This is a genomic window from Streptomyces sp. HSG2 (genome assembly GCF_016598575.1).
Lineage (GTDB): Bacteria > Actinomycetota > Actinomycetes > Streptomycetales > Streptomycetaceae > Streptomyces.
Window position 1 is genome coordinate 2,205,762 of record NZ_CP066801.1, and the last position, 461,373, is coordinate 2,667,134.

Genomic DNA, 461,373 nt, shown 5'->3' on the forward strand with positions numbered 1-461,373 from the left:
AGCCGGGGGACCCAGGTCTCCAGCGACGTCCGCTTGAGTTCCCGCTGGACGTACAGACCGTCGGCGGAGCGGGCGGCGCCCGAGATGCGCGCGAGCTGCCGGAACGTCTTCGACGTGGCCACCACGTGATCGGGGGACCCCAGCCGGCTGAAATCGCCGACCGTGCGGGCGATCTCGGCCCGCACGTGACGGCGCAGCGCCCGAACGTCCTCCGGCCTCGGCGGGTCGTCCGGCAGCCGCGACGCGGTCAGCCGCCCCGCGCCGAGCGGCAGGGAGACGGCGGCGCCGGGCTCCTCGTCCATGCCGTAGGCGATCTCCAGGGACCCGCCGCCGATGTCGAGGACCAGCAGCCGGCCCGCCGACCACCCGAACCAGCGGCGGACGGCGAGGAAGGTGAGCCTGGCCTCCTCCTCGCCGGTGAGCACGGTCAGCTCGACCCCTGTCTCGGAACGCACCCGGGCGAGGACCTCGTCCGCGTTCCGCGCCTCCCGCACGGCCGAGGTGGCGAAGGGCAGCAGATCCTCGACGCCCTTGTCCTCGGCCGCCCGCAACGCGTCGTGGACGACCGCGACCAGCCGGTCGACGCCTTCCGGCCCTATCGCGCCCTCGTCGTCGAGCAACTGGGCCAGGCGCAGGTCCGCCTTGTGCGAGTGCGCGGGGAGGGGGCGCGCGCCGGGGTGCGCGTCCACCACCAGCAGATGCACCGTGTTCGAACCCACGTCGAGGACACCGAGTCTCATGGGCGGAACGCTACTGCGGGCGCGGGCCACGACATCCCCCGGGCGGCTCCCCGGGCGGCGCGCGGATGGTGTAGGGATCGCACACCGTCCACTTACCCTGGACGGGTGCCAAAGACGAAGAAGGCCAAGGGCGACAAAACCCCCTCCCCCCCGCGGGAGGGCGAGCGCGACGCGAAGGCGGAGGGCCGCCGCGGCCCCTCGGGCGGGCCGGGCGGCGCGCCCGAGCGCTCCGATGCCGGTGCCCCGGCGCCGCGGGCGGACGAACAGGGCCTCGACTTCGCCCGCGCGTGGGTGGAGTTCCCGGACCCGGCCGACGACGAGCAGGTCTTCCGTTGCGACCTGACCTGGCTGACCTCCCGCTGGAGCTGCGTGTTCGGCAGTGGCTGCCACGGCATCCAGGCCGGCCGCGCGGACGACGGATGCTGCACGCTGGGCGCCCACTTCTCCGACGAGGAGGACGAGCGCCGGGTCGCCGGTTACGTGGCGCGGCTGACGCCGGACATCTGGCAGAACCACGCGGAGGGCACCCGGCACGGCTGGACCGCCGAGGACGAGGACGGTTCCCGGCAGACCCGGCCCTTCGAGGGATCGTGCGTCTTCCAGAACCGGCCCGGGTTCTCCGGTGGCGCGGGATGCTCCCTGCACATCCTCGCCCTGCGGGAGGGACGGGAGCCGCTGGAGACCAAGCCGGACGTCTGCTGGCAGCTGCCGATCCGTCGGACGTACGACTGGATCGACCGGCCCGACGACACCCGGGTACTACAGGTGTCGATCGGCGAGTACGACCGGCGCGGTTGGGGGCCAGGCGGACACGATCTGCACTGGTGGTGCACCTCGGCCACGTCGGCGCACGGCGCGAGCGACCCGGTCTACGTGTCCTACCGCGCGGAGCTGACCGAGCTGATGGGCAAGGCCGGGTACGACCGGCTCGCCGAACTGTGCGAGCAACGGCTGGCCTCCGGCACGCCGCCGTGGGCGCCGCACCCGGCGGACCCGGCGGGCGCACCTGCGGTGATGGGCTAGGAAGCCGCCGAACCGGTGGGCGTCGGGTTCTCGTCGGGAGTGGGGGTGACATCGCCCGATCCGGAGGGGGACGGCTCGGGGAGCGTGGGTTCCGGGGGCGGTGACGCTGTCGGGATCGGCTCCGGAGGGGGTTCCTCCACGGCCGTCGTGGGCGGCGCCGGCTCCGGCAGGGTCACGGACGGCGTGGGGGTCGGCACCCCCGGCCAGGGGGCGGAGGGGGTCGGTCCGGGCACGGTCCCTCGGCCCTCGATGGAGACGACCACCCCCGCGGGCGAGACGGCGACCTGACCGCTCCAGCGCCCGGCGGGCTCGCGTGTCGCGTCCACGTGGACGCGTACCGTCGCCGTGCGACCGGGGCGAAGCGTTCCGGCGACCGGGGTCGGGCGAAGCCAAGGGGCGTTGGTGGACACGGACCAGCGCACCGGGGAGCGACCCGTCGCGGTCAGCGTGACCAGGGTGCTTCCCTCGCTGTCGCGGGCCCGCACCCGGAGCCCCTCGCCGCCCCGCCGCCCCGCCCCGGCGACCCCGACCACCTCGACGGAGACGCCGGCGCCGACGTCCCCGCGTGGTCCGGCGGCGGTGTCCAGGCCGGAGCCGGCGGAGGTCGCCCGGTCGGCGTCCTCCCCGGGGTGCGGGCCGGACGCCTCGCCGGCGCTGGCCGAACCGGGATCCCGTCCCTCGCCGGCCGGGGTGCCGCGGTAGGCGGCCCAGACCGCGAGCACCGGGGCGGCCACCACCGTGGCCACCACCGTGGTGGTGACGGCGCGGGCGCGCCTGCGGTCGCGCCGGGCCGCGAGGTGCCGGGGGTCCACCGGGAACCCGCGTCGGTCGAAGCGGGGCGCGGTGAACCGCCCGCGTGGACGGGGCGTCGAGGCCGGCCAGAGGGCGGTGCGGGGCGCGGGAAGGACCGGCAGTTCCGCGGGCGTGACGCTGGTGCCCGGCCACCGGCCGGGGATGGCGCGCTCGGCGGTACGCCGGCAGCGGGGGCAGTCGTCGACGTGCCGGACCAGCTCGCGGCGGAGCGCTCCGCCGAACAGCAGCTGGTCGCTGCCGGTGAAGCGGGCCACCGCCGGGCAGGTTCCGGTCTCGACCACGGCGAGCGCGGCGCGGGTGCGCTCGACCTCACAGGCGGCGGAGGCGAGCAGCTCGCGGGCGGCCGGCGGCTCCATGCCGAGGACCGCGGCGACCTCGTCGGCCGCCAGCCGGTGGCGGACGGCCAACTCCAGGGCCTCGCGCTGGGCCGGACTGGCGTCGGCCGCCTCCGGCCAGGCGAGCAGGGCGAGTTCCCGCCGGCGCTCCGCCTGGACCTCCGGGGGGACGGCGGTCGCGGTGTCCGGCGCGACCGGGTCGTCCGGGCGGCCGGCGGGCGTGGTCGGGCGGCCCCCCGCGCCCCGGTGCCCCGCCTCGGTGAGTCGGCGCAGACAGGCCCAGCGGCCCAGGGCGTACAGCCACGCTCGGCGGTCGGACGGGGCGGCGGGGCAGCGGTGACCTCGGCGGTCGGCGACCGCGATGACGTCGCCGAGGACGGCGGTGGCGGCGTCGTGGTCGCAGAGCACGGAGAGGCAGTAGGTGAAGAGGCCGTCCAGATAGGGCTCGTACCGCAGCGCGGCCCGCTGGGCCACGGCGTGGGCCGCGGCGCGGTCCCGTGCTTCCCGCTGCGTCCGCTGGGTGCCGGTCGTACGCGTCGAGGTCTGCGGACTGCTGCTCATCACCCGGCGACCGTAGGTGGGGCCGGGTGGCGCGAAGTGGCGCATGGACCACTTTTAATCCGTACGGGTGAAACGATCCCTCGAAGGGGGACAGGACCGGCGCCGTGGCCGTGGGCGGGGTGTGGCGGATGGCCGATTCGGGACGGCGCATGGCCGAGAGCGGTCGGCGGGAGGGGGGACGCCTCGCGCGGGATCGGACCTGTCGGTGCCGGCCGATACCGTTTCCGCCATGGCTGCCCGCGCGAAGACCACCAAGGACCGGCCCTCCTACCGCTGCACGGAGTGCGGTCGGCAGACGCCCAAGTGGCTCGGCCGATGCCCGGAATGCCAGGCCTGGGGCACCGTGGAGGAGTACGGCACGCCCGCCGTCCGGACCACGGCTCCGGGGAGGGTCACCACGGCCGCACTGCCGATCGGCCAGGTCGACGGCCGACAGGCCGCCGCCCGCTCCACCGGCGTGCCGGAGTTGGACCGTGTCCTAGGTGGCGGCCTGGTGCCCGGCGCGGTGGCCCTCCTCGCCGGGGAGCCCGGCGTGGGGAAGTCCACCCTGCTGCTCGACGCGGCGGCCAAGTCGGCCGGGCCGGAGCACCGCACGCTCTACGTCACGGGCGAGGAGAGCGCGAGCCAGGTCCGGCTGCGGGCCGACCGGATCGGCGCCATCGACGACCACCTCTATCTCGCCGCCGAGACCGACCTGGCGGCGGTGCTCGGCCACCTCGACGAGGTGAAGCCGTCCCTCCTGGTCCTGGACTCGGTGCAGACGATCGCCTCGCCGGAGATCGACGGCGCGCCGGGGGGCATGGCACAGGTACGGGAGGTGGCGGGGGCTCTGATCCGGGCGTCGAAGGAGCGTGGCATGTCGACGCTGTTGGTCGGCCACGTGACCAAGGACGGCGCGATCGCCGGGCCCCGGTTGCTGGAGCACCTGGTGGACGTCGTGCTGCACTTCGAGGGCGACCGTCACGCCCGCCTGCGTCTGGTGCGCGGTGTGAAGAACCGGTACGGCGCCACCGACGAGGTCGGCTGTTTCGAGTTGCACGACGAGGGAATCACGGGTCTGGCCGACCCCAGCGGGCTCTTCCTGACCCGTCGGGAGGACCCCGTGCCCGGCACCTGCCTGACCGTGACCCTGGAGGGCCGCCGACCTCTGGTGGCGGAGGTGCAGGCGCTGACCGTCGAGTCGCAGATCCCCTCTCCCCGGCGCACCACCTCCGGTCTGGAGACGTCCCGCGTCTCCATGATGCTGGCGGTCCTGGAGCAGAGGGGGCGGATCAGCGCCCTGGGCAAGCGGGACATCTACTCCGCGACGGTCGGCGGGGTGCGGTTGTCCGAGCCCGCCGCCGATCTGGCCGTCGCCCTCGCCCTCGCCAGCGCGGCGTCGGACACCCCGCTGCCGAAGAACCTCGTCGCCGTCGGAGAGGTGGGGCTGGCCGGCGAGGTGCGACGGGTGACGGGGGTGCAGCGGCGGCTCGCGGAGGCGGGCCGACTGGGCTTCACCCACGCCCTGGTTCCCGGGGACCCCGGCAGGGTCCCGCCCGGGATGCGGGTGCTGGAGGTCGCCGACATCGGGGACGCGCTGCGCGTGCTCCCCCTCTCTCGTCGCCGAGAGGCCCCGCGAGAGGAGGAGGAGCGCCGGTAGACTTCGCCGAGGTCTCACCGCCGGTACGCACCGGGTGCGCACGCGGGAGCCACCGAATCTGCGACCGGAGGAGTGCAGTGGCAGCCAACGACCGGGCAGCGGCTCCCGGCAAGTCCGCAGCGAGTGCCGGCTCCGAGGGTCTGATGCGCGCCACGTTGAGCGCGGTGGCGCCCGGCACGGCGCTCCGGGACGGGCTGGAGCGGGTGCTGCGCGGCAACACCGGCGGCCTGATCCTGCTCGGTTCCGACCGGACGGTGGAGGCCATGTGCACCGGCGGATTCGTCCTCGACGTCGAGTTCACCGCGACCCGGTTGAGGGAGCTGTGCAAGCTCGACGGTGGCATCGTGCTCTCGGCGGACCTTTCCAAGATCCTTCGCGCGGGTGTCCAGCTCGTCCCGGACCCGACGATCCCGACGGAGGAGACCGGCACCCGCCATCGCACGGCGGACCGGGTCAGCAAGCAGGTCGGCTTCCCGGTCGTGTCGGTCTCGCAGTCGATGCGTCTGATCGCCCTCTACGTCGACGGGCAGCGGCGCGTCCTGGAGGACTCCGCGGCGATCCTGTCCCGAGCCAATCAGGCGCTGGCCACCCTGGAGCGCTACAAACTGCGTTTCGACGAGGTCGCCGGGACCCTCTCCGCCCTGGAGATCGAGGACCTCGTCACCGTCCGTGATCTGTCCTCGGTCGCCCAGCGGTTGGAGATGGTGCGGCGGATCGCGACCGAGATCGCCGAGTACGTGGTGGAACTGGGCACCGACGGGCGGCTGCTGGCCCTGCAGCTGGACGAGCTGATCGCCGGCGTGGAGCCGGAGCGCGAGCTGGTGGTCCGCGACTACGTGCCGGAGCCGACGGCGAAGCGGTCCCGGACGGTGGAGGAGGCGCTGGCCGAGTTGGACAAGCTCTCCCACGCCGAGCTGCTGGAACTGAACACGGTGGCGCGCGCCCTGGGGTACGCGGGGTCGCCGGAGTCGCTGGACTCGGCCGTGTCGCCGCGCGGTTTTCGACTGCTGGCCAAGGTGCCGCGGCTGCCGGGCGCGATCATCGACCGGTTGGTGGAGCACTTCGGGGGCTTGCAGAAGCTGTTGGCCGCCAGCGTCGACGACCTCCAGGCCGTGGAGGGGGTCGGCGAGACCCGGGCCCGCAGTGTGCGCGAGGGGTTGTCCCGGCTCGCGGAGTCCTCGATCCTGGAGCGCTACGTCTGATCCGTCCGGTTCCCGAGGCGGGAGCCGCCCCGAATCGGGGTCGCGGTCTCCGCCTCGCCGCGAGCGGAGCGCCTCGCCGCCCGCCGGGTCCCGCCCCCGTCACTCGTCCGTCAGCGTGAAGGAGGCACGGACGGCGGGCAGGCCGGGAGACTCGGCCTCGGCCAGGTAGCGTCCGGGCCCGGCCTTGCCGGCGGGGGGTGTGCCGCACTTCGGTGCGCTCGCCCCGCGGTCCCACCGCAGGGTGTGGGTCACGGCGGTGCCGGCGGGGACGCGGTAGGCGAGGCTCCCCGGGTCCTCGGGGCAGTGGCCGGAGGACCAGTACGCGTCCTGGTCGTCCTCGGGCGTGATGGTCAGGACGACCCGCTCGGGGCCGAGGTCGATCGCGCAGTCCGCGTCGGAGGTGTTGCGCACGGTCAGTTCGAGGGTCGGGGTGGCGTCGGTCGGATAGGTCTCCCGGGTGCCCCGGAGCCGCCACTCGACGGCGCTCGCGGCGCAGGCCTCGAGCCCGGAGCCCGCCGGGAGGACGTCGTCGGAACCGACGACCACGGGGGCGTCGGACGCGGTCGCGTCGCTCTCCTCCGGATCGGCGCTCCCGGAGCCGCGACCGGCGGGTTCCTCGTCCCCGGCATCCTCGTCGTCCGGCTCGTCCCGGCCGCCCGGCGCCCGGCTGATCGCCGGACCGGAGCTGGAGGGGCCAGGGGTGATCGAGGGAACGGGACTTCTCGCGTCGGCGTCCGATCCGGCGGCGCCTTCCCCGCCCCCGGCGTCGCCTCCCGCGGTCACCGCCCAGGTGATCAGCAGCGCCGCCAGGACGACCACGGACACCAGGATGGCCCTCCGTCGCCAGTAGATGGAGGAGGGAAGCGGCCCGACCGGATTGCGCAGAGATCCCACGGCCCAAACTGTACGAGAGATCGATGCCGGGCCTTGCCCCACCCGCCGGTCCGTACATCGACTTTTCCGGATCATCGTTCCGGTGAGCCGCCACTCTCGGTCGAATCCTCCCGGCGCCCGGCCTTCTCGGCCGAGGCGGACCGGACCGTCGCGCGCCGGGTCCCGCCGGACCGGGCGGCGAGGCGGGGGTCGCCTGGAGGCGTTCCGCCGAGGAGGCGTCGGGCTCGTGCGCGCGGTCCACACCGGGTCGCGCCCCCGGACCTACGCCCGGGACGGCCGCTCGTGCCCCCCGCCGGGTGGCGCTCGGCACCCGGCGGGGTGCGGTGTGGCCACGCGGGGCTCCGCCCGTGGCAGGATCGCAGAGCCATGACTGTGCCCACGAAGCCCTCGCCCACCGGTTCCCGTCACCCGGCCCCCGACTCCGTCTCCCCCGACGCTCCAGGCACCCCGGTACCGCCGGAGGACCGCCCGGGGCTCCCGTTGCACACCCCGGTCATCGACTGGTTCGACGAACACGCGCGCGACCTGCCCTGGCGGCGCCCCGAGGCCGGAGCGTGGGGGGTGATGGTCAGCGAGTTCATGCTCCAGCAGACTCCCGTGGCGCGGGTCCTTCCCGTGTACGAGCAGTGGATGGCCCGCTGGCCCCGGCCCGCCGACCTGGCCGTCGAGGCACCCGGGGAGGCCGTCCGCGCCTGGGGACGCCTCGGCTACCCCCGACGCGCGCTGCGACTGCACGGCGCCGCCACCGCCATAGCGGAACGGCACGGCGGCGACGTGCCGACCGAACACGCCCAGCTCCTCGCCCTCCCCGGCATCGGCGAGTACACGGCGGCGGCCGTGGCCTCCTTCGCCTACGGTCGGCGGCACCCGGTCCTCGACACCAACGTCCGGCGGGTCCTTGCCAGGGCGGTGTCCGGCGTGCGGTACCCGCCCAACGCCACGACGGCCGCCGAGCGCAGGCTCGCCCGGGAATTGCTGCCGGAGGACGACGCCACGGCCGCGCGCTGGGCCGCCGCCTCCATGGAACTGGGCGCGCTGGTCTGCACGGCTCGGAACGAGTCGTGCCACCGGTGCCCGATCTCGGAGCGGTGCGCCTGGCGCCTGGCGGGCAAGCCCGCCCACGCGGGACCGGCACGCCGGGGCCAGACGTACGCCGGCACGGACCGGCAGGTCCGCGGTCGGCTCCTCGCCGTGCTCCGCGAGTCGCACTCCCCGGTACCGAGGGCGACGCTGGACCGCGTGTGGCACGAGCCCGTGCAGCGGGCCCGCGCCTTGGACGGCCTGGTCTCGGACGGCCTGGTGGAGCCACTTCCCGACGGACGCTACCGCCTTCCGCTGGCCTGAGGTCGGCCACGGCGGTCGGCCGCCGGGTCCCGCGAACTGTCGCCGATCGGACTGTTACACGATCGAGGGGCAGTCGAGGGTCGACCGCTGGCCGCCTCGGACCGTGCCGTGACAACGCCTCCCTACCTTCGTGTCGTGCCCCGGCGGCAGCCGCGGGGCACGACACGACGGCACACACGGGAGGCGGTTCACCATGGCGCAAGGCGAGGTGCTGGAGTTCGAGGAGTACGTCCGAACCCGGCAGGAAGCGCTGCTGCGCAGCGCCCGCCGCCTGGTCCCCGACCCCGTCGACGCCCAGGACCTGTTGCAGACCGCCCTCGCCAGGACGTACGGGCGCTGGGAGAGCATCGAGGACAAGCGCCTGGCCGACGCCTATCTGCGGCGGGTGATGATCAATACGCGTACCGAGTGGTGGCGCGCGCGCAGGCTGGAGGAGGTGCCCACCGAGGAGCTGCCGGAGGCCGGCGTCGACGACTCCGCCCAGCAGCACGCCGATCGCGCCCTGTTGATGGAGGTCATGCGGGTGCTGGCCCCGAAGCAGCGCAGTGTCGTGGTACTGAGACACTGGGAGCAGATGTCCACCGAGGAGACCGCCGCCGCCCTCGGCATGTCGGCGGGAACGGTCAAGAGCACGCTGCACCGGGCGCTCGCCCGGCTCCGTGAGGAGCTGGTCGCCCGCGATCGGGACGCACGCGCGCCGGAGCGTGAGGAGCGGGAGCGGTGCGCGGCCTGACGGTCGACCGGAACTCCGGCTCGGCCGGGGGCACCCGGCGGAGTCGTGTGGGCGGGCGAGTGGTGGCCGCGGCGAGCGCGGGCTCCGCCGCTCTCGCCCTGGTCGTCGCCGGCTGCGGCGCCGGTGGGACCGGGACCCGCGACGAGGGGCCGGCGCGCGCGGGGGCGGTGACGGAGGAGACCGCGTCGCCCGTGTCCGCCTCGCCGATCCCCGACCGAGTCGACGCCGTCCGGCTGCTGAAGTCGGACCCGCGCGTCTCGGCGGAGGTCAAGAGCGAACTCGAACCGTGCGTGGCCGACGAGTACCCGATCGACGTCAGCTACGGGCAGCTGACGGGCGACGGGGCCGAGGAGGTCGTCGTCAACGTGCTGACCTGTGGTGACGCCGTGGGCGTGGGGAGCTACGTGTACCAGAGGGAGGCGGGCCGCTACGAGAACGTCTTCGCCGCCGAGGAGCCGCCGGTCTACGCGGAGATCGACCGGGGTGACCTGGTGGTGACCCAACAGGTGTACGACCATGGGGATCCGGTGTCCAGCCCCTCCGGCGAGAACGTGATCACCTATCGCTGGTCGGGCGGGCGGTTCGCCGAGGAGGCCCGCGCCCACCACGCGTACGACGGCGCGGACCGCTCGTCGACGTCCGCCGAGGGCCGCGGCTGAGCCCGGGCCCGGAGGGCGACACGGAGGTCCCCGGGCATCGGAGGGGCTCACTGGAGGTGGCGGGAGAACGGCCACCGCGCACACGAGGACTGAGAGCGACCGGATGGCAGACCAGACACACGTCCTGTTCGTCGAGGACGACGACGTCATCCGCGAGGCCACCCAGCTCGCCCTGGAGCGGGACGGTTTCGCGGTGACCGCCAGGCCGGACGGTCTGACCGGCCTGGAGGCGTTCCGGGCGCGGCACCCCGACATCGCCCTGCTCGACGTCATGGTCCCGGGGCTCGACGGGGTCAGCCTCTGCCGCCGCATCCGGGACGAGTCCACCGTTCCGGTGATCATGCTCTCGGCACGGGCGGACAGCATCGACGTGGTGCTGGGATTGGAGGCCGGCGCGGACGACTACGTCACCAAGCCGTTCGACGGCGCGGTCCTGGTCGCCCGCATCCGCGCCGTGCTGCGTCGGTTCGGGCACGCCGGAGGCGACGACCGCCGGGAGACGTCCGACCGGACCACCGGGACGGGCCCGCTCACCTTCGGCGACCTGGTGGTCGACACCGAGGGCATGGAGGTACGCCGCGCCGGACGGCCCGTCTCGCTGACCCCGACCGAGATGCGCCTCCTGTTGGAGTTCTCCTCCGCTCCGGGCACGGTGCTCTCCCGGGACAGGCTGCTGGAGCGGGTCTGGGAATACGGCTGGGGCGGTGACACCCGGGTCGTGGACGTCCACGTGCAGCGGCTGCGGACGAAGATCGGCCAGGACAGGATCGAGACCGTCCGCGGCTTCGGCTACAAACTGAGGGCCTGACCACGTGTGGGCCCCCCTGATGCGACCGGTCGCCGGCCGCGTGCGCCACACCGGGATCCGAACCGGCCTGCGGTGGCAGGTCAGCGCGGCGATCGCGCTGGTCGGCGCTTTGGTCGCGGTGGCCCTCAGCCTGGTCGTGCACAACGCGGCGCGGATGTCGATGCTGGACAACGCCCGCGACCTCGCCGACGAACGGGTCGTCGTGGCCCAACGGAACTACGAGCTGTCCGGGCGACTCGGCTTCCCCCAGGCGGAGATCGACGACCCGGAGTTGCCGGCCGCGCTCCGCGCGAGCGTCGAGGACGGGCGCCGGGCGACGTACGTGACGGAACAGCCGGACGGCGTGACCGACATCTGGGCGGCGGTTCCGCTCCGGAACGGCCAGGTGCTGTCGCTGCACACGCCGTTCACCGACCGCAGCTCGGACATCCTCGCCGACCTCGACAAGGCCCTGGTGATCGGCTCGATCGCGGTCGTGCTGGGCGGAAGCGTCCTGGGCGTGCTCATCGGCAGGGAGCTGTCCCGGCGGCTGCGACGGGCCGCCGCGGCGGCGAACCAGGTCGCACGGGGCGACAGCCTCGTACGGGTGAGGGACGCGATCGGGCCGAGGCTGCGGGACGAGACCGACGACCTGGCCCGCGCGGTCGACGCCATGGCCGACGCGCTCCAGGAACGGCTGGAGGCCGAGCGCCGAGTGACCGCCGACATCGCCCACGAGCTGCGCACCCCCGTCACGGGGCTGCTGACCGCCGCCGAACTGCTGCCTCCGGGACGCCCCACAGAGCTGGTGCTGGACCGGGCCAAGGCCATGCGCACCCTGGTGGAGGACGTCCTCGAAGTGGCCCGACTGGACAGCGCATCGGAGCGGGCGGAAGCGCAGGTCGTCCCGCTCGGCGAGTTCGTCGCCCGCCGTGTCGCGGCACGGTCCCCGGACGTCGAGGTGCGGGTGATCCGGGAAGCCGAGGTGACCACCGATCCCCGGCGGCTGGAACGGGTCCTGGTCAACCTGCTCGCCAACGCCGAACGCCATGCCCGACCCCCGGTCGTGGTGACCGTCGACGGCCGCGTCGTCCGAGTGCGCGACCACGGACCGGGTTTCCCCGCCGCGCTGCTGGCCGAGGGGCCGAGCCGCTTCCGCACCGGAAGCGCCGACCGGGCCGGGGGCGGGCACGGACTCGGTCTGACCATCGCGGTCGGGCAGGCCCGGGTCCTGGGCGCCCGGTTGTCGTTCCACAACGCCGCCCCCGAGGGATCGGAGACCGGGGGGGCCGTCGCCGTGCTGTCGCTTCCGGGCCGGGCGCCGTCCGCCGCCGAGAGCGGTCCCCTGCCGAGACCGCCGGTGAGCTGAGCCGCCCGGCGCCCACGCGAGGGGTCTCCTCGCCGGGCCGCCACACGCGGGCCGGACACACGAGGGGGAGCGGGCCCCGGTGGGCTCCGCTCCCCTCGGGCGGCCGGGCCGCTGGGCCCGTGCTCCGCCCTCGTCCTCGCGCGCGGCGCGGGTCCGATCCGTCAGACCGTGACGCCCTTCGACTGAAGGAAGGCGACCGGGTCCACGGCCGTGCCGTAGGCGGCGGAGGTGCGGATCTCGAAGTGCAGGTGAGGCCCGCTGGAGTTACCGGTGTTGCCGGACTTGGCGATCTCCTGGCCGGTCTCCACCGTCTGGCCGGCCCGCACCTCGACGTCGGAGAGGTGGGCGTACTGCGAGTAGCTGCCGTCGTCGTGCTTGATGACGACGGCGTTTCCGTAGGCCGGCCCGTCGCCGGCGCCGTCACCGCCCGCCTTCACGACCGTACCGTCGTGGATGGCCACCACCTGCGTGCCCACCGGCACGGCGAAGTCCTGGCCACTGTGGGTGGACTGCCACATGCCGCCGCTCTGGGCGTACCCGGCGGTCAGCGTGTAGTCCTCCACCGGGTCGACCCAGGCGGGAGCGGCCGTCTCGGCGGCGACCGGCTCCGCTTCGACCTGCTCGGCCTCGGCCTTCTCCGCCTCGGCGGCCTTCTCCTGGGCCGCCTTCTCCGCCTCGGCGGCCTTCTCCTCGGCGGCCTTCTCCGCCTCGGCAGTAGAGGAGTCCTGGGCCTCGGCGCCGGGGGCGGCGGCGCTGACGCTGGTGCTTTCGGTGGTCGCCGCCGTCTCTACGGCGACCGCGACCCCGGCCCCCAACGCCACCGAGGCACCGAGACCGGCGGCCAGCACGGCGGCGCGGGCACGGAACGTGGACGGCTGGGGGATGCGGGACGTGATACGCGGGGACATGCGGACCTCATGGGGAACGGGAGCGGGGGAACGCCCGACCCGGACACGCAAGGGGTCGCCGGGTGGGCCACCCCTTGGTAACCCAAGCGGTCATATCGACACAAAGGTGTGACCTACGACCCGCTCTCGTACATCTCCATGCCATCACCCCATCCAACCCAGATCACCCATATCGGACGCGGCGCTTCGAACGGCGACGGAACCCCCGCGCCGCCTCGCGGCCCGAAGGACGCGCGCTCCTACGACGCCTCGTAGGTGACGCGCGTCGCGTGCCGCACGTCACCGACGCCACCCACGACGACCGCCCGGAGCGTGGCCTGGACCACCCGACGCATCGTCCCGGGAGCGGCTGCCAGGACGGTCCGGTTCACGAACGCCGTCGCCCGCCGTCGGATCGCCCACCACCGTCCGCGGCGGGCGATCCGACGGCGGGCGAGGCCCGAGCCGGACACGCGAGGCGCTGCCGGGCGCCGGTCACGGAGCCTCGGCACGCCGAAGGGGCCGGTGCCAGGCACCGGCCCCTTCGGGTCGAGGTCTCCCCGCGGGACGGGGCTACGCCTCCTTGCTCAGGTTCGGACCGGCTCCGCCGGTCGCCTGCTCGATGGGCGGGACGTCGGGCAGCGCCGCCTTCTCCTCACCCCGGAAGGTGAAGGTCCGGGAGTCGCCCTCCCCCTCGGTGTCCACGACCACGATGTGCCCCGGACGCAGCTCGCCGAAGAGGATCTTCTCCGAGAGCGCGTCCTCGACTTCGCGCTGGATGGTCCGGCGCAGCGGACGTGCCCCCAGCACGGGGTCGTAGCCCTTCTTGGACAGCAGTTCCTTGGCGGACTGGGAGAGCTCGATCCCCATGTCACGGTCCTTGAGCCGCTCGTCGACCTTGCCGATCATCAGGTCGACGATCTTGAGGATGTCGTCCTGGCTCAGCTGCGGGAAGACCACCACGTCGTCGACACGGTTCAGGAACTCGGGACGGAAATGCTGCTTCAGCTCGTCCGAGACCTTGTTCTTCATGCGCTCGTAGTTGGTCTTCGTGTCACCCGCGGCGGCGAAGCCGAGGTTGAAGCCCTTGGAGATGTCCCGGGTGCCGAGGTTGGTCGTCATGATGATGACCGTGTTCTTGAAGTCCACGACCCGGCCCTGGGAGTCGGTCAGGCGACCGTCCTCCAGGATCTGCAGCAGCGAGTTGAAGATGTCCGGGTGCGCCTTCTCGACCTCGTCGAACAGCACCACCGAGAACGGCTTGCGACGGACCTTCTCGGTGAGCTGGCCGCCCTCCTCGTAGCCCACGTATCCGGGGGGCGAGCCGAAGAGCCGCGAGACCGTGTGCTTCTCGCTGAACTCGGACATGTCAAGGGAGATCAGGGCCTCCTCGTCGCCGAAGAGGAACTCGGCGAGCGCCTTGGACAGCTCGGTCTTGCCGACTCCGGAGGGGCCGGCGAAGATGAACGACCCACCGGGGCGCTTCGGGTCCTTCAGCCCGGCACGCGTGCGGCGGATGGCCCGGGAGAGCGCCTTGACCGCGTCCTTCTGGCCGATGACCCGCTTGTGCAGCTCCTCTTCCATCCGGAGCAGCCTGCTGGACTCCTCCTCGGTCAGCTTGAAGACGGGAATGCCGGTGGCCGTCGCGAGGACCTCGGCGATCAGCTCGCCGTCCACCTCGGCGACGACGTCCATGTCGCCAGCCTTCCACTCCTTCTCCCGCTTGGCCTTGGCGGCGAGAAGCTGCTTCTCCTTGTCACGCAGGGAGGCCGCCTTCTCGAAGTCCTGCGAGTCGATCGCGGACTCCTTGTCCCGGCGGACCCCGGCGATCTTCTCGTCGAACTCGCGCAGGTCCGGCGGGGCGGTCATCCGACGGATCCGCATCCTCGACCCGGCCTCGTCGATCAGGTCGATGGCCTTGTCGGGAAGGAAGCGGTCGGAGATGTAGCGGTCGGCCAGCGTGGCGGCCTGGACCAGCGCCTCGTCCGTGATCGACACCCGGTGGTGCGCCTCGTAGCGGTCCCGCAGGCCCTTGAGGATCTCGATCGTGTGCGGCAGCGACGGCTCGGCGACCTGGATCGGCTGGAAGCGGCGCTCCAGGGCCGCGTCCTTCTCCAGGTGCTTGCGGTACTCGTCCAGCGTGGTCGCGCCGATGGTCTGCAGCTCGCCTCGGGCCAGCATCGGCTTGAGGATGGAGGCCGCGTCGATGGCGCCCTCGGCGGCGCCCGCGCCGACCAGGGTGTGCAGCTCGTCGATGAACAGGATGATGTCGCCGCGGGTGCGGATCTCCTTGAGCACCTTCTTCAGGCGCTCCTCGAAGTCGCCGCGGTACCGCGAACCGGCGACCAGGGCGCCGAGGTCCAGGGTGTAAAGGTGCTTGTCCTTCAGCGTCTCGGGCACCTCGCCCTTGACGATGGCCTGGGCGAGGCCCTCCACGACGGCCGTCTTGCCGACGCCGGGCTCACCGATAAGCACCGGGTTGTTCTTGGTGCGGCGGGACAGCACCTGCATGACCCGCTCGATCTCCTTCTCGCGCCCGATGACCGGGTCGAGCTTGGATTCGCGGGCGGCCTGGGTGAGGTTGCGGCCGAACTGGTCGAGGACCAGGGACGTCGAGGGCGTGCCCTCGGCGGGGCCACCGGCCGTCGCGGCCTCCTTGCCGCCCTGGTATCCGGAGAGCAGCTGGATGACCTGCTGCCGCACTCGGTTCAGGTCGGCGCCCAGCTTGACCAGGACCTGGGCGGCGACACCCTCGCCCTCGCGGATCAGGCCGAGCAGGATGTGCTCCGTGCCGATGTAGTTGTGGCCGAGCTGGAGGGCCTCACGAAGCGAGAGCTCCAGAACCTTCTTGGCACGGGGGGTGAAGGGAATGTGTCCGGACGGGGCCTGCTGGCCCTGACCGATGATCTCCTCCACCTGCTGGCGGACCGCCTCGAGCGAGATCCCGAGGCTCTCAAGGGCCTTGGCGGCGACACCCTCACCCTCGTGGATCAGACCCAAGAGGATGTGCTCGGTGCCGATGTAGTTGTGGTTGAGCATCCGGGCTTCTTCCTGAGCCAGGACGACAACCCGCCGCGCGCGGTCGGTGAACCTCTCGAACATCGTTAATCGCTCCTCAGAGCGGTCAGGCAGTTAGGGGAACTTCCCCTCCCTGTCCTTCCGCAGCTTAGTCCCGCGAGCGGGGACCGCTCATTCCGACTGTCGACACCCGTACCTGGCCTCCTGACCCCGAACGCCGACATGTGCTCCAACCCGATGGTGCGAGACGATGTTCCCGCAGGCCAAGCGGATACCCCACTCGCCAGTACGCCGATGGCGAACGCGAGACGGTCGAACCTGCGTGTCGCCCCCTCCCACAAGGGATGTCCTACCCGAAGACCGGGGTCGGCCATGCCGATTCGCCCCTTCTCCTCCGCTACGGGCGAACAAGCCGGCGCCGCCGCCCGCCACCGTGCGGCACCCCTCCGGCGGCGGAACGCGTCCGCCCGGGTACTCGGTGTGGTCGGCTTCGGCCTTCTCGGACCCGTTCGCCCCCGGGCCGGCCCCCGCTGCGGTCGAGCGCCCTTCCGCGCCCGGCGTGGTGCGCACCGCGCGCCTCCGCGCTCGCCGGCCCCCCAGCCGACGAGCGCGACAGCCGCCCGCACGACCGGGGCACGTTCGCGCCCCGGCGTGGGAACACGAGATCCCGGCCCCCTCCGTCCCGCTCTGGCGGAGGACCGCCACCGCCTTCGAACCCGGGTGCGTCGTTCACCCGTGGTCCGTCGGTCGACTCAGGCGTTGGCCTTCTCGTAGGCCTCACGGATGCTCGCCGGGACCCGGCCCCGGTCGTTGACGTCGTAGCCGTTCTCCTTCGCCCAGGCCCGGATCGCGGCCGTGTCCTGGCCGGAGCCGGCGGAAGCCGAACGTCCCTTGCCACGTCCCGAGGCACGCCCGCCGGTGCGCCGACCGCCCTTCACGAAGGGCTCCAGCAGCCCACGCAGCTTGTCCGCGTTGGCGGTGGTGAGGTCGATCTCGTAGGTCTTGCCGTCCAGCGCGAACGTCACGGTCTCGTCAGCCTCGCCACCGTCGAGGTCGTCGACAAGAAGGACCTGAACCTTCTGTGCCACCGGATTTCCTTTCATCGATAACTGAGGACCTGGGGTGCCGGCGTCCCGCCGTATCGCCGTCCCCTGATATACGCAGTACTGCAGTACGCCGGAAAGCAAACCGCCTTTGCCCGGAAAACACAAACCCCCCGCCGCGCCGCCCCGCTCCCCGACCGTCCGGAAAGCTGCGCGTTTCGGACATAGGGAACCGCGACCCGGCGGCGGCGCCCGGAATAGCGCCACGGGGCGCCTCGGGATGCCGACGGATCACGACTCCCCCGAGAGATCACAGATGCAGAAGCATCCGACTGTTACCCAAGGTGTTCGGTTTCACTCGTTCGAGACCGAGGAACTCCGCGACACCCTCGTCATAGGAACGGAGCAGCTCCGCGTAGACATCGGTGTCGACCGGGGTCTCACCGATCTCGACGAAGCCGTGCCGGCCGAAGAACTCGACTTCGAAGGTCAGGCAGAATACGCGCCGAACTCCCAGCAGGCGCGCGGTCTCCAGCAACTTCTCCAGGACTCGGTGACCCACGCCGGCGCCCTTCAGGTCGGGCTTGACGGCCAGCGTCCGGACCTCGGCGAGGTCCTCCCACATCACGTGCAGCGCGCCACAGCCCACCACCTCGCCGTCCTCGCCGCGGACCGCCACCCAGAACTCCTGGACGTCCTCGTAGAGCGTCACCATCGCCTTGTCGAGCAGGATGCCTCCGCGGGCGTAGGCGTCGAGCAGGCCGCGCACGGCCGGGACGTCGGCGGTGCGGGCACGGCGAACGGTGAAGGTGTTCACGGGGGTTTGGGAACGCGCTGCTGACATGGGCGGACGTTATCGCCCGTCACCGTCCCGGACCGAGGCGGGGTTGACACCCGGGGCGGGATCGGCGACGCGGCCGGAAGCCCCTCCGAGGGCCCCCGCCTCGGGCCCCCGGACGACCCGGATGGCGTCGTCGAGTGCCCGATGCTGCTCCTCGCTCATCATCCCGAAGAAGGCGACGAGGGCGGCTGCCGGGTTGTCGCTCTGCGACCAGGCGTCGTTCATCAGGGCAGCCGCGTACGCGGCCCGGGTGGAGACCGCCTCGTACCGATAGGCCCGGCCTTCCGCCTCGCGGCGCACCCAGCCCTTCTGATGGAGATTGTCCAGAACGGTCATCACCGTGGTGTACGCGATGGACCGCTCCCGCTGGAGATCTTCCAGCACTTCCCGAACGGTGACCGGGCGGTTCCACTTCCACACCCGCGTCATGACCGCGTCTTCGAGTTCTCCCAATGGGCGAGGCACAGCTCAGCACAGTAGCGGCAGATCCCGCCAATTACCTGATGAATGAGCGTTTCGAGTGGCAAATGGGTTGGGGTGATGGCAAACGGGGCAACGAGGCGCACCGGTCGCACGAAATTCGGCGCGCTCCCCTCCGTGCATCGACGCGCCCTCCTCGGGGTCGGTGCACGCCCTCCTCGGGGTCGGTGCGCCCCGGTCCCACGCGCCCCGGTGCCCGGCTCAGGAACCCGGGGCATCCCGCCCCGACCGGACTCGCGCGAGGGCCGCGTCGACGACCGCGTCCTCCTTGGCCTTGTTGGCGCCCCCCTGGGACTTGATGATCACCCGGATCACGGCGACGAAGAGCACGGCCATGACGGCCGGCGGCAGGAGAGCGGAGACGTAGTCCATGGCTCCAGGGTAGCCGGCGGCCGTCCGGGGTCGGCGGTCAGCCGGCGGCGAGGCGGGCGGGGCCCGCGTGGCCGCCGGGAGCGGGCCGATCGGGCTTGCGCCGGGGGAACACCTCCCCCGGGGTGGGGATCGGCCGTTTGGGCGGGGACGGCCGGGGAGCGGGTTCCCGTGCCGGCTTCGGCGCCGGCTTGGGAGCGGGCCGGCGTTCCGGCTCCTTCTCCGGGGCGCTGGAGGGCTCGCGGTCGGGCGGTGTCGCGGCGCGGGCGGAACGACCGCCGGGGAGGGCCAGCAGGCGGGTCCGCGAAGCGAAGGCCACCGGGCGTCCTTCCGGCAGCCGCGCCGGGGGAACACCGGCCGCCTCCCTGGCACGGGGGAGGGCCGCGGGCGGCACGAGCGCTCGGCAGCGCTCCAGGAGGGGGCCGGCCCCGGGGTGATCTCCGGCCGCCAGACGGTCCAAGGCGGCGAGGTCGTCGGCGTGGGGGAGGTGACCCGAGGCCAACGCCTCGTCCAGACGGGTCAGATAGCCCGCGGCGGCCCCGGGCAGCGCCGCGCGGTACCGGGCGAGGTCGGCCGCCAGAAAGGCCCGCAACCGGGCGCTCTCCCGCGTCGCCTCGTCCAGGAGGACGGAGAGGCGGAGGCAGTCCTCGGCGTCCTCGGCCGAGACGGGGCTGGAGTGGAGGGCGAGGGCGAGGGCGCGACGGAGCACACGCAGCTCCTCCGCGCCGAACGCCAGGCCGCCGCGCGATCCGTATGGCGTGGGCATGCGGCGACGATACGCGCTAATCAGACAAACTCGACATACGGGGCGGGTGTGGCGTGTGGTGCCACCCGGGTGGGGGTGCGTCGCCGCCCCACCCGCCCATCGAGTCCCCCGGGGGCTACCCGCGGCCCACGTTGCGCTCGTAGACCATGCGCAGCCCCTTGAGGGTGAGCCACGGCTCGTGCTCGTCGATCACCGAGGACTCCCCCAGCACGACCGAGGCCAGCCCACCCGTCGCGATCACGGTCACCTCGTCCGGATCGTCGGCGAGCTCCCGCGCCATCCGCCGTACCAGGCCGTCGACCTGCCCGGCGAACCCGTAGACGATGCCCGCGCGCATCGCCTCCACCGTGTTCTTGCCGATCACGCCGCGAGGACGGACCACCTCGATCTTGCGGAGCTGCGCCCCCCTGACCCCGAGGGCCTCGACGGAGATCTCGACTCCGGGCGCGATGGCCCCGCCCACGTACTCCCCGCGCGCGCTGATCGCGTCGAAGGTCGTCGCCGTCGCGAAGTCCACGACGATTGCCGGTCCGCCGTACAGACCGGCGGCCGCGACCGCGTTGACGATCCGATCGGCCCCGACCTCCTTGGGGTGGTCGGTGAGGATCGGCACCCCTGTGCGCACGCCCGGCTCGACGAGCACCGCGGGCACGTCGCCGTAGTACCGCCGCGTCACCTCGCGAAGCTCGTGCAGCACCGACGGGACGGTCGCGCAGATCGCGATGCCGTCGATCCCGTCGCCCAGGTCGTCGCCGAGCAGCGGGTGCCTCCCCATCAGGCCCTGGAGCAGGACCGCCAGCTCGTCGGCGGTCCGGCGGGGGTCCGTGGAGATGCGCCAGTGTTCCACGACGTCCTCTCCGTCGAACAGGCCCAGAACCGTCTGGGTGTTGCCCACGTCGATGGTCAGCAGCATGAGGTCGCTTCCTACTCCGCCGGTCGCAGGTCGAGCCCGACGTCCAGGATCGGGGCCGAGTGGGTGAGAGCACCCACCGCGAGGTAGTCGACGCCGGTGGCGGCGTAGGCGCCGGCGTTCTCCAGAGTGAGTCGCCCGGACGCCTCCAGAGCGGCCCGGCCCCCGGTCAGGGCCACCGCCTCCGCGCACTCGCCGGGGGTGAAGTTGTCCAGCAGGATCACGTCGGCACCCGCCTCCAGGACCTCGCGGAGCTGGTGCAGGGTGTCGACCTCGACCTCGACGGGCACACCGGGGAAACGCTCCCGGACCGCCCGAAAGGCCGGCGCCACGCCCCCCGCGGCCACCACGTGGTTGTCCTTGACGAGCGCGGCGTCCGACAGGGACATGCGGTGGTTGACGCCGCCGCCGCACCGCACCGCGTACTTCTCCAACGCGCGGAGTCCGGGCGTGGTCTTGCGGGTGTCGCGCACCCGGGCGCCGGTGCCCGCCAGAGCGTCGGACCACGCACGGGTCGCGGTCGCGATCCCGGACAGCCGACACAGGAGGTTCAGCGCGCTGCGTTCGGCGGTGAGCAGGTCGCGGGTGCGTGCCGTGACCGAGAGCAGCCGCTCGCCGGGCGCGACCCGGTCGCCGTCCTCCCGGTGCCGTTCCACCTCCAGGGTGTCCGAGCACACCACGGAGAAGATCGCCTCGGCCACCCGGAGGCCGGCCACCACACCCGCCTCGCGGGCGACGAGGTCCGCGGTGGACACCTCGTCCTCGGGGATGGTGGCGACGGTGGTGACGTCCACCCCGCCGGCGAGGTCCTCCCGCACGGCGACGGTGGCCACGTCCTCGACCTCGACGGGGTCGAGACCGGCGTCCGCGAGGATCCGGGCGAGCGCGGGGTCCAGGCCGCACTCCGCGCGGTCCTCGTCGGCCGGGCGGGCGCGGTCGGCTCGGGTGCCGCGGCCGGCTGAGTCGAGGGAAAGTTCGGTGGAGGTCACGTCGGTCACTGCTCCTGAGGGCTCTGCCGGGGTGCTGCGGTCGGGGGGAAATCGGTGGACCCGGTGGTGCTCACAGCCAGAGCGCGGTCCGGGCCGAGACGGACGACGACGTGCCGGCGCCACGCGGCGTCGTCGCGGTCGGGACGGTCCTCGCGCCAGTGGCACCCGCGGGTCTCCTCGCGCAGCGCCGCCGCCGCGACCAGCACCCGCGCGACGCACAACAGGTTGGTGGCCTCCCAGGTGTCCACACCCGGTTCGGCGGTCTTGCCACGCTCGCGCAGCGCGTCGCGCGCCTCCGCGTAGAGGAGGTGGAGTCGATCGGCCGCGCGGGCCAGGGACTCGGCCGACCGCAGGACGCCCGCGCCATCGGTCATGATCCGCTGGATGGCGAACCGCGCCTCGGCGGGGAGGAGGGGGTGGCCGGGCGCCTCCGGGTGCGGAACGGGCCCCGGCACCCGCGCGGGCAGGCCGCCGGCGCGCGCGCCCGAGGCGATGTCGGCCGCGATGCGCTCGGCGTACACCAGCCCCTCCAGCAGGGAGTTGGAGGCGAGTCGGTTGGCGCCGTGGACACCTGTGCAGGCGACCTCGCCGCAGGCGTACAGGCCGGGGACCGTGGTCCGGCCACGGGAGTCGGTGCGGACGCCGCCGGATGCGTAGTGGGCCGCGGGGGCGATCGGAATCGGCTCGGTCACCGGGTCGATGCCGTTGGCGCGGCAGGCGGCGAGGATGGTCGGGAAACGGTGTTCCCACATGTCGGCCCCGAAGCCTCGCGCGTCGAGGTACATGTGCTCCGCGCCCATCTCCCGCATTCGCCGCATGATGTTCTTCGCGACGATGTCCCGCGGCGCGAGGTCGGCCATCTCGTGCCGGCCTCGCATGAAGCGCACCCCGTCCGCGTCGACCAGGTGGGCGCCCTCCCCGCGCACCGCCTCCGACACCAGGGGTTGCTGGCCCTCCGCGTCCGCGCCGAGAAAGAGCACGGTGGGGTGGAACTGCACGAACTCCAGGTCGCTCACCTCCGCGCCCGCGCGCAGCGCCAGCGCGACACCGTCACCGGTGGAGACCGAGGGGTTGGTGGTGGCCGAGTACACCTGACCCATTCCGCCCGTCGCCAGCACCACGGCGGGCGCGTGCACGGCACCGACCCCGTCGTGCTGTCCCTCCCCCATGACGTGCAGGGTGACACCGGCGGCGTGACCCTCGCCATCCGTCAGCAGGTCCAGGACGAGGGCGTTCTCGACAGTGCGGACGCCCCGTGCGCGCACCGCCTCGACGAGCGCGCGGGAGATCTCCGCGCCCGTCGCGTCGCCGCCCGCGTGCGCGATCCGGCGGCGATGATGCCCGCCCTCCCGGGTCAGCTCGAGACGGCCCTCCCCGGACTCGTCGAACCGGGCGCCGGTGTCGATCAGCCGGCGCACCGCCGCCGGGCCCTCGGTGACCAGGAGACGGACCGCTTCCTCGTCGCACAGGCCGGCCCCGGCCACCAGAGTGTCGCTCAGGTGCTGTTCCGGGGTGTCGCCCTCGCCCAGGGCGGCGGCGATGCCGCCCTGGGCCCAGCGGGTGGAACCGTCGTCGAGGCGTGCCTTGGTGACGACCACGGTGCGCAGACCGGCGGCCTCGCAGCCCAGGGCGGCGGTGAGACCGGCGACCCCGGAGCCGACGACGACCACGTCCGCGGTGACCGCCCAACCGGGCGCGGGGGCGTGCAGACGTATGCCCGTGCTGCTCACGAGGCGGCTCCGAAGGTGAGGGCGACGTTGTCGATCAGCCGGGTCGCGCCGACGCGCGCGGCGACGGCGAGCACGGCTTCACCGAGGTGATCGTCCCCGATCTCGGCGAAGTCCTCGGGATCCACCAGCGCCAGGTAGTCCAGCTCCAGTGGCGGGGTGAGTCCGGCCGCCTCCTCGAGTACCTGCCGGGCGGCGTCGCGGACGGCGGCGGCGGCACCGGGCTCGGCCAACGACACGGCGTGTGCGTCCGCCGCCGCGCGCGCCTCGCCCAGCGCGTCGAGCGCCTCGGCCCGGGATCGGGTGCCCGGCACCTCGCGGGCCCGGGCACGGAGCGCCTCCTGGGCGGCGTGCCGGTCGGCACCGGCGAACAGAGCCTGGGAGAGCGCCAGCGCGGTGCGCCGCTCGGGCACCGACAGGTAGCGGTTGCGACTGGAGAGGGCCAGGCCGTCCTCCTCGCGGACCGTGGGGACGCCGACGACCTCCACGCCGAAGTCGAGGTCGCGCACCATGCGGCGGACGAGTGCGAGTTGCTGGGCGTCCTTGCGGCCGAAGAACGCCAGGTCGGGTCGGGTGAGGTGGAGCAGCTTGGCGACGACGGTGAGCACCCCGTCGAAATGGCCGGGGCGGGAGGCCCCCTCCAGCCGCCGGCCCATCGGTCCCGCGCTGACCCGGACCCGCGGCTCGCCGCCCGGGTACACCTCCGCGACGGCGGGTGCCAGGACGGTGTCGGCGCCCGCCTCGGCGGCGAGCTCGACGTCCGAGTCGAGGGCGCGGGGGTAGCGGTCGAGGTCCTCGCCGGCTCCGAACTGGAGCGGGTTGACGAAGACCGTGACGACGACCTCGCCGGCCTGGCCGACTTCCGAACGGGCCTCGCGGATCAGGGCGGCGTGGCCCGCGTGGAGGGCGCCCATGGTCATCACCGCGGCCCGTCGCCCTCGCCGGGGCCGGGCGCGCAGCTCGGCCGCGGTGCGCAGCAGCGTCGTGGTCATCGGGCGTCTCCCTCGGTGCGGGCCGTACCGTCGGCGAGTACCCCGAGCAGGGCCTCGGCGTGCTCGGGTCGAAGCCGGCCACCGGCGAGCGCCCGGTCGGCGGTGGCGCGGGCCATCGCCACATAGCCGGCGGCGACCTGCGGGGCGTGCGCCCGCAACTCCTCGATGTGGGCCGCCACGGTGCCGGCGTCGCCGCGCGCCACGGGACCGGTGAGCGCCGCGTCGCCGGACCTCAGGGTGTTGTCCAGGGCGGCCCCCAGGAGAGGCCCGAGCATGCGGTCCGGTGCCTCGACGCCGGCCGCCCGCAGCACCTCCATGGCCTGGGCGACGAGAGTGACCAGGTGGTTGGCGCCGAGGGCGAGCGCCGCGTGGTAGAGCGGGCGCCTTTCCTCGGCGATCCACTCGGGTTCGCCGCCCATCTCGATCACCAGGGCCTCGGCGGCCAGCCGGAGTCCGTCGGGTGCCGTCACACCGAAGGAGCAGCCGGCCAGGCGCCGCACGTCCACGGGCGTGCCGGTGAACGTCATCGCCGGGTGCAGGGCCAGCGGGAGGGCGCCCTCCCGCTGCGCCGGGGCCAGGACACGCGCGCCGAACCGCCCGGAGGTGTGCGCCAGCAGTTGTCCGGGCCGTACCGCCCCGGTCTCGGCGAGCCCCCTCACCAGGCCGGGCAGCGCGTCGTCGGGGACGGTCAGGAGCACCAGTTCGGCGCGGCGCAGCACTTCGGCCGGCTCGACCAGGGGGACGCCCGGGAGCAGCGCCGCGGCCCGCTCGCGGGAGGCGTCGGAGACGCCGGAGACGGCGACCGGGCGGTGCCCGGCGAGTCCGAGCGCTGCCGCGAGCGTGGGCCCCACGCGGCCGGCGCCGACGACACCGACGGTCAGCCTGGCCGGGCGGGCGCGGGGATCGTGCTGTGAGGCTGTGTTCACGCGGAGGTGGCCTTCCCGTTCCAGTCCGCTTCGGGTACCGGACGACTTCTCGTCATGCTAACGCGCCGGATTCGGGCGGTGTCCCCCGTCGTCCCCGACGGTGGCCGAGGGCGGGCGGGCGCGAGCGCGGGCGGGGCCCGGCAACCGGGGCGGAATCCCCCTCCCTCAACGGACCGCGCGCGGGGGTCGGGCCGGGGGGCGACCTCCGGCGATCCGCCGGAGCACGCCCACGACGGACCGGCGCGAGCCCGCGAGGCGGCCCACGCCCCACCGGTACGCTCCGCGCGGGCGCGCTCGGGCGGAGGCCGTACGCCCCAGCCCGGCCGGCGGGCGCGCGGCCGGGCTGGGGCGCAGACGGTCTCGGTGAACGGCGAGAACGTACTCCTGGCTCGGGATCACGATCGGTCCGCCCTTCGTGGCGAGGTGACAGCGACGGTTCGGGCGGTATCGCCTCGACCGGACCCCAGGCTGTGCCACCCGCCCTCGACCGGGCACGCCGATTGACGCCGACGGTCAATCGGCGGCGGGCCCGACCGCCGACTCGTGCACCATGGGACGCATGAGCGTGACGATCGACGTGCGGGGACTCGCCCCCGAGCGGGTCGCCGTGGTGCCGTCGCCCCTGGCCGAACTCGGCATGGCTCTGCACGCGTTGGCCGAGCCTGGGCACCACCCCGGGCTGCGGGGGTGGGCGGCGGAGGTGACGACGCGTCTCGACCCGCATCTGGCGGACCGGATGTGCGAGGCGGACTTCCTGTGGCGCACGACGTTCTCCGACCTGTTCCTGGCGTTCGCCGGCGTCCCCGGCGGCGGTCCGCCGGGCGCCTCGCTCGCCGAGGAACTGGACCTGATGGACCGGCTCTCGGACGAGCGCTTCGCGGACGCGGCGCTGGAGTTCGTCTGCGCACGGCCGGGAGACGGCGGCTCCGCGTCGGTCCTCGCGGACCGGGAGACACGCCGGTGGGCCCTGGATCTGGCCGCGGCCCGAGGGCCGCGACAACTGCGCTTCAGCGAGCGTCTGCTGGCCGATCCACCGCGCGTGCGTTCCTGGCTTCGCGGGTTCGTGGTCGACTGCGACGAGGCCTTCTTCGCGGAGGTCTGGGCGCGGCTGCGACCCGGACTCCACGCGGACGCCCGACACAGGACGGAGTTGCTGCGGCGTCGGGGCCTGGCCGCGGCGCTGTCGTCCGTCTCGACCGCCGTGTCGCTGGACGAGGACGCCGGGCTGGTCGTCGTCGACAAACTGGCGGAGGGCCGCTCCACGGCCGGCGAGGACGGTCTGTCCCTGGTGCCGACCAGTCTGGGCCGACCCCATCTGGTGGTGCTTCACCGGCCCGGATGGCGGCCGGTGCTGCACTACCCCGTCCACGCCGGGGAGCCCGCCCCGGCCGAGTCGCCCGCTCGGCGGATGGCGGCCCTGGCTCACCCGCTGCGGACGCGGCTCTGCCGCGATCTGGCAAGGGGCGCCTACACCACGGGCGAGTTGGCGCGCACCCACGGGGTCACGGCACCGGAGGTGTCCCGGCACTTGGCGGTGCTGAGGCGGGCGGGGCTGTTGACGTCGCGCCGCCGGGGGCGGTACGTGCAGTACCGGTTGGACGCGACCGCGGTCGCCCGGCTCGGCGACGACTTCCTGGAGAGCGTTCTGCGCTGACCGGACTCGACACCGTCGCCGGTCTCGGCCAATGGCCTCCATGTCGGGTCGCGGCGCCGGAACCCCCCGGAAACCGGCGCGCGGCAGAGCCCGTCCGTCCACGAGCACGGCCCCGACGCGCCTCCTTCGGGACGCCGCCGTCCGCCGTCGCCATGCCCGACAGCGGACGCGGACCGCCTGTCCCCACCCGCCTGTAGGGTGCCGGGATGACGTCGATCAAGCAGTTCCAGGTGACCTTCGACTGCGCCGATCCCGAACGACTCGCGGGCTTCTGGTGCGAGGTGCTCGGGTACGTCGTCCCGCCGCCGCCTCCGGGGTTCGCCGACTGGGCGGCCTTCGACCGGTCGTTGCCGGAGGAGCGGCAGGGCTCGGCGTTCGCCTGCGTCGACCCCTCCGGCACGGGCCCGCGTCTGTTCTTCAAGCGCGTGCCCGAGGGGAAGGTCGTGAAGAACCGGCTGCACTTGGACGTCCGGGCCGGCACGGGCCTGGTCGGCGAGGAGCGCGTCGCCGCCCTGGAGGCGGAGTGCGAGCGGCTCGTCGCCCTGGGAGCCGAGCGGGTGCGCCTGCTGCGGGCGGACGGCTTCGACGAGTCCTGCCTGGTGATGCGAGACATCGAGGGAAACGAGTTCTGTCTCGACTGAACCGCGGGCGAGTGGTTCGGCGCGGGCCGGACCACGAGCGGCGCGCGGACGGGGCGGGATCGTGCTTCTGAGGGGTCAGCGTTGCGCGTGCTCGGCGGACTGAGCGCGCAGCTCTGCCAGCCGCCTTTGGTACAGGGGTCCGGCGACGTGCGCGGCCCGTGCCTCACTCGGGGTCCCTCACAGCGCGGACCCGAGCGGCAGGAGCGCGCTGATGCGGAATCCGCCGCCCGCCCGGGGGCCGACGTCCAGGGTGCCCCCGACCATGCCCACCCGCTCGCGCATGCCGATGAGGCCGTGTCCCTCGCCGCAGGTCCCGCGGGCTTCGAGGACCTCCCGGGTGGCTCCCCTGCCGTCGTCCTCGACGAGCAGCCCGAGCCCGTCGTCGAAGTAGACCAGGCGCACGCTGGCGCCCGCGTCGGGACCACCGTGCTTGCGGGTGTTGGTCAGCGCCTCCTGCACGATCCGGTAGGCGGTCAGTTCCACGCCGCCGGGCAGCGCCCGAGGTGTCCCCTCGACCCTGAAGTCGACTGGCAATCCGGCACCCCGGCACTGTTCGACCAGGTCCCCGATGCGACCCACGTCGGGCTGCGGGAGGTAGTCCCCCTCCTGCCCGGGCTCTCCGGTGCGCAGCACGCCGAGCAGCCGGCGCATCTCGGCGAGGGCCTGACGACCGGTGGACGAGATGGCCTCCAGGGCCGTCCTCGCCTGGTCCGGCGCGGTGTCCAGGACGAAGGCCGCGCCGTCCGCCTGCACCACCATCACCGACACGTCGTGCGCGACGACGTCGTGCATCTCCCGCGCGATCCGCGCGCGTTCGGCGGCGACGGCGATCTGGTCCCGTGCCTCGCGCTCCCGTTCCAGTCGGGCCGCCCTCTCCTCCAACTCGGCGAGGTAGGCCCGGCGGGTGCGGACGGAGTCGCCGAGCACCCAGGCGAGGGCGAACGGCACGGCCTGGAAGGTGGCGATCAGGAGACCGCCCGCCGGCCCCGTCTGATCGCCGGGCCAGCGCAGCTGCGCCAGCGGAGCGGCGCAGAGGCCGGCGACCAGCGCGACGCGCGAGGCACGACGCCCCCCGGTGGCCGCCGCCGTGTGGACGACCGCTAGCAGCGCGAAGTCCGCGACCGTGACCGCGACGTCGAGCGCCAGCTGACCGAGCCCGAGGGCGATGCCCAGCCGCAGCATCCGCTCAGGGAAACGCCGGCGCAGGGCCATGGCGAGGCAGAGCAGCACCACGAAGGGAACGATCAGCGCGAGGTTCCCGGTACCGCTCTCGACACCCCCGACGACCGCCGCCAAGGAGACCGACATCAGGACCAGCGCCCAGAATCCGTCGACCTCGGTCGGGTGCCTGCGGAGAAAGTCGTAGACGCGCTGCACCCGATCCAGCGTAGGGACGGCGCGGTGGCGTTCGGGTCGCTCGGAGGGCCGATCCGCGCCGGGCTCTCCTACTCCGCAGGGTGGAGGCCCGCGCTCCGCCGGGGCGCTACCCTGAGCCCGGTGAGCGTGGGCGCGACGGGTCGGTGGCGGGGCTGGAGGGCCGCCACGCGGGACGCGCTGTACGGGCCGGAGGGCTTCTACCGCGGCCCCGGGGGGCGCCCGGCCGCGCACTTCCGCACCTCGGTGCACGCCTCGCCGCTCTTCGCCCGGGCCGTGGCGCGGCTGCTGCGCCGGGTCGACTCGGCCCTGGATCACCCGGAGCGCCTGGACTTCGTCGATCTCGCGGCGGGCCGGGGCGAATTGGTCACCGGTGTCCTCGGCGCCCTCCCCGCCGGCGTCGCCGACCGGGTGCGGGCCCACGCCGTCGAGATCGCCGACCGGCCCGAGGACCTCGACGCCCGGGTCACGTGGCGGAGCGAACCGCCACCGGGCGCGGTCGGGCTGCTCTTCGCCAACGAGTGGCTGGACAACGTACCCGTGGACGTCGCGGAGGTCGACGCCGGCGGCATCGCCCGACACGTCCTCGTCGACGCCCTCGGGAACGAGCGTCTCGGGGAGCGGATCACCGGCGAGGACGCCGCGTGGCTGGGACGTTGGTGGCCGCTGCCGGCGGTGCCGGGGCTGCGTGCGGAGATCGGCGCGCCGAGGGACGCGGCGTGGGCGGGAGCGGTGGGCTCCCTGGCGCGAGGGCTGGCGGTGGCGGTGGACTACGCGCACACCCGGGCGTCCCGCCCGCCGTTCGGCACGTTGACCGCCTACCGCGACGGCGGGGAGGTCGCCCCGGTCCCGGACGGCTCCCGCGACCTCACCGCGCATGTCGCGATCGACTCCTGCGCCCGGGCCGGAGCGGGCGCCGGACCCGCCACACGCCTGTACCGGCAGCGGGACGCGCTGCGCGCGTTGGGCGTGTCGGGCGCCCGGCCGCCCCTCGCGCTCGCCTCGACGCGACCGCACGCCTACGTACGGGCCCTCGCGGACGCCGTCGAGGCCGCCGAGCTGACCGCGCCGGGGGGCCTCGGCGACTTCCGCTGGCTGGCACAGGACGTCGGCGAGGTGGAGACCCGCGGGCTATTTGTCGATGTCGCCGACCACGAAGAAGAGTGACCCGAGGACGGCGACCATGTCCGACACCAGCGTGCCGGGCAGCAGTTCCGAGAGGACCTGCACGTTGTTGTAGGACGCCGAGCGCAGCTTCAGCCGGTACGGGGTCTTCTCCCCCTTGCTGACGAGGTAGTAGCCGTTGATGCCGAGCGGGTTCTCCGTCCAGGCGTAGGTGTGCCCCTCGGGCGCCTTGAGGACCTTCGGCAGCCGTTGGTCGACCGGACCGGGCGGCAACTCGGCCAGCCGGTCCAGGCAGGCGACGGCCAGCTCCAGGGAGTTGTGCGTCTGCTCCAGCAGGCACTCGAAGCGGGCGAGGCAGTCGCCCTCCTCGCGGGTGACGACCCGCAGGGTGTCCCGCAACTCCCCGTACGCGAGGTAGGGCTCGTCTCGACGCAGGTCGAAGTCGACGCCGGAGGCCCGCGCGGCCGGCCCGCTCACGCCGTAGGCGTGGACCGCCTCCGGTGTCAGCACACCCACACCCCGGGTGCGCGCGCGGAAGATCTCGTTGCCCAGCACCAGGTCGTCGAAGACGGCCAGGCGGGAGCGGACGGCCGCGAGGGCCGCCCGCGCGCGACCCGTCCAGCCCGCCGGAAGGTCCTCCTTGAGGCCGCCGACCCGGTTGAACATGTAGTGCATGCGTCCGCCGGAGACCTCCTCCAGCACGTCCTGAAGCGTCTCCCGCTCGCGGAAGGCGTGAAAGACGGGGGTGATCCCGCCCAGTTCCAAGGGGTAGGACCCGAGGAACATCAGGTGGTTCAGGGCACGGTTCAGCTCGGCCAGCAGGGTGCGCAGCCAGACCGCGCGCACCGGGACCTCCATGCCCAGCATCCGCTCCACGGCGAGCACCACGCCGAGTTCGTTGGAGAACGCCGAGAGCCAGTCGTGACGGTTGGCCAGGACGATGATCTGCCGGTAGTCACGTACCTCGAACAGCTTCTCCGCGCCGCGGTGCATGTAGCCGATCACCGGCTCCGCCCGGGTGACGCGCTCTCCGTCCAACACCAGGCGCAGCCGCAACACCCCGTGGGTCGAAGGATGCTGCGGTCCGATGTTGAGGACCATGTCGGTCCCCTCGACGGCGCCGCCCACACCGACCGTCGTCTCGGTGCCCGCGCTCATCGGGGCCCTCCGGGGAGGGGGCGCCCTCCACGGCCAGCGGGCGAGGGGACCGGACCGGAGTCGGTCCCCCGCGGGGCGCCTCCCCCGGAGGCGCCGTGCCGGTCGCCGGGTCCCCGGCGGTTTCCTCTGGAGACGGTGTGGGACCTCAACGGGAGTCCTCCGGGGGCGGTCGTCGACGGCGTGGGACACCCGGCGGGGCGACCGCCGGGCCCGTTCCCGGTAGGCGGGGGCGGGGAGCGTCCGGTGCACAGTCTCTCCTACCCTGAGCCGATGAAGACCGGTGACCCCGAACGCCCGGAAGCCCCGACGGACCCGACGTCGTGGACACCGCTGCCGCCCGGACTGTTGCGGATGCGACGCCTGATGCTGTCGGCGACGCTCGCCCCGTGTGCCCTCGCCGCCGGTCTGCTCCCCGGCCTGCTGGTCGGTCCCGCCTGGGCACTGCTCGCCCTGCCGTTGTCCGCGCCGGCGGCCTGGGCATGGGTCCTGCTGGGACGCAACTGGCGGTCCTGGCGGTATGCCGAGCGCGCCGACGACCTCCTCATCCGACGGGGGGTGTTGTGGCGACGCCAGACGGTCGTGCCCTACGGCAGGATGCAACTGGTCGAGGTGACGTCGGGGCCGCTGGAGCGGCGGTTCGGTCTGGCCCGGGTGCGGCTGCACACGGCCGCCGCCGCGACCGACGCGACGCTGCCCGGCCTTCACCCGGCGGAGGCCGCACGGCTGCGCGACCGGCTCACCGAGATGGGCGAGGCCAGGGCGGCGGGGCTGTGACCGGGCCCGCGTCGGTGGGGTCCGCGCCGAGCGACCCCGAAATCCCGGAGACCGCGCCGGAGGGCGGCACCTCCGGGGCCGAAGGGACGGCCGGGGTCGAGCGGCGGTTGCACCCCCTGACCCCTCTGCGGAGGGCGTGGGCGCCGGTCGCGGCGGTGGCCGGCTGGGCCGCGCACGATCCGGGCCAGGCCCACCGGTGGTTCTCCGAGCTGACCTCCGCCACGCTGATGGCGGGGATGGCGGTGATCGTGCCGCTCGTCGCCGGCTACGCCCTGCTGAGCTGGTGGGTCACTCGCTTCTCGGTGTCCGACACCGAGCTGCGCATCCGCAGCGGCGTGTTGTTCCGGCGGACCGCGCACATCCGACTGGAGCGCCTCCAGGCCATCGACGTCGGCCGCCCGCTGCCGGCCAGGCTGACCGGCGTCGCCAAGCTCCGACTCGACGTGGTCGGCGCCGACGCCAAGGACGAGCTGGCGTACCTCACGGTCGGCGACGCCCGGGCGTTGCGCGCCGAGTTGCTGGCCCGGGCCGCCGGATTCACCCCCGAGGCGGCCCGGGAGGTCGGCGAGGCACCGGCCGTCGATCTGCTGCGCGTGCCTCCGGGCGTCCTGGTCCGGTCGATGCTGTTGACGGCCGGCACCTGGGTCATGCCGGCGGCGGCGGTCGCCGTGCCGGCCCTGGTGTGGTGGATCGGGGGGAGCGTGTGGACTGCCCTGGCCACCGCGCTGCCGATGGCCGGCGCGGCCGGCGCCCGCACCGTGGGGCGCTTCCTCGGGGAGTACGGCTGGACCGTCGGGGAGTCCCCCGACGGTCTGCGCGTGGACCGCGGGCTCCTCGACCGCGCACACGAGACGGTCCCGCCGGGGCGTGTGCAGGCGGTGCGGCTCGTCCAACCGGCGCTCTGGCGCCGGCCCGACTGGGTCCGGGTGGAGCTGGACGTGGCGGGGTCCGAGGACTCCCTGCTCGTCCCCGTCGCGCCGCGGCGCGTCGCGGAGGCCGTCGTCGAACGCGTCCTGCCCGGGGTCACCGTGCCGGCGCGCTCGGCGCTGCCCGGTCCACCACGCCGGGCCGCCTGGTGCGCACCGGTGCGGTGGAGGGGCTACGGCCTGACCGTCACCGACTCGGTCTTCGCCGTCCGCGACGGGCTGCTCCGCCGGAGGGTGACCCTGGTGCCGCACGCCAAGGTGCAGAGCGTCCGACTGACCCAGGCGCCGTGGCAGCGGGCCGCGGGCGTCGCCGACCTGCGGGTGGACACCGGGGCGAACACCACCGTCACCGCCCGGCTCCGGGACCGGGGCGAGGCGGGGAGGCTCCTGTGGGAGCAGGCAGAACGCTCCCGGACCGGCCGCCGGCTCGCGCCGCCGGACCGCTGGTCGACGGCCTGACACGGGCGGGCCCCCGGCCCGGAGCCGTCCGGGTGGGCGGACGGTCCCGGGCCGGGGGCCGGCGAGCGGCTCGGTCAGGACACCTCGTGACGCAGTCCGGCGACGTCGATGCCCTCGGTCTCGTCGTGCGCGGTCAGGTCGACCACCCGGCCGGGTCCGTGCCCGGCGAGCGCCGCCGCCCGGGGCGCCTCCGAGGGCTCCGCCTCGGAGGCCGAGTCGGCGCCCGCGCGCGCTGCCGGACCCGCCGCGAGGGCGCCGGGGGAGGGCGTCGGCCCGCCGGCCGTCGTGTCCTTCGGGCCTTCGCCCCCGGGCTCGCCGGCTTCCGGGGCGGTGCCCGAACCGGGTGCGGTGGCAGGGGTCCCGCCGGGACCGGCGGCGGGGGTGGAGCCGAAGAAGTCGAAGCCGCGCGCCGCGTTCTCCCGCTCGGGGGGAGCCGGGGCCGGTACCACCGTCACCGCCCGGGGCGCGGTCACCCGCCCGGCCCTCGACGGAGGCGGCGCGCCGGGGCCGGGGGGCGCCGGGCGGCGGGTGCCGTCCCCCGCCGTGGTGGTTTCGCGTCCGCCCGGCCCGGCCGGGGGGTCGCCCAGGGGCCGTGCACTGGGCGTGCCCGGCCGAGGGGGGGTCGCCGCGTCGGGCCCTCGCCGGGGCGCGCCGCCGCCCCCTCCTCCGTCCCCGTCGTCACCGTCGTGGCCCGGGTCTTCCCGCCCTGCCGCGTCGCGTTCCCGTCCGTCGCCGTCGCGGGTCTCGACCTCGCGGGTCTCGCCACCGGGTTTCCGATCCTCGTCGGCGGCATGGCCGCCCTTGGCGCCGGCGGCACCGGTGGGGGCGGCTCCGGACGGTCCGTCGTGCGCCGAGGCCGGTGCGCCGGGTCCCTCAAGCCGGTCGAGCGCGCCGCTCGCCCGCCGGAAGAGCACGGCGCCGGCCGGGGAGAACACGGCGGGCGGGGTCTGGCTCGGACTCCGGTCCCCGGCACGCCGCTCTCCCGTCGCCCCGGGGCGCCCCGCCGGCAGCGCGGGGGCGGAGGTCGTGGCGCTCGCGGACAGCAGGCGTCGACCCTCCAGGGCACCCGCCCGCTCCGCCTCCGCCGTGGCGTAGCGGCGGAGCAGGGCGGCGTGTTCGTTGCGCAGCCCCGCCAACTCGGCGCGCTTGGAGCGCAGCCGTTGTTCCAGCCGGGCGCGCAGCGCGCGCGACTCCTCCAGGTCGGATTCGAGGTCGGCCACGCGTTCCTCGTGCCGCCACTCGTCCCGCGCGCGGGCCCGGGAGAGGTCGGCGACGCGCTTGCCCGCCTGAAGGTCCCAACGGCGCATCACGACGGCACCGGTGACGGCGGTGACCGCCGCGGCGGCGGCCAGGGCCCGCAGGACGACCGCTTCGCGGAACAACCAGGGGCCGAGCGCGCACAGGGCGGACACTCCCACGATCGCCGTTGGGGGAAGCAGCCGGTGCAGGGGCGGGGAATGGCGATGACGTCCACGTGGCATGGCCAGAAACCTATCGCGGGAGGGCGATTCGCGGCTGCCCCGCCCTCCGGGAAAAGGCCGGCATCCCGGAACCATTCGACCGAGGAGGCCGAACACCGGACCGAAACACACAAGATCGTTGATCTTGATGGGCCTCCCGCCCGACCGTGTGGACCCACCAGGCCCGGTCCCGACGGAGCCGCCACGGGGCGGAGCGACGGCGCCACCACCCCGATACCGAACACCCGCGCGAGAACGGGGTGACGTCGGGGGCCTACGCTGAACACATGAGCAAGCAGACCGGCCGCCGCCACGTGGCGGGGCTCAGCGCGCTGGACCGCTGCGCGGTGATGGGGGTCGTCAACGTCACGCCCGACTCCTTCTCCGACGGTGGCCGCTGGTTCGACACGACGACCGCCGTCAAGCACGGCCTCGACCTCGTCGAGCACGGCGCGGACCTGGTCGACGTCGGCGGCGAGTCGACCCGCCCCGGCGCGACCCGAGTCGACGAGGCCGAGGAACTGCGGCGCGTGATACCCGTGGTGCGCGGACTGGTCGCGGAGGGCGTGACGGTCTCGGTCGACACCATGCGCGCCGAGGTGGCCCGGCGTGCCCTCGCCGCCGGCGCCGCCCTGGTCAACGACGTCAGCGGCGGGCTCGCCGACCCTCGTATGGTGCCGGTCGTCGCGGAGGCCGGCACACCGTTCGTCGTCATGCACTGGCGGGGCCCGCTGGAGCCGGGCAACGCCGGCGGCGTGTACGAGGACGTCGTCGCGGAGGTCGTGGAGGAACTCCGCGAGCGCGTGGCGGCCGTGGTGGAGGGCGGCGTCGCCCCCGACCGGATCATCGTCGATCCCGGCCTGGGCTTCTCGAAGGACGCCGAGCACGACCTGGCGCTGGTGGCCCGGCTCGACCGGCTGCTCTCCCTGGGTCGACCGCTGCTGGTGGCCGCCTCCCGCAAGCGCTTCCTCGGCCGGGTGCTGACCGGACCCGGCGGCGCCCCACCGCCCGCGCGCGAGCGGGACGCCGCGACCGCGGCGATCTCCGCCCTGGCCGCGGCGGCCGGCGCCTGGGCGGTTCGCGTGCACGCCGTCGCGGCGACCGCCGACGCGGTCCGGGTGGCGCGCGCGGTCGAGGGCGCCCGGTGAACGTTCCGCACGAGGACGTGGAGGAGGTCGAGGCGGCCAACGCCGCCTTCTACCAGGCGGTGGAGGAGGGTGACTTCGACACGGTCTCCGCACTCTGGTTGACCCCGTCCGACCTCGGCGTCGACGAGACCTTCCACGATCCGGCCGACGCGGGGGTGGTGTCCTGCGTCCATCCCGGGTGGCCGGTCCTCACCGGGCGCGCGGAGGTCCTCAGGTCCTACGCGTTGATCATGGCGAACACCGACTACATCCAGTTCTTCCTCACCGACGTGCACGTCTCCGTCACCGGCGACACCGCGCTGGTGACCTGCACGGAGAACATCCTGAGCGGCGGCCCGGCCCCCGGCGAAGGCGACGAGCTGGGTCCGCTGGTCGGGCAGCTCGTGGTCGCCACCAACGTGTTCCGCCGCACACCCGCCGGCTGGCGGATGTGGTCCCACCACGGCTCGCCGGTGCTGGCCGAGGGGACGGACGGGCCGGACGAGGAGAATCCGTCCTGACGTCGTCGAACGTCCGGGCGAGGTGTGGCTCCGGGTCGCGCCCACGCCCCCGGGACACCCCGGAACACGGATGCCCGCCGTCGGGAGGGTGAGCGACCTCCCGGCCCCGGGTCCGGATGCCGGGGCGACACGCGGGTAGATTCGATCGAGGCTCGGCGTGGCGTCGCCCGCGCCGCGCACCGAGAGCGACGACGTCAGGAGTGAAACAGGTGGATCGTGTCGCGCTGCGCGGCCTGAGGGCCCACGGACACCACGGAGTGTTCCCGGAGGAACGCGAGAAGGGGCAGACGTTCGTCGTGGACGTCGTCCTGGGCCTGGACACCCGACCCGCCGCCGCCACCGACGACCTGACCCGGACCGCGCACTACGGCGTCGTGGCCGAGGAGGTGGTGGCCGCGGTCGAGGGCGAGCCCGTCGACCTGGTCGAGACGCTCGCCGAGCGCATCGCGCGAACCTGCCTCCGACACCAGGGGGTGGAGGAGGTCGAAGTGTGCGTCCACAAGCCCCACGCCCCGATCACCGTCCCCTTCGACGACGTGACCGTCACCATCACCCGGAGCCGACATTGAGCGCCTTCGCCCAGAGTCCCGGCGACCCCACCGTCCAGCCGGTGCCGACCTCCGTCGTGGAGCGGGTCGACGCCGCCGACAGCACCCTGTCCGACCCCAGGAACGCCGTGCTCTCCCTCGGCTCCAACCTGGGAAACCGCCTGGAGACGCTCCAGGGCGCAGTCGACGCCCTGGAGGACACCCCGGGCGTGCGGGTGAAGCGCGTCTCCCCCGTCTACGAGACGGAGCCCTGGGGCGTCGAGCCGGGGAGTCAGCCGACGTACTTCAACGCGGTGGTACTGCTCCGGACGACGCTGCCGCCCTCCTCCCTGCTGGAGCGGGCCCAGGCCGTCGAGGAGGCGTTCCACCGGGTCCGTGACGAACAGTGGGGGGCGCGGACCCTGGACGTCGACATCGTCGCCTACGCCGACGTCGTCTCCGAGGACCCGCGGCTGACCCTTCCGCATCCCCGGGCCCACGAGCGCGCCTTCGTGCTCGCCCCTTGGCGGGACCTGGACCCCGAGGCCGCGCTCCCCGGCCGCGGCACCGTGACCGACCTGCTGGCCGCCGCCGGGCGCGAGGGGGTCGAGGTCCGCCGTGACCTGGAACTCCGACTGCCCGAGTAGTCGTTAGGACGACGAGCGACCGCGCGCCGCCGGGTACGCCCGCGGCGGGATGCGAAGGAACGACGTGAGACAACTGCGCATCAGGGTGCTGGCCGGGGTGTTCGTCCTGGCCGGCCTCCTGGCCTGGTCGGGCGCCCGACTGTGGAACGCGGTCGGCACGCTGCCGAGCGTGCCCCTGGCCGCCCCCGTGGTGCTCGCCCTGATCGCGGTGGTGCTGCTGGCCACCGCCCTCTCCCTCCGCGCCCGTCTACGGGCGCGACGCGAACGCCGACCGGGCGCCGCCGGCGTCGACCCCCTGATGGCCGCCCGAGCGGTGGTGTTCGGCCAGGCGAGCGCCCTGGTCGCCGCCCTCGTCGCCGGACTCTACGGCGGGGTCGGGGTGTATCTCCTGGAGTTGCTGGAGTTCCCGGCCCGACGCGACCAGGCCATCTACGCCGGGGCCTCGGTCCTGGCCGGCATCGGCGTGATAGCGGCGGCGATGTTCCTGGAGCGCGTGTGCAGGCTCCCGGAGGACGAGGACGACGACCACCCCGGTGCGGCCACCGCCGCGTGAGCCCCGCCGGTCCACGAAGGGCCGGGGAGGGTCCGCCCGGGGGCTCTCGGTCGACGGGAGCCGGCCGGGGCCGGCACGCGCTCCGGCCCCGCCGGCGCGCCCCGAGACCACCCACGGGGCGTCCGCGCCCTCGATTCCGCCCACCGGCGGACTCGGCTCAGCGGGCCATGATCAGACTCATCGCCTCCGCGCGCGTGGTCGCGTCGCGCAACTGGCCCCGGACGGCCGACGTCGTGGTCTTGGCGCCCGGCTTGCGCACGCCGCGGACGGACATGCACATGTGCTCGGCCTCCACGACGACGATCGCGCCGCGGGCTTCCAGGATCTTCATCAGGGAATCCGCCACCTGTGTGGTGAGCCGTTCCTGCACCTGGGGCCGGCGGGCGAACACGTCCACCAACCGGGCCAGCTTGGACAAGCCCGTGATCTTGCCGGTGTCGGCGGGTATGTAGCCCACGTGCGCCACGCCGTGGAACGGCAGGAGGTGGTGCTCGCACAGCGACATGATCTCGATGTCGCGTACCAGCACCATCTCGTCGTGCCCCAGGTCGAAGGTGGTCGTCAGCACGTCCTCGGGCTCCTGCCGGAGCCCGGCCACCAGCTCGCGGTAGGCCCGCGCCACGCGCGCGGGGGTCTCGCGGAGCCCCTCGCGGTCCGGGTCCTCGCCGACGGCGATCAGCAGCTCCCGGACGGCCTCCTCCGCTCGCCGCTGGTCGAACTCGCCGATCGAGCCCTCGCCGGTCGGCGTCACCGGGTCGGTCATGTACTGCCTCGTTCCTGTCGCTGTCGCGTCGGGCGGCGCCGGCACGACGGAGAAATGCCGTGTCCCCCAGGCTAGAACCTGGGGGACACGGCGGGCCTTGCGGGGCCGTCGGCCGGCCGGGGAGGTCAGCCCTCCGGGGTCTCCTCCGATTCCCGCTCCGGAGCGGGAACGGCCTCCGCGGAGGTGTTCTTCACGGTGCTGACGGCGGGCGCCGTGCCGTTGGCGCCGTTGGTCAGTGCCAGCTCCTTCGGGGAGAGCACGGGGGGCCGGGTGGACGGCGTCCGCCGCGAGGACCCGGTCCAGGCCGGCCGGGGCGGACGCTTGACGATGGGCGCGAAGATCTCGGCGATCTCCTCCTTGCCCAGGCTCTCCTTCTCCAGGAGCGCGAGGACGAGGTTGTCCAGGACGTCGCGGTTCTCGACCAGGATCTCCCAGGCCTCGTTGTGCGCGGCCTCGACGAGCTTCTTGACCTCCTCGTCGACCAGCGCGGCGACCTCCTCCGAGTAATCCCTCTGGTGGGCCATCTCGCGCCCCAGGAAGGGCTCGCCGTTGTCCCCGCCGAACTTGATCGCGCCGAGACGCTCGGTCATGCCGTACTGGGTGACCATCGCGCGGGCCAGGCCGGTGGCCTTCTCGATGTCGTCGGCGGCGCCGGTCGTCGGGTCGTGGAAGACCAGTTCCTCGGCCGCTCGACCACCCAGCATGTAGGCGAGCCGGTCGAGCATCTCGTTGCGACTGGTGGAGTACTTGTCCTCGTCGGGCAGCACCATCGTGTAACCCAGGGCGCGCCCCCGGGACAGGATGGTGACCTTGTGCACCGGGTCGGAGTTGGGGGAGGCCGCCGCCACCAGGGCGTGACCGCCCTCGTGGTAGGCGGTGGTCTTCTTCTCCTTGTCCGACATGATCCGGGTGCGCTTCTGCGGTCCCGCCACCACCCGGTCGATCGCCTCGTCCAGCATGTGGTTGTCGATCAGCTTCTGATCGCTGCGGGCGGTCAGCAGAGCGGCCTCGTTGAGCACGTTGGCCAGGTCGGCGCCGGTCATGCCGGGCGTGCGACGGGCGACGGCCGTCAGGTCCACGTCGGGGGCGACGGGCTTGCCCTTCTGGTGGACCTTGAGGATCTCCAAGCGGCCCTGCATGTCCGGGCGGTCGACGGCGATCTGGCGATCGAAGCGGCCGGGGCGCAGCAGCGCCGGGTCGAGGATGTCCGGCCGGTTGGTCGCCGCGATGAGGATCACGCCGCCCTTGACGTCGAAGCCGTCCATCTCGACGAGCAGCTGGTTGAGGGTCTGCTCCCGCTCGTCGTGACCGCCGCCGAGGCCCGCGCCACGGTGCCGGCCGACGGCGTCGATCTCGTCGACGAACACGATCGCCGGAGCGTTGGCCTTGGCCTGCTCGAACAGGTCACGGACGCGGGAGGCGCCGACACCGACGAACATCTCCACGAAGTCCGAACCGGAGATCGAGTAGAAGGGAACCCCGGCCTCACCCGCGACGGCGCGCGCGAGCAGGGTCTTTCCGGTGCCGGGCGGCCCGTAGAGCAGGACACCCTTGGGGATCTTGGCCCCGACGGCCTGGAACTTGGCCGGCTCCTGGAGGAACTCCTTGATCTCGTGGAGCTCCTCCACGGCCTCCTCCGACCCCGCGACGTCGGAGAACGTCGTCTTGGGCGTGTCCTTGGTGATCATCTTGGCCTTCGACTTGCCGAAGTTCATCACCCGGGAGCCGCCGCCCTGCATCTGATTCATCAGGAACAGGAAGACGAGCACGATCAGGACGAAGGGGAGCAGGGAGAGCAGGATCCCGACGAACGGGTTCTGCTTGGACGGCGAGACCGTGTAGCCGTCGGCGATCTGGTTGTTCTGGAACTTCTCCTGCAATGTGTCGGCCAGGGCCGCGCCCTGGTCTCCGATGTAGCTCGCCTGGATCTTCGAGCTGCCCTCGACCTCTTCACCGTCCTTGAGCTGGACCTGAACGGTCTGCTCGTCGCCGGTGGTCAGTTTGACGGAGTCGGCCTTGTCCTCGTTGATCGCCTGGACGACCTGGCCCGTGTCAACCGTCTTGTAGCCCTCGGACGAACCGACGACCTGCATCAACACGACCACGGCAAGGACGGCCAGCACGATCCACATGACCGGCCCACGGAAGTATCGCTTCACGTCCATCCACACGGAGCGGTGCCGCCCCGTCCCTCCTGCCATAGTGAGTTTGATAAGACAGTTCTCCCGACGGTACCCCAGCCCGGTCGCCCTCAGCTTCACAGCGGGGCCGGCGTTCCGTCTCCTGCTCCAACGGCGCGAGTCCCCCTCGGGTTCCCGGCGCCGCCGGAAGGCGCCTCGGCGGCTTCAGCCGCCGTAGACGTGGGGCGCGAGCGTACCGACGAACGGCAGATTGCGGTACTTCTCCGCGTAGTCCAGCCCGTAGCCCACCACGAACTCGTTGGGGATGTCGAAGCCGACCCACTCGACGTCGATGGAGACCTTCGCGGCCTCGGGCTTGCGCAGCAAGGTGCACACACGCAGAGAGGCCGGCTCGCGCGATCCGAGGTTCGACAGCAGCCAGGACAGCGTGAGTCCGGAATCGATGATGTCCTCGACGATCAGGACGTGCCGGCCCTTGATGTCGGTGTCCAGGTCCTTCAGGATCCGCACGACGCCGGAGGACTGCGTCCCCGCGCCGTAGGAGGACACGGCCATCCAATCCATCGTGAGCGGGGTGGACAGCGCCCGGGCGAGGTCCGCCATGACCATCACCGCGCCCTTGAGGACGCCGACGATGAGCAGGTCCCGGCCCTCGTACTCCGCGTCGATCTTCGCGGCCAGCTCCACCAGCTTCGCGTCGATCTCTTCTTTGGTGATGAGCACCCGCTGGAGGTCGTCACCCATGTCTTTCGCGTCCACCCGCATCACTTTCGGTCGTGCCCCGACTCGCTCACGCGGCTCCGCGTACGCGGCGTCCGCCGGGGGCCGGATTCAGCCTTGCCGAATCACCAGTCTGCCACCCTGCCGCTGGGCGACGACCCGCCCGGGCAGGTTGATGGCCTTCTGGCCGCGCCAGCCCGTGATCAACCGGTCGACTTCCTCGATGTGACGGGCGAACAGCGAGCCCGCCGGCGCTCCGGCGGCGACGGCCGCGCGGCGCAGGACGCGGCGACGGACGGCGGGCGGCAAGGCGTAGAGCCCGGCGCAGTCCAGACCGCCGGCGGCGTCGCGCACACCGGTCTCCGCCTGACGGGCCCAGGCGTCGAGCGCGTCGGCGTCGTCGCGGGAGAGCCGCGCCGTGCGGGCGAGGGCCTCGACGACGCCCTTGCCCAGTGCCTTCTCCAGAGCCGGCAGCCCTTCGTGGCGGAGGCGGGAGCGCGTGTAGGCGGGGTCGGTGTTGTGCGGGTCGTCCCAGACCGGGAGCGACTGGACGAGGCAGGCCTTGCGGGCGGTCTGCCGGTCGAGGCGGAGGAAGGGGCGACGGTAGCGGCCGTCGACTCCCGAGACGTCGGCCATGCCGGACAGGGAGCGGATGCCGGAGCCGCGGGCGAGCCCGAGCAGGACCGTCTCGGCCTGGTCATCACGGGTGTGCCCCAGGAGGACGGCGGCGGCGCCGTGGCGTTCGGCGGCGGCGTCGAGCGCGGCGTAGCGGGCGTCGCGGGCCGCCGCCTCGGGGCCGGCGCCCCGGCCGACGGTGACGGCGGCGGAGTCCACGGGGTCGAGGCCGAGGCCGCGCAGGCGCTGGATCACCTCGGCGGCGCGGAGGTCGGAGCCGGGCTGGAGCCCGTGGTCGACGGTGACGCCCCCGGCGCGAACCCCCGACCGGGGGGCCTCGAAGGCCAGGGCCGAGGCGAGCGCCATGGAGTCCGCGCCGCCCGAGCAGGCCACCAGGACCAGCGGGGGGCCGGGCGCGCGGTCGGCAGCGGGCGGGCCGCCGGAGTGTTCGATCAGGATGTCGTGGAGGACGCGGCGGACCGCCGAACGTATCGCCGCGACCGCAGGATGGGGACCCATGTCCGGTGCCCTTCATGGAGTTTCGGGGGATGAGCCCGATCGGTGTCACTCAGCGTGCGTCGATGGTGACAGAGACGGGCCGCCTCCCGAGCATCGCACGCCGGCCGAGGGCGGACGGTCCCTCGGACGGGTGATTGGAGCATCGTCCACCCGAGCGGGTGCCGGTGACGACGCCCCGACCGACACGGGATCACTCCTCCGGACGGCGGCGCACCCTGGCCACCCAGTCCGCGGGCCGGGCGATCTCCGCCTTGGTGGGAAGGGTGTTCGGCGAGGTCCACACCCGGTTGAAGCCGTCCATGCCGACCTCTTGGACGACCGCCCGCACGAACCGCTCGCCGTCCCGGTACTGCCGGAGCTTGGCGTCCAACCCCAGCAGCCTGCGCAGGGCCATGTCGAGTCGGGAGGCGCCCTTGGCCCTACGCCGCTGGAACTTCTCGCGAATCTCGGCGACGGTGGGGACCACCGAGGGGCCGACACCGTCCATGACGAAGTCCGCGTGGCCCTCCAGCAGCGACATCACGGCGGTGAGACGGCCCAGGATCTCCCGCTGGGCCGGGCTCTGGACCAGTTCCACCAGGGAACTCGCCTCGTCGTCCCGCTCGCCCTCGGGCCGGCCGCCGGCGAGGGCCTGGGCCGCTTCCCGGAGCCGCTCCAGGACGGTCATCGGATCGACGTCGGTCATGGAGAGAAAGGAGCGGACCTCGTTCTCCACGTGGTCACGGAGCCAGGGCACGGCCGTGAACTGGGTGCGATGGGTCTCCTCGTGGAGGCACACCCAGAGCCGGAAGTCGTGTGGGTCGACGTCCAGTTCGCGCTCGACGTGGACGATGTTCGGAGCGACCAGCAGCAGTCGACCTCCGCCGTTCGCCCCGGCCGGCAGCTCGCGGGTCGCGGGAGCGAAGGTCTCGTACTGGCCGAGCACCCGGGAGGACAGGAACGACAGCAACAATCCCACCTCGACACCGGTGACCTTGCCTCCGACCGCGCCGAGGACGGCCCCTCCCGGGGTGCCGTCCCGCCGGTCGCGCATCTTGTCGAGCAGGGGCTTGAGCAACTCGCGGAAGCCCGCGACGTTGGCCCGGACCCACCCGGGCCGGTCGACCACCAGGACGGGGGTGTCCCCGGAGGCGTCGGAGGCCATCCGGGTGAAGTCGCGGACGTGCTCCTCGGAGACCTCGGCGTGCCGACGAAGCTCGGCGACGATGGCGCGCGCCTCGTCGCGGGTGACCTCCGGTCCGGGACGGACCAGTCGGGTCGCGGTCGCCACCGCGAGGTTCCAGTCGACCATCCCGGAGGATGCGGCACCACCGATGCTCGTCATGCGTCAACCGTACGTGAGCGCCACCAGCCGGGGCAGGCCGTGCGGAACGGAAGCCGGCCGCGCGAGCGGCACGGGCCGAGCCGGCGCCGCGGGTCGGCGGGGGGCTCGACGGGGCCCGGGGCCGGGCCGTGTCCGCCCATCCCGACGGGGCGGCCGTCGGGCGGCTGCCCGCCCGGCTATCGGCATCCGCAGTCGGCGAGCGCCGTCACCAGGGAGTCCAGCGCGGTCCGGGCCTCTGCCGCGTTCGCGGTGCCGTCGGCCAGGAAGGCGAAGGCGAGGGCGCGGCCGTCCCGGGTGACCACGGTGCCGGAGAGCGTGTCGACGCCGGACAGCGTGCCCGTCTTGGCTCGGACGACACCCGCTCCCGCGTCGGCGTAGCGGCCGGCGAGGGTGCCGGTGAAGCCGGCGACCGGGAGACCGGTGAGAGCGGGACGGAGGTCGGGGCGGGCCGGGTCCGCCGCCACCACGAGCAGGTCGGTGAGGGCACGCGCCGTCACCCGCCCGGAGCGGTCCAGGCCGCTCCCGTCGCGCACCCGTACGCCTTCGAGGGCGACGCCGAGCTCGCCCAGGCGGCGCTCGATCGCGGCGGAGGCCCCGGCGAAGTCGGCGCGCTTCCCCGACGCGAGCGCGGTGTGCCGGGCGAGCGCCTCGGCCAGGTCGTTGTCGCTGTGCGTCATCATCCTCTCGACGAGCGTGGAGAGCGGCGGCGAGGAGACGGAGGCGAGGGTCACGGCCCGCTTCGTCGCCCGGGACTCGGACGGGGAGGTGGTCTCCACGCCGCGCTCCGCCAGCAGCGCGGCGAAGGCCAGGGTGGCCTGCTCGGCGGGGTCGGGGACGCGGTGGACGGGCCCGCTGACCGAGTCGTCCGTGCGCGCCTCGTCCACCATCAGCGCGGTGACCTCGGCGAGGTTGTCGTTGACCCCGATCGGGTGCTCGGCGTCGCCCGCGTAGAGGGAGGCGTCGTAGCTCAGGGCGACCTTGCGCAGGTCACGGTCGAGGAGGGCCTCGGCGGTGCGGTCGGCCAGCGTCCTCAGGTCGGCGAGTCCGCGCCTGCCGGGGCGGGCGGTGAGGGTCGGGTCGCCGCCGCCGACCAGGACCAGTCCGTCACCCTCGGGTTCGAGGACGGCGCGGGTGGTGAGGCGGTGGTCGGGGCCGAGGGCGGCGAGGGCCGCCACGGCGGTGGCGATCTTGGTGGTGGAGGCGGGGGTGAGCGGGGTGTCCAACCCGGTGCCGTAGAGGCGTTCGCCGGTGGTCAGATCGACGACCGAGGCGGTCTGGCGGGAACCCAGGGCGGGGTCGGAGAGGAGGCGTTCGAGGAGGTCGGAAACGCCTGGGCCGGTACGCGCCTGCTTTCCGCCGGTCGTGCGCCCCAGCGCGCGCAGCACGGGGTCCGCGCTGATCGCGGGGCGTGGAAGGCCGGCTCCCGCGCCGGGGTCCGCCGCGACACCGCCGTGATCTGTGCCACGCACGCCACCGAGGGTGACGGCGCGGTGCCGCTCGGCCGTACGCTGACCCGTGGAGTCCCAGGGACCGGCCGCGGTCGCCGCCGCGGTGGCCAGAGCCAGTCCCGCGGCGAGCGCGCCGACCGGGTAGCGCCAGGTCCGCGGACCGACGCCCCGGAGGGTCCGCGGCGTCGCGGTCCGCGCGAACCGCCCCACCCGGGGTGCGGCGGACCGTGCGCAACGGGCGAGACGCGGCCCCACGGCGCGCGCGGCCCGCGCCATGAGCGGCAACGCGCCCTGCCAGGGTCTCCGCTCCGGCACGACCACCAACCCCTTTCGCGATCATCCAGGTGCGTGAGGGACACTTAACCACCAGAACTATGTGTTGATCATGGAGGAGCCACCGGTGGAGTTCGACGTCACGATCGAGATCCCGAAGGGTTCGCGGAACAAATACGAGGTGGACCACGAGACGGGTCGGATCCGCCTGGACCGTCGACTCTTCACCTCGACCGCCTACCCGACCGACTACGGCTTCGTCGAGAACACCCTCGGCGAGGACGGCGACCCGCTGGACGCGCTGGTCATCCTGGACGAGCCGACCTTCCCGGGCTGCCTCATCCGCTGCCGCGCCATCGGCATGTTCCGGATGACCGACGAGGCAGGCGGCGACGACAAGCTTCTCTGCGTTCCCTCGACCGACCCGCGTGTCGAACACCTGCGTGACATCCATCACGTCTCGGAGTTCGACCGTCTGGAGATCCAGCACTTCTTCGAAGTCTACAAGGACCTGGAGCCGGGCAAGTCCGTCGAGGGCGCCAACTGGGTGGGGCGCACCGACGCCGAGGCCGAGATCGAGCGTTCCTACAAGCGCTTCGAGGAGCAGGGCGGCCACTGAGCCACCCGGTCCTCGACGCCCGCGCGGAGGACCCGCCGAACGGGTCGCACGCCTCGCGTGCGGCCCGTTCGCGTTCGGGTGCGCATACTGAGGTGAGAGGAGGGCGTGTTCACAGCAGGTCGGCAGGGAGCGCAACGCACGTGACGGACGCGGAGGACCGCAAGCCACAGTCGGACGAGGCCAGGAGCGCCTTCCGGTATCGGGCCGGGGCCGCGCCGCCGGACACCGAGTCCTCGACGACGTCCGAGTTCGCCGTTCCCGAGGGCTTGGACGTCCGTTCCGATCACGAGTCCGAGATCACCTCGGAGTTCGCCGTCCCGAACGGTCTGGGCGCGACGCACGCCCGGCAGCCCGAACCGGAGCGGTCGGCGTTCAACCCCCCGAGCACCTATGACGCCCGAAGCGCGCCCCCGGCCTTCACGCCGGCGAACGGCATCCCGGCGTTGGGGCTGGCCACCGACGCCCCCTGGCAGGACCGGATGCGGGCGATGCTGCGCATGCCGGTGGCCGAGCGCCCCGCTCCGGAGAAGGAGCAGCGCGAGGAGGACGAGAACGGCCCCGCCGTTCCCCGTGTGCTCGACCTGACGCTCCGCATCGGCGAACTCCTGCTGGCCGGCGGCGAGGGCGCCGAGGACGTGGAGGCGGCCATGTTCGCCGTGTGTCGCTCCTACGGTCTGGACCGGTGCGAGCCGAACGTCACGTTCACGCTGCTGTCGATCTCGCATCAGCCCTCGCTGGTGAAGGACCCGGTGACGGCCTCGCGGACGGTTCGGCGGCGCGGCACCGACTACACGCGACTGGCAGCCGTCTACCGACTGGTGGACGACCTCAGCGACCCCGAGCAGCACCTCTCGTTGGAGGACGCCTACGGTCGGTTGGCCGACATCCGCCGGAACCGGCACCCGTACCCCACCTGGGTGCTGACCGCCGCGACCGGGCTGCTGGCCGGCTCGGCGTCGGTGCTGGTCGGCGGCGGGCCGACGGTGTTCTTCGCGGCGATGCTGGGGGCGATGCTGGGCGACCGGCTGGCGTGGTTGCTGTCGGCGCGCGGGCTGCCGGAGTTCTACCAGTTCGCCGTCGCGGCGATGCCACCTGCCGCGATGGGTGTCGCGCTGAACCTGGCGCACGTCGACGTCAAGGCCTCCGCGGTGATCACCGGTGGCCTCTTCGCCCTGCTGCCCGGTCGCGCGCTGGTGGCGGGCGTGCAGGACGGTCTCACGGGCTTCTACATCACCGCCTCCGCCCGGCTTCTGGAGGTCATGTACTTCTTCGTCAGCATCGTGGCCGGGGTGCTCGTCCTGCTCTACTTCGGCGTCCAGGTGGGCGCGGAACTGGCGCCGGACGCGCGGCTGGGCACGGGCGACCAGCCGCCGGCGCAGATCGGCGCCGCCATGCTGCTCTCCCTGGCCTTCGCCGTGCTGCTTCAGCAGGAACGATCCACCGTCTTGGCCGTCACCTTCAACGGCGGCGTCGCCTGGTGCGTCTTCGGCGCCATGCACTACGCGGGGAACATCTCGCCCGTGGCCTCGACGGCCGCCGCGGCGGGCCTGGTGGGCCTGTTCGGACAGCTGATGTCGCGGTACCGGTTCGCCTCGGCGCTGCCCTACACCACAGCGGCGATCGGGCCGCTTCTCCCCGGCTCCGCGGTCTACTTCGGCCTGCTGGGTCTCGCCCAGAGCGAGGTCAACGACGGCATGGCGTCGCTGTCGAAGGCGGTCGCGCTGGCACTGGCGATCGCGATCGGCGTCAATCTGGGATCGGAGATCTCGCGGCTGTTCCTGAGGCTGCCAGGGGCGGCGAGCGCCGAGGGACGCCGGGCGGCGAAGCGGACTCGCGGGTTCTGAGCGGGGGCGGGGCGACGCGCGACGCCGACCGGGGGCGGGTCGTCGGCCCGCCCCCGGTCGGCGTGGGACCCTACTGGCCGCCGTGGGGCTGACGGTGATCCCGTCGGCCGTCGTACGTGGCCCGAGGGTCCTGGTCGCCACGGCCGTCGTGGGGGGCCGATCCGGGCGTCGAGTACGGGCCGGTGGGGCCGCCGCGGAAGTCCTGACCGGGGTACGGCCCGGGGGCGTGCCAGGTCTCCTGGGCCGGGTGGGGCGCCTGGGCGTGGTGAGGGTCCGGGGGGGTGTAGGGGTGCGCCGGGGCCTGGCCCGCCTGGGGCGCCCCACCCTCGGGGTGACGCGGCCGGCGGGGCTCCGCCGGCGGGTACGGGGAGCCGTACTCGTGCGCGTACCGCTCCTGGGAGGGGTCGATGCGGCGGAGTCGGGTCGTCGCGTCGTCCATCACCGGGTAGGGGGCCCGCTCCGACTCGGGCGCCGCGGAGGGCTCGGCCGCGGCCGCCCGCTTGTTCTTGCTCCGCTCCCGCAGGTACTCGACGATGATCGGCACCACGGAGAGGAAGACGATCAGAATGAGGATCGACTCGACGTTGGTGCGGATGAGCTCGATCTGGCCGAGCCAGTAGCCCGCGAGGGTGACGCCGGTGCCCCAGAGGATCCCGCCGGTCACGTTGTAGGTGAGGAAGGTGCGGTACTTCATCCGGCCGGCGCCCGCCGTGATCGGCGCGAAGGTCCGCACGATCGGCACGAAGCGGGCCAGGACGATGGCCTTGGGCCCGTACTTCTCCATGAAGTCGTGGGCCTTCTCCAGGTTCTCCTGTTTGAAGAGCCGGGAGTTCGGACGGTTGAAGATCTTCGGGCCGAAGACCTTGCCGATCGTGTAGCCCACCTGGTCGCCGAGGACGGCGGCGAGCACGATCAGCAGGCAGACCAGCCACAGCGGCTGGCTGATGTACTCCCCCTGTGCGACGAACAGCCCCGCGGTGAACAGCAACGAGTCGCCGGGCAGGAACGCGAAGAACCCGGACTCGGCGAAGACGATCAGCAGGATGCCCGGCAGGCTGAACGTCGAGATCAGATAATCCGGGCTGAGCCACTCGGGGCCGAGCGCAAGCGTGGTCACGGGACTGTGGCTCCTGGGGCTGGGAGACGGGCGGGGACTGGCTGTCCCAACGTATCAACGCGGCCCCGGTTCGCCGGGTTCCGTGAATCCCCCCAGGATCGGCTGTGGTTCCGCCGGGCGACCCGCGCGTGGCGCCCGCCACGGGCGTGACCGCGCGCCGGGGGTTGGCGGCGCGCGCGGCGCGAGTCCGGCGCGTGCGGGCGGGAGGGCCGATGGTGGCGCCCACCGGGCGCCCCGGTGCTGACCGCCGGCATGCCCTCGGGTCGAGGGGCGTGCCCCGTGCCCCGTGCCCCGTGCCACGGTGTGGCGATCGGGGCACGGGGCAGGAGGTCAGAAGGGGAACCGGCTCCGGCCGTGCTGCACCGAGATCCACTTCTGTGTGGTGAACGCCTCCAGCATGGCGTCGCCGTTGAGGCGGCCGAGACCGGAGTTCTTCTCCCCGCCGAACGGCACGATCGGCTCGTCGTGGACGGTGCCGTCGTTGACGTGGAACATGCCGGTCTCCACGCGCTTGGCGAACCGCACCCCCCGTTCGACGTCGGCGGTGTGGACGGCACCGCTCAGTCCGTAGGCCGAGTCGTTCACCAGGCGGACCGCCTCCTCCTCGCCGTCGAAGGGCACGACGAAGGCGATGGGGCCGAAGACCTCCTGCTGGAGCAGGGCGGAGTCCGGCGGCAGGTCCGTCAGGACCGACGGTTCCACCAGGTTGCCGGTGACCCGGCCGCGGAGCAGTGCCCTTCCGCCCTCGGCGAGGGCCTGCTCCACGACGCCGGAGAGGGATTCGGCCTGCGAGGAGTTGATCACCGGCCCGATGACCGTCTCCGGGTCGCGGGGGTCGCCGGCCTTCAGACCGCGCACCTTGGCGACGAACTTCTCGGTGAAGGCGTCGGCGATCGAGCGGTCGACCAGCACGCGGTTGGCGGCCATGCAGACCTGACCCTGGTGGATGTAGCGACTGAAGACGGCCGCGTCGACCGCGTAGTCGACGTCCGCGTCGTCCAGGACCACCAGGGCGCTGTTGCCGCCCAGCTCCAGCACGGCGCGCTTGAACTGCCGGGCGCAGAGCGTGGCCACGTGCCGGCCGACCTTGTCCGACCCGGTGAAGGAGATCACCTTGGGGATGGGGTGCTCGACGAAGGCGTCGCCGATCTCGGCGATGTCGGTGACGACGACGTTGAGCAGACCGGGGGGCAGTCCGGCGTCCTCGAGGATCTTGGCGACCAGGGTGCCGCCGACGATCGGGGTGTTCTGATGAGGCTTGAGGACGACGCCGTTGCCGAGCGCGAGCGCCGGGGCGACCGACTTCAGCGACAGCAGGAAGGGGAAGTTGAAGGGGCTGATGACCCCGACCACGCCGACCGGCATCCGATAGACGCGGTTCTCCTTGCCGGGCACAGGCGAGGGGATGATGCGCCCTTCGGGGCTGAGAGCCAGGTGGATCGCCTCGCGCAGGAACTCCTTGGCGAGGTGCAGTTCGAAGACGGCCTTCGGACGCGTGCCGCCCAACTCGGCGACGATCGCCTCGACGATCCCCGGCTCGCGCTCCTCGATCAGGCGGAGCGCCTTCTCGAACACCGCGCGTCGGGCGTAGGGGCTCGTCTCGGCCCAGGCCTTCTGGGCGCGCTCGGCCGCCCGGTAGGCGGCGTCGACCTCGTCGGTGGTGGCTATGGTCACCGAGGCGAGTTTCTCGCCGTCGTACGGGTCGAAGTCGATGATGTCCCAGGAGCCGCTGCCCGGGCGCCACTCACCGTCGATGTACTGCAGAGCCAGATCGGTGAAGTACGACGACATGTGATCCCTCAATCCCTTGCTGCCGAGGCAGGCGAGCCGACGAAATCCGCGGGCGACGATGATCCCGACCGGCGCCCGTCGGTTCGACCACGGCGCGGAACCCGATCACCATCGCAGTCTGATGGGACGTCATCGTACTGACGTTTCACTGAAGTTGAAGCAGACCCCGAAGAAGATCACGGCTCTCCTCCGGCCCCGGCCCATCCCGCATCAGTTCGTCGAGCACCCGTTCGTACTGGGCGACGTCCTCCCGCTTGTCGAGGTACAGGGCGCTGGTGAGCTGCTCCAGGTAGACGACGTCGGAGAGGTCGGACTCGGGGAAGCCGAGGATCGTGAAGGCGCCGCTCTCCCCGGAGTGGCCTCCGAAGCGGAACGGCATGACCTGGAGCCGGATGTTGGGGCGCTCGGACATCTCGACCAGGTGCCGCAACTGGCCCCGCATCACCTCGCGGTCACCGTAGGGGCGGCGCAGCGCGGCCTCGTCGAGGACGACGTGGAACTCCGGGGCGTTCTCCGCGACCAGATGCTTCTGCCGCTCCAGTCGCAGCGCGACGCGACGCTCGACGTCCTCGTCGGCCGCGTCCCGCATGCCGCGCCGGACGACCGCGCGGGCGTACTCGGCGGTCTGCAGGAGCCCGTGCACGAACTGCACCTCGTAGGCGCGGATCAGCGAGGCCGCGCCCTCCAGCCCGACGTAGGTGGGGAACCACGTGGGCAGCACGTCCGAGTAGCTGTGCCACCATCCGGCCACGTTGGCCTCCTTGGCCAGGAGCAACAGGGACGAGCGCTCCTGCCGGTCCGTGATGCCGTACAGCGTCAACAGGTCCTCGACGTCCCTCGTCTTGAAGCTCACCCGACCCAGCTCCATACGGCTGATCTTCGATTCGGAGGCACGGATGGCGTATCCCGCCGCCTCGCGCGTGATCCCCCGAGCCTCACGCAGTCGCCTGAGTTGTGATCCGAGCAACATCCGCCGGACCACCGATCCGGGCTCTCCCGCGCTCACGTTCGCCAGCCTCCCCAACCGTCCGTCAGGGTCGGAAGTCTGCCATCAAAACACTTCGAGCAGTACTCGCGCGGTTACGGAAACGGAGGCGAGCCAAAGAGAACGCACAGGTTCGCGCAGTAGGTGTCTAAGACCACAGCGCACCGGTGGGGCGGACTCGGTCGGGAGGGGACATGAAGTGACAGAGAATTTACTCAACAAGCGGTACGCGAGGGTCCATTTCGGTCACGTGCACGTGCATCTGCTCTTGCATCTCCGGTCCGCTTCCGAAACGATGGGCTCGCACCACCGCGCCGCCTCGCTACGACCGCGAACTCACGGGAGTGCCTCGCATGGGGACGAATGGATCGACCATGCTCGAGCCGTTACGGCAGGGCCTTCCGCCGCTGGACCCGGCGACCGTCTCGAACGCCGCCTCGCGCGCCCTGCCGCCCTGTCACGAGGCGGTTCGGCTGGCGCGACGCTTCACCGGGGCCACCCTCGACGGCTGGCGCCTCGACGAGCGCCGCGACGACGTCCGCCTGGTCGTCTCCGAGTTGGTCACCAACGCCCTGCGGCACGCCCTGTCGGCCGATCCCCGGCACGGGTGTGAGCCTCCCGCGGCGGTGCGGCTGCACCTGCTGCGCTGGCCGGGCCTGTTGGTCTGCGCGGTACGCGACCCGAGCCAGGAAGGTCCGGTCGCACGGCGGACCGAGGACTTCTCCGCGGAGTCGGGCCGCGGCCTGTTCCTCGTGGAGTCCTTCAGCGACGGCTGGGGCTGGCACCCGATGACCGGCGGCCCGGGCGGCAAGGTCGTCTGGGCGTCGTTCCGAGTGTCCCGGGGTCGCCCGGCCGGATGAAGCCGCCGGTCGGCGGGGGACCCGGCCGACCGCGGAGCCGAACCACGTGCCCGGCCCCGGCGACCCCCCGATCGACACGACGGGGGGACCACCGGGGCCGGACGCGGTTCAGCCGGCGATCAGGTGGTCGAACTCCCCGTCCTTGACGCCCAGCAGCATCGCCTCGATCTCCGCCCGGGTGTACACCAGCGCCGGGCCCTCCGGGAAACGCGAGTTGCGCATGGCGACCTCACCGCCCGGCAGCCGGGCGAACTCGACGCAGGAACCCTGTGAGTTGCTGTGCCGGCTCTTCTGCCAGGCCGCGCCGCGCAGTCTGGTCGCGGCCACCCCGTTGCGCGCGCCGGGCACAACGGCCTCGGTGTCGCCCTCCTCGTAGGTGCCACGGGTGTCGTACACGTCGTGGTTCACTGGTCGCTCCCCGATGCCGATGCGCACGGGTACCGGTGCGGGATCGGATCCGCACGGTCCTCGCGCCCCTTGGATGCAGTGGTCAACTGGATCGGATCATAACGCCGTTCGCGTGCAGATGCATGAGCGGATGCACGTGCACGCGGCGCGGGCACGCGACTACGGCGCGCTGTGTGAACGTCCTCCCCGGCCGTCTCCGTCACGCCCCGCGCACGGTGGCGGTCGGTACGGGTAACCCCCGCCCCCCGCGCGCGGGCCGATCGGAACGTCGGAGGCGCCTCGGCCCGACGGCGCCCCTCCAACCGACGTGAGCGTGCCGCGCGTGGATCCCCGAGGTTCCCCTAGCCTCGACGACCCCCGAGCGCGCGGGGCGCGGCGACACGGGCGCGATCCGCGGCGTCGGTCCCCGCGACCCAGCCCGCCTCGTCGTCCACGCCGCGGAGTCTCGTCGCGGTCGCCCGGGGGAACATCCGCTCCACCCGGTCGTCGACCGCGACCTCCCGGGCGGCCCGCACCGGCAGCGTCCCCCCGTCCTCCGGGTGCGCCGCCCGCGCGACCTCCCGCAGTCGACCCCCGACCCGTCCCGCGTACGCGGCCAGGAACGATCGCCGGAAGGTCTTGGTCCGCTTGCGCCCACCGGCGCGTTCCACCGCCTCCGCCCGCACCATCGCCGCGTCGGCCTGGACCGACAGCGAGGCGTACAGCAGCTCCACGACCTCCAGGTCGTGCTCGAAACCGACGACGGTGGAGAACCCGAGGTCCTCCTGCCACACGGCGCGACAGCCGTTGGCGCCCGCGACCGCGTCCAACAACAGCGCCTTGATCCCCTCATAGGGGGGATCAACACCGACCCGGCGCGCGGTGGGCGCCTCTCCGGCCGGCACCTCGGAACCTGCGAGGCCCGGCGTTTCGAGGCCGTGACGGGCGATCAGCTCCTGCGCCTTGGCGGTGAGCGCCTCCGCCTCGTCCGGGAAGTCGGTCGCCTCCGCCTTGGCCAACAGGGCGCGGACCCGGGTGAGGAGTCGGGATTCCGCGGGCCGCCCGGGTCCGCGCCGGGGCCCGTCCCGCCCGTCGCCCTCCAGCGCCTCCAGCACCGGGAGCCGGACCAGCAGGCGGTACGACTCCAGGACGACGGTGGCCCGCGAGAAGCGGTCTCCGGCGGCCGGCTCGCCGTCGTGCCGGTCCAGATCGCGCACCTGCGCCGCCCAGCGCTCGCACCGGGGCACGTCGCCGGGCGCCTGGGCGAGGATCGACTCGACGACCGGCCGCACGTGGCGGTCGCCCAGCTCCCGGCGGACGACCCGGACGACATCGGCGGGCATCCAGCCGCGCGCCCAGGCGCCGGAGACGAACTCGACGCCTCGACGAAGGAGTTCCGTGTCGGCCGCCGGATCGGCCGCCAGCAGCGACGCGGCGATGTCGAGACTCGCTTCGGCGGTGTCGTGGAGGGCGAGCCGTAGGGCACGGTCCACGGTGTCGGGCGTACTCACCCCCCGATGGTGTCACGTCCCCCCCACCGCCCACCGTCAACCCATGGTTGACGCGAAAGAGGGGTGCAACCTACGGTTGACACATGACCGAACACGCGAACCCCACGCCTTCCGTCATCGCCCCCACCGTGCGCCTGGACGACCTGATCACGGCCATCCGCCGGTCGCACCCGGCCCCTCTGGACCAACTGGAGGACGCGGTCCTGGCCGCCGAATACCTGACCGACATGGCCGACCACCTCATCGGCCACTTCGTGGACCAGGCCAGGCGCTCGGGCGCCTCCTGGACCGAGATCGGCGGCCGGATGGGCGTCACCCGGCAGGCCGCCCAGAAGCGCTTCGTCCCCAAGGAACCGAGCAGTCCCGAACAGGAACCGGGCTTCGGCCGCTTCACCCCGCGCGCCCGGGGCGTGGTGGCCGCCGCTCACGAAGAGGCCAGGGCCGCCGGCGCCACCGAGGGGCTCCCCGCCCACCTGCTCCTCGGCTTGCTGCGCGAACCCGGAGGGTTGGCCGCTCAGGCCATCGCCGCGCAGCACGTCTCCCCCGACGCCGTCCGGGAGGCGGCCCGGGCCACACTCCCGACGGCGGACCCGGAGGCGCCGGCGGTGGTGCCCTACGGCGCCGGGGCGCGAAAGGTCCTGGAACTGTGCACCAGGGAGGCGCTCCGCCTGGGCCACCACCACGTCGGCACCGAGCACCTGCTCCTCGCCTTGCTGGAGCACGAGAACGGCCGGGGCCCGCTCGGCGGGCTCGGCGTCGCCAAGGAACCGGTCGAGCGCCACATCACCGACACCCTCGCTCTGCTGACCCGGCCCGAGACCGCGACACCGGCGGACTCGGCCTCCGGCCGCCCGCCGCGGACCGGGCAGGACACCTGACGGGCCACACGCGAGGTCCGCCCGGCGCGGCGGTTCGTCGGCCGGGCCTCCGCCGCGGCGTCCGCGCCGACACCCCTCCGCCGGACGGGGGACAGGCGTTCCTCCCGGTACGGGGACGGTGAGGGGACGAGGGGTTACCGCCCTGGCTGAGAAGTTGGAGACCGTACGAACCCGAGCGAGGAGACGAAATGCGCGACAACCAGATCACCCACCGAGTCATCGCCCTCACCCACGCGGAACTGCGCGAGGACGACGACGGCTCGATGGTTCCGCACGGTGTGCCGACGGCTTCCCTGGGTGCCGCTATTGTCGGCGTGAGCGTCGCAGCCGTATTCGGAATCTGCGTCGCCTCCGCGGTCATCGCCAATATCGACTGAGGTCGGACCGACCAGCCCGGCTGCCCGCCCCGCGTCCTCACCGCGCGAGGGCGGTTCGGCCGTGGGATGACCGAGGCACCGGGCGAGTGGCCCCGCGCCACGAGCGGTGCCGCTCAACCGCCGTTCGTGTCCGCGGCGGTCGTGCGCGGCATCAGGCGCTCGGCGAGCAGCCCGAGGGCGACCCCGGCGGCCGCGCTCCCCACCGCCATCCACCGCAGAAGCCCGTCCACGGAGCCCCCGAGGCCCACGTGCTCGGCCCGCACCTCGATGAAGGTCGCCCCCGCGGCGACGCAGAGACCGGCCACACCGATCACGATCGCCAGCTCCACGCCGGACGCCTGACCGGCCCGCTCGACGGGGACCACCACCTGGGTGCCGATGCTGCCCAACGCCCAGCCCATGCCGTACCCGAAGCCGGTCAGCGCCAGCCCCGGCAGGTAGGCACCGAGCCCGCCGTCGAAGGACGCGACGAACAGTCCGAGCGCGCCGACCAGGGTCGCCAGGGTCATGGTGCGAGGCATGTCGAAGCGCTCGCCGAGGCGGCCGGAGAGGGGGGCCGCCACGCCCGCGGCGACGGACGCGGCGAGGAACACCAGCCCCGACACCAGCGGGGAGTAGCCGTCCACCTCCTGGAGCTGGATCGTGAAGCCGTACATGGCCACGACGAAGGCCAGGTTGGCGACCGTCGCCATCGCGGTGATGATCACATAGGGCTTGTTGCGGAACAGGTCGAGCGCCACCAGCGGCCAGCGTGCCACCCGCTCCCTGAGCACGAACAGGACCAGCAGCAACACCCCCACCACCGCGAGTCCGGCGACCACGCCGCCCGGCCAGTCCGTGGAACGGTCGACCGCGTAGGTGACGACCGCGATGCCGAGGGCGACGGCGAGGACGCCCGGCAGGTCGATCGAGCGGGGCACGGTGGTGTCGCGCGACTCGCGCACCCCGAGGATCACGACGGCGATGGCCACGGCGCAGGTCGGGACATTGAACAGCAGGACGACCCGCCAACTCAGCAGTTGGGTGACCCCACCGCCGAACACCGGCCCGAGCGCCAGCGCCACGGCACCGATCCCGTAGGCGTCGCCGATGGCGCGCATGGTGCGTTCGGGTGGATAGGCGTCCGTGATGACGGCGATGGCGAGAGGGAAGAGGATGCCGGCGCCGACCCCCTGGACGATGCGCATCACGATGATCACTCCGGCCTCGGAGGACAGCCCCGCGGCGAGCGAGGAGAGACCGAACACCGCCAGACCGACGAGCAGCATCCGTCGACGACCCAGGATGTCCCCCAGTCTGCCTCCCGGGATGAGCACCGCGGCGATCGCGAGCATGTACCCGCTGATCACCCACTGCAACGAGGTGGTCGTTGTGCCCAACTCGGTGGCCATGCGCGGCAGCGCCAGGTTGAGCGCGAGGAAGTCGAGCTGGACGACGAAGATGCAGAGGGAGGACGCCACCAGGGTGAGGGCCGGACGGGGGTGCGCCCGTCGGGGATCGTGGCCGCCGGGGCCGGCCCCTCGCCCCTTACCGTGCCGCCTCGGGTGACGGTGTCCGAACCGCATGGCTGGCTCCCACTTTCCGTACCGACCGCCCGCCCGGCGGACCGGTCGGGCGCCCCGGCGCCGACGGTCGGGGACCGGCGGCGGCGCCGGGAGAGGAGGACGGCGCCCATCTTCGCCCAGGAGACGGCCCGAGGACGTTCTCCGGGGTTCCTCCGCATGTCCCCCTCCACCACCAGGGGCCCGGCGACGGGAGGGCCCAGAGCCCGAGCCGGCCGGACTGTCCCGACGCCCCGGGCGGGAACGCCCGGCACACGACCGCTTCGAGACCGTGTCCCACCGGGGGATGGAGTCGCCGCAGGTCTACCGTGTGACGGTGCCTCGGAGAAGTGGACACCAACGCGCCCGGTGGACCCGGACGCAGGTGCTGACCGTCTTCACCACCGGGCTCGGCCTCTCCATGGTCTTCCTCGACGCCCTGATCGCCAACGTGGCGCTGCCGGACATCCAGCGGGACTTCGGGGTGGGCGAGGCAGGGCTCCAGTGGGTGGTCGCCGCCTACTCCATCGGTATGGCCGTCTTCATCATGGCCGGGGCCACCACGGCCGACCGTTTCGGACGCCGGCTCCTCTTCCTGATCAGCGTCTCCGTCTTCACCGCCGCCTCGGTGGCCGCCGGGCTCGCCCCGAGCCTCACCCTGCTGGCCATCGCCCGCGCCGTCCAGGGCATCGCCGCGGCGACGGTGACGGTGACGTCGCTGGCCCTGGTGAGCGCGGCGTTCGACGACGTCGGGGAGCGGGCGAAGGCGATCGGCCTGTGGACCGGGGTGGCCAGCTTCGCCACCGCTCTCGGACCGACGGTGGGCGGGGTCCTGACGCAGACCGTCAGTTGGCGCGCGGTGTTCATGGTCAACGTGCCCGGCGGGGTGGCCGTCCTCGTGTTGACCCTCCGCCACGTCGTGGAGTCCCGGGAGAGCCGGCCCCGCGGGTTCGACTGGGGCGGGCAGCTGCTGTTCATCGTGGCCATCGGGGCGCTGTCCTACGGCCTGATCGAGGGCCAGAGCGCCGGGTGGGCGTCGACACTGATCCTCACCCTGTTGGCGGTCGGAGCGGTCGGACTCGCCGCCTTCGCCTGGTACGAGTACCGGAACCCGGACCCGATGATGGACGTCCGGCTCTTCGGCCGCCGCGTCTACGCGGTGGGCATCGCCACGATCCTGTCCGCGTTCTTCGGCGCGTACGGGATGCTGTTGATCGTCACGCAGTACTTCCAGAACATCGAGGGATACACGCCGGAGGAGGCCGGGCTGCTCATCCTCCCGTTCTCCTTCAACATCATGCTGCTCTCGCCCATCTCGGGGCGGCTGGTCGCGCGGTACGGGTCGCTGCGGATCGCGAGGATCGGGCAACCCCTGCTGGTCGCGGGGCTCGTCGTCGTCATCGTCGGAATGCCCCTGTCGCTGGCCGTGGTCGCCGCCGGTCTGTTCGTCTGCGGAGCCGGTGTGGCCCTGCTGGCCACCCCCGTGACCGCCCTCGCGATGAGCGCGGTGCCCTCGGACCGCGCGGGCATGGCCTCGGGCATCATGAGCGCGCAACGGGCGATCGGCTCGACCTTCGGCTTCGCCGTCCTGGGCAGCATCCTGGCCGTCTGGCTGGGCAGCACGCTCGACGACCGGCTGAACGACGTGGTGCCGGACGCCGAGGCCCGACAGGCGATCGTCGATCAGATCATCGACGACGCCAACCCCCGCGCATACGCCGCCGAGGTCGGGCCGGGCCGGGCGCTGTCGTCGCCGGCTCCCGGCCAGACCGAGGCCATCGCCGAGGCGGCCAAGCAGGACTTCGTGGAGGGGTGCCAGGTGAGCATCGCGTTCGGTGCCGCGCTGTGCGCGCTCACGATGGTCTCGCTGTGGAGGACCACCGGGGTGGCCCGGGGCGGGTCGCCGGAGCGACCCGCCTGACGGAGACGCCCGCGCGGCCTCGCCTCCCGGGGCCGATGCGCGATCCGGGCGGTCAGGGCCGGCGTGTCGAGGCGAGCGGGCGCCGTTCGGCGGAGTGCGGCCCCGGGACGGACGCCCGAGGCGGCCGACGCGGGAGTTCTCCCCGCTCGCCGTCTTCCGCCCGAAACAGCCACGGCAGCCTCGGCTGGACGACCGGGCGGGCGAGCCGACGAACCGGGGCCGACGCGAGCAGCATCGACAGGGCCACCGCCAGGACCACCACCAGTCCCTGTTCCCACCACGGCCCCACCCAGTCCATCCCCCACCAGCGCAACACCGGTCGCAGCACCAGCGGATGCAACACGTAGACATAGAGGCCACCGGCGCCGAGGTACGTCACCCACGGGAGTCGCCGGCGCGGCACCGCACGGACGAAGGCGAGCGCGATCACGGTCCCGCAGAGCAGCACCCCCGCACGGATCGTCCAGGCCCAGGGCAGGGACGTGGGATGGCCGGCGTCGTAGGGGCCGCTCATCCGGAGCCAGCCGAACGACACGTCGTGGCGGACGTACCAGGCCGAGACGGCGGTGACCGCCAGAACCGAGACCGCGGCCGGTCCGCTCCACCGGGCCCGCATCAGCTCGTCCAGCGCTCCCTGCCGCAGCCTCCAGCCGACGACGAAGAAGGGGAGAAAGCACACCGTCCGCGACAGCGACAGCGAACCGTCGAAATCGGACAGGTATCCGACGACCAGGGCCGCCACCACGGACGTGGTCAACGGGTGGCGAAGCCGCGCGAGGCACGGGAGGCCCAACCGCCAGAAGAACAGGGAGAGAAGAAACCACAGGGCCCACGGCGGATCGACCACCTGGAAGCTCCAGTCGCCGTAGAACCAGCGCTGTTGCAGGGTGTGCAGGAGACCGATGAGCAGGTACGGCACCAGGATCGACTCGACCAGCCGGCGCGCCCCCCTGGGGGTGAGGGTGTCGGCCCCGCTGAAGTAGCCCGCGACCATGACGAACACGGGGACGCGCAGCGCCCAGGTGGCGATCTGCAGCCAGCGCAGCCCGTCCCGGTCGGTGATCGTGTCGGTCGCGTGTCCGAGGACGACGAGGGTGCCCGACAGAAACCGGAGGTTGTCCCAGTGCGGGTCGCGGCTCTCGGCCGCCGCACCGCCCCGCGTTGATCCGAACCGTCGACTGCGCATCCCCACAAGATCCATCACCTCGACGTCCGCCCGCTGGACGCCAGGTGAACCCTCGTCGACGATCGCCCCGAGCGGAGACCGAAGGCCGCGCGGCCCTGCCCGCACGGAGGCGAGCGCGCCCCGCAAGCGTTCACCCCGGGGCGGGCGGCGCACACGCCTCCGGCGCCTCGCGGGTGTTCAGCCCACGCGCTGCATGGCCTTGCGCCGCCGCTCCGCGACCGCCGACCCGGACTCGCGCCGGGCCATCCGGCGGAGCAGGGGCGGGGCGATCAGCAGCCCCGCGACCGACCAGACTCCCAACGCCACCAGCGTCCCGAGCCGCCGCCAGGAGCCGCCCACCTCGGCGACGACGGCGTCGGCGGGGAGCATCGCCGAACGAATGCCCAACCCGCTCCAGTAGATCGGGAAGAACTGCCCGACCGCCTGAAGCCACTCGGGCAGCCGAGTCAGCGGGACGTAGATCCCCGAGACGGCCACGAGCCCCATCACCGGCAGCATCAACAGTCCGACCGTCCGCGGATTGGTGACGAGAGAACCGATCACCGCGCCCACCGGCAGGGTCGCCACCAGACTCAACGGCACCACCCACAGCAGCGTCAGCAACCCCGCGGCCCCCTGCCCGGCCACTCCGTCCACCAGGAGCAGACCCGCCACGAGTGCCGGCAGCATCGAGGCCAGCGCCGTGCCGGACACCATCACGATCTTGCCGACCAAGTGCCCGACCATCCCGTTCGGCACCGACTTGGCCCGCAGCAGCGTCCCGTCCTCCCGCTCGGCCGCCAGGATCTGGGCCATCGTGATCACGCCCGTGAAGACCAGCGTCATCCCGAGCAGACTCGGCAGGGCGAACGCCGCGACGGAGACCTCGGTACCCTTCAGCGAGTCGTCCCGGAAGAAGAACAGGGGCGCGATCAGCATGACCGTCCAGAGGGCGAATCCGAAGACGTCCTGCCCGTTGGTGAAGGTGTGACGCAGCTCCGTCACCCCTCGGCGCACCCCCACCCGCACCGCGTGCCACATCGGGTTCATCGCGCCCCCTCCCCCAAGCGTCGCACCGGACCGTCCTCGGGGACGATCCCCGCCTCCCACTCCCTGACCATCAACAGATAGGTGTCCTCCAGGCCGGCTCGGCGCACCTCCAGGTCGCCGATGGCCTCGCCGTGCTCCTCGAACAACCGGCGGACGAAGCCGGTGGGCTCTTCCGTCTCCCGGACGAAGGGCCGTCCCTGCCGCGTCCAGCGCACGGTGGCGCTCGCCGACGCCTGCCGGGAGAGTTCCTCGGCGGAGCCGTCCGCCACGATCCGGCCCCCGGCGAGAAGGAGGATGCGGTCCGCGAGTTTCTCCGCCTCGGCGAGGTCGTGCGTGGTCAGCAGGACCGTGGTGCGCTCGTCGGCCAGCCCCCGCACCAGACGGTGGAACTCGCTGCGCGCCTGCGGGTCCAAGCCGGCCGTGGGCTCGTCGAGGAAGAGCATCTCGGGCCTGCCCACGATGCCGATCGCCACGTCCAGACGGCGACGCTGCCCCCCGGACAGCGCTCCCACCCGCTGCCCCGCCTGCTCCGTCAGCCCGACGGCGGCAAGGAGTTCGTCGACGTCCCAGGGGCGCCGCACCGACGCCGTGGAGTACGGCGCGTAGTACGCGCCCAGGTGGGCCAACAGCTCCCGCACGGCCCACTTGCCGTGATCGCGCCAGGACTGCAGCACCATGCCCAGCCGGGCCCGCCACCACTCGTCGCCGGTGGCCGGGTCCACGCCGAGCACGGACACATGCCCGGAGGAACGCGCCCGGAACCCTTCGAGGATCTCGATGGTGGTGGTCTTCCCCGCCCCGTTCGGCCCGAGCAAGACGAGGACCTCCCCCCGCCGGGCCGTGAAGTCGACTCCGCGCAGCACCTGACGGTCTCGGTAGGACATCGTCAGGTCGCGCACCTCGACGACCGCGTCGTCCGGCGGCGAACCACCTCGCCCGTCGATCGACGCTTCGGCTTCCGTCATGGCACTCCCCCTCCGGCACCGCGCGGCCCGACCCAGGCCGCCCTTCGGCCACGCGCCCGATCGGGGCGGCTGTCTCCCCGGGTCTCGACGGCCGCGCGCCGTCCCCCACTTGTCGTACGACACGAGTAGTCGACCTCGGACACTCTACTGAAGACACCCGCGCGTGGCCCGTCCCCACGCACCCGGCGGGCGCATGAGGCGAGACGCGTCACCACACACCGGGATAGCGTCGGCACACCATCAGACCGCCAACCCCCGACAACCCCACGGTGACTCATGAGCGCGTGCCTACGAGACCGGCGACCCCCGTAGTCGACACACACGTGATTCTGCGCGACGGCGATCACGTGCTGCTCTCCCAGCGCGGCGGCCCCTACGGCTACGGCCGGTGGCACGCCCCCTCGGGCAAACTGGACGCCGGCGAACCGCTCACCGTAGGCGCCGCCCGCGAACTACGCGAGGAGACCGGCGTCGAGGTCCGGCCCGAACACCTACGACTCGTGCACGTCGTGCACCACAGGCAGGATGCGGCCAGTCAGCGGATCGGCTTGTTCTTCCTGGCGACCAGATGGACGGGCGAGCCGGTGAACCGTGAGCCCGAGAAGTGCCTCGCCCTGCGTTGGTGGTCGGTACACGCGTTGCCCGTGGACATGATCGAGTACCCGGCCGCCGGACTGCGCGGATACCTCGGGAACGCGGAGCCGCTCACCGAGCACGGCTGGCCGTAGACCGCGGCCGACCCCGCGCACTCGCCGTCCTGCCGTCAACTGCCCGCGATGACGGCCGTCGTGACCGTCACCGCGATGATCGTTGCCATCGCGTCGTCCGCGGCCTTCACCACGTTGCGCACGGCCGTCGCGGACCACTGGCCATGCGAGATCGACTCCATGACCGCCGCGGCCCGGCGCGTGTCGGCGTCCGGGAATGCCAGACGGTGCAGTTTCGCTCCGTGCAGCAGGGCCACCAGGCTCGCCGTACGAACATCCGGCGCCGCGCCCCGGAGGACGACCTCGTCGAGGCGAAGTCGTACCGCCGCCTCCACGGATCCGTCGGCCTCCGGATAGCGACGAACAGGGAAGAGACCGAGCACCTTCTTCCTCTCCTCCCAGACCAGCCCCTTCTCGATCAGGCCCGTGTTCGCCCGGGTCAGCGCCTCCGTCTTCAGTTGGTCGATCCAGTACTTGATCTTGCGCGGATCGGCCTTGTCGACGATGGCGGCGAGTGCGGTGTCGAGGGCGGGCTCGCCCAGCGGACTCGGATCGACGACGGTGACCTTGTCGTCGGTCACGTCGATCCGGTCGGCCAGCGCCAGTTCCACCAGCGAGGCCGCGGAGATGGCCAGGGCCACCTTCGCCGATTCCTTGGCGGTGCCGGATTCGTCGTCCAACGACAGGAGCAGGAGCTGCTCGCCGAGCGTGGTGGGGACTTCCGCAGAGTGTTCCATCGGTTTTGGTCCTTTCCTCCAGTGTTCGGGCGAGGTCGGTCGTTGACGACCACCGTCGGCGCCCTCAGCGGCCCGGTGAGTGGCCCCACCTCAGGCCGACGCAAGGTCCGGGATCGAGATGTTCCGCAGGTGAGCGGTCCGTGACGTGGAAGACCGAAGCTCCCTTGAGCGGGGTGACGCAAGTCGCCCTGTGCCTTCGGAGCCTCGGTGAATCGTCAGTCTGCCATGTGTGCCCGTCATGGAGTCGATGTCGCTCGCGTCGGAGCGGACGTTGCTACTGCGGCGGCCGGCCGAGGTGAGAGGCCCACGTGATCCTCGGGGCCGGTCCCTCTCGCTGGTGTCGTTGCTGTCGGTCACGCTGTGCGCGACGGCCGCCGGGTTCGGCTCGTACCGGGTCTAGCTCAGGATCAGCGTCCCGCAGCCGCTTGCGGCCCAACGCCCGCCGCCCGAACCCGGCCATCCGGCTCCTCACCGCGTTCCAGCTCCCGCAACCCGCGCGACACCGTCGACTCCGCACCCCCGCAGCACCCGCCACCGAGTGAATCCCGCCATGCCCCGCACGCGGGCAGCAGCCCCCCAACGCCGGCCGTCGCCGCCGCTCGTCCAGATGCGGCAGCAACAGCCCGAACACCTCCGCCAGTCCCGCCTCGATCCCCTCCGACACACTCGCATCCTACGGGCCAACAGCCTTCATAGCGCCAGGAGTTATTTATCGACAGCTCCCTGACCTCAACCCCCCTTGACACCAGTGGAAATCCCTTGACTTCCCGGCCTTGGGTCAAGGCCCTTCCGGGAAACCCGGGGCCCCTCAGTCACCACCGGACACGACATCGACCTCTACCGCCGGATTCAACGAACTACCGGTAGCTAAGACCGTGTGGCGACCCCGCACCCGTCACCCGCGGCCTGAATACGCTGGTCGATCGATGTGCTGCGGTCGTACGGATCGACCTCGGCACCGGACGCGCCGGTCGGCCGTTCCGTCTCGAAAGCTGGTGTGAAGTAGCCGGTGTGGGCGCCGCAGCCGCCGTTGGTCATGTCGAGTTTGTACGAGACGAGCGAGAGCGTTCCCGGCTTTGTGATCACCTTGGCCGGATCATCCCAGCTCATCACGATCTCGCGCCGTACGATCGTGCGCACGACCTCACCACTGCCCTCCGCCGCGCGCGTGACCGGGTAGACGAAGGTGACATCGGCGGTCACCTGGAGCGCACCACGCTCGCCTTCCCGATAGGAGATGCGGCCCCTGGTCTTGACCACATCTCCGACCACGCGTCCTTGCGAGGGCTGGAAGCGGCTGAACAGCAAGAGTGGGTCATTCTCTTCACTGGGTGTCCGAAACGCGGTCGCCAAGAAGGCCTGGACGTCCTGTTGGTGCGGGTTGATCAGCGCTATCGCCTCCTCGGGGTGCTCGCCCCGCAGTACCCCATGATCGAGGCTGGACGCGACAAGGAAGGCCCGGCTTTGTTCAAGAGCCCGTTCCACCTGGGCCGTACTCATCCACCCGATCGCCTTGGCCTCAGGCACCGTTATTCCTTCCGAACCGCTTGCCCAGCGCGCCGCCGGCGATCCCCTGAACGGTTCGTCAAGAGTTGGCCGCAGGGCGGGCTCCGCTGGAGGCGGCTGTTGTGGACGCCCGGTCTCCGCCGCCAGCCGCTCTGGGTCCGAACTTGCGCCGCCGAACAGCGCGACGATCTGCGCCGGGGCGAACGCCACGCCCAGCAACACCCCCGAAGCCAGAAGCCCGGCCAAGTACCAGCCCTTCCGCCGCCTGGGCCGGGCGGGCGTGTACGTACGCCATCCCTCTTGGTGGTCGGACTTCTCTCGGAGGCGGTTCGCCACGCTGCGGGCGCGCGCCGACGCTTCCCTGGGCGCATCGGTGACACCCGTCACCGACTCACGCAGGAACTGTTCCCATTCTTCGTCGGACCTGGACGAACCACTTCGCTCCCCACCCGCGCCCATACCGAATCTCCTCGCCTTGCAGCCTGTTGCAGCCCCCTCCTCAGCGCCGCGCCCGCATGATCGCACAGCGTCATCGGGCGTAACGAGAGGAGGTCCAAGGGTGGCGCGACTAGGAGGACCGTACGGGCATCGGCCCGCGCCCGGCCGCCGCCATTCCTCCATCGTTCGGCGCCAGGTGCTGGGCCTCCCGCCGCACGAGCCTTTCGATCTTGTGGTCGGTGATGCCATCCCGGCGTAAGGCGCGTGAAGGGGTCGGAGGGCTGTCCTGGCAACTGGAGAGGGCCTCCTGCCCCTGGGCTGCGGCCCGGGAAGCAGGGCCTGCCTACGTGGAGGCGAATCGGGGCCGAGAGTGGGCACTCGAGGCCGACATCCGTGACTGCTTCGGATCAATCCGTCATGACGCCCTCGTGGCCCAGGTGGCCCGACGCGTCGTGGACGGCTCGATGCCGAAGCCGATCCGGGTGTGGCTGCGGGCGGGGGTGCTGGAGGACGGGGCGAGTGGCTCATCAGGAGCGGGAACCCACAGGGCTCACCGGTATCACCGTTGCCGGCGAACATCGCGCTGCACGTCCTCGACGAGGCGTGGCAAGGCGAGGGACGACGGCTGGGCGTACTGGTGAGGTACTGCGACGACTTCGTGGTCCTGTGCCCGACCGTGGAGATTCTGCGGCACCCCAGATCAGCCAGACCCGCCGCTACGTGAAGGGGCGGTCACACCCGTCGAATGACGCGATGCGGCGGCTGGGCGAGTTCTTCGCCCCCACTCCCCAGGGCTCCGCCCCGGACCCGGTTTCCGGCCCCACTGAGACCAGAACTGAGACCCCCAGCACCCGCGCGGCTCGCTCCCTGCGCCGTCGCCGCATACGCTGAACGAGAAAACCCCAGGTCGGATTATGTTCCGACCTGGGGTTTGGTGGAGCCGCCTTCGGGATTCGAACCCGAGACCTACGCATTACGAGTGCGTTGCTCTGGCCATCTGAGCTAAGGCGGCGCGCGAAGGGCATCGGAGTGCGCTCGCGACGTCGGTAAGTTTACACAGGTGCGCGGAGTGCTCGGTACCGGCTCCCGGGAGCCCGGGAGCCGGTGCCCCTGCTGCTCTCGCGGTTCGGCCCCACGGTGTGTTCGTGGGGCCGCCGGGGCGGCGAGCGGCGAGGTGGGCCTCACCGGTACGAGCCCTCGCCCCCTCTGGCTGCGCTCAGCGGCAGCGGCGCCCGTCTTCGGGGGCCTCGCCGCGCAGCAGGTAGGCGTCGATCGCGCTGTCGACGCAGGAACTGCCGCGGCCGTAGGCGGTGTGGCCGTCGCCCTCATAGGTGAGGAGCCGCCCCGAGGCGAGCTGGTCGGCCAAGGCCTCCGCCCAGCGATAGGGCGTCGCGGGGTCACGAGTGGTGCCGACCACGACGATCGGCGCTGCGCCGTCGGCGGCGATCCGGTGCGGCCGACCCGTCGCCGCCACCGGCCAGTAGGCGCAGTTCAGCGACGACCAGGCGAGACTCTCGCCGAAGACGGCGGAGGCCTGCTCGAATTCGGGCAGCGCCTCGCGCACCTCGGCCGGGGAGGTGAATGCCGGCGGCAGGTCGAGGCAGTTCACCGCCGCGTTGGCGAACATCAGGTTGCTGTAGCCGCCGTCTGCGCCGCGCTGGTAGTAGCTGTCCGACAATGCCATCAGCGCGGCGCCGTCGCCGTCCTTCATCGCGGCGGTCAGCGCCTGCCGGAGGGCGGGCCAGGCACCCTCGTCGTACATGGCCGCGATGACGCCGGTGGTGGCGAGGGACTCGGTGAGGGACCGACCGTCGGCGTCGCCGGTCGGAAGAGGGGCCGCGTCGACGGCGTCGAAGAACTCCTTGAGCCTCCGGTCGACCTCCGCGGGAGATGTGCCGTCACCGCCCAACGGGCAGTCGCCGAGTGCCAGGCAGTCCGTCGCGAAGGCCCTGAACGCCGTCTCGAAGCCGGCCGTCTGCTCCAGACCGAGGCGACGGGCGGTCAGGGACGGGTCCATCGCCCCGTCGAGCACCAGGCGACCCGTCCGCCCCGGGAACAGGCCGGCGTAGGTCGCCCCGAGGAAGGTCCCGTAGGAGGCGCCGACGTAGGTGAGCCGCTCGTCGCCGAGCACCGCTCGCAGCACGTCCATGTCACGGGCCGCCTCCGCGGTGGACACGTGGGGCAGCAACTCGGCGGCGTCGACCTCGCAGCCTTCGGCGAATTCCCGAAAGGCGGCGACCAGGCCGTCGGTCTCCCTCCCGTCGTCCGGAGTCACGTCGGTCCGCGTGTACGCGTCCATCGCCCGTCCGTCGAGACACTCCACCGGCTCGCTCCCGGCCACTCCGCGTGGGTCGACCGCCACCAGGTCGTACTGGGCGCGGACCTCACGCGGGTATCCGACGCCGGCGTAGTGCTGCAGGTAGCCGACGGCAGAGCCGCCGGGACCACCCGGATTGACGAGCAGGGAGCCGAGGCGCTCACCCGGACCGGTGGCCTTCTTCCTGGCGACGGCGAGTCGAACGTCGCCCCGGGACGGCTTCGCGTAGTCGAGGGGCGCCGCCATCGTGGCGCACTGGTAGTCCGGGATCTCGCACGCCCGCCAGTCCAGTGTCTGCTCGTAGTACGGCGCCAGGGCGGCCGGGGTGGCCTCCGCCTCCGGAGCGGCGGATGCGGAGGCGCCCCGGGGGGAGCAGGCAGCGATGAGCAGGGTGACCGCGAGGAGGGCAAGGCCGGGGCGGGGGCAGCGGGGGGTGCGCCTGATGTGCATGAGACGAGAGTAACTCTCCGCAATGGATGACGTACTCTGTGTCCCCACGCGGCGGGGCGGGCGGGCACCCCTCCCGAGGGGTGCGGGTCACCCGTCTCGAAGGGCCATCGCCATCGCCTCGACCGCCAGCAGCGGGGCCACGTTCGCGTCGAGAGCCTCCCGGCAGGCGGCGATCGCCTCGATCCGACGGAGGGTGCTCTCCGGACCGGAGTCGCGCGCGAGCCGCTCCAATGCCTCCGAGGCGTCGGCGTTGGCGATGGCCGTACGGGACCCGAACTGCAGGGCGAGGACGTCTCGATAGAAGGCGGTCAGGTCGGTCAGGGCGACATCGAGGCTGTCCCGCTGTGTGCGGGTCCTGCGTCGTTTCTGCCTCTCCTCCAATTCCTTCATCACACCGGCCGTGCCGCGAGGCAGGCGCCCGCCCTGGGCCGCTCCCAGGGCGGCCCTCAGCTCCTCGGCCTCCTTGGAGTCCAGGCTCTCGGCGAGTTGTCCGGCGTCCTCCGCCGCGGCGTCGACCAGTTCCTGCGCGGCCCGCAGAGCCCCCCCGACCTGCTCGACCCGGAGCGGGAGTCGGAGAACGGCGGCACGGCGCTCCCGAGCCGCCGGATCGGTGGCCAGGCGGCGGGCCCGGTCGACGTGCCCCTGGGTCGCCCGAGCCGCCGCCTCCGCCACGTCCGGCGCGACGCCATCACGACGCACGAGCGTGTCCGCGACGGCCGCCACCGACGGCGTGCCGAGACTCACGTGCCGGCAGCGGGAGCGGATGGTGGGCAACACGTCCTGGACCGAGGGAGCGCACAGCAGCCAGACCGTGCGGGGGGCGGGCTCCTCGACGGCCTTCAGGACCGCGTTCGCCGACTTCTCGTTCAACCGTTCGGCGTCCTCGACGAGGATGGTCTGCCATCGGCCGTTGGCGGGCGAGGTGAACGACGTGCGCACGGTGTCCCGCATGTCCTTGACGAGGATCTCCGCCCCCACCGCCATCACCGTGGTGACGTCGGCGTGTGTCCCGACCAGCGCGGTGTGGCAGGCGTCGCAGAAGCCGCAGCCCGGGACTCCGCTCCCGGCGCGGTCCGGGCCGACGCACTGCAGCGCCGCCGCGAAGGCCCGCGCGACCCGCTCACGGCCGACGCCGGGGGGGCCGGTGAACAGCCAGGCGTGCGTCATCCTGGACTGCTCGGGCGGCGGTGAACCCGTCGCGGCGGCCGTCACCTGGGCATCGGCGTCCCGGGCGGCGGCGAGGAGCTGCGCGCTCGCCCTCTCCTGACCGACCAGTTCGTCCCAGACCGTCACAGGTCCCGCCGCCCTTCCGACGCCCGTCCCGCGTCCCACGCCGTCGGCGCGGGCACGCATTCCATTGTGCGGCGCGCCGCCGACACTCCGACGCGGTGGTCCACTACCGAGTCTCCGGGGGGCCGCGATCCGGCGGCGGCCTGGCTCGACCCGCTCACCCGCTCAGCGGTCCCGGCCGGGGGGCCGCCGCTCTCTCGATCCGCTCCGGTCCGCGTCGGTGTCGGTGTCTGCTGCCCCGTCTTCGTCGACCTGGTGAGGTCCGAGGAGTTCGTCGGCGAGCGACGGGAGATCGTCCAAGGGGGTCTCCTCGGCCCAGTCGGGTCGCCGTCGCGGGCGCGAGACGGGCTCCTCGACGTCCTCGGAGTCCGGGGCGCCGGATCCGTCGATCCGAGGCAGTTCCCTCGTGGGGTCGGCGCCCCCGCCACTCGGCCGTGCCCTCCCGGCGGAGTCGGCATCGGGCTCGGCACGACCCCCGCCGCCCGGTACCGACGACCCCGCGTCCCGGAAGTAGCCGGGTGGGACGCGGTCCGCGGGGTCGTCTCCGCGCACCGGCGGGAGCACGGCGGTCTCCGCTCCGGCGTCCGCAGGAACCGGGGGCAGTACCGCGGTGTCCTCGAACGCGCCGGCGGGGGCGGGGGGCTTCGGCAACTCGGCCGTGACCTCCGTCCCGGTCGGGCCGTCGTCACCGGTCGGGGTGTCGGGGCCGGTCGGGGTGTCGGGGCCGGTCGGGGTGTCGGGGCCGGTCGGGGTGTCGGGGCCGGTCGGGGTGTCGGGGCCGGAGCTCTCGTGGGGCTTCCCCCCGGGCCCGGTCCGGTCCCTCGACGGATCGGACCCGGGGCGTTCGTCGGAACGCCGGGGCGCGGCGCCGGACGGTTCCTCGGGGACGGCCCGGGGCTCCATGGCGGCGGGAGGCGCGGCGGGCCGGGGGCCGGCCGCCGCGGCCTCCGCCGCCAGCTCGGCCGCCCTGCGCGCCTCCTCGGCACGGAGCAACGCCCGTTCGGCCCTGAGCCGCGCCTCCCGACGTCGCTCCTCCTCCTCGGCGCGCCGACGTTCCTCCTCCTCGGCGCGCTTGCGGCGCACCTCCTCCTCGGCCTCCCGGCGAGCCTTCTCCTCGGCTCGGGCGCGTTCCTCGGCGAGCAGCCGGGCGCGCTCGGCCTCGGCCCGTCGGCGCGCCTCCTCCGCGCGCTGCCGAGCCTCCTCGGCCTGGCGTTCGGCCTCTCGTCGGCGGGCCTCGTCCTCCTCGCGCCGCCTGCGCTCCTCTTCCTCGGCGCGAACGCGAGCGAGCTCTTCGAGCCGCTCGCGCTCCAGGCGTTCGGCCTCGGCCTTGCGCGCGGCCTCCTCCTCGGCCTTGCGTCGGGCCTCTTCCTCGGCCTCCCGCCGAGCGCGCTCACTCGCCTCGACCTCCGCACGGGACAACGGCAGGACGCGGTCCAGGCGGTGGCGTACGGCGGTGGTGACGGCCTCGGGCTCCTGGCCGGCGTCGACCACGAGATACCGCTCGGGATCGGCGGCTGCCAGGGTGAGGAAACCGGACCGCACTCGCGCGTGGAACTCCGCCGGCTCCGATTCCAGTCGGTCCGGGGCCTCGGTGAATCGGTCCCGCGCCGTCTCCGGCGACACGTCGAGGAGGACGGTGAGGTTCGGGACGAGCCCGTTCGTGGCCCAGCGACTGATCCGGGCGATCTCCGTGGGAGAGAGATCGCGCCCTGCGCCCTGGTAGGCGACCGACGAGTCGATGTACCGGTCGGTGATCACGACGGCTCCGCGGTCCAGGGCGGGCCGGACCACGGTGTCCACGTGCTCGGCGCGGTCGGCCGCGTACAGGAGGGCTTCCGCGCGGTGGGACAGGCCGGCGCTGGACACGTCCAGCAGGATGGCGCGCAGGCGCTTGCCGACCGGGGTCGCCCCGGGTTCGCGGGTGAGGACGACCTCGTGCCCCTTGTCTCGGATCCAGTCGGCGAGCGCCTCGGCCTGGGTGGACTTCCCCGCTCCGTCGCCCCCCTCCAGGGCGATGAAGAAGCCGCTCGTCGCCGTGGCCTGCCGGGGGTCGTCGCCTCGGCGCACGGCGTCCCGCAGGTCGTCGCGGAGCGGCACGCCGGAGCGGTCGTCGATCTTCGTGAGCACCAGCGCGGCCACCGGCAGCAGCAGTGCGCCGATCAGCATCAGGGTGAACGCGGCCCCCCCGTGCGCGAAGACGAACCCACCGCTCTCCAGCTGGTGGGGCCCGATCAGCCCGGCCACCGCTGGGGCGATCACCGCGCCGAGCGCCACCGCCACGCGGACGGCGGCGTGCAGGTGGCCGGTGACCCGTGCCCTGCGGCGTTCCTCGACCTCCTGGTCGAGCAGCGCGTGTCCGGTGTGGGCGGCGACGCCCGCGCCGAGGCCCGTCAGGGCCAGGACCAGCAGCACGGTGGTGTCGTCGGGGACCAGTCCGGCCGCCAGCAGGCCGACGCCCGCCACGGCGACGGCCAGCGCCAGGAGTCGGCGGCGTGAGAGAGCGGGGAGGACGGCGGGGGCGGTGCGGAGCCCGACGACGACGGCGCCGGTGAGCGCACCGACCATGAGCCCGTACAGCACGGGGCCTCCGCCGAGGTCGGCGGCGTGTGGCACGGCGACGGCGACGGTGGCGGCGACGGCCCCGGCGACCGCCGCGCACGTGAGGACGAGTGGCAGGAGGATTCCGGTACGGCCCTTCTCCCACCCCCTCTCCCCGTTCGAGGCCCGAGGACGGCGCAGCCCCTCCAGCGGGGAGCGTGGGCGAGGGGTGCGCACCCGGGGGAGGTCGGAGGAGGACAGGACTGCCAGCGACGCGGCGAACAGCCCGGCGGCGAGGTAGGAGCCGAGCGCGGCCTGGTGCGTGGCGAACCAGGCGACGCCGACGCCCAGGAGGTTGTTCAGCAGACCCGCGAGGACCAGGGCCGCGGCGGCGGTCGGCACGGCCACGAAGGTGGTCCGCAAAGTCAACAGGCGGAGCGTCGCCAGGTGGTCGGGCGAAGGCCGTACGCTCGCCCCCTCCGGCGGCGGGGCGGGCAGGAGCGCGGGGGCGGCGCTCTCGCGGCAGACACTCCACAGGCGTTCGGCAATGCCACTCAGGAAGGCGGTGACCAGCAGGAACACCAAGGCCTTGGCGGCTGTCCAGTCGATCCACAAGGGCGCGACGAGGAACAGCGCGACCCGCGCCCCGTCCGCGCCGGCCATCGTCCACCGGCGGTCGAGCGGACCGTCCGGGGCGGTGAGCGCGGTGAGGGGGCCCAGGAGCACGGCGCCGGACAGCAGGGTCGCCAGGACGCGGACCGTGAAGACCATGGCCACCGCGAACGCCGCGCCTCGGTAGCCGCCACCGAGCGCGCCCGCGACCGTGACCGACTGCGCGGCCAGCAGCGCCAGGACGAGGACGGCGAGGATGTCACCTACCCCGCCCACCAACTGAGCGCTCCACAACCGCCTCAGTCTCGGCCGGCGCAGCAGGGCACGGACGGCGCGTTCGCGGGAGTCCGCGACCAAGGCGTCGTCCGGGGCCGGGTCAGGGGCCGTTGGCTGCTCGGCTCGCGTCATGCGTTCAGCCTATCGGCAGGCGACCCGCGGGCTCGCTCTGTCGCCCGCGCGTGCCGGACGCGCTCCGGCGGCCGGACCGGCCCGGTCGCCAAGGAGCCGGCCACCGGGCGCGCCGGCCAGTCGTCTCTCCCCCGCACCTCCTGGGCCGCCACATCGGGGACCGCGCGCACGGCGGCCGACGGCGCGCTCGGCCAGGCGGCGTCCGCCGGGTGGTGGCCCGAGCTCACCGGGGAGGTGTGCCGGCCCGCGGGCGGTCAGTCCGCGGAGCCGGTGGCCGTCTTCCCCGCGGCCGCGGTCGTCGTCCCCTCGTCCTGCCCCGCCTCGGACGCTCTCGACGCCGTCCCCTTCTTGGTCGCGGCCTTCTTGGTCGCGGCCTTCTTGGCCGTCGTCTTCTTGGCCGTCGTCTTCTTGGCGGCGGTCGTCTTCTTGGCGGCGGCCTTCTTGGCCGGAGCCTTCTTGGCCGGAGCCTTGCGGGCGGTCGTCTTCTTGGCGGTCCGCTTCGCCGGTCCCTTGGCCCGCTTCTCGGCGAGCAGTTCGAATCCGCGCTCCGGGGTGATCGCCTCCACACTGTCGCCGGAGCGGAGGGTGGCGTTGGTCTCGCCGTCGGTGACGTAGGGGCCGAAGCGACCGTCCTTGACCACGACGGGCCTCTCGCTGACCGGGTCGGGCCCCAGTTCCCTCAGCGGAGGCTTGGCCGCGGCGCGCCCCCGCTGTTTGGGCTGGGCGTAGATCGCCAGCGCCTCGTCGAGCGTGATCGTGAAGATCTGTTCCTCGGACTGGAGAGAACGGGAGTCGGTGCCCTTCTTCAGGTACGGGCCGTATCTGCCGTTCTGCGCGGTGATCTCGGTGCCCTCGGCATCCGCCCCGACCACGCGCGGCAGCGCCATCAGCCGCAGTGCCTCCTCCAGCGTCACCGTGTCGAGCGCCATCGACTTGAACAGACTGGCCGTGCGGGGCTTGACCGCGTTCTTGCCCGTCTTCGGGGTTCCCTCGGGAAGCACCTCGGTGACGTACGGGCCGTAGCGGCCGTCCTTGGCGACGATCGTCCGGCCGGTGTCGGGGTCGGTGCCCAACTCGAAGTCGCCGCTCGGCTTGGCGAGGAGTTCCTCGGCCAGTTCCAGCGTCAGCTCGTCGGGGGCGAGGTCGGCGGGGATGTCCGCTCGCTGGTGGCGCTCGCTGTCCCGCTCGCCGCGCTCGACGTAGGGGCCGTAGCGACCGACGCGCAGCACGACGTCGTCGCCCACGGGGAAGGAGGAGACCTCCCGGGCGTCGATCGCGCCCAGGTCGGTGACCAGCTCCTTCAGCCCGCCGAGGTGGTCGCCGTCGCCGTTGCCCGCCTCGGCCGCGGCGCCGCCCGCGCCCTCGCCGAAGTAGAAGCGGCGCAGCCACGGCACCGCCTGGGCCTCGCCGCGGGCGATGGCGTCGAGGTCGTCCTCCATCTTGGCGGTGAAGTCGTAGTCGACGAGCCGACCGAAGTGCTTCTCCAGCAGGTTGACCACGGCGAAGGAGAGGAAGGAGGGGACGAGCGCGGTCCCCTTCTTGAAGACGTAGCCCCGGTCGAGGATGGTGCCGATGATCGACGCGTAGGTGGAGGGGCGGCCGATCTCCCGCTCTTCCAGCTCCTTGACCAGCGAGGCCTCTGTGTAGCGGGCGGGGGGCTTGGTCGCGTGCCCGTCGGCCGTGATGTGTTCGGCGATCAGCCGGTCGCCCTCGGCCACCTGCGGGAGGCGCCGCTCGCGGTCGTCCAGCTCGGCATTGGGATCGTCGGCGCCCTCGACGTAGGCCTTGAGGAAGCCGTGGAAGGTGATCGTCTTGCCGGAGGCGCTGAACTCGACGGACCGGCCGTCCGACGCGGTGCCGCCGATCTTCACCGTGACGCTGTCGCCGGTCGCGTCCTTCATCTGGGAGGCGACCGTCCGCTTCCAGATCAGCTCGTAGAGCCGGAACTGGTCTCCGGTCAGCCCGGTCTCCGCGGGGGTGCGGAAGCGGTCGCCGGAGGGGCGGATCGCCTCGTGGGCCTCCTGCGCGTTCTTGACCTTCCCCGCGTATGTGCGCGGGGAGGCCGGCAGGTACTCGGCCCCGTACAACTGCGTGACCTGGGCACGAGCGGCGTCGACCGCCGTGTCGCTGAGCGTGGTCGAGTCGGTCCGCATGTAGGTGATGTGGCCGTTCTCGTACAGCTTCTGCGCGACCTGCATCGTGGCCTTCGCACCGAAGCCCAGCTTGCGGCTGGCCTCCTGCTGGAGGGTCGTGGTACGGAACGGCGCGTAGGGCGAGCGGCGATACGGCTTGGACTCGACGGACCGGACGTCGAACCGAGTCTCCTCCAGAGCCGCGGCCAAGGCACGGGCACCGGCCTCGTCGAGGTGGAGATGGTCGGGACTCTTGAGGCGTCCCAGGGAGTCGAAGTCCCGTCCCTGCGCGACCCGTCGCCCATCGACCGTCTGGAGGCGGGCGACCAGCGACGACGGGTCCGAACGATCTCCCGCGCGGCCGGTGGCGAAGGCGCCGGTCAGGTCCCAGTAGGCGGCGGAGCGGAACGCCATCCGCTCCCGCTCCCGCTCCACGACGAGGCGGGTGGCCACGGACTGCACGCGGCCCGCCGAGAGCCTCGGCATGACCTTCTTCCACAGCACGGGCGACACCTCGTAGCCGTAGAGGCGGTCGAGGATGCGGCGGGTCTCCTGGGCGTCGACGAGTCGCTGGTTGAGCTCTCGCGGGTTGGCCACGGCCTGCCGGATCGCGTCCTTGGTGATCTCGTGGAACACCATGCGCTTGACGGGGATCCTGGGCTTGAGGACCTCCTGCAGGTGCCAGGCGATGGCCTCGCCCTCGCGGTCCTCGTCGGTGGCCAGGAAGAGTTCGTCGGATTCCTTCAGGAGATCCTTGAGCTTCTTGACCTGGGCCTTCTTGTCGGCGTTGACCACGTAGACCGGCTGGAAGTCATGCTCGACGTCCACTCCGAGTCGCCGGACCTCGCCGGTGTACTTCTCCGGCACCTCGGCGGCGCCGTTGGGCAGGTCGCGGATGTGCCCGACGCTCGCCTCGACGACGTATCCAGGACCGAGATAGCCCTTGATCGTCTTCGCCTTGGCAGGCGACTCGACGATGACGAGTCGGCGGCCGCCCTTCGCGGTCTCGCTGGTCGGGGACAACTTCGCTCTTCTCTCCGGTCGACGCTGGGTCCGACCCGGGCGCGGGTCCCGGGGGTCGGGTCTTCTTCCATGTTCACTCGCGGCGTTGCGGAGTGCGACGGTACCTCCCGCCCCCGTGTCACACGGGAAAAGCCGCAACGGCCACTCGAACGGTAACCCGACGGAGCCCGTTCCCGCCGCCCGGAGTGCTCACCCACCTGGCACCCGTGATGTGGAGGATCACCCTCCGAGCCGCCGTGTCTCCCGCCACCCGCCACCGCGCCCGGCCGTCAGAGCAGGGCCAGACACCACGCGCCGAGCGCCAGCGCGATGATCCCCACCCCGGTGACCAGCCCTGCGGCGAGTCGTGGCTCCGCCCCGAGCACGACCGGTCGGCGATGCCGCAGACGAGCAGCCGTCCACCCCACCAGACCCGCCCCGAACAGGACGAACACCGCCCCTGTGAAGATCGCCGGCCCACGTTCCATGATCCTTGGCGCCCTTCGTCGTCGCCGTGCCCCCGGAACCGGCACCATGCCCCGCGCGAACCGCGACCCGACGAACCGCGGGTGAACGAACCATGACGAACGGCTCGGCCGCGTACCCCGCGGGGCCCGGTCAAGCCACCCGAGCCATGCCCGGCGGGACGGACCCAGCCCGAGAACGGGCACCGACAGCACGGGGAGGGGACCGGGACACGGACGCCGCCGACGCGACGGGGACCCGGGCACGCGGAGCCGGCCTCCGGGCGGATCAGCCGGAAGGTTCCAGGAACCCCTGCTCGACCAGACGCCGAATGCTCGCCGGGGTGCGGTCCCGCAGCAGCACCGGGTCCTCTCCCACCAACTGGGCGATGGCGTCCAGGATGCGGCCCGCGCTCATCGTGCCGTCACAGACCCCGGCGAATCCGGCCGACACGGTGTCGACCTCCACCGCTCGCCGCATGCCCCGGTTCTGCCTCAGCACGACGTGCTCGGGGTCCTCGGCCCCGGGCCGCCCGACCTGCTCCTGCACCACTTCGGCCGCCAGGGTGAAGCACTCCTCCAGCAGGGCCGCGTCGTCGTGGTCCCGGAGATAGTCGACCCGCTCGAAGTGGGCCCGAATGGTCTCGCCGAGCGGCTGCTCCACCGGGTGGGGCCACTCCTCCACGGTGATCGACGGCTCGACCGCCCCGGTCCGACGCAGAGTGATCCACCCGAAGCCGACCGCCCTCACCCCTCGACCCTCGAACTCCTCCAGCCAGGCGTCGTACCGTGCCCGGTACTCCTCGGGGTCGTCACGGTGGTCACCGGCGTCACGGAGCCAGAGCTCCGCGTACCGGGTCACGTCCTGGGTCTCGCGTTGCACGATCCAGGCGTCACAGCCGGGTGGCACCCAGGAGCGCAGACGGTCGGCCCATTCCTCCCCCTCCACGTGCTCCCAGTTCGCCAGGACCTGCGCGAAGCCGCCCTCGGCCAGCCGACCGCCCGCCTGCCGGACGAGGGTCCGGCAGAGATCGTCCCCGCCCATGCCCCCGTCACGGTAGGTGAGTCGCGCCCCCGGGGAGATCACGAACGGCGGGTTGGAGACGATCGACTGGTAGCGCTCCTCCTCCCCGACCGGGGCGAACAGCGAGCCCTCGCGCAGATCCGCGGCCGGCGCCCCCGAGAGCGCGAGGGTGAGCGCGGTGACGCGCAGGGCGCGCGGGTTGACGTCGGTGGCGGTGACCCGGGTGGCGTGCCGGGTGGCGTGCAGCGCCTGGATGCCCGAACCGGTGCCCAGGTCGAGAGCCGTCTCGACGGGGGTGCGGACCGTGATCCCGGCGAGCGTGGTGGAGGCGCCGCCGACCCCCAGGACGACCCCGGACGCACGGTTGCCGACGCCGCCCGCGCCCCCGACGGCACAGCCGGGGTCGGACACGACGAACCAGTCCTCCCCGCCCGGCCCGCCGTACGGTCGCACGTCCACGGTGGCCGTGACCTCGTCCCCCTCGGCAGGCCGCAGCCAGCCGTCGTCCAGACAGACATCGAGCGGCAGGACGTCCCTCAGCCCGGCCCGAGGCACCGACCGCCGGAGCAGGAAGAGCCGAACGAGCCGCTCCAGCGGAGTGGTGCCCCGGGTGGCTCGGAGAGCCGGCACCGTCTCGCCGCGGGACAACGCCGAGTAGGCCGGCGCGCCCAGCGCCTCCAACAGGCCGTCGGCGGTGAAGGAGGCCGCTAGCAGGGCCTCCCGCAGTCGGGCGACGGCCTCGGGGCGGTCGGCGCGGGGAAGGGGAAGCAGGCTGGTCTCACTCACGTCCCCATTGTGACCCCGACCCCGCGGTCACGGCAGGGCTGAGCGGGCGTCAGCCCTCGGCGGCCGACGCCGTGGCACTCGCCGACTTGCAACTGGGTTGTTCGGCCAGCGCCCGACCGACCTCGCCCTCCTCCAGCGCGCGCAACGCGTCGTTGCCGCTCCGGCCGAGCTTGTCCAGCTCGGCGGCGATGTCCTTGAGGCCGTCGGCGAAGTCCGCCTGGTCCTTGGTCTCCAGAGCCTCGACCTGCTTCTTCAGGGCCGCGTACGAAGCGGACAGACCGTTGAGCTCGGCGACGGCGTCCTCCTGCTTCTCGGGGCCGTCCTCCACGTCGGGGGGACCGGCCTTGTCCACCGCGCTGCCCATGGCCTTGTAGGCGTCGGACATGTCCTGGAACGCCGCCGCGTCCGCCGCCTGGACCTCCTGCGGCGTGCTGTTGTCCGTGGTCTCCTTCTGGATCGAGGCGTTGGCCGCCGCGATCTTCCCGGCCTGCGGCTGCACGGAGTCGCAGACGTCCTTGGCCCAGGCGTCGAGCTGTTCGCTCGTGTCCCCTCCGCCGCCGCAGCCGGCCAGCGCCAGTACCAGTACCGCGCCGCCGGACATCGCGGCCCCGAGCTTCTTGTTCACCGGTTCGGTCCCTTCCGTGGCTTCCCGGCCCCGGAACATACACGCCATCCGGGCGACACCGACGCCATGGACATCCCCTATGAGACCATTGCCACCATTTGCACCAGACGAGACAAGCCTCACGCGGGGGATGGCGACACCGCGAGCGGCGCGCGCGCGGGCGATCCGAGGACGATCACTCGCGCGCACGCGCGCGCCGCCGGCTCGTTCGGGCCGGAGCGGCACCTGTCGGATGCCTAGGAAAGGACCGCCGCGTCGGGTGAATGGGGCTCGTTGTCGGTTCCGTCCTCCTCCTCCACCGCGATGCCACGCCGCTTGGAGAGGTACACCGCGGAGACGATCACACCCAGCGAGACCAGGGCGATCACCACACGTGCCCCGGTGCTCGCGTCGGAGCCGTAGGAGAATTGGATCACCGCCGGGGCGATCAGCAGCGCGACGAGGTTCATCACCTTCAGCAGCGGGTTGATCGCCGGCCCGGCCGTGTCCTTGAACGGATCACCGACCGTGTCGCCGATGACGGTGGCCGCGTGCGCCTCGCTGCCCTTGCCGCCGTGATGGCCGTCCTCGACGAGCTTCTTGGCGTTGTCCCAGGCTCCGCCCGAGTTGGCGAGGAAGACCGCCATCAGCGTCCCCGCTCCGATGGCACCGGCGAGGAAGGCCCCGAGCGCTCCCACGCCGAGGGTGAAGCCGACGAAAATCGGTGCCATGACCGCGAGCAGGCCGGGAGTGGCGAGCTCGCGCAGCGCGTCCCTGGTGCAGATGTCCACGACCCTGCCGTATTCGGGCTGCTCGGTGTGGTTCATGATCCCGGGCTTCTCCCGGAACTGCCGCCGCACCTCGAAGACGACCGAACCGGCCGACCGCGACACGGCGTTGATCGCCAGCCCCGAGAAGAGGAAGACGACCGCCGCGCCCGCGATCAATCCCACCAGGTTGTTGGGCTGGGAGATGTCCATCATGAGGCTCATCGGCGCGCCCTCGCCGCTGAGTCGCTCGCCCACTTCCCTCGCACCGGTGGTGATCGCGTCGCGGTAGGAACCGAACAGCGCCGCCGCCGCCAGCACCGCCGTCGCGATGGCGATCCCCTTGGTGATGGCCTTCGTGGTGTTGCCGACCGCGTCGAGGTCGGTGAGGACCCGCGCGCCCTCCCCCTCGACGTCACCGGACATCTCCGCGATGCCCTGGGCGTTGTCCGAGACCGGGCCGAACGTGTCCATGGCGACGATCACGCCGACCGTGGTGAGCAGCCCGGTGCCCGCCAGCGCCACGGCGAACAGCGCCAGCATGATCGACGTGCCGCCGAGCAGGAAGGCCCCGTAGACGCCCAGACCGATGAGCAGGGCGGTGTACACGGCCGATTCCAGGCCGATCGAGACGCCGGCGAGGACGACCGTGGCCGGGCCTGTCAGCGACGTCTTGCCGATGTCCCGGACCGGTCTGCGGGAGGTCTCCGTGAAGTACCCGGTCAGCTGCTGGATGAGGGCGGCCAAGACGATGCCGATCGCGACCGCGACGAGAGCGAGGACCCGCGGGTCGCCGTCCAGGTTCGCGATCGCGGCGTCGGTGACGCCCGGGAGGTCCGCGTACCGGCCAGGCAGGTAGACCAGGACGGCCACTGCCACCAGCACCAGCGAGATCACCGCGGAGACGAAGAACCCCCGGTTGATCGCGGTCATTCCGCTGCGGTCGTTGCGGCGGGGCGCCACGGCGAAGATGCCGATCATGGCGGTCACCACACCGATCGCCGGGACCAACAGAGGAAACGCCAGCCCCGCGTCGCCGAACGCCACCTTGCCCAGGATCAACGCCGCCACCAACGTCACCGCGTACGATTCGAAGAGGTCGGCCGCCATGCCCGCGCAGTCGCCGACGTTGTCGCCGACGTTGTCGGCGATGGTGGCGGCGTTGCGCGGATCGTCCTCGGGGATGCCCTGCTCGACCTTGCCGACCAGGTCGGCCCCGACATCCGCCGCCTTGGTGAAGATGCCGCCGCCCACCCTCATGAACATCGCGATCAACGCCGCGCCGAGACCGAAGCCCTCCAGCACCTTGGGGGCGTCGGCCGCGTAGACCAGGACGACGCAGGATGCGCCCAGCAGTCCGAGCCCCACGGTGAACATGCCGACCACGCCTCCCGTACGGAAGGCGATCTTCATGGCCCGGTGCGAGACGCTCGTGAGATCCCTCGCCGGTTCGCCGTCCGCGGAACTCGCCGCGCGGGCCGCCGCGGCGACCCGCACATTGCTGCGCACCGCCAACCACATGCCGATGTAGCCGGTGGCCGCCGAGAATCCCGCACCGATCAGAAAGAAGACCGAACGCCCGACACGCTGACTCCAGTCGTCCGCGGGCAGCAGCATCAGCAGGAAGAACACGACCGCCGCGAAGACACCCAGCGTGCGCAGTTGCCTCGCCAGATAGGCGTTGGCGCCTTCCTGGACGGCCGCCGCGATCTTCTTCATTCCCGCCGTGCCCTCCCCCGCGGCGAGCACTTGGCGCACCAGGACACCCGCGACCACCAGCGCGGCGAGCGCGACCACCGCGACGACCACCACCAGGACACGGTTGCCGTCCGTCAGTTCCGCGGCGACGACTGTCGGTGGATCACCCGTGCGGTGAAGATCCGCCTGAAGAAAAGAAAGCCCCGCCATTCGTCCTCCTTGACGCTTGGGCTGAGCTCAAGATGTGGACGGAGTGTAGGTACCGGAACCCGATCGAAACAGTGCGGGACAAAAGGAACCGGCCCGAGGAACAACGGCGGTAACGCCCTGGGGGCATTCCGCGCGAACCGGGATCGGCAATCCTTCCGTCAGGCGCGTCGATACGTGAAGGAACTCACGTGCAGCACGTACGGGGTCACTCTAGGCGCGGGCGGCTCCGGCCGCACACGACAAAGGGCCCTTGGGGGGATGACGCGGGAAAGGGCGGGGTTCGTGCGACGGCGGCGCGCTCAGCTCGGCGGCAGCGCCTGAGGAGGGTTGGCGGGCCAGGTCATGCGGATCAGCCCGCCTCCCTCGTCCACGGTCACCTCGACATCGTCGACGAGCCCGCTGATGACCGCGAGACCCATCTCGTCCTCCTCGGCCTCGGCCTCGGAGCCTGCCTCGGGACCGGCCCCGGGAGGGGTGTGCGGGGCCTCGTCGCCGACCTCGATCGAGAACCGCTTCTCCTCCTCGACCAAGGCCACCCGGACGGGCGCCGTGATGCCCACGCTCTGGTGCAGGCCCACGGCCCGCGTGCATGCCTCGCCGACGGCGAGCCGGACCTCGTCGAGGACGGCCTCGTCCACTCCGGCCCGGCGCGCCACGGCAGCCGCCACGAGACGGGCGGTTCGGACGTGCTCGGGCAGCGCGCTGAAACGGAGTTCGACGGTGGCCATGCGTCCCCCTCTGAGCTGTGGGTGGCTGTCGAGGGGGCCGGGCCGCCGAAGCCCGGCCCCTCCGGTCCGACTCGGCGCTCCGGAGCCCGAGGGCCCGGGAGCGCACCGGTCGTCAGTCGGTGGCCGCCACCGCTTCCTCGACCGAGGTGTGAATCGGGAACACCTTGGTGAGGCCGGTGATGCGGAAGATCTTGAGAATACGCTCCTGGTTGCAGACCAGGCGCAACGAGCCCTCGTGGGCCCGCACCCGCTTCAGGCCTCCGACCAGCACGCCGAGCCCGGTGGAGTCGAGGAAGTCGACGCCCTCCATGTCGACGACGAGATGGAAGCTCCCGTCGTTCACCAGCTCGACCAACTGCTCGCGCAGCTTGGGCGCGGTGTATACGTCAATTTCGCCACCGACCTCGACGACCGTGCGATCGCCGACGGTACGGGTCGACAGGGACAGGTCCACGGATCCTCCAGCACCTTGCTATCGAGCGGTCGTCCCTCGGGACACCTCGGCTTGGGGCCCCCGGGACGGTTCGCCAGCCGCGATGGCATTCAATCACTTACCGGCAGGCGTGCACGACGCCTTCCTCCCATTCTCCGCCACGGCGGTGCGACACTCGATGCCGATGGCCCAGAATCACCGATCCGATCGACGCCCGAGTGACCCGACGCCCCGGGCGAGCCCACGCGTGGTACTGGACCGGCTCACCTCCACACCGCACCGGGCCGCGCGACTCACCCACACGGAGCACTTGCCCCCGCGGGAGGGGCGTCATGCCGTCTGGCCGGAGCGTGTTCGACCGGACGTGGTCGCGGCGGTGCGCGACCGCGGGGCGGGCCGCCCCTGGGCTCACCAGGCCCAGGCCGCCGCCCTCGCGCTGGCCGGGGTCTCGGTCGTGGTGTCGACCGGGACCGCCTCGGGCAAGTCCCTCGCCTATCTGGTGCCCGTCCTGTCGGACCTGACGGACGGCGCCGAGGCCACCGACGGCCGCGGCGCCACGGCGCTCTACCTGGCCCCCACCAAGGCGCTCGCGGCCGACCAGTGCCGTTCGGTGAGGGAACTGGCCCGACCGCTCGGCACCGCGGTCCGACCGGCCGTGTACGACGGCGACACACCGACCGAGGAACGCGACTGGATCCGCCGGCACTCCAACTACGTGCTCACCAACCCGGACATGCTGCACCGGGGGATCCTGCCGTCGCACCGACGCTGGGCCTCCTTCCTGAAGACGCTGAGATACGTGATCGTCGACGAGTGCCACGGCTACCGAGGGGTCTTCGGTTCGCACGTCGCCCAAGTCCTGCGCCGATTGCGACGCCTGTGCGCCCACTACGGCGCGTCGCCGGTGTTCCTGCTGGCCTCCGCGACGGCGGCCGAGCCGGCCGTGACGGCCCGCCGACTCACCGGGCTTCCGGTCCGAGAGATCACCGAGGACGCCTCGCCGCGCGGGGAAATGTTGTTCGCGCTCTGGGAGCCGCCCCTGACCGACGCCTCGGGCGAGCGAGGCGCGCCGGTCCGCCGAACGGCGACGGCGGAGACCGCCGACCTTCTCGCCGACCTCGCGGCCCAGGGAACACGCTCGATCGCCTTCGTCCGGTCCCGCAGGGGAGCGGAGCTGATCTCCGTGATCGCCCAGGAACGTCTGACGGAGGTCGACCCGTCGCTGGCGCGCCGTGTCGCGGCCTACCGCGGCGGCTACCTTCCCGAGGAGCGGCGGGCACTGGAAGGCGCTCTGCACTCCGGTGAACTGCTCGGTCTCGCCGCGACCAACGCCCTCGAACTCGGCGTCGACATCTCGGGGCTCGACGCCGTCGTGATCGCCGGCTATCCCGGCACCCGGGCGTCCGTGTGGCAGCAGGCGGGCCGCGCCGGGCGCTCCGGACAGGGGTCCTTGGCCGTGCTGGTCGCCAGGGACGACCCGCTGGACACCTTCCTGGTGCACCATCCCCGGACTTTGTTCGACCACCCGGTGGAAGCCACCGTCCTGGACCCCGACAACCCCTACGTCCTCGCCCCCCACCTGTGTGCCGCGGCGGCGGAGCTGCCGCTCACCGACGAGGACGTCCGGACCTTCGGACCGGCCGGCCGGGAGGTGCTCGGCCGCCTGGAGGCCAGCGGGGTGCTCAGACGCCGGACACGCGCCTGGCACTGGACCCGTCGGGAGCGTGCCGCAGACCTCACCGACCTCCGGGGGGAGGGCGGGCAGCCCGTGCGGGTCGTGGAAGTCGACACGGGCCGCCTGCTGGGCACAGTCGACCACGGAGCGGCGCCCGCACAGGTCCACCCCGGCGCGGTGCACCTGCACCAAGGCCGCACCTACCTGGTCAAGGAGCTCGACCTCGAAGAGGCCGTGGCGCTGGTCGAACCGGCCGCCCCGCCCTACTCCACGGTCGCCCGCGACACCACTGCCGTCTCCCTCCTCTCGACCGACCTCGCGGTTTCCTGGGGCGACGGGAGCCTGTGCCTCGGTTCGGTCGAGGTGACCCACCGGGTCGTCTCCTTCCTGCGGCGGCGTGTCGCGACCGGCGAGGTCCTCGGCGAGACCAGGCTAGATATGCCCCCGCGTACGCTCCGCACCCGCGCCGTGTGGTGGACGATCACCCAGGACGGACTCGACGCCGCCCGGATCCCGGCGGACGTCCTGGCCGGAGCCCTCCACGCCGCCGAACACGCCGCCATCGGGCTGCTTCCCCTCTTCGCGACCTGCGACCGGTGGGACATCGGCGGAGTGTCCGTCCCGCTGCATCCCGACACGCTCCTGCCGACGGTCTTCGTCCACGACGGCCACCCGGGAGGCGCGGGCTTCTCGGAGCGCGCCTTCCGCACGGCCCCCGCGTGGCTGGGCGCCACCCGCGAAGCCATCGCCTCCTGCGAATGCGACACGGGATGCCCGTCCTGCGTCCAGTCCCCGAAGTGCGGCAACGGCAACGAACCCCTGCACAAGGCGGGAGCCGTCCGGTTGCTGGACGCCCTCCTCCGAGGAGCTCCGCCCGCCTCCGACCACGCGCCCGCCCCGAAATCGCCCGCCGCTCCCGCGTCCCTCCGGAGTCGGGGAGCGACGGGTCGACGGTCGCCGGACCCGCCCGCGCCCTGACCCGGGCCGTCAGGGGAGAACGCCCCGACTCGACCGTCACGTCCGCGATCGGGCCCGCCAGCAGGCATCTCACCAGCCGCCCGCCCTGGGCGCTCACCACGCCTCCCGCCAAGGCGCACGCCCTGTCGGGCCCGGCGGACCAGTGGTCGGCGGCGGCCAGCGCCGCGAGATCCGCCCCGGTCGCGGCGCGATGCCGGGCCAAGCCGGCCTGGCCCACCGCCAGAGCGCCCGCGAACACCACGCACAACACCGCCACCGCGCCGACGCTCCAGAGGGTCGCCGAACCCCGGTCGCTGGGCTCTCCGACACGACACCCGCGGGTCACGGGGCGCTCCCCCCGGCACCCTCCACCGCCGCCACGGCCTCCTCGCGTGTCTCGAAGGGCACCCCGCTCAGGATCGGGGGCCGGGCGAGCACGACCACCCGAACCCGGTCCGCCTCCCGTGACACGCGGACCTCCGCACCCGCGGGCGCGGCCGCTCGCGCGACCGCCACGACCACGTCGACGCCCTCTCCACGAGCGGCGGCACGCGCTCCGGCGCGCGCCGCGTCCACGCTCCGAATCTGCGCGGAGACCAGCAACAGGCACCACACCAGCGCCATCGTGAACATCACCAGAACCGGCAGCACCACCGCCGTCTCCGCCGTCACGAAACCCGCGTCGTGGCCGCGGACCACCGCCGGCCTTGGGCCACGTCGGACCTCACATCCGCGCATCGAGTGCTCGCCGCACGATGCTCTGCAGCTCGGCACCGACCGCCTCGCTCGTCACCACCCTGTAGAGCACCACCGCGAACGCCACCGCCGCGACGATGCCCATCGCGTACTCGGAGGTCACCATTCCCGCGTCCCGCGCCACACGGGACCGCGCCCTTGTCCACACCGACCTGAACACCCGAACTCCCTCATGGATCGCCTTGTTCTGAACCACCCGGGGCCACCGGGCCACGCACGGCCGCCCGACCCAGCTCCCCACCGCCTCCCGCGCCCCGGTCCGTACGACGCGACTCCCACCCACCGCTCGCTCTCCCCGCCCTGTCCCTGCCGCGCCGGAGGCACCGGGACCGGGGCGCCGGGTGCCGACGGATCGAGCGGGGCCTCCCGTTACGGCGCCCCTCCTTCAAGCGCCCCGCTCGCCAGACCCATGACGACGGGCAGCACGCCCACCGTGATGAAGGCGGGGAGGAAACAGAGACCCACGGGCGCCGAGATCATCACGGCGGCCCGCCGTGACCGGGCCTCTGCCGCGCGAGCCCCGTCGCGCCGTGCCTGGGCCGCGAGCCGCCCGACCGGTCCGGCCGCGGGCAGGCCCGACACCTCCGCGCGCTCCAGCAACCTGGCAAGCGGTGCCGCGCCCGGCAACGCGCCCAAGCCTCGCCAGGCGACGCAGGGTGGCGCACCGAGCCGGATCTCCTCCGCGCCCAGCGCCATCGCCGTTCCCACGGGGCCGCCGAGCGCGGCGCCCACGGCACGGGCGGCGGTGACCGGGGACGCTCCGGCGGCCACGCAGGCCGCGAGCAGATCGGCCGCGAGGGGCAGCTGCCGCGCCGCCCCGGCCTCGGCGGCCCGTGCCTCCGCCGCGGGCGCCCCGGCCGCGAACCGGCGGTGCCACGCCGTGGCGGCCGACGCCGCCCCCACCAGGACACCGAGCGTGCCTCCGACGAGCAGCCAGCCGGTAGCGCACAACAGCGCCGGCACCACCCACCGCCGCCGTGCGAGCCTTGGGAGGGCTCTCATCTCAAGGGCGGCCGGGGTCGTCGCGCCGACGTGAGGGGAACCGAACAGACGCTCCGTCCTCCTCGAACGGCGCCACCGGTGGCCGGGCCACCGAACCCACCAGCGTCGTGCCGCGCCGGTCTCCCGGCCGTCGTCCAGGTGCCCTCCTCGTGCCCCCTTCTCGTCCGCGATCACGACGGCCCCTCCGCTCCGCGCACGATGCGCGCCACCCACCAGAGCCCCACCGCTTCCAGAACCCCTCCGGCGGCCAGGCAAGCCAGACCGGGGCCGGTGTGCAGGAGTACACGCAGCGGGTCGGCCCCCAGGGCGAACCCGATGAGGAGTCCCAGCGCCGGCAGACCGGCGAGCAGCACCGCGGTGGCCCTGGCCCCGGCGGACCGGGAGACGAGGTCGAGGCGCTGGTCCCGTTCGGCGCGCAGGGCCGCCTCCAGTCGGTCGAGGCCGTCGGCGAGACCGGCGCCCTGGCCCACGGCCACCTGCCAGCAGGCGGCGAGGCCCCGCAGTCCCTCCGCGCCCGGTTCCCGAGCCGCGGCCTGGAGCGCGGCCGGGACGTCGCCGCCGAAGCGGGCCGCGGCGACGACGCCACGTCCGTCGACGACGGTCGCGTCCGACCGTCGGACGGCCCAGACGAGCGCCTCCGTCGGCTGCCGTCCGGCCCGCACCTCCCCGGCCAGCGCCGCGCAGAGATCGATCACCGCGAGACGGCGACGCTCGCGGTCCCGCCGGACACGCGCCGCCGGGAGCGAGCGACGCAACACCGGCACGGCGACCACGCCGATGACGAGCGGCACCGCGGAGAGAGTCAGGAGCGCGAGCATCACGCCGGCGCACAACGCCCACCACTCGGGGCGAACCACGACGCCTGTCCCGCGCAGCGCGCCCACCGTCCGGCGGGCGGTCGGACGGCCCGCGCGGTACACGCCGGACGGGTCGAGGAGCCCACGCACCCGACGCGCGGCCGAGGACCTGTCCCGCACCAGCGTCACGACTCCCGCCGCACACCCGACGGCCGCCCCGACCGGGAGTGCCCCGGTCAGCTCACTCGGCACCGCCGCCATCGTGCTCCACCACCCTCGCCGGCGCACGGGGAGTTTCGTCCGGACTCCCTCCGACCGACCGGGCACGGGCCGTGGTCGCCCTCGGACCGCTCTCCGCCGAGCGAGCTCCCGGTCGCCCGGCCTCACCCGCTCCGCCGGCGCAGCCACGAAGCAACCGCCGCAACCGGTCCCAGCCACGCTCGGCCCGGAAGGCCCGCTCACCCCAGCGCAGCGCGGGGACGGTACGCACAAGCCCCGAAGAGTCCCGCTCCAGCACGCGGATCTCGGCGATCCGGCGCCGCCCGTCGGCGCCTCGGACCAGATGCACGAGCACCGAGACCGCCGCCGACACCTGGCTGTGGAGGGCTGCCCGATCCAGTCCGGCCGCCGTTCCCAGAGCCTCCAGTCGAGCCGGCACGTCCGCCGCGGCGTTCGCGTGCACCGTGCCGCTGCCCCCCGAGTGCCCTCCCTAACCCTCCATGGGTTCGGGGAACCGGCGCGCTCTAGGGACCTCCATGCAACAGCCCACCTGCGTGATTTACGACCGACTGTCCCGTCTCTTCGCTGAGGAAGCCCCCGACCACCGCATTGCCGCGTGCCGCGCCTACGCCGAACAGCGCGGATGGAAGGTGGTGCACGTCGCCACAGACACGAACGTCAGTGGGGCCAGCAAGCTCGAAGACCGGCCCGGTATGCGGGAAGTGCTCTCTTGGCTCCCGCGCGTTGACTACGTCATAGCCGCGAAGCTGGACCGGTACGCGCGGAGCGTTCTGGAATTTCAGCGACTTCTCGATGCTGCAAAATCGACCCGCACCACGGTCATCACAGCGGACGGCGTTGTGAGTCCGGAAAACGCAAGCATCATCATCAACGTTCTTGCTGCTTTCGCAGAGTATGAGCGCGACATGATTAAGGCGCGCATCACGGACAGCAAGAAGCATTTCCGTTCGCTCGGCAACCACCTGGGCGGGCTTGCTCCCTATGGATACGCGATTACCGGCCCGGTGAACGACAAGCGTTGGGCCATCGATGAGACCGCCGCAGCGATCATCCGAGAGTGCACGGACAAGCTCACAAATCACGGCGCAACACTGACCGGACTTGCTCGTGAGCTGAACGAGCGCGGAATCCTTCCTCCGGCAGAGCACGCAAGGCAGCGCGACGGGCGCAAGACGCGTGGCGGCAAATGGCATACCACGACGCTGCGGGACGTGCTCTATACGCCTGCCGTTCGCGGGTGGCTTGTACAGTCCGTTCCTGGCAAGAAGCGCGGAGCGGTCTATAACCAACCGGTCCTTGACACAGCAGGACGACCCGTTTCCGCCGGACCCGAGATCCTTAACGGTGAAACCTGGGCGGCAGTCCGCGCAATCATTGACGGCAAGTCAAAGGGGCGCGCAGTTGAGCGCAGCGGCAAGGCCCTGCTCCTTCACGTGGCACTGTGCTCCGAATGCAGCGGACCCATGTACCGGCAGCGCCGTGATGTTAACGGCAAGGACTACAGCACGTACGTATGCCGTGCCGGTGTCGGCAAGCGAGGGATTCACCGCCCGAACGTCGTCACGGCGCACTATCTAGACGAACTCGTTGCTGCCGACTTCTTGAAGCGGTTCGGCGCATTCGCGCTCATGCGCTGGATGGAGCCTGACGGCAGCGCGGTACTGCAACTCTCTGAAGTGACAACGCAGATTGAGCGCCTTGCCGGAAACCTGGCTCAGCTCGACCCGAATGGCACGGCGGCGCGCGTTGCCATCGCGCAACTGACAGCACTTGAAAACCGGCAGGCTGAATTGCGCACGGAAGCCGACCACTCCGAAGGTCGCTGGGTGGACGCTGGGGGGACCGTGGCGGATGAGTGGCAGCGTCGTTCCGACGAGGGCCGTCGAACCTTGCTTACCGACCTGGGGGCACGGGTCACGGTCCGCCCAGCAACACCCGGCGCGCCGCGACGGTTCGACCCATCACGGGCGTTGGTTGAGTTCGAAGGTCCGGCATGGTTCCGCGACGATCCGGCGGCAGCGGAACTTGCCGCTATCGCCAGCGTAGAAGGAGAACGCCAGAAAACTGTATAGGCCCGCCTGAACGCCCTTCGCGGCCCGTCACTGGAAACCCTCCAGGGGCGGGCCGTTCGTGTGCCTGCGGGCCACGCAGGGGTACTGGATGCCCGATGATGCCGGTTCGCGTATCTGCGGAACCGAGCGTGAGCCAGCGAGATGCGGTGGAACGGTGGTTCTTACCTTGTTTTCGCTATGCCTTGAGAAAGCCACAAGGAAAACAGAAACGACCCTCAAACCACCGTTTCACCGCAGCGAGCCTAGTTGGGGCGCGACCGCTCTAAGCTCAGGCAACCCTTGCGCTCTAGCACATGTGGGATGGAAGCGTGGGGCGACCGGCTAGCCGTTGAGGGAACTCCGGCGCTGGTCGCCCGCGCAACTCCCATGGACGCATGGCAGTGCGTTCCTGTGACCCAAAGCCCGGATTCCTTGCTGAGCGACCGCTGCCACGGTTGAGCAAGGAATCCGGGCCTTCTTCGTACCCCGATCACCGACTCACGTGAGTCGGTGATCATGATTTCCATTCCAATTAGGGGGCACCCTTGCATAGCGTCACCGAAACCCGCGCGCTCGTGCGCGCCCTATCGGCGCGAAGCGTCGGCGCAACGCTCACGATTCACGGTTATGGCATCGTATTCAACTCCCCATCTGCGCCGTTGGGGAGTCCGCCGCTCATTGAACAGATCAGCCCTGCTGCCTGGTCGCCAGAAAATGACGCGACGGACGTTCTGTGTACGTTCGACCACGACACCAGGAACTATCTAGGTCGCCGTTCCGCTGGAACGCTCCGGCTAGGCGCAGACCGGACCGGCATTTGGTTTGAATGCGACCTGCCTGATACCGCTGCTGGGCGCGACGTATTCGCGCTGGTTCAGCGTGGCGACATTCCCGGGTGCTCGTTCACGTTCCGTGCCGACGATGACGAATGGTCGAAAACGTCAGATGGAACCCCACTGCGTACGGTCACGCACATGCGCGTGCTCGAACTGGGGCCGGTTCTCACCCCTGCCTATCCCGATACCAGCGTTGCCGTGCGTTCCATGCGGAATGCAGGGCATTTCTCCGCCACTCCCAGCACCGAAAAGGGCGATTCCATGAATGACACCTACCCGTCCGGCATGACTGGTGTTGCGACCGACGATGAAGCCAAGCGTTCCCGCGCTGAGATCAAGCTCTTTGGCAGGCCACTTTCCGAGACGCGAGACGCTGACTGGATTGACGCAGAGGGAACGGCGTATGCGCCAGAAATTCTCTCCGCTGCGGGTAAGGGATCAAGACTCATCGAGAAGGTTTCCTCTTTCTCATTCAAGCGGCAGCGCGGCTATGTGCCGATTGCGCCCAGGGTGACGGCCGTGCTCCAGCCGCGAAATGAAGCGGCGACATTCATTCAGAATCAGATCACGGCCCCGGATTTCCAGGCGGTCAAGGTGTCGGCCATGGTGAGCATCGACAAGGACACTCTTTCCGATGTTCCTCCGACTGAGACGGCTATAAATACAGCCCTTGCCGCTGCCGTTGGCCAGCGAATTGACCACATACTCATCAACGGCGGGACAGACGGCGATGTGACCATTACGGGGATGCTCGCGGACGGGCACACGGCTACCGCTACGGCGATTGACTTCGACTCGCTGGCCGACGCCGTTGCCCGTATTGAGGATTCGGGCGGTGAGGCTACCGCGATTATGGGCCGCCCTTCCGATATCGCGGGAATCAAGAAGAAAGTGGACGGCAACAAGCTGGGCAAGCTTCCTGAGCTGATCAGCATTCCTGATCTGGCAGACGGCACCGTTGGCGTTCCTGTCGGTACGGTACTGGTCGCTGATCTTTCCTCTGTCGCCGTGGCGCTACGCGAGAGCCTTGAGATATTCAGGACTGAGGTAGCGCCGGAAGCCTTTGAACGGGATCGCGTTTTCATTGCCGGTCGTTCGCGGGTTTCCTCCGTCACCTTGGCTGACGTTGCCCGCGTTCAGATTCTCAAGGTCGGCGCGTAATGATTTGCCGATGCGGAACATGTGCGCAGCTACGCAAGGAAGAGCGAGAATCCCGCGCGGAGCGGCAAGCCAGGTTCTTGGAGAGCGTAGCCAGCAAGGCGACGGCTGCCGGTTTCCCTGGGCTCGTGCCGTGCCTTGTAGGTAGTTGCCGCACTGGTGACGCCATCCGGTATCACGCGCCGGAAGACGTGGACGTTGTGGACCCGCAATTGGTGCGCGAGCGCTGCGGCGTGAGGATTCCAACCGCCAAGAAGTCTGGTCTGTCCATCGCGTGTAAGCAGTGCCAAAGCGCACTTCACTGGGCGGGGGTGTTCCTGGTTGATTAGCGACCGGACCCGTGAGCGGCTGATTCGATGGGCAGCGATCATCCGGCCCGTACCGGCTGAGCGTGAGCCCCTGCTAGTCGAGACGGCAGCGCGCATGGCTGGGGTAGGCAGGCGTGGAATTCGTCTGCGGTGCGATTGCTGCGACGGCAACGGACCAGCGTCAGCGCTGGTGTTGGCATGGGCTACGCCTATTCGATCGGGCGGGAAGCGTGAGCGCCACAACATCCTTATGTCGTGCGTCGGTTGCTGGCGAGATATCGGCAGACACGATGGACTGAGCGTTCCTTATGGTGCCGCAATTGCCCGCAAGGCAGGTCCTCATACGGCAGACACAATCGTCTGCCTTTAGCGCTCAGGGGAGGGCGGGGCGCGTCGAAAGTTCCCGGCGTGGGCCCGCTGGCGATCCCGGCCCAAGCTCGAAATTTCTCTGCGTAACGAACACAACCTTCGGCGTTGTTCGTTTTCTCTGAAAGGAGGAATCCCCTTGAGGGTCACCACCTGCCAACACAAGCCGTGCGGAAAGCCGTTCGGCAAGAACACCGACGCGAGGCAGCGCTACTGCTCCGCCGCCTGTCGAGTTGCCGCGTCACGCGCGCGCAAGGCGACGGCATCGAACGGCAGGCTTGCCATCGTGACGCCCCTGAGCGCCCCCGAGAGCGCCCCGGAACGACTGGACGACGTACGGGCGCTCTGGGACTCCCTGATCCGCCAGGTAGCCACTGACGGCTTCATGGTCATGGGCGCCAGCGGGCTTCCCGTCGCTCATCCGGCGCTGAGGTACTTTTCCGCGCTGCACTCCGCGATGCGTGACCTTGAGACCGGTACGGAATCCAGCGGCACGGAATCCGCCCTCGAACAGATGCAGCGCCTAGCGATGCAAGCTCTTGACGAGTACGAGGAGGGAAGCGCCTGATGTTTACCGAGCATCCCGCCAGCGCCCAACTGACCACACTTGCCTGTCGGTTGGCTGATTCAGCCGATCCGCCGACTCACCCGTTGTGGGTTCCGTTCGCGGCGCTTTTCGCTGCGGAGTTGGGTCGGGCCCCCCTACCGACCGACCTGTATGCCTGCCTGGTGTGCCCTTGCCATTTCTAGACTTCGGCCCCGCCCGTGCCCCGCATCCCCGCCCGCTGGCACCCCGCACCGTGATCGGTGAAGGGCGTCGCCGCCACGACTGGACCTGATGACCTTGGCCCCCGATGCCTACCCCTCGTTCGCTGGGGTGGACGTCGGGGGCCTTTGGCGTATCTGGGAACCGAAGGTGAGGACACTTAGGATTTCCTGCCGGCGAGGGGGTCGGCCCCAGATGCCGCAAGGGTTTCGGGCCCCTTCGATTCCAAGGTGACCGAGTTGAGAACCGCCATCACCTCGGGTACCTCGGCGTACTCAGCGAGCCGGGCCAGCACGACCCGGACCCGCTCCGCCGTCCGCTCGCTGGCCACGTCCCGAGACAGGTCGATGACCCGTCCCGCAATCGCCGCCGCTTCCTCGGGTTCGTTGGCGTCGGCGCATGCCACAGCGAGCCACGACAGGTACAGGGCGAGTTCCCGCGTGTGGGTCGCGTCGTACCGGCTGAGCACGTCGCGGAGGAGCGGCACGGCGCGAAGGGGACGGCGCAGCTCGGTGTAGACGCGGGATTCCATGACCTGGAGTTCGCCAGCGTCCACCCAGTACAGCCATGCCGGTGACTCGGTTCCCTCGCTGTCCTCGGCCAGCGCTTCCCCTGCTTCCCCGAGGGCCCGCATTGCTTGCTGCGCGTTCTCGACGCCCCCGGCTTTGGTGTGGGCCCATGCCACCCGATCGAGATACAGCGCGCGAGCCTTCGGGGGTGCGTCCGGCCCGGCCCCGTGCAGCGCTGCCCGAGCAAGGTCTAGTCCTTCAACTTCCCTGCCAGTGTTGCTCAGTTGGTAGGCGAGCGATCCGGCAAGGTTCCCGGCCAACGTGTGGTCCTCGGCCTGTCTCGCTGCACCGAGTCCTAGCCGGTAGATCCGTTCCGCCTCGGCGTGCTGTCCGGCGTCACTGGCAATCCATCCGGCGATCTGTGCCAACTCCCCGATTTGGACGAGAAGTTCGCGACCGACTTCCCCGGTGTGGGCACCCTCGCGGTACAGCCGGACGGCGGATCGGAGTTCCCGCAGCGCGGGCCGGATGAGATCACCCCCGGCTAAAACGTCGTCGGCCAGCCGTAGGCCGTGCACGCGCTGCTGTAGGTCGCCCACCTGACCCATGCCGACCCTGCGGCCCTCACGGGCGCTCAGAGGGGCAAGCGGGTCACCCTCGGGCAAGTAGTCGGCCAGCGTCGGCAAAGGCGGCTCAGCGGGCGTCTGTGGCCCCGTGAGCGCTTCCGGGGAGATCCCAAGGGCGGCAGCGAGGAACGGCAGCCATTCGCGCGGCGTACGCTTCCCTGTCTCCCATCGGCTGACTTCTTGTCGGCCGACTGGCTCACCAATGACACCGGCCGCGCGGCACACCTCACGCGCTAGCCGGGCCTGACTCCATCCGAGGCGGTCACGCTCGCGCCGGATGTTGGCCCCGATTCCGCTGCTCATGCTTCCAGTCTGGCCGACAGTTGGCCTACACGTGGCCGCTAGTCGGAGATCAATTACGGCTAGACGCTGGACGCCGAATTGCCGATAGAGGGAACGGCGGACCGATGGCCACTCAGGAAAGCACCGCGACACTCACGGACCCGCGACCGGTTGCCGGTTGCGCGCACTGCGACAAGGTCGCGCAGGATCGGGACCGGTCCAAGGCGAACGGCGACGCGTCTAGCGTGAGTGACTGCAACGTCCGGTTGCGTCGGCACCTGGGGGCGGACCACTCGTGACCCACGCCCCTGTGAAGCCACAGAAGCGCCGTACGCGCGCTCTCCCAGACCCCGAACTAGTCAACCTCATAGAAATGCCCGGAAGCCCGTACGCGGACTCTCCGGCCGGTTGGTGGGACCAGTACGGCGGCGCGCTGGATCAGCGGTCCGGGGTCATCTACCTGCCGGGGCCGACTCACCCCCCGTCGCCTTTCCACCCTGACGACTGCCCGAACTGCGTGCCGTACGAGGAAAGCCCGTGAAGTACGTACGCCGGTTCGGCTGGTCCGTGTTTGTCTTCACGGTCGCCGCGCTGTCCTCGGCAATTCCCACGCTGGCCGCATTAGGCCGCCTTTGAACCCCCGTCCCCCTCGTGCTGCACAGCTCCCCCCGTACTAATTGCACAGGCGCGAGAGGGGACGGGTTCCAACTCCCGCCCCCGGTGATTCCTCAATGGACGGTCGAGTCATCGGGGGCGGGTTTCCAAACCCCAGGTGTAAGGAGACGCACAATGAGCACTGCCGGAAACCGTCTCTTATTCGCGTGGCTTGAGATCACGGGACTCTGCAATGAGTTCTGTGATCACTGCTACGCGGACAGTGGGCCCAAGGGAACACACGGAACCATGACCGTGCGGGACTGGCTGAACGTGATTGACCAGCTTGCCGACATGGGCACCCTGGACGTTCAGTTCATCGGGGGAGAGCCGACGCTCTACCCGAGTCTGCCCGCGCTGATCAAGCACGCTCACGGGCGGGGCCTCGGTATCGAGGTGTTCTCGAACATGACCCACATCCGCCCGGAACTGTGGGACGCATTCACGGAGTACGGCGTCAAGCTCGCAACGTCGTACTACTCGGACAGCGCCGAGGAACACGACGCGGTGACGCAACTCCGAGGAGCGCACAAGAAGACTCGCGCCAACGTGCAAAAGGCGCTGTCCCTCGGTATCCCGCTGCGGGGCGGAGTCGTCGCCGTGCGAGACGGACAGCGAGTGCAGGAAGCGGCACAGGACCTTACGGCGCTCGGTGTCGGCACGGTCGGAGGAGACCGCACCCGCGCATTCGGGAGAGCGAGTCAGGGGGCCGCGCCGACCATCGCTGATCTGTGCGGGCACTGCGCCCACGAGAAATGCGCCATCGGCCCGACCGGCGACGTGTGGCCGTGCGTCCTCGGTCGATTCCTGACCATCGGAAACGTACTGGAAAAGCCGATCTCCGATATCTGGGGCGGCGCGCAGATGACCGACGTTGCGGCGGATATCGCGGCGGTTCACGGGGATGGTGTCCAGTCGTGCACTCCTCCGCAATTCCTGCCCATGTGCGGGCCGTGCGGTCCGTGCGTTCCCTCGGTCGGGCACTGTGACCCCAGGGAAGCGGACAGCGCGGCTACGATCGGCGCACCGGCCTAATCCGCTGATCATGAGGGAGCGCACGCATGGACGATCACGGGGACGACTTCGGCCCGTGGGGGTGGGAAGGCGACGGAAACGCCATTCGGCGGACCGAGGATGAATGGCTGACCATCGCTCGGTACGTCCGGCACGCAGCCAACAAGCTCGGGCCGGATCTCCCGCTGTGTCTTCCTGGTGAACCGCAGGCATGCGGGCGGACGGCTCAACAGCACGTGATCGCGTGGGCCGCTCACCTCCGCGCGGTGTCCCATCACCTGATCGAACAGGCCACCCCGAGTGAGGCCAGGGGCGCGCATGCCATCGGCCCGCTGTATCAACGCCGCCTCGCGGAACTGCGCGCGTCTACCTCCGCCCCGCACTGAGCAACAGCGGCCCCCTACCGGCCCCGTCCGTGACGCTTCCCCCCGTGGCGTCCGGGCGGCGCCGTTGCTCGCTCCCAACTCTGCCTACTGACACGGGGGTTACTGGCCTCTCGCTCGCTCCCGAGGGTGCCGCTCCCCGCATGTATGGTTAGAGCAGGCACTCGCCCTCGTGTCCGGTGTTCAGCGCGGCGAGGAGCGCCACCACCTCTCTTCCCCGGACCTCACCTACGACCAGACGGTCCGGCCGCATCCGCAGTGCCTGCCGTACGAGGTCCTCAAGCGTCACCAGACCTGCGCCCTCCTGATTGGCGGGTCTGGCCTCCAGTCTCACCACGTGAGGGTGGTCCGGGCGCAGCTCGCCGGAGTCCTCCGCCAGGACGATCCGTTCCCTGGCACCCACCAGGCCGAGGAGAGCGCTCAAGAGTGTCGTCTTGCCACTGCCCGTGCCACCGCTGACCAGGAACGACAGCCGTGCCCCGACCAGGGCGCGCAAGAGGCGGTCCCCGCCCGGTGGCACCGTTCCCGCCGCGACCAACTCGTCCAGGGTGAATGCACGGGGGCGCACGACCCTCAAGGACAGACAGGCGCAGCCGACAGCGACCGGTGGCAGCACGGCGTGCAGGCGCGTGCCGTCGGACAGACGGGCATCGACCCAGGGCCGCGCGTCGTCCAGACGGCGCCCCGCCGTCGCGGCGAGGCGCTGGGCCAGACGTCGGACGGCATCCGCGTCCGCGAACCGCACGGACGTCCGCTCCAGGCCCCTTCCCCGATCCACCCAGACCCGGTCGGGCGCGGAGACCAGGACATCGGTGACCGAGGGATCGGCGAGGAGCGGCTCCAGGGGACCGCTCCCGACCAGCTCGGACCTCAGCCGCCGCGCGGCGCCAAGAATCTCCGTGTCCCCCAACACCCGCCCCTGTTCCCGCAGCGCCTGCGCCACCCGAGCCGGCGTCGGATCCGCGCCGCTCTCGACGAGCCAGCGCCGCACCCCGTCCAGCATCCCCACCGGGATCTCCGCACCGCCGAGGGGAGATCCCGCCTCGGCGCCCCGCGTCGCAGCCATCCTCGACTCCTGTCTTCCCGCACGCTCTTCCCGCCCACGTCCTCGCCCGACGGCCCGTCCGTCGGTGCCTCCCGCATCGGGGGTCGCACCCCCACAACCGTTCACACGGGCGCCGGTTCGGCCGACGCCCGGTCCCAGAAGTCCCGGCAGAAGCGGGCGAGTGCCCCGCGTCCTGCCTCGGCCGGCGGACGCCCGTCCTCCGCCGCCCGAGGCAGGCCGGCTTCGGCCGGAGCCTCGCCCGCCAGTGGCAGGGCGAGCAGTCGGGACACCTCACCGGCGTCCATGCCGGTGGCGTACGGGCCGCGCGAGACGACCCGCAGATCGCGAAGTGCCGGTCCCAGCACGGACGCCATCCGACTTCCCGCCGCGACGGCTCTGAGCTCGCCGGGGACCACCAGGAGGGCGAGATCGAGCTGCCCCAGGATCTCTGTCACCGGGTCGTCGACCCGGCGTGGCAGATCGACCACCACCACGCCCCCTCCCCGGCGGGCCGCCGCCAGCACGGCACGTACCGCCTGGGCGGGCACGGAGAGGCAGTCGCCCCTGTCCCAACTCAGCAGCCTGAGCCCATGGAGCCGAGGGAGCGACGCCTCCAGGGCTCCACCCGACACCCGTCCCCTGGAGGCGGAGAACGCCGGCCACCTCAGGCCCTCCGTCGCCTCGCCTCCGAGCAACACGTCGAGACCGCCGCCCAGGGGGTCGGCGTCGACCAGAACCGTGCGTCGATTCGCCCGAGCGGACGTGACGGCGAGGGCACAGGCCAGGGTCGAGGCCCCGGCCCCGCCCCGAGCACCGATCACGCCGACCGTCCGGGCGGGCCGACCCACGCCCTCGCAGACATCCGCGATCCGGTCGATCAGCCACCGCTCGCCGTCGGGGAGGACGAGGACATGGTCGGCACCGATCTCGACGGCCCGCTGCCACACGCCCGCGTCGTCCGGGTCCCGTCCGACGAGCACGACCCCTCGTCGCCGCCCCGCGCCCCGCATTCGGCGGGCGGCGTCGTCACCGACGAGGACGAGCGGTGCGGCGTCCCAGGCGCCCCGGTGCTCGGACGGCGAGGCGCACACCTCGGGTGTGGCACCGGCCGCTACACACAGACGCAGTAGGTCGTCCAGAAGCTCGGCGTCCTCGGCGACGATCAGGACGGCCCCGCGCTGTCCTCCGGGCACGGACGGCGCGGTGCCTGTGGTACTTCCGGTCATGGGTCGAGTCCCCTTGTCGTCAGGTGGGAGTTCCGGCGAGCCGGACCTCCAGGTCAACGCCCGGCGAATAGCCGGGCACGCGCGTCCGACGAGCCGGACCCGCCGCCTCGGGGGCGGTATGCGGACGCGAGGGAAACAACAGTGAGGCCGACGCGGAATTCGCGCGGATCTTGGAGGAAAACTGTGGACGAGCGACACGCTGTGAATATCGCTGCCACTCGAACAGGTGAGTCTCGTCTCACCTGCGTGCGACTTCCGTAGAGCAGCGCGATGATTACGGAAGGTCAGGGAAGCGGCGGGCGGCAGCCACGACCACTCCGCTCGCGACCCGGCTCCTCGCCTGGACGAACCCCCCGGACATCGGCACGAACACACCCCGGACATGCGACGACCCCCGCCGGGGGGGAGAGCGGGGGTCGTCTCCACGGCCGACTCGGGGGGGGAGGAGTCGGACCGGGTTAGCACGGTCGCGAACGATCCGTGACTTCCATGGTGTACCCGAGGGCCTTCTCAAGCAAACCCACACGCTGTGCCTTACGCCGAATGGGCTGCGCCTATGCTCAGGGTGTGGAAAACCACTCGTTGCCCCGGACGGCGGCCTTCTTCGACCTGGACAAGACGGTCATTGCGAAGTCCAGCACGCTGACGTTCAGCAAGTCGTTCTACCAAGGCGGTCTGATCAACCGTCGAGCCGTCCTGCGGACGGCCTTCATCCAGTTCGTCTTCCTCGCGGGCGGAGCCGACCACGACCAGATGGAGCGCATGCGCGCCTACCTCTCGTCGCTCTGCCGCGGCTGGAACGTGCGGCAGGTGCGGGAGCTCGTCGCGGAGACGCTGCACGACCTGGTGGACCCGATCATCTACGACGAGGCGGCTTCCCTGATCGAGGCCCACCACACCGCGGGCCGGGACGTCGTCATCGTCTCCACCTCGGGTGCCGAGGTGGTCGAGCCGATCGGCGACCTGCTCGGCGCGGACCGGGTGGTCGCCACCCGCATGGTGGTGGGGGACGACGGATGCTTCACCGGAGAGATCGAATACTACGCCTACGGTCCCACGAAGGCGGAGGCCGTCCGGGAACTGGCCGAGTCCGAGGGATACGACCTGAGCCGGTGCTACGCCTACAGCGACTCGGCGACGGACCTGCCCATGTTGGAGTCGGTCGGTCGGCCGCACGCCGTGAACCCGGACCGGGCGTTGCGCCGGGAAGCGGTCGCCCGCGGGTGGCCGATCCTCGACTTCCACCGGCCGGTCAGCCTCAAAAAGCGGATCCCTTCCTTCCGCGTGTCCGCGCGCCCGGCACTGCTCGCGGCGGCCGCGATGGGCGCGACCGCCGCGGCGGGGCTCGTCTGGTACGCCGGTCGCCGCAGAGCGGTCCGGTGACGAAGGGTGCCCCCGGACGCCCTACGCGGGCCCCTCGGCCGAGTCCCGTCGGGCCGATGGGCAAAGAACCGGGAAGAGGGCTTCCGCTCGCCCCGCCTCCGGAGTACAAAGGAATCAGTGGCCCGCGCGACCAAGGGCATCCGAGAGGATCACCCTCACACATCGGCCCACGGACCGCGTATGGACACAGGAACCCACGCGACGTCGACCCGTCGAATACGGGCCAGTCACACCGGGGGACGGGCGAAGTTCCCGACCCGATGTGCTCTTTCGAGGACGCTTGGTAACCCGATGCCCATACCCGCGGCGGTACGAGTCCTCGTGCCGCCGCGGTGCCGTGCGAAGTGCGGCGCCGAGCACCGAGCACCGAGGTTACGCGGCGCCGCGCTGCAACGCCTCGCACACGGCGGTCGACTCCCGCGCCCCCAGGCGCACCGCCTCGGCGCAGTGGACGATCCACCCCGCCACGCCCTCCGGCGTGCCCGACGCGTACCCCGCCAACGCCTCCAGGTAGGCACCCAGCCCGAGTTCGGCGTGTCCGGCCTCCGCCGGGCACACGGACTTCGGGTCCAGCCCGCTGCCGACCAGGACGATCCGCTCCGCCGCGCGGGCCACCGGGCCGTTGTGCGAGACGAACGGCCGTAGCGTCAGCAACTCCCCGTGCACGACGGCCGCGGTCACGAGCGCCGGTGCCGAGCTGCCCGCCAGGATCAACGCGGCCAGCCCCTCCAGGCGACCGTGCGCTTCCTCGGCACTCGCCAGCGGAAGCTCGATCAAGGGCTCGTCGACCTGTTCACCCGCCTGTCGCGGGCGGCCGATCACGTCGTCGCGTCCGGCCGCCGCCACCAAGTGCAGCCGGGCCAGGACGCGCAGCGGGGACTGGCGCCAGACGGAGAGGAGTTGTCCGGCCTCCGCGGTCAGCCGCAACGACGCCCCCACGGTGCGGGCCTCGCGGTCGTCGCCGAAGTCCGAACGCCTGCGCACCTCTTCCAAGGCCCAGTCGGCACCGGCCAGCGCCGCCGAGCCACGCGCGCCGCGCAGCGCGGCCTCCGAGGTCACCTCGTTGCCGCGGCGGCGCATGACCCGGTGTCCGTAGACCCGGTCCACGGCCCGCCGCACGGACTCCACTGACGCGGCGACGCCCGAAAGGGTGCCCAGTGCCGCGAGGGGATCGGGGGTGGCGCCTGGCGTACTCATGGGTACGACCCTACGCACTCGCCTACCGAGAGCCACGAAGGAGTGGTCCTTTCCCGCGAATACGGACGGTGCGCCACACCGAGACTACGCTTGGTGAACATGAAAATTGCTTTCGTCGGGAAGGGCGGGAGTGGCAAGACCACACTCTCCTCCCTGTTCGTCCGACATCTGGCCGCCGCCGGCGCACCGGTGTTGGCGATCGACGCCGACATCAACCAGAACCTCGGGGTCGCTCTCGGACTCGACGAGAGCGAGGCCCGCGCCCTGCCGGCGATGGCCGACCGGCTGGCACTGATCAAGGACTACCTGCGCGGCGACAATCCCCGTATCACCTCCCCGGAGACAATGATCAAAACCACCCCGCCCGGGCGGGGCTCTCGCCTGCTTCGAACGCACCAAGACGATCCGGTCCACGACGCCTGCGCACGCCCCGTCACGCTCGACGGCTCGTCCGCCCGCCTGATGGTGACCGGCGGCTTCACGGAGGCCGACCTGGGCGTCTCCTGCTACCACTCCAAGGCGGGCGCCGTGGAGTTGTACCTCAACCACTTGGTCGACGGTCCGGACGAATACGTCGTGGTGGACATGACGGCCGGCGCGGACTCGTTCGCCTCGGGGCTGTTCACCCGGTTCGACATCACGTTCCTGGTGGCGGAGCCGACCCGGCGGGGGGTCGGGGTCCATCGGCAGTACCGTGAGTACTCCCACGATTTCGACATCGCCCTGAGAGTGGTGGGCAACAAGACCCGGGGGCCCGAGGACCTCGCGTACCTCCGGGCCGCCGTCGGCGAGGACCTGCTCACGACCGTGGACCACTCGGAATGGGTGCGCGCCATGGAGAGGGGGCGCCCGGCTCCCTTCGCCACCCTGGAGAGCGCCACCCGGCGGGCCCTGGGGCGGATGCGGGAGGCCGTCGACGCCTCCTACGACTCCCGGGACTGGGAGCGCTACACCCGGCAGATGGTGGACTTCCACCTCAAGAACGCCCGGAGCTGGGGAGACGGACGAACCGGTGTCGACCTGGCCGCCCAGGTCGACACCGGTTTCGTCCTCGGTGAGGGGGCCGGAGCGCCCGCCTGACCGGATCCGGCGCGCCCCGTCCCCTCCGATGCCTCGCCGTCCCCTACTCCTCGCGAGCGGGGGCGCCGGGTACGCCCTTGGGGGTCGGCGGTGGGTCGGTGGCGAGGTAGGACGCCCAGCCTCCCTTGGGGGCTTCGCCGACCTTCAGCGCGCGCAGCTTTTTCAGCGTGCCGGGTTCCTGCGCGTCCAGCCAGTCCACGAGCTGACGGAAGGACACGCAGCGGACGTCCTTCTTGGTGCATACCTCTTCGACCACCTCTTCGATGGCCCGCATGTACGTGCCGCCGTTCCAGGACTCGAAGTGGTTGCCGATGATCAGGGGAGCGCGATTGCCGTCGTAGGCCCGGTAGAACCCGCTCAGCAGGCCGTCCCGCATCTGGTCGCCCCAGAGACGGTGCTTGGTCGGATCGCCCTGGGTCGTGGTTCCCGACTGGTTGACCATGAAGTTGTAGTCCATCGCCAGTTGCTCGAAGTCGTGCCCGGGGAAGGGGACGAGTTGCAGCGAAACGTCCCACAGCCCGTTCTTCCGCTCGGGCCACACCTGGTCGTTGACCCCGCTGCTGTCGTAGCGGAACCCCAGGTCGGCCGCGGCCCGCGTGAAATTCTCCTGCCCTTCGAGACAGGGCGTGCGAGCGCCGATCAGCTCTTTCTCGTAGTCGAACGGGAGCGGGGCCGCGTCGTCCGTTTCGGAGTTGGTCTTCCAGGATTTGACGAAACGTTTCGCTTGAGCGATCTCGTCTTTCCACTCCTCCACGGACCACTCACCCACGCCGCCCGCCCCACAGAAGTGTCCGTTGAAGTGGGTTCCGATCTCGTTGCCCTCCAGCCACGCCAGGCGCAGCTGCCGGACGGTGTCGGCAATGCCCTGAGCGTCGTTGAAGCCGATGTCGGACCGGCCGGGCGAGTGCTGGGGCGGGCGGTACAGATTTCGCTTCTCCTCGGGCAGGAGGTAGACCCCGCTGAGGAAGTACGTCATGGTGGCGTCGTTCCGCTTGGCCACCTCACGGAAGTGGGAGAAGAGCTTCTGGCTGTCCTCCCCCGCGCCGTCCCAGGAGAACACCACGAACTGGGGTGGCCTGTCACCGGGTTCCAGGCGTCGAGGTTTCGGCAGGTTCGGCTGGGCGCCCGTGTAGGCGGTGGAACCGTCGCCGATCAGCCTCATCGCGCTGCCCGGCGCGGGAACCTCCTTCACCTTCTGTCGTCCGGTCGTGTCCCCCGAACCGTCCGCGCCGAAGCCACAGCCCGCCAGCGATGTGGCACAGACAGCGGCGATCAAGGCGCACGCCGTGTTCCTGCGATGGGTGGCCATGTGTCGCCCACCTTCTTCCTTCTCAGGGGCCGACGCCGTGCGGGCGCCGTCGTGTGCTGTGCCGGGAGGTGCCGTCAGCGCCGCCAAGCTCGCACGAAGGCGAGAACGGATTAGTACGACAAGCCGATGTAATGAGGGATTCACTCGTCTGAGCCGGCCCTTGGGCCATACGTGGGAGATGTCTATGCCCAGCCTTTACTCTGCATTACGATCCATTTACTGAGCGCGACGATCGGTGCTCTCCGTGAACACCGCTTCCGCGTCGCATCCCCCGCCGTACGCCGTGACCCACGGCCGCGCCCGCCCCACGCGGGGCGCCCCCAGACAACCGCGACCGCGCAGCCCCGGAGGAGACGGGAAAATGTCCGCCTGCGTCCCCACCCGCACCGCTGATCCAGACCGGGCCCGACCGCCCCACTCCCGCCCGTCGGGCGGCGGTCCACGCCGCCTCCGCGTCGCGGGCGCCGACGTGTCGGCCTCCATCGCGGTCTTCCTGATCGCTCTCCCGCTCTCCCTGGGCATCGCCCTGGCCACCGGCGCCCCCCTCCAGGCCGGGCTGGTCGCCGCAGCGGTGGGCGGCATCGTCGCCGGGTGGCTGGGCGGCTGCCCCCTCCAGGTCACCGGCCCCGCCGCCGGGCTCACCGTGGTCACCGCCGACCTCATTCAGCAATACGGCTGGCGGACCACGTGCGCCATCACCATTCTCGCCGGCTTCGCGCAGCTGGGCCTCGGCTGCCTTCGGGTGGCACGCACGGCCTTGGCCGTCAGTCCCGCCATCGTGCACGGCATGCTCGCCGGGATCGGCGTCACCATCGCCGTCGCGCAGTTGCACATCGTCCTCGGCGGAACACCGCAGAGTTCCGTGCCGGACAACCTGCGCGCGCTCCCCGCGCAACTCGCCGATCTGCACCCGGCCGCCCTGTCGGTGAGCACGCTGACCCTGGCCCTTCTCCTGCTCTGGCCGCGGCTTCCCGGTCGCACCGGTCGAGGGCTGGGCAAGGTCCCCGCCGCCCTTGTCGCCGTGACCGGATCGACGGCCGTCGCCGCCCTGACCGGCCTCCGACTTCCCAAGGTCGATCTGCCGTCCTGGAGCAGTCACGCGCTGGCCACGCTGCCCGACGGGCCGGTGCTGGGGCTCGTCGCCGCAGTGCTCACCATCACCCTGGTGTGCAGCGTGCAGTCCCTCCTGGGGGCCGTGGCCGTGGACAAGCTGGTCGCCGCCAGGGGCGACCTTCCGCCGAGGGCCGGACGCTCCGACCTCGACCGCGAGTTGTTGGGCCAGGGCGCGGCCAACATCGTCTCCGGTTCCCTGGGCGGCCTGCCGGTGGCCGGCGTCGCCGTGCGCAGCACCGCGAACGTCAACGCCGGGGCCGTCAGCCGGGACTCCACGATGCTGCACGGCGGCCTCGTCGTGGTCGCCACGCTGCTCCTGGTTCCCGCGCTGGAGCTGATCCCGCTCGCCGCGCTCGCCGCGTTGGTGATGGCGATCGGCGTACAGATGGTCTCGCTCCACCACATCCGCACGGTGACTCGTCACCGCGAGGTCCTGGTGTACGCGACCACCCTCGGCGGCGTCGTGATCCTCGGCGTCCTGGAGGGCGTCGCCCTGGGAATCGCCTCCGGTGTCGGTGTCGCCCTGCACCGCCTGACCCGTACGCGGATCACTCATCGACACCACGACGCCGAACACCATGTGCATGTGCGGGGGCAGTTGACCTTCCTCGCGGTGCCACGACTCAGTCGTGTCCTGCACCTCGTCCCCCCGAGCGCCCACGTCGTGGTGGAGCTGGACGGTTCCTTTATGGACCACGCGGCGTACGAGACCTTGCAGGACTGGCAGAAGACGCACACCGCGCGAGGCGGCTCCGTGCGGATCAACGGACGCCGCCCCGGCACGCGCATCTCCGAGCCGCGGGACGCCTCGACGCGTTGTCGCTGTCGCCCCTGGACCGCCTGGCGCAACCACCAATGCGACGACCCGCGCGCCACGCGCGTCGCCACCGACGACGCGGCCGGCCGGCCGCGTGCCGCCAGCGAGCGGGAACTCGCCCGGGGGATCAGCGCCTTCCAGCACAACACGGCCCCACTGGTACGCGACGAGTTGTCACGCCTGGCCCGCGAGGGACAGCAGCCCTCTCAACTCTTCCTGACCTGTGCCGACTCACGCCTGGTCACCTCCATGATCACGTCCAGTGGCCCCGGCGATCTCTTCGTCGTCCGCAACGTGGGAAACCTCGTACCGCCGCCCGGCGCGGAAAGCGGTGACGACTCCGTGGCCGCTGCCATCGAGTACGCCGTGGACGTGCTGAAGGTGCGGTCCATCACGGTGTGCGGCCACTCTGGATGCGGCGCCATGCAGGCGTTGCTGGCCGCCGACCCCTCCGACACCGACACCCCGCTACAACGGTGGCTCAGGCACGGCCTCCCCAGTCTGCGGCGCTTGAGGAGCGAGGACTCCGTCCGGCTGACGAGAGACCTGCCCACGGGCACGGTCGACGCGGTCGAGCAACTGGGGATCACCAACGTGGTCCAGCAGTTGGAGCATCTGCGCGACCACGAAGCGGTGGCCCGCGCCCTGCGCGCCGGCCGGCTGGAACTGCAGGGCATGTACTTCCACGTCGGCGAGGCCCAGGCCTACCTGCTCGACCGACGCGGGGACGACGAGATGTTCCTCGTCGTCAGCGAGGAGGCGGAACCGGAGGACCGGAGGGATGCCGTAGGCGGCGACACACCCCCAGACACGGACCGGGCCGGACAGCCGGTCTGACGCGACGAGGCCCATGCCAAGCCGACGCCGAGTCGCGGGCCGCGGGGAGCGTCGGCCGGCCCCCTGGCCACCGCCCGGGCTTCCACCACCTCCCCGCGCCGCCCGCACCGTCCCGCCCGGGAGGAAGGGGACAGGGGCACTCGCCGGCCGGATCACCGCGGGCGGGTCCACCAGGCGGGCGTTCCCTTGTCTCGGCACCCGCCGTCTGATGAGCTGTGGTCCGGGACACGTGGGGCACCCTCGGGGAATGGGAGATGTCGTGAGCAACGAGAGCCTGGCCAACCTCCTGAAGGAGGAGCGTCGCTTCGCTCCTCCCGCCGACCTCGCCGCGCGAGCCAACGTCAGGGCGGAGGCGTACGACGAGGCCCGTGCCGACCGCCTCGGTTTCTGGGCCGAGCAGGCGCGTCGGCTCACGTGGGCGAAGGAGCCGACGGAGACCCTGGACTGGTCGAATCCACCGTTCGCCCGTTGGTTCGGCGACGGCACGCTCAACGTGTCGTACAACTGTGTGGACCGGCACGTCGAGCGAGGTCACGGCGACCGGGTCGCCATCCACTTCGAGGGCGAGGCCGGGGACCGTCGGGTCCTCACGTACGCCGACTTGAAGGACGAGGTGTGTCGGGCGGCCAACGCCCTTCTCGAACTGGGTGTCGGCCCGGGAGACCGGGTCGCCGTCTACCTGCCGATGATCCCGGAGGCGGTGGTCGCGATGTTGGCCTGTGCCCGGATCGGCGCCGTGCACTCGGTGGTCTTCGGCGGTTTCTCCGCCGACGCCCTGGCCTCCCGCATCGAGGACGCGGCGGCGCGGGTCGTGATCACCGCGGACGGGGGTCACCGGCGGGGGAAGCCCTCCCCTCTCAAACCGGCCGTCGACGAGGCGGTGAGCCGCACGCGGGGGGTGGAGCACGTCCTGGTGGTGCGGCGCACCGGTCAGGACGTTGCCTGGGACGGCAGCCGCGACATCTGGTGGCACGACCTGGTCGCGCGCCAGTCGACCGATCACTCGCCGCTGCCGTTCGACGCGGAACACCCGCTGTTCATCCTGTACACCTCCGGCACGACCGGCAAACCCAAGGGCATCCTGCACACTTCCGGGGGCTATCTCACCCAGACGGCGTACACGCACTGGGCGGTGTTCGACCTCAAGCCCGAGACCGACGTGTACTGGTGCACGGCGGATGTGGGCTGGGTCACCGGACACTCGTACATCGTGTACGGGCCCCTCGCCAACGGCGCCACCCAGGTGATCTACGAGGGCACCCCGGACACGCCGCACCGGGGCCGGTTCTGGGAGATCGTGCAGCGGTACGGGGTCTCGATCCTGTACACGGCGCCGACGGCCATCCGGACGTTCATGAAGTGGGGAGACGACCTCCCCGCCTCATTCGACCTGAGCGGTCTCCGGGTGTTGGGCTCCGTCGGCGAACCGATCAACCCCGAGGCCTGGGTCTGGTATCGGGAGACGATCGGCGGCGGTCGGACGCCCGTCGTCGACACCTGGTGGCAGACGGAGACAGGGGCCATGATGATCACGCCGCTGCCCGGAGTGACGGCGGCCAAGCCGGGTTCGGCGCAGCGCCCGCTGCCCGGCATCTCCGCTACCGTCGTGGACGACGAGGGCAACGAGGTGCCCGACGGCTCGGGGGGGTACCTGGTCCTCACCGAGCCCTGGCCCTCGATGCTGCGCACCATCTGGGGAGACGACCAGCGCTTCGTCGACACCTACTGGAAGCGGTTCCCCGGCGTGTACTTCGCGGGGGACGGCGCCAAGAAGGACGACGACGGCGACATCTGGCTACTGGGCAGGGTCGACGATGTGATGTTGGTGTCGGGTCACAACATCTCCACCACCGAGGTGGAGTCCGCCTTGGTCTCCCACCCCTCCGTCGCGGAGGCGGCCGTCGTGGGTGCCGCCGACGAGACGACGGGGCAGGCGATCGTGGCGTTCGTCATCCTCCTTGGATCGGTGGCCGAGACCGACGAGCTGGCGGCCGAGCTGCGTCGACATGTCTCCGCGACGCTGGGGCCGATCGCCAGGCCCCAGCGCGTCCTCCCCGTGACGGAGTTGCCGAAGACCCGCTCGGGCAAGATCATGCGCCGGCTCCTGCGCGACGTGGCCGAGAACCGGAAGCTCGGGGACGTCACCACGTTGACCGAGACGGAGAGCCTGACCCGGATCGTCGACCGCATGAGGGCGCGGTCGACGAGCGAGGACGACGCGTAGCGCACGGTGCCGGAGGGGAGGGGCCCGGGCAGGCGGTCTCGCCGCCGACCCCGGCATCCGCCCCGACAGGCCGGAGAGCGTCCGGGATCCGGTGGTCGCAGGCCGGGCCACGCGAGCGGTCGGCGAGAAGGCGGAGCCGTACTCGCCGCGGAGGACCCGCCTCGCGGCCGGGCGCCGGGCAATGCCGGATGGCCCGATCGGGTGCCCCCGATCCGGTGAGCGTCGGTGTCGGCCGTCGGACCCGTGCCGGGCCGCGGCGCGGCGGCCTCTCCCTGTCCCGAGAGTCGGTGGAGCCGCCCGTACGGGAGCCAGACCCCAGACCACGCGAGCCGGTCGCCACCGGCCGAGGCGCCGGGGGCGCTTGGGGCGAGTGCCGCCGAAGGGTGGGAAGCGCGCCACGTGCCGAGGCGCCGTCGCCGGCCCCACCGGACCGCGCCAGGGCTCACCCGTGGACCCCCGGGAGAGCCGCGACGCCTTCCTGGCCTGCTCGATCTCCCTATTTCACAAGGAAGATCATCCGACTGCACCGGCGCACATTAGGTACGCTAAGGAACGCGCCAAAGGAAGAACGACAAGCAGAACCCCATGGTGAGCCGGGAAGTCTGGTCGGCAGGCGTTTCGTGCTGTCCAACAACCGGAGGTCCCCCTCGTGACCGAGCCCCGCACCAACCGCAAGGCCTTCGGACGCGTGTCGCTCCCCGAACGGAACTTCGTCGCGGACGCCCTGCGCACCGAGACGGTCGGCGGCGTCTTGCTCCTGGTGGCGGCGATCACCGCCCTGATCTGGAGCAACGTACCGGCCCTGCACGACAGCTACGAGAGTGTCAGCCACTTCAAGTTCGGCCCCGAGGCACTCGGCCTGAAGCTGTCGGTCTCGCACTGGGCGGCGGACGGCCTCCTGGCGATCTTCTTCTTCGTCGCCGGCATCGAACTCAAACGCGAACTGGTCGCGGGGGATCTCCGGGATCCCAGGGCCGCCGCACTGCCGGTGGTGGCCGCCCTGTGCGGTATGGCCATCCCGGCCCTCACCTACGTCGTCACCGCCCTGTCCATGGGCGGCTCGCTGGCCGGCTGGGCCGTGCCCACCGCCACCGACATCGCCTTCGCCCTGGCCGTGCTCGCGGTGATCGGGACCTCGCTCCCCAGCGCGCTGCGGGCGTTCCTGCTGACTCTCGCGATCGTGGACGACCTCTTCGCGATCCTGATCATCGCGATCTTCTTCACCTCCGAGCTGAACTTCCTCTGGCTCGGCGGCGCGCTGCTCGGGCTCGCGCTCTTCTGGCTGCTGCTCCGCTTGAACGTGCGCGGATGGTACGTGTACATCCCGCTGGCGCTGACGATCTGGGCGCTGATGTACAACAGCGGCGTGCACGCCACCATCGCGGGTGTGGCCATGGGACTGTTGCTGCGCTGCTCCAAGCGGGAAGGCGAGGACCACTCGCCCGGCGAGCACATCGAGCACCTCGTGCGCCCCGTTTCGGCCGGTTTCGCGGTACCGATGTTCGCCCTGTTCAGCGCGGGTGTCGCCGTCACCGGCGAGGCCTTGGCCGACGTGTTCACACAGCCCGAGACGCTCGGCGTGGTACTCGGTCTCGTGCTCGGCAAGACCTTCGGCATCTTCGGCGGCACGTGGTTGACGGCCCGTTTCACCAAGGCGTCGCTCAGCGACAATCTGGCGTGGCCGGACGTGTTCGCCGTGTCCGGGCTCGCCGGCATCGGCTTCACCGTGTCCCTGCTCATCGGCGAGCTGGCCTTCGTGGGCGACGCGGAGATGACCGCGGAGATCAAGGCGTCCGTTCTCACCGGTTCCCTGATCGCCGCAGTCGTGGCGTCGGTGCTGCTGAAGATACGGAACGCCAAGTACCGCAAGGTGATCGAGGCCGAGGAACGTGACGAGGACAGCAGTGGCATACCCGACGTCTACGAAGAAGACGATCCGGCCCACCATCTGAGGATCGCCGAGATCTGCGAACGCAAGGCCGCGGAGCACCGCCGGTTGGCGGAGGAGAAGGCACGCCGGAAAGGTCTCGCCGACGCACCCGACGCGACGGGCGAGCAGGGCGGCCGTCCGGCATGATCTGACCGGGATGGTAGACGTGGTGGGGCGGCTCGCGTCCGGCGGAAGACGCACGGCCATACGCCCGACCCGTACGAAGACACGCCAGTGGAAGAGGGAGACCGCGATGAGCGCACCCGACGGCAGCCCGGTCGGTACCGAACGCAGCCTCGGCCGGCTGGTCGCCTCGGCGACCGCCGAGATGTCGGAGTTGGTGCACGACGAGATCGCGCTGGCGAAGGCCCAGCTGAAGCAGGACGCCAAACGAGCCCTGAACGGCGGGGCGGCCTTCCTGGTGGGCGGCGTCCTGCTGCTCTTCTCCCTCCCGATGCTCAACTTCGCCCTCGCCTACGGCATCCGCGCCTGGAGCGGCTGGAACCTGGCCCTCTGCTTCCTGCTCTCCTTCGCCGCGAACCTCTTGGTCGCGGGCGTCCTCGGACTGATCGGCATGGTCTTCCTGAAGAAGGCGAAGCAGAGCCACGCGCCCCAGAAGGTCGCCGCCTCCATGAAGGAGAGCGCGGAAGTCCTGCACAGGGCGAAGCCGCACCCCCGTCCGGCGCTGCCGGAAGGGGCGGAGGGCGCGCCCACGAGTGTCGAGGCTGTGGCACGCTCGTCCTCATGACGGGCTCCTCCCCTCTCTCCGGACCATCCGACCCGGTACCGCCGAGCGTGGGCGCCTCGGCCTCGGCCGTGCGCCCGGCGATCCCCGACGGGCGTCGGGTGACGCACCGGGACGTGGCCGCCAACGGCGCCCGCTTCCACATCGCCGAACTCGGCGAGGGACCACTGGTCCTCCTCGTCCACGGGTTTCCGCAGTTCTGGTGGACCTGGCGACACCAGCTGCCGGCCCTCGCCGACGCCGGCTTCCGGGCCGTGGCGATGGATCTTCGGGGCGTGGGAGGGAGCGACCGCACGCCACGCGGCTACGACCCGGCGGGTCTCGCCATGGACATCACCGGGGTGATCCGCTCCCTGGGGGAGCCGGACGCCGCGTTGGTGGGTCACGATCTGGGCGGCTACCTGGCCTGGACGGCCGCGGCGATGCGGCCCAAGCTCGTACGACGCCTGGTGGTGGCCTCGATGCCGCATCCCCGGCGGTGGCGCTCGGCGATGCTGTCCGACATCCGGCAGTCCCGCGCGAGCTCGCACATCTGGGGGTTCCAGCGCCCCTGGATCCCGGAACGGCGCCTGACCGCGGACGGCGGGGCCCTGGTGGGAGAGCTGATCAGGGAATGGTCGGGGCCGCGCCCGCCGGAGGCGGGGGCGATCGAGACCTACCGACGCGCCATGTGCGTCCCGTCCACGGCGCACTGCGCGATCGAGCCCTACCGGTGGATGGTTCGGTCTCTCGCGCGCCCCGACGGAATCCAGTTCAACCGGCGTATGAAACGACCCGTACGGGTGCCGACGCTCCATCTGCACGGCTCGCTGGACCCGGTGTTGCGCACCCGCGGCGCCGCCGGTTCGGGCGAGTACGTGGAAGCTCCCTACCGTTGGCGGTTGTTCGACGGACTGGGGCACTTCCCGCACGAGGAGGACCCGACCGGCTTCTCAGCAGAGCTGATCAACTGGCTGAGGGACCCCGAACCCGACCGTTGACCACCGGGCGGTGGCACGGACCCGGGCGGATACGCACGCGACCCGGTCCACGAGTTGAGCACCCACACCCGAACGGTCCGCCCACGAAAGGCCACTTGCCCCGCGCATAGGCCGATCGGATGCGCCGGAGGCGATTATGGACCTTGGAGCTGGGGCACACGTCCCGGTATGGGCTGGACGCACGACTACGACGACGTAGTACGCAACGACCGCGCCACGCGGGGTGTGAGCACCCGTCAGCGAGGGCGCTCCCCACGGCAGTCGGGTACGGGACCACGCGTGGGCATCCCGCGCATCCTGCGTCGCCGGGCCCGCTGGGTCTCGGTACGCCTGCGCCACCCCCGGGGTTGATCCACCCGCGAGCCGCAGGCGTGGGAGTCCGGGGCGGCGGGGCTACATGGCGCAGCTGTCGGTGTCCACTGCCCGGCTCGCGGAGCGGCCCCGGACGATGTCCTCCTCGATCTCGTCCACGGTGAGCGCGTAGCCGGTCGCCGCGTCGTCGAGGGACTTCGCGAAGATCACGCCGTACACCCGGCCGTCCGGTGTGAGGAGCGGTCCTCCGGAGTTTCCCTGACGGACCGTGGCATGGAGGGAGTAGACGTCCCGACGCACCGTGTCACGGTGGTAGATGTCCGGACCGCTGGCCGCGATCCGCCCTCGCACCCTCGCGGCCCGCACGTCGTAGCCGCCGTTCTCCGGGAACCCGGCCACGATGGCGTCGTCCCCGCTCCCGGCGTCATCGGTCGCGAATCGCAGTACGGGCGCGCGCAGATCCGGCACGTCGAGCACGGCGATGTCCCGCCGCCAGTCGTACAGCACCACCGTGGCGTCGTGGCGCGGCCCCTCGCCCCCGATCTGCACGGTCGGTTCGTCGACTCCGCCCACCACGTGCGCGTTGGTCATCACCCGGCGCTCGGCGAAGACGAAGCCAGTGCCCTCCAGGACCTTGCCGCAGCCGGTGGCGGTGCCCATCACCTTGACGATGGAGCGCTGGGCGTCGTTCGCGACGAGGCTGTCGGCGAGCGCCGGGTCGGGGGGCTCGACCTCCGTGATCGGCTCGCTGGCGAAGGGGCCGAAGACCTGGGGAAGGCCGTTGCGGGCCAAGGCCGATGTGAAGTCGTCGAACCAGGTGTCGGCTTGGGTGGGCAACACCTCCTGGACGCCGAGCAGGACTCGGGAACTGCGGACTTCCTTGGCCACCGTCGGCATCGTCGTCCGCGCCACGGCCGACCCGAGGAGCCAGGCCACGAGCAGCAGCGCCACCACGTTGACGAGCGCGCCCCCCGTCGCGTCCAAGGCGCGCGCCGGGGACCAGGTGATGTGACGCCGCAGGACACCGCCCAGATGGGTGGTGAACGCCTGGCCCACCGACGCGCAGACGATGACCACGACCACCGCGACGACCGCGGCGGCCGTGCTCACCTCCGCGTTCTCCGTCAGGGAATCCCAGACGACGGGCAGGGCGTAGACGGCGACGAGGCCGCCCCCGAGGAAGCCGGTCACCGACAGGACACCGACGACGAACCCCTGGCGGTAGCCCACGATCGCGAACCAGACGGCGGCGACCAGCAACAGGACGTCCAGCACGTTCACCGCATCCACAGCCCCGCCTCGTCGATCCGCTCGCTCCGCCCGGCCGCCCGCGGCCCGGGAGCCGGCCCCGACGGGCACGGCACGCCGCCTACCTTGTCACGAGCGCCAGTCCAGAGGGACCCTTCTGCCGCGGTCCCAGGGTCGCTCCCAGCCCGCGAAGTGCAGCAGTCGGTCGATGATCCCGGCGGTGAACCCCCATACCAGGGTGGACTCGACCAGGAAGGCCGGACCCCGGTGGCCGCTGGGGTGCACCGTGGTCGCCCGGTTGGCCGGATCCGTCAGATCGGCGACGGGGACCGTGAAGACGCGGGCGGTCTCGTTGGGATCGACCACGCGGACCGGGCTGGGCTCGCGCCACCAGCCCAGCACCGGGGTCACCACGAAGTCGCTGACCGGGATGTAGAGCCTGGGCAGCGCGCCGAAGAGCTGCACCCCGGCCGGGTCGAGTCCGGTCTCCTCCCACGCCTCGCGCAGCGCGGCGCGCAGGGGACCGTCACCTCGCGGATCGCCGTCCTGCGGGTCCAGGGCTCCTCCGGGGAACGAGGGCTGTCCGGCGTGGGAGCGCAGGGACCCGGCACGCTCCATGAGCAGCAGTTCGGGACGGGGCGCGGGCCGCGGGTCGGCCTCGGGCCCGGCGCCGACCGTGGTACTCCGCGCGCCCTCCCGACCCGCCTCGCCTCGCGCGGCGGAGACGTCCGCCGCGCCGAAGAGGACGAGGACCGCCGAAGGACGGCCCAGGCCGTCGGCGGGCGGCAGGAAGCGGCTCAACTGGTCGGGTCGCACCGTCTCCGCCGCCCGTGCCACCGGCTCGAGCCAACCGGGCAGGCCCACCTTGTCCAGCGCGACCCCGTCGACATCGCCCGCGCGCGTCATCGCCGCCCCCTCTCCGCCGTGCCCGAGGCCCGCCCCCCGCACGTCGTCTCCGTCATGCCGATCCGAGCGGAGGCGCGGGCCGGCCTCCGGCGTCCAGGTAGGACCGCGGCGGCCTCAGTCGCTGGCCTGGGAGACCGCCCTTTTCGTACTTCAACAGCCTCTCGGCCTTCTCCGGGTCCGTCTCGCCCTCTCCGTAGGAAGGGCAGAGCCGCGCGATGGGACACGCGCCGCAGGCGGGCTTGCGCGCGTGGCAGATCCGACGGCCGTGCCAGATCACGTGGTGCGAGAGGTCCGTCCAGTCGGATCGGGGGAACAGGTCGCCGACAGCCGCCTCGATCCTGTCCGGATCGGTCTCGTCCGTCCACTTCCAGCGGCGGACGAGCCGCTGGAAGTGGGTGTCCACGGTGATTCCGGGACGCCCGAAGGCGTTGCCCAGGACGACGAAGGCGGTCTTGCGGCCGACGCCGGGCAGCCTGACCAGGTCCTCCAGACGACCGGGCACCTCTCCCCCGAACTCCTCCGCCAGAACCCGGGAGAGCCCGATGACCGACCGGGTCTTGGCTCGGAAGAAACCACAGGGACGCAGGATCTCCTCGACCCTCTCCGGGTCGGCCGCCGCGAGGTCCTCGGGGGTCGGATAGGCGGCGAAGAGCGCCGGGGTGGTCTGGTTGACGCGCAGGTCGGTGGTCTGCGCGGACAGCACCGTGGCGACCAGCAGCTGGAAGGGCGAGTCGAAGTCGAGCTCCGGGTGCGCGTACGGGTAGACCTCGGCGAGTTCCCGGCCGATCCGCCGGGCACGCCGGACCAGGGCGATGCGGGACTCCGGGCGCGCGGCCCCCGCCGGTGCCTCGCGGGCGGCCCGGGCGCGCGGCTCGGCACCGGAACCACGCGGGGCCGAGGACGACGCCTTCCGGGCCGACCTCCCCCGCGCACCGGGCGCGGCCGGACCGGCTGATCCGACGGCCTTCGAGACCCTCCCCGCCTTCGCGGCGCCGCCGCTCTCGACGCCGCCGCCCGCGTCCTCGCCGTCCGCCGAAGATCCCTCGGCCCGCTGCGCCTTCGCGGAGGCGGTGCCCCGCCCGGGGCCTCCCTCCGTGCGCGACCTCTCTCGCCCGCGAACCGCGGGGCGACCGTCGGCCACGGCAGGGCGTCCGGCACCGCCCGCCGTCCGGCGTGTCACCTTTTCGGCCGTGCCGCGCCCCTCGTTCCGTTCCGGGCGCTTCCTCCCGCCGCCGGGACCCTGTTCGCCCACGGCGGAATCACGGTGCTCACTCACCCGTCCAGCCCTCTCGGCCCGTGCTCTCACCGGCTTTTCCGACACTCGACCAGCCTACGGCTCGCCCGCCGACTCCGCCCCGGACCGGGACGATCCGCGCCCGATCGGCCCCCTGCCTCGTACCCATGGGCGAGCGTGCGGCATCCTTGTGACAGATCACACTGTTTGGACCGTCCGGCAGAATGGGCAGCACGGTGCCCTGGTAGACGGGGGAACAAGATCCCCCGAGCAGGTCGACAAGGAGAGACTCGTGGACGACGTTCTGCGGCGCAACCCGCTCTTCGCGGCGCTCGACGACGAGCAGGCCGCGGAGCTCCGCGCCTCCATGGGCGAGGTCACGCTCGCCCGCGGCGACTCGCTGTTTCACGAGGGGGACCCGGGCGACCGCCTCTACGTGGTTACCGAGGGCAAGGTCAAACTGCACCGCACCTCCCCCGATGGCCGCGAGAACATGCTGGCCGTGGTCGGCCCCGGGGAACTGATCGGGGAGCTGTCGCTGTTCGACCCGGGCCCGCGTACCGCCACGGCCACCGCCCTGACCGAGGTCAAGCTGCTCGGGCTCGGGCACGGCGACCTCCAGCCGTGGCTCAACGCCCGACCCGAGGTGGCGACCGCACTCCTGCGCGCGGTCGCGCGGCGCCTGCGCAAGACCAACGACGCCATGTCCGACCTGGTCTTCTCGGATGTCCCGGGCCGTGTGGCCCGCGCGCTGCTGGACCTGTCCAGGCGGTTCGGCGTGCAATCCGAGGAAGGCATCCACGTGGTGCACGACCTCACCCAGGAGGAACTGGCGCAGCTCGTCGGGGCCTCCCGCGAGACGGTCAACAAGGCCTTGGCCGACTTCGCCCAGCGGGGCTGGCTCCGGCTGGAGGCGCGGGCCGTCATCCTGATGGACGTGGAACGACTGGCGAAGCGCTCACGCTGACCTCGCGCCGGCCCTGGCCCCCACCCGACTCGCCCGCACCCGCTACTCGCCGGCCGCACGTCTCGTCCCCGGTCGAGGCCGGGCCACACACCGGCTCCGCCGAAGGCTCGACCCGACGCGCCTCGCCGCCGAGCGGTCCGGCAGCCGACGTGTCCGTCGGGGCTCGCTTCTCCCGCCCTGTCCGGCGCGGCGACCCACGAGCGAGCGTGTGCGCCGGTCACGAGAGCCGTCGCGGTGCAGGTACTGGTCTAGACCAGTCCGTGCTCTCTGAGGTACTCCAGCTGGGCCCGGACCGACAACTCCGCCGCGGGCCACAGGGAACGGTCGACGTCGGCGTAGACCCGTGCGACGACCTCTCCGGGGTCGTGAAGGCCCTCTTCCACGGCCGTCTCCACCTGTGCCAGCCGACCGGCCCGGTGGGCCAGGTAGTACTCCAGGGCACCCCGAGCGTCCTCCAGCACGGGGCCGTGTCCCGGAAGCACCGTCTCCACGCCGTCGTCGACGGTGAGCGACCGCAGCCGCCGCAGGGAGTCGAGATAGTCGCCGAGCCGGCCGTCCGGGTGCGCGACCACGGTCGTCCCCCGTCCCAGCACCGTGTCACCGGTCAGCACGGCGCGGTCGGCGGGGATGTGGAAGGAGAGGGAGTCGGCGGTGTGACCCGGCGTGGGCACGACTCGCAGCTCCAGTCCGCCGACCCGGATCCCCTCGCCCGCGACGAGACCCTCCTCGCCGAGCCGGAGCGCCGGGTCCAGCGCCCGGACGGGGCTGCGGGTCATCTCGGCGAAGCGTGCGGCGCCCTCCGCGTGATCCGGATGGCCGTGCGTCAACAGGGTGAGGACGACGCGTTTGCCCGCCCGCTCCGCCTCGCCGACCACGGCGCTCAGGTGGCCCTCGTCCAGCGGCCCCGGGTCCACCACCGCGGCACGGTCGGACCCGGGTTCGGAGAGGATCCAGGTGTTGGTGCCGTCCAGGGTCATCGGCGACGCGTTGGGGGCGAGCACGTTCACCGCGCGGTCGGTGGCCGGTCCGGACCGCGCCGCGCCCCTCGGCCTGCCCGGCGGGTCGGTCGCGTCCGTCATGTCGTGCCTTCCGGGCCCGGGCCGCTTGGATCCCCCGCCGGTGAGGCCGGACGCCGGTCGAACTCCTCGTGGCCCGGCCAGGTCAGGACGACCTCGTCGGCGACGAGGCCGGCCCGGGCCTGCACCGGCGCCAGGTCCCGACCCGCAGCGGCGGACAGGGCACCGGCCGCCGTGTCGTGTGCGGCGAGCGAGCGCAGGGTGGCGATGGTGGGGGGCATCATCAGAAGATCGCCCCGGTCGTAGCCGGCCGCCGCCTCGGTCGGACTCGTCCACACCGTCCGGTCGGCCTCGGAGGAGGTGTCGCGGGTGCGTTGGCCGGGGGGCAGGACGGCCACGAAGAACCACGTGTCGTAGCGTCGGGCCTCGAACTCGGGGGTGATCCAGCGGGCCCACGGTCCGAGGAGGTCGGAGCGGAGCAGCAGTCCGCGACGGTCCAGGAACTCCGCGAAGGACAGCTCGCGCGCGACGAGGGCGACCCGGTCCGCCTCCCAGTCGTCGCCGGTCGTGTCACCGACCACGGCGTCCGGTGCGGGACCCGCGAGCAGGACGCCCGCCTCCTCGTAGGTCTCCCGCACGGCGGCGCAGACGATCGCCTGCGCGCCCGCCTCGTCGACGCCCAGTCGATCGGCCCACCACCGGCGGGGTGGACCGGCCCAGCCGATGGCCCGGTCGTCGTCACGCGGGTCCACACCTCCGCCGGGATAGGCGTAGGCGCCCCCGGCGAAGGCCATGGAGGCGCGGCGCCGCAGCAGGTGGACCAGGGGCCCGCCCGCACCGTCCCGAAGCAACATGACCGTGGCGGCGCGCCGGGGCTCCACCGGGCGGATGTCGCCCGCGGCGAGCGCGCGGACGCGTTCGGGCCACTCGGTCGCGTACCACTGCCCATTCGCCATGGGCGGAGGCTATCCGGTCGAAGCCCGGGGATCGAGTGGTCGTGGTGTCCCCTCGACGGAGAGGACACCACGACGGCCTCGACCGGCCGCCCCTGGCGGCGGGCCGAGGACGCTCAGTTCCCCGCCAGCTCCACCTGGATCTCGACTTCCACCGGCGCGTCCAGTGGCAGCACCGCCACGCCGACCGCGCTCCGGGCGTGGACGCCCTTGTCCCCCAGCACCTCGCCGAGGAACTCGCTGGCTCCGTCGACCACGCCGGGCTGCCCGGTGAAATCGGCGGCGGACGCCACGAAACCGACGACCTTGACCACCCGTGCGATCCGGTCGAGGTCGCCGGCGACGGATTTGACGGCCGCCAGGGCGTTCAAGGCGCAAGTCCGGGCCAGCGCCTTGGCCTCCTCGGCCGTGACCTCACCGCCGACCTTCCCGGTGACCTCCAGCTTCCCCCGCACCATCGGCAACTGCCCCGAGGTGTGGACGTACGAGCCGGAGCGCACGGCGGGCTGGTAGACGGCGAGCGGCGGGACGACCTCGGGCAGGGTCACACCGAGCTCGGCCAGCCTGGCCTCGACCGCGCTCACGCCTGCCGCTCGCGCTTCAGGTAGGCCACCAACTGCTCCGGGTTCGGCCCGGGCACGACCTGGACGAGCTCCCAGCCGTCCTGACCCCAGTTGTCCAGGATTTGCTTGGTCGCGTGGACGAGGAGAGGCACGGTGGCGTACTCCCATGTGCGGTGGCTCGGTGTGGCCATGATCAGTCCCGAGGTAGTGACCGGTACGACTTGCACCCAGCAGCATACGGACGACGGCCAGCGGCCGACGCGGCGGAGCCGAAGCGGCAGCGCGGCCTCGCCGTTCCTCCCGGCGTACGCGGCGCGCGCGCCGGGAGGAACGGGCCGGACGGCCGCCTCCGGGGGCAGCCGTCCGGCCCCATCGTCCACAGCCTCCCGGGTGGGACGGGGCGGGACTGGATACGCTCGGGGTGTGAGCAGGCTCCAGGTCGTCAGCGGCAAGGGCGGAACCGGCAAGACCACGGTTGCCGCCGCACTGGCGCTGGCCCTGGCCACGGCGGGCAAGCGGACGCTCCTCGTCGAGGTCGAGGGTCGGCAGGGCATCGCCCAGCTCTTCGAGACGGAGGCGCTGCCCTACGAGGAGCGCAAGATCGCCGTGGCTCCGGGAGGCGGGGAGGTGTACGCCCTGGCCATCGACGCCGAGCGCGCCCTGCTGGACTACCTCCAGATGTTCTACAAGCTGGGCGGCGCGGGGCGGGCCCTGCGCAAGCTCGGCGCCATCGACTTCGCCACCACCATCGCGCCCGGGGTTCGGGACGTGCTCCTGACCGGGAAGGCCTGCGAGGCGGTCCGCAGGAAGCGGGCGGACGGGAGCCCGGTCTACGACCATGTCGTGATGGACGCCCCGCCCACGGGACGCATCGCCCGCTTCCTCAACGTCAACGACGAGGTCGCCGGGCTCGCCAGGGTGGGCCCGATACACCATCAGGCGCGATCGGTGATGAAGGTGCTGAAGTCTTCCGACACCGCCGTGCACCTGGTGACGCTGCTGGAGGAGATGCCGGTCCAGGAGACGGTGGACGGCGTCGGCGAGCTCCGCTCGGCGGGACTGCCCGTCGGGCGCGTCGTGGTGAACATGGCCCGATCCGAGATCCTCGACCTCGAGGATTCGACCGCCGCGCGAGCCCTGTCCCGTCCGGTCCTCGCCCGCGCGCTCTCGGACGCGGGGCTCGGCGGGGCGCGCCGGGGAGGGCGCGCGGAGCGACTGGTGGACCCACTGCTGGCGCAGGTCGCGGAGCACGCCGAACGGCACGCGTTGGAGCGGGAACAACGGATCTCCCTCCAGGGGCTGGGCCTACCGACCCACGAGTTGCCCCTGCTCGCCGAGGGCGTGGACCTCGCGGGCCTGTACGAGCTGGCCACCGAGCTGCGGAAGCAGGGGATCGCGTGAGCGGGGAAGCCGCGGAGCGGGAGCGGGCGGACGAGGCGGGCCCGGGGGAAGACGCCCTTCCCCCGGTCGTGGCGCCCGGTCTGGAGGTGGACCCCCTCCTGGACGACCCGGGGACGCGTATCGTCGTGTGCTGCGGCGCCGGCGGGGTCGGCAAGACGACGACCGCGGCGGCGTTGGGGCTGCGCGCGGCCGAGCGGGGCCGCAAGGTCGTCGTGCTGACCATCGACCCGGCGCGGCGCCTCGCCCAGTCGATGGGCATCGACGCGCTGGACAACACCCCCCGCCGGGTTAAGGGCGTCGACGAGGCCTCGGGCGGCGAACTGCACGCCATGATGCTCGACATGAAGCGCACCTTCGACGAGATCGTCGAGGCGCACGCCGATCCCGAGCGGGCGGCGGCGATCCTGGGGAACCCCTTCTACCAGTCCCTCTCCGCGGGCTTCGCCGGCACGCAGGAGTACATGGCCATGGAGAAGCTGGGCCAGTTGCGCGCCGAGGACGAGTGGGATTTGATCGTCGTCGACACCCCTCCCTCCCGCTCGGCCCTCGACTTCCTCGACGCACCCAAACGCCTGGGGTCCTTCCTCGACGGCAGGCTCATCCGGGTCCTCCTCGCCCCCGCCAAGGTGGGCGGGCGCGCCGGGGTGAAGTTCCTCAACGTCGGCATGTCGATGATGACGGGGGTCCTCGGCAAGGTCCTCGGCGGCCAGTTCCTGAAGGACGTGCAGACCTTCGTCGCCGCGATGGACTCGATGTTCGGAGGGTTCCGGACCCGCGCCGACGCGACGTACCGGCTGCTCCAAGCGCCGGGCACCGCTTTCCTGGTGGTCGCCGCCCCGGAGCGGGACGCCCTGCGGGAGGCCGCCTACTTCGTCGAGCGACTGGCGGCCGAGAACATGCCCCTGGCCGGGCTGGTACTGAACCGCGTCCACGGCAGCGGCGCGGCCTGGCTGTCCGCCGAGCGGGCGCTGGCCGCCGCCGAGAATCTCGAGGAATCAGGCATGGCGGAGGCGGATGGCGGGCAGGGTCGGGATCGCCACTCCCGGGCCCCGCAGGACGGTTCGGCACCCGCCCGGCCGGAGGGCTCACTCCCCCCGCGCACCCCGGCCGCCACCCACGACGGCTGCGAGGCGACGGACGGTGCCCACGGTGAGTCGGTCACGGAGGGGTCCGAGGGCCGGCGCGGGCCCGTCGACGCGTCGAGGGGCCCGTCCCACCTGCTCGCCGCCGGGCTGCTGCGCATACACGCCGACCGGATGCACCTGCTCGCGCGCGAGCGGCGCACCCGAGACCGGTTCACGGCTCTCCACCCCGAGGTGGCGGTGGCCGAAGTGGCCGCCCTCCCGGGCGACGTACACGACCTCGCCGGGCTGCGGGACATCGGCGACCGCCTCGGGGCGGGGCATGCCGAGCTGCCCCAGGCGCGCGAGTAGGACGCTCAGCCGACGGCCGCGTAGCCCTCGAACACCTCGTCCTCCTCCAACGGCCCCACCCCGGTGCCGCGCTCGTACTCCGTCCGCGCCGTCTCCAACAGCCGGCGCCAGGACGTCACCGTCGGCCGCCTGCGCAGCAGCGCGCGGCGCTCGCGTTCCGTCATGCCTCCCCACACGCCGAACTCGACGCGGTTGTCCAGCGCGTCGGCCAGGCACTCGGTCCGCACCGGGCACCCGGTGCACACCGCCTTGGCCCTGTTCTGCGCTGCTCCCTGAACGAACAGTTCATCCGGATCGGTAGTGCGACAGGCGGCCTGCGCACTCCAGTCGGTCACCCAGCCCATACCGGCGCCGTCCTCTCCCGAATCGAGGCTCCCCCACGGCGGCAGCGGCATATTCACCGCCACCAGCTGAGGACGTTACGGAAGGCGGACACGCCGCAACACCCCCGCTGGGCCCAATCTCGAATGGCCCGAACGGACTATGGGTAAGCGGCAGATCACCCGCAGGAGTGAGCTGGCGACATTCACGACGACCCTGACATTCGGATCGTCTCTCCCGTCTCACCGGGGACACGGCGCGACACACAGGACTTATCCGACGCGCGTTCGAGGGGACGGCGACACGCGCCCGCGCACACTCACGCACTCCGAACGCACGGCGCGCGAAAAAAACTTGAGCAGATCCGGAACGATTCGAGCCTGGGGAACGTATTGATACGTGACCTCACCGCTGTGACAGTCGAGCACAGCTTAGGCCAAGGCATACCCGCATGTCCGGCGAACGAGAACGTAGGCTGCCCTCATGCCAAAGAAGCGTTCGGGCGGTGGTCCGTCCCCCGCACAACAGGCCGCCAGGTTCGTCGGTGTCAGTGTGCTGGCCGGAGCCGTCCTCGCGGGCATCGCCCTTCCCGCCGTGGGCGCGCTCGGCCTGGCGGCGAAGGGCTCGGTGGAGAGCTTCGACGAGCTGCCCGCCAATCTGAAGACGCCCCCGCTGAGCCAGCGCACCACCATCCTGGACGTGGAGGGCGACCTGATCGCCTCCGTGTACTCGCGCGACCGCACGGTGGTCGAGCTCCAGGACATCTCCCCCTACATGCAGAAGGCGATCGTCGCCATCGAGGACTCGCGCTTCTACGAACACGGCGCGATCGACCTTAAGGGCGTGTTGCGCGCGCTGAACAAGAACGCGCGCAGCGGCGGTGTCTCCGAGGGCGCTTCCACGCTCACCCAGCAGTACGTGAAGAACGTCTTCGTCGAGGAGGCGGGCGACGATCCGACCAAGGTCGCCGAGGCCACCCAGCAGACGCTCGGCCGCAAGATCCGCGAGCTGAAGTTCGCCATCCAGGTCGAGGAGGAGTTGGGCAAGAAGAAGATCCTCGAGAACTACTTGAACATCACCTTCTTCGGCCAGCAGGCCTATGGCGTGGAGGCCGCCGCGCAGCGCTACTTCTCCAAATCCGCCAAGGACCTCGAACTGCCGGAGGCCGCGCTCCTGGCCGGCATCGTGCAGTCGCCGAGCCGCTACGACCCGGTCAACGACGAGGCCGAGGCCCGCAAGCGACGCGACGTGGTGCTCCAGCGCATGGCCGAGGTCGGCGAGATCACCCAGGCCGAGGCGGACCAGGCCAAGGAGACCCCGCTCGAACTGGACGTGAGCCGCCCCAAGAACGGCTGTATCACCGCCGTCCAGGGCGCGGGATTCTTCTGCGACTACGTACGCGAGGTGTTCCTGCACGACCCGGTCTTCGGCGACACCCCCCAGGACCGCGCGAAGGTCTGGAACCAGGGCGGTCTGACGATCCGCACCACTCTTGACCCGCAGGCGCAGGAATCCGTCCAGGACGCGCTCAAGGCCCACGTCGACAAGTCGGACTCGGTGGCCGCCGCGGCCACCCTGGTGGAACCCGGCACCGGCCGGGTCCTCGCCATGGGCCAGTCGAAGCCGTACGGCTACGGCCAGGACGAGACGGAGTACAACTTCTCCGTGGACGCGGACCACGGCGGATCGAACTTCGGCTTCCCGACCGGGTCCACCTTCAAGCCCTTCGTCGCCGCGGCGGCGCTGGAGCAGGGGCTGCCGCCCACCAAGCAGTACTCCTCGCCCTACGAGATGCCCTATCCCGACCCCGTGCAGACCTGCGGCGGCAAGCCCTGGATGAACACGGACGACGAGATCCTGCCCAACGAGGACGAGTCGGAGGTCGGCCCGTACCGCCTCGAAGAGGCGATGGCCTTGTCCGTCAACACCTACTTCGCCCAGATGGTGGCGGACATCGGGCTCTGCCCCGTGGTGAAGCTGACGGACGCCCTGCACATCGTGCAGGGCGACGGGAAGAAGCTCCCCGAGACACCCGCCGTCACCCTCGGCACCCAGGGCATCTCCCCGTTGCGGATGGCGAGCGCCTACGCCGCCTTCGCCGCTCGCGGCGAGTACTGCACGCCCATCGCCATCGACTCGATCACTCGGACCGTCGGCCACGAGCAGGAGTCGCTGGAGGTGCCGGAGACGACGTGCTCCCGGGCCATGAGCGAGAAGACGGCGGACACGGTGAACACGCTGCTGCAGGGCGTCGTCGACTCCGGAACCGGCCGGGCGGCCGGCCTCACGGACCGCGCCAACGCGGGCAAGACCGGGACCACCGACGAACGCAAGAACGCCTGGTTCGTCGGGTACACGCCCAACCTGTCCGGCGCCGTCTGGGTCGGCAGCGCCACCCAGAAGGTCGAGATGAAGAACATCACGATCGGTGGCGTGCATCATCCGCTGGTGTTCGGTGGCGGCGTGCCGGGGCCGATCTGGAAGGACGCCATGACCGGAGCGCTCGCCGGCAAGGACGCCCCCTCCTTCAACCTCGTCGACATCCCGAGCGGCAAGGCGCCCAAGGACCGCGCCGGACAGGGCGACGGCGAACGTCGGGATCGCGAGGAAGGCCGCAACGGCGACGACGGCGGCGGCTTCATCGGCGGCCTCTTCGACGGCGGGGGCGGGGACGACACGGGGACGGGCGTCATCGGCGGGGCCCTCGGCGGCGGGGACGGCGGGACCGTGGGAGGCGCCACCGGCGGCGCCGGGAGTGACGCCACGGGCGGCGGAGACGGTGGGGTCGGAGGCATCGGAGACGGAGGCGAGACGACGGGCGGTGTCGAACCCGAACCGGAACCCGCCTTCTCCGTTCCTGGCGGACTCTTCCAGGGCCCGGGGAACGGCCCGGGCGGACGCTGACCCCGCCTCCACCCCTCCAGGGGCACGGCGCACGAGCGCGCCGCTTCCCCGGCCCGGGCCGGGGAAGCGGTACTCGATCAGCCGGCCAGCAGCCGCTTCACCGCCGCCGCGACCCGTCCGCCCTCGGCCCGCCCGGCGATCCTCGGGTTCACGATCTTCATCACGGCGCCCATCGCGCGCGGCCCCTCGGCCCCTGCCGACCGGGCCTCCCGGACGGCCTCGGCGACGATCGCGTCGAGTTCCGCGTCGGACAGCGGCTGCGGCAGATAGGCGGCGAGCACCACGCCCTCCGCCTTCTCCCGCTCGGCCTGTTCGGGCCGCCCGCCCTGGGCGAAGGCGTCGGCGGCCTCACGCCTCTTCTTCGCCTCGCGCGCGATCACTGTGAGCACCTCGTCGTCGGAGAGCTCGCGCTTCTCCGTCCCCGAGACCTCCTCCTTCGTGATCGCGGTGAGCGTCAGCCGCAGCGTCGAGGAACGAAGCTCGTCGCGCTCCTTGATCGCCGCGTTGAGGTCTTCCCGCAACTTCGACTTGAGCATGGTCATGGAGAGATTGTCGCAGGTGTCCGAGGCGTCCCGGCGGGTTCGGTCCCGCCGGGACGCGGCCGTGCGCGCGACCGAACTACGCGACCACGCGCGGCGCTACGACCTGTCGGCACCACGCCGGCCGCCGGGGACCGAAGACGCCGCCGTCTGCCAGGATGGACACATGCGCGCGCGATACGGAGTGCCCTTGTCCCTCACGGCGGCGGGCGCCGCCGTTCTGGCCTACGGGGCGGGCTTCGAAGCCCGGTCCTTCCGCCTGCGACGGGTGACCGTGCCCATCCTGCCGGCCGGGTCCCGTCCCCTGCGGGTCCTGCAGGTCTCCGACATCCACATGGTGGGCGGCCAGCGCAAGAAACAGCGCTGGCTGCGCTCCCTGGCGGGCCTCCGCCCCGACTTCGTGGTCGACACAGGCGACAATCTCTCCGACCCGGAAGCGGTACCGGAGGTCCTGGACGCGCTCGGCCCCCTGATGGAGTTCCCCGGCGCGTACGTCTTCGGCTCCAACGACTACTACGGTCCCCGACTGCGCAACCCCGCCCGCTACCTGGTCGAGAAGGCCCGAGGCCGGCACGGCCTGAACGGAAACCCGCCCGCCGTGGACGTGATCCACAACCCGTGGGAGGAACTGCGGGACGGCTTCGAGGCCGCCGGTTGGCTCGACCTGACCAACGCTCGCGGCAACCTCAAGGTCGACGGCTCCACGATCGAGCTGACCGGCTTGGACGACCCCCACATCAGGCGGGACCAGTACGCGCGGGTGGCCGGAGGCCCGTCCACCGACGCCGACCTGTCGATCGGCGTCGTCCACGCCCCCTATCTCAGGGTCCTCGACGCCTACACCGGGGACGGCTACCCCCTCGTCCTCGCCGGCCACACCCACGGCGGACAACTACGCGTCCCCTTTCGCGGTGCGCTGGTCACCAACTGCGACCTGGACACGGGCCGCGCCCGCGGCCTGTCCACCCACACGACGCACGACCACACCTCCTACCTGCACGTCTCGGCGGGCTGCGGAACCAACCGCTACACGCCGGTGCGCTTCGCCTGCCCCCCCGAGGCGACCTTGCTGACCCTGGCGGAAACCACCGCGTAGACGAGCCTCCGCCCTCCGCGCCGACGCCTGAGCACCCACGCCGGCCCGGCCACGGCGCCGACCTCCAACGGATTTCGCCTCCGGCCGGCGGTGGGCTAGAGTAATCGACGTCGCCGCGAGGGCGGCGACACTCGGGGTGTGGCGCAGCTTGGTAGCGCGCTTCGTTCGGGACGAAGAGGTCGTGGGTTCAAATCCCGCCACCCCGACATTCGTAAGACCAGGTCAGGGGCATGATTCACTCAGTGGATCATGCCCCTGAGTGGTTTCCGGGGTCGCCTTGGGAGCCGTTTGGGAGCCGACCTCGGAATCCGGCTCCCGCTCGGCTCCCGGGAACAGGCCGGGGTCCCAGAAGCAGGGCGCGATGGACTGCGCCGGGATCCATACACGCCACAGGCTCTGAGCGACCGGCCTGACGCCGCCGGGCGGACGGGGGGCGGAGTGGATCATCTCTTCACTGTTTCGGGTCCGACGGCGACACCGGTCTCACCTACCGGGCTGGCTGCGGAAGGGCTGCTCGAACGGGAACACCTCCAGGAGTGGGTGATCGACAACCCGTGGATCCTCGGCGACTCGGTACCGGTCATCACCGCGGAGTTCGACCGGTGGGCCGGCATGGACGGGGTTCCGGCACGGGACCGGCTGGACGTCCTGGGACTGGACGCCACGGGCCGCCTCGTGGTGGTCGATCGAGCTGAAGCCGGGGACGGCCGACCGTGACGTCCGCCTTCAGGAAAACACTGAGATGGCCCTGTGGCAGCGGAAAGGCGCGCCCCGACCAGGTACGGGGGATTTCCCTGGCCGGGGCTGTCTGTGAAGCGGACACCGTGGCTTCTCAGAGGATGCTCAGGTCGACCTCCGAAGAGCTCGCCAGGTAGCCAGCGTCGCTCGGATGGAGACCGTCCTCAGAGAGGTAGCCGGGACGGGAGCGGTTGGGGGTGCTCGGATCGGACATCGCCCGTTCGGCGTCCACCACTTCGTCGTACTCGCCACTCGTGCGGATCCAGTGGTTCAGCCGCTGACGGACCTGGTCACCGGCGTCGTCGGTGAAGGGGAACACCGCTCCCAGGACGGGCAGGATGGTGACGCCGATGGCTTTGACGCCGTGGGCGTGGGCAACCCTGATGAGCTCGCGGTGGCCGGTGATGAGCTGTTCGACCGTCACGGGCCGGTGGTTCTTCAGGCACGTGTCGCCCTCAGCTGCCATGGCGATGTCGTTGGCGCCGAGGTGGATGAAGACGGTGCCGATGGCAGTGCGGTCGCGCAGCTCCCGTTCGAAGCGGGACGTGCCTCTCGGGCCGTAGCAGGGGGAGTCGTACAGCAGGCTGTTTCCGGAGAGGCTCGCGTTGACCATCCCCCGCGGACTGCGGGAGGCCACCAGGCGCTCCATGAGCTTGTCGGAGAACGAGAACGTCCAGCGCGGTGAGGTAGTACCAGGCATGGGTGGCGGACTCGGTGAAGTCCTCCACGGCGGTACTCCACACGTGGTCGCCCGGTGCGCGGTAGGACGTCGCTGTGGTGAAGCGGTGCATTGTGACGGGCCCGGTGGAGGTGTCGAAGCGCAGGCTCACGGCCAGCTCCTCGCGGTTGGCGGTTGGGAAGAGGAGCTCGTCGGTGGTGACGTCCCGGCCGACGGGGACGGTCGTGGACGGCGAGCCTCCGAACGTGAGAGCGCGCAAGGTGCCGGGCCGCGCCTTGGCACCGCCGTCCGACCTGGCCACCGTGCCGCCGGCGATCCGCAGGGGCCTGGTGCCGTACGCGTTGGAGAGGCGGATGCGGATCTTCGTGCCGCCAACGCTGAGCCGGACGACCTGCCGCACGGTCTCGTTGGCGAAGCCTTGTCGGGACCAGTCGCCGTCGGGATCCGACGGCTCCTCGTGGGCCGGTTGTACCGCCGCTCCCCAGGAGGCTGTCCAGTGCGCGGCCCCGGTCATCCCGCGAAGGGGCACTCCGGATCCGGGCCCGGAGTCCGCATGGACACACGCCGCGACCAGCGTTGTCGCAAGCGCCATCAGAAGAGCCCCACCGAATTCCCATCGCCGTGACGGTCGCATACGTTGCACTCCCAGTCATCACTGAGCTGTCGACCTGCGCTGTGTGGATCACCCCCGTTATGGCCCTTATGGCCGGCATCGCGCGATGCGTGGATCCGCAACGCCTCATGCGTCCCTCGTGATGCGCGCTATCGTTCCTCGGACGAGTCCGGCGCAAGGCCCCCGTCGTCGCGGTTCTCCCGCGCGGGTGCGTCGCTGTTCGCGAAGTACGTCGCCACGGACATCAGGATCCGGTTCGCGTACGTGAGCTCCAGGACCTCGTTCTCCAGTTCCGCGATCCTGCGCTCGGCTGGTCCTGCGGGGACGGTCCGCTTGTCCTGGTCTTCCGCCATCATGCGCACTCCTCCCTCGCGGAATTCAGTCCCGGCTGAACCGGCGCAGCACGTTCGTCATGAAGACCATGACGAGCAAAGCCGCTGAGACCAGGACCGTCATCACGGGCTGGATATCTGCCATGTCGCGGCTGGCGCGTAGCGCGCCCATGTAGTCGAAGACAGGCAGACCATTGGCCACCGTGTACCAGAGCGGCAGGTAGATCGCCTGAAAGAGGCGGTGCGTGCGGCTCAGTATGCCCAGAGCCAGCGCCAGCGACGGGATGAACATGGCACCGCCGACCCAGGCGGCCACGCCCGTCCATTCAGCCGCCATCACCAGACGTACGAGGGGTCCGGCACCGACCACGGCCGTCAGCGCGAAGCCCGCGCCCCACTCCGCGGCGACCCGGCGGCGTACCGCGGGGTAGGCGCCGAGTATGCCCTCCACACCGTGGGGCCTTGACCCCGGATCCTGGACACCCGAGACACTTGGATCTTGAAGGTCCAGGAGAACGGATGTCCCGTGGTCATGAAGCACTACCCGCCTGAGTTCAAGGCGGACGCGGTCGCGCTGTACGAGTCGCGGCCCGGGGCGACGATCAAGTCGGTCGCCGCTGATCTGGGGGTCAACCCGGAGACGCTGAGGAACTGGATCCGGGCGGCCGGTGCCGCCCGTCCCCGTGGCCGCCGCCCGGAGGGTCCGGCGGTGCCGGAGTCTTCGCTTCAGGCAGAGCTCGCCGCCGCGCGGAAGAAGATCCGCGAGCTGGAGGAGGAACGCGAGCTCCTGCGGAAGGCCGCGAAGTATTTCGCCGGGGAGACGCGCTGGTGAACCGCTTCCAGTTCGTCTGCGACCACCAGCGCCGATACGGCGTGAAGCGGTTGTGCCAGGTCCTGGGCATCGCCCGCTCCAGCTTCTACTACTGGCGCCGGACCGCACCGGACCGGGCGGCCCGCCGGGCGGCCGACGCCCAGCTCGCCGCACGGATCCAAACCGTCCACCGGGAGTCGGAAGGCACCTACGGTGTCCCCAGGATCACCGCCGAGCTCCGCGAGGACGGTGAGCGCGTCAACCACAAGCGCGTCGCCCGCCTCATGCGCACTGCCGGTATCGCCGGGACGCGCCTGCGCCGCAGACACCGCACCACGGTCCCGGACCCGGCCGCCGCGAAGGCGCCCGACCTGATCGGCCGGGACTTCACCGCCACGGAGCCGAACACCAGGTATGCCGGCGATATTACGTATCTCCCGCTGGACGGTGGGAAGTTCCTCTATCTCGCCACGGTCATCGACCTCGCCTCGCGCCGCCTGGCCGGATGGGCGCTGGCCGATCACATGCGGACCGAGCTCGTCACCGATGCCCTGGACGCGGCGATACGGACCCGCGGCAGCCTCGCGGGGCCGTCATGCACAGCGACCACGGGGCGCAATACACCAGTCGGGCCTTCGCCCACGCCTGCGCGAAGGCCGGTGTCCGCCAGTCCATGAGCGCGGTCGGCAGCTCGGCGGACAACGCGCTGGCCGAGTCCTTCAACGCGACGTTCAAGCGGGAAACCCTCCAAGGCCGCAAGAGCTGGTCCAGCGAGCGCGAAGCCCGGCTCGACGCCTTCCGATGGCTGAACCGCTACAACACCCGACGCCGCCACTCACGACTCGGACAACGCAGCCCGATCGCCTACGAGACGGCACTCGCCGCAACATCAACTACGCTGGCTCAAGCCGCATAGCCCGTGTCCAGGATTCGGGGTCAAGGCCCGTGTTCGTGGCGCTGGGTGCCGAGGCGCGACCAGATCAGCACGGGCCAGATCCAGGCCAGCGGCAGCATGACCCGAGTGACGCCGTCGAGAGGTGCGGAGAGCCCCGCGACCAGAATCACCGCCGCGCCCAGCCACCACCACCAACGCACACCCTGCAGAAGGACCCTGACCTCGCCGGCCCACATACGCAGCGCGACGGGGCCCGGCTCAGGGCTGGTGCGCAGCACGGCCGCGACGTCCGGCCGGGACGGACCGGCCAGGTGAGGTACCTCGTCGATGACGGCTGGCTGACTCACACCCGCAGGGTCTTCGCCCTGGTCGGCGATGCCCGGCATACCAGAGAACCTCCCCTGGCCCTGCAGGACACGAGCGGGGTCGAAACGGCCGAACCACAGGGCGGGCAGCAGGGCGATGGCCACGGCGATCAGAAGCATCGTCACCCGGCCCAGCACATAGTCCGCGGTCGGAGTGAACCCGTCCCACGTGAACAGCTCAAGCGGCTTGTCCAGGTAGGTGAGGCCGAGGCTGAACTCCCCGCTGACATCGACCCCCTGCGCGACCATGTCGGCGTACATCGCTTTGACGACGCTGTTCACGCCGATGCCGTCCAGCGGCAGTCCGGGCCCCTGGCCGGCGGTCGCGATGACGAGCCAGGCACAGAACCAGACCACGTTACCGAGCCCCGTGCGCAGCAGGGGTAGCGATTCGAAGAGGAGGGCGAGCGCCGCCGTCACCGCCACCAGGGGCAGCGCGATGAGCAGGAAGGGCTGCCAGAGCGCGACAAGGTCGACTTGTCTGGACTCCCCGCGCGCCAGCTGCATCACCAGGGCTGTGAGCGCGAGCACCCCCAGCATCGAGGACAGCAGCATGAGATTGCTGAGGAACTTCCCGGCCATATACGCCGAGGTGCGCAGTGGTGTCGCGGCGAGCTGCTGCCCCACCCTCGTCGCGCGATCACGCTCGATGGAGTTGCGGACGATGTAGAAGCCGCCAAGAGTGATCCACAGTCCGCTGGCCAGCGCCGTCACCATGCCGACGTACGCGCTGTTGTAGATGCCGCGGTGGTCCCCCACCTGCATGATCATCCACTTGGCGTCCGGACTGGGCACCGCGACGTAGCCGAGAAGGACGGCCGCGCCGAGGATCACCACGTACGCCGGTCGGCGCACGCGGTCACGGAAGTCGGCGACGGCGAGTCCGGTGAGCATTCGTATCATCGGGTTCACACCGCCCGTGCTTTGTGCTGCAGCCGCCGCTCGCCGAAGCTCGGCGTTCCCTCCTCACCGGATGCCCCTCGGATGACGGTGAGGTAGGCATCCTCCAGGTCGGGCGTCAGTGGCACCGCTCCCTCATACGGCCTTTCTTGCGCGAGGAGGCGTATCCGTACGCCCTCGGTGGTACGCACCATCCGGATGACCGTGTACCGCGACTGAATCAGCGGTACGGAGCCGGGATCGACCAGCACCTCCCACACCCGTCCGTCGGCCGAGCGCAGCAGGGCCTCGGGGGTGCCGCGGGTCCGCAGGCGGCCGTTCGAGACGACCGCGATGTCGGACGCCACGGACTCGATGTCGGAGACGATGTGGGTGGAGAGCAGCACGACCCTGTCAGCGGCCAGGTCGCTGAGCAGATTGCGGAACCTGACCCGCTCCTCCGGGTCGAGCCCGGCGGTGGGCTCGTCCACGATGATCACCTGTGGGTCGGCGAGGAGCACCTGGGCGATGCCGACCCGTCGCAGCATGCCACCGGAGTACTTCCCCAACGGGCGCTTCACGGCTTCGGTGAGGTTGACGAGCTCCAGCAGCTCGTCAATGCGTGCCTTGGCGGAACTGGCGGACAGCCCTTTGGCAGCCGCGAGATACATCAGGAACTCACGCGACGTCAGATTGGGGTAGACCCCGAAGTCCTGCGGGAGGTAGCCGAGTGCCTGGCGCAGGGCCTGCGGCCTGGCGACCGCGTCCTCCCCGTGGAAGAAGAGTTGTCCGCTGGTCGGCCGGGTGACGGTCGCGGCGATGCGCATCAGGGACGACTTGCCCGCGCCGTTGGGGCCCAGGAGCCCCAACATGCCGGGTTTGAGGTTCAACGTCATGTCGTCGACGGCGCGTTTGCCGCCGCGGTAGACCTTGGTGATACCGACGAGGTCGAGCACGGTCACTTCTTCTCCAGCTCGACGTCGTCCTTGGTGACGGCGATGCCCTTCGGCACCTCGACCTCGAACTTGGCGTCGCAGATGGCGAGGCCGCTGCAGCCGGCGTCGATCTCAAGGGTGTCGTCCTTGAGCTCCCACTTCAGGCGCGTGTTGCCTGCCTTGGAGTCGAACCAGCGAGTGACCTTGATGTCCTCCCGGTCCGCCGTGATCACTTTGGTGGCGACCTCATGGGTCTTCAGCTTCAGGGTCTTGCCCGTGTACGGGAAGGCCTTCGTCTCCGGGGTCGCCGAGGAGGCGTCCACGGAGCAGCCGGTGAGGCCCAGCGTGGTGGCGAGGACCGCCGCCAGGGCGAGGGTGGCGGGCCGCTTCGAGCGCGTCGTCCTTGACGGCATGGGTTCCTCCTGAGGTGTCGGGTAGGGCACTCCCAAGATGATTCCGAGCCGGGACCTACCGCACATCTGCCGATCGGCAGATATCTGATCAGGGATGCGCCGTCGTCGGCAGGAGGCACATGACCCGCCAGCCTTCGTCATGCGGGCCGGCTTCCAGGCTGCCGCCGAGAGCACTGACCCGTTCGGCGAGGCCGACCAGTCCTGTGCCGCCGCCCTGCCGGGTGGCGGTGGGCGCGCCATGGCCCGCATCGTCGGCCACGGTGATCTCGACCGCACCATGATCGGCGTTGGGTCGGACGACGATGTCCACTCGGGTCGCACGTGCGGCGTGACGGCGCACGTTGGTCAGGGACTCCACGACGACCCGATAGGCCGTGTCCTCGGCCTCCCGGGACAGGGTGCCGAGGATGCCTTCCGCCATGGACAACCGCACCTTGGTGGTGGACATGGTGGTGAAGCGGTCTGCCAGTTCGGCGAGGTCCGCCAGTCCGTGGAGGCGGGTGGACGGCGACTCGCCACGTTCGCCGTCCGCCGTGCGCAGCGCGGTGACGGTCTGGTCCATGGACTCCAACGCCCGCAGCCCGGCCTTCTCGATCCGGGCGAGGATCTCGCGATACTCCTGCTGCCCAAGGTCTCCCAGCTGGGCTGCCTGGGCCTCCAGGACGATGCCGGTCACCTCGTGGGCGACGAAGTCGTGAAGATCACTGGCGACCTCGAGTCGCTGCTGGCGTCTGGCCTGTATGACGGCGCGGATGCGACGATTCTCCAGGGCACGCAGGTAGAGCCCTACGCCCGCAGCGCAGACTACGGGAAAGAGGGTCAGTGCCGCCGCGAAAACCGACTCCTTGAGCCCCGAGCCCGGCTCGTGGAGGGTGAACCGCAGCGGGAGCAGGAGCGCGGCCGCGCCGGTGAGAGCGCCGGAGACCGCCACGCGGCCGGCGGGTACCCGTCGGATCACGCGCACCAGGACCACGAGCAGCGCGGCCAGTTCGAAGGGTAACCAGAGCAGCGAGAGGCCCGGCTTCCCGAAGTAGCCGATGTCCAGGGCCAGGGAGAGCACGGCGGGGGCCTTGACCCCGAATCCTGGACACGGGCTATGCGGCTTGAGCCAGCGTAGTTGATGTTGCGGCGAGTGCCGTCTCGTAGGCGATCGGGCTGCGTTGTCCGAGTCGTGAGTGGCGGCGTCGGGTGTTGTAGCGGTTCAGCCATCGGAAGGCGTCGAGCCGGGCTTCGCGCTCGCTGGACCAGCTCTTGCGGCCTTGGAGGGTTTCCCGCTTGAACGTCGCGTTGAAGGACTCGGCCAGCGCGTTGTCCGCCGAGCTGCCGACCGCGCTCATGGACTGGCGGACACCGGCCTTCGAGCAGGCGTGGGCGAAGGCCCGACTGGTGTATTGCGCCCCGTGGTCGCTGTGCATGACGGCCCCCGCGAGGCTGCCGCGGGTCCGTATCGCCGCGTCCAGGGCATCGGTGACGAGCTCGGTCCGCATGTGATCGGCCAGCGCCCATCCGGCCAGGCGGCGCGAGGCGAGGTCGATGACCGTGGCGAGATAGAGGAACTTCCCACCGTCCAGCGGGAGATACGTAATATCGCCGGCATACCTGGTGTTCGGCTCCGTGGCGGTGAAGTCCCGGCCGATCAGGTCGGGCGCCTTCGCGGCGGCCGGGTCCGGGACCGTGGTGCGGTGTCTGCGGCGCAGGCGCGTCCCGGCGATACCGGCAGTGCGCATGAGGCGGGCGACGCGCTTGTGGTTGACGCGCTCACCGTCCTCGCGGAGCTCGGCGGTGATCCTGGGGACACCGTAGGTGCCGTCCGACTCCCGGTGGACGGTTTGGATCCGTGCGGCGAGCTGGGCGTCGGCCGCCCGGCGGGCCGCCCGGTCCGGTGCGGTCCGGCGCCAGTAGTAGAAGCTGGAGCGGGCGATGCCCAGGACCTGGCACAACCGCTTCACGCCGTATCGGCGCTGGTGGTCGCAGACGAACTGGAAGCGGTTCACCAGCGCGTCTCCCCGGCGAAATACTTCGCGGCCTTCCGCAGGAGCTCGCGTTCCTCCTCCAGCTCGCGGATCTTCTTCCGCGCGGCGGCGAGCTCTGCCTGAAGCGAAGACTCCGGCACCGCCGGACCCTCCGGGCGGCGGCCACGGGGACGGGCGGCACCGGCCGCCCGGATCCAGTTCCTCAGCGTCTCCGGGTTGACCCCCAGATCAGCGGCGACCGACTTGATCGTCGCCCCGGGCCGCGACTCGTACAGCGCGACCGCGTCCGCCTTGAACTCAGGCGGGTAGTGCTTCATGACCACGGGACATCCGTTCTCCTGGACCTTCAAGATCCAAGTGTCTCGGGTGTCCAGGATCCGGGGTCAAGGCCCGACATAGGCCACGGCGGACTCGCGGTCAGTCTCAGCCTGGATCCACCGCGTGATACTCGGCCTGCGGGCGATGAAAAGAGAAGAGGTGCCTGCTGACCTGGGACGATGGGAGTTCCTACGCCCACACCAGTCCCACGAAGCAAGGCACCTCGTAAGTGAAAGTCTCCCACAGGCCCGCGGAGCTCTTCGCCGCGTTCGACGACCCTGACCTGATCGCGCACGCCGGGCTGGTCCCGACGTTCCGGCTGGCCGAGCGGTGCGGTCTGCCCGCTCTGGTGGCCGAGAAGGTCCACCTGACCACTGCGAAGAACGGGGCCGGTACGGCCGCCGACGCGAAAGCGATGTCGATCGTGGGCGGCATGGTCGCCGGGGCGGACAGCATCGACGACCTGGACATACTGCGTCACGGCGGGCTGCCGCGCCTGTTCGGCGGGGTGCGGGCGCCCTCCACGCTGGGCAGTTTCCTGCGTGCCTTCACCTGGGGGCATGTGCGCCAACTGGAGTCCGCTGCACGGGCGTTCACCTGCCGCCTGGCCGCGCACACCGGCCTCATCCCGAAGCGGGACGAGGTGGTGTTCGTGGACATCGACTCCAAGGTCAAGCAGGTCTACGGCCCTGCCAAGCAGGGCGCCTCCTTCGGCTACACCAAGCAGCGCGGGCTGCACTTCCAGATCGTCACCGTGAAGACGTCCACCTGCGCCCCCGTGATCGTGGCCACCAGGCTGCGCAAGGGTTCGGCAGGCTCCGGCAAGGGCGCGGCGAGTCTGCTGCGCGAGGCACTGGCCACGGTCCGGGCCATGGGCATCACCGCCCAAGTCGTCGTCCGCGCGGACTCGGCGTACTTCTCCCACAAGGTCGTCGATGTGTGCCGCAAGGCCGGCGCCGCGTTCTCTCTGGCCGTCGCGGTCAAGAAGACCATCCGCGAGGCCATCGCGGGCATCCCCGAGGACGCTTGGACGCCGATCAAGTACGCCAGCGCCGTCTGGGACGCCGAGGAGGAACGCTGGATCTCCGACGCCGAGATCACCGAGATCCCCTTCACCGCGTTCACCAGCAAGAAGAAGGCGTTCCACACCACCGCACGGCTCATCGTGCGCCGCGTGAAGCGGCTGAACCCCACCGGCGTGCCCGCCGGCCAGGCCGAACTGTTCGGGGTCTGGCGCCACCATGTGATCTTCACCGACAGCCCCTTCGTCCTCGCTCAGGCCGAGCCGATGCACCGCGAACACGCCGTCATCGAGCAGGTCTTCGCCGACCTGGAAGACTCCGCCCTCGCCCACCTGCCCTCGGGGAAGTTCACCGCGAACGCCGCCTGGTTGACCCTGGCCGCCACCGCCTACAACCTCACCCGTGCGAGCGGCCACCTCGCCTCCGCCTTCCACGCCAAGGCGAGGACCGGCACCATCCGCCGCCACCTCATCAACATCCCCGCCCGGATCGCCACCGGAGCCCGCCGCCTCACCCTCCACCTGCCCGAACGCTGGCGCTGGTGTGACGACTTCACCGACCTGTGGACCGCCACCGGCCAGCGCATGCTCACCTGAACCACGCAGCCGACCTGACCACCCACGACCTGAAAAACCTCGGAGACCCCGCACCGGACGGCCACCCGGCCCATCGTGCTGCCCGCACCCCGAAAGATCACCCCGAGCCCGCCGGATACCGGAGACGAGAATTCACGCGGTGGATCCAGGCTGAGCGCAAAGCGGCCCACATCACCGGCGACACCTACGCCATATTCGAGCAGTCCTTCCAGCTGGACTACCGGCCCCGCACCACCACAGGACCGTGTGAACCGCCCCGGGTGAAGTGGAGGCTCCGTTCCATGTAAGGATTGAGTCATGGCACGACCCTCCCGTTACCCGCTTGAGCTCCGCCGTCGTGCGGTGCGCATGGTCGCCGAAGTGCGCGACGGCCACCCGAACGAGACGGCCGCCTTGCAGGCAGTCGTGGACAAGCTCGGCATCGGTTCCCGCGAGACACTGCGGAACTGGGTGAAACAGCACGAGATCGACGCGGGGACACGTCCGGGGACAACGACGGAGGAGTCCGCCCAGCTCAAGGCGTTGAAGAAGGAGAACGCCGAGTTGAAGCGGGCCAACGAGATCCTGAAGGCGGCGGCGAGTTTCTTCGCGGCCGAGCTCGACCGGCCACACTCACGCTCGTAGCGTTCATCGACGAGCACCGGGACCGCTTCGGCGGGGTCGAGCCGATCTGCAGAACGCTCACCGAGCATGACTGCAAGATCGCCCCTTCCACGTACTACGCCTGCAAGAAACGCCTCGAAACTCCTTCGGCCCGTTCCGTGCGCGACGAGGTTCTCAAGGAGCGGATCCAGGAGGTCTACACGTCCAACTACCGCGTCTACGGCGCGAGGAAGATCTGGCGCGAGCTGAACCGGCAGGGGCATGCCGTGGCCCGCTGCACCGTCGAGCGCCTGATGCGCGAGCTCGGTATCCAGGGCGCGGTGCGCGGCAAGCGCGTCATCACCACGATCCCCGGCGGCCAGGCCGAGCGGGCCCCCGATCTGGTCGACCGCGACTTCGTCGCCGACGCCCCGAACCGGTGCTGGGTCGCGGACTTCACCCACGTGAAGACCTGGGCCGGTGTCGTCTACGTCGCGTTCGTCGTGGACACCTTCTCCCGTCGGATCGTCGGCTGGTCCGCCGCGACCGTGAAGGAGACGGTCTTCGTGCTGGACGCCCTGGAGATGGCGGTCTGGCAACGCGACCGCGACCAACAGCCCGTCCGGCCCGGAGAGTTGATCCATCATTCCGACGCCGGGTCGCAATACACGAGTTTCCGGCTCGCCGAACATCCCGGGTTCGACGTAATTCGGCAGTCTGGAGAGGCGAATCTGGGGCCTGACCTGGGTGGACATGCGTGTGTCCGCCTGGAGGGCGTGTCTCTAGGCGGTGGTGTTCTCGCTGGTCAGCGAGGTGTGGGCTGAAGTGAGACGACCTGCTTGGGGGCGGGGATGTCCAGCTTCGCGAGTAGGTCGCGCTGAGGCTTGGTCAGGGTGGTGACCTGCTGGAACGTGCCGGTGCGGCCGGTGAAGGTGCCCAGATGGAGGCGGTCGAGTTCGCGTCGGATGTGCGGCCAGGTCTTGCCGGTGGTGGTCTCGGTGATCCGGATGAGGAGGAGGGCGAGCCAGCAGAGGATGACGTGGGCTCGGATGCGTTCTTCGAGGCGGTGGTAGACGGGCCGCAGGTCGATGATCTGCTTCATGTCGCGCCAGCCGCGCTCGACTTCGAGCAGTTGCTTGTAGCCCAGCGCGATGTCCTCGGCGCTCAGGTGGGGGTCCGAGCAGCGCAGGAGGTACTTCCCGTCGAGGTTCTCCTCCGCCTTGATCTTCGCCTGGTCGACGCGGAGCTTGCCGGCCGGGGTAGCGCGAAGGTAGCGGTTCAGGCCGGGCTTGTCGGCGATCTTCCCGCGTAGTTCACCCCGCTTGAAGTCGCTGAGCTTGTCGGTGTCGGCGATCAAGCCGGCCAGCTGGGCGACGAGTTGTTCGCGCATGTGCCGGTCACGCTCGGCCGCTTCAGGGTTGTGGCAGATGACGAACCGGTCGGTGTCGGATATCCGCACCTCCTTGACGCGCATGTTCTCGCCGACGTCCTGGTAGCGGCCCTGGCGGAACAGGGCGGCCTGCACCTCGGGACTTCCGGAGCGGAGCTTCTCGCCGATGATGTAGGCGTGGTCGCCCTTGCGCAGGTAGCGGCGGTTGGCGGCGGAGGAGAAACCGCGGTCTGCCACCCACACGATCTTGGACAGGGTCCAGTCCCGCATCTCGTCCTTGACCTGCCGGATCAGCGTCTGGTCGGAGGTGTTGCCCGGCCAGCACCAGCAGCGGACCGGGATGCCGTCCCTGGTGACGGCCATGCCGATCACGATCTGCGGCAGGTCGTCGCGGGAGTCCTTCGACTTGCCGTAGGTCCGAAACCCGGCCTGCCTGGCCTCGTTGTCGTCCACATCGTCGGCGTCCAGGCGCCGGCCCGCGTCGTTGCGGGCGAGGGGCTCGTCGGGCTCCTCCAGTTCGAAGTAGGTGCTGGTGGTATCGAAGAACAGCAGGTCGACCTCCAGGTTCAGCAGGTTCGCGACCTCGTCGAACACCTGCTTCTCCAAGTCGTCCTGCACCTCGTGCAGCCAGTCCATCGCCCGGTAGCAGGGCTGTTCGCCGGTCTCGGCCAGGCCGTCGATGTGCACGTCGTTCGTGATCCACTCCGCCGCCGCGAGCTTCGACGACGGGGCCAGCGCCCGGTTGGCGACCAGGGCGAACAGCACCCGCTCGGTCGCGGTCATGTACCGGCGCCGGCCTCGCTTGGGCTGCCCGACCCGGCCCACGATCTGGTCGATCCGCAGCCGGCGCCACAGCTGGTCGAGCACATAGGCGCCGCCGAACGGCACCGAGGAGACGAACTCCAGGTCCGACGCCGCGGTTGCGGCCAGCGCGTCGCCCGGCTCCAGCAGCTTCGATAGAGACATGACCAGACGCCTGACCGCCTCGCGGTCCAGGTCGTCCTCGCGGCCGAAGGTGAACAGCACCTTCGGCACCGCCCGCCCCTTCACCGGATCCCACTCGTTGTGGGCCAGATGCAGGTACCGGACCGTGCCGGACTTGTTCTCCCGCTTCGTCGTCCTCACGTACATGGATCCAGACGATAGGCCGAAGTAGCAGGCCAACACAGGTGAATCAAGAAAGTCGTGTCTCTAGGCCATTCCAGCCGTTTGCGCCGTCCGCGCCCCGATGACCTGCACCTTCAGCCCGCAAGAGCCTCCAGGACCCTCGAATTACGTCGAACCCAGGAACATCTGGACGCCGCCGGCATCGCCGCCTCGATCGGATCGGTCGGAGACGCCTACGACAACGCCCTGATGGAGAGCACGATCGGCCTGTTCAAGACCGAGCTGATCAAACCCCGACGGCCATGGAAGACGCTGTCCGACGTCGAGCTCGCCACCGCCGAGTGGGTCGACTGGTACAACCACCGACGACTCCACGGTGAGATAGGCCACATCCCACCCGTCGAATGCGAAGCCAACTACTACACCGAACTCATGAAACCCCAGGTCATCACCACAATCTGAGATCTCTACCGAACCCGGGGCGGTTCAGTGGATCCGCAGCAAGTTCAACTCGCTCGTCGAAGCCACGGCCAAATACATCACAACCTCGCATCAGGCGAGACAAACGGGTGCCAGCCTATCTCAGCCGCCCAGCAATACGCCCAATGGCTCACGCAGATCGGCAGGTTCGCGATAGTGCAGACCGGTCATCCCGAGCCCGACTGCGGCTTCGACATTCTCAAACCGGTCATCCACAAAGAGGCACCGATTCATGGCAACGCCCACCTGACTGGCCGCGATCTCATAGATCTTCCGGTCCGGCTTGGCCACCCCCACCCGGGCACTGCTGATGACGTGGTCAGCGAAATCCGCCAGACCCAGCGACGCCAAGTCGTCCTCCAGCTCCACGGTCGCATTGGTCACCAGCACCAAGGGCACGTGCATCCGCACCTGCCGAAGCATGGCGACCACAATGTCGTCCGCCCAGAAGGGCGCTTTGGCGAGCGCTGTCCCCAGCTCACGCGCCTGGGTCTCCGGCACCTGCCCTGCGAGGCCGACCGCGATGGACTCCACCCACTGCTCCTTGGTGATCTCACCGCGAAGCAGTGGAAGGTCTATCTCCGGCGCGTATGCCACGCTCTCGGTCGACCCTTCCGCAAGCCCCGCACTACGTTCGAGGCTTGCCAGCTCCGTCGTGTCATAGAAGCGGATCACGTTGTCGAGGTCGCACAGCACCGCGTCGAAGGGCCTACTGGAGATCTTGGAAGTCGTCACTGCCCTTGGATAGCACAGCGATGGGACACCGGTGCCTCACCTTGAGCGAGACAGGTGGGCGCCCGAGATCTCGCTCAACCTGAGGCAGGTCAGAGCGCTGCCCTGCCTCAGGTTCAGAGAGACCGGACATGAGCCCCCAACGCGAGCCCCGCCGGCGGTGGAACTCCGCGGTCGTGGCGAGCCGGAGGGGGCGATTCCTCCGGCACGGCTCGGTCGAGGAGCCGTCCGGCGGCTGTCGGAGACCGTCCTCAGACCGCCGGCCCGGTCGTCGAAGCCGGGTGGGGCACGTCCCGGTCCCCGGCCTCCGGCACGGGAGGCCGACCCCTGACGGTGGTGTCCGCCGCGGGGCTCGGTGCCGCGCTCCACCGGACGCCTCGCCGCGCGCGGTGCGATGCCTTGACGTGACCGACGAACGCGGTGAAGGCGGTGGCGGTGACGGACAGGACGCCCCGATCGGGGGTCTTGGTGTCGCGGATGGCCATACGGGTGGGCGCCACCTCCGCCACCTCGACGCAGGTGTTGCCGTTCCCGCCGTCCGAGTAGGACGACTTCCGCCAGGGCGGGGCCTCGGTCATGGCTTGCCTCACAGTTCCTTCGCCAGACGGTGGATGAGGTCTCGTGACGCCACGGGACCGAGTGACGCGTTCGCCACTCTGCGGAAGAGCGTGCGAAGTTGCCCCAAGTCGGCCTCGGAGCTGACGAAGGCGGTGCCGGTCGGCGCGTCCCGAAGTACCGTGTCCAGGCGAGGTACGGGCCCACCCGCGTACAGCATGGACGCACCGGCCCCCGCGAACCCGTCCTGGTCGACCGGGATGACGCGAACGACGGCGCTCCCTTCCTCGGTCACGTCGAGAAGCCGACGTAGCTGCGCGAGGCTCCCCCGACGGTCGGTCACTCGGACACGGAGGGCGAATTCGTGGACGATCGTCTCGTATGGTGTGGCCCGGTCCCCGAACACGTTGTCCTGGCGCCTCATTCGATGCTCGACCCTTGGGTCCACCTCGTTCTCGGGCAGGCCCGGCATCATGAACGTGTAGACGGCTCGGGCGTAGTCGGCGGTCTGGAGAAGGCCCGGGACGTGCGTGACAACGATCTCGCGCAGGTAGGCCGCATGGTGCTCGACCTCTGCGGTGTCCATGAAGACCGGAGGTAGCACACCCCGGTACGCCTCCCACCACCCTTGCGTGCGATCGGTCGCCATTGAGGCCAGTGCCTCGACCAACGCCTCGTCCGGGCAGGCGTATAGGGCGGCGAGGCGACGTACCCGTTCGGCGCTCACTCCCGCGACACCGGACTCGATCTGGCTCATCTGGACCGAGTCGGCTGCGAGAAGCGTCGCGGCTTCCCGGGCTCTCATGCCGGTGGCCTCGCGTAGCCTGCGCAGTTCGAGACCCAGGCGAACTCGGCGAGCCGTGAGATGCCTCTTGGGCGGCACCGATACTCCCTTCGCCTCGACAGCCCGGCCACGTACGGCTTCCTAAAGTTGGGAAATGCCGTCGGTGATGTGGGGTGCGCGCCGCGTAGCGCCAGGTCGCTGGGGGTGCACTGCCCTGAGCTGCCTGGTCGACAGACCTGGCGGCGGCCCCGCCCGCCCGTCGTGAACTCTCCTCACGCCACCGAACGGAGCCTACGCATGCCCGAAGTCCAGCCCTGGGAGTACTCCCTGTACGTCCCGAACGACCCTCGCGCCGTCACCGTCGGCCGCCGCACCCTTCGTCTCATTCTCACCGTGCACGGGATGACGCTCCGCGCCGACGTCGCGGAGCTGCTCGCCACCGAACTGATCACGAACGCGGTTCGGCACACCCAAGGGCCTGCCGCGCTGCGGGTGCGATGGGCCGGTGGGGTGCTCAGGATCGGGGCGTGGGACGGTGATCCCCAACCTCCCGAAGCGATGCCTGAGCCCCGGAACCCGGCGCTCTTGGAAGGTGGGCGGGGGCTTGCCATGGTCCGGGCCTGTGCCGACGGATGGGGGTGGCAGCCGCTCTCCCGCTTCGGGAACCGAGGCAAGTGCGTCTGGTGCGAACTCGGCACCGGTGAGCCCGAGGCGATCAGAAGGGCCCCCTAGGGAAAGCGGGCTGCCGGCCTTGGCCGAGGAGGACGGCTCGACTGTGCCGGCCCACCTCCGGCGCCGGCCCGCGGGGGCGGGTCGCCTTCGGGCGGAGTGCCGGGGCGGGCCGGTCGGATGGGCCCCGGGGGCGCGCTCAGTATCCGGAGGGGCGCACCAGCCCCGACTCGTAGGCGAACACGGCGGCCTGGGTGCGGTCCCGAAGGCCCAGCTTCACCAGAATTCGACCCACGTGTGTCTTCACCGTCTGCTCCACGACGAACAGCCTGTCGGCGATCTCCGCGTTGGTCAGCCCTTGCGCGATCAGGGTGAGCACCTCGGTCTCCCGTTCGGTCAGGTCACCGACGCGCTCCTTCGACGGGGCGCGTGGGCGATCCTTCAGCCGGGAGAACTCCGTGATCAGGCGGCGGGTCACCGCCGGGGCCAGCAGGGCGTCTCCCGACGCCACCACCCGCACCGCTTCGGCGAGTTGCTCGGCGGACGCGTCCTTCAGAAGGAAGCCGGACGCGCCGGCGTGCAGTGCCTCGTACACGTACTCGTCGAGATCGAAGGTGGTCAGCATCAGCACCCTGATCGCGGGATCGGAACCGACGATGTGGCGGGTCGCCTCGATGCCGCCCATCCCGGGCATGCGGACGTCCATCAGGACCACGTCCGGCCGGAGTGTCTCGACCTTGGCGACGGCGTCGTGGCCGTCCACCGCCTGGCCGGCCACCTCGATGTCGGGCTGGGCGTCCAGCAGCACGGTGAAGCCCTGCCGGACCATCTGTTGGTCGTCGGCGATGACTACTCGGATGGCTCCCGGGGTGGTGTTAGTCAACCGGACTCCTTCTCGGGGCAGTAGCGGATGTTCGTGTCGTCCGGCGGGGGCGGGCCCGTGCCGTCCGCGGGCAGGAACGCCGTCACTCGGTAGCCGCCGTCGGGCAGGGAGTGCGCCGCCAGAGTGCCCCCGAGCATCGCCACCCTCTCGCGCATCCCGAGCAGCCCGTGGCCCGCTCCCCGGGACGGCGCGGGGGTCCGCTCCGGTGGGGAGTTGACGACCTCCAGCCGCAGACCGGTCGGCAGATGGGTGAGGCGGACCCGGGTACGGGCGCCCGGGGCATGCCGCAGGACGTTGCTCAGCGCTTCCTGCACGATCCGATACGCCGAGAGTTCCACCCCCGGCGGCAGGGAACGGCGCGCCCCGCTGATCTCGGTGGTCACGGTCAGGCCGGCGGAACGGGTGTTGTCCACCAGGGAGTCCAGCCGCTCCAAGGACGGCTGCGGGCTGTGCGGGACGAGAGCGGCGCCGGCGGTGCCCGACTCGTCGAGCGGCTCGCCGCTCTCCGGGCGATCCGAGCGCAGGACGCCCAGCACACGCCGGAGCTCGGTCAGTGCCTCCAGGGCGTTCCCTCGGATGCCGGCGAGGTTCTCCTTCAGTTCGTCGGTCGGGTGCGGGACGAGATGCGGTGCCACCTGTGCCTGAATGGAAATCACCGACATGTGGTGCGCGACCACGTCGTGCAACTCGCGGGCGATGCGGCCCCGCTCCTCCAGCAGCGTGCGGCGGGCACGCTCCTCGGCGGTGAGCGACGTCTGCTCCTTCAACTTGGCCCGAGCCTCTCGGCGTCCGCGCAGGGCGGTTCCGAGCAGGGTGACGACGCCGAACAGCGCGACGGCCACCACGCCGGTGGACTGGTGGGACGGCCCGCCCCACAGACCCTGGAGCGCGTAGGTGATCAGCGTGCTGAAGGCCACGGCCTCCCCCGCCACGCGGGTGGGCACCCGGAGCGCGAGGAGCAGCAGGACGACCAGATGGGCGATGATCCCGGCCGCGGTCCACGGCCACGTGAAGGCCTGGCCGTCGGGGTGGGGTTCCATCGCGGCGCGCACGGCCGACGCCGTCAGCACCGTGGCCGCCGTCGAGATCCACCAGGCCGGAACCGGGAACCACAGCGCGAGCACCATCGCACCGGCCTGACCGAGCCCGATCAGGAAGGCCGACTCGGCCGGCAGCCCGCCGTTCTCCCGTAACTGGGCGCTATCGCCCGCCAGCACGCCGATCGCGGCCATACAGACGAGGCCGTGCGGCACCCAACGAAGCCAGACGGACGGCGGCAGGGGGTCCGCGCGCCACCACCACAGGTCGCTCCGCGACATGCCCAGCCGGTGTGGCGAAGCGCTCCCCCTGATCCTCACCCCTTCACCCTAGGCTCTGGACGGCTCGACGGAGCCCACAGGTCGTCGTCCCGCGTGCGCCGGCACCTCGCCCGGTGCGGGACTCGCCGTCCGGTGCCTCTCTCGACGCCGTGGAAGGCCACTTGGCAACATGCCAGCGCGAGGGCGAACACGGGCAGCCAGGCCGACCGGGTCGCGACCCAGGCGGGGTTGTCGGGGAGGGTGTGCAGGCCGGGCAGGTGGCCCGCGAGGAGACCGGTGGCGGTGGTCGCCATCAGCGCCGTCTGGTGCCAGAGGAAGATCGTCATGGCGGAGCCGTTGGCCAGCGTCACGGGCGTCCGCACGCGTCGCACGCGCATCGCGCGGCGGAGCGGTCCGCGCGACAGAAGGGCGAGGCCGCACTGGGCCAGGCCGAAGGTGACGGCGGCCAGCGTGGGTGGGGAGAGATTGGAGACCGGCGCGCCGGGAACGCCGACCATGGACGCCGGATAGCCGGCCCCCGCGACCAACACCACCGTGGTGACCGTGCCGCCGAGGAGCAGGACGGCGCCGGGACGGCGACCCTCGATCTCGCCGCGGGTCCACGCGGCGCCGAGGGTGAAGGGCACCAGCCAGCCCGCGCCCAGATTGACCCACCCCAGCCAGGAGGGTCCGCACAGGCCGAAGCGCAGCAGGTCGACGTGGAGGACGACGGCCAGGGGCCAGAGTGGGTGCAGTCGAGTCAGCAGTGGGGTGGCGGCCGTCAGCGCCGCGAACACCAGCAGGAACCACAGCGGCGACAGGGCCAGTTCGAGCAGAGTGCGCACCGTGTCGAGATCCGCGCCGGCCGGGATCAGCGCCACCGACACGACCGTCCACAGAGCCATCAGGGGCACGACCGGGCCGAACAGCCGGGACAGGCGGGTCGAGAGCCACTGACCGTACGAGACGCCACGGGCGCGGGCGGCGGCATGGCCGCGGGTGGCGACGTGCCCGCCCACCAGGAAGAAGACGGCGAGAGTTTGGAGGACCCAGGAGGCCGGGGTCAGCCATGGCAGGTGCCGCAGTGGACTCGCGACGCGCAGCGAGGTGCCGTTTGCGACCAGCGCCGTCACCCACCAGTGGCCCAGGACGACGCCGAGGATCGCGCCGGCGCGCAGGGCGTGGACGGCCGGGTCCCGGTGGGCCGGGGGGAGCGGCGCCGTTCGGGCATCGCCGGATGTGCCCCCGGGGAAGCCGTGCCGCGCGCGAGAGGCGAGTGCGGGCGCGGGGGCGCCTTGGGCGTCTCTCACGCGTCTCCCGCCTTCACGCCCACACCCAGGACGATTCGGGTGAGGTTCGTCAGGGATGGGGAATCGGGGGCGAAGTAGTCACTGTGGGTGGCGCGGCCGGCGTCGAAGACCCGGGCGCCGAACTCCGGGGAGATCGGATCGGTTCCGAAGCCGACGGTCGTACCGAACAGGTCGGCGCTGACGTGGGGTATGCGACCCACCCAGTCGTGGGTGCCGCGCGCGGCCCATAGACGGGCGTCCGTTCCCAACCCGGCGGACGTGTCCGCGCCCGTGCCGGGGCTGCCCAGCAGAGCGATGTCCGTCACGTCCAGGCCGGCCGCCGCGCGGCCGCACACGACGCTGCCGTAGGAGTGGCACACGAGCGTGATGGGGGTGCCCGGGGCGGCGAGGGTCCGCAGAAGTCCGACGAGGGCGCGTAGGCGCGGGGCGGCTTCCTCGGCGCGGTCGGTGGTGGTCACCGCGGCGCTCACCGTGCCGGGCGTCTCGTAGCCCAGCCAGGCCACGACGGCGGTTCGCGAGCCCTCGGGCGCCTGCGCGCGAGACTGCCGTTGGAGCGCGACGGCCGAGGCACGGAACCTGCCGTAGGTGTCCAGCCCGGTGTCGGAGCCGGGGACCAGGACGGCGACGCGGTCGGCGTGGGCGAGGTCGCCGAGGACTTCCGTGACCAGGCCGGTGCCCCTCCCGTCGAAGGCCAGCAAGGACCGGGCCGGGTCGGCCAATGCCCGCTCGACACCGGCGCGGTGGCCATGGCCGTGCTCGGCCGCCATACGGGAGGCCTTGGCGGCGTTGGCCCGATGGGCCGCGTAGACCTCCTCCAGGGTTCGCGCCGTCACCGGGTCCGGGTCGGCCGGGGCGGGCGCGGGGATCGTCGGGCGGGCCGCCGCCGACAGCGGGAACACCACGGAGGCGGCGAGGAGAACGGTGAGGAGGGCGCGAGACCACCTGCCCGGGTGCCCGCCACGTCGCCGCCCCCGCTCCTGGGCAGCCGGATACCGCGCCATGTCGCTTCCCCCTCCGCCCGCCCGTCCATCGGGTGGGCTTCGGAGGAGAAGCTACGGAGCGCGCCCCTTGGCCCGCGTCACTCCACGGCACTCGTCCGCGGCGTAGTCCTCGGGTATGACGGGTACGACGACCGGCCGGCGATCCTGCGGCTTCCGCCGCGACCCGCTGCCGGGCGGTCGCGATCGGTGTCCCGTCGTGCTCGTTCGCGAGGCCGCTCGCCCGTGTCGGTCGGCCTCGCCGGGCCCGCTCCGCCCACCGTCCGTGGTGTTCCCGGAAGTCCTTCGCGATGCCGGCCACGACCACGGCCACCGGGCCGAGGGCCCGGATTCTCGGCCCCGATCTCCGGGCAGGTCGCCCTCCGGCCGCGACCGATCCGATCCCGGGTTTCTCGCGGCCCCGCCTCGGTGGTTCCGGCGTACTCCCCACCGGCGACGGCCGAGGCCCGGCGCCCTGGAACGAGGCTCGGCCGGTCGTGTCGGCGCGAGGGGGGGGCAAGCCCCTCCCCGCGGCGGCACGCCATCGGTCGCCCCCCGGGCAGGACCGAGGCAGTGCAGAGGGGTGGTTCGTCCCCCAGGCGGGGGATTCGGCGTCGACGACACAAAGGAATGTGCAGTGGACAGGGACCCCCGACCCGGGGCCATAGCCTGTCAGTGTCAGACCGAAAAGACCGAAATCAGGGGAATCATGTCGAATCAGATCAGCGCGGCGATATCCGACAGTCGGCACGGCCCTCTCGTCGAGACGGACGAGGGTTACTTGCGGGAGGGCCACGTGGTGGTCGCCTCGTGTCCCTACGTGGTCGTGAGCGCTTTCGCCGCCGCCGTCGTCGGGGTCTGTATCACCGCCAACATCGACTGACGCGGCATGACGACGGAGTCCGGTCGGAGGTCGAGCCACGAGGGTTCGGTCTCCGACCGGACTCCCGGTCGTCCGGCGTCGGGACGGGGCGGCCTGGCGGCTACTCGCCCTCCTCGGGCTTCTCCGCGTCGTTGACGTCCTGCTCCAGGCCGAGCTGTCCGACCAGCCACCGGTCGAACTCGATCGCGGCCCGGACCCAGCTGACCGTCGAGGAGACGAAGTGTTCCAGGCTGACCCCCATGCCGATCAGCATCTGTGCTTCGCCGATCAGCCGCACGGTGCCGTCGTCGTGGGTGTGGGTGTAGAGCTTGGGCCACAGCGTGCGGCGGTTCCAGTCGTCGATGGACTCCAGGAGCTGGGGCTTCTCCTCGATGCCGTGCGGCCTGTCGTAGAACGTCCGCACCGAGAAAATCCGCTGCTCGCCCTCGCCGCGGAACATGAAGTACGTACGGAACTGCTCCCACGGGGCCGCGAGGTCGCCTTCCTCGTCGACGACGTACTTCAGCTCCATCTGGTCCAGGAGCTGCTTCACAAGGTCCTGATCCGGTACGACGGGGCCCGCCGGTCCCTTGGGCTGCGGCTCGGGCTTCTTGCCCCCGAAGTTGGGAATCGAGGACGGGTCGATGGACATACTGGGACACTCCTGCGGTCGTCTGGCGTCCGGCCGTCGCTGAGACCAGACGTACGCCCACCCTCTCTCTCTTCGCCGTCACCCGGCAACCTGCCTGGCCGAAGCGGTTCGGTCGGCGGTGCGTCCGGTGCGCGACCCTCCGGAGCGTCGCGGCGCCCCGGAGGGTCACGGAGCCCTCCTCCTACCGGGCCGGTCGGGCGTCGGAATCGGGGGTGTCGCCGGTCGGTGCGCCCCCGACGGGTTCGACGACCAGGCCGTCCGGGCCGGTGTCCACGCGGACCGTGTCGCCGTCCTTGACCTCGCCGGCGAGGATCTCCCGGGCGAGTCGGTCGCCGATCGCGGTCTGAACGAGCCGGCGCAGTGGCCGGGCGCCGTACGCCGGATCGTCGCCCTCGTCGGCGAGCCAGGCCAGCGCGCGGTCGGTGATCTCCAGGGAGAGCCGGCGTTCGGCGAGTCGTCGGGAGAGCCGGTCGATCTGGAGCCGTGCGATCCGGCTCAGCTCCTCCTTGGTGAGCGCGTGGAACACCACGAGGTCGTCGAGACGGTTGAGGAACTCGGGCTTGAACGAGGCACGGACCACCTCCAGAACCCGCTGCCGCTTCTCCTGCTCGCCGAGGGCCGGGTCCACGAGGAACTGACTGCCGAGGTTCGAGGTCAGGACGAGAATGGTGTTGCGGAAGTCGACGGTGCGACCCTGCCCGTCGGTCAGCCGACCGTCGTCCAGCACCTGGAGCAGGATGTCGAAGACCTCGGGGTGGGCCTTCTCGACCTCGTCGAGCAGCACCACGCTGTAGGGCCGTCGGCGGACCGCCTCCGTGAGCTGGCCGCCCTCCTCGTACCCGACGTAGCCGGGCGGGGCGCCGACCAGGCGGGCCACGCTGTGCTTCTCGCCGTACTCGGACATGTCGACGCGGACCATGGCCCGCTCGTCGTCGAAGAGGAAGTCCGCGAGCGCCTTGGCCAGCTCGGTCTTGCCGACGCCGGTGGGGCCGAGGAGGAGGAAGGAGCCGGTTGGCCGGTCGGGGTCGGCGATCCCGGCGCGGGAGCGACGCACGGCGTCGGAGACGGACCGCACCGCCTCCGCCTGCCCGATCAGCCGCCTGCCCAGTTCGTCCTCCATGCGCAGCAGTTTCCGGGACTCGCCTTCCATGAGGCGGCCGGCGGGGATACCGGTCCAGGAGGCGACGACGTCGGCGATGTCGTCGGAGCCGACCTCCTCCTTGACCATGGTGTCCCGGGCGGCCTCCTCCTCCGCCGCGGAGGCGACCTCCAGGTCGTGTTCCACGGCCGGGATCTCGCCGTAGAGCAGCTTGGAGGCGGTGTCGAAATCTCCGTCCCGCTGTGCCCGCTCGGCCTGCCCGCGCAGTTCGTCGAGCTTCTCCTTGAGCTCGCCGACCCGGTTCAGGGACTGCTTCTCCTTCTCCCAGCGGGCGGTCAGTCCGCGCAGCTCCTCCTCCTTGTCGGCGAGGTCGCGACGGAGCCGGTCCAGGCGTTCCCGCGAGGCCGCGTCGGTCTCCTTGTCCAGGGCCAGCTCCTCCATGCGCAGCCGGTCGACGGCGCGCTGCAGCTCGTCGATCTCGACGGGAGAGGAGTCGATCTCCATCCGCAGCCGCGAGGCCGCCTCGTCCACCAGGTCGATGGCCTTGTCGGGCAGGAAGCGGGAGGTGATGTAGCGGTCCGAGAGGGACGCGGCGGCCACCAACGCGCTGTCGGCGATCTGGACCTTGTGGTGCGCCTCGTAGCGCCCCTTCAGGCCGCGCAGGATGGCGACGGAGTCCTCGACACTCGGTTCGGCGACGAGTACCTGCTGGAAGCGCCGCTCCAGGGCGGGGTCCTTCTCGATCCGCTCGCGGTACTCGTCCAGGGTGGTGGCGCCGACCATGCGCAGCTCGCCTCGGGCCAGCATCGGCTTGAGCATGTTCCCCGCGTCCATCGCGGAGTCGCCGCCCGCTCCCGCCCCGACCACGGTGTGCAATTCGTCGATGAAGGTGATGATCTGCCCGTCCGACTCCTTGATCTCGGCGAGTACGGTCTTGAGGCGTTCCTCGAACTCCCCCCGGTACTTCGCGCCGGCGACCATGGCGCCGAGATCGAGGGCGACCAGTCGCTTGTCCCGGAGGGACTCGGGCACGTCGCCCTTGACGATCCGCTGGGCGAGCCCCTCGACGACGGCGGTCTTGCCCACGCCGGGTTCGCCGATCAGCACGGGGTTGTTCTTCGTGCGCCGGCTCAGCACCTGCACCACCCGGCGGATCTCCTGGTCCCTTCCGATGACCGGGTCGAGCTTCCCCTCCCGCGCGGCGGCGGTGAAGTCGGTGCCGAACTTCTCCAACGCCTTGTACTGGCCCTCGGGGTCGGCGGTGGTCACGCGGCGGGTGCCGCGGGCCTTCCGGAAGGCATCCCGCAGCCGGTCGGCCCCGGCGCCCTGGTTCCGGAGCACCTCGCCGGCCGCGCCGCCCTTGGCGGCTACGCCCATGAGCAGGTGCTCGGTGGACACGTACTCGTCGCCCAGTTCCGCCGCGCGGGCCTGGGCGTCGGCGACGACGGCGAGCGTCTCGCGGTCGGGTCGCGGCGGCGCGACGGTGGAGCCCGCCACGCTGGGCAGGCCGGCCAGGATGCGCTCGGTGCCGGAGCGCACGGCGGCGAGGTCGGCTTCGACGGAGCCGAGGAGATCGGTGATGTTCTCGTTGTCCTGCCCCTGGAGCAGAGCCAGGAGCAGATGGGCGGGGGTGAGGTCGGGGTGTCCCTCGGTCACGGCGCGGTTGCTCGCGGCGTTGATCGCGTCTCGGCTCCGGTTGGTCAGCTCGGCGTCCACGTTCGGCTTCTCCTCCTGGTCTTCCGGCCGGGTCTCCAGCACCTCGCGCACCAGCGTCGGGTCGCGTGCACAAAGTTGAGTCTACTCCACTCAAGGAGCGCGCCGGGGTGGTGTCGCGTGATCGGCGGAGGGAGGTGTGTCGCGGGGGCGTGACGCGGCAGCGCGGCGGCGATTTTCGGCCACGGGCGGCATCGGTCGAACACGTGACGAATCCCCCCGGAGAAACTGGCAGCGGCGTCACCGTGTTCAGGTCACGGTGACGCCGCTGCTGGGGGGAGTGCCCGGGCGATCTGTTACGACGGGGGGATCGCGTCAGGCACTTCGGGGGGTGGCTGGGACGGAGGTGGAGGCGGGGGTCTCTGGTGGTGCGAGCCGGTGATCCCGCTGATCCAGGTTCACGAAGATCATTCCGTACCGTATGGCGCACCGCACGGGCTTGGGGGCCCCGCGGGGGCGACGCAGGCAACGGTAGGCACGCACGTCCCCGTCCTCGTCCCGGGTGATGACGACCGGCTCGCCGAACACGGTCACCACGAGCTGGTCACCGCTGTACGGGATGGCCGTGACCAGGTCGATGAAGTGCCAGCCCGAACGGTAGGCCGTGGCCATCTCCCGTCGGAACGAGCGATCGTCGGGTGGAGTGGTCAACGCCATCAGTCCCAGGACGTGTCGTTGGTGGGGTTTCCGCCGACGGCGACCTCACTGGACTCGATTTCCGCTCGGACATCGCTGGACTTGCCTGCCAGGCCGCTCGCGGCCCCGAACACCACAATGGCGGAAAGAGCAGCGGCAAATACCGAGCGAAGCATTCTCTTACTCATAGTCGGCTTCGTCCTCACTCGATGGTCTCCTCTTCCCCCGTCGCTAAGACGATGGCTCATTCGGGCACGTCATGGCCACACGATCGGTGCATCATGTTCCTGCATATTCAGGACCCTGGGGGGTGGAAAATTGGGGACAGAAGACGTGAAAGCGACACATCCCCATGCCATGACGGACCTGTGCGACGAAGGTGCCCGCCTCTACACGGGTGCGCTGCGGGCGGGGCGCATCGCCCGGGCCGATGCCGACGTCGCTCCCTGTCTGATGGAGTTCGGCCTGCTTCACCCCGATCCCGACGACCTCGACTGGGTGCGTCCGGTCCCTCCGTCCGTCGCGTTGGCCCAGCGGCTGCACCCCCTCGAACGCGAGATCACCGAGCGCCGGCGCCTCTCGGTGCAACTGGCCGACCTCTTCGAGCCGTTCATGGCCGCCGGCGCCCAGACGCCGTCGAGCACTCATGCCATCTCCGTGCTGGAGGGCAGGGACCGGATCAACGCCGCGCTCAACATCGCCACCTCCGAGTCCCGCACCGAGGTGCTGGCCGTGCAACCGGGAGGTCGACGCCTGGAGAGCAACCTGCTCAAGGGGCTGGAGCGGGACCGGCCGTTGATCGAGAGGGGTGTCCGCCTGCGAACCCTCTACCAGCACACGGCGCGCTACAGCCCCCAGACGCTGGCCTATGTCGAGCAGATCGCCGACGGGAAGGTCGAGGTGCGGACGATCGACGAACTGGTGGAGCGTCTGATCATCTGCGACGAGACGGTGGCCTTCATCCCCACGCGGGAGGATCGGCAGATCGCCTTGGAACTCCGTCATCCCGGCCTGGTCGGCTATCTGATCAAGGTGTTCGAGTTCATGTGGGCCCGGGCGGTGCCCTTGAAGGTCGGCACGCCCTACGTGACCGCTCCGGACGGGATCCCCGACATCCAGCACTCGATCGCCAAGCTGCTGGTAGAGGGTCACGTGGACGAGGCGATAGCCCGGCGGTTGGGGATGAACGTGCGCACCTGTCGCGCCCACATCGCCAGGCTCGCGCAGGCCCTGGGCAGTGGAAGTCGTGCCCAACTCGGCTTCCTCATCGCGAGGTCGGGCATCCTGGAGCGCGGCTCGCGCGACTCCGGCGACACGGCGGGCTGCTAGGGCCCCGCAGGGGGACGCGGGTGCCTGGCGCGGGCGGGGGCCCACCGGAATCCGTTCCCGACCCGACAGGTTCCGCCCGGGGGCGTCACGCGGGGCCCACCGGCCTCGTGGCGGGGGAGAAGGGGGGCGTGCCGGCGCCGCCTCCGGGGCCGTCCAGCCCCACTTGGGCGATGCGCACGCCCAACTGCGTGCGGCTGGCCGCCCCCAACGTCTCCGAGAGGCGCGCGATGTGGGCACGGCAGGTGCGCACGCTGATGCCCAGCCTTTCCGCGATCACGGCGTCCTGGTGGCCCTCGGCCAGCAGCGCCGCGATGGAGCGTTCACGGTGCGAGATCCCCTCGATGCCGGTGTCGGGGAGCGGGGCGGTCAGGGGGATCGCCAACCACCAGAGCCGCTCGAAGACCGTCACCAGGTACTCGACCAGGGCAGGGTGCCTCAGCTCCAGCGCGATCGTCCGGTCCGCGTTGGCGGGGATGAAGGCGACCTTCCGGTCGAAGACGATGAGCCGGTCGATGACCTCGTCCAGGGTGCGTGCCTCGACGGCGTCGCCCATCAGCTCCAGGTAGTTGAGCAGCCCTTGGCCGTGCCGTGCCACATGGGTGTAGAGGTCGCGCATGCGCACGCCGCGGCCTCGCAGCGTCATGGCCCGGTGCAGCCCCTCGGACAGCTCGGGTTCGCGGCGGATGCCGCCCGGCTGTACCGTCCGCACCTCCGCGGCACAGGCCTCGGTGGCCTCGTCCATGGCCGTCTGTATGCGGGCCAGCCCCTCCAGGACCCGGATCGCCGCCTGGCCGTCGGCCGGGACGGTCGGCACCCGGCTGCCCAGCCCCGCGTACCACTCGAAGGCGGCGACGGTCGCTCCCATGCGTCGGTGCCCGGCGCTGACCTCCTCGTGGACCGCGCGCAGCAGGCGGGACATGACCTCCTGCGGCGAGGTCGGCACCAGCCAGTCCATGTCGTCGGGATCGGGGTGCAGGAGGGCGAGGTCGAGGAGGCAGGGCACGTCCAGCGCGTCGTCGCGCGACACGCGTCCGTGTCGCACGGCTCGGGTGTAGACCCGGTCCGCCGCTTCGCACAGTCGGTCGGCACCGTGTGGATGCTCAGCCACGCCGTGCCCGGACATTGCCCATTCCACCCCCGGTTCCGGCCCTTCCGCAGCGCAACTATGCGCGGCCGGGACCGCCTCCGCAACACGGCTTCCCCGGCGGACGACGATCGACACGTGCGCCGGACCGGATTCGCGGGACGCTCCTCGGGGCCCGCCGTCGACCATGCGAGCCCCGCTCACCCGGCGCCGGTTCGCCGGTTCGCTCCCGCCGTCCGTCGGGTCGGCGCCGGTGCGTGGGAGAGGGCCGCCGCCGGGTCTCCCGGCGCCGCTGCGGGGACGACCGGGGGCCCGGAGGTCGACGAGTACGACCTCCGGGCCCCGACGGCGCGACCGGACCTCAGCCCGGCTTCCGCTTCGGCCGCCACACCACCAGGGCACCGGACTGCTGGACCTCCTGGTACGGCACCAGGTCGCGCCGGTACGAGGCGTGCACCGCCGCCTCGCGCTGGCGCATGGCGGTGGCGGCGCCGTCCAAGGCGTCCTGCAACTCGACGATCCGGGACCGGAGCGCGGCGACCTGGTTCTCCAGTTCGATGATGCGCTTGATGCCCGCCAGGTTGATGCCCTCGTCCTGCGACAACTGCTGGACCTGGCGGAGCAGTTCGATGTCGCGGGCGGAGTAGCGGCGCCCCCGTCCGGCGGTGCGGTCCGGCGAGACCAGGCCCAGGCGGTCGTACTGGCGCAGGGTCTGCGGGTGCAGGCCGGAGAGTTGGGCCGCCACCGAGATGACGTAGACCGGGGTGTCCTGGTTCAGTTCGTACGGGTTGCGCCGACGGCCGTCCATCTGCCTCAAGCTCCCTTCGCGGCCTGGAAGAGTTCCGCGCGCGGGTCCGCCTCCGCGGTGGCCTCGCGGTAGGCCTCCAGCGCCTCACGAGCCTTCCCCGTCAGGTCCTTCGGGACACTCACCTCGACGGTGACCAGCAGGTCTCCCCGGGTGCCGTCCTTGCGGACGGCCCCCTTCCCACGGGCCCGCATGGTACGCCCGTTGGGGGTGCCGGCGGGCAGCTTGAGCGTCACCGGTGGTCCGCCCAGCGTGGGGACCCGGACCTCGCCGCCGAGCGCGGCCTCGGCGTAGGTGACCGGCACGGTGATGGTGAGGTTGTCGCCTCGGCGGCCGAAGACGGGGTGGTCCTTGGCGTGGACGACCACGTACAGATCGCCCGCCGGGCCGCCGCGTTCGCCCGGGGCGCCCTTGCCGCGCAGCCGGATGCGCTGCCCGTCCGACACGCCGGCCGGGATGCGGACCTGCATCGTCCGCGAGGACTTGGCACGCCCGGAGCCCTTGCAGACCTCGCAGGGGTCCTCGGCGATCAGGCCGCGACCCTTGCAGTCCTGGCAGGGGTCGGTGAGCGAGAAGCCGCCGCCCGAGCCCCGCGCCACCTGACCGGTGCCGACGCAGGTCGGGCACACCCTGGGGGTGCCGTTCTTGTCGCCGGTGCCCGAGCAGGCCTTGCAGGGTTGCTGGGAGGACATCCGCAGCGGGACCGTCGCGCCCTCGATCGCCTCCGTGAAGCTGAGAGTGACCTCCGACTCGATGTCCTGGCCCCGCCGGGGCTGCGTCCGCGCCCCGCCGGCGCCCCGGTTGAACAGGCCGCCGAAGACGTCGCCGATGCCGCCGCCGAAGCCGCCCGCGCCGCCCTGGGCACCGCCGCCCTGGGCACCGCCGCCGAACAGGTCGCCGAGGTCGAAGTTGAAGGAACCTCCGCCCGCCCCGGGGCCGGGCCGGTATCCGCCGTTGCCGAAGAGGGAGCGGGCCTCGTCGTATTCCTTGCGCTTCTTCGGGTCGCCCAGGACATCGTTTGCCTCGGAGATCTCCTTGAAGCGCTCCTCGGCCCGGGCGTTGTTCTTGTTGGCGTCCGGGTGGTTCTCGCGAGCGAGCTTCCGGTACGCCTTCTTGATCTCGGCCTCGGTGGCGTCCTTGGGGACGCCGAGGACCTTGTAGTAGTCCTTCTCGATGAAGTCCTTGGTACTCATCCCCGACGTCCCTCCTTCCCCTCGGTGTCGACGTCAGCCCTCGTCCGGGCCACCGTTGTCCTTCTCGTCCGCGGAGTCCGCGCGCGCCTCGGTCTCCTCGTCCGCCGGAGTGGCCGCCTGCGTGCCCGGTTGGGGCTCGGCCACCGCCACCCGGGCGGGCCGGATGGTGCGTTCGCCGATGCGGTATCCGGGCTGGAGGATCGCCACGCACGTCGTCTCGGTGACATCCGGGGCGTAGGAGTGCATCAGTGCCTCGTGGACCGTCGGGTCGAAGGGCTCGCCCTCCTTGCCGAACTGGTGCAGGCCCATCTTGGCCGCGACGCCCTCCAGCGACTCGGCGACCGACTTGAAGCCGCCGACCACCTCGCCGTGCTCCCGCGCCCGACCGATGTCGTCGAGCACCGGGAGCAGCTCGGTCAGCAGGTTCGCGACGGCGACCTCCTTGACCGCGACCCGGTCCCGCTCGACGCGGCGGCGGTAGTTCTGATACTCGGCCTGGAGCCGCTGGAGATCGGCGGTGCGCTCGCTCAGCGCGGTGCGCGTCCGGTCCAGCTGTGCCGTCAGGCTCGCTTCCTGGCTCGCGTCCCCGGCCGGGGCCGCCCCCGCCTCCGCGGAGGGGGCGGCGGCCGTCGGCTCGGCGTCTTCGGGGGTGGCGCCGGAGGGGACGTCGGGCTTCTCGTCGAAACCCGGGGTCTCCTCCGTCACGCGGCACCGTCCTTGCGCTCGTCGTCGACGATCTCGGCGTCGACCACGTCGTCGTCGGCGGGCTTGGCGCCACCGGCGGCGGCACCCTCGGGCCCGCCCGCGGCCTGCGTCGCCTGGGCGTCGGCGTACATGGCCTGGCCCAGCTTCTGCGAGACGGCGGCGACCTTCTCCGTGGCGGTGCGGATCTCCGCCGAGTCGTCGCCCTTCAGCTTCTCCTTCAGCTCGCCGACGGCTTCCTCGACCTCGGTCTTGACCTCGGCGGGGACCTTGTCCTCGTTGTCCTTGAGGAACTTCTCCGTCTGGTAGACGAGCTGCTCGCCCTGGTTGCGGCTCTCGGCGGCCTCGCGGCGGGCGTGGTCCTCCTCCGCGTACTTCTCGGCCTCCTGGCGCATCCGGTCGACCTCGTCCTTCGGCAGCGAGGAGCCGCCGGTGACGGTCATCTTCTGCTCCTTGCCGGTGCCCAGGTCCTTCGCCGTGACGTGCATGATGCCGTTGGCGTCGATGTCGAAGGAGACCTCGATCTGGGGGACGCCGCGCGGCGCGGGCGGCAGACCGGTCAGCTCGAACATGCCGAGCTTCTTGTTGTAGGCCGCGATCTCGCGCTCGCCCTGGTAGACCTGGATCTGCACGGAGGGCTGGTTGTCCTCGGCGGTGGTGAAGATCTCGGACCGCTTGGTCGGGATCGTCGTGTTCCGCTCGATGAGCTTGGTCATGATGCCGCCCTTGGTCTCGATGCCGAGGGACAGCGGGGTGACGTCCAGCAGGAGGACGTCCTTGACCTCGCCCTTGAGGACGCCGGCCTGGAGCGAGGCACCGATGGCCACGACCTCGTCCGGGTTCACGCCCTTGTTGGCCTCCTTGCCGCCGGTCAGCTCCTTGACGAGCTCGGCGACGGCGGGCATGCGGGTCGAGCCGCCGACCAGCACCACGTGGTCGATCTCGGACAGCTCGATCCCGGCGTCCTTGATGACGTTGTGGAAGGGCGTCTTGCAGCGCTCCAGCAGGTCGGCGGTGAGCTGCTGGAACTGGGCCCGGGTGAGCTTCTCGTCCAGGTGCAGCGGACCCTCGGCGGACGCCGTGATGTACGGGAGGTTGATCGACGTCTCGGTGGACGAGGACAGCTCGATCTTCGCCTTCTCGGCGGCCTCGCGCAGCCGCTGGAGGGCCATCTTGTCCTTGCTGAGGTCCACGCCGTGGCCTGACTGGAACTGCTTGACCAGGTAGTCGACAACGCGCTGGTCCCAGTCGTCACCACCGAGGTGGTTGTCCCCGTTGGTCGCCTTCACCTCGACGACCCCGTCGCCGATCTCCAGCAGCGAGACGTCGAACGTGCCGCCACCGAGGTCGAAGACCAGGATCGTCTGGTCGTCCTTGTCGAGGCCGTAGGCGAGGGCGGCGGCGGTCGGCTCGTTGACGATCCGCAGCACGTTCAGGCCCGCGATCTCGCCGGCCTCCTTGGTGGACTGCCGCTCGGCGTCGTTGAAGTACGCGGGGACGGTGATGACCGCGTCGGTCACCTTCTCGCCCAGGTACGCCTCGGCGTCCCGCTTCAGCTTCTGCAGGACGAAGGCGCTGATCTGCTGCGGGTTGAAGGGCTTCCCGTCGAGCTCGATCTTCCAGTCGGTGCCCATGTGGCGCTTGACCGAGCGGATGGTCCGGTCCACGTTGGTGACCGCCTGGCGCTTGGCCACCTCGCCCACGAGGACTTCGCCGTTCTTGGCGAAGGCGACGACGGACGGCGTGGTCCTGGCGCCCTCGGCGTTGGTGATGACGGTGGGCTCGCCGCCCTCCAGAACGCTGACGACGGAGTTTGTCGTGCCCAGGTCGATGCCGACCGCACGTGCCATGGTTGGTTCCTCCAGCTGACTTGAGTGCAACAGGCTCAAGTGTGCACCACGGGTCCGACTCGGTCAACAGACCTGAGTCAAGGAGGCTCAATTCTTATCCGTTCTTCACGCGCAAGGGTGTGCTGACCTGCGATGTCCCATGGCGCCGGACCTGGCGGACCGGAAACGTGGGCGCGTCCTGGGAGCCGACCCGCTGGCGGGGCGTCACGCGGGGGCGACGTCCGTCGGCTCGCCTCGGCGGCAGCAGCGCGAGGACCACCGCCGCCGCGCCGCCCGCCACCCAGAGCGCCGCGGACCCGCCGGCCACGCCCGCGTGCACCGCCACCGCGACGGCCACCCCCGAGAGGGCTCCCGTGCCGAGCAGCACCACTGTGCCCCGTGTCGTGCAGCCGAGTCGGCGCAGTCGGTGCGCGAGGTGGTCCGGGCCGGACCGCAACAGCGGGCGCCCGGCTCGGTGTCGGGTGAGGGCGACGAACACGACGTCGGCCACGGCGAGAGCGGCGAGCGAGAAGAGCACCCCCGCGGCGCTCGCCGGGCCGTGCCCGACACCGACCGAGACGGCGCCGGCGGCCGAGACGAAACCCGCGGACAGGGCTCCGCACGCTCCCAGGCCCAGTCGTGTCGGGGGACGGTCGCGCGACAGCAGACCGAGCAGCGCCGCGGCCATCGCCACCATCAGCGCCGCGAACCCCGTGCCCGGATCCGACCACGCGCACAACGCGACCCCTACGGCGGTCGCCAGACCCACCGCCCCCGCCAGCCCCTCCGCGTGGTCCAACCCCAGGAACGCGGTGGCCACGAAGGTGATCCAGCAGACCGCCACCGCCCCGGTCGCCCAACCCATGGCCTCGTAGGGGATCGCCCACGCGGCGGCGACGGCGGTCCCGGCCACCGGCCAACGCCTGCGGATCCACCCCGCGTCGGCGGCCAGCCCCAGCACCGCCACCGCGCCGCCCGCGAGGGCCACGGCCGTCGCGCGCGGCCCCAGGGGCATCAGCCCGGTGCCGTGCGCCACGCCGATCACCACCCCGGTCGTCAGCGCCACCCCGGCGCCGCCGAGCGGGGTCGTTCGCCTGCCCCGACGCGCCACGACCCCCAAGCGGAGGGCCGCGGCCCGCACCGGGGCGGCGGAGAGCGCGGCGAGGACAAAGGAGGCGAGAGCGATGATTCCGTAGAGCACCGCCCTAAAATAGGGCGAATATCACTCAATGCTACGAGCGGCGCGCCCGGCCCGGACGCGCTTCCCCCGTCCGCCCCAGCGGTCAGGGTGACCTCAGCGACACAGATCACCGCGACCCTGGCTACAGTGCGGCGGGAGATCCGGGTAGTGTCGTACGGACCGCCTAAGTTACCGATCAGTAATCGCATCTCGCAGGCCCGAGGAGCCCCCATGCAACTCGCCGCGATCATCGTGTCGCTGGTGCTGACCGCGGTCGGCGTGGCGCTGCTCGCGCGCGCCGTCGGCCAGTTCGTCAGGTACTTCCGGCTCGGTCAGCCCGTCCCCGCCGGCACCCGGACCGACAACCCCTACCAGCGCAGCGTGACACTGGTACGGGAGTTCCTCGGGCACACCCGGATGAACCGTTGGGGAGTGGTGGGCGTCGCCCACTGGTTCGTGGCGATCGGGTTCCTGACGCTGCCTCCGACGATCGTCAACGCCTACGGGCAGTTGTTCCAGGCGGATTGGACGCTCCCGATCCTCGGCGGCTTCCTCCCCTACGAGATGTACATCGAGTTCATCGGGGCGATGACGACGCTGGGCATCGCCGCGCTGATCGTGATCCGCCTGCTGAGCCTGCCGTCCCGGCCGGGCCGCAAGTCCCGCTTCGCGGGCTCGAAGATGGGTCAGGCGTACTTCGTCGAGTACGTCATCCTCACCATCGGCCTCGCCATCTACGTGCTGCGTGGCCTGGAGGGCGCGATCCACCAGGTGGACCACTACGAGGCCGCGTACTTCGCCTCGTACCCGCTGGTGCTGGCCTTCGACGGGCTGAGCGTGACCGCGCTGCAGAACCTCGTCTACCTGTTCGCCATGATCAAGCTGGGCACGACCATGGTCTGGATGATCACGGTCTCGCTCAACATCAACATGGGCGTCGCCTGGCACCGCTTCCTCGCCTTCCCGAACATCTGGTTCAAGCGCGACGCCACGGGTGGGACGGCTCTCGGAGCCCTTCAGCCCATGACCTCCGGCGGCGAGCCGATCGACTTCGCCGACCCCGGCGAGGACGACGTCTTCGGCGTCTCCCAGGTCGAACAGTTCTCCTGGAAGGGGCTGCTGGACTTCTCCACCTGCACCGAGTGCGGCCGGTGCCAGTCCCAGTGCCCGGCCTGGAACACCGGCAAGCCGCTCTCGCCCAAGCTGCTGATCATGTCCCTCAGGGACCACGCGCACGCCAAGGCCCCGTACCTGCTCGCCGGCGGCGGCAAGACGGCGGAGGGCGAGGAGCGGGGCACCGAGGAACAGTTGGCGACCGTCCCCGCCGCCGCGCTTGCCGAGGCCGAGCGCCCGCTGATCGGCACGGCCGAGGAGAACGGTGTCATCGACCCAGACGTCCTGTGGTCCTGCACCACCTGCGGCGCCTGCGTCGAGCAGTGCCCGGTGGACATCGAGCACGTCGACCACATCGTCGACATGCGTCGCTACCAGGTCATGATCGAGTCCAGCTTCCCCTCGGAGGCCGGCACGATGCTCAAGAACCTGGAGAAGAAGGGCAACCCCTGGGGCCTGGCCAAGAAGCAGCGCCTGGAGTGGCTCAAGGAGGTCGACTTCGAGGTACCCGTGGTCGGCAGGGACATCGAGGACCTCACCGAGGTCGACTACCTGTACTGGGTCGGCTGCGCGGGCGCCCTGGAGGACCGGGCCAAGAAGACCACCAAGGCCTTCGCGGAACTCCTCCACATGGCGGGCGTGAAATTCGCCATCATGGGCGGAGACGAGAAGTGCACGGGCGACTCGGCGCGGCGACTCGGCAACGAGCCGCTGTTCCAGGAACTCGGCATGGAGAACGTCATGTCGCTCAACACCGCCTTCGGCGAGGAGCTGGACGACGACGGCAAGGTCACGCCACAGACGCGAAAGCCCAAGTCGGCCAAGCGGATCGTCGCCACCTGCCCCCACTGCCTCAACACCCTGGGCAACGAATACCCTCAGCTCGGCGGTGACTACGAGGTCATCCACCACACCCAGCTGCTGCAACACCTGGTGGACGAGGGCAGACTCACCCCCGTCACCCCGGTCGAGGGGATCATCACCTACCACGACCCCTGCTACCTCGGCCGTCACAACAAGATCTACACCCCTCCCCGCGAGATCATCGGCAAGGTCCCCGGCATTCGCAACGAGGAGATGCACCGTCACAAGGAACGCGGCTTCTGCTGCGGCGCCGGCGGGGCCCGGATGTGGATGGAGGAGCGGATCGGCAAGCGCGTCAACAACGAACGCGTCGACGAGGCCCTCTCGTTGAACCCCGACATCGTGTCGACGGCCTGTCCCTTCTGCCTCGTGATGCTGACCGACTCCGTCAACGGCAAGAAGAACGACGGCACGGCGAAGGAATCCGTCCAGGTCGTCGATGTCGCCCAGCTGTTGCTGGAGTCCGTCAGGACCCCGGTGGACCCGGACGGCGCGGCGGCCGACGGCGAACCGCGGCCCGAACCGGTGAAGTAGCCCCCCACCGCCTCCCCGCCGTCCGGCGGCCGAGGCCCCCGGCCCACCCGCCCCCGGATCGCCCCGCGACCGGGGGCGAGGTCGTCCCCGGGGCCGAGATCCGTGGGGGCGTGCACCCGGCGGTGCGCCGCACCCACGAGGGTCGGCGGCAGTCCCGTGGGGGATGTCACAGGTCGGCAGCAAAACCGGTTCCGGCAGGTGGGGAGTGACACGCCGTACAGCCGGAGAGGGTACGTTCGAAGACGTGGCTGGATTCAGGATCGGACGCGGCAGGGACGACGGCGCTCCTCAGGCGCGCCCCCAACACCCCCCGCGGGGACGGCAGACGCCGCAGGGACCGTCGTACGGGCACCCCGCGGCGCGGGATGGTTCCCCGCAGCGGCAGCCCTATGGAGACGGTCCGGCCTGGCCGCACGCGGCGGGCGGCGGGCCGGGGGAGGGCCACGGCGAGCCCGAGTACTTCGGCGCCCGGCCCCCGGGCGGTCCGCACGGCGCCGGCGCGCACGATCCGTACGCGGCGGACCAGCCCGGCCACACCCAGGCGTTCGCACTCGGCGAGGACCCCTACTCCCAGGGCGACACCTACCGGGCAGGCGCCGCGCCGACCGGCCCCGTCGGCCCTCGGTTGCACTGGAAGGAGCTGCTGCGGGGGATCGTGCTCTCCCCCGACAGCACCTTCCTCCGGATGCGCGACTACGCCGTCTGGGGCCCCGCGCTCGTCGTGACCTTCCTCTACGGACTGCTGGCGGTCTTCGGTTTCGACGGCGCCCGCGAGGACGCGATCAGCGCCACCCTGTCGAACGCCATTCCGATCGTCCTGACGACCGCCGTGGCGATGGTGCTGAGCGCGGCCGTGCTCGGAGCCGTCACCCACACGCTGGCCCGCCAGCTGGGCGGTGACGGGGCCTGGCAGCCGACGGTCGGGCTCTCGATGCTGATCATGTCCGTCACCGACGCCCCCCGGCTGGTCTTCGCCATGTTCCTGGGCGGCGACGCGACGTTCGTCCAGGTCCTCGGCTGGGTCACCTGGGTCGGTGCGGGGGTCCTGCTGACGCTGATGGTCCGCCGTTCTCACGACCTCCCCTGGCCGAAGGCCCTGGGAGCGTCGGCGATCCAGCTGATCGCCCTGCTCTCGATCGTGAAGCTCGGAACGTTCTGACCGGGGTCGGCGTCGGAGCGGGAAGCTGGACCGCCGATTCCCCCTCCGCGTGGGCCGGGGTCGTGTGCGCGGCGGGCCCGGCCCCGAAGCGCTCGCGCACCCGGCGGCCCGCTCGCCTTCCCGGCACCGCCGAACGGCGTGCCCCGATGCGGGCCGCGACGCCGCGGCGGGGGCCGATCGTCGGCTCCCTTGGCCGTTCAGGAGGCCCGCCGACACCGCCGCCGGCGGGTCAGACCCGCGTGCGGTGGAACGCCATGAACGAGCGCGAGGCCGTCGGCCCCCGCTGTCCCTGGTAGCGCGATCCGTAGCGCTCGCTGCCGTAGGGAGCCTCCGCGGGAGAGCTGAGCCGGAACATGCAGAGCTGTCCGATCTTCATCCCGGGCCACAGCTTGATCGGGAGCGTGGCGAGGTTGCTGAGTTCGAGCGTCACATGCCCCGAGAAGCCGGGATCGATGAACCCCGCGGTCGAGTGCGTGACCAGCCCCAACCTGCCGAGCGAGCTCTTGCCCTCCAGCCGCGAGGCCAGGTCGTCGGGAAGCGTGATGACCTCGTAGGTGCCGGCGAGGACGAACTCGCCGGGATGCAGGATGAACGGCTCGTCGCCCTCGGGCTCCACCAACCGCGTGAGGTCGGCCTGTTCGACGGACGGGTCGATGTGGGGGTACCGGTGGTTCTCGAACACCCGGAAGTACCGGTCGAGACGCACGTCGATGCTCGACGGCTGCACCATGGAGTCGTCGTAGGGATCGATCCGCACGCGCCCGGCGTCGATCTCGGCTCGGATGTCCTTGTCTGAGAGAAGCACGCCCCGAGGATACGCAAGCCCGGCGGGACGGCCGTCACCCCACCCGCCCTTCGGCGCCCGTGAAGGGGAGCCTCCGCGGAGCGAGCGGGTGGGTGCGGGGCTCGCGGGACCCGGGGGCGGAGTTTCGCGGGGGAGCCCTTCCGGCCGCCCGGGGCCCGACGCGGTCCCCGTCCGGCTCCACGAGTACGGCGAGCCCCGTCGCCAGGGCTCGCCTCACGTCTCTAGCCGCGCTGCCCGGCAACCGGTACCGCGCTGCGCAGCCGAGCGCACCGAGGGCAGCGGATGAGCCGCCCGGGCCCGAGGCGCCCTGCCTGCCGCATCGGGAACGACGAGGTGCTGAACATGTGCCCATCGGCACAGCGGACGACCGTGCGCTGCATCAAGTCCCCTGGATTCCTTCCCCACTAGCCGCTTTCCGCCACCGCCTGGCGGGCGGCGAAAGCCACACTACGGGACGAAAGGAGCGACCCCTCGGGCGGCGCTCCGCTCCGGGGGTGGGAGTGTGGCCGGTCGGCTCAACCAACCGCGCGACGTCGCCCGAGCGACCCCCAGGAGCCCACGCTACGCCCCAACTTCCCCCCGCCGCAGCGGTATCGCCCACACGGGCGGAGACGCCGACCGAGGGTGGACGGCGAGCCCGACGGATGGGGTAGAGTGGGACCGCAATCGGAGGTGATCGCCGCTTGTGGTGGTCGTTCCCCTCGCGGGTGTAGTTTAATGGTAGAACATCAGCTTCCCAAGCTGAGAGCGCGAGTTCGATTCTCGTCACCCGCTCCATGCGAAACCCCCAGGTCAGTGACCCGGGGGTTCTTTGTTGTCCAGACCAGTGAGCGGGTGGCGCACCACAACCGCACCATTAGCCCGCCGACGGCTCCTCGCTGTGGTGCGCACGGTTGTCGGTGTGGTGCTTCGCACGCTCGGCGCGCACGAGGTCGTCCAGTCCGGCGGCGACCTCCTGCTGCCGGTCCTCGTCGGAGTGCTGATAGATCAGCGCCGCCTTCTCGGAGGACTGTCCGGCGCGCACCATCGTGTCCCGGAGGGTGGCACCCGAGCGGGTCGACAGGGTGTGTCCGGTGTGGCGGAGGTCGTAGAAGCGGAAGCCGTCCGGGAGACCGGCGACCTCACGGGCCCGCCGCCACTTCCGCCCGAACGAGGTGCGCCGGAAGGCCGCGCCCTTCTCCCCCACGAAGACCAACCCGTCCGGGCCCTTCTCGGCGAACCAGTCGAGGTGCCGCTTCACCTCCTTCCGGAGGAAGGGCGGGAGGACGACCACACGGGCACCCGCGTCGGACTTGGTCGGGCCGGGGGCCCGCTTGCCGTTGGTCCGCTCCGGCTCGGCGACCCGCACGCGGATCACGAGGCTGTCGACGTCGACGTCCCGACGGCGGAGGCCGGCCAGCTCCTCCGGCCGCAACGGACCGTAGGCGCCGAGGTAGACCATGAGCCGCCAGCGGATGCCGATCGCGTCGGCGAGCGCGTCGACCTGGGCGACGGTGGCGATGCGCCGTTCCGCCGCCGACTCCTTGCCCGCCCCCTTGATCCGGCATGGGTTGCGCGTGATCAGGTCGTCGTCGACGGCCGTCTCGAGGATGCCCTTGAGAAGGCGGTACGCCTTGGCGACGGTGGTCTTGGCACGGGTGGCCCGGAGCCGTTCGGCGCGCCACTCACGCACGCGCGGAGCCGTGATCTCGTCCAGGTCGAGCCCGCCGAACGCCGGGAGGATGTACAGGCGCAGCAGGTGCCGGTACAGGTCCTCGGTCCGAACGGCCAACTCCCGCTCCTCGACCCACTTCTCGGCGTAGACACCGAAGTCGACGGCCCCGGTATCAGGAGCGCGCCAGTCCCCGCGGCTGAGGTCCGCCTCGACCTGGGACAGCCAGATCTCGGCGCCCTTCTTGGTCTCGAAGGTCTCGTCCGCGCGGATGCGCTCACCGTCGGGCCCGAGGTATGAAGCCGTCCACCGGCCGGACCGGTACTGCCGCACCGCACCGAAGCGCCGGCGCCTGCCCTTCTTGTTGGCCATCAGGCAGCCCTCCGCAGTCCGGCACGGCGGAGCCTCACCGGTTCCACGGTGTGGGCGGCGAGGTAGTCGCGAACGGCGCTCTCGGGAATGCGGACGTGCCGGCCGACCTTCACGTACCGGATGCGTCGCTCCTCGATGAGCCGCCGCGCGAAGCGGACGCCGGTGCCGAGGCGTTCGGCGACCTGGTCCACGGAGAGGAGTCGCTCCATGGTCACCACTCCCCCTCGGCCCCGGCTTGGTCGCGTAGCGCTTCGCGGGCGGTCTCGCGGTTGAGCCGGATGTCCCGGGCGATGGTGGCGGCGAGGGCGGATTCACCGGGGGTGTGGCCGTGTCCGGCGTACTGCCAGTCCGCCAGGACGAGGACCGTGTCCGGCTCGCGGTCGTCCAGGCCGAGGGCCCCGGCGTCCTGTGCGGCGCGGTAGTCGGCGCGTGCCTGGCGGAGTGCGCCGAGGGTGGTGGAGTAGTGGCGGGACTTCGAGGAGAAGTGGCCGCGGAAGCCGAGCATGTGAGCCCAGGCCCACAGCCGCCTGTCCGGATACAGCGGGTCGAGGTCGCGGCAGGCGATGATCAGGCGGCGGGTGTGGTCGGGCACGCCGTGGTGATCGAGCTCGGAGATCTCCCCGATACGGCGGTCGAGGGTGCCGGTGTTCTCCGCGGCCTTGGTGGAGTACTTGGCGACGTACGAGGCGACGGCCTGTTCGGTGATGTCGGAACCGTCCCCGAAGGCCTTCACCTGCCGGACGTCGAGCTGTGTGCCCCAACGGAACGACCGGACCGGCTGGTCCCCGACGGCCGGAACCGAGACCGACGTGTAGGAGTGCGCCGCAGCCGCACCGATCGCATCGGCGAGGACACCGACCGTGGCCCACGCGGGCGGCGGTGTTCCGGGACCCTCCGGCCCGTCCAACCGGATCACGGCATGGAAGTGCAGGGCACCGCGCTTCTGGAACTCGGCGACCTTGCCGTACGAGAGGCGGACGTGATCGGCGAGTTCCCGGCGGGGAAGGCCGCCGCGGGCGGCGAGTTCGCGGCGCAGCCGAGTGGTGAAGCGCTGCCAGAGCTGCCCGGCGTGGTTGTTGAAGAGGACGGCGCCCGCATAGTCGTACGTCGTCGGGTCGAGGGCGGTTCCCAGTTCGGGTGCGTCGGGAGCGTGGCGGGTGCCGCAGCGGCAGACGCCGTGATCGGGCCGGTTGTGGACCGGACCGAACGAGGGCGCGGTGAGCGTGGCGAAGACGCGCGGGTGATCCCGGACGGTGGTGGGGACATCACGGTGGTCGTCACCGGCGAGGCCGGCGCGGATGAGGTGGTAGGTGTCGCCCGCGTAGGTCCAGGCGCAGGCCGGGCAGCGGGAGGCACGGCGGTTGCCGCAGGCGAGGCGGAGGCGTCCGCCGGGTTCGTCGGCGGTGGTGTAGTGATGCAGGGTCTCGCCGGTGGTCTTGTCCTTGTGGAGCGTCCAGCCGGTGAGGTGGATGGGGTCGGAGCAGCCGCCGGTACGGCGGATCTGGTCTTCCCATCGGGTGTAGTCGTCGGCCGAGGCCACCCGCAGCAAATCGCCGAGGACGACCGGGTCGAGCAGAGGCTCAGGCGCGAGTGAGGCGCGATGCGCCATGCTGGGTGCTTCCTTCCGGTTGACAGATCGGACAGGGGCGGCTCCCGGGCGGCGGATGCTTGGCGGTATCGAAGCCGCCCGGGAGCCGGTCAGCGACGCTTGGCGTCGGCGTTGACGAGCGAGCGGATCACCAGGGCGCAGACGGCGACCGAGGCGCCCGTGATGGCGACGGCCAGGAGCATGGAGACCAAGACGGTGCCGACGACCAGGACGACGGCCGTACCGCCGCCGACGAGGGCGAGCGCCGCGCCGGGGGTGAGCTGGACCGTGGGCCGGGACGGAACCGGGACGGTGGCCGGCGGGGTGGAAGTGCCGGGGGTGATCGTGGTCGGTTCGACGACGGTGGGCGGGGTGACCGTGCCGGTGGGCTGAGGCATGGTCGGGAGCTTGGGCCGGAACATCAGCGGATCTCCTTACTTGACGGCGGTGTCGATGAGCGGGGCGAACACGCTGTCGGCGAGGAGGAAGCCGCCGAGGAGGAGCACGGCGATGAGCCACCAGGGCGGGCGGACGAGCTTGACGCCGAGCCAGCCGACGACGATCAGGGCGAGCCAGAGCGGGACGTCCATGACGGGTGGCCTCCTAGCGGACGCGGCAGCGGTGGGTGCGGGCGGCGAGCTGGGCGGCGGACTGGCTGGAGTAGTCGGCGGACCAGCCGCAGCCGTCCGCGCTGCACACGGCGGCGTGCTTGGTGTGGCCGTTGCGGTCGCGGTGGGTGCCGATCTGCACCGGGCCGATCCGCATCACGGAGTGGAAGAAGTCGCGGGCGGGCATGTCAGTCGGTCTCCGTTCGGGTCGGGTCCGGGGCGGGGAAGGTGGCGCGGATCGCGGCGGCGGTGGCCGGGTCGGCGGTGAGGCGGGCGGCCTCCTCGGCGAGCAGGTGGGCCAGGTAGGGCCGGTTCGCGGCGGTCATCTCGCGGGTGGCGTCAAGGTGGTCGGCGGCGGTCAGGTCGGCCGGGTCGATGAGCACGGCATGTCTCCTGTCGGGTCAGGTGAGCTGGGCGGCGATGGCGTCGGCCAGGTGCGGCGGGACGCCGAGGCGGGCGCGCAGGGTGTCGGTGTCGATGCGTGCGCCGGTCCGCTGCTCGTGGTCGTCGGCGACCTTGCGGGCGTGGTCCACCAGCGCGGCCGGAACCGGAACGGAGTGGACGGGCGGGAGGGGCGGGGCAGCGTCGGCGGAGTCAACTGGGGCCGGTTCCGGCTCAGCAGCGGAAGCCGGTTCGGGTTCCACCTCGGGCACGGGGACCGGCACCGGAGCAGGGTCCGGCGAAGCCGAGGTGTGGTCCGCGGACGAGTGGGCGAGGAGAGTGCCGCCCATGAAGGCCAGTGCCGGCCATGCGGCGACGAGGATGCGCAGCCAGGCCGGGACGGCGTCCAGGTCGAGGAGTCCGGCGGTGGCGACGTTCGCGCCGAGCGAGGCGACGAGGGCGATCAGGAACCAGCACCAGGCCAGCCGGGACGGCCCATCCGTACGCAGCCGTCGCCAGGCGGCGACGAGGAGCAGGTCTACGGAGACCGGATAGGCCCAGGCCTTCCAACCGTCCTGTCCAGCGGCGGCGGCGAGGTCGTGAAGGTGGGCGAAGGACAGTGCCCCGGCGATGACGGCCTGAACAAGTACGGCGTCCACGCGGAGGGCGGAGCGGGTCATGAAGGCTCCTCCTGTGATCGGGCCTGGCGGGGGTAGGGACCCGGCGCGAAGGGCGGTCGCGCCGACCGTGGGGTGTGACTTCAGGCCGTGGCGGGGGCTGTCTTGGACAGCGGCACACGGGCCGAGGGCAATGCGGCGACCGGGGGCCGGAACTCGGCCAGGGCCGGGAGTTCCGGGGTGCGGTCGGCGTGCTTGTTGCAGGTGTTCACGGCGTGCCGTAGCGAGGTGTGCGGGGCGCGGATGCGGTGCCAACCGCCGGTGGAGTCACCGGCGATGGCGAGCCCGCGCGTCTCAGCGGGAATCTGGATCGCGGCAAGGACCGCATCCGGGGCGATGTCGCCGAAGGCCATGTTCGCCGAGGTCTCGTCGTTGACACGGTGGGCGGTACGGCCGGTGAGCTGGGCGCGCAGCATCGTGATGCCCTTGCCGAGTTCCGAGCCGAAACGCTGCCCACAGATCTCCAGATAGATGCCGGCCGCGCGGCCGAGCTGGGCGAGGCGGACCAGGGCGGTGATGATCCGGTCCCGCCGCTTCTCCTCCTCCTTGCTCGCGAAGAGAGCGAGTTCGGCGACCTCGTCGACCAGGACCACGACCGGCACCGGCCGCAGGCCTTCCGGCAGGTCCCAGATGTCGGCGGCAATCTCCGCATCCGGCACGGCGACGCTGACGCGCTGCTCTGCCCGGATGAGCTGATACACGTCCCCCATGTGGGACACCAGCGCCTCCAGCAGTTCCAACGCGGTATCGGGGTTGTCGGCGAGCGCGGAGAACCGGCGCGCCAGCGGGAACAGCTCCACCCCTTGCTTGCAGTCGATGCCAACGAGGGCAACGTTCTGCGCGGCGAGGCCGGCGACGAGGTTGCGCTGATAGACCGACTTGCCGGACTCCGTCGCACCGAGGGTCAGACCGTGCGGGACGGCACGGTAATCGCGGTAGTGGACCGAACCGTCCTCCCGCAGCGCCACCGGAACCCGCATCGGGCGAGCGTCGGTCTTGGCAGGCATCTGCACCTGCTTGAGTACGTCGTAGCCGGTCATCCGGATCTCGACGACGCCCGAGCGCAGCTCACGGGAAGTGACGCCGTACATCCCGAAGGAGTGGCGCAACCGGTCCGAGGCGGCAGCGACGTCGAAGGCGTCCTGTCCGGGCCGGAGCTTGAGCCGCAGGACCAGTCCGGTACCGGTGGGCCGCACCCGCAGGATGCGCGGCGCGCGGGACTCCGGCGCCGGGCGGTTGGTCATCCGGGCCAGCGCCAGACGCCAGCGCGAGGGCGGAACCGTCAGGCCGCAGGCGTCCATGACCGAGCCGTACCGGACCAGGACCCGCAGGACAGCGAGGGTGACCCCGAAGGTCAGCCAGTACCAGGCGGGGCGCCGCCACCGCAGGAGACCCGCAGCGGCGACGACCACCAGCAGTAAGACCGTGGGCCACGTCATGGCTCAGGCCGCCTTCGAGGCCGAGTCGACGTCGACCAGCGACGTGACGGCGACCGCGCGGAAGGCAATCCCGTGCCGCTTCTGGCCGTTGAACTCGTTCTCCCACGGCCGCGCGACCAGGCCGGTGAGCGCGACCGGGGTACCCATGGCCAGATCACCGGAGAAACCGGTCTCCGGAACAGTGATGGAAAGGATCTCCACCTCGTCGTTCGCCGCGAACATCACGTCGACCGTCATCAGCTTGACGCCGGTCTCCATGTCGGTGGCGATCTCACCGGTACGGCGGTCACGGACCTTGGGCTGCGGGGCCTTGGCGACCATCACGGTGGCACCGGACGTCTCCACGGGAATCTGACGCACAGCAGATCACTCCTCTATAGATGTCGAACTCCGCCACTCATGTACATGAGTGATGGGAAGAAGAGTGCCTGACTCCTATACATGAGTCAACCCGCCGCGGCTACGAAGTCGCGACGGGTTGCGAGGAGTTGAGCGGGCGTCAGTCGGCGGCGGGGATCCGATACTCGAAAACGAACTGGTCAGCGGCCATGAGCGTGTCACAGACCTCGACCACGAGCCCCGCAGTCGTGCGAGCCTCCCGAACCAGGTGAACCACCGGCGCACCAGGGCTGAGCGCCAGCTCGGACGCCTCCGCCTTGGTCGCCGGACGCGCTTGCAGCGTCTCGACGAACTCGGCGAACTCATGCCCGTGGTCCTCGAGTCGGGCATAGATGCCACCACCGCCGGGATTCTCGGCGAACAGTTCCGGGATCTCCTTGACGACATCCCACGGGAGGTACGAGGTGGCGGTCTCGACCGGGGTGCCGTTGCGGAAGTAGAGACGCCGGCGCGCGAGCACCTGAGTGCCGACGGGTACGCCGAGCCGCCGGGCGGCATCCTTGGGGGCCTCCAGGGGCCCGATGTAGAGGACGCTCACTTTCGCCGTGGCACCGGACTGCGCCGACTCCGCGAGATACGCAGCCTTGCCACCCTGCCGAAGGGAGCGCCGGAAGCGATCCGAGGAGCGGTGCCGCACCGGCGGCCGGTCCTTCACGATCGAGCCCTTGCCGTGCCGGGTCTCGACGAGCCCGCTCGCCCGCACCTCGACCATGGCCTTACGGATCGTGCCGCCCGAGACGCCGTAACGCTCCACCAGCTCCGATTCACTCGGCACCATGTCACCAGGCTTGAGCACACCGGCCCGGATCTGCCGCACGATCTCATCGGCGATCTGCACATACCGAGGCCCCGACCTGCCCCCCTCTACCGCAGTTCCCATAGCCCTTCTCTGCCTCCTATGCTCCTGTACATGAGTCAATCACAGGAAGCAACGGCCTCACCCCTGCACTCCGTATCCGTTGCCGGAGTCGTGGTGCGCGAGGACGGGCGCCTCCTGGCGATCCGCCGAGCCGACAACGGCGCATGGGAGCTCCCCGGCGGCGTGCTCGAACTAGACGAGACCCCCGAGGCTGGCGTAGCCCGCGAGGTCTGGGAGGAGACCGGTATCCACGTCGAGGTGGACGAACTCACCGGCGTCTACAAGAACACGACCCGCGGCATCGTGGCCCTGGTCTTCCGCTGCAAACCCTCCGGCGGCACCGAACGCACCTCTGACGAGTCGACAGCCGTCTCCTGGCTCACACCCGACGAAGTCAGCGAGCGCATGGCCGAGGTCTTCGCCATCAGACTCCTGGACGCCTTGGACGGCAACGGCCCCCACGTACGAAGCCACGACGGCAAGCAGCTCATCTCAGCGGGATAAGACTTTCCCTACTCCATCAAGAGCCCGCGCACGGCGCGGGCGCGCGCCGCCTCTGCGGCGCGGCCTGCCTCCTGTCTGCGCCCCGGCTGACCGCGCCCGGCGGCGCGCCGGCGTCTGCGGGCATGAAGGTGGGAGAAACCCTCTGTGGCTGGGGCGGTCGGCTCCACGGCTTTAGGCCAAGGCCGTGAAGTTACGGTCCGGGCTGGGTTGTCGATAGGGCTGTGATCTGCGGGTTCGGGAGACGCAAGAAGCGGAGCCCCGGTAGAACTGGCAGTCGACCAAGACAACCGTTCACTCACCGGAGGCTCCGCTGTCCGGACAGTCTGCCATCACGCGTGTCGTCAAGGTGGCCGAAGGACTCTATGCCCCGGGTCACTTAGGTGAGTTGACCCGGATCGTTCCGTTCGAGCTGGTCGATGCCGTGCTTGTCGAGTGCGGAACGGTCCAGCAACGGCTGCGGAAACTGCCCGCGCGGGTCATCGTCTACCTGCTGCTGGCCGCAGCCCTGTTCGAGGACTGCGGCTATCGCGAGGTATGGCGCAAGCTCACCGGCGCCCTGGTGGGGCTGCCCCTGGTGAAAGTGACCGCGACCGCGCTGTGGCACGCCCGCTGCCGGCTCGGCGTGCGCCCGATGCGAGCCCTGTTCGACGTCCTGCGCGGACCCGTCTCCGCGATCCGTACGACCGGAGCACGCTGGAAGGGCCTGCTCGTCGTCGCGATCGACGGTACCCACCTGGACGTCGCCGACGACGAAGCGGTCCGCGCCAAGCTGGGCAAGGGGTCCAACCAGTACACCGCCGCCTCGGGATACCCGCAGGTCATGCTGGTGGCCCTGGTCGCCTGCGGCACCCGCGCGGTCATCGACGCGGTCTTCGGGCCCCGCAAGCCCGGCGAGTCCGTCCTGGGCCGCCGCCTGGCACGCTCCCTGACCAACGACATGATCGTCCTGCTGGACCGGGGATTCTCCTCCAATCCGTTCCTGACGACCGTCGCCGGCGCCGGAGCGGACTTCCTCGCCCGTCTCTCCTCGGGACGCAAGCCGCCCGTCCTGGCCGTCTTTGCGGACGGCTCGTTCCTGTCCAGGATCGGTGACATCGAGGTCCGCGTCATCATCTGCGAGATCACCATCGCCACCAGCGCGGGCCGCCGCACCGGCGCCTACCGGCTGGCCACCACGCTCCTTGACCATCGCACCCACCCGGCATTCGACCTGGTCAGGCTCTATCACGAGCGCTGGGAAGTGGAATCGGCCTACTTCGAGATCAAGAAATCGATGCTCGGCCGACGCGTCCTGCGCTCTCGGACCTGGCCCGGCATCGCCCAGGAGATCTACGCTCTCCTGACCGCCTACCAGGTGATCCGGATCGCCATAGCCGACGCTGCCCAGGCATCCGGCGCCGATCCCGACCGATGCAGCTTCTCCATCGCCCTGAACACCGCCCGTGACCAGATCGTCCAGGCTCAAGGCGTGATCGCCGACACCGTCATCGACCTCGTCGGCGCGATCGGGCACGCGGTCCTGGGCACTCTCATGCCCGCCCGGCGAATCCGCCTCGGCCCCCGCGCGGTCAAACGGCCCTTGTCCCGATACGCCTACAAGAGCATCAAAGTCGACCGCCACACGTACAAGGCCACCATCAGCATCGACATCTTGACGTCGGCTCCCGAACCCTAACTTCACGGCCTTGGGCTTTAGGCAGCCACTTTGGGGCGAGCCTCTAAGATCATGGCCCCAACGTCGTGCTTTAGCGGGCAGGTCCACAGACTGCCCGACGCGCCGGAAGCTTACGGGGCCATGATCACTCGCCCCAAAGCAGCTCCAGCCCAAAGCCGCTCCGCCGACCGCGTGAATACCCGCAGCCGTGGGCGGCTACCCAAATTTCACGCATGGATCTCGCAGCGTTGGCTAGATGACTTGTTGCTGTCCCTGCTGTGGCTGATCAAGCTGCTGTTCTCTCATGCGTTGCTCCGCACGCAGCCCTTCTACAGTGGTGGCATAAGTTCTAAGATTCTCTTCCTCGTCGGCCGCAGCATAGGGGGCGATGCCTAGTTCAAGGGCAGTGGTGTGCTGCTCAATACTGTCAGCTGTCTGCTGCAGATTGAAGGCCCTTTCACGGGGCTTGAAGTAGCCAGCAGCAGCGGTGATTACTGTGACCGTAGCGCCTAGCCCAATCAGAACACCCTTTGCCGGTTGTGGCGGATCATACCAAGCGGTGACGCCGGTGATCGCCGCCGAACTAATGAAGAGAAGCCATTGCATCAGCAGGTGCAGGCGTCGGTAATGGCGCGACTCTTTACGCAACCGGGCAATCTCCCAAGGGATTATCTCCTTATAGGATGCCTGCCGGTCCGTAACAGGCGGAGTATGTCGTCGCGCCTCAAGGACGTGCCGCTCCTCAGCCAAGGCAAGTTCGAGCCGCAATTTCCTGACGGGAGTCTCAGAGTCCGCCCATGGACTCCCGACTCCGAACTCAGCAATTCCCTGGATCACCGAGGCTGTTGCTAGGATGAGTGCAACAGCAGCAAATATTCCATTGACCGCAGTTGGGGTATCTCCATGCAGCCAGATGAAGACCTTGACACCAGCCCAAGCGAGGAGGGTCACAATTAAGAAGATTGGAGTGGCGTAAAGACCGAAGACCTGCAGGCGGCGATTTTTGATCCGCTGCAAGAGATCGGCGATTTCTCGGCGATGTTCGATGAGAAGATCGGTGGTATAGCCACCAGAAGGATTCCCCAGCATCTCGCGCAACTCCTGATGAATGTCGTTGAGGCTCTGCCAGCCTAAGCGCCTTCGCGCTCCCCGACCGACGGCTCCTCTTGAAACTTTAGCACATCTCCCAAAAACAGGTAAGTTCCAGTGATGTACCGAGATGCCTCATATTTAGTGACGTCGGCGTGTGCTCCCTTGTTTCCGGCGTCAGCGAAGGCGTCTAGGCGGCGACCCAGATATTCCAGATCGGCCACGATTACGTCTCTCTGGGTCTCACTAATGCCGGGGCGATTCACGATCCAGTCAACAAGCCGGTTGATGAAGTGAGCATCGGTCATCGGACGCTTACCCACCGGCTCACCTGGAGGTCTCAATTCGTCGGCTACCGACTTGATCAACCTTCGACAGGTTGTTAGCAATGCATGACAGTGAGGGCATGCGTCTGCACAAAAGCTGCCTATGTGACCAATTTTGCAGTATGTGCCATCTTTCTGACGCTGTTGTTCGGTGAGCACATCGCTGCAGACGCTTCATGGACCGTTGACCGGAGGCGAAGGAGCGGCTGGGCCAGGCATTCATGTTCCTAGGAGACTCGTGCGGCAGGAGGGATGGGTGGTCAAGCAGCAGCCGCTGGGCCGTCTCTGGGCCGTCTCTGGGCCGTCCGAGGGCGCTCGAAGGCGACCGGCGACGACCACCACTGACAGGTGTGGCAGTCGGCACCCGCAGGTCACCCATCCGGATCTGCGACACTGGACGAGCCATGCCTAAGCCCGGAGAACTAAACTGACGTGCGGGTGATCCAGGCATCGGGTGAATGTTTAACTGCGTGACAACGCCGGTCGAGCGCGGACGTCTGCGCACCATCGGCGCAAGTGAACGGCACGACCTCCGAAGACGCTACGCCTACCGATGTCACTTCGGGACGAAAAGGGCAAAGCAGTATGGGTGATTACTGTGCTGTGAACACGCCTTCAGCAGCGGTTTTCGGTCAGCCCCCACATTGCCGGTCCTTTGCTGTGGCATGGCCAGTACAGTCAGTCAGTTCTGACATGGGAAACGACCCGAACCAGACAGCACCGACCGCACGGGCGCGCCACCCGCCAGCCGAAGGGGGAACCGTTCCATGTACCAAGAAGCAGTCATGGCCGTGAGTACAGGAGCTGCCAGTGGAGTCCTCTCCTACCTGCTCCAAGGTCAGGCCGACGCTTTGCGCACCCGGATTTCGGCCATCTTCCGTCGCGGTGGCAACCCTCAAGAGGAGACCGCTGCCCTACAGGTGCTGAACGAGCACGCAACAGCCCTGGCTCGGCATGAAGTCAATGAGCGCACTGTCACAGACGCCTGGACCGAACTGTTTGCTGCCTTTCTCAAGGCTCACCCCGACGCCCGTGCTGACATCGAGGAACTCAAGGCAACGGCACCGACGAAGACGGTCAACATCGGCTCACAGCACAACCACGGTTCTGGGCCCTTTATCGGTAGCGACCACTACGGCGACATCAACATCAACACCCGAGACGGCCGATGACCACCGACGACGCGGCGCCTCCGGAACAGCGCCATGTCCAGATCAACTACGGCGACGGGGCTTTTGTCGGCCGTGACCATCACGGTGACATCAACATTCATCACGAGATCGACCCACAGACCCGGGTCACGCTGACAAAGATTGGGAGGATCGCGCCCGGGCTGTCCCAGATGCTCGAACAGGCCCTGCGAGATGGCGTCATCTCCCCTGAAACGGCAAGCCAGATCTCCTTGGCCGCCAGGAGTATCAACGAGGACGTCGCCGACCAGATCTCGCGCGCTTCCCGGAGTATCAACGAAGACGTCGCTGGCCTACTCGGTCATGCAAGCAAGAGCATCAACGAAGACGTCGCCCACCAACTGAGTCACGCCGCGGAACAGCTATCCCGCACCTCCAAGAAGCTCGACTTTGACAAGCTCGACCACATGGTCAGGCGCCTGGAAGGGCTTCTCGACCCCCAGGGAGGAAACAATCTGCACAGAGTTGCCACCCGGTTGGAGGGCAGTCTGAGCGAGCTCAGCGAAGCAACGCACCGGGTTGGAAACTTGAAAGGACACAACCCTCAGACAAGCAAGCTAGAGCAGGTGACCATGTCGCTCGCTGAGATTGCGAGGCGCGTGGAGGAAAGGGTTACCCCACCCCCGCCGGTGATCCTGCCCGATTGGGTGGGACGGTGGCGTTGGCTTGGCATAGGCGTTCTTCTTGGGATCGCCATATCGATCGTGGTCGTGACTTACTCGTAGCGCGAAAGGCCGTGCCGGATTCACTTGTGGTCTCGACCATGGGACCCAAGTCGCTGGGAGAATCGTAGGACAAGGTCAGCCGACGCCGACCGACAATTGACAGAAGCCCACGGCATCTGAACTGGTCAGAGCTGTGGGCTTCCTCGGGCCCGCTGGTCAGCGAGGCCGGTGACCAGTAGACCGGCTCTCGGGCCTTGACCCCGGATCCTGGACACCCGAGACACTTGGATCTTGAAGGTCCAGGAGAACGGATGTCCCGTGGTCATGAAGCACTACCCGCCTGAGTTCAAGGCGGACGCGGTCGCGTTGTACGAGTCGCGGCCCGGGGCGACGATCAAGTCGGTCGCCGCTGATCTGGGGGTCAACCCGGAGACGCTGAGGAACTGGATCCGGGCGGCCGGTGCCGCCCGTCCCCGTGGCCGCCGCCCGGAGGGTCCGGCGGTGCCGGAGTCTTCGCTTCAGGCAGAGCTCGCCGCCGCGCGGAAGAAGATCCGCGAGCTGGAGGAGGAACGCGAGCTCCTGCGGAAGGCCGCGAAGTATTTCGCCGGGGAGACGCGCTGGTGAACCGCTTCCAGTTCGTCTGCGACCACCAGCGCCGATACGGCGTGAAGCGGTTGTGCCAGGTCCTGGGCATCGCCCGCTCCAGCTTCTACTACTGGCGCCGGACCGCACCGGACCGGGCGGCCCGCCGGGCGGCCGACGCCCAGCTCGCCGCACGGATCCAAACCGTCCACCGGGAGTCGGACGGCACCTACGGTGTCCCCAGGATCACCGCCGAGCTCCGCGAGGACGGTGAGCGCGTCAACCACAAGCGCGTCGCCCGCCTCATGCGCACTGCCGGTATCGCCGGGACGCGCCTGCGCCGCAGACACCGCACCACGGTCCCGGACCCGGCCGCCGCGAAGGCGCCCGACCTGATCGGCCGGGACTTCACCGCCACGGAGCCGAACACCAGGTATGCCGGCGATATTACGTATCTCCCGCTGGAAGGTGGGAAGTTCCTCTATCTCGCCACGGTCATCGACCTCGCCTCGCGCCGCCTGGCCGGATGGGCGCTGGCCGATCACATGCGGACCGAGCTCGTCACCGATGCCCTGGACGCGGCGATACGGACCCGCGGCAGCCTCGCGGGGGCCGTCATGCACAGCGACCACGGGGCGCAATACACCAGTCGGGCCTTCGCCCACGCCTGCGCGAAGGCCGGTGTCCGCCAGTCCATGAGCGCGGTCGGCAGCTCGGCGGACAACGCGCTGGCCGAGTCCTTCAACGCGACGTTCAAGCGGGAAACCCTCCAAGGCCGCAAGAGCTGGTCCAGCGAGCGCGAAGCCCGGCTCGACGCCTTCCGATGGCTGAACCGCTACAACACCCGACGCCGCCACTCACGACTCGGACAACGCAGCCCGATCGCCTACGAGACGGCACTCGCCGCAACATCAACTACGCTGGCTCAAGCCGCATAGCCCGTGTCCAGGATTCGGGGTCAAGGCCCCTCCAATCGGTGGCCTCGGCTGGTCGCCACGCGGAGTGTGTCCCTCAGGGCTCCGGTCAGGTTCTTCGCCAGGAGCCGCATGTCGTCCGGGGCCGTGTCGGCGACGAGCATGTCGATCGCTTGGTCCAGTAGTTCGGTTGCCGTGCCGAGTTGTACTGACTCGATGTTGTCGGCCAGGCGGGACATGTAGCCGCCGTTGTCATCGGTGCTGAGAAAGCACGGCTTGCCGTCGGGCCCCGTCCAGGGGAAGAGCCGCAGTTCGTTTGACGTCGTCATGTTTTCGCCGACCTCTCGTCGATCACGTAGTGAGTGGTGAACACCGCGTCGGTGCGGTCTCCCGGCAGCACCAGGAGGGCCGCCTCGACCACGCGTCCAGCGGTGTCGGCCGTCTGGCGTGTGACGGCGAGGACTGCCAGGGCAGAGCTGATCCGGAGAGTGGATGCCTCCTCCGGTGTCGGGAGGCGAACGCTGATCTCCTCCCGGACCTCGGCCGGCGGCGGGCGGAGTTCCGTCAGTCGCGTCACCACCGCCTCGTACGGGAGTGGCTCGCGGAGCATGGTGGCCGGCGCCAGGTCGCAGGGGACGTAGATGCGCGCCAGGCTGTGAGGTCTCTCGTCCTCATGGCCGAGACAGAGGATCTCAGTCAGAGGACTGCCGGTCGGCATCTTCAGCAGGGCCGCAAGATGCCCGCGGGCCCGCACCCTGGTGGTGTGGACGGTGACGCTCAGGGGGGCAAGATCCATGCTGTGCACGTCCAGGGTTCGTCTCCCGCCGACGTACGTGATCCTGTGCAGCGGACGGCGGACGAAGTTCCCCTTGCCGTGGGCCTTCTCGATGAGGCCTTCCGCCTGGAGTACGGCGAGGGCATTCCGCAGCGTCGGCGTGCTGACCATGTACTGCGCGGCCAAATGCGCCTCAGAAGGCAGGCGTTCGCCGGGCTTGAGTCGACCGGTGACGATCCGCTCCCGGAGGTCATCGGCGATAGCGTCGCGTCGCGAGGGCACGGGCGGGATCACCGCCTCTCACTCGCACGAGCCGCAGGGCGACGAGCCGGGTCCCGGTGTGGATGGTCAGCAACTCGCCGGAGTCGAACACGAGTCGTTTGGCTCCGCCGGGCAGTTGGAAGAGGTCGGTCACCCGGCACTGCTGGCCCCCGACCTGGATGACGTCGCCGAGCTGCACGCTGGTCGAGGTGATCTCGACAGGGGAGAGCACCGCGCCGCTGAGTGCCGGCCCCCTCACCGTGCCGCCTCCGTCGGTACTGGGCACTCGGCGGTGGTGTGGCACGAGCAGGCGCAGGCTTCATAGATCACCGGCACATCGACCGGTGCGGTGACCGGGGACGACTCCGCGCAGGCATGGTGTGTGCCGATGCGGCAAGAAGTCGACCGGTAGGAATCGGGCCCCGGTTGGGAGGTGTGGGGCTGTTGGCGGGAAGGCATCAGCGGTCACCCGCCGAGGCGTACCTAGGACCGGCGAGGGGAGCGCGGCTCACGGCCACCGAGCGGTGCCGTGCTCGTGCCTCACTGGCCAGTACGTACGGGCGGACGAGCGCCGTTTCCTCCCCCACGAAAACGCCCGTGTGCTCGCGGTGCCGACGCAGGAATAGCACTGCGCCGTAAGCGACTTCCGGGGGCACGGCCACCGGTCGCGCAGGCGTTTCGGAGCGGCGGTGCCGACCCTTGTGGAGGTACCGCTCCCTGAGGCGCGAGGCGGTACGGCGGATACGATTGAGCACGGTGTTCAGCTCCTATCGCTGATGCCCCGGTCCCCCGACATCGCCCGTTGCGGGGACCGTTTGCGTACGACCGCCCAGAGGGTGCGGTCGTTCGAACTGGTGGCGAGGAGGCCGAAGCGGTCGGCATCGGCCACCGCTTCCAGGACCTCCCGCCATGACTCGGCGGAGAGTGGTTCCGGCACCTCCGCCTCAATGGCCGTGCAGTCGTCGCGCTCCTCCACACGCGTGGCGAGCCCGACAGCCGATAACCGGGCTGCGATGGCCTCCGCGCGCGCCTTGGAAGCAGGCACAGGGCAGCCCTCCGGTTAGCGGCGATCACTTTGAGTGAAGCTAGTTAACTAGATTAGAGCTAGTGGACTAGATTTTCCATATGCCTGAGCAACCGCCCTATCTCCGCATCGCCGACGAGCTACGGTTGCGGATCGCGGAGCACGAGTGGGAGCCGGGGGACCGGCTTCCCTCCCGCGCCCAGATCGGCCAGGAGTACGGCGTCGGCGACAACGTGGTCCGCCGGGCGCAGGAGTTGCTGATCTCCCAGGGTGTGCTCGAAGGCCGCGCCGGTTCCGGCACCTACGTCGCCGAGCCAAGCCAGCGCGTGCGGATGGTCCGGTCATCGGCGCGCGAGCAGCTCAGCGGCTCCCCGTTCCGGGCGGACATGAAGGCCGTGGGCAGGCAGGGCGACTGGGAGAGCCGGACCGAGGCCAAGGTTCCGGCACCGGCGGAGATCGCCACGCGTCTCGGTGTCTCCGAAGGAGAGCTGTGCGTGCGGACGGCGTACGAGTTCCTCGCCAACGGCAGGCCGGTTCAGCTGTCGACGAGCTGGGAGCCGTACGACCTCACCGCCGGCACACTCGTCGTCCTCCCCGAGGGAGGGCCGCACGCCGGAGCGGGCGTCGTGAACCGCATGGCGGAGATCGGCATCACCGTCAGCCACGCCGTGGAGCAGCCGGAACCGAGGCAGGCGACCGCCGAGGAGGCCTCACTCCTGGGCGTCCAGAAGGGCGCGCTCGTCACGCACATCCGGCGGACGTACTACAGCGACCAGGGGCGGCCCGTGGAGACCGCGGACATCGTCGTGTCCGCCGCACTCTGCGAGATCGTCTACGAGATCCCGATCAGTCGCCAGCCGCGCACCACAAGCGCACCAGACCGAGCGGGAAACAGCGGGGAACCACGGTGAAAGCCGCCAAGGCCGACGAGGCGGCATCCGTACCGTTCGTGCAGGTCAGCGGCTGAGTCGGCCGTGAATGATCGCAGCTTCCCAAGCTGAGAGCGCGAGTTCGATTCTCGTCACCCGCTCCACGAAGAAGGCCCAGGTCAGAGACTCGGGCCTTTTTGCTGTGCGCTGCTCTCAGAGTGCGGTATGTGGCGTTCTGTCGGTCTTGTCATCGCTCGATGGTGTGACGTTGGGGCATCGTTGCCGGTCAGGCGTTCGGGGTTCGCTTGGGTTGTGGCATGAGCATGCGCAAGCCGTACCCGAGTGATCTCACCGATGAGCAGTGGGAGCTCGTCGAACCCGTGATCACGGCGTGGAAGGCCCGGCATCCGTCGGTCAGCGGGCATCAGGGGAAGTACGCGATGCGGGAGATCGTGAACGCCATCCTCTACCAGAATCGCACGGGGTGTCAGTGGGAGTTCCTGCCCCACGACATGCCCCCGCCCGGAGCGGTGAAGTACTACTTCTACCTCTGGCGCGACGAGGGCACCGACCAGGACATTCACGACCTGCTGCGCTGGCATCTGCGAGAGAAGCGGAAACGATTAGCCGACCCGAGCCTGGTGATCCTGGACACGCAGAGCATCCACGCCGCAGTCGGCGTCCCGGCCACGACGACCGGCAAGGACGCCGCGAAAAGGGTGCCGGGGAGGAAGAGATGCCTGGCCGTGGACGTACTGGGCCTGGTCGTGGACTGCGTCGTCCTGCCCGCCTCCGCGCACGAGAACACCGCCGGCATCGCCCTGCTGGACGGTGTCGCCGGGCAGTGCGACACCGTGGCCAAAGCCCTGGTCGACCAGGGCTTCAAGAAGAAGGTCGTCGATCACGGCAAGAACGTGGGCATCGACGTCGAGATCGTCGAGCGCAACCCGGCCGGCAAGGGCTTCGTCGTGCAGGCCAAGCGGTGGATCGTGGAGCAGACGAACGGGATCCTGATGTTCTACCGCCGTCTCGTACGCGACTACGAACACCGGCCCGCCTCCTCCCGATCCCGCGTCTTCTGGGCGATGACCTCCGTGATGAGCCGCCGACTCACCGGAGCCACCCTCGCTTCCTGGAGGACCACGTGAGCGAGAACCCACAGGTCAAAGCCATCCTGGAACACATCGAAACCCGCGAGCGTGAACTAGCCGACCAGGCCGGGCAGTTCCGGGACCGCATCGAGGAGCTCAGAGTGCGGCTCGGCGAGATCGACGCGGAGAGCGAGAACCTGCGCATCACCCGCAAGACCCTCCTCGCTCTCCCACTGCCCACACCCGCCACTGAGCCGGACCGCCCCGACATCCCGGACCACCCCGCCTACCAGCAGATCCTCACCGCCCTGGCCGACGAGGGCCGACCGATGCGCGCCCGCGACCTCTGCCAGGCCCTCGACCTGCCGACCCTCCCGAAGAACACCGAAGGCATCCGCTCCAAACTGAAACGCCTGGTCAGCCGCGGCATCCTCGTCGAACCTGAACCCGGCTTGTTCACCCGCCCCGAGACCTGAAGGCCACCCCGAACCCACGACCAGCGGTCCTTCCCCAACCCTCAATCACGAAACGGACAAGAGCTCACGTTCCGCACTCTCAGTCGCCGCGTGCCAGATTCGTATCAGAAGGCCTGCCGCACGTCCTCTTCGCCTCTTCCGCCCGAGGCTTCTTCGCGGTCACGTCAAGGCTGCCTTGGGCAGCGCCACACCTGTCGAGGGCGAGGCAGCGGCTGAGGACCGGAATGCGGCACGAGCAGGGTCGCAGAGCCCGGGCACCGTTCCCGATCTACCGGTGACTCGTCGGTGGGTTCGGCGTAGGCGAAGACGGTCAGCGGCCGGGCATGCCTCGAGACGCGGCAGTGTATGCCCTTGAGGAGGGTGGTAAACCCCCAGGAAGGCTGCCTGGGGGTTCCTCCTTGGCCGAGCGCTTGGCCGGCGCCCGTAGCCGGCCTCGGTTCGCCGGCGGCGTCTCTGCACGGCGTACGAACCCACCCTTGCTGTGCCTCGGGCCGGCGACACGTGCGTGAACGTCCAGCAGGGATCGAGGGGCGGAGGCGGTCTGCTTCACTCCTCGGAGAAGCTAGAAGCGCCCCCGGATCTGCTTACCCGCTTCGCTCTCGGGGCGGTTCAGTGCGTCGTAGACCTTGTGGCCGGAGTCGCGGGCTCCGCCGGCCCAGGAGACGGCTCCTCGATCAGTGACCTTGGCCGCGATACCGCTCCAGTACTTCGCCTCGCGCTCCCACTTGACGTCCTCCAGCAGTCGCTCCAGGGTGACTCCGTCGGTAAGGGGGTCGGTGCTCCAGGACATACAGCGGTTGATGGTAGCGCCGAGGCCGGCAACGACAGCGGGGGCGGTGATGGCGGTCTTGGAGTGGAAGAACTGGGCGTTCTCCTGGAGGAACGCGCCCATCGTCTCCATGACCTCACGCTGCACGACTGCCCTGTCCGGCCGGGTGCCACTCTCGTCGACAGGGATGTCCTCGTGTTCGATACCGGTCGACGCCGCGTGGATGCCAGCCTTTCCGAGCATGGCAGTGGCGATGAAGGTTCGCAGGACGGACATCGTCATCCACTCCGCCGCCTTGTCCGACACCTGGCGTTTGCCGGTGAGGATCAGGCTGGACAGCTGGGCTGTCGTCTCGCCCACCGGTACTTTCAGTGACTCCATCAGCTTGCGTGTCACCGTCGTCCCGAAGTCGCGGCCATCCATGGACATGGCCAAGGACTTGTCGACCGGCACGCCCTTCATGTTGCGGTCGTGGAAGATCTGGCGGGCGGCCATGATGCCGATCCCGTGGAAGATCTCGAACGACAGCGGGACCGCTCCGAAATCGAAGTCCTCACTCAGGTCGTACGCACCTGGGTGGGACTTGATCCGGTGCCAGGCGGTCACCTGGGTCTCACTGTCGAGGACGTAGAGGCCATCCTTGATCGGCAGGGCGGATGAGCCCTCTTCGGAGATCATCAGTGGACGTGGCGACCAGAGGGTGATCTGTGGCAGCGACCAGGCTTCGTCGTAATCTCCTCGCAGACCTGCCGCGATGTAGTCGGCGTACTCGCCGACATTCTTGGCCTTCTTGCTGCCGGCCGTACCGAGAAGCCGCTGAACCCCGGCGCGCGTGCGGGCGTACTCGCCGATCGGTCGGCCGGCCTTCTGGGCCCGTTTGGCAGCGTCCTCGACCTCTTGAGGGTCGTTGACGATCGCCAACAGGTTCTCGCAGTCGATGACGCCGTTCGCCATGACCCCCCTACGGATCTCCCGGAGTTCGACTGGGAGGCCGGTCGTCACAGCCTTCAAAGGTGTGGGCATGCGTAAATCCCCATGTTCCTGAGCGTCCCTGACGTGCCGTCAGTGGCAAGTATGCCAGTGCGTGACTCGTTTGCGGGGCGACTGATCAAGAGGGAGCGTCAGCCGTCCTCGGACGCGATGCCGTCGGGGCCTTGTCATCCGACCTGGTTTCCTGGTCGGGACGGAGCGAAGTGGGACGTCGAGCGGGTGTGGTGTGGGCCGCCGCTCGATCGCGCGGGAACGGCACATCCCCCCAGGGGGGTTGATCGGCCAGGGTGACGGTGTCGCAGGTGTGGGAGCCGGATCGCGTGACATGGGTCGACCTCAGCTTCACGTGTCTGACGGTGGGAAAGCCGATCTCGACCGGGATCGGTCCTCAAGAGGGCAGAAGGGGCCCATGGGGTTGCGAGGCCCGTCATGGGAGTGGCCCCCGTTCTTCGTCTTCGCTGGCGAGAATCGTTGCCGTCGACGGCGGCGCGGGTCGCGCCTTCGAGGCGCTCCGCGGAGGTTTCGGCGGAGGGCAGGGCGCGGCGCGGCCCTGCCGCGGGGGGCGGTGCGCGCGATCGACGGGAACGGGAGGGGCACGCGTCGTAGCGTCGCCCCTCGCCTCGGTCTATCCGGCCGCGGAGCCCTCGGGCCGGGTGTCGGTGTCCGGGCCGAACCTGCGGTCGCGTTCGGTCCGCCAGCGCTCCATCATCCCCGCCACCTCTCGCTCCGCGAACTCGAAGAAGGCGACGGTCTCGGTCAGGCGTCGGCCCGCCGGGGTGTCGGGGCCGAGTCCGGCGACACCTTCCCTGAGCGCGTTCCCCCAGTGGCGAAGGACGGCCTCGCGGTTGGTGAGGGCCTCGTACCAGTGGTCGGCGGGCAGGCGGTAGCGCTCGCGACGCGATCCGGGCTCGCGCTCCCGGGACACCATGCGCACCTGTGCCAGGTAGCGCACGGCTCCGGAGACGGCCGCGGGCGAGATCCGCAACTGCGCGCCTAGTTCGGCGGAGGTCATGGCGCCGCTGTCGGAGGCGAGCAGGGCGGCGAAGACGCGGGCCGCCATGCGGGGCAGCCCCGCCTCGACGAGTTGGGCCGCGAAGTGCTCCACGAACCGGGAGACGGTCTCCGGGTCCCGTCCCGTCGCTCCGGCGTTCTCGCGCTTCGGTCGCGTCATGCCTCGATCTTCTCCCTCGCGCGCGGCGCGGCGGTCGTTCACGTGCACGAGTCTACCGGGTGTTTTCGTGGTTCCGTATCTTCACAAAATTCTGAATACCTCGTACATTCTGGGCATGACCAAGGCCATCACCGTCGCGGGGCTGGAGAAGTCCTTCGGACGGACGCGCGCACTGGACGGGCTCGACCTGGAGGTCGACCAAGGAGAAGTACACGGCTTTCTCGGACCGAACGGGGCCGGCAAGTCCACCACCATCCGCGTGCTGCTCGGGTTGCTCCGCGCCGACGCCGGCACGGTCCGGGTCCTCGACCGTGATCCGTGGACGGACGCCGTCGAGCTGCACCGCCGACTCGCGTACGTTCCCGGGGACGTCGAGCTGTGGCCCCACCTGACCGGGGGAGAGGCCATCGACCTCCTCACCCGATTGCGCGGTGGGAGAAGGGGCGGGCGAGGCGCCACCGACCGTCGCGTCCGGAGGCGCCGCGACGAGCTGACCGAACGGTTCGACCTGGATCCGACGAAGAAGGGGCGGTCCTACTCCAAGGGCAACCGGCAGAAGGTCGCCATCGTCGCGGCTCTCGCCTCCGACGCCGAACTGCTCCTCCTCGACGAGCCGACGGCGGGTCTCGACCCGCTGATGGAGGTCGTCTTCCAGGAGGTCGTCGGGGAGGCCAAGGCCGCCGGCAGGACCGTGTTGCTCTCCAGCCACGTCCTGGCCCAAGTGGAGCGACTCGCCGACCGGGTGAGTATCGTCCGGCTCGGTCGCATGGTGGAGTCCGGCAGCCTCGCCGATCTGCGACACCTGGCGCGCACCACCATCGAGGCCGAGACCGCGCTGCCTCCCACCGGACTGGACACCCTGCCCGGCGTCCACGATCTGCGGGTCGACGGGGCTCGGGTGCGCTTCACGGTCGACGGGCCCGAGGTCGGCGCCGCCGTGCGGAAGCTGACCGAGTTCGGCGTTCGCGGTCTGGCGGGTCGCCCCCCGACCCTGGAGGAGCTGATGCTCCGCCACTACGACGACGCGGCACGGCGAGGCGGCCCTCGCGAGGGCCCGCGCGACGGGATCGCATCCCGTGGTCGGGTCGCGGCCGGCGAGCGGGTCGAGAGCGGCGGACCCCTCGACGACGGTCCGGGCGGGGGCGTGCGATGAGCACCACGACGCCCCCCGCCGAGAACCGCGCCGTCGGTGCGCCGGGCGCCGGCCCGGGCTCGACGGCCGGAGCCGGGGCGCTGGTCGGCACCGGCAGCCTGTTCCGCTTCGCGCTGCGCCGCGACCGGCTCCGGCTCGCCGTCTGGATGTCGGCGGTGTCGCTGGGCACACTGGCCGTCGCGAGCAACTTCCGGCAGCTCTACGCCGACCCGGAGGACCGGGCCGACGCCGCCGAGGCGCTGGGCAGCCCGGCGGGGCTGGCCATGTCGGGGCCGCGCGGCTATCTCGACGAGTACACCTTCGGAGCCATGCTGGGTCAGCAGATGCTCGGTTTCACCGCCGTCCTCGTCGGTCTGATGAGCGTGCTGATCGTCACCCGGCACACCCGTGCGGAGGAGGAGACCGGGCGGGCCGAGCTGGTGCGCTCGGCCGTCGTGGGCCGTCACGCACACCTCGCCGCGGCACTCGCCGCGGCCGTGGTGGCCAACCTGGGCGTGGCCCTGCTCCTCGCCCTCGGGCTGCCCGGCCTCGGGATCGACAGCGTCGACGCGAGCGGGTCGCTGCTCTACGGCGCGAGCCACGCGGCGGTGGGAGTCGCCTTCGCAGGGGTGGCCGCGATCACCGTCCAGCTGACGGAGCACTCCCGGGGCGCCACCGGCATGGCCCTCGCCACCATCGGTGTCGCCTACGTGCTGCGCGCCGCCGGAGACAGCGGCGGGAACGAGGCCCTCTCGTGGCTGTCCCCGATCGGATGGGCGCAGCGCACCTACGTCTACGTGGACGATCGTTGGTGGCCCGTGTTCGCCTGCCTGGCGACGGCCGCCCTCTGTGCCGCCGCCGGGTTCGCGCTGTCGACCAGGCGGGACGTGGGAGCGGGACTGCGTCCGCGAGCCCGGGGCGCTGCGTATGCCTCGTCCGTGTTGCTCACCTCGCCCGGCCTCGCGTTCCGCGTGCATCGCGGCGCGCTCCTCGGCTTCGGGGCCGGCCTGACGCTGATGGCCGCCATGTACGGGGCCATCCTCGGGCAGGCGAGCGATCTGCTCCAGGACGTCGACCAGCTCCGGGAAGCCCTCGACCGCCTCGGTGGCGCCGGGCCGGCCGAGGCGTTCGCGTCGATGGTGCTGATGGTGCTGGCCGTCGTGGCGGCGGTCGCCGTGGTGTCGGCGAGCCTGCGACCGCGCGCCGAGGAACTCGCGGGGCGTGCCGAGCCGCTGCTGGCCACCGGTCTGTCCCGCGACCGGTGGCTGGCCGGTCACCTCGTCGTGCCCCTGGTCGGTGGGCCGCTCCTGCTGACGACCGCCGGGCTCGTCCTCGGTCTCACGGGTGCGGCCTCCACCGGTGACCCCGCGCTCGTCGTGCGCCTCACCGTCGCGGCGCTGGCGTACGCGCCGGCTCTGTGGGTCACGGCCGGTGTGGCGGTGGCTCTCTTCGGCTGGTTCCCCCGCGTCGGCTCACTGGTGTGGATCGTGCCCGTGTACGCCTTCGTCGTGGGCTACCTCGGGGAGATCCTGCGGTTTCCCGGTTGGTCGAACACTTTCTCGCCTCTGGGGCACGTGCCGCGGCTGCCCTCCGCGGAGGCCGCCTGGACCCCACTGGTCGTCCTGACTCTGGTGGCCGTGGCCCTGGTGTGGACGGGCCTGGTCGGATTCCGCCGTCGGGACCTGACGACGAGGTGACGGGCGCCCCGCGTCGTGCGGGCCCGGGGACTTCCCGGCGCCCGGGCCCACACTGGCGCGGCAGGGGCGTCGGCCGTCGCGGAGCCCGCTCGTCGCTCTCGTCAGCCGCCGGCGTCGCTGTCGGGGAGCCACAGCGACCAGGCGCCCTCCCGCACGGTCCACGTCCTCGTGCGGACCGGCATGGACTCCCAGGTGTCGGCCTGGTAGCGAAAGTGAGGACCGGACACGGAGAACGTCCTCCCGGTGGCCGTCAGTGGCGGGGTCGTCCCCGCCGGTCGTGCGCGGACCTCGGCCGCACCCGAGCGACCGCACCGCAGCGTGACGCCGGCGACCGGCTTGTCGAGGTCCACCAGTGTCACCCCGTCGACCTCCACCCGGAGCCGGTACGGTCCGCCGGCCGTCGCCCCGCCTCGGGATCGGGACGCCAGCGTGCGAAAGAGCGCGCGGCAGCGCCACAGCCGGCTCGCGCGCGAGGTCCCGCCACGGTCGCCGTGCCCGGCGCTCGCCGGCTCCTCGCCACCGCCCCCGAGGCCGGTGCTGCCGGGGCCGGGCGCCGTGCCCTCGTCCTCGCCGGCGAAGCCGGGCGGGATGCCGACGGTGCCGATCACCACGCCGTCGGTGTCGTCGACCAAGAGGTCGAGCCCGCGCTCGGCGCCGTCCAGCGCGGTCCGAGCCGCCTCCACGGCGTCGGTGGGCACACCCAGCGACCGGGCCAGCTCACGTCGGGGGCCCACCGGTACCACCGCCAGAGCGCACCCCGCCAGCTCACGGTCCCGATGGAGCAGCGACACCGCCCGCACCAGGGCCTGGTCGCCGCCGACCACCACCGGGCGGCGTGATCCCCGTCGCCGCAGCGCCCTGGCGAACTCCTCCGGTCCGTCGGGAAGACAGACCTTGGTGTTCGCCGCACCCGCGCTGAGCACGTCTTTCGCGATGCGGACGGACTCGCCGTCCGTCCGCGGAGCGGACGCGTCGATGACCACCAGCAACTGATCGGACCTCGCGGAAGTCGCCACCTCGGCTCCGCCTCGCTTCCTCGGGTAGCATCTTTGTGCAAGAGCCCCTTGCGCTATTGCGCCAGGGGCTTCGTCTATTCCGGGGCACCCGGTCCGACGGTCGGCGGCCGGCGACGGTCGCGGTAAACGCGGCTGAAAACCTCCGCGTGAGCCCTCGACCATGGACATGCCCCGTCCGGAAGGGGTGTACGCGCGTGCCCGCACTTGTGCTGCTCGGTGCTCAGTGGGGTGACGAGGGCAAGGGAAAGGCCACGGACCTGCTCGGCGGCTCCGTCGACTACGTGGTGCGATACCAGGGCGGCAACAACGCCGGCCACACGGTGGTCGTGGGGGACCAGAAGTACGCCCTCCACCTGCTCCCTTCCGGAATCCTGTCTCCCGGATGCACGCCGGTCATCGGCAACGGCGTCGTCGTCGATCCCTCGGTCCTGCTCTCCGAGCTGAGCGGGTTGAACGAGCGCGGCGTGGACACGTCGAAGCTTCTGATCAGCGGAAACGCGCACATCATCACTCCGTACAACGTGATCGTCGACAAGGTCACGGAGCGTTTCCTGGGCAAGCGGAAGATCGGCACGACCGGCCGAGGCATCGGGCCGACCTACGCTGACAAGATCAACCGGGTGGGCATCCGGGTCCAGGATCTCTACGACGAGTCGATCCTGACACAGAAGGTCGAGGCGGCCCTCGACGCCAAGAACCAGATGCTGACCAAGCTCTACAACCGGCGGGCCATAGAGGCCGGCCAGGTGGTCGAGGAACTGCTGGGCTACGCCGAGCGGATCGCGCCGTATGTCGCGGACACGACGCTGGTGCTGAACCGGGCGCTGGACGAGGACCGGGTCGTCCTCTTCGAGGGCGGCCAGGGGACGCTGCTGGACATCGACCACGGCACCTATCCCTTCGTGACCTCCTCCAACCCCACCGCCGGCGGTGCCTGCACCGGCGCCGGTGTCGGCCCGACCCGGATCAGCCGGGTGATCGGCATCCTCAAGGCCTACACCACCCGCGTCGGTGCCGGCCCCTTCCCGACGGAACTGTTCGACGAGGACGGCGAGGCGCTGCGCTCCATCGGCGGTGAGCGAGGCGTGACCACCGGGCGCGACCGCCGCTGCGGCTGGTTCGACGCGGTGATCGCCCGCTACGCGACCCGTGTCAACGGCCTGACCGACTTCTTCCTCACCAAGCTCGACGTGCTGACCGGCTGGGAGCGGATCCCGGTCTGCGTGGCCTACGAGATCGACGGCCGTCGAGTCGAGGAGCTGCCGTACTCGCAGACGGACTTCCACCACGCCAAGCCGGTCTACGAGACGCTGCCCGGTTGGTCCGAGGACATCACCGGGGCCAAGACCTTCGCCGAGCTGCCGAAGAACGCCCGGAACTACGTCAAGGCCCTGGAGGAGATGTCCGGCGCCCCGATCTCCGCCATCGGCGTCGGACCGGGCCGGGACGAGACCATCGAGATCAATTCCTTCCTCTGACGACCGTCGCGCACCGGGTCTTCCGGGACCCGGTGCGCGGGCCCGCCGGGGGCGGGGCCCACGCGTCGGAGCGGGACGGCGAGCAGGAACGAGCGGACGAACGAGGGAGGCCGACGGATGCGGATCGCGACGCTCACCCGACCGGGTGTCCGGGTGGGTCTGGCGGTGCTCTCGGTCGCCGCGCTCGGTGTGTTCCTCCTCTTCGACGGCGTTCGGGTGACCGCCGCGCCGGAGGGCGGGGATCCCCGGTGCGCCGAGGTGCTCTCCCGACTACCCGACGATCTGCCCGGTGCCGGGCGCGACTGGGCTCCGCTGGGTTCGGGGGACGGGGTGGCGACCTGGGGCGGCCGTTCGGCGGTGCTGCGCTGTGGCGTTCCGGAGCCCTCGCCCACCGTCGACCTCTGCATGACCGTGGACGGCGTGGACTGGGTCCTGGACGAGCGCCGGCTCGACGCGGACGGCGTCAGCGTCCTGACGACCTACGGGCGGTCGCCCGCCGTGGAGGTGGCCTACTCGGGTTCGCGGACCGAGGTCGGTGGAATCCTGGCCTCCGTCGGGCCGGCGGTGGAATGGATCACGCCGGACCGAGGGTGCGTGGGCGTCGGGGATGTCGTCTGACGTGTGGCGGCGCCGGACCGCGGGGGCTCCGCCTCGGGAAGCGAGGGCCGGGCGAGGCGGGACCGACCGCGCCATGGTGTGTCGCCGCCGAGCCGGGCCGTGGGTGGATCAGCTGAAGACGATCATCGAACCTTGGGCCAGGCTCCGGGTCACCGCCGCGTGCAACCCCAGCCAGACGTGCCGCTCCCGGGCGAAGGGGCTCGGGTCGTACGGCGCCGCGGCGGCCGGTTCCTCCAGCCCCGTGGGCGCGGCCGGCGGGCGGGGAGGGGCCGGAGGGTTGGCCGCGTCGATGCCGATGGCCGGGGCGACCGCCTCCAGCTCGCGCAGCAGGGCCTGGGAGGACCCCAACGGTCCTCCGTTGGCGAGAAGTTCCTCGCTGGACAGCGGGGTGGCGAAGTCGATCGGGACGTACGATCCCGCGTGGTCGTAGTGCCATACGAGGTGTGAGCGCTGCGCAGCCGCCTCGAACATCTCCAGCAACTGCTCGTAGTCGCCTCCGAGTTCGTCCACGGGGGTGACCGGGAGCCCGCAGACCCGCAACAGGTGCGCGCGGCGCAGGAAGTGCAGCGCGGCGTAGTCGAAGCCGGCCACGGGCGCGACCTCGCCGGACAAACCCGGCATGTAGGGGTGCACGGGTACCGCGGGCAGTCCGGCCGCGATCAGCACTCTGTCGTACTGGGCGAGTTCCTCGGCGAAGGGGTTGTCGGGTGCGTGGCAGAGGACGTCGACGAGCGGCACCAGCCACAGGTCACATGCCAAGACAGCGCTCCTCACACGGCGGGGTGGTCAGGGCAGGCAGCGTAGTCGGTACCGCTTGTGCGGAGCCCTACCCCGGAGCGGGCGCCCGACCCTCCCCCGGCGGCGTCCGATCCGTCTCGTCCGGTGCGATCCTGTCGATGAGCGCCAACGAGTGGGCGTTGTAGGCGTGGACGATCTCGCGCGCCCCCTCGGTGTCCTGCCGGGCGAGGGCGTCCACGAGATCCGTGTGGTCGGCCCACAGCACCCCCCGCAGATCACCGAGCCGGCGCAGGTGCTGGACCGTGCACACCCAGCTCTGCACCCGGAGTCGGTGCAGGAAGTCGGAGAGGTAGCGGTTGCCGAACATGGTCGACAACTCGCGCCAGTAGCGCAGGTCGTAGCCGATCAGGATGGTGAGATCCCCGGCCGTCGCGGCTCGCTGGGCCTCCTCGCCGCGGCGACGGAGCCCCGCCAGCGCTCCGGTGATCCGCGGATCGTCGAGGCGGGTGTCGCCGTCGACCAGGGACTGGAAGATGCCGTCCGTGACCAGGCCGCGCGCCTGGACCATGCCGCGGAAGTCGACGAGGGAGTACTCGCGGACCCGGAAGCCCCGGTGTTGGTCGGCGTCCAAGAGGCCCTGCGCGGCGAGGTCGACCAGGGCCTCACGCACCGGTGTGGCCGACACGCCGTACTGGTCGGCGATCTCCCGGACGGTGAACTCCTGCCCCGGCTGAAGGCGTCCGGACAGCACCTCGTCGCGGAGGGCCGCGGCTATCTGCTGTCGCAGGGTGCTGCGCGTGACGGCGCCGTTGCCGCTGGGGCCGGCCATGGGCGGGGTCTCCTCGTCGCGATCGGGTGGGGGTGTGCTCTCTCGGCACGGGTCCACCGATGGGGCCGGTGGACCGGTCCTCGCTCACCGGGAGCGCGGAGGTCGGTGAGCCGTCGGTCCCGGCCCGCGCGGATCGCGCTCGCCGCCGGGCCGGAGGCGAGCCTCCCGTCGCATCGGGGTGGGCGCGGTCGCTCCCGGCCGTCCGTGCCGGCTCGTCCATGCTACGAAACACGCCATCGTACCCGCTCCGGGGCGCGTGGCCCCTGGTCGCGGGGCGGCGGGGCAGGTCGGTGCCCCGCGATTCGCGGGGAGGGTCACCCCCGGGGCTCCGGCGGACGCTGTCGCGGCATGTGGGGACGCGGCCCGGCCGGCGGGGGAACCCCGAAGCGCCCCGCCCCCGGCGCGGCCTCGGGGCGGGCCGGGGGGGCGCCCGCCGGGGACGGTCCGGCGGGGGCTTCCGGCGCGGAGCCACCCCCGAACTCCGCCATCCACGCCGCCGTCTCCGCCCGGACCAGCTCCGTCACGTCCTCCGAGAACCGACGCAGGACCGACAGGCACCGCTCGGTGGCCTCCCCCGCGGTGCCCTCCGCGGGCCCGAGGACCTCCCGCACGCTCTCCGACGCCCAGTCGAACTGCAAGGCCTGTACGCGACGCTGCACCGCCTGCGCGGTCGCCATGTCGCGCATCCACCCCGAGGTCACGGCGAAGTAGCGGTCCCCGACGACGCAGGCGAGGCCCAGCAGGAGGGACAGATAGCCCCAGGGCGCCGCCCCGGCCACGACCCCGGTCATGTCGAGCAGCGGAAGCGCGGCGCCCGCGACGGCGCCCGCCGCCGCCCCGCCCCGCAGCAGTCGCGCCCCCCGCCGCTTGCGCGCGCGGCCGGCCAGATACCACTCCACCGTGTCCAGGGCGCCCCGCTCCACCCAGCGGTACAGCTCGTCCAGGCGGTCGGCCGGGCAGGACCAGTCTCCGTGGGGGAACGTCCGCCCCCGCAGGTCGTGCCGCGCCCGCGGCGGTGCGCCGAACCCGGCCCCCTCGCCGACCCGCCCGCCCGGGGACGGCTTCTCGGGCTGCTTCTCCGGCTGACCCACCCGGCACTCCCTAACCGACCCTCGATCACGGTACGTGACGACTGGCGACGCCACGGGCTCGCGTAACCAGGGGTTGACGCGCCGAAACCCTTCCTACCGCCCAATGGGTGGCGAAGGGTCGGTTTCGGCCGTTTTTCCGCCCGTACGGAGGTCTCGATCAGGTATAGGGTCCACCACCGAATCACCCGAAAGAGTGCTGGGGCGAAGCCCGCACGGAGCACGTAGGCTCGTGTCGAACGGCAAAGTACAGCGACAGCGACGACCCCTCGCGGTGAACAGGAGCCGAACGTGATCCCCGGTGGCGGCCAGCCCAACATGCAGCAGTTGCTTCAGCAGGCCCAGAAGATGCAGCAGGACCTGGCGCGGGCCCAGGACGAACTGGCCAGGACGGAGGTCGACGGGCAGGCGGGCGGCGGTCTGGTGCGGGCCACGGTCAACGGCTCGGGGGAGCTGCGGGCGCTGCGCATCGACCCGAAGGCGGTGGACCCCGAGGACACCGAGACGCTCGCCGACCTGGTCGTGGCGGCCGTCCAGGCGGCCAACGAGAACGCCCAGACTCTCCAGCAGCAGAAGCTCGGCCCGCTCGCCGAGGGGTTCGGCGGGGGGATGCCGGGGCTGCCCTTCTGACGGCCGGGGGTCGCCGGTCCCGGCGGCCCCGCGTCGGGGGTCCGCGGTCGGCGTCCCCGCGGATACCGGCTTCTCCGAGCGGCCTCGGCGCTTTACCGTACGTAGTGAGGGAACCCAGGGAAGGGCGGCAGTCCGTTGTACGAAGGCGTGGTCCAGGACCTCATCGACGAGTTGGGGCGGTTGCCCGGCGTCGGTCCCAAGAGCGCGCAGCGGATCGCCTTCCACGTCCTCCAGGCGGAGCCCGCCGACGTGCGTCGCCTCGTCCAGGCCCTGACCGAGGTGAAGGCGCGCGTCCGGTTCTGCGTCGTCTGCGGCAACGTGGCGCAGGAAGAGCGGTGCGCGGTCTGCCGCGACGCCCGCCGCGACCCGGGCGTGATCTGCGTGGTGGAGGAGCCCAAGGACGTGGTCGCCATCGAGCGCACCCGCGAGTTCCGGGGCCGCTACCACGTGCTGGGCGGGGCGATCAGCCCCATCGACGGCATAGGGCCCGACGACCTGCGCATCCGCGAGCTTCTCGCACGGTTGGCGGACGGTTCGGTCGGGGAGCTGATCCTGGCCACCGACCCGAACCTGGAGGGCGAGGCCACGGCCACGTACCTGGCTCGCATGATCAAGCCCATGGGCCTCAAGGTCACCCGCCTGGCCAGCGGCCTCCCGGTGGGTGGCGACCTGGAATACGCGGACGAGGTGACTCTCGGCCGGGCCTTCGAGGGGAGACGACTCCTAGATGTCTGACGCCACGCTGCACGCGACCCATCAGAATCCCGACGACTTCGCGGTCCAGATCGCGGATCAGATCGAGAGCTTCCTGGTCGCCGTCACGGAGGTGGCCAGGGGCGACGAGCCGGACTCGGCGGTCCCCTTCCTCCTGCTGGAGGTCTCCCAGCTCCTGCTGGCGGGCGGTCGCCTGGGGGCCCACGAGGACATCCTCCCGGAGGAGCGCTACGAGCCGGACTCCGGCCCGGAGCAGGACGTGGACGAACTCCGCGAGAACCTCGCCCGGATCCTGGAGCCCATCGACGTCTACTCCGAGGTCTTCGACCCCTATGAGCCGCGCAAGGCCCCCGTCCCGGCCCGCATCTCGCACGATCTGACCGACGTCATCACCGACCTCCGCCACGGCATGGCCCACTACCGGGCAGGTCGCACGACGGAGGCCCTGTGGTGGTGGCAGTTCTCCTACTTCTCGAACTGGGGCTCCACGGCCTCCGCCGCGCTGCGCGCGTTGCAGTCGGTCGTGGCCCATGTCCGGCTCAACCAGCCGCTGGCGGAGCTCGACGGCCTGGACACCGACCAGCACGCGGGCGACGAGACCCTGGAGGCGGAGGCCGGGCAGGTCATGGCGGAGGAGTTGGCCCGCCCGCTCGGCATGCGCCCGGTATGACGAGCGCTCCCGGCGGGTCGAAACCTCCACGAGCGTTTCTGTGACACACGGCACTTTCCCGAGTGAGGGCGGCGGCGATGGGCATGAGCCGTCCTGAGCGGGCCGGGTCTCACCATGCGACATCGCGGGGCTGAAATCCGGACGCTCGATAGACTGAGCCGACCGCGGTGCGGCACGCACGCGCGGACAGAGACGGAATGAGCGAGGAGCGCACGTGGGCCTTGTCGTGCAGAAGTACGGAGGTTCCTCCGTAGCCGATGCCGAGGGCATCAAGCGCGTCGCCAAGCGAATCGTGGAAGCGAAGAAGAACGGCAACCAGGTGGTCGCCGTGGTCTCCGCGATGGGCGACACGACGGACGAGCTGATCGATCTCGCCGAGCGGGTTTCCCCCATCCCGGCGGGTCGGGAGCTGGACATGCTCCTGACCGCGGGGGAGAGGATCTCCATGGCGCTGCTGGCCATGGCGATCAAGAACCTGGGTCACGAGGCCCAGTCCTTCACGGGCAGCCAGGCCGGTGTCATCACCGACTCCGTCCACAACAAGGCCCGGATCATCGATGTCACCCCGGGTCGTATCCGCACCTCCGTGGACGAGGGCAACATCGCCATCGTGGCGGGCTTCCAGGGCGTGAGCCAGGAGCGCAAGGACATCACGACCCTGGGCCGCGGCGGGTCGGACACGACGGCGGTGGCGCTGGCCGCCGCGCTGGACGCGGACGTCTGCGAGATCTACACCGACGTCGACGGCGTCTTCACCGCCGACCCCCGTGTGGTGAAGAAGGCCCGCAAGATCGACTGGATCTCCTTCGAGGACATGCTCGAACTGGCGGCGTCCGGATCCAAGGTGCTGCTCCACCGTTGTGTGGAGTACGCCCGCCGCTACAACATCCCGATCCATGTCCGCTCCAGCTTCAGCGGGCTGCGGGGCACCTGGGTCAGCAGTGAACCGATCAACCAAGGGGACAAGCCGGTGGAGCAGGCCATCATCTCCGGAGTCGCGCACGACACCTCCGAGGCCAAGGTCACGGTCGTCGGCGTCCCGGACAAGCCGGGCGAGGCGGCGGCCATCTTCCGCTCGATCGCCGACGCCGAGATCAACATCGACATGGTCGTGCAGAACGTCTCCGCGGCGTCCACGGGGCTGACCGACATCTCCTTCACCCTGCCCAAGACCGAGGGCCGCAAGGCCATCGACGCGCTGGAGAAGAACAAGGCCGCGATCGGCTTCGACTCCCTGCGCTACGACGACCAGATCGGCAAGATCTCGCTGGTCGGTGCCGGGATGAAGACCAATCCGGGGGTCACCGCGGACTTCTTCACCGCGTTGTCCGACGCCGGTGTCAACATCGAGCTCATCTCGACCTCCGAGATCCGCATCTCGGTCGTCACGCGCAAGGACGACGTCAACGAGGCCGTCCGCGCCGTGCACACCGCCTTCGGGCTGGATTCCGACAGCGACGAGGCCGTCGTCTACGGAGGCACCGGCCGCTGATGGCCGGTCCCGGAAGGCAGCCGGGCGGGTCCGGAGCCGCCGTCCGCCCGACGCTCGCGGTCGTCGGCGCGACCGGCGTCGTCGGTTCGGTGCTGCTCCGGATCCTGTCCCAGCGCGCGGACGTCTGGGGGGAGATCCGCCTGGTCTCCTCCCCTCGCTCGGCCGGCCGCCGACTGGTGGTGCGCGGCGAGGAGGTCGAGGTGGTGGCCCTGGACGAGGCCGCCTTCGATGGCGTGGACATCGCCTTGTTCCACGTACCGGACGAGGTGTCCGCGAAATGGGCGCCCGTCGCCGCGGCGCGGGGCGTGGTCGTCGTGGACGGCTCCGCCGCCTTCCGGGCCGATCCCGACGTGCCGTTGGTCGTGCCCGAGGTCAACCGCCACGCCGTGCGCTCCCGTCCGCGAGGGATCGTCTCGTCCCCCGGCGGCACCACGCTGTCCATGATCGTCACGCTCGGCGCCCTGCACGCCGAGTTCGGCCTGCGCGACGTGGTCGTCTCGACCTACCAGGCGGCGAGCGGCGCGGGGAGGACGGGCGCGGAGACGCTGCGCCGCCAACTCTCCCTGGTGGCCGGAACCGACCTGGGGACCCGACCCGGCGACGTCCGACGGGCGGTCGGCGACGACACCGGTCCCTTCCCCGAACCGGTCGCCCTGAACGTCGTCCCGTGGGTCGGGACGGCGTGCGAGGACGGCTGGTCCTCGGAGGAGATGGGCGTGCGGGAGGAGTGCCGGAAGGTCCTCGGACTGCCCCGGTTGCCGATGGCGGTGACCTGCGTGAGGGTCCCCGTGGTCACCACCCACTCCCTGACCGTCCACGCCCGCTTCGAGGCTCCCGTGACCGTCGGGCGGGCCCGGGACATCGTCGCCGCGGCGCCCGGAGTCGTGCTCTTCGACGACCCCGCGGCCGGGGAGTTCCCGACCCCGACGGACGCCGTGGGCACCGATCCGACCTGGGTCGGACGGGTGCGCGCGGCCCTGGACGACCCGACCGCGCTCGAACTCTTCGTGTGCGGCGACAACCTCCGCAAGGGCGCCGCGCTGAACACCGCCCAGATCGCCGAGTCGGTGGCCGCCGAGCTCGCCTGACCTCGCGGCGCGGGAAGGCCGGAGGCGACGGCGGGCGTCCCCTTTGGGGCACCTGTGTACTTCTTGTGATCCATCCGTTGTCGGGATCACTTGAAGATCTGCCCGGTGACGTCGGAGGATGCTGCTCCCGCCCTCCGCCACCCGCGGACGCGGGGGGCGCTCCACCACCGCCCGGATCCCACCCGATCCGAGGTGAGGGGCGCCGAGGGCGGGGCGTGGGGACGTCCCGCCGACGTCTTCACGGGGGGAGCGGGGCGGATGCGAAGGAACGGGACACCCGGACGGGTGCCGGGGGACGACAGCGCGCACACGGCGGAAGCGGCGTACAACCCTTCCGGGACGGCGGGTGTCCAACCGGCGTGGCAGACGTACTCGAACTTCGCCCGCTCTTCGAGCGGAGCGCGCCCCCGGGGGCGCGCGGCCGGTCCGGCCCGTGCTCGCCCCGCCGGGCGTCCCGCCCCCTGCGGCCGGACCCGGCCGACGGCGAGCCGGTGACCACACCGATGACCGCAGCGCACCCGGCACGTCTGCCGAGCCCGCGCGGGGGTGCCGACGAGGTCGTGGCGGGCACCACCGTCGACCACCTCACCGAGACCTACCGCACCCACTACCGGTCGTTGCTCGGCTTGGCGGCCCTGCTGCTGGACGACACCGCGTCCTGCGAGGACGTCGTCCAAGAGGCCTTCATCCGGGTCCACTCCGCGCGCAGACGCGTCCGAGACCGGGACAAGACGCTGGCCTACCTGCGCCAGACCGTCGTCAACCTCTCCCGGTCCACGCTGCGCCGCCGAATCCTGGGCCTCAGGCTGCTGTCCAAGCCGATGCCCGACATGGCCAGCGCCGAGGAGGGCGCATACGACCGGTTGGAACGCGACTCCCTGATCAAGGCCATGAAGGGGCTCCAACGACGCCAGCGCGAGGTCCTCGTTTTGCGCTACTTCGCCGACATGACCGAGTCACAGGTGGCCGAGACGTTGGGGATATCGCTCGGCTCGGTCAAGGCCTACGGCTCCCGCGGCATCGCCGCGCTGCGCGTGACCATGGAGGCGGCCAAGTGAGCGGCGGACCCGACGGACGGTGGCCCGACCATCCCCTCGACCGGTGCGACCGGCCGACGCCCCCCGGTGAACCGGCACGCGACGAGGTGCCCGGGGCACGCGCCGAACTCCCGGGCCGCGACGCGTACGGTGGCACGGCGCGGTGGGCGCCGGCGCGAGAGGCGGACGTGCCCTCCTCCGACGAGGCGGCCCTGCGAGGCATGCTGCACGACGCGGTGCGGGAGGTGCGACCGCGCGACGGCGCCCTGGACCACCTGCGCCGCGCGGTGCCCGCCCGGCGCGCCCGCAAGCGCCAGGCCCTGGTCGGAGCGGCGGCCGTGGTGATGTTGGTCGGCACCGCCGTTCCCGCGCTCACGCACGCCACCGGGTCGGGACCTTCCCCGGCCGGTCGCGAGGTCGCGGACCACGCCGCCGAGGCGGAGGACGGGAGCGGGGCGGGCGAGAACCCGGCCGGCGGCAGCGGCGGCAGCGTCGACGGTGACGGTCCGACGGCCGGGGAGGAGAAGCGGGCCCCGGCCGCGGACGAGCGCGAAGAGCCGACGGGCGAGCCGGGCGGCCCCACCGACGGAGGAGAACCCTCCGCCGAGGCGCCGACCGCGCCCGCCTGCACGGCGGACCGGCTCGGACCCGTCGGTGGATCGACGGCCGCGCCCGACTCCGCCGGGGTGGTACACGGCGTGTTCCGCGTCGCCAACGCCTCCTCGGAGGCGTGCGTGGTCACCGGGCCCGGCACGGTGCGGGCGACGGCGGAGGGCGCGGCGGACCCCGCCCGGGTGGACACCACGCGTCACACGGCGGGGGACACCGTGGTCGGGCTCCCCGACCCCCGGCTGGAGCAGCCGGGGCTCACGCTCGCGCCGGGCGCCGCGTACGAGGTGCGCTTCGCCTGGGTGCCGTCGGAGAGCTGTCCCACCCGGACCGGTCCCGGTGGGACGGTGGACGAGAGGGGCGAGGGCGGCGAGGGCGACGCCGTCGAGGACGGCGAGCCCGCCCCCGAGTCGCCGACGGAGGAGGGAACGGCGGGCGTCGAGGGCGCGGACGTCGCCGGTGGCACGGCCTACGCCGAGGACTTCGGACTCGCGCCCCAGCTGACAGCGGAGGACGCCCCCGGCGGTGGCGGGGTCGTCGTCGGCTGGACCCCCGACACCGCGCCTGGCGACGCGCGGGACGCCGGGGCGGCGGTGGAGGAGGCCACCGCCAGGATCGCGGACGCCTGTGCCGGAACCGTGTACTGGACCGGCGTGCTGGGCGCGTCCTAGCGTCCGTGGGGGGCGGGCGGATCGCGCCTCCTCGCGCCGCCCGCACGCCGCTCCGCGCCCGGTAACTCGCGGCGGGCGGCACCCTCCCGGGAGCCCGAGTGGCGCGCCGCGCCCCCGGGGAGGGCCGGCCGCGCCCCGCCGGGGCGCTAGGAGCGCGCGGCGTCGGCGAGACCGGCCGCCTCGTCGCCCCGGCCCGCCTCGGCGTCGCGGGCCAGCTCCACTTCGCGCCGTACCAGGCGGAACCACATGAAGACCACGAATCCGGCGAACGCGAACCACTCCGCCGTGTAGCCGAGGTTCTGGAACGCCTTGAGGTCCAGACCGGTGTTGTCGGGCGTGCCGACGGGCGCCGCGCTCATCCCCGAGTCGCCCTCGTTCAAGGTGATCCAGGCGTCGTACACGTCGTAGGGCACCTGGTTCACCAGGATGGCCGTGCTCACCGAGGCGATCCGACCGGCGGGCGCGCCTCCGCCGAGCGTGCCGGGACTCTCCGACGCGTGCAGTGCCCCCACCACGTCGACCTCGCCGCCCGGTGGCGCCGGGGCGCGGGCCGGGTCGGGCTCGCCGGGGAGCCAGCCCCGGACGACGGGCAGGGCAGGGCCTTCGTCGGTGCGCAGCAGGGTGAGCACGTAGAAGCCGGTGCGGCCGTCCAGCTCGCGGTCCGGCACCAGGAGTTGCTCCGCGTAGCGCCCGCTCGCGGTCGCCTGGCCGCCGACGGTGGACCGGTCCACCGGGAGCAGTTCCCCCACGGGGCGTGCGGGTTCCCGGCGAGCCTCGTCGGCCTGGGCCTCGGCGGTCCGGTGGACCTCGACCCGGTCCTCGAACCGGCCCAGCTGCCACGACCCCATGAACACGCAGAAGGGGATCGAGAGCGCGAGGAAGACGTTGATCCCCCACCACCGGGGCGTCAGCAGAAACCGGTACACGACCCCCACGGTACGGGGCGCGGGTCGGAGAGCCGGGCGCGGGTCCGGGCGGTCCCCGGCCCCACGATCCGCGCCGTGCGTCCGGGGTGCGCGGCGTCGCCGGAGGGGCGGCGAGGCCCCCGACGTCGGCCCGGGGAGGCAAGGGGCGGCGGGCGGGGGGCCCGGGGAGGCACTATGGGGCCATGACTGAGGAGCGCATCGGGTCCGACCCGCGGGACGGGCGGGGACAGGAACGGCAAGGGCGTGAGCGCCCGACGGGCGAGGGGGAGGAGCGTGGGCAGGCCGCGCGCGAGGGGCGCGTCCCGGGCGGGAGCGCGGATCGCGACGGCGTGACCACGCCCGACTGGGAGAAGCGGTTCCGTGCGCCGCGTGTCTCGTTGCCGGACTGGGCGGAGAACGCCCCCGACCGTTCCCTGTTCGTGTCGAACGCCACGGGGACGTACGAGCTGTACGCCTGGGACCGCTCGACCGACGAGCGGCGGCAGGTCACGTCCCGGCCCAACGGCACCACCGATGGGACGCTCTCCCCGGACGGCGAGTGGATCTGGTGGTTCGACGACAAGGACGGCGACGAGTTCGGGGTGTGGCGCCGGCAGCCTTTCGTGGGAGGCGAGGACGAACTGGCGGTACCCGGGCTCGACCCCTCCTACCCGGCGGGTCTCGCGCTCGGCAGGGACGGGCGCACGGCGGTCGTGGGACGGTCCACCGACGAGGAGGGGACGACGATCCACGTGGCCCGCCTCGGCGAGGCGCCCCGCGAGATCTACCGGCACCGCGAGTCGGCCGGCGTCGGCGATCTCTCCCACGACGGTTCGTTGATCGCCGTCGAGCACACCGAGCACGGCGACGCCACGCACTCGGCGCTGCGCGTCGTGCGGGTCGACGGCTCGACCGTCGCCGAACTCGACGACACCGAGGGCGGCACCGAGGAACTGGGGCTGGAGGCCCTCGGGTTCGCCCCGGTGTCCGGCGACACCCGGCTCCTCGTCGGACACCAGCGGAAGGGCCGCTGGGAGCCGATGGTCTGGGACGTCGCCACCGGGGAGGAGACGGAGCTGGCACTGGAACTGCCGGGCGACGTGAGCGCCGAGTGGTACCCGGACGGCACCGGGCTGCTGATCGTGCACGGCTTCGAGGCCCGCAGCGAGCTGTTCCGGTACGACCTGGCCCGCCGCGAGCTGGTGGAGATCCCCACCCCACCCGGCACCGTGTCCGGCGCCACCGCCCGCCCGGACGGCACCGTGGAGTACCAGTGGTCCTCCGCCGCGCTGCCCTCCACGGTCCGTTCCACCACCGGGCACGTGGTCCTGGACCCGCCCGGCTCGCGGTCGCCGGGGTCCGTCCCCGTCCAGGACGCGTGGGTCGAGGGTCCCGGGGGCCGGATCCACGCGCTGGTGCAGAGGCCGGCGGGCGCGACCGGCCCGGTGCCGACGGTCTTCGACATCCACGGCGGACCCACCTGGCACGACAGCGACTCCTTCGCCGCCGGCCCGGCCGCCTGGGTCGACCACGGGTACGCCGTGGTCCGGGTCAACTACCGCGGTTCCACCGGGTACGGACGCGCCTGGACCGACGCGCTCAAGCACCGGGTGGGACTCATCGAGTTGGAGGACATCGCCGCGGTGCGGGAGTGGGCGGTGCGGTCGGGGTTGGCGGACCCCGAGCGGATCGTCCTCACCGGCGGCTCCTGGGGCGGCTACCTCACGCTGCTGGGCCTGGGAACCCAGCCGGGGCTGTGGACCCTGGGCATCGCCGCCGTCCCCGTGGCCGACTACGTGACGGCGTACCACGACGAGATGGAGGGGCTGAGGGCCCTCGACCGGACCCTGCTCGGCGGCACGCCGGAGGAGGTCCCGGAGCGCTACGCCGCGTCCTCCCCGCTGACGTACGTCGACGCCGTGCGGGCCCCGGTGTACATCTCGGCGGGGGTCAACGACCCCCGGTGTCCGATCCGGCAGATCGAGAACTACGTCGCCCGCCTGGAAGCGCGCGGCGCGGTCCACGAGGTGTACCGGTACGACGCGGGGCACGGCTCCCTGGTCGTCGACGAACGGCTCAAGCAGGTCCGGCTGGAGCTGGACTTCGCCGCCCGCCATCTGCCGGACCGTTCCTGACCCGGCGGCGTCCGGCCGGGTCGGGCGCCGGTCGGGGGCGCGGGGGGAGAGACGGGCGCGTGGCAGCGGGCGTGGGGCGGGTCGGGGGCCCGAGGGAGCCGACGCGCCCCCGCCCGGCGCGGGGCGGGGTCGGTGCGCTCCGCCGGCGCCCCGACTCTCACGCGTCCGCCCCCTCCCGGCGTCGGCGTCTTCCCGTCAGCTCGGCCAGACCCTGTCGCGTCGCCGCCATGACCACCCGGTCGCCGCCCCGCAGCACGTACGTGTCGGGCAGGTCCCACACCAGCCCCGAGGGCAGCGGAGGTCCCGCGCGGCCGTCGCCTCGGGGGCCGGGCGTGCCCGCCGAGGCGCCCATGTCCAGGGCGAGCACCCGCCATGCCCCGGCCCGGAACGCCTCCCCGACCGTGCGGCCCTCCAACTGCGGCTGCCCCGCGACCGTCACCGCCGCGAAGAGCAGGACGCGGCGCTCCACCGGAATCGCCCCCAGGATCTGCCGGCCCATCACGGCCCCGGCGAACGCGGGAGCCGCCAGTTGGGTGACGCTGCGGCTGCGCGTGAGGGCCCTGGGGTGGGTGGCGCGCAGCGTGCGGTACACGGCCGTGGAGAAGTCGTCGTCGAACAGGCGCATGACCACCGACAGGTCGGACCGCACGGACCGGGCGTACAGGACGGCCTCCAGGTTGGTGCTGTCGACGCTGGTCAGAGCCAGGAGCGACCGGGCCTTGTGGATCTTCGCGGCCTCCAGGACGCCTTCCTGCGTGGCGTCCCCCACCACCACCGGCACGCGCAGCCGCAGTGCGGTCGCCATGCCTCGCGCGTCGGGATCGGCCTCCACGCACACCACGGGGATGTGCCGTTCCCTGAGCCGGGTCAGTACACGGGTGCCGACCTTGCCGAGGCCCAACAGCACGACGTGTTCCTTGAGCCCCCGAGGCGGACCGCGCAGCGCCGAGGCGGTCCGGAAGGTCCCGAGTGCCTCCAGCGCCGCCGCGAGAAGCACCGGCAGCAGCAGCAGGCCCGTCAGCCCCGTCAGGAGCTGGAGGATCTGCTCTCCCAGGGGCCGGCCGACGGCCGGGTCGTTGATGGCGAACAGGTTCAGGAGAGTGATGTAGACGGCGTGCGGCGGATCGTCCGGGCCGAGAATCGCCAACGCGACCGTCAGAGCGGCCACACAGGCCGCCAACCCCGCCAGCGACCACCGCAGCCGATGGGAGAAGAGCGAGGCGAACGGAGGGACCGCCGCCCGCCTGGGCGGCGCCGGCGGACCGGCGTAGGCGACCTCCTCCAGGGCGACGATGCCACGCCCGGTGGCGGCGTCGACCGCCGCCTGGTCGGGCAGCAGACTCGGTTCCTCGTCGGAGCTTGCCGAACCGGCGCGCCCGGAGTCGCCGGCGCCGTTGGAGGAGAGAAGCGCCAGCGCGCACAGCCCCGGATCGGCGACCTCGCCCTCGGAGGGCGGCTGCCGCTCTACGGCGCGCAGAAGCAGCCCGTCCGTCTCGACGACCTTGCTGGTCCCGACGAGTGTCGTGGCGACAAGCGCGGGCGCCGCGGTGTCGGCGTCGGACAGCACCGTGGTCGAGGCGTCAAGCCCGGCCGTTCGCGGATCGCCCGCGGCCAGTGTCGCGGCCTGGTCCAGGAGCGCCTCGATGTGCTGTCCCAACCGCCGGTTGTACAGCCGGAGCACCAGCCTGAGACGCGGGTTGAGACGGCGGGCGGTGAGCGCGGCCCGGATGTTGGTCTCGTCGTCGTCGTACACCAAGGCCAGCGCCGCGGCGCGCTCCACGCCCGCGGCGGCCAGGACGCTCTCCGTCGGCTCCGCGGCGTCCAGTTCCCGCCCCGCGCGGCCAGGTTCGAGCACCCCCGTCCGGTTGACGGCCGAGTTGACCAGGTCCAGCAACGCCACCGACGCCGCCCGCGCCCGACCCACGACCGGCTGCCGGATTCGCCGCCCGGAGGGCGGGGCGACGAGCGTGACCCTCTCGCCGTACACGTCGCGCAACTCCGCCGCGAGCCGGTGCGCGAGACCGTCGTCACCACACACCACCATGTGCGCGTCCGGTTCGCCCGGCGGACTTTGGTTCGGAACGTTCCCCACGCGGCAAAGACTGCCCCACCGGGAAGCGCGGTTCCAGAGGCGTGCGGCATGAACGGCATGGGGGCGCCGGCCGTTGACAAGGATGAGGACGACACCGGCGAGGGTGAGGGGACGTCACACGTGGTTGTGGGCGGAGCGGCGCGTCGACGGGAGCGCGCCCGCGTCGACTCCTCCCTGCTCGTCGTGGTCCTGCTGGTGTCGGCCGTCCTGGCGCAGGACGTGCTGCGGGCCGCGCTGTCCGCGCCGGCGATGCAGACGTGGACCACGATCTTCGTGGCGGTCGTCGTGCAGGCGTTGCCGTTTCTGGTGCTGGGCGTCCTGCTGTCGGCGGCGATCACCGCCTTCGTGCCCGCGGCGTTCTTCGCCCGACTGCTGCCGCGAAGCGCCCCGTTGGCCGTCCCGGTGGCGGGTGCGGCGGGAGCGGTGCTGCCGGGTTGCGAGTGCGCGTCGGTGCCGGTGTCCGGCGCGCTGGTACGTCGAGGTGTCGCCCCCGCGGCGGCGCTCGCCTTCCTGCTGTCCGCTCCGGCGATCAATCCGATCGTGTTGACCGCCACGGCCGTGGCCTTCCCCGGCGAACCGGCGATGGTGTGGGCCCGACTCCTCGCCGGACTGCTGGTCGCTTGCGCCATGGGCTGGTTGTGGCAACGCCTCGGGCGGGCGGAGTGGCTGCGCCCGCGCGTTCCCGACGTCCACCCCGACCGGGATCGCGCGGCCACGTTCTGGGGTTCCGTCCGGCACGACGTGGTGCACGCCGGCGGCTTCCTGGTGGCGGGCGCGATGGCCGCGGCCACCCTCAAGGCCCTGGTGCCCGCCCGGTGGTTGGGCGCGGCGGCGACCGATCCCATCCTGTCGGTGCTGGTCCTGGCGGCCTTGGCGGTGGTGTTGTCGATCTGCTCGGAGGCGGACGCGTTCGTGGCGGCCTCGCTGACCCAGTTCTCGCTCACCGCGCGGCTGACGTTTCTCGTGGTCGGCCCGGTGGTGGACCTGAAGCTCTTCGCGATGCAGATCGGCACCTTCGGACGGGCCTTCGCCTGGCGCTTCGCGCCCGCGACACTGGTCGTCGCCGTCGCGGTGTCGGTCCTGATCGGTACGGTGCTGCTGTGAACCGGTGGGCCCAGGCGGCCGTCCTGTTCGTCCTCGGCGTGGCGCTGGTGCGGGTCGGGGCCACGGATCTGTCCTTGCGGTACGTGAAGGCCGGGCTGCGGCCACTGGTCGTCGCCTCGGGTGCCGTGCTCGTCGCCACGGCCCTGGCCACGGTCCGCTACGAGCGCCGACGATCCGAGGACGGAGCCGCGGGCGATGGGGACCGAGGTCGCGAGGACGGCCCCGGGGACGGCGGCGCCGACCGGCGGCCCGGCGCCGACGGAGGCGGACGGGGCGGCGAGACCGGTGCCGCGCCTCGATCCGCCGCGCCGGGCGCGGCGGACGGGCACCGACCGCACCCCGAGCCCCGCGTCTCCTGGCTGCTGCTTCTGCCCGTCCTCGCCCTGGTCCTGGTCGCGCCCCCGGCCTTGGGGTCGCACAGCGCGCTGAACGCCGGGACCGCCGTGCAACGCCCGCCCGCGTTCCCGCCCTTGCCCGACGACGGCCGGGCCCCGCTGCGGATGGGACTCGCCGACTACGCGGAGCGGGCCGTCCACGACGAAGGAAGGACCCTCGACGGGCGGGCGCTGACCGTCACCGGCTTCCTCGCCGTCGACGAGAGCGGCACGCCCCACTTGGTCCGCATGACCCTGGACTGCTGCGCGGCGGACGCGCAGCCGATCAAGGTCGGGCTGACAGGCCGTCTGCCTCCCGTACTTCGCCCCGACACCTGGCTCGACGTTACCGGCCGATACCTCCCACGACGGGAGAGGGACCCGGTCAACGGAGGCCCGATCCCCTTCCTGGAGGTGGACTCGGCGGTGCCCGTCCCCCAGCCCCGGGACCCGTACGACGCGGGAAGCGGGGCCTGAGCCCGTCGGGAGAACGCTCGCACTCGCGAGCGAGCGCGGCATCGAAGAGGCGTGAACATTGCCGGACTCCGGCAATGACGCCCAGGGTCTGGGGATGTCAGGATTCATCACGTCGGAGTTCGGCGGCGGGGCGAGAAGGGGGCGCACATGGCCTGGTTCCTCGGACTGGGCATCACGGGGGTTGTGCTGCTCGCTCTGTCGCTGTTCTTCGACGGACTGCTCGACGGCGTCTTCGGGGGAGCGCTCGACGAGGTCCTGGACGGATGGCTGTCGTTGCCGGTCATCGCCGGTTTCACGGCGATGACCGGCTTCGGCGCCGCCATCGTCCTGGGGAACGGCTGGGCCGGTCCCCTGGGGGCGACCGGTGCCGGCGTGTTGTCCGGATCGGGGGCGGCCTGGTTGACGTATCGGTTCAGTCGGACGCTGATGCGCGACGAGACCGCGGTCGCCCCCACCATCGACCATCTCCTGGGTACTTCCGGCAAAGTGGTGACGGAGATCCCCGCCGACGGATTCGGCGAGGTCATGCTGCACCTGGCGGGTCAGCCGCTGAAGTGCGCGGCGCGCAGCGCCGTGCCGGTGGCGCGCGGGACCGAGGTGTGGGTGGAGGCGGCGCCGACCCGGACGTCGGTCGTGGTCCGCCCGGTGGACCGGTAGTCCCACAGGTTCTTCATCGAGCCGGACCGACTCTCGTCCGGCTCCCCTTCCGATCTGTCGAATTCGGGGTTGTCTTCATGGATGCTGTATCCGTCGCCGTGGTGGGAGTCGTGGTGCTCCTGCTGTTGCTCGCGTTGGTGGTCGTCACCCGGTACAAGGTGGCCGGTCCCAGCGAGGCGTTCATCGTCACCGGGCGGCGCGGCAAGAGGTCCACCGATCCGGAGACCGGGAGGGTGTTCACCGACAACAGCGGCCAGAAGGTCGTGGTCGGCGGGGGCGTCTTCGTGGTGCCCTTCGTGCAGCAGCAGTACACCCTGGACCTCTCCTCGCGGCACATCCCGATCGCCGTGAACGGCGCGGTCACCCTGCGGGGGGTCAAGGCCCATCTCGAAGGCGTGGCCATCGTCAAGGTGGGCGGCACGGAGGACGCCATCCGGGCCGCGGCCCAGCGGTTCCTGGTGCAGCAGGACGGCATCGTCGGCTTCACCCAGGAGGTGCTCTCCGGGGCGCTCCGTGCCATCGTCGGCCGGATGAGCGTGGAGGACGTCATCCGCGACCGGGCCGCGTTCGCGGGGCAGGTGGCCGAGGAGGCCGAGGCCAGCCTGTCCGGCCAGGGGCTGGTACTGGACGCCTTCCAGATTCAGGACATCAGCACCGAGGGCTCCTATCTGGAGGACCTCGGCCGGCCGGAGGCCGCTCGGGCCAAGCAGGAGGCCGACATCGCCGAGGCCGTCGCCCGACGGGCCGCCGAACAGGCGCGATTGAAGGCCGAGGAGGAGATCGCCGTTGCCCAGCGCACCCTCCAGCTCAAGCAGGCCGAGATCAAGGCCGAGACCGACCAGGCCGTCGCTCGCGCGGACGCCGCGGGCCCGCTCGCCGAGGCCGCCCGGCAGCAGGACATCATCGCCGAGCAGGAGAAGGTGGCCGAGCGTCAGGCGGCACTGAAGGATCGCCAGTTGGACACCGAGGTGCGCAAGCCCGCCGACGCCAAGCGCTACGCCGCGGAGCAGGAGGCCGAGGCACGCCGGGTGGCGCGGGTCAAGCAGGCGGAGGCCGAGCGGTCGGCCGAGATCGCGGGGGCCCAGGCCGAGGCCGAGCGTGCCCGGCTGACCGGTGAGGGCGAGAAGCAGCGTCGTGGGGCGCTGGCCGAGGCGGAGGCCATCGAGGGCCTCAAGCAGGGCGAGGCCGAGCGTTCCCGTCGAGCGGCGATCGCCGAGGCGGTACGGCTGGAAGGAGAGGCGGAGGCGGCGGCGATCAGCGCCAAGGGCGCCGCCGAGGCCGAGGCGATGGAGAAGAAGGCCGACGCCTTCGACCGCTACGGCGACGCCGCCGTGCTCCAGATGCTGGTGGACATCCTGCCCGATGTCGTGGCCAAGGCGGCGGAGCCGCTGTCCGCCATCGACAAGATGACGGTCATCTCCACCGACGGAGCGAGCCGCCTGTCCCGCACGGTCGCAGACAACGTGACCCAGGGCATGGAGGTCCTCAACTCCACCACGGGCGTCGACCTCTCCGCGCTCCTGCGGAAGGTCGCCCTCGGCGGCTCCGCGCCCACCCCGGCTCCGGCGGGCGACGAGGTGGACACCGGCAAGCCCAACGGGACCGTTCAGATCACCGACTGACGTCAGACGGCTCACCCCGGGGCAGCGGAAGGCGAGGTCGATCGCCACCCGCGCCCCGGGGGCGTGCGTGCTCGGCCCCGGGGCGGGCGCCGACGCCCGGCGTTCCGCCTGTTCGGCGGCGTGCGCGGTGGGCGCCCCGGGACCCGCGCACCCGCGGGGGCGAGGCCCGACGGACCCGCGCCGGCGCACGCCGAGAACCCGGAGCCGGGCGGGCCGCGCCCCACTCCGCGTCCGGCGCGTTCAGTGGGGGGCGGCGGAGGCACCACAAGTGAGGGCCGACCAGGTGGAGGGAGCGGCGCTCGCGTCAAGAAGCGGCCCCCTCCCCGCGGGGTCGCGGTCGAGCGCGAGGTCATCGAGCCGGCCCCCCTCTCGTGGCCGCCGGCTTCGTTCAAGCGCTCGCGTCGGCATCCATTCGAGGGGTCTGGGGCGGAATGTGCGGCAGCTTTCCGGCCGACCGCAGGATGATCACGTAGGGCGCGGCGTGGCTCGCCTGGTGGGACCGGTGGTCCCGCCAGGCGCCGCGGACTCGCATTCATCGCCGGATCCGGGGTCGCCGTGAGTTGTTCACTCCCTGTCCACAAGTGGCCGGCTCGCGTCACAGGCGTCGACCCGGAGGCGCTCTGGCCGCCTTCGTCGAGCCCGTGTCACCGGGGGGCCGGAGACACCGTCACCACCGTCGAGGAGCACGGATGCACCTGATTCCGTCCGAGCAGGAGAAGCTGCTGTTGAGCGTCGCGGGGATGCTCGCCAGCTACCGCAAGGAGCGTGGCGTCAAGCTGAACTACCCCGAGGCGGTGGCCTACATCAGCTGTTGGGTCATCGAGGAGGCCCGAGCGGGCAACTACACCGTCGACCAGATGATGAGCGACGCCGGCGTTCCCTTGGAGCAGCGGAAAGGCGACACCCTGGGCGTGGGCGAGACCGTCCTCACGACGGCCGACGTCATGGAGGGCGTCGCCGAGATGCTTCACGTTCTCCAGATCGAGGCGACGTTTCCCGACGGCCGCAAACTCGTCACCCTCTACGACCCGATCCGCGCCCCGAAGCCCGCCCCGACGCCCGCCCCGATCCACTGAGGACGGACTTGTGCCCTACTTCCGACCGCCGGCGGCGAAGCCGACGCCGACCGTGTGTCCGCGCGTGCGACCTGAACGCCCCGTACCTGCCGAGTCCTTGCCGCCCTCCGAGCTGGATCCGTGCGAGGTCCACGACTTCTCCCGGCACGAGGTGGGCGGAGTGTGGGTCAGGGAGCCGAACACGGAGCATGTCCTCAACTCCGAGGAGGGCAAGGCGACGGTCTATGTGGTCAACGTCGGTGACCGAGACATCCAAATCGGTTCGCACGTCCACCTGGCCGACGTCAACGAGGACTTGCTCTTCTTCACTGACGAGGAAGCGGCCGCCGAGGCCGAGAGGGCGCTGATGGACCCGCGGCTTTCGCGGCTTGAGCAGATCGCCGCCGCCCGCCAGTTGGCGCACGATCGGTCGAAGACGCCGGGAGTGGCCCCCTGGGGCCACCGCCTCGACATCGCTCCCGGGGACTCCATGCGGTTCAGCCCGGAGCACGCGCCCAGCGACGCGATCGAGGTCGTACCGATCGGCGGGAATCGACGTGTTCCTGGCCTGCGCAAGGACAAGCGGCCCGGCGACGTCGATCTCGACTGACCGCGCCCTCGTAAACCCGGCTGGAGCAGAGCAATGGCGAACATCACGCGGAAGCAGTACGCGAAGTCCTACGGCCCGACCGTGGGCGACCAGGTCCGCCTGGGCGACACGAACCTCTGGATCGAGATCACCGAAGACCTGACCTTCGGCGGTGACGAGGCGATCTTCGGCGGCGGCAAGACCATCCGCGAGTCGATGTTGCAGGGAACCACCACCAGCGTGCGGGGCGCCCCCGACACGGTGATCACCAATGTGATCATCCTGGATGTCGCTCCCGCCCTGAAACGGCGGCGCAGCGACACCGTCGTACGCGCCGACGTCGGGATCAAGGGCGGTCTCATCGTCGCGATCGGCAAGGCCGGCAACAGCGACGTCATGGACGGGGTCACCGACGGGCTGGAGATCGGCCCCTCCACGGACGTGATCTCCGGCGAGGGCAAGCTGCTCACCGCCGGCACCGTCGACACCCATGTGCACATCATCTCCCCCTCTGCCGTCATGGAGGCCGTGGCCACCGGCACCACCACGCTGATCGGCGGCGGCGTGGGCCCCTCCGAGGGGACCAAGGCGACCACCGTGACCCCTGGCCCGCAGCACCTGGTGAACCTCCACCGCAGCTTCGACGACCTGCCGGTCAACGTCATGCTGCTGGGCAAGGGCAACACCGTCAGCGAGGACGGCTTGGACGAGCAGGCGCTGGCGGGCGCCGGCGGCTACAAGATCCACGAGGACTGGGGGGCCACCCCGGCCGCTCTGGACGCCGCGCTGAAGGTCGGAGAGGAGTGGGGCCTGCAGGTCACCCTGCACGCCGACTCCCTCAATGAGGCGGGCTTCGTCGAGACCACCCTCGATGCCATCGGCGGGCGCGGCGTTCACGTCTTCCATGCCGAGGGCGCCGGCGGCGGGCACGCCCCCGACATCCTGAAGGTGGCGGCCGAGGAGAACGTTCTGCCCGCCTCTACGAACCCGACGCTGCCGTACACCAGGAACACCGTGGCCGAGCACATCGACATGCTCGCCTCCGCCCACCACCTCGACCTCGGCAACAAGAACGACCAGGCGTTCGCCGACTCCCGGATCCGCTCCACCACGATGTTCGCCGAGGACGTGCTGCACGACATGGGCGCGATGTCCATCACCTCCTCCGACGCCCAGGCCATGGGCCGGATCGGGGAGGTCGTGACCCGCACCTGGCAGGTCGCACACGTCATGAAGGAGTGGAGCCACAAGACCTTCCAGGACGCGGACTTCTTCCACCGGTCCGGTCGGGGAGTGGGCGACAACGCCCGCGCCCTGCGCTATGTGGCCAAGTACACGATCAACCCCGCCATCGCCCACGGCATCGACGAGTACGTCGGTTCCGTGACGGAGGGCAAGCTGGCCGACCTGGTGCTGTGGGACCCGCGGTTCTTCGCCGTACGACCCGAGATCGTCATCAAGGGCGGCGCCATGGTGCTCGGCAACCTGGGCGACCCCAACGGCTCGGTGTCGACGCCTCAACCGACCGTCCTGCGACCGGCGATGGCCCACGCGATCGCGTCCCGGCTGTCCTACTCGTTCGTGTCGGGCAAGGTCCTCGACCCGCCGCCCGGCACCGACCCCTACGATTCGGTGAGGGGCAAGGGCGTGTTCAAGGACTCTCTGCGTGCCACCCTCGGCCTGCGCCGCGAACTGAAGGGGGCGAAGCCCGTCAAGGACGTCGGGAAGGCCGACATGGTCTTCAACGCCGAGCGGTTCGGCATCGACATCGATCCGAGTACCTTCAAGATCGCGGTGGAGATCCCGGAGCTCGCCACGACACCGAATCACAGCCTCACCAAGCACAAGAGCCGAGCCGGATTCTGGTATCTCGACCAGCCGAATCCGCCGAAGAACCTGCCGCTCGCCCAGCGCTATCTGATGTTCTGAGGCGTCCTGTGAGCACCACCTCCTCACTCCTGCTCGCCCTGCTGGGCGACGCCCGGCTCCCGTCCGGGGGACACACACAGTCATCGGGCCTGGAACCGGCGTTGCGGGCCGGTACGTCATCGGCCCAGGTGCCCTCCTATCTGCGTGCCCGTCTCCGCACGGTCACGCGTGTGGAGGCGGGGGCCGCCGTGGTCGCCCGTGCGGTGGCAGCGGATGGCGGCGACCTGGCCGAGGTCGAGGTCGCCTGGGCCGCCCGGACCCCCAGCCAGGCGCTGAGGGCCAACGGGCGGCGCCTGGGGCGTGGTTACCTGCGCGTCCTGCGGACGCTGTGGCCCGGCCCCGTGGACACGCGCGCACGCACCTGGTCGCGTCCCGTCGTGCTGGGGCTGCTCGCCCACCGCGCCGGGATGGGCCCCGTCGACCTGGCCCGCCTGGTCGGGTACGACGACGTCCAGACCGTGACGGCGGCCCTGCTCAAACTGGAGCCGCAGGACCCGCTGCTCATCGCCGCGTGGGTGAAGGACCTGCTGCCCGACATCGACGAGATGGCCGCTCAGGTCGCCCACCTGCACACCACCGAGCAGATCCCGGCCCAGGGCGCCCCTCTCATCGAGCGCTGGGCCGAGACCCACGACACCACCACGGAAAGACTCTTCAGTGCCTGAGAACACCACCGCCCCCACCCGCGCCATGCGTCTGGGCGTAGCCGGTCCCGTCGGCACCGGCAAGAGTTCGCTGATCGCGACCTTGTGCCGGGCGCTGTCCGGCGAACTGCGCCTGGGTGTCATCACGAACGACATCTACACCGACGAGGACGCCCGCTACCTCAAGAGTGCCGGGGTGCTGGACCCCGAGCGGATCCGCCCGGTGGAGACGGGAGCGTGCCCGCACACCGCGATCCGGGACGACGTGACCGCCAACCTGCTGGCGGCCGAGGACCTGGAGGCCGACTTCGGCTCTCTGGACCTGGTCATCATCGAGTCCGGCGGCGACAACCTCACCGCGACATTCTCCCCGGCCCTGGTGGACGCCCAACTGTTCGTCCTGGACGTCGCCGGCGGCGGTGACGTCGTACGCAAGGGCGGCCCCGGCATCGCCCGCGCCGACCTGCTCGTGATCAACAAGACGGACCTGGGCCCGTACGTGGGCGTGGACGTCGAGCGTATGGCCCGCGAGGGCCGCGAAGCCCGCCAAGGGGGCTCGGTGGTCGCACTGTCCCGACACGACGAGGAGTCCATCCGGATGCTGACCGGCTGGGTCCGCGACACCCTCGCCCGCTACCGCGCCGGCGACCACACCCCCGTCGACCCCGGCCCCATGGCCCCGCACACCCACGCCGACCGGGACGCCGAGAGCGGTCACACACACACTCACGCCGACAGCGCCACCCACACTCACGACCGAGCACCCCTGCATGCGGGGCCCAGCGCGTGACCGGCCCGACCCGCCTGAACATCGCCCCCGCGGGAAGCCGCTGCCACCTCCACCACCAGACCGGGCACCTGACCGTGCGGGTCATGAACCAGGACGCGGACGGAGCCAGGGTGGGCCTGATCGCCACCCAGGCACTGCTGCTGTCCGGCGACGACGTCCGCATCGAGGTGGACGTCGCTCCCGGTGCCTGGCTCGACGTCGTGGAGACGACCGGCACGGTCGCCTACGAAGGCGAGGCACCCTCGTCCTGGACGGTCGACGCCACCGTGGGCGACGGAGCCATCCTGACCTGGGCAGGCAAACCGTTCGTGGTCTCGGACGAGATCGCGACCCACCGTCGCACCCGAATCCGGCTGCATGGCACCGGCAGGGCACTGATGCAGGAAAAGGTCGTACTGGGGCGTGCCGGGCAACTGGGCGGGGATCTGAGCATGTCCCTTGAGGCGAGCGACGACACCGGGCCGCTGCAGGTGGAATGCCTGGAGCTGGGCCAGGAAGCCCGCCGGATGCCCGGCATCCTCGGAAACCTCCGCTCCATGGACACGGTCACCGCTCTGGGATGGACACCTGAACCAACCGGTGAACCCGAGGCCGGCACCACCGGCCCCGGGGAAACCTACTTCCCCCTGGACCGGTCCGGCGCCGCACTGCGCTGGATGGGCATCGGCCGATTCCGTGATCGGTTGTGTGACGCCACCTTCACCGCCTGGCACGAGGAAGCGATGACCGCCGTGCGGCCGAGGCGGTGCGCCGCCGCGTCGACTTCAAGTACGCCCTCGGCCCGGAGCTTGGAGACCCCGGCTTCCACCGCGTTCTGACCGACGTCCGCGACCGGCTCGCCGAGGGCGACCACGTTGATCTCAAGGAGCTCGACCGGCGGCCTGCCGCCGGCCGAGTTCGAACGGACCATCACCGAAGCACGCAAGAAGTGAGGGCCTCGGGTTTCCCGGACAGGCATCTGGCCGCTTCTTACGCGACGGACGTCGGTCTCCTACTTGTCGGATCGTGCGCTCGCATTTGGCAGTGGTGCTCCGAGGACGGAAGGGAGCTGGCCGATCCGGCCATCTGCCAGTTCTCGGAGTTCCTGATCCTCCTCGGCTGCGCGTTCGAGGGCCGGCCGATGGCGCGCTGCCCGTTCGCCTGGGTCGACCAGCCCGTGTCCATGATGCGCGGCTGGGTGCAGGGCATGCCCAAGCAGTTCGGCGCCGTCCACCAGACGAGGCCGGTGACCGTCGGGCGGGCGGGCTCGCGGCTCGCTTCCGGCGGACGCTTCGATGGTGCGCTCTCCGTCCACGGTCGGCCTGTGGTGGAGGCGTCGGTCACGGTTGAGCGCTCCACTGACCGGCCCCCGGCGCTGCACGACGTTCCTCTGGCGCACAGCCTCGTGTTCCCGCAATGGGCACCGTCCGATACGCCGTCACGGGCGCTACTGGTTGCCTCGGAGGTGAGCGGCGTCGAATTCTCGCCAATCTGGAGCGGTCCCGGACAACTCACGTTCTTTGACGGCCTGGGGGAAGATTTCGCGTTGCTCTCGCCGTTGGAAGTGTGCAACGGTCATGTATTCGCGTATGGAGAGACGCTGCATGGAGGCCGACTCCTCGGCGAATGCTAGCCATCAAGACATTGGCTGTAATCACGGGGGGACAGTGCTCAGCCTGGATCCACCGCGTGAATTCTCGTCTCCGGTATCCGGCGGGCTCGGGGTGATCTTTCGGGGTGCGGGCAGCACGATGGGCCGGGTGGCCGTCCGGTGCGGGGTCTCCGAGGTTTTTCAGGTCGTGGGTGGTCAGGTCGGCTGCGTGGTTCAGGTGAGCATGCGCTGGCCGGTGGCGGTCCACAGGTCGGTGAAGTCGTCACACCAGCGCCAGCGTTCGGGCAGGTGGAGGGTGAGGCGGCGGGCTCCGGTGGCGATCCGGGCGGGGATGTTGATGAGGTGGCGGCGGATGGTGCCGGTCCTCGCCTTGGCGTGGAAGGCGGAGGCGAGGTGGCCGCTCGCACGGGTGAGGTTGTAGGCGGTGGCGGCCAGGGTCAACCAGGCGGCGTTCGCGGTGAACTTCCCCGAGGGCAGGTGGGCGAGGGCGGAGTCTTCCAGGTCGGCGAAGACCTGCTCGATGACGGCGTGTTCGCGGTGCATCGGCTCGGCCTGAGCGAGGACGAAGGGGCTGTCGGTGAAGATCACATGGTGGCGCCAGACCCCGAACAGTTCGGCCTGGCCGGCGGGCACGCCGGTGGGGTTCAGCCGCTTCACGCGGCGCACGATGAGCCGTGCGGTGGTGTGGAACGCCTTCTTCTTGCTGGTGAACGCGGTGAAGGGGATCTCGGTGATCTCGGCGTCGGAGATCCAGCGTTCCTCCTCGGCGTCCCAGACGGCGCTGGCGTACTTGATCGGCGTCCAAGCGTCCTCGGGGATGCCCGCGATGGCCTCGCGGATGGTCTTCTTGACCGCGACGGCCAGAGAGAACGCGGCGCCGGCCTTGCGGCACACATCGACGACCTTGTGGGAGAAGGGGACCTGTCCCCGAGTGGTGGACACCTCTGAGCCCGACCCCGCCAGGGGCCGGGTAGGAGGCATCTTTTATGGTGATGAAGATCTACTCGCCCGAGTTCAAGGCGGACGCTGTCGCGCTGTACCTGTCGGACCCGAGCCACACCTTCGAGGGCATCGGCAAGGACCTGGGGATCAGCCGCGAGACGCTGCGTAACTGGGTGCGGGCCGAACGGGCCCGCCGCGGCGGGGGCAGCACGACGAGCACGGAGAAGAGCACGGTGGATTCCCCGCCGACGGCCGAGAAGCTTCAGGCCGAGAACGAGGCCCTGCGCCGGGAGCTGGCGGCAGCGCGCAAGGAGATGCAGAAACTCGCCACCGAACGGGACATTCTCCGCAAGGCGACGAAGTTTTTCGCACAAGAGACGACCTGGTGACCAGCCGCTTCCAGTTCGTCGAGGACCATCACCGCGCCTGGGGCGTGAAGCGGTTGTGTCAGGTGCTGGAGGTCGCCCGCTCCAGCTTCTACAAGTGGCGGGCCGGCCGCGCGGCCCGCGCCGCGCGTGAACAGGCCGACGTCGCTCTCGCCGAGCGGATCAGGGCCGTGCACGCCGAATGGGACGGCACCTACGGCCGGCCCCGGATCACCGCCGATCTGCGCGAGGACGGCGAGCGCGTGAACCACAAGCGCGTCGGACGAGTCATGCGCAAGTACGGCATCGCCGGGCTGCGGCTGCGCAGGCGCCAGGTCACCACCGTGCCCGAACCGTCCGCCGCGGCGATGCCCGACCTGCTGGGGCGCGACTTCACCGCGAGCGCACCCAACACGAAGTACGTCGGCGACATCACGTACCTGCCGGTGGGCGACGGCGAGTTCCTGTATCTGGCGACCGTGATCGACTGCTTCTCGCGGCGGCTGGTGGGCTGGTCGGTCGCCGACCACATGCGCACCTCGCTGGTCACCGACGCGCTCCGGGCCGCCGCCCGGACGCGGGGCAGCCTGGCCGGCGCCGTCTTCCACAGCGATCACGGAGCCCAGTACAGCTCCCGTGAATTCGCGGCCGTATGTGCCGATTTGGAGGTGAAGCAGTCCATGGGCGCGGTCGGGACCAGCGCGGACAACGCCCTCGCCGAGTCGTTCAACGCGACCCTCAAACGCGAGACGCTCCGTGGCGCCCGCCGCTTCGACGGGGCCCGTGCCTGCCGCCTGGCGGTCTTCCGCTGGACCACCCGCTACAACACCCGCCGACGGCACTCGGCGAACGGACAGCAGGCACCAATCGCCTACGAACAGCAGTCAGCTACCCTGACGCTTGCCGCATAACGACACGAACAGGTGTCCACCCTTCGGGGTCAAGGCCCAAGTACGCCGAGTCCGCGCGGACGACGACTTGGGCGGTGATGCCCATGGCCCGGACCGTGGCCAGTGCCTCGCGCAGCAGACTCGCCGCGCCCTTGCCGGAGCCTGCCGAACCCTTGCGCAGCCTGGTGGCCACGATCACGGGGGCGCAGGTGGACGTCTTCACGGTGACGATCTGGAAGTGCAGCCCGCGCTGCTTGGTGTAGCCGAAGGAGGCGCCCTGCTTGGCAGGGCCGTAGACCTGCTTGACCTTGGAGTCGATGTCCACGAACACCACCTCGTCCCGCTTCGGGATGAGGCCGGTGTGCGCGGCCAGGCGGCAGGTGAACGCCCGTGCAGCGGACTCCAGTTGGCGCACATGCCCCCAGGTGAAGGCACGCAGGAAACTGCCCAGCGTGGAGGGCGCCCGCACCCCGCCGAACAGGCGCGGCAGCCCGCCGTGACGCAGTATGTCCAGGTCGTCGATGCTGTCCGCCCCGGCGACCATGCCGCCCACGATCGACATCGCTTTCGCGTCGGCGGCCGTACCGGCCCCGTTCTTCGCAGTGGTCAGGTGGACCTTCTCGGCCACCAGAGCGGGCAGACCGCACCGCTCGGCCAGCCGGACCGTCGGGACCAGCCCGGCGTGCGCGATCAGGTCAGGGTCGTCGAACGCGGCGAAGAGCTCCGCGGGCCTGTGGGAGACTTTCACTTACGAGGTGCCTTGCTTCGTGGGACTGGTGTGGGCGTAGGAACTCCCATCGTCCCAGGTCAGCAGGCACCTCTTCTCTTTTCATCGCCCGCAGGCCGAGTATCACGCGGTGGATCCAGGCTCATCGTTACTCCACACAAGTCACGATGATCAACGGTGGCCGCACCCGTCTCCGCACCGGCCCCGACCAGCAAGAGCACGAACTACAGCTGGAGTATTAGACAGCCTTTCGATTGCTTCTTCTATCACCGTCTTCCGCTTGCAGAAGGTGAACCGTACCTGGCTGCGGCCGGCTTCCGGATCGTCGTAGAAGACGGAGTTGGGCACGGCGACGACGCCGCAGCGCTCGGGGAGGGCGCGGCAGAAGGCGTAGGCGTCCTTCTCGCCGAAGGGGGTGATGTCGGTCGTGATGAAGTAGGTGCCCTGGGGCCGGTAGACCTCGAACCCGGCGGCGCGCAGGCCGTCGCCGAGCAGGTCGCGCTTGCGCCGCAGGTCGGCGCGGAAGCCGTCGAAGTACGCGTCCGGCAGGCGGAGCGCCTCGGCGATGGCGTACTGGAAGGGGCCCGCGCTGACGTACGTCAGGTACTGCTTCGCGGTGCGGACGGCGGCGACGAGTGGGGCCTCACCCGTGACCCAGCCGACCTTCCACCCGGTGTAGGAGAAGCTCTTGCCCGCGGAGGAGATGGAGACGGTGCGCTCGCGCATGCCGGGCAGGGCCGCGATCGGTCGGTGGGCCCCGTCGAAGACCAGGTGTTCGTACACCTCGTCGGTCACGACGAGCAGGTCGTGCTCGACGGCGAGCGCGGCGATGGCGTTCTGCTCGTCGGCGGTGAGGACCATCCCGGTCGGGTTGTGCGGGGTGTTGAGGAGCAGGAGGCGGGTGCGCGGGGTGATCTTGGAGCGCAGCTCGTCCGGATCCGGGCGGAACGACGGGGCACGCAGGGTGAGCGGTACGCGCACCGCGCCGGCCATGGCGATGCAGGCCGCGTAGGAGTCGTAGAAAGGCTCGAAGGCGATGACCTCGTCGCCCGGCTCCAACAGCGCCAGCATGGCCGCGGCGATGGCCTCGGTGGCGCCCGCGGTCACCAGGACCTCGGTGTCGGGGTCGAGGCTCACGTCGTAGAAGCGTCGCTGATGGTCGGCGATGGCCGCCCGCAACTCCGGGACGCCCGGCCCCGGGGGGTACTGGTTGCCGCGTCCGTCCCGGAGCGCGCGTACGGCCGCCTCCCGGACCGACTCCGGTCCGTCCGTGTCGGGGAAGCCCTGACCCAGGTTGATTGCCCCGGTCGCGGTGGCCAACGCCGTCATCTCCGCGAAGATCGTCGTCCCGCGCCCGTCCAACCTGCGGTTCAGCAGCGGTCTGGTGTTCAACTCTGCGCGATCCTCACTACTCGGGGCCGTCGGGGTACAGACCCCATCCTGACGCATCGCCCACCACACCCCACCTCACGTGGCCGGCCTCCGGGGCATCTCGACCGGGCCCCCGTCACGACAGCCGCCGGTCCGACGGGGGTGCGTCGGATTCGCCACCCGCTGAACGCGACGCGCGCACGCTCCCCTCTGCCGCGTCCTTCGGGTCGCCCGCCGGGGCTTGTCCTCCGTATGGGGGACACACGTTCCCCCAGGGTCGCCGGCCGTCCGGTGGTGACGGACAGGGCGACGCCCCTGAGAACGTAAGGAGTGGTACGCCGCAGGAACAGCGGGTGACGGGTGTCGTCCGATGTTCGGTGGACGCCGGTCCGCCCCGGCGGCGAACCGGTTTTGCCCGCCTCGCTCCACAGGAGCTTCGTTTCCTCCCCCGGCCCTGAGCCGAGGGCATCCACGAAGGAGAACCCCGATGACCGACTACGCGATCGTGCGAGCGGCGACCGTTCACGGCGACCCCGTTCTGCGGGAGACCGACCAGGGGAAGGAAGTCCCCTCCCCCCTCGCGGTCGCCTCCCTCGGCGTCGTTGTCGCCGCGATCACGGTGGCCGCGGTCGTCGGCAGCGCCGGATACGTGGTCAACGCGGCGGACGGGGGCTGACGCACCTCCGCTCGCCGCCGGCCGCCCTCCGCGTGCAGGGCGGCCGGCGGCTCGGTACGCCGAGCCGGCGACATCGGGCCCGGAGCGGCACACCACACCGAAGGGCGGTCGGGGAACGACGCGTTCCCCGACCGCCCTTCGGTGTTCTCGATCGAGTGGTCCCCGGCGACGCCGATCCCGGCGGTGCTCGACAACGGGAGGCCGGCCCCGGCGGCGAGCGTGCGACCGAGCCGATACGAACCGGGACGCGCCCCTCCTCGTTTCACGGTCCGTTGAAGGCCACTTGAGTACGGCCCGGACCGGCTCGGGGGCGACCGATGGTTTCGCTCGTCATCACATCTCGCCAAGACCTCACACTATGGGGCTATTTCGTATTTCTGGGCGTTTGCCGGCATCCGAGCGCGGAGATCGCATCGTTGGCGATCCGCATCGGGCGGATGGCCACCGAGGAAGGAAGCCTCCCTCATGACGTCACCGGCCATGACCCGAGTCCGGCTCTGTGCGGCGGTCTCGGCGCTGCCGCTTGTCCTGTTCACGGGGGCGACCCCCGCGGTCGCCCACCCCGCGCTCCCCTCCACGGCGACACCGACCGCCCCGCGTGTGGTGGTCGGAACACCCAGCGCGGCCGGTCAGACCTCGACGGCCCTCTGCCCCGCCGGCACCAGGGTCGTCGGGGGCGGCCACTACTCCACTTCCTTCCACTACTCCGATCGCGGCGACATCCACGACGCCGTGCTCGCCAACGCTCCCACCCGGGCCGGGGGCGGCTGGGTGGTCAGACAACTGAAGGGAAGGTCACAGGCGTTGGCGCTGTGCGTACCGGCGAAGGAGGCACCGCGTGTGGCCGTGGGAGCCGCCCGAGCGGCCGGCAGGGCGTCCAAGGCCACCTGCCCCACCGGCACCCGCGTCACCGGAGGCGGGTTCCTCTCGAACACCTTCCACCGCGCCGCCGGCGGCACGATCCACGACTTCGTGCGCACCAGTTCGCCCGACCGCTCAGGAGGGGCCTGGTTGGCCGCGCAGGTACGCGGGAAGGTCCGAGCGGTGGCGTTGTGCGCGCCGACCAGGACGGCACCGCGCGTGGTCGTCGGCGCCGCCGGAGCGGCCGGCAGGACCTCCAAGGCCACCTGCCCCACCGGCACCCGCGTCACCGGAGGCGGCCACTACGCGCGGACCTTCCCCCACGACAGCTCGGGCCCGATCCACGACGCGGTCTCGGCGAACACCCCGTCGCCCGCCGGGGACGGCTGGGTGGCCCGGCAACTGACGGGTGAGGCGAGGGCGGTGGCGCTGTGCGCACCGGACGGCCAGGCGCCGACGGTCGCCGTGGGAGCCGCCGGAGCGGCCGGCAGGGCTTCCAAGGCCACCTGCCCCACCGGCACCCGCGTCGCCGGAGGCGGGCACTACTCCCACAGCTTCCCCCACCGAGGCGGCGGCCCCATCCACGACTACGTGCGCACCAGTTCCCCGTCGGGATCGGGTGACGGCTGGATCGTCCGACAACTGAAGGGCGAGGTACGGGCGCTGGCCCTCTGTGTCAGGAAGTAGACGGCCAAGGGGACTCGGGGACCGGATCGGGCGATCCGGCGCGATGCGATGGGGTCCCGATCGGGCGGGTGGGCCCCACCGCCTCGCGGACCACCCGTCGCCGGTGCGCGACCAGGCGCTCGGCGCGTTCGTGGGCGCGCGGGGCCCGAAGAGCGCACACCGTGGGAGAACACGTGCGCTGAGGGACCCTCCGAGGGAGGTAAATACCATGAAGTTGGGTAAAAACACTGTGCCGCCGCGCTGGTTCGTGGTTCGCTCTCCCTCACCCACGCAGCCCCCGGACGCGCCATGCCCCTCCTTGGCGACGCCGACGGCTGAACGGGCCGCACGGCGGGCGCGACCGACGTGCGATGGACCCGCCCTTCCTCCTTGTGCGCCTGCGGAGCCGATCCATGCTCACGACCCTGACCACCGCCTACACCGACACGCGTGCCTCGGACCTGGCCTGGGCCCTGGGGCGGGAGCCACTGCCCGCGCTGGCCACCCTCGATCTCCGACTCGGTCCGTCGGCACTCCAGTTGCGGCTCCTCGGGGCGTCACACCAAGTGATCCTGGAGCAGGAGCGGGGGGTGTGCTCGGAGACGGTGGCCTGCATCCCGGGCAGCAGAACCCCCCTTCCCCTGGGCGTGGCCAAGCGGATGGACGACTGGGAGTACGAGTTCGCCGCTCGCGTGGAGCTGCTCTCTCCCGGTTCCTTCGCCGTGCGGGCCCAGGAGTTGCTGGCCCTGGTCAGCGATCATCCCCATGGCCTCGCGGGCGTCTTCCCGGGGAGTCCGCACGCCTTCACCGCCCTGCTCGCCAGTCACCACGCCGGGCAGGTGCACTGGCGGACCTGGCACGCCTATCCGCAAGAGGGACAGGTGGTGGCCACACGCACCCGCGTCGGGGTGCGTTCCGCCACGACCCCCGGGGAGGCATCCGCTCCCTCGGAGCCTCCCCGACTGCGGCCGTCGGTGGTCTGACGGCCCGGCCCCGCCCACCGGCGACGGTATCCGGCCGGGCCGCGATCTCGGCCTTCCGGTCCCGGGCGCGCCGACTCCGGTATGGACACAGGGCAGGAACGGCGCCGGCCCTCGCGGTCCGAACCGCCCTCCCGCATGGGCTCGGACGCCACGGGAACCCACCGGTCGGGATCGCCGGGAGGCCGGGTCCGCGGAAGGGGGCCCTCCTCTGGTCGCCCGGGTCGCCGCTCGTGGGTAGGGTGCGTTGACATGCAGCACGAGGTGTTCGTTCCGGTTCCGGCCGAACGGCTCGGGCGGACGTTGGCCGATCCCGAGCGGGTCGCCGACGCCCTGCCCGGGCTCCAGCGGGACGGCGGGGCCGAGCCCGTCAGTGGGCGGCTCAGACTGCGGATCGCCGGACACTCCATCACGTACCAGGGCACCGCGCGCCCGGTCGCGCGAGACGATCCGCGGGGGGCCGCCCACTTCGAGGTCGAGGGCGCGGAGGTGCGCGGCTCCGGCACGGTCTCGTTGCGCGTCGCCCTCGGGGCCAGGGAGACCGAAGGGGGTGCCCTGCTCGTCGTCTCCGCCGAGGGCTCCGCGGGTGGACGCATCGTCGAGCTTCCGCCGGACGCCGTCGGCGCCTGCGCTCTGAAGCTGCTGAACGGGTTCGCCCGGAACCTGGCCGGCATCGCCGCGGAAGCGGGCTCGGAGGGCGCCGAGCCCGCGCCGGGAGCGGAGGGCGAGGCGGGTTCCGCGCCCCCGGGGGATCGGGATGCGGCGTCCTGGGAGGCGACGGCCGCCCCCGACCCGGAGGACGTGCCGCGCCCGACCGCCGACGGCGGGGACGAAGCCGACCCGGCACCATCCCCGCCGTCCGGCTCCGAGGCCGAGGACGCCTTCGACGACCTGCCCGAGGCGGGGTCCGTCCCCGAGGTCTCCGCTCGCGACGACGATCGCGCGTCCTCGCCGTCCTCCCCCGATCTCGACGGCTCCCCCGATCTCGACGGCTCCGCCGAACTCCGCGGCTCCGACCCGGACGCCGACGGACGGTCGGATCCGGCCGGTTCGTCCTCCGAGGCGGCCCACGCGCGGCGGACCATGATCGGACGCAGCGCCGAAGAGGTCGACCACGCTCCGCCCCGTGGCCGCTACGCTCCCGAGCCGGGGCGGCGGGCCACGGCATCGGCGGGGCCGCTGCGCTGGGCGGCCCCCGCCGCGGCGCTGGCAGTGGCAGGGGCGGTCGTGGTCGGGCGGGCGCTGCGCCGGAGGCGCTGAACACCGTCGGGGCCGGTGGGGAGGCTCACCGGGCCGGCGGTGCCCTCGCCGTCGACCCGGAGCGCCTCGGAGCGGCCTCGAAACGTCGGGGGCGCTCCGCGGCGAGGGCCGCGCCGCTAGGGTCGAGCCGTGAGCGACGAGACGATCATTCTTTCGGCGGGTGAGGCGGAGGCGACCGTGCGGCCGAACAACGGGGGCCGGATCGCCGGGCTCCGTGTCGGCGGCACCGAACTCCTCCGGCAGGGGGACCGCTACGGATGCTTCCCGATGGCCCCCTGGTGCGGCCGGATTCGCGACGGCCGTTTCAGGGACGGCGGCTCGGTGCGCCAAATGCCGCTGAACTCCCCGCCCCACGCGATCCACGGCACCGCACGCGACGGCGCCTGGCGGACGGCGCGCGCGACGAGGGAGGAGGCGGTCCTCACCCACGACCTGGCCGCGCCCTGGCCGTACCCCGGTCGGGTCACCCAGCGGATCACGCTCGCCGATGACGGCCTGACCCTGGCGATGTCGCTGGAGGCGCACGGCTCGTCCTTCCCGGCGCAGGTCGGCTGGCACCCGTGGTTCAACCGTTCCCTGGACGGCGCCGAGGCCGCCCTCGCGTTCGAACCGGCGTGGCAGGAGGAGCGCGGCCCGGACCACCTGCCCACCGGGCGGCGGACGGAGCCCGCGCCGGGACCCTGGGACGACTGCTTCGGCATGCCCGGCGGCGTGGACGCCACCCTCACCTGGCCCGGCCGGTTGGAACTGCGGGTCACCAGCCCCGCCGAGTGGGTCGTGGTCTACGACGAGCAGGAGGCCGCCGTGTGCGTGGAGCCTCAGACCGGACCGCCGAACGGACTGAACACGCTGCCGCGCCTGGTCACCCCGTTGGAGCCACTGGAGGCGAGCACCACCTGGCGGTGGCGGCGCCTCTAAGCTGGCCCCATGACCGACCTCGACGAATCCCCGCGGGACGACCCGCGTGACGCCCTGCTGCGGCAGATCAAGGACAAGGCCGTCGTGCGCGGGAGGGTGACCCTCTCCTCGGGCATGGAGGCCGACTACTACGTCGACCTGCGCCGTGTCACCCTCGACGGCGAGGCGGCTCCGCTGGTGGGCGAGGTGCTGCTGGAGCTGACCGCCGGCCTCGACTTCGACGCGGTGGGCGGACTGACGATGGGCGCCGATCCGGTCGCCGCCGCCATGTTGCACGCCGCCGCCCGCCGCGGCCGGCGGCTGGACGCCTTCGTCGTCCGCAAGGCCGCCAAGGCCCACGGGTTGCAACGCCGGGTCGAGGGCCCCGAGATCGCGGGCCGGCGGGTGCTGGTCGTCGAGGACACCTCCACCACCGGGGGTTCTCCGTTGACGGCGGTCGAGGCGGTGCGCGAGGCCGGGGCGGAGGTGGTGGCCGTGGCGACGATCGTGGATCGCGCGACGGGCGCCGCCGCGAAGATCGAGGCGGGGGCCGGAGTGCCCTACCTCTTCGCCTACGGCAAGGACGAACTCGGCCTGGACTGAGCACCGGAGATCCGGACGCCCCGGGCCGGCGGGGTCGTCCTTCGGCCGGCGCGGAACTCCCCGACCGGCGGGGACGCCCCCGCGCACTCGGAGTATCCCGGTTCGTCTGGAAGGATGGGGGCGACGACGACGTCGCCCCCCAGGTCTAGGACAGGGCCCGTAGACACGCACGACGCCCACCCGCACATACAAGGAGCGGACAGATGCCGATCGCAACTCCCGAGGTCTACAACGAGATGCTGGACCGGGCGAAGGCGGGCGAGTTCGCCTACCCGGCCATCAACGTGACCTCCTCCCAGACGCTGCACGCGGCCCTGCGGGGCTTCGCCGAGGCGCAGAGCGACGGCATCGTGCAGATCTCCACCGGCGGCGCGGAGTTCCTCGGCGGCCAGTACGACAAGGACATGGTGACCGGCGCGGTCGCCCTGGCCGAGTTCGCGCACATCGTGGCCGAGAAGTACGACGTGAACATCGCGCTGCACACCGACCACTGCCCCAAGGACAAGCTCGACGGGTACGTGCGTCCGCTGCTGGCCGTCTCCGAGGAGCGGGTCCGCTCGGGGCGCGAGCCACTGTTCCAGTCCCACATGTGGGACGGCTCGGCGGAGAACCTCTCCGACAACCTCTCCATCGCGCGGGAACTCCTGGAGCGCGCCCGCGCCGCCAGGATCATCCTGGAGGTCGAGATCACCCCGACCGGTGGCGAGGAGGACGGCGTCTCGCACGAGATCAACGACTCCCTCTACACCACGGTCGACGACGCCCTGCGCACCGCCGAGGCCCTGGGGCTCGGAGAGAAGGGCCGCTACCTGCTGGCCGCCTCCTTCGGAAACGTCCACGGCGTGTACAAGCCGGGCAACGTGGTGCTCCGCCCCGAGCTGCTCAAGGAGCTGAACGACGGCGTCGCCGCGAAGTACGGCCGGGCCGGGGGGAGCAAGCCGTTCGACTTCGTCTTCCACGGCGGCTCCGGCTCCACCGAGGAGGAGATCCGGACCGCGCTGGAGAACGGCGTGATCAAGATGAACCTCGACACGGACACGCAGTACGCCTTCACCCGCCCCGTCGCGGGCCACATGTTCGCCCACTACGACGGCGTGCTGAAGGTGGACGGCGAGGTCGGCGACAAGAAGTCCTACGACCCCCGCACCTGGGGCAAGCCCGCCGAGGCCTCCATGGCCGCGCGCGTCGTCGAGGCCTGCCGCAACCTGCGCTCGGCCGGCACCCGCATGAAGTGACCCCGTCCCCGGCCCGGCGGACGGTCGCCGGGCCGGGGCCCTCGGTGTGGAAGGGCCCCGGCGGGAGGGGAGGTCAGACCTTCAGCTCGGCGTACGCCTCCTGGCTGCTGTCCCTGAGGAACTGCCGGCAACGCTCTTCCTCGTCCTTCTCGCCGATCGCTCCCGCGGCGCGGGCGAGCGCGGCCAGACACCGCAGGAACCCGCGGTTGGGGCGGTGGTCCCAGGGCACCGGCCCGTGGCCCTTCCATCCGGCGCGGCGCAGCGCGTCCAGCCCGCGGTGGTACCCGGTGCGGGCGTACGCGTAGGACTCCACCACCCGCCCCGCCTCGAAGGCGTCGTCGGCGAGCATGGCCCAGGCGAGGGAGAACGTGGGGTACCTGGCGGCGACCTCCGCCGGGGACTTCGATTCCTGGCCCAGCATGCGGTACGCCTCCTCGTTCTCCGGGAGGTGCGTCGGGTCCGGACCGCCGAGAAGGTTCCTGTGAGTGGTCATGGCGCCAGTGTGCCAGTGCCGTTCGATCGAGCGCGCACGGCGGCTCCTCCCGGCCGACTCCGGGGCCCGGGGCGCCTCGCGCGCCCATCGCGCCCACGCGGTTCGCCGGGTCCGGAGGGCCCCTCCCGCGCCGGCCCGCCCGAAATCCGCACCCGCCGGTCCGCGACCCGGGGCCCGGCGCCGCTCGCCCGCGCCGACGCGCCGGCGGCTCTTGCGCTCACCTGGGACGATTGCGGAGGATGCCATGGGGACCGGGGCCCCCGTGCCGGTGACGGCAGGGGCGGACCGCCACCCGGAACACGTCTCAGGAGACAGTGATGTCCCGACCAGCCCACCCGACCCCCCACCGGACGGGGGGCGAGGAGCCCGAGGCCCCCCACCTCGACTTCCAGGGCACGACCCCCTACGAGGACTACGTCAAGGCCGACGTCCTCACCCACCTGCAGCACCCCCTCTCGGACGACCCGGGAGAGATGGTCTTCCTGGTCACGACTCAGGTCATGGAGCTGTGGTTCACCGTCCTCGTCCACGAGTGGGAGACGGCCGCGCACGCGCTGCGCGGCGACGACGCCCGCACCGCGACCGAGGCCCTGCGGCGCTCGGCTCGCGAACTGGAGGCGCTCAACGCCTGCTGGCGACCGCTCGGCCGGCTCACCCCGGCGCAGTTCAACTCCTACCGCGAGGCGCTCGGGGAAGGGTCCGGTTTCCAGTCGGCGATGTACCGCAGGATGGAGTTCCTGCTGGGCGAGAAGTCCGCCTCGATGCTCGTGCCGCACCGCGGCTCCCCCCGCGCGCACGCGGAGTTGGAGAAGGCGCTGCACGAACCGAGCCTCTACGACGAGGTGGTCCGGTTCCTCGCACGGCGTGGCCACGACATCCCGGAAGCCGTGTCGAACCGCGACGTGGCGCGACCGTACTCGCCCTCCGATCGGGTGGAGGCCGCCTGGACGGCCGTCTACGACGGCGACCCGGACAGCGAGGAAGCCCGACTCGGCGAGGCCCTGACCGACGTCGCCGAGTTGGTGTGGCGATGGCGCAACGACCATCTCGTGGCCACCCGGCGCGCGATGGGCGCCAAGACCGGCACCGGCGGTTCCGCGGGAGTCGCCTGGCTGGAGAAGCGGGCCCGAAAGAACGTCTTTCCCGAGCTGTGGACGGCGCGATCCCATGTCTGATCTCCGGCACGAGGCCGAGCGGGCGGACGCCGCCGACCCGCTGCGCGGCTTGCGGGACCGCTTCGTCCTCGACGACGACGTGTACCTCGACGGCAACTCGCTCGGCGCCCTGCCCGCGCACGTCGCCGAGCGCGTCCAGGACGTGGTGCGGCGGCAGTGGGGGGAACTGCGCATCAGGTCCTGGGAGGAGAGCGGCTGGTGGACCGCGCCGGAGCGGATCGGCGACCGGATCGCTCCTCTGGTCGGCGCGGCACCCGGGCAGATCGTGGTCGGCGACTCCACCAGCGTCAACGTCTTCAAGGCGCTGGTGGCCGCCGTCCGCATGGTCGACGACGACCGTGACGAGATCCTCGTCGACGCGACCACGTTCCCCACGGACGGCTACATCGCCGAGTCCGCCGCCCGGTTGACCGGCCGGCACGTCCGGGCGGTGGCCCCCGACGACGTCACCGCCGCGCTGGGCCCGCGTACCGCGGCCGTCCTGCTCAACCACGTCGACTACCGCACCGGGCGCCTGTACGACCTGCCCGGGCTCACGGCGGCGACGCGTCGCGCGGGCGCCGTCGCCGTCTGGGACCTGTGCCACAGCGCCGGGGCCCTCCCGGTCGGCCTCGACGAACACGGCGTCGACCTCGCCGTCGGGTGCACCTACAAGTATCTGAACGGCGGCCCGGGCGCGCCCGCCTACCTGTATGTGCGGTCGGCGGCGCAGGACCGGTTCGACTCCCCGTTGCCGGGCTGGAACTCGCACGCCGAGCCCTTCGGGATGGCGTCCGCCCACATCCCCGCGACCGGCGCGCGGCGGGGTCGGGTCGGCACGCCCGACATTCTCTCCATGCTCGCCCTGGAGGCCGCCCTGGACGTGTGGGATGGAGTGTCCGTCGACGCGGTGCGGGCCAAGTCGCTGGCGCTCACCGACTTCTTCCTGCGCTGTGTCGCCGCCTACGTCCCGCGGGGACGGCTCACCACGCCGACCCCGGTCGCGCACCGCGAACGAGGCAGCCAGGTGGCGCTGCGCTGCGAGGACGCCGGGGACGTGATGGGGCGACTGATCGGGAAGGGCGTCATCGGCGACTTCCGCCACCCCGACGTGCTGCGCTTCGGCTTCACCCCGCTGTACCTCGGGTACGCGGACGTGGAGCGGGCGGCGCGGATCCTGGGGGACGTGGTGCGCTGACGTCCCGCTCGACCGGGCATCACCCCTCGTCACGGAGAGGCTCGACCCATGCCGAACACGATCACGGAGCCAGGGGGCGCCGCTCCGAGAGCCGGGGGCGGTCCGTTCGGAGAGGAGGACGCGGCGGCTCGGCGGGCCGCCGAGGAGGAGGCGTCTTTGTTCTCCCACGCGCCCGTCGCCCCGGACGCCACCTTCGCCTACGGCCCCCACCCCGACCAGGTGATCGACTTCCACGCGCCGCGCCGGGACGGCGGAGCGACTCGACCGGCTCCGGTCGTCGTCGTGCTGCACGGCGGCGCCTGGCGTGCCCCGTACGACCGGCGTCACGTCGGGCCGTTCGCCGCCTTCCTCGCGGGACGGGGGTTCGCCGTGGCGAACGTGGAATACCGACGGGGTCGGGCGGCGGGCGCCTCGGGGAGCGGCGCCGGCGCGGCGGTGGCCGGGCGGTGGCCCGACACCCTGGACGACGTGGCCGCCGCGCTGGACGCGCTACCGGCGCTCGTCCACGAGGAACTGCCGGAGGCGGATCCGCACCGCGTGGTGGTGACGGGCCACTCGGCCGGTGGGCATCTGGCCCTCTGGGGGGCGGCCCGGCACGTGTTGCCGGTCGGCGACCCGCGGCGCTCGGCGCGCCCGGCGCCGTTGCGGGGGGTGGTCGCGCTCGCCCCGATCGCGGACCTCGCGGTGGCCGCCGAGTCGGGTGTCTGCGGTGGGGCCGTCCGCGAGTTCCTCGGCGGGGACGACGCCTTCGCGGCCCGGCGCGCGCACGCGGACCCGGCGCTGCTGCTGCCGACGGGCATCGCCACCGCCCTGGTGCACGGTCGCGCCGACCGGGAGGTGCCCGGGGCGGTCGCCGAGGCGTACGCGCGGGCCGCCGCCGAGGCCGGCGAGGTGGTCGGGGTGACGCTTCTGGAAGGGGTCGGGCACTATGCCCTCGTCGACCCCGCGACCGACGCCTGCGCGGTGGTGGCGGAGGAGATCGCGCAGCTCGCCTGGTGACCCTCCGGCGGTACCCCGGTGAGGCCGACCCCCGCGTGGGCGGGGTCGGTCACGTCGACTCTAGGACGGGGCGAGAGGGCGTGGCGCCGAGGGTGATCGGCTCCGGGGTCGCGCAGCAGCCGCCTCCTTGTCCGGAGAGGGGGCCGGCGTCGGGCTCGTCGTAGAGACCCGTGCCGCCGCACACGCCGGTCTCCGGCAGGGTCGGCTCGACGCGCTCGGCGGCCTCCCGGTTGACGGCCAGGGCGGTGGCGGCCGAAGGGACCCGCTCGTAGCCGGACGAGGGGTTCGACGCCTCGCCCGGCGAGGTGGGCGGCGGCCGGGCCGATCGGGCCGGCTCCGACCACCACGACGGGACGCGGCCCGACGGTGGAGCCACTCCCGGTACTCCCCTTTGCCATGACATTCATCGAATCCATCCACCTTCGGCATGACACTCACATCGAAGACGGTCAACATGGATGAACGTCGATTCGATCTCCGTCCCCGGGTCTGCGCCGCTCCGGATCGGCCCCGCTCGGCCTCGCCTCGGAGCCGCCAAGTCCGCTCGGCTCGGGACCGCGTCACCGCGGCCCGTGCCACCATGGAGACATGTCGAACACCCAGGCGCCACCCCGGCCGGAGCCCCGGTCGCACGCGGTGGAGCCGTGCTGCCCGCCCTTGGACGAAGGCCCGCTCACCCCCGAGGAGGCCGAGCGCGCGGCGCGCATGTTCAAGGCGCTGGGAGACCCGGTGCGGCTGCGACTGTTCTCCGCCGTCGCCTCGCACGAGGACGGGGAGGCATGCGTGTGCGACATCTCCGACGTCGGCGTCTCCCAGCCGACCGTCTCCCATCACCTCAAGAAGCTTCGGGAAGCCGGTCTCCTGACCTCCGAGCGGCGCGGGACCTGGGTCTACTACCGCGTCGAGCCGTCGGTGGTGGCGGCCATGGGACGGCTGCTGGCCGTCCACTGACCCCCTGGCGGGCGGCACCGGCGCGGACGCCGTCCGACTCCGCCCGCCGTCGGCGGGCTCCGTGTTCCGACCAGCGGGTGCTCGGTGATGGTCCCCCCTCGCGGGGCGAAGAGGACGACGATGGTGAACAGCGGGCCGTAGAGCGCCCAGGGACCGATCCCGGGCGGGACGACGGACTCGGACCGCTCCCGCCCCATCCTCAGCTCGCCGATCGCGCGGGTCGGGAAGCCCGCGACCGGGGGAACGCCCGGGAAGACGGCCACGTCGAGCGTGATCCCCCACAGCGGCGAGCGCTACCTCGACTGGCGGCCGGACGACCCGACCGGGCAGGGGGTCGCCGCCGTCCGCCCGATCCGCGACCGGATCAAGGGCCTGGTCGAGAGCCTCATCGAGGAGATCGCGCCCGGTTCTCCCGCCTGAGACCCGCGATGCTCGCGCGATCCCGGCGCCCCGACGACGGGGTCCGGCGCCCCCTTCCTCTCCTCGGACGACGCGGGCGGTGGCGCCGGAGAGCGGTCAGTGACCGCTCAGTTGGCCTGCCAGCCGGCCGTGCATGTCGGCGCTCGGCTCGTTCAGGCCGACGATGGTGACCTTCTTGCCGCGCTGGGCGTACTTGTTCTCCACCGCGTCCAGCGCCGCGACGGAGGACGCGTCCCAGATGTGCGCGCGGGAGAGGTCGATGACCACGTCGTCCGGGTCGCCCTGGTAGTCGAACTGGTAGACGAGATCGTTGGACGAGGCGAAGAAGAGCTCGCCAGTGACCGCGTAGACGATCTGCCCGCCGTCCGGATCGAGGACACCGGAGACGTTGACCACGTGCGCCACGCGCTTGGCGAAGACGACCATGGCGGTGAGGCAGCCGACCACGACGCCGATGGCCAGGTTGTGCGTGGCGACGACGCAGGCCACGGTGACGACCATGACGAGGGTCTCGCCGAGCGGCATCCGCCGCACCGTCTCGGGCGCGACGGAGTGCCAGTCGAAGGTCGCGAACGACACCATGACCATGACGGCGACCAGGGCGGCCATCGGGATGTCGGAGACGACCGGCCCGAAGACGATGCAGAGCACCATCAGGAACACACCGGCCAGGAACGTCGACAGGCGGGTCCGGGCGCCGGAGACCCGCACGTTGATCATGGTCTGGCCGATCATCGCGCAGCCGCCCATGCCGCCGAAGAACCCGGTGACCACGTTGGCCACCCCCTGGCCGATCGACTCCCGGGTCTTGCCCGAGTGGGTGTCGGTGATGTCGTCGACCAGTTTGGCCGTCATCAACGACTCCATCAGACCCACCAGCGCCATGGCGAAGGCGTACGGGGCGATGACGGTCAGCGTCTCCAGGGTGAGGGGCACGTCGGGGAGGCCAGGCACCGGGAGCGAGGAGGGCAGTTCGCCCTTGTCCCCCACCGTCGGCACGGCTATCCCGGCCGCGACGGTGATCACGGTGAGGACGACGATGGAGACCAGGGGCGCGGGCACTACCGTGGTCACGCGCGGGAAGAACACCATCAGCGCCAGCCCGGCGGCGACGAGCGGGTAGACGACCCAGGGCACGCCGCTCAGCTCCGGCACCTGGGCCATGAAGATGAGGATGGCCAGGGCGTTGACGAAGCCGACCATGACGCTGCGGGGCACGAACCGCATGAGTCGGGCCACCCCGAGCGCCCCGAGGACGATCTGGAAGACACCGGCGAGGATCACCGCCGCGACCAGATAGCCCAGTCCGTGATCGCGGTTGAGCGGGGCGATCACCAGGGCGATGGCCCCGGTGGCGGCCGAGATCATGGCCTTGCGCCCGCCCACGACCGAGATGACGACGGCCATGGTGAACGACGCGAACAGGCCGACGGCCGGATCCACCCCGGCGATGATCGAGAAGGAGATGGCCTCGGGGATCAGCGCCAGCGCGACGACCAATCCGGCGAGCACCTCGGTGCGGAGCACTTTCGGGGAGGCCAGCCAATCGGGCCGGGAGGGTCGGAACCCGGGGGCCACGGACAGGGGTGAGGACATGCGACCGTTTCTGTTCAGGCACGCGCCACCCTCGGGGACGCACGCGCGTCGTACTCGGCTCGGATCCGTCGGGCGGACCCCCGCGGTGGCCGACCGCGTCGGTGGGGTCGGTCGTCTCCGCGCGGCGGCCGTCCGCCGCCGGTCGGGCATCATGGCCCGGAGGTCTTCGGACGCCATCGGGGCCGATCCGGGCCCGCGCCCTGGCGTTCGCGCGCCGCCGCGGCCCCCGGCCGCGGTCGGCACGCGGCAGACTCTACCCTGACGTGAGGGCAGAGTGCGCGGCGTGGCATGAGAATCACAGGCGAGCACTCGTAAACGCCCTGTGATTCGCCTCACCCGGCGCCGCGGGCGCGCGGATTCGGAAACCGAAGGCGGCGGCAGAGGAGATCATGGGGTGATGACGGACCAGCGACGTATGCGGATCGGAGAGGTGGCCGAGCGGACCGGCCTGTCGCTGCGCACCATCCGTCACTACGAGGACGTCGGTCTCGTGACCCCCTCGACACGCAGCAAGGGTGGCTTCCGGCTCTACACGGAAGTCGACGTCGAGCGCCTCATGGTGATCCGCCGGATGAAACCGCTGGACTTCTCGTTGGACGAGATGCGCGAGCTGCTCGACGTCACCGACCGACTGGCGGCCTCCGACGGGCTCGCCGGCGAGGAGCGGGAGCGGCTGCGCGAACGTCTGGACGCCTACCGGCGGATGGCCGACGATCGCTGCGAGACGCTCCGCGCACGACTGGCGATGGCCGAGGACTTCGCCGCGACCCTTCGAGGGCGACTGGGCCCTCGGGCAGCGACGGACACCTGAACCGCCCGCGCCGAGCACCCGGCCCCGACCGAGTGGGGAACGCCGACCCGAGCGCCCGCGCGCCGAGGAGAGGCGAGCCCGGTGGCCCCCCTGTCCCCGCCCGGCCGCTCCCCTCGTCGCTCCGCCGGGGAGGGCGCCCGCCGCGCCTTGACGACCTTGCGCGACACGGCATCGGGCGACACGTTTCCGCCCCCGAGAACACCCCCTCCTCGCAGAATCCGACAGCTCCTGTCAGTTGCCGTCAGGGCGCCGGAAATCACCCGTACGGCTGATACACATACCCCGCTGGGGCCACATGTCAGGCGTTCGTGCGAACGCACCGGATGGCACAACACGGTCGGGCAGAGGGGGAAAGGTGTCGGACCTTCACGAATCCGTTCACCAAGCCGGTTTCGGCGCGCTCTCCAGGGCTTTGGCCCGGTGCCGGGCCGACGGGACGACCACGGCGCTGCGCGTGCGCGGCAGGCCCGGCGGGGTGTTCCATCTCCGGCGAGGCCGGGTGATCGCCGTCGAGAGCCCGGGGGCACCCGGGGTGGACGCCCTCCTGCTGCGTTCCGGTCGCCTGAGCGAGGCCGACCGGGCCGAGCTCTTCCCCGCGCGCACCATGCCGGAGAACCCGGACGCCGGGCTCGTCGCACGCGGCCACGTGGGCGCCGCCGAACTGCAGGTCGTCTCCGCGATGGCCCTTCGAGACGCGGTCTTCGCCATCGTCGCGGGGGACGTGGCCGAGTGCGTCGCCACCCCGGACGCGACGCCGGACGGCCCCGTGGTGGCGGACGAGGATCCCCTGGCGGTCCTGGACGCCGCCGCCCGCCGGCTGGCCGGCCTCGCGGCCCTGCCCGAGGCGGTCCTCCCGGACCGGGAGCGGGTGGTCTCGACCCGGCGCGTCCCCGACCGGGCCGAGACCCGAACCCCCCGCCGCCTGGAGATCCTCTCCCTCGCGAACGGGCGGCGCACCCCCAGGGACATCGCGTTCGCGCTCGGACGGGGCGTGTACGGCGTCACCGTCGAGGTCTCCCGCATGCTCGGCGAGGGATGGCTGGAGCGGGCCGGCCAGGACGCCCCCTCGGGCGACACACCCCGGGTGTGGGCGGCCGAGGTCCCGACGCCGCGTCACGCGACGGCCGGCCCCGAGGTCGTGGCGTCGATCGAATCCCTTCCCCGACGCACCCCGGGGGCCAGTGGGTTCAGGGCGAACGCCCTGGTCGCGTCGGAGTCGACGACGAACTGGAAGGGACTGTTCCGATTCAAGGGCCGCACCCGGGCCGGCCTGTTCGGCGGGACCGAATCCTGAACCGCCCGGGGAGTCACGAACATCGTGCGAGGAGGTACGTGAGTGGATCACGAGGCGCTGGCGGGTGAGATGAGAGAGCTTCGCGACCGCATACCCGGGATCACCGACACGCTCGTCGCCGCGGTGGACGGACTGCTCATCGCGGCGGACACCGAGGACGGGATCGAGCCCGACGGCCTGGCCGCGCTCTCGGCCGCCCAGATGGGGATCTCCCAGCGGACCGCCGCGGCCACCGGACGCGGCACCCTCCAGCGCACCGTGGCCTGGTCGGGCCGAGGGTGCGCGGCGGTGTACACGGTGGCGGACACCGCCCTGCTCGTGATCCTCGGCGACGACGGCCTGGACGTCGACCGACTGCACGTGGAAGCCCAACCGATGCTCAAGCGCATCGGGGCCGTCCTCTCCGAAGGGAAATAGCGAAATGGCGACGAAACGCATCACGGGGTTCTCCGACCAAGTGGCGGCGCTGGTCAAGGCCCTGCGGTCGGAGACCCCCGACTGCGTGGCGGCCGGGGTGGTGGACATGGCCACCGGCATGCTCCTGTCCTACGAGACCGTCGACACCCACCCCACGGAGGTCCTCGACCTGCTCGCCGGTGCGACCCTCGACCTCTTCCAGGGCCGCACCGTCCTCATGATCGAGGACGTCTTCAAGGAACGACGCGGGGTGCAGGACGACCACCACTACTTCCAGGAGATCCTGGTGAACAGCGAGAACCTGACCCACCTGTTCATCCGCATGAACGAGGGTCAGGACGTCGTGGCGGTGGCGGTCTGTCGCAAGTCGGTGAACGTGGGCATGCTGTTCGCGCAGGCCCGGCGGGTGATCAAGGAGTACGGCGGGATCTGAGGTACCCCCCCTCGGCGCCCCGACCGGCGCCCCCGATCGGGGTCCCGCGGGACGACGCGCCCCCGCCCCCCGTCCGGACCGTACGCCGGGCGGGGGCGGGATCAACCGTCCGGCAGCGTCTGTTCGGCCCAGATGGTCTTTCCGGTCGCCGTCGATCGGGTCCCCCAACGCTGCGCGAGGCGCGCCACGATGAACAGTCCCCGCCCGCCCTCGTCGGTGGTCCGGGCGTGGCGCAGCCGGGGCGTGGTGTTGCTGGTGTCGGAGACCTCGCAGATCAGGAAGCGGTCACGGATCAGCCGGATTCCGACCGGTCCGCTCGCGTGGCGGATGGCGTTGGTGACCAGCTCGCTGACGATCAACTCGGTGGTGTACGCCAGGTCGTGAAGGCCCCATTCGGCCAGTCGGCGCGCGCACCGGACCCGCGCCTGGGCCACGGCCGCGGGGTCGGCCGGCAACTCCCAGAAGACCACCCGCTCCGAAGGCAGGCCGCGGGTGCGGGCGAGGAGGAGGGCCGAGTCGTCCGACGGGGGCCCGGGCAGCAGGGCGTCCAGCGCCCTGCGTCCGATGGCCCGAAGCGTCGGGCCGCCTCCGGCGAGGGCCTCGCTCAGCCGGGCCAGTCCGGTGTCGATGTCGCGGTCCCTGCTCTCCACGAGACCGTCCGTGAAGAGGGCGATCAGACTGCCCTCCGCCACTTCCATCTCGGCGGACTCGAAGGGCAGGTAGCCGAGACCGAGCGGCGGACCGGCGGGAAGGTCGGGGATGTCGGCGGCGCCGTCCGGACCGACGACGACCGGCGGGAGATGCCCGGCCCTGGCCAGCGTGCACCGCCGGGTGACCGGGTCGTACACGGCGTACAGGCAGGTCGCCCCGAGGAAGGCGGCGCCCCCCTCCTCCGGCGCCCACTCCTGGTCGTCCTCCTCCTCCATCAGCCCGATCACCAGGTCGTCCAGGTGCGCGAGGAGTTCGTCCGGAGGCAGGTCGAGGTTGGCCAGCGTACGGACGGCCGTCCGCAGCCGTCCCATGGTGGTGGCCGCGTTGATGCCGTGGCCGACGACGTCCCCGACGACCAGGGCGACCCGGGCCCCGGACAGGGGGATCACGTCGAACCAGTCTCCGCCGACCCCGCTCGGCGCGTCCGCCGGAAGGTACCAGGAGGCCACCTCCAGGGCGGATCTGCCCGTCAACTCCTGCGGTAGCAGGGATTTCTGGAGCGACCGTGCGGCCGTGCGCTCGCGGGTGTAGCGGCGCGCGTTGTCGATGCTGACCGCGGCGCGGGCCACGATCTCCTCGGCCAGCCGCACGTCGTCCGGTTCGAAGGGCCCCGAACGCCGCGACCGGGCGAAGGTGGCCACGCCCAGGGTGACACCCCGCGCCCGCACCGGGACGGCGATCAGCGAGCGGAACCGGTAGGCGCGGACGGCCTCCCCCAGGGCCCGGTCCTCCGTGATCCATGCGCTGGTGGCGAGATCCAGAGCGCGCTCCACCAACGTCCTTCCCTCTCGGAGACACCGGGTGACCGGCGATGTGGCGGCCCGCCTGGTCGCCTCCCCCAGGGCCAGACTCGATTCCGGCGCCCGTTCTCGGACCGACCGCAGCCCCGCCCGCCGGATCAGGGGCTCCGGAGCGAAGGGCCCGGGCGGCGGCTCCTCGCCGAGGACGACGCCCTCCAGCAGGTCGACCGCGACGAAGTCCGCCAGAGCCGGAACGGCCGAGTCGGCCATCTCCTGCGCCGTACGCGCCACGTCCAACGTGCTGCCGATGCGCGCCCCCGAGTCGTTCAACAGGGCCAGTCGCTCCTGTGCCCGCCGCCGTTCGGTGACGTCGATGACCATGTACCAGACGCCCACCGACCTGCCCTGGCGGTCCCGCATGGCGAAGAAGGACGCCGAGTAGACGCGTTCGCCTCGGGCGTCCATGTAACCGGTGGCGAACTCGTGGTCCATCAGGGGACGCCCGGTCCTGAGGACACCCCGCATGCGCTCCTCGAACGCCCGCGCGTTCGGTGAGTTCAGCACCTCGCTGGCCTTCCGCCCCAGACGTCGGGCGAGCGGCACCATGCGGTCCAGAGGCTCGTTCACCCAGACGTAGCGCAGGTCCAGGTCGAGGACGGCGATGCCCACCGGGGCGTGCGTGAGGAACGGGGCCAGCTGCAACTGGTTGACCCCTGAACCCGGCATCCGCCAGAAGGCGCGCCTCGGCGGCCTCCCGGCGAACCTGCCGAAGACCACGGCGGCGACCGTCGCGACCAGGACGCCGGGGACCATCTCGTAGACGTCGGATTCCAGCGGCCCGAGGTTCCGGTTGATCCGCCCCCACAGGACGACCGTGACCGCGCCGCCCACGATCCCGGCCATCGCCCCCGCCCAGGTCATCCGGGGCCAGTACAGCGAGAGCAGCACGACCGGCCCGAAGGCCGCCCCCAGACCGGCCCAGGCGTAGGCGACGATGCCGAGCAGTCCGTCGGCCCGCAACGCCACGACGTACGCGACGACGATCACGAGGAGGACGGCGGCGCGTCCCGCCCAGACCAGGGCACGGTCGGTGGCACCTCGACGCAGGAAGGCACGGTAGAAGTCCTCGGTGAGGGCGACCGAGGACACCAGCAGCTGACTGTCGGCCGTGGACAGGATCGCCGCCAGGACGGCGACCAGCAGCAGTCCGGCCAGCCAGGGGTTCAGCAGCGTCCTGCCGAGGACCACGTAGACGGTGTCCGGGTCGGGCAGGGGCGTGCCGAGCCACGCGATGCCGACCAGGCCGACCAGGGTGGCGCCACCGAGGACCACGACCACCCAGGCCGTGCCGACGCGACGGGCCTTCGGGATGGCCCGGATGGTCCGGATACCCATGAAGCGGGCGAGGATGTGCGGCTGTCCGAAGTATCCGAGGCCCCAGGCGAGCAGAGAGAGCGTCGCCACCGCTCCGAGCCTTCCGCCCTCCGACCACAGGCCGTCCTCGTAGCCCACGGCGGCACCCATGTCCAGGAGCCCCGGGGTGCGAGCCTGGACGGCGTGGCCCAGGTCCACGAAGCCGCCGAGCAGGGCGAGACCGGTCAGGGAGACCACCAGCAGCGCCAGCAGCATCAGCGTGGCCTGCATGACGTGCGTGGTACTGACGGCGAGGAAGCCGCCCAGACAGGAGTAGACGACGATCACCAGGGCGGTGAGCGTCACACCGAGCCCGAAGCGGAAGCCGAAGACCGTCTGGCACAACAGTCCGCCGGCGACCAGTCCCCCCGCCACGTACGCGGTGAAGAAGACCAGGGTCACCGCCGCCGAGACCGTGCGGAGGATCCGGGTGCGGTCCTCGAAGCGCTCCTCCAGATAGGCCGACAGGCTGACCGCGTTTCCGGCCCGCTCGGTGTAGGTGCGCAGCCTGGGGGCGACGAGCAGCCAGTTGAGGTAGGTGCCGATGGCCAGCCCCACGGCGATCCAGACGGCGCCGAGGCCGGCCGCGTACACGGCGCCGGGGAACGCGAGGAAGAGCCAGCCCGACATGTCGCTCGCCCCCGCGGACAACGCGGCGACGGTGCCGCTGAGTCTGCGACCGCCCAGGGCGAAGTCGGCGAAGGTGCGCGTGCGGGTGTACGCCCAGACTCCCGTACCGATCATGACGGCCACATAGACCAGGAACGTGGCCGTGATCGGGGCGCTCGTGTCGAACATACTGGCCCTCGCCTGCGAGGCTCAGGCGCGTCGGCGCGAGCGTCGGCGCGCCTGGCGACTACCTGCCCGGCGCGGCCATCAAAGCATCCGGTCGGGTCGCGTGCGACCGGGGTCGGCGAGGCGTCGTGGCCGGGGGCGGGCGGGTTGGGCCGGTCGGGCGAACGGGCGGACGGCATGGTCCGACGGGCCCCCCGGCCGTTCGCCGCCGGGACGGGCGGCCCGGCCCTCCGGCCTCCCGTCGGCCGCGCGTCGCCCCGAGATGTTCGAGGGGCGCTACGCCGACAGGGTCGGCCCGGGCCGCGACGCGGGCGCCCCCCGCGGCAGGGGTGGGCGCCCGCGAGACCGGTCTCAGGCGACGATGCCGGATTCCTCGACGACGATCTTCTTGGCGGTGGCTCCGGAGGAGCTTCCGAGGGACTCGACGGCCTTGACGACGTCCTCGCCCTCCACGACCTCGCCGAAGACGACGTGCTTGCCGTCCAGCCAGGGCGTGACCACGGTGGTGACGAAGAACTGGGACCCGTTGGTGCCGGGACCGGCATTGGCCATGCTCAGGAGGAACGGCCGGTCGTGCTTGAGCCGGAAGTTCTCGTCGGCGAACTTCTCGCCGTAGACGCTCTTGCCCCCGGTGCCGTCGCCTCGGGTGAAGTCGCCGCCCTGCAGCATGAAGCCGGGAATGACCCGGTGGAAGGGCGACCCCTGGTAGCCGAAGCCGTGCACGCCGGTGGCCAGCTCACGGAAGTTGCGCGCGGTCTTGGGCACCACGTCGTCGAAGAGGCGGAAGACGATGCGGCCGAGGTCCTCGCCGTCGGCCGAGATCTTGAAATACACGTTCTCACTCATGCCCATGATTCTCCACACCTGACGCGCTCAGGTCGAAGCGGCGGGGTGGCGAGGCGGGTACGTCGCGCGGACCCGCCGCCGGTGGCGTCCGCGCGTGCGCGTCGGCCGGCCCCGAGAGGCCGGGGGCGAGGGGGCCCGCGGCCCGCCTCCCGGTGGTCGGGAGGCGGGGCGAGGGTCAGGCCGACGCCGGGGCCGGGCCGACCAGTTCGGTCAGCACGTCCTCCATGGTGACGAACCCCAGGACCTTGCCGGTCTCCCCGGTGACCGCCGCCAGGTGTCCGCCGTCCGCGCGGAGCGCGGTCAGGGTGTCGTCGAGCGGGGTGTCGATCCGGACCCGGGTGACCCGGTGCAGCGCGGCGCGCGGGAAGGGCTTGTCCCGTTCGGCCAGCCCCAGGGTGTCCTTGATGTGCAGGTACCCGAGCAGGGCGTGGTCCGGGCCGGTGACCGGGAAGCGGGAGTAGCCCGCCTCGGCGGCCAGCCGTTCCAGCTCCGAGGGGGTGACGGTGTGCGTCACCGTCCGCATCTGCTGCGCCGGCACCAGGATCTCGCCGACCGGGCGGGTGCCCAGTTCCAGCGCGTCCCGCAGGCGTTCCCCGTCCCCGGGGGTGAGGAGTCCCGCCTCGCTGGCGTCGACGACCATGCGGGCCAGTTGGTCATCGGTGAAGACGGCCTCGACCTCGTCCTTGGGCTCCACCCGCAACAGCTTCAGCAGGGCGTTGGCGAAGGCGTTGATGCCGAACACGAAGGGGCGCAGCGCCCGGGTGAGGGCGACCAAAGGCGGGCCCAGGGCCAACGCGGTCGCCTTGGGGGCGGCCAGGGCGATGTTCTTCGGGATCATCTCGCCGATCAGCATGTGCAGGTACGTGGCGAGGGTGAGCGCGATGGCGAAGGCGATGGGGTGGACGAGCGCCTGCGGCACGTGGACCGCCTCGAAACCGGGCTCCAGCAGGTGCGCGATGGCCGGCTCGGCCACCGCGCCGAGCACCAGCGAGGACACGGTGATGCCCAGCTGCGCGGTGGCCATCAGCGCCGACAGGTGCCGCAGGCCCCACAGCGTCATCCGGGCGCGCTTGTCGCCCGCCTCCGCCCGGGGCTCGATCTGGCTGCGACGTACCGAGATCATGGCGAACTCGGCCCCCACGAAGAAGGCGTTGGTGAGGAGCGTGAACGCTCCCACGAGCAGTTGGATCGCGGTCACCGGGCCACCTCGGTCCGCTGTCCCGCCGCGACGGGGGCGGGCGTGGACGGGGCGGTGACCCGGACCCGGTCGGCCCGGTGGTGCTCGACGCCGAGCACGTCCACGCGCCAGCCCCCCAGCTCGATGGCGTCCCCCTTGGCGGGGATACGGGCGAGATGGTTGGCGACCAGCCCGGCCACGGTCTCGTAGGGACCGTCGGGAGCCGTCAGCCCGATGCGCGCGAGCTCGTCGAGGCGCACGGAGCCGTCCGCCTCCCAGGCCGGTCGGCCGTCGGGATCGGCGGGGGCGGGCAGCAGCACCGGCACCTCCTCCGGGTCGTGTTCGTCACGTACCTCCCCGACCACCTCCTCGACGATGTCCTCGACGGTGGCGACACCGGCGGTGCCGCCGTACTCGTCGATGACGACGGCCATGGTGCGGGAGGCGCGCATCCGCTCCAGCAGCCGGTCGGCGGGCAGGCTGTCCGGCACCAGGAGCGGTGACGTGGCCAGCTCGGTGACGGGCGTCGTGGCGCGGAGCCGGGGGGGCAGCGAGAGGACGTCGCGGATGTGGACGGTGCCCACGACCTCGTCCAGGCTCTCGCGGTAGACGGGGAAGCGGGACAGGCCGGTGGCATGGGTCAGATTGGCCGCGTCCGCCGCTGTGGCGTGCTCCTCCAGGGCCTTGACGTCGACGCGTGGCGTCATCACGTTCTCCGCGGTGAGCTCGCCCAGGTGCAGTGTCCTGACGAACAGCTCCGCGGAGTCCGCCTCCAGGGCCCCTTCCGCGGCGGAGTGCCGGGCGAGGGCGACCAGTTCCTCGGGGGTGCGGGCGGAGGCCAGCTCCTCGGCCGGTTCGAGGCCGAAGCGGCGTACGAAGCGGTTGGCGGTGTTGTTCAGGTGGGAGATGAAGGGGCCGAACGCGGCGGTGAAGCCGCGCTGCGGTCCGGCCACCACCTTGGCGACTGCCAGCGGTCGGGAGATCGCCCAGTTCTTGGGGACCAGCTCGCCGACGACCATCAGCACGACGGTGGAGAGGCTCACACCGAGAAGCGTGGCGACGGCCGGGGCCGCGCCGCCCAGGCCGACGGCCAGCAGCGGGCCACGCAGCAGCGCGGCGATGGACGGCTCGGCCAGCATGCCGATGACGAGGGAGGTGACGGTGATGCCGAGCTGGGCGCCGGACAGCTGGACGGTCAGACGCCGAACGGCCTTGAGGGCGCCCGCGGCGCCGCGCTCGCCGGAGTCGGCGGCGCGCTCCAGATCGCCCCGCTCGACGGTGGTCAGCGAGAACTCGGCGGCGACGAAGACCGCACAGGCCAGGGTGAGGAGGAGGGCCAGCAGGAGGAGCAGGACCTCGGTCACCGCGCCACCTCCGCTCCCACACGGTCCGCGGAGTGGTCACCGCGGGATATGGCACGGCCGGTACTGGGAGGCTCCATTACGGAACGGGGCTCCTTGACGAGTCGAGAAAAAGGTCAACACTCATGGTAAAGGGCAAGCAAAGCGTTTCGGTCAAGACGTCGGCGGCCCTCACTTTATTCCTCTTCCCGCCCGGGGCGGGATCCCGCCCCGGGCGGGAAGAGCCGTTCGGCGGCGGCCGGGCGGGCCGGATCGGGCCCCGCGCGGGGCCCGCCGACCGGGGCCACAGGCTCCGTCGGGGTTCCACCCCGCCTCGGCGCGGCGGGGTGGAACGCCGCGCCTCCCGCGCCCGGCGTGTGGCCGGGATCATCCCGTCGAGCGGCCCCTGGAGCGACCTGCCACCCCGGGAATCCGGCAGCTGACCCACACTGGTGACGACCCACGCCCGCCGGCGGCCCGATTCCGGCCCTGCCCGGTGGACGTCGACCGTGCCGACCGACAGGGACCCCATGCTCGGACTGAGTGAACTCGCCATCATCCTCATCGTCCTCATCGCCTTCCTGACGATCAGGAAACTCCCCGAGCTGACCCGCTCCGCGGGGAAGGCCGCCCGCATCCTCAAGGCCGAACGCCGCGCCATGAAGGAGGCGGAGCCGACCGGACGCGCCGGCGACGCCGACTCCGGGACCGCCGAGCCGGGAGACGCGCGGCGGCCGACGGTGATCGAGGGGGAGACGGTGCGCCGACCGGACGACCCGGCGTAGTAGGCCCGCCGCTCCGGGCGCGCCCGGGTCCTCCGGCCGGGCCGGAGGACCCGGTCACGCCCCTGCCGCGTGCGACGCCCTCCCGCACGGACGGCGGCCGGTTCGAGGTCGCCCACTTCCGGGTGAAATGCACCCGGAACACCCTTGTGTCGCGTTTCGCGCTTCGTCGGGCGATACTCGACGCATGAGTACGGCAACGTATGAGGTGCTGGCCGCGTCCCAGAACACGTGGAACATGATCGCGGCCTTCGTCGGCGGACTGGTCGTCGCCGGCGCCCTCGTGTGGGCAGTACGCGTCGGCATCCGGGTCATGGACCGCGAGTCGCCCCGCCCCAGCGCCGACGAGCAGCCGAGGCTCCCCGAGACGGGCCCGGTGCACGAGGAACGGGAGATGCGGGAACCGAAGGAGGTCCCCGTGGCCCCCGACGGCCGCACCCGCCTCATGCCGTACGAGCTCGACAACGCCTCCACCCGCAAGGGCAAGGACCAGGTCCGCCGGCGTTGGCTGCCCGGTTCGAGCGGTTCGTTCGGAGGCGGCGGCCCCGGCCGGGGGTGAGCGTCCCGCCCGCCCCCTCGCGACGCGCCGGCCGCCCGGACCCGCCCCGGGCCGCGCGCCCACGCACCCCGCGCGCCCTCGGGAGCCACCCGCCCCGAGCCGTCCGTGCGATCACCCACCCCGCGCCCGCGGCGCCCCGCAACCACTCGTACGTGGCCTCCCCGCGCGCGCCTGCCTCGCCTTCGGTTGGGTCGGACGGCGGACCCCGCCTCCTCCACCGGGCGGGCCTCTCGGGGGATCACGCCGACGGCGCCCGCGCGCCATCGTGGAGAGTGATCCGGACGTCCGGCGCCTCCACACGGACGTCGCGCCACGGCGAGGGACAGCAGCATGAAGGACGACACCGACGACATCATCCGCCCCCACGCACCGCCCCCGGCGGCCGTGCGCGGGCCCGACCTCGACAGGCGTCCCGTGACACCGGCCGGGTAGGAGCGCGGTGCGGCCCGCCCGCACCGAGCGGCCTCCGGCCGGCCACACCCGGGAGCATCCCGTGGCCACCCCCCTCGACCCCCCGACACCCGCCGACCGGTGGAGTGCGATCTGGCAGGGAACTCACCGGACCGCCCCACCACAGGAGACGTGGCGGCGACTGCGACCGGTCCTGTCCCGTGCCGGCGTGACCCGGGTCGCGGACGTGACGTCCCTGGACGACCTCGGCCTCCCCGTCTGGCAGGCGGTACGACCCAACGCCTGGAACCGACCCGTGGCACGCGGCACGGGCGTCACCCACGCGCTGGCCCGTGTCTCGGCCGCCATGGGGGCGGTCGAGCTGCGCTGTGCCGAGGAGCCCTCGCCGAGGACCACGCCGGCCGCGCCCGCCGAAATCGCCGCAGAACTCACCTACCACTGGCGAGACCTGCCCCTGCTGCGCGCCAACTCCCTCGCCCCCTCGACACGGATCGGCTGGTCCCCGGTCGAGGACCTGACGCGACGCACCGACACCTGGGCGCCGACGGAGTCGATCGCCTTCGACCTCCGCGTCCGTTCCTCCTGGGTGCCCCCCACCGTCCGGACCGCCCCGGAGGGACTCGGGGCGGGAAACGGACTCACCGAGGCCACCCTGCACGGCCTGCTGGAACTGGTGGAGTGCCACTGCGCGGTGACCGCGGGTCGCCTCGGCGACCCCTGGGCGTCGGCCGTCGCCGTCATGCCGGACGGATCCGGGACGGCGTCCAAGACCCTGGCCGGCTGCCTCCGCGCGGGCGCCGTGGTCGAGGTGGCCGACATCGCCGGGGAACTCCGGGTTCCCGCCTTCGCCGCACGGGTCTGGTCCCCGACGGTTCCGCGCTGGTTCGCCGGCGTCGGCGCCCACCCCGACGCGGACGTCGCGCTGTGCCGGGCGCTGACCGGTGCCGCGCGGTCCCGGCTGACCGCCGTGGCCGGTGTCGGCGACGACTCCGCGCCGTCCCACGACCTCCTCACCCGTCTGGCCGACACCCCCGCGCCGCGCCGACGTGGACCCGCCAGGGCCCGGACGGTGGCCGACCTGCTGGGCGACCCGGCGCAGACCTCACGCGGTCCGCGCGACCTGGACGCCGACCTGGACACCCTGCTGGAGCTCTCGGCACGCCGGGACGTCACGGTGCTCCGCGCCGACCTCACCCGCCCCTCCTACGCGATCCCCGTGGTGCGTGTCCTCGCGCCGGGGCTCGCCTTCGACTCCGGAGCGAGACCATGACCTCCCGGACACGGTTCGTCGTCACCGCCGGCCCCTCCATCAGCGCGGCGGCGATCCGTCGCGTCGCGCCCGAGGCGGACGTGCGCGCCCCCGTGGCCGCGGACGAAGTCCTGCGCTGGGACTGGGCCGAGGGCGACGTACTGGTCGTGATCGACGGGGTCTTCCGTCGGGCACGCGCGATCCGCCACGAGGAGTTGCTCTCCCTCCTCGACCGGGGGGTGACCGTCTACGGCGCCTCGGGAATGGGCGCGCTCCGCGCCGCCGAACTGTCGGCGTTCGGCATGCGCGGGGTGGGGGAGGTCTTCCGCGCCTTCCGTGACGGCGTCCTGGTCGGCGACGACGAGGTGGCGCTGGTCGACGCCGGAGCCGAGGACGGCTACCGGCCGACGAGTTGGGCGCTGGTGGACCTCCGGGAGGCGGCCGACCGGGCCGCCGACGCCGGTGTCATCGACCGGGCGACCGCGCGGACCCTGGTGGAGGCGGCCAAGAGCCTCCCCTTCTCCGCGCGTGACTGTCTCACCGTCCTCGACCGTGCCCGACGGCGCGGCTGTCGTCCCGCCGCGCTGGAGTCCTTCCGCGCCCACCGGGCCGCGCTCGGTCCCGGGGTCGGGTACCGGGACGCCGCGGAGGCCGTCACCCGGGCCGCGGTGGAACGGCGTTCCCCCGTGGCCGGACGCCCCCGAGCGGCCACCGGGCTGCGCTACCGGGGGGTTCCGACGCGGCTCGCCCCGACGACGTTTCTCCGGCTGCGCACCCCGACCCCCGTGCCGGCCGAGGCGAGCGGGCGGTCGGCGTCGGTCGGCGCCCCGCCGGGGCCGTCCGCGCCGCCCGCGCGGCGACGGCACCGGGACGACGAGATCCTGGCCCGGCTCGCCCTCGAATGGTCCGGATACCCCGAGTTCCAGCGCTCCGTGGCGGCCGAATGCCTGCTCTCCGAGTCCCGGACCCCGCAAGGAGCCGTCACGTCGGCGGGCGCGAGGAACGCCCTCGCCGGAGTGTGCGGCCCCGACGCCACCGTCGACCCCAACCGAACCCACCTGGAGTGGGGACCCCTCGCCCGGGCTCTGTTCCCCCGCCTCGCCCGGCTCGGCCTGCCGTCCTGTCGCGAGGAGGCCGGGGACGCCCTGTCGCTGCTGCGCGACGACGAACGCGGCCGGGCGTGGCAGGAGACGGGACCGCTCCTGGCCGCCCGGCTCTGGCTCGGCGACCCCCGGGTGGACTGGCGGACGCCGTTGATCGAACGACTGCGCGACCACCCGGCCCTGAGCCGGGCCTGGACGGCGGCGGACGAGGCCGCCGCCCGCCCGGATCCCGTCGTGGACCCCAGAACCCTGCGCGAGCTGTGCCGGGCGCTCCTCGCCCGTTGGGGCGCCACGCGGCTGAGCGACGTGCCGGCGGCCCTCCGGGACCACGGGTTCACGGACATGCGGGCGTTGGTGGACGCCGTTCGCGTCGCCCCCTCCGACGTCGTGTGGGGAAGCGGGCCCGCCGTCGGATGACCGGTTCGCCCGGACACCCGAGCGGCACCCCGGGCCGAACCAGGCGCCGAACCGACCGGTCCGCGTCGCGCCGCGAGGGCCGGCATCCCCCGCCGGCCCGGCACCCCGACCCCCGAGCGGTCGACCAGCGCCGGACGGAACCCGGTGCGACGGCCGTCGGCGCGACCGGAACGGCGGTCCCCCGTTCGGCCGCCCGCGGGGGTGCGCTCCGGAGAACCCCGTCCTTGACTGGGGAGGCCGGGAACGACCCCGGCCACGACGGAGCAAGGAGGCGACATGGCCGCTCACCGGGCGCGCCGGGCGGCTGGTGCCGTTCTCGTCCTGCTACTGGCCACGGCGTCGACCGGCTGCGGCGGCGACGAGAGCGAGCCCCCGCCCTCGTCGGCGGAGAGCGCCGCCAGCCGGGCCGCCTCCGCTGCGGCGTCGCTCGCCTCGCAGGGCGGGGACATCGTGGCCTCGGCGACGGCCGAGGCCGGGAGGTGGTTCGAGGAGATCACCGACGGTGTCGACGTGCGGCGGGACGTCAGTCTCGGCGACACGGAGACCGGCGACGACGGACACGTGACCACCGAGGTGACCGCGCGGAACACCGACGACACGACCCGGTCCTTCGCCGTTCTGGTCGACTTCACCGACGAGGACGGGAACCTGCTCGACACGGTGGTCGTGACCCTCGACGACGTGTCCGCCGGCGAGTCCTCCCGCGCCACCGCGCGCAGCACCCGCACGCTGGCCGGCGAGGTCCTGGCGGACGTCGTACAAGCCGTGCGCTACTGAGGCGTCGGACACCGGCGAGAGGAGCCTTCCCGCTCCGACCTCGTCTCGACGCCCCCCGCCTCCGTCGCCGGTCGATCCCGCCACGCGGGGGCGGCACGCGGATCGCCCCGGGCATCAGCGGTCCGGATCGATCCGCTCCCGGTGGGCGACCACGTCGCGGGCGGTCTGATACACCGTGGTCCCCCGGGCGAAGGCCCGGGCGCGGAGGCGGGCCAAGGCCTCCGCCGCGGGGATGCCGAGCTGAGCCATGATCATGCCGACGGCCTGATGGGCGGTGTCGTGACCGCCCCGCGGGCCGGTGGGCCAACGTCGTTGCAGGACGCCGGTCTCGTGGCCCTCACCGCCCTCGCCGCGCGCCGACGCGGCGAGGGCGGTGGCCAGGGCGTCGGCGATCCGCGCGGCGGCGGCGTACTCGGACCCGGCGAGTGGGCCGGGGGTGTCGCGGCTCAGGTCGAGGACGCCGATGGGGTCCGTCGGCCCCGTGAGCGGCAGGGCGAACGACGCCCGGACACCGACGGAGACCGCCTCGCGCGCGTAGAGGGGCCAGCGACGCGCGGCCGGGTCGACGGTCAGGTCACCCACCAGCACGGCGGCACCGGTGGAGGCGGCCTCCACGCCGGGCCCCTCGCCCAGCGTGGCCTGCGTCTCGGCCAGCCACGCCGCGCGTTCACCGCCGGCGCACCACGGGGCGGGCAGCCCGGCGCCCAGGAGGGAAACCCCGGCGTCGGTGACCCGAAGCACCCGGAGCACGGCGCCGCAGAACCGGGCGGGAGCCTCCTCGGGCGGGCCGCGCCGGATCTCCGTCGCGATCTCCTCGACGGCCCGCGCGGCGTACCGCCCCGCCGACGGCGTGTCGTCGTCGGGCTCCTCGGGGTCGGGAGGGGATCCACCGCTGGGCCACACGCCGACCGCCTCCTTCGCGCCACCGGTTCGACCGGCTCGTGGGCCGTTCCCCCTCCTCCCCCGCACAGGGGGCACACCACTCCCGGGTCGGGCCCGCCCCCGCCCGGGAGTCGACCGCGGGCACGGTCGCGGATCCGCCGGCCGCGCTCCGACTACCCCGCTCGGCCGCGGCCGAAACGAAGGGCGGGTGGTCGGCTCGGCGCGCCGGGGAGCCGTGCCCCGGGCCCCCGGGTCCGGGACGTCGGACCTGCCGAAGGCACCCTCTTCGCCGCCGTCCCCCGCACCGTCGTCAGAGGGGCGGCTGGGCGGGAGCCGGTCCGAGGGTGGTCGTGCCGGGGGCGGTGCGGTGACCGAGCCCCGTCCGGTAGGCGTCCAGGGCGGCCTCCACCCGGCCCGTGCGCCGCAGCAGGTCGCCGAGGAGGCGACACAGGTCGGCCAGGTCTCCGGCCGCGCCGGCCCGCTCCAGAAGGCTGAGCGCCCGCACGTAGTGTTCCTCGGCGGTCTCGGTGTCCTGGGAGTCCTCGGCGATGATGCCGAGCAGCCGGTGAGCGGCGGCCGAGTGGACCGCGCCCCGCTCCGAGGAGAGGTCGTCGAGCACCTCGCGCAGCAGGTCGGCGGCCTCGTGCGAGCGCCCCCGCCGGTGCAGCACGTCGGCGAGCTCCACGGCGGCCTGGCTGCGGTAGAGGGTGGCACGGCTGGCCGACAGCATGTCGAGCGCCTCGCGCAGTTCTGCCTCGGCTCGTTCCAGCTCGCCGTTCTGGGCGTGCACGTAGCCCCGCATCCAGTGGCAGTTGGCCAGTTCGGTGCGCAGTTGCAGAGAGCGGTAGAGCTCGGCCGCCTTGGCGAGGGAGGCGTCGGCCTCGTTCAGCCGGCCCTCCGCGAGGAGGGTGCGCGCGACGGAGCGGTGCATGCGGGCCACCAAGGCGGGGTCGGCGACGCTCGGGGCCAGCGCGAGGGCCAGCTCGGCGGCCTGGGCGGCCCTGGCGTGGGCCCCCATGTCCATGTAGGGGCCGATGGCACTGGCGTACAGCAGGAGTAGGGCGTCGGGGTCGTGCAGCCCACCGCGGTTCAGTTCGTCGAGGGTGGATTCCAGCAGGTAGACGGCGTAGCGCAGCTCACCGGCGAGGTAGTGGGCGACGGCCCGGCCGCGCAGCGCGGGGGCCCGCGCCGTCAGGGGGGCTCCGGAGTCGACCAGGCACGCCTCCGCGCTCTCGAAGAATCCCCGCCCCCGCTCCAGCTCGCCGCTCTCCAACGCGCAGTCCCCGAGCCCGAGCAGTGCCTCGGCACGGAGGTCGGACAGGTCATGGGCGTCCGCCTCGTCGAGCAGCTCCGTGTACTGCCGCGCCGCCCGCTCGGCGCCCTCGACGGCGAGCGTGCGGCGCGCCTCGGTGAGCCTGAGGCGCAGATCGGTGGCCAGGCGCGCCGGGCGTCCGGTGAGCAGTTCCTCGTAGGCGACGCCCAGGCGCCCGGCGATGTGGCGCAGGGCCTCCTCCGAGGGCCGCACACGCCCCGACTCCAGGGTGGAGACGTAGGCGGGGGTGTAGGCGGGTTCCGCCAGTTGCCGCTGGGTCAGCCCGCGGTCCACCCTGAGTCGTTGCACTCTGCGCCCGATCGCCACCGGGTCGTCCCGTTCCCGCACGGTCTGCTCCCCTGTCGCTCTTGCCGTTCGTCGGCCGCGCCCCTAGGTTAAACGGCGCATTAAACGTGCTTAACACATTGTTGTTGCGAGGTCGCCGTGTGGGAACGGACACGTACCGCCGAGCGCTTTGCCAGAGGCTGCGCCGCCGCCGTCGCCGCCGTGGCCGCGCTGATGCTGGCCGCCAACGCGGGCCCGGGGCGCCCGACGCCGCCCGCGCCGACCCAACAGGTCCCGCCGGCGGGGGAGACCGACGGCTATCTCCTCGGGGGCTCCACTCCCGACGTGGGGTGAGGACCGGAGGCGGACCGACCGACCGGGGTCGGATCACGCCGGGGTCCGCTCGGCCCGCAGGCGCGCCAGCTCGCGCCGGACGTGGTCGACCGCGCCGGCCCGCCCTCCCGGCACCCGCCCGCGCGCGTCGGCCAACAGGAGGCCCAGCTCCCAGGCGTGGTTCCGGTCGTCGACGCGACTCCACTGGTGGTGGGCCCGGTCCACCGCCGCCTCGACGGCCGGTGCGTCCTCGGGCTCACCCGCCTCCAACCTGACCCGCGCCACACTCAGCCAGACGCGGCAGCTGAGCGCCGGGTCGCCGGCGAGCATGGCGAGGTCGGCCCGGACCTCGGCCCAGTGCAGTGCCTGCGCGGAGGCCTCGCCGTGGTCCCGCTCGGCCGCGCGCTCGTGGCGGGCGGCGAGCGCCGCGGCCTCGGAGTGCCTGCCGGCCCGCACCGCCGCGGAAATGACGGCGTGCGGGTCGTCGAGCGGCGCCGGAGGGGGCGGGCGGTCGTCCGCCACGAGCGCGGGGACGCGCCTGGCGTGAGGGAGGCCGGCGCCTGCCGGCGGGCAGGGTGGCGAGTCGCTCGCGGGCGATCCCGGCGAGCCCACACCGTCCTCGCCGGCGGCCGGTCGTGCCACCAGCAGCGGCCTCGACGCCGCCGCGGGGCCCGCCGAGGCGTCGGCGCCCGCCTCCGCGAGGCGGACCAGCGCCTGCTGGTGCAGGACCGCCGGCGGGGGTCTGTGGCCGCTGCGCAGAATCGCCGCGACCGCGCGCATGTAGGCGGGAACCGCGACGGTGCGCCGCGCGGGCGGCGGTGCGACGCGACCGTAGACGGTGTGGTTCGGGCCGAACTCCAGCGGGCGGGAGGCCAGTCGGTCCCAGGTCTCCCGGTCGGTGTGCAGGTCGACCAGGAGGGTGGTCGTCCCCTGCGGACGCAAACGCAGTTCCTCCCGGATCCAGTGCCAGGGGACGGCGGTGTAGCGGACGGTCGGGGCGGTGGTCCTGGCCAACTCCAGGTGCGGCAGGCGCTGACGGCGATCGAGCCGCAACTGACCGGTGACGTAGACGGTGAGCGGTCCGGGGGCCGCCGCGGCGGCCCGGAGCCGGGTCAACACCGCCTGCGGGTCCAACGGGTCGGCGAGTTCGACGACGTTCGCGGTGTCGGTGCCCGACAGGACGGCGGGCGGTACGGCGGCGAGCAGCGGCAGCACCGACGCGGCGTCCACCAGGCGGCCCCGGCCGACGGGTGAGGCCGCGAGCAGCAGCACCGTTCCGGGCATGTCCCCTCCCCTCGCTCCGACGCGGGCGGCGGTGTCGGGTCGGCGCCCGTCGATCACGTCCACGTCTGGCAGCACGGTAGTCGCTCGGGCCCCGGGCCGGGGGCCTCGCCGGTGGACCGGAGGACGAGCGGGCCGGCCGCCGGACGATCGCGTGCCGTCGCCGGCGCGGGTCGGTGAGGCGGGGTCCGGGGGCGTGATCAGCGTCGGCGGCGGCGCACGGCGAAGATGGTGGTGTCGTCGGTCAACCGACCCTCGGTGTGCCTCAGCACGCCGTCCAGGACGAAGGCGACGAGACGGTCGGGGCCCTGAAGGTGCGGATCGGACTCGACGGCACGGGTCAGCTCGTCGACATAGGGATAGAACTCTCCCGCTGGATCCCTGGCCTCGGTCACACCATCGGTGACCAGCAACAACGTCTCGTCGGGTGCGAGCTCGACCCGACACACCGGCGGCAGACCCGAGCCGAGCGCGGCATAGCCCAGAGGGAGTCCTCCGACCACGACCGGGGTTCGCACGGCGCCGGGCCGGAGGACCAGAGGGGGGTCGTGCCCGAAGACGACGACCTCCACCGCCCCGGCGTCGCCCACCGGGAAACCGAGCAGCAGGGCCGTGGCGAAGCGGTCGCCGTCGGCCCGGCCGAGGGCCGCGGTGTGCGCCCGGTGCCGGAGCATCCGCTTCTCCAGGCGGTCGGCGACCTCCCCGAGGCCCTGGTCGTGGTAGGCGGCCTCACGGAAGGTGCCGAGCAGCGCCGCCGCGGCCTCGACGGCGCCCAGCCCCTTGCCCTGGACGTCGCCGAGGAGGACCCGGGTACCGTGCGGGCCGGGCTGGATGTCGTAGAAGTCCCCGCCGACGCGCGCCTCGACATCGGCGGAGAGGTAGACGGCCGAGTGCTCCAGGCCGCCCCACCCCGGTGGGAGCGGCCGCAGGACCACCCGTCCGGTGGTGTCGGCGATGTCGCGCATGTGCAGCATGCGGCGCACGCCCCGCAGTCGGACCGCGCACGCCACGGTGGCGAGCAGACCGCCCACCAGGACCAACACGAAACCCGCCACCTCGGTCTCGTTCCAGTGCCACCAGACGGACGTGACGAGGATGTACACGACCAGGGACAGCACGGCGAAGACCGCCGTCGTCCTGAGCCCGCTGAGCGCCGCGGCGATGCCCGGCACCAGAACCGTCCAGGCCACGATCCCGAAGACTCCGGTGGTGAGGTCGATCACCACGATGCCGACGAGCAGCACCAGCGGCGGCACCCAGGCGACGCTGTGCCCCCGCAGGGTGAGCGGCTTCTCCCGCGGGAAGGTGGTCTCCTGCCTGGCCGCCCGCACCACGCGGCCGAGCGACCGCGGCCCGCCGCGGAACCGGACCCGGTCGCGACCCCTCACCACCACAGACAAACACGCGTCCGATGGACTCGCACGCTGACTTGCCGGGACGGCGGCGGCGGTGTGCGCTGGAACCGGGGGAGCCCGGAGCGAGAGGAGTGCCCTCATGTCTCAGGTGGTACCGGGGTCCGGGCGAGCGCCCGCGACCGTTCCGGCCGAGCGGACGCCCGACGTCTTCGGGCCGCGCGTCCACCGTGTGGCGAGTTGGGCGACCCCGATCGCCGTGGGTCTGGTCTACGGCTACTGGGCGGCGTCGAACCGACGCGCGGGCGGACCCATCACCGGCTGGAACGTGCTGTTCGGTCTGGTGACCGCGCTCGCCTTCGCGGTGGCCTACGTGGTGGTGCGAGAGATCGCCGAGGGGCGGCGCCGGGAGGCGCACGCCGCGCTCTGGGCGGCGTTCGCGGGCTGCGCCTTCGGCTTCCTGTACAGCCAGACCGGCAGCAGCGTGCTGCTGTCGGTCGGCCTGTCCCTCCTGGTCGCCGCCGGTTTCCTCGTCGCGCTCGTCTACCGGTTCGCCACGCGGGAAGAGCCCGGCGACCCGGGCGACGGCCGAGGAACAGGCGGCGGGACCCTGCCCGTCCAGGGCGCGGACAACACGCGGACGACCAAGGAAGGGCGAGCGAGGACATGACGATCGACGACACACCCATCCATCTCACCCGTGCCGCGCACGTGGGGGTCTCGGTCTCGGATCTCGATGTCTCCATCGCGTTCTACCAGGCCCTGACCGGGCGGGAACCCGTCGCCCGGGGAGTGATCGACAGCGTTCCGTTCGGCGGCTCCCAGGGTCTGCCGAACGCCGGCCTCCGCTACGCCACGATCAACTTGGACGGTCTCGGCATCGACCTCATCCAGTTCCAGGACCCCGTGGGCGAGCGGACGAACGGCATGGCGAACCGTCCCGGCTCCATGCACCTGTGCTTCGAGGTCGAAGACTTCGACGCGGTGTACCGGCGGATGAGGGACGCCGGGTACGCCTTCCTCGGCGACGACTACACGTTCACGGCGGGTGAGGTCACGCCCGAGGACGCGCTGGGGACCAGGGTCGCCTACTTCAACGACCCCGACGGGACCAACCTGGAGATCATCCGGCCTCGAGGCGGCTTCGCGCGCTGACATCGCGAGCCCGGCGCCGTGCCGGACCCCGCCCGACCTCGATGTTCCCGGGCGGGGTCCGGCGCCACGTCAGGCGCCGATGTCGCGGCCGTCCTCCCGCCAGACCACCACGACCGCCGGGCGAACGAGTCCACCGGCTCCGTCGGGCCACGAGCTGGCCGGGTTCTCCACGGACGCCCCGTCGACCTCGCCCGGGTGCTGGACCGCGACGAGGACCCGACGGTCCTGAATGATCGGTCCGCAGGTCTCGGCGCCGGTCGGCACGGTCAGGAACTGCTTCAGCTCACCCCGTCGGTCGCCTCGGGTCGCCACGCCGAACAGCCCGTCGTGGCCGCCGAGCGCGTTGCCGTCGGTGGAGATCCACAGATTGCCGTGGTCGTCGAAGGCCACGTTGTCCGGACAGGAGATCGGGCTGACCCGGTCCTTCGGGAACCCGGCGAAGTACGTGGCGGGGTCCTCGGGGTCGCCCGCGACGAGGAACAGCGACCAGCCGAACCGGGTGCTGTCCGCCCGGTTGCGGTGTTCGGTCAGTTCCAGGACGTGTCCGTGCTTGTTGCCGACGCGAGGGTTCGCCTCGTCGGGGCCGGCCTGCCCCGTCCGGCCGCGCTGGGAGTTGTTGGTGAGAGCGACATACACCTTGCCGGTCTTCGGAGAGGGCTCGATGTCCTCGGGACGGTCCATCTTGGTCGCGCCCACCTTGTCCCCGGCGAGCCTGGTGAAGACGCACACCTCCTCGGCCGTCATCCCCGCCACGTGCGAGACGGCGCCGGAGGCGGAGGCGGTGACCAGCGGAATCCACTCGCCGTCGCCGTCGAACTCCCCGTCCGAGGGGAGCGTCCCGCTGCCGTCGATCTCGATCTCGGGAGAGTCCCCGGAGAGCCGGGCCACGTACAGGGTTCCCTCGTCGAGCAGCGACATGTTGTGCTCCCGGGCCCACAGGGAGTCCCCCCGTCGCATCCTCTCGCTTCCGACGAACTTGTAGAAGTAGTCGAAGCGCTCGTCGTCACCCGAGTAGACGACGGGACGGCCGTCCCCGGTGAGCCGCACGGTGGCCCCCTCGTGCTTGAACCGGCCCAGCAGCGTGTGCTTGCGCGGGGTCGAGTCGGGATCGTGCGGATCCAGTTCCACGACGTAGCCGAAGCGGTGCGGCTCGTTGGGTTCCCGCGAGACGTCGAACCGCTCGTCGAACCGCTCCCACTTGCGTGCGCCGGCGCCGGTTCCGATGCCGTAACGGGTGTCGGTCTCCCGGGAGCCGTTGGCGAAATACTGGTTGAAGTTCTCCTCGCCGTGCAGCGTGGTGCCCCACGGAGTGGCGCCGCCGGAGCAGTTGTTGAGCGTCCCGAGGACCTTCTCCCCGGAGGGGTCGGCGGAGGTGCGGCACAGCGCGGAGCCCGCCGCCGGGCCCGTCAGGCGGAACTCCGACGTCGCCGTGAGGCGCCGGTTGAGCCGATGGCGTCGTACCGGGGAGAGGCCGCCGCCGCGACGGTCCTCCTCGACCACCACGGTGGCCAGGCCGTGTGCCGCCCAGGCGATCTCGACCTGCTCCCGCGTGGGGGCGTCCGCGTCGTAGTCGCGGAACATCAGCGCCTCGTCGGTGTACTCGTGGTTCGCGACGAGGATCCATCGGCCCCGTTCCCCCCGGACCGGAAGCAGGGCGAGGAAGTCGTTGTTGTAGCCGAACTGGCCTGCCTGGGCCGCCGCCGACTGGTTCTCGGGGTCGAACTCCGGGGCCCCCCGAAGGATGGGCTCGCCCCAGCGGATCAGCACCCGCTGCCGGTAGCCCTCCGGTACGACGACGGCGTCCCGGGTGTTGGGCGCGACCGGCGTGAATCTCAGGCCGCGGGCACCGTCGCGGGCCCCGCCCCCGCCGTGCCCTCGTCCGGACCCGGGCACGGCCCGCGCCTCGGGGGCCCCCGCCACGGTGACCGCCGAGGCGCCCGCCGTGGCCACGGTGACCATGGCGGCGGCGCGCATCATCGAACGGCGGCTGAGAGCACCCGCGATGACGTCGCCGACGTACTCGTTGCGGCTGGTGTTGGGAACCTCGTGGAAGCAGGCGTCCCCACAGCGAAAACGACACGTCATGGCGGACCGGCCGCCAGGATGCGTACCGGACGGCGTTCCGATCAACGGCAGCGACTCGCGCACTGTTTCTCTCCCCTTGGGTTCCCTTGGTGTCAGCGTGAAGGTAGGGGCACACGCGTGCGGCGGCTAGACGTCGACGTGAACGCGACGTGAACCCGGACCCCTTGGGCACGTTTCGGGCCCGGCTCCGACCTCCCCGAAGCGGGCAGGACACCGTCCCACGACGCCGACGCGACGGGACCGCTCCTGCGCGGTGACGCGCCAAAGGGCCGCTAACCTTACGTGTCCGTGTTGGCCAGGGGTCGACGGGCCACAAGTCACGTGAAGGGGTGCACACATGGGCATTCTCGCTCGCCTGCGGAACGCGTTCGGACGATCACGCAAGGCACGTGAGGCCCCGGTCGAGGAGACGACCCAGGCGACGGCTGCCACGGGTGAGTCGTGTGAGGAGCGCCCTCGGCGGACGGCGGAACCGGCCCGGCCGGACTCGACCTCCGGAACCGCCGGCGAAGCGACGACACCCGCGGCCCGCGAGCGGGAGACCGCGGGGGCGCCACACGGCGCGGAAGCGCCCGAGCCCCGTGAACACGATCTGGTGTCCGCCGCCTTCGGCGGTCACACCTCGCCGCGGCCACCGGTGGGGCCCGCGGCGCCGGAGCCGGACACGGCCGACCGGCACGCCGCTCCCGGCGCCGAACGGGGCTCGGAAGCGGGAGGCCGCGGGGAGACGGACCGGGAGGACACGCCGGCGCGACAAGACGACGACCCACCGTCGACGCCCGCGCCCGGCCCGGAGCCGACCCGGAAGCGCACCGGGGCCGGCGACGCGGCGACAGGGACGCGATCCCGAGCCCGCACGGCACCGCCCACCGCCGAGGAGACCGAAACCGCCGGAGGCACGGACTCCGGCACGGGCACGGAGACCGGCACGGACACCCGGACGAACACGGCCACCGAAGCGGGAGAGCCGGTCGGGGCCGACCCCTCGCCGGCCGGACGGCCCGACGGCCGGATCACCGAGCCCGAGGCGTCCCCCGTTCCGCGTTCGGACTCCGCGCCGATGCCGGTCGGCGACCGGGGGTCAACCCCGACGCCGGACCAGGCACCCCCTCCCTCGCAGGCCCCCGCGATCCCGCACTCGCGTCCGACCGCCCCCGAAGCCGACGGGACACGTCCGTCCGCCACCGGCGACCCCGCACCGGGCGACGGCGGCGAGACCCGCGTCGCCGAGCGCGTCACCGGGGTCCCGGCGCCCACCTCACCGACCGACGGACGGGAAGCGACGGACGGGCCCGTCACGGTCGCCGCCGCGCGAGCCACCGTGCCGGCGTCGGACCCGCACCCCGCACCCGCACGGGTCGCCGCCGCCGCGTCCGCCGGGGCGGCCACGTGCGACGTCGCCGATCCGGCCCAAGCCACGCCGACAGCGGTCTCCCCCGCCACGACACCGCGACAGCCCACGTGCCCCGAACCTCTGCCCGTGCCCGCCGTCGCGCCTGCCCCGCAGGCCGCCGAGCCCACCCGGACCGACGGCACGCCCGGCCCCGCGGAGGAGGCTTCCGCCGCACACGGCGAGACGACCCCCCGTGGACCGGCGATCTCCTCGGCACGGTTGCGTTCCCGGGCACCCGGCCTGGCCGACTCCTACCGCGCGGCGGGCGCGGCCCTCAGGAAGCACGGGCTCGCAGGCACCCGGGCCAAGGTCTATCTGGTGCTCGACCGCTCCGCTTCCATGCGCCCGTACTACAAGGACGGCTCCACCCAGGCGCTCGCCGAGCGGACGCTGGCGCTGGCGGCCCAGGTCGACCCCGGAGCGACGGTGCGGGTCGTCTTCTTCTCCACCGAGGTCGACGGTGTCGGCGAGCTGACCCTCCGCGACCACGAGGGCGTGATCGAACGGCTGCACACCGGACTCGGACGGATGGGCCGCACCAACTACCACGCCGCCGTGACGGAGGTGATCGCGCTGCACGGGAAGTCCGACGACCCGGCCGCCCCCGCCCTCGTCGTCTTCCAGACCGACGGCGCCCCCGACGCCAGGACGCCGGCCACCAAGGCGCTCGCCCAGGCCGCGGCCGACCATCCGAAGGTGTTCTTCTCCTTCGTCGCCTTCGGAGACCCCCGGGGCAAGGCGTCCGACTACCTCAGGCGGCTCGGCACCGGCAACACGGGATACTTCCTGGCGGGCGAGTCGCCGCGCGAGGTGCCCGACAAGGACCTCTACACCGCCGTCCTGGCCGCCTGGCGGCCCTGAGGCAAGACGCGAGCCCGGTGGGTCGGGCCGGTCCCTCCAGCCCCTGAAAGGCGAGGCGACCGGCCCGATCGGGTCGGCTACGATTCCACGGTTCGACAAACAAGGGAGTGCCGCGCCAACCCGAACCGACGGCCGTCACCCCACGTAGCGACCTGGGAGCAGCCCGCGATGGCTCGACACCTCATCACCAGCGCCCTTCCGTACATCAACGGAATCAAGCACCTGGGCAACATGGTGGGGTCCATGCTCCCGGCGGACGTCTACGCCCGCTATCTGCGTCGGCGCGGCCACGAGGTCCTCTACATCTGCGCCACCGACGAGCACGGCACCCCGGCGGAGCTCGCCGCGAAGGAGCGAGGTCTGCCCGTCGAGGAGTTCTGCGCCCAGGCACACGACGCGCAGCGCGCCATCTACGACGGCTTCTCGCTCGCCTTCGACCACTTCGGCCGCAGCTCTTCGCCGCAGAACCACGAGATCACGCAGGAGATCGCCCGCGAGCTCAAGGCCAACGGATTCCTGGAGGAACGGTCGATCCGGCAGGTGTACTCCATCGCCGACGACCGTTTCCTGCCCGACCGGTACATCGTGGGCACCTGCCCCCACTGCGGCTACGACAAGGCCCGTGGCGACCAGTGCGAGAACTGCACACGCGTCCTGGACCCCACCGACCTCGTCGACGCCCGATCCGCGATCAGCGGCAGCGCGGACCTGGAGGTCCGGGAGACCAAGCACCTCTTCCTCCTCCAGTCGGCGCTCGCCGGCGAGGTCGAGGCCTGGGTGGACGAGCGGGCCGACGACTGGCCCGTCCTGGCCTCCTCCATCGCCCGGAAGTGGCTGACCGAGGGACTGCACGACCGCGCCATCACCCGCGACCTGGACTGGGGCGTACCGGTCCCGGCGGACACGTGGCCGGACCTCGCGGCCGAGGGCAAGGTCTTCTACGTCTGGTTCGACGCCCCCATCGAGTACGTCGGCGCCACCAAGGAATGGGCCGACCAGGACCCCGAGAACCGGGACTGGCGCTCCTGGTGGTGGGAGTCGCACGACGACGTCCGCTACACGCAGTTCATGGGCAAGGACAATGTCCCCTTCCACAGCGTGATGTTCCCCGCCACCCTGCTGGGCACCCGGGCGCCGTGGAAGAAGGTCGACGTCATCAAGGCCTTCAACTGGCTGAACTACTACGGCGGGAAGTTCTCCACCTCGCAGCGGCGGGGCGTGTTCACCCACGACGCGCTGGAGGTCCTCCCCGCCGACTACTGGCGCTACTTCATGATGGCCAACGCCCCCGAGTCGGACGACGCGTCCTTCACGTGGGAGCACTTCACCACGACGGTCAACAAGGACCTGGCGGACACCCTCGGCAACTTCGTCAACCGGGTCCTGTCCTTCTCCCGCAAGCGCTTCGGGGAGACCGTCCCGGCCGGCTCGGAACCCGGCGAGGCCGAGCGCGTGCTGGGCGCCGAGGTGGCCCGACTGCTGGCCGAGTACGAGGAGCACATGGAGGCGATCCAGTTCCGCAAGGCGGCCTCGACGCTCCGTGCCCTCTGGTCCGCGGGCAACTCCTACCTGGAGGAGAAGGCGCCGTGGCTGGAGATCAAGACGGACCGGGAAGCCGCGGCGCTCACTCTGCGCACGGCGATGAACCTGATCCATCTGTACGCGGTGGTGTCTGAGCCCTTCATCCCGACGACCGCGGCGACGATGCGCGCGGCCTTCGACCTCCCCGGTGACAGCGCCACCTGGGTCACCCCCGAGGAGGCCCGCGCGCTCGGTGCGGTCACCGCCGGCACCCCGTTCTCCGTCCCGCCGGTCCTCTTCGCCAAGCTGACCGACGACGACCTGGAGACCTACAAGACCCGCTTCGGCGGCACCACCGGCTGACGGTCCGGCGCCCGCCCTCCTCGGTACCGGGAACCGCGCGTCCGGAGCGTTCGCCGGTACGTCCGGGAGCCCGGACCGGGGACGTCTCCCGGTCCGGGCTCCCGGACGTCATCGCGGCTCTCCTACTTGGGTTGGGGCTTGCGCACCGAGAGGTGCAGTTCCCTCAGCCGGGCCTCGTCGAGCTCGCTCGGCGCGCCCATCATCAGGTCCTGCGCGTTGCCGTTGAGCGGGAAGGCGATCGTCTCGCGGATGCTGGGCTCGTCGGCCAGCAACATCACGATGCGGTCGATACCGGGGGCGATGCCACCGTGCGGGGGTGCGCCGAAGCGGAAGGCCCGAAGCATGCCGGCGAACTGCTCCTCGACGGTCTCCCGGTCGTAGCCGGCGATCTCGAAGGCCTTGAGCATGACCTCGGGCTCGTGGTTGCGGATCGCGCCGGAGGAGAGCTCGACGCCGTTGCAGACGATGTCGTACTGCCACCCCAGGATGTCCAGCGGATCCTGGGTCCGCAGGGCCTCCAAACCACCCTGCGGCATCGAGAACGGGTTGTGTGAGAAGTCGATCGCGCCGGTGTCCTCGTCCTTCTCGTACATCGGGAAGTCGACGATCCAGCAGAACCGGAACACGTCCTCCTCGAAGTGGCCGGCACGACGGGCGGCCTCCACTCGGACCGCGCCCATGATCTTCGAGACCTCGTCGACCTCACCGGCGCCGAAGAAGACGGCGTGGCCGGGGGCCAGGCCCAACCGCTCGGTGAGGGCCTGGATGTTCTCCTCGGTGAGGAACTTGGCGATCGGGCCGGTCAGGGACCCGTCCTCGGCGACCCGGACCCACGCCAGACCCTTGGCGCCCAGCGAGACGGCGAAGTCCCCGAGCTGGTCGAAGAAACGGCGCGGCTGGTCCCGTACTCCCGGGACGGGCAGCGCCCGGACGTGCCGGCCGGCGAAGGCCTTGAACTCCGACCCCTCGAAGACATCGCTGATGTCGACCAACTCCAGGCGGGCGCGTAGGTCCGGCTTGTCGGAGCCGTACCTGAGCATCGCCTCGCGGAAGGGGATGCGGGGGAAGGGCGAGGTCACGTGGCGACCTCCGCCGAACTCCTCGAACAGCTCCGTCATCAGCCTCTCGACCGGCTGGAAGACGTCCTCCTGTTCGACGAAGGACATCTCCACGTCGAGCTGGTAGAACTCACCCGGGGACCGGTCCGCTCGGGCGTCCTCGTCGCGGAAGCACGGAGCGATCTGGAAGTACCGGTCGAAGCCGGAGATCATCAGCAGCTGCTTGAACTGCTGCGGCGCCTGCGGCAGGGCGTAGAAGCGTCCCGGGTTGAGCCGGGAGGGCACGACGAAGTCGCGAGCCCCCTCCGGAGAGGTCGCGCTGAGGATGGGGGTGGCCATCTCGTTGAAGCCCAACGCCGTCATCTTGTGCCTGATCGCCGAGATGACAGCGGTCCGTAGCATGATGTTGCGGTGCATCCGCTCACGGCGCAGGTCCAGGAAGCGGTATTCGAGGCGTCGCTCCTCGTTCACCCCGTCCTCGGCGTTGATGGTGAAGGGCAACGGCTGAGCGGCACCCAGCAACTCGACCTCGCCCACCTCCACCTCGATCTCGCCGGTGGGCAGTTCGGGGTTGACGTTCTCCACGCCCCGGGAGACCACCCCGCCGTCGATCCGGACCGTGGACTCCTTGGTGAGGCGGTCCAACGTCTCGTACGCGGGGGTGCCGGGGCGGGCGACGAGCTGGGTGATGCCGTAGTGGTCGCGCAGATCGATGAAGAGAATGCCGCCCAGGTCGCGCCGATTGTGCAGCCAGCCGCTCAGCCGGACGTCGGTGCCGACGTCAGAGGCGCGGAGCTCGCCGCAGGTGTGGGACCTGTACCGATGCATCGTCGTTCATCCAGTCTTCGCGGATCGGGGGTGGTGTCTCACGGAGCGTGTTTCACGTGAAACACCCCCAGCGTACCGGTGCCGGGGCCCTCGCCCACTCGCTCTTTCCCTGGGGTGGACCCCCCGGGACGGGCAACCGGTGGCCCCTGTCGGCCGGTCCTTCCTACAGTGGGGACATGCGCCCAGGTAAGCCCGTGCCCGAGGTCGAGGACGTTCTCGCACTCCTCGACACCGGAGTGTGGCACTGGGACGCCACGGACGGCCGTCTGCGCCTCGACGCGGAGTCCGCTCGTCTGCTCGGCATGCCGGCCAGGGCGGCCGAGGTCCCGCCGAGCCGGGTGCGTGCCCTGCTGCACCCGGCCGACTGGAACGAGCTCGCCGAGGTGATCCGACTGGCCGCCGCGGAGAACGCCCTGGCCGAGTCCCGCCTACGCGTCCTGGACGACCTCGGCCATCCGGTCCGTGTCCTCCGTGTGCGTTGCGGACGGCCCGATCCCCTCGCCGAGCCACGCCGGCTGGCGGGGACGGTGCAGCAGGTCGCGGAACCGGAACCCGGAATCCGTGCGGGGCGTGCCGTGACCGGCGACCGGAGACGGGCCCGGGAGGCGTTCCTGCTGGACGCGGGGTTGTCCTTGGCCCAGGCGGAGTCGACGCGGGACGTGCTCCGGGTGGCGGCCGGGCTGTCCATGCCGGGGTTCTCGCCCAGCGGTCTGGCCGTCTTCCGGCCGGACGGCGAGCGACTGACGGTCGTGGGCCAGCGCGGGCATCCGTCCGCGGAGGGGACCCCGTTCGACCGGGTCGGGCGCGACGCCGACTGCCCGCCCGCCGAGGTGATCCGCACCGGACGGGCGGTCTACCTGTCCTCCGGTGAGGACTTCCGCGCCCGGTACCCTCACGCTTGGCCGCTGGTGGAGCCCTTCGGGCAGCGGTCCTGGGCGTTCCTCCCCCTGAGCGTCGCCGGTCGACCGACGGGCGCCTGGATGGCCTCCTTCTCCTGCCCGGTCGCGTTCACCCCGGACGAGCGATCGGTGCTGAACACGGTGGCCCGGATGCTGGCCCAGGCGCTCTCCCGAGCGGGCGCGGCCGACACCCGACGCGACTTCACCGAGGTCCTGCAGCGCTCCGTGCTCCCGGCATCGGGGCCCGAGATCCCCGGCATGACCGTCGCCGCCCGCTACGTCCCCACCGGCGGCGGCCTGGGGGTGGGCGGCGACTGGTTCGACGTGATCCCTCTGCCGCTCGGCCGATTCGCCCTGGTCATCGGGGATGTCCAGGGACACGACGGACGAGCGGCCGGGCTCATGGGACAGGTGCGTGTCGCGTTGCGCGCCTACGCCGCCGAGGGGCACCGGCCGGACACGGTGCTCGCCCGCGCCTCCCGCTTCTTCCGGGACCTGGCGGACATCGAAGACGACCCACGTTTCGCCACCTGCTTCTACGCGGAGGTCGACCCGACCACCGGAACCGTGGAGAGCGCCCGAGCCGGGCATCTGGACCCGGTGGTGCGGATGGCGGACGGGACCTCGATGATCCGGGCGACACCCGGCGGCCTGCCTCTGGGCATCGCCTCCGACGACGACTTCCCCCTCACCCGGCTGGCCCTCGAACCGGGCGACACCCTGATGCTGTGCACGGACGGCTTGGTGGAGACCGGCGGCCATGACCTGTTCAGCGGGTGGGACAGGCTACGGCCCGTTCTCGAAGACGCCACCGGGGATCTTGAGGATCTGGCGGACGCCCTGGTGGACGCCGTGCACGGCCCCTCCTCGCATCGCACCGTCGGACCGCTGGCCGAGCGACGCGAGGACGACAGCGCGCTGCTGCTGCTCCGCCGGGACCAGCCGGCGGACGAGGCGCGGGACACGACCGAGCGGACGTCGATGCGCCGGACCACACTCTCGGTGGCCCAGACCGAGCCGGAGCGCGTCGCCACCGCACGTGCCCACCTGACGGACCTCCTGCACGACTGGCCCAGCGACGATCAGCGGGACGCCGCCGTGCTGCTCCTCTCCGAGACGCTGACCAACGTGCTGCTCCACACCGACACGGACGCGCTCCTGGTCGCAGAGGTGACCGGGGAGCCGGGCGAACGCCGGATCCGAATCGAGGTCAGGGACGACGCCGACGCGCTCCCTCACCGACGTCGACCGGGCGAGATGTCCTCCTCCGGGCGGGGCCTGCTGCTCATCGAGATGCTCGCCGACACCTGGGGCGTGTCGCCGCGCGGCCGGGGGAAGAGCGTCTGGTTCGAGTTTTACGAGGGTTCCGGCCCGGGCTCCGGCCCGACCGCGTCACCACCCGTCCCCGCGCCGGGGGACGGCCCCGACTTCGGGTCTGGTGCCGGGTCGGGTGCCGCGTAGCGGTTGCGGAGTTCGTGGACGATCCCGAAGGCCGCGGCGGTGAGCGGCACGGCGAGCAGCATTCCCAGGATGCCGGCGACGGACGCCCCGGCTGTGAGGGCGAGCAGGACCAGAGCCGGATGCATCTGCACCGTCCGACTCTGGACCACCGGCTGAAGCACGTGTCCTTCCAGGAGTTGCACGGCCACCACGACGCCGAGCGCCCAGAGAGCGACGACGAACCCCCGGTCCGCCAACGCCACCAGCACCGCCAGGGCCCCGGAGAGGAACGCCCCGAGATAGGGGATGTAGGCGCCGACGAAGACCAAGGCCCCGAGCCCGAGGGCTCCGGGGACTCGCAGCAAGAGCAGCCCGATGGTGATGCACACGGCGTCGATGAGCGCGATGAAGGTGGTGCCGCGCATGAAGCCCTCGACGGCACCGAAGGCGCGTCGGGCCATCGCTTCGGCCATGTCGCCTCCGCCCCTGGGCACCAGCGCCCGCACCGTGCCGGCCGCCCGGTCCGAGTCGCGCTGGAAGAAGAAGACCAGCAGCAGGGCGAGGACGGCCATGGCCAGGGTCTCGCCGACGACGCTCACCCCGCTGACTACCCCGGACGCGGCGCTGCCGCCGAACCGGCGCAACAGCTCGCCGGCGTTCGAGGCGATGTCGTCGAGCGAGGTACCCGCGGCCCCGAAGTGTTCGGCGATTCCCTCGGCCGCGGTCCGCAGCGACTCGACGATCTGATCCCCGCTGTTGATGAGAGCGGCGGTGACCAGGTAGACGGCGCCACCGACGACGGCGACGACCGCGACGCAGGTGATCCCGGCGGACAGCGACCGCGGCACCCCCACCCGGACCAGCCTCCGGTGCAGCGGGCGCAGCAGCGCCGTGCCCAGCAGGGCCAAGAGCACCGGCGTGACGGCGGTGCGCAGTTCGACACAGAGCCGGATCGCCACGTATCCGACACCGCTGGCGAGCAGGACGACGACACACCAGGCGGCGAAGCGGCGCACCGGTTCGGGGAGCAGCTGCACCCCTCCACCCGACCACGCGTGTCCCGGCCGGGCGCGCCGGAGCGCCCCACCCGAGTGACGTGGCGTCAGCCCCCGGGGGCGGACGAGCGGTGCGCGACCGGGACCGTCCCCAGGCGTCCGCCGCGGAAGTCGTCGAGAGCCTGTCGCAGTTCCTCACGGGTGTTCATGACGAACGGGCCGTAGTGGGCGACCGGCTCTCCGAGCGGTCGCCCACCCAGGAGGACGACGTCCAGGTCGGTGTCGCGGGTGTCCTGCCGTCTGGCCGCGCTCACGGTCAACGAGGCGCCCGGGCCGTACACCGCGGTCTGTCCCCGCCGGATCGGACGGTGGTCCTCGCCCGCGCCGCCGTGGCCCGCCAGGACGTAGGCCAACCCGTTGAAGGCGCTCGGCCAGGGCAACGTCACCTCGGCGCCCGGGGCCAGCGTCGCATGGATCATGGTGATGGGGGTGTGGGTGACGCCGGGTCCGGAGTGCCCGTCGAGCTCCCCGGCGATGAGTCGGAGGAGGGCGCCGCCGTCCGGCGAGGTGAGCAGCGGCACGCTCCGCCCGCGGATGTCCTGGTAGCGGGGGGTGGTCATCTTGTCCCGGGCGGGGAGGTTCACCCACAGTTGCAGCCCGTGGAAGAGACCACCGGAGACCACCAGGGGCTCGGGGGGAGCCTCGATGTGCAGCAGGCCCGATCCGGCGGTCATCCACTGTGTGTCCCCGTCGGTGATGGTGCCGCCGCCTCCCTGGCTGTCCTGGTGGTCCAAGGTTCCGTCGATCATGTAGGTGACGGTCTCGAAGCCGCGGTGCGGGTGCCACGGAGTCCCCCGGGGCTCCCCGGGGCGGTAGTCCACCTCGCCCATCTGATCCATCATGATCAGCGGGTCGAGGTGCCGGTGGGCGATGCCGGCGAAGGCACGGCGGACGGGGAACCCCTCCCCTTCGAACCCGCTCGGCGCGGTGGTCACGGCCAGAACCTCGCGGGCACGGGCGTCGACCGGCGCGGCCACGCGCGGCAGACTCAGGGGGTTGTCGACGGTCACCGCAGGCATGTCGGACCTCCGCGATCGAGATTTAGTTGAGCCTTAAACCTTCACTCGATGGCAACGCCGCTACCCGCGAGGACATTCCCGCCCGATCCTCGACCGTCGGCGCGCGAGCGGCGCGCCGCCCCCTCAGCCGTACATGCGCCGCATCGCGAACTCGACCATCTCCTCGACCGCCTTCGCGTCGAACACCATCCGGTGCTCGCCCTCCATGTCCAACACGAAGCCGTAGCCGGTCGGCAGCAGGTCGATCACCTCGGCGCCGGTGATCACGAAGTACTTGGACTCCTTGCCCGCGTAGCGACGCAGTTCCTTGAGCGAGGTGAACATCGGGATCACCGGCTGCTGCGTGTTGTGCAGCGCGAGGAAGCCCGGATTCTCGCCACGAGGGCAGTAGACCTTCGACGTGGCGAAGATCTGCTGGAAGTCCTCGGCGACCAGCTGGCCGGTGGTGAAGGCCCGCACCGCGTCCGCGAGCGACGGCGGGGAGGGTTCCGGGTAGGCGGGCGACGGCTGCCCGTACCCGCCGGACATCGGCTGCTGCGGCGGGGCGTACTGCCCCTGGGGGCCCGCGGTCTGGTCGTAGCCGTACATGGCGCAAGCGTACCGAGCGACCACCCCCGACCGGGGGCGCCCCGGGCTCATCCGCCAAACCGGAAAGGGCACTTCCGTCGCGAACCGCCCACCGGGGCGCGTCGGCCGGCGGCGACGACGGCGGGGCGCGGGGACGGCGGGGAGCACCCGACGGCCCGCGGGCCGGTGGGGCCTGTCACACCTGCCGGAGAGGGGTTGCTTCTTATTACCGACGGGTAGCATCATCACAGTTACTGGTTGGTACGCGAAGCAGGCGCGAGGAGTCAGTGCCTCGCCGATCTCTCAACGGAGCCGTCGCCATGGGGCACTACAAGTCGAATCTCCGCGACATCGAGTTCAACCTCTTCGAGGTGCTCGGCCGCGACAAGCTGTACGGCACCGGCCCGTTCGCCGAGATGGACGTGGACACGGCCAAGAGCATCCTGGAGGAGATGACCCGCCTCTCGGAGAACGAGCTGGCCGAGTCCTTCGCCGACGCGGACCGCAACCCGCCGGTCTTCGACCCGGAGACCGGCACCGCCCCGGTCCCGGAATCCTTCAAGAAGAGCTACCAGGCCTTCATGGACTCCGAGTACTGGCGTCTCGGCCTCCCGGAGGCCATCGGCGGCACCACCGCCCCGCCCTCGCTGATCTGGTCCTACGCGGAACTGATCCTCGGCGCCAACCCGGCCGTGTGGATGTACTCCTCCGGCCCCGCCTTCGCCGGGATCCTCCACCAGGAGGGCAACGACGTCCAGAAGAAGATCGCCGAGATCGCGGTCGAGAAGCAGTGGGGCTCCACCATGGTGCTCACCGAGCCGGACGCCGGCTCCGACGTGGGCGCCGGGCGCAGCAAGGCGGTGCGACAGGAGGACGGCTCCTGGCACATCGAGGGCGTGAAGCGCTTCATCACCTCGGGTGAGCACGACATGTCCGAGAACATCATCCACTACGTACTCGCCCGCCCCGAGGGCGCCGGCCCGGGCACCAAGGGCCTGTCCCTCTTCCTCGTCCCGAAGTTCCTGTTCGACTTCGAGACCGGCGAGCTGGGCGAGCGCAACGGCGTCTACGCGACCAACGTCGAGCACAAGATGGGCCTGAAGGCCTCCAACACCTGCGAGATGACCTTCGGGGACCGCCACCCGGCCAAGGGCTGGCTGATCGGCGACCGCCACGACGGAATCCGCCAGATGTTCCGGATCATCGAGTTCGCCCGGATGATGGTCGGCACGAAGGCGATCTCCACGCTCTCGACGGGCTACCTCAACGCCCTGGAGTACGCCAAGGAGCGGGTGCAAGGCCCGGACCTGGCGCAGTTCATGGACAAGACCGCCCCCAAGGTCACCATCACCCACCACCCCGATGTCCGTCGCTCCCTGATGACGCAGAAGGCGTACGCGGAGGGCATGCGGGCGCTCGTGCTGTACACGGCCTCGGTGCAGGACTCGATCGCGGCCAAGGAGGCCGCGGGGGAGGACGCGAAGGCCGAGCACGCCCTGAACGACCTGCTCCTCCCGGTGGTCAAGGGCTACGGCTCGGAGAAGGGCTACGAGCAGCTCGCCCAGTCCCTCCAGACCTTCGGCGGTTCGGGCTTCCTGCAGGAGTACCCGATCGAGCAGTACATTCGGGACTCCAAGATCGACACCCTGTACGAGGGCACCACGGCCATCCAGGGCCAGGACTACTTCTTCCGGAAGATCGTCCGAAACCAGGGCTCCGCCCTCAACTCGCTCGCGGGCGACATCAAGGAGTTCCTCGCCCTCGGCACCGGCGGCGAGGAGCTGGCCGAGGCCCGCGAGCAGCTCGCCCGGGCCGCCACCGAGCTGGAGTCCCTGGTCGGCCTCATGCTCACCGATCTCGCCGCCACAGAGCAGGACGCGAAGAACATCTACAAGGTGGGGCTCAACACCACCCGCCTGCTGATGGCCTCCGGTGACGTGATCGTCGGATACCTGCTGCTCAAGGGCGCGGCCGTCGCCGTCGAGAAGCTCCCCACGGCCGCCGGCAAGGACCAGGCCTTCTACACCGGCAAGATCGCCGCGGCGCGGTTCTTCGCCACCACCGTCCTGCCGGGCGTCGCGCTCGCCCGCGAGATGGCCGAGGGCGTCGCCCTGGACCTGATGGAACTGGACGAGGCGGCCTTCTGATCGGCTGATCGTCAGCCGATCGACCTCGCGCCGTCCACCGACGAGGGCCCGCTCCCGGGGAGGGGAAGCGGGCCCTCCCGCGTAGCTAGGGTGAACCCATGAGCGAACCCGCCCGCTTCGACCGCGGCCACACCAACGACCTGATGTCCTTCCTCGCGGCCGGCCCCACTCCCTACCACGCCGTGGCGAACGTCGCCGATCGGTTGGCGGAGGCCGGATTCCGCCAGGTCGCCGAGACAGACCCATGGGACGGCGCGAGCGGCGGCCGATACGTGGTGCGGGGCGGGGCGATCGTCGCCTGGTACGTGCCCGAGGGTGCCGAGCCGCACACCCCGTTCCGGATCGTGGGCGCCCACACCGACTCGCCCAACCTGCGCGTCAAGCCCCGCCCGGACAGCGGAGCGCACGGCTGGCGGCAGGTCGCCGTGGAGGTGTACGGCGGCCCCCTGCTCAACTCCTGGCTCGACCGGGACCTCGGCCTGGCCGGCCGACTGAGCCTGCGCGACGGCTCCACCCGTCTGGTCAACGTCGACCGCCCGCTGCTCCGCATCCCCCAACTCGCCATCCACCTGGACCGCGCGGTCTCCTCGGAGGGCCTCAAGCTCGACAAGCAACGCCACCTCCAGCCCGTCTGGGGCGTGGGCGACCATGTCCGCGACGGGGACCTCATCGCCTTCCTCGAAGCGGAGGCGGGAATTCCGGCCGGTGAGACCACCGGCTGGGACCTGATGGTCCACGCACTGGAACGCCCGGCCTACCTGGGCCGGGACGGCGACCTCGTCGCGGGCCCGCGCATGGACAACCTGCTGTCCGTGCACGCCGGGACCGCCGCGCTCGTCACAGCCGCACGAGGGCCCGCGCACATCCCCGTCCTCGCGGCCTTCGACCACGAGGAGAACGGCTCCCAGTCGGACACCGGCGCCGACGGGCCGCTCCTCGGCAGCGTCCTCGAACGGTCGGTGTTCGCCCGCGGCGGTTCGTACGAGGACCGGGCGCGCGCCTTCGCGGGCACGGTCTGTCTCTCCTCCGACACCGGACACGCCGTCCACCCCAACTACCCCGAGCGGCACGATCCCACGCACCATCCCCGGGTCAACGGCGGCCCGATCCTCAAGGTCAACGTCAACAACCGCTACGCCACCGACGGCGCCGGGCGGGCCGTGTGGGCCTCGGCGTGCGAGAGAGCGGGCGTCCCCTTCCAGTCCTTCGTCTCCAACAACTCCATGCCCTGCGGCACCACCATCGGTCCGATCACGGCCGCCCGGCACGGGATCCGGACCGTGGACGTGGGCGTGGCCATCCTGTCGATGCACAGCGCCCGCGAGTTGTGCGGCGCCGACGACCCGGGATCGCTGGCGGCCTCGCTCACGGCCTTCCTGGAGAGCTGACCCCCGAAACGGCCGAGACCGGAACCCGGCGGGGCCGGGCGGGCCGGGTCGCGGCCGGGGCTTCCGCGACCTCCGGCGTACCCAGGCGGGTGCGGACGACCGGCCCCGGTCAGTTGCCCGGTGGGGACGGGTTCAGCGCGTGACCGGCGGTCGCGTCCACGTGGTCGGGCACCTCCTCGTGCCGGTCGCCGACGCTGAGCGTTCCCACCGGCTCGAAGAGCGGGATCTCGGTCGGGACCGCCGCGCCGGGGCGGTGCTCGACCCCACGTGGGACGGTGAAGACCGATCCGGCGGGCAGGGAGACGGCCCGCTCCCCGGCCGCTTCGCGCGAATCGATGCGAAGTTCGTCGGAGAGGACCAGGAAGAACTCGTCGGTGTCGTCGTGGGCGTGCCACACGTGCTCGCCCTCCACCTTGGCGATGCGCACGTCGTAGTCGTTGACGGCGCTGACGACTCGTGGGCTCCACCGCTCGTCGAAGGAGGCGAAGGCAGAGGCGAGGGAGACGGGATACCCACCCGTCCCGTCCGCCCGCCGGCTCACTCCGTCGACCGCACCGCTCGTCGAACCCCGCCCCTCACTCGTCCGTTGCGCCGGGGCGAAGTCGGGCCGGCGCGGGCCAGGCCGCCGACCCCCGCGAGGCCCGAGGCCCGGGCCCGGCTCAGCCGCCGGGCCTCACCCGCAGCACACGGTCCCGTAGTACCGGGAAGGCCTCCCTGGTCTCGGCCACCCGCGCGGGGTCCACCTCGGCCGTGAGGACCTGCTCCCCGGGGCCCGCCTCGGCGACGACCTCGCCCCACGGATCGACCACGAGGGAGTGGCCTGCCTGCGGAACCCCGGCGTGCGTCCCGGCCGTGCCGCACGCCAGCACGTACGCCTGGTTCTCCACCGCCCGTGCCCGGGCCAGCAGCGTCCAGTGGGCGCGGCGACGCTCCGGCCAGCCGGCCGAGACCACGAGCGTCTCCGCCCCCTCGGCGACCAGGCCTCGAAAGAGTTCGGGAAAGCGGAGGTCGTAGCAGGTGGCCAGGCCCAGCGTCGTCTCCGGCAGACGCGTCGTCACCAGATCTTCCCCGGCGCCCATGAGGAGGGCCTCGCCCCGGTCGAAACCGAACCGATGGATCTTCCGGTAGGTGGCGACGAGATCACCGTCGGGGGAGAAGACCAGAGAGGTGTTGTACAACCGACGTTCGCCCGGCGCGGGTTCGTGGGTCGAGGGCACTCGCTCGGGAATCGATCCGGCGTGCAGCCACACCCCGGCCGCGCGTGCCGCCTCCGCCATCGCCTGACCGGTCGGCCCTGTCGGCTCCTCGGCCTCGGTGTCGAACTCCTCGTAGGCGAACGCTCCCGTCGTCCACAACTCGGGGAGGACGACCAGGTCCGCGACGCCGGACCGCTCCCGCACGAGCGCGGCGGCACGGGCCCTGCGGGCCGCGGTCGTCTCCCCCTCGTTCACGGACATCTGGATCAACGAGACGCGCACATTGCCACCGTTCTGGCCCCCGGGCCGTCGACGTGGGAGGTCCCGGCGGGCCTACGATCGTGGACGAAAGCGCTGCCGGGGTACCGCACAGCAGCGTAACTTAGCGTCCCAAGACACCCGCCGACCGCAGCCGCCTTCCACTGGCATCGACGCCGCCACCCGCCCGTGTACCGACCGCCGAGGGGTCCCGTTCCGTGAGTCTGCATCCCACCCTCCAGCCCTACGCCGACGCCTGGACTCACTCGATCAGGGCGATATCAGAGCTGGTCACACCGCTGGCCGAGGGGGATTGGAACCGCAGGACACCTTGCCCGGCGTGGTCCGTGCGGGACGTCGTCTCGCACGTCATCGGCCGGGATTGCGAGATGCTGGGCGACCCGCGCCCCATCCACGCGCTTCCCCGCGACCTGTTCCACGTCACCAACGACCTTCAGCGCTACATGGAGATGCAGGTCGACGTCCGCAGGCACCACACCGCGCCGGAGATGACGGCCGAGTTGGAGTACACGATCATCCGCCGCGATCGCCAGCTGCGCAACGAATCCCGCGCCCCGGAGACCCCGGTGCGAGGACCGCTCGGTGTGGAGCGGACGTTGGAGGAGACGATGCGGCTGCACGCCTTCGACGTCTGGACGCACGAGCAGGACCTGCGGGCCGCGCTGGGGCGCCCCGGCGGCCTGGGCTCGCCCGGCGCCCTCGTCGCCCGTGAGGTGTTGCTGACCGCGCTGCCCCGGGTCGTCGCCGAGAAGGCGCGGGCGCCCCGGAGTTCCGCCGTCGTCTTCGACGTGCACGGACCGGTCGAGTTCCTGCGGACGGTCCGGGTGGACATCCGCGGGCGCGGAACCCTGGAGACCGCTCCCGCGCTGGGGCCCGCCGTCGGTCTCGCCCTCGACTGGGAGACGTTCTTCCGCCTCGCCTGCGGCCGGGTGACACCGGAGGCGGTGGCCGGACGGATCAAGACCGAGGGGGACCCGGCCCTGGCCACGGCCATCCTCCGCAATCTCGCCGTCACCCCCTGACGTCCCCGCGAGCCCGCGGCCTCGGGTCGGCGCCCGGGCCGTCGGAGACTCCGGGGGCGAGCGCGGAACCGCCCGTTGGGGGTGGCGTCGTCCTCCCCGGGCGCCCCCGTCCGCGCGGACGCGGGGTCCGCGACACCCCGAGCGTCTGGAGGACGAAGACCGAGGAGAAGGCGGAAGGGCCGAGACCTCGACCCCGAACCCGCCGACGGCGTCGAGGCCGGCCACGCCGAGCGAGGAGCGGAAGACGACGGCGACGAAGTACGCACGGACGCCCACGCCCACGCCCCGCACGGCGACGGCGCGCCCGTGCGCCAACCGGGCCCCCCGGGGGCCGCCGCCCTCCGCTCACCGCACCTCGCCCCGGGCCAGGTGCGAGAACGGAGGCCGGCCACGCCGAGCGAGGAGCGGAAGACGACGGCGACGAAGTACGCACGGACGCCCACGCCCACGCCCCGCACGGCGACGGCGCGCCCGTGCGCCAACCGGGCCCCCCGGGGGCCGCCGCCCTCCGCTCACCGCACCTCGCCCCGGGCCAGGTGCGAGAACCAGCCGATGTGCCGTCGGACCAGCTCCACCGCGCGGTCGGCCTCGCCGGCGCGGAGCGCCGCGAGGATCTGCCCGTGTTCGCCCGCGGACTTGGCGATCCGGTCCGGATGCGAGTGCATCACGGCGACACCCATCCGCAACTGCCGGTCTCTCAGCTGGTCGTAGAGCCGGGAGAGAATGTCGTTGCCGCCGCTGCGCACGATCTCGGCGTGGAAGCAGCGGTCGGTGACCGCCGCCCCCGCGAGGTCACCTTCGGCGGCCTGTCGGTGCTGCCGGGCGAGCAACTCCTCCAACCGTTCGACCAGCCCCTCGGGCGCGGGCACGGCCTTCCTGGCCGCGTGCTCCTCCACCAGCAGTCTGGTCTCCACCACGTCGGCGATTTCCTGCGCCGAGACCGACAGGACCAAGGCGCCCTTCTTGGGGTAGAGCCGGACCAGGCCCTCGACCTCCAGCCGGAGCAGCGCCTCGCGCACCGGGGTGCGCGAGACCCCGAGCGCCTCGGCCAACTCGCCCTCGGTGAGAAGGGTCCCACCCTCGTAGTCGCGTTCCAGGACGCCCTGTTTGAGATGGTGGTAGACGCGCTCGGAGGCGGCCGGTGGCTTGAGGGGCGCAGACATGCCGACAGCATAGATACAACAGTGAGGCGTGACAGCCCCCGTGCGGAATGCGGACACCACCCCGCGCCCCGCCGGCGGGCCCGCCCCGAGGGACCGACCCGCCACCGGCGCCTCACACCCAGGTGACGAGCCGCTTGGGGCGTTCCAGGATCGCCGCCACGTCGGCGAGCACCTTCGAGCCCAGTTCGCCGTCGACCAGGCGATGGTCGAAGCTCAGCGCCAGGGTGGTGACCTGACGTGGCTTCACCTTGCCCTTGTGGACCCAGGGTTGCGGCTTGATCGCGCCGACGGCCAGGATGGCCGACTCTCCCGGGTTCAGGATGGGGGTGCCGGTGTCCACGCCGAAGACACCGACATTGGTGATCGTCACGGTGCCGCCCCGCATGGCCGCGGGAGAGGTCCTGCCCTCGCGCGCCGTGGAGACCAGGTCTCCCAGGGAACGGGCGAGTTCCGGGAGCGTCTGCGCGTGGGCGTCCTTGACGTTGGGGACGATCAGCCCGCGCGGGGTCGCCGCGGCGATGCCCAGGTTGACGTAGTGCTTGACCACGATCTCCTGGGCGGCCTCGTCCCAAGAGGCGTTCACCTCGGGGTTGCGCCTGATCGCCACCAGCAGCGCCTTGGCGATCAGCAGCAACGGGTTCACCCGGAGGCCCGCGAACTCCCCGTCCCGCTTGAGTTCCTCGACCAACCGCATGGTCCGGGTCACGTCGACCGTGACGAACTCGGTGACGTGCGGAGCGGTGAAGGCCGAACCGACCATGGCCGCCGCCGTGGCCTTGCGCACGCCCTTGACGGGGACCCGGGTCTCGCGCTCCCCGCCCGTGCCGGACGCGCCGGCGACGGTTGTCACGACCTCGGTCTCCGGGACCGGACTCTCCTCCGGTCGGACGGGTGCCGCCGCGGCGTGCACGTCCTCCCGAGTGATCACTCCGTCCGGACCGGTGGGGGTGACGGTCGTCAGGTCGACGCCCAGATCCTTCGCCAGTTTCCGCACCGGAGGCTTGGCCAGCGGCCGGCCGGGAGCCGGCGTCGCCGGGACGCCCGGGGCCTCGGAGGCCGGGAGAGGGACGGGACCTCGGCCGTTCGCCCCGCTCGTGGTGGAGGGCGGCGGGGCAGCGGCGACCTGGGGGCCCTTGCGGGGGCGGCGCCGGGTCGAGGACGTGGACACCCCGTACCCGACCAGGACCGGCTGACGAGCCCGCGGCTCGGTCGTCTCGCCCTCCGTCGGGGACGCGGCGGGGATCTCCGCCTCGGGCTCGGGTGCCGGGGCGTCGCCCGCCACCTCCACGGTGATGATCACCGTGCCGACGTCCACCGTGGTGCCCTCCGGGAACCGCAGCTCACCGACCACGCCGTCGAAGGGGATGGGCAGTTCGACGGCGGCCTTGGCCGTCTCGACCTCGCAGACCGCCTGACCGTCGGTGACGGTGTCACCCGGTCGGACATACCACTTGAGGATCTCCGCCTCGGTGAGCCCCTCGCCCACGTCGGGCATCCTGAACTCGCGCACGTTCCCTCGCGTCATCGTCGTCACGCCCTCTCCTCAGTACGCCAGCGAGCGATCGACGGCGTCCAACACCCGATCCAGGTCGGGCAGGTACTCCTCCTCCAGGCGCGCCGGGGGATAGGGGGCGTGGTAGCCGCCCACCCGCAGCACCGGGGCCTCCAGGTGATAGAAGCAGCGCTCGGTGATCCGAGCGGCGATCTCCGCCCCGGAGCCGAAGAAGACGGGGGCCTCGTGCACCACGACCAACCGGCCGGTCTTCTCCACGGACGCCTGGACCGTGTCGAAGTCGATCGGGGAGATGGAGCGCAGGTCGAGCACCTCCAGCGAGCGCCCCTCCTCCCCGGCCGCAGCGGCCACCTCCTGACACAGCTTCACCATCGGACCGTAGGCGGCCAGGGTGAGATCGGAGCCCTCCCGGACGACGTCGGCCTTGTGCAGGGGGCCGGGGACCGCCTCGGTGTCGACGTCGGCCTTGTCCCAGTACCGTCGTTTGGGCTCGAAGAAGATCACCGGGTCGTCGCTCCGCACGGCCTGGCGCATCATCCAATACGCGTCGGACGCGTTGGAGGGACTGACCACCTTGAGGCCCGCCACATGGGCGAAGAGCGCCTCGGGGGACTCCGAGTGGTGCTCCACCGCGCCGATCCCGCCGCCATAGGGGATGCGGATGACGATCGGCATCCGGACCGTGCCCAGCGCACGGGCGTGCATCTTCGCCAGTTGGGTGACGATCTGGTCGTAGGCGGGAAAGACGAACCCGTCGAACTGGATCTCCACGACGGGGCGGTAGCCCCGCAGGGCCAGCCCGATCGCGGTGCCCACGATGCCGGACTCGGCGAGCGGGGTGTCGATGACGCGACTCTCGCCGAAGTCCTTCTGCAGCCCGTCCGTCACACGGAAGACGCCGCCCAGCTTGCCCACGTCCTCCCCCATGATCAGGACCTTGGGGTCGGCCTCCAGGGCGTGCCGGAGCGACTCGTTGATCGCCTTGGCGAGAGCCATCTTCTCCACGGCCATGATCAGACCCCTTCCGCGTCCGCGAACGACGCCTGGTAGGCGGCGAACTGGGCCCGCTCCTCGTCGACGAGCGCGTGCCCGTCCGCGTACACGTTCTCGAAGATGGCGTGCCGGTCCGGGTCCGGCATGGAACGAACCGCCTCGCGCACCCGTTTGCCCAACGCCTCGCTCTCGGACTCCAGTTCCTCGAAGAACGCGTCGTCCGCGTGGTGCGTGGCCTCCAGATGCCGGCGCAGGCGGAGGATCGGGTCCTTGGCCTCCCAGGCCGCCCGCTCGTCGTCGTGACGGTAGCGGGAGGGGTCGTCCGACGTGGTGTGGGCGCCCATGCGGTAGGTGTATGCCTCGATCAGCGACGGACCGTCACCGTGCCGGGCCCGCTCCAAGGCCCAACGGCTGACCGCGAGCGTGGCCAGGACGTCGTTGCCGTCCACACGCACGCCGGGGAAACCGAACCCCTGCGCGCGCTGATAGAGCGGCACCCTGGTCTGCTTCTCGTTCGACTCGGAGATCGCCCACTGGTTGTTCTGACAGAAGAACACCACCGGGGCGTTGTAGACCGCCGCGAAGTTGAACGCCTCGCTGACGTCGCCCTGGCTGGAGGCCCCGTCGCCGAAGTACGCGATGACGGCCGAGTCGGCGCCGTCCATGGCCACGCCCATCGCGTAGCCCGTGGCGTGAAGGGTCTGGGACCCGATGACGATCGTGTACAGCTGGAAGTTGTTGCCGTTGGGGTCCCAACCGCCGTTGTTCACCCCGCGGAACATGCCGAGGAGCTTGGCCGGGTCCACCCCGCGGCACCAGGCGACACCGTGCTCGCGGTAGGTGGGGAAGACGTGGTCGTCCTCACGCGTGGCACGACCCGAACCGATCTGGGCCGCCTCCTGGCCGAGCAGGGAGGCCCACAGCCCCAGCTCGCCCTGCCGTTGCAGCGACGTCGCCTCGGCATCGAAGCGTCGAGTGAGCACCATGTCGCGATAGAGGCCGCGCAGATCCTCTGGGGTGACGTCCTCGACGTACGTGTCGTACTCGGCGTTCTTGACGCGCTTTCCCTCGGGCGTCAGCAGTTGGATCGGCTCGCCCTCGCCTCGCGGGGCGCTCTTGCGGGTGGCGCGCTTGGTGCCGGTAGTGGTGCCGGCCTTGCTCCCGGCGCTGCGTCGCGGCTTGCGCGCGGCAGTGCTCTCCACGGTCACGTGTGCTCCTCCGTCGGTCCGGCCCCCGGGTTCGCCGGATGCCAGTGCGGCTCACCTGTCTTCCGGCGGACACACGGGGTGGGTGCGGCTCGGTCGGGGAACAGGCGGACAAGTGCCCCGGCGAGCACCCTGCACCATGCACGTTACCCAGTGCTCCACATGTCTGCGAAACCATTCCTGACCTGCGTTTTTCCTTGGATCTCCAAGTAAATCCGGCAGGAGGGGAACTGTCACTGGTCACAGCCTTGCAGGGGGCCGGAACAACGGCACGTTATCCCGGCCACCCCGGGCACGGGAAGAGCCGATGTGTGAGACTGGGCGACGTGGGCGAAATGGCCGTGATCCGTGTGTTCGTCCTGGACGACCACGAGGTCGTCCGGAGAGGTGTGCGCGACCTGTTGTCCGCCGAGCCCGACATCGAGGTGGTCGGTGAGGCCGGGACGGCGTCCGAAGCCCTCTCCCTGATCCCCGCCACCCGCCCCGACGTGGCCGTCCTGGACGTACGGCTGCCGGACGGCAGCGGGGTCGAGGTGTGCCGGGAGATCCGTTCCCGGGACGAGTCCGTCCGGTGTCTGGTCCTGACCTCGTACGCGGACGACGAGGCCCTCTTCGAGGCGATCATGGCCGGTGCCGCCGGGTACGTTCTCAAGGACATCCGCGGCGGGGAGCTGCTGGCCGCGCTCCGGGAGGTCGCCGCCGGCCGAACCCTGCTGGATCCCGTCGCCACGGCACGGGTGCTGCGGCGCCTTCGCGGGGGCTCCGGCACGGGCACGGACGCGGTGGACGACCGGATTCAACGCCTCACCGAGCGGGAGCGGCGCATCCTGGAACTGATCGGCGAGGGGCTGACCAACCGCGCCATCGGGGCTCGCCTCCACCTCGCGGAGAAGACGATCAAGAACTACGTGTCAGGCCTGCTCGCCAAACTCGGCATGGAACGACGCTCCCAGGCCGCGGCGTACGTGGCTCGCCGACAGGCCGAGCGCCGCTGACACCGGGCGCCGCCGGGCCCGATCACGCCCTCGGCGCGCCGCGTGACCGCCGGGCCGTGGCCCATCGTGCCCGGCCACGACCCCCGTGGGGGCCGTGCCGAAGCCGTGGCGGAGGACGGCGGGCGAGGATTCTCGGGCCGGCGGCCCGGTCAGAGGCCTTCGCCCTCACCACCGCCGGCGGCCCCGCCGTCGGCTCCCGCGGTGTCCTCGCCCCCGCCACCACCGTCACCACCACCGCCGGTGCCGTCGTCCGGCGGGGGCGACGGGGAAGCGGTGGCGGTGGAGGGCTCCTCCGTCGGCTCTTCCACCGTCTCGGTCGGCTCCCCCTCGTCCGTCGGCTCGACCGGAGGCTCCTCGGTGGCCGTCTCCGTCGGCTCGGGCGTCGGGGTGTAGGGCGGCGGCCACTGGCGATCCTGGTCACCGCCACCGCCACCGCCCGTCCCCGTGTCGGGCGAGCTGTCGACGGGCTCGTCGTCCGTCTCCTCGGTCTGCGAGGGACTGGAGGACGCCTCCTGGGAGGTCTGCGAGGTGCGAGGGGACGGCGAGGTACCGGTGTCGGCCTCGCCGGTACCGGCCTGGTCCATGTTCATCGCGAGGGCCACTCCCCCCACCACGGCGATCACCGCGAGCACCGCGAGGATCCACAGCTTGCCCCGCCCGCTGCCGCGGTTGCCGTGGCCCTCGAAGCCCCCGTCGTCGCCGCCGTAGCCGGCGGGCAGGATCGGCTGCGGGATCTGCGCCGTGCCGGCGCCGTGGTCGGGGCGCGGCATGGCGGTCGTCCCCTGGAAACCGCCGGAAGGGGTGGGGCGGCCGTCGTGCGACGCGACGGGGCCCGTGTTCCACGTGCCCGTGTGCCCACCCTGGTCGTAGAGCATCTGGAGCCCGTACTGGACCAGTCCGCGCATCTCCTCGGCGGTCTGGAAACGGTCGTCCGGCTCCTTGGCCAAAGAGCGCATCACCAGCCCGTCCAGCTCCGGCGGGCAGCCGTCCGACGCCTCGGACGGTGGGGTCGGGATGTCCTGGACGTGCTGATAGACCACCGACAGCGGGGTCTCCCCGGTGAACGGGGGGCGCAACGCCAGCAGCTCGTAGAGGAGACAGCCGGTGGCGTACAGGTCGGACCGGTGGTCCACGGCCTTGCCGAGGGCCTGCTCCGGCGACAGGTACTGCGGCGTGCCCATCACCATGCCGGTCTGCGTCATGGTCGTCGAGGCCCCGTGCAGAGCGCGGGCGATGCCGAAGTCCATCACCTTGACGGCACCGCTGTCGGTGATGATCACATTCCCCGGCTTGATGTCGCGGTGCACGATGCCGTGCTGGTGCGAGTAGGCCAGCGCCTCCAGCACACCCGAGACGATGATCAACGCCTGCTCGGGTCCGGGCGCCTCCGCGTTCATCAGGAGATCGCGGATGGTGTGGCCCTCGACCAACTCCATCACGATGTACGGCACCGACTGCCCGGCGACGATGTCCTCGCCGGAGTCGTACACGGCGACGATGGCCTGGTGGTTCAGACCGGCCACCGACTGTGCCTCGCGGGTGAAGCGGGCCTTGGACACCGGATCCTCGGCCAGGTCGGCACGGAGCAGCTTGACCGCCACGGTCCGCCCGAGGCGCACGTCCTCGGCGGCGAACACGTCGGCCATGCCTCCGCGCCCGAGCCGACGCGTCAGCCGATACCGGCCGTCGCCGACCAGCCCGCCGTCCCCCCATTGCTCGGGGGCGTCCGACGAGCCTCCGCCAGTCGCCTCGGGGTCGGACGGGCCCTGAGAGCGCTGCTGCTGTGCCATCAGTCCTCGCCGTCGTTTCTGCCCGCGGTGCGCGCGGTGTTGTCACGGTCTCCGTCGGCCACGCTACAGCCTCATCGCGGGGCCGCGGACCGGGATGGGCGCCGGAACCGACACAAGGTGGACCCGCGTCGCCACACCGCCGGACGGGAGCACGGCGCACCGACCGCACCCCGGGCCCCCAGCGCCCCACCGCGCGTGACGTCCCGGGCGAGCCCACGCCACGTCCTCGACGAACCCCGGCCCGGCACGCGGACCGTACGGGCGGTTTCGCGGGGGACCGAGAGGCCGGGGCGTGGCAAACCTCACGCGCCCCGGCCGGAGGTGGGTGCCGGGGCCCTCAGGAGCCACTGGTGCGCGGACAGGCGACGCCTACGGGCCGCACGCGGAAGGAGCCCTCACTGGCCGCCCCCGGACCGCCGACCCCGAACGACTCTCGGCCCGAGCGGTCGCCGGATGCGACGGTCACAGGTAAGGACCGCCGGTCCTCCCAACGGGGTGGGGCGGCTCCTCGCCGTCGTGACCGACTCCTGGCGGAAGGGCGCGACGCATCTGCTCCAGCTGCGCCCGCGCCGCCATCTGCTGGGCGAACAGCGTCGTCTGGATCCCGTGGAACAGCCCTTCGAGCCAACCGACCAACTGGGCTTGGGCGATGCGCAACTCGGCGTCGCTCGGCGTGGCCTCGTCCGCGAAGGGCAGGGAGAGGCGCTCCAGCTCCTCCACCAGCTCCGGGGCGAGCCCGTCCTCCAACTCCTTCACCGAGCCGGCGTGGATCTCCTTGAGCCGAGCACGGCTCGCCTCGTCGAGCGGTGCGGCGCGGACCTCCTCCAGCAACTGCTTGATCATGCTCCCGATGCGCATGACCTTGGCCGGCTGCTCCACCTGCTCCGTCACCGGGATCTCGCGGGACTCCTGATCCCCGCCGCCACCCAGCGCCATGCCGTCCTGGCCGACCACCAGGATCTGTGGCTTCTCCGACGACCCGTCGTTCCTCGGCGTTTCCATGGCGCCATTGTCCCCCACCATCACGCCGTTCGAAGAGGTGGCCCCGGGCCCGCCCGGAGCGGGGGCGCTCCTGGGACCACGCCGGACACGCCGCCCCGTGGCCGTCGTGGCCACCGGACGTCCACGGAACGCCGTCGGTCCGCGCGCCGCCGCGGCCGTCGGACGGCCCCTCCCGAGGTGCCACCACGCCCGTCGGGTGTGAGGCTGGGACCGTCGATTCCGCCGCCCGCGCCGCCGGAAAGGGGTGACCGCCATGTCCCCGTGGCTGCGCACCCTGGGAGCCGCGGGCGTGGCGGGAACGATCGGGATGGGCACTGTGCTGGGCATACCCCAGATCGGGTCCGCCCACGGCGTGGGCCGGAACACGATCACCCCGCTCGTGTCGGCCGTGCCGGACCCCACGCGCTCGCCGGGGAGATCGGGTTCGCCGGTCGGCGTTCACGGGCTGATATCGCTTCCCGATCCCGACGGGCCCCGGAGCGGGCCCACCTCCGCCACCCCGTGGTCGACCCCGCGCGCGAGCGCCACCCCTTCTCCTCCCCCTGCCGGGGAGACGGACCCGCCCATCATCGGGCGCGAGCCGGCGGGGGAGGCGCCGAGAGCGCCGTCGGCCGCGCCGGAGGCGTCGGCGTCGCGGCCGGCCTCGGGGGCACCTGGGCCGAAGCGCCCGGGCCCACCCTCGGCCTCCCGGTCGACCACGCCCCACGCACCGACGTCCCGACCTCCGTGGCCCCCGCTCGCTCCTCGCCCCTCCCGGGCGGAACCCCATCGGGACGACCGGCACGACGGACCACGACGCTGGGCGCCGGACGCCTCTCGACGATGGCATACGCCCAAGGGCGACGGGCCCGCCCGGGAGGTGCCGGGCGGCGCGGTGGCGGTACCCAGTCCTTCGACGTCGAGCGATCAGAGAGAAGCGGTGCTCGCCCCTTCCCGAACCGACCACCGCCCCGGCCGTCACCGTGACACGGCGGCGGCGCGCGTTCTTCCTCTGGGCAGTGGTCTGATGCTCCTCGGACTCGGCATGGCGCTCGCCCTGGCCGGCCTGCGACTACGGCGCGGCTGAGGACGGGGTGCGCGGCCGAGGCGGGTGGTCCCCCGACGACACCGTCCCTGCCCTCGGCGGACGGCCCCGGGCCGCCCGACCGTCGGACGGACGGCGCGGGCAGGGCATCCGCGTCCCGAGCCGAGGCGCCGTCCCTCAGCCCGCGAGGAGCAGGACCTTCCCCACGTGTCCGCTCCCCTCCACGACGCGGTGCGCGGCGGCGGCCTGGTCCATGGGGAGTTCACGATCGACGACGGGACGGACACGACCGGCCTCCACGAGGGGCCAGACGTGCTCCCGCACGGCGGAGACGATGGCCGCCTTCTCCTCCGGAGGTCGCGCCCGCAACGAGGTCGCCGTCACGGCGGCACGTTTGCGCAGCAGCCGCCCGATGTCGAGTTCGCCCTTGACGCCTCCCTGCATGCCGATGATGGCGAGGCGCCCGTTGACCGCGAGAGTCCGAATGTTCCGGTCCAGATACCGCGCACCCATGTTGTCGAGAACGACGTCCGCGCCGGCGCCCTCCGTGGCGCGCTCGATTTCCTCCACGAAATCCTGTTCGCGGTAGTCGATCAGGATCTCCGCGCCCAGTTCGGCGCAGCGCTCCAGTTTCTCCCGGGTACCCGCCGTCACGGCGACCCGCGCGCCGACGGCCTTGGCGAGCTGGATCGCCATGGTGCCGATGCCGCTCGACCCGCCGTGGACCAGCACGGTCTCTCCCGGGCGCAGGTGGGCGACCATGAAGAGGTTCGACCAGACCGTGGCGGCGACCTCGGGCAACGCCGCGGCCCGGGCGAGGGTGACGCCCTCGGGGACGGGCAGCAGTTGTCCCGCCGGGACGGCGACCCGCTCGGCGTAGCCCCCGCCTCCGAGGAGGGCGCACACCTCGTCGCCGACGGCCCATCCCGACACCCCGGGACCGAGGCCGGCGACGCGACCGGAGCACTCCAGGCCGGGGTAGGGCGAGGCACCGGGAGGCGGATCGTAGTGACCTTGCCGTTGCAGGATGTCGGCCCGGTTCACGGCGCTGGCGGTGACCTGGAGCAGGACTTCGCCGACACCGGGTACCGGATCGGGAACTTCCGCCCAGACCAGCGCCTCGGCATCTCCGGGTTCGGGGATCGTGATCGCATGCATGGGGCGACGCTACCGCCGCCCGGCTCGGCGACCGACCGGCGCCGAGGCCTCGGCCGGGTTCAGGCGGTCTCAGTCACGGGGCAGGGGCCTGACGTCGGGGGTGACCCGAGTGGCCGGTGTCGCCCTCACGATGGTGATCAACCGGTCCGTCAGTTCCAGCACGCCGACGGCCGGATCGTCGTAACCGAGCACACGGTGTCCGCGCAACACGCTCACCACCAGATCATCGGTCTCCCGCGGGCTGCGGCCCACCTCGGACTTTATGACCGGCCGTTCGACGAGGTCGAGCCCACTGCCCTGCTGGATCAGATCCTCCATGACCATCCCGGCGGCCGGGCTGAGCACGGAGAGTCCGAGGAGTCGCCCGGCCGCGCTGGCACTGGTGATCACCGCGTCCGCCCCGGACTGCTTGAGAAGCGGCGCGTTCTCCTCTTCTCGGACCGCGGCCACGATCTTGGCTCCTCGGTTGAGCTGTCGAGCCGTCAAGGCCACCAGGACGGCCGTGTCGTCCCGCTGGGTGGCGATCAGGATCTGTCGCGCCTTCTGTACCTCGGCGCGCTTGAGTACGTCGCTGCGGGTGGCGTCACCGATCACCCCGGCGTAGCCGTCGGCCGTGGCGGCCTCGATCACCTTGGTGCTGGGGTCGACGACGACGACCTGTTCCTTCCGGAGCCCGGTCGCGCAGACGGTCTGCAGAGCGGATCGTCCCTTCGTCCCGAACCCGACGACGACGGTGTGATCGCGCAAGGTGGACCTCCAGCGGTTGAGTCGCCATTCCTCCCGGGTGCGCTCGGTGAGTGCTTCCAGCGTGGTGCCGACGAGGATGATCAGGAACAGCACGCGCAGGGGCGTGATGACCAGGATGTTGGTCAGCCGGGCCGCGTCGGTCACGGGGGTGATGTCGCCGTACCCGGTGGTCGAGAGCGTGACAGTGGCGTAGTAGAAGGAGTCGAGGAGGTCGATGGGGCCGTCGGAATTGTCGCTGTACCCGGCGCGGTCGACGTAGACGATCAGAGCGGTGAGCACCAGGACCAACAGGGCGAGCGAGAGTCGCTTGGCGACCTGCCGCACCGGATGCTCCACCAGCTTGCGCGGAAGCTTCACGCGGTGCGTCACCAGATGCTCGTCCGCTTGGCGGGCGATGAGGTCTTGGCCCGGCAGTTTCACGTGAAACACACTCCGATTCCGCCGGTGGTCCACGGCAGGTCGAGCAACTCCGCGTCCTGCCCGACGTCCACGCCACCGGGTGGGACGACCGCGAGGGCGTCGGCCGCCGCGACACCCCTCAGCATCGCCGGTCCCGCGTAGGGCAGAGGTACCGCCTCGGCACCGCGCAGTGTCACCGGGACGAGCCGGGTGCCACCGGGGTGTCCTCGCACGGCGCCCGCCAGAGGGACCGCGTACGTCTCCGCGACCGGCCTGGCGGCCAGCGCCCGGAGCACCGGCTCGACCAACGTCAGCAGACCCGAGACGGCCGCGAGGGGGTTGCCGGGCAGACCGACGAACAACTGGGTGGGTCCGGTCCGGGCGAGCAGCATCGGATGCCCGGGGCGTACCCGCACGCCGTCCACGAGGCGTTCGGCGCCCAGCCGGCGCAGCACCGCGTGGACGTGGTCGAGGGGGCCGGCGGCGGTCCCACCGGTGGTGACGACGACATCGGCCTGTGCCCGGCCGATCTCGCGGGCCAACGCGTCGGCATCGTCACCGAGGCGCCGTTCCGACACGACCTCGGCGCCGAGCGCCCGCAGCCAAGGCGGCAGCATCGGCCCGAGGGCGTCCCTGATCATCCCGTCGTGTGGCGGACCCGAGCGAAGCAGTTCGTCCCCGAGGACGAGCACGGCGACCCGAGGCCGTCCGACGGCGACCAGGTCGTCGTAGCCGGCCGCCGCCGCGAGTCCGAGAACGGCCGGGGTCACCGTGGCACCGGCCGGCAGCAGGCGGTCACCGCTCCGGCACTCCTGGCCTCGGGGGCGGATGTCCTGGCCCGGGACGATCTCGTGAAGGGCGTGCAACCGCCCCCCGTCCGTGAGACGGCCGTGCTCGGACCGCAACACCGCGGTGGTGTCCGGCGGAACACGGACACCGGTCGCGACGCGGACCGCCTCGCCGTCCACGAGCGGGGTGGACTCGGCGTCCCCGGCGGACAGGCTCCCTCGCCGTACCTGCCAGGGCCCGGGCCCGGCCAGCGCCCAACCGTCCATCGCGGACGTGTCGAAGGCAGGAAGGTCCGTCAGCGCGGTCAGTGGATCGACCAGTGTGCGGCCGAGCGCCTCCTGAAGCGGTACGGCACCGGCCGTCGAAATCGCCCGAGCGATGGCGCGTCCGGCCGCGACCGCGTTCTCCCGAGCGTCGGGCCAAGAAAGGTCGGCCGTCGGGGGGGCCTGCGGGCTCGCGGTTTCGCCCGTCGTGTACCGCGTGCCGCCGGACTCCGGGCGGTGAGGGGCGGGCACATCCCTCACCAGCGCGAGCGCCTCCTCGATGTCCGGGTCGTCCACGTCCGGTCGGGCGCCGTGCCCGACCGTGCCGTCGGCTGCCTCGGCGGGCGCGTCGGCCGTGACGGCCTCGGGTCCGTCCGGGGCAGGCGCGGGGTAGGGGGTCATCCGTGCTCCTCGCGGGCACCGAGAGCGGGGGAAGGGGCGGCGTCGAGAGTGCCGGAGCCCGTCGGATCCGCCGGGCCGCCGGTCTTTCCCTCGTCGGCCCAGCTTCGGGCCAGCGCGGTGGCCGCCCGCACCGCTTCGGCGACGGCGAGAGGGCCCCCACCCGACCGCGCCGCCGCGTAGCCGACGAGGAAGGTGGTCAGCGGCGCCGCCGGACGGGCCACACCGTGGGCGGCGTCACGGGCCAGGTCGAGCAGCGACGCGGCGTCGACATCGAGGTCGACCCCAAGCTCCTCCTCGACCGCGGAGATCCATTCGTCCAACACGAGCCCATGCTCCCTGATACGAGCCCTCGCCCTGGCGATGTCGTCCCAGGTGTCGCAGTCGAAGGACGCGACGGGGTCCTTGACCCGTTCCACGGCCAATGACGCGGTGAGTACGCGCAGGGGCAACCCGTCGAGGACCCGGTGCTCCCGACGCAGCCGCGTCAGGGCGTGGCGCAGGGCACGACCTCGGTAGACGGCGACCAAGGGTTGCTCGCGCCCTTCCGCGTCCGTCGTCAGCACCCCGTCCGCCGTGCCGGCCGCGAGGGCGTCGAGCAGTCGGTGTACGTGGGCCCCGGTGACGAACGGCAGGTCGGCCGAGAGGACCACGATCCGTTCCGCCTCGGTACACCGGGCCCCGGCCTCGAGGGCGGCCAGCGGCCCGGCGCCGGGCGGGTCCTCGCCGGCCCATGTCACCGGCCGCGCGACCGGTGCGGGCTCGGCCACCACCACGGTGGCGCAGGCATCGGCGCAGGACCGGAGCACCCTGTCGAGCAGCGTGCGCCCGCCGACCCGCACGGAGGGCTTGTCGACGCCGCCAAGCCGGCGGGCGGCGCCCCCGGCGAGAACGACGGCGTCGTACCCGGCGGGCCCGCTCCGGGAGCCGGGGCCGGCCTCGACGCCGCGGGCGCCGCTGCACTCGTACGCGGTCATCCCCCGAGTATGCGGCCCCGCTCGGGTCCACGGAACGCGGGGACCCGAGCCCGGTCAGAGTGTGCGCAGCAGCACAGCCGGCTGTTCCACACAATCCGCCACGTACCGTAGGAAACCTCCCGCAGTGCCCCCGTCGCACACCCGGTGATCGAAGGTGAGCGACAACTGCACGACCTGCCGCACGGCGAGTTCCCCGGCGTGCGCCCAGGGCTTGGGTGCCACGCGCCCCACACCGAGCATCGCCGCCTCGGGATGGTTGATGATCGGCGTCGAGCCGTCCACGCCGAAGACCCCGTAGTTGTTGAGAGTGAAGGTGCCTCCCGTCAACTGGGCAGGCGACAGCGTGCCGTTCCGCGCCGCCTCCGTCAGCCGCGCGAACTCGGCCGAGAAGGACTCGGCGCTGCGCGTGTGCGCGTCCCGCACCACCGGGACCACGAGCCCACGCGCGGTCTGGGCCGCGAAGCCCAGGTGGACCCGGTCGAACCGGACGATCTCCCGGGCCTCGTGGTCGACCCTGGCGTTCAACTCCGGGTGGCGAGCCAACGCGGCGGCGCAGATCCGCGCCAGCAACGCCATCAGGGAGACCCGCGGACCGTCCACGCCGTTCACGGCGGCCCGGGCACGGATCAGTTCGGTGGCGTCGGCGTCCACCCAGCAGGTCGCGTCAGGGATCTCGCGCCTGCTACGGGACAGCTTGTCCGCCACGGCGCCACGCAACCCCCGCAGCGGCGTGCGGACGCCATCGACGCCGGGAGAGGGGGACGTCGGAGCCCCGCCCCTCGGTCCGGGATCCGCCGGGGCGGCCGACTCCGACGACGGACGCGCCGCCTCGCCGCCCGGTCGCCCGATCGCCCGCCGGTCCACGCCCAGGACGTCCTCCACGTCGCTGCGGAGGATCAACCCCTCCGGACCGGACCCCCGCAGCTCCCGCAGATCGACTTGGTGTTGCCTGGCCAGTCGGCGGACCAGCGGGGAGATGACGGGCACCGGGCCCTCGGGCCGCTTCGCCGGGCGTGGGTGCCCGTCCGCTCGCCCGCCCGCGCCGGTCGGACGCGCCGCCCCCGCCGGCCTCACCCTGCGGCGTCGCGAGGACGCCCCAGAGGTGCCGTAACCGACCAGGACGTTCCCGGACCCTCCGGTCGCGTCCGACGCCTCCGGGGAACCGCTTCCCACGCCGGGCGCCCGCGCTCCCCGGTCCCCGTCCGGGGCCTGCCCGTCCACACCGATCGCCACCGTCAGCAGGGGCGAGCCCACGGGCAGTTCCTCGCCCTCCTCACCGAATCGGGCGGTGACCACCCCCGCGTGAGGGCAGGGCACCTCCACCGACGCCTTGGCGGTCTCGACCTCCACCACCGGCTGGTCCACGACCACGACGTCACCGACATCGACCAGCCAGCGCACGATCTCCGCCTCGGTGAGCCCTTCGCCGAGGTCGGGAAGCCTGAACTCCAGCGCCCGCGTCATCGGCTCTCCGCCTCCCACTGCAGACGCCCCACCGCGTCAAGGATCCGGTCCACGCCGGGCAGATGATGGCGCTCCAGCATGGGCGGGGGATACGGCACGTCGAAGCCCGCCACCCGCAACACCGGCGCCTCCAGCCGATGGAAGCAGCGTTCCGTGACCCGGGCCGCGATCTCCGCGCCGGGCCCCGCGAAGGATCCCGCCTCGTGGACGACGAGGGCACGCCCGGTCCGTCGCACGGAGGCGCACACCGTCTCGTCGTCGAACGGGACCAGAGACCTCAGATCGACCACTTCCAGCTCCCAGCCCTCGGCGACGGCGGCCTCCGCCGCCTCCAGGCAGACCGGGACGGAAGGCCCGTAGGTGAGAAGGGTGACGCTCCGCCCCGGACGCCGCACCACCGCCCGGCCGACCGGCTCGACGGCCGCGGGCGCCTCGGGGTCCCACGGCTCCTTCGACCAGTAGAGGCGTTTGGGTTCGAGGAAGACCACCGGATCGTCGGAGACGACGGCGGCGCGCAGCAGACCGTACGCGTCGGCGACCGTGGCGGGTGTGACGACGTGCAGCCCCGGCGTCGCCATGTAGTACGCCTCGGACGAGTCGCTGTGGTGCTCCACACCGCCGATTCCTCCCCCGTAGGGGACGCGAATGGTCAGGGGCATGGGCAGGCGGCCTCGGGTGCGGTTTCGCATCCGGGCGACGTGCGACACCAGTTGTTCGAACGCCGGATAGGCGAAGGCGTCGAACTGCATCTCCACCACCGGGCGCAGACCGTACATCGCCATCCCCACGGCCGTGCCCAAGATGCCGGCCTCGGCGAGCGGGGTGTCCGTGCAGCGGTGCTCGCCGAACTCCTCGGCCAGCCCGTCCGTGACCCGGAAGACGCCGCCGAGCTTCCCGACGTCCTCGCCCATGACGTGGACACCGGGATCGGCGGCCATGGAATCGCGTAGCGCGCGTCGGAGAGCGCTCGCCAGAGTGGCCGGCTTCTCGGCGAGAGTCGTCACCGGCCGGCTCCTTCCGCCTCCGCGCTCAGCTCGGCGCACAACCCGTCACGTTGCTCGCGAAGCTGCCGGGTGGGTTGGTCGTACACATGGGCGAAGAGCGCGAGGGGATCGAGCTGGGGGGTGACGTTCATCCGCGCTCGCAGGTCCGCGGCCATCCGTTCGGCCTCCTCCTCGACGGCCCGCACCCCCTCGTCGTCGAGCAGGCCACGACGGGTCAGCTCCCGACGCAGGAGTTCGACGGGGTCGTGCTCGCGCCAGGTCTCGACCTCGTCGTCGCCCCGATAGCGCGTGGCGTCGTCGGCGTTGGTGTGGGCGTCCACCCGATAGGTGATCGCCTCGACCAGAGTGGGCCCGCACCCCTGCCGGGCCTGGTGGACGGAGTCGGCGAGTACCTGGTGGACCGCGACGACGTCGTTTCCGTCGACCAGGCGACCGGGCATGCCGTAGCCGACCGCCTTGTGAGCCAGAGACGGGGCAGCGGTCTGCTTGTCGAGGGGGACGGAGATGGCGAAGCCGTTGTTCTGCACCAGGAAGACGACCGGCGCCCGCCAGACGGCCGCGAAGTTCAGCGCCTCGTGGAAGTCTCCCTCGCTGGTGCCCCCGTCGCCGACCAGTGCCAGGGCGACGACGTCGTCGCCCTGGAGACGGGCCGCGTGCGCCAGCCCCACCGCGTGGGGCAACTGGGTGGCGAGCGGCGTGGACAGCGGGGCCACGCGATGCTCACGCGGGTCGTAGCCGGTGTGCCAGTCGCCCCGGAGCAGGGTGAGCGCCTCGACGGGGTCGACGCCCCGGGCGACGACAGCGAGCGTGTCACGGTAGCTCGGGAAGAGCCAGTCGTGGTCCCGCAGGGCGTGTGCCGCCGCGATCTGACACGCCTCCTGACCCGCGCTCGACGGGTAGACGGCGAGCCGCCCCTGCTTCGTCAGCGCCGTGGCCTGGGTGTTGTATCGCCTGCCGCGCACCAGCCGAGCATGCAGGGCGAGGAGCGACTCGGGGTCGATGTCACCGGCCGCGGCCGTCCCGAGGACGCGGTACGGCTCGGCGTCGGGCAGCAACGGCGCGGGGTCCGTACGGGGCTGCCAGGCGGGTGGCGGCGTGGGCCGGTACCCGACCCGCTGCTCCGTGACCGTCATGACGGCACCTCCTCGTGGGAGCGGCTTCTCGGCCCCCACGGGTGTGACGGGCCTCACCTACCGATTGTTCGGTCGCCGGGGCATTTTGGCTACAGGCGGCCCCGGGCTGTGGACAAACGGTTGTCCACAGCCTGTGATGACAGCAGTACGTCCATCGTAGGAAGGCGGGGGGAGATGGCATCTGAACAAATGGCCGAGCCGGGGGACGGAGTCGAGAGCACCGCGGGGCAGGCACCTGTCCCGCGTCCGCTCTCCCGCCCCATGGACGCCGTGGATCGCGGCATCCTGCGGGTACTGCAGACGGACGGTCGCGCGTCGGTACGGTCGGTCGCCGAGCGGGTGCACGTCTCCCGCGCCAACGCCTACGCGCGCATCAACCGCCTCGTCGAGGACGGGGTCATCCGCGGATTCGGCGCCCGTGTCGACCACGAGCGGGCGGGGCAGGGGACATCCGCGTACATCACGCTGAGGATCGTGCAGAACAGTTGGCGCACGGTCCGCGAGCGGCTCAGGCAGTTGCCCGGGGCCTCCCACATCGCCTTGGTCGGCGGCGACTTCGACGTCCTGCTGTTGGTGCACACGCCGGACAACCGCGCCCTGCGGGAGCTGGTCCTGACCCGTATCCAGTCGATACCCGAGGTGCTGGGCAGCCGGACCCTGCTGGTCTTCGAGGAGGAGGACCTGGAGTCCGGCGACTGACCTCGCCGGCATCTCTCGACCGTGCCCGGGCCGCGCACCGCTCGCTCCGGCCGGTGTGGGCGCCCTGGGAGGACCCGCCCGACTGCCCGATCGAGGCCTCCACGTCGGGGCGGGCCCGCTCAGCGCTCCCGGCGCAGGCCCTCGAAGACGAGGCGGACCACCGCGTCGCGGACCTCCGAGGCACCCGTCTCCCGTCCCTCGGGGCGATACCACTCCACGATGGAATTGATCATCCCGAAGGCGAGGCGCGTGGCGAGCCGGGCCTCCACGTCGTCCCGCACGTCGCCCTCGCCGGCGGCGGCCCGCAGCAGCTCCGCCACCCGCCGGTCGAACTCGCGGCGCCGTTCCAGCGCCCAGCGCTCCGTGGCGGTGTTGCCGCGCACCCGGAGCAGCAGGGTCACGTGGGGCAGCTCGGCCATGAGGACCTCGACCGTGCGCCGCACCACGTACTCCAGCCGCTCCACGGCCCGGCCACGCCGCGCGGGCTCCTCCTCCAGGATGCCGAAGAGCCCGTCCAGCGCACGGCCGACGGACCGGCGCAGCAACTCCTCCTTGCCGGAGACATGATGGTAGATCGACGACTTGGAGATCCCCGCGGCCTGGGAGAGGTGCTCCATCGAAGTGCCGTCGTAGCCTCGCTCCTCGAAGACCCGCACGGCGACGGAGAGCAGGGTCTCCGGGGTGTAGGTGTCGCGTCGGCCGGAGTTCACGCGGCCTCTCCCTCCCCTGCCCGACCGGCGTGGGCGTGCCGGCGAAGGGCGAGGGACGGCGCGTATCGACCGGAGGGGTCGCGGCGGTGAGCCTCGGAGAGGGGCCCGCCACTCGCGCTCGCGGAGGGGGCAAGGGCCACTCGGGTGGCCCGACGGTAGTCGAGGGCCAGGTCGAATCGGACCGCGGCGCCCGACTCCGAGGCGGTCCGGCCGTCGGCGAGGAACACACGACCGCCGCTCGGCAGGAGCATGCCCGAGGGCCCCTCCACGTCCCCGGCACGGACCTCGATGCCCGCCTCGCGGATCAGTGCGGGCAACTCGGCTGCCGGTTCGGCCGGTTCCCCGACGACCACGTGCCCGGGCGTCGTGCCGGCGGGCCGGGCGCCGATGGCGTCGACGGCCTCCCTGGCCCGCCCCGGAACGGCGTCGTAGAGCCGCACGGGATGTCCGGCCACCAGCGCCACCCGCGCTGTTCCCTGGCCCATCGTGCCCGTTCCGGCGACGGCCGCGGCACGGTCGAGGTCGAGTGCTGTCATGGGCGCGATCCTCCCGCACGGCGTCCGTCCACAGATGCGGGGGACCCCCTTGTCCCGACCGATCGTTCGGTTACTCTAACCCTGTCCGGCTGTTCCCGCCCAGAATTCCGCCCAGGTCCTCCCGTCCGGGCCGCGAGCCCGGCGGAGAGCTCTTGAGACGAGGAGTCGCTCCCCCATGGCCGCCGAACTCACCGCGCACTCACTGATCGCCGAACACCGGCCCACCCTCGACCGTGCGCTGGAGGCGATCACCACCCGCGCGTACTGGTCCCCCCACCCCGAACACCCCAAGGCATACGGGGAGAACGGCGGCCTGGACGCGACCGCGGGCAAGGCGGCCTTCGACGCCCTGTCGGGTACGCGCTTCGACCTCGGACAGCCGGGCACCGACGGATGGGTCGACGGCGAGTCCTCCCCGTACGGCCCCTCCCTCGGGGTCGGCTACCCTCACGCGGATCCCGACACGCTTCTCCCCGCCATGGAGGAAGGGATCCCCGCGTGGCGCGACGCGGGACCCGAGCTGCGTGCCGCGGTCTGCCTGGAGATCCTCGGTCGGATCGGCGACCGGACCCACGAGTTCGCCCACGCGGTCATGCACACCTCCGGCCAGGCGTTCATGATGGCGTTCCAGGCGGGCGGCCCGCACGCCCAGGACCGCGGTCTTGAGGCCATCGCGTACGCCTACGCGGAGCAGGTCCGTGTCCCCGCGAGCGCCCGATGGGTGAAGCCACAGGGCAAGCGCGACCCTCTGACGCTCACCAAGCGCTTCACCCCGGTCCCCCGCGGCATCGGCCTGGTGATCGGTTGCAACACCTTCCCCACGTGGAACGGCTACCCCGGCCTGTTCGCCTCGCTGGCCACGGGCAACGCCGTCCTGGTCAAGCCCCACCCGCGGGCCGTGCTGCCGCTCGCGCTCACGGTGCGGATCGCCCGCGAAGTGCTCGGCGCGTCGGGATTCGACCCGAACCTCGTCTGTCTCGCGGCCGAGCGACCGGGCGAGGGCATCGCCAAGACCCTCGCGGTCCGGCCGGAGATCCGCGTCGTCGACTACACCGGATCGACGGAATTCGGGGACTGGCTGGAGGCCAATGCCCGCCAGGCACAGGTGTTCACCGAGAAGGCCGGCGTCAACACCGTGATCGTCGAATCCACCGACGACTACCGGGGCATGCTGTCCAATCTCGCCTTCTCCCTTTCCCTGTACAGCGGCCAGATGTGCACCACCCCGCAGAACCTCCTGATCCCCCGTGGAGGAATCCGCACCGACCAGGGCCCCAAGACCTTCGACGAGGTGACCGCGGACCTCGCGCGGGCCGTCGACGCACTCCTGGAGGACGACGCGCGGGCCTGTGGACTGCTCGGTGCCCTCGTCAACCCGGACGTCAAGGCCCGTGTGGAGAGTGTCGCGGATCTGGGCGAAGTCGTCCTGGCCTCCCGCGAGATCACCCACCCCGAGTTCCCCGACGCCGTCGTGCGCACCCCGGCCATCGTGAAGGTGGACGGAGCGAAACCGGACGACGAGGCCGTGTATCTGAGCGAGCGGTTCGGCCCGATCTCCTTCGCCGTCGCCGTCGACTCCCCCGGCCACGCGGTGCGGCTGCTGCGCCGTAGCGTCAGAGAACAGGGGGCGATGACCGTCGGCGCCCACACCACCGACCCGGAGGTGGAACGGGCCGTCACCGAGGCCTGTCTGGCGGAGGCCGCCCAGCTGTCGCTCAACCTCACCGGCGGGGTGTACGTCAATCAGACGGCCGCGTTCTCCGATCTCCACGGCTCCGGCGGAAACCCGGCGGCCAACGCCGCCCTCACCGACGGCGCCTTCGTGGCCTCGCGGTTCCGCGTGATCGAGGTACGAAGCGAGGAGCACAACACCTCGGAGTCCGCCTGACGGCGGCCCTCACCGGACGGTGGCGGGGCGGGCCCGTGGTGGCCCGCGTCGTCCCCGCCCGCCCCGGCGCGCGGGGAGCGACATGCCCCTGGGCGAGGATCAGGACGGGCCCTCGTCTGGAGCGGCGAGGCGACCGACCGACGCGCCGGCGCTCCAGTGGTACAACGCCATGGCGACGCTGGTCGCCAGGTTGTAGCTGGAGACCCCGGCGCGCATCGGGAGCGACACCAGCCGGTCGGCCCGGCCGCGGAGTTCGCCCGAGAGCCCGTCGCGCTCGGAGCCGAAGGCGAGTAGGGCGTCGTCGGGCAACCGCAGGCGACGGAGGTCCTCGCCCGTCGGGTCGAGGGCGTAGAGCGGGCCGTCGGGGAGGCGGTCGACTTCCACGGGTTCCACGACCGTCGCGAAGTGCAGCCCCGCGCCGCCCCGCACCACGGTGGCGTGCCAGGGGTCGAGCGTCCCCGTCGTGACCACCCCCGTGGCGCCGAAACCCGCCGCGAGCCTGACCACGGCCCCGGCGTTGCCGAGATGGCGCGGCCGGTCGAGCACCACGAGCGGCGCCCGGCGGGGGATTCGCGCCAGCTCCCGGAGGTTGGCATCCCGCGAGGGGCGCTCGGCAAGGGCCGCCACGCCGGTGGGATGTGGCCGGGGAACCAGAGATTCGTACACGGACCCGGGGACCTCGTCGAGGATCGCGCCGAGTCGCTCCCGCAGGTCGGGTGCCAGCTCGTCGGCGAGGGCCAGCACGGCCCGGCGGTCCTGGGTCACCGCCGCGGGGACCTCCGCACCGAAGCGAAGGGCGTGCTTGAGCGCGTGGAAGCCGTCCAGCAGCACGGTGGAGGAGGCGAGCCGACGCCAGTCGGTCACGAGGTCGGTCATGCGGGGAAGCCTACGGGCGGCTCGGCGGGAGCTTCGCCCCGACGGCCCCGCACCGATCGGACCACGCGTCGACGGAGCCTCTCCCGCAGCCGCCCGAGCCGGCCGGCCACCCGGCGCAGGAAGGAGGTCGGGAGGAAGAACGAGTCGGACGCGATCATCGCCATCGAGAAGAAGGGCAACCCCAGAACGACACCGATCGCGAGGTGCTCCACCACCATGAACACCAACAACGGGTTCTTCAGACGCCGATCGAACAAGGCGAAGGGGAAGGCGACCTGTGCGATCACGGTCCCGTAGCTGACGACCATCACCAGCGTGGCACTGGAGGCGAGGAAGGCGGCCAGGGAAGGCCAGGGCGAGAAGTACTCCAGGTTCAAGGGGTAGTGGACGGCGGTGCCGTCCTGCCAGCGCGACCCCTGGATCTTGTACCATCCGGCCGTCGCGTAGATCAGACAGACCTCGGCCGCGATCACCAGCAGGGCACCGTTGTGCACGACATCGGCGATCAGGTCCAGCAACACCCTCGGTTCGCGGAACCGCTCGACGTGCCCGACGACCCACCACCATCCCTGAGCCGTCCAGACGGTCCAGAGAGCCACCGGCACCATGGGATCGCCGCCGAGCCGATCACCGAGCGTCGCCCCGAGCAGCGCGCAGCCGAAGGTGCCCCACAAGGCCGGCCCGATCCGGTCCGGGACTCGCCGTCCGCGCCCGCGCGCGGCGGCCGCGCGCCTTTCGCGGCGCGCGTCCAGGGACCACACCCGTCCGCACCGAGTGAGGACCAGGTACAGGCTCATCAGGTGCAGGACGTTGTCCCCGCCGTCGCCGACGAACACACTGCGGTTCTGGAGGGAGAGCACGCCCACCATGAAGAGCACCGACATGGTGCGGGTCCGCCAGCCGAGGAGGAGGAGAGCGCTGCTCGCCACGGCCGCCAGGTAGCCGATCTCGAACCACAGCCGGCCGTCCCGCCACAGAAGCGCCGTGAAGGCCCCGTTGTCGGCGACCAGTTGTCGGGCCAACGAGGTGTTCCACGGCCCGTCGGGTCCGTACAGCCCATGGCGGTGGGGGGCCTCCCGCAAGAGGAAGAGCAGCCAGGTCAGGCTGATCCCGATGCGCAGCAGTGCCGTCTGGTACACGGCGAGCGGCCCGTCGGTGACACGCCGGAGCCCGCGGCCCGCGGTCCGGATCGGGCGACTCATCCGGTCACGCCCCCCGACTCCGGGTGCGGAACCGACCACCAGGGGAGTTCCCGGTAGTGAGGTCGGAGGGACGTCCCCTCGCGGCCCCATTCGGGCGGCGGCACGTCGGTGGTCCGGGCGCGAAGCTGGACCCGGTGGATGGTCCCGCCCGCTCCGGCTGCTCCGTCGCGGTCCAGTCGCAGCACCGCGAGCCGACGCAGGTAGGACTCGGAGAGCGCGCCCCGCGAGCCGAGGGGCCGGTCGTCACCGTCGTGGGTCGCGAGGAAGAAGTCCCAGGCCCGGCGGAGTTGGTTCTGTCGCGTGTGACTGGGGGCCGGGTCGCCGTCGATGGCCCGCCCGTCCTCGGCGGACAGGTCGCGCCATTCGGTCGTCCGCCTGTCTCCGTCGGCCGTCCGTACCTCGGCCCGCGCCTCGACCGCCGTCTCCCTCTGAAGCGGGTTCGGGGCGAACAGCTTCCAGTTCTGCTCGAACTCCGGATAGATCCAGGCATCGATGGTCTCGGCGTGCCGACGCGACAGCGTGTTGTCCGGAGCGACGTGGAGGAACACCATGCCGATGTGGACGCACACCGTCACGGCGACCACCGTCACGGCCAGGAGGGCGCCTACCCGGTAGTGGAAGGACAGCGCGGACAGACGGGAGCGGGCCTCGGTCGGGACGGGGGCCTGGGAGCTTCGGGCCTCCGGTCCCTCGCGCGCTCCCTCGCGAGGCGGCGATGCCGGCGCCTCGGACGGAGGCGTCGCCTCGGGCGGGATTCGGGGGGCGGGGAGCGTGGAAGGGGTCTCGGACACGTCGGGGCGGCTCGGCTCGATGTCGTGCGCTTCCATTCCGTCCCGCTTTCCCTGTCCCACGGCGTCCGGCGCGGACCGCCCGCCTCCCGAGATCGCCGACGCTCACACCGCCCCGTCCCGGCCTCGCCGACGGCGTGTCCTGACGCGGTCGCGCGGCCCGGACCGATCCCTCCTCGGCAGCCCGCATGGGGGCGAGAGCCCTCGACACGAGCCCCGGCAGATTATCCACAGCGGTTGACAGCTCGGGAGGACCGTCCCACCATGGAACCTCGCAGACCGAACGATCGGTCGGGAGGATTCCCGGCAGACCCGGGCCAAGGGGGATCTCATGGCGACAGCGGCCGAGAAGGACACATCCGGTGCGGGTGAGGGCCCCGGTCCCGACCGACTCGCCGATCCACACGGCCACGAGCAAGCCTTCGACGCCGCCATCGCGGCCGACGAGCGCATCGAACCACGCGACTGGATGCCGGACGCCTACCGCGCGACGCTCATCCGGCAGATCGCCCAACACGCCCATTCCGAGATCATCGGCATGCAGCCGGAGGCCAACTGGATCACTCGCGCCCCCTCGCTGCGCCGCAAGGCCATTCTCATGGCCAAGGTCCAGGACGAGGCGGGCCACGGGCTCTATCTCTACAGCGCCGCCGAGACCCTCGGCGTGAGCCGAGAGGAACTGCTGGACAAGCTCCACTCGGGCCGACAGAAGTACTCGTCCATCTTCAACTACCCCACGTTGACCTGGGCCGATGTGGGGGCCATCGGCTGGCTCGTGGACGGAGCCGCCATCACCAACCAGGTGCCGCTCTGCCGCTGCTCCTACGGCCCGTACGCGCGGGCGATGGTCCGGGTCTGCAAGGAGGAGTCCTTCCACCAGCGGCAGGGATACGAGCTGCTCTTGGCCCTGAGCCGGGGCACGGCGGAGCAGCACGCCATGGCCCAGGACTCCGTGGACCGTTGGTGGTGGCCGTCGTTGATGATGTTCGGCCCCTCGGACGACGCCTCGCGGCACTCCGCCCAGTCGATGGCCTGGAAGATCAAACGCCATTCCAACGACGAGCTCCGCCAGCGATTCGTCGACATCTGCGTACCGCAGGCCGCGTCCCTCGGGCTCACCCTTCCCGACCCCGACCTCCGATGGAACGAGGAGCGGGGCCACCACGACTTCGGCCCCATCGACTGGGCCGAGTTCAGGGGCGTCCTCGACGGCGACGGCCCGTGCAACGACCAACGGATCACCCAGCGCCGCCGCGCCCACGAGGAAGGCGCGTGGGTGCGGGAGTCGGCCGCGGCCTACGCGGCCAGGCACACCGACGAGCACGAGGGAGCACGGGCATGAGCAGCACCGACTGGCCGCTGTGGGAGGTATTCGTCCGCTCGCGTCGCGGGCTCTCCCACACCCACGCGGGCAGCTTGCACGCGCCCGACGCCGAACTCGCCCTGCGCAACGCGAGGGACCTGTACACGCGCCGCGGCGAGGGAGTCTCCCTCTGGGTCGTCCCGGCGTCCGCTATCACCGCCTCCTCACCCGACGAGAAGGACCCGTTCTTCGCCCCGGCGGCCGACAAGCCGTACCGGCACCCCACGTTCTACGAGATCCCGGAAGGGGTGCGGCACCTGTGAAGACCCCGACCGCCCACCTCGGCCTGCCGGCGCCCGGCGCCCTCGCTCTCGGCGACGACGCCCTGGTGCTCTCCCACCGCCTGGGAGAATGGGCCGGCCACGCCCCCGTTCTGGAGGAAGAGGTCGCTCTCGCCAACATCGCGCTCGATCTGCTGGGCCAGGCACGCGTGTTGCTGTCCGCCGTCGGGGACGAGGACGAACTGGCCTTCCTGCGGGATGAGCGGGCCTTCCGGAACCTCCAGCTGGTCGAGCAACCGAACGGCGACTTCGCGCACACCATCGCCCGCCAGCTGTACTTCTCCGTCCACCAGCACGCGCTCTTCGACGCCCTCGCCTCGGGTTCCGGTCCGTTCGCCCCCCTAGCGGCCAAGGCGGTCAAGGAGGTCGCCTACCACCGGGACCACGCCGAGCAGTGGACACTCCGTCTCGGCGATGGCACGGAGACCGGACACGTGCGGATGCGCCGGGCCTGTTCCGCGCTCTGGCGGTACACCGGGGAGATGTTCCGGCCGGTGGAAGGCGTCGACGTCGACTGGGAAGGACTGGAACGCACCTGGCTGGAGACCATCGAGGACATCCTGCGTCGCGCGACCCTCTGTCTGCCCGAGGGACCGCGGTCCGGCGCCTGGGCCGCCGGCGCGGGCCGCCAAGGGCTCCACACCGAGAGCTTCGGCCGGATGGTGGCGGAGATGCAGCACCTGCGTCGGAGTCACCCCGGGGCGTCCTGGTGACCCCGCTGGAGGCGGAACTCCTAGAGATCGCCGGATCGGTGCCCGACCCCGAGATGCCCGTCCTGTCGCTGCGCGAGCTCGGCGTCCTCCGCTCGTTGCGCGCTCACGGGCCTGAGTCCGTCGAGGTCGAGCTGACCCCGACCTACACCGGCTGCCCCGCGATCGAGGCGATGGCGCAGGACATCCGGGAGGCTCTCGGCCGGCGTGGCGTCCGCGACGTCGAGGTCCGAACGGTGCTCACCCCGGCGTGGTCCACCGACGACATCACCCCCGAGGGACGGTCCAAGCTCCGGCGATTCGGGATCGCACCCCCGCGACCGTCGGAGGCCCACGGCCCCGTCTCCCTGAGGCTGGGCGCGACGCGACGAGGGGCGGTCGGCCCTTCATACGCCGAACCACCCGAGACGGCCGGGAGGGAAGCCCCTGTCCACTGCCCGCTCTGCGGCTCCCCCGACACCGAGTTGCTCAGCCGATTCTCCTCCACCGCGTGCAAGGCGCTGCGCCGATGCCGCGGTTGTCGCGAACCGTTCGACCACTTCAAGGAGTTGTGATGGCCCGCTTCCACCGCCTTCGCGTGGCCGCGGTCGACCGACTCACCGAGGACTCCGTCGCCCTCACCCTGGCGGTCCCCCCCGAACACACCCGGGACTTCCGCCACGTCCCCGGTCAACACCTCACGCTGCGCCGCTTCGTGGGGGGACGTGAAGAGCGCCGCACCTACTCGATCTGTTCCCCCGCACCCGACCCGCGAGCGGCGGCCCCCGAGTTGCTGAGAGTGGGAATCCGCTTGGTGGAGGGGGGAAGCTTCTCGACGTACGCGGCGAAGGAGATCGCCGTCGGGGACCAACTGGAGGCCATGCCCCCCGCCGGCCGCTTCACTCTGCGGCCCGCGCCGGGACACTACGCGGCGATCGTGGGCGGCAGTGGCATCACCCCGGTGCTGTCCATCGCCTCCACGCTCCTGGCATGTGAGCCCGCAGCCCGCTTCTGCCTCGTCCGGGGTGACCGGACGTCCGCGTCCACCATGTTCCTCGAAGAAGTCGCCGATCTGAAGGACCGCTTCCGGGAACGGTTCCACCTGGTGACGATGCTGTCGCGAGAAGAGCAGCAGGCGGGCCTGCCGTCGGGCCGGCTCGACCGAGCCCGCCTCGCCGCCTTGTTGCCGGTCCTGCTTCCCGTCGGAGGAATCGACGGCTGGTTCCTCTGCGGTCCACAGGGGTTGGTGCGGGCGGCGGAGTCGGCGCTGGAGGACCTCGCCGTCCGTCGGGACCGCGTCCACCAGGAGATCTTCCACGTGGACTCTCCCGCGCCGGACTCCGATCCCCTGCCCACCTTGAACCACGGCACGATCACCGCCCGCCTCGACGGACGGAGCGGCACCTGGTCCGTCCGACAAGGCGAGTCCGTCCTGGATACCGTGCTGCGCAACCGCGCCGACACCCCCTACGCGTGCAAAGGCGGGGTCTGCGGCACCTGCCGAGCCCTCCTCGTCTCGGGGGAGGTCCGTATGGACCGCGACTACGCCCTGGAGGCGGAGGAGATGGAACGGGGATACGTCCTGGCCTGCCAGTCCCGTCCCATGACCGAGGCCGTGGAAGTGGACTTCGACCGATAGCCTCGGGACCGGCCGGCCGGGCACCGCGAGATGCGCCGGCCCCCAGCGGCGCTCACCTCTCGCACCGAGAAGACGCCCCGCTTCTCGTGGGGGGAGGCGGACGGCTCCGGCTGCGGCCGAGCCGTCCCTCGGTCCGGACGGCGCGTTCCCATATCCGTCCGTCCGGTCTAAAGTGACGTGCCATCAGATGCGTAGTCCCCTCGTCCGCTCGCGCGGCCGAACGGTCGGTCGCACGCCCCCGGACCACAGGCCCTCTGGAGGATCCGCGTGGACTTCACCTTCACCGAGGAGCAGCGGGCCGCCGCGGAGGCCGCCAAGGGCGTCTTCGCCTCCGTCGCACCCGACGCGGTGACCAGTCCGACGCTCGCGCCGGGAGCCGTCGCCGAAGGATGGGACACACCCCTGTGGACGCGGCTGGCCAAGGCGGACCTGCTGGGTCTGCCCCTGAGAGCCCCCCACGGTTCCGGGCTGGACACGATCGCCCTGTGCCTCGTGCTCAGGGAGTCCTCCCGGGTACTGGCCCGCGTGCCACTCCTGGAGAACAGCGCGGCGGCGGTGGCCGTCCAGAGACACGCCCCTTCCGACCCGGGAGACGACCTGCTCCAGCGGGTGGCGCGCGGAGAGTCGGTGTTGACGGTGGCCTCCCACGGTCGGACCGGTCACGAGCCCGCCGAACTCGCGGTCTCCGCGCGACGGAACGGCGCCCGGTGGGTGCTGGACGGTATCCAGACCGCCGTACCGTGGGCGTTCGACGCGGACGTCGTCCTCGTACCGGCGTGCGCCGAGGACGGACGGCCGGTGGTGGCCCTGGTCGACCGCGAGCAGCCGGGAATCGAACTCGTCGAGCAGGTCTCCACGTCGGGTGAACGACTCGGCGAACTACGCCTTCGCTCCACCGAGATCGCCACCCGCGACATGCTGACCGGCGAGGGGGTCTGGGACGACCTGCGGGACCTGCTGACGATAGGCACGTGCGCCCTGGCCCTCGGGCTGGGAGAACGCGTGTTGCGCATGACCGGCGAGTACACCGGCGAACGGGAGCAGTTCGGCCACCCCCTCGCCACGTTCCAGGCCGTCGCCATGCAGGCGGCGGACCGCTACATCGACCTCCGGGCGATGGAGGTGACTCTCTGGCAAGCGGCATGGCGCCTGGACTCCGCAACGGACGGCCCACTTCCCACCCGCGCGGACGTGGCGGTGGCCAAGATCTGGGCCGCGGAGGGGGTGCGCCGCGTGGTCCAGACGGCGCAGCACCTGCACGGCGGATTCGGCGCGGACGTGGACTGCGTCCTTCACCGGTATCACGCCTGGGCCAAGCACCTCGAACTTGCCCTCGGCCCCTCCTCGGCCCACGAGGAGGTGTTGGGCGACCTGCTGGCGGCCCACCCCATGGCGATCAACTGAGGAAGGAGAGGCGGCCACCCCGGAGGGGCCCCACCCCTGCGGCATCCGTCCTCCACCGACGTCGTCGGCCGCCCGGAGGCCGGCCCGTCGCCGCCACGACTTCGCCCGCTACAGCACCTGCCCCGGCTCGTCTCGTTCCGTGACGACGGGCCGGCCGGTGGCGGCCCAGACCTGCATGCCGCCCGCCACGTTGACCGCGTCCACCCCGCGCTGAATCAGGTACTGCGTGACCTGTGCCGACCGCCCACCGCTCCGGCAGATCACATGGATCCGCCCGTTCGGCGGGGCCGCCGCGCTCAATTCGTCGTAGCGAGCCACGAACTCGCTGACGGGAAGGTGCACCGCGCCCCGGGCGTGGCCCGCCCGCCATTCGTCGATCTCCCGGACATCCAGCAGGAAGTCGTCGTCCCCGAGATGCGTGACCTCTACAGTGGGCACACCGGCTGCGAAACTCATGCCTCCGACGCTACCGGAAGGCAGGGCCACTGCCACGCCCTCGCCGAGCACGGCCTCGCTACGGCCGTCCCACCAGATCCGCGAGCTCCGCCTCTCGCTCGGCCACCTGGCCCTCCAATCGCTCCGCGATCTCCTCCAACAACCGGTCCGGATCATCGGGCGCCAACCGCAGCATGGCCCCTACGGGTCCCTCTTCCAACTCCCGCGCGACCTTGGTCAGAAGGTCCTTGCGCCGCGAGAGCCACTCCAGACGGGCATACAGTTCCTCGGCCCGACCAGCGACGGGACAAGGAGGCCGAGGTCCCGACTCCCACTCCGCGGAGAGCTCGCGCAGCCCACCCTCGTCCGCCCGTGCGTAGGCCGCGTTGACCCGTGTGATGAACTCCTCCCGGCGCACCCGGTCCGGCTCGTCCCGCGCCAGGTCGGGATGGGCCCCGCGCACCAGCTCGCGATAGAGACGACGGACCTCCTCCGGAGGCCGGACGCGCCGCGGCGGCCTGACAGGCCGGTCGGTGAGCATCGCGACGGCCTCCGGGAACAGCCCCTCCCCGTCCATCCAACCGTGCAGCAGTTCCTCGACGCCGGGCAGCGGGGCCAGACGCTCCCGTGCCTCGTCGGCGCGCCGACGGTCCTCCGCATCGCCGCTTCGGGCGGCGCGCTCCGCGAGAAGACGAGCATCCAACTCTTCCAACCGCGCGTACAGCGGACCCAACCGCTGATGGTGAAGTCGGGAGAAGTTCTCCACCTCGACCCGGAAGGTCTCCACCGCGATCTCGTACTCGATCAGCGCCCTTTCGGCCGACCGCACGGCCCGCTCCAACCGATCCTCGGGGCGGGCGTCTTGTCCTGGCGGCACCGACCCTTCAGGGGGTCCGCCATCGGCCTGTTCAGCTTCCGGGATCGTCACCCGACCAGCCTAGGTCACGGCCGGACCCATGCCGGTCCGCTCGCCGCCCCGCCCCCGGACAACCACGACAACGCGGAGGCGCGGGAGCCGAACCGCCACCTGTCACTCCCGGGCGGCGTCGACGGTGTGCCTGGGGCGAGACGTCCGGGGCGGCCCCTCGGCCCTCACACCCCCATCTCGGCCGCCACTCGACCGCCACGCACCGCCGCCACCAAGTCGGCGTGATCGGCCTCGGTCCGGTCCGCGTAGGCGAGGGCGAAGACGGCCCCGGCTTCGTCGAGTTCGTCGCTCTTGCCGCAGTACGCGGCGAGGAGTCTCGGGTCGACGGTGTGCGCGTGCGCGCGAGCGAGGAGCGCCCCGGTCATCCGCGCGTAGTCGTCGATCTGATCCGCCGCGAGAGCGGCCGGGTCGACACTGCCCTTCCGATTGCGGAACTGCCTTACCTGGAAGGGACGTCCGTCGACGGAGGTCCAGCCCAACAGGACGTCGCTGACCACCTGCATCCGCTTCTGACCGCTCACCACGCGCCGACCCTCGTGCTCCACCTCGGGCACGGCGAAGCCCACCGACCCCAGGTGGGGTGACAACACCGAGGTGCGAGCCTCCTTGACCTGCAACACCAGTGGCCGGCCCCGGTGGTCCAGCAGCAGTACGACGTAGGACCGGGTCCCGACACTCCCGGTGCCGACGACCCGAAAGGCCACATCCCGCACCGCGTAACGGGCGAGCAACGGATGCCGATCCTCCGGGACCGTGCGCAGGTAAGGCCCCAGGGCCGCCACGACCGCCGCCGCCTCCCGGTCGGGGACCCTGCGCAGCACCGGAGGCGCGTCCACGAAGCGCCGACCCCCGTCCGGGGCGGGCTCGGTCGACTTGGCCGCGAAGCGCCCGCTGGTGTTGGCCCGCGCCTTCTCCGACACCCGTTCCAGGATGCCGAGCAGATCGTGGGCGTCGGCGTGCGAGACCAACTCCTCGTCCGCGATGGCGTTCCACGCGTCCAGCGCCGGCAACCTTGCCAACAGACGCATGGTTCGTCGGTAGGAGCCCACCGCGTCGTAGGCGGCCTCCCGGCAGGTCTCGTCGTCGGCTCCGGCCTCCCGCCCCGCCGACACCAGCGACACGGCCAACCGCTTCAGATCCCACTCCCAGGGGCCGTGGACCGTCTCGTCGAAGTCGTTCAGGTCAATCACCAGGTCGCCACGGGCATCCCCGTACAGACCGAAGTTCGCGGCGTGCGCGTCACCGCACAACTGGGCGCCGACCCCGGTCACGGGAGTGCGGGCCAAGTCGTACGCCATCAGCCCGGCCGCCCCCCGCAGGAACGCGAACGGCGTCGCCGCCATCCGTCCGACGCGAATCGGGGTCAGCTCGGGGATCCTCCCCCGGCCGGATTCCTCGACAGCGCGTACCGCCCCCGGCCGCGCCGGGTCCCATACCACGCGCGCGTGCGCCGACCGCGGCACGCTCACCCGCAGCGCCTTGCCCCGCGCCTTGGGGGAGTCGGTCGCGGGCCATCCCGCGAAACCCGGCACCGAGGGCAACCGGTCCTCGCCGCCGGCACACTCCGTCCCCGCCCCGCTGATCCCCTCCGCCATCGTCGTCGTCCTCCCCGAGACCGTCTCCGCGCGCGCGGATCTCCGGCCCGGAGCCCGCGTGTCCCGCGAGGGAGTCACGCCGCGCAGGTGTCGCGCCGCCCTCCCCACAGCGGGACCGGCCCCACCGTACGCCCCGGCGCGCGCCCGTGTGGCTCGGGCTCGCACCACTCTCGACAGCCTCCTCACCCGTACGGCGCGCCGGCCGTTCGGTCGCTCTGCCCAGCGGAGGGGAATCCACTCACCACTGCCCCGCGTCATCGTCTCCCCCCACCCGCCCCGGTCCCCGCCCTCCCCGACCTGGACGTCGAACCGGCCCGACGGTGGCCTTCACACCTGCTCAGGATCGACGGCGTACGTCGGAGCCGCGGTCTGCGGCGGCACTCTCCATGTCCGACCCTCCACGCTGCCCTGACCGAGGACGGCCGGGCCGTACGTCGAGCCGGCCGTGGCCCTGATCGTTCGGGGATCGCTCTCGCTGATCACGCTCACGCGCCCTCCACGCGAAGACGCTTCACTCGCCACGAGCAAGCCGGCTCTCCGCGGTTCTGGTGCCACGAGCGGCGAACTCGCCGAGAAACCCAAGATCACCGGGCAGGCGCGCGGCCGGGAGTCGAACTACTTCCGCCCGCCACCATCGAGGTCGGGCGACCGGAGGCTGAGAGAGACATCACACCTCCGAGTCGCGTTCGCCGGTCCGAACCCACCCGCGCGGACCCCCCGGACTTCCGGCTCCGACGCGAACAAAGGAGACGGCTCTCGTCGTGATCACGACGAGAGCCGTCTCCATATGTATTGTGGGGCACCGACGAAACGCGCTGTTCAGGGCCTATTCGACACCCGTTGAAGATCGCTTCCCGCGCTGATGTATTGAGCCTGGATCCACCGCGTGAATTCTCGTCTCCGGTATCCGGCGGGCTCGGGGTGATCTTTCGGGGTGCGGGCAGCACGATGGGCCGGGTGGCCGTCCGGTGCGGGGTCTCCGAGGTTTTTCAGGTCGTGGGTGGTCAGGTCGGCTGCGTGGTTCAGGTGAGCATGCGCTGGCCGGTGGCGGTCCACAGGTCGGTGAAGTCGTCACACCAGCGCCAGCGTTCGGGCAGGTGGAGGGTGAGGCGGCGGGCTCCGGTGGCGATCCGGGCGGGGATGTTGATGAGGTGGCGGCGGATGGTGCCGGTCCTCGCCTTGGCGTGGAAGGCGGAGGCGAGGTGGCCGCTCGCACGGGTGAGGTTGTAGGCGGTGGCGGCCAGGGTCAACCAGGCGGCGTTCGCGGTGAACTTCCCCGAGGGCAGGTGGGCGAGGGCGGAGTCTTCCAGGTCGGCGAAGACCTGCTCGATGACGGCGTGTTCGCGGTGCATCGGCTCGGCCTGAGCGAGGACGAAGGGGCTGTCGGTGAAGATCACATGGTGGCGCCAGACCCCGAACAGTTCGGCCTGGCCGGCGGGCACGCCGGTGGGGTTCAGCCGCTTCACGCGGCGCACGATGAGCCGTGCGGTGGTGTGGAACGCCTTCTTCTTGCTGGTGAACGCGGTGAAGGGGATCTCGGTGATCTCGGCGTCGGAGATCCAGCGTTCCTCCTCGGCGTCCCAGACGGCGCTGGCGTACTTGATCGGCGTCCAAGCGTCCTCGGGGATGCCCGCGATGGCCTCGCGGATGGTCTTCTTGACCGCGACGGCCAGAGAGAACGCGGCGCCGGCCTTGCGGCACACATCGACGACCTTGTGGGAGAAGTACGCCGAGTCCGCGCGGACGACGACTTGGGCGGTGATGCCCATGGCCCGGACCGTGGCCAGTGCCTCGCGCAGCAGACTCGCCGCGCCCTTGCCGGAGCCTGCCGAACCCTTGCGCAGCCTGGTGGCCACGATCACGGGGGCGCAGGTGGACGTCTTCACGGTGACGATCTGGAAGTGCAGCCCGCGCTGCTTGGTGTAGCCGAAGGAGGCGCCCTGCTTGGCAGGGCCGTAGACCTGCTTGACCTTGGAGTCGATGTCCACGAACACCACCTCGTCCCGCTTCGGGATGAGGCCGGTGTGCGCGGCCAGGCGGCAGGTGAACGCCCGTGCAGCGGACTCCAGTTGGCGCACATGCCCCCAGGTGAAGGCACGCAGGAAACTGCCCAGCGTGGAGGGCGCCCGCACCCCGCCGAACAGGCGCGGCAGCCCGCCGTGACGCAGTATGTCCAGGTCGTCGATGCTGTCCGCCCCGGCGACCATGCCGCCCACGATCGACATCGCTTTCGCGTCGGCGGCCGTACCGGCCCCGTTCTTCGCAGTGGTCAGGTGGACCTTCTCGGCCACCAGAGCGGGCAGACCGCACCGCTCGGCCAGCCGGAACGTCGGGACCAGCCCGGCGTGCGCGATCAGGTCAGGGTCGTCGAACGCGGCGAAGAGCTCCGCGGGCCTGTGGGAGACTTTCACTTACGAGGTGCCTTGCTTCGTGGGACTGGTGTGGGCGTAGGAACTCCCATCGTCCCAGGTCAGCAGGCACCTCTTCTCTTTTCATCGCCCGCAGGCCGAGTATCACGCGGTGGATCCAGGTTGAGGCGGAACTGTTCAGTTGCCTATTCGAGGGTGTAGCGGACGTGGCGGGCGTGGAAGTAGCCGCGGACGTGGTGGGGCTGTTGCTGTCGGCGGTGGAGGAAGCGTCGGGTTTCGCGGGCGAGGTCGTCGACCGAACGGGCCCCGGGCGGCGTGGACTGGCCCGGGTTCCGCAGTTGATGTAGCGGTATAGTCCGTAGATTCGGGTGTTGACGTGCGGAAACGCGCCGTCGGCTGGTGGGACGGCGTGTATCTAGGGCCGGTGGTTCGTGCTGGTCAGCGGCTCGCGGGGGCGAGCTGGTAGATCCGTGGCGGTGGGTCGAGCTTGAGGGCGTTCAGCAGGTCGCGTTGGGGTTTGGTGATCTCGGTGCGCTGCTGGAAGGTGCCGGCGGGGCCGGTGAAGGTGCCGAGCTTGATGCGGTCGAGTTCGTGGCGCAGTGTCGGCCAGGTCTGTCCGGTCTGGGTCTCGGCGATGCGGGCCAGGAGCAGGGCGAGCCAGCAGAGCAGAACGTGAGCGCGTATGCGCTCTTCCTTGCGGTGGAAGACCGGTCGCAGGTCGATGACCTGCTTCATGTCCCGCCAGCCCCGTTCAACTTCGAGGAGTTGCTTGTAACCGAGCGCGATGTCCTCGCTGGTCATCTTGGGGTCGGAGGTGCGCAGCAGGTACTTGCCGTCCAGGTTCTCCTCGGCCTTGATCTTCGCGGCGGCGATGCGCAGCAGCCCGCCGGGCGTGACGCGCAGGTAGCGGTTGAGGCCGGGCTTGGTGGAGATCACCCCGCGCAACTCGGCGCGCTTGGCCGGGGTGAGCTTGTCGGTGTTGTCGATCAGGTCGGTGAGGTGGGCGACGAGGCGGTCTCTGACCTTCGCGTCGCGGTCGGCGGCGTCAGAGTTGAAGCAGATGACGAACCGTTCGTCCTCGCGGATGCGGACCTCCTTGACCCGCAGGTTGTCCCGGAAGTCCTGGTAACGGCCCTGGCGGGCCAGCGCCTCGGTGGCCTCGGCCGATCCGGAGCGCAGCTTCTCGCCGATGATGTAGTGGTGATCGGCCGTGCGGAGGTGGTGGCGGTTGCGTTCGGAGGCGAAGCCGCGGTCGGCGACCCACACGATCCGGGAGAGGGTCCAGTCGCGCATGTCGTCCTTGACCTGCCTGATCAGCGCCGAGTCGCTGGTGCAGCCGGGCCAGGACCACACCCGCACCGGGATGCCGGTGCGGGTGACGGCCATCCCGATCACGACCTGCGGGAGATCATCACGGTGGTCCTTGGACTTGCCGAACGACCGGAAGCCCCGTACTTGGTGCTCGTCGGTCGCCTCGTTCTCGCCGACGGGCCGGCCCTGCTCGTCGCGGGCGACGGCTTCGTCGGCGTCCTCGGTCTCGAAGTAGGTGGAGGTGGTGTCGAAGAACAGCAGGTCGACCTCCAGGTTGAGGAGGTTGGCGACCTGGTGGAACACCTCTTCCTCAAGCGCGGCGGAGATCTCGAGCAGCCAGTCCATCGCCCGGTAGCAGGCGTCGTCGCTGGTGGCGGGCAGCCCGTCGATCGCGACGTCGTCATTGACCCACCGGGCCGCCGCGAGCTTCGACGACGGCGCCAGGGCCCGGTTGGCGACCAGCGCGAACAGCACCCGCTCCGCGCTGGCATCGAGACGACGCTTCTTGAGCAGCCGTTTCATCGCCTTGCCGATCTGAAGCTGCTGCCAGAGCCCGTCCAGCACCCAGGTGCCGCCCAGCGGCCGGGACTCCACGAACACCAGACCGTCGGCCGCCGCGGACAGAGCGGCATCGGGGTCCAGGAACCGGGTCACCGAGGCCACCAGCCGCTGCAGCGCTTCTCGGTTGGAGGCGTCCTCCCGGCCGAAGTTGTAGATGACCTGCGCCTTGGACCGCTTCGCCGCCGGGTCCCACACGTTGTGCGCCAGCTGCAGGTAGCGCACCACCGTGCCGTCCTTGTTCCGCCGAGGAGTCGACCGCAGATACATGGACTAGAACCTAGCGCTACAACCCAAGGCAGGGACGGGAAAGCGCCTACAAGCGTGTATCTAGGCCGAAACTCGATTCCCGCCAGCCGTCACACCGCTGACCAGCAGGTTCGACCTCACCCGCGGCCCAGAACCCCGATTAACTGCGGAACCCGGGCCAGGCGGCGCAACGACTTCGTCGTCCACGTCAGCGGCTTCATCGGGTCGCCCCGCGTGTTGTCCTCGACCAGCTCCAGCAGGGCCGGCACCAGGCCCGGGTCCTTGTCCGCCAGGGCCGGACGGCCCGCTCCCGGCCGTCGCACCCGCCTGTCCGGCTCCGCGACGGCGTCGAGTTCGGCCAGGCCCCGGCCGACGCACCCCTTCGAAACCCCCGCAGCCCGCGCCACCGCGGCGATCCCGCCGTGCCCCAGCTGCCGGGCCTCCGCGCCGTAGAGGATCCGGCGCTGCCGCTCATTCAGATACGGCGTCACCGCCTCGAGCTTCGCCCGTAACGACCCCGTCGATCCATCAAAGCGCCTCATACCACATCAACGAGCCCAACTACCCCAAGCAACCCACTAAATCATCGACGACCACGTCGGCACCACACCCCAGCGCTCTCGTCCGTCACGTCCGAATCGTCAACGATCGACTCGCTCGGACTTTGATGGGCCGATGGTCTCTCGCGAGCACCGGGCGACTCGCAGGCCAGCACGTGCGAACGACGCGCTGACGCGGCGTGAAGGAGGAGGGCGGGCGGTGAGGAGTGGAATCCTGCGTCAGGCGAGCCAGTAGTAGGGCAGGCGCAGAAGTTCGGCGGCACGGCAAGCGACAGCCTCGGCATGAGGCGGGGCGCTTTCGTCGGCGAGGCCTCGCGTCAGGTGCAGGTGAAGGGACTGCAAGGTGGCGAAGGTGTTGAACGCCCAGGCCGGCAGTGGGCCCGGTCCTCCGCCCTCCAGAGCATCCGCCACCACCGTCAGCCACCCGACGGCCTCCTCGCTGTTCAGGCCCGGAGCTTGGAGGACGCGCGCGAGTGCCCGGGCGAGGCGCGCGTCCTCAGACTGGGTGTAAACGTAGTCGGTCCGCGCAACCGTCATTCTCCGGGCACACAGTTCGAGTAGTTCGGTGCGGCGGTCGGGCAATACCTTCGCGAATGCAGCGGCAGCATCGGCACCGTGTGCCACAGCGTGCAGCCAGCCCCTGGAGTCGTCCCATCCGCGTGTGTCCTGTTCGGCCGGATACCAGGCGGAGAATTCGGCATACCAACTTTCGACAGTGTTCCGGGGCACCAGACCGGGGGTGGTGTGCTCGCGCAGCAGTATGGCGCAGAGAATCAGCGGTGCGAAGGTTCGCGCCTGCACCTCGGGATGGGTGAAACGGCCGGCGGCAGTGTCGCCAAGCGCCTGGAGGACTCCGTCGAGATGCCCCCGTCCGATCCATCGGGCAGCACCTGTGTAAGCGTACTCGTCACGGATCCGTGCGTCGGGGGAGATCAACATGGCCGACAGCTCATCGGCGAGCCGAGAAGCCGATACTCCTCGACGGGGGAAGGGGAAGCCGTCGGCCGCGATCGACGGCCAGTCGAGAGGATCAGAAGTCATCGCACCCGGCTTTCTTGTCTCACTGTTGGCTGCGCCACGTCGGAGGGCAGGTCGACCCCAAGCTCATTCTCCCCGACCGCCACTCACTGAGCCTTTCCCGGTAAGCACCCGTCACTCGTTGTGATCGCGCTGGCGACGCTGCGGCCCGTGGGTCCCCAAGTCCGGTCAGGCGTAAGGCCCCTGGTAAGAACGATCTTGCGACAGATTCTTCTGACCGAGGGGCCTCACGTGTCGGCCAGTGTCACATGCACCGCCGTGCTCGATGTGAAGCGGTCCACCGCCGAGCACCTGGCCCGGCTGCTGCGCGACCACCGCATCGCGGCCGGAACTCGCAGGGGCAGGCGGGCGCTGGGCTGCTTCCGTCAGGCAGTGTTTGTCCTGCGATGGGACTCTGTTGCGCATTTTGCTGCGGGGTGCTCGTCGGGTCGGGGATGATCGTTCCGTTGGGTCCTGCCGGGTTGTTGCGGGGCCCGGGGAGGACGGTGCTCGGTGTCGATGCGGCCGCAGGGGTTACCAGAGGTTCCGGAGTTGACGGCGGCGGTGGCCGCGGTGGTGTTCCCGGACGGCTCGCTGGCGATGCGGGTTCGGGAGGAGTTGGCGGGGGTGTTCGCGGACGAGCCGTTCGCGGAGGCGTTCGGTGCGCGCGGGCCGGCGGGATTGTCGCCGGGGATGCTGGCGCTGGTCACGGTGTTGCAGTTCGCGGAGAACCTGACCGACCGGCAGGCCGCGGAGGCGGTGCGTGAGCGCCTGTCGTGGAAGTACGCGCTGGGACTGGAGTTGACCGACACCGGTTTCGACTTCACGGTGCTGGCGAGGTTCCGGGCTCGGCTGGTCGAGCACGGCATGGAGCGCTTGGTCTTCGACCGGCTGCTGGAGCACTGCCGCGGCAAGGGCCTGGTCGGCGGGCGGGAAACAGCGCACGGACTCCACGCACGTGATCAGTGCGGTGCGGGACCTGAACCGTCTGGAGCTGGCCGGGGAGAGCGTGCGCGCGGTGCTGGAGGCGCTGGCCGGTGCGGCGCCGTCCTGGCTGGCGGGCCGGTTCGGGGCTGAGCGGGTCGCCGAGTGGGAGCTGCGGTATGCGGCCCGCGTGGATTCCTGGCGGCTGCCGTCGTCGAAGACCAGGCGGGACCGGCTCGCCGAGGTCTACGGGCAGGACGCGCTCGTGCTGCTGCGCGCCGTGCGCGAGCCGGATGCCCCCGCTTGGCTGCGCGAAGTGGAGCCGGTGGAGTTGCTGCGGCGGATCTTCGTGCAGACCTACCACGTCACCTGCAACGCCCGGGGACGGGAGGTGGTCAGGAAGCGGGAGGCCGACAGTGACGGCGTCCCGCCCGGACAACTGCGGCTCGCCTCGCCCTACGACGCGGATGCCCGCTGGTCGGCGAAGGGAGACGAGCTGTTCTGGTGCGGCTACAAGGTCCACCTCACCGAGACCTGCGACAACGACAACGGCACTGACGGTGCGGGCGGCACTGACGGAACCGCTCCCGCCGCGGCCGGCCGCCCCGCACCTGATCACGGACGTGGCCACCACCGCCTCGACCGCGCCGGACGTGACTGCCACCGCCGCCATCCAGCACCGCCTGGCCGAACGCCAGGTCAAGCCGGGCGAGCACTACCTCGACTCCGGCTACCCCTCCGCCGACCTCGTCACCGACGCGGCCCGCGACGGCATCACCATGATCACCCCGCTCCTCGGCGACCACTCCCGCCAGGCACGGGAGGCCGAGGGCTTCGACAAGGCCGCGTTCCGGATCGACTGGAACACCCGCCAGGTGACCTGCCCCGAGGGCAGCACCAGCACCGGCTGGTATCCCGTGCAACAGCACGGCCGCGACGCCATCGTGATCGCCTTCGCCGGCGGTGACTGCCGCCCCTGCCCTCCCGCGAGCGGTGCACCGCTGCCGTCCGCGGCAATCGCATGCTCACCTGCGGCCCCGCGAGGTCCACGAGCACGTCACCGCCGCCCGCGCCGAGCAGAAGAGCGACACCTGGCAGGCCAAGTACGCCCTGCGTGCAGGTGTCGAGGGCACCATCAACCAGGCCCTCGACGTCACCGGGATGCGCCGGGCCCGCTACCGCGGCCTGCCCAAGGTCACCCTCCAACACGCCTTCTCCGCCACCGCGATCAACATCATCCGGCTCGACGCCCACTGGGCCAGCCGCCAGCCCCACCGCACCAGACGATCCTGGACAAGCCGCCTGTCCCGCCTCGTCTACCAACTCGCCGCGTAGCACCAGCCAAAATGCGCAACAGAGTCCGATGGTTCCTTGACGGCACGCGCCTGGCCCAACTCCCCCGCGACAACGACCTGTCGACCTCCACCGCATACCGCTACCTCCACGAGGGGCTGACCGTCCTGGCCGCCGGGGCACCGGACCTTTCGACTGCGCTTGAGCGTGCGAAGGCGGCCGGGCTTACTCATCTGAACCTCGACGGCACCGTCATCCGGACCGACCGCGTCGCCGCACCCGGCCCCTACGGCGCCGACCTGTGGTGGTCCGGAAAACACAAGCACCACGGTGGGAACGTACAGGTCATCGCCACGCCGGACGGCTGGCCGATCTGGGTCTCACCGGTCCGCCCCGGTACTACAGCCGTGAGTCGCAATCGCGGTCTCTTCGGTTGCGGGTGGCGTGATGGCATCGGAGGGCCCGGGCTTGGTGGGTGCGTCGCCAGAGCGATTGCGCTGTGACCAGGGCGGCAGCGATCGGCGGTGGGGGCCAGACGACGCGGTTGAGGAGTCGGCGGATCTCTTCGGCGCTGTAGCGGATCAGCTGCTCAACGGGTCTGGATCCCCCTTTTCGGGATGGTCGGGCTGGTCGGGTTCCGGGACGGGTGGTGGCGGGCTCGTGGTGTCGTCGGTACGGGTGGCGGTGACGTTCAGGAAGGCGAGGGCGGCCATGGACAAGGTGATATGGCGCATCCAGGCGTCCCAGGTGCGGACTTCGTAGTGGTCCAGGCCGCAGTCGGACTTCGCGGTCTCGAAGCAGTCCTCGATGGACCAGCGCAGCCCCATCACGCGGACGATCTCGCTGAGCGGGGTTCCGGTGCGGGCGTGGACGGCGAAGTAGGCGACCTTGGACGCGTCACTGATGGAGCGGCGGACCAGGAGCAGGTGGACGAAGCCGCGGCGGGGGCCGCCGTCGGAGCCGCCGGGCCAGATGACCTCGGCCAGCGCCCAGTCGTAACGGCGTTCTCCCTTGGTACCCTTCCCGCACGAGCGCCGCTCGAAGACAAGGGGGACCTTCCGGGTCAGGACATCGACCCGCAGCGGCCCGGTCCCGTGCGTGCTCGCGGTCTCGTCCACGGGGACGGCCAGCACATACGGGATGCGGCGACGTTCAAGTGCCGCCCTGAGCTCGCGGTCCTGGCCGTAGGCGCTGTCGGCGGCCACCCACCCGAGGGGCACACCAGCCCGGCGGCAGCGTTCCACCATGCGTCGGCCCAGCTCCGGCTTGGTGATGACCTCTTTCGCTCTTGGGCGGGGGATCTTCGCCTCCCGGCACCTGGCGGCATCCTGGGTCCAGACGGCCGGCACATACGGTTCCCGATCGATCAGTGCCCGTCCGGTGTCGACCGCGTAGGCGCAGAAGACCATGACCTGGCAGTTCTCGATCTGCCCGGTGACCCCGACGTACTGGCGGGCCACCCCGGCCGATTTGACGCCCTTCTTCAAGAACGCCGTCTCGTCCAGCACGAGCACCCCGTCCGCACGTCCCAAGTGAGTAACGACGAACGACCGAACACAGTCCCGGAGTTGATCGGGCAACCAGGTCGACCGCGACAGAAACCATTGCACCCTGTCCGGTGTCGCGTCCCCGACATGCTCGGCGATCTGCCAGCCGTTCTTCCGCTCGACCGGCGCGATCAACGCCTGCAGATACGCCATCGCCGTCCGCCGCCGATCCGCCCGCCCGAACACCCAGGCCAACGAGGCGAAGAACTCCTCGAACCAGCCCGACCACACCTGCACCGCACGCTCCGTACCCACGTACAGACCAACGCGTTACACACTCACAGGACACTCACGGCTGTAGTACTGGACGGCTGGGCTTTTCATGCAATCCTTCAGGAACGAGAGCTTCGAGTAGAAGCTGCGTTCGGCGACTGTGCCCCTCTTGTGAAGGTGTTTCTCAACGAGACGCGTGAGCAGGTCGAGGTCTGTGTCGATCGACGCCGCGTCCATTCCCTCGTGCTGCCGTGTCTCCAGGTATTCGATCTCGACCTGCCGCAGTTTCTGCTCCGGTGCACCGATGACCGCAATCTCGTCAGTCTCGATACCGAAGCAGTGACCCGTCACCGTGGATATCACATTGAGATCAAACCGGGTACGAGTGAAAGAAGGAAGTCGCCGGAACGTCAGCAAGGGATACTCGCGCGCGAGGTACTCCTCGAATTCTCTGTTGGCCACCTCAACTCCCTTGCGGAATATCTCCTCGCGCCGGAGGGAGTCTTCACGGAACTTCTTCTGCTTGAGTTGATACTTGCCGTTCGGGCATTCCTGGAAGGCTATGTGCCCCACCTCGGAATCCGGGTCGATGACTTCGAAGTTGTGCTGCACAAAGTGCCACCGGGTGAACTCGTAGCCTGGGTCGGTGATGAATCCGTCGAATTCTCTGGCCTCGATGGACTGCCACATGTCGCGAGTGAGCTCCCAGATGGAAACCTCGTCGAGGAGGTTCACCTTCCGCTCGATCTCGATGCCCTGCTCGTATGTGAAGTATGCGTTTCCCTCGATACGGACGTAGTCCGTCATCGCGTCGCTGACGGTGAGCGCCTGCCGTACCAGATCCGCGATATCCGTGCGGGCGGGGTGGTCGAAGCGGGCCACCCGGACGAAGAGGACTCCGATGCTGCGCACCCGTCCCAGCACCAGCACCTCCGTGTACGGGCGCGAGACGTTCGTATGGGTGCGCAGCATCATCAGCGGAACGAGTGACCCGAGGTCGCCAGAAAGCTGTGCGTGTTGCTCCAGTTCCGTTGTGAAGCCGGTGAAGTCCCAGGTCGGGAACGGCTCCGTGGGCTCGGAGAGCTTCCGTACCGGTCCGTTCGGTGGCACCAGGGAGAGGGAGCGCGCGGCCGTCCCGGCCGGCCGAAGGAACTCCAGAGCTCGCTCGCTCCCTCCCGACTCATCCTCCAGTCCGACAGCCAGGAGGGGCGCGGATGAGTGCGGCGCGACGGTGTACTGGTGGGCGACGTCACCGAATATGAGATTCCTCACCACTGCTCCGCCAGCACTCTCTCCATCCGAAATAATCTGCGCGTCCAAAACAACTCCTAGAGCGATTCTCGGCTGAAACGGGCCCATTTCCGCCCTCGACCGAGAGGGGAGCATCTGTTTTCGGCGAGGGTGGAACATGCCCCGTGGCATTAATCCGGAGACGGCACACCATGCGGTGATGCGAGAAATGGCAGGCCGACGGGCGTCGATCGGGCGACCGCAAAGATGCAGATGTGGAGGTTAATCGACTTTCCGATGGGCGTCAAACAGTCGGGAAGTCAGAGGGGGACTCCCCATAGAGCGACCCAATTGCCAAAACCACCAGGTGACTGAAGGATATTGAACAGAATGATCCAAATCGCCCCTCACTGCCGCTATGTGAATAAATCGGTTATGGATCTGCGGGAGCTCAAGTCCCCCTGGACTTAACCTCCTTGACACCTTCCGCCTGCCCGTGAAGACTTCTCAGTCGATCTTGCTGGAACCGCACCCTGCGTTCCGGCCGACCAAACGGGTGGGTCATGATCAGCGAAACCAAGAGACGTGTTCTCCTGCTTGTCCTCGACGGATTCGGCTGGGCCCCGGAGCGCCCCAACAATCCGCTCACGGAGGCGCGAACTCCGTTTATCGCGGGTCTGGAAAGCCGTCGGCCACCGGCACTCCTGGAGGCATCCGGAACCGTCGTCGGACTTCCGCCGGGGCAGGTAGGGAATTCCGAAGTCGGGCACCTGACCATTGGAACGGGCCGCACGATCCCCCAGGCAGCAGTCGTCATCGACCGGGCAATCGCCGAAGGTGGCCTGCGCGGCCGGCCGGAATTGGGCAGCGTCTTCTCCCGTTCCCGGGCCGCCGGCCGAGACGTCCACCTGATCGGCATCGCCTCGACGGGCGGCGCCCACGGGCACATCGACCACATCTCCGCGCTGCTCGACCTGGCCAGGGAGTACGGCTGGGCGGAACGCACCCACGTCCACGCGGTGACCGACGGCCGCGACGTACCGGCCCGCTCCGCACTCGGTGATCTCACCCGACTCGAAGACAAGGGCGCACGACTCGCCACACTCGTCGGGCGGAAACTCGCGATGGACCGCTCCGGGCGCACTGAGCGGACCGAGGCCGTCTTCGCCGCCTTGACCGGTGCTGGCCCGGCCCCCGTGACCGACTGGCGCACGGCCGTCGCAGATCAGTACGCCGACGGGCACGCCGACGAGAACCTGGAGCCCGTCATCGTGGCCGGGGCGCCGCGCATCACGCCCGGTGACGAGGTCGTCATGACCAACTTCCGCCCCGACGGCCTGCGTCAGCTCGCCGCACGGTTCGCCGCGGCAGGGCAGCCGCTGACCACCATGACGAAGTACAGCGACGACATCACTGCCTGCCCCGTCTTCGACCCCGGCCAAGTGGACGGCACCCTGGCCCAGGCGGTGGCCGAGGCCGGCCTGTCCCAGGTACACGTGGCGGAGCGTGAGAAGTTCGGCCATGTCACCTACCTACTCAACGGCTATACCCAGACGCTGCAGCCGGCGGAGCGGCATGTCCCGATCGCGAGCAGGACCGACGTCACAGGTTTCGACCAAGCGCCGGAGATGTCCGCATCCGCGATCACCGAGGTCCTCCTGGACGAGCTATCCTCCGGGGAGGCCGACTTCATGGTGGCCAACATCGCCAACGTGGACACCGTCGGCCATACCGGTGTGTACGACGCCGTGCGCCACGCTGCCGAGGTGGTCGACACGTGCCTGATTCGGATCGCCGAGGCCGCCGAGCGGCACGGCGTGGTGCTGGTGATCACCGCCGACCACGGCAATGGCGAGCGCATGCGTGACGCCGACGGCGTACCCGACACCCGGCACACCGCCAACCCCGTGCCGCTGTGGGTGGTCGGTTCCGACCACCCCACCTCCGCGACGGGCGATCTCCGCGATATCGCGCCCACCTGCCTCCACCTGCTGGGGGTCGATCCGCCAGCGGCGATGTCCGGCCGAGTTCTGCGAAGGGCGCTGTGATGACGCCACACCAGCCGTTTGACACCGTGTGGTTCGAGATACCGAAGGAGCTCGCCGAGAGCACGCCAGACGTACTGCAGGCCGAGCTCCGGCAGTACGCGGAACGCCACCTCGACGGTTCCCCGGGCTACTTCCTGTTGGCCGGGCTCGACCACCTCGACCTGGACGGATATCGGTCCTTCGCGGTGGCGGCGTCCAGCGCGCTCGGCCGACTCATGCCGCAGGACGGCGCGGGCTCGCTGTTGCGGGAGGTCCGCGACCGGGGCGTGGCGCTCGGCGAAGGTTCCACCGGGCGGTACTCCGACTCCCGCACGGGCGGGAATCTGCACACCGACTCCCCGCACCGGCCAACCGCCGTCCCCGATTACTTCACACTGACGTGCGTCCACCAGGCTGCCATCGGAGGCGACCTGCTCCTGGTCAGGCTGGCCGACGTCGTCGAGCGCCTGCGGGACCATCCCGATGCGTTGGAAACCCTGCGCAGACCCATGCACTTCGACACCCGTGACGACACCCCGGGCGTCCCGCGAACCGTGCTCCGCCCCGTCCTGGAGACCAAGGATAACCGGGAGCACGTCCACTACCTGCGGGAGTACATCGAGATCGGGCACCGGCAGCCCGGTGTCCCCCTCTCACCCCGGAACAGACCAGTGCTCTCGACGCCCTGGACGAACTGCTACCGTCGCCCAGTGCACCGGCCGCAAGCGGACACTCACCGTGCGGGCCCTGCTTCTCGGCATGTGGCTGGCCGCCGCGCGCAACGCCGGGACCGTCGTCTTCACGTCAGTCACCAACCTCCTCTACTTCTCCCTGACCGACGAGATGCGCGCACTCCTTGACATCCCCCACTACCCCGACCACGCCCGCGGCTTCGAAGCCGCGTACCACGTCGTCCGACGCCTGGCCCACCGCATCGAGAAAGCGGTTGACCCCTCACCACTGCCCAAGAACCACCGCCTTGACCGCGAGCTCGCCGCCCGCCTCCTTGCCGAGGCCGACCCCGAGGAACTCGCCGGCAGGCGCTCGCTCATGCTGCGGGTCGTCAACCGGATCCTTGCCATGTCCCTCCTCGACGCCCACCCCCTGCTGGAGGGCCGCTGGGACGGCTCGGCCGCCCTGGACGCCACCGTCATCGGTACCTACTCCAAGGGCCTGTCGGCCGACAGCCCGGTCACGGCGAGCGACCCCGACGCCGGCTGGTACGTCCGCACCGCCAAGCACAAGGACCCCCTCGTGACCGACGCACCGCCACAGGAGCGGATCAAGAAGCGCCTGTACGGCTACGACGCCTGCCTCGTCGTCGCACGCGACCCCGACCACGACGGCGCACCGCTGCCCGACGGCTCGGCCAACCCCGACGTCGTCCCGTCCCTGGTCGTCGCGTTCTCCCTCGACAAGCCCAGCCACCGCCCCGCCGAGGTCGCCCTCGAAGCCCTCCAGCAGGTCGATCCCCGCTACCCCCGCGGCTACCTCGCCGGCGACCGCCTCTACCCCGACCAGAAGCCGGACAAGTTCCAGCTGCCCATCCGTGCCCTGGGCTACCAGCCCGTCTACGACTACGCCAAGGACCAGCTCGGCGTGCAGGCCCAGTTCGCCGGGGCAGAACTCGTCGAGGGCAACTGGTACTGCCCCTCCATGCCCCAGCCCCTCAAGGACGCCACCAAGGACCTCGTCACCAAGAAGATCGACAAGCAGACCTGGATCAACCGGATCCGGCAGCGCACCGCCTACCTCTTCATGCCCAAACAGCGTGCCGACGCCGAGGGCCACCGCCGCATGATGTGCCCCGCCGAAGCCAACCGCGGCCAGTGCTCCCTCAAGCCCTACACCCTCGGCCGGGGCATCCACCTGCCCCTCATCGACCCCGAACCCAGCCCCGCCGGCTCGCCCACCGCCTGCACCCAGCGCACCATCACCCTCCCGCCCGAGGTTGGCGCCCAGCTCTGGCAGCCCCTCCAGTACGGCACCGCGGAATGGCAGCGCGTCTACTTCCGGCTCCGCAACGCCATCGAGGGGATGAACGGCTTCGGCAAGGACCCCCTCTACGAACACCTGGAGCCCGGCGGCACCCGCCGCATCCGCGGCATCGCCGCCCAGGCCATCCTCCTGGCCTTCCAACTCGCCCACGCCAACAAACGCAAGCTCGCCACCTGGGCCGGCAGCATCGCCCTCCACGGCGACCAGCCCCACCGCCGCCCCACCCGCCGTCGCAAGACCAAACCCCTGGGCACCTGGACACCCAAGGGGTACCTCACCGAAACGACTGCGTGAGAGGGGTCACACCCCGGCAAGCCAACTGAAGGCCAACAACCGAAGACCCGGAACACGACTGCCCGGCGGCTCCCCAGCCGCCGGGCAGTCACGCGCGCAAGCCGCACCACACCCCACCTGACCAGCAAGGAAAAGCGAAACGGTCGGCATCGTGATCACGATGCCGACCGTTTCGTCGGTGCTACCAGGACACTTTCGTCGGTGTCCCGTTGTGCGCGAGGGGGGAGTTGAACCCCCACGCCCTTGCGGGCACTGGAACCTGAATCCAGCGCGTCTGCCTATTCCGCCACCCGCGCATTTGGGTGAGCCGATCGGGCCCGAAACCACTGACCGGCCCCTCCCGACACCGAGAAGACTAGCACGCTGAACAGGGTGGTCTCACATCCCGCTCCGGCACCGCACTCGCGGGAGAGGCGGGAGAGAGCACGCCAAGCCGGGGAACGACACGTACACGTTCGGGTATCAACCGAGTACCACTCGGCCGGTCTGCGCCCGGGGGAGGTTCCGGCCCGCCCGCGGGTACGGGACACTTGCCAGTGACCCCCTCTACGATTCTGGGCATGAGTCCGCTCACGAGCGCCCCCGAGAGGTTCCGAACAGGGCTCCGGCGGGAACTCCGGGAGGCGTCGGGGCCACGTCGGGGTTCCGGACCCGCCCCGGCGGCCGAGTCGACGGGGGGAACCAGCCGACGGACCGGCGCGTGGATACGATCAGTAAGCAGTACCAGGTGGGCACAGCGCGAGGGCGCGAGGCGCGGACGGACGGGACGCGGATGAGCGGCGCACCGGGATACACGCAGGCAAGACAGAGCGGTACGCGGAGCAGTGGGCGGGACGCCAGCGACGGAGGAGGTGCCCCATGGGAGTCCTGAAGAAGTTCGAGCAGCGCCTCGAAGGTCTGGTCAACGGCACCTTCGCCAAGGTGTTCAAGTCCGAGGTGCAGCCTGTGGAGATCGCCGGGGCGCTCCAACGCGAGTGCGACAACAACGCGACCATCTGGAACCGTGATCGCACCGTCGTGCCGAACGACTTCATCGTGGAACTCAGCACCCCCGACTACGAGCGCCTCAGCCCGTACTCGGGACAGCTCGGCGAAGAGCTCGCCGGCATGGTGAGGGAGTACGCCAAGCAGCAGCGCTACACCTTCATGGGATCGATCAAGGTCCACCTGGAGAAGGCCGAGGACCTGGACACCGGTCTCTACCGGGTCCGCAGCCGCACGCTCGCCTCCTCCAGCAGCCACCCGGGTCCACCCCAGGGTCCGGCGGCGTCGCCCTCGGGATACGGGTATCCGCCCGCCGCGGGCGCCGGCGCGCCGCCCATGCCGTCCGCGCCGCCGCCGGGCCGGCCCGGCGGATACGGCCATCCCCACTCCGCCGAGAGCCCCCGGCCCCCGGCCGCCGCTCCGTCGAGCGGCACGACCCGCCACTGGGTCGAGATCAACGGCACCCGTCACCAGATCTCCCGGTCCACGCTGGTGCTCGGGCGCAGTACCGAGGCGGACGTCCGGATCGACGACCCCGGTGTCAGCCGCAGACACTGCGAGATCCGGACCGGGACGCCCCCGACGATCCAGGATCTCGGATCCACCAACGGCATCGTGGTGGACGGGCAACACACCACCCGCGCTACGCTCCGCGACGGCTCGCGGATCGTCGTGGGCAGCACCACCGTTATCTATAGGCAAGCCGAAGGGTGATGCGGGGGCAATGTCAGAGCTGACCCTCACGGTCATGCGGCTGGGTTTCCTGGCCGTACTGTGGCTGTTCGTGATCGTGGCCGTGCAGGTCATCCGCAGCGACCTGTTCGGTACGCGCGTCACCCAGCGCGCGTCGCGCCGGGAGTCCGGACGGGACCGCCAACAGGGCGGGCGTCAGGCGCCGCCGCAGCAGCGCCAGCAGTCGGGCGGCGGTCGGGCCCGCCGCAACGCACCGACCAAGCTGGTGGTCACGGAGGGCACGCTCAGCGGCACCACCGTGGCGCTCCAGGGCCAGACCATCACCCTCGGTCGGGCCCACGACTCCACGATCGTGCTGGACGACGACTACGCCTCCAGCCGCCATGCCAGGATCTACCCCGACCAGGGGGGCCAGTGGATCGTGGAGGACCTGGGATCCACCAACGGCACCTACGTGGACCGGTCCCGGCTGACTTCCCCCACACCGATCTCCGTGGGCAACCCGATCCGCATCGGCAAGACCGTCATCGAGCTGCGGAAGTAGTGCTACACCAATGAATGAGCGCGAGCGGAGCGAGCACGCGGCGGCGGCCGGCACCACGGGCCCCGGCGCGCTCCCGACCGGAGGGTGGGCAGTGTGGCGCGACACGACCGGCTGTACCCGGAGCCGACCGGCGAGGTGGGTATGAGCCTGTCACTGCGGTTCGCCGCCGGATCGCATCGGGGCATGATCCGGGAGGGGAACGAGGACTCCGGCTACGCCGGCCCCCGGCTGCTCGCCATCGCCGACGGCATGGGCGGCCAGGCCGCCGGCGAGGTCGCCTCCTCCGAGGTCATCTCGACCATCGTCGCCCTCGACGACGACATCCCCGGCTCCGACGTCCTCACCTCTCTCGGCACCTCGGTGCAGCGGGCCAACGACCAGCTTCGCCAGATGGTCGCCGAGGACCCCAGCCTGGAGGGCATGGGCACCACGCTCACCGCGCTGCTGTGGACGGGGCAGCGACTCGGGCTGGTCCACGTCGGAGACTCGCGCGCCTACCTGCTGCGAGACGGGACCCTCTCCCAGATCACCCAGGACCACACCTGGGTCCAACGCCTCGTCGACGAGGGCCGTATCACCGAGGAAGAGGCGGGCACCCACCCACAACGCTCCCTGCTCATGCGCGCCCTGGGCAGCGGCGACCACGTCGAGCCGGACCTCTCCATCCGCGAGGTCCGGCCCGGCGACCGCTACCTCATCTGCTCCGACGGCCTGAGCGGGGTGGTCTCCCGCGAGACCATGCAGGAGACCCTCGCCGGTCACCGGGGACCCGAGGACGCGGTGCAGGAGCTGATCCAGCTCGCCCTGCGCGGCGGCGGACCCGACAACATCACCGTGATCATCGCGGACGTTCTCGACCCCGACGCCGGGGGCGCCCCGACCGAGCCGCTGTACGACACCCCCGTCGTGGTCGGAGCCGTCGCCGAGAATCAGCACCAGCTCACGGACAACGGCATCATGCAGACCCCGGCGGGTCGGGCCTCCGGCCTCGGACGGCCGGGTGGAGGCCACGGCGGAGCCGACGGGGCATTCGGAGATCCCGGCGGCGGGCCGGAGGGAGCCGACGCGGTAGACCCCTCCGAGGACTTCGGCGGCGAGGCGTTCGTCAGACCTCGCAGGCGTCGCCGCTGGCTCAAGGTGTCCCTGTACTCGGTGCTGGCCCTCTCCGTCGTCGGCGCCGGTCTGTACGGCGGCTGGCGTTGGACCCAGAGCCAGTACTACGTCGGCGCCAACGACGACCACGTCGCCCTCTACCGGGGGATCAGCCAGGATCTGGCCTGGGTGTCCCTGTCGAAGGTGGAGAAGGACCATCCGGAGATCGAACTGCGATACCTGCCTCCGTACCAGCAGAAGCTGGTCGAGTCCACGATCGCCGAGGGCGACCTGAACGATGCCCGCTCGAAGATCGACGAGCTGGCGGTGCAGGCCTCCGCCTGCCAGAAGCAACTCGAACGCGCCGAACTGAGCGAGAGCGAGGCGGCGACGGCCGGCGACGAGGCGGCGGACGCCGCGGGAACCACGCCGGCGTCCCTGACGTCCAAGGCTTCGCCGACCCCGAGCCCGTCGTCACCCTCCACGGTGACCCCGTCGGACGATCCCTCGGTACCGGAGCCGACCTCGTCCGCGACCCCACCGAACCCCGACCCCGGCCCGACCCTCTCGGAGGAAGAACAGAAGGTCGTCTCGCTGTGCGGTCAGCAGTAGGCCAGGCGTGAGAGGCACCGTCACACGATGAGCAGCACACCTTCCAACCCGCCGACGCACCACACGTCGACCATCGGGGCGATCGGCGCGCCCAGCCGCCGCAACACCGAACTCGCGCTCCTGCTGTTCGCCGTGGCCATCCCGGTGTTCGCCTACGCCAACGTGGGTCTGGCGCTCGACGGCCGGGTTCCCGCCGGTCTGCTGAGCTACGGCCTCGGGCTCGGCCTGCTCGCGGGCGTCGGACACCTGGTGGTCCGCAGGTTCGCCCCCTACGCCGACCCGCTACTGCTGCCCCTGGCCACGCTCCTCAACGGCCTGGGGCTGGTCGCCATCTGGCGGTTGGACCAGTCCGAGCTGCTCCAGTCGCTGAACCTGGCCGGTGGCGCCGCCCCGCGCCAGTTGCTGTACACCGCCCTGGGCATCGCCCTGTTCGTGGTCGTGATGATCTTCCTCAAGGACCATCGCGTCCTACAGCGCTACACCTACATCTCGATGCTGGTGGCTCTCGTCCTGCTGTTGCTGCCATTGGTTCCGGGCCTGGGTCGCAACATCTACGGCGCCAAGATCTGGATCCAGGTCGGTTCCTTCTCGATTCAGCCCGGCGAATTCGCCAAGATCGTTCTGGCCATCTTCTTCGCCGGCTACCTGATGGTGAAACGGGACGCGCTCGCGCTGGCCAGTCGCAGGGTGATGGGGCTGTACCTGCCGCGGGGTCGTGACCTGGGGCCGATCCTCGTGGTCTGGGCGGTGTCGATCCTGATCCTCGTCTTCGAGACGGACCTCGGCACCTCGTTGCTGTTCTTCGGCATGTTCGTGATCATGCTGTACGTCGCCACCGAACGGACCAGCTGGATCGTGTTCGGCCTGCTCATGTCGGCCGCCGGTGCCGTGGGCGTGGCCAGCTTCGAGATCCACATCCAACAGCGCGTCGATGCGTGGCTCGACCCGATGGGGGAGTACCTGCTCTCCCGGGAGGGACTCGAAGGCCACTCGGAACAGGCCATGCAGGCCCTCTGGGCCTTCGGCTCCGGCGGCACGCTCGGTACCGGGTGGGGGCAGGGTCACTCCGAACTGATCCGCTTCGCCGCCAACTCGGACTTCATCCTCGCCACCTTCGCGGAGGAACTCGGCCTGGCCGGCACCATGGCCATCCTGCTCGTCTACGCGCTCATCGTCGAACGTGGCGTGCGCACCGCCCTGGCCGCCCGGGACCCCTTCGGGAAGCTCCTCGCCATCGGCCTGTCCGGGGCCTTCGCCCTCCAGGTCTTCGTCGTCGCCGGTGGTGTGATGGGGCTCATCCCGCTCACCGGGATGACCATGCCGTTCCTGGCCTACGGAGGCTCGTCGGTCATCGCCAACTGGGCGCTGGTCGGGGTACTGCTGAGGATCAGCGACACGGCCCGACGCCCCGCCCCCACTCCCGCCGCCCAGCCCGACGCCGAGATGACCCAGGTCGTGCGCGGGTGAACCGGTGCGGCGACGGCGCCCCCACGCCCCCGACGCGCGCACCGCACTCGCGCGGCGGCCCCTCGCCCGAGGAGCCCCGGCCCACGCCGCCGCGGCCGGACGCGGGGGAGAAACCGGACGACGCTCCCGTCGGTGGTCGTCGTGGCCGCCAGTGACTCCGCTCACGTCGGCGTCCTATCGCCGCACGTTGCGATACCGGTCCTGTATCAGGTGCCGAGCTTGACCGGGTGGCGTGAACTGAGCCGGGTACCGTAGGCCGGACGGCAGCCCCCGACCGCGCGGCCTCCGCCGGTCGGGACCGACGAGAGGGCTGGTAGGTAACCATGGAAGAGCCGCGTCGCCTCGGCGGCCGGTACGAGCTGGGCCAGGTGCTCGGCCGTGGTGGCATGGCCGAGGTCTATCTCGCCCGGGACACCCGGCTCGGCCGCACCGTGGCGGTGAAGACGCTCCGCGCGGACCTCGCGCGGGACCCGTCCTTCCAGGCCCGGTTTCGCCGGGAGGCCCAGTCGGCGGCCTCGCTCAACCATCCCGCGATCGTCGCGGTCTACGACACGGGCGAGGACTACATCGACGGGGTGTCCATCCCGTACATCGTCATGGAGTACGTCGACGGCTCCACCCTGCGCGAACTGCTGCACAGCGGACGCAAGCTGCTGCCCGAACGGGCCATGGAGATGACCGTCGGCATCCTCCAGGGCCTGGAGTACGCGCACCGCAGCGGCATCGTCCACCGTGACATCAAGCCGGCCAATGTCATGCTGACGCGCAACGGCCAGGTCAAGGTCATGGACTTCGGTATCGCCCGTGCCATGGGCGACTCCGGAATGACCATGACCCAGACCGCGGCCGTCATCGGTACCGCGCAGTACCTCTCCCCGGAGCAGGCGAAGGGCGAGCAGGTGGACGCCCGCAGCGACCTGTACTCGACCGGGTGTCTGCTCTACGAGTTGTTGACAGTCCGTCCTCCGTTCGTGGGGGACTCACCCGTGGCCGTGGCCTACCAGCACGTCCGCGAGGAACCACAGCCCCCCAGCGTCTTCGATCCCGAGATCACCCCCGAGATGGACGCCATCGTCATGCGGGCCCTGGTCAAGGATCCGGCCTACCGCTACCAATCCGCCGACGAGATGCGTGCCGACATCGAGGCCTGCCTCGACGGTCAGCCGGTCGCCGCCACCGCCGCCGTGGCATCGGTCGGCTACGGCGGCGACCGCCCGACGGCGACTCTGCACGCCGGTGGCTCCGGGCCGGGCGGCGGAGCCGCGACGACGATGCTGCCGCCGGTGGGCCCGGACGACGGAGGCTACGGCTACGACGACCGCCCCGACCGGCGACGTCAGAGGAGGAACGGCAGGACCTCCACGGTCCTCCTGGTCCTGGCCGGTGTGCTCGTCCTCGTCGGCGCGATCCTCATCGGCCGCTACGTGGTGACCGGTGGCGGGACGGGCAACGACCCGGTGCGGGTGCCCAATCTCGTCGGCCAGTCGGAGGAGGACGCTCGGCGCCTGCTCGACAACTCCGACCTGTCGCTGGGGACGATCGAGGAGCGAGCCTGCGAAGACCAGCCCGAGGGCTTGGTCTGTGAGCAGACTCCGGCGTCCGGCTCGGAGGTGGACAAGCTCACCGCGATCGACGTGATCGTGTCGACGGGGGCACCCCAGGTCAGTGTGCCCAGTGTGATCGGTCTCAGCCAGGAGGACGCCGAGGCCAAGCTGGAGTCGGAGGACTACGAGTTCGACGTGGAGGTCGAACAGCGGGAGTCCTCGGAGGATCCGGGCACCGTCCTCGACCAGGACCCGATCAAGGGCAAGGAGGTCGAGAAGGGCACGACGATCACCCTCACCGTCGCCAAGGCCGAGGAGCGGGCCACCGTCCCGGACGTCATCGGCCGTTCCTGTGAGGAGGCGAAGGCCCAACTGGAGGACAACGACCTGGCAGGCTCCTGCGTCGAGCAGGAGACGGACGACCAGGATCAGGTCGGAAAGGTCGTCTCGACCACCCCGCAGGCCAACCAGCAGGTCGACAAGAACTCCCAGGTGCAGATCTTCGTGGGCAAGGCCGCCGAGAAGGAGAAGGTGGCCGTACCCGAGGTTCGCGAGCAGACCTTGTCGCAGGCCCAGGACACGCTGCGCGGCAGTGGCTTCACCGATGTCCGGGTCGCCGGCACCGGTGAGGTCGACGGAGACTCGCTGGTGATCCAGCAGAATCCGGCCGCCGGCACCGAGGTGGAGGACCCCGCCGGGACTCAGGTGACCCTGGTCGTCGTCGGTGACGACGGGAACGGTGGGAACAATGGGAACGGCGGCGGGAACGGCGGGAACGGTGGAAACGACGGGGGAGGCAACGGTGGCGGAGGCGGGTTCATCGGTGGCCTGAGAGGCGACTGACGCCGCGCGGGCAACGGTAGGTGACCGTCGGTGCGACGACCTGTGCTCCCGTCGGACCGACGGTCGGGGGGCGCCGGGCCCCGACCGAGGTCGGCGATTCGTCGCCCCGGTTCACGCCGCTCCGGGCGTGCGTCGCGGGGGGCGCCGGGCCGGCCCGATCCGGGCACGCCGACTCGGTCGAACGGCGGGGCGGGCCCACCCTCACGCCGTCGTCGGGAGCGGGCCCAGAGCCGGTCCGCGGCATCTCCGCTCGGGGCTCTCCCGTCCTCGTCAGCGCAGCTCCGCGGGCGGCGTCCGCTCGCCGTCGACCTTCTCCGTGCGCACGAGTTCGCCCCAGACGACGTAGCGGTAACGACTCGTGTACAGCGGCGTACACGTCGTCAGCGTGATGTAGTGGCCGGCCTCCTCCTTGCCCGACCCTTCCGGGATCGGGGCGAGGACACCGACGTTGAACTTCGACGTCTCCGGCAGGATGCCGTAGACCTCGTAGACGTACCAGGTGTCCTTCGTCTCGAAGACGATGGGGTCGCCCTCACCGATCCGATGGATGTCGTGGAACTTGGCTCCGTGGCCATCCCGGTGCGCGGCCAGCGAGAAGTTTCCCCGCTCGCCCGTCGTCGGGAGCGCCGACTCCACGGGATCGGTGTAGTAGCCCGCGACGCCGTCGTTGAGGACTTCCATCGAGGTGCCTTCCTCGACCAGGATCTCCTCGCCCGACATCGTGGGGACGTGCAGGAAGCCGATACCGGCCTCGGTGTCGAGCGCGCCCGGTCCGGTCGGCGCCGCGTCGGCCTGTTCCCACGTCTCACGGACCGCTCCGGCCTGCCGTCCCGCCTCTCGGTCCGCGAGGACGTTGGTCCACCAGAGGGAGTAGGCGACGAAGAGGCCGAGGACGACACCGGCCGTGATCAACATCTCGCCGAGGAAGCCGACCAGCAGGGCGGCCGGGCCGGGCCCGCGTCTGCGGGCCGCCCTTCTTCCGGAGGAGCCCGGGGGTGGGGTTTCGGCAGGACCGTACGCGCCGTGCTTCGCGCGGTGGAGGTCGTGCCCCTGGTGCCTGTCGGTGGTTCCTGCCAACGGTCCTCTGTCCCTAGCTGACGAGCGCATCCGGTTTGCCCTTGCTGCGCGGCCGTTCTTCGACCATCTTGCCCCAGACGATCATCCGGTACTTGCTGGTGAACTCCGGGGTGCAGGTGGTCAGAGTGATGTAGCGACCCGGCTCGGTGAACCCCGACTGCTTCGGCACGGCTTCCAGGACACTGATGTTGCTCGGCGACGTGGCCGGGAGGATGGACGCCATCGCGTAGACGAAGTACCGGTCCCGCGTCTCCACCACGACCGGGTCGCCCGGTTCGAGCTTGTTGATGTATCTGAACGGTTCTCCATGAGTGTTGCGGTGGCCGGCCAGTCCGAAGTTGCCCGTCTTGTCCTCGGGCATGGCGGTCTTCAACACTCCCTCCGAGTAGTGCCCCACCATCCCGCGGTCCAACACGCGCTCATCGTCGATGCCCTCGGCGATCGGCACCACGACGTCGAGCTTCGGGATATGCAGCATGGCGAAGCCCTGTCCAGGCTCGAATGTCCCCGGGTTGCGCTTGCCGTTGGCCCAGTCGTCGTGGAGGCTGCTCGCCTCCTGGTTCGCGTGTGCGTGAGCCCGTACGTTCGTCCACCACAGCTGGTAGGTGACGAACATCAACATCAGCACACCGGTCGTGATGAAGACCTCTCCGACCGCCCTGCTGGCCATCACGGCGAGGCCCGGCCGACGCGCACGTGCCCGACGCCGGGCCTCCACCCGGGTCGGTGGACGGCCCTCGTGACGTGCCGCGTCGCGAGGATCCGGCGAGCCGGGCGAAGCGCTCTGCCCCACGGGGCTTCCTCGACGTCGCTTGGCGGCCCTCCTGCGCTCGGCTCGTCCGCCCACCGGAGGGGCCGGCACCGGGGGAGCGCCCGAGGGGAGACGCAGCGTGACCGTCTCCTGGTCGGCTGGAGGCGGCGCGGAGGGAGGGTGCCCCCACTCGGAAGCCGACGCGGCAGGAAGGGGCGATCGAAGCGCTCCAGGCGCTTCGCGCCGCTCGGAACCATGACCGGCGGCACGGCCCGAAGTCGCGAAGTTCTCGCCGCGAACGGCTTCCGATCGCGGGTACCGCCCCCCGAGCGACACCGGGTCCTCGTCCGCCCCCTGACCGGACGAGAACCCGGGTCCCCGCTCGGGACGCGGGGCGGTCACGCCGTCGCCCTGCCCACCACGGGAGCGAGACCGACCGATCTGGCCACGGCGCCCCGGTCGCCGCACTCGGCCAACCAATTGGCCAGCATGCGGTGCCCGTGTTCGGTCAACACCGATTCCGGATGGAACTGCACTCCCTCCACCGGCAACTCCCGATGACGCAGCCCCATGAGGGTGCCGTCGGGGGTTCGGGCGGTGACCTCGAGCTCGGCGGGGACGGTGCCCGGCTCCGCGGCCAGCGAGTGGTAGCGGGTGGCCGTGAACGGCGACGGCAATCCGGCGAACACCCCCCGACCCTCGTGTTCGACCGGTGAGGTCTTGCCGTGCAGCAGTTCGGGCGCCCGATCCACCACCCCGCCGTACGCCACCTGCATCGACTGCATACCGAGGCAGACCCCGAATACCGGGATGCCGTGAGCCGCGCAGTGCCGCACCATGTCCACGCACACCCCGGCCTGCTCCGGTGTGCCCGGACCGGGTGACAGCAACACCCCGTCGAAGCCGTCCTGGGCATGCTCCGTGCCGACCTCGTCGTTGCGGAGCACCTCACACTCGGCACCCAGTTGGTACAGGTACTGGACCAGGTTGAATACGAAGCTGTCGTAGTTGTCGACGACGAGAATGCGCGCGCTCACTGGTTGTCCACCGTCACATCGTTGAAGGGAATCAGCGGCTCGGCCCAAGGGAAGACGTACTCGAAGAGGACGTAGACCACAGCCGCGGCGAGCACCAGGGAGATCAGCGCCCTCACCCACGCGTTGCCCGGCAGATGCCGCCAGATCCAGCCGTACATGCCGCCCCTTCCTTTGCACCACGGCACCCGACTCAGGCCGTTTCGCACCAGACTAGCGGCGCAGGGACTCGGGTTTCCCCGCCTCCACCGGCTGTGACGACCGCAGGCTCGCCCAGACGACCAGACGGTGGCTGTGCCCCCACTCCGGTTCACAGGTGGTCAGTGTGAGGTAGCGACCCGGCCGGAGGTATCCGGAGGCACGTGGCAACGGACCGACCACCTCCGTGTCGGTCGGGACCGTTCGGTAGGGACCCTTGTCTATCCGGTACGTGAACCACGTCGTGCCGTCGGTCAGCACGACGTCGTCACCGGGTCGCAGTTCGGGGAAGTCGCGGAACGGACTGCCGTGCGTACGTCGATGTCCGGCGACCGCGAAGTTGCCCATCCGCCCCGGTAGGGCGGTGCCGACGTAGTGCCCCAGACCCTTCTCCAGGATCTCGGGGGTGGTTCCCTCAAGGACCGGCATGTTCCACGTGAAACCGAGCCGCGGGATGTGCATGATCCCGAAAGGGGTGTCAGGGGCCGGCGTGACCTGGCTCCGTGCCTCCGACTCTCGGCTCCAGCGGTCCCGTAGCGAGTCTCTCTGGTCCTGCATCGCCTCGGCGGCCCGAACCCCGCTCCAGAACAGCGCGTGGACCACGAACAGCGCGGCCAGGACCCCGACGGTGACGCACAATTCGACGATGGATCGGACGACGACGCGCACCGGCGGCTCCAGCGAGGCTCACTCCACGGGCTCGGCGTGGTGCATCTCCACTGTGCCGGAGTAGCCAGGCAGTGTCACGCTGTCGTTCTCCACGACTTCCCAGCCGAGGCCGTAGCCGTCGACGTACGCCAGATAGGTCTGGATCGCGGGCGAATCGTGCAACGCCTGGCGCAGTGTCTCGGGGTCTCCCACCGCCGTGACCCGATACGGGGGCGAGTAGACACGCCCCTGGAGGATGAGGGTGTTGCCGACACACCTCACCGCGCTGGTGGAGATCAGCCTCTGGTCCATGACCTGGATTCCCTCCGCGCCTCCCCGCCACAAGGCGTTCACCACGGCCTGCAGGTCCTGCTGGTGGATCACGAGGTCGTCGGGCTGTGGGTCGGGATAGCCGGGCAGCTTGGCACTCGCGTCCGGGGGCGCGTCGTCCAGGGTGACGCTGACCGCCCGACCGACGAGGGCCTCCGCGCCCGCCGCCCTCTCCAGATCGGTGAGCCGGTCCTCTTCCGCCCGAGTGCTCCCGTTGTCCCGCTCGGCCAGGACCTCCACGTCCTGGCGCAGAACCGCGTTGGCCTCTTCTCGCTCGCCGTTGTCCCGACTGCGTTCCTGGATGAGGTCCGACAGCTTCAGCAGGGAGGCGTCGGTGCGAATGTCGGTTCCCCGGGCCGTGTGGAAACTCGTCACGAAGAGAAGACCGGCCAAGGCGAAGGCGGAGGCCGTGAGCAGACGGACAGGGCGGAAACCTCGACCGGGGTCAGGGGTGGATACCGTCCCCGGGGAGTCGGCAGAATTGCTCAACGTACCCTTATCTCCTTCGGCGCCACGGAAGCACTACGCTAGCGGACGCCCGGGGGAGCGCTCAGGCGGCCTCCGGGCCGCCGCCCCAAGCAGACCGACACCGACCCACTCGTGCGCGGCCGCGCAGCGCATCGACAGGAGAGACCCTCGTGCCGAAGTCACGTATCCGCAAGAAGGCCGACTACACGCCGCCGCCTGCCAAACAGTCGACCACGGTCAACCTCGGCAGTCGGTCCTGGGTCGCCCCCGTCATGCTCGCCCTGTTCCTCCTGGGTCTGGCCTGGATCGTGGTCTTCTACGTCACCGACGGTTCACTGCCCGTCGATGCCCTGGGCAACTGGAACATCGTGGTGGGCTTCGGCTTCATCGCCGCTGGGTTCGGCGTCTCCACACAGTGGAAGTAGGCTGCCCGGGAGAACCGTTCAAGGGGCGCGGCACGGAGTTGTCCACAAGTTATCCACATGGGGAAAAGAAAAGACGATCTGTGGATAACTAGCGAGCGCACAGAGCCGTGGGCACACTGCGGCGAGCGTTGTCCATCCGGGCGTCTCCGGGGCTGACCTGCGTATAGGTGGGGCGCCCACGTGGCGCTCCACCCACCGACACGGTGACCGCGACCCGCTCGGCACTGTGGACAACAGATCGCTCAGGTGAGCTGTACCGTCCTCAGCAGGCACAACGCGACCGCGACCAGCAGGACCAGGCCGCAGGTCCCGTACTGGACGAGCGTCCTCCGCTCGCGTGGCGCGTGGACCATGGCGTAGCCGATGACCAGTCCGGCGACCAGGCCACCGATGTGTGCCTGCCAGGCGATGTTCCCCCAGGTGAAGGTGAACACCAAGTTGATCGCCAGCAAGGCGAGCACCGGCCGCATGTCGTAGTCGAGCCTGCGCATCAGCACGGCCGTGGCTCCGAACAGGCCGAAGATCGCCCCGGAGGCTCCCAACGAAGCGTCGGTCGGTCCGGACAGAAGGTAGGTGAGAGCGCTGCCGGCGAGCCCCGACAACAGGTAGAGGGCCAGGTAGCGGACCCGGCCGAGGGCCGCTTCCAGTGGGCCCCCGAGCCACCAGAGACCCAACATGTTGAACGCGATGTGCCAGATCGCCTCATGCGTGAAGATCGAGGTCAACAGGCGGTACCACTGCCCTCCCGCGACTCCCTCCACGGCCGGGAAGGGGGCCGGAGGCCAGCGACCGATGAGCACGAGATCGGCGAGGATCGTGGGCCAGACGTGCACGGCGACGAACACCGCCACGTTGACGCCCAGGAAGATCTTGGTCAGCAGGCGCGGGTCGGCGGCCACCGCACCTCCGGCGATGGTACGTGGTCGAGCGGCTCTCGGGCCGTGGCCGGTACCAGCCGCGGTACGCACGCATTCCGGGCATTGGAACCCTACCGCCGCGTCCACCATGCAGTCCGGGCAGATCGGACGATCGCAGCGGGTGCAGCTGATGCCGGTCTGTCGATCGTGGTGGCGATAGCAGACCTTCGGATGCCCCGCTTCCCGCGAGGTGCCATCTGCTGCCTGGTCCATGACGTCCCCTCGATCGTGATGTGACTGCTCGAGACCCGCCGTCCGTCGGGAGCCCCCGCCCATCGTGACGGGCAAGCGGGCGGCAGGGTTCCCGAGGCCGGCCGACCCGCTCAGCCCTGGCGGGTCTCGACGACGACGGACTCGATGACCACGTCACTCAGGGGCCGATCCGTACGCGGGTTCGTCTCCACGGCCGCGATGGCGTCGACGACCCGACGGCCCGCGTCCGAGAGGATCTCGCCGAAGATGGTGTGCTTGCGGTTCAACCACGTGGTCGGTGCGACGGTGATGAAGAACTGCGAGCCATTGGTTCCCGGTCCCGCATTGGCCATGGCCAACCGATAGGGCATGTCGAAGGCGAGCTCGGGATGGAACTCGTCGGCGAACTGATACCCCGGTCCTCCGGTTCCGTTCCCCAACGGATCGCCCCCCTGGATCATGAATCCGCTGATCACTCGATGGAACACCGTTCCGTCGTACAGCTTGGCAGCGGACTTCTCCCCCGTCGCCGGGTGGGTCCACTCGCGCTCACCCGAGGCGAGTTCGACGAAGTTCCTGACAGTCGCGGGAGCGTGATTCCGGAGCAGTCGGACGTCGATGTCACCGTGGGTGGTCTTGAGGGTGGCGTGGAGGTGCTCGGCCACGATGTGCCTTCCGTCGTCTCGGTGTGACCTCCCGATCCTCGCACGCGGGCTCTCGGCCCCGAAAAAGCGGCCGAGGCGATTCCGATCCATGGGTGCGGAGCGCGAGACGACGCCCCTGTCGGAACGGGACACACTGCCCTCGTCCCGCCACATGACCCGGATGCTCGCTCGCGCATGCCCGGTCCGGCACCGGCGGGCATGATCCGGAGAAAGGTGGACAGTCGGTCTACCGTACGCCACCGAGAAGGAGGATCCGTGACCCGCATCGACAGCGTGCGCGCCGCGACCGGCACGGCGAGGAACGGCGTGCTGCACGCCGCGGAAGTGGCGGGGCCCTGCGCCGACACGGCCAAGGACAGGGCCGCGCACTACGCCCATGAGGCCCGCGCACGACTGGCCCCCAGAGTGGCGCTCGCCGCCGACCAGGCCCGCACACAATACGGAGCCCACGTGGTGCCGCGCCTGGAGCAGGCGCGCTCTCATATCCCGCCGACGTGGGACGCAGCGGCGCAAGAGGCCGCCTTTCGCACCAGGATCGCGGCACGGCATGCGGCGGACTACTCCCGACCCAAGATCGAGCAGGCTGTCGCCGCGGCCGGCCCGGCCAAGGACGAGGCGGTACTACGTGGTGCCGCCGCTCTCGCCGCGCTGCGCGGCAGCGTCTCCGCCGAGGAGATCGAGAGACTCGCCCGGAAACGGCATCGGCGAGCCCAGGCCGGACAGACGATCAGGACTGTCGCGATCCTGGGCCTGGCCACCGCTGCCGTCTACTCGGTGTGGAGATGGTGGGAGAAGCAGAGCGAGCCGGACTGGCTGGTCGAACCGGCGGACGGCGCGTTCCGGGAATCCGGTCGGCTGACCTCGGTGGACGGCACCCGACCGGCCGACCTGGACGCCGACCCCAGAACGAGGCAAGCGGAAGGCGGAGCTCGCGACAACGGTGGACCACGCTGACGCCGCCCACAAGACTTGGCGTGATGCTCGTGGGGCGGCCAGGCCCGCCGTCACCGACACGCCGCTTCTCGTGGTTCGGGTTTCACGTGAAACCCGAACCACGAGAGGGCAAGGCCAGATCACCGACCGTAGCGTCTCTCACGCATCGAATAGGAACGCAGGGCTCGCAGGAAGTCGATCTCTCGGAAATCGGGCCAGTAGCACTCGCAGAAGTAGACCTCCGCATAGGCGGACTGCCACAGAAGGAAGCCGGACAACCGCTGCTCACCCGAGGTTCGGATGATCAGATCCGACTCGGAGCGCGCCTTCGAGTACAGGTGCTTCGAGATGTGCTCCATCGTGAAGGTCTCGATGAACTCGTCGATGTCACCGCCCGCCGCGCTGTGCTCCGTCAACGCGGAGCGAACGGCGTCCACGATCTCGCGACGGCCACCGTAGCCCACGGCGACATCGACCTTGGTTCCTCCCCGCCGCCCCTCGGTCGCGGAGACGGCTGCCTTGAGGCGGCTCGCCGAATCGGCCGGAAGCAGGTCGAGGGCTCCCACCACCTCGACCCGCCACGGGTTGCCGGGGGCCGAGATTCGCTCGACGACCTCGGCGATGACATCGATCAGAGGCGTGAGCTGGTCCTCCGGCCGATGAAGATTGTCGTCCGAGAGCATGAAGAGGCTCACATGCTCGATGCCTGCGGAATCACACCAGCGGAGAAAGTCCAGGACCTTGGCACCGCCCGCACGGTAGCCTTCCCGGGGGTCCTCGATCCCGGACATCTTGGCCCAACGCCGGTTGCCATCCAGCATGATGCCGATGTGCTGTGGCCGGGAACGCCCTTCTAGCTGCTTGACCAGCCGCTTCATGTACAGCGCGTCGAGAGCGGCCCGTACCTTCGCCCGCATGGCTACCCCTTCCACCTCGTCGACAGTGCCAAAACGGCCCCGACAACGATCCGTCCACCGACGGCACCGCCTCGGCCGGCTGAGGTTGCCGGTGTCCTGCGGGGTGACGATATCAAGAGCGCCCCCTGCGCCCGGCGACCATCACGGATAGCACACGGGCATCCGGCGGCGTCAACAGAGTTGTCCACGGTGGCAGTTGGCTCCATCGGACGCCAAGCGCCGCCCGCCCGACGCACCGGGCAGGCCCAGCGGGGACACCTGAGGAATCAGGCCACTACCCTCGGTCACCGACGCAGGTTGACGCCGTCGCCCTGGTCCCACTTCACGGCGACACGAGGTGCGCGCGCCGCGACCGAACGCACACGAAGGTTTCGCGGATCACCCTGCGGGCCACATTCACCCCATGGCCGTCCGTCCCGTGGTCAAACGCACTGCCCGCGCCGTCCTCCTGGACGGCGACGACCTCCTCCTGATCAAACGCACCAAGCCGGGTGTCGCCCCCTACTGGGTGACCCCTGGAGGGGGTGTCGAGCCGGAGGACACGACCGTCGTCAAAGCCCTCCACAGAGAGGTGCACGAGGAGCTCGGCGCGGAGATCGCCGACGTGGTCCCTTGCTTCGTGGACACGGTGGAGCACATCAGCGAGGACGGCGGAGCCGTCGGCGTCAAGGTGCAGCACTTCTTCGTCTGCCGACTGAAGGCGTTGGACCCCTCTCTGCGGCACGGTCCCGAAGTCGAGGAGCCCACCGGCGTCTACGAGATCGTGCGCGTCCCGTTCACCCGGCTGGGGATCGCCTCGGTCCATCTCGTCCCGCTGTCCCTCCGGCACTTCCTTGACGGCAACATCGAGGGAGTACGTGCCATGCACGCGCCCGACCTCGGCTGACTCCGGCTGTTCGAAGCGGACGCGTGCCACGTGTTCCACGTGAAACACCGGCGCTACGCCATACCACGCCAACCTCGGGGATCCACACCGCCGGGGACCGGGGCTCCTTCGTCGTACGGCGTGCGCGTAAAGACGAAGGAACCGAGATCCAGGTGACTCAACCTCCCATCCGACCTCCTCACGGGACGCAACACCTCGCCGGCGTAGTAGCCTTCCAGACCGACCCAGGTGTCCCCGGCGCTCGCTTCGAAACGGGTCCTTCGTCCGGCGCCCGACAGCGGCTCCAACGTCAACCCGGCTCGTTCGGTCAGCCGGAGGGCGAACGCCTGCGTTCCCCAGTACCACGGACCGACCAGTTCCAGAACCTCCTGGGCGACTTCCCCCAGTGGTCGCCAGAGGGCGGGGATTCTCGGCTCCGACTCGGCGACAATGCGAACCAGCTCGGCCCCCACCTCGCTCACGGACGGGCCCGAGGTGCAATTGGCCAGCACCACCGCGGCGACATCGTCCGCGACATCGATGGTGACATCGGCCAGGAAGCCCGGCAAGGAACCCGAGTGCCCCACCAGGAACCGACCCGCCCGATGACGGAGTTGTAGACCCAGTCCATAGGCCACACCGTCGGCGAGTTCGGCGGGTTCCGACGGGGCGGCCGGTCGTCGCATCTCCACCAGGCCCACATCGCTCAACACCCGCTCGTCGCCATGGGCCAGGAACGCGGCGAACCGGGCCAAATCCCCCGAGGTGGACCAGAGCTGGCCGGCGGAGGCCATCCTCCCGAGGTCCTCCACGGGCTCGGCCAGCAACACGTCGGCCCAGGGGTGCACCGCCCAACCCCTGGCATGGGGAGCGTGTGGGCGACGTCCCGTGCGCTCCAGACCGAGCGGCTCGAGCACCTCCTGCCTCAGCACCTCCTCCCAGGGGGCACCCCGCAACTCCTCGACCAAGGCACCGAGTAGCGAATAGCCGGGGTTGGAGTAGTGGTGCCTGCGCCCCACCGCGTGCCGGAAGGGAGCATGACCCAAGACGTCGTCCAACTCGGGACGGAGAGAACCCGGGGTCCGCTCCCACCAAGGCCCTGGAGACTCCGCGGCGAGACCACTCGTGTGCGCGAGCAACTGCACGATCGTGGCTTCCCCCGCCTTGGTCCCCGGGAGGTGCTTCTCCAGTCTGTCCTGGAGGTCGATGACCCCCTCATCTCGCAGTCTGAGGACGAGCACGGCGGTGAACGTCTTGGTGATGGATCCGATCCGGTACTGCACCTTGTCGTCCCGGACACCGATCGATTCCGTCCCCCGTGCCCCGTGCCACACCGTGCGCCCTTCCCTCACCACCGCCGCGACCATCGACGGAGCCCGACCGTCCGTCTGCGCGACGGCAAGCCTGTGCGCGAGCGCGCGCTGGGTCCCGGGGAGCAGCTCCGCCTGTGATGTCGTCATGTCCCCCAGCACATCGCCACGGCACTTCGGTGTCCACTCCATTTCCCTACCCGACAGGGCCCGGAGCCTCGACCGCAACACGCTCCCAGGAGGTCTTCCTCCCCCGAGTATTGCCCGACATCCCCCGCAAGGTGGTCGACGTCGATCCGGGGGAGCTCGGGCCACGCGGCACGGGCGGCGCGCGAGTCGGGCTTCCAGGAAGCGGCGTCAGGGCTCTCCACCGACAGCGGGGCGGTTCAGGTCTGCGCCATGTCCACGAAGCGGGAGTAGTGCCCCTGGAAGGCCACGGTGATCGTGGCCGTGGGGCCGTTTCGGTGCTTCGCCACGATCAGGTCGGCCTCGCCCGCCCGGGGAGACTCCTTCTCGTAGGCGTCCTCCCGGTGGAGCAGGATGACCATGTCGGCGTCCTGCTCGATGGAACCCGACTCTCGCAGGTCGGACACCATCGGCTTCTTGTCGGTGCGCTGCTCCGGTCCTCGGTTCAACTGAGAAAGCGCGACGACCGGAATCTCCAGTTCCTTGGCCAGCAGCTTCAGATTGCGGGACATGTCGGAGACCTCCTGCTGCCGGCTCTCGGCCCGCTTCGAACCACCCGACTGCATCAGCTGCAGGTAGTCGATGACGACGAGCTTGAGGTCGCTGCGCTGCTTGAGGCGTCGGCACTTCGCCCGGATCTCCATCATGGAGAGATTCGGGGAGTCGTCGATGTAGAGAGGTGCCGTGGAGACGTCAGGCATACGGCGCGCCAGCCGGGTCCAGTCGTCGTCCGTCATCGTGCCGGATCGCATGTGGTGAAGGGCCACCCGCGCCTCGGCCGAGAGCAGCCGCATGGCGATCTCGTTCCGACCCATCTCCAGGGAGAAGATCACGCTGGGGAGGTTGTTCTTGATCGACGCCGCGCGGGCGAAGTCCAGCGCCAGGGTCGACTTGCCCATCGCGGGGCGGGCCGCGATGACGATCATCTGTCCGGGGTGCAGACCATTGGTCAACGAGTCGAAGTCGGTGAACCCCGTGGGCACCCCGGTCATCTCGCCACTGCGCGAACCGATCGCCTCGATCTCGTCGAGAGCCCCCTCCATGATGTCGCCGAGCGGGAGGTAGTCCTCGCTGGTCCTTTGCTCGGTGACGGCGTAGATCTCCGCCTGGGCGCGGTTGACGATCTCGTCCACGTCGTCGTCGGCCGCGTATCCCATCTGCGTGATCCGGGTGCCCGCTTCGACCAGGCGCCGCAGCACCGCGCGTTCGTGCACGATCTCGGCGTAATAAGCGGCGTTCGCCGCGGTAGGTACGGTCTGGACAAGCGCGTGAAGATACGAGGCGCCGCCGACCTTGTTGATCTCGGCTCGCTTGGTCAGCTCGGCCGCGATCGTGATCGGGTCGGCCGGCTCGCCCCTCGCGTAGACATCGAGGATGGCTTGGAAGACCGTCTCGTGCGCCGGCTTGTAGAAGTCCTTGCCCTTGAGAATCTCGACGACATCGGCGATGGCGTCCTTGGACAGGAGCATGCCGCCCAGCACCGACTGCTCTGCCTCGAGATCCTGAGGCGGCAGCCGCTCGAAGGAGGAGCCCCCGGTGTCCCAGGAAGCGGTGTCGACTCCTCTGTCATGACGGCCCTCTCCGCCTCTGCCGCCCGCCTCGGCTCGGCGACGGGAGGCGGGAACCCGGTCACCTGGTTCGGTCTCGACCCACGGCTCGTCCACGGGCTCGGAAATGCTCACCGAGTCACCTCCTCCCGTCCGCCGAGCGGACCTCACCGCGCCACTCTGTTCTACGGCACAGCACCGACAAACCGCGCTCTCACTCCATCGCGGCGCGTCGGGTCGTGGGTGCCGTCCGACGCGACCGCCGCGGCGGGCGCCGGACTACGGTAGGCCCCCGGCCACCGTCAGCCAATCTGGTTATCCACAGGCCATGTGGACGAGGCGCCAGATACTGTGGAGAAGCAGCCTGATTCTGTGCACGCACCAGTGGACAGCGCCACGCAGATGACACCAGTCAGCCCTCACGAACCTCTCTGACCTGCACTTTCCTTGTCCACGGACTGTGCAGAAGAAAAACTTTCCCCCGGCCGGACGCCCGAGCGCGGCCCTCCCCCACCCAGTGAGCTCTCGCAACGATTCAGTAAGGGTCATGGTCGGATTGCATCTCTTACCTGTGGACAGATAGCTTGGCGGTCATGCCGGAGACCTCCGCCCGCGCCCGTCCGCCGCGTCGCCACCAGGACAGGGAGATTCTGGGGCTTGCCCTGCCGACCTTCGGAGCGCTGGTCGCCGAGCCCCTCTTCGTCCTGGCCGACAGCGCCATCGTGGGCCGTCTCGGCACCTCGCAGCTGGCGGGTCTCGGGGTCGCCTCCGCTCTCCTGACCACAGCGGTCAGCGTGTTCGTGTTCCTGGCCTACGCCACCACGGCGACGGTCGCCCGCCGAGCCGGTGGCGGTGATCTGCCAGGGGCGGTCCGCCAGGGACTGGACGGCATCTGGCTGGCCGTGCTTCTCGGCGTCGGGGTCGTCGCGGTCTTCGTCCCGATGGCGCCCGCACTCGTGGACCTTGTCGGCGCTTCGGCCACCGCGACACCTCACGCCGTCACATACCTGCGTGTCTCCGCGCTCGGCATCCCCGCGATGCTGATCGTCTTGGCCGCGACTGGTGTCCTACGGGGGCTGCGGAACACCCGGACACCGCTCTACGTCGCGGTGGCCGGGTTCGTCGCGAACGCCGTCCTCAACGTCGCGCTGGTGCACGGGGCCGGTCTCGGGATCGCCGGTTCCGCCTGGGGCACGGTCATCGCCCAGTTCGGTATGGCCGCCGCCTATCTCGCGGTGGTCGTTCACGGAGCCCGCGCACACCACGTCGGACTCCGTCCTCGCCTCGCCGGCATCGGCGCCTCCGGACGCGCGGGTCTGCCCCTGCTGGTACGGACACTCTCCCTACGAGCCATCCTCGTGGTCGCGACAGCCGTGGCCGCCCGGCTCGGGGACGTCGATGTAGCGGCCCACCAGATCGTCCTGTCCCTGTGGAGCCTGCTCGCCTTCGCGTTGGACGCCCTCGCCATCGCGGGCCAGGCCCTCATCGGCCGGTACCTGGGAGCCGGGGACACTCGAGGCGCGCGCGACACGTGCCGGCGCATACAGATATGGGGCGTCGGAACCGGCGTGCTTCTCGGCCTCCTGCTCCTGGCGGGACGGCCGGCCATCCTCCCCCTGTTCACCCGCGACCCCTCGGTCCAGGACGCGGCGCTGTCCGCGCTGGTCGTCGTCGCGGTCGCACAGCCCCTCTGCGGCATGGTCTTCGTCCTGGACGGAGTCCTGATGGGGGCGGGAGACGGGCCCTACCTCGCCCGAGCCATGGTGCTCACTCTGGCGATCTTCATTCCGGTGGCACTGCTCGTCCCCTGGAGCGGGAGCGGTCTACTCGGTCTCTGGCTGGCGATGACGCTGATGATGGCGGTCCGACTGTCGACGCTGCGTCGACGCGCTCGAACAGGGCTATGGCTGGTGACCGGTACCAACGGCTGAAGGCGCCCTCACGGAACCACGAGGCCACCAGGCCGGCGCCATCGACGAGAGAACGGGGTCGCACCCACCGGATGCGACCCCGTTCTCCTACGTCGAGAGGCGGCCCTCAGGCGGCCACCACCTCGATGTTGACCTTCGCGGCGACCTCGTCGTGCAGACGCACGGACGTCGCGTGGGCACCGAGGGTCTTGATCGGCGACGCGACCTCGATCCGACGCTTGTCCACCTCGGGGCCGCCTGCGGCCTTGATCGCGGACGCGATGTCGGCCTGCGTGACGGATCCGAACAGACGACCGGCGTCGCCGGCGCGGACCGCCAGGCGAACGCTGACACCCTCGAGCTGGGCCTTCACCTGGTTGGCCTGCTCGATGGTCTGAATCTCGTGAATCTTGCGGGCGCGACGGATCTGCGCCACGTCCTTCTCGCCACCCTTGGTCCAACGGATCGCGAGCTTCCGCGGGACCAGGTAGTTGCGGGCGTACCCGTCCTTGACGTCGACGACGTCACCAGCGGCGCCGAGGCCGGAAACCTCGTGAGTAAGGATGATCTTCATGATTCGGCCACCCTTCCCTTATCGCGCGGTGGAGGTGTAGGGCAGCAGCGCCATCTCACGGCTGTTCTTCACGGCCGTCGCGACGTCACGCTGGTGCTGGGTGCAGTTGCCGGTCACGCGACGCGCACGAATCTTGCCGCGGTCGGAAATGAACTTCCGCAGCATGTTCGTGTCCTTGTAGTCCACGTACGTGACCTTGTCCTTGCAGAAAGCGCAGACCTTCTTCTTCGGCTTGCGCACAGGCGGCTTCGCCATGGTGTCTCTCCTGTGTGATCAAGAATGTGAGGTACGAACCCGCCCTCAGAAGGGAGGTTCGTCCGAGTAGCCGCCGCCACCGCCAGTGCCGCCGGAGCCACCGCCCCAGCCGCCGCCACCCTGCTGACCGCCGCTCGGCGCACCGGTCGCCCAGGGGTCGTCGGCGGGCGCGCCGCCTCCCTGCTGGCCGCCGCCGGGGCCTCCGCCCCAGCCGCCGCCACCCTGCTGACCGCCTCCGCCGTAGCCGCCCTGGCCACCACGACCGGTGGTCTTGGTGACCTTGGCCGTGGCGTTGCGAAGACTGGCGCCCACCTCGTCGACGTCCAGCTCGTAGACCGTGCGCTTGACACCCTCACGGTCCTCGTAGGACCGCTGCTTCAGCCGTCCCTGCACGATGACGCGCATGCCTCGCTGGAGCGACTCGGCGACGTTCTCCGCTGCCTGTCGCCAGACCGAGCACGTGAGGAAGAGGCTCTCGCCGTCCTTCCACTCGTTGGTCTGGCGGTCGAAGACGCGCGGGGTCGACGCGACACGGAACTTCGCGACCGCCGCACCGGAGGGGGTGAAGCGCAGCTCGGGGTCGTCGACAAGATTGCCGACGACCGTGATGACGGTCTCGCCTGCCATAGGAAACCTCTCGGCGGGTGTGCTGCTGGCTGCTGGTGCTGCTACTCGAAGCCCCGACTCGACTGAGCGGCGACGCTCAGTGGGTCTCGGGGCGAAGGACCTTGGTCCGGAGAACCGACTCGTTCAGGTTCATCTGACGGTCGAGTTCCTTGACGACCGCGGGCTCGGCCCGGAGGTCGATGACCGAGTAGATCCCCTCGGGCTTCTTCTTGATCTCGTACGAGAGACGACGACGACCCCAGGTGTCGACCTTCTCGACCTTTCCGCCACCGTCGCGGACGACGGAAAGGAAGTTCTCGATCAGAGGGGAGACAGCGCGCTCCTCGACGTCGGGGTCGAGGATGACCATCACCTCGTAGTGACGCATGTGGAACCCACCTCCTTCGGACTCGGCGGCCACGGTCGTTCCGTGGCAGGAGGGTTGTGATGCGTCCGCCTCGGTGCGATTCAGTAGACCAGGGGGCACTGACAGTCGGACGACGACAGAGACCCCCCGGCTCATGCTGGGCAGACACCGGTGCAGACGGTACACAGTACCCGCACAACCGCTTCCGGTTGAAATTCCCCCCGGCTCGCGGTCACCCTGTACACATCGGGTGTGCATCGCGCTACGATGCGCCGCTTTCGCAGGAGGTGCCCCATGGCACAGACGTTGCGATCCGCCACCGGCGGGGGTCTGCTCGCCACCGACGGCAAGCCGCACCCACTCCAGCGGGCCCTGCTCGCGATCACCGGGATGCTGGGGATCATCGCCTTCGTCACGTCGTTCTTCGCCGGCCTGCACCTGGTCGGCTCCTGGACCGGTTTGGTGGGACTCCTGGTCGGCGCGTACGGGCAATGGACCTCACAGACCACGCGCCAACGCTTTGGTTTTGTCATGGGCATGGGCTCATCGGGTTTCGGCCTGCTCCTCTCCATGGCGAACGGCGGCCTCTTCGGCGGAGTGATCGGCTGAACCGAACCACCGGAGCGCCGCGCTCCTCCGGCTCACCGGCCACGGGTCTCACGTCCGGGCGCGGGTGGTGTCCTGACCACCGGTAGCCGGTGCGCGCACCCCATCGGGCCGTCCGAGGCGGACCAGTAGGCTTCGCGCGAGAGCCGGAGCCCCTGATCCCATGGGGACACACCAGCCCGAGGAGCGCCCCGAATGAGCCTGACCCTGAGGACCATCAGCCGTGAGCAGCATCTGGCCTACATCCAGAGTCAGCCCTCTGCGAGCCACATGCAGGTCCCGGCATGGGCCGACGTCAAGGCGGAGTGGCGCTCGGAGAACCTCGGCTGGTTCGACGACCGGACGGGTGACCTGGTCGGCGCGGGACTGGTCCTCTACCGACAGCTACCGAAGATCAAGCGCTACCTCGCCTATCTCCCCGAAGGCCCGGTCATCAACTGGTTCGCGCCCAACTTGCAGGAGTGGCTGGATCCCATGTTGGCGCACCTGAAGCAGCAGGGTGCGTTCTCGGTCAAGATGGGGCCGCCGGTGATCATCCGCCGCTGGGAGGCCGCCGGCATCAAACGCGGCATCCAGGAGCCCGACGTCAAGCGCCTTCGCGACATCGAGGCGGACCACATCGAACCGCGCGCGTTCGAGGTCGCCGACAAGCTGCGCCGTATGGGATGGCAGCAGGGTGAGGACGGCGGCGCCGGTTTCGGCGACGTGCAACCCCGCTACGTCTTCCAGGTGCCTCTCGCCGGCCGCTCGTTGGAGGAGGTCCACAAGAACTTCAACCAGTTGTGGCGCCGCAACATCAAGAAGGCCGAGAAGGCCGGCGTCGAAGTGGTCCAGGGCGGCTTCGAGGACTTGGCGGAATGGCAGCGTCTGTACGAGATCACGGCTGTCCGCGATCGTTTCCGGCCGCGCCCGCTCTCGTACTTCCAGCGTATGTGGACGGCGCTCAACGCCGAGGACCCCAACCGCATGCGCCTCTACTTCGCCCGACACGAGGGGACCAACCTGTCGGCGGCCACCATGCTGGTCGTCGGCGGGCACGTCTGGTATTCCTACGGGGCCTCCGACAACATCGGCCGCGAGGTGCGTCCCTCGAACGCGATGCAGTGGACGATGCTCCGCGACGCCTACGCCCTCGGAGCCACCGTGTACGACCTGCGCGGCATCTCCGACTCCCTGGACGAGTCCGACCACCTCTTCGGGCTGATCCAGTTCAAGGTGGGCACAGGTGGGCAGGCTGCCGAGTACCTGGGCGAGTGGGACTTCCCGCTGAACAGGTTGCTGCACAAGGCCCTCGACATCTACATGTCGCGGCGCTGACCGCGGCTCTCCCGTCGTCCTCCCTGCCGCAGGCAGCCACGAGAAAGGTTCCAGATCCGGCCATGGCGCTCACCCTCTACGTCGACACCGCGCGCTGGCGGGCGCACCACAAGCACGTGCACGAGCAGTTCCCCGGGATCGTCCCCGTGTGCAAGGGAAACGGCTACGGATTCGGGCACGAGCGACTGGCCGAGGAGGCCACCCGACTCGGGTCGGACATCCTCGCCGTGGGCACCACCTACGAAGCGGCACGGATCAAGGACTTCTTCAGCGGAGACCTGCTGGTGCTGACGCCCTACCGGCGGGGTGAGGAGCCCGTGCCGCTGCCGGATCGTGTCGTGCGCTCGGTGTCGTCCGTCGACGGTGTGTACGGTCTTGTCGGTGCCCGTGTGGTCATCGAGGTGATGTCCTCGATGAAGCGCCACGGGATCTCGGAGCAGGACCTCCCTCAGCTCCACGCAGCGATAGAGAACGTTCGGCTGGAGGGCTTCGCCATCCACCTTCCCCTCGACAGGACCGACGGCTCGGACGCGGTCGAGGAGGTCATCACCTGGATGGACCGGCTGCGAGCCGCCCGCCTGCCGCTCCACACGATGTTCATCAGCCATCTCAGGGCCGAGGAGCTCGCGCGTCTGCGGTCGGAGTTCCCGCAGACGCGTTTCCGGGCTCGGATCGGCACCAGGCTGTGGCTCGGCGATCACGAGGCGACCGAGTACCGTGGCGCGGTTCTGGACGTCACCCGAGTCGCCAAGGGCGAGCGCTTCGGCTACCGGCAGCAGAAGACGGCCTCGGAGGGCCACCTCGTGGTGGTGGCGGGCGGTACCTCCCACGGCGTGGGGCTGGAGGCGCCGAAGGCGCTGCACGGGGTAATGCCGCGGGCCAAGGGGGTCGCTCGGGCCGGCCTCGCCACCGTCAACCGGAACCTGTCGCCGTTCGTGTGGGGCGGCAAGCAGCGCTGGTTCGCGGAGCCACCTCACATGCAGGTCTCCATCCTCTTCGTCCCCGCGGACGCCCCGGATCCCGCCGTCGGTGACGAACTCGTGGCTCATCTGCGCCACACCACGACGCAGTTCGACCGCCTCGTCGACCGCTGAGCTCGCGCGGGTCGGACGTGGTCACGCCCGGCCGGAGGAGCCACCCGGCGGTTCCTCCGGCAACGGCGCGGTGGCGCGGGACGAACGGTCACCCTCGGCCGGCTCGACGGTCCATTCGACCGGAGGACCGGATGCGGCGACCCGTGTCCCCCTCTCCTCGGCTCGTCTCAAGGTGAACACGTCCGGCGCACCGTCCAGAACCCCACCCGACGGATCGTCCACACCCGCGGTCCGCACAGGGTCCCGCTCGGGAAGCAGGATGTCGCGAACGACCATCAGGGCCAGGAAGAGGGTTCCCAGCAGGTGCGCCGCGATGGCCCAGTGATAGCCCTCGGGCGGAAGGCCCTGGTGGGCTTCTCCACTCGTGGTGTAGGCGAGATACATCCAGATGCCCAGGAAGTACGCCACCTCGCAGGCCTGCCAGATCAGAAAGTCGCGCCACTTCGGACGGGCCAGTACGGCCAGTGGCACCAGCCACAGCACGTACTGGGGTGAGTAGACCTTGTTGGTGAGGACGAACGCGGCGACGATCAGGAAGGCGACTTGAGCGAACCGCGGTCGCCGCGGGCCCATCAGGGTGAGAGCCGCGATGCCGCCGCAGCACAGGAGCATGAGGAACGTCGCCAGCGTGTTGACCGTCTCGGTGGCCGGCGGGGCGGCGGAGTTCTGAGCCAAGATCAACCAGAAGGATCCGTAGTCGACGCCTCGTTCCCGGCTGAAGACATAGAAGGTGGACCAACCCTCGAAGGCGAAGATCATCACCGGGAGGTTGACCGCGAGCCAGGCCGCGACCGCACCACCCATGGCCATCCCGAACGCCCGCATTCGGCCCGCTCTCCAGCACAGCACCAGTAGTGGTCCGAGAATCAGCAGAGGGTACAGCTTCGCGGCCGTGGCAAGCCCAAGGAGCACGCCGAATGCCAGAGGCCGGCTCCGGGACCACATGAGAAGCGCGGCCGCGGTCAGGGCCCCGGCCAGCAGGTCCCAGTTGATGGTCGCGGTGAGCGCGGCGGCAGGCGCCAGAGCGACCAGAAGCCCGTCCCAGGGGCGTCGAGCGTGTACGCGGGTCACGCAGACGACGATGACGAGCGCGCACACCATCAGCAACGCCGCGTTGACCATCCAGTACCACTGTTCCCGGTACTGAATGGTCCCGTCCCCGGGGGTGAGCCAGGACGCGAACTCCATGAAGGCGCCCGTCAGCACCGGATACTCAAGGAACGCCATGTCGCCCGGGAGCCGGTCCACGTAGGGCACCAGACCGTCGGCGAACCCTCTCCCCTGGTACAGGTGAGGGATGTCCGAGTAGCAGGCGTGTGTGTACTGGGAGCCGGCCCCTCGGAACCAGCCGCCGTCGTAGCACGGTGCCTTCTGTGCCATGCCGAGGCCGAACACACCGATCGCCACCAGGACGATCACCCGCACCGGGCTCCACCACGACGCCCCCACCTGGGCGTGTCGTCCCAGAGGTCCACCGATCAGCTCACTTCCGGACGCGGCGACCTCGTCCCGCCAGGTCGGCCGCTCCGGCTCCGGCTCCGGCGGGCCTGCGCTGGCTTGTGTCGATTCTGCACGGGGCATGGAGCACATCCTGCCGTACGCCGACGAGACGATGCCGGGGCCGCCACGTCACCACGGACGGGGCGGACCCGGCATCGGGAGGCTCGGTGTGGTGTGTTTCACGTGAAACACACCACACGTGGTTGCGGCGGCTAGCCGGTTCGACCGGCGAAGAGTCCACCGTTCTCGTTGCCCCGGGTGGGCTCGTCCTCGGGTTCGCTGGGGGGCGGTGACGGGAGCGATCCATCGTCTCCGCCACCGGAGTCCCCACCGCCGGTGTCGGTGCCGCCGGTGTCTCCGCCACCGGTGTTCCCACCGATGAGGCCGCCCCCGCCGATTCCCCCTCCGTTTCCTTCTCCACCATTGGCGTTGCCGTCGTCGTCGTCCTCGTCCCGGCAGTCGAAGTCGAGGAACTCGCAGCTCTCGACGGGCGACGGGGTCGGGGTGACCTCCGATTCACTCGGTTCCGGGCTCGCGGAGGGGGTGGGCTCCTCGGACTCGGTCTCCTCGGGTGTCGGACTCGGAGCCGGCTCCTCGTTGATGATCTCGCCGATGGGCTCGGGCTCCGGGAAGCCTGTCTTCGGCTCCCCCTTGAGCGCGTCCTCCATGTAGTCCTGCCAGATCACGGCCGGGAACGAAGCACCGTGAATCTTCGTCTCACCGCCCGTTCCGAACATCTCCTCGAACTCACGGTCCTTGTTGCTCTCGTCGTCGTCGAGCCGGAACATGCTGACCGCGGTGGAGAGTTGGGGGGTGTACCCGACGAACCACGCGGACCTGTTCCCGTCAGTGGTACCCGTCTTGCCCGCCACCTCCCTGCCGGCCAACTGGGCGTTCGTTCCCGTTCCCGCCTCGACCACCGTTGTCAGGACGTCCGTGACGTTGTCGGCGACCTGCTTCGTGAACGCCTGCTTGGTCTCGACCTGATGCTCGTAGATCGTGCCGTCCTTGTTGGCGACTCGCTCGACCGAGTAGGGCTCCCGTTGCTTGCCGCTCTCCGCGAAGGTCGCGTACGAGGCCGCCATCCTGATGGCGCTGGGATCCGACGTTCCGATGGAGAAGGAGGGGAAGGCGGCCCCCGCGAGGCTGCTCTCGAGGATGCCCGCGTCGACGGCGACCTCCTTCACCTTGTCCAGCCCGACGTCCATCCCCAACTGCACGAACGACGAGTTGACCGACTCCCTCATCGCCTCCCGCAAGTCGATCTTGTAGTCCGGCGGCTCACCGTAGGACACGTCACCGTCGTTGACCTGCTCCCACGGAGAGCCCTCCTCGTTGTGCCAGACGGATCCGTCGTAGTTCTTGATCTGGAACTTGTTCTGACCCGTGTACAGGCTCTTCGGAGAGACGATCTTGCGCTCGTCCTGGGCCTGCACCTCGCCGAGATCGGGATCACGGACACCCCAGGTCATGGCCGCCGCCAGTACGAACGGCTTGAACGTCGAGCCGACCTGAGCCCCGGTGACGTCGGCGTTGTTGGTGAAGTGCTCAGTGGCGTCGGTGCCGCCGTAGATCGCCTTGATGGCACCGGTCTCGGGGTCGACGGACGCGCCCCCGAACTGGACGTGCGTGTCGGTCTCCGGCCGCTCCTCGGGGTCGATCTTCTCCTCGTAGACCTTCTGCACGGCCTTCTCGAGCTCGTCCACCTTGTCCTGCTCGAACGTCGTGTGGATCGAGTAGCCCCCGCGGTCCAACTGGTCCGAGGTGGCGATGCCCTCCTTCACGACCGCGGCGTCGGCCAAGTCGACCAGGTAGCCGATCTGGCCGTTCAGCGCCGTGTTGGAGCGGGGGTTCTGCGTCTCGGGCAGGCTTCGGTACTTGTCCCGCTCCCCTTCGTCGAGATCGCCGTACTCGACCATCTTGTCCAGGGTGTCCTGCATCTGAAGCAGGGCCCGCCTCGCGTTCTCCTCGGGCGTGGCCTCCGGATCGATCGCCGTGGCCCCGGCGGGGTCGTAGTAGGTGGCGCCCTTGAGCGTGGCCGCCAGGAACGCGCACTGCCCGGTGTCGAGGTCGACGGCGTCGACGTTGAAGTAGGCCTGGGCCGCCGCTTGGATCCCGTAGGCGCCCCGGCCGTAGTAGGCGGTGTTGAGATACCCCTCCAGGATCTCGTTCTTGTCCGTGGTGGCCCCCAACTTGACCGACACGAACATCTCCGTCACCTTGCGGGAGATGGTCTGGGAGGAGTCGTCCAGCATGGCGTTCTTCACGTACTGCTGGGTGATGGTGGAGCCACCCTGCGTCTGGCCGCCCCTCGCCATGTTGTACACCGCGCGGGCGATACCCATCGGGTCGATGCCGCTGTCGGTGTAGAAGCTCTTGTTCTCCTGCGCGATGACCGCGTTCTGCATGTCCTTGGGGATCTGCGCGAGGTACACGACCTGACGGTTGCGCTCACCTCCCGTCGCCACCATCTGGCTGCCGTCGGCCCAGTAGTACACGTTGTTCTCCGCCTTGGCGGCGGCGGCCAGCTTGGGCACGTCCACGTAGGCATAGGCGAAGCCGGCGGCCGCCACCAACACGCCCAGAAAGGACAAGCACAGTCCGGAGGCCAGTCGCCAGGACGGGAGCCAACGACGCAGCCCGTCCTTGCCGCGGCGCGGGTAGTCGATCAGAGGCGGTTTGCCGGGGCCCGCGCTCCGGCCGGCCCCCTCCGCCGCCCCTCGCCGGGTTCCACCCCGCTGCGCCGCCCGGCGGGCCTCCGCGCGCCCCCCGTACGGCCGCTCTGCCTGGCCGTCGTGCGCTTCCGCGCCGTGGAAGCCGGATTGCGATCCGGCGACGCCTCCTGGTGCCGCGCGGCGCCCGGAGGCGGGGCCGGGCTGTCCGCGTCGGCCGGTGGCACGCCCGCCTCCCTGCGGCTGCGCCGGTTTGCGACGGTGCTCGCTCATCGAACGACTTCTCCTCGGGCAGGCGCGTTGTCGCGCACCTGGATACGGCGGCTGGTCTCCGGTCCCCCCGAAGTACGGATGCGGTCTCCGCCGCATTCAGCCCGTACCACGCCAGGGCCAGGGACGTCCACACGCGTCACTCGGTTCCCTGTGGTCTGCATGGCGGACAGACTACGCACCACGAAAAACACCCCGACACCGAAGTTCACCTCAAATCAGGCAACTTGCCTCCGACGAATCGGCGATGTGATCCCGTTCACCAACGCCACGCTTGTCCTGAACCCCGGGTCGCCCTATCGTCTTGATGTATCGACTCGATACATCAAGACGGCATAATGACCGGGACGAGCCAGTCACGGCAGCCGCGACATGGGGCGCGACAGAGAGGGGGCGACGATGAGCCGGCGTTCCGGAATCCTTGAGTTCGCCGTACTCGGCCTGCTTCGCGAGTCCCCGATGCACGGCTACGAGCTGCGCAAACGACTGAACACGTCACTGGGTGTGTTTCGGGCGTTCAGCTACGGGACGCTGTACCCCTGCCTCAAGACGCTGGTGGCCAACGGCTGGTTGATCGAGGAGCCGGGAAACACCGCCGAGACCGGCACCCCCCTCACCGGACGCCGCGCCAAGATCGTCTACAGACTCACCGCCGACGGCAAGGAACACTTCGAGCAGCTACTCGCGCAGACGGGACCCGACGCGTACGAGGACGAGACCTTCGCCGCCCGTTTCGCGTTCTTCGGCCAGACGTCGCGCGACGTGCGCATGCGGGTGCTGGAAGGGCGCCGCAGTCGGCTGGAGGAGCGCCTGGAGCGCATGCGGGCCTCGTTGGCCCGCACCCGGGAGCGCCTCGACGACTACACACTGGAACTACAGCGCCACGGCATGGAGTCGGTCGAGCGCGAGGTGCGCTGGCTGAACGAGCTCATCGAGAGCGAGAGGGCCGGGCGGGACCTGCGGGGTCCGACCACGACGGGGACCTCGCACCCGGACACGACAGATGGAGCGACGGGCGACCTGCCCCGGACCGGGGGCGAATCCCGGTCGGACAGGCCCGACGACACCGCCACGTGAGCGCCCAGCCAGGGCCTCACTCGTACACACAGGGAGCAACCGGAATGGGTTCGGTTCGCGTAGCCATCGTCGGCGTGGGCAACTGCGCCGCATCGTTGGTGCAGGGCGTCGAGTACTACAAGGACGCCGACCCGGCGTCGAAGGTCCCGGGTCTGATGCATGTCCAGTTCGGCGACTACCACGTCGGCGACGTCGACTTCGTCGCGGCCTTCGACGTGGACGCCAAGAAGGTCGGCCTGGACCTCGCGGACGCCATCGGCGCCTCCGAGAACAACACGATCAAGATCTGCGATGTGCCCCGCTCCGGCGTGCCGGTCCAGCGTGGTCACACTCTGGACGGTCTCGGCCGCTACTACCGCGAGACGATCGAGGAATCCGCCGAGGAACCCGTCGACGTCGTACAGGTTCTGAAGGACGAGCGGGTGGACGTCCTCGTCTGCTATCTGCCCGTGGGCTCCGAGGACGCCGCGAAGTACTACGCGCAGTGCGCCATCGACGCCAAGGTCGCCTTCGTGAACGCTCTTCCGGTCTTCATCGCCGGGACCAAGGAGTGGGCGGACAAGTTCACCGAGGCCGGTGTCCCGATCGTCGGCGACGACATCAAGTCCCAGGTGGGCGCCACCATCACGCACCGCGTCATGGCCAAGCTCTTCGAGGACCGGGGCGTGGTCCTGGACCGCACCATGCAGCTGAACGTCGGCGGCAACATGGACTTCAAGAACATGCTCGAGCGTGATCGCCTGGAGTCCAAGAAGATCTCCAAGACGCAGGCCGTCACCTCTCAGATCCCCGATCGGGACCTGGGCGAGAAGAACGTGCACATCGGACCGTCCGACTACGTCGCGTGGCTGGACGACCGCAAGTGGGCGTACGTCCGGCTGGAAGGCCGCGCCTTCGGCGACGTACCGCTGAACCTCGAGTACAAGCTGGAGGTCTGGGACTCCCCGAACTCCGCCGGTGTGATCATCGACGCCCTGCGCGCCGCGAAGATCGCCAAGGACCGGGGTGTCGGGGGGCCGATCCTCTCGGCGTCGAGCTACTTCATGAAGTCGCCCCCCGTGCAGTACTTCGACGACGAGGCCCGGGAGAACGTCGAACGGTTCATCGCCGGCGACGTCGAACGCTGATCGGCTCGTTCGCCGAGGACGGTGGCCCCCCAGGGCGTTACGCCCGGGGGGCGTCGTCCGTGTGTGAGGCTGTGCCCCATGGCCGTCGCCCGTGATCTGCGCACCTTGCTGAGCCTTCAGGGCTTCCGTCGCCTCCTTTCCGTGCGACTGTTCTCCCAAGGGGCTGACGGCGTCTACCAGGTGGGGCTCGCGACCTTCGTGGTCTTCGCCCCCGAGGAACAGACCTCTCCCGCCGCCATCGCCTCGGCCATGGCGGTCCTACTGCTCCCGTACTCCCTCGTAGGACCGTTCGTCGGAGTGCTGTTGGACCGCTGGCGCCGTCGGCAGGTGTTCCTGTACGGCAATCTGCTCCGCGCCCTGATGGCCACCGTGACGGCCTGCCTGATGGCACTCTCCGTCCCCGATTGGCTCTTCTTCGCCTCCGCCCTCTGCGTCACCGCCGTCAACCGCTTCGTTCTGGCAGGGCTGTCCGCGGCGCTGCCCCGGGTGGTGGACACGGAGCGCCTGGTCATCGCCAATTCGTTGTCCCCGACGGCTGGGACTCTCGTCGCCACCGCGGGAGGCGGTCTGGCCTTCGTAGTACGCCTGGCCGTGGTGGATTCGGACGCCGCGGTCGTACTGCTCGCCGGCGCGCTGTACCTGTGTGGAGCGCTGGCGTCGCTGCGCATCCCCGTGGCCTCGCTGGGTCCCGATCGCGCTCCCTCGCGCCAACGTCTTTCCGTCGCCCTCACCGACACCGTCCGTGGGCTGGTGCCGGGACTGCGACACCTTGCCTCCCCGGAATGTCGGGAGGCGGCCTGGGCACTCACCGGGATGACGCTGATGCGCTTCTGCTACGGCGCGCTGCTCGTCATGCTGCTGATGTTGTGTCGCTACGCCCTGGCGGCGACGCCGGAGGAAGGACTCGCCCTGCTGGGGTTGGCCATCGGCGCCTCGGGGGTGGGGTTCTTCGCGGCGGCCGTGCTCACTCCATGGGCGGCGGGCCGGTTGGGGCCCCGTCGCTGGATGGCGGTGTGCGCAGGAGCCGCGGCCGTGCTGGAGCCGGCGCTGGGCCTGCCGTTCTCGACGGCCCCCATGCTGGCCGCGGCCCTGCTCTTGGGGCTGACGACACAGGGTTCGAAGATCTCCACGGACACGATCGTGCAGCACCAGGTAGACGACGCCTTCAGGGGCCGTGTCTTCTCCGTCTACGACGTCCTGTTCAACGTCGCCTTCGTCGGAGCCGCCGGCATCGCCGCCCTGATGCTTCCCCCGGATGGCCGCTCGCCATCTCTCGTACTCACCGTCTCGGCGGTCTATGTCACCGTCGCGGCGATCATGACGCGCTGCGCTCGCCGTTGACAGCCCACTGGACACCGACGCCCGGAGCGGCGGGACGGCCCGGCTGTCGGCCCGCCGAACCAGGGCACCGTTTCACGTGAAACCGCACCCCGCCCGGGCCCAGGGGCCCTGACCACGACCAACGGCCGGGCACCGCACGGTTTCCCCTCCGTGGTCACCCCTGCCGCGACTCCCACCAGTCCCTGAGCGCCGTCACAGCTTCGTCGTGCTTCATCGGCCCCTTCTCCAGACGCAGTTCCATCAGGTGCTTGTAGGCGGACCCCACGACGGGCCCCGGCGGGACTCCCAGGATTTCCATGATCTCGTTGCCGTCGAGATCCGGCCGCAGGGCATCCAGCTCCTCCTGCTCCTGAAGCCTCGCGATGCGCGCCTCCAGCCCGTCGTAGGCGCGGGAGAGCGCGGCGGCCTTGCGTCGGTTGCGGGTGGTGCAGTCGGACCGTGTCAACTGGTGGAGTCGCCCGAGCAAAGGCCCCGCGTCCCGGACGTAGCGACGGACCGCGGAGTCCGTCCACTCACCCGTTCCATAGCCGTGGAAGCGCAGGTGGAGCTCGACAAGCCGCGAGACGTCCTTGACCGTCTCGTTGGGGTACTTCAACGCGGTCATGCGCTTCTTCGCCATCTTCGCCCCCACGACTTCGTGGTGGTGGAACGAGACACGGCCGTCGCGCTCGAAACGCCTCGTTCTCGGCTTGCCGATGTCGTGCAGCAAGGCCGCCAGCCGGAGGGTCAGGTCCGGCCCTTCCGACTCCAGCGCCATGGCCTGTTCCAGAACGATCAGCGTGTGCTCGTAGACGTCCTTGTGCCGATGGTGCTCGTCGCTCTCAAGACGCAGTGCTGGTAGCTCGGGCAGGACATGCCCGGCGATGCCGGTGTCCACCAGGAGCGAGAGACCCGTGCGCGGGGAACCGGAAAGGATGAGTTTGTCCAGTTCATCCCGGATCCGCTCGGCGGAGACGATCGAGATCCGCCCGGACATGTCTTTCATGGCCTGAACCACATCGGGAGCCACGGCGAAGTCGAGCTGAGCGGCGAAGCGGGCGGCCCGCATCATCCGTAGGGGATCGTCCGAGAAGGAAGCCTCCGGGGTGCTAGGGGTCCGCAGCACCCGGTCGGCGAGATCGCGCAACCCGCCGTGCGGGTCGACGAACGTCTTGGCCGGCAGAGCGACGGCCATCGCGTTCACCGTGAAGTCGCGGCGGACAAGGTCTTCCTCTATGGAGTCGCCGAAGGACACCGCGGGCTTTCGCGAGGACCGATCGTAGGCCTCGTCCCGGTAGGTCGTGATCTCGATTCGGAAGGTTCGTTCTCCCTGTTCCGCACGGGCCACCTTCTGAGCTCCGACAGTGCCGAAGGCGATGCCCACCTCCCAGACAGCGTCCGCCCAAGGACGAACGATGCGCAGAATGTCCTGAGGGCGGGCGTCGGTCGTGAAGTCGAGGTCGTTGCCGAGCCTCCCCAGCAAGGCATCACGTACCGACCCACCGACGAGGGCGAGCGAGAATCCCTCCGCTTGGAACAGACGGGCGAGATCGTCGGCTACGGGCGCTACACGCAGCAACTCGCTCACCGCGCGGTGCTGCGCCTGGCTCAGGGCGTGGGGGTTGACTTCGTTGGCGTTAGGCACATCAAGGAAGGGTACGTGGCCGCCCGAGTGCCGAAGCTCTTCTCCGAACGAGGTACGAGGATCGCTACGCGTGGCCCCTCCGCGAGGGTCGCTCGTCGCTCGGTCTCGGTGGTCGATCTTGAGACGTGCACCACGGCACTTCCGCCGACCGCACCTCGTTACCATGCGGGGACGGGTATCCGACGACCACTGACGACGAGAGACGGGCAACCACGTGGCCGACGCGGCAGACTTCCGGGAGACCGAGGCATCTCCTGCCCGCCGCCGGGTTCGGCGTACGGCGACCCTGCTCGCCACCGTCCTGGTGCTCGTCGGTCTGGTCCCGCGACCGCTCTCGGAAACGGCGCACGCGGACACCGCCACTCGCCTCTCGGCCGACGCGGACGCGGGGACCGTGTCCGTGGCCATCGATTCCCTCACCCCGGCCGCGCCGCGCGAGGACGACACGGTGACGCTGTCCGGCAGTGTCACGAACACCGGCGAAGCGGCGGTCACGGACGCACGAGTCGACCTCCGTCTCGGAGGGCGACTCGACACCACCTCGGGGATCGACCAGGTCGCCCGGAATGACGACACTCTTGGCGACCCGACCGGGGATCCGGTGGACGACGAGTACGCCGTGGGGTTCCGGGAGCTCTCCCCCGGTGTCACGGAGAAGTTCCAGCTCTCCGTTCCGGTCGCCGAGCTGGGACTGGGCAAGGACGGCGTCTACCAACTCGCCGTCTCGGTGTCGGGACAGACCACCGCACGCTCCTGGGAGCACGTGGTGGGAGTGCGACGGACGTTCCTGCCCTGGCAGCCGGAAGAGTCCGCCACCCTGACCAGAACGACGTTCCTGTGGCCGCTGATCTCCACCGCCCACATGGCCGCCGAGACGGGCTCGGACGAGTATCAGACACCGGTCTTCCTCGACGATGATCTCGCCAAGGATCTCTCCCCCGGTGGACGCCTCCACCAGATGGTGGCCCTCGGTTCGGGGCTGGACGTCACGTGGGTGATCGATCCGGATCTACTCGCCTCGGTGGCCGCCATGGCAGGTGGCTACGAAGTACGCGACCAGGACGGCGAGACCGTCCCGGGAACCCACCAGGACGTCGCGAAACGGTGGCTGGTGGACCTTCAGAAGGCCGTTTCGGGGGACGAGGTCGTGGCGCTGCCGTACGCCGACCCCGATGTCGCCTCGCTGGCCCACAACGGCAAGGACGCCACTGGATCTCTCGGTCAGTTCGAGGCGGCGACAGAGGTCGCCGCCAATACCGTCGAGCCCATTCTCCATGTGACCCCGACCACAGATTTCGCCTGGCCCATGGAAGGTGCCCTGGACTCGTCGATCGTTCGGGTCGCCACCTCCGCCGGTGCGGACAAGGTCATCGCCCGGAGCGACAGTCTCAGGGAGGACAGCGATCTCCCCTACACCCCCTCCGCCGCCCGCCCCGTAGGTGGCGGGACGACTGCCGTGGTGGCGGACGCGCGGCAGTCCACCGCCTTCGAGGGCGACCTCAGCAGAGCCTCGGCAGCCACCCTCGCCGTGCAACGCTTCCTCGCGCAGAGCCTTGCGGTCACCCTCCAGACCAATCAGCAACGCAGTGTCGTGGTGGCGCCGCAGCGCATGCCGTCCGGCAGTCAGGCCCACGCGATGGCGGAGGCACTGAACGTTCTGCAGGGCGGAACCTGGTCCCGCCCCCAGGGACTGACGGAAGCCGCCGCGGCCAAGCCGGACCCCGCGGCCTCGACGAGGATTCCGGCCGCCTCCTCCTACCCGGCCGAACTACGGGAGGGGGAGCTCCCCGAGGCGGCATTCGCGCAGATCGCCGCGACTCAGGCCAAGCTGGACGACTTCAAGGTCATCCTTTCGGCCCCGTATCGGGTCGTGACACCGTTCGGCCTGGCCATGAACCGGGAGATGTCCACATCCTGGCGTGGCGGGGAAGGGCAGGCCGCCACCTTCCGGGACGAGGTGGTGGACTATCTGGACGGTCTGGCGCAGCAGGTCAGGCTGATCGACAAGTCGGAGACCAAGCTCTCCGGTCGGAGCGCCACCATCCCCGTGACGGTCCAGAACAACCTGGTTCAAGGCGTGGACCACCTGGTTCTCAGGCTCACCTCCACCAACCCCACACGACTGGAGATCGGTGGCGAGGCCTTCCAGGAACAGCCCGTTTCCGTCTCCGGCGGGCACAGCAAGTCGGTGAAGTTCGACACATCCGCCAACGCCAACGGCAGAGCCACGGTCATCGCCCAGCTCTACACGCCGGACGGGGAGGAGTACGGCCCTCCGGTCACCTTCGACGTCAAGGTCACCGAGATCACGGCCACGGTGATGCTCGTCATCGGTGGCGGCGTCCTGCTGCTCGTCCTCGCGGGGTTCCGGATGTACACCCAGCGCAAGCGTGCGACCTCCCAGGACACACCGGAGGCTGCCCCGGATACGACACCAGGGACTGCCCAGGATCCCTCGGTCCCCGGGAACCGGGAGGCGGCAGTGGATTCTCCCGCCGGACTGACGGGAGAATCCCGACCGGACGACCCCGAGCACCCGAGTGACCGGCCACCGGACACCACACCCGAAAGCACGGGCCCTTCCGGCACGGGTGAGAGAGTGGAGCGTTGAGGATGTCGTGGCCCGTCGGCCCGGGACGATGAGGTGGGGTTGCATGAACGCGCCGTACGACGGTGATCGCGGCCGGGCCGTGAGCAACTCGGGGGAGCCCGACGGCCCACCCCGCGGACCTGGACACTCGCCGCCGCCGGAGCAACGCGCGGACTACTTGCGCGACACCTACGACCAGGACCCGTACCGGGGGCAGGATCTCGCCGCGCAAGACCCGGTGGACGAGGCCATGTACGACCGCGCGGCCCACCCGCCGCCACCGCCTGACACCCAGCGGCCACGACAGCCCCTCTACGACGCACCGGCCCGGTCGACATACGCTCCGGACCCCAGAGTCTGGGCGCGGACCCCCGCACCCGAGCCCGAAGCCCCAGCACATTACCTGCCGTACGGCGACGATCCGCGGACCACCGAGTACGTCGGGGTGGATGATCTCGTGGGCCAGGCCCGCGAAGAACACCACGAACCAGGCGCGTTCGCCCACCTCTTCCGAGACCAGCAGAGGGCGGGGGGCGTCAGTCCGTACGAACGGCCGCCGGCGTCCACATCGACCCTGGGGCCCTACACCGCCCCGCAGGACTCGTCGACCAGCGCGCCCCATCCGAGCCACCGCGGCGACCGGTCCCCGCGAGAAGAGGGATGGACGCCCGCCGGCTCCGCCGAACCTCCCGAGTCGGAGCCGGATCCCCCGGGGGACGGGGCCGCGGCACCGAGAAGCGGCAAGGTCTCCGGTGTGCTGAGATCGAGTGCCGTGATGGCGGCCGGCACGATGATGTCACGGCTTACCGGATTCATCCGCTCCGCGATGATCGTCGCCGCTCTCGGTCTCGCCGTGCTGGGCGAGTCCTTCCAGATCGCGTACCAACTACCGACGATGATCTATATCCTCACCGTCGGCGGTGGCCTCAACTCGGTCTTCGTCCCACAGCTGGTCCGCGCCATGAAGGACGACGAGGACGGGGGAGAGGCCTACGCGAACCGGCTTCTGACACTCGTCATGGTGACGTTGGGCCTGCTCACCGCGGTGGCGATGCTGGGGGCCCCGCTTCTGGTGCGGATGCTGTCGAATCCCATCGCGAACGACCCGGAGGCCAGCGAGGTCGCCGTCACCTTCACTCGCTACTTCCTCCCCACGATCTTCTTCATGGGCGTTCATGTGGTGATGGGTCAGATCCTCAACGCACGTGGCCGGTTCGGCGCGATGATGTGGACTCCGGTCCTGAACAATGTCGTGATCATCGTGACGCTCGGCATGTTCATCTGGGTCTACGGTCCCGCTTCCTCCTCCAAGATGGACGTCGACACCATTCCCCCCGAGGGGATGCGGCTGCTCGGTATCGGCATTCTTCTCGGGCTCGTCGTTCAGGCTCTGGCGATGATTCCCTATCTTCGCGAGACCGGGTTTCGGCTGCGCCTACGCTTCGACTGGCGAGGCCATGGCCTGGGCAAGGCCGCGGTGCTCGCCAAGTGGACGATCCTCTTCGTCCTCGCCAACCAGGCCGGCGCCCTCGTCGTCTCCCAGTTGGCCACCGCGTCCATTCTGGACACCGGTATCGACGGCACCGGCTACAGCACCTACGCCAACGCCCAACTGATCTGGGGGCTCCCTCAGGCCATCATCACCGTGTCCCTGATGGCGGCCCTGCTGCCCCGCATCTCACGGTCGGCGGCCGAGGACGATTCCGGAGCGGTCCGCGACGACATCTCTCAAGGGCTGCGTACCACGGCCGTCGCCATCGTGCCCGTCGCGTTCGGCTTCGTGGCCCTCGGTATCCCGATGTGCACCCTGCTCTACGGCTCCTCGGGGACCGACGCGGCCACCAACATGGGCTACATGTTGATGGCCTTCGGGCTCGGCCTCGTGCCGTACTCCGTTCAGTACGTCGTGCTGCGGGCCTTCTACGCGTACGAGGACACCCGGACCCCCTTCTACAACACGGTCGTCGTGGCGGCGATCAACGCCGGGATGTCGGTGCTGTGCTTCTTCGTGATCCCGTCACGCTGGGCGGTCGTGGGCATGGCCGCGTCGTACGGACTGGCATACGCGGTGGGCGTGGGCATCGCCTGGCGCAGGCTGAGCAAGCGCCTGGGCGGCGACCTCGACGGTTCCCGCGTGCTGCGCACCTACGCCCGCCTCGCCATCGCCTCCGTGCCCGCGGCTCTCTTGAGCGGAGCGGCGGGCTACGGGGTGGTACAGACCCTCGGTCAAGGCGTGGCGGGGTCGCTGGCGGCACTGCTGATCGGCGGACCTGTCCTGCTCGGCGTGTTCTTCCTGGCCGCGCGCCGGATGCGTATCCAGGAACTCAACTCACTGGTCGGCATGGTCAGAGGACGCCTCGGGCGCTGAGCTCCGGGTAGGCGCACCCCCATCGTTCGCCTCCGTGAGTCGTGCGGAGTGGCGGACTGTGGGCACAATTGGTCTCGGCGTCGGACGGCGTGCGGGAGTGTTCGGCACGCTACGGATGGGGAGGCGGAAACGACGGTGGCGGATCGGAGGGCGGCTGCCGTCGACGTGGCGGACAACGGCGACGCCGAGTCGTTGTCCGCGCGGGCGGACGAGTCCACGACGGACAGCGTGGCCGAGAACCAGGAGCGGGACACGGACAGCGACGAGGCACAGAGCGGCGAAGACCCGACGGGCGAACCCTCGTCCATCGAGGTGCACAGCGGACACAAGCTCGCCAGGCGGTACCGCCTTGAGGAATGCGTCACCCGTCTGGACGGCTTCAGCAGTTGGCGTGCCGTCGACGAGATGCTGCGCCGCGCCGTCGGGGTCCATGTCCTGCCCCGCACCCACCCGCGAGCTCGCGCGGTCCTGGCGGCGGCGAGGTCTTCGGCGCTGCTGGGTGATCCTCGCTTCGTCATGGTCCTCGACGCGGTCGAGGAGAACGACCTCGTGTACGTGGTGCACGAATGGCTGCCCGACGCCACCGAACTGACGACGCTGCTGGCATCGGGCCCGCTGGACGCCTACGACGCCGACCAGATGGTCGGCCAGGTCGCGGCCGCGATGGCAGCCGCCCACCGCGAAGGACTCGCGCATCTGCGGCTCAGCCCGAACACCGTCCTACGTGCTCCGGGCGGACAGTGGCGCATCCGCGGCCTGGCCGTGAACGCGGCACTGCGCGGCATCGACTCCGACACACCCCAAGCCTCCGACACCGAGGCGATCGGGGCCCTGCTGTATGCCTCGCTGACCCAGCGCTGGCCCTACGAGAGCGACGCCTACGGTTTGTCCGGGTTGCCCAAGGACCTGGGTCTGATCCCGCCAGACCAGGTTCGAGCCGGCGTTCACCGCGGCCTCTCCGAGCTCGCGATGAGGGCGCTCGCCAACCATGGCGCCACCGCTTCCCGGCACGAAGCGCCCTGCACCACTCCGGAGGAGCTGGTCAAGGCGATCGGTGAAATGCCGCGCCTGCGTCCACCGGAGCCGAAATTCACCCCCTCGGGCTATCAGCGCACCACCTATCAGCAGGGCAGCTACGGCCGTCCCGGCGGGCCCGCAGCCGGGGTCCCCAGTCCCGTTTCGGCACCTCCGCCACTGCAGAGTCGCACCGGCAAGGCGCTGAAGTGGTCGGTGTCGGCCCTGTTGATCGCCGCACTCGGGCTGGGCAGCTGGCAGCTGGCCGAGGCGCTCATGGAGCGTGGAGGTTCGGCCGACACGCCCAACCAGACCCAACCGACGGACGACGACAACGACAAGGGCGGCTCGGACGAGGCTCCGCCGGACAAGGAACTGGAGATCACTTCCGCGAGTGAGTTCGCGCCCAGTGGTACCGGAATCCAGGAGGACCAGGTTCCTCTCGCCGTGGACGGCAAGCCGTCGACCGCCTGGATCACTCCCCAGTACCGCGGCTACGCGAACTTCGGAAACCTGTCCTCACGCAAAGAGGGCAGCGGGATCATCGTGGACCTCGGCGACGTCCGCGCCGTCACGAAGGTGGACGTCGACTTCTACCGCGAGGGCCAGACGGTCGAGGTGCTGGCCGCGGACGAAGGGGGCACGGGAACCTCCTCGCTGGAGAGCTACCCACAGCGTCTGACAAAGCTGGAGCGGGCCGGTGACTCCCTGTCGCAGGAGTTGGAGGAGGCGGTGAAGACGCGCTACCTCCTCGTTCGGATCACCAGCCTTCCCACCGACACTTCCTCGAGCACCTATCGAGGTGGGATCTCGGAGATCAAGGTCTACGGGTCGTAGCGGTCCCCTGGGCCGTGAGCGCGGAGGGGAGGCGAGGGCGTGGACCGGTGCGACGAGAGCGCGGCCGACAGGGAGCTCTTGGCCCGACATGTCTCCGGCGATACGACAGCCTTCGGGGAACTGGTCCGGCGCCACCGGGACCGGTTGTGGGCGGTCGCCTTGAGGACGTTGGGAGATCGTGAAGAGGCGTCCGACGCGGTCCAGGACGCTCTTCTCTCGGCCTACCGCGCGGCCCACACCTACCGCGGTCAAGCCGCTGTCACCACGTGGCTGCATCGCATCACGGTGAATGCCTGCCTCGATCGCGTCCGAAAGGCCGCGTCGAGGAAGACCGCACCGGTCGACGACACGGAGCGACTCGAGAGCGTTTTGGAACCATCCGAGTCGGCTGCGGCCCCAGCCGAGCGGCACGACCTGCAGCGTCAGCTCCGCGCCGCCTTGGCAACCCTGGCACCCGACCAACGCGCCGCGTTGGTCCTGGTGGACATGCAGGGGTACCCCGTGGCGGAAGCGGCTCGCATTCTCGACGTCCCGATCGGTACGGTCAAGAGCAGATGCGCCCGTGGCAGGGCCAAGTTGCTCCCGCTGCTCACCCACCTCCGCGCCGAGCCGGACCCCGACCCCCACGACGTTCACCGTCCCAGGACGGCCGACACGGGCGAGGCCTCCAGGCCCGATGCCCAGCGGAACCGGGCGCAGTCGACATCCGTCCCACGTGCGCGAGGGCCACGTCGCGCGGCTCCAGGCGAAACGGATCCGACCGATTCAGCTGTCGTGAAGGGTGGTGGTGGGCGAACGTGACATGGACGCCAGAGCAGGTCGATCATCCGGACATCGTCGAGCTGTCCGAACTCGCCGAAGGCAACGTGCCCCCTTCCCGGGCGAGGGAACTGGAGCGCCACGTGGAGGGGTGCGCGTCGTGCGACGAGGCACGCACGTCCTTGGAGGGAGTCCGCCGACTCCTGGGCGGTGCGACCGATCCTCCCAAGATGCCTGACGACGTCCGCATCCGGATCGACGCCGCCCTCGCCGCCGCCGCAGAAGACCATGGTCTGCCCGCCGTTTCACGTGAAACACCACTGCCACCGCCCCGTGGCAGGTCTCCGCGCCCCATGCCTGGCCCCGGGCGCAGGCCGGGCGGGCACCGCCGAAGGAAGACCGTCGTGGGAATCGTGTGTGCGGCCACGGTGCTGGGTGTCGGCTCCCTGCTCGTCACCGGGGACGACGTCTCGCCTCCGCTCGAGGCAAGGAACAGCGTCTCCCCAAGAGACACCTTCACGGAATCTCAGCTCGGTGAACAGGTCGCACGGCTCGTCGGGGACGCCCAGAGGGCGGGTGGGTCTCGCCTTCCCAGTGGGATCGGGGTCCAGTCCGAGACCTCCTCAGAGCAGCAGGTCTTCGTCCAGCCGACTCTCCCGGAGTGCGTCCTGCGCGCCATCCGCCCCGGTGCCTCCGTGCTGGCGGCGGAGGAGGGCGTGTATCGGGGTGAGTCCGCCTTGCTCGTCGTGGTCTCGGAGGCCGAGGACGCCGGTCATGTCGTCGCGAGTATCGTCGAGGCCGGCTGCCCGGAGGGGTCCGCCTCCTCCGTCGCGGACGTTCTGCTGACCCGCTCGCTTCCCCGGCCCTGAATTCTTCCCTGGCGATGCCGGGACCTTCGGGGAATGCGTGGGCTCTAGGATCCGTTGCGTGTGGTGGAAGCCCCGCCAGGGGGCGACCGCCGGTCCCGAACCCAGTCCAGAGACGAGGAATCAAGCCGTGAGCGATGTCCGTAACGTGATCATCATCGGCTCCGGGCCCGCCGGCTACACAGCGGCGCTGTACACCGCGCGGGCATCGTTGAAGCCCTTGGTGTTCGAGGGGGCCGTCACCGCCGGTGGCGCGCTGATGACCACAACCGAGGTCGAGAACTTCCCGGGCTTCCAGGACGGGATCATGGGACCCGAACTGATGGACAACATGCGGGCGCAGTCCGAGCGCTTCGGGGCCGAACTGATCCCGGACGACGTCGTCGCCGTCGATCTGTCCGGAGAGATCAAGACCGTCACGGACACCGCGGGGACCGTCCATCAGGCAAGGGCCGTCATCATCGCCACGGGATCGCAGCACCGCAAGCTCGGCCTGCCGAACGAAGACGCACTCTCCGGACGCGGTGTCTCCTGGTGTGCCACTTGCGACGGATTCTTCTTCAAGGATCAGGACATCGCTGTGATCGGTGGTGGAGACACCGCGATGGAGGAAGCCACCTTCCTCTCTCGGTTCGCCAAGTCGGTCACGATCGTCCATCGACGGGAGGCCCTCCGCGCCTCCAAGGCGATGCAGGACCGAGCCTTCGCCGATCCGAAGATCAAGTTCGCTTGGAACAGCGAGATCGCGGAAATCCAGGGCGACCAGAAGCTCTCGGCACTCAAGCTGCGCGACACCAAGACCGGGGACCTGTCGGACCTTCCGGTGACCGGACTGTTCATCGCGATCGGTCACGACCCGCGCACCGAGCTGTTCAAGGGTCAGCTCGAACTGGACGACGAGGGCTATCTCAAGGTCGCCGCACCAACCACCCACACCAACATCAAGGGCGTCTTCGGCGCGGGTGACGTGGTTGACCACACCTACCGCCAAGCGATCACTGCGGCCGGCACCGGCTGCTCGGCCGCTCTCGATGCCGAACGATTCCTGGCCGCGCTCTCCGACGAGGAAGCGGCCGAACCCGAGAAGACCTCTGCCTGACCCCGCCCCACCGATACATAAGGAGCCTTCTGTGGCCGGCACCCTGAAGAATGTGACCGACGCTTCCTTCGACGAGGACGTCCTCAAGAGCGACAAGCCCGTCCTGGTGGACTTCTGGGCCGCCTGGTGCGGCCCGTGCCGGCAGATCGCCCCTTCCCTTGAGGCCATCGCCGGTGAGCACGGCGAGAAGATCGAGATCGTCAAGCTGAACATCGACGAGAACCCGGCGACTGCGGCCAAGTACGGCGTCATGTCCATTCCGACGCTGAACGTGTACCAAGGAGGCGAGGTCGCCAAGACGATCGTCGGTGCGAAGCCGAAGGCCGCTATCCTCCGGGACCTCGAGGAGTTCATCGCCGACTAGAATGTCTTCGCGTTTCACGTGAAACAGGAGGGGCGCCCGTGGGGCGCCCCCTCCTGTTTCACGTGAAACGGTACTTCGCTTTCCGGCCGAGGGCGGAGCCCATACCTCGTCGGCACTCGCCCCCGCAGCGTGAGAGCCAAGACCGCCACTGCCCTCCCGCCTGGGGCCTCAGGAATCTTGATCGTCCGAGAGACTCCGAAGCAGTGACCCCTCACCAGGGGCCAGGGTCTCAAGAATCCGTTCAAGATCCTCGACGGAGGCGAAATCGACAGTGATCTTTCCTCGCTTCTGCCCCAGATCGACCTTTACCCGGGTCTCGAACCGATCCGAGAGGCGCGTGGCCAAATCGGCAAGGGCGGGAGCCACTCGCGATCCGGCCCGGGGCCCTCTACCGCGTTGCGACTTCTGCGGCCGAGCCCCCATCAGGGTGACGATCTCTTCGACAGAGCGAACCGACAGTCCCTCCGCGACAATCCGGCGAGCCAAGCGGTCCTGCTCCTCGACGTCTTCCACCGAGAGCAGGGCCCGAGCATGCCCGGCGGAGAGCACGCCGGCCGCGACCCGCTTCTGCACCGCCGACGACAACCGCAGGAGACGCAAGGTGTTGGAGACCTGAGGGCGAGAGCGACCGATTCGATCCGCCAGTTGGTCATGCGTGCAGTTGAAGTCTCTCAACAGTTGGTCATAGGCCGCCGCCTCCTCGATGGGATTCAGCTGCGCCCGATGCAGGTTCTCCAGGAGCGCATCCAACAGGAGTTGCTCATCGTCGGTTGCCCGGACGATCGCCGGGATGGCCGACAGACCCGCCTCCCGACAGGCCCGCCAACGTCGCTCCCCCATGATGAGCTCGTAGCGGCCGGCCTGGGTCGGCCGAACGATCACCGGTTGCAGGAGCCCGACTTCCTTGATGGAAGCCACCAACTCGGACAGGGCTTCCTCGTCGAAGACTTCACGAGGCTGTCGCGGGTTGGGCGTGATCGAGTCCAGCGCAATCTCGGCGAAGTGAGCGCCCGCCGGCGAGGACAAGGAAGATGCCGCTCCCCTGTCCTGCTCGTCTTCTGTTTCACGTGAAACAGAAGACGAGGACAGCGCGGCGACCTTGGCCGCCGCGATACCACGATCCGTCGAGAGGCCCGGAACGCCCGCACTCGTCAACGCTCCCTTGTTGCCCAGAGCAGCGGATCCCACCGACTTCTCCGTGGGGGCCGCCGGGATCAGGGCGCCAAGCCCTCGCCCGAGTCCCCTTCGTCGCTCAGTCACCGAATCCCCTCCACGATGCTTGTTTCGCTGTGAGTGCCGCCGTGTGCAGGGTCGTAGCGGACGTCGACGCCGCGCAGTGCGATCTCACGCGCCGCCTCAAGGTAGGACAGCGCCCCGCTCGACCCGGGGTCGTAGGTCAACACTGTCTGTCCATAGCTCGGAGCCTCGGAGATCCGAACAGAACGAGGAATGCTGGTTCGAAGGACCTCTCCACCGAAGTGGCTGCGCACCTCGTTGGCGACCTGAGAGGCGAGCCGGGTCCGTCCGTCGTACATCGTGAGCAGGATGGTGGACACGTGAAGTGCGGGGTTGAGATGGCCTCGCACAAGGTCGACGTTGCGAAGCAACTGCCCAAGTCCCTCCAGCGCGTAGTACTCGCACTGGATAGGGATAAGGACCTCCTGACCTGCCACGAGGGCATTCACCGTCAACAAGCCCAGAGACGGTGGACAGTCGATCAAGATGTAGTCCAGCGGCTGCTCATAGCTCTGAACAGCCCGGTGCAGCCGGCTCTCGCGCGCGACCAACGAGACAAGCTCGATCTCGGCACCGGCGAGATCGATCGTAGCCGGTGCACAGAAGAGGCCCTCGACGTCAGGGACGGGCTGAACGACATCCGACAGAGGCTTGCTCTCGACCAACACGTCGTAGATCGACGGGACCTCGGCATGGTGGTCGATGCCCAGCGCTGTCGAGGCGTTTCCCTGAGGGTCGAGATCGATCACGAGAACGCGTGCACCATGCAACGCCAGCGAAGCGGCGAGATTGACGGTGGTGGTTGTCTTTCCCACCCCACCTTTCTGGTTGGCGACCACGATCACTCGGGTCTGCTCAGGACGAGGCAGACCCTCACCAAGACGCCCTCGAGGTTCCACAACCAAGGGCACCAGACTTCCGGCGGGGTCGCCAGGGGGCGTGGATGTTTCACGTGAAACGTCCACGCCCCTTGGCTCGGTACGGGGCCCCGGGACCGGTTCGGTCTCCGATTCCGCGATGTTGGCATCGGACCGCAAGGATTCACTCTCCTCGACTTCGGGCTCGCGATGGACAGAGCCTCCCATGCCCCAAGGGCGGTGAACCAGTGAGGTCTGCCCCTCTGTGCGGAAGTCGACGTCTGTGGACAACTCGGCCACCCCCGAGGCGGATGCTTCTCTGTCGGCGGCGGAGAATGTTGCCTCCGAACGGGCACCGTGAGGCCTGCGCTCCCGAGGTGCTGCCGCGGCGCGACCGCGATGGATAATGCCGTGCAACAGTGAACGACGTTTCACGTGAAACACGATGCATGGGGACCGTGGGAGGGGGCGCACGACACACCGACGCCCGAATACCCGAGGACTGATGTGGAGTACGAGGCCTCAGGCACAGTCACATCACTCCATCCGGATCTACCCCCGGCGCCTACGGACCCGTCCCGTTCTCGCCGCCTTGGCACGCTTGGCGGCGAAGCGCACTCCGCCCGGGCTCTCACCAACCACCACACGGACCACCGTGGACCGAGGCTCTACCACTCCTGAGCCGACGTGCAGCACCGACGTCTCCGCCGCTCCCAACTTGTTCAACGCGGTCTGCGCACTCTTGAGCTCCGCCTCCGCGGTGTCTCCCTTGAGCGCAAGCATCTCGCCATAGGGGCGGAGGAGCGGAATGCCCCAGGTGGCCAAGCGGTCGAGGGGAGCCACCGCCCGGGCCGTCACCACGTGTACCGGCGGCATCGTGCCCATCACCTCCTCCGCACGCCCACGCACCACGGTGACGTGGTCCAAGCCCAACAGCTCGACGACCTCGGTGAGGAAGGTGGTCCGCCGAAGAAGTGGCTCCAGGAGAGTGATGTTGAGATCGTCACGTACCAAGGCCAAGGGAATCCCCGGTAGTCCGGCGCCGGACCCCACGTCGCACACAGAGACCCCGTGGGGGACGACTTCGGAGAGCACCGCGCAGTTCAGAAGGTGTCTCTCCCAGAGCCTGGGAACCTCGCGAGGGCCGATCAGACCGCGCCGGACTCCCGCATCGGCCAGCAACGCGGCGTAGCGCACCGCGTCCGAGAAGCGCTCCCCGAACACCTCGTGAGCCTGCTCGGGAGCAGGCGGAACCTCCGCTGCCTCCGTCACGAATACCGTCCTTCCATTCCATGCCGCGACTGGTTCGCTCCCGGCACCAGAACCCACCTCACAGGGCTGACGAATCTCGGCCCCGCCTGTCCGACAGACGGGGCCGAGCAAGGGCAGTCACGTCAAACGGGGAGGACGACCACGAACCGCTGCGGTTCCTCGCCCTCCGACTCGCTCCGCAGGCCCGCGGCCTTCACCGCGTCATGCACCACCTTGCGCTCGAACGGCGTCATCGCCCGCAAGCGGACGGGCTCGCCACTGCTCTTGGCCTCACCGGCCGCCTCCGTCGCCAGTTCGGAGAGTTCGGCACGCTTGCGCGCACGATATCCGGCGATGTCGAGCATCAGTCGGCTGCGATCTCCCGTCTCGCGATGAACCGCCAGTCGAGTGAGCTCTTGCAGGGCCTCGAGAACCTCGCCCTCCCGACCCACCAGCTTCTGCAGATCTCGACCGTCCGCGTCGCTGACGATCGAGACTGAGGCGCGGTCGGCCTCGACGTCCATGTCGATGTCACCGTCGAGGTCCGCGATGTCGAGCAGACCCTCCAGATAGTCCGCGGCGATCTCTCCCTCCTGCTCCAGGTGAGTGAGGTCCTCTGCGTCCTCGGCAGCCGCGGAAATGGTGCCTTCCGTCACGGGATGGACTCCTTACTTCTTCGACGGGGACTTCGGGCGCTGCTGGCCCTTGCGCTGACCGGACTGGGCCTTGCTCCGCCCTGCGGCACCAGGCTTCTTCGCCGGTTTCTCGGCACCCTCGGACTCCGCCGGGCTGCCGGTTTCGCCGCCCTGGGCGGAGTCGGACTTGGCAAGCGAGGGGGGCCCCGCCGTCTCGCCTCCGTCCCCCGAACGGCCCGCGCCGGACTGGCGCTGGGACTTGGTCTGACGCTTCGGCTGCTGTCGCTTGGGGGTTCCGGACGCCGCGGCTGTCGCACCGTCCGCCTGGGCCGCGACCGCGGCTTCGCCCTTGACCACGGTGCCGTCGGATTGTGCCGCGAGACCCGCCTTGTTCAGCCCGTTGATGAACTTGCGCTCGTGCTCGTTGCGGTCGCGCCCCTTGTCCACGATCGCCTTCACGATCGCCCGCTCGCGGCGGTTGCGCGTCTTCTCACGGGCGGTGAGGTGCTTGCCCAGACGCTCCAGGTAGGCGGCCTGTGCTTTGGAACCCGGAGTGGGGTTGTTGTGGATGATGTACATCTGCTGGCCCATGGTCCACACGTTGGTGGTCAGCCAGTAGACGAGGACACCCACCGGGAAATTGATGCCGAAGACGGCGAAGATGATCGGGAAGACGTACATCAGCATCTTCTGCTGCTGCATGAACGGTGTCTTCACACTGGTGTCGACGTTCTTCGTCATCAACTGACGCTGGGTGTAGAACTGCGACAGCGACATCAAAATAATCATGATGGCGGTGACGACCCGCACATCGGTGATCGTCGAACCCAGCGCCTCGACCTTGGACGAGCTGTCCGTGAACTTGGCCGCGAGCGGAGCCCCGAAAATGTGGGCCTTCTGCGCACTGGCCAGGAGTCGCTCGTTGATCACGCCGATGGTGTCGTTCGACGCGATGCTGTTGAGCACGTGGTAGAGAGCGAAGAAGAACGGGGACTGCGCGAGAATGGGAAGGCACGAGGACAACGGGTTGGTGCCCGTCTCCTTGTACAGCTTCATCATCTCTTCGGACTGACGCTGGCGGTCGTTCTTGTACCGCTCCTGGATCTTCTTCATCTCCGGCTGGAGCGTCTGCATCGCCCGCGTCGCCTTGATCTGCTTCACGAAGAGTGGGATCAGGCAGATCCGGATGAGGATCACCAGGGACACGATGGACAGGCCCCAGGCCCAGCCCGTGTCCGGTCCGAAGATCGCACCGTACACCGAATGGAACTGGACGATGACCCAGGAGACAGGTGTCGTGATGAAGCTGAAGAGGCTGGCAATCGTGTCCACTAATCATGCTCCTTGGGCATGGGACGAGGTCTCTGCGGCCGGGCTCGGGGAAGGCACTCTTCCCTCGATGGCCGGTTCGGCGGCGGAGGGCCCGCCCGCGCGCGTCCGCCAGGCGTTCCACAACAACTGGTGCCACCGCGGGCGCCTGCGTGGCGGCACGTGGTCCACCCCGCCCGACGACCACGGATTGCACCGCAGGATGCGCCAGGCCGTGAGGGCCGTGCCCTTGGCCGCGCCGTGCCGGTCGATGGCCGTGAACCCGTAGTGGGAACACGAGGGGTAGTACTTGCAGACCGGCCCCAGCAGTGGACTGATCGTCCACTGATAGATCTTGATCAGCGCCAGAAGCGGGTACTTCATCGCGCGCCCCCTCCCAGCAACCGCCGCACCGCGGCGTCCAGGTCTCGGGCCAAGTGTGCGTGATCGGCGTCGCCCGCACCGGGCAACGCTCGTACGACTACCAGGCTACCGGGGGGAAACAGACCGACTCGGTCACGCATCAGGTGGCGGAGCCTCCGCCTCACCTTGTTGCGCACCACCGCGCCTCCCACAGCCTTGCTCACGACGAAACCCGCACGTGCCGGAGGAGCGCTCTCCCCAGGCGCGTGCGGGTCCGTGGCACCGCTACGAAAGTGGACGACGAGGGACGGGCGTCCTGCTCGCCGCCCGCCTCGAACCGCGGTCGAGAAATCCTCGCGCCGCCTCAGCCGGTTCTCGGAGGGCAGCACGACGTCATGACCTGATCGGAATCAGGCGGACAGGCGGGCGCGACCCTTGCTACGGCGGGACGCGAGGATCGCGCGGCCGGCACGGGTGCGCATACGCAGCCGGAAGCCGTGGGTCTTCGCGCGACGACGGTTGTTCGGCTGGAAGGTGCGCTTGCTCACTCGGGGGCTCCAGAAAGAGATCGTTGGTGGCGGGGTGCCGTCCTGGCTGTCACCGTGCGCCCACGAGTAGCTCGCGTTACGCCCGTGTGTACCGCTTTCCGATCACCTGACGTGATCCGTGCCCATCGGAGGCAGGCGGCAGCAGCCATCGACAACTCGACCTGGTCACGGTACGCGGGGCCGGGTCGTCCGGTCAAACCCGGAACGGTTCGGAGACACTTGTCCACAGGCTGGGGACAACGACTTGAACCCGACCCGTCGCCCTGACTACCGTGATCGGACCTCCGCACGTCCCACTACCCCCCCGTTGTCCCAGCCGTCCCGCCGAGATTCATCCCGCCCGTCCCCGGATCACGCCTTCGTGGGACCCCGTGAGAGAGCGTGCCCGTGGCCGACGTACCTGCCGATCTTGCCGCAGTATGGCCGCGCGTCCTGGAGCGATTGCTCGGCGGAGAGGGCCACGACCAAGGGTTCGAGGCCAAGGACGAGCACTGGATCCGTCGGTGTCAGCCACTCGCTCTCGTCGCCGACACCGCGCTCCTGGCCGTGCCCAACGAGTTCGCCAAGGGGGTCATCGAGGGCCGCCTGGCGCCGGTGGTGAGCGAGTCGCTCAGCCGTGAGTGCGGCCGACCCATCCGCATCGCGATCACCGTCGACGACACGGCGGGCGATGCCCCCGCCCCGGGGCCGACCGCGACACAGTCGGGCTATGCCGAACCCGACCCCTCCCCGACGGTCCAGAGTCAGAGGGGGGACGAGAACGAGGGCTACTCCGCTTCCCGACACCAGCTGCCCACCGCGCGCCCGACGTATCCCGCCGAGTACCAGCGTCCCGAATCCGGTGCTCCCTGGCAGCGCCACACGTCACCGGACGGCTACGCGTGGCACCAGCGTCCACCGGGCTTCTCCGAGAGGGACGGCTACGCGGCACCCCCGCACGGACCCTACGCGCGCCCCGCGAGGACCGGTCACCCCCCATCCGAGGACGCCTACCCGACCGCCCCCTCCGACTCCTTCGCCCGGGACGGCTACCGTCCGGACGGCTACGGCCCGGCGGCGTACGCCCGCGACACCTATCGCCAGGATTCGGACGGCTATCCCCAGGACGCCGACGACGCGCACGGCTACCGCCCGCGCGCCACCGAGCATCCGGGCTACGGACGCGCCCGCCGGGAGCACGACCCGTCCCACCGCGACTACGGTCCACGTGAATCCGCCCTCGAGGGCGATACGCCCCCCGGCGGCGCCCCCGAGCACCGTGGCGGACCCGCGATTCCTCCCGCGCCCGGACGCCCGGCCTCTCCTCAGACCCCTGTCTCGGGACCGGGCGAACCCACCGCGCGACTCAACCCCAAGTACCTGTTCGACACCTTCGTCATCGGCGCGTCCAACCGGTTCGCGCACGCCGCGGCAGTCGCCGTGGCGGAGGCTCCGGCCAAGGCGTACAACCCGCTGTTCATCTACGGCGAGTCGGGTCTCGGCAAGACCCACCTGCTGCACGCCATCGGCCACTACGCGCGCAGCCTGTACCCCGGTACCCGGGTGCGGTACGTGAGCTCCGAGGAGTTCACGAACGAGTTCATCAACTCGATCCGCGACGGCAAGGGGGACAGCTTCCGCAAGCGCTACCGCGAGATGGACATCCTGCTGGTCGACGACATCCAGTTCCTGGCCGACAAGGAGTCGACGCAGGAGGAGTTCTTCCACACCTTCAACACACTGCACAACGCGGACAAGCAGATCGTGCTCTCCAGCGACCGACCGCCGAAGCAGCTGGTGACCCTGGAGGACCGGCTCAGAAACCGCTTCGAGTGGGGTCTGATCACCGACGTCCAGCCGCCCGAGCTGGAGACGCGGATCGCCATCCTGCGCAAGAAGGCGGTCCAGGAACAGCTCAACGCCCCGCCGGAGGTCCTCGAGTTCATCGCCTCCCGGATCTCGCGGAACATCCGTGAGCTGGAGGGGGCGCTGATCCGGGTGACTGCCTTCGCCTCGCTGAACCGACAGCCCGTGGACCTGGGCCTCACCGAGATCGTCCTCAAGGACCTCATCCCGGGGGGTGAGGAGTCCACGCCGGAGATCACCTCGACGGCCATCATGAGTGAGACCGCGGACTACTTCGGGCTCACGGTCGAGGACCTGTGTGGCAGTTCCCGCGGGCGCCAACTGGTGACGGCGCGACAGATCGCCATGTACCTCTGCCGCGAGCTGACGGATCTGTCCCTGCCGAAGATCGGCGCGCTCTTCGGCGGGCGCGATCACACGACCGTGATGCACGCCGATCGCAAGATCCGCAATCTGATGGCGGAGCGCCGCTCCATCTACAACCAGGTCACCGAACTCACGAACCGGATCAAGAACGGTTGAGCGGACCCGGACCGTTCTCGGGTCCGGGTCCGAATCCGGGCGCCTCCGGGGCCTCGGCGGTGGTCTCCGTCACCCCGATCCCACCTCTCGCGGACGCCCCACGGCCTTCGCGCGGCGGGAGCCGCGAGCCTTCTCCCGGGGGGAACGGAGCCATACCGCACACGGCCAGGACGCCGCTCCCCGCGCGGGCCGCCGCTCACACGAGGGCGTGGGCCCACGCGGTCGGCCAGCGCACGGTCGAACCCACTTCGCGCGCCCGGGTGGGCGGCCATCGACCGCTCCTCGACGCCCACACCCCGCCCGTCGCAAGGGCTCCGTTCGCTCCCGTGTCGGTGGTGATCAGGCCCCTCGATGTTCGATTCCAGGCGAGGTTACGGCTCCCATCCACAGATTCGGCGACTTTCTCCCATCCACACCCTGGGGACTGCCAAGTTTTCCCGATCTTGTCCACAGGTCGTGAACCAGACTGGCGGTCAGCACAGCTCAGGGGGGTGTGGATTCGTGGACAATGGTTGTCCACAGGCTGGGGACAACGCGCGACTCCGTGAGCTGCCACCCAGCTTGTCCACGCCTGACCCACAGGATGCAAGCAGCTATCCCCAGCTCGCAGGCGGTTCTCCACACCGCTGTCCACTGTTCGGCAACATGACGCGCACGGTCACCGTCGCGAGTGAAAGCCATCACATCGGAGGTCCCGGGAGGGCTGTGGGAAAGCCAGCGAAATCTGGGGATGGATCTGGGGAGAAGTAGCCCCCTCCTGTGCACGGAGTGTGCAGAACTTTGGTTTCTCCACACTGTGACCCAGTTGTCCACTGGTTGCACCCACAGGTGCGGTGGACAAGATTCCGGGGTTGACCTGCGGAAACAGGGTTTTCCACGGAATCCACAGGCCCTACTACTACTACCGACTAGAGAGAGCAGGGCAATCGTTTCGAAGCAGGTTCTGTGCACAACTCGCGCTCTCGCCGGCAAGACCCCCACACCTCGACTTGACCCCGGCGGCCTCCTGCTGTCACCGGGGTACGTCAGACTGGTGCTCCGGTGTCCTTCCCGGCCGAGAGGCCGACGACACCGGTTCAGACAGCGAACGCGAAGCAGGGCGACGAGCGCCGGCAACAGCAGGAGGCGGCTAACCGTGAAGATCCGGGTGGAACGCGACGTACTCGCGGAGGCAGTGGCCTGGGCGGCGCGCAGCCTGCCGGCTCGGCCGCCGGCGCCTGTCCTTGCCGGGCTGCTCCTCAAGGCCGAGGACGGGCAGTTGAGCTTGTCCAGCTTCGACTACGAGGTCTCGGCTCGGGTCTCCGTGGACGCCGAGGTGGAGGAGGAGGGCACCGTCCTCGTCTCGGGGCGCCTGCTGGCGGACATCTCCCGCGCGCTGCCGAACCGCCCCGTGGAGATCTCCACCGACGGTGCCCGTGCCACCGTGACGTGCGGCTCGTCGAGGTTCACCCTGCACACGCTCCCCGTGGAGGAATACCCGGCCCTCCCGCAGATGCCGACCGCCACCGGGACCGTGCCCGGCGATGTCTTCGCCTCCGCGGTCCAGCAGGTCGCCATCGCGGCGGGGCGTGACGACACGCTGCCGGTGCTCACGGGCGTGCGCATCGAGATCGACGGCGACACGGTGACCCTGGCCTCGACCGACCGCTACCGCTTCGCCGTCCGTGACTTCCTCTGGAAGCCGGAGAACCCCGAGGCCTCGGCCGTCGCCCTGGTCCCCGCCAAGACGCTGCTGGACACCGCCAAGGCGTTGACCAGCGGCGACCAGGTGACGCTCGCCCTGTCCGGCTCCGGTTCGGGCGAGGGCCTGATCGGATTCGAGGGCGCGGGCCGTCGCACGACCACCCGTCTTCTGGAGGGTGATCTGCCGAAGTACCGCACCCTCTTCCCCACCGAGTTCAACTCCGTGGCCGTGCTGGAGACGGCTCCCTTCGTCGAGGCCGTCAAGCGCGTGGCGCTCGTCGCCGAGCGCAACACTCCCGTCCGTCTCAGCTTCGAGCAGGGGGTGTTGATCCTCGAGGCCGGGTCGAGTGACGACGCACAGGCTGTGGAGAGGGTGGACGCGCATCTCGACGGCGAGGACATCTCCATCGCCTTCAACCCGACCTTCCTGCTGGACGGGTTGAGCGCGATCGACTCCCCGGTGGCGCGGCTTTCCTTCACCACTTCGACCAAGCCCGCGTTGCTCAGTGGCAAGCCGGCCCTCGACGCCGAGGCGGACGAGGCCTACAAGTACCTGATCATGCCGGTACGGCTGAGCGGCTGAGACGGGCCGCGTCGGGGCGAGCGAGCCCGGCCCGGGGCAGGTCCCGACGACACCGCCCCGACCCGCCGCCCCGCCGCGTGGGTCGGCACGAACGAGCGCCGATGCCCACAGTTGTGCGCGCCCGTCCGGGTTTAGGCTCGGACACCGGCACAAGGTGCCGCAATCGCCACAGCGACCTAAGGAACACAGCAGATGGAGCTCGGTCTCGTCGGTCTCGGCAAGATGGGCGGCAACATGCGCGAGCGGATTCGCCGCGCGGGCCACACCGTCGTCGGGTTCGACCGCAACCCGGACCTCGCGGACGTCCACAGCCTCGAGGACCTGGTGGGCTCGCTCGCCGGACCGCGCGTCGTGTGGGTCATGGTCCCGGCCGGCGCGGCGACTCAGCTGACCATCGACCGGCTCGCCGAGCTGCTGGACCACGGGGACGTGGTCGTGGACGGCGGGAACTCCCGCTGGACCGACGACGAACGCCACGCCGCGCAGCTCGCCGCCGCGGGCATAGGCTTCGTCGACTGTGGCGTCTCTGGGGGCGTCTGGGGCCTGGAGAACGGCTACGCGCTCATGTACGGAGGTTCCGGCGAGCACGTGGACCGGGTCAGGCCGATCTTCGACGCGCTCAAGCCCCCTGGGGACCACGGATCGGTGCACGCCGGCAAGGTCGGGGCCGGTCACTTCGCCAAGATGGTTCACAACGGCATCGAGTACGCCATGATGCAGGCCTACGCCGAGGGCTGGGAGCTGCTGGAGAAGGTCGAGTCGGTGGAGAACGTCCGGGACGTCTTCCGCTCGTGGCAGGACGGCACCGTGATCCGGTCGTGGCTCCTGGATCTCGCCGTGAACGCCCTCGACGACGACGAGCACCTGGAGCGCCTCGAGGGGCGTGCCGAGGACTCGGGCGAGGGGCGCTGGACGGTGGAGGCCGCCATCGACCACGCGGTACCGTTGCCGGCCATCACGGCGTCGCTGTTCGCCCGGTTCTCCTCGCGGCAGGACGACTCGCCCCAGATGAAGATGATCGCCGCGCTGAGGAACCAGTTCGGCGGCCACGCGGTGACGGAGAAGTAGTCGCGAGCGAGTGGCACAGGCGGAAACGAAGGCTGGGAGGCCGGCTCACACCCATGCACGTCACGCATCTGTCGCTGGCCGACTTCCGTTCGTACGCCCGGGCGGAGGTCCCGCTCGACCAGGGCGTCACGGTCTTCGTCGGTCCCAATGGACAAGGCAAGACCAACCTTGTCGAGGCGGTCGGCTATCTCGCGACGCTGGGCAGCCACCGGGTCTCCTCGGACGCCCCGCTGGTGAGAGTCGGGGCCGAGCGGGCGGTCATCCGGGCTCAGGTGCGACAGGGCGACCGGACGCGACTCGTCGAGCTGGAGCTCAATCCGGGCCGGGCCAACCGAGCCAGGATCAACAGATCCACGCAGGTCAGGCCTCGCGACGTGCTGGGCATCGTCCGCACCGTCCTGTTCGCCCCCGAGGATCTCGCGCTGGTGAAGGGAGACCCGGGCGAGCGACGCAGGTTTCTCGACGACCTGGTCACCGCGCGCTCGCCGCGGATGGCCGCCGTCCGTTCCGACTACGACCGGGTGCTCAAGCAGCGGAACACTCTGCTGAAATCGGCCGCTTCGGCCCGCAGGCACGGCGGTCGGGCGCTGGACCTGTCCACCCTGGAGGTCTGGGATCGGCATCTCGCCCGAGCCGGCGCGGAGCTGCTGGCCCAGCGTCTGGACCTGATCGACGCGGTCCGCCCGCTGACGGGTGGGGCCTACGAGAGGCTCGCTCCGGGGGGTGGGGCTGTCACTCTGGAGTACCGCTCCTCGGTCCCGGGAGTGGCGCGTACCCGGGAGGAACTGTTCGAGCAGTTGGTGTCGGCGCTGGCCGGGATCAGGCCTCAGGAGGTCGACCGCGGAGTCACGCTCGTCGGCCCGCACCGTGACGACCTGGAGCTCAGACTGGGGGGGATGCCGGCCAGGGGGTACGCCTCCCATGGCGAGTCGTGGTCCCTCGCGCTGGCCTTGCGCCTGGCCTCCTACGACCTGCTTCGGGAAGAGGGCGACGAACCGGTCCTGATCCTTGACGATGTCTTCGCCGAACTGGACGCCCGACGCCGGGAGCGGTTGGCCGATTCGGTGGCGGAGGGTGAACAGGTGTTGGTGACCGCGGCCGTCGACGAGGACGTGCCGCCGGCGTTGGTCGGACGGCGCTTCAACGTCGCCGAGGGGGCGGTGGAGCCGGCGTGAGCACCGAGAACGTCAAGGCCGGGCTCCCCGGTGTGGAGGGTGCGGGGCCGACCGGTGTCGATCTCGCGCGGGTGGCGCTCCGAGCGGCGAGGGAAGCGGCCCGCGCCAGGGGGGACGCCACCCGGCAGCGGAAGGGGGCGGGCCGCGGTGGCGGGCTTCGCTCCGGTGCGCGCGCGGACGCCCGGGACCCCATGCCACTCGGCCCAGCGATCAGTCGACTGATCACGGAGCGAGGGTGGGAGACCCCGGCGGCGGTCGGCGGGGTGATGGGACGGTGGTCCCACATCGTCGGCGGCGAAGTGGCCAACCACTGTGCCCCGATCCGCTACGACGAGGACGAGAGGGTGCTCGTGGTGCGCTGCGACTCCACGGCGTGGGCGACCAACCTCCGTCTCCTGGCCCCGACCCTCGTGGCGCGGATCAACGAGGACGTCGGACACGGGTCGGTACGGATGATCAAGGTGTGCGGTCCGGGCGGACCGGAACGTGGTCCAGGTCGTCTTCGAGCCCCGGGCAGTGTGGGACCCGGCGACACCTATGGATGAGCGGCGTCCGTGGCCCGGAGAGGGTCCCGTCCGCTTCTCGCCCTCATCGTCCTGTGGGCGGTGAGGCGAACGGGTCGGCCGGTGGCGGGGCGCGGGCCGGAGACGCGGTGCGGGTGGATCGCTGTTTCACGTGAAACCGTGCCCGTCACGCCGTCGGCACCGTGGCGGGCGCACCCGCGGAGAGGGGTCGCTCGCGGCCTGGTGGAGCCTCGGTCAAGCGCGCGCCGGGTGCCCTGACCCCGCGGTCGCCAAGGGTTGACGATCGGAGGCGCTGAGTGCCTGCGTGAGCCGCTTGGGGGGCCGGTCCGCATATCGGGAGTCGGGCGACGAGGGTTCAGGGCGGCACATGGGGGTTCAGGCGCCGGCAAACCCCCAGCGATGTCAGTGCTACCGGTAGACTGAGGAAGAATCCCGCCCCGACCGTGGGGATCGTCCGGGAACGCTGAGCAACGCTGATCAAGGCTTACCAACGCAACATGCCGCAGCCGCTCCGGCAACCGCCGAGGAGCCTGGCTCGTGCTGTGCCAGAAAGGGCGCTTCGTGGCCGATTCCGGCAACCCCAACGAGAACATCCCGTCCACCGAGATCGGAGTGCACGACGCCGGCATCGCCCCGCATGGCGGTCCGGCGTCGTACGACGCCAGCTCCATCACCGTGCTCGAGGGGCTGGACGCGGTACGCAAGCGACCCGGAATGTACATCGGGTCCACCGGTGAGCGCGGACTTCACCACCTGGTGCAGGAAGTCGTCGACAACTCGGTCGACGAGGCGTTGGCCGGGCACGCCGACACCATCGACGTGACGATCCTCGCCGACGGTGGCGTGCGCGTCGTCGACAACGGCCGCGGCATCCCGGTGGGCATCCACCCGGTCGAGAAGAAGCCGGCCGTCGAGGTGGTGCTGACCGTGCTCCACGCGGGGGGCAAGTTCGGCGGCGGCGGCTACGCGGTCTCCGGCGGTCTGCACGGTGTCGGTGTCTCCGTGGTCAACGCCCTGTCGACCAAGGTGTCGGTCGACATCAGGACCGACGGCTACCGGTGGACGCAGGACTACAAGATGGGCGTCCCCACCGCACCACTGGCCAAGCACGAGGCGGTGGAGGACTCCGGCACGACGGTCACCTTCTGGGCCGACCCGGAGATCTTCGAGACCACCGAGTATTCCTTCGAGACGCTGTCCCGACGCTTCCAGGAAATGGCGTTCCTCAACAAGGGGCTGCGGATCAGCCTCGCCGACGAGCGGGAGTCGGCGATGGCCACCGCCGGCGCGGACGAGGCGGGGGAGGACGAGAAGCACGAGGTCAAGGCCGTCTCGTACCACTACGAGGGCGGCATCGTCGATTTCGTGAAGTACCTGAACTCCCGCAAGGGCGACCCGGTGCACCCCACCGTCATCGACCTGGAGTCGGAGGACCGGGACAAGAACCTGTCCCTTGAGGTCGCCATGCAGTGGAACGGCGGCTACACCGAGGGTGTCTACTCCTTCGCCAACATCATCCACACCCACGAGGGCGGCACGCACGAGGAGGGATTCCGGGCGGCGCTGACCTCGCTGATCAACAAGTACGCGCGGGACAAGAGGCTGCTGCGCGAGAAGGACGACAACCTCACGGGCGACGACATCCGCGAGGGGCTGACCGCGATCATCTCGGTCAAGCTCGGCGAGCCGCAGTTCGAGGGGCAGACCAAGACCAAGCTCGGCAACACCGAGGTCAAGACGTTCGTCCAGCGGGTGGTGTACGAGCACCTGGCCGACTGGCTCGACCGCAACCCGAACGAGGCGGCGGACATCGTCCGCAAGGGGATCCAGGCGGCCACGGCACGGGTGGCGGCCCGCAAGGCCCGTGACCTGACGCGGCGCAAGGGGCTGCTGGAGACCGCTTCCCTGCCGGGCAAGCTGTCGGACTGCCAGTCGAACGACCCCGCCAAGTGCGAGATCTTCATCGTCGAGGGTGACTCCGCCGGTGGCTCGGCGAAGTCCGGCCGCAACCCGGAGTACCAGGCGATCCTCCCCATCCGCGGAAAGATCCTCAACGTCGAGAAGGCGCGGATCGACCGCATCCTCCAGAACCAGGAGATCCAGGCGATGATCTCCGCGTTCGGTACCGGGGTGCACGAGGACTTCGACATCGCGAGGCTCCGGTACCACAAGATCATCCTCATGGCGGACGCCGACGTGGACGGCCAGCACATCAACACCCTGCTGCTGACGTTCCTGTTCCGCTTCATGCGCCCCCTGGTCGAGGCCGGCCACGTCTTCCTGTCCCGCCCCCCGCTGTACAAGATCAAGTGGGGTCGGGACGACTTCGAGTACGCCTACTCCGATCGCGAGCGGGACGCGCTGATCGAGATGGGGCGTCAGGCGGGCAAGCGGGTTCGTGAGGACTCGGTCCAGCGGTTCAAGGGACTCGGCGAGATGAACGCGGAGGAACTGCGGATCACGACCATGGACCAGGAACACCGGGTCCTCGGTCAGGTCACCCTCGACGACGCCGCCCAGGCCGACGACCTGTTCTCCGTGCTGATGGGTGAGGACGTCGAGGCCCGACGCCAGTTCATCCAGCGCAACGCCAAGGACGTCCGCTTCCTCGACATCTGAGTCGGTCTCAGCTGACCGCACCCGGAAGGATCCTCACCAGCAATGACCGACGAGAACCTCCCCGTGACGCCGCAAGGCGACCCCTTGGCGCTGCGTGTCGAGCCCGTGGGGCTGGAAACGGAGATGCAGCGCTCCTACCTCGACTACGCGATGTCCGTCATCGTCTCGCGCGCGCTGCCCGACGTGCGGGACGGCCTCAAGCCGGTGCACCGTCGTGTGCTGTACGCCATGTACGACGGCGGATACCGTCCCGAGCGCGGCTTCTACAAGTGTGCCCGCGTCGTCGGCGACGTCATGGGCAACTACCACCCGCACGGTGACAGCTCCATCTACGACGCCCTGGTCCGGCTGGCGCAGCCGTGGTCGATGCGGATGCCGCTGGTGGACTCCAACGGCAACTTCGGCTCGCCCGGGAACGACCCCGCGGCGGCGATGCGGTACACCGAGTGCAAGATGGCCGCGCTCTCGATGGAGATGGTCCGTGACATCGACGAGGAGACCGTCGATTTCACCGACAACTACGACGGCCGCTCCCAGGAGCCGACCGTCCTGCCGTCCCGGTTCCCGAACCTCCTGATCAACGGCTCGGCGGGGATCGCGGTCGGCATGGCCACCAACATCCCCCCGCACAACCTGCGGGAGGTCGCGGCCGGGGCCCAGTGGTACCTGGAGAACCCCGAGGCCTCGCACGAGGACCTGCTGGACGCCTTGATCGGGCGAATCAAGGGGCCGGACTTCCCCACCGGCGCGCTGGTCGTCGGCCGCAAGGGCATCGAGGAGGCCTACCGCACCGGGCGCGGCTCCATCACCATGCGCGCGGTGGTCGAGGTCGAGGAGATCCAGAACCGACAGTGCCTGGTCGTCACCGAGCTTCCCTACCAGGTGAACCCGGACAACCTGGCCCAGAAGATCGCCGATCTCGTCAAGGACGGCAGGATCGGGGGCATCGCCGACGTCCGCGACGAGACCTCCTCCCGCACCGGGCAGCGGCTGGTCATCGTGCTCAAGCGGGACGCGGTCGCCAAGGTGGTGCTGAACAACCTCTACAAGCACACCGACCTGCAGACCAACTTCGGGGCCAACATGTTGGCCCTGGTCGACGGCGTCCCGCGCACGCTGTCCCTGGACGCCTTCATCCGTCACTGGGTCGCCCACCAGATCGAGGTCGTCGTCCGCAGGACCCGCTTCCGGTTGCGCAAGGCCGAGGAGCGGGCGCACATCCTGCGCGGTCTGTTGAAGGCCCTGGACGCCATCGACGAGGTCATCGCGCTCATCCGGCGCAGCGACACCGTGGAGATCGCCCGCGGGGGCCTGATGGGCCTCCTCGACATCGACGAGATCCAGGCCAACGCCATCCTGGAGATGCAGCTCCGCCGGCTGGCGGCCCTGGAGCGACAGAAGATCGTCCAAGAGCACGACGAACTCCAGGCGAAGATCGGCGAGTACAACGCCATTCTCGCCTCCCCGGTCCGCCAGAGGGGCATCGTCAGCGCCGAGCTGGCGGCGATCGTCGAGAAGTACGGCGACGACCGCAAGACGAAGCTGATCCCCTACGAGGGCGACATGTCCATCGAGGACCTGATCGCCGAGGAGGACATCGTCGTCACGGTCAGCCGCGGCGGCTACATCAAGCGGACCAAGACCGACGACTACCGGGCCCAGAAACGCGGAGGCAAGGGGGTGCGGGGGACGAAGTTGCGTGAGGACGACATCGTCGACCACTTCTTCGTCTCCACCACGCACCACTGGCTGCTCTTCTTCACCAACAAGGGGCGGGTCTACCGGGTCAAGGGGTACGAGCTTCCGGACGCCGGGCGCGACGCGCGTGGCCAGCACGTCGCCAATCTGCTGGCGTTCCAGCCGGACGAGTCGATCGCGGAGATCTTCGCCATCCGCGACTACGAGGCGGCCCCGTACCTGGTCCTGGCGACCAAGGGGGGCCTGGTCAAGAAGACCTCGCTGAAGGACTACGACTCGCCGCGTTCAGGTGGTGTCATCGCCATCAACCTGCGCGAGCGGGAGGACGGGACCGATGACGAGCTGATCGGCGCCGAGTTGGTCTCCGCCACCGACGACCTGCTGTTGATCAGCAAGAAGGCGCAGTCGATCAGGTTCACGGCCGCGGACGAGACTCTCCGCCCGATGGGGCGCGCCACGTCGGGCGTCAAGGGTATGAGCTTCCGAGGCGAGGACGAACTGCTGTCGATGAGCGTGGTGCGGCCCGGCACGTTCGTCTTCACCGCCACGGACGGCGGCTACGCCAAACGGACCGCCGTCGACGAGTACCGCGTCCAGGGGCGCGGTGGGCTCGGCATCAAGGCCGCCAAGATCGTCGAGGATCGTGGCGAACTGGTGGGTGCCCTGGTGGTCGAGGAGTCCGACGAGATCCTCGCCATCACCTTGTCCGGCGGTGTGATTCGCACGCGAGTCAGCGAGATCCGGGAAACCGGGCGTGACACCATGGGCGTCCAACTGATCAACCTGGGCAAGCGCGACGCCGTCGTCGGTATCGCGCGCAACGCCGAGGCGGGGCGAGAGGCGGAGGAGGTCGACGGCGGGGACACCGCCGACGAGGCCGCCGCCGGAGCTCCGAGCGGTGACACGGGCGAGGGCACGGCGCCCACGTCCGAGTAGGCAAGAGGAGAGTGGATGTGAGCGGAGCCACGGGCGCCGGGTCGGCCGGTACCCCGACGGGTACGGAGACGGACGGCGTGGGCAAGGGCTCCGTTCCGCCACCTGTGAGGCATCAGCCCGCCTCCGGCGTTTCCGGTGGAACGGAGCCGCGACCTCACTCGTCCTCTTCGTCGTACGAGACTCGTGGATCCCAGGGGGGAACCGTGACGGACACCCGAGGAGCGCAGGCCGAGCGGCCGGCCTCACCCTTGCCGGGAGACCGGAAGGCGGAGCGGCAGTCCGGCGGGCCCTACCACCCGCCGCAGGCCTACCCGACCGCCGACGGCGCCGGTGACGACGCCGATCTTCGGCGGCGCACGGGCGGGCGCGTCGTACCACGCGTTCGCAAGGCCCGATTGCGGGTCGCCAGGGCCGACCCGTGGTCGGTGATGAAGGTGAGCTTCCTGCTCTCCATCGCCCTGGGGATCTGCACGGTCGTCGCCTCGGCCGTCCTCTGGATGGTCATGGACGCCATGGGCGTGTTCTCGACCGTGGGCGGGACGATCTCCGAGGCGACCGGCGCCAGCGAGTCCTCCGGGTTCGATCTCCAGGCGTTCCTCTCGCTGCCCAACGTGCTGATGTTCAGCACGGTCATCGCGGCCATCGACGTGGTCCTGGCCACCGCGTTGGCGACGCTCGGCGCCTTCATCTACAACCTCTCCGCGGGCTTCGTGGGAGGCGTCGAGCTCACGCTCGCCGAGGACGAGTGAGGCGCGGAACCGATTTTGGGACTCCACCCCTCGTGCGCTAACCTTCAGAGGTCGGCGCGCGGGGGACCCCGCAGAGCGCGGCGGGGCTATAGCTCAGTTGGTTAGAGCGCATCCCTGATAAGGATGAGGCCACAGGTTCAAATCCTGTTAGCCCCACCAGTGAGAAGACCCCCGGGCCATCGGTCCGGGGGTCTTCTCACGTCAGCGGTCGACACCATCAGTGGTGATCAGTCGATCGGCGGGCCTTCCGGGAGTTCGGAGACCGTTTCGAGTGCGGGGTGCCTCGGTCGGGGCATTGTGCTGACATACCGTCACGTGCCCAGGGCGGGACGCGGCGGCGAGGCGCGTGTGGTCTCCCGCCGGGTCGCCGCCTCTCACCCGGGCGCGCTCTCCCTTCCCGGGGCATCTGTCCGGTGGGTTGGCGCGGGGAACCGGTGCGTGCCGCGCGGTCCGCGTGGCACCCATCAGTGGTGAGGCCGGTGGCCCTCGGTGTCGTCGGCGGGTGGCTGGGCGGCTCGTACGAAGGTGCCCTTGATGGGGACCGTGATGACGAGCCCTTGTTCGCGCAGGTCACGGACTGCTCGGCGGATGGTGTTGACAGCCACCCCGTACTGATCGGCGAGGTCACGCTCGGCCGGAAGGCGTGCTCCAACCGGTAGGCGGCCCGTGCGAATCCGTTCGGTGAGATGCCGCACGACCTGGAGGTACACGTACACGTGACTGGTCGGATCGGGTCTCCACTCGCGGTCGTCTGCCATAGAGGCAAGCTAAGGCGGCTGCTGGCATCTCACCACATGCGGTAACTTCTGCACGCAACCCTATGCTTCCTATTGCTACCTGATGCATCAGGGTGTAAATATGGGGGACGAGACCCCGGCGGCCTGGCAGGGCCCCGGGGCACGGCCAACGCTTCGAAGGAGCGTCGACATGCTCGACCCTATCCGCCGCGCCGTCCTGTGGCTGCGCCTCCTCCTCGTCCCCGGTACCGGGAAACGCCGCCGCACCCGCGACCGGCCGGGCGCCACGGTCGTCCCCGCCATGACCGCCACCGCGCGCCCGGTCGCACGTCTCCCCGGTCAGGGATCCGGGCACCGCGTGCCCGACCCGGTCGATCACGGCGACGTCCGACTCGTACGTCCCTACGTCCTCGCCCACGCGGAGTCCGTCGCGCTCGGGCGGCGCCGATGCCTCCCGCCTGTCCCGCCCGGCACGTTCGGTACCGAGCCATGTCGGGGCGTGGATCGTCCTCGCGTCGCGGGGCCGGGGGTGGCGGCATGACGAAGCGTCCGACCCATGGGGCCTCCCTGCCGCCGGGTTCCCGCGCCGCGCTGCGTCTGTTGCCCTGGCGTTCCCCGGATGGCAAGGCCTGCTACCTGTCGACCGACGACAGCGGTGGCTACGTCTCCCGTCTCGCCGACGACATGGAGGCCGTGCAGCTCGCGACCGGTGAGGAGGTCCTCGGCCTCGCCCGCATCACGCTGGCCGACCACGCCTCCGCCTACGCCGAGATCCGCTACGCCGGAATCCGGCTCGCCGAGTGCCTGAGCGACGCGTTGCGCGTCGCCGAGTCCCGCGGCCGACGTCTGCCGGCATCCGTGCCTCCCGACAAGGGGGAGGAGACCCCGGCGTAGCGACCGCCGGCATCGGGCTCCGAGGGCGCACCGCTCACGCGTCCGCTCCGCCCGGGCGCGACACGCACCCCCACCCACCGGCCGAAAAAGCCCCTCCGAACCGCGTTCTCGCAGATCGGAGGGGCTTCGGGGTGGAGCCTAGGGGAGTCGAACCCCTGACATCTGCCATGCAAAGACAGCGCTCTACCAACTGAGCTAAGGCCCCGGAAAGCGGTGACCTCCGGTCGCCGGGACGCCCTCGGGCGTCACCCACGAGCGGGCACCGACAACAGAGTACCGGGTCCCACCCCGGATCCCGCAAAGCGATGGGGGGTCCCGGTGGGGGATCGCTCTCCGTAGGATGCTCGGCGTGGTTCGCTGGAGCGAACTGCGCTTTCAAGGGCAGCGATGGGGAGACGCAATGGACGCCGCACAGCAGGAAGCCACCGCCAGAGCCCGGGAGCTGCAGCGGAGCTGGTACGGGGAGCCGTTGGGGACGCTCTTCCGTCGTCTGATCGACGATCTCGGCCTCAACCAGGCGCGCTTGGCCGCGGTGCTGGGTCTGTCGGCACCGATGTTGTCCCAGCTGATGAGTGGTCAGCGAGCCAAGATCGGGAATCCGGCCGTGGTCCAGCGGGTACAGCTTCTCCAGGACCTCGCGGGGCAGGCGGCGGACGGCAGTGTGAGCGCCGCCGAGGCCGCCGAGCTGATGGAGCGGATCAGGAAGTCCCAGGGTGGGTCGGTGCTCGCCAACACCACGCAGACGACCAGTGGTTCGGGCGTCCCGACGGTGAAGCGCGTCGTTCGCGAGATTCAGTCGCTGCTGCGCTCGGTCTCGGCCGCCGGTGACATCCTGGAAGCGGCGGATTCTCTGGCCCGGACACACCCCGAGGTCGCCGAGTTCCTCCGCGTCTACGGTGCCGGGCGCACCGCCGAGGCGGTCGCCCACTATCAGGCCCACCAGAACTGACCGACCGGGACCGACCCACCGAGGTGAGCGCCTCAGAGCGTCCTGGGCACCCGGTGGTGTACCGCGTGACCGACCGCGGGGGAAGGTGCGACACAGAGCCATGGGTGAGGTGTTCGCCGGCCGCTATGAGCTGGTCGATCCCATCGGGAGGGGTGGGGTGGGGGCGGTGTGGCGCGCTTGGGACCATCGGCGGCGTCGCTATGTCGCCGCGAAGGTGCTGCAACAACGGGACGCCCACGCGCTGCTCCGTTTCGTCCGGGAACAGGGCGTGCGGATCGATCACCCGCACGTGCTCGCCCCGGCCAGTTGGGCGGCCGATGACGATCAGGTCCTGTTCACCATGGATCTCGTTCGCGGCGGCTCGCTGGTCCACCTCGTGGGGGACTACGGTCCCCTGCCGCCGGGGTTCGTCTGCGTCCTCTTGGACCAGCTGCTGTCCGGGCTGGCCGCGGTGCACGCGGACGGCGTCGTGCACCGGGACGTCAAGCCCGCCAACGTGCTTCTGGAGGCCACGGGCGGGGGGATTCCGCGGCTGAGGCTCTCGGACTTCGGTATAGCGATGCGTCTGGGTGAGCCGCGGCTGACCGAGAGCGACCTGGTCGTGGGCACGCCGGGATACCTGGCACCGGAGCAGATGCTCGGCGCCGAACCGGACTTCCCGGCGGACCTGTTCGCCGTGGGCCTGGTCGCCCTCTACCTCCTGGAGGGGACGAAGGCGGACACCAAGGTGTTGGTGGAGTACTTCGCCGAGCATGGCACTCCTCCTGCTCCGCGGGGCATTCCGGAGCCGCTCTGGCAGGTCGTGTCCACCTTGCTCCAACCCGATCCCGCCGCGCGGTTCCGCACCGCCACCGGTGCGCGGAAGGCGCTGGCGCAGGCTGTGGAGTTGTTGCCGGAGCCCGGTCCCGACGACGAGCGCATCGAGGTGTTCGATCAGGTCGGTCCGCTGCCGCCGGGGTTCGGGCCCGACGGCCCGCTCGTCGCGCAGCGAGAACCGTCGACGTCCGCGCGCGATGGTGAGGTCGGGGGCTCGGAGGTCTCGGGACCGCCCGCGTCGGCGGGGGCCGACGACGTCTCCTCGGGGGTCTTCGTCCTCCAACCGCCCGCCCCGCCGCCCGCCCCGCCGATGGAGGGCCCGCCGTCGTGGCCGTCCGGGTCTGCCGTTCCGCCCGGGTCCGCGGATGTGCCATGGTCGCGGTTCCCTGAGGGCGGTCATGGCACGCCCCCGCCTCCTCCCGCGTTCCCCCCGGCGGGGCGGCCACCGGAATCGGGGCGAACCGGCGAAGCCCGGAGTCCCGTCGCCGGCCCCGTGCCCGGGGAGGGGCCGGCCTCCGGTGAACCCTGGGACACCGGTGAACGCGACGACGCCCGGTCGTCGCCGGCGGAGCACGGGCTCGGCGCCGCGTACGCCTCCCGCGCGTCGGGGCTCCCCGCGGAGGAACGCCCGGGGGGCGAGCGCGGTTCGGGCGAGGCGTCCTCGGCCCCCACCGGGGCCGGCGCGACGGCCACCTACACGGCTCGACCGCAGCGGCACCACCGCGCCACGCGGGTGCGGCGCCCGGGACCGCCGGCGCGTCTGGCCGCGCCGCTCCTTCTGGTGGCGCTGGTCTGCTACGGCGTCGGTTTCTGGGCTCTGGCGCGCATCTGAGCGACGACGGTCCAGGAGCCGAGCGTCAGAAGGATCAGGCTGCCGGTGCCGATGCCGGCCGCGGCGAGCACGCGCATCGACCGGTCCCCGTCGCCACCCGGCGCGGGCGCCCCTTCCGCGTGGTCCGTTCTCCCCGAGTCGAGCGCGCCGCTCCGCCGGGTGAGACCGAAGGCCCCGCCCGGCGTGGGCTCCCCCGCGTACCGGGGTGCGGTCTCGGGGGCCCCGTCGACCCGGACGCGCAAGGTCAGGGGCAGGGCTTCCTCCCCGAAGCCGTCGGCGACCCGGCCGGCCAGGTGGACCACGAGGTAGTGGTCGCCGGCGAACCGAAGCGCGCTCACGCTCTCGGCGACCGCGTCGCGGTTGCCGTGGGACACGGGTGGTCCGGGGGACGGCGCGACCGTCGTGGCTCGGCCCGCGTAGGCGGTGCCCGCGTCGTCGATCGGGACTCGGACGGGGTTGTGCAGTGTCAGGTCCAGCGCGCCGGGAGTGTATCCGCGGCCCGATTCGGCGGCGCCCAGCTCGGCGATGGCGTGGACGCGCTGCCCCCAGTCGACGGGAACCCGGTAGAAGAGGGTCTCGCCGGGGCGGATGCCGTCTCGCCAGACTCCCTCGTCGAGGGGGGTGGCGTCGTCGAACCCGTGTCCCCCTCGGGTGTTCACCGGTTCGCCCGCGACGGGTTGGGGGGAGGTGGGGTCGCCTGTTCGCGGGGGTCCGGGCGTCGCGGTGTCGGCGAGCGGGGGTTCGACGACGGTGGTCAGCTCCAGGGCCCAGGTCGTCGCCGGGGAGTCCTGGGGGCGGGTGCGTTCGACGGTGACGCGGTAGGCGCCCGCCGCCTGGCATCGGTTCTCGTCGGGCGAGATCTCGCGCAGGCCCCACGCGGTGATCGGTCGTGCGCTGCGGGCCAGTCCGAAGGTCGTGCTGTCCAGTGAGCACGACCTGCCCTCGGCGTCCTCCAGCGACACCCTGATTCCGTCGGCGGCCGTGACCTCGTCGGCCTCGCCGGGTACGGCGGTGACGGAGACGTAGGTGTCGGAGCGGTCGTCGAGTGCCAGCTCGAAGGAGACCCGTTCATCCCGTGGCAGGGCGCCGGTGTAGGTGAGGCCGAGTTCGAGTCCGGCCGGTTCCGTCACGTCCGGGGGGGCGGGGGCCGGGACGGCGTCGTCGGCGAAGGTGTAGCCCGGTTCGTCCGCCGTCGCGATCTGGGTCGGGCCCGAGAGGACCACCCAGGCCAGCGCGGCGGCCGTGGCGCTCCCGGCACGGATGAGACGTGACGAGGCCCACCCTCCCCCACGTCCTGCGTCCGACATCGACCGCCCCCCTCGCGCGCTCGACGCTCATACTGCCGTTCGGTCCTGGGCGCCACCCGGCGTTCTCGCGCGAGCGGCCGAATCCGACAGCGAGAGACCCCGGCCGTCAAGACGGCCGGGGTCTCCGGGAAACCGTGGTCGGGTCCGACTCACGAGCCCGAGGGCACCGAATCGGTCGCCTCCGTCCACAGATCCTGCTCGGCGCGATCCGCCTGGATCTGGCGGTACACGAGGAGCCCGCCGATGGCGGCCAGTGCGACCAGGAGAAGCTTCTTCACCGCGCGACCTCGTCTTTCCTTGACGTAGGGGACCTCTGCCAACCGACTATACACACCGATCGATATCGATCGGTGACCTGCCGGGGTGGTCAACTCCCCTTGCCGTCGGCCCAGTAGGAGCGGGCCCGAGGGTGAGCGTCACCCCACGGAGGGTGATGCCCGACGGTCGGTCGCCACCGGGTCGCTCCCCGGTCGCGACGGGCGCGATGCGCCGTCTCTGCGCCAACCGGGTGGTGTTCATCTGAACATCGACGCGCCACGGGGTTCGGTCCACCACTTCGCGGGGCTCGTACACATCATGAGGAAAGTACGCAAATCGCCCAACCCGAAAGTGAGGGGACATGGCCCGCAGCCAGGTCACCACGTGGTGGACCACCATCGTCACCGCCTTCTTCGCGTTGCTCGCCGCGCTCGGCTTCGCGTCCCAGACCGCCTCGGCGGCCGTACCCCAGGCCGAGACCGCGAGCAAGAGCGTCGGTGTCAAGCCCGTGACGGTGCCGGCGCCGTCCGTACGGCCCTGGTTCCGTTCCGGCTCCCTGCCTCCCACGATGAAGCAGCGCATCCGAGCCGAGGCTCACGGGAACGCTCCCGGTTGTCGACCGCGCTCGACGGAGGAGGCCACCGCGGCCGAACCCCTCGCCCCTTCCGCGCCGTGCGCTCCGGACACCACCACGGACCGCCGGCCGGCCCCGGCCGACGCCCCGCTCAGGCGGTGATACGACGACCGCGCGGTGGCCGCCCACCCGGCCGAGCCCCCGGTCCTTCCCCTCGCCGTCCCGGTCGCTCGCGGAGCCGCCGGGACCGAGGCGCGAGGGACCGGATTCCTCCGGAAACGGGGAATGGGGTCGCCGCGGCTCACCGGCCAGGTGCGCGGCCCGTGACACGCCCGGGATGTGACAGGCGCCGGCCCGCGGGGCCGACCGCGTCTCTCAGTCCGCGGCCGCGTCCAGCGCCCGGAACAGATCCCGGATCAGGTCCTCGGGATCCTCCACCCCCACCGAGAGTCTGACGAAGCCCTCCTCCACCGCGTCTCCGCCCCAACGCCCGCGGCGCTCGGCCGTGGAGCGGACCCCGCCGAAACTCGTCGCCTCGTCCACCAGGCGCGCGGCCCGCAGGAAACGGTCCGCGTGAGCCCGGCAGGGGAGGACGAACGACACCACGCACCCGTGGTGACGCATCTGGCGAGAGGCGATCCGGTGGGAGGGGTCGTCCGGAAGTCCCGGGTAGCGCAGACCGGTCACCTCCGGTCGGGTGCGCAGGGCCTCGGCCACGCGCAGCGCGGTGACGGCCTGGCGTTCCACACGGAGATGGAGCGTCGCGATCGACCGATGGGCGAGCCAGGACTCCATCGGCCCGGCGACGGCTCCCGCGATCTTGCGCCAGTGCCGTACCGCCTCCATCGCCGCGCCGGCGCGACCGGCGACGTAGCCCATGAGGAGGTCGCCGTGGCCGGTGAGCTGCTTGGTCCCGCTGGCGACGACGAAGTCCGCGCCGAGTTCAAGGGGGCGCTGACCCAGAGGCGTGGCCAGGGTGTTGTCGACGGCCACGAGCGCCCCGGCCTTGTGGGCAGCCGTCGCGATCGACCGCACGTCGCACACGTCGAGCCCCGGATTGGACGGCGTCTCGAGCCAGACGAGACGGGCGCCGTCCAGCGCGTCGAGTCGATCCCAGCCGGCCGTCGGAACAGTGCGCACCTCGACGCCGAAGGCCTCCAGGCGAGCCCGGACCAGTGGCAGGACCTGGTAGCCGTCGTCGGGCAGGACGACCGCGTCCCCGGCGGAGAGCCGGGAGAAGAGGACCGCCGATATCGCCGCCATGCCCGAGGCGAACACCAGGGTCGTCACGTCCTCGTGCCCCGGTGCCTCCAACTCGCCGACGGCCGCCTCCAGCAGAGTCCAGGTCGGGTTCTCGTCCCGGCCGTAGGTGTAGGGCCCGGTGGGGTCGCCCGAGAGGTGATAGTGGGCGGCGAACACCGGTCCCGGAAGGGCCGGACGGTGCTCCGCCGGCGCGGGCAGCCCGGCCCGCACCGCTCGGGTGCCCTCACCCGTGCGACCCTGGTCGGCCGGACGGGGCGCCTCGGATCGCCGGGGGTCCGTCGCGAAGCTCTCGGTGTCGTTCACCTGTCTCGTCCCTCCAACTCCGCCCGGACCGCCGCCACGAGACCCGGGGCGGCGGACTCCACCAGGTCAAGACACCGCGCGAACTCCGCCTCACCGCCGTAGTACGGGTCGGGTACGTCCCATGCGTCAGGGGAGACGTTCGGGTCGTAGGACCGCAGCAGGCGCACCTTGCCCGCGTCGGCGGGGGTGGGGGCGGATCGTCGGAGGGCCTCCAGGTGGCCGTGGTCGAGGGCGATGACCAGGTCGATGTCAGGGAACCACGACGGCCGGAACCTTCGCGCCCGGTGGTCGAGCCGGTAGCCGGATCGGCGAAGGGCGGTCAGGGCGCGGGGGTCGGCGTCCTCGCCCACGTGCCAGTCGCCTGTTCCGGCGCTGTCCACCGTGACCCGGTCGGCGAGTCCGTCGTCCGCGAGACGGGCGCGGACGACGGCCTCCGCCATCGGCGAGCGGCAGATGTTGCCGGTGCAGACGAAGCAGACGCGGTAGGTCATCGTGGCCTTCCTTCGAGGACGGACCCCGCCCCCCGGCACGCGGCGGACAGGATCGGGGAGGGAGCGCGGTGGCTTTCGTGGATCGGGCGGTGAGCAATCCCGCCGTCACGGAGGACCGACTCACCGGCCGGCGGAGAGAGCCGTCGAGCCTCAGTCTCCATCGGGCAGGAAGGCGTTCAGCGCCCAGGACACGACCGCGACGATCAGGCCGCCGAGTACGGCCGTCCAGAATCCGGCCACGTGGAAACCCAGATCCAGCAGGTCGGCCAGCCAGGAGGTCAGCAGCAACATGAACGCGTTGACCACCAGGGTGAACAGCCCCAGCGTCAGGATGAACAGAGGCAGGGTGAGGAGCTGCACCACCGGCTTGACCAGCAGATTCACCACTCCGAAGACCAGCGCCACCACAATCAGCGTGCCGATCTTCCCCCCGGTGCTGTCGCCGGTCAGGGTGATCTTGTCGAGGAGGAAGACGGCGACCGCCAGGGCGCCCGCGTTGGCGATCGTCTTGACTGCGAAATTCTTCATCGGGGTATTCCTTCGTGGGTAATCCCGACCTCGGCGGCCGGGGAGGAAACGAAATCTCCGCGGAGCGGGGAAGCCGGTTCGGTATCGGGGAATTCGGTGTCATGGTGGCCCGGTGTCCACCGCCATGCTATCGGCGGATGTCACCAATTGGTGGGGTAGTGTGTGAGGCGTGAAGGCCACCCATGTGAAGCGGGCGTTCAAGTACCGCTTCCACCCGACCGATGCGCAGGCGGCGGAGCTGTCGCGCACCTTCGGCTGTGTGCGGAAGGTCTACAACCTCGCCCTCGCGGCGCGCACCGAGGCGTGGGCGCGGCAGGAGCGGGTGAACTACGCGGCCACCTCGGCGATGTTGACGGCGTGGAAGAGGAGCGAGGAACTCGCCTACCTCAACGAGGTCTCCTCGGTGCCGCTGCAACAGGCGCTGCGGCACCTTCAGGCGGCGTTCACGAGTTTCCACGGCAAGCGGGCGCGGTATCCGCGTTTCAAGTCGCGCAAGAGGTCGCGGAAGTCGGCGGAGTACACCACCAGCGCGTTCCGATTCAGGGACGGGGAGCTGACGCTGGCGAAAATGGCGGAGCCGCTGGACATCGTCTGGTCTCGCCCGCTCCCGGAGGGGGCTTCGCCGTCGACGGCGACCGTGTCGCAGGACGCGGCCGGCCGCTGGTACGTGTCCTTGTTGTGCGAGGATCCGTCGGTGAAGCCGCTCCCCGCCACCGACGCGGCCGTCGGCGTCGACGTCGGACTCGACCACCTGCTGACGCTCTCCACGGGTGAGAGGGTCTCCAACTCCCGCCACGAGCGGCGCGACCGCACCCGTCTGGCCAAGGCCCGACGGCACCTCGCCCGCAAGGCCGAAGGCGAGGGGAGGAACCGGGCCAAGGCGCTCCGGAAGGTCGCCCGGGTCCACGCCCGCATCACGGACCGAAGGCGTGACCATCTGCACAAGCTGACGACTCGGCTCGTTCGTGAGAACCAAACGATCGTGATCGAGGACCTCTCCGTTCGGAACTTGGTGGGAAATCGGGGTCCGGCCCGCGCCATCGGTGACGCGGCGTGGTCGGAGTTCCGGAGCATGTTGGAGTACAAGGCCCGGTGGTACGGCCGTGAGGTGATCGCGGTCGACCGGTGGTTCCCCTCCTCCAGGCTGTGCTCGACCTGCGGCACCTCGCGGGACACGATGCCGTCGAACGTCCGGAGCTGGGCGTGCGGTTGCGGGACGACCCACGACCGGGACGTGAACGCGGCGAAGAACATTCTGGCCGTCGGGCTGACGGCGTCTGTCTGTGGAGCCGGTGTGAGACCTCAACGGAGTACTCCGGGCGGGCGGTCGGCGATGAAGCAGAAACCCCTGCGGCGCGAGCCGTAGGAATCCCCCTCCTTCGGCGGGGGAGGAAGCCAAGTGTCTGATCGTGACGGACGACGGACACGTTCGGGCGTACGGGGCGAGACAGGGGCGGACACGGTGAAGGCATTCAGGCTGGACGAACTGGAGGCGGAGCGCGCCGCCAACGACGGGGCGTACCTGCAGTTCCTGCGGGAGCGGAACATGTCGGTGGGGCTCTACGCCCTCGACGCGGGAACCGTCGATCCGCAGCAGCCGCACGCGCAGGACGAGGTGTACTTCGTGGTGAGCGGGCGGGCCGCGATCACGGTGGGGAACGAGACCACCGAGGTGGCGCGCGGTGGTGTCGTGTACGTGCCCGCGGGTGTCCCGCACCGCTTCCATCACATCTCGGAGGACCTGCGCGTGCTGGTCGTCTTCTCCCCTCCGGAGGGGTGAGGGCCTCACCGGGGAGGGCGGCTCGCGGAGTCGAGGACTTCCCGGACAGTCGCGACCTCGTGCGTGAGCGGGGTCGGTCGCGGGTTCCCTAGGGGGTGGGTGGGGGGACGACCAGGGGTTGGAGATCCCCGCGAGCGTCCGGCGCGCCCTAGCATCGAGGGCAGGACGGGGACGCCCGGCGACGGGCTCCCCACGGGATCCGACCCGGCGCGCCGCTACGCCGGAGTGCGGGGCGGGTGGAGAGGTGAGGACGAGACGATGCGAGAGTTCTTCGCGGGGCTGCCGTGGTGGGTGACGTGGATCGCGGTGCCCCTTATCGCCCTGGTCGTGTTCGGCGGTCTGATCGTCAACGTGCTGGGGTTCGTTGTCGGTGTCCTGTTCAAGCTTCTGTTGTTCGTGGCGCTGGTCGGAGGGCTGGTCTACGTGGTTCGGAAGTTCACCGCGGGTTCCTCCTCGCGCGGGGACTGGTGAGGGCCCCGGGGAAGGGGCGTGGTGACGCGGAGCGTCGGTTCCCTCGCGCGGGGGAAGTTTGGCGTACGGGTCGTGTTCATCCGGTGACAGGCGGTTAGAGTCCGAAGCTGCGGGACAAACCCGCGGGCGGTGTGCACACCCTCCTCCGTGTTCCCCGCACCGGCTGCCCCCTCGCGCTTCGGGAGCGACCTTGACCACGGCTCGACACGCATCCGTCCCCCGGCGTTCCCTGCCCGCGCGGCCTCGTTCGTCTCCCGAGGGGGGCGGCGAGCGGGCGGGCGCGGGCCCGCCCCTCCCCCAGGTGCCCCGAGTGCCCCGTGCGGTTCCGTCCCCCGCGGGGCCCCGAGGCGGGGGATCGGCGGGCACGCTCATCGGATCCGTGCAGCGGGCGATGAGGCTGCTGGAGCGGGTCGCCGAGCATCCGTGTGGAGCGCCCGCCAAACAATTGGCGCGCGAGACCGGCCTGGCCCTCCCCACCGCCTACCACCTGTTGCGCACGCTCGCTCACGAGGGCTATCTGCGGCGGGACAAGGGGTTGTTCTTCCTGGGGGAGGCTGTCGAGCGGCTCACGAGCCGCGGGGCCCAGCAGAAACGTCGCGGCACGCTGGACGAGATACTCACGGACTGGCGTGACGCCGTCGGGGCGCCGGTGTACTACGCGCGCTACCGCGAGGGCGAGATCGAGGTCGTCCGTGTCGCGGACACCGTGGACCACCCGGCGGTCGCGGAGTGGGCCGCCTTCCGCGAGACCGGGCACGCGCACGCGCTCGGTCTGTGTCTGATGGCGCAGTTGGACGCCGAGAGTCGACAGGACCACCTCGCGCGCCATCCGGTGCGGACGATCACTCGGTACACCGTGCGTGACGAGCGGCGGCTTCGTCGAAGACTGCACGCCGTGCGACGTGCGGGGGCGGCGGTCGAACACGAGGAGTACGCCCTCGGGACGGTCTGTGCGGCGCTTCCTCTCGTCGCCGGCGCCTCGGTGGCGGCGGTGGGCCTCTCCGTCCCCGCCCACGAATCCGACCGGTTGTTGCCCGCGGTGCTGCGGTTGCGGAGGGAGGCGCGGCGGCGCCTGGGGTCGCTGGCCCTCGTTCTCAGTATCTGAAAACTTACTCCTTGTGATCTGGTGTGTACGTTCAGCAAGATGCCACCAGTGTCAGAGGTTTGATTCCCGGCCAGTCCACGGCGAAGACGGGGTAGGCGATGCACCAGTCCGTACAGGCAGAGGTCATGATGAGTTTTCTCGTGTCCGAGGAACTCACCTTCCGTATCCCGGTGGAGCTGCGTTACGAGACGGGTGATCCCTACGCCGTCCGCCTCACGTTCCACCTGCCCGGCGATGCGCCGGTGACCTGGGCCTTCGGCCGTGAGCTGCTCATCGACGGGGTGGGGCGGCCCAGTGGCGACGGTGACGTCCGGGTGGCGCCGGTCGAGCCGGAGCCCTTGGCGGAGGTGGTGATTCGTCTTCAGGTCGGTGGTGACCAGGCTGTCTTCCGCTCCTCCGCCGCACCTCTGGTCGCGTTCCTCGACCGTACCGACAAGCTGGTGCCTCTGGGACAGGAGGGCGCGCTCGCGGATTTCGACGCTCACTTGGAGGAGGCCCTCGACCGCATCCTCGCGGAGGAGCAGAGCGCGGGCTGAGCGTGCGGCGGGGGCGGAGTGGTTCGCCCCGCCGCAGGGGGTGTCTCATCGCTTGCGGCGACGGCCCCGTCCGCCCCGAACGACCTTGCCTCCTCCGATCCTTCCTTCGGTGGTCCGGGCGCGGTCGGCCGACACGACGAGCGCCGCCAGGGCCGTGGTCACCGGTACCGAGGCCACCAGCCCGATCGACCCGACAAGGGTCCGCACGATCTCCTCGGCCACCAGTTCACTGTTGGCGACGGTTCCCACGCTGCTCTGCGCGATGGAGAACAGCAGCAGGAGCGGGAGGGCCGCGCCCGCGTAGGCGAGAACGAGCGTGTTGACGACGGACGCGATGTGATCGCGGCCGATACGGATCCCCGCTCGGTACAACTGGCGCCAGCCCATGGTCGGGTTGGCGTCGTGCAGTTCCCAGACGGCCGAGGTCTGCGTGACCGTGACGTCGTCCAGGACGCCGAGGGATCCGATGATGATGCCGGCGAGGAGCAGGCCGCTCATGTCTATGGACGGATACAGACCGTGGATGAGCCCGGTGTTGTCGTCCGTGTCGCCGGTCAGCGCCGCCCAGCCGATGAAGAGCGACCCCAACACCCCGATCAGCAGCAGCGAGACGAGGGTGCCCAGGACCGCCACCGAGGTGCGGGCGGAGAGCCCGTGGCACAGGTAGAGGGCGATCAACATGATCACGGCGGCGCCGACCACGGCCACGAGCAGCGGATTCGATCCCTGGAGAATCGCGGGCAGGATGAAGAAGTTCAGTACCAGGAAGCTGATGGCCAAGGAGAGCAGGGCCATCAGACCGCGGAGCCGTCCGACGACCACGACGGCCAAGGCGAAAATGCCCGCGAGCAGCGTCATCGGCAGCCGTCGGTCGATGTCGGTGACCGCGTACTGCAGGTCCTCGGGGGCGGACGGCTCGTAGGCGACGACGACCCGCTGCCCCTGGCTGAGTTGTCTGGGCTGGTCGGGTTGGACGATCTCGGTGAAGGTGCGCCCCGTGTCGCCGCCGGTGTCCACTCGGATCGTCGCTCTGTCGCAGACGCCCTTGTCGCGCTCCACGGCCGCCGACCCGGAAGCGGTGGAGGTGTCGCCGGTGGGAGGAACCCCGGAGGAGGCGAGGTCCGCGCACGCCACTTCGACGACTTCGACGACCGTGGCCCGCTGGGTCTGTCGGTCGAAGCCGACTCCGGTGCGTTCGTGGGGCGGGGCACCTCCCGGCCAGAGCACGAGCAGTCCGGCCGCCGCGGCCGCCGCGAAGGGGATGAGTACCGCGGCGATGACCCTGCGCAGGTGACGCGAGACGGGCGTGGCGGGGCCGTGCGCATGGCTGTGTCCATGCCCTCCGTGACCGTGCCCCTCGTGCGTCCTCTGCCGACCGTGCCCCGCTTCCCGCCCGGGGGCGCGACGCGACTCGTGGTCCCGGGGAAGGCCGTCGGTGCCCAGCCCCCGGCCGATCGCGGTTTCCGGGCCCGGCGGCGACGGGGGACGCGCACCCCCGTCGAGGAGCGGTCCGTCGGAAGCGTGGCCGTCGACCGTTCCCCGGACGTCCCGTGGAGCGTCGGTGTCGGGCCCCGGCCCGCGGCTGCCTTCGGGCGGGGGCTGGGGTGAAGGCTGCGTCGTGGTCACAGGCCGATCATCGCAAGAAGCTCGGGGGCCCTCTGTTCACCGCGCCCGGATTGGCGCTAGCGTATGGACCGCTTTGTACACGCGGGAGCTCGGAGCACCGGGCTGAGAGGGCGCTGACCTCCGTCGAAGCGACGTTTCACGGGAAACCTCACCGGCTACGGGTGACATATCCCACGATGCGCCGCGGACGGGCGACGCTGCGTCGACCGCCGAACCTGTTACCGGGTAATGCCGGCGTAGGGAGTAGGTCTCATGACCACCGAGGACGCACACACGCTTGCCTCCACCGACCAGCAGCAGACCCCCGAGTCGCCGTCCTCCTCCGACGGCGACGCCGGGAAACCGATCGGCTGGCACAAGGCGTACGTCGAGGGCTCCCGCCCCGACCTGCGCGTGCCCGTCCGACAGGTGCATCTCACCAACGGGCGTTCGGTCTCGCTCTACGACACCTCCGGCCCTTACACCGATCCGCTCGCGGACACCGATGTCCGCAGGGGCCTGCCTCCGCTCCGGGAGAACTGGATCATCGCTCGGGGCGACACGACCGAATACGCCGGGCGCCCCGTCCGGCCCGAGGACGACGGGATCCGGCACACCTCACCGCGTGGTGGGCTGCGCAACCTCGACGCGGTGTTCCCGGGGCGTCCGCGGCTGCCCCGCCGAGGCCGCGACGGCCGTCCGGTCAGTCAGCTGGCCTACGCGCGCCGCGGCGAGATCACCCCGGAGATGGAGTACGTCGCCCTTCGGGAGGACGTCTCCCCGGAGGTGGTGCGCACCGAGATCGCCGCCGGGCGCGCCGTCCTGCCGGCCAACGTGAACCATCCGGAGATCGAGCCGATGATCATCGGCAAGCGGTTCCTGGTGAAGGTCAACGCCAACATCGGCAACTCGGCGGTGACCTCCTCCATCGAGGAGGAGGTGGAGAAGATGACCTGGGCCACCCGTTGGGGTGCCGACACCGTGATGGACCTCTCCACCGGACGCAACATCCACACCACGCGCGAGTGGGTGCTGCGCAATTCGCCGGTGCCCATCGGCACGGTGCCCCTCTACCAGGCGCTGGAGAAGGTCGACGGCAGGGCCGAGGAGCTGACCTGGGAGATCTACAAGGACACGGTCGTCGAGCAGGCAGAGCAAGGCGTCGACTACATGACCGTCCACGCGGGGGTGCGGCTGCCGTACGTACCGCTCACCGCCAACCGCAAGACGGGCATCGTCTCGCGCGGAGGGTCGATCATGGCGGCGTGGTGCCTGGCGCACCACAAGGAGTCCTTCCTCTACGAGAATTTCGAGGAGCTCTGCGAGATTCTCGCCGCCTACGATGTCACCTACTCGCTCGGTGACGGTCTTCGGCCCGGATCCATCGCGGATGCCAACGACCGGGCGCAGTTCGCCGAGTTGGAGACGCTGGGCGAACTCAACCGCATCGCCAAGCGCTTTCACGTGCAGACCATGATCGAGGGCCCCGGGCATGTGCCGATGCACAAGATCAAGGAGAATATCGATCTCCAGCAGGACGTCTGCGAGGAAGCCCCCTTCTACACGCTCGGTCCGCTGACGACCGATGTGGCGCCGGGGTACGACCACATCACTTCCGGAATCGGCGCGGCGATGATCGCGTGGTGGGGCACGGCGATGCTCTGCTACGTCACGCCCAAGGAGCACCTGGGCCTGCCCAACCGCGATGACGTCAAGACCGGCGTCATCACCTACAAGATCGCGGCTCACGCGGCCGACCTGGCGAAGGGCCACCCCGGCGCTCAGCGGTGGGATGACGCCCTGTCGGACGCGCGCTTCGAGTTCCGCTGGGAGGACCAGTTCAATCTGGCTCTCGATCCGGACACGGCGCGGGAGTTCCATGACGAGACGCTGCCCGCGGAGCCTGCCAAGACGGCCCACTTCTGCTCCATGTGCGGCCCGAAGTTCTGCTCGATGAAGATCAGTCACAGCATCACGGAGCAGTTCGGCGGTGCCTCGGCCGCGGGCGCCACGGCGGAGGAGGTGGCGGCCGGGATGCTGCAGAAGTCCAGGGAGTTCGCGGAAGCGGGAAACCGGGTGTATCTGCCGCTGGCCGACTGAGGAGGACGCGGGTCTCTCCCGCGCGTCGGGGACGCCCTTGCCCCGCCGCGCGGGCGAGGTCGATCACTCCGGGGGGTGGTCGGGACCGCCGAAGTCCGGACTGGAGTAGTCCGGACTGGAGTAGCGCGGGCGGTAGGCCGGGGAGGTGCCGTCGCCCGGCGTGCTGAAACCCGGGCGATGGTAGCCCAGGTGGGGGACGCGCCCCCGAGGGGGCGGGGATGTCGGGGCGCGTGCTTCCGAGGCCGGGGCTTCCCGGGCATCCCGGAGGAAGGGGATGATGCCGCGTTCCAACAGGGCCTCGCGCCAGGCGTCACGTGCCGAGGCCAGGCGGGTGTCGAGTTCGACGTAGCGGCGGGCCTCGGCGGACGGCCGGTTGCGCAGCGCCGTGAGCAGCAGCCCGGCGGAGGCCGCCAGGATGGCCACCGCGGTCGACGACGTGAACACCCAGCCTGCGGTGATCATGGCATTCGCGAACGTCCGGTCGGGGTCGAGCAGGCGCAGCAGGTAGCCGAGCGACAGGAAGATCACGGCGGCGGTTCCCGCCAGGACGGGTGCCAGCACGGCCAGCACGGCGGCGACCCCGGCACCGGCGCCCCCCGGCACGGAGGACGCCGATCCGTCGGATCCGGAGGGTTCGGCGACGCCGCTCGCGGAGGCCGCCGAGGGGCGACGGACTTCGTCGCGGACCTCGACATAGTGTCGGTACTCTCCGGCCGCCGCCGCGGATATCAGCGCCTCGGCGGCCAGGGCCATACCGCGAAGCCGCTCGGCGTCGAGTCCCCGTCCCTCGGCGACGGGTCCCGGGTGGAATGGCGCCGAGCGCAAGGCCTCGTCCAGGATGCGCTCGTATTCCTGCCGGTCCTCGCGCGGCAACTGCCGCGGAACGCTGTTCATGTGCATCCCCCGATGCCTCCGGCGGGCCTGGGGCTCGCGTGTCGACGAGCCGTCGGGCAGAAACGGAGGGGAGCCTGCTACGGACAGCCAGATAGTAGGGCCGTGAGGGTGTGCGGAGACAGGGGCTTTCCGAAAATCGACTCTCGGCACCCGCGGCTCGGGACTCCTCGCCCGTCGGATCGGGGCGCCGGCGCGTGGTCCGGAGCGCGGTCAGTCGGTCAGGGGAAGGCGCTCGACCAAGAGCCTGCCGTCCATGGTCACCCCGCCGTCCATGGCGATGGCGAGTCCGTCGGCGTAGACGTGCGGCCCCTTGACGACCGGCCGACGCTCCGCGTCGTCCCTCTCCGAGCCGGCCTCGCCCAGCAGGTACGGGATGGGGCTGTGGCCGTGAACGACGCGGGTACCGCCGTACGTATCGAGCAGTGAGCGCACCGCGTCGGCACCGCCCTCGTCCCGGAAGGAGAACCGTTTGGTGAATTTGCGGAACAGATCCCACGCCTCGTCGGCGTCGTTGTGGGTGAGGGCCTCTCGGACGGTGTCGTTGACCTCCTCGATGGAGCGCCCGTACTCGAGATACGCGGTCGTGTCGGAGTGGACCAGGAGGTGGCCGTCGACCTCTTCGAGGGCGTCCAGTCGGGACATCCACTGCAGATGGTGGTCCTGCAGGCGGTCCATGTCCGTCTTCTGGCCGCCGTTGAGCAGCCAGGCGGCCTGGAAGGTGGCGGTGCCGGCGCCGGAGTCGACCGGTGTGTCGCCGAACCTCCTGGCGCCGAGCAGCAGCAGTTCGTGGTTGCCCATCAGGGCCTTGCAGTACCCTCCGGCCGCCGCCGCCTCGGCGGAGAGCCTCATCACCAGCTCGATGACGCCGATCCCGTCCGGACCCCGGTCGGTGAAGTCGCCGAGGAACCACAGGCGGCTGGTCCCCGCGCACCACCGCCCCTCGTCGTCGAGGAGTTCCTTCTCGCGCAACGCGGCGACGAGCTCGTCGTAGTACCCGTGGACGTCGCCGACCACGTACAACGGGCCTGGGCCCGAGGAATCCTCCTCGGCCGAGGCGTCGGGATCCGTGTCCTGCGGGAGGGAGGCCTCGGCAGCCACGACGGGCAGGTCACGGAGGGTGGGCGTGTACCCGTCGGGCGTGTCCCCCTCGTGTGAGGTCGTGTCGCCTGCGGGCGGAGCGGCCTCGCCGAGCGGCCCGGCCTCGTGGACGTACGCGGGCACCCGGAAGTCGCGCACCGTCGCCGTACGCTCCACCTCGGGTCCCCGACCGGCCCCCTGAGTCATCGACCCCTCCACCATCGCGCCGCTGCCGCACTCTTCGGACTGCCCGGTCGTGGCCGTCCGCGGTGCCGTGGGCCCATCATAGGAACGCGGGTGGCGCTATGTGACGACCGCGGGGCGGTGAATCGGAACTGGACTCTCCCACCTCGCGGCTTTCGCCTGCTTTGGGCGCGCTCTTCGGCCTCGTCGGCCTCGTATCCCGCCATCCGGGGCGTGCTCCCTCCGTCGGCTGTGTCCAGCCATCCCGTCGGCGGCGCGCCCGCGATGCCGCACGCCGCCACCCTCGGCCTCCCCTCGCCCGCCTCCGCGTGCCCGGGCGGCGTCCACCGGCGCCGGTGAAGGCAGCGGGAGGCCCCCCTCCCGCTCGTGTGGAGCGGCTCCGGGCCTCCCGTCGCCGCGCGGTGGGTCCCTCGCCCCGTCAGCGGCTGTCCGGCGAGCGCGGCGGACGGACCGTGGTACGGGGCGGCCGACGTCGGGAGGAGGTCCGCACGATGAGCTCGGTCGGTATCACCTGCTCCACCGGGCGCTCGGAGGTGTGACCCTCGATGGCGTCGATCAGGAGCTGTACCACCGCCGTGCCGATTCTGCGCGGTTTGAGCGACAGCGTGGTGACGGGTGGCTCGGTGCCCGCGTAGTGCGCCGACTCGCTGCAGCACACCAGCAGCAGGTCCTCCGGCACACGCAGGCCGTAGCGTCGTGCCGCGGCCAGCAGGTCGGTGCCGTTCGGGTCGAAGAGGCCGTAGACCGCGTCGGGCCTGTCGGGACGGGCGAGGAGCCGGTCGGCGGCCATGGCCCCGGCGCCGGGGTCGTGCGCCTGGTAGGCCTCGTACACCGGGTCCTGGCCGACCCGCTCGCACCACCGCAGGTACGCCGTGGTCGACAGGTGTGTGTAGGTGTCCGTGGAGGTGCCGGTGAGCAGGCCGATGCGGCGGGCACCGGCGTCCGCGAGGTGGTCGAGGATGCCGAGGACCGCCGCCTCGTGGTCGTTGTCCACCCAGGCGGTGACCGGGAGGGTGCCGGCCGGACGGCCGTCGGACACCACGGGCAGCCCCTGCCGGATCAGTTCGCCGACCACCGGGTCCTGGTCCGAGGGGTCGATGACGACCGTGCCGTCCAACGCGACGTTGGACCAGACGTCGTGGCGGGAGGTGGCCGGGAGGATGACCAAGGCGTATCCGCGGGCCAGAGCGGCCGAGGTCGCGGCTCTGGCCATGTCCGCGAAGTAGGCGAACTCGGTGAAGGTGAAGGGCTCCTCGCCGTAGGTGGTGACGGTCAGTCCGATGAGCCCGGACTTCCCCGTGCGGAGAGTGCGCGCCGCTGCCGAGGGGCGATAGCCCAGTCGGTCGGCCACCTCGCGCACGTGACGACGCGTGGCATCGGGTAGTCGTCCCTTGCCGTTGAGGGCGTCGGAGACGGTCGTGATGGAGACGCCGGCGGCGGCGGCCACGTCCCTGATGCCCGCCCGGCTCGGCCGACTGCTCCGACGTGAGGTTTCCGCGCGGCTCACCTGATGCTTCCCTGCTGGTGTCATGGCGAGCCGATAGTAGGGCTCATACGAGGGGGTGGAGCGAGCGCATATGCGCTCGATGGCAGGTACGTTTCTGCATGGTCAATAGTAGACAACTCCCTTGCGATGTAGCGTCATTGCTCGTCCAATCCCTCATCTCGGCCGCGCGGGTGAGCGACGGTCGCGACGGTCGCGGGCCTCGCCGCAGGTGCTCAACTCACCTTCACGGGTGATGCGCGCCAGGGCGCGAGCCACGGCGCGTGGCGGTTCCTGCCGTGCGCCCCCTGTGCGAGGGCGCGGGGTTCCGTACGGGAATCGGCCGCCCGCCGACCGGTCTCGTCCGGACCTCCGCCTTCGATACGCGGAGCGATCAGGCCCCGCTCACCTGTACGCGTGGGCGCCGAACCCTCATAGGGTGAGGAGTGCGGGATACCGGCGGTGATCACGAGGAGGACTGCGGTGAGCGAGACGAGCCCCAAGTTGCGCGCCGAACTGGAGGACATCCCCACGTACCGGCCGGGCAGGGCCGCGGCGTCCGGGGGACGTGTCGCCTACAAACTCTCCTCCAACGAGAACCCCTATCCGCCGTTGCCCGGGGTGCTGGAATCGGTGGTGGCCGCCGCGGCCTCCTTCAACCGCTACCCGGACATGGCCTGCGCCGGTCTGATGGACGAACTGTCCGAGCGGTTCGGCGTCCCGCTCGCGCATCTCGCCACGGGCACCGGATCCGTGGGCGTCGCCCAGCAACTGCTCCAGGCCACCTCGGGGCCGGGCGACGAGGTGATCTACGCCTGGCGGTCCTTCGAGGCCTACCCGATCATCACTCGGATCAGCGGCGCGACGGCCGTGCCCGTCCCGCTGACCGTCGGTGAGGAACACGACCTGGACGCGATGGCGGACGCCGTGACCGCGCGAACCCGCCTGATCTTCGTCTGCAATCCCAACAACCCGACCGGTACCGCCGTGCGGCGGGACGCCCTGGAGCGCTTCCTGGACCGGGTGCCGGCGGATGTCCTGGTCGTGCTCGACGAGGCCTACCGCGAGTTCGTTCGCGACCGCGAGGTCCCGGACGGCGTCGAGGTGTACAGGAGCCGCCCCAACGTCTGCGTCCTGCGCACCTTCTCCAAGGCCTACGGCCTGGCGGGTCTGCGGGTCGGGTTCGCCGTCGCGCACGAGCCGGTGGCGGCGGCCCTGCGCAAGACGGCGGTCCCGTTCGGCGTCAGCGCTCCCGCGCAGGCGGCGGCCATCGCCTCGCTGCGGGCGGAGGACGAACTGCTGGGGCGGGTCGGCAACCTCGTCGGCGAACGTACCCGGGTGGTCGACGAGCTGCGGTCCCAGGGCTGGACGGTCCCCGGGACCCACGCCAACTTCGTGTGGCTGCGGCTGGGCGAGCGCACCGCGGCCTTCGCCGACGCGTGCGAACAGGCCGGAGTGGTCGTCCGCCCGTTCCCCGGGGAAGGCGTCCGCATCACGATCGGCGAGAACGAGGCCAACGACATCCTGTTGAAGACGGCGGAGCAGTTCCACCGAATTCTCTGAATCGGCGCGCGGGTCCCCGGGCGGTTTCGCCGCCCCGGGGCCCCGGCGCCTCACCCGACAGAGCCGCCGGCCCCCCCGTCGTCCGGCGGCTCTGCCGTCGTCCGGCGTGTGGAGCCGGATTCCCCGGGCCGCTCCTCCGCCCGCAGTGCGGACCCCTCCCCCCGGCGCCGTCCGCCCTCGGCGCCCCGGGTCCGCGGCCGGTCGAGAGACCGCGACGCGCGTGGCCAGGGCCACATGGGACCCCCCTGACAAATGGCCGAAAGCAGTACGACATAATGCTTGTGAATGTGAACGCGTTCACAAGCATGGTTGGTGGGCCCTCCTCACGAGGGTGGTGCGCGGACACGAGGCGCCGCCCTCGTGGGGCGGTGGCGAAGCGAGGGAGAACGACGACGTGGACATGGCTTTGGCGCCGGAGACGCTGGCGCGTTGGCAGTTCGGGATCACCACCGTCTACCACTTCCTGTTCGTCCCGTTGACGATCTCGCTTGCCGCTCTCACGGCGGGGCTGCAGACGGCCTGGGTGCGGACAGGCAAGGAGAAGTACCTCCAGGCGACCAAGTTCTGGGGCAAGCTCTTCCTGATCAACATCGCCATGGGCGTGGTCACCGGGATCGTGCAGGAGTTCCAGTTCGGTATGAACTGGTCCGACTACTCCCGGTTCGTCGGAGACGTCTTCGGGGCGCCACTCGCCTTCGAGGCACTGATCGCCTTCTTCTTCGAATCGACCTTCATCGGGCTGTGGATCTTTGGATGGGACAAGCTGCCGAAGAAGATCCATCTGGCCTGCATCTGGATGGTCTCGATCGGCACGTTGCTGTCCGCCTACTTCATCCTGGCCGCGAACTCGTGGATGCAGCACCCGGTCGGCTACCGGATCAACCCGGAGAAGGGGCGCGCCGAGCTGACCGACTTCTGGGCGGTCCTCACCCAGAACACCGCTGTCAACCAGGTCTTCCACAGTTTCTCGGCCGCGTTCCTCACCGGCGGTGCCTTCATGGTGGGCATCGCCGCCTTCCACCTTATGCGCGGGAGGCACATCCCGGTGATGCGGACGTCGCTCCGCCTCGGTCTGGTCACCCTGGCCGTCGGCGGCCTGCTCACGGCGGTCAGCGGAGACACCCTGGGCAAGGTCATGTACGAGCAGCAGCCGATGAAGATGGCCGCCGCCGAGGCCCTCTGGGAGGGGGAGGAACCGGCACCGTTCTCCGTCTTCGCCTACGGAGACGTCGACGAGGGGCACAACAAGGTCGCCTTGGAGATCCCCGGCCTGCTGTCCTTCCTCGCTCACAGCGACTTCGAGTCCTACGTCCCGGGCATCAACGACACCAACGAGGCGCTGCGGGAGCAGTTCGGGCCCGGCGACTACAAGCCGATCGTCCCGGTCGCCTACTGGGGCTTTCGATGGATGATCGGTTTCGGTATGGCGTCCCTCTCGCTGGGCCTGCTCGGGTTGTGGCTCACCCGCCGGAGGTTCCTCCTGCCAGGACGCTGGCGGACGGGGGAGGAGGAGGTGCCCCACCTCGTCCTGTTCGGGAAGCCGCTCGGCCGCTCGACCACCCGTCTCTACTGGCTGGCCGCGCTCTGGACCATGGGCTTCCCGCTCGTCGCCAACTCCTGGGGCTGGATCTTCACCGAGATGGGGCGTCAGCCGTGGGTCGTCTACGGCTTGTTCCGGACCGAGGACGCCGTGTCGCCGGGTGTCTCCCAGACCGAAGTCCTCATCTCCATGGTCGTCTTCACCCTTCTGTACGCGGTGTTGGCCGTCATCGAGGTGAGACTGCTCGCCAAGTACGTGAAGGACGGACCCCCCGAGTTGACCGAGGCCGACCTGAACCCCCCCACCCGGATCGGCGGCGACCCCCGGGACGCCGACAAGCCCATGGCGTTCTCGTACTAGGTCGAGGGAGCTGACCGACATGGAACTGCATGACGTCTGGTTCGTCCTGATAGCCGTCCTGTGGACCGGCTACTTCTTCCTGGAGGGCTTCGACTTCGGCGTGGGCGTGCTCACCCGACTGCTGGCGAGGGACCGGCCCGAGAAGCGGGTACTGATCAACACCATCGGGCCGGTCTGGGACGGGAACGAGGTATGGCTGCTCACCGCTGGCGGGGCGACCTTCGCGGCGTTCCCGGAGTGGTACGCCACCCTCTTCTCCGGGTTCTACCTGCCGTTGCTGGCCATCCTCGTCTGCCTCATCGTCCGCGGCGTGGCCTTCGAGTACCGGGTCAAGCGGGCGGGGGAACGGTGGCAGCGGAACTGGGAGACCGCGATCTTCTGGACCTCCCTGATACCGGCGTTCCTCTGGGGTGTGGCCTTCGGCAACATCGTCCGAGGTGTCCCCATCGATCGTGACCTGGAGTACGTGGGTGGTGTCGTCGACCTGCTCAACCCCTACGCCTTGTTGGGCGGGCTGGTGACCCTCAGCCTGTTCACCTTCCACGGAGCCGTGTTCACGGGGCTCAAGACGGTCGGAGAGATCCGGCTCCGCGCCCGGGCTCTGGCCGCCCGTGTGGGCGTGCTCACAGCGATCCTGGCCTCGGTCTTCCTGGGGTGGACCCAGTCGGGGGGCGGGGACCGGTGGAGCCTGCTCGCACTGATGGTGGCGGTCGTCGCCCTCGTCGGCTCCCTGGCCGCGAACCGAGCCGCTCGCGAGGGATGGGCCTTCGCCCTCTCCGGGGTCACCATCGTGGCGACCGTCGCCATGCTCTTCCTGACGCTCTTTCCCGCCGTCATGCCGTCCACGCTGGACGCCGGATGGAGCCTCACCGTGACCAACGCCTCGTCCAGCCCGTACACGCTGCGCATCATGACCTGGTTGGCGGTGATCGCCACGCCCCTCGTTCTGCTCTACCAGGGCTGGACGTACTGGGTGTTCCGGAAGCGGATCGGCACCCATCACCTCGCCGATGCCGGGCACTGAGAAGGGTGCGACACGATGACGCGTCCCAGGTGCGCCGTTCCACGTGAAACAACGAGCCCGAAGGGGACGTGTTCCACGTGAAACCGGTCGATCCTCGGTTGTGGCGATACGCCCGAGCCACGCGTGGCTTCCTCCTGGCCTTGGTGGTGCTGGGGGGCGTCGGCGCCGGCCTGCTCGTCGGCCAGGCCATGCTCGTCGCCGACATCGTCGTGGGCGCCTTCCAACACGGGCGATCGGTCGCCGAGCTACGGACGCCGCTTCTGTTGTCGGTGGCCGTCGCCTGTGGCCGGGCGGTCGTGGGTCGACTGACGGAGAGCGCCGCGCATCGGGCCGCGGCGGCCGTCAAGTCGGAACTCCGGATCCGCCTCCTGGACCGGGCCGCCGCCCTCGGCCCGGGATGGCTCAGCGGGCAGCGCACGGGGTCGCTGGTCACTCTGGCGACTCGGGGTGTGGACGCCCTCGACGAGTACTTCTCCCGCTATCTGCCCCAGTTGGGCCTCGCTGTGGTGGTCCCCACCGCCGTACTGGCCCGCATCGTCACGGAGGACTGGGTCTCGGCCGCCATCATCGTCGGCACCCTGCCGCTCATCCCCGTGTTCATGGTCCTCATCGGCTGGGCGACGCAGTCCCGCATGGACCGGCAGTGGCGTCTGCTGTCCCGACTGTCCGGCCACTTCCTGGACGTGGTGGTCGGGCTGCCCACGCTGAAGGTGTTCGGGCGAGCCCGTGCCCAGGCCGAGTCGATCAAGCGGATCACCGATGAGTACCGTCGAGCGACCATGCGGACCCTTCGGGTCGCCTTCCTCTCCTCGTTCGCCTTGGAGTTGCTCGCCACACTGTCGGTCGCCCTGGTCGCCGTCACGATCGGCATGCGGCTCGTCCACGGTGAGATGACGTTGTACCACGGTCTCCTCGTGCTCCTGCTCGCACCGGAGGCCTACCTGCCACTTCGCCAGGTCGGGGCGCGATACCACGCGGCGGCGGAGGGGCTGGCGGCGGCCGAGGACGTCTTCCGGATCCTGGAGACCCCGGCACCGCGCCACGGACACGCCATCGTGCCTCGCTCGGGGGCGATCGACTTCGACGGGGTGACGGTCCGACGTCCGGGGCGGAGCGGCGACGTGGTGACGGACGTGACCTTCACCGTGCGGCCCGGCGAGACCGTCGCGTTGGTCGGGCCCAGCGGAGCGGGCAAGTCGACACTGGTCGATGTGGTGCTCGGCTTCGTGAAGCCGGCGGCCGGGCACGTACGCGTCGGGGGTGTCGATCTCGCCGAGGCGGACCCGGCGCTTTGGCGCGCGCGGGTCGCCTGGGTGCCCCAGCGCCCCCACGTGTTCGCCGGAACGGTCGCCGACAACGTGCGGTTGGCCCGCCCCGACGCCGACGACGCCGCGGTGCGGCGGGCGCTGCGGCACGCCGGGGCACTCGCCTTCGTGGACGCTCTGCCGGAGGCGGAGCGGACCGTCCTCGGTGAGGACGGCACCGGACTGTCCGCGGGGCAACGGCAGCGGTTGGCCCTGGCGCGGGCGTTCCTGGCGGATCGGCCGATCCTCCTCATGGACGAACCGACGGCGGCCCTGGACGGGACTACGGAGGCCGATGTCGTGGAGGCGGTGCGGCGGCTATCCGTCGATCGGACCGTTCTTCTCGTCACGCACCGTCCCGCGCTGCTGCGGGTGGCGGACCGCGTCGTGCGGTTGCCGGGCGACGAGGAGCCCTCCACCGCGCCGGTGGCTTCCCCTGGCTCCCCCGCCGCGGCGCCGTCTCCCTCGCCGTCCGTCGCCGGCGGGGAGCCGGCCGGGCCGGAAGACGGTGGCGGACTCGCCGTCCTCGCACCGGGGCGCAGTCGCGGGGGGCGCGCACTCGTCCGTGTCCGGGCGGCTGCCCCGGCCAGGCGGGGACGGCTCGGGCTCGCCTTGCTGCTCGGCTCGCTCGCCCTCGGGTCGGCCGTCGGGCTGATGGCCACCTCGGGTTGGCTGATCTCCCGAGCCGCGCAGCAACCCCCGGTCCTCTATCTGATGCTGGCCGTGACCGCCACCCGGGCCTTCGGCATCGGCCGCGCGGTCTTCCGGTACGCGGAACGTCTCGTATCCCACGACGCCGTCCTGCGCATGCTGGCCGACACCAGGGTCGCCGTCTACCGCCGGCTCGAACGACTGGCCCCCGCTGGGTTGCGGGATCGCAGGCGGGGCGATCTGCTGGTCCGTCTCGTCGCCGACGTGGACGCCTTGCAGGACCACTGGCTGCGCTGGTGGCTGCCCGCCGGCTCCGCGGTCGTGGTCTCCGGGGCGGCCGTGGCCTTCACGGCCTGGATGCTTCCCGAGGCGGGCGCGGTACTGGCGGCGGGCTTGCTCGCGGCCGGGGTGGGGGTGCCTGCGGTCACCGCGTCGGTGGCCCGGCGGGCCGATCGTCGGCTTGCCCCCGCCCGCGCGGCGCTCGCGGTACGGGTGACCGAGTTGTTCGGCGGCATCGCGGAGCTGACCGTCGCCGGTGCGCTCCGGGGGAGGGCGGGCGCGGTCCGACGGGCCGACGCCGAGCTCACCCGGATCGCGTCCCGCGAGGCGAGGGCCGTCGCCATCGGGGACGGGCTGACCGCCCTGGTCTCGGGGCTCACGCTCACCGCCGGTGCCTTCGTCGTCGTCCGTGCGGTGGCCGACGGTCGGTTCGACGGTCTGCTCGCGGCGGTGACCGTGCTGACCTGCGTCGCCGCCTTCGAAGGGGTACTGGGGATGCCGCTCGCGGTGCAACACCGGCAACGGGTGCGGCGCAGCGCCGAGCGGGTGTCTCAGGTCCTGGACGCGCCGGATCCCGTCGTGGAGCCGGAGTCGCCCCGCCCAGCCCCGGACACGCCGTTCCCGCTCGTTCTCCGCGGCCTGCGCGCTCGCCACCCCGGGCAGCACCGGCCGGCGCTGGACGGGGTGGACCTGACTCTGGCCGAGGGGCGGCGTTTGGCCGTGGTGGGGCCGTCGGGCTCGGGCAAGACCACCCTGGCAGGGGTCCTCCTGCGGTTCCTCGAAGCGGAGGAGGGCTCGTACACCCTGGGCGGGGTGGAGGCGCGTGATCTGGAGAGCGACGACGTGCGGCGACACGTGGGGCTGTGCGCGCAGGACGCGCACCTCTTCGACAGCTCTCTCCGGGAGAACCTCCTCCTGGCCAGGAAGAACGCCACCGACGCGGATCTTTGGCGCGTGCTGGACCGCGCGAGGCTGCTGGAGTGGGTCGAACGCCTCCCCGAGGGCTTGGACACCCTGGTCGGCGAGCACGGTGCGTGCCTCTCCGGTGGTCAGCGTCAGCGGCTTGCCCTGGCCAGGGCACTGCTGGCCGACTTCCCCGTGCTGGTCCTGGACGAACCCGCGGAGCACCTGGATCTGCGGACCGCCGACGCGCTCACGCGTGAGCTCCTCGCCGCCACCGAGGGCCGGACCACGGTACTGATCACGCACCGCCTGGCGGGTCTCGAAGCCGTGGACGAGGTGATGGTGTTGGAAGACGGGCGCGTCGCTCAGCGGGGCCCCTTCGCCGAGCTGGCCGACACCGACGGGCCGCTCCGAGCGATGATCGCCCGGGAAGTGGAGGCCGAGGCGGTCCACTAGATCGGACTTTACCGGGCAGATCACCCTGATTAGTCTCGGAGTATGGCATCCTCGCCCCCCGGCTCTCGGCGGCCCGAGGAAGAGGAAGGGGTCTCGTCCGAGTTGCGCGAGCGGGTACCGAAGCTGCTGACGGCGATGCGCTCCGTCGGCAGCGGGCTGGAACTGCGCACCACGCTGGAGCGGATCTGCGAGACGGCGGCCACGCTGGCCGAGGCGCGGTACGCGGCCATCGGTGTGCTCACCGAGGACGGCGAGGGCCTGGAGGACTTCGTGCAGTACGGCGTCGACGCGGCGGGCGGCGGGCTTCCCGGCGGTCGCAAGGGCCTTCTGGGCGCGCTGCTCGACGATCCGGGCCCGGTGCGACTCGCCGACCTCACCACCGACCCGACGGAAGGTGGCCTCCCCCCGGACCACGCCCCGATGCGGGGCTTCCTCGCAGTGCCCATCCGGGTTCACGGCGAGGCCTTCGGCAACCTCTATCTCGCCGAGAAGCTCGGGGGTACCGGATTCGAGGCGAACGATCTCCACGTGGTCCGGGTGTTGGCCACCGAGGCGGGCATGGCCATCGGCAATGCCCGCCTCTACGAGGCCGCGCGGCAACACGAACGATGGATCGACGGAGCCCTCGCCGTCACCCGGGCGCTACGGGGCGAGGGCGACCTCGTCGACGCCCTGCGCATCGTGGCCGAACAGGCGCGACGGCTGTCCGACTCGGACGCCGGAATCGTGGTGTTGTTCGTCGATGATCGACTGGAAGTCGCCGCCGCCGACCCGCCGGAGGCGACCGGGGTTCTCGACACCGGTGTCGCCAGGGAATGCGAGACCTTCGTCCCGCTGCTCGACGGACGCGCCGTCCATCTGGACGACCTCGCGACCGACGCGCTCGCCTGCGTCGACGTGGCGGCGAAGAGCCGCTTCGGGCCCACCGCGATGCTGCCGCTCTGTGTCGACGAACGGGTTCTCGGCGCTCTCGTCCTGCCCCGGGCCCGCGGCGGTCGGCCGTTCGCCCCGAGCGAGCGGGTGTCCGCCGCCCAGTTCGCGGAACAGGCCGCCCTGGCCTTGGCACTGGCCGAGGCGGAACGCGACCGAGAGCGTCTCGCCGTCTACGCGGAGCGCCAGCGAGTCGCCCGTGACCTGCACGAACTGGTCATCGAGCAGTTGCTCGCCACCGGGACGATGCTGACGGACGCCCAACGCCGCACAGCGGTGCCGGAGGTTCGGGACGGGGTGCGGAGAGCGGTCGAGGAACTCGGTGTGACCATCGACGAGATCCGCTCGGCGGTCTTCGCGTTGCGGCAGCCCGCCGAGTGGTCGCCGGGACTCTCCGTCCGGGTGCTGCGGGAGATCACCACCGCCGCCGTGGCTCTCGGGTTCACCCCGTCGTACCGCCGCCTCGGACCCGTGGACGACGCGATCGGCGACCTCACCGGACGCAATCTCATCGCCGCGCTCCGCGAGACGCTCTCCAACGCCTTCCGGCACTCGCGGGCCACCCGGATCGAGATCGTGCTCGATGCCACCGTCACGTTGCCCGGCGGAGTACCCGGCGTCCGGTTGACCGTCGCCGACGACGGGGTGGGCATCCCCGAGGACCGCCGCCGGCGAAGCGGACTGCGGAATCTCCAGAGGCGGGCCGAGAGCCTGGGCGGAGCCGAGCGCATCGAGCCTGGTCTCGGTCCGGGCGGTCGGGGCACGACGGTCGTGTGGGAGGCACCGTACTGAGCGCGGGAGACGCTCGCGGGCCCGCTGATCGCGTCCGCCGACGCGGGCCCTCGAAGGGCTCCGACCCCGCGTGTCGTCCTGGGCCTCGCCTCGCCCGTCGCCCGAGGCCGAGCGCGGTTCCACGCCTACGGCCGCAGCAGCCTCTCGATCACGATCGCGACACCGTCGTCGTTGTTGGCGTACGTCCGGCCCGAGGCCGCCGCCACGACGTCCGGGTGGGCGTTGCCCATCGCGTACGACCGGCCCGCCCAACTGAGCATCTCGACGTCGTTCGGCATGTCCCCGAAGGCGACGACGGCCTCGTGTGAGATGCCCCGCTCCGCACAACACAGGGCGAGGGTACTGGCCTTGGAGACGCCCGGCCCGCTGATCTCGACCAGGGCGTTGGGGCTGGAGCGGGTCACACCGGCACGGCCGCCGATGGCGGCCCTGGCCACGCGGAGGAAGGTGTCGGGGTCCAGTCGGGGGTGGAAGGCGAGGATCTTCAGCACCGGTTCCCTCGGGGCGGGCCCGTTCCGCCCGAGCAGCTCCTCCGCGGGGGCCAGGACATCGGGGATCTCCAGGTGCAGTCGCGGATAGTCCGGTTCCTGGTTGAAGCCGTAGGTCTGCTCCACCGCGTAGACCGTCCCGGGTGCCGCGTCGCGCAGGCGGCGCACGGCCTCCAGCGCGTTGTCCCGGGCCAGTTCGCGCACCGTGACGAAGCGGTGTGAACCGGCCTCACCGTGCAGGTCGACCACGGCGGCCCCGTTGCCGCAGATGGCGAGGCCGTGGCCGTGGACGTGCTCGCTCACCGTGTCCATCCACCGGGCCGGGCGACCGGTGACGAAGAAGACCTCGACGCCCGCCTCTTCGGCGGCGGCCAAGGCGGCCACCGTGCGTGGCGACACCGTCTTGTCGTCGCGCAACAGGGTGCCGTCCAGATCGGTGGCGATCAGGCGGGGGCGGACGGTGTCCGCCCGTCCGCTGGGGAGTCGACGGGTCGCTGAGGTCACGCGCTCATTGTTCCCCACGTGCTCGCACGCTTGTGCGCCCCACCGCGCACGCGTGCTGTGCGCGTCCGCCCCATGGCCGGTTCCCGACCCCCGCGGCGGAGGCGCCGGGCCTCGCTCTCCGCCGCCCGCCGGGGTGCCCTCCGCCCGCGCGCCCCAGGACGAACGAGGGGAGGGACGAGAAGGGCGTGATCCCGCGCCGCGAGCGGGCCGTACCGCTCGCCTGTGCGGGAGGCGGAAGGGGGAGGAGAGGCCCGCGTATCGTCGGGGTCATGCGTTTGAGCACGGTGATCCTCCCCATCCACCGGTGGAGCGAGGGACAGAAGATCTGGCGGCGGGCGGAAGACCTCGGGTTCCACGCCGCGTACACCTACGACCACCTGTCGTGGCGGTCGTTCCGGGACGGACCCTGGTTCGGGGCGCTCCCCACGCTCACGGCCGCGGCGTCGGTCACGGAGGACATCCGCCTCGGCACTCTCGTCACCTCGCCGAACTTCAGGCACCCGGTGACGCTCGCCAAGGAACTGATCTCGCTGGACGACATCTCCGGCGGACGCCTCACCCTCGGTATCGGTGCCGGGGGCAACGGCTTCGACGCGACGGCGCTGGGCCAGGACGCGTGGACGCCCAGGGAGCGGGCGGACCGGTTCGCGGAGTTCGTTCCGTTGCTCGACCGCCTGCTCACCGAGGGCGCGGTCTCGCAGCGGGGCGACTTCTACGCCGCGGAGGAGGCCCGGAACCTGCCCGGCTGTGTGCAGCGGCCCCGGCTGCCGTTCGCGGTCGCGGCGACCGGCCCCCGTGGTCTGAGGCTGGCCGCCCGCCACGGACAGGGGTGGGTGACGACGGGCGACCCGAAGTTGTCCGAGACGGGCACCCCGGAGGAGTCGGCGGACGCCTTGCGCGGCCAGATCGAGAAGCTCGGAAAGGCCTGTGCCGACGCCGGCCGCGACGCTGCGGAGCTCGACAAGATCCTGCTCCACGGCTTCACCCCCGAGCGGAACGGGCCGCTGCGGTCCGTCGACGCCTTCGTCGACTTCGCCGGTCGCCACCGAGAGATCGGATTCACCGAGATCGTGGTCCACTGGCCGATCCCCGACTCCGTCTTCGCCGCCGACCAGGCGGTCTTCGAGCGGATCGCCACCGACGCTCCGCGACAACTCGGCTGACCATCGCGTGGCCGCCCCTCCGCGAGGGCGGTACCGCCGCCGGCACCGGAAGGGGCGGTCGTCGGCGGACGTCGTGCGCGCCCCGAGGTCGTGGCGTCGGTCGCCGACGGGGGCCGGCCCTCGGCCCCGTGGCGATGCCTCGGGGCGACGGCGGCCGGACGCGGACGCGTCCTGCTCGCGCGGATGTCCGGACGTCTCGGGCCTCCGGTCGCCCGGACGTGGCGCGGGACCGGGCCCGGGCTGCCGCGTCGGCGTGGCGAACAGGGTCGACGGTGCGGCGTCCGAACGTCGGGTTCCGGCGTCCGTCCGGTCGCTTTCGGTCGCTTGAACGGGTGGCGATGGCGGCGCACGGCGGCGAGCGACCCGCCCACGGCTCCGCGGATGTCACGGTGAGGCGGTCGCCGCGCAGCCGCGGCCCGTGTGCGCGAGGCACTCGGCGACATCCGACCTCACAGAAGAACGGAGCTCCCGTGCGCCGTCGCCGAGCCGCTCTGCTCACCGCCGTCCTCGCCTCTCTGGTGACCGGCGCCGCCTATCCACGTGGCTCCGACGGCCCGCCGCCCTCCGCGACGACGTCGGACCAGCGTGGTGTGGTGCGCGGCGCCGCGGGCCCGATCAGCGGAGCCCGGGTGACGCTGTGGCGCGCCGGGGACGACTCCCGCTCCGGAGCGAGGGAGTTGGCGCGCACCCGCAGCGACTCCCGCGGCCGGTTCAGGATCGACCACCGGGTCTTGAAGGACCCCGACGACGCCGTGTTGTACCTCACCGCGGACGCCTCGCAGGCCGGACGGCGTGCGGCGGGGCGCACCCGGCCCGTCCGGTTGGTCGCCGTGCTGAGTGGTGGGCGCCACCGGCCGCGGGTGGTGCTCAACGAGCGCACCACCGTCGCGGCGGGCTACGCCTTGGCCCAGTTCACCCGGGGAGGAGAGGTGGCGGGCCGTGACCCGGGGTTGCGGAACGCCGCTGCCGTCGCCCACAACCTTGCCGACGTCCGTGACGGAGGGGTGGCCCGCACGCTCGCCGACGCTCCGAACGGCGACGAGACGTCCACGCTGCGGGCCTTCAACACGTTGGCGGACATCCTCTCCGCCTGCACGGCGGGGGGTCGATGCGCGCGCCTTCTCGAACTGGCCGCCAGGCCCGGATCCCCCGTGCCCCGGGAGACCTTCCAGGCTGTCGCGGACATCGCCGCGCTGCCCGGAAACAACGTCGCCGAACTCTACGCGCTGGCCGACGGGAGGAGGACGTACCGCCCCCGCCTGGGCCGGGCGCCCGACGCCTGGACGCTCGCGTTGCGCTACGTGGGCAACGGGCACGAGCTGGACGGGCCGGGCAACGTCGCGTTCGACGCGCGGGGCACCGCGTGGATCGGCAACAACTACGTGTTCGACGACGACCCGCGGAACTCGGTCTGTGGGTCGCGTGTCCTGTCCCGGCTGACCCCGACGGGCCGGGCGGTTCCGGGAGCCCCCTACCGGGGCGGTGGGCTGTACGGGGTCGGGTTCGGGACGGCCATCGATCCCCGGGGCCGGGTCTGGGCGACCAATTTCGGCTTCCAGGGGGCCGGTTGTCCGATCGATGCCGAGCGCTTCTACCGCAGCGTCTCGGAGTTCGGCCCCGGTGGTCGACCGCTCTCCCCGCCCCTGGGTTGGCGGCAGGGGAAGATCGTCCAGCCGCAGGGTGTCCTGTCGGACCCGGACGGCAACGTGTGGATCGCCAACTGTGGTGGCAGGAGCGTCACGCGGATCCCCCAGGGGAACGCGCGCCGGGCACGGAACATCGCGCCCGGCGGCGATCGGCTGGTCAAGCCGTTCGGCGTGGCGGTGGACCCGCGCGGACGCGCCTGGGTGAGCGGCAACGGGAGCGACAGCGTCATGGTGCTGTCCGCGCGGGGCAAGCCGCTGCGTTCGGTCACGGGGGGTGGGATCAAGCGGCCCATGGGCGTCGCCTCGGACAGTCGGGGCAACGTCTGGGTGGCCAACAGCGGCGCCGTGGTGGCGCCCTGCGAGGGGACCACGCCCGCCATGGTCGCGGAGGCCGTCGTCGACATCGAGACGCGGCACGTGGACGCCTCCGTGACCATGGTGCGTCCCGACGGCTCCACCCCCGCTCGGCCGTTCGTCAACGACGGCCTCTTCCTCCCCTGGGGCGTGGCCGTCGACGGTGAGGACACCGTCTGGGTGGCGAACTTCGGCGGGCACCGGCTGGCCAACCTCTGCGGGGTTCGCGAGTCCGCCTGTCCGCCGGGGCTCCGAACCGGGGATCCGATCTCTCCGTCGGACACCGGATACACCAGTGACGGCCTGGAGCGCAACACCGCGGTACAGATCGACCCCTCCGGCAACGTCTGGCTCGCCAACAACTGGCGTGACGTCCCGGTACAGACCAACCCGGGGGGCCACGAGATGGTCGTGTTCGTGGGGCTCGCGGCTCCGGTCCGCACACCACTCCTCGGTCCGCCGCGGCCCCTGTGACCCGCCGGTCTCGGTGACCTGGCCCCGGGGCCCCGCCGAGCTCCGGGTGCGTTCCGCGGCGGAGCGGCGCCGCCCCTCGGGGCGGCCACGCGCGCGCTGACGGACCGGCCGGTCCGACCCGACGGGCCGAGTCGGATCGACGGGCCGGCCGCGCGGGCGTCCCGCGCGGCGGGGGTCGGAGGGCGGACCGGGCCAGGGTGGGGCCGGCGTTCAGCCCGACAGTCGCTCGAGGACCAGTGCCACGCCGTCCTCGTCGTTGGACGTCGTCACCTCGTCCGCGACCGAGCGCAGTTCGGCGTGCGCGTTGGCCATGGCCACCCCGCGCGCGGCCCAGGCGAGCATCGGCACGTCGTTGGGCATGTCGCCGAAGGCCAGGGCGTCCGCGGCGCGCAGACCGAGCCTGCGGGCCGTCAGCGACAGCCCGGTGGCCTTGGACAGGCCCAGCGGCAGGAGCTCGACGATGCCCGCTCCCGACAGCGTCACGGCGACCAGGTCACCGGCGGTCCGGCGAGCCGCCTCGGCCAGTGCCTCGTCCGACAGGGTCGGATGCTGTATGTAGATCTTGTTCAGTGGGGCCGACCACAGCTCGGAGGCGTCCGTGAGCGGGGTGGCGGGGAGTCCTCCCACGACCTCGTACCCGGGCCCGACCAGGACCTCGCCGTCCAGTCCGTCGCGACCCGCCGCGAGGCACAGCGGGCCGGTCTCCGCCTCGATCTTGGCGAGCGCCACGCCGGCGAGCGAGCGGTCCAGGGTGACCGAGGTCAACAGCCTCCGCTCCCCCGCGTGGTACACCTGTGCTCCCTGACCGCACACGGCCAGCCCCCGGTAGCCGAGATCGTCGAGGACGTGCCTGGTCCACGGGACCTGTCGGCCGGTCACCACGACATGGGAGGCTCCTGCCCGGGTCGCCGCGTCCAGCGCGGCGCGCGTGCGCGGGGACACCGTGCCGTCTCCGCGCAGCAGCGTTCCGTCCAGGTCGGTCGCGATCAGCCGGTAGGGGAACCGCGCTCCCGGGTCGGTGTCCGTCACCGGGACACCGGCTCCAGGGCCTCCCGACCGCCCAGGTAGGGGCGCAGCACCTCCGGCACGCGTACGGAACCGTCCTCACGCTGGTGGTTCTCCAGGAGCGCCACGATCGTGCGGGGCACGGCGCAGAGCGTGCCGTTGAGGGTGGCCAGTGGACGCGCCTTCTTGTCCTCGCGCATCCGGATGGCCAGGCGGCGGGACTGGAACTCGGTGCAGTCCGAGGTGGAGGTCAGCTCGCGGTACTTGCCCTGCGTCGGGATCCACGCCTCGCAGTCGAACTTCCGCGAGGCGGAGGCTCCCAGGTCACCGGTGGCGACGTCGATCACCCGGAAGGGCAGCTCCAGCGAGTCCAGCCACTGCTTCTCCCACTCCAGCAACCGCCGGTGCTCGGCCGCCGAGTCCTCCGGGGCGACGTACGAGAACATCTCGACCTTGTCGAACTGGTGGACCCGGAAGATGCCCCGGGTGTCCTTGCCGTGGGACCCGGCCTCGCGTCGGAAGCACGGCGAGAAGCCGGCGTAGCGCAGCGGCAGGCGCTCCTTCTCGATGATCTCGTCCATGTGGTACGCGGCGAGAGCCACCTCGGAGGTGCCGACCAGGTAGAGGTCGTCCTTGTCGAAGTGGTAGACGTCCTGAGCGGCCTGCCCGAGGAATCCGGTGCCGGCCATCGACTGGGGGCGGACCAGGGCGGGGGTGAGCATGGGGGTGAAGCCTGCCGCGGTCGCCTGGGCCAGGGCGGCGTTGACCAGCGCCAGCTCCAGCAGGGCGCCCACTCCGGTCAGGAAGTAGAAGCGGGAGCCGGAGACCTTGGCACCGCGTTCCACGTCGATGGCGCCGAGGGACTGGCCCAGTTCGAGATGGTCGCGGGGTGTGAACCCCTCGGCGGCGAAGTCCCGCGGCGTTCCGTGGGTCTCCAGGGTGACGAAGTCGTCCTCGCCGCCCACGGGAACGTCCGGATGGACGAGGTTGCCGAGGCGCAGCAGCAGTTCCTGGGTCTCCGCGTCGGCGGCGTCCCGTGCGGCGTCCGCCGCCTTGACCTCGGCTGCCAGCGCGCTGGCCCGACCGAGGAGTTCGGCCTTCTCCTCCCCGGCCGCCTTTCCGATGAGTTTGCCCAGGCTCTTCTGCTCCACCCGGAGCTCGTCGAAGCGGACGCCGGACGACCTGCGCCGCTCGTCGGCGGAGAGGAGGGCGTCGACGATGGTGACGTCCTCGCCGCGGGCGCGCTGGGAGGCGCGCACTCGGTCGGGGTCCTCGCGGAGCAGTCGAAGGTCAATCACGTGCCCCAGGCTACCGGTGCGCGCGGTCGGATCTCGACCCCGTTCCGCCGACCCGGTGGGGGGCGAGCGGACCCGCGTCCACGAGGTCGGGCGCGCTCTGGTCGCCGGTGATCCCCTCGTGCGCCGGGGTGGTCGGCGTGACCGGAATTCCGCGTGCCGTGAGGCATTCCCCGGGCCGGACCTCCCCGGCCGAAGGTGACGTCGGGATAAAGTTATCCACAGCCTGTGTGGGAATCCGCGCACAATGGAATTGATCATTCCGGATGGCGGCGGAGTGGGCGATCTCCGTCGCCCGAACGCGGGAATGCCCGCATTCGGGCGTAAACGGACGTACGTTGATGTGGTGCGAGGGTGCACGGATGGTGGAATCGCGCGTGAATCCGAGATCACGAGCGTTGTTCCGCAGGTGAGCGACGGTCCGAGCGGCCGGCTCGTGTCGACTTGTCCCCAGGAGGCGAGGGCTCCCTGTGGATAACTTCCGCGAGTGAGGGCCCCAGGTGCGCGAGCCGGCCGGTCGGCTCAGAATCGCCCGTCCTGGCACCTCGCCACCCAGTCGGCCGCCGCCGCGAAAGCGGCGTCGGACGTGCCCGGTGAGGGTTCCGGAGCGTCGATCGGTCGGAGGTCGGCACGCGGATAGGAGCCCAGGAACCGAACCTCGCGGCAGATCCGCTTCAGGCCCGTCAGCGCGTCGGCCACCCGGCGGTCGTGGACGTGTCCCTCGGCGTCGACGCAGAAGCAGTAGTTTCCGATGCCCGCGCCCGTGGGCCGGGACTGGAGAAGCATCAGGTTCACACCTCGCGTGGCGAACTCGCCCAGCAGATCGCGCAGCCCCCCCGGGTGGTCGTCGCGTTGCCACAGCACGATGGACGTCTTGTCGGAGCCCGTCGGTGCCGCGGGGCGGGCGGGTCGGCCCACCAGGACGAAGCGCGTCTGCGCGTTCTCGGCGTCGTGAATCCCCGTCTCCAGCGCCCGCAGGCCGTACCGGGCCGCCGCGAACTCGCCGGCGAAGGCGGCGTCGTACCGGCCCTCCTGCACCAGGCGAGCGCCGTCGGCGTTGGAGGCGGCGGACTCCCAGGCGGCGTCCGGCAGGTTGGCCCTGAGCCAGTTGCGGACCTGGGGCTGCGCCGCCGGGTGGGCGGTGACCGTCTTGATGTCCGAGAGCCGTGTACCCGGCCGGACGAGCAGGGCGAAGGTGATCGACAGCAGTACCTCGCGGTAGATCATCAGTGGTCGGCCCGCCACGAGTTCGTCGAGGGTGGCCGTGATACCGCCCTCCACCGAGTTCTCGATCGGCACGAACGCCGCCTCGGCCTCCCCGTCCCGCACGGCGTCCAAGGCCGAGCGCACCGAGATGTGAGGGACCAGCTCCCTGGTGGCGGCCTCTCGGAGAGCGCGCAAGGCGACCTCCGTGAAGGTGCCTTCGGGGCCGAGGTACGCGTAACTGGCTGGCATGACCTCACCCTAGTGCCGCGCCGGGCGACGTTCACCTCGCCGCCGCCGGGCCGCTCCGTGCCGCGAGCCCTCGGCGGTCACCCCTCCAACAGCGCCTGTCCGACGTACTCCCCCGGCGACGCCCCGCCCGGCACCGCGAACAGCGCGCCGGCCTCGTGGCGGATGTACTCCGACAACGCGTCCCCCCGGTCCAGCTTGCGCTGGACGGGGACGAACCCACGCAGTGGGTCCGCCTGCCAGCAGACGAACAGCAGTCCGGCGTCGGGGAGGCCGTCGGCGTCGTAGCCGTCGTGGTACGAGAAGGCGCGGCGGAGCATGGCGGCGCCGTCGTTCTGATCCGGACGCGTGATGCGGGCATGGGCGTTGACGGGCACGACCAGGTAGCCCGCCTCGTCGGTCTTCTCCAGGTCCATCTCGGTCGTCTCGTCGCCCCCGGTCAACGGAGCCCCGTCGGCCTTGCGTCGTCCGATCACGTCCTCTTGGGCGGAGAGCGACAGTTTCTCCCAGTCGTCGAGGAGCATGCGGATACGACGGACGACGGCGTAGGAACCGTTGGCCATCCACGCCGCGTCCTGTCCGCCGGAGGCGGGCACGAAGACGCGTTCGTCGAAGTCCGTCTCCTCGGGGCGAGGGTTGCGCGTGCCGTCGATCTGACCCATCAGATTGCGCGCGGTCATCGGACGGGCGGTGGCGCCCGGCGACCGGTTGAACCCGTTCATCTGCCATCGGAGGCGGGCCGCTTCGCCCGCGTCCCGCTGGATGGCGCGGAGCGCGTGGAAGGCCACCAGGGCGTCGTCGGAACCGATCTGGACCCAGAGGTGGCCGTCGCTCCGGCCCTTGTCGAGGCGGTCCGAGGAGAATTCGGGCAGCGGAACGAGCGCGGACGGCCTTCGTTCCTCCAGGCCGGTCCGAGTGAAGAAGTCGTGACCGAAGCCGAATGTGACGGTGAGAGAGGACGGTCCGGCGTCCCTCGCGACTCCGGTGTCGTCCGATCCGGCCGTGTCGCCCGACATCAACAGCCTGGCCGTTTCCGACCATCGCCGCAGCAATGCCGCCGCCTCGGTGCGGCCGGCGCCCGCCACCAGGTCGAACGCGACAAGGTGGCCACACGCCTGAGCCGGTTCGATGATGCCGGGCTGATGTTTCCCGTGAAACATCGCCCGCCTCGCCCCGAGCGAGGAGAGTGGCTCGACGTCCGACGACGCGAGCGCCTGGCCGGTGGCCGCTCCGGCGGCGGCGAACGCGAGGCCGGTGGCCCCGGCGGTGCCGAACAGTCGGCGTCGCGAGATGCCCGGTGGGTCCGGCGGCGACGAATCCCCGGTGGCGGGGCCGGGGGGCTCGGCGGCGGCGCGAGCCCGAGGGAAAGACTGGTCAGCCATGTCGGTCAGCCGATCTGCGCGTTCTTGGAGACGGTCACCTGGTCGATGTCGGAGGTGCGCACGGTCACGGCGACCCGCCAGTCGCCCGCCGCGGGAATCCGGACGGCACTCGCCGACCAGTGGCCGGTGGAGACGTGATCGGGAACCACCGGCAGCGGGCCCAGGTCCTCGGCGGCCAGGGTGAGGGCGATCCTGACCTCGGGCAGGTCGAGGGGGCGCCCCCCGGTCGTGGTGGCGTAGACGTGGACGTCGTTGGCGCCGACCCGAGCGGGGTCGAGGTCGACCCGGACGACCCCTTGGCCGTTCTCCCCTCCGGTGTCGAAGGGAATGTCCAGCGTGAGCGCGCCGGTGGAGTCGTCGACGGGGGCGGCGGCGGTTCCTCCCACCGTGCGCGCGGGCTCGGTCTGGGTGAGGGCTGCCGTGACGGCCAGCAGGGTGACGGCTATGCCCGCCTCGGCGAGGACCGAGCGCCGCAGCCCGCGCCGGATCGGGTCGGCGTCGCGTGACCGCTTCCGTTGAGCCGCCGCGATGGCGGCCTGCTGCCGGGCGAGTTGAGCGGTGCGGGCGGGGTCGCCCGACGGGGCGGAGGCGGGTGGATCGATCGTCGTCGACGGGGACGATCGCGCGCCGGGTGCTGGTGCCTTCGCCTCTGCGGTGCCTTCCGGGGTCGAGGCTCTCGCCCCTTGCGGCGTCCGGGAATCCGCGCCGAGCCCGGGGGCGGCCGGGCGGGAGAGCCGAGTCGTCCAACGGCGGGAGAGGAAGGCGAACCCGACGAGGAGGGCGACCAAAGCGATCTTTACCGCGAGGAGTTGCCCGTATCGGGTGTCGACCCACGCCGACCAGGAACCGAGTTGGCGCCATGACTGGTAGGCACCGGTCATCACGAGGGCGACGAGACTTGCGAAGGCCACTCGCGAGAAGCGACGTACCGCGATGACCTCCCCGGGCCCTCCGGGGCCTTGACGCAGCGTGGCGAGCAGCGCGGCGAGTCCGCCGAGCCAAGCCGCCGCGGCGAGCAGGTGGAGGACGTCGACGGGCATCGCGATGCCCGGCTGAAGTCCGGTCGAGGCGTGCTCCGACAGGGCCCAACTCGACGCGAGCCCCACCGCGACGACCGCGCCGCCCGCCAGGAGGACGAACGGCGGACGTTCCGCCCCGGCCTCCTCTCTCGAACCGTGGGGTGCGAACAGCACGGAGACCAACAGGGCCGCCGCGGCAAGCAGCACGAGACGGGACACGAGGGCCGTACCGGTCCTGGTCTCCAGGACCTGGCCCATCAATCCCAGGTCGAAGATGTCGGCGACGGCCCCGGAACGGGTGTAGGAGCCTCGCAGGAGGAGCAGGGCGAGGGTCGCGCCGGTCAGCGCCAGCCACCCCGCCCCGACGAGCCTTTGCGCGGCGCGGGCCCGTGTGCCTCCCGGCAGGCAGACGAGGACGAAGGCGGTTCCGCCGACGAGCACCAGGAAGCCGGCGTACGAGACGTACCGGCCCACGCCGTACAGCGCCCCGACCACGCCGCCCCCGGCGGTCTCGTCGGAGACGGAGACCGAGGTCGCCGAGGGAGCGCCGACGGAGAAGACGAAGGCCCCCGTGACGGGGTGTCCGTCGGCGGACACGACCTGGTAGGCCACCGTGTAGGTGCCGTCCGGCAAGCCGGCGTGCAGCCGCACCGTGTGGTCACGACCGTCGTCACCCGTGGCGGCGCCGTCGTCGACGCGTTCGCCCCGCGGATCCAGGACGCGCAACGAGTCCGCGTCCGAGACGGTCGCGACCGACTCGGAGAAGGTCAGGGTCACCTGATCCGGCGCCTTGTCGATCACCGACCCCTGTCGCGGGTCGCTGCCGGTCAACGCGGCGTGCGCGACGGCCGGGCCCGCGGCGCCGAGGAGTGCGCAGGCCGCAGCCAGAAACAGCAGCGTCAGGGTTCGCGCCCAGGGGCCGGTGCGCTGCGTCAAGGTGATCCCTCCCGAGGTGTGCGGGGCCGTTCAGTGTGCGGAGTGCTCGGATTCCACCGGTTCGCCCGTGTGGTCACCGGTCTCCTGGCCCGGCATGTCCTGGGAGTTCGAGCTCTCCGACGGTTCCGCGGAGCCCGAGCCGTGCCCGGTGGGTCGGTAGGTCGCCGCCTTCACGGGGAGTCGGACGGTGACCGGGTCGCCGTGCGCGAAGCGCAGCTCCAGGGTGACGGTCTGTCCTTCCTCCGGCCGCCGCTCCAGGGACTCGAACATCAGGTGGTCGCCGCCGCTCTCCAGCGCCAGTTCGCCATGGGCCGGGATCTCCAGGGATTCGACCTCCCGCATCGCCCCGTCCACGGTCTCGTGCACGGTCACCTCGCCGAGGTCACTGGTGACGGAGGTCAGTTCGTCGGCGACGTCGCCCGAGTTGGTGATGGTCAGGAACCCGGCGGCCATCGAGGCGGAGACGGGTTGTGGCATGTAGGCGCCGCTCACGCTCAGTGCGGTGGCCGAGTCGTCCGATCCGGCGTCCGATCCGTCCGAGCCGCAGCCGGTCAGCAGCAGGGCACCGCACAGGAGTGAGGCGGGCACGGTGGCTCGGTGAAGACGTGACTTCACGGGGTCTCTCCCTCGATGAGTCGGGGCAGGTCCTGGGTGTAGTCGTCGACCCCGGCGTCCTCCCCGTAGATCACGTAGCCGGCGTCGGTCTTCGGGGAGAACGCGATCACCTGTGTGCCGTGTTGGGAGACCACCTCGCCGCTGCTGTCCTTGGTCGGTGGGTCGATCGAGATGCCCAGGGTGCGGGCGCCCGCCTGGATGGTGGGGAAATCGCCGGTCAGGCCGATGAACTCCGGGTCGATGCCCGGGAGCCACTCCCCGAGGGCTTCGGGGGTGTCACGCTCGGGGTCGGTGGAGACGAAGACGACCCGCAGCTTCTCCCGCTCGGCCTCGGGAAGCTTCGACTTGGCCACCGCGATGTTGCTGAGGGTGAGCGGGCAGACGTCCGGGCAGTGGGTGTAGCCGAAGTAGATCAGTGTCGGCTTGCCGGCGGTTTCCTCACGCAGGTCGTACGGGTCGCCGGAGGTGTCGGTCAGCACCAGGTCGGGCTTCTCGAACGGTTTGTCCAGGACGGTCGCCGCCTGCTGGGAGGTGTCCTCGGACACCACGGTGACCGGAGCGTCGCCGGAGCCGCCGCCGCAGGCGGTCAGGGTCAGGGAGGCGGCGGTGAGGAGCGCGGCCACCGCGAGTGTCTTCTTCTTGCGCATCAGGGGAATGTCCAGGGGTCTAGGGCGCTCGGCGGGCGCCGGGGTCGTCGGGGCCCGCCGAGCGGGGGGTGTCAGGCCTGTCCGCGACGTCGGCCGGAGAGGACGCCGTACGCGACGCCGGCGGCGCCGACGGCGATGCCGACGACGCCCAGAACGCGGGCCGTGGTGTCGGTGCCGCCCGAGTCCGCCAGGGCACCCGTGTCGTCGGTCCCGGGGGCTTGGGTCGCGGCGAGCGTGGTGTCGCGCGTGGTGTCCTCGGCCGGGGACGACGGGGTCGCCGCGGTCGTCTCCGTCGTTTCCGCGCCGCCACCGTGGTGGCCGTCCTCGGCGGCGGTCAGTTCCAGTACCGGCGCCGGGTTGGCGGGTTCGTCGTCACCGGCCTCCGGTACCTCGATCCAGCGGACCACCTCGTCGTCCGAGTAGGTCTGGATCGCCTTGAAGACGAGCCTGTCGGCGTCGTCGGGCAGGGCGCCGAGGGAGACCGGGAAACTCTGGAAGAAGCCGGACTCGATGCCGTCGCCGTCGGCGGTCCAGGTGACCTTGGTCACTGCCCGGGTGAGTTTCCTGCCGTGTGCCTCGACCGGTTCGTCGAGCGGGCTCTCGGTGACCTCGGTCGTCCACCCCGGCACCGGGGCCGGCAGAACCGAGGAGAGCGGGTGAGCGGCGGGGAAGGTGACCTCCAGCTTCGTGGTGGAGCTGTCGTCCCGCTCGTTGGGGACCTTGAAGTTGACGGTCGCGTAGCCGCCTCTGGCGGCGGAACCTTCGGGTTCCACGGTGACATGGGCCCAGGCCGGGCCGGACAGGAACAGGACGGCGGCGCCGGTGACGGCACCGACGGCGGTGGTACGGGATGCCTTCATGGCAGGGGTGCTCCGCTTCGGTCGGAGAGCTGCGTATCGGGGCGCCGACGAGCGACCCGACGGGGGTGGGGGCGCGGCGGTGAGGCGACCGCGCGTCGGCCGCACGAGGCGGTCCCCTCCCCGGCGTGCTGCGGAGTGGTGGAGGCGCGTCGTGTCAGGCGGCGAGGGCGTAGGAGGATTCCGGCGGGCCCCGACGGATCAGCGTGTGGTGCAGCGCCCCGCCCGCGAGGGCGCGGGGCTCCGGAGCGGGGGCCCGGGTCCGGATTCGCCCCTCTCCCTCGGGCTCGACCGGGAGGCCGACGCACAGAGCGCGCGCCAGCCTCAGCGCCTCGCGTAGCGAGCGGACCCTGGCTTCCTCACCGAACGCCCGCGCCGACTGCGTCGACAATTCGACCAGGCGTGCCAGGGCCAGGTCGCCCCGGCGCAACAACCAGCCTGCCGCCAGCGCGGCCAGGACATGACCGAGGAACATCGACAGTGAGGGCGCCGCCTCGGGAACGTGCGGGACGGAGGCCGCTGCCGGGGGCGTCCGGCCCGTCCCGGGGTTCGGCAGCAGTCGGGCGTCGGTCAGAATCCGCTCCGCCCGGTCCGGAGTGATCGCCGCGGCGTTCATCCCGCACATCAGGCGCGCGGCCTGCCGCACCAGCGACGTGTCGGACACGGACGCACCGGTGGTCGACGCGGGGCCCACGGCCCCGTGCTGCCCGGCGCCGAAGAGGGCGTGGAGCGCCACCTGCCCCGTGCCCAGCGCCGCCGCGACACCCGGCAAGGAGCGCGCCCTGCCGGCGAGCGGCGCCACCAGCGCGGCGGTCCCGAGCAGGCCGGCGCCCAGGGTCCACGACGGAACGGTGGCTCCCGACGCCAGCGAGTGTCCGACTCCGGCCAGCACGACGCAGACCGCGGCGAACACCGCGGCCCGCAGGATCCGGAGATCGTGTCCGGCGAGCGCCGAAGGCGGAAGGGGGACACTCATGGCGGGCTCATCATCGCACCGACCCTCGCGGCTCGGTGCGGCAGGTCCGCAAGGTGTGCCGAAGCCGGGAACGTCGACCTCGGCGTGTCCTGTCCTGATTCACGGTGAATGTCCCGTCCGGTCGGCCCGGTGGGGCGCGTCCGCCGTACGGACGGTGTCGTGGTGGCCCGGTGCTTACGCGCGGGGGCCGGGGGCAATACGTATCGGTATGTCGAGCCGTGGGTCGGGAGGCTGGAGCATGGGCATCTGGTGGTCGCTCCATCTGCGGCGGGAGGCGGCCAGCGTGCCTCTGGCCCGTCGCCTGCTGCTCGGCACGATGGAGACCGTCGGCGTCGACCCGGATGTCTCCTTCGACCTGTCCCTCGCTCTCGGGGAGGCTTGTGCCAACGCCGTCGAGCACGGCGGCCGGAGTGAGCCGGACGGTGCCGGGGAAGCCTTTCGGGTCACCGCCTACCTGGACGGCGAGCGGTGCTCGATCGAGGTCGACGACACGGGTCCGGGTTTTCCCGCGCCCCTTGTCGGCGGGTCGCTCCGCCGCCTGCGCCGGGCCGAGGACGAGGCCGAGGACGGCCGAGGTCTGTGTCTCATCCGCGAACTCTCCGACCATGTGCACATCGGCAACAAGTCGGGCAGTCGCGGAGCCGTGGTGAGCTTCGACAAGATCCTGAAGTGGCGGGAGGGCGCTCCGCCGGTGGCCGTGTGAACGCGAATGGGGAGCCCGCCCCCGGTCGGGCTCCCCATTCCGCCGACGTGCCGAGGCCGCGCCTCAGCCGCGCAGCCGGGCCATCCACTCCTCGACGTCGCGCGAGCGCCGAGGGAGCGCCGCCGAGAGGTTGCGGTTGCCGTCCTCGGTGACGAGGATGTCGTCCTCGATGCGGACGCCGATGCCCCGGTATTCCTCGGGCACGGTGAGATCGTCGGCCTGGAAGTACAGGCCGGGCTCGACGGTGAGCACCATGCCGGGCTCCAGGACGCCCTCCACGTAGGTCTCCGTCCGGGCGGCGGCACAGTCGTGGACGTCCATGCCCAGCATGTGGCCGGTGCCGTGCAGGGTCCAGCGACGCTGGAGGCCCAGTTCCAGCACGCGCTCGACCGGGCCTTCGACGAGGCCCCACTCGACCAGCTTCTCCGTCAGCACTCGCTGCGCGGCCTCGTGGAAGTCCCGGTACTTGGCTCCCGGCCGGACGGCCGCGATACCGGCCTCCTGCGCCTCGTACACCGCGTCGTAGATCTTGCGCTGGAGGTCGTCGTAGCGCCCGTTGATCGGCAGGGTGCGGGTGACGTCCGCCGTGTAGTAGGTGTGCGTCTCGACGCCCGCGTCGAGCAGCAGCAGGTCTCCCGGACGGACGGGTCCGTCGTTGCGCACCCAGTGGAGCGTGCAGGCGTGCGGTCCCGCGGCGCAGATGGAGCCGTAGCCGACGTCGTTGCCCTCGACGCGGGCCCTGAGGAAGAAGGTGCCCTCGATGTAGCGCTCGCTGGTGGCCTCCGCCTTGTCCAGGACCCGCACCACGTCCTCGAAGCCGCGAACGGTGGAGTCGACCGCCTTTCGCAGCTCGCCGATCTCGAATTCGTCCTTGACCAGACGCATCTCCGACAGGAAGGTGCGCAGCTCCGCGTCCCGCTCGGCGGTGACTTTGTCGGTCAGGGCGGCCTCGACGCCGGAGTCGTGGCCTCGGACGACGCGTACCGGGCCGGTCGCCTCGCGGAGCCTGCCCGGCAGCTCGCGTACGTCGTGGGCGGGGATGCCGTGCAGACGCTCGGCTTCGGCGAGGGAGTGGCGTCGGCCGACCCACAGCTCGCCCTGCCCGTCCAGCCAGAACTCGCCGTTCTCCCGGTCGGACCGGGGAAGCAGGTAGAGGGCGGCCCGGTGGCCGTCCTCGGCGGGCTCCATGACGAGGACGCCGTCCTGCGTCTGGTTGCCGGTGAGGTAGGCGTACTCGACGGAGGCGCGGAAGGCGTACTCCGTGTCGTTCGAGCGCGTCCGGAGGTTCCCCGCCGGGACGACCAGCCGCTCGCCGGGGAAGCGGGCGGACAGGGTCGCGCGCCGCTCGGCGGTCCGCGCGACCTGGGCGATCGGCTCCAGGTCATGGAGTTCGGTGTCGGCCCATCCGGTCCTCATGTTCGCGGCCAGCTCGTCGGACAGTCCCCGGGAAAGGCCGTTCTTGCGTTGCTCGACGGGCTGCTCGGTGGCCTCCCCGTCCGCCGCCACGGCATTCCGTTCGGGCTCCGTCGGAAGCTCCTCCGCCACGGTCATCCTCCTCCATCGGACACTGGACGCTGTCCATCGTACGGCCGTACGGAAGGGGTCCCCAGGGGATGGAACCGTTACGACGGAGAGGGGGGTCCGCTATCCGGACAAGCGGCCGGACGTCGGCAGTGCCCTCCCGTCCGCCGTTCGGGCGGGTCGGGGCGGACGGTCGCCCGTTTCGCGACTCTCCGGGCGCCCGGAGAGTCCGACCGGCGGGGCCGGAGCGTGCGACGGGGGCGCGTGGGGCGGCGACAGTGTGGGTGGCGGAGGGAGTCACTGCGTCTGTTCCGGCCACTTTCCGCGGGGTGTGACGCGCGCGGCGCCCGTTCTCCGCTGCCGACCAATCCCTCGAAACGCCCTGAAGCCCCCATGTCGTCGCGTCGGACCGTGGTCGGCCCCCGCGTGCCCGGGCCCGTCCGGACGGGCCCGGGACCGGCGCCGGGGTGTCGTCGACTTCCGTACGGGCGCGGCGCGCCCTCGCGCGTTCGCGCGCAGAGAACCGAACTTGACCGGAAACCGCCACGTGTGGGGGTTTGTTGCGGTCGACTGGAGCCGCTCCACGGAGCGTCACACCGATCGGGATGGGTACGTACCCGGTGAGAGTCGGGGGTGGTGGGGGGCACCCGGAACCCGACGACGAATCCGGACGTCCTATCCGACGACGACCGAGTCCCGACCCGGCCGCTCCCACGACGCGGAGGCCGAGGAGACCAGCGGAGGGCGGAGACTCCCGATCGCGCCTCTCCACACCGGGCGCGCTCCGCCGGTCCCCGGCGGGGGTCGCGACCGGGGCGGCGGCTCGGGCAGGTGGCGCGGACGGCCTCCACGGGCCACCGCGGCCGGAAGAACCCACCAGGCGGTGCGCCCGGTCCCCGATCCGGGGGCCGAGGGATCGCCCGCCGAGGCCGGGGGGTGACGCGTCGACAGCTACGCACAGCGCAGTGATCGTTCATGGTGTGATGTGGCCCACGGTGTTGCCAGGCGTGCAACGGAAAGGAACGAGCGCTCATGCGCGAGATCCTCGGAAGGCGACGCAGGCCCCTGCCCGGACGGGACGACGGGGGAACTGAGTCGATCGGCGCGGCTCTGACCTACGCGGCCCGCCGGCGGTGGCCCGTCGTGCCCGGAGTGTCGGCGGACCGGCGGCGGGGCGGGCGGTGCTCGTGCCCCGACCCCGAATGCTCCGTGCCCGGGGCCCACCCCTTCGAGCCCGGAATTCTGGCGGCCACCACCGACGCCCGCATGGTGCGGTGGTGGTGGACCAACCGGCCGAGCGCGCCGATCGTGCTGGCCACCGGAGGAGACGCGCCCTGCGCGATCTCGTTGCCCGCACTGCCCGCCGCCCGGGCGCTGGCCGCCCTCGACGCCGCCGGCCTGCGCGTGGGGCCCGTCGTCGCCGCGCCCACGCGCTGGGCGATCCTGGTCAAGCCCTACTCCCTGGAGCGACTCGGCGAGTTGCTCTACGCCAAGGACCTCGTCCCCGGCACGCTCCGTTTCCACGGCCGAGGCGGATACGTGGTGCTTCCCCCGTCGAGGACGGGCGAGGGCGCGGTTCGATGGGAACGGGCGCCGCTCCCCGGTTCGGCGACACCGTGGCTACCCGACGTCGAGGCCGTGGTGGACATCGTGATCGACACCCTCACTCGTACGGGTGTGAGCGCCCCCGAATCCTAGGGGGCACGCGCGCGGAGCGGATCGACCCCTCCTTCGAGGTCGCTATCGTCCCGGCCATGCCGCTGTGTCCCGGAGAACGCTCCGGGGGCGTCGTCGGACCCACCGAGGCGCCCCACGATCCGACGCCGGACGGCGCCGGCGGTGGTCCGCCCCGGGCGGGCCGGAGCGAAGCGCGACGCCTGAGACGGTTCGTGACGGCGGGGCTGGCGGCGTGCGCCGTCGTGGTGCCCTACGCCGTGGTGACCCCGGTCCCCGAGATCACCACGGGTCGTGCGGGGACTCCGTCCGTCGGGCCGGGCGCCGGTGGCCTCGCCCCGCGGGCCGCGCCGGGGGGAGGCCGACCGGCGGGCACGATCTCGGAACGCCCGGGCGGCACCGTGCCGCACGCCGAGGTCGACCCCACGGCCGGCCCCGGCGCACGGGCCACCGGGAGTCCCACGAGGCGGGCCCTCGTGCCGGGGCGCGCCACCGCCGTGCGCTGCGGACCCCGGCTGACCTCCGCGGACGGAGCCGAGGCCCAGACCTGTGTGCTGGTCCAGGGCGGACGGATCTGGGCCCGCGCCTACTACCGGAACAGGACCGGCGCCCCGCTGGAGGCGGTGCTGAGCCTGATGGACCCCGGAAGCGGCGCCGTGCGGACCCGCTGCTCCCTCGGTGCCGACGAGGATCGTCCGGCCAGCTGCGACACCCCGCGCGGGCCCGTCCGCGGCGCGCCGGTGGAGTACTGGGCGGTGACGGAGCTCGCGAGCCGGGCCGGATATGGTCCCCTGCTCCTGCGGTCCGGCAGCGACGCGGGCGCCGGACATCTCGAGGGCGCCGTGTCGGCGCCCTGACCGGCGGCTCGGCGAGTTCGCCGCGGCGCGCCCCTCCGCTCTCGACAGGTCGTCGTCGGGCACTCACGGCGCCGGCCCGAGGACCGGGGGCAGCGCGGCCGGGCCGGCTGGACCGAGGGCGAGTCGGGGTGGTGCGCGGTGGTGCCGTGGGGACGGCATGGAAAGACCCGGTTGCTGGCGACGGGGGATGCACCAGCAACCGGGCTACGGGAACGGTAACAAGAGATCGGCTGTTAGCAAATTCGATCTCTGCTTTTCCGGTCAGCTACTGGCTTGTCGTGCGAAGGAGTTGCGGCTCTGTGACCGGAGTCACGGCACGGCCGAGGCGGCCGTGCGGGGTGCTCGTCCCTCGACACGCCCGAACCGCCCTCGGCCCCGACGCGGCTCAGCTGAGTGTGACCTGGCGGTTGGTGAGGCCTCCGCGGGCCCGGCGTTCGTCCGCGGTGAGCGGGGCGGTCGCGGCCAGGGCGTCCGCGAGGCGTTCGGCGAACTCGACGGCCGGCTTCTCCACATCGGTGGCGGTGGTGGAACTGGGCAGGTCCCAGACCGGAACGGTCAGCCCGTGGGCACGGAACGAACCGACGAGCCGGGTGTCCTGGCCGATACTCGACCGACCGGCCGCGTGCAGGCGGGCGAGAGCGTCCAGAAGCCGCTCCTCGGGATGCGGCATCACCCACCGCAGGTGGTTCTTGTCGGGCGTCCGGCACCAGTACGCGGCGTCCACACCCCGCAGGCGCACGGTCGGGATCGCCGCCTCGTTGGCCCGCTCCAGGGAGGCGGTCACCTCGGGCGAGGCATGCTCCGCGTCCGGAACCCAGAACTCGAAACCCTCGTGCACGGTCGGCTCGAACGCGGCGGTCGGGTCGAGGAGGTCCTGCAGGCGGGGCGCGTCCGCGGGAACCCGGCGGGCCTGGACGGGTGTCCCCGGCTCGGCGGCGAGCGCACGCTTCAGGGTGTCGGCGAGGTCCCGACTGAGGTCGCCCGAGGCCGTGTCGTTCTGCAGGCCGATCAGGACGGAGCCGTCGTCGCGCCGCAACGCGGGCCAGGCCATCGGCAACACGGTGGCCAGGGTGACGGAGGGAACGCCGTCGGGCAGTTCCCCGCTCAGGGACAGGGGCGCGGTGGCGGCGGGTACCAACTCGCGCAGGGCCACCCAGTCGCACTCTCCGGGGAGACCCTCGAAGGGCCGCCGCACCAGCTCGGTGGCGGCCTGTGCTGCGGCTCGCCCGTGGCACGCCTTGTAGCGTCGGCCGCTGCCGCAGGGGCAGGGTTCACGAGCGCCGACGGCAGGAACCTGCGTGTCGGTCTGCGGGCGTGCGGCCCTCGTCTGCGGTCGCTTCTTGGCCATCGTCGCTGTCTCCCGTTCGCGGCTCTTCGGTACGGCGGGAGCCTAGCCGTTCGGTGCCCGGCCGCCGGGACCCTGTGGACGACGCGTACGGATCGGCGACGAGGGTCGGTCGCGGTCGGTGGCCGGCCGGTGCCGGGGGTCGGCCCGGGCTCCCGCACGGGGCGTGGCCGGCGCCTTCAGCCGCACTCGTCGAGTGCCTCGGCGAGCCGTGGCCCGTCCGCCGTCGTACGGGCGGTCGCGGGGGGGCGGGGGTCGCCGCGGCGGTGTCCCGCGTCGGGGTCGTGGACATCCGGGTGGACGACGACCCAGACGGTCACCTCGCCCCGGGATTCGTCCCGGACCCCCCAGTCGGAGGCGAGCGCGGTGACGATGCTCAGCCCGCGTCCGCCGTGCGCCGTCACCGAGGGAGTGGCCGGCGCGGGGCGGGTGGGGCCGCCGCCGTCGGTCACCTCCACGACGAGCCGGCCCCGGCCGTCGATCCGCCACTCGACGAGGACGACGCCGTCTCCGGCCGCGGCCGTCCCGAGCGGCCGACCGTGTCGGCACGCGTTGCTGAGGAGTTCGGAGAGGATCAACACGGCGTCGTCGATGACGCCCTCCGCCACGCCGCCCCCGCGCAGATGCTCCCGCATCCGGCGTCGCGCCCTGCCCACGCCGGCGGGGCCATGGGGAACGGCCATGCCCGACGACGTGGGCACCTCCTGTGCCACCACCAAAGCCACCCCCGAGACCTCCTTCGCCCACGCCACGGTGTGGATGCCCCATCGACTTCGACCGGAAACCGGTCGGTCCCCGTCCGGTGACGCATTCGACATGCGCGCACACGAAACGAACGCGCCGGAGCACTCCTGGTAATGGTGCCGGGGTGGTGCGGCGGCCTGTCTGGCCGGATTTCGTCGCTGTGGCCGATAGTGGAGGATGCGTCGGATCGCGCCTCGGGGTCAAGGCCCGCGACGTCTTTCCTCTACAGGAGGCCACAAGGCCCCCGGGGCGATCCCGAAGCGGGCGGAGGAAACCCGTTCGTGGCCGCCGGGGCGTGCGCCCCCCCGGGCACGAGTCGGCGAGAGCGCCCGCAGCGCCGGCGGAGGGTTCGGACCCCCGGTGCGGCGGCGGCCGGGCGTTCGTCTCGGGAACGACGGTGGGCTCAGCCGTCCACCTGCCGCAGCACGCGGCGGGGCCGGTCCGTGATGACGGCGTCCACACCCAGGTCCAGGCACAGCCGCACGTCGTCGGGATCGTTCACGGTCCACACGTGCACTTGGTGCCCGGCCTCGCGGAGGCGTGCGACCGCCGACGGGTGGGCGCGCACCAGGCGGATCGAGGGCCCGGCGATCGAGACTCCCGGCGGGAGACGTCCTTCGCGCAGCCGCGGTGAGGCGAACTGGGTCAGGTGGACCACCGGAAGCGTGGGTGCCGCCGCCCGCACCCGGTGAAGGGAGCGGGCCGAGAAGCTCATCACCCTCACCCGAGACTCCTCGCGGTGGGCTGGTGCGCCCAGGCCGAAGTGGTCCAGGAGGGCCAGCAGCCGCTCCTCCACCTGTCCCGCCCAACGCGTCGGATGTTTGGTCTCCACCGCCAGCTCCACCCGGCGCTCCGCGTCGACGACCAGTTCGAGGAGGCGCTCCAGAGTGAGCACCGAGGTCGCCTCCCGATCCTCCGGAGAGTGCTCCCACTCGGGCTGCTCCGCCCGGCCGGACCAGGCCGTACGTTTCCTGCGAGAGCCGAAGTCCAGTGCGGCCAAGTCGGCGAGTTCCAGGGCGGAGACCGCGCCCCGGCCGTTGGACGTGCGGTCGACCCGCCGGTCGTGGACACAGACCAACTGTCCGTCCGCGGTCAGGCGCACATCGCACTCCAGGGCGTCCGCGCCGTCCTCGATGGCCTTCCGATAGGCGACCAGGGTGTGCTCGGGAGCCTCTTCCGACGCCCCACGGTGAGCGACCACCTGGATTCGCCGCTGCCGCGCGTGGGTCACCGGACCATCGTGCCACCGCCCGGGGAGCGTGGACGAGCCAGGGACGTTCTCGGCGCATTCCCCGCGAGCCTTCCACGACGTCCCCCGACCGACCCGCTTCCCCTCCTCGGGGTGAGGGCACGGCACGCGCGGGTGGGGAATGCCCGATTCCACAGGGACCGCTTATGGTGCTCTGACGGCCGGTGGGAAAAGCTGACGGCGGGCAAGGTACCCGTACGGTGGGAACGTGCCGGACCACCGGGGCCGGTACGACGTGCGTGGGCGGCGCCGGTCGGAACGACAGGCCGCGGATCGAGGAGAGAGCTGTGAGCACCGAGAACGAGGGCACCGAGGTACCCCCGGCCCCGTCCGCTCCCCCCGGGCCGGTGGACCCTCGATCCGCCTCTTCGCGGCAACCGGCCCCGCCGCCTTCCGACGCCTCCGAGCAGGGACCGCCTCCGGACCCGTCCTGGCCGCCGCCCCCACCCCTGTCACCGCCGGCCTCCACGGGTGACGGGTTCGGCGTGGGTTCCGCTTCCGGCCCCGGGGCCTTCGGTCCGCCGCCCCCCGGAGCCCACGCCGGCGGCGAGGGTCCGGGCCTCCCCGGCGGCGGGGGATGGGGCGCGTCGTACCAACCGCCCGCGCCGCGCGACGGGCGCGGTCGCGGCGGCGCGGTCGCCGCGGTCCTGGTCGCCGCGCTCGTGGCGGGCGCGTTGGGCGGGGGCCTCGGCTACACCCTGGCGAGGAACGGCGACCGGACCGGCTCGACGACGGTGTCCGCCTCCGACACCGGCGGATCCCTCAAGCGGGACGACGGGACGGTGGCGGCGGTGGCGGCGGGGGCGCTGCCCAGTACCGTCACCATCCAGGCCGAGAGCACCGACGGGGAAGGCGGCACCGGGACCGGCTTCGTCTTCGACAAGCAGGGACACATCGTCACCAACAACCACGTGGTGGCCGGAGCGGTGGACGGCGGACGGCTCTCCGCGACGTTCCCCGACGGCAAGAAGTACGACGCCGAGGTCGTGGGCCATGCCCAGGGCTACGACGTCGCCGTCATCAAGCTGGAGAACGCGCCGTCGGACCTCGCCCCTCTGCCCCTGGGCGACTCCGACGAGGTGGCGGTCGGCGACTCGACGATCGCCATCGGAGCCCCGTTCGGCCTGTCCAACACGGTGACCACGGGCATCATCAGCGCCAAGAACCGCCCGGTCGCCTCCACCGACGGCAGCGCCGCCAGCAAGGCCTCCTACATGAGCGCCCTGCAGACCGACGCCTCGATCAACCCCGGCAACTCCGGGGGGCCGCTGCTGGACGCCCAGGGCAGCGTGATCGGCGTCAACTCCGCCATCCAGAGCGCGGGCAACGGCCTGGGAGGCGCGGGGCAGGCCGGCTCCATCGGTCTGGGCTTCGCCATTCCGATCAACCAGGCCGAGTACGTCGCCCAGCAGTTGATCCGAACGGGCCAGCCGGTGTACGCGAAGATCGGCGCCTCCGTCTCCCTGGAGGAGACCACGAGCGGGGCCCAGATCACCGAGGAGGGGGTCGGCGGCAGCAAGGCCGTCGAGAGCGGCGGTCCCGCGGCCGCCGCCGGCCTGGAGCCCGGTGACGTGATCACGAAGTTGGACGATCGAGTGATCGACAGCGGTCCGACGTTGATCGGCGAGATCTGGACGCACAAGCCGGGCGACGAGGTCACGGTCACCTACGAGCGAGACGGCACCGAGCGCACCACCGAACTCACCCTCGGCTCCAGGGTGGGTGACGACTGACCCGCCCCGCCGACCGGCCGGGCTTCCCCGCGGGCCGGTACTCGGCGCCGGAGACGCTCGTCGACGGACAGGGGGGTCCGCCCCGACATCCGGCGGTGGGCCGCCGCCCGCGGAGGCCCCGACGACGCGGAGTCCGTGGGCCATGTGTGGACCACGGCCGCCGGGCGAGGCCCGAGGCCGGTAGTCTGTAGGCGCCCCGCCCCAGGTGGGACGGGGGCGAGGTGGGTTGCCCGAGCGGCCTAAGGGAACGGTCTTGAAAACCGTCGTGGCAGCGATGTCACCGTGGGTTCAAATCCCACACCCACCGCCCGTGGGTCGGCACGCGTGCCGACCACAAGGGGTGCGGCTCTCGTGAGCGGCACCCCTTGCGCATCCGTCCGGCCCTGGCCGTCGGCTCCCTTCTCCTCCATCGGCGATCGGATCGATCCGCGGCCGGGAATCCCCCCAGGTCCTGGCGACCGGCTCGCCCGCGCGCGTGAGGTGGTCTGTCATGGCCGAGCGGATCTCGGCTCGACGTCCTTCCCGGTCGGGAAGTCCCACCCGGGTGTGTTTCGGCCCGATCGCCGGCCGCCACATCCTCCGCCGGGGCGAGCTGTGGCATTTTCCTCTGTCGCCGCAGAGTTCCGGCCGGTAATCTCCGCGTCCATGGGGAAACTGGTCCGTCTCTATTGGGGTTACATCGTGGCCGCGGCGTTGGTCGTCGCCTGGAGCCAGCAATGGGCGTTGCCGGGCATCGTGGCCCTCTCCGTCGGCGTCTCGGCCTATGCCGCCTTCCAGGTGCCCGTCTGGTGTGGGGCGGTCAACCGGGACGGGCGGACCTACTGTCGTAACAACGCCTATGGGGTGTTGATGGGTTGTTCGAAACGCCAACACCGCTGGCAGAAGATCCGGATGATCGTGCTGCGCAGCAAGGTGGGGAATGCCGGGCGCGCCATCTTCCCCACGGCCAAGGAGAAGTTCAACGGCGTGCTCGCAGTGGGGGGTTTGATGTCGGCCGTGGCCGCCGTGGTCGTTCCCGTACTGACGGGCGATTGAGCGCGGCGGTACGGAAGCGGTTGTCCACGGCCGCGATGTGACGGCGTCTCGGGCCGCCGGTCGCCGATGCGACGGCTCCGTACGTGCCGTGTTTTGCTGGATCGATGGAGAGAGACGACGCCGTCCCGCTGGTGGCGGCCCGACGAGTCCGGAGAAGGACCGCTCGCGATGTCGAGGGCTGTGCGGGCGTGCTCGCGGAGGTCCATCGGGCCGATGGGTACCCGATGGACTGGCCCGAGGACCCGCGCTCCTGGCTCACGCCGTGCTCCTCGCTGGCTTCCTGGGTCGCGGAGGCGGACGGGTGTCCGGTGGGTCACGTCGGGTTGTCCCGGAGCGGTCCCGCCGACGCGGCGCCGGCGGCGTGGAGCGACCGAACGGGGCGGCGGGTCGAAGAGGCCGCAGTGGTGAACCGGTTGTTCGTCGCGCCGTCGGCCCGCGGGCACGGACTGGGTGGGCTGCTTCTCTCCAGGGCGGTCCGGCACGCGGACGGTCTCGGTCTGCGCGCGGTGCTGGACGTGGCGGCCCATGACACCGCCGCGAGGGCTCTCTACGAGAGCCTCGGGTGGGAGTTCCTCGGCAGCGTGGACCAGTGGTGGGGTCCGGACCGAAGGGTGACCGTGTGCTGCTACGGGTCGGTTCCCGGGGCACGGTTCTCGGCCTCGGTGGCGAGGCCGAGAACCGTGTCTGATCCGGTCCGGCCACGGTCGCGTGCGGAATCCGCGCCGTTCACCTCGACTCCGGGCGGTACGCCCGGTGCCGCCGCTCGATCCGCGCCACGGAGTGCCGCGCCGCGACCGCGGGGCGGCTGAGCCAACGGGCCCGGGTCAGGAGCCGAGTGCCGGGAGCCCCCGCCTCCGGTCGACCCGCGCACCCGCGCACCCGCGCACCCGCGTCGGTCCGGCGGCATGCCACGGCGCGATCCGACGGGCGCGTCGGGGAGACGCCTTGACACCGTGCCGGACCTGACGAACAGTCAGACGCGTCGAGGAGGTGCGGAGCCAGTGACCTACGAGCCTGACGACGGACTGGAACGGCGAGTGCGTGCCTACGAGGGGCGGCGCGCTACGGTCGGAGGCCGGGGGCTCGATCCCGTCAACCTGCCGATGATCCGGCACTGGTGTGAAGCGCTCGGGGACGCCGATCCCGCGTACACCGGCCCTGGAGCGGTCGCCCCTCCCACCATGCTCCAGGTCTGGACCATGGCCGGGATGTCCGGAGCCGCCTCGCGGGCCGAGCCGTTCGGCGACCTCCTAGCCCTGCTCGACGGCGCGGGCTGTACCGGGGTCGTGGCCACCGACTGCGTCCAGGAGTACCACCGTCCCCTGCGGCCGGGGGACGAGGTCGGCTTCGACGGAGTGATCGAGTCGGTCTCGCCGAGGAAGACGACACGGCTGGGGGTCGGCCACTTCGTCACCACCCGCACCGAGGTCCGCGTAGGGGACGAACCGGTCGGCACCCACCGCTTGCGCATTCTCAAGTACGCCCCCAAAAAGTCCGTTTCCGCCGTCGCCCGGCGACCGCGTCCGGTGGTCAACCGCGACAACTCCGGGTTCTGGGACGGCGTCGACCGGCGGCGCCTGCTCGTGCAGCGGTGTGATCGGTGCGGCTCCCTGAGGTTTCCCTGGCTGCCGGGGTGCAACGACTGCGGCGATCCCCGATGGAGCGCCGTGGAGGCCGGTGGAGTCGGCGTGGTGTACTCCTACGTCGTCGTGCACCATCCCCGGGTCCCGGCCTTCGATCAGCCCCACGCCGTGGGGCTGATCGAACTGGCGGAGGGCGTGCGAATCGTCGGCGATCTCGTCGGGGTCCCGCACGAGGAGGTACGGATCGGCATGCCGGTGCGGCTCGATTTCCGCCGGTGCGACGAGGAGTCGGTGCTTCCGGTCTTCCGCCCCGAGACGCGGCGCGCCGCGGGCGTCGGGCTGTCGGAGCCGGTCGGGCGGGCGAACATCCCCGGGGCGGACGCCCAGGCGAACCCAGCCGGGACGGACGCGCCGGAGAGCGCCGCCGACTCGGGGCGCGCCACCGGTCCGGACAGCTCGGCGCGCCCCGGGGGGCGGGGCGGCACGGTGCTCCCTCCCTTGGAGATCCCGATCACGCGCACGCTGATCGTCGCCGGCGCCATCGCCTCGCGCGACTACCAGGACGTCCATCACGACCCGGACGCGGCCCGGGCGAAGGGAGCGCCGGACATTTTCATGAACATCCTCACCACAGGGGGTCTGGTCGGTCGCTACGTGACCGACCGCCTGGGCCCGGGGGTCCTGCCCCGGCGTGTGGCCGTGCGCCTGGGGGTACCCAACCACCCGGGCGACACGCTGGTGCTGACCGGTGTGGTGGAGCCCGGCCCGGGCGGATCGGCGACCGTGGAGGTGGTCGGGAGCAATGGTCGGGGCCGTCATGTGGAGGCGACCGTGACGGTGGCCCCTGCCCCGTGCGGGTCGGCTCCCCCTGGGGCGGCCCTGGGGAAGGGGGCGTCCGCGTGATCGGGAAGGCCGGGACGGCCATCGCCGGGATCGGTGCGACGGAGTTCTCCAAGGCGTCCGGGCGGAGCGAGTTGCGGCTGGCGGCGGAGGCGGTGCGAGCGGCGCTCGACGACGCGGGTCTGCGCCCCGCCGACGTGGACGGGATGGTCACCTTCACGATGGACACCAGCCCGGAGATCACCGTGGCGCAGGTCGTCGGGATGGGCGAGTTGACCTTCTTCTCCCGGGTCCACTACGGGGGTGGAGCGGCCTGCGCCACGATCCTGCAGGCGGCGATGGCGGTGGCGACCGGGGCCGCCCGGGTGGTGGTCTGCTACCGGGCCTTCAACGAGCGGTCCGGGCGCCGATTCGGGTCCGGTGTGCGGGGGCGGGAACCGTCCGCCGAGGGAGTCGCCATGGGGTGGACGCTGCCCTTCGGTCTGCTGACACCGGCGTCCTGGGCCGCCATGGCGGCGCGACGCTACCTGCACCGGTACGGGGCGAGGCCGGAGGCGTTCGGAGAGGTGGCGGTCGCGGCTCGTCGGTACGCGGCGACGAACCCGGCCGCGTACTTCCACGGAAGGCCGCTTACGCTCCGCGAACACCGCTCGTCCCGCTGGATCGTGGAACCGTTGCGCTTGCTGGACTGCTGCCAGGAGACCGACGGCGGACAGGCGTTGGTGGTCACTTCGCTGGAGAGGGCCCGTGACCTGCGGCGACCGCCCGTGGTGGTCGCCGCGGTGGCGCAGGGTGCGGGCCGCGCCCAGGAGCAGATGACCGGCTTCTACCGAGGCGACCCCGCCTGCCCCCCCGAGATACCGGTGGTGGCGCGTCGGTTGTGGCGGGACAGTGGTGTGCGGCCGGAGGAGGTGGACGTGGGCATCCTCTACGACCACTTCACGCCGTACGTGCTCATGCAGGCGGAGGGCTACGGTCTCTGCGGACCGGGTGAGGGCCCCGACCTGGTGACGGGGGGCCGGCTCCCGATCAACACGCACGGCGGTCAGTTGGGCGAGGCGTATCTCCACGGCATGAACGGAGTCGCGGAGGCGGTCCGACAGTTGCGGGGCACCGCGGCGAACCAGGTGCCGGGCGCGCGGCGGGCGTTGGTGACCTCGGGCACGGGCGTGCCGACGTCGGGGATGGTCCTGACGGCGGACGGATGAGTCCCGACGCCGCGCCGGCCCGTGCCCTCCGGGTGCCCCCGGTGGTCCCCTCATCTTCTCGACGGTTCCTCTCCACCTTCGGGAGGCGGGGCCCTCGCCACCCCTCCATCTCGCGGGGGACGCCACTCGGGACCTGAGGGTGATTCGCGGGCGGGCGCTCGCTCCTAGCGTGGGGCCATGACCACACTTCTCCGCACCAGCGTTTCGGAGACCGCCGGCCCGGTGACGCGGACCACGCTCTATCCGTCGTTCTCCGCCTACCTCAGGTCCCGGCACCCGGCGTTGTCCCGCACCGCGCGGTCGCTGACGTCGAACCCGAGCGACGCCGAGGATCTGTTGCAGACGGCGCTGGTCAAGACGTATGTCGCGTGGGAGCGCATAGAGGACCACCGTGCGCTGGACGGCTACGTCCGTCGGACGCTGGTGAACACCAGGACCTCGCAGTGGCGCAGGCGGCGGGTGGAGGAGTACTGCTGTGACGAGCCGCCCGAGCCGCGTTCGATCGAGGGTGATCCGTCGGAGCGGCAGGCGCTGCGCGACGCCGTGTGGCGGGCGATCCTCAGGCTTCCGGCGCGACAGCGCGCGATGGTGGTCCTGAGGTACTACGAGGACCTGAGCGAGGCGCGCACGGCCGAGGTTCTCGGTGTCTCCGTGGGGACGGTGAAGTCGGCGGTGTCGCGAGCCCTCGCTCGACTGCGGGACGACCCGGAGCTGGATCCGATCCGGTGACGGGGGTGTTCGTCGGGCCGGTCGGTGGTGACCCGACGGACCCACTCGATGATCGATCACCGGCGCCTAGTGACATACCGCCGGGTACGGGCGCAGAATCGGCGCAACCTTGTCGACCGCGTAGGGACACGCGCGGGCAACGTCGCCCCGGGAGGACGCCGTGCTGAGCACGATGCAGGATGTACCGCTGCTGATCTCCAGGATCCTGATCCACGGATCGACGATCCACGGCAACTCCCAGGTCACCACGTGGACGGGTGAGGCCGAGCCGCACCGGCGCAGCTTCGCCGAGATCGGGGCCCGTGCCGCACGGCTCGCCCACGCCCTGCGCGAGGACCTGGGCGTGGTGGAGGGAGACCGGGTCGCCACTCTGGCCTGGAACAACGCCGAGCACGTCGAGACCTACTTCGCCGTCCCCTCCATGGGGGCGGTCCTGCACACCCTGAACCTCCGGCTCCCCCCGGAGCAGCTCGCCTGGATCGTCGACCACGCCGCCGACCGGGTGGTCATCGTCAACGGCACGCTGCTGCCCCTGCTGGTCCCGTTGCTGCCGCACCTGAAGTCGGTCGAGCACGTCGTGGTGATCGGACCCGGCGACCTCACGGCCCTCGAAGGCGCGGGCACGGCTCGGGTGCACGCCTACGAGGAGCTGATCGCCGGGAAGCCGACCGTGTACGACTGGCCCCGGCTGGACGAACGCCAGGCCGCCGCCATGTGCTACACCTCCGGGACCACCGGCGACCCCAAGGGCGTGGTCTACAGCCACCGTTCCATCTATCTGCACTCCATGCAGGTCAACATGGCGCAGTCGATGGCGCTGACGGACCAGGACACCTCCCTCATCGTGGTGCCGCAGTTCCACGTGAACGCGTGGGGCCTGCCGCACGCCACGTTCATGACCGGCGTCAACATGCTGATGCCGGACCGCTTCCTCCAGCCCGGACCGCTCGCCGAGATGATCGAGAGCGAGCGGCCGAGCCACGCCGCCGCCGTGCCCACCATCTGGCAGGGTCTCCTCGCCGAGCTGACCGCTCGCCCTCGGGACGTCTCCTCGCTCGGACAGGTCACCATGGGGGGCTCCGCCTGCCCGGCTTCGCTGATGAAGGCCTTCGACGAACTCGGCATGCGGGTCTGCCAGGCCTGGGGGATGACCGAGACGTCGCCGCTGGGCACGGTCGCCCGTCCTCCGGCCCACGCCTCGGGCCCCGAGGAGGAGTTCGCCTACCGCCTCACCCAGGGCCGCTTCCCGGCCGGTGTGGAGGCCCGGCTGACCGGCCCCGACGGCACGACGCTGCCCTGGGACGGCAAGTCGGCCGGCGAGCTGGAGGTGCGCGGTCCGTGGATCACCGGGTCGTACTACAACGGACCCGACGCGGAGCCGATGCGCCCGAACGACAAGTTCAGCGAGGACGGTTGGCTCAAGACCGGTGACGTCGGCACGCTCTCCGCCGACGGCTTCCTCACTCTCACCGACCGGGCCAAGGACGTCATCAAGTCCGGGGGCGAGTGGATCTCCTCCGTCGAGTTGGAGAACGCGCTCATGGCCCACCCGGATGTCGTCGAGGCGGCGGTCGTCGCCGTGCCCGACGAGAAGTGGGGAGAGCGCCCGTTGGCCACCGTCGTCCTGAGAGAGGGCGCCGTCGGTGATTTCGAGACACTGCGAACCTTCCTCGCCGCCGAGGGCAACATCGCCAGGTGGCAACTCCCCGAGCGGTGGACGATCCTTCGGACGATGCCGAAGACGAGCGTCGGCAAGTTCGACAAGAAGGTGCTGCGCCGGCAGTACGCGGAGGGAGAGTTCGACGTGACGCGGATCTGACATCGGCTCCTCGCCGACCCGCCTCGCCCGCCGACCCGCCTCGCTGCGCAGAGCCGAAACCGGCCGTGTCGCGGGGGGGGGGGCGGCGTCGCGTCGTGCGCCGGGCGTCAGTTGGTCCCGATCCTGGCGAGCAGCTCCGCGATGCGTGACTGCGCGTCCGGGCTCGTCGACCGTTCCGCCAGGAACAACACGGTCTCGCCCGACGCCAGTCGCGGCAGGTCGGCACGCTCCACGGCGGCCGTGTACACGACCAGAGGCGTGCGGTCGAGTCGCCCGTTGCCGCGCAGCCAGTCGACGATCCCCGTCCGGTCGAGGCGGACCTGCGTCAGATCCATCACGACCAGGTTCGGCCGGAACTGCCCCGCCAAGGCGACCGCGTCCGCGTCCCCGGCGGCGCGCGCGACCTGCATGCCTCGTTGCTCCAGCGTCCCGGTGAGGGCCAGCGAGATCTCCGCGTGCTCCTCGATCAGCAGCACCCGCGGCGGATGCTGCTCGCTGTCCCGAGGCGCCAGCGCCTTCAACAGCACGGCGGGATCCGCGCCGTACGCCGCCTCTCGCGACGCCTGACCGAGGCCCGCCGTCACCAGCACCGGCACTCCGGCGGTGACCGCGGCCTGACGCAGCGACTGCAACGCGGCACGCGTGATCGGGCGGGTCAGCGGATCGACGAACAGCGCCGCGGGCGAGGAGGCGAGCTGGGAGTCGATGTCCTCCCGCGAGTGCGCCACGACGGAACGGTACCCGCGCTCGCTCAGCGCCCGCTGCGTGGCGCCGTCCGGCGCGGGCCAGACCAGCACACGGCGCGGGTTGTCCAGCGGCTCCGGAGGCAGTTCGTCGTCCATCGCGGGGGTCCCCGGGGTGTTCGGGACCTCCACGGCACCGCCCGGACCGTCCAGGGGTTCGGGGCCCTCGGAGGCGTTCTCGTCCGGCGCGCCTATCGCGTAGGAACGACCGCCCGCTTCGGGCGCGGGCAGCGGCCCGGCCGCCGCGGGCCGCTGGGCCGGCGCGGTGGGCCGCCGACGGGCGGCCGACCCCGAGGACGGGGTCCTGCCCGCGGGGGGCGAGAACGCCCGCCCCTTCTCCCGCCCGAGCGGAGCCGGACGCTCCGGTCCGTCCGCCGTCGAGTCGGGCGGGGCCGCCAGTTTGCGACGGCGCCCGGGGCCGCTCGACGGCGGCGCGGTGCCCGCGAGCGGCGCTTCGGCCGCGGCCGTCGGACGGTTGAACGGAACGCCTTGGCCCAGGGTCCGGACGCTGATCGCGCCGTTCTGCGGGCCGTCCGGGGCCGTCGAGTCCGCTCCGGCCGCTTCGGCGGGCAGGGGCTGAGCGGCCCTGGTGCCGTTCTCCGGGGGCAGCGGGAGGCCCCCGCCCAGGGTCCTGGGTCCGTCAGCCCGGCTCGGGAGGGACGTCGGGGGCGTCGCGCCGGGCGGGACCGACGGGGCGCGCGTCGCCCCGGGCACCGGCGTCGGCGAGGGCTCGGCCGAAGCGGGGGCCCCGTCCGAGGGGGTGGCTGCCTCCGGCGTGTCAGGATCGACCGCCCCCCGCGCACCGTTCCCCGGAGCCGAGGGCCACGCCGTCGGCGCCGCCGCCGGAGCGGCCGGGAGCGACCACTTCGGTGTGGCGTCCGGGGCCGGATCGGATGCCGCAGCGGCCTCCTCGACCGCCCCCCCGTCCGCGGGCGGGGCGTCCGCGGGGCGTTCGGCCGGGCCGGATCCCGAGAGCGCCGGGGCCGGGTCGGGCCGCGAGGCGGCGGGCGCCGAGCCACCGGCCGGAGTCGGGGACGGCACGGCCGGCGCGGCCTCCACGCGGGCACCCGGCACCGAGGGGGCGGGGGCGACACGCGCCGCGGCGGCGACGGGAGCCTCGCGGCGGGGCAGCGGCGGACCAACCCCCTCCAAGGAGGGGGCCCGCTCGATCCGTTCGTCGGTGCCCGGCTCGTCGGAACGCCGGGGCGCCGGCCGGGTGGGCAGCCGGTCGCGCACCGTGTTCCGCGCGGCCTCGCCCGCGCGCGGCGGGGACGCCTGGGAAGGAGGCGCCGGGGAAGGAGGCGCCACCGGTGCCGGCTCTCCCGCCCGAGGGCGGGGCACTTCCCGGTCCGGGACGCCAGCGGCGGAGCCGTCCCTCCGGTCGGCCGCGGCGGGTGGCAGGGCGAAGACCTGGCGCGCCTCGGTGTCCTGGGCGCCGCCGCCCGTCTCCCGGGCCGCGGGGGCCTGTCGGCGACCGTGCGCCGGAGCCGTGCGCGCCTCCCCCCCGCCGGGCGCCGGGCGCGCGGCCGGAAGCGCGTGCCGAGCGGGGGACTCATGGCGTGCCCGGTGCTCGGAGGAGGCGAGCGCCCCCCGGGGGCGGGGCGAGGCCGGCAGGTTCTGCGGTGTCGTCGGCACGCCTCCGGGCGGTACCGTCCCGCCGAGACCGTGCCCCGAGGCCGCGGCACCCGCCGCGTGCTCGGCCGCCGTGGTGACGGCACCCTCCGCGACGTCCGAGCCGGAACCCTCGGCCGGTCGCCCTCGTCGACGGCCCGTGCCGTCGGCGTGTCCGCCCGTCGCCTGCGCGGGCACGCGCGCGACCTCCTGCCCCGCCGCCCGTCGCCGGCGTCCGGTCGGGACGCCGTCCGGGCGCTCCGACGCCTCGTCCGGCGTGGTCGGGCCGGGCACCTCGCTCTCCAGGAACGCGTCCACCGACGACCGATGGGCTCGGCGGCGACCGCCTCCGGCCGAGTTCGGTTCGGTGCCTCGGGCCGCGTTCCCCGTGTCGGTCGGGGTCGTTCCGCCGAGCGGGGGTTTCGTCGCCTCGGCGTCGCGTGTGGTGTCGCCGGGGGCGGGGGGGCTTGCGGCGACCCGGCGACGCTCGGCTTCCGTGTCGGTGTCCTCGTGATCGGATCGGGCCGTCCGCGAGGTCGCGTCGAGCGGGACTTCCAGGACGTAGGCGCTGACGCCGGTGCCCGGCACGTCGTGCGTCTGCAACACGCCACCGTGCGCACGGACGATCCCCCGCACGATCGGCTGATGCACCGGATCTCCTCCGGCGTATGGCCCGCGCACCTCGACACGGGCCACCGGACCGCGTTGTGCCGCCGCGATCACCACCGTGTTGTCCAGGTATCCGCCGGTCGCCACCGGCGCGTTGCCGGTGGCGTCGACGCCGGCGACGTCCGCGACGAGATGGGCCAGCGCGGTGGCGAGCAGCCGGTGGTCGACGCGGGCCTCGATCGGCGGCGCGTGGACGGCGAACTGCAGTCGCCCCGGCCCCACCAGCTCCACGGCACCGTCGACGCCGGCGGAGACGACCGCGTCGAGCGGGGTCGACTCCCGGGAGATCCCGCCGCCCTCGGCGTCGAGTCGTTGGTAGTCGAGGACGTTGTCGATCAGGGTGGTGATCCGGGAGTAGCCGGCGGAGAGGTGGTGCAGCACCTGGTTGGCCTCGGGCCAGAGTTGGCCGGCGTCGTCGGCGGCGAGCGCCGACAGCTCGCGACGCAGTTCCTCCAGAGGCCCGCGCAGCGAGTCCCCCAGCAGTGTGAGCAGTTGATCGTGCCGGGCGCTCAACGCGTCGTGACGACGCGCCTCGCGCTCGCCGAGGGCGGCGTGTCGCTCCTCTTGGGCGGTCAGCGTCCGTCGGTGCTCGTCCTGGGCCTCGGCCAAGGCGGACTCGTGGTTCCGGCGGAGCGCGGCGAGTTCGCCTGCGTGCTCCTCGGCGAGGCGCTTCAGCTCTTCGGCGTGGCCGCGCTCGGCGGCCTCCTTCTCCCGTACCACGGCGTCGTAGGGGCGGCGGTCGGTGAAGGTCATCACCGCCCCCACGAGCTGGTCGCCGTCGCGGACGGGCGAGGTGGTCAGGTCGACGGGCACCGGGCCGCCGTCCTTGGCGTACAACACCTGCCCGCGGACGCGGTGCTTGCGACCGGAGCGCAGGGTGTCGGCCAGTGGTGACTCGTCGAAGGGGAAGGGAGAGCCGTCCGCGCGCGAGTGGAGGACGAGCGTGTGGAGTTCGCGTCCGCCCAACTCCCCGGCCCGGTA

General features: G+C 71.1%; 395 protein-coding genes, 7 tRNA genes, 22 pseudogenes and 1 riboswitch (2 of these 425 running past the window's edge). Of the genes and pseudogenes, 199 read left to right on the plus strand and 225 right to left on the minus strand.

The genetic code is table 11. From position 1 onward, the window contains the following. Window positions 1-740, minus strand: partial view of a Ppx/GppA phosphatase family protein gene (locus JEK78_RS09090; protein ID WP_200263589.1) — the 5' portion only. It extends 193 nt beyond the left edge of the window; only the first 740 of its 933 coding nucleotides appear in the window; it begins with the start codon at window positions 738-740; its stop codon lies off the left edge, out of view. Between the two features lie 258 nt (window positions 741-998). Here JEK78_RS09090 and JEK78_RS09095 point away from each other — a divergent pair. After that, window positions 999-1,763, plus strand: a pseudogene (locus JEK78_RS09095) (hypothetical protein); the annotation flags it as partial. On the opposite strand, the gene JEK78_RS09100 reads toward JEK78_RS09095, so the two are convergent. Further along, window positions 1,760-3,472: a hypothetical protein gene (locus tag JEK78_RS09100; protein ID WP_242483316.1), complete on the minus strand. Its 1,713-nt coding sequence runs from the start codon at window positions 3,470-3,472 to the stop codon at window positions 1,760-1,762. The pseudogene JEK78_RS09095 and the gene JEK78_RS09100 sit on opposite strands and share 4 nt — an antisense overlap. A gap of 229 nt (window positions 3,473-3,701) precedes the next feature. On the opposite strand from JEK78_RS09100, the gene radA reads away from it, so the two are divergent. Together radA and disA are read left to right on the plus strand one after the other, a co-directional pair. Next, window positions 3,702-5,111: a DNA repair protein RadA gene (gene radA, locus JEK78_RS09105; protein WP_200263590.1), complete on the plus strand. Its 1,410-nt coding sequence runs from the start codon at window positions 3,702-3,704 to the stop codon at window positions 5,109-5,111. A 77-nt stretch (window positions 5,112-5,188) separates the two neighbouring features. Beyond that, window positions 5,189-6,313, plus strand: a complete 1,125-nt coding sequence (disA, locus tag JEK78_RS09110) for a DNA integrity scanning diadenylate cyclase DisA (protein WP_200263591.1) — start codon at window positions 5,189-5,191, stop codon at window positions 6,311-6,313. Window positions 6,314-6,412: 99 nt separating this feature from the next. On the opposite strand, the gene JEK78_RS09115 is transcribed toward disA, so the two are convergent. Then, entirely contained in the window at window positions 6,413-7,207 is a 795-nt protein-coding gene (locus tag JEK78_RS09115) for a hypothetical protein (RefSeq protein ID WP_200263592.1), read from the minus strand. Window positions 7,208-7,573: 366 nt separating this feature from the next. On the opposite strand from JEK78_RS09115, the gene JEK78_RS09120 reads away from it, so the two are divergent. The 5 genes from JEK78_RS09120 (at window position 7,574) to cseC (ending at window position 12,099) form a co-directional block, all read left to right on the plus strand. Beyond that, the gene (locus JEK78_RS09120; protein WP_200263593.1) at window positions 7,574-8,551 is read left to right on the plus strand and encodes an A/G-specific adenine glycosylase; all 978 of its coding nucleotides are present in this window, start codon (window positions 7,574-7,576) and stop codon (window positions 8,549-8,551) included. Between the two features lie 193 nt (window positions 8,552-8,744). Further along, window positions 8,745-9,284: a SigE family RNA polymerase sigma factor gene (locus JEK78_RS09125; RefSeq protein ID WP_200263594.1), complete on the plus strand. Its 540-nt coding sequence runs from the start codon at window positions 8,745-8,747 to the stop codon at window positions 9,282-9,284. A 47-nt stretch (window positions 9,285-9,331) separates the two neighbouring features. After that, on the plus strand, window positions 9,332-9,943 hold the full coding sequence (locus JEK78_RS09130; RefSeq protein ID WP_200264065.1) for a hypothetical protein: 612 nt from the start codon (window positions 9,332-9,334) through the stop codon (window positions 9,941-9,943). Between the two features lie 103 nt (window positions 9,944-10,046). Beyond that, window positions 10,047-10,751: a two-component system response regulator CseB gene (gene cseB, locus JEK78_RS09135; protein ID WP_200263595.1), complete on the plus strand. Its 705-nt coding sequence runs from the start codon at window positions 10,047-10,049 to the stop codon at window positions 10,749-10,751. A 19-nt stretch (window positions 10,752-10,770) separates the two neighbouring features. Further along, the gene (gene cseC, locus JEK78_RS09140; RefSeq protein WP_200263596.1) at window positions 10,771-12,099 is read left to right on the plus strand and encodes a two-component system sensor histidine kinase CseC; all 1,329 of its coding nucleotides are present in this window, start codon (window positions 10,771-10,773) and stop codon (window positions 12,097-12,099) included. Window positions 12,100-12,260: 161 nt separating this feature from the next. Here cseC and JEK78_RS09145 read toward each other — a convergent pair whose 3' ends face one another. The 13 genes from JEK78_RS09145 to JEK78_RS09200 all read right to left on the minus strand — a co-directional run bounded on the left by JEK78_RS09145 (window position 12,261) and on the right by JEK78_RS09200 (window position 25,047). Next, entirely contained in the window at window positions 12,261-13,007 is a 747-nt protein-coding gene (locus JEK78_RS09145; RefSeq protein WP_200263597.1) for a M23 family metallopeptidase, read from the minus strand. Window positions 13,008-13,246: 239 nt separating this feature from the next. Beyond that, entirely contained in the window at window positions 13,247-13,378 is a 132-nt protein-coding gene (locus tag JEK78_RS23665; protein ID WP_277953068.1) for a hypothetical protein, read from the minus strand. 181 nt (window positions 13,379-13,559) lie between these two features. After that, window positions 13,560-16,088, minus strand: a complete 2,529-nt coding sequence (locus tag JEK78_RS09150; RefSeq protein WP_200263598.1) for an ATP-dependent Clp protease ATP-binding subunit — start codon at window positions 16,086-16,088, stop codon at window positions 13,560-13,562. A 668-nt stretch (window positions 16,089-16,756) separates the two neighbouring features. Then, a complete protein-coding gene (locus JEK78_RS09155) occupies window positions 16,757-17,092 on the minus strand; it encodes an Lsr2 family protein (protein WP_200263599.1) in 336 nt (111 codons plus the stop codon). 265 nt (window positions 17,093-17,357) lie between these two features. Further along, entirely contained in the window at window positions 17,358-17,891 is a 534-nt protein-coding gene (locus tag JEK78_RS09160; RefSeq protein ID WP_200263600.1) for an amino-acid N-acetyltransferase, read from the minus strand. A gap of 9 nt (window positions 17,892-17,900) precedes the next feature. After that, window positions 17,901-18,317 carry a BlaI/MecI/CopY family transcriptional regulator gene (locus JEK78_RS09165; protein ID WP_200263601.1) on the minus strand — a complete coding sequence of 139 codons (417 nt, stop codon included), beginning with the start codon at window positions 18,315-18,317 and terminating at the stop codon, window positions 17,901-17,903. 252 nt (window positions 18,318-18,569) lie between these two features. Then, window positions 18,570-18,740, minus strand: a complete 171-nt coding sequence (locus JEK78_RS09170) for a hypothetical protein (protein ID WP_200263602.1) — start codon at window positions 18,738-18,740, stop codon at window positions 18,570-18,572. Between the two features lie 37 nt (window positions 18,741-18,777). Further along, window positions 18,778-19,503 (minus strand): hypothetical protein, encoded by a 726-nt coding sequence (locus JEK78_RS09175; RefSeq protein WP_200263603.1) that lies wholly within the window; start codon window positions 19,501-19,503, stop codon window positions 18,778-18,780. A gap of 115 nt (window positions 19,504-19,618) precedes the next feature. Then, entirely contained in the window at window positions 19,619-20,416 is a 798-nt protein-coding gene (locus tag JEK78_RS09180) for a type III pantothenate kinase (protein ID WP_200263604.1), read from the minus strand. Window positions 20,417-20,427: 11 nt separating this feature from the next. Continuing rightward, complete coding sequence (gene nadC, locus JEK78_RS09185) at window positions 20,428-21,411, minus strand: carboxylating nicotinate-nucleotide diphosphorylase (RefSeq protein WP_200263605.1); 984 nt, start codon at window positions 21,409-21,411, stop codon at window positions 20,428-20,430. Further along, window positions 21,408-23,132, minus strand: coding sequence for an L-aspartate oxidase (locus JEK78_RS09190; RefSeq protein WP_200263606.1), 1,725 nt, complete (start codon window positions 23,130-23,132; stop codon window positions 21,408-21,410). The genes nadC and JEK78_RS09190 overlap by 4 nt, the downstream gene beginning before the upstream one ends. Further along, on the minus strand, window positions 23,129-24,121 hold the full coding sequence (gene panC / locus JEK78_RS09195) for a pantoate--beta-alanine ligase (protein WP_200263607.1): 993 nt from the start codon (window positions 24,119-24,121) through the stop codon (window positions 23,129-23,131). Before panC ends, JEK78_RS09190 begins: the two co-directional genes overlap by 4 nt. After that, window positions 24,118-25,047: a DUF2520 domain-containing protein gene (locus JEK78_RS09200; RefSeq protein WP_200263608.1), complete on the minus strand. Its 930-nt coding sequence runs from the start codon at window positions 25,045-25,047 to the stop codon at window positions 24,118-24,120. The genes panC and JEK78_RS09200 overlap by 4 nt, the downstream gene beginning before the upstream one ends. Before the next feature lie 559 nt (window positions 25,048-25,606). On the opposite strand from JEK78_RS09200, the gene JEK78_RS09205 reads away from it, so the two are divergent. Both JEK78_RS09205 and JEK78_RS09210 read left to right on the plus strand, forming a co-directional pair. Continuing rightward, window positions 25,607-26,701: a DUF5937 family protein gene (locus JEK78_RS09205; RefSeq protein WP_200263609.1), complete on the plus strand. Its 1,095-nt coding sequence runs from the start codon at window positions 25,607-25,609 to the stop codon at window positions 26,699-26,701. 206 nt (window positions 26,702-26,907) lie between these two features. Continuing rightward, on the plus strand, window positions 26,908-27,342 hold the full coding sequence (locus JEK78_RS09210) for a VOC family protein (RefSeq protein ID WP_200263610.1): 435 nt from the start codon (window positions 26,908-26,910) through the stop codon (window positions 27,340-27,342). Window positions 27,343-27,519: 177 nt separating this feature from the next. Here the strand turns inward: JEK78_RS09210 and JEK78_RS09215 are convergent, their stop codons facing one another. Next, window positions 27,520-28,719 (minus strand): sensor histidine kinase, encoded by a 1,200-nt coding sequence (locus JEK78_RS09215; protein ID WP_200263611.1) that lies wholly within the window; start codon window positions 28,717-28,719, stop codon window positions 27,520-27,522. Between the two features lie 120 nt (window positions 28,720-28,839). Between JEK78_RS09215 and JEK78_RS09220 the strand changes: the two genes are divergently transcribed. After that, complete coding sequence (locus JEK78_RS09220; protein ID WP_200263612.1) at window positions 28,840-29,883, plus strand: SAM-dependent methyltransferase; 1,044 nt, start codon at window positions 28,840-28,842, stop codon at window positions 29,881-29,883. Here the strand turns inward: JEK78_RS09220 and JEK78_RS09225 are convergent. Continuing rightward, a complete protein-coding gene (locus JEK78_RS09225; protein WP_200263613.1) occupies window positions 29,848-30,999 on the minus strand; it encodes an NADH-quinone oxidoreductase subunit D in 1,152 nt (383 codons plus the stop codon). The two genes, JEK78_RS09220 and JEK78_RS09225, sit on opposite strands and share 36 nt — an antisense overlap. Before the next feature lie 270 nt (window positions 31,000-31,269). On the opposite strand from JEK78_RS09225, the gene JEK78_RS09230 reads away from it, so the two are divergent. Next, window positions 31,270-31,773, plus strand: a complete 504-nt coding sequence (locus JEK78_RS09230) for a PH domain-containing protein (RefSeq protein ID WP_200263614.1) — start codon at window positions 31,270-31,272, stop codon at window positions 31,771-31,773. A 41-nt stretch (window positions 31,774-31,814) separates the two neighbouring features. After that, the gene (locus tag JEK78_RS09235) at window positions 31,815-33,158 is read left to right on the plus strand and encodes a PH domain-containing protein (protein ID WP_242483384.1); all 1,344 of its coding nucleotides are present in this window, start codon (window positions 31,815-31,817) and stop codon (window positions 33,156-33,158) included. A 74-nt stretch (window positions 33,159-33,232) separates the two neighbouring features. Here the strand turns inward: JEK78_RS09235 and JEK78_RS09240 are convergent, their stop codons facing one another. Further along, window positions 33,233-34,639, minus strand: a complete 1,407-nt coding sequence (locus tag JEK78_RS09240; RefSeq protein WP_200263616.1) for a hypothetical protein — start codon at window positions 34,637-34,639, stop codon at window positions 33,233-33,235. A 266-nt stretch (window positions 34,640-34,905) separates the two neighbouring features. Here JEK78_RS09240 and folP point away from each other — a divergent pair, with 266 nt between their 5' ends. The 5 genes from folP (at window position 34,906) to JEK78_RS09265 (ending at window position 37,993) form a co-directional block, all read left to right on the plus strand. Continuing rightward, the gene (gene folP / locus JEK78_RS09245; RefSeq protein WP_200263617.1) at window positions 34,906-35,766 is read left to right on the plus strand and encodes a dihydropteroate synthase; all 861 of its coding nucleotides are present in this window, start codon (window positions 34,906-34,908) and stop codon (window positions 35,764-35,766) included. After that, window positions 35,763-36,266 (plus strand): nuclear transport factor 2 family protein, encoded by a 504-nt coding sequence (locus JEK78_RS09250; protein WP_200263618.1) that lies wholly within the window; start codon window positions 35,763-35,765, stop codon window positions 36,264-36,266. The genes folP and JEK78_RS09250 overlap by 4 nt, the downstream gene beginning before the upstream one ends. A gap of 209 nt (window positions 36,267-36,475) precedes the next feature. Further along, the gene (gene folB, locus JEK78_RS09255) at window positions 36,476-36,835 is read left to right on the plus strand and encodes a dihydroneopterin aldolase (RefSeq protein ID WP_242483317.1); all 360 of its coding nucleotides are present in this window, start codon (window positions 36,476-36,478) and stop codon (window positions 36,833-36,835) included. Further along, window positions 36,832-37,440 (plus strand): 2-amino-4-hydroxy-6-hydroxymethyldihydropteridine diphosphokinase, encoded by a 609-nt coding sequence (folK, locus tag JEK78_RS09260; RefSeq protein ID WP_200263620.1) that lies wholly within the window; start codon window positions 36,832-36,834, stop codon window positions 37,438-37,440. The genes folB and folK overlap by 4 nt, the downstream gene beginning before the upstream one ends. Before the next feature lie 64 nt (window positions 37,441-37,504). After that, the gene (locus tag JEK78_RS09265) at window positions 37,505-37,993 is read left to right on the plus strand and encodes a DUF3180 domain-containing protein (RefSeq protein WP_200263621.1); all 489 of its coding nucleotides are present in this window, start codon (window positions 37,505-37,507) and stop codon (window positions 37,991-37,993) included. A 157-nt stretch (window positions 37,994-38,150) separates the two neighbouring features. Here JEK78_RS09265 and folE read toward each other — a convergent pair whose 3' ends face one another. The 6 genes from folE to dacB form a co-directional block, all read right to left on the minus strand. Next, on the minus strand, window positions 38,151-38,756 hold the full coding sequence (gene folE, locus JEK78_RS09270; RefSeq protein WP_200263622.1) for a GTP cyclohydrolase I FolE: 606 nt from the start codon (window positions 38,754-38,756) through the stop codon (window positions 38,151-38,153). 125 nt (window positions 38,757-38,881) lie between these two features. Then, window positions 38,882-40,921: an ATP-dependent zinc metalloprotease FtsH gene (gene ftsH, locus JEK78_RS09275; RefSeq protein WP_200264066.1), complete on the minus strand. Its 2,040-nt coding sequence runs from the start codon at window positions 40,919-40,921 to the stop codon at window positions 38,882-38,884. A 180-nt stretch (window positions 40,922-41,101) separates the two neighbouring features. Then, window positions 41,102-41,662 (minus strand): hypoxanthine phosphoribosyltransferase, encoded by a 561-nt coding sequence (hpt, locus tag JEK78_RS09280; protein ID WP_200263623.1) that lies wholly within the window; start codon window positions 41,660-41,662, stop codon window positions 41,102-41,104. 66 nt (window positions 41,663-41,728) lie between these two features. Then, window positions 41,729-42,751, minus strand: coding sequence for a tRNA lysidine(34) synthetase TilS (tilS, locus tag JEK78_RS09285; RefSeq protein WP_200263624.1), 1,023 nt, complete (start codon window positions 42,749-42,751; stop codon window positions 41,729-41,731). 190 nt (window positions 42,752-42,941) lie between these two features. Beyond that, complete coding sequence (locus tag JEK78_RS09290) at window positions 42,942-44,075, minus strand: zinc-dependent metalloprotease (protein ID WP_200263625.1); 1,134 nt, start codon at window positions 44,073-44,075, stop codon at window positions 42,942-42,944. 176 nt (window positions 44,076-44,251) lie between these two features. Continuing rightward, window positions 44,252-45,799, minus strand: coding sequence for a D-alanyl-D-alanine carboxypeptidase/D-alanyl-D-alanine-endopeptidase (gene dacB / locus JEK78_RS09295; protein WP_200264067.1), 1,548 nt, complete (start codon window positions 45,797-45,799; stop codon window positions 44,252-44,254). Between the two features lie 124 nt (window positions 45,800-45,923). Here dacB and JEK78_RS09300 point away from each other — a divergent pair, with 124 nt between their 5' ends. Together JEK78_RS09300 and JEK78_RS09305 are read left to right on the plus strand one after the other, a co-directional pair. After that, complete coding sequence (locus tag JEK78_RS09300) at window positions 45,924-46,415, plus strand: inorganic diphosphatase (protein ID WP_030422725.1); 492 nt, start codon at window positions 45,924-45,926, stop codon at window positions 46,413-46,415. Between the two features lie 140 nt (window positions 46,416-46,555). Then, window positions 46,556-48,259, plus strand: a complete 1,704-nt coding sequence (locus tag JEK78_RS09305; protein WP_200263626.1) for a threonine/serine exporter family protein — start codon at window positions 46,556-46,558, stop codon at window positions 48,257-48,259. Window positions 48,260-48,329: 70 nt separating this feature from the next. Here JEK78_RS09305 and JEK78_RS09310 read toward each other — a convergent pair whose 3' ends face one another. The 3 genes from JEK78_RS09310 to JEK78_RS09320 all read right to left on the minus strand — a co-directional run bounded on the left by JEK78_RS09310 (window position 48,330) and on the right by JEK78_RS09320 (window position 52,137). Then, the gene (locus JEK78_RS09310; protein WP_200263627.1) at window positions 48,330-49,376 is read right to left on the minus strand and encodes a VTT domain-containing protein; all 1,047 of its coding nucleotides are present in this window, start codon (window positions 49,374-49,376) and stop codon (window positions 48,330-48,332) included. A gap of 330 nt (window positions 49,377-49,706) precedes the next feature. After that, window positions 49,707-51,167: an aldehyde dehydrogenase family protein gene (locus JEK78_RS09315; RefSeq protein ID WP_200263628.1), complete on the minus strand. Its 1,461-nt coding sequence runs from the start codon at window positions 51,165-51,167 to the stop codon at window positions 49,707-49,709. A gap of 145 nt (window positions 51,168-51,312) precedes the next feature. Beyond that, window positions 51,313-52,137, minus strand: coding sequence for a helix-turn-helix transcriptional regulator (locus JEK78_RS09320; RefSeq protein ID WP_200264068.1), 825 nt, complete (start codon window positions 52,135-52,137; stop codon window positions 51,313-51,315). Window positions 52,138-52,505: 368 nt separating this feature from the next. Here JEK78_RS09320 and JEK78_RS09325 point away from each other — a divergent pair, with 368 nt between their 5' ends. Continuing rightward, on the plus strand, window positions 52,506-53,012 hold the full coding sequence (locus tag JEK78_RS09325; protein WP_200263629.1) for an ATP-binding protein: 507 nt from the start codon (window positions 52,506-52,508) through the stop codon (window positions 53,010-53,012). A gap of 108 nt (window positions 53,013-53,120) precedes the next feature. On the opposite strand, the gene JEK78_RS09330 is transcribed toward JEK78_RS09325, so the two are convergent. Both JEK78_RS09330 and JEK78_RS09335 read right to left on the minus strand, forming a co-directional pair. Continuing rightward, on the minus strand, window positions 53,121-53,360 hold the full coding sequence (locus JEK78_RS09330; protein ID WP_200264069.1) for a DUF397 domain-containing protein: 240 nt from the start codon (window positions 53,358-53,360) through the stop codon (window positions 53,121-53,123). A gap of 401 nt (window positions 53,361-53,761) precedes the next feature. Continuing rightward, window positions 53,762-54,910 carry a DUF2786 domain-containing protein gene (locus tag JEK78_RS09335; RefSeq protein WP_200263630.1) on the minus strand — a complete coding sequence of 383 codons (1,149 nt, stop codon included), beginning with the start codon at window positions 54,908-54,910 and terminating at the stop codon, window positions 53,762-53,764. An 83-nt stretch (window positions 54,911-54,993) separates the two neighbouring features. On the opposite strand from JEK78_RS09335, the gene JEK78_RS09340 reads away from it, so the two are divergent. Further along, the gene (locus JEK78_RS09340) at window positions 54,994-55,788 is read left to right on the plus strand and encodes a Clp protease N-terminal domain-containing protein (RefSeq protein WP_200263631.1); all 795 of its coding nucleotides are present in this window, start codon (window positions 54,994-54,996) and stop codon (window positions 55,786-55,788) included. Window positions 55,789-55,976: 188 nt separating this feature from the next. Then, entirely contained in the window at window positions 55,977-56,165 is a 189-nt protein-coding gene (locus JEK78_RS09345; protein WP_200263632.1) for a hypothetical protein, read from the plus strand. Between the two features lie 113 nt (window positions 56,166-56,278). Here the strand turns inward: JEK78_RS09345 and JEK78_RS09350 are convergent, their stop codons facing one another. Further along, window positions 56,279-57,625 (minus strand): MFS transporter, encoded by a 1,347-nt coding sequence (locus tag JEK78_RS09350; RefSeq protein ID WP_242483318.1) that lies wholly within the window; start codon window positions 57,623-57,625, stop codon window positions 56,279-56,281. Between the two features lie 418 nt (window positions 57,626-58,043). On the opposite strand from JEK78_RS09350, the gene JEK78_RS09355 reads away from it, so the two are divergent. Continuing rightward, on the plus strand, window positions 58,044-59,627 hold the full coding sequence (locus tag JEK78_RS09355; protein WP_200263634.1) for a DHA2 family efflux MFS transporter permease subunit: 1,584 nt from the start codon (window positions 58,044-58,046) through the stop codon (window positions 59,625-59,627). 52 nt (window positions 59,628-59,679) lie between these two features. On the opposite strand, the gene JEK78_RS09360 is transcribed toward JEK78_RS09355, so the two are convergent. From JEK78_RS09360 to JEK78_RS09370, 3 genes are all read right to left on the minus strand, one after another. Then, window positions 59,680-60,813, minus strand: coding sequence for a hypothetical protein (locus tag JEK78_RS09360; RefSeq protein ID WP_200263635.1), 1,134 nt, complete (start codon window positions 60,811-60,813; stop codon window positions 59,680-59,682). A gap of 177 nt (window positions 60,814-60,990) precedes the next feature. Next, on the minus strand, window positions 60,991-61,842 hold the full coding sequence (locus JEK78_RS09365; protein WP_200263636.1) for an ABC transporter permease: 852 nt from the start codon (window positions 61,840-61,842) through the stop codon (window positions 60,991-60,993). Further along, entirely contained in the window at window positions 61,839-62,807 is a 969-nt protein-coding gene (locus JEK78_RS09370; protein ID WP_200263637.1) for an ABC transporter ATP-binding protein, read from the minus strand. Before JEK78_RS09370 ends, JEK78_RS09365 begins: the two co-directional genes overlap by 4 nt. A 323-nt stretch (window positions 62,808-63,130) precedes the next feature. Here JEK78_RS09370 and JEK78_RS09375 point away from each other — a divergent pair, with 323 nt between their 5' ends. Continuing rightward, a complete protein-coding gene (locus JEK78_RS09375) occupies window positions 63,131-63,535 on the plus strand; it encodes an NUDIX domain-containing protein (protein WP_242483319.1) in 405 nt (134 codons plus the stop codon). Window positions 63,536-63,570: 35 nt separating this feature from the next. On the opposite strand, the gene JEK78_RS09380 is transcribed toward JEK78_RS09375, so the two are convergent. The 3 genes and pseudogenes from JEK78_RS09380 to JEK78_RS09385 form a co-directional block, all read right to left on the minus strand. Beyond that, window positions 63,571-64,251: a GPP34 family phosphoprotein gene (locus tag JEK78_RS09380; RefSeq protein ID WP_200263639.1), complete on the minus strand. Its 681-nt coding sequence runs from the start codon at window positions 64,249-64,251 to the stop codon at window positions 63,571-63,573. Between the two features lie 397 nt (window positions 64,252-64,648). After that, window positions 64,649-64,891: pseudogene (locus tag JEK78_RS23280) on the minus strand (ISAzo13 family transposase); the annotation flags it as partial. Window positions 64,892-65,118: 227 nt separating this feature from the next. Continuing rightward, on the minus strand, window positions 65,119-66,216 hold the full coding sequence (locus JEK78_RS09385; RefSeq protein WP_200263640.1) for a hypothetical protein: 1,098 nt from the start codon (window positions 66,214-66,216) through the stop codon (window positions 65,119-65,121). 649 nt (window positions 66,217-66,865) lie between these two features. On the opposite strand from JEK78_RS09385, the pseudogene JEK78_RS09390 reads away from it, so the two are divergent. Beyond that, window positions 66,866-67,086, plus strand: a pseudogene (locus JEK78_RS09390) (integrase); the annotation flags it as partial. Window positions 67,087-67,130: 44 nt separating this feature from the next. Here JEK78_RS09390 and JEK78_RS09395 read toward each other — a convergent pair. From JEK78_RS09395 to JEK78_RS09430, 8 genes are all read right to left on the minus strand, one after another. Continuing rightward, window positions 67,131-67,207 (minus strand) — tRNA-Thr (locus tag JEK78_RS09395). Between the two features lie 204 nt (window positions 67,208-67,411). Then, window positions 67,412-68,962, minus strand: a complete 1,551-nt coding sequence (locus tag JEK78_RS09400; protein ID WP_200263641.1) for an alpha/beta hydrolase — start codon at window positions 68,960-68,962, stop codon at window positions 67,412-67,414. Between the two features lie 87 nt (window positions 68,963-69,049). Further along, complete coding sequence (locus tag JEK78_RS09405; protein ID WP_200263642.1) at window positions 69,050-70,255, minus strand: DNA polymerase III subunit delta'; 1,206 nt, start codon at window positions 70,253-70,255, stop codon at window positions 69,050-69,052. Between the two features lie 162 nt (window positions 70,256-70,417). Next, window positions 70,418-73,810 (minus strand): dTMP kinase, encoded by a 3,393-nt coding sequence (tmk, locus tag JEK78_RS09410; protein WP_200263643.1) that lies wholly within the window; start codon window positions 73,808-73,810, stop codon window positions 70,418-70,420. Window positions 73,811-74,064: 254 nt separating this feature from the next. Further along, window positions 74,065-76,965, minus strand: coding sequence for a type I DNA topoisomerase (gene topA / locus JEK78_RS09415; protein WP_200263644.1), 2,901 nt, complete (start codon window positions 76,963-76,965; stop codon window positions 74,065-74,067). Window positions 76,966-77,234: 269 nt separating this feature from the next. Further along, window positions 77,235-77,432, minus strand: a complete 198-nt coding sequence (locus JEK78_RS09420; RefSeq protein WP_200263645.1) for a hypothetical protein — start codon at window positions 77,430-77,432, stop codon at window positions 77,235-77,237. A 265-nt stretch (window positions 77,433-77,697) separates the two neighbouring features. After that, a complete protein-coding gene (locus JEK78_RS09425) occupies window positions 77,698-79,218 on the minus strand; it encodes a methyltransferase (RefSeq protein ID WP_200263646.1) in 1,521 nt (506 codons plus the stop codon). Window positions 79,219-79,267: 49 nt separating this feature from the next. After that, window positions 79,268-79,882, minus strand: coding sequence for a small secreted protein (locus tag JEK78_RS09430; protein WP_200264070.1), 615 nt, complete (start codon window positions 79,880-79,882; stop codon window positions 79,268-79,270). Between the two features lie 27 nt (window positions 79,883-79,909). Between JEK78_RS09430 and JEK78_RS09435 the strand changes: the two genes are divergently transcribed. Continuing rightward, the gene (locus JEK78_RS09435) at window positions 79,910-80,083 is read left to right on the plus strand and encodes a hypothetical protein (RefSeq protein WP_200263647.1); all 174 of its coding nucleotides are present in this window, start codon (window positions 79,910-79,912) and stop codon (window positions 80,081-80,083) included. Here the strand turns inward: JEK78_RS09435 and JEK78_RS09440 are convergent. The 3 genes from JEK78_RS09440 to bldG all read right to left on the minus strand — a co-directional run bounded on the left by JEK78_RS09440 (window position 80,080) and on the right by bldG (window position 83,679). After that, window positions 80,080-82,497: a sodium-translocating pyrophosphatase gene (locus JEK78_RS09440; RefSeq protein ID WP_242483320.1), complete on the minus strand. Its 2,418-nt coding sequence runs from the start codon at window positions 82,495-82,497 to the stop codon at window positions 80,080-80,082. The genes JEK78_RS09435 and JEK78_RS09440 overlap by 4 nt on opposite strands. 299 nt (window positions 82,498-82,796) lie before the next feature. Continuing rightward, window positions 82,797-83,225 carry an ATP-binding protein gene (locus JEK78_RS09445; protein WP_200263648.1) on the minus strand — a complete coding sequence of 143 codons (429 nt, stop codon included), beginning with the start codon at window positions 83,223-83,225 and terminating at the stop codon, window positions 82,797-82,799. A 112-nt stretch (window positions 83,226-83,337) separates the two neighbouring features. Continuing rightward, window positions 83,338-83,679 (minus strand): anti-sigma factor antagonist BldG, encoded by a 342-nt coding sequence (bldG, locus tag JEK78_RS09450; RefSeq protein WP_003975386.1) that lies wholly within the window; start codon window positions 83,677-83,679, stop codon window positions 83,338-83,340. An 82-nt stretch (window positions 83,680-83,761) separates the two neighbouring features. Between bldG and JEK78_RS09455 the strand changes: the two genes are divergently transcribed. Beyond that, the gene (locus tag JEK78_RS09455; protein WP_200263649.1) at window positions 83,762-86,311 is read left to right on the plus strand and encodes a DEAD/DEAH box helicase; all 2,550 of its coding nucleotides are present in this window, start codon (window positions 83,762-83,764) and stop codon (window positions 86,309-86,311) included. Here the strand turns inward: JEK78_RS09455 and JEK78_RS09460 are convergent. From JEK78_RS09460 to JEK78_RS09485, 6 genes and pseudogenes are all read right to left on the minus strand, one after another. Beyond that, window positions 86,289-86,636, minus strand: a pseudogene (locus JEK78_RS09460) (Rv3654c family TadE-like protein); the annotation flags it as partial. The gene JEK78_RS09455 and the pseudogene JEK78_RS09460 overlap by 23 nt on opposite strands. Further along, entirely contained in the window at window positions 86,633-87,028 is a 396-nt protein-coding gene (locus tag JEK78_RS09465) for a TadE family type IV pilus minor pilin (protein WP_200263650.1), read from the minus strand. The gene JEK78_RS09465 and the pseudogene JEK78_RS09460, both read right to left, overlap by 4 nt. Beyond that, complete coding sequence (locus JEK78_RS09470) at window positions 87,015-87,206, minus strand: DUF4244 domain-containing protein (protein ID WP_242483321.1); 192 nt, start codon at window positions 87,204-87,206, stop codon at window positions 87,015-87,017. The genes JEK78_RS09465 and JEK78_RS09470 overlap by 14 nt, the downstream gene beginning before the upstream one ends. A 209-nt stretch (window positions 87,207-87,415) precedes the next feature. Continuing rightward, window positions 87,416-88,222: a type II secretion system F family protein gene (locus tag JEK78_RS09475; protein WP_242483322.1), complete on the minus strand. Its 807-nt coding sequence runs from the start codon at window positions 88,220-88,222 to the stop codon at window positions 87,416-87,418. Then, window positions 88,219-89,097, minus strand: coding sequence for a type II secretion system F family protein (locus tag JEK78_RS09480; protein ID WP_242483323.1), 879 nt, complete (start codon window positions 89,095-89,097; stop codon window positions 88,219-88,221). The genes JEK78_RS09475 and JEK78_RS09480 overlap by 4 nt, the downstream gene beginning before the upstream one ends. Beyond that, window positions 89,087-89,551, minus strand: a pseudogene (locus JEK78_RS09485) (ATPase, T2SS/T4P/T4SS family); the annotation flags it as partial. The gene JEK78_RS09480 and the pseudogene JEK78_RS09485, both read right to left, overlap by 11 nt. A gap of 49 nt (window positions 89,552-89,600) precedes the next feature. On the opposite strand from JEK78_RS09485, the gene JEK78_RS09490 reads away from it, so the two are divergent. The 3 genes from JEK78_RS09490 (at window position 89,601) to JEK78_RS09500 (ending at window position 94,372) form a co-directional block, all read left to right on the plus strand. Next, on the plus strand, window positions 89,601-91,157 hold the full coding sequence (locus JEK78_RS09490) for a recombinase family protein (RefSeq protein ID WP_200263652.1): 1,557 nt from the start codon (window positions 89,601-89,603) through the stop codon (window positions 91,155-91,157). A 524-nt stretch (window positions 91,158-91,681) separates the two neighbouring features. Next, complete coding sequence (locus JEK78_RS09495; protein ID WP_200263653.1) at window positions 91,682-93,133, plus strand: HK97 family phage prohead protease; 1,452 nt, start codon at window positions 91,682-91,684, stop codon at window positions 93,131-93,133. 957 nt (window positions 93,134-94,090) lie between these two features. After that, entirely contained in the window at window positions 94,091-94,372 is a 282-nt protein-coding gene (locus JEK78_RS09500) for a hypothetical protein (protein WP_200263654.1), read from the plus strand. A gap of 358 nt (window positions 94,373-94,730) precedes the next feature. Here the strand turns inward: JEK78_RS09500 and JEK78_RS09505 are convergent, their stop codons facing one another. Beyond that, on the minus strand, window positions 94,731-96,008 hold the full coding sequence (locus JEK78_RS09505) for a helix-turn-helix domain-containing protein (protein WP_200263655.1): 1,278 nt from the start codon (window positions 96,006-96,008) through the stop codon (window positions 94,731-94,733). 768 nt (window positions 96,009-96,776) lie between these two features. Between JEK78_RS09505 and JEK78_RS09510 the strand changes: the two genes are divergently transcribed. Together JEK78_RS09510 and JEK78_RS09515 are read left to right on the plus strand one after the other, a co-directional pair. Continuing rightward, window positions 96,777-97,676, plus strand: a complete 900-nt coding sequence (locus JEK78_RS09510) for a radical SAM protein (protein WP_200263656.1) — start codon at window positions 96,777-96,779, stop codon at window positions 97,674-97,676. A gap of 26 nt (window positions 97,677-97,702) precedes the next feature. Next, window positions 97,703-98,041, plus strand: coding sequence for a hypothetical protein (locus JEK78_RS09515; RefSeq protein ID WP_200263657.1), 339 nt, complete (start codon window positions 97,703-97,705; stop codon window positions 98,039-98,041). 163 nt (window positions 98,042-98,204) lie between these two features. Here the strand turns inward: JEK78_RS09515 and JEK78_RS09520 are convergent. Together JEK78_RS09520 and ssd are read right to left on the minus strand one after the other, a co-directional pair. Continuing rightward, window positions 98,205-99,104 (minus strand): annotated as a pseudogene (locus tag JEK78_RS09520) (TadA family conjugal transfer-associated ATPase); the annotation flags it as partial. Between the two features lie 101 nt (window positions 99,105-99,205). Next, window positions 99,206-100,309, minus strand: a complete 1,104-nt coding sequence (gene ssd / locus JEK78_RS09525) for a septum site-determining protein Ssd (RefSeq protein ID WP_200263658.1) — start codon at window positions 100,307-100,309, stop codon at window positions 99,206-99,208. Window positions 100,310-100,852: 543 nt separating this feature from the next. Between ssd and JEK78_RS09530 the strand changes: the two genes are divergently transcribed. After that, the gene (locus tag JEK78_RS09530) at window positions 100,853-101,692 is read left to right on the plus strand and encodes an HAD family hydrolase (protein WP_200263659.1); all 840 of its coding nucleotides are present in this window, start codon (window positions 100,853-100,855) and stop codon (window positions 101,690-101,692) included. Window positions 101,693-102,064: 372 nt separating this feature from the next. Here JEK78_RS09530 and JEK78_RS09535 read toward each other — a convergent pair whose 3' ends face one another. Continuing rightward, window positions 102,065-102,889 carry a Fic family protein gene (locus tag JEK78_RS09535; protein ID WP_200263660.1) on the minus strand — a complete coding sequence of 275 codons (825 nt, stop codon included), beginning with the start codon at window positions 102,887-102,889 and terminating at the stop codon, window positions 102,065-102,067. Between the two features lie 99 nt (window positions 102,890-102,988). Here JEK78_RS09535 and JEK78_RS09540 point away from each other — a divergent pair, with 99 nt between their 5' ends. Then, window positions 102,989-103,969 carry an AAA family ATPase gene (locus JEK78_RS09540; protein ID WP_200263661.1) on the plus strand — a complete coding sequence of 327 codons (981 nt, stop codon included), beginning with the start codon at window positions 102,989-102,991 and terminating at the stop codon, window positions 103,967-103,969. A 43-nt stretch (window positions 103,970-104,012) separates the two neighbouring features. On the opposite strand, the gene JEK78_RS09545 is transcribed toward JEK78_RS09540, so the two are convergent. Next, complete coding sequence (locus JEK78_RS09545; RefSeq protein WP_200263662.1) at window positions 104,013-105,278, minus strand: hypothetical protein; 1,266 nt, start codon at window positions 105,276-105,278, stop codon at window positions 104,013-104,015. A gap of 361 nt (window positions 105,279-105,639) precedes the next feature. Here JEK78_RS09545 and JEK78_RS09550 point away from each other — a divergent pair, with 361 nt between their 5' ends. From JEK78_RS09550 to JEK78_RS23285, 6 genes are all read left to right on the plus strand, one after another. Then, complete coding sequence (locus tag JEK78_RS09550) at window positions 105,640-108,045, plus strand: SulP family inorganic anion transporter (RefSeq protein ID WP_200263663.1); 2,406 nt, start codon at window positions 105,640-105,642, stop codon at window positions 108,043-108,045. Window positions 108,046-108,304: 259 nt separating this feature from the next. Further along, window positions 108,305-110,269 (plus strand): acetate--CoA ligase, encoded by a 1,965-nt coding sequence (acs, locus tag JEK78_RS09555; protein WP_200263664.1) that lies wholly within the window; start codon window positions 108,305-108,307, stop codon window positions 110,267-110,269. 649 nt (window positions 110,270-110,918) lie between these two features. Next, window positions 110,919-112,346 carry a Na+/H+ antiporter NhaA gene (gene nhaA, locus JEK78_RS09560; protein ID WP_200263665.1) on the plus strand — a complete coding sequence of 476 codons (1,428 nt, stop codon included), beginning with the start codon at window positions 110,919-110,921 and terminating at the stop codon, window positions 112,344-112,346. 106 nt (window positions 112,347-112,452) lie between these two features. Next, the gene (locus JEK78_RS09565; protein ID WP_200263666.1) at window positions 112,453-112,947 is read left to right on the plus strand and encodes a phage holin family protein; all 495 of its coding nucleotides are present in this window, start codon (window positions 112,453-112,455) and stop codon (window positions 112,945-112,947) included. Beyond that, window positions 112,944-113,924, plus strand: coding sequence for an alpha/beta hydrolase (locus JEK78_RS09570; protein ID WP_200263667.1), 981 nt, complete (start codon window positions 112,944-112,946; stop codon window positions 113,922-113,924). Before JEK78_RS09565 ends, JEK78_RS09570 begins: the two co-directional genes overlap by 4 nt. Window positions 113,925-114,092: 168 nt before the next feature. After that, window positions 114,093-114,275, plus strand: coding sequence for a hypothetical protein (locus JEK78_RS23285; protein ID WP_242483324.1), 183 nt, complete (start codon window positions 114,093-114,095; stop codon window positions 114,273-114,275). Window positions 114,276-114,317: 42 nt separating this feature from the next. Here the strand turns inward: JEK78_RS23285 and JEK78_RS09575 are convergent, their stop codons facing one another. The 3 genes from JEK78_RS09575 to nth form a co-directional block, all read right to left on the minus strand. Continuing rightward, entirely contained in the window at window positions 114,318-115,517 is a 1,200-nt protein-coding gene (locus JEK78_RS09575) for a MarP family serine protease (RefSeq protein ID WP_200264074.1), read from the minus strand. Window positions 115,518-115,613: 96 nt separating this feature from the next. Continuing rightward, complete coding sequence (locus JEK78_RS09580; RefSeq protein WP_200263668.1) at window positions 115,614-116,390, minus strand: CoA pyrophosphatase; 777 nt, start codon at window positions 116,388-116,390, stop codon at window positions 115,614-115,616. Window positions 116,391-116,442: 52 nt separating this feature from the next. Continuing rightward, on the minus strand, window positions 116,443-117,531 hold the full coding sequence (nth, locus tag JEK78_RS09585) for an endonuclease III (protein ID WP_200263669.1): 1,089 nt from the start codon (window positions 117,529-117,531) through the stop codon (window positions 116,443-116,445). A gap of 385 nt (window positions 117,532-117,916) precedes the next feature. On the opposite strand from nth, the gene JEK78_RS09590 reads away from it, so the two are divergent. Further along, the gene (locus tag JEK78_RS09590) at window positions 117,917-118,591 is read left to right on the plus strand and encodes a Crp/Fnr family transcriptional regulator (RefSeq protein WP_200263670.1); all 675 of its coding nucleotides are present in this window, start codon (window positions 117,917-117,919) and stop codon (window positions 118,589-118,591) included. 248 nt (window positions 118,592-118,839) lie between these two features. Here JEK78_RS09590 and JEK78_RS09595 read toward each other — a convergent pair whose 3' ends face one another. From JEK78_RS09595 to JEK78_RS09610, 4 genes are all read right to left on the minus strand, one after another. Then, window positions 118,840-119,670, minus strand: coding sequence for an MBL fold metallo-hydrolase (locus JEK78_RS09595; RefSeq protein ID WP_200263671.1), 831 nt, complete (start codon window positions 119,668-119,670; stop codon window positions 118,840-118,842). Then, window positions 119,667-120,563 (minus strand): NUDIX hydrolase, encoded by an 897-nt coding sequence (locus JEK78_RS09600; RefSeq protein WP_200263672.1) that lies wholly within the window; start codon window positions 120,561-120,563, stop codon window positions 119,667-119,669. Before JEK78_RS09600 ends, JEK78_RS09595 begins: the two co-directional genes overlap by 4 nt. 113 nt (window positions 120,564-120,676) lie before the next feature. Next, window positions 120,677-121,144: a RidA family protein gene (locus JEK78_RS09605; RefSeq protein WP_200263673.1), complete on the minus strand. Its 468-nt coding sequence runs from the start codon at window positions 121,142-121,144 to the stop codon at window positions 120,677-120,679. After that, window positions 121,141-121,314 carry a DUF4177 domain-containing protein gene (locus JEK78_RS09610; protein WP_200263674.1) on the minus strand — a complete coding sequence of 58 codons (174 nt, stop codon included), beginning with the start codon at window positions 121,312-121,314 and terminating at the stop codon, window positions 121,141-121,143. Before JEK78_RS09610 ends, JEK78_RS09605 begins: the two co-directional genes overlap by 4 nt. Before the next feature lie 232 nt (window positions 121,315-121,546). On the opposite strand from JEK78_RS09610, the gene JEK78_RS09615 reads away from it, so the two are divergent. Both JEK78_RS09615 and JEK78_RS09620 read left to right on the plus strand, forming a co-directional pair. After that, complete coding sequence (locus tag JEK78_RS09615; RefSeq protein WP_200263675.1) at window positions 121,547-122,524, plus strand: ArsA-related P-loop ATPase; 978 nt, start codon at window positions 121,547-121,549, stop codon at window positions 122,522-122,524. A gap of 68 nt (window positions 122,525-122,592) precedes the next feature. Continuing rightward, window positions 122,593-123,957, plus strand: coding sequence for an ArsA family ATPase (locus JEK78_RS09620; RefSeq protein WP_242483385.1), 1,365 nt, complete (start codon window positions 122,593-122,595; stop codon window positions 123,955-123,957). 5 nt (window positions 123,958-123,962) lie between these two features. On the opposite strand, the gene JEK78_RS09625 is transcribed toward JEK78_RS09620, so the two are convergent. Then, the gene (locus tag JEK78_RS09625; protein ID WP_200264075.1) at window positions 123,963-124,301 is read right to left on the minus strand and encodes a WhiB family transcriptional regulator; all 339 of its coding nucleotides are present in this window, start codon (window positions 124,299-124,301) and stop codon (window positions 123,963-123,965) included. 460 nt (window positions 124,302-124,761) lie between these two features. On the opposite strand from JEK78_RS09625, the gene JEK78_RS09630 reads away from it, so the two are divergent. Continuing rightward, on the plus strand, window positions 124,762-127,182 hold the full coding sequence (locus tag JEK78_RS09630; protein WP_200263677.1) for a transglycosylase domain-containing protein: 2,421 nt from the start codon (window positions 124,762-124,764) through the stop codon (window positions 127,180-127,182). 77 nt (window positions 127,183-127,259) lie between these two features. Here the strand turns inward: JEK78_RS09630 and JEK78_RS09635 are convergent, their stop codons facing one another. Next, window positions 127,260-127,724 (minus strand): GatB/YqeY domain-containing protein, encoded by a 465-nt coding sequence (locus JEK78_RS09635; RefSeq protein ID WP_200263678.1) that lies wholly within the window; start codon window positions 127,722-127,724, stop codon window positions 127,260-127,262. Window positions 127,725-127,887: 163 nt separating this feature from the next. Here JEK78_RS09635 and JEK78_RS09640 point away from each other — a divergent pair, with 163 nt between their 5' ends. The 3 genes from JEK78_RS09640 (at window position 127,888) to JEK78_RS23290 (ending at window position 129,534) form a co-directional block, all read left to right on the plus strand. Then, on the plus strand, window positions 127,888-128,817 hold the full coding sequence (locus tag JEK78_RS09640) for a metallophosphoesterase (protein ID WP_200263679.1): 930 nt from the start codon (window positions 127,888-127,890) through the stop codon (window positions 128,815-128,817). A 132-nt stretch (window positions 128,818-128,949) separates the two neighbouring features. Then, window positions 128,950-129,023: transfer RNA gene (locus JEK78_RS09645), tRNA-Pro, on the plus strand. Window positions 129,024-129,357: 334 nt separating this feature from the next. Beyond that, window positions 129,358-129,534, plus strand: a complete 177-nt coding sequence (locus JEK78_RS23290; protein ID WP_242483325.1) for a hypothetical protein — start codon at window positions 129,358-129,360, stop codon at window positions 129,532-129,534. Between the two features lie 115 nt (window positions 129,535-129,649). Here the strand turns inward: JEK78_RS23290 and JEK78_RS09655 are convergent, their stop codons facing one another. The 3 genes from JEK78_RS09655 to JEK78_RS09665 all read right to left on the minus strand — a co-directional run bounded on the left by JEK78_RS09655 (window position 129,650) and on the right by JEK78_RS09665 (window position 131,630). Further along, entirely contained in the window at window positions 129,650-130,255 is a 606-nt protein-coding gene (locus JEK78_RS09655; protein ID WP_200263680.1) for a GDSL-type esterase/lipase family protein, read from the minus strand. A gap of 741 nt (window positions 130,256-130,996) precedes the next feature. Further along, window positions 130,997-131,203 carry a hypothetical protein gene (locus tag JEK78_RS09660; protein WP_200263681.1) on the minus strand — a complete coding sequence of 69 codons (207 nt, stop codon included), beginning with the start codon at window positions 131,201-131,203 and terminating at the stop codon, window positions 130,997-130,999. Between the two features lie 22 nt (window positions 131,204-131,225). Further along, window positions 131,226-131,630, minus strand: coding sequence for a hypothetical protein (locus tag JEK78_RS09665; protein ID WP_200263682.1), 405 nt, complete (start codon window positions 131,628-131,630; stop codon window positions 131,226-131,228). Window positions 131,631-131,705: 75 nt separating this feature from the next. Between JEK78_RS09665 and JEK78_RS09670 the strand changes: the two are divergent. Continuing rightward, window positions 131,706-132,906, plus strand: a pseudogene (locus JEK78_RS09670) (IS3 family transposase). Between the two features lie 20 nt (window positions 132,907-132,926). Here the strand turns inward: JEK78_RS09670 and JEK78_RS09675 are convergent. From JEK78_RS09675 to JEK78_RS09695, 5 genes are all read right to left on the minus strand, one after another. Beyond that, window positions 132,927-134,153, minus strand: a complete 1,227-nt coding sequence (locus tag JEK78_RS09675) for a hypothetical protein (protein ID WP_200263683.1) — start codon at window positions 134,151-134,153, stop codon at window positions 132,927-132,929. A 5-nt stretch (window positions 134,154-134,158) separates the two neighbouring features. Further along, a complete protein-coding gene (locus tag JEK78_RS09680; protein ID WP_200264076.1) occupies window positions 134,159-135,085 on the minus strand; it encodes an ABC transporter ATP-binding protein in 927 nt (308 codons plus the stop codon). Window positions 135,086-135,087: 2 nt separating this feature from the next. Continuing rightward, complete coding sequence (locus JEK78_RS09685) at window positions 135,088-135,477, minus strand: hypothetical protein (protein ID WP_200263684.1); 390 nt, start codon at window positions 135,475-135,477, stop codon at window positions 135,088-135,090. Between the two features lie 88 nt (window positions 135,478-135,565). Continuing rightward, entirely contained in the window at window positions 135,566-136,537 is a 972-nt protein-coding gene (locus JEK78_RS09690; protein ID WP_200263685.1) for a histidine kinase, read from the minus strand. Window positions 136,538-136,571: 34 nt separating this feature from the next. Continuing rightward, a protein-coding gene (locus tag JEK78_RS09695) for an IS3 family transposase (RefSeq protein ID WP_200264077.1) occupies window positions 136,572-137,773 on the minus strand; the annotation gives its coding sequence in 2 pieces (ribosomal slippage) (window positions 136,572-137,482 and window positions 137,482-137,773; 1,203 coding nt in all). Between the two features lie 224 nt (window positions 137,774-137,997). On the opposite strand from JEK78_RS09695, the gene JEK78_RS09700 reads away from it, so the two are divergent. From JEK78_RS09700 to JEK78_RS09710, 3 genes are all read left to right on the plus strand, one after another. Further along, on the plus strand, window positions 137,998-139,386 hold the full coding sequence (locus JEK78_RS09700; RefSeq protein WP_200261518.1) for an IS1380 family transposase: 1,389 nt from the start codon (window positions 137,998-138,000) through the stop codon (window positions 139,384-139,386). Window positions 139,387-139,683: 297 nt separating this feature from the next. Next, a complete protein-coding gene (locus JEK78_RS09705) occupies window positions 139,684-140,010 on the plus strand; it encodes a transposase (protein WP_200263686.1) in 327 nt (108 codons plus the stop codon). A gap of 5 nt (window positions 140,011-140,015) precedes the next feature. Then, window positions 140,016-140,792 (plus strand): IS3 family transposase, encoded by a 777-nt coding sequence (locus JEK78_RS09710; RefSeq protein WP_242483386.1) that lies wholly within the window; start codon window positions 140,016-140,018, stop codon window positions 140,790-140,792. On the opposite strand, the gene JEK78_RS09715 is transcribed toward JEK78_RS09710, so the two are convergent. Continuing rightward, window positions 140,774-142,489, minus strand: a complete 1,716-nt coding sequence (locus tag JEK78_RS09715; RefSeq protein ID WP_200263688.1) for an IS1634 family transposase — start codon at window positions 142,487-142,489, stop codon at window positions 140,774-140,776. The genes JEK78_RS09710 and JEK78_RS09715 overlap by 19 nt on opposite strands. Window positions 142,490-142,675: 186 nt before the next feature. Here JEK78_RS09715 and JEK78_RS09720 point away from each other — a divergent pair. Further along, window positions 142,676-142,927, plus strand: a pseudogene (locus JEK78_RS09720) (integrase core domain-containing protein); the annotation flags it as partial. A gap of 120 nt (window positions 142,928-143,047) precedes the next feature. On the opposite strand, the gene JEK78_RS09725 reads toward JEK78_RS09720, so the two are convergent. The 3 genes from JEK78_RS09725 to JEK78_RS09735 all read right to left on the minus strand — a co-directional run bounded on the left by JEK78_RS09725 (window position 143,048) and on the right by JEK78_RS09735 (window position 145,115). Continuing rightward, the gene (locus JEK78_RS09725; protein ID WP_242483326.1) at window positions 143,048-143,680 is read right to left on the minus strand and encodes an HAD-IA family hydrolase; all 633 of its coding nucleotides are present in this window, start codon (window positions 143,678-143,680) and stop codon (window positions 143,048-143,050) included. 248 nt (window positions 143,681-143,928) lie between these two features. Further along, complete coding sequence (locus JEK78_RS23775; protein ID WP_200263690.1) at window positions 143,929-144,255, minus strand: DUF397 domain-containing protein; 327 nt, start codon at window positions 144,253-144,255, stop codon at window positions 143,929-143,931. 8 nt (window positions 144,256-144,263) lie between these two features. Continuing rightward, complete coding sequence (locus tag JEK78_RS09735) at window positions 144,264-145,115, minus strand: DUF5753 domain-containing protein (protein WP_200263691.1); 852 nt, start codon at window positions 145,113-145,115, stop codon at window positions 144,264-144,266. Between the two features lie 198 nt (window positions 145,116-145,313). Between JEK78_RS09735 and JEK78_RS09740 the strand changes: the two genes are divergently transcribed. Further along, window positions 145,314-145,748: an ATP-binding protein gene (locus tag JEK78_RS09740; protein WP_200263692.1), complete on the plus strand. Its 435-nt coding sequence runs from the start codon at window positions 145,314-145,316 to the stop codon at window positions 145,746-145,748. Between the two features lie 136 nt (window positions 145,749-145,884). On the opposite strand, the gene JEK78_RS09745 is transcribed toward JEK78_RS09740, so the two are convergent. From JEK78_RS09745 to JEK78_RS09760, 4 genes are read right to left on the minus strand one after another with little or no spacing between them, the layout of a single operon-like run. After that, window positions 145,885-146,568 carry a response regulator transcription factor gene (locus tag JEK78_RS09745; RefSeq protein WP_200263693.1) on the minus strand — a complete coding sequence of 228 codons (684 nt, stop codon included), beginning with the start codon at window positions 146,566-146,568 and terminating at the stop codon, window positions 145,885-145,887. After that, window positions 146,565-147,887 (minus strand): sensor histidine kinase, encoded by a 1,323-nt coding sequence (locus tag JEK78_RS09750; RefSeq protein WP_200263694.1) that lies wholly within the window; start codon window positions 147,885-147,887, stop codon window positions 146,565-146,567. The genes JEK78_RS09745 and JEK78_RS09750 overlap by 4 nt, the downstream gene beginning before the upstream one ends. Window positions 147,888-147,922: 35 nt before the next feature. Further along, window positions 147,923-149,176 (minus strand): acyltransferase, encoded by a 1,254-nt coding sequence (locus JEK78_RS09755; protein WP_242483327.1) that lies wholly within the window; start codon window positions 149,174-149,176, stop codon window positions 147,923-147,925. Then, the gene (locus JEK78_RS09760) at window positions 149,173-150,177 is read right to left on the minus strand and encodes an alpha/beta hydrolase (protein WP_200263695.1); all 1,005 of its coding nucleotides are present in this window, start codon (window positions 150,175-150,177) and stop codon (window positions 149,173-149,175) included. Before JEK78_RS09760 ends, JEK78_RS09755 begins: the two co-directional genes overlap by 4 nt. A gap of 685 nt (window positions 150,178-150,862) precedes the next feature. Between JEK78_RS09760 and JEK78_RS09765 the strand changes: the two genes are divergently transcribed. After that, window positions 150,863-151,036, plus strand: coding sequence for a hypothetical protein (locus JEK78_RS09765; protein WP_200263696.1), 174 nt, complete (start codon window positions 150,863-150,865; stop codon window positions 151,034-151,036). 100 nt (window positions 151,037-151,136) lie between these two features. On the opposite strand, the gene JEK78_RS09770 is transcribed toward JEK78_RS09765, so the two are convergent. The 4 genes from JEK78_RS09770 to JEK78_RS09785 form a co-directional block, all read right to left on the minus strand. Further along, window positions 151,137-151,667: a YbjN domain-containing protein gene (locus JEK78_RS09770; protein ID WP_200263697.1), complete on the minus strand. Its 531-nt coding sequence runs from the start codon at window positions 151,665-151,667 to the stop codon at window positions 151,137-151,139. A gap of 181 nt (window positions 151,668-151,848) precedes the next feature. Beyond that, complete coding sequence (gene clpB / locus JEK78_RS09775) at window positions 151,849-154,482, minus strand: ATP-dependent chaperone ClpB (RefSeq protein WP_200264079.1); 2,634 nt, start codon at window positions 154,480-154,482, stop codon at window positions 151,849-151,851. A gap of 312 nt (window positions 154,483-154,794) precedes the next feature. Continuing rightward, window positions 154,795-155,130, minus strand: coding sequence for a hypothetical protein (locus tag JEK78_RS09780; protein WP_200264080.1), 336 nt, complete (start codon window positions 155,128-155,130; stop codon window positions 154,795-154,797). Window positions 155,131-155,135: 5 nt separating this feature from the next. Continuing rightward, on the minus strand, window positions 155,136-155,303 hold the full coding sequence (locus JEK78_RS09785) for a hypothetical protein (RefSeq protein ID WP_200263698.1): 168 nt from the start codon (window positions 155,301-155,303) through the stop codon (window positions 155,136-155,138). A gap of 169 nt (window positions 155,304-155,472) precedes the next feature. Between JEK78_RS09785 and JEK78_RS09790 the strand changes: the two genes are divergently transcribed. Next, a complete protein-coding gene (locus JEK78_RS09790) occupies window positions 155,473-156,444 on the plus strand; it encodes a helix-turn-helix transcriptional regulator (RefSeq protein WP_200263699.1) in 972 nt (323 codons plus the stop codon). Window positions 156,445-156,529: 85 nt separating this feature from the next. On the opposite strand, the gene JEK78_RS09795 is transcribed toward JEK78_RS09790, so the two are convergent. The 6 genes from JEK78_RS09795 to JEK78_RS09820 all read right to left on the minus strand — a co-directional run bounded on the left by JEK78_RS09795 (window position 156,530) and on the right by JEK78_RS09820 (window position 163,258). Then, a complete protein-coding gene (locus JEK78_RS09795) occupies window positions 156,530-157,567 on the minus strand; it encodes a helix-turn-helix transcriptional regulator (RefSeq protein WP_200263700.1) in 1,038 nt (345 codons plus the stop codon). A 322-nt stretch (window positions 157,568-157,889) separates the two neighbouring features. Beyond that, window positions 157,890-158,336, minus strand: coding sequence for a helix-turn-helix domain-containing protein (locus JEK78_RS09800; RefSeq protein ID WP_200263701.1), 447 nt, complete (start codon window positions 158,334-158,336; stop codon window positions 157,890-157,892). Window positions 158,337-158,341: 5 nt separating this feature from the next. Beyond that, window positions 158,342-159,526, minus strand: coding sequence for a molecular chaperone DnaJ (gene dnaJ / locus JEK78_RS09805; protein ID WP_200263702.1), 1,185 nt, complete (start codon window positions 159,524-159,526; stop codon window positions 158,342-158,344). Between the two features lie 33 nt (window positions 159,527-159,559). Beyond that, window positions 159,560-160,231, minus strand: a complete 672-nt coding sequence (gene grpE / locus JEK78_RS09810; protein WP_200263703.1) for a nucleotide exchange factor GrpE — start codon at window positions 160,229-160,231, stop codon at window positions 159,560-159,562. Continuing rightward, window positions 160,228-162,078 (minus strand): molecular chaperone DnaK, encoded by a 1,851-nt coding sequence (gene dnaK, locus JEK78_RS09815; RefSeq protein WP_200263704.1) that lies wholly within the window; start codon window positions 162,076-162,078, stop codon window positions 160,228-160,230. Before dnaK ends, grpE begins: the two co-directional genes overlap by 4 nt. A gap of 94 nt (window positions 162,079-162,172) precedes the next feature. Next, window positions 162,173-163,258 carry an undecaprenyl/decaprenyl-phosphate alpha-N-acetylglucosaminyl 1-phosphate transferase gene (locus tag JEK78_RS09820; RefSeq protein ID WP_200263705.1) on the minus strand — a complete coding sequence of 362 codons (1,086 nt, stop codon included), beginning with the start codon at window positions 163,256-163,258 and terminating at the stop codon, window positions 162,173-162,175. Window positions 163,259-163,468: 210 nt separating this feature from the next. Between JEK78_RS09820 and JEK78_RS09825 the strand changes: the two genes are divergently transcribed. Next, a complete protein-coding gene (locus JEK78_RS09825; protein WP_200263706.1) occupies window positions 163,469-165,748 on the plus strand; it encodes a (Fe-S)-binding protein in 2,280 nt (759 codons plus the stop codon). A gap of 163 nt (window positions 165,749-165,911) precedes the next feature. After that, window positions 165,912-166,907 (plus strand): Yip1 family protein, encoded by a 996-nt coding sequence (locus tag JEK78_RS09830; protein WP_200263707.1) that lies wholly within the window; start codon window positions 165,912-165,914, stop codon window positions 166,905-166,907. A 229-nt stretch (window positions 166,908-167,136) separates the two neighbouring features. Here JEK78_RS09830 and dcd read toward each other — a convergent pair whose 3' ends face one another. Next, a complete protein-coding gene (gene dcd, locus JEK78_RS09835) occupies window positions 167,137-167,712 on the minus strand; it encodes a dCTP deaminase (protein WP_200263708.1) in 576 nt (191 codons plus the stop codon). 703 nt (window positions 167,713-168,415) lie between these two features. Here dcd and JEK78_RS09840 point away from each other — a divergent pair. Beyond that, a tRNA-Gly gene (locus JEK78_RS09840) sits at window positions 168,416-168,489 on the plus strand. Window positions 168,490-168,568: 79 nt separating this feature from the next. Here JEK78_RS09840 and JEK78_RS09845 read toward each other — a convergent pair. The 11 genes from JEK78_RS09845 to JEK78_RS09895 all read right to left on the minus strand — a co-directional run bounded on the left by JEK78_RS09845 (window position 168,569) and on the right by JEK78_RS09895 (window position 175,707). Further along, entirely contained in the window at window positions 168,569-169,735 is a 1,167-nt protein-coding gene (locus tag JEK78_RS09845; RefSeq protein WP_200263709.1) for a tyrosine-type recombinase/integrase, read from the minus strand. Then, complete coding sequence (locus JEK78_RS09850; RefSeq protein WP_200264081.1) at window positions 169,735-169,944, minus strand: excisionase family DNA-binding protein; 210 nt, start codon at window positions 169,942-169,944, stop codon at window positions 169,735-169,737. The genes JEK78_RS09845 and JEK78_RS09850 overlap by 1 nt, the downstream gene beginning before the upstream one ends. A gap of 2 nt (window positions 169,945-169,946) precedes the next feature. Continuing rightward, entirely contained in the window at window positions 169,947-171,344 is a 1,398-nt protein-coding gene (repSA, locus tag JEK78_RS09855; protein WP_200263710.1) for a replication initiator protein RepSA, read from the minus strand. Between the two features lie 89 nt (window positions 171,345-171,433). Then, window positions 171,434-171,745: a SpdD-like protein gene (locus tag JEK78_RS09860; RefSeq protein WP_200263711.1), complete on the minus strand. Its 312-nt coding sequence runs from the start codon at window positions 171,743-171,745 to the stop codon at window positions 171,434-171,436. Between the two features lie 12 nt (window positions 171,746-171,757). Beyond that, window positions 171,758-171,913, minus strand: coding sequence for a hypothetical protein (locus tag JEK78_RS09865; RefSeq protein ID WP_200263712.1), 156 nt, complete (start codon window positions 171,911-171,913; stop codon window positions 171,758-171,760). A gap of 13 nt (window positions 171,914-171,926) precedes the next feature. Further along, entirely contained in the window at window positions 171,927-172,118 is a 192-nt protein-coding gene (locus tag JEK78_RS09870; protein WP_200263713.1) for a mobile element transfer protein, read from the minus strand. Window position 172,119: 1 nt separating this feature from the next. Continuing rightward, a complete protein-coding gene (locus tag JEK78_RS09875; protein WP_200263714.1) occupies window positions 172,120-172,314 on the minus strand; it encodes a hypothetical protein in 195 nt (64 codons plus the stop codon). A gap of 18 nt (window positions 172,315-172,332) precedes the next feature. Continuing rightward, on the minus strand, window positions 172,333-172,992 hold the full coding sequence (locus JEK78_RS09880) for a DUF2637 domain-containing protein (RefSeq protein WP_200263715.1): 660 nt from the start codon (window positions 172,990-172,992) through the stop codon (window positions 172,333-172,335). A gap of 80 nt (window positions 172,993-173,072) precedes the next feature. Continuing rightward, window positions 173,073-174,428: an FtsK/SpoIIIE domain-containing protein gene (locus JEK78_RS09885; RefSeq protein ID WP_200263716.1), complete on the minus strand. Its 1,356-nt coding sequence runs from the start codon at window positions 174,426-174,428 to the stop codon at window positions 173,073-173,075. Between the two features lie 3 nt (window positions 174,429-174,431). Then, window positions 174,432-174,788, minus strand: coding sequence for a hypothetical protein (locus JEK78_RS09890; protein ID WP_200263717.1), 357 nt, complete (start codon window positions 174,786-174,788; stop codon window positions 174,432-174,434). Between the two features lie 139 nt (window positions 174,789-174,927). Next, on the minus strand, window positions 174,928-175,707 hold the full coding sequence (locus JEK78_RS09895; protein WP_200263718.1) for a GntR family transcriptional regulator: 780 nt from the start codon (window positions 175,705-175,707) through the stop codon (window positions 174,928-174,930). An 18-nt stretch (window positions 175,708-175,725) separates the two neighbouring features. Between JEK78_RS09895 and JEK78_RS09900 the strand changes: the two genes are divergently transcribed. Next, window positions 175,726-176,190 (plus strand): NUDIX domain-containing protein, encoded by a 465-nt coding sequence (locus JEK78_RS09900; RefSeq protein WP_200263719.1) that lies wholly within the window; start codon window positions 175,726-175,728, stop codon window positions 176,188-176,190. A gap of 385 nt (window positions 176,191-176,575) precedes the next feature. Continuing rightward, complete coding sequence (locus JEK78_RS09905; RefSeq protein ID WP_242483248.1) at window positions 176,576-177,865, plus strand: IS4 family transposase; 1,290 nt, start codon at window positions 176,576-176,578, stop codon at window positions 177,863-177,865. Between the two features lie 231 nt (window positions 177,866-178,096). On the opposite strand, the gene JEK78_RS09910 is transcribed toward JEK78_RS09905, so the two are convergent. Then, window positions 178,097-178,933 (minus strand): DUF4231 domain-containing protein, encoded by an 837-nt coding sequence (locus JEK78_RS09910; protein WP_242483388.1) that lies wholly within the window; start codon window positions 178,931-178,933, stop codon window positions 178,097-178,099. A 41-nt stretch (window positions 178,934-178,974) separates the two neighbouring features. Further along, the gene (locus JEK78_RS09915; protein WP_200263721.1) at window positions 178,975-179,301 is read right to left on the minus strand and encodes a hypothetical protein; all 327 of its coding nucleotides are present in this window, start codon (window positions 179,299-179,301) and stop codon (window positions 178,975-178,977) included. A gap of 725 nt (window positions 179,302-180,026) precedes the next feature. Between JEK78_RS09915 and JEK78_RS09920 the strand changes: the two genes are divergently transcribed. From JEK78_RS09920 to JEK78_RS09930, 3 genes are all read left to right on the plus strand, one after another. Further along, complete coding sequence (locus tag JEK78_RS09920; RefSeq protein ID WP_200263722.1) at window positions 180,027-180,431, plus strand: hypothetical protein; 405 nt, start codon at window positions 180,027-180,029, stop codon at window positions 180,429-180,431. Beyond that, a complete protein-coding gene (locus tag JEK78_RS09925) occupies window positions 180,428-181,174 on the plus strand; it encodes a hypothetical protein (protein WP_200263723.1) in 747 nt (248 codons plus the stop codon). Before JEK78_RS09920 ends, JEK78_RS09925 begins: the two co-directional genes overlap by 4 nt. A gap of 258 nt (window positions 181,175-181,432) precedes the next feature. After that, a protein-coding gene (locus tag JEK78_RS09930; RefSeq protein ID WP_200259843.1) for an IS3 family transposase occupies window positions 181,433-182,634 on the plus strand; the annotation gives its coding sequence in 2 pieces (ribosomal slippage) (window positions 181,433-181,724 and window positions 181,724-182,634; 1,203 coding nt in all). A gap of 20 nt (window positions 182,635-182,654) precedes the next feature. Here JEK78_RS09930 and JEK78_RS09935 read toward each other — a convergent pair. The 4 genes and pseudogenes from JEK78_RS09935 to JEK78_RS09950 all read right to left on the minus strand — a co-directional run bounded on the left by JEK78_RS09935 (window position 182,655) and on the right by JEK78_RS09950 (window position 184,691). After that, entirely contained in the window at window positions 182,655-182,939 is a 285-nt protein-coding gene (locus tag JEK78_RS09935; RefSeq protein ID WP_200263724.1) for a hypothetical protein, read from the minus strand. After that, window positions 182,936-183,667 carry a GntR family transcriptional regulator gene (locus JEK78_RS09940; protein ID WP_200263725.1) on the minus strand — a complete coding sequence of 244 codons (732 nt, stop codon included), beginning with the start codon at window positions 183,665-183,667 and terminating at the stop codon, window positions 182,936-182,938. Before JEK78_RS09940 ends, JEK78_RS09935 begins: the two co-directional genes overlap by 4 nt. Further along, complete coding sequence (locus JEK78_RS09945; RefSeq protein ID WP_200264082.1) at window positions 183,636-183,905, minus strand: hypothetical protein; 270 nt, start codon at window positions 183,903-183,905, stop codon at window positions 183,636-183,638. Before JEK78_RS09945 ends, JEK78_RS09940 begins: the two co-directional genes overlap by 32 nt. A 508-nt stretch (window positions 183,906-184,413) precedes the next feature. Then, window positions 184,414-184,691, minus strand: a pseudogene (locus tag JEK78_RS09950) (hypothetical protein). Between the two features lie 80 nt (window positions 184,692-184,771). Between JEK78_RS09950 and JEK78_RS09955 the strand changes: the two are divergent. From JEK78_RS09955 to JEK78_RS09965, 3 genes are all read left to right on the plus strand, one after another. After that, the gene (locus tag JEK78_RS09955) at window positions 184,772-185,581 is read left to right on the plus strand and encodes a GntR family transcriptional regulator (protein WP_200263727.1); all 810 of its coding nucleotides are present in this window, start codon (window positions 184,772-184,774) and stop codon (window positions 185,579-185,581) included. A gap of 275 nt (window positions 185,582-185,856) precedes the next feature. Further along, window positions 185,857-186,687 (plus strand): IS5 family transposase, encoded by an 831-nt coding sequence (locus JEK78_RS09960; RefSeq protein ID WP_200259770.1) that lies wholly within the window; start codon window positions 185,857-185,859, stop codon window positions 186,685-186,687. Continuing rightward, complete coding sequence (locus JEK78_RS09965) at window positions 186,684-187,106, plus strand: hypothetical protein (protein ID WP_200259772.1); 423 nt, start codon at window positions 186,684-186,686, stop codon at window positions 187,104-187,106. The genes JEK78_RS09960 and JEK78_RS09965 overlap by 4 nt, the downstream gene beginning before the upstream one ends. A gap of 562 nt (window positions 187,107-187,668) precedes the next feature. Here the strand turns inward: JEK78_RS09965 and JEK78_RS09970 are convergent. Then, complete coding sequence (locus JEK78_RS09970) at window positions 187,669-188,829, minus strand: DNA sulfur modification protein DndB (protein ID WP_242483328.1); 1,161 nt, start codon at window positions 188,827-188,829, stop codon at window positions 187,669-187,671. A 661-nt stretch (window positions 188,830-189,490) separates the two neighbouring features. After that, window positions 189,491-190,036 carry a MarR family transcriptional regulator gene (locus JEK78_RS09975; RefSeq protein WP_200263729.1) on the minus strand — a complete coding sequence of 182 codons (546 nt, stop codon included), beginning with the start codon at window positions 190,034-190,036 and terminating at the stop codon, window positions 189,491-189,493. A gap of 115 nt (window positions 190,037-190,151) precedes the next feature. On the opposite strand from JEK78_RS09975, the gene JEK78_RS09980 reads away from it, so the two are divergent. Beyond that, complete coding sequence (locus JEK78_RS09980) at window positions 190,152-191,189, plus strand: ABC transporter ATP-binding protein (protein WP_200263730.1); 1,038 nt, start codon at window positions 190,152-190,154, stop codon at window positions 191,187-191,189. Beyond that, window positions 191,186-192,865, plus strand: a complete 1,680-nt coding sequence (locus JEK78_RS09985) for an ABC transporter permease (protein WP_242483329.1) — start codon at window positions 191,186-191,188, stop codon at window positions 192,863-192,865. The genes JEK78_RS09980 and JEK78_RS09985 overlap by 4 nt, the downstream gene beginning before the upstream one ends. A 101-nt stretch (window positions 192,866-192,966) precedes the next feature. On the opposite strand, the gene JEK78_RS09990 is transcribed toward JEK78_RS09985, so the two are convergent. Beyond that, window positions 192,967-193,881 carry a diacylglycerol kinase family protein gene (locus tag JEK78_RS09990; RefSeq protein ID WP_242483330.1) on the minus strand — a complete coding sequence of 305 codons (915 nt, stop codon included), beginning with the start codon at window positions 193,879-193,881 and terminating at the stop codon, window positions 192,967-192,969. A gap of 194 nt (window positions 193,882-194,075) precedes the next feature. On the opposite strand from JEK78_RS09990, the gene JEK78_RS09995 reads away from it, so the two are divergent. Together JEK78_RS09995 and JEK78_RS10000 are read left to right on the plus strand one after the other, a co-directional pair. Next, entirely contained in the window at window positions 194,076-195,359 is a 1,284-nt protein-coding gene (locus JEK78_RS09995; protein ID WP_200263731.1) for an adenylosuccinate synthase, read from the plus strand. Window positions 195,360-195,476: 117 nt separating this feature from the next. Then, window positions 195,477-195,977 carry a DUF3515 family protein gene (locus tag JEK78_RS10000; protein WP_200263732.1) on the plus strand — a complete coding sequence of 167 codons (501 nt, stop codon included), beginning with the start codon at window positions 195,477-195,479 and terminating at the stop codon, window positions 195,975-195,977. Window positions 195,978-196,085: 108 nt separating this feature from the next. Here JEK78_RS10000 and JEK78_RS10005 read toward each other — a convergent pair whose 3' ends face one another. The 3 genes from JEK78_RS10005 to JEK78_RS10015 form a co-directional block, all read right to left on the minus strand. Then, window positions 196,086-196,736, minus strand: coding sequence for a hypothetical protein (locus JEK78_RS10005; protein WP_200263733.1), 651 nt, complete (start codon window positions 196,734-196,736; stop codon window positions 196,086-196,088). 67 nt (window positions 196,737-196,803) lie between these two features. Then, window positions 196,804-197,544, minus strand: coding sequence for a GntR family transcriptional regulator (locus JEK78_RS10010; RefSeq protein WP_200263734.1), 741 nt, complete (start codon window positions 197,542-197,544; stop codon window positions 196,804-196,806). A gap of 314 nt (window positions 197,545-197,858) precedes the next feature. Next, window positions 197,859-198,635 carry an SLATT domain-containing protein gene (locus JEK78_RS10015; protein WP_200263735.1) on the minus strand — a complete coding sequence of 259 codons (777 nt, stop codon included), beginning with the start codon at window positions 198,633-198,635 and terminating at the stop codon, window positions 197,859-197,861. A 288-nt stretch (window positions 198,636-198,923) separates the two neighbouring features. Here JEK78_RS10015 and JEK78_RS10020 point away from each other — a divergent pair, with 288 nt between their 5' ends. From JEK78_RS10020 to JEK78_RS10050, 7 genes are all read left to right on the plus strand, one after another. Continuing rightward, entirely contained in the window at window positions 198,924-199,262 is a 339-nt protein-coding gene (locus JEK78_RS10020) for a YbaB/EbfC family nucleoid-associated protein (RefSeq protein ID WP_200263736.1), read from the plus strand. 135 nt (window positions 199,263-199,397) lie between these two features. Then, complete coding sequence (gene recR, locus JEK78_RS10025) at window positions 199,398-199,997, plus strand: recombination mediator RecR (RefSeq protein ID WP_200263737.1); 600 nt, start codon at window positions 199,398-199,400, stop codon at window positions 199,995-199,997. Next, the gene (locus JEK78_RS10030; RefSeq protein ID WP_200263738.1) at window positions 199,990-200,646 is read left to right on the plus strand and encodes a DUF5063 domain-containing protein; all 657 of its coding nucleotides are present in this window, start codon (window positions 199,990-199,992) and stop codon (window positions 200,644-200,646) included. Before recR ends, JEK78_RS10030 begins: the two co-directional genes overlap by 8 nt. A 214-nt stretch (window positions 200,647-200,860) precedes the next feature. After that, window positions 200,861-202,138 carry an aspartate kinase gene (locus JEK78_RS10035; RefSeq protein ID WP_200263739.1) on the plus strand — a complete coding sequence of 426 codons (1,278 nt, stop codon included), beginning with the start codon at window positions 200,861-200,863 and terminating at the stop codon, window positions 202,136-202,138. After that, on the plus strand, window positions 202,138-203,226 hold the full coding sequence (locus tag JEK78_RS10040; protein WP_200263740.1) for an aspartate-semialdehyde dehydrogenase: 1,089 nt from the start codon (window positions 202,138-202,140) through the stop codon (window positions 203,224-203,226). The genes JEK78_RS10035 and JEK78_RS10040 overlap by 1 nt, the downstream gene beginning before the upstream one ends. A gap of 503 nt (window positions 203,227-203,729) precedes the next feature. After that, entirely contained in the window at window positions 203,730-204,284 is a 555-nt protein-coding gene (locus JEK78_RS10045) for a SigE family RNA polymerase sigma factor (RefSeq protein ID WP_200263741.1), read from the plus strand. Further along, complete coding sequence (locus JEK78_RS10050; protein WP_242483331.1) at window positions 204,281-205,543, plus strand: hypothetical protein; 1,263 nt, start codon at window positions 204,281-204,283, stop codon at window positions 205,541-205,543. The genes JEK78_RS10045 and JEK78_RS10050 overlap by 4 nt, the downstream gene beginning before the upstream one ends. Before the next feature lie 146 nt (window positions 205,544-205,689). On the opposite strand, the gene JEK78_RS10055 is transcribed toward JEK78_RS10050, so the two are convergent. Continuing rightward, on the minus strand, window positions 205,690-206,469 hold the full coding sequence (locus tag JEK78_RS10055) for an SURF1 family protein (protein ID WP_200263742.1): 780 nt from the start codon (window positions 206,467-206,469) through the stop codon (window positions 205,690-205,692). A gap of 182 nt (window positions 206,470-206,651) precedes the next feature. Here JEK78_RS10055 and JEK78_RS10060 point away from each other — a divergent pair, with 182 nt between their 5' ends. Next, window positions 206,652-208,583 carry a prolyl oligopeptidase family serine peptidase gene (locus tag JEK78_RS10060; protein WP_200263743.1) on the plus strand — a complete coding sequence of 644 codons (1,932 nt, stop codon included), beginning with the start codon at window positions 206,652-206,654 and terminating at the stop codon, window positions 208,581-208,583. Between the two features lie 157 nt (window positions 208,584-208,740). On the opposite strand, the gene JEK78_RS10065 is transcribed toward JEK78_RS10060, so the two are convergent. Then, a complete protein-coding gene (locus JEK78_RS10065) occupies window positions 208,741-210,627 on the minus strand; it encodes a potassium channel protein (protein WP_200264086.1) in 1,887 nt (628 codons plus the stop codon). Between the two features lie 96 nt (window positions 210,628-210,723). Here JEK78_RS10065 and JEK78_RS10070 point away from each other — a divergent pair, with 96 nt between their 5' ends. The 11 genes and pseudogenes from JEK78_RS10070 to JEK78_RS10120 all read left to right on the plus strand — a co-directional run bounded on the left by JEK78_RS10070 (window position 210,724) and on the right by JEK78_RS10120 (window position 221,528). After that, on the plus strand, window positions 210,724-211,779 hold the full coding sequence (locus JEK78_RS10070; RefSeq protein WP_242483332.1) for a permease: 1,056 nt from the start codon (window positions 210,724-210,726) through the stop codon (window positions 211,777-211,779). Next, complete coding sequence (locus tag JEK78_RS10075) at window positions 211,776-212,630, plus strand: TIGR03943 family protein (protein ID WP_200263744.1); 855 nt, start codon at window positions 211,776-211,778, stop codon at window positions 212,628-212,630. The genes JEK78_RS10070 and JEK78_RS10075 overlap by 4 nt, the downstream gene beginning before the upstream one ends. Window positions 212,631-212,777: 147 nt before the next feature. After that, on the plus strand, window positions 212,778-213,287 hold the full coding sequence (locus JEK78_RS10080) for a hypothetical protein (RefSeq protein ID WP_200263745.1): 510 nt from the start codon (window positions 212,778-212,780) through the stop codon (window positions 213,285-213,287). A 77-nt stretch (window positions 213,288-213,364) separates the two neighbouring features. After that, on the plus strand, window positions 213,365-214,909 hold the full coding sequence (locus JEK78_RS10085; RefSeq protein ID WP_242483333.1) for a flotillin family protein: 1,545 nt from the start codon (window positions 213,365-213,367) through the stop codon (window positions 214,907-214,909). A gap of 689 nt (window positions 214,910-215,598) precedes the next feature. Continuing rightward, entirely contained in the window at window positions 215,599-215,985 is a 387-nt protein-coding gene (locus tag JEK78_RS10090) for an urease subunit gamma (RefSeq protein WP_200263746.1), read from the plus strand. Between the two features lie 64 nt (window positions 215,986-216,049). Further along, window positions 216,050-216,574 (plus strand): urease subunit beta, encoded by a 525-nt coding sequence (locus tag JEK78_RS10095; protein WP_242483334.1) that lies wholly within the window; start codon window positions 216,050-216,052, stop codon window positions 216,572-216,574. 33 nt (window positions 216,575-216,607) lie between these two features. After that, entirely contained in the window at window positions 216,608-218,482 is a 1,875-nt protein-coding gene (ureC, locus tag JEK78_RS10100; protein ID WP_200263747.1) for an urease subunit alpha, read from the plus strand. 8 nt (window positions 218,483-218,490) lie between these two features. Next, window positions 218,491-219,147 (plus strand): urease accessory UreF family protein, encoded by a 657-nt coding sequence (locus tag JEK78_RS10105; protein WP_242483335.1) that lies wholly within the window; start codon window positions 218,491-218,493, stop codon window positions 219,145-219,147. Window positions 219,148-219,172: 25 nt separating this feature from the next. Next, window positions 219,173-219,769, plus strand: a pseudogene (ureG, locus tag JEK78_RS10110) (urease accessory protein UreG); the annotation flags it as partial. A gap of 230 nt (window positions 219,770-219,999) precedes the next feature. Then, a pseudogene (locus JEK78_RS23780) lies at window positions 220,000-220,416 on the plus strand (urease accessory protein UreD); the annotation flags it as partial. 314 nt (window positions 220,417-220,730) lie between these two features. Further along, the gene (locus JEK78_RS10120) at window positions 220,731-221,528 is read left to right on the plus strand and encodes an acetoacetate decarboxylase family protein (RefSeq protein ID WP_200264091.1); all 798 of its coding nucleotides are present in this window, start codon (window positions 220,731-220,733) and stop codon (window positions 221,526-221,528) included. A gap of 192 nt (window positions 221,529-221,720) precedes the next feature. Here JEK78_RS10120 and JEK78_RS10125 read toward each other — a convergent pair whose 3' ends face one another. Further along, window positions 221,721-222,449: a transposase gene (locus tag JEK78_RS10125; protein ID WP_200263749.1), complete on the minus strand. Its 729-nt coding sequence runs from the start codon at window positions 222,447-222,449 to the stop codon at window positions 221,721-221,723. A gap of 44 nt (window positions 222,450-222,493) precedes the next feature. Here JEK78_RS10125 and JEK78_RS10130 point away from each other — a divergent pair. Next, window positions 222,494-223,725 (plus strand): IS3 family transposase gene (locus tag JEK78_RS10130; RefSeq protein ID WP_200258648.1). Its coding sequence is split into 2 segments (ribosomal slippage): window positions 222,494-222,812 and window positions 222,812-223,725, totalling 1,233 coding nucleotides; the frame shifts between segments, so codons are not numbered across the junction. Here the strand turns inward: JEK78_RS10130 and JEK78_RS10135 are convergent. Both JEK78_RS10135 and JEK78_RS10140 read right to left on the minus strand, forming a co-directional pair. Further along, window positions 223,703-224,452, minus strand: coding sequence for a transposase (locus tag JEK78_RS10135; protein WP_200263750.1), 750 nt, complete (start codon window positions 224,450-224,452; stop codon window positions 223,703-223,705). The genes JEK78_RS10130 and JEK78_RS10135 overlap by 23 nt on opposite strands. A gap of 150 nt (window positions 224,453-224,602) precedes the next feature. After that, entirely contained in the window at window positions 224,603-225,823 is a 1,221-nt protein-coding gene (locus JEK78_RS10140; RefSeq protein ID WP_242483336.1) for a pyridoxal phosphate-dependent aminotransferase, read from the minus strand. Window positions 225,824-226,289: 466 nt separating this feature from the next. Between JEK78_RS10140 and JEK78_RS10145 the strand changes: the two genes are divergently transcribed. From JEK78_RS10145 to fbaA, 7 genes are all read left to right on the plus strand, one after another. Continuing rightward, entirely contained in the window at window positions 226,290-226,478 is a 189-nt protein-coding gene (locus JEK78_RS10145; RefSeq protein WP_200263752.1) for a hypothetical protein, read from the plus strand. Between the two features lie 465 nt (window positions 226,479-226,943). Then, window positions 226,944-228,026, plus strand: a complete 1,083-nt coding sequence (locus tag JEK78_RS10150; RefSeq protein WP_200263753.1) for a hypothetical protein — start codon at window positions 226,944-226,946, stop codon at window positions 228,024-228,026. A 392-nt stretch (window positions 228,027-228,418) separates the two neighbouring features. Further along, window positions 228,419-228,988, plus strand: coding sequence for a DUF2617 family protein (locus JEK78_RS10155; protein ID WP_200263754.1), 570 nt, complete (start codon window positions 228,419-228,421; stop codon window positions 228,986-228,988). A gap of 249 nt (window positions 228,989-229,237) precedes the next feature. Further along, window positions 229,238-230,245, plus strand: a complete 1,008-nt coding sequence (locus JEK78_RS10160) for a carbon monoxide dehydrogenase (protein WP_200263755.1) — start codon at window positions 229,238-229,240, stop codon at window positions 230,243-230,245. A 129-nt stretch (window positions 230,246-230,374) separates the two neighbouring features. Next, window positions 230,375-231,163: an aldose 1-epimerase gene (locus JEK78_RS10165; protein WP_200263756.1), complete on the plus strand. Its 789-nt coding sequence runs from the start codon at window positions 230,375-230,377 to the stop codon at window positions 231,161-231,163. 9 nt (window positions 231,164-231,172) lie between these two features. Next, a complete protein-coding gene (gene pyrE, locus JEK78_RS10170) occupies window positions 231,173-231,745 on the plus strand; it encodes an orotate phosphoribosyltransferase (RefSeq protein WP_200263757.1) in 573 nt (190 codons plus the stop codon). A 203-nt stretch (window positions 231,746-231,948) separates the two neighbouring features. Continuing rightward, entirely contained in the window at window positions 231,949-232,980 is a 1,032-nt protein-coding gene (gene fbaA / locus JEK78_RS10175) for a class II fructose-bisphosphate aldolase (protein ID WP_200263758.1), read from the plus strand. Window positions 232,981-233,053: 73 nt separating this feature from the next. Here fbaA and JEK78_RS10180 read toward each other — a convergent pair whose 3' ends face one another. Further along, on the minus strand, window positions 233,054-233,473 hold the full coding sequence (locus tag JEK78_RS10180; protein WP_200263759.1) for a DUF3151 domain-containing protein: 420 nt from the start codon (window positions 233,471-233,473) through the stop codon (window positions 233,054-233,056). Between the two features lie 317 nt (window positions 233,474-233,790). On the opposite strand from JEK78_RS10180, the gene JEK78_RS10185 reads away from it, so the two are divergent. From JEK78_RS10185 to JEK78_RS10195, 3 genes are read left to right on the plus strand one after another with little or no spacing between them, the layout of a single operon-like run. Continuing rightward, window positions 233,791-234,648, plus strand: coding sequence for a tryptophan 2,3-dioxygenase family protein (locus JEK78_RS10185; protein ID WP_200263760.1), 858 nt, complete (start codon window positions 233,791-233,793; stop codon window positions 234,646-234,648). Beyond that, on the plus strand, window positions 234,641-235,825 hold the full coding sequence (gene kynU, locus JEK78_RS10190; RefSeq protein ID WP_200263761.1) for a kynureninase: 1,185 nt from the start codon (window positions 234,641-234,643) through the stop codon (window positions 235,823-235,825). Before JEK78_RS10185 ends, kynU begins: the two co-directional genes overlap by 8 nt. A 48-nt stretch (window positions 235,826-235,873) precedes the next feature. Beyond that, window positions 235,874-236,824: an alpha/beta hydrolase gene (locus JEK78_RS10195; protein ID WP_200263762.1), complete on the plus strand. Its 951-nt coding sequence runs from the start codon at window positions 235,874-235,876 to the stop codon at window positions 236,822-236,824. 49 nt (window positions 236,825-236,873) lie between these two features. Here the strand turns inward: JEK78_RS10195 and JEK78_RS10200 are convergent. After that, window positions 236,874-237,101, minus strand: a pseudogene (locus JEK78_RS10200) (flavoprotein); the annotation flags it as partial. A 311-nt stretch (window positions 237,102-237,412) separates the two neighbouring features. Here JEK78_RS10200 and JEK78_RS10205 point away from each other — a divergent pair. After that, the gene (locus JEK78_RS10205) at window positions 237,413-237,775 is read left to right on the plus strand and encodes a metalloregulator ArsR/SmtB family transcription factor (RefSeq protein WP_200263764.1); all 363 of its coding nucleotides are present in this window, start codon (window positions 237,413-237,415) and stop codon (window positions 237,773-237,775) included. A gap of 71 nt (window positions 237,776-237,846) precedes the next feature. On the opposite strand, the pseudogene JEK78_RS23305 reads toward JEK78_RS10205, so the two are convergent. Next, window positions 237,847-238,059 (minus strand): annotated as a pseudogene (locus JEK78_RS23305) (arsenical-resistance protein); the annotation flags it as partial. 1 nt (window position 238,060) lies between these two features. Between JEK78_RS23305 and JEK78_RS10215 the strand changes: the two are divergent. Further along, window positions 238,061-238,195 (plus strand): annotated as a pseudogene (locus tag JEK78_RS10215) (phosphotyrosine protein phosphatase); the annotation flags it as partial. A 96-nt stretch (window positions 238,196-238,291) separates the two neighbouring features. On the opposite strand, the gene JEK78_RS10220 reads toward JEK78_RS10215, so the two are convergent. Beyond that, window positions 238,292-239,791, minus strand: a complete 1,500-nt coding sequence (locus JEK78_RS10220) for a SulP family inorganic anion transporter (RefSeq protein WP_200263765.1) — start codon at window positions 239,789-239,791, stop codon at window positions 238,292-238,294. Window positions 239,792-240,188: 397 nt separating this feature from the next. On the opposite strand from JEK78_RS10220, the gene JEK78_RS10225 reads away from it, so the two are divergent. The 4 genes from JEK78_RS10225 (at window position 240,189) to JEK78_RS10240 (ending at window position 242,746) form a co-directional block, all read left to right on the plus strand. Beyond that, the gene (locus JEK78_RS10225) at window positions 240,189-240,602 is read left to right on the plus strand and encodes a MerR family transcriptional regulator (protein WP_200263766.1); all 414 of its coding nucleotides are present in this window, start codon (window positions 240,189-240,191) and stop codon (window positions 240,600-240,602) included. 355 nt (window positions 240,603-240,957) lie between these two features. Then, on the plus strand, window positions 240,958-241,896 hold the full coding sequence (locus JEK78_RS10230) for a MarR family transcriptional regulator (protein WP_200263767.1): 939 nt from the start codon (window positions 240,958-240,960) through the stop codon (window positions 241,894-241,896). Between the two features lie 42 nt (window positions 241,897-241,938). Beyond that, window positions 241,939-242,313 carry a roadblock/LC7 domain-containing protein gene (locus tag JEK78_RS10235; protein ID WP_242483337.1) on the plus strand — a complete coding sequence of 125 codons (375 nt, stop codon included), beginning with the start codon at window positions 241,939-241,941 and terminating at the stop codon, window positions 242,311-242,313. A 4-nt stretch (window positions 242,314-242,317) separates the two neighbouring features. Beyond that, window positions 242,318-242,746, plus strand: coding sequence for a hypothetical protein (locus JEK78_RS10240; protein WP_200263768.1), 429 nt, complete (start codon window positions 242,318-242,320; stop codon window positions 242,744-242,746). 101 nt (window positions 242,747-242,847) lie between these two features. Here JEK78_RS10240 and putP read toward each other — a convergent pair whose 3' ends face one another. From putP to JEK78_RS10260, 4 genes are all read right to left on the minus strand, one after another. Further along, entirely contained in the window at window positions 242,848-246,408 is a 3,561-nt protein-coding gene (gene putP / locus JEK78_RS10245) for a sodium/proline symporter PutP (RefSeq protein ID WP_200263769.1), read from the minus strand. A gap of 348 nt (window positions 246,409-246,756) precedes the next feature. Continuing rightward, window positions 246,757-247,251 carry a peptidylprolyl isomerase gene (locus tag JEK78_RS10250; RefSeq protein WP_200263770.1) on the minus strand — a complete coding sequence of 165 codons (495 nt, stop codon included), beginning with the start codon at window positions 247,249-247,251 and terminating at the stop codon, window positions 246,757-246,759. Between the two features lie 175 nt (window positions 247,252-247,426). Further along, the gene (locus JEK78_RS10255; RefSeq protein ID WP_200263771.1) at window positions 247,427-248,449 is read right to left on the minus strand and encodes a hemolysin family protein; all 1,023 of its coding nucleotides are present in this window, start codon (window positions 248,447-248,449) and stop codon (window positions 247,427-247,429) included. Next, window positions 248,446-249,792 carry a hemolysin family protein gene (locus JEK78_RS10260; RefSeq protein WP_200263772.1) on the minus strand — a complete coding sequence of 449 codons (1,347 nt, stop codon included), beginning with the start codon at window positions 249,790-249,792 and terminating at the stop codon, window positions 248,446-248,448. Before JEK78_RS10260 ends, JEK78_RS10255 begins: the two co-directional genes overlap by 4 nt. A 506-nt stretch (window positions 249,793-250,298) precedes the next feature. Here JEK78_RS10260 and JEK78_RS10265 point away from each other — a divergent pair. From JEK78_RS10265 to JEK78_RS10285, 5 genes are all read left to right on the plus strand, one after another. Then, entirely contained in the window at window positions 250,299-250,553 is a 255-nt protein-coding gene (locus JEK78_RS10265; protein WP_200264094.1) for a twin-arginine translocase TatA/TatE family subunit, read from the plus strand. A 184-nt stretch (window positions 250,554-250,737) separates the two neighbouring features. Then, entirely contained in the window at window positions 250,738-251,109 is a 372-nt protein-coding gene (locus JEK78_RS10270) for a DUF6479 family protein (protein ID WP_200263773.1), read from the plus strand. 619 nt (window positions 251,110-251,728) lie between these two features. Continuing rightward, window positions 251,729-252,790, plus strand: a complete 1,062-nt coding sequence (locus JEK78_RS10275; protein ID WP_242483338.1) for a YcaO-like family protein — start codon at window positions 251,729-251,731, stop codon at window positions 252,788-252,790. Then, complete coding sequence (locus JEK78_RS10280; protein WP_200263775.1) at window positions 252,787-254,289, plus strand: TfuA domain-containing protein; 1,503 nt, start codon at window positions 252,787-252,789, stop codon at window positions 254,287-254,289. The genes JEK78_RS10275 and JEK78_RS10280 overlap by 4 nt, the downstream gene beginning before the upstream one ends. Window positions 254,290-254,565: 276 nt before the next feature. After that, window positions 254,566-255,066, plus strand: a complete 501-nt coding sequence (locus tag JEK78_RS10285) for a hypothetical protein (protein ID WP_200263776.1) — start codon at window positions 254,566-254,568, stop codon at window positions 255,064-255,066. Between the two features lie 114 nt (window positions 255,067-255,180). Here the strand turns inward: JEK78_RS10285 and JEK78_RS10290 are convergent, their stop codons facing one another. Continuing rightward, the gene (locus JEK78_RS10290) at window positions 255,181-255,969 is read right to left on the minus strand and encodes a GAF domain-containing protein (RefSeq protein ID WP_200263777.1); all 789 of its coding nucleotides are present in this window, start codon (window positions 255,967-255,969) and stop codon (window positions 255,181-255,183) included. Between the two features lie 289 nt (window positions 255,970-256,258). Beyond that, window positions 256,259-257,608: a helix-turn-helix transcriptional regulator gene (locus JEK78_RS10295; protein ID WP_200263778.1), complete on the minus strand. Its 1,350-nt coding sequence runs from the start codon at window positions 257,606-257,608 to the stop codon at window positions 256,259-256,261. 96 nt (window positions 257,609-257,704) lie between these two features. On the opposite strand from JEK78_RS10295, the gene JEK78_RS10300 reads away from it, so the two are divergent. Next, window positions 257,705-257,899, plus strand: a complete 195-nt coding sequence (locus JEK78_RS10300) for a hypothetical protein (protein WP_200263779.1) — start codon at window positions 257,705-257,707, stop codon at window positions 257,897-257,899. Window positions 257,900-257,932: 33 nt separating this feature from the next. Here the strand turns inward: JEK78_RS10300 and JEK78_RS10305 are convergent, their stop codons facing one another. Both JEK78_RS10305 and JEK78_RS10310 read right to left on the minus strand, forming a co-directional pair. Further along, the gene (locus JEK78_RS10305; RefSeq protein WP_200264095.1) at window positions 257,933-259,162 is read right to left on the minus strand and encodes a hypothetical protein; all 1,230 of its coding nucleotides are present in this window, start codon (window positions 259,160-259,162) and stop codon (window positions 257,933-257,935) included. Window positions 259,163-259,359: 197 nt separating this feature from the next. Next, the gene (locus tag JEK78_RS10310; RefSeq protein ID WP_242483389.1) at window positions 259,360-260,493 is read right to left on the minus strand and encodes a PP2C family protein-serine/threonine phosphatase; all 1,134 of its coding nucleotides are present in this window, start codon (window positions 260,491-260,493) and stop codon (window positions 259,360-259,362) included. Window positions 260,494-260,653: 160 nt separating this feature from the next. Between JEK78_RS10310 and JEK78_RS10315 the strand changes: the two genes are divergently transcribed. Beyond that, window positions 260,654-261,181 (plus strand): transglutaminaseTgpA domain-containing protein, encoded by a 528-nt coding sequence (locus tag JEK78_RS10315; protein ID WP_242483339.1) that lies wholly within the window; start codon window positions 260,654-260,656, stop codon window positions 261,179-261,181. Next, window positions 261,178-261,666, plus strand: coding sequence for a VOC family protein (locus JEK78_RS10320; RefSeq protein WP_200263781.1), 489 nt, complete (start codon window positions 261,178-261,180; stop codon window positions 261,664-261,666). Before JEK78_RS10315 ends, JEK78_RS10320 begins: the two co-directional genes overlap by 4 nt. Window positions 261,667-261,735: 69 nt before the next feature. Here the strand turns inward: JEK78_RS10320 and JEK78_RS10325 are convergent, their stop codons facing one another. Beyond that, window positions 261,736-263,814, minus strand: a complete 2,079-nt coding sequence (locus JEK78_RS10325) for a PhoX family protein (RefSeq protein WP_200263782.1) — start codon at window positions 263,812-263,814, stop codon at window positions 261,736-261,738. Window positions 263,815-265,231: 1,417 nt separating this feature from the next. On the opposite strand from JEK78_RS10325, the gene JEK78_RS23310 reads away from it, so the two are divergent. Continuing rightward, the gene (locus JEK78_RS23310; protein ID WP_242483340.1) at window positions 265,232-266,005 is read left to right on the plus strand and encodes a VWA domain-containing protein; all 774 of its coding nucleotides are present in this window, start codon (window positions 265,232-265,234) and stop codon (window positions 266,003-266,005) included. Between the two features lie 168 nt (window positions 266,006-266,173). Then, the gene (gene metG, locus JEK78_RS10335; RefSeq protein WP_200263784.1) at window positions 266,174-267,889 is read left to right on the plus strand and encodes a methionine--tRNA ligase; all 1,716 of its coding nucleotides are present in this window, start codon (window positions 266,174-266,176) and stop codon (window positions 267,887-267,889) included. Window positions 267,890-268,011: 122 nt separating this feature from the next. On the opposite strand, the gene aspS is transcribed toward metG, so the two are convergent. After that, complete coding sequence (gene aspS, locus JEK78_RS10340) at window positions 268,012-269,775, minus strand: aspartate--tRNA ligase (protein ID WP_200263785.1); 1,764 nt, start codon at window positions 269,773-269,775, stop codon at window positions 268,012-268,014. A gap of 176 nt (window positions 269,776-269,951) precedes the next feature. Here aspS and JEK78_RS10345 point away from each other — a divergent pair, with 176 nt between their 5' ends. Beyond that, window positions 269,952-272,135: a SpoIIE family protein phosphatase gene (locus tag JEK78_RS10345; RefSeq protein WP_200263786.1), complete on the plus strand. Its 2,184-nt coding sequence runs from the start codon at window positions 269,952-269,954 to the stop codon at window positions 272,133-272,135. On the opposite strand, the gene JEK78_RS10350 is transcribed toward JEK78_RS10345, so the two are convergent. The 3 genes from JEK78_RS10350 to JEK78_RS10360 form a co-directional block, all read right to left on the minus strand. Further along, a complete protein-coding gene (locus JEK78_RS10350; RefSeq protein WP_200263787.1) occupies window positions 272,030-273,151 on the minus strand; it encodes an AI-2E family transporter in 1,122 nt (373 codons plus the stop codon). The genes JEK78_RS10345 and JEK78_RS10350 overlap by 106 nt on opposite strands. 65 nt (window positions 273,152-273,216) lie before the next feature. After that, on the minus strand, window positions 273,217-274,188 hold the full coding sequence (locus JEK78_RS10355; protein ID WP_200263788.1) for a pirin family protein: 972 nt from the start codon (window positions 274,186-274,188) through the stop codon (window positions 273,217-273,219). A 123-nt stretch (window positions 274,189-274,311) separates the two neighbouring features. Beyond that, complete coding sequence (locus tag JEK78_RS10360) at window positions 274,312-274,776, minus strand: SseB family protein (protein WP_200263789.1); 465 nt, start codon at window positions 274,774-274,776, stop codon at window positions 274,312-274,314. A 299-nt stretch (window positions 274,777-275,075) separates the two neighbouring features. Between JEK78_RS10360 and JEK78_RS10365 the strand changes: the two genes are divergently transcribed. Next, a complete protein-coding gene (locus JEK78_RS10365; protein WP_200264096.1) occupies window positions 275,076-276,902 on the plus strand; it encodes an acyl-CoA dehydrogenase in 1,827 nt (608 codons plus the stop codon). Between the two features lie 98 nt (window positions 276,903-277,000). Continuing rightward, window positions 277,001-278,290 (plus strand): M18 family aminopeptidase, encoded by a 1,290-nt coding sequence (locus JEK78_RS10370; RefSeq protein ID WP_200263790.1) that lies wholly within the window; start codon window positions 277,001-277,003, stop codon window positions 278,288-278,290. A 109-nt stretch (window positions 278,291-278,399) separates the two neighbouring features. Here JEK78_RS10370 and JEK78_RS10375 read toward each other — a convergent pair whose 3' ends face one another. Together JEK78_RS10375 and JEK78_RS10380 are read right to left on the minus strand one after the other, a co-directional pair. Continuing rightward, entirely contained in the window at window positions 278,400-278,831 is a 432-nt protein-coding gene (locus JEK78_RS10375; RefSeq protein ID WP_200263791.1) for a cupin domain-containing protein, read from the minus strand. Window positions 278,832-278,949: 118 nt separating this feature from the next. Beyond that, entirely contained in the window at window positions 278,950-279,768 is an 819-nt protein-coding gene (locus JEK78_RS10380; RefSeq protein ID WP_200263792.1) for a carbon-nitrogen family hydrolase, read from the minus strand. A 194-nt stretch (window positions 279,769-279,962) separates the two neighbouring features. Here JEK78_RS10380 and JEK78_RS10385 point away from each other — a divergent pair, with 194 nt between their 5' ends. After that, window positions 279,963-280,787: a maleylpyruvate isomerase family mycothiol-dependent enzyme gene (locus JEK78_RS10385; RefSeq protein WP_200263793.1), complete on the plus strand. Its 825-nt coding sequence runs from the start codon at window positions 279,963-279,965 to the stop codon at window positions 280,785-280,787. A gap of 207 nt (window positions 280,788-280,994) precedes the next feature. Here the strand turns inward: JEK78_RS10385 and JEK78_RS23315 are convergent. The 5 genes and pseudogenes from JEK78_RS23315 to pdhA (JEK78_RS10405) form a co-directional block, all read right to left on the minus strand. Continuing rightward, window positions 280,995-281,136, minus strand: a pseudogene (locus JEK78_RS23315) (MFS transporter); the annotation flags it as partial. Window positions 281,137-281,299: 163 nt separating this feature from the next. Further along, complete coding sequence (locus JEK78_RS10390; RefSeq protein ID WP_200263794.1) at window positions 281,300-281,950, minus strand: GntR family transcriptional regulator; 651 nt, start codon at window positions 281,948-281,950, stop codon at window positions 281,300-281,302. A 112-nt stretch (window positions 281,951-282,062) separates the two neighbouring features. Then, a complete protein-coding gene (locus JEK78_RS10395; RefSeq protein ID WP_200263795.1) occupies window positions 282,063-283,484 on the minus strand; it encodes a dihydrolipoamide acetyltransferase family protein in 1,422 nt (473 codons plus the stop codon). Between the two features lie 9 nt (window positions 283,485-283,493). Next, on the minus strand, window positions 283,494-284,474 hold the full coding sequence (locus JEK78_RS10400) for an alpha-ketoacid dehydrogenase subunit beta (protein ID WP_200263796.1): 981 nt from the start codon (window positions 284,472-284,474) through the stop codon (window positions 283,494-283,496). Between the two features lie 2 nt (window positions 284,475-284,476). After that, entirely contained in the window at window positions 284,477-285,664 is a 1,188-nt protein-coding gene (gene pdhA, locus JEK78_RS10405; protein WP_200263797.1) for a pyruvate dehydrogenase (acetyl-transferring) E1 component subunit alpha, read from the minus strand. A gap of 332 nt (window positions 285,665-285,996) precedes the next feature. Here pdhA (JEK78_RS10405) and JEK78_RS10410 point away from each other — a divergent pair, with 332 nt between their 5' ends. Beyond that, window positions 285,997-286,656 carry a response regulator transcription factor gene (locus JEK78_RS10410; RefSeq protein ID WP_277953073.1) on the plus strand — a complete coding sequence of 220 codons (660 nt, stop codon included), beginning with the start codon at window positions 285,997-285,999 and terminating at the stop codon, window positions 286,654-286,656. Between the two features lie 149 nt (window positions 286,657-286,805). Here JEK78_RS10410 and JEK78_RS10415 read toward each other — a convergent pair whose 3' ends face one another. Both JEK78_RS10415 and JEK78_RS10420 read right to left on the minus strand, forming a co-directional pair. Further along, on the minus strand, window positions 286,806-288,446 hold the full coding sequence (locus JEK78_RS10415; RefSeq protein WP_200263798.1) for a protein kinase: 1,641 nt from the start codon (window positions 288,444-288,446) through the stop codon (window positions 286,806-286,808). Between the two features lie 462 nt (window positions 288,447-288,908). After that, complete coding sequence (locus JEK78_RS10420) at window positions 288,909-289,448, minus strand: bacterial proteasome activator family protein (RefSeq protein WP_200263799.1); 540 nt, start codon at window positions 289,446-289,448, stop codon at window positions 288,909-288,911. 919 nt (window positions 289,449-290,367) lie between these two features. On the opposite strand from JEK78_RS10420, the gene JEK78_RS10425 reads away from it, so the two are divergent. Then, the gene (locus JEK78_RS10425) at window positions 290,368-290,514 is read left to right on the plus strand and encodes a hypothetical protein (protein WP_200263800.1); all 147 of its coding nucleotides are present in this window, start codon (window positions 290,368-290,370) and stop codon (window positions 290,512-290,514) included. Window positions 290,515-290,649: 135 nt separating this feature from the next. On the opposite strand, the gene JEK78_RS10430 is transcribed toward JEK78_RS10425, so the two are convergent. The 7 genes from JEK78_RS10430 to pdhA (JEK78_RS10460) all read right to left on the minus strand — a co-directional run bounded on the left by JEK78_RS10430 (window position 290,650) and on the right by pdhA (JEK78_RS10460) (window position 298,805). Further along, on the minus strand, window positions 290,650-291,630 hold the full coding sequence (locus JEK78_RS10430) for an NAD(P)H-quinone oxidoreductase (RefSeq protein WP_200263801.1): 981 nt from the start codon (window positions 291,628-291,630) through the stop codon (window positions 290,650-290,652). Between the two features lie 69 nt (window positions 291,631-291,699). After that, window positions 291,700-292,797 carry a potassium channel family protein gene (locus tag JEK78_RS10435; protein ID WP_200263802.1) on the minus strand — a complete coding sequence of 366 codons (1,098 nt, stop codon included), beginning with the start codon at window positions 292,795-292,797 and terminating at the stop codon, window positions 291,700-291,702. After that, window positions 292,794-294,230: a molybdopterin molybdotransferase MoeA gene (locus tag JEK78_RS10440; protein ID WP_200263803.1), complete on the minus strand. Its 1,437-nt coding sequence runs from the start codon at window positions 294,228-294,230 to the stop codon at window positions 292,794-292,796. The genes JEK78_RS10435 and JEK78_RS10440 overlap by 4 nt, the downstream gene beginning before the upstream one ends. Next, window positions 294,227-295,204 carry an NTP transferase domain-containing protein gene (locus JEK78_RS10445; RefSeq protein ID WP_200263804.1) on the minus strand — a complete coding sequence of 326 codons (978 nt, stop codon included), beginning with the start codon at window positions 295,202-295,204 and terminating at the stop codon, window positions 294,227-294,229. Before JEK78_RS10445 ends, JEK78_RS10440 begins: the two co-directional genes overlap by 4 nt. Before the next feature lie 54 nt (window positions 295,205-295,258). Beyond that, window positions 295,259-296,668 carry a dihydrolipoamide acetyltransferase family protein gene (locus tag JEK78_RS10450; RefSeq protein WP_200263805.1) on the minus strand — a complete coding sequence of 470 codons (1,410 nt, stop codon included), beginning with the start codon at window positions 296,666-296,668 and terminating at the stop codon, window positions 295,259-295,261. Continuing rightward, on the minus strand, window positions 296,665-297,672 hold the full coding sequence (locus JEK78_RS10455; protein WP_200263806.1) for an alpha-ketoacid dehydrogenase subunit beta: 1,008 nt from the start codon (window positions 297,670-297,672) through the stop codon (window positions 296,665-296,667). Before JEK78_RS10455 ends, JEK78_RS10450 begins: the two co-directional genes overlap by 4 nt. Next, entirely contained in the window at window positions 297,669-298,805 is a 1,137-nt protein-coding gene (gene pdhA, locus JEK78_RS10460; RefSeq protein WP_200263807.1) for a pyruvate dehydrogenase (acetyl-transferring) E1 component subunit alpha, read from the minus strand. Before pdhA (JEK78_RS10460) ends, JEK78_RS10455 begins: the two co-directional genes overlap by 4 nt. 174 nt (window positions 298,806-298,979) lie before the next feature. Here pdhA (JEK78_RS10460) and JEK78_RS10465 point away from each other — a divergent pair, with 174 nt between their 5' ends. Further along, window positions 298,980-299,504 (plus strand): Lrp/AsnC family transcriptional regulator, encoded by a 525-nt coding sequence (locus JEK78_RS10465; RefSeq protein ID WP_200263808.1) that lies wholly within the window; start codon window positions 298,980-298,982, stop codon window positions 299,502-299,504. A 119-nt stretch (window positions 299,505-299,623) separates the two neighbouring features. Here JEK78_RS10465 and JEK78_RS10470 read toward each other — a convergent pair whose 3' ends face one another. The 3 genes and pseudogenes from JEK78_RS10470 to JEK78_RS23785 form a co-directional block, all read right to left on the minus strand. After that, complete coding sequence (locus JEK78_RS10470) at window positions 299,624-300,214, minus strand: TetR/AcrR family transcriptional regulator (RefSeq protein WP_200263809.1); 591 nt, start codon at window positions 300,212-300,214, stop codon at window positions 299,624-299,626. Next, window positions 300,211-300,543, minus strand: a pseudogene (locus tag JEK78_RS23320) (hypothetical protein); the annotation flags it as partial. The pseudogene JEK78_RS23320 and the gene JEK78_RS10470, both read right to left, overlap by 4 nt. A 111-nt stretch (window positions 300,544-300,654) precedes the next feature. Further along, window positions 300,655-300,750 (minus strand): annotated as a pseudogene (locus JEK78_RS23785) (hypothetical protein); the annotation flags it as partial. Between the two features lie 175 nt (window positions 300,751-300,925). On the opposite strand from JEK78_RS23785, the gene paaN reads away from it, so the two are divergent. Further along, the gene (gene paaN / locus JEK78_RS10480) at window positions 300,926-302,638 is read left to right on the plus strand and encodes a phenylacetic acid degradation protein PaaN (protein WP_200263811.1); all 1,713 of its coding nucleotides are present in this window, start codon (window positions 300,926-300,928) and stop codon (window positions 302,636-302,638) included. Window positions 302,639-302,737: 99 nt separating this feature from the next. Here paaN and JEK78_RS10485 read toward each other — a convergent pair whose 3' ends face one another. Genes JEK78_RS10485 through JEK78_RS10495 form a run of 3 tightly spaced genes read right to left on the minus strand, consistent with a single transcriptional unit; the run spans window position 302,738 to window position 305,543 of the window. Beyond that, window positions 302,738-303,514: a TrmH family RNA methyltransferase gene (locus JEK78_RS10485; RefSeq protein WP_200263812.1), complete on the minus strand. Its 777-nt coding sequence runs from the start codon at window positions 303,512-303,514 to the stop codon at window positions 302,738-302,740. Next, entirely contained in the window at window positions 303,511-304,716 is a 1,206-nt protein-coding gene (locus JEK78_RS10490; RefSeq protein WP_200263813.1) for an HTTM domain-containing protein, read from the minus strand. Before JEK78_RS10490 ends, JEK78_RS10485 begins: the two co-directional genes overlap by 4 nt. Further along, window positions 304,713-305,543, minus strand: coding sequence for a DUF5819 family protein (locus JEK78_RS10495; protein WP_200263814.1), 831 nt, complete (start codon window positions 305,541-305,543; stop codon window positions 304,713-304,715). The genes JEK78_RS10490 and JEK78_RS10495 overlap by 4 nt, the downstream gene beginning before the upstream one ends. Window positions 305,544-305,835: 292 nt before the next feature. Between JEK78_RS10495 and paaA the strand changes: the two genes are divergently transcribed. From paaA to JEK78_RS10525, 6 genes are all read left to right on the plus strand, one after another. Next, window positions 305,836-306,846, plus strand: a complete 1,011-nt coding sequence (gene paaA / locus JEK78_RS10500) for a 1,2-phenylacetyl-CoA epoxidase subunit PaaA (protein ID WP_200263815.1) — start codon at window positions 305,836-305,838, stop codon at window positions 306,844-306,846. Beyond that, window positions 306,843-307,130 carry a 1,2-phenylacetyl-CoA epoxidase subunit PaaB gene (gene paaB / locus JEK78_RS10505; protein ID WP_200263816.1) on the plus strand — a complete coding sequence of 96 codons (288 nt, stop codon included), beginning with the start codon at window positions 306,843-306,845 and terminating at the stop codon, window positions 307,128-307,130. The genes paaA and paaB overlap by 4 nt, the downstream gene beginning before the upstream one ends. Continuing rightward, window positions 307,127-307,861, plus strand: coding sequence for a 1,2-phenylacetyl-CoA epoxidase subunit PaaC (paaC, locus tag JEK78_RS10510; RefSeq protein WP_200263817.1), 735 nt, complete (start codon window positions 307,127-307,129; stop codon window positions 307,859-307,861). Before paaB ends, paaC begins: the two co-directional genes overlap by 4 nt. Before the next feature lie 53 nt (window positions 307,862-307,914). Then, window positions 307,915-308,412 carry a 1,2-phenylacetyl-CoA epoxidase subunit PaaD gene (gene paaD / locus JEK78_RS10515; RefSeq protein WP_200264098.1) on the plus strand — a complete coding sequence of 166 codons (498 nt, stop codon included), beginning with the start codon at window positions 307,915-307,917 and terminating at the stop codon, window positions 308,410-308,412. Then, complete coding sequence (locus tag JEK78_RS10520; protein WP_200263818.1) at window positions 308,412-309,476, plus strand: 2Fe-2S iron-sulfur cluster-binding protein; 1,065 nt, start codon at window positions 308,412-308,414, stop codon at window positions 309,474-309,476. The genes paaD and JEK78_RS10520 overlap by 1 nt, the downstream gene beginning before the upstream one ends. Window positions 309,477-309,743: 267 nt before the next feature. After that, complete coding sequence (locus JEK78_RS10525) at window positions 309,744-310,880, plus strand: acyl-CoA dehydrogenase family protein (protein WP_200263819.1); 1,137 nt, start codon at window positions 309,744-309,746, stop codon at window positions 310,878-310,880. A gap of 108 nt (window positions 310,881-310,988) precedes the next feature. On the opposite strand, the gene JEK78_RS10530 is transcribed toward JEK78_RS10525, so the two are convergent. From JEK78_RS10530 to JEK78_RS10550, 5 genes are all read right to left on the minus strand, one after another. Then, window positions 310,989-311,318 (minus strand): rhodanese-like domain-containing protein, encoded by a 330-nt coding sequence (locus JEK78_RS10530; protein WP_200264099.1) that lies wholly within the window; start codon window positions 311,316-311,318, stop codon window positions 310,989-310,991. A 76-nt stretch (window positions 311,319-311,394) separates the two neighbouring features. Then, window positions 311,395-312,192 carry a hypothetical protein gene (locus JEK78_RS10535; RefSeq protein ID WP_200263820.1) on the minus strand — a complete coding sequence of 266 codons (798 nt, stop codon included), beginning with the start codon at window positions 312,190-312,192 and terminating at the stop codon, window positions 311,395-311,397. A gap of 215 nt (window positions 312,193-312,407) precedes the next feature. Beyond that, window positions 312,408-313,838 (minus strand): DUF2252 domain-containing protein, encoded by a 1,431-nt coding sequence (locus JEK78_RS10540; RefSeq protein ID WP_200263821.1) that lies wholly within the window; start codon window positions 313,836-313,838, stop codon window positions 312,408-312,410. Window positions 313,839-314,165: 327 nt separating this feature from the next. Next, window positions 314,166-314,327, minus strand: a complete 162-nt coding sequence (locus JEK78_RS10545) for a hypothetical protein (RefSeq protein WP_200263822.1) — start codon at window positions 314,325-314,327, stop codon at window positions 314,166-314,168. 533 nt (window positions 314,328-314,860) lie between these two features. Next, complete coding sequence (locus JEK78_RS10550; RefSeq protein ID WP_200261518.1) at window positions 314,861-316,249, minus strand: IS1380 family transposase; 1,389 nt, start codon at window positions 316,247-316,249, stop codon at window positions 314,861-314,863. A 164-nt stretch (window positions 316,250-316,413) separates the two neighbouring features. Here JEK78_RS10550 and JEK78_RS23790 point away from each other — a divergent pair, with 164 nt between their 5' ends. Continuing rightward, window positions 316,414-316,554 carry a hypothetical protein gene (locus JEK78_RS23790; protein WP_200263823.1) on the plus strand — a complete coding sequence of 47 codons (141 nt, stop codon included), beginning with the start codon at window positions 316,414-316,416 and terminating at the stop codon, window positions 316,552-316,554. 91 nt (window positions 316,555-316,645) lie between these two features. On the opposite strand, the gene JEK78_RS10560 is transcribed toward JEK78_RS23790, so the two are convergent. The 3 genes and pseudogenes from JEK78_RS10560 to JEK78_RS10570 all read right to left on the minus strand — a co-directional run bounded on the left by JEK78_RS10560 (window position 316,646) and on the right by JEK78_RS10570 (window position 319,926). Continuing rightward, a complete protein-coding gene (locus JEK78_RS10560) occupies window positions 316,646-318,346 on the minus strand; it encodes an IS1634 family transposase (protein ID WP_200263824.1) in 1,701 nt (566 codons plus the stop codon). Between the two features lie 155 nt (window positions 318,347-318,501). Then, window positions 318,502-318,867: pseudogene (locus JEK78_RS10565) on the minus strand (ISAzo13 family transposase); the annotation flags it as partial. Between the two features lie 237 nt (window positions 318,868-319,104). Continuing rightward, on the minus strand, window positions 319,105-319,926 hold the full coding sequence (locus JEK78_RS10570; RefSeq protein WP_200263826.1) for a DUF2785 domain-containing protein: 822 nt from the start codon (window positions 319,924-319,926) through the stop codon (window positions 319,105-319,107). Between the two features lie 228 nt (window positions 319,927-320,154). Between JEK78_RS10570 and JEK78_RS10575 the strand changes: the two are divergent. The 5 genes and pseudogenes from JEK78_RS10575 to JEK78_RS10595 all read left to right on the plus strand — a co-directional run. After that, window positions 320,155-320,313, plus strand: a pseudogene (locus JEK78_RS10575) (IS5/IS1182 family transposase); the annotation flags it as partial. A gap of 108 nt (window positions 320,314-320,421) precedes the next feature. Continuing rightward, window positions 320,422-320,979: a transposase gene (locus JEK78_RS10580; RefSeq protein WP_242483390.1), complete on the plus strand. Its 558-nt coding sequence runs from the start codon at window positions 320,422-320,424 to the stop codon at window positions 320,977-320,979. Then, window positions 320,861-321,793, plus strand: a complete 933-nt coding sequence (locus JEK78_RS10585) for a hypothetical protein (RefSeq protein ID WP_200263828.1) — start codon at window positions 320,861-320,863, stop codon at window positions 321,791-321,793. The genes JEK78_RS10580 and JEK78_RS10585 overlap by 119 nt, the downstream gene beginning before the upstream one ends. Continuing rightward, window positions 321,790-322,161: a transposase gene (locus JEK78_RS10590; RefSeq protein ID WP_200263829.1), complete on the plus strand. Its 372-nt coding sequence runs from the start codon at window positions 321,790-321,792 to the stop codon at window positions 322,159-322,161. The genes JEK78_RS10585 and JEK78_RS10590 overlap by 4 nt, the downstream gene beginning before the upstream one ends. 23 nt (window positions 322,162-322,184) lie before the next feature. Next, window positions 322,185-322,520 (plus strand): annotated as a pseudogene (locus JEK78_RS10595) (transposase family protein); the annotation flags it as partial. 180 nt (window positions 322,521-322,700) lie between these two features. On the opposite strand, the gene JEK78_RS10600 reads toward JEK78_RS10595, so the two are convergent. Together JEK78_RS10600 and JEK78_RS10605 are read right to left on the minus strand one after the other, a co-directional pair. Further along, window positions 322,701-323,903 carry an IS701 family transposase gene (locus tag JEK78_RS10600; RefSeq protein WP_242483341.1) on the minus strand — a complete coding sequence of 401 codons (1,203 nt, stop codon included), beginning with the start codon at window positions 323,901-323,903 and terminating at the stop codon, window positions 322,701-322,703. Window positions 323,904-323,936: 33 nt separating this feature from the next. Next, entirely contained in the window at window positions 323,937-325,199 is a 1,263-nt protein-coding gene (locus JEK78_RS10605) for a hypothetical protein (protein ID WP_200263830.1), read from the minus strand. A gap of 473 nt (window positions 325,200-325,672) precedes the next feature. Here JEK78_RS10605 and gpmI point away from each other — a divergent pair, with 473 nt between their 5' ends. Together gpmI and JEK78_RS10615 are read left to right on the plus strand one after the other, a co-directional pair. Then, window positions 325,673-327,157, plus strand: a complete 1,485-nt coding sequence (gpmI, locus tag JEK78_RS10610) for a 2,3-bisphosphoglycerate-independent phosphoglycerate mutase (protein ID WP_200263831.1) — start codon at window positions 325,673-325,675, stop codon at window positions 327,155-327,157. Then, complete coding sequence (locus JEK78_RS10615) at window positions 327,157-327,996, plus strand: TauD/TfdA family dioxygenase (RefSeq protein ID WP_200263832.1); 840 nt, start codon at window positions 327,157-327,159, stop codon at window positions 327,994-327,996. The genes gpmI and JEK78_RS10615 overlap by 1 nt, the downstream gene beginning before the upstream one ends. A 1,644-nt stretch (window positions 327,997-329,640) precedes the next feature. On the opposite strand, the gene JEK78_RS10620 is transcribed toward JEK78_RS10615, so the two are convergent. Next, window positions 329,641-329,724, minus strand: a tRNA-Leu gene (locus JEK78_RS10620). A 562-nt stretch (window positions 329,725-330,286) separates the two neighbouring features. Here JEK78_RS10620 and JEK78_RS10625 point away from each other — a divergent pair. The 5 genes from JEK78_RS10625 to pknB all read left to right on the plus strand — a co-directional run bounded on the left by JEK78_RS10625 (window position 330,287) and on the right by pknB (window position 337,207). Continuing rightward, window positions 330,287-331,126, plus strand: coding sequence for a DUF3662 and FHA domain-containing protein (locus JEK78_RS10625; RefSeq protein WP_200263833.1), 840 nt, complete (start codon window positions 330,287-330,289; stop codon window positions 331,124-331,126). A gap of 10 nt (window positions 331,127-331,136) precedes the next feature. Next, the gene (locus tag JEK78_RS10630; protein ID WP_200263834.1) at window positions 331,137-331,649 is read left to right on the plus strand and encodes an FHA domain-containing protein; all 513 of its coding nucleotides are present in this window, start codon (window positions 331,137-331,139) and stop codon (window positions 331,647-331,649) included. A 141-nt stretch (window positions 331,650-331,790) separates the two neighbouring features. Further along, window positions 331,791-333,353: a Stp1/IreP family PP2C-type Ser/Thr phosphatase gene (locus JEK78_RS10635; RefSeq protein WP_200264100.1), complete on the plus strand. Its 1,563-nt coding sequence runs from the start codon at window positions 331,791-331,793 to the stop codon at window positions 333,351-333,353. Between the two features lie 27 nt (window positions 333,354-333,380). After that, window positions 333,381-334,820, plus strand: a complete 1,440-nt coding sequence (locus JEK78_RS10640) for an FtsW/RodA/SpoVE family cell cycle protein (protein WP_200263835.1) — start codon at window positions 333,381-333,383, stop codon at window positions 334,818-334,820. Between the two features lie 323 nt (window positions 334,821-335,143). After that, window positions 335,144-337,207 (plus strand): Stk1 family PASTA domain-containing Ser/Thr kinase, encoded by a 2,064-nt coding sequence (gene pknB / locus JEK78_RS10645; RefSeq protein WP_200263836.1) that lies wholly within the window; start codon window positions 335,144-335,146, stop codon window positions 337,205-337,207. A gap of 270 nt (window positions 337,208-337,477) precedes the next feature. On the opposite strand, the gene JEK78_RS10650 is transcribed toward pknB, so the two are convergent. From JEK78_RS10650 to JEK78_RS10675, 6 genes are read right to left on the minus strand one after another with little or no spacing between them, the layout of a single operon-like run. Next, a complete protein-coding gene (locus JEK78_RS10650) occupies window positions 337,478-338,284 on the minus strand; it encodes a class E sortase (protein WP_242483342.1) in 807 nt (268 codons plus the stop codon). A gap of 13 nt (window positions 338,285-338,297) precedes the next feature. Next, window positions 338,298-339,437, minus strand: a complete 1,140-nt coding sequence (locus JEK78_RS10655) for a class E sortase (protein ID WP_242483343.1) — start codon at window positions 339,435-339,437, stop codon at window positions 338,298-338,300. Continuing rightward, the gene (locus tag JEK78_RS10660) at window positions 339,434-340,072 is read right to left on the minus strand and encodes an aminodeoxychorismate/anthranilate synthase component II (RefSeq protein WP_200263839.1); all 639 of its coding nucleotides are present in this window, start codon (window positions 340,070-340,072) and stop codon (window positions 339,434-339,436) included. Before JEK78_RS10660 ends, JEK78_RS10655 begins: the two co-directional genes overlap by 4 nt. Beyond that, the gene (locus JEK78_RS10665) at window positions 340,069-340,230 is read right to left on the minus strand and encodes a hypothetical protein (RefSeq protein ID WP_200263840.1); all 162 of its coding nucleotides are present in this window, start codon (window positions 340,228-340,230) and stop codon (window positions 340,069-340,071) included. The genes JEK78_RS10660 and JEK78_RS10665 overlap by 4 nt, the downstream gene beginning before the upstream one ends. Window positions 340,231-340,282: 52 nt before the next feature. Further along, complete coding sequence (locus tag JEK78_RS10670) at window positions 340,283-340,936, minus strand: class E sortase (protein ID WP_200263841.1); 654 nt, start codon at window positions 340,934-340,936, stop codon at window positions 340,283-340,285. Between the two features lie 18 nt (window positions 340,937-340,954). Beyond that, the gene (locus tag JEK78_RS10675; protein WP_200263842.1) at window positions 340,955-341,734 is read right to left on the minus strand and encodes a DUF881 domain-containing protein; all 780 of its coding nucleotides are present in this window, start codon (window positions 341,732-341,734) and stop codon (window positions 340,955-340,957) included. A 149-nt stretch (window positions 341,735-341,883) separates the two neighbouring features. On the opposite strand from JEK78_RS10675, the gene crgA reads away from it, so the two are divergent. Continuing rightward, on the plus strand, window positions 341,884-342,138 hold the full coding sequence (gene crgA / locus JEK78_RS10680) for a cell division protein CrgA (protein ID WP_200263843.1): 255 nt from the start codon (window positions 341,884-341,886) through the stop codon (window positions 342,136-342,138). Window positions 342,139-342,380: 242 nt separating this feature from the next. On the opposite strand, the gene JEK78_RS10685 is transcribed toward crgA, so the two are convergent. Further along, on the minus strand, window positions 342,381-343,268 hold the full coding sequence (locus JEK78_RS10685; protein WP_200263844.1) for a rhomboid family intramembrane serine protease: 888 nt from the start codon (window positions 343,266-343,268) through the stop codon (window positions 342,381-342,383). 110 nt (window positions 343,269-343,378) lie between these two features. Then, complete coding sequence (locus JEK78_RS10690) at window positions 343,379-343,912, minus strand: peptidylprolyl isomerase (protein ID WP_242483344.1); 534 nt, start codon at window positions 343,910-343,912, stop codon at window positions 343,379-343,381. A gap of 255 nt (window positions 343,913-344,167) precedes the next feature. Between JEK78_RS10690 and JEK78_RS10695 the strand changes: the two genes are divergently transcribed. Further along, window positions 344,168-344,866, plus strand: a complete 699-nt coding sequence (locus tag JEK78_RS10695) for a DUF5324 family protein (RefSeq protein WP_200263846.1) — start codon at window positions 344,168-344,170, stop codon at window positions 344,864-344,866. 119 nt (window positions 344,867-344,985) lie between these two features. Here the strand turns inward: JEK78_RS10695 and JEK78_RS10700 are convergent, their stop codons facing one another. Beyond that, entirely contained in the window at window positions 344,986-345,762 is a 777-nt protein-coding gene (locus JEK78_RS10700) for an isoprenyl transferase (protein WP_200263847.1), read from the minus strand. Window positions 345,763-346,165: 403 nt separating this feature from the next. Between JEK78_RS10700 and JEK78_RS10705 the strand changes: the two genes are divergently transcribed. Beyond that, complete coding sequence (locus JEK78_RS10705; protein ID WP_200263848.1) at window positions 346,166-346,648, plus strand: NUDIX hydrolase; 483 nt, start codon at window positions 346,166-346,168, stop codon at window positions 346,646-346,648. Window positions 346,649-346,701: 53 nt separating this feature from the next. On the opposite strand, the gene JEK78_RS10710 is transcribed toward JEK78_RS10705, so the two are convergent. Further along, the gene (locus JEK78_RS10710) at window positions 346,702-348,087 is read right to left on the minus strand and encodes a serine hydrolase domain-containing protein (protein WP_200263849.1); all 1,386 of its coding nucleotides are present in this window, start codon (window positions 348,085-348,087) and stop codon (window positions 346,702-346,704) included. Between the two features lie 236 nt (window positions 348,088-348,323). Then, window positions 348,324-349,805 (minus strand): replicative DNA helicase, encoded by a 1,482-nt coding sequence (gene dnaB / locus JEK78_RS10715; protein WP_200263850.1) that lies wholly within the window; start codon window positions 349,803-349,805, stop codon window positions 348,324-348,326. Between the two features lie 458 nt (window positions 349,806-350,263). On the opposite strand from dnaB, the gene JEK78_RS10720 reads away from it, so the two are divergent. Continuing rightward, window positions 350,264-351,601, plus strand: coding sequence for an MATE family efflux transporter (locus JEK78_RS10720; protein ID WP_200263851.1), 1,338 nt, complete (start codon window positions 350,264-350,266; stop codon window positions 351,599-351,601). A 106-nt stretch (window positions 351,602-351,707) separates the two neighbouring features. Here the strand turns inward: JEK78_RS10720 and rplI are convergent, their stop codons facing one another. The 4 genes from rplI to rpsF all read right to left on the minus strand — a co-directional run bounded on the left by rplI (window position 351,708) and on the right by rpsF (window position 353,403). Beyond that, window positions 351,708-352,154: a 50S ribosomal protein L9 gene (rplI, locus tag JEK78_RS10725; RefSeq protein ID WP_200263852.1), complete on the minus strand. Its 447-nt coding sequence runs from the start codon at window positions 352,152-352,154 to the stop codon at window positions 351,708-351,710. Window positions 352,155-352,172: 18 nt separating this feature from the next. Then, window positions 352,173-352,409, minus strand: coding sequence for a 30S ribosomal protein S18 (gene rpsR / locus JEK78_RS10730; RefSeq protein WP_003949403.1), 237 nt, complete (start codon window positions 352,407-352,409; stop codon window positions 352,173-352,175). A gap of 45 nt (window positions 352,410-352,454) precedes the next feature. Beyond that, a complete protein-coding gene (locus JEK78_RS10735) occupies window positions 352,455-353,036 on the minus strand; it encodes a single-stranded DNA-binding protein (RefSeq protein WP_200263853.1) in 582 nt (193 codons plus the stop codon). Between the two features lie 76 nt (window positions 353,037-353,112). Further along, the gene (gene rpsF, locus JEK78_RS10740) at window positions 353,113-353,403 is read right to left on the minus strand and encodes a 30S ribosomal protein S6 (RefSeq protein WP_200263854.1); all 291 of its coding nucleotides are present in this window, start codon (window positions 353,401-353,403) and stop codon (window positions 353,113-353,115) included. 273 nt (window positions 353,404-353,676) lie between these two features. Here rpsF and JEK78_RS10745 point away from each other — a divergent pair, with 273 nt between their 5' ends. From JEK78_RS10745 to JEK78_RS10755, 3 genes are all read left to right on the plus strand, one after another. Further along, the gene (locus JEK78_RS10745; RefSeq protein WP_200263855.1) at window positions 353,677-353,991 is read left to right on the plus strand and encodes a hypothetical protein; all 315 of its coding nucleotides are present in this window, start codon (window positions 353,677-353,679) and stop codon (window positions 353,989-353,991) included. 192 nt (window positions 353,992-354,183) lie between these two features. Then, window positions 354,184-355,305 (plus strand): peptidoglycan bridge formation glycyltransferase FemA/FemB family protein, encoded by a 1,122-nt coding sequence (locus JEK78_RS10750; protein ID WP_200263856.1) that lies wholly within the window; start codon window positions 354,184-354,186, stop codon window positions 355,303-355,305. 62 nt (window positions 355,306-355,367) lie between these two features. Further along, complete coding sequence (locus JEK78_RS10755; RefSeq protein ID WP_200263857.1) at window positions 355,368-356,399, plus strand: alanine racemase; 1,032 nt, start codon at window positions 355,368-355,370, stop codon at window positions 356,397-356,399. Window positions 356,400-356,420: 21 nt separating this feature from the next. On the opposite strand, the gene JEK78_RS10760 is transcribed toward JEK78_RS10755, so the two are convergent. Beyond that, entirely contained in the window at window positions 356,421-357,989 is a 1,569-nt protein-coding gene (locus JEK78_RS10760) for a glycosyltransferase 87 family protein (protein WP_200263858.1), read from the minus strand. Between the two features lie 122 nt (window positions 357,990-358,111). Then, window positions 358,112-360,844, minus strand: a complete 2,733-nt coding sequence (locus JEK78_RS10765) for a transglycosylase domain-containing protein (RefSeq protein ID WP_200263859.1) — start codon at window positions 360,842-360,844, stop codon at window positions 358,112-358,114. A gap of 396 nt (window positions 360,845-361,240) precedes the next feature. Here JEK78_RS10765 and JEK78_RS10770 point away from each other — a divergent pair, with 396 nt between their 5' ends. From JEK78_RS10770 to JEK78_RS10780, 3 genes are all read left to right on the plus strand, one after another. Continuing rightward, the gene (locus JEK78_RS10770; RefSeq protein WP_200263860.1) at window positions 361,241-361,918 is read left to right on the plus strand and encodes a PadR family transcriptional regulator; all 678 of its coding nucleotides are present in this window, start codon (window positions 361,241-361,243) and stop codon (window positions 361,916-361,918) included. A gap of 44 nt (window positions 361,919-361,962) precedes the next feature. Then, window positions 361,963-363,045 (plus strand): inositol-3-phosphate synthase, encoded by a 1,083-nt coding sequence (locus tag JEK78_RS10775; RefSeq protein ID WP_200263861.1) that lies wholly within the window; start codon window positions 361,963-361,965, stop codon window positions 363,043-363,045. Between the two features lie 78 nt (window positions 363,046-363,123). After that, complete coding sequence (locus JEK78_RS10780; protein ID WP_200263862.1) at window positions 363,124-364,386, plus strand: MFS transporter; 1,263 nt, start codon at window positions 363,124-363,126, stop codon at window positions 364,384-364,386. Between the two features lie 154 nt (window positions 364,387-364,540). Here the strand turns inward: JEK78_RS10780 and JEK78_RS10785 are convergent, their stop codons facing one another. Then, window positions 364,541-366,010 (minus strand): CCA tRNA nucleotidyltransferase, encoded by a 1,470-nt coding sequence (locus tag JEK78_RS10785; protein WP_200263863.1) that lies wholly within the window; start codon window positions 366,008-366,010, stop codon window positions 364,541-364,543. A 214-nt stretch (window positions 366,011-366,224) separates the two neighbouring features. Between JEK78_RS10785 and JEK78_RS10790 the strand changes: the two genes are divergently transcribed. The 7 genes from JEK78_RS10790 to trxA all read left to right on the plus strand — a co-directional run bounded on the left by JEK78_RS10790 (window position 366,225) and on the right by trxA (window position 375,907). Then, entirely contained in the window at window positions 366,225-368,621 is a 2,397-nt protein-coding gene (locus JEK78_RS10790; RefSeq protein ID WP_200263864.1) for a DUF6049 family protein, read from the plus strand. 43 nt (window positions 368,622-368,664) lie between these two features. After that, window positions 368,665-370,968, plus strand: a complete 2,304-nt coding sequence (gene murJ / locus JEK78_RS10795) for a murein biosynthesis integral membrane protein MurJ (protein ID WP_200263865.1) — start codon at window positions 368,665-368,667, stop codon at window positions 370,966-370,968. A 135-nt stretch (window positions 370,969-371,103) separates the two neighbouring features. After that, the gene (locus tag JEK78_RS10800) at window positions 371,104-372,819 is read left to right on the plus strand and encodes a protein kinase family protein (protein ID WP_200263866.1); all 1,716 of its coding nucleotides are present in this window, start codon (window positions 371,104-371,106) and stop codon (window positions 372,817-372,819) included. Window positions 372,820-372,858: 39 nt separating this feature from the next. Further along, on the plus strand, window positions 372,859-373,620 hold the full coding sequence (gene sigM, locus JEK78_RS10805) for an RNA polymerase sigma factor SigM (protein WP_200263867.1): 762 nt from the start codon (window positions 372,859-372,861) through the stop codon (window positions 373,618-373,620). Continuing rightward, window positions 373,617-374,447: an anti-sigma factor gene (locus JEK78_RS10810; RefSeq protein ID WP_200263868.1), complete on the plus strand. Its 831-nt coding sequence runs from the start codon at window positions 373,617-373,619 to the stop codon at window positions 374,445-374,447. Before sigM ends, JEK78_RS10810 begins: the two co-directional genes overlap by 4 nt. Window positions 374,448-374,574: 127 nt before the next feature. Continuing rightward, the gene (trxB, locus tag JEK78_RS10815; RefSeq protein WP_200263869.1) at window positions 374,575-375,543 is read left to right on the plus strand and encodes a thioredoxin-disulfide reductase; all 969 of its coding nucleotides are present in this window, start codon (window positions 374,575-374,577) and stop codon (window positions 375,541-375,543) included. A gap of 31 nt (window positions 375,544-375,574) precedes the next feature. Then, window positions 375,575-375,907, plus strand: a complete 333-nt coding sequence (gene trxA, locus JEK78_RS10820) for a thioredoxin (RefSeq protein WP_200263870.1) — start codon at window positions 375,575-375,577, stop codon at window positions 375,905-375,907. Between the two features lie 168 nt (window positions 375,908-376,075). On the opposite strand, the gene JEK78_RS10825 is transcribed toward trxA, so the two are convergent. From JEK78_RS10825 to rpmH, 8 genes are all read right to left on the minus strand, one after another. Further along, window positions 376,076-377,167 carry a ParB/RepB/Spo0J family partition protein gene (locus JEK78_RS10825; RefSeq protein WP_200263871.1) on the minus strand — a complete coding sequence of 364 codons (1,092 nt, stop codon included), beginning with the start codon at window positions 377,165-377,167 and terminating at the stop codon, window positions 376,076-376,078. Then, window positions 377,164-378,228: a ParA family protein gene (locus JEK78_RS10830; RefSeq protein WP_242483391.1), complete on the minus strand. Its 1,065-nt coding sequence runs from the start codon at window positions 378,226-378,228 to the stop codon at window positions 377,164-377,166. The genes JEK78_RS10825 and JEK78_RS10830 overlap by 4 nt, the downstream gene beginning before the upstream one ends. A 324-nt stretch (window positions 378,229-378,552) precedes the next feature. After that, window positions 378,553-379,272, minus strand: coding sequence for a 16S rRNA (guanine(527)-N(7))-methyltransferase RsmG (gene rsmG, locus JEK78_RS10835; protein WP_200263872.1), 720 nt, complete (start codon window positions 379,270-379,272; stop codon window positions 378,553-378,555). Between the two features lie 122 nt (window positions 379,273-379,394). Beyond that, window positions 379,395-379,907 (minus strand): R3H domain-containing nucleic acid-binding protein, encoded by a 513-nt coding sequence (locus JEK78_RS10840; RefSeq protein WP_200263873.1) that lies wholly within the window; start codon window positions 379,905-379,907, stop codon window positions 379,395-379,397. A gap of 12 nt (window positions 379,908-379,919) precedes the next feature. Beyond that, a complete protein-coding gene (gene yidC / locus JEK78_RS10845) occupies window positions 379,920-381,218 on the minus strand; it encodes a membrane protein insertase YidC (protein WP_200263874.1) in 1,299 nt (432 codons plus the stop codon). 3 nt (window positions 381,219-381,221) lie between these two features. After that, entirely contained in the window at window positions 381,222-381,578 is a 357-nt protein-coding gene (yidD, locus tag JEK78_RS10850; RefSeq protein WP_200263875.1) for a membrane protein insertion efficiency factor YidD, read from the minus strand. Continuing rightward, window positions 381,575-381,946 (minus strand): ribonuclease P protein component, encoded by a 372-nt coding sequence (gene rnpA / locus JEK78_RS10855; RefSeq protein WP_200263876.1) that lies wholly within the window; start codon window positions 381,944-381,946, stop codon window positions 381,575-381,577. Before rnpA ends, yidD begins: the two co-directional genes overlap by 4 nt. Window positions 381,947-381,967: 21 nt before the next feature. After that, a complete protein-coding gene (gene rpmH / locus JEK78_RS10860; protein ID WP_003956500.1) occupies window positions 381,968-382,105 on the minus strand; it encodes a 50S ribosomal protein L34 in 138 nt (45 codons plus the stop codon). 387 nt (window positions 382,106-382,492) lie between these two features. Between rpmH and dnaA the strand changes: the two genes are divergently transcribed. The 9 genes from dnaA to JEK78_RS10905 all read left to right on the plus strand — a co-directional run bounded on the left by dnaA (window position 382,493) and on the right by JEK78_RS10905 (window position 395,666). Beyond that, window positions 382,493-384,472, plus strand: a complete 1,980-nt coding sequence (gene dnaA / locus JEK78_RS10865; protein ID WP_200263877.1) for a chromosomal replication initiator protein DnaA — start codon at window positions 382,493-382,495, stop codon at window positions 384,470-384,472. A gap of 1,135 nt (window positions 384,473-385,607) precedes the next feature. After that, window positions 385,608-386,738, plus strand: a complete 1,131-nt coding sequence (dnaN, locus tag JEK78_RS10870) for a DNA polymerase III subunit beta (protein WP_200263878.1) — start codon at window positions 385,608-385,610, stop codon at window positions 386,736-386,738. Window positions 386,739-386,930: 192 nt separating this feature from the next. Continuing rightward, window positions 386,931-387,806 (plus strand): phosphogluconate dehydrogenase (NAD(+)-dependent, decarboxylating), encoded by an 876-nt coding sequence (gene gnd / locus JEK78_RS10875; protein WP_200263879.1) that lies wholly within the window; start codon window positions 386,931-386,933, stop codon window positions 387,804-387,806. Between the two features lie 53 nt (window positions 387,807-387,859). Next, the gene (recF, locus tag JEK78_RS10880) at window positions 387,860-388,981 is read left to right on the plus strand and encodes a DNA replication/repair protein RecF (protein ID WP_200263880.1); all 1,122 of its coding nucleotides are present in this window, start codon (window positions 387,860-387,862) and stop codon (window positions 388,979-388,981) included. Next, window positions 388,978-389,526: a DUF721 domain-containing protein gene (locus tag JEK78_RS10885; protein ID WP_200263881.1), complete on the plus strand. Its 549-nt coding sequence runs from the start codon at window positions 388,978-388,980 to the stop codon at window positions 389,524-389,526. Before recF ends, JEK78_RS10885 begins: the two co-directional genes overlap by 4 nt. A 540-nt stretch (window positions 389,527-390,066) precedes the next feature. Continuing rightward, window positions 390,067-392,124 carry a DNA topoisomerase (ATP-hydrolyzing) subunit B gene (gene gyrB / locus JEK78_RS10890; RefSeq protein WP_200264102.1) on the plus strand — a complete coding sequence of 686 codons (2,058 nt, stop codon included), beginning with the start codon at window positions 390,067-390,069 and terminating at the stop codon, window positions 392,122-392,124. A gap of 42 nt (window positions 392,125-392,166) precedes the next feature. Then, a complete protein-coding gene (gene gyrA / locus JEK78_RS10895; RefSeq protein ID WP_200263882.1) occupies window positions 392,167-394,758 on the plus strand; it encodes a DNA gyrase subunit A in 2,592 nt (863 codons plus the stop codon). Window positions 394,759-394,775: 17 nt separating this feature from the next. After that, window positions 394,776-395,507 (plus strand): DUF3566 domain-containing protein, encoded by a 732-nt coding sequence (locus JEK78_RS10900; protein ID WP_200263883.1) that lies wholly within the window; start codon window positions 394,776-394,778, stop codon window positions 395,505-395,507. Between the two features lie 82 nt (window positions 395,508-395,589). Continuing rightward, a tRNA-Ile gene (locus JEK78_RS10905) sits at window positions 395,590-395,666 on the plus strand. Window positions 395,667-395,971: 305 nt separating this feature from the next. On the opposite strand, the gene JEK78_RS10910 is transcribed toward JEK78_RS10905, so the two are convergent. Then, a complete protein-coding gene (locus tag JEK78_RS10910) occupies window positions 395,972-396,265 on the minus strand; it encodes a winged helix-turn-helix domain-containing protein (protein WP_200263884.1) in 294 nt (97 codons plus the stop codon). Window positions 396,266-396,434: 169 nt separating this feature from the next. Here JEK78_RS10910 and JEK78_RS10915 point away from each other — a divergent pair, with 169 nt between their 5' ends. After that, the gene (locus JEK78_RS10915) at window positions 396,435-396,785 is read left to right on the plus strand and encodes a hypothetical protein (RefSeq protein ID WP_200263885.1); all 351 of its coding nucleotides are present in this window, start codon (window positions 396,435-396,437) and stop codon (window positions 396,783-396,785) included. Further along, window positions 396,782-397,138: a hypothetical protein gene (locus JEK78_RS10920; protein WP_200263886.1), complete on the plus strand. Its 357-nt coding sequence runs from the start codon at window positions 396,782-396,784 to the stop codon at window positions 397,136-397,138. The genes JEK78_RS10915 and JEK78_RS10920 overlap by 4 nt, the downstream gene beginning before the upstream one ends. Window positions 397,139-397,270: 132 nt before the next feature. On the opposite strand, the gene JEK78_RS10925 is transcribed toward JEK78_RS10920, so the two are convergent. Beyond that, window positions 397,271-397,343: transfer RNA gene (locus JEK78_RS10925), tRNA-Ala, on the minus strand. A 195-nt stretch (window positions 397,344-397,538) separates the two neighbouring features. On the opposite strand from JEK78_RS10925, the gene JEK78_RS10930 reads away from it, so the two are divergent. Both JEK78_RS10930 and JEK78_RS10935 read left to right on the plus strand, forming a co-directional pair. Continuing rightward, window positions 397,539-398,087: a DNA-binding protein gene (locus JEK78_RS10930; RefSeq protein ID WP_200263887.1), complete on the plus strand. Its 549-nt coding sequence runs from the start codon at window positions 397,539-397,541 to the stop codon at window positions 398,085-398,087. 100 nt (window positions 398,088-398,187) lie between these two features. Next, window positions 398,188-399,735 carry a serine/threonine-protein kinase gene (locus JEK78_RS10935; protein ID WP_200263888.1) on the plus strand — a complete coding sequence of 516 codons (1,548 nt, stop codon included), beginning with the start codon at window positions 398,188-398,190 and terminating at the stop codon, window positions 399,733-399,735. Here the strand turns inward: JEK78_RS10935 and JEK78_RS10940 are convergent. Together JEK78_RS10940 and JEK78_RS23335 are read right to left on the minus strand one after the other, a co-directional pair. Continuing rightward, window positions 399,699-401,042, minus strand: coding sequence for a hypothetical protein (locus JEK78_RS10940; protein ID WP_200263889.1), 1,344 nt, complete (start codon window positions 401,040-401,042; stop codon window positions 399,699-399,701). The two genes, JEK78_RS10935 and JEK78_RS10940, sit on opposite strands and share 37 nt — an antisense overlap. 149 nt (window positions 401,043-401,191) lie before the next feature. Further along, window positions 401,192-401,320, minus strand: coding sequence for a DLW-39 family protein (locus JEK78_RS23335; protein WP_007824483.1), 129 nt, complete (start codon window positions 401,318-401,320; stop codon window positions 401,192-401,194). A gap of 341 nt (window positions 401,321-401,661) precedes the next feature. Between JEK78_RS23335 and JEK78_RS10950 the strand changes: the two genes are divergently transcribed. Then, window positions 401,662-402,036: a DUF6344 domain-containing protein gene (locus tag JEK78_RS10950; protein WP_200263891.1), complete on the plus strand. Its 375-nt coding sequence runs from the start codon at window positions 401,662-401,664 to the stop codon at window positions 402,034-402,036. Between the two features lie 213 nt (window positions 402,037-402,249). Here JEK78_RS10950 and JEK78_RS10955 read toward each other — a convergent pair whose 3' ends face one another. The 3 genes from JEK78_RS10955 to JEK78_RS10965 all read right to left on the minus strand — a co-directional run bounded on the left by JEK78_RS10955 (window position 402,250) and on the right by JEK78_RS10965 (window position 404,459). Further along, window positions 402,250-403,347: a cystathionine gamma-lyase gene (locus JEK78_RS10955; protein ID WP_242483392.1), complete on the minus strand. Its 1,098-nt coding sequence runs from the start codon at window positions 403,345-403,347 to the stop codon at window positions 402,250-402,252. 89 nt (window positions 403,348-403,436) lie between these two features. Continuing rightward, window positions 403,437-403,931 carry a low molecular weight protein-tyrosine-phosphatase gene (locus tag JEK78_RS10960; protein ID WP_200263893.1) on the minus strand — a complete coding sequence of 165 codons (495 nt, stop codon included), beginning with the start codon at window positions 403,929-403,931 and terminating at the stop codon, window positions 403,437-403,439. 150 nt (window positions 403,932-404,081) lie between these two features. Continuing rightward, on the minus strand, window positions 404,082-404,459 hold the full coding sequence (locus JEK78_RS10965) for a phage holin family protein (RefSeq protein WP_200263894.1): 378 nt from the start codon (window positions 404,457-404,459) through the stop codon (window positions 404,082-404,084). A gap of 169 nt (window positions 404,460-404,628) precedes the next feature. On the opposite strand from JEK78_RS10965, the gene JEK78_RS10970 reads away from it, so the two are divergent. From JEK78_RS10970 to JEK78_RS10990, 5 genes are all read left to right on the plus strand, one after another. After that, a complete protein-coding gene (locus JEK78_RS10970) occupies window positions 404,629-405,825 on the plus strand; it encodes an RNA-guided endonuclease TnpB family protein (protein WP_200263895.1) in 1,197 nt (398 codons plus the stop codon). Window positions 405,826-405,921: 96 nt separating this feature from the next. Continuing rightward, window positions 405,922-406,239 (plus strand): cupin domain-containing protein, encoded by a 318-nt coding sequence (locus JEK78_RS10975; RefSeq protein WP_200263896.1) that lies wholly within the window; start codon window positions 405,922-405,924, stop codon window positions 406,237-406,239. Window positions 406,240-406,497: 258 nt separating this feature from the next. Then, on the plus strand, window positions 406,498-406,710 hold the full coding sequence (locus JEK78_RS10980) for a DUF5326 family protein (RefSeq protein WP_200263897.1): 213 nt from the start codon (window positions 406,498-406,500) through the stop codon (window positions 406,708-406,710). 391 nt (window positions 406,711-407,101) lie between these two features. After that, window positions 407,102-407,815 (plus strand): IclR family transcriptional regulator C-terminal domain-containing protein, encoded by a 714-nt coding sequence (locus JEK78_RS10985; protein WP_200264103.1) that lies wholly within the window; start codon window positions 407,102-407,104, stop codon window positions 407,813-407,815. Window positions 407,816-407,913: 98 nt separating this feature from the next. Further along, on the plus strand, window positions 407,914-408,351 hold the full coding sequence (locus JEK78_RS10990; protein WP_200263898.1) for an SsgA family sporulation/cell division regulator: 438 nt from the start codon (window positions 407,914-407,916) through the stop codon (window positions 408,349-408,351). Between the two features lie 45 nt (window positions 408,352-408,396). Here the strand turns inward: JEK78_RS10990 and JEK78_RS10995 are convergent, their stop codons facing one another. After that, window positions 408,397-409,977 (minus strand): YibE/F family protein, encoded by a 1,581-nt coding sequence (locus tag JEK78_RS10995; RefSeq protein ID WP_242483345.1) that lies wholly within the window; start codon window positions 409,975-409,977, stop codon window positions 408,397-408,399. Window positions 409,978-410,048: 71 nt separating this feature from the next. Continuing rightward, window positions 410,049-410,237: riboswitch (TPP riboswitch) on the plus strand. On the opposite strand from JEK78_RS10995, the gene thiC reads away from it, so the two are divergent. Further along, window positions 410,230-412,056, plus strand: coding sequence for a phosphomethylpyrimidine synthase ThiC (gene thiC / locus JEK78_RS11000; RefSeq protein ID WP_242483346.1), 1,827 nt, complete (start codon window positions 410,230-410,232; stop codon window positions 412,054-412,056). (Overlaps the previous riboswitch by 8 nt.) Before the next feature lie 63 nt (window positions 412,057-412,119). Here thiC and JEK78_RS11005 read toward each other — a convergent pair whose 3' ends face one another. The 3 genes from JEK78_RS11005 to JEK78_RS11015 form a co-directional block, all read right to left on the minus strand. Beyond that, complete coding sequence (locus tag JEK78_RS11005) at window positions 412,120-412,956, minus strand: hypothetical protein (RefSeq protein WP_200263899.1); 837 nt, start codon at window positions 412,954-412,956, stop codon at window positions 412,120-412,122. Window positions 412,957-413,160: 204 nt separating this feature from the next. Next, complete coding sequence (locus tag JEK78_RS11010) at window positions 413,161-414,234, minus strand: metallophosphoesterase (RefSeq protein WP_200263900.1); 1,074 nt, start codon at window positions 414,232-414,234, stop codon at window positions 413,161-413,163. Between the two features lie 415 nt (window positions 414,235-414,649). Further along, the gene (locus JEK78_RS11015) at window positions 414,650-415,762 is read right to left on the minus strand and encodes a LacI family DNA-binding transcriptional regulator (protein WP_200263901.1); all 1,113 of its coding nucleotides are present in this window, start codon (window positions 415,760-415,762) and stop codon (window positions 414,650-414,652) included. Between the two features lie 435 nt (window positions 415,763-416,197). Here JEK78_RS11015 and hisC point away from each other — a divergent pair, with 435 nt between their 5' ends. From hisC to JEK78_RS11040, 5 genes are all read left to right on the plus strand, one after another. Further along, a complete protein-coding gene (gene hisC, locus JEK78_RS11020) occupies window positions 416,198-417,277 on the plus strand; it encodes a histidinol-phosphate transaminase (protein ID WP_200263902.1) in 1,080 nt (359 codons plus the stop codon). Between the two features lie 394 nt (window positions 417,278-417,671). Continuing rightward, the gene (locus tag JEK78_RS11025) at window positions 417,672-419,177 is read left to right on the plus strand and encodes a cytochrome ubiquinol oxidase subunit I (protein ID WP_200263903.1); all 1,506 of its coding nucleotides are present in this window, start codon (window positions 417,672-417,674) and stop codon (window positions 419,175-419,177) included. A gap of 19 nt (window positions 419,178-419,196) precedes the next feature. Beyond that, the gene (gene cydB / locus JEK78_RS11030; protein WP_200263904.1) at window positions 419,197-420,201 is read left to right on the plus strand and encodes a cytochrome d ubiquinol oxidase subunit II; all 1,005 of its coding nucleotides are present in this window, start codon (window positions 419,197-419,199) and stop codon (window positions 420,199-420,201) included. A gap of 77 nt (window positions 420,202-420,278) precedes the next feature. Beyond that, a complete protein-coding gene (gene cydD / locus JEK78_RS11035) occupies window positions 420,279-423,794 on the plus strand; it encodes a thiol reductant ABC exporter subunit CydD (protein ID WP_200264106.1) in 3,516 nt (1,171 codons plus the stop codon). A 42-nt stretch (window positions 423,795-423,836) separates the two neighbouring features. Further along, the gene (locus tag JEK78_RS11040; protein ID WP_200263905.1) at window positions 423,837-425,516 is read left to right on the plus strand and encodes a GAF domain-containing protein; all 1,680 of its coding nucleotides are present in this window, start codon (window positions 423,837-423,839) and stop codon (window positions 425,514-425,516) included. Between the two features lie 125 nt (window positions 425,517-425,641). On the opposite strand, the gene JEK78_RS11045 is transcribed toward JEK78_RS11040, so the two are convergent. Further along, the gene (locus JEK78_RS11045) at window positions 425,642-426,508 is read right to left on the minus strand and encodes an HAD hydrolase family protein (protein ID WP_242483347.1); all 867 of its coding nucleotides are present in this window, start codon (window positions 426,506-426,508) and stop codon (window positions 425,642-425,644) included. 269 nt (window positions 426,509-426,777) lie between these two features. On the opposite strand from JEK78_RS11045, the gene JEK78_RS11050 reads away from it, so the two are divergent. After that, window positions 426,778-427,671 (plus strand): LLM class flavin-dependent oxidoreductase, encoded by an 894-nt coding sequence (locus tag JEK78_RS11050; protein WP_200263907.1) that lies wholly within the window; start codon window positions 426,778-426,780, stop codon window positions 427,669-427,671. A gap of 470 nt (window positions 427,672-428,141) precedes the next feature. Next, window positions 428,142-430,145, plus strand: coding sequence for a hypothetical protein (locus JEK78_RS11055; RefSeq protein WP_200263908.1), 2,004 nt, complete (start codon window positions 428,142-428,144; stop codon window positions 430,143-430,145). Between the two features lie 210 nt (window positions 430,146-430,355). Here the strand turns inward: JEK78_RS11055 and JEK78_RS11060 are convergent, their stop codons facing one another. From JEK78_RS11060 to JEK78_RS11100, 9 genes are all read right to left on the minus strand, one after another. After that, window positions 430,356-431,174: an HAD family hydrolase gene (locus tag JEK78_RS11060; protein WP_200263909.1), complete on the minus strand. Its 819-nt coding sequence runs from the start codon at window positions 431,172-431,174 to the stop codon at window positions 430,356-430,358. Further along, a complete protein-coding gene (gene serS, locus JEK78_RS11065) occupies window positions 431,171-432,448 on the minus strand; it encodes a serine--tRNA ligase (protein ID WP_200263910.1) in 1,278 nt (425 codons plus the stop codon). Before serS ends, JEK78_RS11060 begins: the two co-directional genes overlap by 4 nt. Window positions 432,449-432,967: 519 nt before the next feature. Continuing rightward, complete coding sequence (gene pheA / locus JEK78_RS11070; protein WP_200263911.1) at window positions 432,968-433,900, minus strand: prephenate dehydratase; 933 nt, start codon at window positions 433,898-433,900, stop codon at window positions 432,968-432,970. Between the two features lie 77 nt (window positions 433,901-433,977). Then, on the minus strand, window positions 433,978-435,279 hold the full coding sequence (gene efeB, locus JEK78_RS11075) for an iron uptake transporter deferrochelatase/peroxidase subunit (RefSeq protein WP_200263912.1): 1,302 nt from the start codon (window positions 435,277-435,279) through the stop codon (window positions 433,978-433,980). Window positions 435,280-435,284: 5 nt separating this feature from the next. After that, entirely contained in the window at window positions 435,285-437,234 is a 1,950-nt protein-coding gene (locus tag JEK78_RS11080) for a copper resistance protein CopC (RefSeq protein ID WP_200263913.1), read from the minus strand. A 30-nt stretch (window positions 437,235-437,264) separates the two neighbouring features. Next, window positions 437,265-437,807, minus strand: a complete 543-nt coding sequence (locus JEK78_RS11085) for a copper chaperone PCu(A)C (protein WP_242483393.1) — start codon at window positions 437,805-437,807, stop codon at window positions 437,265-437,267. A 38-nt stretch (window positions 437,808-437,845) separates the two neighbouring features. Further along, complete coding sequence (locus JEK78_RS11090; protein ID WP_200258031.1) at window positions 437,846-438,496, minus strand: SCO family protein; 651 nt, start codon at window positions 438,494-438,496, stop codon at window positions 437,846-437,848. A 71-nt stretch (window positions 438,497-438,567) separates the two neighbouring features. Further along, a complete protein-coding gene (locus JEK78_RS11095) occupies window positions 438,568-439,356 on the minus strand; it encodes a YcnI family protein (protein ID WP_200258034.1) in 789 nt (262 codons plus the stop codon). A gap of 154 nt (window positions 439,357-439,510) precedes the next feature. Beyond that, a complete protein-coding gene (locus JEK78_RS11100) occupies window positions 439,511-440,329 on the minus strand; it encodes a hypothetical protein (RefSeq protein ID WP_200258037.1) in 819 nt (272 codons plus the stop codon). 238 nt (window positions 440,330-440,567) lie between these two features. Here JEK78_RS11100 and JEK78_RS11105 point away from each other — a divergent pair, with 238 nt between their 5' ends. Further along, window positions 440,568-441,032: an ATP-binding protein gene (locus JEK78_RS11105; RefSeq protein WP_200258040.1), complete on the plus strand. Its 465-nt coding sequence runs from the start codon at window positions 440,568-440,570 to the stop codon at window positions 441,030-441,032. Window positions 441,033-441,095: 63 nt separating this feature from the next. Here JEK78_RS11105 and JEK78_RS11110 read toward each other — a convergent pair whose 3' ends face one another. Beyond that, window positions 441,096-442,577 (minus strand): aminopeptidase P family protein, encoded by a 1,482-nt coding sequence (locus JEK78_RS11110; protein ID WP_200258043.1) that lies wholly within the window; start codon window positions 442,575-442,577, stop codon window positions 441,096-441,098. 1,008 nt (window positions 442,578-443,585) lie between these two features. On the opposite strand from JEK78_RS11110, the gene JEK78_RS11115 reads away from it, so the two are divergent. Both JEK78_RS11115 and JEK78_RS11120 read left to right on the plus strand, forming a co-directional pair. Then, entirely contained in the window at window positions 443,586-444,251 is a 666-nt protein-coding gene (locus tag JEK78_RS11115) for a bifunctional DNA primase/polymerase (protein WP_200258046.1), read from the plus strand. Between the two features lie 56 nt (window positions 444,252-444,307). Continuing rightward, on the plus strand, window positions 444,308-445,084 hold the full coding sequence (locus JEK78_RS11120; protein ID WP_242483038.1) for a hypothetical protein: 777 nt from the start codon (window positions 444,308-444,310) through the stop codon (window positions 445,082-445,084). 385 nt (window positions 445,085-445,469) lie between these two features. Here the strand turns inward: JEK78_RS11120 and JEK78_RS11125 are convergent, their stop codons facing one another. The 3 genes and pseudogenes from JEK78_RS11125 to JEK78_RS11135 form a co-directional block, all read right to left on the minus strand. After that, window positions 445,470-446,432, minus strand: coding sequence for a DUF5926 family protein (locus JEK78_RS11125; RefSeq protein WP_200258047.1), 963 nt, complete (start codon window positions 446,430-446,432; stop codon window positions 445,470-445,472). Between the two features lie 176 nt (window positions 446,433-446,608). Then, a pseudogene (locus JEK78_RS11130) lies at window positions 446,609-447,240 on the minus strand (ATP-binding protein). Window positions 447,241-447,576: 336 nt separating this feature from the next. Next, a complete protein-coding gene (locus JEK78_RS11135; protein ID WP_200258051.1) occupies window positions 447,577-448,404 on the minus strand; it encodes a glycerophosphodiester phosphodiesterase family protein in 828 nt (275 codons plus the stop codon). A 305-nt stretch (window positions 448,405-448,709) separates the two neighbouring features. Here JEK78_RS11135 and JEK78_RS11140 point away from each other — a divergent pair, with 305 nt between their 5' ends. From JEK78_RS11140 to JEK78_RS11175, 8 genes and pseudogenes are all read left to right on the plus strand, one after another. Then, a complete protein-coding gene (locus JEK78_RS11140; protein ID WP_200258054.1) occupies window positions 448,710-450,155 on the plus strand; it encodes a trypsin-like peptidase domain-containing protein in 1,446 nt (481 codons plus the stop codon). 220 nt (window positions 450,156-450,375) lie between these two features. Then, window positions 450,376-450,462, plus strand: a tRNA-Ser gene (locus JEK78_RS11145). 338 nt (window positions 450,463-450,800) lie between these two features. After that, window positions 450,801-451,190: a hypothetical protein gene (locus tag JEK78_RS11150; RefSeq protein WP_200258057.1), complete on the plus strand. Its 390-nt coding sequence runs from the start codon at window positions 450,801-450,803 to the stop codon at window positions 451,188-451,190. 224 nt (window positions 451,191-451,414) lie between these two features. Then, window positions 451,415-451,999 (plus strand): GNAT family N-acetyltransferase, encoded by a 585-nt coding sequence (locus JEK78_RS11155; protein WP_347341206.1) that lies wholly within the window; start codon window positions 451,415-451,417, stop codon window positions 451,997-451,999. Between the two features lie 192 nt (window positions 452,000-452,191). Further along, window positions 452,192-453,082, plus strand: a pseudogene (locus JEK78_RS23340) (OB-fold domain-containing protein); the annotation flags it as partial. A 590-nt stretch (window positions 453,083-453,672) separates the two neighbouring features. Beyond that, a complete protein-coding gene (locus tag JEK78_RS11165; protein ID WP_200258068.1) occupies window positions 453,673-454,821 on the plus strand; it encodes a lipid-transfer protein in 1,149 nt (382 codons plus the stop codon). A 177-nt stretch (window positions 454,822-454,998) separates the two neighbouring features. Further along, the gene (locus JEK78_RS11170; protein WP_200258070.1) at window positions 454,999-455,550 is read left to right on the plus strand and encodes a SigE family RNA polymerase sigma factor; all 552 of its coding nucleotides are present in this window, start codon (window positions 454,999-455,001) and stop codon (window positions 455,548-455,550) included. Window positions 455,551-455,722: 172 nt separating this feature from the next. Beyond that, entirely contained in the window at window positions 455,723-457,369 is a 1,647-nt protein-coding gene (locus JEK78_RS11175; protein ID WP_200264108.1) for a long-chain fatty acid--CoA ligase, read from the plus strand. A 107-nt stretch (window positions 457,370-457,476) separates the two neighbouring features. Here the strand turns inward: JEK78_RS11175 and JEK78_RS11180 are convergent, their stop codons facing one another. After that, window positions 457,477-461,373, minus strand: the 3' portion of a protein-coding gene (locus JEK78_RS11180) for a PAS domain-containing protein (protein ID WP_200258072.1). The gene runs 543 nt beyond the window's last position; 3,897 of the gene's 4,440 nt are visible here — the last part of the coding sequence; its start codon lies beyond the right edge, outside the window; the stop codon is at window positions 457,477-457,479.

Coding starts and splice junctions, on each gene's coding strand:
- JEK78_RS10520 (WP_200263818.1), top strand. CDS start 308,412: ATGGCCCGCTTCCACCGCCTTCGCGTGGCCGCGGTCGACCGACTCACC.
- JEK78_RS10010 (WP_200263734.1), bottom strand. CDS start 197,544: ATGGCCGGCCCCAGCGGCAACGGCGCCGTCACGCGCAGCACCCTGCGA.
- JEK78_RS09880 (WP_200263715.1), bottom strand. CDS start 172,992: ATGACCCGCTCCGCCCTCCGCGTGGACGCCGTACTTGTTCAGGCCGTC.
- JEK78_RS10710 (WP_200263849.1), bottom strand. CDS start 348,087: ATGACGACATCACAGGCGGAGCTGCTCCCCGGGACCCAGCGCGCGCTC.
- JEK78_RS09385 (WP_200263640.1), bottom strand. CDS start 66,216: ATGGGCGCGGGTGGGGAGCGAAGTGGTTCGTCCAGGTCCGACGAAGAA.
- JEK78_RS09535 (WP_200263660.1), bottom strand. CDS start 102,889: ATGAGTACGCCAGGCGCCACCCCCGATCCCCTCGCGGCACTGGGCACC.
- JEK78_RS10495 (WP_200263814.1), bottom strand. CDS start 305,543: ATGGAAGCGCACGACATCGAGCCGAGCCGCCCCGACGTGTCCGAGACC.
- JEK78_RS09150 (WP_200263598.1), bottom strand. CDS start 16,088: ATGTTCGAGAGGTTCACCGACCGCGCGCGGCGGGTTGTCGTCCTGGCT.
- JEK78_RS10440 (WP_200263803.1), bottom strand. CDS start 294,230: ATGACCCCCTACCCCGCGCCTGCCCCGGACGGACCCGAGGCCGTCACG.
- JEK78_RS09430 (WP_200264070.1), bottom strand. CDS start 79,882: ATGTTCCGGGGCCGGGAAGCCACGGAAGGGACCGAACCGGTGAACAAG.
- JEK78_RS09975 (WP_200263729.1), bottom strand. CDS start 190,036: ATGACGCGACCGAAGCGCGAGAACGCCGGAGCGACGGGACGGGACCCG.
- JEK78_RS09785 (WP_200263698.1), bottom strand. CDS start 155,303: ATGAGTAAGAGAATGCTTCGCTCGGTATTTGCCGCTGCTCTTTCCGCC.
- JEK78_RS09900 (WP_200263719.1), top strand. CDS start 175,726: ATGCTCCTGTACATGAGTCAATCACAGGAAGCAACGGCCTCACCCCTG.
- JEK78_RS10150 (WP_200263753.1), top strand. CDS start 226,944: ATGACGTCACCGGCCATGACCCGAGTCCGGCTCTGTGCGGCGGTCTCG.
- JEK78_RS09600 (WP_200263672.1), bottom strand. CDS start 120,563: ATGGCGAATGGGCAGTGGTACGCGACCGAGTGGCCCGAACGCGTCCGC.
- JEK78_RS09570 (WP_200263667.1), top strand. CDS start 112,944: ATGACGGGCTCCTCCCCTCTCTCCGGACCATCCGACCCGGTACCGCCG.
- JEK78_RS09630 (WP_200263677.1), top strand. CDS start 124,762: ATGCCAAAGAAGCGTTCGGGCGGTGGTCCGTCCCCCGCACAACAGGCC.
- JEK78_RS10315 (WP_242483339.1), top strand. CDS start 260,654: ATGTCTCAGGTGGTACCGGGGTCCGGGCGAGCGCCCGCGACCGTTCCG.
- JEK78_RS09860 (WP_200263711.1), bottom strand. CDS start 171,745: ATGTTCCGGCCCAAGCTCCCGACCATGCCTCAGCCCACCGGCACGGTC.
- JEK78_RS09935 (WP_200263724.1), bottom strand. CDS start 182,939: ATGACGACGTCAAACGAACTGCGGCTCTTCCCCTGGACGGGGCCCGAC.
- JEK78_RS09635 (WP_200263678.1), bottom strand. CDS start 127,724: ATGACCATGCTCAAGTCGAAGTTGCGGGAAGACCTCAACGCGGCGATC.
- JEK78_RS10285 (WP_200263776.1), top strand. CDS start 254,566: ATGGCCGCTCACCGGGCGCGCCGGGCGGCTGGTGCCGTTCTCGTCCTG.
- JEK78_RS10760 (WP_200263858.1), bottom strand. CDS start 357,989: ATGTGCTCCATGCCCCGTGCAGAATCGACACAAGCCAGCGCAGGCCCG.
- JEK78_RS09345 (WP_200263632.1), top strand. CDS start 55,977: ATGCGCGACAACCAGATCACCCACCGAGTCATCGCCCTCACCCACGCG.
- JEK78_RS09795 (WP_200263700.1), bottom strand. CDS start 157,567: ATGTCCGGGCACGGCGTGGCTGAGCATCCACACGGTGCCGACCGACTG.
- JEK78_RS10060 (WP_200263743.1), top strand. CDS start 206,652: ATGACTGAGGAGCGCATCGGGTCCGACCCGCGGGACGGGCGGGGACAG.
- JEK78_RS10705 (WP_200263848.1), top strand. CDS start 346,166: ATGGCCGTCCGTCCCGTGGTCAAACGCACTGCCCGCGCCGTCCTCCTG.
- JEK78_RS10935 (WP_200263888.1), top strand. CDS start 398,188: ATGGGTGAGGTGTTCGCCGGCCGCTATGAGCTGGTCGATCCCATCGGG.
- JEK78_RS10830 (WP_242483391.1), bottom strand. CDS start 378,228: ATGGGAGGCTCTGTCCATCGCGAGCCCGAAGTCGAGGAGAGTGAATCC.
- JEK78_RS10445 (WP_200263804.1), bottom strand. CDS start 295,204: ATGACCGCGTACGAGTGCAGCGGCGCCCGCGGCGTCGAGGCCGGCCCC.
- fbaA (WP_200263758.1), top strand. CDS start 231,949: ATGCCGATCGCAACTCCCGAGGTCTACAACGAGATGCTGGACCGGGCG.
- pheA (WP_200263911.1), bottom strand. CDS start 433,900: ATGCCAGCCAGTTACGCGTACCTCGGCCCCGAAGGCACCTTCACGGAG.
- JEK78_RS09830 (WP_200263707.1), top strand. CDS start 165,912: ATGTCACAGGTCGGCAGCAAAACCGGTTCCGGCAGGTGGGGAGTGACA.
- JEK78_RS09800 (WP_200263701.1), bottom strand. CDS start 158,336: ATGGACGGCCGTCGGCGCAACCCGTACGAACTGAACCAGGACACCCCG.
- JEK78_RS09925 (WP_200263723.1), top strand. CDS start 180,428: ATGACCACCGACGACGCGGCGCCTCCGGAACAGCGCCATGTCCAGATC.
- JEK78_RS10065 (WP_200264086.1), bottom strand. CDS start 210,627: ATGGTGGTGTGTGGTGACGACGGTCTCGCGCACCGGCTCGCGGCGGAG.
- JEK78_RS09715 (WP_200263688.1), bottom strand. CDS start 142,489: ATGTACGTGAGGACGACGAAGCGGGAGAACAAGTCCGGCACGGTCCGG.
- JEK78_RS09985 (WP_242483329.1), top strand. CDS start 191,186: ATGAGCACCACGACGCCCCCCGCCGAGAACCGCGCCGTCGGTGCGCCG.
- JEK78_RS10225 (WP_200263766.1), top strand. CDS start 240,189: ATGACGGACCAGCGACGTATGCGGATCGGAGAGGTGGCCGAGCGGACC.
- tilS (WP_200263624.1), bottom strand. CDS start 42,751: ATGGGTCCCCATCCTGCGGTCGCGGCGATACGTTCGGCGGTCCGCCGC.
- JEK78_RS09870 (WP_200263713.1), bottom strand. CDS start 172,118: ATGCCCGCCCGCGACTTCTTCCACTCCGTGATGCGGATCGGCCCGGTG.
- JEK78_RS11040 (WP_200263905.1), top strand. CDS start 423,837: ATGGCATCCTCGCCCCCCGGCTCTCGGCGGCCCGAGGAAGAGGAAGGG.
- gnd (WP_200263879.1), top strand. CDS start 386,931: ATGGAGCTCGGTCTCGTCGGTCTCGGCAAGATGGGCGGCAACATGCGC.
- murJ (WP_200263865.1), top strand. CDS start 368,665: ATGAACGCGCCGTACGACGGTGATCGCGGCCGGGCCGTGAGCAACTCG.
- JEK78_RS09465 (WP_200263650.1), bottom strand. CDS start 87,028: ATGCGCGGATGTGAGGTCCGACGTGGCCCAAGGCCGGCGGTGGTCCGC.
- JEK78_RS09515 (WP_200263657.1), top strand. CDS start 97,703: ATGGACGATCACGGGGACGACTTCGGCCCGTGGGGGTGGGAAGGCGAC.
- JEK78_RS09100 (WP_242483316.1), bottom strand. CDS start 3,472: ATGAGCAGCAGTCCGCAGACCTCGACGCGTACGACCGGCACCCAGCGG.
- JEK78_RS09970 (WP_242483328.1), bottom strand. CDS start 188,829: ATGGCGAACGGCGTCATCGACTGCGAGAACCTGTTGGCGATCGTCAAC.
- JEK78_RS10155 (WP_200263754.1), top strand. CDS start 228,419: ATGCTCACGACCCTGACCACCGCCTACACCGACACGCGTGCCTCGGAC.
- JEK78_RS10540 (WP_200263821.1), bottom strand. CDS start 313,838: ATGGCGGAGGGGATCAGCGGGGCGGGGACGGAGTGTGCCGGCGGCGAG.
- JEK78_RS09750 (WP_200263694.1), bottom strand. CDS start 147,887: ATGTCGCGGAGCGACCTGTGGTGGTGGCGCGCGGACCCCCTGCCGCCG.
- JEK78_RS10080 (WP_200263745.1), top strand. CDS start 212,778: ATGGCCTGGTTCCTCGGACTGGGCATCACGGGGGTTGTGCTGCTCGCT.
- ureC (WP_200263747.1), top strand. CDS start 216,608: ATGGCGAACATCACGCGGAAGCAGTACGCGAAGTCCTACGGCCCGACC.
- JEK78_RS09865 (WP_200263712.1), bottom strand. CDS start 171,913: ATGGACGTCCCGCTCTGGCTCGCCCTGATCGTCGTCGGCTGGCTCGGC.
- JEK78_RS09610 (WP_200263674.1), bottom strand. CDS start 121,314: ATGGCCACACCGAGCCACCGCACATGGGAGTACGCCACCGTGCCTCTC.
- gyrA (WP_200263882.1), top strand. CDS start 392,167: ATGACCGACGAGAACCTCCCCGTGACGCCGCAAGGCGACCCCTTGGCG.
- JEK78_RS09825 (WP_200263706.1), top strand. CDS start 163,469: ATGCAACTCGCCGCGATCATCGTGTCGCTGGTGCTGACCGCGGTCGGC.
- JEK78_RS10355 (WP_200263788.1), bottom strand. CDS start 274,188: ATGCCTGCGGTGACCGTCGACAACCCCCTGAGTCTGCCGCGCGTGGCC.
- JEK78_RS10950 (WP_200263891.1), top strand. CDS start 401,662: ATGGCCCGCAGCCAGGTCACCACGTGGTGGACCACCATCGTCACCGCC.
- JEK78_RS10640 (WP_200263835.1), top strand. CDS start 333,381: ATGAGCAGCACACCTTCCAACCCGCCGACGCACCACACGTCGACCATC.
- JEK78_RS09760 (WP_200263695.1), bottom strand. CDS start 150,177: ATGGCGCGGTATCCGGCTGCCCAGGAGCGGGGGCGGCGACGTGGCGGG.
- JEK78_RS11120 (WP_242483038.1), top strand. CDS start 444,308: ATGCCGCTGTGTCCCGGAGAACGCTCCGGGGGCGTCGTCGGACCCACC.
- JEK78_RS09540 (WP_200263661.1), top strand. CDS start 102,989: ATGAAAATTGCTTTCGTCGGGAAGGGCGGGAGTGGCAAGACCACACTC.
- JEK78_RS09595 (WP_200263671.1), bottom strand. CDS start 119,670: ATGACGGACGCGACCGACCCGCCGGGCAGGCCGAGGGGCGCGGCGCGG.
- JEK78_RS10320 (WP_200263781.1), top strand. CDS start 261,178: ATGACGATCGACGACACACCCATCCATCTCACCCGTGCCGCGCACGTG.
- JEK78_RS10465 (WP_200263808.1), top strand. CDS start 298,980: ATGGCATCTGAACAAATGGCCGAGCCGGGGGACGGAGTCGAGAGCACC.
- JEK78_RS09625 (WP_200264075.1), bottom strand. CDS start 124,301: ATGGGCTGGGTGACCGACTGGAGTGCGCAGGCCGCCTGTCGCACTACC.
- dacB (WP_200264067.1), bottom strand. CDS start 45,799: ATGGCGCGGGCCGCGCGCGCCGTGGGGCCGCGTCTCGCCCGTTGCGCA.
- JEK78_RS09980 (WP_200263730.1), top strand. CDS start 190,152: ATGACCAAGGCCATCACCGTCGCGGGGCTGGAGAAGTCCTTCGGACGG.
- JEK78_RS10615 (WP_200263832.1), top strand. CDS start 327,157: ATGACGCCACACCAGCCGTTTGACACCGTGTGGTTCGAGATACCGAAG.
- paaD (WP_200264098.1), top strand. CDS start 307,915: ATGCCCGTCCTGTCGCTGCGCGAGCTCGGCGTCCTCCGCTCGTTGCGC.
- JEK78_RS09955 (WP_200263727.1), top strand. CDS start 184,772: ATGCCTGAGCAACCGCCCTATCTCCGCATCGCCGACGAGCTACGGTTG.
- tmk (WP_200263643.1), bottom strand. CDS start 73,810: ATGACGCGAGCCGAGCAGCCAACGGCCCCTGACCCGGCCCCGGACGAC.
- JEK78_RS09420 (WP_200263645.1), bottom strand. CDS start 77,432: ATGGAACGTGGGCCGGCGATCTTCACAGGGGCGGTGTTCGTCCTGTTC.
- JEK78_RS10915 (WP_200263885.1), top strand. CDS start 396,435: ATGCTCGACCCTATCCGCCGCGCCGTCCTGTGGCTGCGCCTCCTCCTC.
- dnaJ (WP_200263702.1), bottom strand. CDS start 159,526: ATGAGTACCAAGGACTTCATCGAGAAGGACTACTACAAGGTCCTCGGC.
- JEK78_RS09440 (WP_242483320.1), bottom strand. CDS start 82,497: ATGGCGGGGCTTTCTTTTCTTCAGGCGGATCTTCACCGCACGGGTGAT.
- JEK78_RS11015 (WP_200263901.1), bottom strand. CDS start 415,762: ATGACACCAGCAGGGAAGCATCAGGTGAGCCGCGCGGAAACCTCACGT.
- JEK78_RS10485 (WP_200263812.1), bottom strand. CDS start 303,514: ATGACCGACCTCGTGACCGACTGGCGTCGGCTCGCCTCCTCCACCGTG.
- JEK78_RS10045 (WP_200263741.1), top strand. CDS start 203,730: ATGACCGCAGCGCACCCGGCACGTCTGCCGAGCCCGCGCGGGGGTGCC.
- cydB (WP_200263904.1), top strand. CDS start 419,197: ATGGAACTGCATGACGTCTGGTTCGTCCTGATAGCCGTCCTGTGGACC.
- JEK78_RS11010 (WP_200263900.1), bottom strand. CDS start 414,234: ATGACTCAGGGGGCCGGTCGGGGACCCGAGGTGGAGCGTACGGCGACG.
- dnaK (WP_200263704.1), bottom strand. CDS start 162,078: ATGGCACGTGCGGTCGGCATCGACCTGGGCACGACAAACTCCGTCGTC.
- JEK78_RS10910 (WP_200263884.1), bottom strand. CDS start 396,265: ATGGCAGACGACCGCGAGTGGAGACCCGATCCGACCAGTCACGTGTAC.
- JEK78_RS09240 (WP_200263616.1), bottom strand. CDS start 34,639: ATGCCACGTGGACGTCATCGCCATTCCCCGCCCCTGCACCGGCTGCTT.
- panC (WP_200263607.1), bottom strand. CDS start 24,121: ATGACCACGACGCTGCTGCGCACCGCGGCCGAGCTGCGCGCCCGGCCC.
- JEK78_RS09510 (WP_200263656.1), top strand. CDS start 96,777: ATGAGCACTGCCGGAAACCGTCTCTTATTCGCGTGGCTTGAGATCACG.
- JEK78_RS11105 (WP_200258040.1), top strand. CDS start 440,568: ATGGGCATCTGGTGGTCGCTCCATCTGCGGCGGGAGGCGGCCAGCGTG.
- JEK78_RS09655 (WP_200263680.1), bottom strand. CDS start 130,255: ATGCCTGGTACTACCTCACCGCGCTGGACGTTCTCGTTCTCCGACAAG.
- JEK78_RS09640 (WP_200263679.1), top strand. CDS start 127,888: ATGCGCGCGCGATACGGAGTGCCCTTGTCCCTCACGGCGGCGGGCGCC.
- JEK78_RS10735 (WP_200263853.1), bottom strand. CDS start 353,036: ATGGCAGGCGAGACCGTCATCACGGTCGTCGGCAATCTTGTCGACGAC.
- JEK78_RS10270 (WP_200263773.1), top strand. CDS start 250,738: ATGAGTACGGCAACGTATGAGGTGCTGGCCGCGTCCCAGAACACGTGG.
- JEK78_RS10430 (WP_200263801.1), bottom strand. CDS start 291,630: ATGCATGCGATCACGATCCCCGAACCCGGAGATGCCGAGGCGCTGGTC.
- JEK78_RS10580 (WP_242483390.1), top strand. CDS start 320,422: ATGCGGCCGCAGGGGTTACCAGAGGTTCCGGAGTTGACGGCGGCGGTG.
- JEK78_RS11170 (WP_200258070.1), top strand. CDS start 454,999: ATGACCACACTTCTCCGCACCAGCGTTTCGGAGACCGCCGGCCCGGTG.
- JEK78_RS09455 (WP_200263649.1), top strand. CDS start 83,762: ATGGCATTCAATCACTTACCGGCAGGCGTGCACGACGCCTTCCTCCCA.
- JEK78_RS10090 (WP_200263746.1), top strand. CDS start 215,599: ATGCACCTGATTCCGTCCGAGCAGGAGAAGCTGCTGTTGAGCGTCGCG.
- rpsR (WP_003949403.1), bottom strand. CDS start 352,409: ATGGCGAAGCCGCCTGTGCGCAAGCCGAAGAAGAAGGTCTGCGCTTTC.
- efeB (WP_200263912.1), bottom strand. CDS start 435,279: ATGGCTGACCAGTCTTTCCCTCGGGCTCGCGCCGCCGCCGAGCCCCCC.
- radA (WP_200263590.1), top strand. CDS start 3,702: ATGGCTGCCCGCGCGAAGACCACCAAGGACCGGCCCTCCTACCGCTGC.
- JEK78_RS09315 (WP_200263628.1), bottom strand. CDS start 51,167: ATGTCGTCGTACTTCACCGATCTGGCTCTGCAGTACATCGACGGTGAG.
- yidD (WP_200263875.1), bottom strand. CDS start 381,578: ATGAAGTACCCGCTTCTGGCGCTGATCAAGATCTATCAGTGGACGATC.
- JEK78_RS10040 (WP_200263740.1), top strand. CDS start 202,138: ATGGCCGGTCCCGGAAGGCAGCCGGGCGGGTCCGGAGCCGCCGTCCGC.
- paaB (WP_200263816.1), top strand. CDS start 306,843: ATGAGCAGCACCGACTGGCCGCTGTGGGAGGTATTCGTCCGCTCGCGT.
- JEK78_RS10265 (WP_200264094.1), top strand. CDS start 250,299: ATGCTCGGACTGAGTGAACTCGCCATCATCCTCATCGTCCTCATCGCC.
- ssd (WP_200263658.1), bottom strand. CDS start 100,309: ATGACCGGAAGTACCACAGGCACCGCGCCGTCCGTGCCCGGAGGACAG.
- JEK78_RS10220 (WP_200263765.1), bottom strand. CDS start 239,791: ATGTCCTCACCCCTGTCCGTGGCCCCCGGGTTCCGACCCTCCCGGCCC.
- JEK78_RS10180 (WP_200263759.1), bottom strand. CDS start 233,473: ATGACCACTCACAGGAACCTTCTCGGCGGTCCGGACCCGACGCACCTC.
- JEK78_RS10665 (WP_200263840.1), bottom strand. CDS start 340,230: ATGTACGGCTGGATCTGGCGGCATCTGCCGGGCAACGCGTGGGTGAGG.
- JEK78_RS10770 (WP_200263860.1), top strand. CDS start 361,241: ATGAGCCGGCGTTCCGGAATCCTTGAGTTCGCCGTACTCGGCCTGCTT.
- JEK78_RS10990 (WP_200263898.1), top strand. CDS start 407,914: ATGCACCAGTCCGTACAGGCAGAGGTCATGATGAGTTTTCTCGTGTCC.
- JEK78_RS10205 (WP_200263764.1), top strand. CDS start 237,413: ATGTCGAACACCCAGGCGCCACCCCGGCCGGAGCCCCGGTCGCACGCG.
- JEK78_RS10345 (WP_200263786.1), top strand. CDS start 269,952: ATGCGCCCAGGTAAGCCCGTGCCCGAGGTCGAGGACGTTCTCGCACTC.
- kynU (WP_200263761.1), top strand. CDS start 234,641: ATGTCTGATCTCCGGCACGAGGCCGAGCGGGCGGACGCCGCCGACCCG.
- cseB (WP_200263595.1), top strand. CDS start 10,047: ATGGCAGACCAGACACACGTCCTGTTCGTCGAGGACGACGACGTCATC.
- JEK78_RS09225 (WP_200263613.1), bottom strand. CDS start 30,999: ATGAGCGCGGGCACCGAGACGACGGTCGGTGTGGGCGGCGCCGTCGAG.
- JEK78_RS11175 (WP_200264108.1), top strand. CDS start 455,723: ATGCAGGATGTACCGCTGCTGATCTCCAGGATCCTGATCCACGGATCG.
- JEK78_RS10985 (WP_200264103.1), top strand. CDS start 407,102: ATGAGGCTGCTGGAGCGGGTCGCCGAGCATCCGTGTGGAGCGCCCGCC.
- JEK78_RS09435 (WP_200263647.1), top strand. CDS start 79,910: ATGGACATCCCCTATGAGACCATTGCCACCATTTGCACCAGACGAGAC.
- JEK78_RS09490 (WP_200263652.1), top strand. CDS start 89,601: ATGCAACAGCCCACCTGCGTGATTTACGACCGACTGTCCCGTCTCTTC.
- JEK78_RS09370 (WP_200263637.1), bottom strand. CDS start 62,807: ATGACGGAAGCCGAAGCGTCGATCGACGGGCGAGGTGGTTCGCCGCCG.
- JEK78_RS10940 (WP_200263889.1), bottom strand. CDS start 401,042: ATGTCGGACGCAGGACGTGGGGGAGGGTGGGCCTCGTCACGTCTCATC.
- JEK78_RS09175 (WP_200263603.1), bottom strand. CDS start 19,503: ATGCCCACGCCATACGGATCGCGCGGCGGCCTGGCGTTCGGCGCGGAG.
- JEK78_RS10280 (WP_200263775.1), top strand. CDS start 252,787: ATGACCTCCCGGACACGGTTCGTCGTCACCGCCGGCCCCTCCATCAGC.
- JEK78_RS23285 (WP_242483324.1), top strand. CDS start 114,093: ATGGGCTGGACGCACGACTACGACGACGTAGTACGCAACGACCGCGCC.
- JEK78_RS09885 (WP_200263716.1), bottom strand. CDS start 174,428: ATGACGTGGCCCACGGTCTTACTGCTGGTGGTCGTCGCCGCTGCGGGT.
- JEK78_RS10630 (WP_200263834.1), top strand. CDS start 331,137: ATGTCAGAGCTGACCCTCACGGTCATGCGGCTGGGTTTCCTGGCCGTA.
- JEK78_RS10745 (WP_200263855.1), top strand. CDS start 353,677: ATGGCACAGACGTTGCGATCCGCCACCGGCGGGGGTCTGCTCGCCACC.
- JEK78_RS11090 (WP_200258031.1), bottom strand. CDS start 438,496: ATGCGCAAGAAGAAGACACTCGCGGTGGCCGCGCTCCTCACCGCCGCC.
- hpt (WP_200263623.1), bottom strand. CDS start 41,662: ATGCGGGTGGACGCGAAAGACATGGGTGACGACCTCCAGCGGGTGCTC.
- JEK78_RS11005 (WP_200263899.1), bottom strand. CDS start 412,956: ATGCACATGAACAGCGTTCCGCGGCAGTTGCCGCGCGAGGACCGGCAG.
- JEK78_RS09290 (WP_200263625.1), bottom strand. CDS start 44,075: ATGACGAGCATCGGTGGTGCCGCATCCTCCGGGATGGTCGACTGGAAC.
- JEK78_RS10085 (WP_242483333.1), top strand. CDS start 213,365: ATGGATGCTGTATCCGTCGCCGTGGTGGGAGTCGTGGTGCTCCTGCTG.
- JEK78_RS09920 (WP_200263722.1), top strand. CDS start 180,027: ATGTACCAAGAAGCAGTCATGGCCGTGAGTACAGGAGCTGCCAGTGGA.
- pknB (WP_200263836.1), top strand. CDS start 335,144: ATGGAAGAGCCGCGTCGCCTCGGCGGCCGGTACGAGCTGGGCCAGGTG.
- JEK78_RS10365 (WP_200264096.1), top strand. CDS start 275,076: ATGGGGCACTACAAGTCGAATCTCCGCGACATCGAGTTCAACCTCTTC.
- JEK78_RS09850 (WP_200264081.1), bottom strand. CDS start 169,944: ATGGAGCGACTCCTCTCCGTGGACCAGGTCGCCGAACGCCTCGGCACC.
- JEK78_RS09320 (WP_200264068.1), bottom strand. CDS start 52,137: ATGTTGCTCGGATCACAACTCAGGCGACTGCGTGAGGCTCGGGGGATC.
- JEK78_RS09365 (WP_200263636.1), bottom strand. CDS start 61,842: ATGAACCCGATGTGGCACGCGGTGCGGGTGGGGGTGCGCCGAGGGGTG.
- JEK78_RS09685 (WP_200263684.1), bottom strand. CDS start 135,477: ATGCCGTCAAGGACGACGCGCTCGAAGCGGCCCGCCACCCTCGCCCTG.
- ftsH (WP_200264066.1), bottom strand. CDS start 40,921: ATGGACGTGAAGCGATACTTCCGTGGGCCGGTCATGTGGATCGTGCTG.
- JEK78_RS09360 (WP_200263635.1), bottom strand. CDS start 60,813: ATGCGCAGTCGACGGTTCGGATCAACGCGGGGCGGTGCGGCGGCCGAG.
- JEK78_RS10765 (WP_200263859.1), bottom strand. CDS start 360,844: ATGAGCGAGCACCGTCGCAAACCGGCGCAGCCGCAGGGAGGCGGGCGT.
- JEK78_RS09145 (WP_200263597.1), bottom strand. CDS start 13,007: ATGTCCCCGCGTATCACGTCCCGCATCCCCCAGCCGTCCACGTTCCGT.
- JEK78_RS09675 (WP_200263683.1), bottom strand. CDS start 134,153: ATGATACGAATGCTCACCGGACTCGCCGTCGCCGACTTCCGTGACCGC.
- JEK78_RS10930 (WP_200263887.1), top strand. CDS start 397,539: ATGGACGCCGCACAGCAGGAAGCCACCGCCAGAGCCCGGGAGCTGCAG.
- JEK78_RS09180 (WP_200263604.1), bottom strand. CDS start 20,416: ATGCTGCTGACCATCGACGTGGGCAACACCCAGACGGTTCTGGGCCTG.
- JEK78_RS10700 (WP_200263847.1), bottom strand. CDS start 345,762: ATGCGGGCGAAGGTACGGGCCGCTCTCGACGCGCTGTACATGAAGCGG.
- JEK78_RS10980 (WP_200263897.1), top strand. CDS start 406,498: ATGCGAGAGTTCTTCGCGGGGCTGCCGTGGTGGGTGACGTGGATCGCG.
- JEK78_RS10185 (WP_200263760.1), top strand. CDS start 233,791: ATGTCCCGACCAGCCCACCCGACCCCCCACCGGACGGGGGGCGAGGAG.
- JEK78_RS11050 (WP_200263907.1), top strand. CDS start 426,778: ATGCGTTTGAGCACGGTGATCCTCCCCATCCACCGGTGGAGCGAGGGA.
- JEK78_RS09740 (WP_200263692.1), top strand. CDS start 145,314: ATGCCCGAAGTCCAGCCCTGGGAGTACTCCCTGTACGTCCCGAACGAC.
- JEK78_RS11115 (WP_200258046.1), top strand. CDS start 443,586: ATGCGCGAGATCCTCGGAAGGCGACGCAGGCCCCTGCCCGGACGGGAC.
- JEK78_RS10635 (WP_200264100.1), top strand. CDS start 331,791: ATGAGCCTGTCACTGCGGTTCGCCGCCGGATCGCATCGGGGCATGATC.
- folE (WP_200263622.1), bottom strand. CDS start 38,756: ATGACCGACCCGGTGACGCCGACCGGCGAGGGCTCGATCGGCGAGTTC.
- pyrE (WP_200263757.1), top strand. CDS start 231,173: ATGACCGACCTCGACGAATCCCCGCGGGACGACCCGCGTGACGCCCTG.
- JEK78_RS09660 (WP_200263681.1), bottom strand. CDS start 131,203: ATGATGGCGGAAGACCAGGACAAGCGGACCGTCCCCGCAGGACCAGCC.
- JEK78_RS11150 (WP_200258057.1), top strand. CDS start 450,801: ATGGGGAAACTGGTCCGTCTCTATTGGGGTTACATCGTGGCCGCGGCG.
- JEK78_RS09550 (WP_200263663.1), top strand. CDS start 105,640: ATGTCCGCCTGCGTCCCCACCCGCACCGCTGATCCAGACCGGGCCCGA.
- JEK78_RS11125 (WP_200258047.1), bottom strand. CDS start 446,432: ATGGCCAAGAAGCGACCGCAGACGAGGGCCGCACGCCCGCAGACCGAC.
- putP (WP_200263769.1), bottom strand. CDS start 246,408: ATGTTCGACACGAGCGCCCCGATCACGGCCACGTTCCTGGTCTATGTG.
- pdhA (WP_200263807.1), bottom strand. CDS start 298,805: ATGACGGTCACGGAGCAGCGGGTCGGGTACCGGCCCACGCCGCCACCC.
- JEK78_RS10195 (WP_200263762.1), top strand. CDS start 235,874: ATGCCGAACACGATCACGGAGCCAGGGGGCGCCGCTCCGAGAGCCGGG.
- JEK78_RS11100 (WP_200258037.1), bottom strand. CDS start 440,329: ATGAGTGTCCCCCTTCCGCCTTCGGCGCTCGCCGGACACGATCTCCGG.
- JEK78_RS10450 (WP_200263805.1), bottom strand. CDS start 296,668: ATGACGCGGGCGCTGGAGTTCAGGCTTCCCGACCTCGGCGAAGGGCTC.
- gpmI (WP_200263831.1), top strand. CDS start 325,673: ATGATCAGCGAAACCAAGAGACGTGTTCTCCTGCTTGTCCTCGACGGA.
- JEK78_RS10370 (WP_200263790.1), top strand. CDS start 277,001: ATGAGCGAACCCGCCCGCTTCGACCGCGGCCACACCAACGACCTGATG.
- JEK78_RS11095 (WP_200258034.1), bottom strand. CDS start 439,356: ATGAAGGCATCCCGTACCACCGCCGTCGGTGCCGTCACCGGCGCCGCC.
- JEK78_RS09325 (WP_200263629.1), top strand. CDS start 52,506: ATGGGGACGAATGGATCGACCATGCTCGAGCCGTTACGGCAGGGCCTT.
- JEK78_RS10490 (WP_200263813.1), bottom strand. CDS start 304,716: ATGAGTCGCCCGATCCGGACCGCGGGCCGCGGGCTCCGGCGTGTCACC.
- JEK78_RS10415 (WP_200263798.1), bottom strand. CDS start 288,446: ATGGCACAGCAGCAGCGCTCTCAGGGCCCGTCCGACCCCGAGGCGACT.
- JEK78_RS09910 (WP_242483388.1), bottom strand. CDS start 178,933: ATGCTGGGGAATCCTTCTGGTGGCTATACCACCGATCTTCTCATCGAA.
- JEK78_RS09580 (WP_200263668.1), bottom strand. CDS start 116,390: ATGACGCGCGCGGGCGATGTCGACGGGGTCGCGCTGGACAAGGTGGGC.
- repSA (WP_200263710.1), bottom strand. CDS start 171,344: ATGGCGCATCGCGCCTCACTCGCGCCTGAGCCTCTGCTCGACCCGGTC.
- rplI (WP_200263852.1), bottom strand. CDS start 352,154: ATGAAGATCATCCTTACTCACGAGGTTTCCGGCCTCGGCGCCGCTGGT.
- JEK78_RS10920 (WP_200263886.1), top strand. CDS start 396,782: ATGACGAAGCGTCCGACCCATGGGGCCTCCCTGCCGCCGGGTTCCCGC.
- JEK78_RS10030 (WP_200263738.1), top strand. CDS start 199,990: ATGTCTGACGCCACGCTGCACGCGACCCATCAGAATCCCGACGACTTC.
- JEK78_RS10305 (WP_200264095.1), bottom strand. CDS start 259,162: ATGCCCGGAACGGTGCTGCTGCTCGCGGCCTCACCCGTCGGCCGGGGC.
- JEK78_RS10420 (WP_200263799.1), bottom strand. CDS start 289,448: ATGGAAACGCCGAGGAACGACGGGTCGTCGGAGAAGCCACAGATCCTG.
- JEK78_RS09400 (WP_200263641.1), bottom strand. CDS start 68,962: ATGCACATCAGGCGCACCCCCCGCTGCCCCCGCCCCGGCCTTGCCCTC.
- JEK78_RS10360 (WP_200263789.1), bottom strand. CDS start 274,776: ATGTACGGCTACGACCAGACCGCGGGCCCCCAGGGGCAGTACGCCCCG.
- JEK78_RS09545 (WP_200263662.1), bottom strand. CDS start 105,278: ATGGCCACCCATCGCAGGAACACGGCGTGCGCCTTGATCGCCGCTGTC.
- JEK78_RS10000 (WP_200263732.1), top strand. CDS start 195,477: ATGCGGATCGCGACGCTCACCCGACCGGGTGTCCGGGTGGGTCTGGCG.
- JEK78_RS10625 (WP_200263833.1), top strand. CDS start 330,287: ATGGGAGTCCTGAAGAAGTTCGAGCAGCGCCTCGAAGGTCTGGTCAAC.
- JEK78_RS09445 (WP_200263648.1), bottom strand. CDS start 83,225: ATGGCCACCGTCGAACTCCGTTTCAGCGCGCTGCCCGAGCACGTCCGA.
- JEK78_RS11155 (WP_347341206.1), top strand. CDS start 451,415: ATGGACTGGCCCGAGGACCCGCGCTCCTGGCTCACGCCGTGCTCCTCG.
- JEK78_RS10755 (WP_200263857.1), top strand. CDS start 355,368: ATGGCGCTCACCCTCTACGTCGACACCGCGCGCTGGCGGGCGCACCAC.
- JEK78_RS09165 (WP_200263601.1), bottom strand. CDS start 18,317: ATGACGCGGGTGTGGAAGTGGAACCGCCCGGTCACCGTTCGGGAAGTG.
- JEK78_RS09705 (WP_200263686.1), top strand. CDS start 139,684: ATGGCACGACCCTCCCGTTACCCGCTTGAGCTCCGCCGTCGTGCGGTG.
- JEK78_RS09210 (WP_200263610.1), top strand. CDS start 26,908: ATGACGTCGATCAAGCAGTTCCAGGTGACCTTCGACTGCGCCGATCCC.
- JEK78_RS09845 (WP_200263709.1), bottom strand. CDS start 169,735: ATGGCCAACAAGAAGGGCAGGCGCCGGCGCTTCGGTGCGGTGCGGCAG.
- cseC (WP_200263596.1), top strand. CDS start 10,771: ATGCGACCGGTCGCCGGCCGCGTGCGCCACACCGGGATCCGAACCGGC.
- JEK78_RS09380 (WP_200263639.1), bottom strand. CDS start 64,251: ATGGAACACTCTGCGGAAGTCCCCACCACGCTCGGCGAGCAGCTCCTG.
- JEK78_RS10160 (WP_200263755.1), top strand. CDS start 229,238: ATGCAGCACGAGGTGTTCGTTCCGGTTCCGGCCGAACGGCTCGGGCGG.
- JEK78_RS09770 (WP_200263697.1), bottom strand. CDS start 151,667: ATGTCCATCGACCCGTCCTCGATTCCCAACTTCGGGGGCAAGAAGCCC.
- JEK78_RS10960 (WP_200263893.1), bottom strand. CDS start 403,931: ATGACCTACCGCGTCTGCTTCGTCTGCACCGGCAACATCTGCCGCTCG.
- paaA (WP_200263815.1), top strand. CDS start 305,836: ATGGCGACAGCGGCCGAGAAGGACACATCCGGTGCGGGTGAGGGCCCC.
- recF (WP_200263880.1), top strand. CDS start 387,860: ATGCACGTCACGCATCTGTCGCTGGCCGACTTCCGTTCGTACGCCCGG.
- JEK78_RS10250 (WP_200263770.1), bottom strand. CDS start 247,251: ATGAGTGAGAACGTGTATTTCAAGATCTCGGCCGACGGCGAGGACCTC.
- JEK78_RS10570 (WP_200263826.1), bottom strand. CDS start 319,926: ATGACTTCTGATCCTCTCGACTGGCCGTCGATCGCGGCCGACGGCTTC.
- JEK78_RS09230 (WP_200263614.1), top strand. CDS start 31,270: ATGAAGACCGGTGACCCCGAACGCCCGGAAGCCCCGACGGACCCGACG.
- JEK78_RS10560 (WP_200263824.1), bottom strand. CDS start 318,346: ATGTATCTGCGGTCGACTCCTCGGCGGAACAAGGACGGCACGGTGGTG.
- folP (WP_200263617.1), top strand. CDS start 34,906: ATGAGCAAGCAGACCGGCCGCCGCCACGTGGCGGGGCTCAGCGCGCTG.
- rpsF (WP_200263854.1), bottom strand. CDS start 353,403: ATGCGTCACTACGAGGTGATGGTCATCCTCGACCCCGACGTCGAGGAG.
- paaN (WP_200263811.1), top strand. CDS start 300,926: ATGGCCGCCGAACTCACCGCGCACTCACTGATCGCCGAACACCGGCCC.
- JEK78_RS09765 (WP_200263696.1), top strand. CDS start 150,863: ATGTCGAATCAGATCAGCGCGGCGATATCCGACAGTCGGCACGGCCCT.
- JEK78_RS09160 (WP_200263600.1), bottom strand. CDS start 17,891: ATGTCAGCAGCGCGTTCCCAAACCCCCGTGAACACCTTCACCGTTCGC.
- JEK78_RS10965 (WP_200263894.1), bottom strand. CDS start 404,459: ATGAAGAATTTCGCAGTCAAGACGATCGCCAACGCGGGCGCCCTGGCG.
- JEK78_RS09895 (WP_200263718.1), bottom strand. CDS start 175,707: ATGGGAACTGCGGTAGAGGGGGGCAGGTCGGGGCCTCGGTATGTGCAG.
- JEK78_RS10145 (WP_200263752.1), top strand. CDS start 226,290: ATGACCGACTACGCGATCGTGCGAGCGGCGACCGTTCACGGCGACCCC.
- JEK78_RS10410 (WP_277953073.1), top strand. CDS start 285,997: ATGGCCGTGATCCGTGTGTTCGTCCTGGACGACCACGAGGTCGTCCGG.
- JEK78_RS09530 (WP_200263659.1), top strand. CDS start 100,853: ATGGGCTGCGCCTATGCTCAGGGTGTGGAAAACCACTCGTTGCCCCGG.
- JEK78_RS09120 (WP_200263593.1), top strand. CDS start 7,574: ATGACTGTGCCCACGAAGCCCTCGCCCACCGGTTCCCGTCACCCGGCC.
- JEK78_RS09340 (WP_200263631.1), top strand. CDS start 54,994: ATGACCGAACACGCGAACCCCACGCCTTCCGTCATCGCCCCCACCGTG.
- JEK78_RS09170 (WP_200263602.1), bottom strand. CDS start 18,740: ATGGACTACGTCTCCGCTCTCCTGCCGCCGGCCGTCATGGCCGTGCTC.
- JEK78_RS09505 (WP_200263655.1), bottom strand. CDS start 96,008: ATGAGCAGCGGAATCGGGGCCAACATCCGGCGCGAGCGTGACCGCCTC.
- JEK78_RS10685 (WP_200263844.1), bottom strand. CDS start 343,268: ATGGACCAGGCAGCAGATGGCACCTCGCGGGAAGCGGGGCATCCGAAG.
- JEK78_RS10240 (WP_200263768.1), top strand. CDS start 242,318: ATGGCGACGAAACGCATCACGGGGTTCTCCGACCAAGTGGCGGCGCTG.
- thiC (WP_242483346.1), top strand. CDS start 410,230: ATGACCACCGAGGACGCACACACGCTTGCCTCCACCGACCAGCAGCAG.
- JEK78_RS09790 (WP_200263699.1), top strand. CDS start 155,473: ATGACGGACCTGTGCGACGAAGGTGCCCGCCTCTACACGGGTGCGCTG.
- JEK78_RS09960 (WP_200259770.1), top strand. CDS start 185,857: ATGAGCATGCGCAAGCCGTACCCGAGTGATCTCACCGATGAGCAGTGG.
- JEK78_RS09125 (WP_200263594.1), top strand. CDS start 8,745: ATGGCGCAAGGCGAGGTGCTGGAGTTCGAGGAGTACGTCCGAACCCGG.
- JEK78_RS10390 (WP_200263794.1), bottom strand. CDS start 281,950: ATGTCTGCGCCCCTCAAGCCACCGGCCGCCTCCGAGCGCGTCTACCAC.
- JEK78_RS10400 (WP_200263796.1), bottom strand. CDS start 284,474: ATGGCCGTGGAGAAGATGGCTCTCGCCAAGGCGATCAACGAGTCGCTC.
- metG (WP_200263784.1), top strand. CDS start 266,174: ATGGCTCGACACCTCATCACCAGCGCCCTTCCGTACATCAACGGAATC.
- aspS (WP_200263785.1), bottom strand. CDS start 269,775: ATGCATCGGTACAGGTCCCACACCTGCGGCGAGCTCCGCGCCTCTGAC.
- JEK78_RS09565 (WP_200263666.1), top strand. CDS start 112,453: ATGAGCGCACCCGACGGCAGCCCGGTCGGTACCGAACGCAGCCTCGGC.
- JEK78_RS10070 (WP_242483332.1), top strand. CDS start 210,724: ATGAACGGCATGGGGGCGCCGGCCGTTGACAAGGATGAGGACGACACC.
- JEK78_RS10750 (WP_200263856.1), top strand. CDS start 354,184: ATGAGCCTGACCCTGAGGACCATCAGCCGTGAGCAGCATCTGGCCTAC.
- JEK78_RS10775 (WP_200263861.1), top strand. CDS start 361,963: ATGGGTTCGGTTCGCGTAGCCATCGTCGGCGTGGGCAACTGCGCCGCA.
- JEK78_RS09205 (WP_200263609.1), top strand. CDS start 25,607: ATGAGCGTGACGATCGACGTGCGGGGACTCGCCCCCGAGCGGGTCGCC.
- JEK78_RS23775 (WP_200263690.1), bottom strand. CDS start 144,255: ATGACCGAGGCCCCGCCCTGGCGGAAGTCGTCCTACTCGGACGGCGGG.
- JEK78_RS10720 (WP_200263851.1), top strand. CDS start 350,264: ATGCCGGAGACCTCCGCCCGCGCCCGTCCGCCGCGTCGCCACCAGGAC.
- JEK78_RS10780 (WP_200263862.1), top strand. CDS start 363,124: ATGGCCGTCGCCCGTGATCTGCGCACCTTGCTGAGCCTTCAGGGCTTC.